The sequence below is a fragment of the Bosea sp. F3-2 genome (assembly GCF_008253865.1).
Taxonomy (GTDB): Bacteria; Pseudomonadota; Alphaproteobacteria; order Rhizobiales; family Beijerinckiaceae; genus Allobosea.
The window spans coordinates 1973596-2431532 of the sequence record NZ_CP042331.1; the positions used below are offsets into that span (position 1 = coordinate 1973596).

The window sequence follows — 457937 nt, forward strand, 5'->3', positions numbered from 1 at the left end:
GACATTGCGCAGCGGTGCATTGGGGCGGTTGGCGCGGTAATTCGTGAAGGAGAGCTGGATCGTCCAGATCAGCGGGAACAGATTGATCGCCAGCAGCAGGATCATCGTCGGCGCGATGAAAAGCCAGGCGATGGCCTTGTCCGAAAGGCCCCGGACCCGATGGGCGATCGGGGGATAGGCTGCGCGCATCGCTGTCGCGCTCCTGATGCCGGTGATGTCGCTCGCATTCATGACTCAGCACCGTTCAAAGGCAAAGTCGGGGACTGGCTGCGCCCCCTATAGGAAAGGCGCAGCCTTTGGCTCAGCTCAGAGGGCGTCCCAGCGTCAGAACTTGCCGTCTTCCTTGAAGACCTTGGTCCAGTCCTGGATCAGCAGGTCGAGCGCCTGTTTGGCGGTGCCCTTGTCCGCAACGACATAGTCGTGGATGCGCGCCTGCTCCGCCTGCATCAGCTGCGCGTAGGAAGGCTCGGCCCAGAAATCGACGACCTGGCCCATGGCGACGAGGAAGTCGGCCGCGAAGGGCGCGGATTTGGCGAAACCTGGATCATTCAGCACGCCCTTGTGGCAGGTATAGCCGCCGAGCTCCCACCACTTCTTCTGCACGTCGAGCGAGGCGAACCATTTGACGTAGGACAGCGCCTCGGCCTGGTTCGGCGAATAGGCGACGACCGAGAGGCCCTGCCCGCCGAGCTGCGAGCCCTTCTCCTTCTCAGGCGGATTGACGAAGAAGCCGATCCTGTCGCCGCCGACATTGGGATCCTTGTACAGGCCGGGAAAGAAGGCGAACCAGTTCATCTGCAGGGCCGCCTGTCCGGATTTGAAAGCGTCCAGACCCTCCTGCATATAGGCGTTGGAATAGCCCGGCGGTGTGCAGCACTTGTACAGAGACTTGTAGAACTCCAAGCCCTTCACGGCGTCATCGGAGTTGACGAAACCAGCCATGGCGTAGGGCTTCTTCGGGTCCTCATATTTGAAGCCGAAAGGATAGAGCGCGTTGGCGACGCCCATCGTGATGCCTTCCGAGCCACGCTCGGTGAAGATCGCCGCGCCATAGACCTTCTTGCCGTCGATGTCGCGGCCCTGGAAGAACTCGGCGATCTGCTTCAGCTCGGTCTGCGACTTCGGCGCGGCGAGCTCGCGGTTGTACTTGGCCTTGAATTCGGCCCGCAGCTCAGGTCTGGAGAACCAGTCCTTGCGGTAGGTCCAGCCGAGCGCATCCCCCATGGCCGGCAGCGCCCAGTAGTTCGGCGTATTCTTCGGCCATTCGGCATAGCCGGTGACGGTCGCCGGCATGAAGTCGTCGATCTTGATCCCTTCCTTGGCGAAGAAATCGTTCAGCTTCACGTAATGTTTGTTCTCGGCGGAGCCGCCGATCCACTGCGAGTCACCGATGATCAGGTCGCAGAGCTTGCCCTTGGAATTGAGCTCGTTGAGCATCCGGTCGGCGAAGTTGGGCCAGGGCACGAACTCGAACTTCATGCCGATGTTGGTCTTCGCGGTGAAATCCTTGGAGAGTTCGACCAGCGCATTGGCTGGGTCCCAGGCCGCCCAGCAGAGGGTGAGCGTCTTGCCCTGGGCCTGAGCGGTCGTCGCACCGAGCGCGGCGCTCCCGACCATCGTCGCGGCAAGCAGGCATGTCCTGATCGTTTTCATGGCTATCCCTCCCTTGGCATGCCGTCACCAGCCGTCATTGGGGTGACGGGTGAACCTGCGTGACCGCGAAGGGCACAGCCAGAAGAAGGGGCACGGCCGACGCGGGACGTTTCCTCACGCCGCCCCGGAACTAACCGTCCAAGTTCAGCGATTTGTTTAGTGAACAGTCAATCGCTAAACATGTCAAGTGACGAAGACGGCCGATAACATACCGCAATGCGGCGTTTTGTGCCGCGATGCACAAGTTTAGTGAATTCCTGAGTATCGTCGGGTTGGGGCAGCGTGGCCCATCATGTGCTTCGTGAAGCGGAAGCAGGCTTGCCCGACAGGTCCACGAAGCGGTCGATCGAGCGCCAGACGGCACTTAACACGCTGTCGGTCGGGCTGGCAGGTGAGCCGGATCGGTCCTCGCCACCATATTCGAGACAGAAGCCGCGCATCTGGGTGATCAGCCGCGTGCGCTGCATGAGCATCTGGTCCCGCACGCGATGCAAAGACTGGACGTCGATCTGCTCGATTGCCTTGGCCTGGACGAACCGCATGGACGGGCGTGTCACCGCCTCCGCGATCGCTTCGGCATCCAACGTGTCCGACTTGTTCGACTTCAGATATGGCTTCACGAACTGCGCTGGCATGATGCGCACGCGATGGCCGAGACCTTGGAGCTTGCGCGCGAGCCACTGCGTGCCTGGCAGGCTTCCATGCCGACGAGGGCTGGCGCCGCCCGATCGAAGATGGGTACGATCTCATCGCCCAGTTCCCAACATTTCTGCAATCGGCAATAGGAAGCATCTGCGAGCGATCGGATTTGTTGATCTGCGCCGAGAGCGCGGCCTGCACGTGTCGCATCTCGACGCCCGTCAGGGGAAAACCCGCACTCGCCAGAACGCCGGAGAGCCACTGCGACAGCGGTCCGACCTCCCCCGCTTGTAGGGACCTCCGATCGCATGAAGCAGCACGGCACTCGCACTATTTGTTGCAGAGCGGCTTATATTTGTATCAGTGTATCCACTATGACAGAACGTGCCCAAATTGCACGATCGTAGGAGCCCGTCCATGAGCCTGGCATCGACCTCGTCGGCGGCAACGGCGCAGGATGAGGCCTATCGCGCGATCCTGCAGGACATCCGCAGCGCGCGTTACCAGCCCGGCGACCGGTTGATCCCAGAGAAGATCGCGCGCGAGCTCGCCATGAGCCGCATGCCGGTGCGAGAAGCCTTTCAGCGCCTCGCCAACGAAGGGCTCGTCCTGATCCGGCCCAATCGCGGCTGCGTCGTTTCCGGCCTGACCATCGCGGAGATCTACGAGCTCTTCGAGATCCGTTCGGTGCTGGAGGGTCTCGCAGTCCGCCTCGCCATGCCGCGCTTCGATGGCGCCGCGCTGGCCGAGCTCGACGATCACGTCGTCCGCATGCACCGCGCCGGTGCAGCCGGCGGCGCCGACTGGCTCAGCAAGCACCAGGAATTCCATGCCTATATTTGCGGCCTGAGTGGACGCCCCAAGCTGATCGCCCAGATCGCGGCGCTGCATATCGCGGTCGAACCCTATATGCGCGTCTGGCTCCACCATGTCGCCCACCCCGCCCAGGCTACGGAGCGCCAAGACGAGGTCGTTGAGGCGATCAAGACCGGCGACGCCGAGCATGCCGAGGCGGTGATGCGCGACCACATACTGCGTACCGCGCCGCGTCTCGCCGCGTTCCTGCGGAGCCGCAACCAGGCGGCCGGGGTTCCGTCGGGCCTGCCGGCCAGTACTCATATCTGAGCCGAACCACGCAGCGGCTCGCCAGAAGGCCGCGCTCCCGAGGAAGCCCCAGGGTCAGCCAAAAGAACGAGGGGATTAACGATGGATCGACGCCAGTTCCTGAAAGCCTCGGCCGCGGCCGCCTTCCTGCCGGCAGCGCCGCATCTCGCCGTGGCGCAGGATGTCAAGACGCTGCGCTTCGTGCCCTATTCCGACGTCGCGATCATCGATCCGATCTGGACCAACGGCTATTCGACCCGCACCCATGCGCTGCTCGTCTGGGATACGCTCTACGGCCTCGACGACCAGTTCCAGCCGCAGCCGCAAATGGTCGAGGGCCATGTTGTCGAGGATGACGGCAAGCGCTGGACGCTGACGCTGCGGCCCGGCCTCGTCTTCCACGATGGCAGCAAGGTGCTGGCGCGCGACGCCGTCGCCTCGATCAAGCGCTGGGGCGCCCGCGACACCTTCGGGCAGGCGCTGATGGCGGCGACCGACGAGCTTTCGGCGCTGGACGACCGCACCGTCGTCTTCCGGCTGAAGCAGCCCTTCCCACATCTGCCAGCGGCACTCGCCCGCCCGAGCGCGCTCGTCGCCGCGATCATGCCGGAGCGTCTCGCCCAGACCGATCCGTTCAAGCAAATCCCCGAAGCGATTGGCAGCGGCCCCTATCGCTATCTCACTGCGGAGCGCATCGCCGGCGCCCGCCATGTCTATGCAAAGCACGACGGATACGTTCCGCGTCCGAGCGGCACCCCGAGCTTCACCGCCGGCCCGCGCATGCCCTATCTCGACCGCATCGAGTTCACTGTCATGCCCGATGCCGCGACAGCGGTCGCGGCACTGCAGTCGGGCGCGGTCGACTGGGTCGAGCAGCCGATCATCGACCTGCTGCCGCTGCTGCGCAACGATCCGAACATCACGGTCGAGGTCAAGGACCGGACCGGCATGGCCGGGCAGGTTCGGCTCAATCATCTGCAGCCACCCTTCAATAATCCAGCGATCCGCCGAGTAATTCTCGGTGCGATCGATCAGGAAGAATGCATGAACGCGGTCTGCGGCGGTGATCCGCAGGTCGAACGTGGCAGCATCGGCTTCTTCCCGAACAACTCGCCGATGGCTTCGGACGTCGCCGCGCCCGCTCTCAAGGGACCGAAGGACTTCGGCAAGCTCAAGCGGGAACTCGCGGCCGCAGGCTACAAGGGTGAGCGAGCCGTGTTCCTCGCGGCGCAGGACGTGCCGCGCATCGCGCTGGTCTGCGATGTCGCGGCCGACGCGCTGCGCCGGATTGGCGTTAATGTCGACTTCGTCGCCGCCGACTGGGGCACCGTCCTCCAGCGCATCAGCAACCGGAACCCGGTCGAGCAGGGCGGCTGGAGCTGCTACGTCACCTATTGGTCGGGGCTTGATCTCGGCTCGCCAGCGACGAGTTCGCCGCTGCGCGGAAACGGTGCCAAGGGCAGCCCGGGCTGGCCGGACAGTCCGCAGATCGAGGCGCTACGCGCCCGCTGGCTCGCTGCCGGCGACCCGGACATACAGAAGGGGATCGCCCGCGAGATCGAACTCCAGGCGATGCAGGACGTGCCTTATGTCCCGGCAGGCCAGTATCTGCAGCCGGTCGCTTATCGCAAGAACCTGACGGGCATGCTGAACGGCGTTCCGGTTTTCACCAATCTGCGCAAAGGCTGACCGTCCTTCGCTCCCTCTCCGAAAACCCGGCGGTGTGGCCGGCCCTGTTTCCACGAAGGCTTCTTCCATGCGCGATCTAGAGCTTCCCGGTCGGTCCCTCGCCATAAGCTGCAACGCGATGGCGGCGACCTCGCATCCCGCCTCGACGCTCGCCGCACTCGACATCATGAAGGCCGGCGGCAATGCGATCGACGCCGCCATCGCCGCCTGTGCCGTGCAATGCGTGGTCGAGGCCGGCTCAACTGGCATCGGCGGCGACTGCTTCGTGCTCTATTCGCGCGGCGGGTCGACCGACGTCATCGCCTATAACGGCTCGGGCCGCACGCCCGCAGCCGCCACGCTCGATTGGTACGAGAAGGCAGGCATCACCGCGCTGGAGCGGCATTCACCGCATGTCGTCACCGTCTCGGGCGCAATCGACGCCTGGACGCGGCTCAACAAGGACCATGGCCGTCTGCCGCTCGCGGAGGTCCTCGCGCCGGCTATCGGCTATGCCCGCGACGGCTACGCGCTGACGCCGCGCGTCGCCTACGATCTTGCCGCCCAGCGCGACCTGCTGATCAAGGATGCCAACGCCGCCGCGACCTTCCTGGTCGACGGGCAGGCCCCGGCCGCCGGCACCGTGCAGCGCCAGCCGGCTCTGGCCGCGACCCTCGAGGCGATCGGCCGCGAGGGGCGCGATGCCTTCTATCGCGGCGAGATCGCCAGGGAGATGGTCGACTACCTCCAGGCCGCCGGCGGCCTGCACACAGTTGACGACTTCGCCGCAGCCGAAGGCGAATACGTCACCCCGATCAGCGCCACCTTCCGTGGCCGCACCGTCTACGAGTGCCCGCCGAACGGACAGGGTGTCATCGCGCTCTTGATCATGAAGATCCTTGAGCGCTTCAAGCCCAAGGGCGGCCCGCTCGCGGTCGAGAACCTCCACATCGAGCTGGAGGCGACCCGCCTCGCCTATGCCGCGCGCGACCGCCTCCTCGCCGACCCCGCCAAGGCCGAGGTGCCGGTGGAGCATCTGCTCTCGAATGAGCTCGCCGACGAGCTCGCCGGCATGATCGACCCCGAGCGCGCGCTCGATCCGCTGCCGGTCATCCCCGGCGGCGCCGAGCACAAGGACACGGTTTACATCAGCGTCGTCGACAAGGACCGCAACGCCGTCTCCTTCATCAACTCGATCTTCTCGCCCTATGGCAGCGGGCTGATGACCAAAAAGTCCGGCGTGCTCTTCCATAATCGCGGCCAGAGCTTCGTGCTGAAGCAGGGGCATCCCAACGCCATCGCCCCGCAAAAGCGGCCGATGCACACCATCATCCCCGGCATGCTCGCCGAGGGTGGCCGCGTCGTCATGCCCTTCGGCGTGATGGGCGGGCACTATCAGGCGATGGGCCACGCCCATTTCCTGGCCAAACTGTTCGACCATGGCCTCGATCTGCAGGAAGCGATCGACCTGCCGCGCCTCTTCCCGCTGCCGGGCACGAACACGGTCGAGACCGAAAGCCGACTGCGCGATAGCGTCGGCGTGGCGCTCGCGGCGCGCGGCTTCGACGTGCAGCCGCCGAAATCGCCGATGGGCGGCGCCCAGGCGATCTGGATCGACTGGGAAAAGGGCACGCTGACTGGCGGCTCCGATCCCCGCAAAGATGGCTGCGCATTGGGAATCTGACCCTGAATACGTAAACGGCGTCATGGTGATCGTTCGGATCGCTTCGGCGGCCGGGCGCCCCTGGGACACACGGCGGCTGGGCGGTGAACGTCAAGCGCGTCGAGCGGATCTGGCGGCGAGAAGGGCTCAAAGTGCCTCAGAGGCAGCCGAAAGGGGCATCTTTGGCCGAACGACGGATCAGGCGTGCGGCTGCGACCAGAGCATTCCAACCATGTCTGGCTGTACGACTTTGTCGAGAAGCCCCGAATCCGATCATAGCGCGCTGTGGGATTGCGGCTTCGCAGTGAACGACGCTGCCTAGTAAAAGGCCCTGCCCGCCTCAAGGATCCGCTCTTCGATCCATGAGATCTGAGCAATGACTCCTTGACGCTCTCGCAATCCGCGCGCCATTTTAGCCGAAGGAAAATGGCTGCTGGAGATGGCACGCGCATCGAAATTCCTTGCTCAAAAAGCTTAGGGTTTTCCGGACGTTAGCGGGAATTTGGCAGAGATTCCCTCCGTCTCCGCCACTAAAATCTTATTAAGCCACTGATTCTATTAAGATTTTTGGCAGTTCGAAACTGACCAACCCAACGATCACCCCAATGGGAGGACAGGGTTGGTATCCACCTCGTGTGCCTCGAGGGGTTTACCGCTGTGTTCATCGCGGCGGTGACGCGGCTCCGATTCGCGCCACAAGCAGACCTTTGCGCGCGTCCTGGAACCGGACATCGGCGATCGTCCGAGCCAAGCTTGCGGCTGAGGATCGAGTGAGCAGTGCGCTGTCGCTATCCGCCGCGCACTCCGTCTGGTTGGATTCAGATGCCGGTCTGCGACGGAGTCTCCAGAGATTTTCAGTCGAAGCTTCGCATCTCGCCATTGTGTGACCTGCATCACTGTGCGGAGCCATGAATGGACGCACATTCCCGATCGCCGGGGGGCCGAAGCTTAGAGCACCCGTTCGGGAGGAGTCATCATGCCTGCACACAGCCTCACGACGCTGACGGCCGGAAAGACGAGCATCGATACCTCGGCGATCGAAGCGCTTGCCGCGCAATTGAGCGGCAGCATCCTCGACACGAGTGACGCAGGCTACGATGACGCGCGTGCCATCTGGAATGGGATGATCGATCGCAGGCCTGGGCTGATCATACGCTGTATGGCCGCGAGCGACGTCGTCAGCGCGGTTCGTTTCGCGCGTGACCATGGCTTGCTCGTCTCGGTACGGGGCGGTGGCCATGGCATTGCCGGCAATGCCGTCTGCGATGGCGGCTTGATGATTGATCTTTCGCAGATGAGATCAGTCCGCGTCGATGCCGCGGCGCAGCATGCCTGGGTCGAACCCGGGGCAACGCTTGCCGATGTCGACAGGGAGACGCAGGCGGCTGGGCTGATCGTGCCGACGGGCATCAATTCGACCACAGGCATCGCCGGGCTGACTCTGGGAGGGGGCTTTGGGTGGATCACGCGGAAGTTTGGCCTGACCCTGGACAGCCTGGTGTCGGTCGAGATCGTGACCGCCGATGGCGAACTCCGGCGGGCCAGCGCGTCGGAGGATCCTGACCTGTTCTGGGCTCTGCGCGGCGGCGGCGGCAATTTCGGCGTCGTCACGGCATTCGAGTTCCGGCTTCACAGGTTCGGCCCCGAAGTCCTGTCCGGCCTCGTCGTCCATCCCCTCGACGAGGCCGAGTTGGTCCTGAAGAACTATCGCGCGGCGCTCGAAGCCGCCCCCGACGAGCTGACCTGCTGGGCTGTGATGCGGAAGGCACCGCCTCTGCCGTTTCTGCCGGCGCGGTGGCATGGTGAGGAAGTGCTGATCCTCGCGATGTGCTACTGCGGCGACATCGCCGACGGCGAAAGGGCCACTGCCAGACTGCGCTCGATCGGAAAGCCGATTGCCGATGTGGTGGGACCTGCTCCCTTCACCGCATGGCAACAGGCTTTCGATCCGCTGCTCACACAGGGTGCCCGCAACTACTGGAAGAGTCACGACTTCACCGATCTCTCGGATGCGGCCATCGAAATCCTGATCCGTGCAGCGCGCCACCTGCCGAGCCCGGAATGCGAGATCTTCATAGCGCATGTCGGCGGTGCCGCAGGCCGCGTCGCCGCCGCCTCCACGGCATTTCCTCAGCGTAGCTCCCATTTCGTGATGAACGTTCATGCACGCTGGCGCGAACAGAGCATGGACCAGGCCTGTGTTGGCTGGGCGCGGGAACTCTTCGAAACCACAAGACCGCTTTCTGCCGGGACGGCCTATATCAATTTCATGCCGGCCGACGAGATGGATCGCGTCCAGGAGGCTTATGGAGCCAGCTATCATCGCCTCGCCATGCTGAAGCAGCGCTACGATCCGTCGAACCTGTTCCGCATGAATCAGAATGTGACGCCGATGACGAATACAAGGGCTGCCTGAGCCTAGTCGCGCCAGTAAATGGCCGAATTGGAATGGCTTCCGGTGTCGCAGGGCGGCGGTGAAACGCGCCCCTGCGACACCGGCCAATCATTGAGTTCCGAGACGCCCCGGCCGACATTAATTATTGGCGGGCGTCGCCTTTCCACCCAAGTTTACGGTTGGCCGCAAGCCATAGCGAGCACGGCAGTTACCTGCCGTGCCTGAGGCCGCAGGTTCGTCTGCTGGATCGGCCTCGATGGCTTGCTGCAGCGTCTCCACCGCGCCAGGCCAAGCGGACAACATGAGAATTGGCTGATCAAGATCTGTCGAAATGGCTTACGTCCTTCTTGTGGCCGGCTGACTCAAAAAGGCCGTCGCGCCGCCACGTTTCATTCAAACCCCGTTCAGCCGGGAAGGCCGAGCTTCTGGTGAAGTGATCCTTTTGCTGGAGGCTTCCATGTCGCTCTGGCGCATTGTCTGCGGCCTGTTCCTCGCAGCCGCACTGCTGAGCGGCCTACCCGCGCATGCACAGCCCTCCGAAAAGCGGATCGCGCTCGTCATCGGCAACAGCGCCTATCCGGACGGTGCCCTGCAGACGCCGGCGAACGATGCCGGCCTGATCGCGCAAACGCTGCAAGCCGCCGGCTTCGATGTCGTCGGAGCACGCGATCTCGATACCGCGACCTTGCGGTCAGCCTTGCGCGAGTTCCTCGACAAGGCGTCGGCATCGGGCCCCGACACGGTCGCCGTCGTCTACTATGCCGGGCACGGACTTCAGTTCGAAGGCGAGAACTACCTCGTCCCGGTCGATGCCCGCATCGCGCGCGACGCCGATGTACCCCTCGCCGCCATCCGTCTGACCGATCTCGTCAAGCCGCTGGCGACCTTGCCGCTGAAGGCGCGGATCGTCGTGCTCGACGCCGCGCGCGCCAACCCCTTCGCTCGGTCGGGTCAGCCGCTCGCCGGCGGCCTGGCGCTGATGCAGCCCGACCCCGGCTCGCTAATCGCCTTCAACGCCGCGCCCGGCACCGTGGCGCCCGAGGGCAAGGACTACAGCGCCTACGCCACCGCCCTGTCGGAGATGATCAAGGAGGGAGGCCTGCCGCTCGACGATCTGTTCGAGCGCGTGCGGCTGCGGACCAGCGAGTTGACCGGCGGCGCCGAAATTCCCTGGCATGTCTCGAAGGTCCAGGCGCCCTTCCTGTTCTTCGAGCGCACGGATGCCGCTTCGCCGGCGCAGACCCGCTTCCTCGACCTCCGCGACAAGCCGGTCCGCGATTTCGACGCGCGCGATGCCTATCTCGCAGCCCTGACCCGCGACACCATGCGCGGCTACGAGGATTTCCTGGCCGCCTATCCCGGTGACCCGCTGGCGAAGCGCGTACGCGCCATCCTGGCCGCGCGGCGCGAAGCCATCGTCTGGCGCGAAAGCGCCGTCGCCGATACCCCGGAAGCCTACTGGTCCTATCTGCGGCGCTATCCGCGTGGCCCCCACGCCGGCGATGCGCACCGCCGGCTGGCGCATTTCGCCGTCGCCTTCGAGCCTCCCGCCGCCTTTTCCGCCCTCTCTTATGACGTGCCGCCGCCGCCGCCCGAGGAGGTCGTCTATGTCGAGCGCCCCGTCATCTATTTCGCCGATCCGGTCTATGAGCTGCCGCCACCGCCGCCGGTGCCTGTCCTGTTCCTGCCGCCCCGGCCGGTCTACTATGTCGATCTGGCGCCGCCGCCTCCGCCCATCGCCGCCTTCGTGCTGCCGATCCCGATCTATCACCCGGTCCCCGCCTGGGTGGAGCGCCCGGCCTATGTCGTCCCGCCGCCGGTCAACGTCATCAACGTCAACATCCACAACACGGTGGCGGTGAATCCGGCGTCTCAGACGGTGGTGGTGACGAACCCACAGGGTCGGCAGGAGCCGCCGCTGCCGCCGGCCCTGATGGGAGGAGCTCAGGGGCCGGCCGCTCCAGCGCCCCAGCCGGGTGTTGTGGCGGGGGCGCAGCAACTCATCCAGGCCCATCCGGCCGCCTCCGCCGCGATCGCGGCTACGGCAGCAGCGCTTCCTGCCGCCGTCGCATTGCGGGCCCGGCAGCAGCAGCTTCAGCCTCAGCGTGCACCGTCACCGACCACACCAGCGCTTCGGCCCAACGTGCCTCCCGGAGCACCTGCCATCATCGGTCAACCGCGTCCCGGACAGCCGCCACAGCCCAACCAGCCCATGACAGGTCATCTGCCTGCGGTTGCCGCTCCAACCGGCGCGAAGCCTTTGCCGGCGCCTGGCGCCCTGCCAGCCGGGCCCGGCAGCGCCGCTCCCGTACAGCGTCTGGCCACGCCGCCGGGGGCTCCTCAGCCAAACCGCCCGCTCGCACCGTCGGTCGCGGCGGGCTCGCGAGCTGCGCCTTCCCCGCCTCCGGCCTTGGCCACGCCTGCGCCCGGCCCCCACTCACCGGCCGGTCGCCGGGCGGCGATGCCTCAGCCTGTACAGGCTCCGCAGGCGCCTTCGGTGGACAATGCGCGGCGAGCGGCGGCGCAGCAGGCGGAACGGCAGCGCGCCCAGCAAGCCGCCGCGCTTCAAGCGCAACAGCAGCACGCCGCACAAGCGGCGCAGCAGCGTGCGGCCGTCCAGGCCCAAGCGGCTGCGCAGCAACGGGCGGCCCAGCAGGCGCAGCAGCGCGCAATGCAAGTTCAGCAACAGGCTCAGCAGAGAGCAGCCGCGCAAGCACAGCTCCAGCAACAGCGCGCGGCTCAGGCCGCCCAACAACGCGCCGCGACGCAAGCTCAGCAGCGTGCCATGCAGGCTCAACAGCGCGCTCAGACCATGGCCCATCCACGCGCGCCGCAGCCGATGCGCGGCCCGCAGCCACAGGGCAAGCCACATTGCGATCCCAGTCGCTCGCTCTGTCGCTGAGCTGTAAATCGGCGTGGGGCCTCGACGCCGATCAGCATCTCAAGTTCATGAAATTGTTCGTTGAAACAGGACCAATTCGCCTGCCGATTGACACCCGTTCTCCGTCGCCGCGATTGGCGATGTGGGCCGCGATGCCCGCCCACATGAAGGTGGGCCTGAGTGAACGACGCTCGCCGAGGCCCCGTTTGAATCGCCCGCAAGACATGGCCGAGCGGGAATCGGCCCGGCCATGGCAGCGAGTACAAGTTTGAGCATTCAGCAGTCTCAGTCGGAGTTGCAGGCTCGCCTTGCGGAGGTCACGGCATGTTACGCAGTGCGCAGTTTTTGAATCGACCGACGCGCTGGCTGTCGAACCCTGTTTCGCACGATGGCTCGCTACCCCTCCGGAGAGTCTGGCGGTGCGCCTGTCACTTCTTGAAATAGGCTATCACCCCAAGCAACAACAGCAAATAAGGCCAATACTTCATCGGAACGAAGAAGAAGTCATGCTTTTCTTTAAGCACGAGCTCTTTGCCTGTTTCCTTGTCGATTACGGTACGTGGCTTGTTGGAGCGCTCCAGCGCAAGGTTCGTTACGAACAGGAACCCCGCCCCCAGCCAAATACCGATCATGTCTCTGGCCGGGATGTAGCTTGATGGGAGAGGATCGCCAAGAAGGGCCCAGGCAAGGCCTTGAGAAACGAGCAGCCCGACAACAGCCAGGACAAGCACCAAAACACCGGATCCACGCCAAATTACCATTTTGTCCTCAATAGCTTTGACAGATTTTTGCACTTGGTGACTGGTGGCCAAATCAAGCCCATGTCAACCCCGCGGCCTTTTTTTGCGGCGACAAAGATGTCCTGTCAAAACCCAGGGTCAAGCAACCAGAAGGCATGCTGCCAGAGATGGCCGGGCGCTCACGAAAAATGCCGGTCTCGACATGTTTCTGTGTAGAGCCAATCGGCTGCTTCGATTTGAGACAATCAAGCTTCAGGGGAATTAAGTTCACTGCCCCTTCTCGTAGGCGGCATATTGCTCCGCCGACATGCCCGGCAGTTTCTGCACGAAGGCGACGACGGCCCGTAGCTCGTCGTCGTTATGGGACTCCGCGAAAGACGGCATGCCCGTCATCCGCACACCGTTCTTGACGATCCAGAAGATCTCGGCGGCGCTCCAGCGCTGGATCGTGTCCGGCAGGAACGGCGGCTCCGGATTGAGGCCCTTGCCGATATCGGTCGGGTCTTTCCCCGGGCCGCCGTGGCAATAAACGCAGGCCTCGTTGTAAAGACGAAAACCCCGGGCAATGTCCGTCGACGGCGCCGGCGCCGGCACCTTGGCCGCCTGGCGAGCTACCGATTGGCGCATGGTGGTCTGCAGGAGGAAGAACACCGGAGCGCTGTGCGGCTCGCGGGCAGCGATATTGACGACGCCGCTGAAGGCAATGGCGAGGCCGGCGACGGCCAGGACGATGAAGGCTGTGATGAAACCGGCGATGAATCGCATGGCGTCCTCCCGCGCGGGATGCGGCCCGGCCGTCGCTTCGTCGCCGGGCAACCATTATGCTGCGGCCGGTCGATGCTACCTGAATGATAGAGAGCGAATAGCGCCTAGCGGCCGCAGGCCCGATCCCCAATCTTCCGCATGACCTTACGCGATGATAGCATGAAACGGTCGGGGCCACGGCGGGGCCTGTAGATGGCTGGCGATCAAAGTAGCCACGCGCCCATGGAAGGCGGCGGATTCTACAATCGCAATTCCGCGCCGCAGGCCGCGGGCATAGCGCTGCTCGCCGATATCTGGCTGAAAGCTTGCAACGCCGTCCCTCTGGGCAACGAACCCGTCAGGATTGTCGATCTGGCGTCCTCGCAGGGCCGAAATTCGATGGCGCCAATGCGGATCGCAATCGACGTCGTCAGGCGAAGAGCCGGCCTCGATCGGACGATCGAGATTGTTCACGTCGATTTGCCTTCAAATGATTTCAGCTCCCTCTTCAACGCAGTGATCGACGATCAAGGCAGCTATCTGCACGACTTGTCGGGGGTGTTCCCACTCGCGATCGGCCGCAGCTATTTCGAGCCCCTTCTGCCGCCGGGCAGCGTTCACCTGGCATGGAACACCTGGTCAATGCAGTGGATGTCGCGCAGCCCGATGGACGCGCCCGACCATGTGCTGGCGGGAATGAGCAGGTCCGAAGAGTTGCTTTCCGCCCTCGCCGCGCAGCAGCGGGACGACTGGATACGCTTCCTCGCTTTGCGCTCAACCGAACTCCGAGCGGGCGGCCGCCTGCTCACTGCCTTCACGGCTCGAACAGACGCCGAAACCGGCTGGGAGTGGTTGCTTGGAGAGCTCTGGCAGGCGATCCGCGATCTCGCCGACCAAGGCGTGCTCAGTCGCGCCGAGACGGAGCGGATGACGATCCCCATCGGACTGCGGCGGCTCGAAGACCTCGCAATGCCGTTTGGGAAGCAAGGCGAATACAGCAACCTGAGAATCGAACATCTCGAACTCAAGCAGGCGGGCGATCCGCATTGGGCCGAATTTCAACGGACAAGCGATCATCTGGACTTTGCGCGACGCCACGCCGAAACCACGCGAGCCTGGGCCGGTCCAACCCTGGCGCTTGGACTCGACGCTCACAGAAGCAGGAAGGATGCGCTTGATGCCATCTTCTCGCGGCATGCGGAACGGCTGGCGCGCGATCCGAGGCCGCATCAACCGTATATGGCGGTCGGAGTATTCGCTAAATCGGAATAGCTGCGGCTTTTCATAAGAGAGGGATTTAGCTCTCAGCATCAAACCGCAAAGCGTTTCCGTGCTGAGAGCATCTGCCTCTAGGGCGCGGTCACCGTGATGCGGCCCTTCATGTTGGGGTGGAAGCGACAATAGTACTCGATCGCTTCCGCCTTCTGCAGCACCAGGCTCGCCGACTTCTTCGGCTGGATCATCACCTCCATGCCGCCCTTCGCCGTCGCGGTGTGGGCGAGAATGTCGGTGTTGATCCACTCGATCCTGTCCCCGACTTTCGCGCTGACCTCGGCTGGCGCGAAGACCAGCCGGTCGATCGTGACCTGGATGGTCTCCGCTTGGGTCGGGAGACTGCCCATCGCCAGCATCGCGGCGATGGCGACCGGCAGGCAGCGTCTCAAGGGCATTATACCACCCTCACCTGAGACTCGCCGCGACATGCTCGGCGTGCTGCTCATGGCCCTGGAAGATCTTCAGGCCGGTTTCGAGCAGGCCCTTCAGCTCGGCATTGCTCGCCGAAGGGATCAGCAGGTCCTGGAGCGCTCCGTTCACCTGCCGATGATAGGCAACCTCGTTCTCGACATAGGCCTTGTCGAAGGCCGCACCGCGGAGTTTGGCGAGCGCCGTCCGCTTGCCTTCGGCGGCCTGGGCCAGGCTCCGGCTGGTGTCATTGTCCTCCGGCTTGACCTTCAGCTTCTTGACAAGGTCGAGCGCCTGCTTGTTGACCGCCTCGTGGTCGCGGACCATGTCCTTGGCGAAGGACACCACCGCCTTGTTCTTCGATGTCGCGATGGCTTGCTTCGCGGCCCCGACGTCGATCACGCCGGCGGTGTAGGCGATATGGGCGATTTGCGGATCGGTGGGCTTGTCGGCTGCTCGCGTCAAAGATGTGGCTCCGAGCAGGCACAGTACCGTTGCCATGGTGATCTGCCGAATAGACATGATTCCTCCTTCGCCTGACGGCAGGATTGCCTCGGGCTCCGTCATTCAATTGACGACTATTGGATGATGTCGGGCTCAGAAGGTTCCCGAGAAGATCATTTCGGAAGGCCGAGCCTTTTCATCACGGCGGCGGTCAGACGTTCGCAGCGCCGGCCGGCAAAGGGGAAAGCGTCGAGCAGCACGGGGCCGATCTGCTCGTCCAGCTCCCGGCGCAGCAGCAGGCGAGCCCGATGCAGCCGGGTCTTGACGGTTTCAGGCCTGATGCCGAGCAGCTCCGCCGTCTCCTCGATGCTCAGGCCTTCGATCACCCGGGCCATGAAGACCGAGCGATAGACGCCCGGAAGATTGTCGGTCGCCCGCTCAACGAATTGCAGGATCTGTCGTTGCGCCATGGTCCGCTCTGGGTCGTCGCAAGCCGTGTTGCCGGGAAATGGGATGATCTGCGCCGCCTCGCCCGGATCGCTGGCTCGTGTCAGCGCCGCTGTCTGCCGGTTTCTGCGCAGGCGCCCGAGCGCCTCGTTGATGACGATGCGCGACAACCAAGTGGCCAGGCTGGACTCGCCGCGAAAGCTTTCGAGATGGGTGAAGGCCCTGACATAGGATTCCTGCACCACATCCTCAGCTTCGGCGTCGTTGCGGATCACACCTCGGGCAATCCGGTAGAGCCGCTGGTTATGCGCCCGCATGATCATGCGAAACGCGTCCGGATCCCGCGCCAGGGCCCGGCGCACGAGCTCCATATCATCGGAGAAAGGGACGGCGTCGAGAACGCCGGTTCGAGCTTGCGACATGAGCGACCCTCCTTCTTCACCATGAGATGGAGCGCGGCGGGAAAGGTTCCCAGACATTGTATTGCGCGTCGAGGGAGGACAGTTGACCCATTGCTCAGAAGCAGACATCTCGGGCCCGCAGCCTGGGGGTCTGCTGTGTCCGCCTCGAACGTTCGCTGCGCCCGCTTGTGAAGGCCCGGCCAGGTCGGTCACGCGCGATGCGACGTCCTGAACCGGTCCCGCACGGGCAGCAGCCCCATCACGGCCAGCACGGCGAAGCCCGCGCCGGAGAGGAAGGTTCCCTGCAGTCCGACCGCGTCCCAGAGCGCTCCGGCAATCACGCTTGCCGCGAGAAGCGCCACGCCCGTCACGAGATTGAATACGCCGAAGGCGGTGCCGCGCAGCTCCGCGGGGGCCGCTTCCGCGATCAGCGTCGAGAGCAGGCCCTGGGTGAAGCCCATATGGAGCCCCCAGAGCGCCACGCCGAGAGCGAGGCCCGTAAGGCCGGATGCAAAGGCCAGCACGAGATCAGCAAGAACCAGCAGCGCCAGGCCGAAGATCAAGATCGTCACCCGGTCCGTCCGGTCGGAGAGGATTCCGATCGGATAGGCCGACAGCGAATAGACGAGGCTCATGATGACCAGCACGACCGGCGTGAGCGCCAGCGGCAGGCCGATCGACTGGGCGCGCAGGATCAGAAAAGCCTCGCTGAACCGGGCGAGCGTGAATACCGTCGCGACCAGCACCACCCACCAGTAGCCCGCACCGAGGCGGCCGAGCTCGTCGCGCCGCAGCGGCAGGCGGACACGGCGCAAATCCCGGGGCCGTTCCGGCTCCTTCACTGCGATCAGGATCAAGCCGACGGACAGGAAGGCCGGGATGACGGCGATCCAGAACACCGTCTGGAAGTTGTTCATCGTCAGCCACATCAGACCGATCGCCAACAGCGGGCCGATGAACGCCCCGATCGTATCGAGCGATTGGCGCAGGCCGAAGCTCGCCCCGCGCAGCTCGGGTGGCGCAATGTCAGCGACGAGGGCGTCGCGAGGCGCGCCGCGTATGCCCTTGCCAATGCGGTCGATGAAGCGGGCAGCAACGAGCCAGTCGAGCGACGCGGCCAACGGAAAGATCGGCTTCGTGAACGCTGCAAGGCCGTAGCCGAGGGCCGCGAGGAATTTGCGCTTTCCGAGCCAGTCGCTGAGCGCGCCGGAAAACACCTTGGTGATCGCAGCGGTCGCCTCGGCAACGCCTTCAATGAGGCCCACGGCCAGCGTCGAGGTTCCGAGCACCGCAACCATGTAGACCGGCAGAAGGGCGTGGATCATCTCGGAGGAGATGTCCATCAGCATCGAGACAAAGCCGAGCGCCCAGATTCCGAGGGGAATGCCCTGCCGGGTTGCTGATGACGTCGTTGCTTCCACGGTGATCGGCTGCTTGGCTTGATCACTCATCTCAGTGGTTCTTCGCGATAGCGGTCATCGTGCCCTGGGCGAAATTGTCATCTGCGAGGATCATTCCCGCCGCCTCCTTCGTCACCTCGGTGCCCTTGATGCCCATGGCGACGATCTGCTGACTCCCCTCATAGCCGATGGGCTCCGGCCGGCAGGCGCACGGCTTCGGAAATTTGCGAGAATTGCTTCGCCAGCGGATTCGCCTTGCGCCAGACCATGCCGATGGTGCGCGATGGTTGCGGGTTCTTGAAACGGGTCACGGACACCGACGCCGAGCGCGTCTCGACCGCCACGGCCATTTCCGGGATCAGCGTGACGCCCAGACCCGCATCGACCATCTGGACCAGCGTCGACAGGGAACTTGCATCCAGCAAATCACGCGGCTGCAAGGAGCGCGGGTTCTTGTTGCAGAACGAGAGTGCCTGCTCGCGGAAGCAATGCCCCTCCTCCAGGAGCAGCAACCTCATTTCACGAAGAGCTTCGCGATTGGGGGCGGGCTTTCCTTCATCCTCGCGCGATCGGACAAGGACGAAGCTTTCCGAGAAGAGGGCGACTTCGGTCAAAGAAGGTTCCGACACCGGCAAGGCAACGATCGCGATGTCGAGCCGGCCCTCGTTGAGTTCCTGAACGAGCTTTGGCGTCAACGTCTCGCGCACATGAAGGTCGAGGCCATCGTACAGGCGGGTCAGGTCGTTGATGAGGCTCGGCAGCAGATAGGGTGCTACCGTCGGGATCACGCCGATGCGCAGCCTCGCGACCAGCCCGCTTCGAGAGGTGCGCGCGTAGTCTTCCATTTCGTCGAGCGAACGCAGAATATTCTTGGCCCGCAGAGCAATCTCCTCGCCGAAGCGCGTCAATCGAACCTGGCGCCTGTCTCGCTCGAAGAGCTCGGCGCCGAGCTCTTCCTCGAGGGCCTTGATCTGCATCGACAAAGCTGGCTGCGAGATGGCGCAATCCTCCGCCGCGCGTCCGAAATGGCCGTTCCGGGCCAGCGCCTCGAAATAGCGCAGCTGTTTGAGCGTCAGGTTTGTCATAATTTGAACTTATCGTCGCAATCAGAAAATCGGAATTAAAATAATGAAACCTCTTTGGTAAGAGGCATTGGGCGAAGACGAGGAGCCGCCGATGGCACGACCCCATCGCATGACGAAGGCCCGTGGCGCCCCGCTTCTGGGTGCATCGACGAATCGGGGCCGTCAGCTCAAGCGGAACGACCTTGTTTCCGGCCGTGCGGCCCTGACTGCCCTGCCGAGCAACGGGCGATCCGCTCGTCGAGAGAACCGTGAAATCAACCTCATCAAGATCGGAGAGAAACATGAACGCGAAGACTGAGGAGAGCACGGGCAAATGCCCCGTCGCCCATGGCGGCGGCGCCAGGCAGAATCGCGACTGGTGGCCCAGCCAGCTGCCCGTCGACCTGCTGAACCAGCATTCGTCGAAATCTGATCCGCTGGGCCAGGCGTTCGACTATCGCGAGGCGTTCAAGAAGCTCGACTACGCGGCGCTGAAGAACGACCTGCGCAAGCTGATGACCGACTCGCAGGATTGGTGGCCGGCCGATTTCGGCCATTACGGCCCGCAGTTCATCCGCATGTCCTGGCACGCCGCCGGCACCTATCGCCTCGCCGACGGCCGCGGCGGCGGCGGGCGCGGCCAGCAGCGCTTCGCACCGCTCAACAGCTGGCCGGACAATGTCAATATCGACAAGTCGCGGCGCCTGCTGTGGCCGATCAAGCAGAAATACGGGCAGCAGATCTCCTGGGCCGACCTGCTCATCCTCACCGGCAACGTTGCGCTGGAGACCATGGGCTTCCGAACCTTCGGCTTCGCCGCAGGCCGCGAGGACAGCTGGGAGCCGGATCGTGACGTCAACTGGGGCACCGAGACTGCCTGGCTGACCCATCGGCCGCTCGACAAGTTCGACGCGCCGCTCAGCGCCACCGAGATGGGTCTGATCTACGTCAATCCGGAGGGCCCGGGCGCCAATGGCGATCCGATCTCAGCCGCCCATTTCATCCGCGAGACCTTCGCCCGCATGGCGATGAACGACGAGGAGACCGTCGCGCTCATCGCCGGCGGTCACACCTTCGGCAAAACCCACGGTGCTGCGGCCGAGTCCTACAAGGGACCGGACCCGGAGGCCGCGGAGCTTGAAGCACAGGGACTGGGCTGGACGAGCAGCTACGGCACCGGCCACGGCGCGGATGCCATCGGCAGCGGCCTCGAGGTCACCTGGACGCAGACGCCGGCGCAGTGGAGCAACCACTTCTTCGAAAACCTGTTCAAGTACGAATGGGTGCAGACCCGCAGCCCGGCCGGCGCCATCCAGTGGGAGGCCAAGGACGCCGAGGATGTCATCCCCGACGCACATGATCCGTCGAAGAAGCGCAAGCCGACCATGCTGACGACCGATCTGTCGCTCCGCCTCGACCCGGTCTACGAGAAGATTTCGCGCCGCTTCCTCGAGGATCCGCAGGCCTTCGCCGAGGCCTTCGCCCGCGCCTGGTTCAAGCTGACCCATCGCGATCTCGGCCCGCGCTCGCGCTATCTCGGCCCGGAAGTGCCGAAGGAAGAGCTGATCTGGCAGGACGTCGTCCCGGCCGTCGATCATCCGCTGATCGACGCGGCAGACGCCGCTGCGCTCAAGGCCAAGATTTTGGCCTCGGGCCTGACCGTGTCCGAGCTGGTAGGCGCTGCCTGGGCCGCGGCCTCCACCTTCCGCGGTGGGGACAAGCGCGGCGGCGCCAATGGCGCACGCATCCGCCTCAGCCCCCAGAAGGATTGGGCGGCCAACCAGCCCGAGCAGCTCGCCAAGGTGCTCAAGGCGCTGGAGCGGATCCAGGCCGAGTTCAACCTCGACGCGGCTGGCGGCAAGAAGGTCTCGCTGGCCGACCTCATCGTGCTGGCCGGCAATGCCGGCGTCGAGCAGGCGGCGAAGGCGGGCGGTCACGATGTGACGGTGCCGTTCGCACCTGGCCGCACGGACGCCACGCAGAGGCAGACCGATGTCGACTCCTTCAAGTGGCTGGAGCCCGTCGTGGACGGCTTCCGCAACTATCAGAAGCCCGGGACGGCGGTTCCCGCAGAGGTCGCCCTGATCGACAAGGCGCAGCTGCTGACCCTGACCGCGCCCGAGCTGACCGTGCTGATCGGCGGCCTACGCGCGATCAATATCAATGTCGACGGCTCCACCCACGGCATCCTGACCGACCGGCCCGGCACGCTGACCAACGACTTCTTCGTCAACCTGCTGGACATGGGGACGCAGTGGAAGGCGGTCTCCGAGGCCAAGGATGTGTTCGAGGGCAGCGACCGCAAGAGCGGCGAGCTCAAATGGACCGGGACCCGCGTTGATCTCGTGTTCGGTTCGAACTCGATCTTGCGCGCTTTGGCCGAGGTTTACGCCAGCTCGGACGCGCAGGAGAAGTTCGTGAAGGATTTCGTCGCAGCCTGGACCAAGGTGACCAACCTCGATCGCTTCGACCTGATCTGATTCAGGCGGAAAAGCCTTCGGCGGCCGCCGGCGAGCGGCCGCCGAATGTTCATTCCCGACGGGACCCGCCCCGCTAAATGGGGCCCCATGTCGATGTTTCCGGGCCTCGGCTCCCGCCCAGACAGGCTATCCGATCTCAGAATTTGCAGTTTTGCGCCGGTCAATTCTAGCGATATAGTGACCTTACCCAGATGGAATGAGGTCTCTCATGAACGACCTTTCTTTCCCGACCAGCAGCCACATTGATTTCAGGCAACTTGCGCGCGGCCTTGGAACGGTTGTAAATTACGCAAGCGGAGACGTGATCTTTCGAGAGAACGATCATCCAAATTGTGCCTATATTGTTTTGACAGGAAAAGTTGAAGTCAGTATTCGCGGAAAGGTTATAGAGCAGGTTATTGAGGGTAAGACATTCGGAATTATATCACTCATCGACCGGAAGCCGCGCTCTGCGACTGCAAAAGCGGTTGAGAACTCCGAAGTTGTCCTACTGGACTCGAGGCAGTTTCGTTTCATGATCGAAACCACGCCAAACTTTGTCTGGTATGTGCTCGGCGAAGTTGTTGATCGGCTACGAGCAACGAACTCCGCGCTCTAGAGCACGCCCCGATCTGACTGCAACGCGTTCTCTCACTTAAGTTTAGAAACGGATTCGCCGATCAGGTTGTTTCAACCTGATCGGATCCGGCTCTAGGCTCAGGACCTATTAAATTGGTTTGATCTGTGATTCACGGTGTCTGGGAGGATGCCGTGATGGGTGATTTGTTTTTGCTGAGCGAGCGCCAGATGGCGAGGATATCGCCGCATTTTCCGCTCTCGCATGGCGTGCCGCGGGTCGACGATCGTCGCGTGGTGAGCGGCATCGTCTACGTCATCCGCAACGGCCTGCAGTGGAAGGACGCGCCCAAGGACTATGGCCCGCACAAGACGCTCTATAACCGCTTCATCCGCTGGAGCCGGCTCGGCGTCTTCGACCGCATCTTCGCCGGTCTTGCCGGCGAAGGGCCGAAGCCGGAGCGGATCATGATCGACGCGACGCATCTGAAGGCGCACCGCACGGCGGCGAGCCTGCTCAAAAAGGGGCTCTTCCCCGTCGTATCGGGCGCACCAAGGGCGGGCTGAACTCCAAGCTCCACACCGTCTGCGACGATACCGGCCGCCCGATCATCATGCTGCTCTCGGAAGGCCAGATGAGCGACCACAAGGGCGCAAGCCTCGTGCTCGTGGCCCTGCCGCCAGCCAAAACCCTCATCGCCGATCGCGGCTACGACAGCGCCGCGTTCCGCCAGGCGCTGGTCGCCAAAGGCATCGAACCCTGCATTCCATCGAGCAGAAGCCGGAAAACCCCTTATCCCTACGACAAGACGCTCTATCGCCAGCGCCACAAGGTCGAGAACCTCTTCGCCAAGCTCAAAGACTGGCGGCGCATCGCCACACGCTACGACCGATGCGCCCACACCTTCTTCTCGGCAATCTGTATCGCCGCTACCGTCATCTTCTGGCTCTGATCAACGAGTCCTGAGCCTAGACTGCAGCCATGGAGCAGTATGTCTTCGCTTCGTCGCCGGCATTCTGCCCAAGCTGAGGGCGGGCGGATGTTCTCGCAGCGAGGACGCCCCCGCTTCCAGTCTGTTCAAGTAAAGAATTTGGCCGGCGCTCACGCGTCCCGCCAGCACCATCTTCTCTGCGAATGCTGCTAGAGCATGCTGATTTTACGCGGAACCGCGCCGTCATTCCGGGCTTGACCCGGAATCCATCGTAGAGCGCAGCGCCCTTCGATGGATTCCGGATCGGCGCTGCTATCGCGGCTTGTCCGGAATGACGGCGTGTTTCCACGAAAAGGAAGCAGGCTCTAACTGCTTCTCCAGCGCCCCGGCTCCCGCTGCCTTGCGGCCGCATCAAGAGCGCGGGTGAGCACTAAAGGATCGGTCTCCGTGGCGCCCGCACCGAGCGACCTTTGTACCATGACGCTGTCGGACCACCGGCCATAGCGGTAAGCGACGCCCGGCAACAGGCCCACGCGGGCGAAGCCGAAACGCTCGTGCAGCGCTAGCGAAGCGGCGTTCTCCGCATCGATATAGCCAATCATCTGGCGAAAGCCTGCCGCCGCGCATGCGTCGATCAACGCCTGTATCAGCATCCGGCCAATGCCGCGGCCGAGATGCTCGTGATGGACGTAGATCGAGTGCTTCACCGTGAAGCGGTAGGCCGGCCGCTTGCGGAAGAGCACGACATAGGCGTAGCCGACGACCTTGCCGCCACTGGTCGCCACCAGGTGCGGCAGCTTGCGGTTGCGCAGGTTCTTGCGCCGGTCGCGCAGATCGTCCGGCTGCGGCGTCCCGGTGTCCTCGACACCCGCCTCGATGCCGCGGCGGATATGCCGGCGATAGATCGCCAGCATGGGCTCGACATCGTCGTCACGAGAGGGGCGGATGACAATCGACGCTTCGTTCTCCATGAGTTGTCGACGTCTTCAGCCCTGCGCCTGCTCGCTGGCGACATAGGTGTAGAGCCGCACCTGCCCGGCGGGATCGATCTCGCGATAGAGGCCCTGGATTTCGACGTCGAAGCCCGGGAAAGCGTTGAAGCTCGCCTCGAACATCTTGAGATAGTCGATCATCGGCTTGGCCCGCTCGGTCAGCCGCTCGCCCGGAACGATGGTGGCGATGCCGGGCGGGTAGACGACGAAGGGCGTCACCGCGATGCGGCCATCGATGGCGTCGATCGGCAGATAGTCGACATCGTTGCGCACGAGGCAGCGAGCCGCGTCATGCGGCGACATCGCCATCTCCGGCAGGTGCTCGGGCGAGAACTGCCGGTTCTGCAGCGCACTGACATCGTGCTCGCGGAAGAAGCGGTGCATCTCACCGCACAGATCACGCAGCCGCACGCCGCCATAGCGGCCCGGCCGGCGCCGGTAGAACTCCGGAATCGCCTCTTCCAGCAGGGCGTTGTCGTCATGCAGCTTCTTGAAAGCGACGAGGCCGCTGATCAGCGTGCCGGCCTTGCTGGCCTCGACGCCCGGCGTCAGCAGGAAGAGCAGCGAATTGAGATCGTTCTTCTCGGCGACGATCCGGTTCTCGCGCAGGAACTGCGCAACGATCGGAGCGGGGATGCCGTGCTCGGCATAGGCGCCGGTCTCGCGGTCGAAGCCGGGCGTCAGCAGGGTCAGCTTGTTGGGGTCGGTCATGGCGAAGCCCCGCTGCATCTGCGTGAAGCCGTGCCAGCTCGCATGGGGCGCCAGCTGCCAATAAGCCGGGTTGCTCGCAAGCTGATCTGTCGCAACCATCTCCCAGGCGACGTCGTGCACTGCACCCTCGCGCGAGGCGTCGGCGATGCTGACCCGGTCCGGCACGAAAGGCTCGAAGAACCAGCGCCGCTCGGGCCGGATCTCCTTCTCCTCGAACTCGCGCCGCACGGCCCGGATCTTCTTGCGCAGCTCGATGCCGAGCCGGATCGTGTCGTCCCAGAGCACCTCGCCCGAACGCCCCTTCATCATCTGCGCGCCGACGTCGAGCGAGGCGAACAGCGGATAGAACGGCGAGGTCGAGGCGTATTGCATGAAGCTCTCGTTGAAGCGCCGGTGCTCGACGCGCCGCTTCTGGCCCTTGATGTGCCTGTCCTTGATGTGGATCTGCGAGGCCTGGCTGAAGCTCGCGAGCTGCTTATGGGTCGATTGCGTCGCGATGATGCCGGGCGAATCCGGCCCCAGCCCCGAAAGCCCCATGGCGAAGCGGCCCGCATAGAGCGGATGGAACTTCATGAAGCCGGCCCAGGCTTCGTCGAACAGGATGTATTCGCAGAGATGCCCGATGCGATCGAGGATCATCTGCGCGCTGTGGATCGTTCCGTCATAGGTGCACTGCTCGACCACGGCGACGCGGAACGGGCGCGGCTTCTTCCAGGCGTCCGGGTCCTTGACCAGAGGGTTGGTGCGGATGCGCTCACGCAGCGCCTCCTCGTCGAAGCTCTCCCAGCGCATCGGGCCGATCAGGCCCCAGGCATTGCGCACTGTGGGGATATAGACCGGGATGCCGCCGGCGATCAGCAGTGCGCCGTGATGCGCGGCCTTGTGGTTGTTGCGGTCGAACAAGACGAGGTCGCCGTCCGAGACCAGCGCGGCGAGCGCGATCTTATTGGAGGTCGAGGTGCCGTTCAGGACGAAATAGGTCTTCTCCGCTCCGAAGATCTGCGCCGCTTCCTTCTGCGCCTTCAGGGCCGGGCCCTCATGGGTCAGCAGGTCGCCGAGGTCGAGCACGGAATTGTCGAGGTCGTCACGGAAGACGGCTTCGCCGAGATGCTCCATGAAGACGCGGCCGATCGGACTGCGGCTGTAGAAGACGCCGCCATTATGTCCCGGGCAGGTCCAGAGATGGTTGCCTTCCTCGGCATAGTCGACGAGCGCGCCGAAGAACGGCGTCTTCAGGGTCTCGGCATATTGCTTCAGACGGCTGATCAGGCTCTTGGCGATGAAGGGCGGGGTCTCTTCCGAGAGGAAGATGTAGCCGTCGATGAAGTCGAGCACCTCGACCGGCACGTCCTCGAAGCGCTTGCGGCGGATCAGCAGGATAATCGGGAAATCGAGGCCGCGACGGCGCATCAGGTTGATCAGCGCAGCGGTCTTGCCCTCGAGGCCCTTCTTGCCCCAGTCGACCACCATGCAGCCGATGGCCGCATCGGTCTGGACCGCGATCTCGGCATCCTCGAGCTTGCGGGCCTTGACGACCTCGAAGCCCGAGCGCTCGATCTCCTCGATGATCTGGTTGAAACGGATCCCTTCGAGGTCCTCGGCGTCGAAGTTCGGCGTCGCGAACAGGAAGGTGAAGCGCCTGAAATAATCCATGCCGTCTCCGCTGGCGTGAACTCGCAACAGTGAGTGAATCTTGCGACAATCCGGCGACTAACGATCTAGCCACATCTGCTGCCGGAATCACATCCCGGCCGTGGGCAAACGCTCAGCAGACAACCGAAGTTCGGTCTTCAGGGAACGAACCTTCCGCGGCGACCATAGCAGATGACTTGCTGTCTCCGCAGGGTGCCGAACCGGTTTGACGACGCCGCATTTCCGCCCTAATCCTCGCCGCGACGGTTCCCTCACGGGATCAAAAGGGAACGCGGTGCGGACGGATTTCCGCCCCATGCCGCGGCTGCCCCCGCAACTGTAAGCGGCGAGCCTTTCGCCAGACGCCACTGGGGCCTCGGACCTGGGAAGGCGGCGTGAAGGCACCGACCCGCGAGCCAGGAGACCTGCCGTCAGCCGTGGTCACACGCGAACACGTTCGGACGGGGTGCGCCGATCGCTGATTTGACTGTTTGCCGCCATCCGAGCGGCCGATGGGAGATCGCGTTCGCGGTGACGTGCCACTGACGTCAACACCCGAGGTCTCCATCGTGAACGTCTTCTCCCCAGCCGCCGGACGCGGCTGCCTGCTGCTTTGCGCCTCTCTCCTCGCCCTCGCCTGCTCTGCCCCTGCCCTGGCGCAAAGTGAGACCGGCCCGCTCTCCCTCGACGAGATCGTGGTCAGCGCCACCGGCACGCCGACCCCGGCACGCGAGATCGCGAGCTCCGTCACCGTCATCACCGCGAAGGATATCGAGCAGCAGCAGCGCCGCACCCTGCCGCAGGCGCTCGCCACCGTGCCGGGCATGAACATCGTGCAGACCGGTGGACCGGGCGGCCAGACCTCGGTCTTCATCCGCGGCACCAACTCCAACCACGTCAAGGTGCTGATCGACGGCATCGAGGCCAACGACCCCTCGACGCCGAACCGCTCCTTCGACTTCGGCTCGATGCTGACCGACGATATCGAGCGCATCGAGGTGCTGCGCGGCCCGCAGAGCGGCCTCTACGGCGCCAACGCGCTGGGCGGCGTGATCTCGATCACGACGAAGCGCGGTGAGGGACCGCCGAAGGCGACGGCGCGCGTCGAGGCCGGCTCCCACGGCACCTTCAACCAGTCGGCGGGCTTCAGCGGTGGCGACGACCGCTTCAGCTACGCCTTCAACGTCGCGCATTTCCGCACGGACACAACCGATGTGACGCCGCCGAACCTCGTGCCGCCGGGTCGACGCATCAACCCCAATGCCTTCGACAGCTACAACTATTCCGGCCGCGTCAGCGTCGCGCTCAGCGACACGCTGACGCTCAACTGGGTCGGCCGCTATCAGGAAGGGCAATTGCGCTATACCGGCGACACCGGCTTCCCAAGCCGGCCAGCACCCTATCGCTCGCTGCAGAACTATGCTCAGGCCTTCACCCGCAGCGAAGTCGTCTGGGATCCGTTCGGAGGACGCTTCGTCAACAGCTTCGGCGTCTCCTACACCAACCAGGACCGGGCAACGCGCACGGCCAAGGGCACGACCGGCATTCTCGGCCTGCCCAACGAAAACCTGGGCGAGCGCACCAAGATCGACTGGCGCGGCAATCTCGAGATCGCCAAGGGCCACAACCTGCTGATGGGCCTGCAATATGAGCGCGAACGGCTGGACACGACGGGCCTCGTCGCCTCCAACGGCAACAAGGCCGCCTATCTCGAATATCAGGGCAATATCCAGGATCGCTATTTCCTGGCCGCCAACATTCGCCATGACAACGACGACAGCTATGGCGGTCACACCACCTACCGCATCGCCCCCGCCGTCATCATTCCGGGAATGGAAACCAAGCTGAAGGCGAGCTACGGCACCGGCTTCAAGGCGCCGACGCTGAGCGAGCTCTTCATCGACTACCGCCCGGGCTTCAACTTCTACGGCAATCCGAACCTGAAGCCGGAGGAAAGCCGCGGCTGGGATGTCGGCTTCGAGCAGCCCCTATTCGACCGCAAGCTGCAGTTCGGTGCGACTTGGTTCCAGAACGACATCGACAACCTGATCGTTCAGAACACCGCGGGCACCTCCTATGCCAATATCGGCAAGGCCGAGACCAAGGGCGTCGAGGCCTTCGCTGCGTTGGAGATCTCGCCGCAATTCCGCATCCGCGCCGACTACACCTTCACCCTCGCCAAGGACGAGATCGACCGGCAGGAGCTGCTGCGCCGGCCGCGCCACAAGGCGAGCGCGACCGCGACATGGACGCCGACCGACAAGCTCACCCTCTCGGCGACGCTGCTCTATGTCGGCTCCTGGGTGGACGGCAATCGCGACTTCTCCGTCACCCGGATGAACGCGAAAGCCGCGACGCTGGTCAATCTCGCGGCCGAATACAAGGCGACCGACAAGGTCACCGTGTTCGGGCGGATCGACAACCTCTTCGACAAGCGCTGGGAGAACCCGGTCGGCTTCCTCGTCCCGGGCTTGGGCGCCTTCGGCGGCATCAAGGTGACGATCGGCGGGTGAGCGCTACCGCGCCAAGCGCGCCCTTGCCATGGCGGCCTTCACCGCCATGGCGATCGCGCTGCGGCGGCGAAGCCGGCGCGGGCTGCGAGCGCGAAGCACTCTGGCTCGGCTCAGTGCTTCTCGATCTCCGCCAGATAGGTCCGCACGGCCCGTTCAGGCCCGTGCCAAGAGGCGCTGCCCTTGCCCTGCAGCTCCGGCGCATCCTTCCAGCCTGGCTCGATGCCCGTCATATCCGGCAGCAAATGGGCGATGCCCTTGTGGCAGTCGATGCAGGTCTTCTCGCCAGTGGTCAGGAAGCGGCCGTGGATCTCGGCCGCGCGGCGCGTCTGCTTGGTGAAGTCCATCGCGACCGAGGAATGGCAGTTGCGGCATTCGAGCGAGTCGTTGGCCTTCAGCCGGGACCATTCATGCTTGGCGAGCTCGAGCCGGTGGTTGAGGAATTTCTCGCGCGTCGAGATCGTACCGAAGATCTTGCCCCAGACCTCCTTGGAGGCCTGCATCTTGCGGGCGATCTTGTCGGTCCAGTTGTGCGGAACATGGCAGTCCGGGCAGGTCGCGCGCACGCCCGAGCGGTTGGAGAAATGCACCGTCGACTGCAGCTCCTGATAGACGTTGTCGCGCATCTCGTGACAGGACGTGCAGAACTTCTCGGTGTTGGTGATTTCCAGCGCGGTGTTGAAACCGCCCCAGAAGATCACGCCGCAGACGAAGCCGCCCAGCGTCAGGAAGCCGAGCGGCAGATAGGCGCTCGGCCGGCTGATGATGCGCCAGAAGCGCACGACGACGCTCCAGCACCAGAGAACGAAGGATTTGAGCCTGGCCATGATGCGTTTCGCCTAAGGCTTCCGGCCGACGTCTTTGGCGTCCTGGAACCGGTTCTGGACGAGCGGCGCGACATCGGTCTGCTGGACATGGCAGGCGGTGCAGAAATAGCGCCGCGGCGTCACATCCGAGAGCACCTGCCCGTCGCGGTCCTGGAAATGGGTGACGCTGATCATCGGCGCGCCCGAGCCCTCGGTGAACTCGCGCTTGTGGCAGTCCATGCAGCGGTTGGTATTGAGGGTGAGCTGGTAGCCGTCGATGGAATGCGGGATCACCGGCGGTTGCTCCGGATAGTTGCGCATCCGCTTGACGTCGTCGACGATCGGCCGGCCGAGCGCCGGCACCCGGTCGAGCGCCATCGGGTCGGCCGTGCCGGTCAGGCGCGGCACGATCTTCACCGGCGCCCCCTCCTGCGAGAGGGCGGCACCGAAGGCGAGGACGAGGCCCGCCGCCATGGCGGCCCCGAGGAAGGTTCGCGAGCGCATCAGCCCGAGACCGGAACGATCTTGACCGCGCATTTCTTGAAATCCGTCTGCTTGGAGATGGGATCGGTGGCGTCTAGCGTCGTCTTGTTGATCAGCTGGCTGGCGTCGAACCAGGGCACGAAGACCACGCCGGGCGGCATGCGGTTGCGCCCGCGCGTCTCGACGCGGGTGCGCATCTCGCCGCGGCGCGAGATCAGCCTGATCTCCGCGCCCTGATTGAGGCCGCGCTTGCGGGCATCCTCCGGATGCATGAAGCAGCGCGCGCCCGGAAAGGCCTTGTAGAGCTCCGGCACGCGCATGGTCATCGAGCCGGAGTGCCAGTGTTCCAGCACGCGGCCGGTGACCAGCCAGAGATCGTATTCGGCATCAGGCGATTCCGCCGGCGGCTCGTAGGGCACCGCGATAATGCGGGCCTTGCCGTCCTTGTTGCCGTAGAACTCGACGCCCTTGCCGGGCTTGACGTAAGGGTCGAGCCCTTCGCGGTAGCGCCAGAGCGTCTCCTTGCCGTCGACCACCGGCCAGCGCAGCCCGCGGACCCGATGATAGAGATCGTAGGGTCCGAGATCATGGCCATGGCCGCGTCCGAAGGAAGCGTATTCCTCGAACAGGCCCTTATGGACGTAGAAGCCGAAGTGCTTCGCTTCCTGATTGTCGTATTCGGGATCGATCTCGCTCGCGGGGAAGCGATCGACCTGGCCGTTGCGGTAGAGGACGTCGAAGAGAGTCTTGCCCTTGTAGTTCGGATTGGCGTCGAGGATCTCGGCCGGCCAGACCTCGTCGGTGGTGAAGCGCTTCGAGAACTCCATGAGCTGCCAGAGATCGGAGCGTGCCTCGCCCGGCGCCTGCACGAGCTGGTGCCAGACATGGGTGCGCCGCTCGGCATTGCCGTAGGCGCCCTCTTTCTCGACCCACATCGCGGCGGGCAGGATCAGGTCGGCGGCCAGCGCCGTCACCGTGGGGTAGGCGTCGGAGACGACGATGAAGTTCTCGGGGTTGCGATAGCCCGGATAGGTCTCGTTGCTGGAGTTCGGCGCGGCCTGGAGGTTGTTGTTGACCTGGATCCAGTAGAAATTCAGCTTGCCGTCCTTGAGCATCCGGTCCTGTTCGACGGCGTGGTAGCCGGGCTTCTCCGGAATGATCCCGTTCGGGACGCGCCAGATCTCCTCGGCATGCTTGCGGTGCTCGGGATTGACCACCGTCATGTCGGCCGGCAGGCGATGGGCGAAGGTGCCAACCTCGCGCGCCGTGCCGCAGGCCGAGGGCTGGCCGGTGAGCGAGAACGGGCTGTTTCCGGGCTCGGAAATCTTCCCGGTCAGCAGATGCAGGTTGTAAACGAGCTGGTTCGCCCAGACGCCGCGCACATGCTGGTTGAAGCCCATGGTCCAGAACGAGACGACCTTGCGCTTGGGGTCGGCATAGAGCTCGGCGAGCTGCTCCAGGAAGCCAGGCTCGACGCCGGTCAGGGCCGAGACCTTGTCCAGTGTATAGTCCTTCACGAAGGCGGCATAGGCCTCGAAATCGCTCGGCGTCGTCGCAGCGGGGTCAGCCGCCTTCTTCGCCTTGACCTCGCGTGGATCGTCGGGGCGCAGACCATAGCCGATGTCGGTCGCGCCCTTCACGAAGGTGGTGTGCTTGTCGACGAAATCCTTGTTCACCCGTCCGGTCGAGATGATGTGGTTGGCGATGTAGTTCAGGATCGCCAGATCCGTGCCCGGCTTGAACACGATCGGGATGTCGGCAAGGTCCGAACTGCGGTGGGTGAAGGTCGAGAGCACCGCGACCTTGACGTGCGGCTGGCCGATCCGGCGGTCCGTCACCCGCGTCCACAGGATCGGGTGCATCTCCGCCATGTTCGAGCCCCAGAGCACGAAGGCGTCGGCATGCTCGAAATCGTCATAGCAGCCCATCGGCTCGTCCATGCCGAAGGTGCGCATGAAGGCATAGGCCGCGGACGCCATGCAGTGGCGGGCGTTCGGATCGAGGTTGTTGGAGCGGAAGCCGGCCCGCATCAGCTTGGTCGCGGCATAGCCCTCGAAGATCGTCCACTGGCCGGAGCCGAACATGCCGAGCGCGGTCGGCCCCTTGGCCTTGAGCGTCGCCTTGGCCTTCGCGGCCATGGTGTCGAAAGCCTCCTCCCAGGAGACCGGCGTGAACTCGCCGTCCTTGGCATAGACGCCGTTCTTCTTGCGCAGCAGCGGCTGGGTCAGCCGGTCGCTGCCGTACATGATCTTGGAGAGGAAATAGCCCTTGATGCAGTTGAGGCCGCGATTGACGTCGGCCTTCATGTCGCCATGCGTGGCGATGACGCGCCCTTCCTTGACGCCGACCATCACGCCGCAGCCGGTGCCGCAGAAGCGGCACGGCGCCTTCGACCATTTGATCTGCAAGCTATCGACGCCGCCCGTGACCGGCTGCGCCTCAGCCGGCACGCTCATATTGGCGGCGAGCGCAGCGACGCCGGCCGCCTGCGCCTTCAGCATCTCGCGACGGGACAAGGTCATGGGTCTACTCCAGGGTCGTCGAGTTTTTCGAGGTCTTCGATCTGCTCGAACACCATGTTGGCCGAAAGCACGCCGTCCAGCAGGCTGATGGCGGCCAGCCGGTCGCCGATCACGCCCGTGCTCGCACCTTCCAGCACGATCACGATCTTGCCGTTCTCAACGCGGTGAATCTCGGTCTCTGGCAGCTCGCGAATGCTGGCGAGCACCGCATCGACGTGTGCCGGCAAAGCCGAGACGACGGCGCTCGAAATGTGATGGAAGCGCGGGCGCGAGGGCTCAGCCATGGGTAGCCTCCGGCGGACGCGCACTCGCGCTGATGGCCCCGGCCGGACAGGCCGCGATGCAGGCGCCACAGCCGCTGCAGCGATCGGCAGCCAGCTCCGGCATGGCCGGCCCGCCGAGGCGCGGACGAAAGCGGATCGCGCTCTCCGGACAGGCATCGCCGCAGCTCTGGCAAACGATGCCGCGCCCGGCGAAGCATTCCGGCCCGATCACAGCCACATGCTCGAAGGCGGAAATGGCGCGGTCGAAGACCGGCTCAGGGCAGGCCTCGGCACAGGCGCCGCAGAAGCTGCATTCGCCTCCCCTGAAGTCGAGGGCGGCCCGGCCGGACTCGTCGAGCGCGATGATGTGCTGCGGGCAGGCAGGCACGCAGGCACCGCAACCGGTACAGGCCGCAGCGATCGACGCGGCACGGGACCACGGTGGGCGAACCCTGTCGGGCAATGAAAGGCGCCGGCCGGTCAGGAAGTTGCGGCGCCCGCGATCAATGGCGGTGCGTTCCATGGTCCAGCCTCAATGCGGCGGTCCGGGCGGACCGACAACGAGTTGGAACATCCAAACCAGGAAGCCGTAACCGCCGACGACGCCGACAGCAACGATCGGCCAGATCAAGACAGCCAGTGTCAGGAAAGCCAACAATTCGGCTCGTTTCGTCGGCATTTCCGGAGCGGTCTTCTGGCCGCCTGCCCCTGCGGTCTCGGTCGTCATCTCTCGTCCCTTCGCGTGCGGGCGTTCACAAATCGCGCCGCCACCAGATTTGAGATCGACGAAAGAGAAGCTGAAATGATCGTCGTTGTCTACCGCCCTCGCACTCGGAAAACACGTCCGCCTCAAGGCCTTGATCTAGCGCAAAGATGTCTTCGCGACGGTCGCAATCCCGGCTACTTGGCGCTGCTCTTGCTTAGAGCGTCCTGTGTTTTGACGGCCCCCCGTCATTCCGGGGCGGACCGGAGGTCCGAGCCCGGAACCCATGACCACGAGGATCGGGGCTGGGGCGATGCGGCAACCGCAGCGAACCTTCGGCGGTGTCGTGGTCATGGGTTCCGGGCTCAGCCCTGCGGGCTGCCCCGGAATGACGGTGAGGTTCCCCAGCTCACAGCGCCAGCTGTTAACACGGTCTAGCAGGCAATACATCTCCAGCCCGACGCAAGTCGGGCTGGAGCACTCGCCTCCCTGCAGGGCTTCAGGCGCCGGCGCCGTCAGTGCCGATGTGGCGGATCGCGATCCGATCGAACTGGGGCTCCGTCTCGCCCTCCTGATGGATCTCGATCTCGCCGTTGCGCACGCTGAAGCGGATGACCGTCGCGCCTGCGCCGCGCCAGTCGCTGGTCTCGCCATCATCCTCATAGAGCTCGCCGGAAGCGCCCTCGACGATGCCACAGACGAGGAGTTCGCGCTGATCGTCGATGCCTTCGGCGTTGCCGAGCGGGATCAGCGCACCGGCCCGGACGAAGACCGGCAGGCGACCAAGCGGGGCCGCGACGGTCACGACCGTACCCCCGGCGAAGTGCTTGCCCTCATGCCAGTCGTACCAGCCACCCTTATGCTCGGGCAGATAGACGCTGCGCTCACGGGCGCCCTCCTCCAGCACCGGCGCGACCAGCACGTCCGGCCCGAGCATGAAGGCGTCGTCGATCTTCACCGCCTGCGGATCCTTCGGGAAATCCCAGAGCAGCGGGCGCACCGCCGGGGTGCCGTCGCGGCTGGCGCGCCACATCAGCGTGTAGAGATAGGGCATCAGCCGGTAACGCAGCGAGATCGCCTGGCGCACCTGCGGCACCATCTCCGGATACATCCAGGGCAGGTTGACGATGCCGTCATCGTTCCAGGAGTTCATCACCATGCGCGGCCACAGGCTGCAGAACTCGTTGAAGCGCACGAAGAGCTCCGGGCCCGGCGTCGGGCCGTGGAAGCCGCCGACGTCGTGACCGATGCTGAACATGCCCGACAGGCTCATATTGAGACCTTGCGTCAGGTTGTAGCGCAGCGTCTTCCAGGCGGTCTCGTTATCGCCTGACCAGGTCTGGGCGTAGCGCGAGATACCCGCGCAGCCGCCGCGCGTGATCGCATATTGCCGCTTGCCGGGCTGACGATCGGCCTGCGCCTCATAAGAGAGCTTGGTCATCAGGAGCGGCTGGGCGGGGCGCGCCAGTGCCTGCCGGAACGGATGGCCGTCGCCGTCACAGACGGCATCCTCGTCCCAGATCTCGTATTCGTTGTTGTCGTTCCAGACGGTGGTGAAGCCGTAGTCGAGCAGCGCGGTCTCGATGCCCTCGCGCCACCAGGCCCGGCCCTTGGGGTTGGTGTAGTCGAGATGGAAGCCGAGCCCATCCCAGAACTGCGCGACGGCCGGCGCACCGGTCTTGCCGTCCTTGACCAGGAAGCTGTCGTCGAGCGCCTCGCGCAGGCGCGGATGGTCGTCGAGAAGGCAGGGCTTGAGATTGGCGACCGTGTAGATGCCGGCATCGTTCAGCCGCTGCATCGTCGCCTTCGGATCCGGGAACTTGTCGCGGTTCCAGTTGAAGGCGTAGCGGCGATGGCCGATCTGCGTATAGCCCGATCCGAAATGGAAGCTGTCGCAGGGAATGCGATGCGTCTCCAGCTTGCCGATGAAATCACTGATGCGGGCGTCGGCATCGGGCGCGTCGGCGATCGCCATCGAGGTCACGCCGAAGCCGAAGGACCAGAGCGGCGCGAAGGCCTGCCCGCCGGTCAGCCAGGAGAAGCGCTTCACCACGTCCGGCACGGTCGGTCCGGCGATGACATAGTAGTCGAGATCGCCGTCATCGCCTTTCCAGGAACGGAACAGGCCGTGGTAATTGTCGAGCGTGCAGCCGAAATCGACGCTGCCGGTAGCTAGGTTGTCGTAATAGAGGCCATGCGCCCCTGCCGGCCCGTCGACGATGAAGAAGGGCAGCATCTTGTAGAGCGGGTCCGAAAGCTCGGCATCGAAGCCGCAAGGATCGACCGCATCGATGGCGAAGCGGCGGCCGGTCCGGTCGAGCGGGCCTGCCTTGTCGCCGAGGCCGTAATGGCGCTCCGCATAGTCGCGGGCCATGAAATGCGCGAGCGCGCCGGTGCGCGGCGAGACCAGATAGGCCTGGGTGGTGCGATCCTGCAGAAACGGCTTGTCCTCGCCGTCGCGGCGCCAGGCGATGCTGAACGGTTCCAGCGTGATCTCGGCCGTGAGGCCGCCAGCGGACAGCACGACCATGCCACTGCGCTCGCTGACGCTCGCCTTCGGGCAGGCAAAGCCAGCGAGGCTGTCACGCGGACGTCCCTCATAGGGCGGCTCCAGCCCGCCAGGCGCGATCGACCAGCCGCGGTCGAGCCGGTAACCGTCCTGCGGCTTCAGCGTCACCCGGCCGATATCGCCTTCGAGAATGCGCACGATGATGGTGTTGCCGAGCCCGACTTCGAACAGGGCGGCCTCGCCATCGCGGCCGAGATAGCGGCCTTGCGTCAGGGCTTTCATGGAATCTCTCTCAGCAATCTTAAGGTCGGATCGCCCGGCCGGCTTCGTCGAACAGGTGCAGGCTCTGCTGCGGGAAGGCGAGCGAGACCTCGTGGCCGCGCTCATGCTCGCTCTGGCCGTCGAGCCGGAGCGTAATCTGTGGCAGGCTGACGCTCGTCCCGTAGAGATAGCTCTCGCCGCCCAGCCGCTCGACGAGATCGACGGATAGCGGCAGCCCCTGCCCTTCCGGGGCCAGCGCCAGATGCTCGGGCCGGATGCCGAGCGTGACCTTGGCTCCAGCGGCGAGGCTGCCGGTGGCGCAGGCGACCTCATGACCGCCCTCGCCGAGCGCGACCTTGCCGTCGGCGGTCACGCGACCAGGCAGCAGGTTCATGCGCGGCGAGCCGATAAAGCCGGCGACGAAGAGGTTGTCGGGGCGATTGTAGAGTTCGAGCGGCGTGCCGACCTGCTCGATCCGGCCGCTCCGCAGCACGACGATGCGGTCGGCCAGCGTCATCGCCTCGACCTGATCGTGCGTGACGTAGATCATCGTGCCGCCGATCTCGGCGTGGAGCGCAGCGAGCTCCTTGCGGGTGGCGACGCGCAACTCGGCGTCGAGGTTCGAGAGCGGCTCGTCGAAGAGAAAGATCTTCGGATCGCGCACGATGGCGCGGCCGATGGCGACGCGCTGACGCTGGCCGCCGGAGAGCGCCTTGGGCTTGCGCTCAAGATAATCCGTGAGGCGCAGCATCTCAGCCGCGCGCTTCACGCGCTTCTCGATCTCGTCGCGCTTGAAGCCCATGTTCTCCAGCGCGAAGGCCATGTTCGCGTAGACGCTCATATGCGGATAGAGCGCATAGGACTGGAACACCATCGCAAGCCCACGTTCGGAGGCTGGCAGACCGGTGACGTCGGCGCCGTCGATCGCGATCGTGCCGTCGGTGATCTCCTCCAGCCCCGCGATCGAGCGCAGCAGGGTCGACTTGCCGCAGCCGGAGGGGCCGACGAAGACGACGAACTCGCCATCCGCGACATGCAGGTCGATGCCATGCAGCACCTTCGTCGCGCCATAGGCCTTGCTGACAGTGGAGAGCTTCAGTTCGGCCATGCGGAACTCACTTCCCTCATTTCATGCCCGTGTTGGCGATGCCTGTGGTGATGAAGCGCTGCAGGAAGACGAAGACGAGCGCGACCGGCAGCAGCGTCACCACGGTCATCGCGAGCAGATAGTGCCACTGCGTCTGCAACTCGCCCTGGAAGGCGTTGAGGCCGATCTGCAGCGTGTAGGACTCGGTCTTGGTCAGCACCGCCAGCGGCCAGAGGAACTCGTTCCAGCGCCACATGATCGAGAAGATCGCGAGCACGGCGAGAGCCGGCATGGCGAGCGGCATGACGATGCGCCAGTAGATCTGCCACTCCGACGCCTTGTCCATGCGCGCGGCCTCGATCAGGTCGCGCGGCAAGGTCAGCATGTACTGGCGCAGCAGGAAGACGCCGGTGGGCGTGGCCGCGCCGGGCAGGATCACCGCCCAGAGCGAATTCACGAGGCCGAGCTTGGTGATGACGAGATAGACCGGCACCAGGATGATCGTGATCGGGATCATCAGCGTGCCGATCACCATCAGCATCACCGCGGTCTTGCCGCGGAACTCGTAGATCGAGAGCGCATAGGCCGCCATCGAGTTGATCATCAGCGTGATGATCGTCGCCACCAGCGTGACGAAGACCGAATTCCAGAGGAAGCGCGTGAAGGCAAAGCGCTCCAGCGGCTCGCTATAGTTCTCGGTCGCGAGCTTGAACTCCCGCACCGGCTTGCGCTTGTCGATCGGCACGCGGATCGTCTCGCCCGGATTGGCCGGATCGACCATCTGCGCCTGGATGCCGATACGGCGGACCTGCGCCAGCACGCGCTTGGAGCCGTCGGGCACCTCGACCTCGAAGAGCGGCAGCGGCTGGGACTGGCCCGGCAACACCACTTCCTTCTGCGACATCGGCAGCAGCGAGGGCGGGAATTCGAGCAGGCCGGCCTGCGTCTTGAAGGAGGACAGGCCGAGCCAGAGCACCGGCCCGAACATCAGCAAGACGCCGAACAGCAGATAGGCGTAAGCCGCGATGTCGGTCCAATGCCAGCGGCCGGGCTTGCGGCGGGCGGTCATCATGGCGACGGCCCTGTTGGTGTGAACAGCCTGGCTCATGCAGCCCCCTTGCGGCGGCTCGCCGCGAGCTGGGCCAGCGTCAGCGCGAAGAGCACGACGCCGAGCACCACGGAGGCCGCCGCCGCCAGGCCGAAATTCTGCACCTGATTGGCGAAGGCCGTCTCGTAGATGTAGTGCACCACCAGCAGCGTCGCCGTGCCGGGGCCGCCCCCCGTGAGCACGAAGACCTCGTCGAAGGTCTGCACGCCCTTGATCAGCGCCAGCACGATCACGACGATCATGTTCGGCCAGAGCAGGGGCAGGGTGATGCGCCAGAACATGCGCCAGCGCGGCGTCGCGTCCATCTCGGCCGCTTCATAGAGATCGGCCGGGATCGCCTGCAGGCCTGCGAGCAGGATCAACGTGTAGAAGCCCATATGGGCCCAGACCGAGACGAAGACGACCCAGAACATCGCCCAGCTCGGATCGACCAGGAAGAGGATGCGCTCGCCGCCGAGCGAGGTGATTGCCGCGTTGAGCAGGCCATCGCGCTGGAGGATCCATTTCCAGGTCAGCGCCACCACCACCGGCGAGAGCAGCACCGGGAAGAAATAGACGGCGCGGAAGAAGCCGCGCGCCCGGATCTTCATGTTCAGGACGATCGCCGTCAGCAGCGAGAACAGCACCATCGCCGTGACCTGGAAAGCGGTGAAGCGGGCGGTGTTGTAGACGCCGCGCCAGAAATGGTCCTCGCGGCAGGAGGCGGGATCGAGGAAGGAGCCGCAATCGAAGAGATAGGCGTATTGCTGCGCCCCGACGAAGGGGCGCTCGGTCGGGAAGAGCCCTGCCCCGCCCGTCACCGAGAAGATGAAGTTGATGACGAGCGGCAGGAAGACGAAGAGCGAGAAGAAGGCGAGGTTGGGCAGGATGAAGACATAGGCCATCCGCCGCTCGCCAATCAGGCGCTGGAGCGCCCGCATCGGCCAGTCGACAAAGCGCATCAGGAGCGCGAGCGGCGCGGCGAGAGCGCCAGCGGCGCCCGCGCCTTCGCGGCGCGGGTTCATGTCGGCGGAGGCCATCCGTCTTACTTCTTGCGCTCGGCGATCTGCTGGGCGATGTCGGCTTCGATCCGCTTGAAGGCGTCGTCGAGCGTGCCCTCACCCGAGATCGCCTGGCCGAGGCGGCTGATCGTCGCGTTGAAGATGACGCGGTTGTTGACGTAGCCCTGCAGCTTGAAGGCGACCGGGGAGAGCTGCGCGACCTGATCCGAAAAGACCTTGAGCGCCGCCTTGGCCTGCGGCTTGGCATCCTTGTAGTCGAGGCCCTTGGCGGCGATGCCGAGATGGCCCGGCACGAAGAGCGAGCGGGCATAGAACTCGCTCAGCACCGGCTCGCTCGCCAGATAATCCATCACCTTGGCGACGGCTTCCGGGCTCTTGGTCGTCTTGATCGCGACGAGGCCGGCGCCGCCCGGCATGCCGGAGCAGCCGCCCGCCCCGCAGGGCGAGGGAGCCGCGACCCAGTCGAAGGCATCGCCGACCGTCTTGTCGAACTGGGCGATCTGCCAGGAGCCGGAGTGGTACATCACCACCTGGGCGTTCTTGAACTCGTCATTGGCGCCGCGATAGGCGGTGCCGGAGACCGAGCCCCAGAGCTCCTTCTTCATCACGCCGTTATTGTGCCAGTCATAGACCAGCTTGGCGGCGCGCTTGAAACCCTCATCGACCACCGCGGGCTCGCCCTTGTCGTCGAAGACCTTGGCACCCTCGGAGACGGCGACCGAGAAGAAGCGATGGCCCGAGCGGTCCATGGCGAGCGGGAACGGCGCCTGCACCTTGTCGGCCACGGCCTTGGCCGCCTTGCCCCAATCCTCCCAGGTCGCCTTGGCGCCCGGCATGGCAACGCCGGCCTGCTCGAACAGCGTCTTGTTGACGAAGGGGCCGGTGACGGTGAGCTGCGTCATGAAGCCGGTGATCGCACTGGTGTCGCCCTCAGGGCGCATCCAGGGCAGGAACGGCCCGAAATTCTTCTCCCAGTAGGAGGCATCCTTCAGATAGGGGCGCATGTCGAGCGCATAGCGGGCGATGCCGCCGAGATCGACGACGCGGGCGATGTCGGGACCCTGCCCCGAGGCGAGCTGGACCGGCAGGTTCTCGGTGATCGCCTTGTAGGGCACCTGATCGAGGACGACCTTGATGTCCTTGTTCTGCGCCTCGAAACGCTTCAGCAGATCGGAAACGACCTCGCCCTCATTGCCGTCGGAGTACCAGGCAATGCGTACCGTGGTCTGGGCGAAGGCCCCGCTACCGGCGACGAGGCCAACCGTCAGCGCGAGCGCGGAAATCCAATGCTTCCTCTGCATCTGCGTTCCATCCCTGAATGACGACGCCTCAACGAGCGTCTTGACAACTAGTAAGGCAAACGTTTGCCTTGCTTGTCAACGGGCGAAACGCGCGCCATTGCTGAGTTAGCCGGCTTATACCCAACTGCCGGCGCCTGCACCGCGCAAAGGGACCGGGGAGGATCATGACGGCGAAGGCCGCAAGACCGCAGCAGAGCCTGGCGTCGCTCGCAACCGTCGCACGCGAGACCGGCGTCTCGGTCGCGACCGTTTCACGGATCGTCAACGGCAAGGCCGGCCGGGCCTCAGCCGATACGATCGCGCGGGTCGAGGAAGCCATCGTCCGGCTGGGCTATCGTCCGAACCCGGTCGGGCGGGCGCTCAAGCGCCGGGCCAGCCGCGTCGTCGCAATGCTCGCGCCCAATCTCGACAATCCCGCCATGGCCGCGATCGCGGTCTCGACGGAAGCGGCGCTGCGCGACGCCGGCTTCGTCATGATCCTCTGCGACACGCATGACCGGGCCGATCTGCAGGACGACTATCTGCGTGCGATGCGCGATCAGTTCGTCGCCGGCTACGTCATGGTCAGTGCGGTGCGCAGCCCCGGCCTCGCCGATGCGCTGAAGCGCGGCGATCCGATGGTCTTCGTGGCGCGGCGCAATCCGCTCGGCGGCGGCGCCTATGTCGGCATCGACAACCGCGCCGCCGGCGCTGATGCCGCCGATTACCTGCTTGCACGCGGCGTTCGGAGTCCGGCCGTGCTGATGGCTGCGCAGAACGCCTCCAGCACCGCGGAGCGGGCCGCCGGCTTCATCGACAGGCTTGTCGCGCGCGGCCTTCCCGCGGACGATATCCGGCGCGCGAGCGCGCCCGGCCTGTCGCATATCGAGATCGGCTACGCCGCGGCGCAGAAGCTGGTGAAGGATGGCGGCTGGCCGGATGGAGTTCTCTGCGTCAGCGACATGATCGCCTATGGCGCCTATCGGCTGGCTGCCGAAGGCAATGTCGCCATCCCCGACCGCTGCGCGCTGATCGGCATCGACGGCAATGCGATCAATCGCTGGATCGCGCCCTGGCTGACCTCGATCCGCATCCCCTACGAGCATTTCGGCCAGTATGTCGTCGCGCAGCTGCGGTCTCTGTGGGGCGGGGCGGCGACGCAGGAGGTCAATGTGCCCCATGACCCGCCACGGATGATCGAGCGGCTCAGCGCCTGATTCCATCTCGCCTGCCTGTCGCAGGAATGGCCGAACATCGCGCGAGCCTGCGGCGAGCCGCCGTTCCAAATCACGATTGCGTCATGTCACGCGCCGTGTCCGGTGCGGCCCTCCCCGACGTTCGTTTCCTTCGGTCACGTACAATCCCCGCACCCCCCGCTTCGACGCCACCGGAACGCTCAGCCGAACCTCCTAACTATCTGTAATATTGTGAAATATTGGATCACCCGCTCCGTTTTGGAACGGAGCCGGCCGTTCCTGGAAGCTGGGAGGGCTTGCAGCCCTCCGGTCAGCTCTCCCCGGCGGCCAAGACGTACGCCTAAAGTCTAATATCGCGGCACTTTGCCCAATGAAGGGGCAGCTTGACGCCCTCAGGGCAGAGTTTCACTATTCTAAACAGGAACAAGACGCTCTTGTTTGCCTGGGAGGTTGAGATGCTGCATGAGCTCTCGCGTCGCCAGTTCCTGAAAGCCGCAGGCGCGGGCCTGGGCGGTTCTGCCGTCGCCGCGCTGGGGTTCGGGGGTGCCGAGGAGGCACTTGCCCAGGCCGTGCGGCCCTTCAGGCTGGCGCGCACCACGGAAACGCGAAATACCTGTCCGTACTGTTCCGTCGCCTGCGGCGTGATCATGTACAGCCTGGGTGACAAGTCCAAGAACGCGCACCCGGCCATCATCCATATCGAGGGCGATCCCGACCACCCGACCAATCGCGGCACGCTATGCCCGAAGGGGTCCGCCCTCCTCGACTTCGTCCATTCCGAGACGCGCACCAAGGTTCCGCAGTACCGCGGGCCGGGCCAGCGCGAATTCCGGCAGATCAGCTGGGGCGAGGCGCTCGACCGCATCGCGCGGCTGATGAAGGACGACCGCGACAAGAACTTCGTCGCCACCAACCAGGACGGCGTGACGGTCAACCGCTGGCTGACCACCGGTTTCCTGGCCGCTTCGGCGACCACCAACGAAACAGCCTTCCTGACCTACAAGGTGGTCAGAAGCACCGGGATCTTGGCGTTCGACAACCAGGCGCGTGTTTGACACGGACCGACGGTGGCCAGTCTGGCCCCAACATTCGGTCGCGGTGCGATGACCAACTCCTGGACGGACATCAAGAACACCGACCTCATCATCGTCATGGGCGGCAACGCCGCCGAGGCGCACCCTTGCGGCTTCAAATGGGTCACGGAGGCGAAGGCCCAACGTGGCGCCAAGCTGATCGTCGTCGATCCGCGCTTCACGCGCACGGCCTCGGTCGCCGATTTCTATGCGCCGATCCGGCAAGGCACGGACATCGCCTTCCTGCTCGGAGTGATCCGATATTGCATCGAAAACGACAAGATCCAGCACGACTACGTGCGCGCCTTCACCAACGCGCCCTACATCGTGAAGGACGGCTTCAGCTATCAGGACGGCCTTTTCTCCGGCTATGACGAGGCCAAGCGTGACTACGACCGCTCCACCTGGGAGTACGAGCTCGGGCCGGACGGCTATGTCCAGGTCGACGAGACGCTGCAGAATCCGCGCTGCGTCTACCAGCTCCTGAAGCAGCACGTCGCGGCCTATACGCCGGAGATGGTCGAGCGCATCTGCGGCACGCCGAAGGACAAGTATCTGGCGATCTGCAAGATGATCTCGGAATGCTCGGCGCGCGACAGGACGATGACGTCGATGTACGCGCTCGGCTGGACGCAGCACTCGAAGGGCTCGCAGAACATCCGCACCATGGCGATGGTGCAGCTCCTGCTCGGCAATATCGGCGTGCGCGGCGGCGGCATGAACGCACTTCGCGGCCACTCCAACATCCAGGGTCTGACCGATATCGGCCTGATGTCGGACCTGATCCCGGGTTATCTGGCGATACCGAAGGACAGGGAGCCCGATTTCGCGACCTATATGTCGACGCGCGGCTTCAAGCCGCTGCGTCCGAACCAGATGAGCTACTGGCAGAACTACAGGAAGTTCATGGTGAGCTTCCTGAAGTCGATGTGGGGCCCGGCCGCGACGGCCGAGAACGACTTCGCCTATCAGTGGCTGCCGAAGCTCGACCTGCCCGGCTACGACATGCTGCGCACCTTCGACCTGATGTATCAGGGCAAGGTCAACGGCTATTTCTGCCAGGGCTTCAATCCGCTCCTGTCCGCGCCCAACCGGGGCAAGGTCACGGCGTCTCTGTCGAAGCTGAAGTTCCTGGTGGTGATGGACCCGCTGCAGACGGAGACAGCGCGCTTCTGGAAGGACGAAGGCGTCCATAACGACGTCAAGCCGGAGTCGATCCAGACCGAGGTCTTCGAGCTGCCGACGAGCTGCTTCGCCGAGGACGAGGGCTCGCTGGTCAATTCCGGCCGCTGGCTGCAATGGCACTGGCCGGGCGCCGAACCTCCGGGCGAGGCGAAGGCCGACACCTGGATCATGGCGCAGCTCCACATGCGGCTGCGCGAGCTCTACCGGAAGGAGGGCGGGGCCTTCCCGGACCCGATCCTCAATCTCCACTGGCCCTATCGCGACCCGCAGGACCCGCAGCCGGACGAGATGGCCAAGGAGATGAACGGCTATGTCGTCTCGACCGTCACCGACCCGGTCGATCCGAGCAAGGTGTTGCTGGAGAAGGGCAAGCAGGTCGACACCTTCGGCCAGTTGCGCGACGACGGCTCGACCGCCTGCGGCTGCTGGATCTACGCGGGCAGCTGGACCGAGCGGGGCAACATGATGGCCCGGCGCGACACCAGCGATCCGGGCAATACCGGCGCCTATTCGAACTGGGCCTTCTCCTGGCCAGCCAACCGGCGCATCCTCTACAACCGCGCCTCGGCCGATCTCGACGGCAAGGCCTGGGATCCCAAGCGCAAGCTGATCGAGTGGAACGGCACGGCCTGGACCGGCTACGACGTGCCGGACATCGCGCTTAACGCCAAGCCGCAGGATGTCGGCCCGTTCATCATGAACCCCGAGGGAACGGCCCGCCTGTTCTCGCGCGGCTTGATGAAGGACGGCCCCTTCCCGGCCCATTACGAGCCGTTCGAAAGCCCCGTCGCCAACGTGATGGCGCCGAAGATCCGCGGCAACCCGGCCGCGCGCATCTTCAAGGACGATCTCGCCGCGCTCGGGACCTCGGACAAGTTCCCCTATGCGGCGACTTCCTACCGCCTGACCGAGCACTTCCACTTCTGGACGAAGCATGTCTGGGTCAATGCGGTGCTGCAGCCGGAGTTCTTCGTCGAGATCAGCGAGCAGCTGGCCGCGGAGAAGAACATCCAGAAGGGTGGCTGGGTGAAGGTCTCGTCGGCCCGTGGCTCGGTCTATGCCAAGGCCGTGGTGACCAAGCGGATCAAGCCGCTGATCTGCGACGGCAAGACCGTGCATGTCGTCGGCATCCCGCTCCACTGGGGCTTCACCGGTGCGGCCAGGAAGGGCTTCGGCCCCAACAGCCTCACCCCGTTCGTCGGCGACGCCAACATCGAGACGCCCGAATTCAAGGCGTTTCTGGTGAATGTCGAGCCGTCCAACGGACCGGCCGTGAGCTAGGGAGGGTCCGATGGCTGGATTGCAGAGTCAGGACTTCGCCCGCATCTCGGCGACCACCTTCCGGCCGCCGGATGTCCGCCACGATTTCGAGGTGGCGAAGCTCATCGACGTCACCAAGTGCATCGGCTGCAAGGCGTGCCAGGCGGCCTGCCTCGAGTGGAACAATCTGCGCGAGGAGATCGGCATCAACCGGGGCGTCTACGACAACCCGCATGACCTGACGCCGAACACCTGGACGCTGATGCGGTTCACCGAATGGGAGAACCCGGAGAGCGGCAACCTCGAATGGCTGATCCGCAAGGACGGCTGCATGCACTGCGCCGACCCCGGCTGTCTCAAGGCCTGCCCCGCCCCCGGCGCGATCGTGCAGTACAACAACGGCATCGTCGACTTCGTCTCGGAGAACTGCATCGGCTGCGGCTATTGCGTGAAGGGTTGCCCCTTCAACATCCCGCGCATCAGCCAGGCCGACCACAAGGCCTACAAATGCACGCTCTGCTCGGACCGGGTCTCGGTCGGCCAGGCGCCGGCCTGCGCCAAGGCCTGTCCCACCGGCGCGATCGTGTTCGGCACCAAGCAGGCGATGCTCGACCACGCGCAGACGCGGCTGACGGACCTCAGGTCCCGGGGCTTCAAGAATGCCGGCATCTACGATCCGCCCGGCGTCGGCGGCACCCATGTGATGTATGTGCTGCACCATGCCGACCAGCCGCAGCTCTATGCCAACCTGCCGGCGAACCCGCGGATCAGCCAGGTGGTCGAACTCTGGAAGGGACTGACCAAATATGCCGGGATGGCGGTGGTCGGCTTCGCCGCCGCCTTCGCCTTCGTCCATGCGACGGTGGCGCGACGCAACGATGTCAGCCGCGCAGAGGATCGCGAGGCCGAGCATCTGATCGACGAGGAGGCTGCCCGTGGCCGTCAGGCGTGAAGAGGAGCGCACGACCGTCGACCGCTACCCCGGCCGCGTGCGCGTCAATCACTGGATCACCGCGATCTCGCTGATCCTGCTCGCGCTCAGCGGCGCCGCGCTGTTCCATCCGGCACTGTTCTTCCTGTCGAGCCTGTTCGGCGGCGGCTCGGCGACGCGGATGCTGCATCCCTGGATCGGCGTCGTGCTGCTCGCCAGCTTCGTGATCCTCTTCCTCCAGATGGTCCGCTACAATTTCTGGTCGAAGGCCGACACGAAGTGGATGGGCCATATCCGCGAGGTCATGTCGGGCCGCGAGGAGAACGTCCCGGAAGTCGGCAAGTACAATGGCGGCCAGAAGATCGTCTTCTGGCTGATGACGCTGCTGATTCTCGTCCTGTTCGGGACGGGCCTCATGATCTGGTACGAGTATTTCGGCGCGAGATTCACCATCGAGCAGCAGCGCGTCGGCCATATCCTGCATGCGCTGGCGGCGGTCGCGATGCTGCTCGTCGTCATCGTCCATATCTATGCCGGCTTCTATGTGCGCGGTACGATCAACGCGATGACCGAAGGCAAGGTGACAGGTGGCTGGGCCTTCCGTCACCACCGGCTCTGGCTGCGCCAGGAGGCGCGCGAGGGCGTGATCGACGAGCGCCAGGCGCCGCCGCGCGGCCATAATGCCGGCCCGGCCGAATAAATCCGATTGGCGGCCTGGCGCTTCGTCTCCCGTGACCCGTGCGGTTCGAGAGGACAGTGAATGAGTGACGATCCGAGCTTCGCCGCCCTCGAAGATGTCGGCATCGCCGAGCGCGACAAGCCGCCCTTTGTCAGATTGCCGAAGCCGGAAAACCTGTTCGGCCTGCGCGCCATGCGCTTCGCCGCGCTCGCTCCGGGGCACCAGCTCGAAGCCTATCTCCTCTTCCTCTCCGCCCTGTCGAAGGTGCAGGACAGGCTGACGCGCGAGCTGCCGGCCTCTGCCCTGCCAACCTTGGCGGAGATGCGCCAGCGCGCCGGCCATGCCATGCCGATCCTGCCGCGCGAGGAACTGGCCGACGATCCCGCCGCGTCGGAGGCCTTCTCGCGGCTCGTGACGCTGCTCACCGATATCGCAATGCCCGACCTCGCCCGCGCCGCGCTTGAGCGCGCCGGCAAAGCTGACGACGAAGGCCGGCGGGCAATGTTCGCAGCCGTTCTGGCCGATGCCGTTCCGGTCGAGGCGGTGGCCGAGCACATCTTCGCCGCCGCCGCCCTGCAGATCGTCGCCGCCCAACACGCCGCGCAGCTCGCCCCTGTTCTGCCGCAGCCGGTTGCCGACGGCGTCTGTCCCTGCTGCGGCGGGCCGCCCGTCAGCAGCGCAGTCGTGGGCGACGCCAATATCGAGGGCGTGCGCTATGTCCAATGCTCGCTCTGCGCGACGCAATGGAACCATGTCCGCGTGAAATGCGTCTCCTGCGGCTCGACCAAGGGCATCGCCTATCAGGCGATCGAGGGTATCGCCGACACGATCAAGGCCGAGACCTGCGACGAGTGCCGGACCTATGTGAAGATCCTGAACCAGCGCAAGGACATGGAGCTGGAACCGGTGGCGGATGATGTCGCGAGCCTGGGCCTCGATCTGCTGGTGACCAAGGCCGGCTGGCGGCGCGCCGGAGTGAACCCATTTCTGCTCGGCTATTGATGTTTGTCGTATCGCGCGGAACCACGCCGTCATCCCGGACAAGCCGCCCCTGGCGGCGCCGATCCGGGATCCATGCCAGAGCGGTTCCGATCGAGGTTCAGGCATGGATCCCGGGTCGACCTGCGGTCGCCCGGGATGACTGGAGCGGGTTCATCGAAACCGCCCATTCGTGGTGCAAAAGCGCGATAATCAAGCGTCTCCCGGAGGGAGCCTGATGAACAAGCCCGAACGCTTCCGTCCGCCATCGGTCGATACCGTGCTGCGCAGCGCTGGCGGCGAGCTCGCCATCGCCCGCCATGGAAGGGCCGCCACGACCGACGCGATCCGGCAGGTCCTGGAGCAGCTGCGTGCCAGCGGCGAGCCTTCCGCGGCGTCAGCCGAGCAGGTCAGCCGCATGGCTCTGGATTGGCTGGAGGACCGCGGGCGGCTCTCGCAGCGACCGGTCATCAACCTGACCGGTACGGTGCTGCACACCAATCTCGGCCGCGCCCTGCTGGCCGAGGAGGCGATCGAGGCCGTCGTCACCGCGATGCGTGCCCCGACCAATCTCGAATACGAGATCGAGGCCGGGCAGCGCGGCGAGCGCGACGCCCATGTGCGCGATCTGATCCGCGAATTGACCGGCGCCGAGGATACCATCCTCGTCAACAACAACGCCTCGGCGGTTCTGCTCGTGCTCAACACCTTCGCCAGAGATCGCGAGGCGATCGTCTCGCGCGGCGAGTTGATCGAGATCGGCGGCGCCTTCCGCATGCCGGACATCATGGCACGCGCCGGCGCCATCTTGCGCGAGGTCGGCACGACCAACCGCACGCATCTCAAGGATTATGCCGAAGCCGTCGGCCCGGCGACCGGGCTCATGATGAAGGTCCACACCTCGAACTATGTGGTGCAGGGCTTCACGGCAGAGGTCGAGTCGACCGAACTGGCGAAGCTTGCGCGGGAACATGGACTGCCCTTCGTCGACGATCTCGGTTCCGGCACGCTGATCGACCTCTCGCGCTGGGGGCTGCGCAAGGAGAAGACGGTTCAGGACGCGTTGAAGGGCGGCGCCGATCTCGTCACCTTCTCCGGCGACAAGCTGCTCGGCGGACCGCAGGCCGGCATCGTCGCCGGGCGCAAGGACCTGATCGCCAGGCTGGCGAAGAATCCGCTGAAACGGGCGCTGCGCCTCGACAAGCTCCGGCTCGCGGCGCTGGAAGCGACGCTCAGGCTCTATCGCGACCCCGACAGCCTGGCACGGCGCCTGCCGACACTCAGGCTGTTCACGCGGACGGCGGCGGAATTGCGGGCCGTGGCCGAACGCCTGCAGCCCAAGGTCGCGGACCGGCTTGGATCGGACTGGACAGTCGAGGCCATCGATTGCGCCAGCCAGATCGGCTCCGGCGCGCTGCCGCTGGAGACACTGCCGAGCACCGGGATCGCGATCCGCCCGACCGGCAAGGCAGCCGGTTCTGCCGTCGAGAGGCTGGCGGCGGCGTTTCGGGCCGTGCCGGTGCCGATCATCGGCCGGATCGCGCAGGGCGCGCTGATCTTCGACCTGCGCTGCCTTGAGGACGAGGCGCTTTTCGCCGCGCAGCTTGCTGCATTGAAAGCGGAGCCGAGCGATGGGCTGGCTTGAACGCCTGTTTCGCAAGGAGCCCGGCGGGGGCGAACAGCCGCGCCGCGACGAGCTGGCGACGGCCATGTCCGAAGCGGCCGCCGCGGTCGAGCGCGGCGACCATGCGGCCGCGCTCGCGATCTGGGGGCCACTCGCCCATGCCGGCATCGGCCGCGCCCAGAACAATATCGGCGCCTGCTTCGCCGAAGGTCTTGGCGTCGAGCGTGACACGGCACTCGCCCTGCGTTGGCTGAGGCTGGCCGCCGAGAGCGGCGACCCGGTCGGACAGCGCAATCTCGCGACCCTGCATTTCAAGGGCGATGGCGTCGAGCAGAGCGACGCTGAAGCACTGCGGCTCTACCGCCTCGCCGCCGAGCAGGGCGACGCGCCAGCGCAAGACATGCTGTCCTGGATGCTGCTGGAAGGCGGACGCACTACCGATCGCGCCGAGGCGCTGCGCTGGGCGCAGGCCGCGGCCGAGGCCGGCGTCGGCACCAGCATGACCCGGCTCGGCATGATGCATCACGATGCGCTCGGCGTGGAACGCGACGCGGCGCTGGCTGCGCAATGGTGGCAGCGTGGCATGGCGGCGGGCGACCCGGATTCGGAGGCGATGCTCGGCGCCGCGACCCTGCTCGGCCAGGGCGTGCCGCAGGATGCCGGCCGGGCGCTCGCGCTTTTGCTCGCAGCCGAGAGCAAGGGCAGCCTGCTCGCCGCGCCCTTCATCAAGGCCGCGCGCGCTGCCGCCTCCCCAGCGGAGGCGGGGCCATGATCATCGGCACGGCCGGCCATATCGACCATGGTAAGACCTCGCTGGTCAGGCGGCTGACCGGTGTCGATACCGACCGGTTGAAGGAGGAGAAGGCGCGCGGCATCAGCATCGCTCTCGGCTTCGCCTATTGGCCTCTGGCCGATGGCAGGGTCATCGGCCTCATCGATGTGCCCGGCCATGAGAAGTTCGTCCATACGATGCTGGCCGGCGCCTCGGGCATCGATTTGCTGCTGCTCGTCGTCGCCGCCGATGACGGGGTGATGCCGCAGACGCGCGAGCATCTCGCCATCGCCCGTCTGCTTGGCATCGGGCAGGCCGTCGTCGCGCTGACGAAGTCGGATCTGGTCGATGCCGACAGGCTCGCCACCGTCGACATCGAGATCGCGAACCTGCTGGCGGAGACGCCTTTCGCCGAGGCGCCGATCCTGCCCGTCTCGACCGTGGCGGGTGACGGCATCGCCGCGCTATCGACATTACTCGCCGAGAAAGCACGCGAAACCCCGGCGCGGCATGGCGACGGCGCTTTCCGGCTCGCGGTCGACCGCTGCTTTACCCTGCAGGGCGCGGGCACTGTCGTCACCGGTACGGTGCTGTCCGGCAGCGTCGCGGTCGGCGACAGCGTGATCGTTTCGCCGGCCGGGATTGCGGCACGCGTGCGCTCGATCCACGCCCAGAACCGCCCCGCCGAACGTGGCCAAGCCGGAGATCGCTGCGCGCTCAACCTCGCCGGGCCGGACATCTCGAAGGAGGCGATCCGGCATGGCGACATGGTCGTGACACCGTCGCTCCATGCGCCGACGCTGCGGATCGATGCGGAGGTCACAGTGTTGCCCTCCGAGGCGAGGCCGTTGACCATGTGGCAGCCGGTGCGGCTGCACCATGCGGCGGCGGAGGTCGGAGCGCGCATCGTGCTGCTGGGCAAGGAGATCGCCTCTGGCGGCACGGCTCCGGTCCAACTCGTTCTCGATGATCCTCTGGCGGCCGCAGCGCTCGACCGCTTCGTCCTGCGCGACACCAGCGCCTCGCGCACAATCGGCGGCGGGCGCTTCCTCGATCTGCGGGCACCGGAGCGCCGGCGCCGCAGCCCCGAGCGGCTGGCGCAGCTCGCCGCGCTCGGGCTTTCCGATCCCGCGGAAGCGCTGCGTGGGCTCCTGTCTCTGCCGCCGCATCATGCCGATCTCGACGGCTTCGTCCGCGATCGCGCGCTGGGAGCCGAGGCCACCGACGAACTGGCGGCCAGGCTCGGTCTTGTCCGGATCGGCTCGCTCGCGATGCTGCCGGAAAACTGGCAAGAACTCTCGCAGGCGACTGTCGAGCGCCTCGACGCCTGGCATGCCGAACATCCGGATCTGCCCGGCATGGGGCTGGAGCGTTTGCGCCTCGCGATCGCGCCGCGCCTGCCCGCGCCGCTCTTCCGCGCGGTGCTGGCGCGCCTCGCCGATGACGGCTTGCTCGTCATGGCCGGTTCGTGGGTCAGGCGGCCGGGGCACGAGGTCCGGCTAACGGCCGAGGACGAGGCGCTCTGGATGCGGATCGCACCGCTGATCGACGCGCAGGAGCGGTTCCGCCCGCCCCGCGTGCGGGATATCGGCCAGATGCTCGGGCGCCGCGAAGAGGAGATCCGCCGGCTGTTCCGGCTCGCCGGCCGGCGCGGCGATGTTCATGAGGTCGCGCTCGATCATTTCTTCCTGCGGGCGACGCTGGCCGAGATGGTCGGCATCGCAACGGAGCTCGCGAGCGCCCATCCGACCGGCTTCAACGCCGCACAGTTCCGCGACCGGCTCGACAACGGCCGAAAGGTCGCTATCCAGATTCTCGAATTCTTCGATCGCCATGGCGTCACGATCCGCCGCGGCGATCTCAGGCGCATCAACCGGCAAAGGCTCGATCTCTTCGGTCCACTGCCCACAGAGCACGCGCCAATCGGATTACAATCCGATTGGATCACGCGTTCTCTATCAATTGCTTAGAGACGGATTCACCGATCAGGTTGATGCAACCTGATCGGATCCGGCTCTAGGCCCGATGGAGGAGAAGCGTCCCCGGTGGGGCGTCCGGACTTCAAATCCGGGAGGGGCCGTCAGACGGTCTCTGGTGGGTTCGACTCCCATTCTCTTCCGCCAATTCACTGAGGCGGCATGATCGACAGCGAAGCCCCTGCCCTCGATCCGATCGTGCATGTCGCGCGCGCCGCCGACGCGGCACGCCCGGCCGAGGATACACCGCGTGTCGACGTCTAGGGGCCTCGGAACCGATTTCGACCGCTGGCTCGGAAAGCTCTTCCGCAAGGGCCCGTTCACTGTGCTGATCGTGCTCGTGAAGATCACCGAGCCGAAGGTCGAGCCGCTGCGCTCCACCTTCGTCCATGTCGTCGGCAGCGAGATCGACTGGGGCGATATCGTCCTGATGCTGCGCGGCGCTGGCGTAAGCTGGGACGGAGCGGCCTTCTTCCCGACGCGCGACGAGGCTGGCGGGCTGGTGCCCGATGAACTGGCTCGCCAGCGGCTGCGCGAGCTGGAAGGCGCCCTGCGGGAGGACCGGCTGGTCCTGAACAAGGGCGCCTTCTTCGACGTCTGGGGGCGGAATCTGGAGGTCAGGGAGGCGTGAGGGAGACGCAACGACCCAAAAGCGCGCCGTCATTCCGGGCTTGACCCGGAATCCATCGTAAAGCGCCGGAGCCCTGTGATGGATTCCGGATCGGCGCCGCTTCGCGGCTTGTCCGGAATGACGGTGTGTTTCCGTCGGAGCCTTAAACCACAACCACCCGCCCCGGCCCGTCCTCGACCGCGCCGATGATCCGCGCCGACGGATAACCCGCCCCCTTGATCCGCGTGAGGATGTCCTGCGCCCGTTCCGCCTTGCAGGAGACCAGAAGCCCGCCTGAGGTCTGTGGATCCGTGAGCAGGTGGCGGCGCCAGTCCGGCAACCCGTCCGGCAATTCGGCCCCTTCGCCATAGCTCGCCCAGTTGCGGTGCGATGCGCCGGTCACCCTGCCCTCCTGCGCCAGCCGCTCGGCCTGCGAGAGGAAAGGCAGCTCGGCGAGATTCAGCCGCAGCGTCGCGCCGGAGCCGCGCGCCATTTCCAGGCCATGGCCGAGGATGCCGAAACCGGTGATATCGGTGATGGCGTGGACATCATCATCCTTCGCCAATTCGGCGCCGATACGGTTGAGCAGCGTCACCGAGGCGATCATCTCGTCATAGGCCGCCGGTGAGAGCTGCTCCTTCTTGAAGGCCGCCGAATAGATGCCGACGCCCAGTGCCTTGGTCAGGATGAGCGCATCGCCGGGCCTAGCCCCGTTGTTGCGGCGCAGGTTCCGCGGGTTCAGCAGCCCGATCACCGCGAGGCCGTAGATCGGCTCGGGCGCGTCGATGGAGTGCCCGCCAGCGACGGGGATGCCGGCCTCGGCGCAGATCGAGGCGCCGCCCTTCAGGATCTCGCGCGTCGTCTCGATCGGCAGCTTGTCGAGCGGCATGCCGAGGATCGCCAGCGCCATGATCGGCTTCCCGCCCATGGCGTAGACGTCAGAGATCGCATTGGTCGCGGCGATGCGGCCGAAATCGCGCGGGTCGTCGACCATCGGCATGAAGAAATCCGTGGTGGCGACAACGCAGGTGTTCTCATCGACCTGCCAGACGGCGGCATCGTCGCCGGTCTCGGTGCCGACGAGGAGCTGCTTGTAGGGCCCGGCCGCCGGATGCTCGGCCAGAAGCTGCTGGAGCACCGAGGGCGCCAGCTTGCAACCGCAGCCGCCGCCATGCGCGAGGCTGGTCAGCCGGGGAGCGGCGGGCTTGGCCGACGCTTCGCGCTCGATCGTGTCACTCATCATCGGTCTCCGGACAGTGCGGCCGGGAGCCTACGAGGCCCCGGCCGGAGCGGCAGCTTCAGGCGGTGATCTCGGCCGCCTTGATCGTGTACTTGAACGTGTCCGGGTCAAGGCAATCGAGCAGCCCCCCGGCGATTTCCGCCTGCGGATACATCAGGAAGCCGATTTTGTGCTTCGAGCCGGGCAGCGCGAGGTCATGCGCCATGTTGTAGCCGAGCCAGTTGCCTTCCCAGGCGCCGAACAAGGCCTCGCGCGCCGCGGCCACCTTCGGATTGTCGATGGCATTGTTGCCGGGCGGCTCCTCGAGCACGACCTTGCGGACATCGGCCGGATCGGTCGCGACCCAGCCATGGCCCTCGAGCCAGATTTCGGCGCGGCAGTGCTGGGCCTTGGTGATCACCTCGGATCCCGCCCCCAGGCTCTTGTAGCCGAACTGGGAGGGCGCGACGCGAATACCGTAGAAATCGCGAGCGGGGATGCCGACCGAGCGCACGAGCGCGACATAGAGCGCATTGAGATCAGCGCATTTGCCGCCGAGATTGCCGCTGCGCAGCATCGAGGCGACGTCGCCGGTGCCGCAGCCGCGCGTCTTCGCGTCACGGAAGGTGTTTTCGACGACCCATTGGTAGATCGCGCGCGCCTTGTCGATATCGCTCGCCTTGCCCGCAGCGGCCTTCTCGGCGGTTTCCCTGACGATGCCGTCCGTCGGCATCAGCTCGGTCGCCTCCAGATAGAGCTTGCGCTCGGCTGCGCTGAGAGCCGGCGCCGGCCCCGCCGCGAAATCCTCGGCGCGGTCGCGCAGCGAAAAGCGGCTGCGGACCTCGACGGCTGGCGCCGCCTCGCCCTCCTTGAAGACGAGATGCAGCATCTGCGCGCCATATTTCGGATCGCTGACGATCTCGGCCGACGCCGCATTGGTCTGCCAGTCGTTGCGAGCCGGCTTGATCCATTCGGCCTCGGCGACGGAAGGCAACGGGATCCAGGCCTGCGCCTTGCCCTGCCCTGCGAGATCGAGCCGCGTCACCACCTCGAAATCACGCCATTTGCCAGGCTTGGGGGCGAAGATGGGTGCCTGCGTGAAGCCCTCGCGCGGCAACAGAAGCGCCGCGCTCGCGGCGGCACCGGTCCTGAGCATGTCGCGTCTGCTGATCATGGTGTTCTCCTTCCCCTGTTGTCGTTGGCTTTCGCGGCGTCTGGCTTGGCGTTTGGCTCGGCATCGACCACGGCTTCGAGCACCGCCAGCACCGGCGGGCTGGTCCAGTCGAGCGGTTCGGCGCTGAGCGATACGGGGCGCAGGTCGCGATCGAGCACGAAGCTCATCGGCAGCCCCTCCACCCGCCAGCGCTTCATCGCCGCGCGGTCACGGTCGAGCAGGATCGGGAAACGCACCGGGCCCGACATTGACGGCAAGGATGGTCGCGCCGGTGCCGAGCCGCTCCGCCAGCGCATCGAGCGAGGCCATCTCCTCGACGCAGGGCGCGCACCATGTCGCAAAGAAATGGACGATGACGGGTCGGCCGCGCAGATCAGCGAGATCGCTCGCCGGGCCGTCCAGACGGTCGAGCGCGAGCGGCGGCGCTGCCGCGGCGGACCAGGGCAACAGATTTCCCGCCATCGCCCTCGACACAACGAGACAGGGCATCAGCCCCGCAAGCGCCAGGAGGAAGCGCCTTCGCTGTCGATCCGGTCGATGAGCGCCCCGGCACGCGGGAGCTGCGACGGCAAGCACGCGCCATCCTTTCCCGCGCGGTCCGAAGCGTCAATAGAAGCTTTTGGTGGTCCGTGGAGCGCTTGCGCGCCTTGTTCTTCTCGGGCGCACGCGGCGGCGGCGCTGAAACGAACGGTTAGCCGCATTCGCACCGTTCCCTTGCACTTGGCCGGAAGCAGGATCATCCTGTGCCGTGATGAAGCTGCTGCTTGTCATCGGAATCGCCGTGAGCTGTGGCCTGGCGATCTGGCTGGCGCTGGAGGGAAACGCCGTGATGGCGCTCCCGCTGGTCATCGTCGTGGCTGCGCTGGTCCGGACCCTCGTGCGCATCGTCAACGGCAAGCATTTCAGACCCGCAGAAACGCCGATTGCCCAGGATTCCGAGGATTGAGGCGGCAGAGGTCTGAGCGCCTCCCGGCCCGCGGCCCATTTCCCGCAAGCTGAATGGCTACCGTAGAGAAGTGAGTAACCAAGCGTCATGCTTGGCGCTGATCAGCGCAGTTTTCGGTGCTACTTTCGATCTGGCCGACATAACAATCTCCTTCAGTGGAGGAACCATGGCTGAGAGGGTGAAGGAGCTGCTGGCGCGCGACGTCGAGACCCTGCGCGCGGATGTGCTCAAGGCTGGCGTTCTCAATGCGAAGGCCTTGCAGGAAAGCGCCGAGAACCACGTGGCGCACCTCAACGAGGTTCTGCGTGAATCCCAGGCGCTGCAGGACGCGTCGTTCCTGGTGGTGAGCCGGGTCATCGCCTTCGCCCGGTTGCTCTACGGCCAGGCGGCGATCGCCGAATCGGAGCAGGCGCGGCGCGAAGCGCTGGCAGCGGTCAGTCGCCTCGCGACCGTGATCGACCACGCCGAGTGGCGGGAAGAGAGCCAAATCCCCGCCTGAGCCCGGTATCATTCCCATCATTTGCCCTGCCGCAGGGCCAGATTTCTCCACGCTCGAACGTGGACTGTAGAAAGCCGGCTGAAGTCACTGGACAGGTCTGACGCCAGCCTCTATATCGCCCCCACCAACACGGACGGCGCGTCGCGCCCCCGAGGCGCCCAGGTAGCTCAGTTGGTAGAGCATGCGACTGAAAATCGCAGTGTCGGTGGTTCGATTCCGCCCCTGGGCACCATTCATTTTCCCTGTCGTTGAAATCACTTAGCTTTTCGGTCGGCTAGCCGTGCGCGACGCGAGTTTGCTACCCGGCCGAATGGGGAGCGGCGCCTGCGAGGCTCAGAACAGGAAGTGCCAGGCGCCGTAGCCGATCAGCCCGATCCATGCGGTCATCGTGAGTGTGATGGCAGCGAGATACAGCGAACCAATCAGACGATCCATATCGACCTCGCCAGCCAGGGACCCGGCCGACCGTCAAGCCAACGGACCACCCCATGGGGCTGGTGTGGCATGAGACTGGGTCAGGCCGGCCATTGCCTAGCGTTAGAGCGCAGCGCCTTCCTCATTCGATTGGATGATTGCGTCGGAACGCCGCGCTCCAGCCTCTTGGCTTGGCCGGCCTCAGCGCCCGTACGGTGTGTTGGAGAGGGAGCGAGGCCGCCTCCCAACGGCGCGCTCCCTCTCCGCAGGCACCGGCGCCAACCTCGCCTTCGAGTGCCATGTCTGGCTGGCCCATTCCAAAGACGAGTGACCATGCTCTTAAGGGGAACGAGTCCGCGCGGCGGTTACAGCCGGATTAAACCGGCGTCACGCGCTGAAGCTAACGCGCAACCACCATCGGCACCACGACGGCGGCAAAGATGACAGCAACGATGGCTGTCCTCATCCAAACGGCGAGGAAACGACTGCTGAACAGCACCTGGGCCTCCCTGCATGTCTCGTTCGTTGGTCGAACACGAACACAGGCCCGAGGCCGCGGCAACCGGCGTTTCAATGTCGAATCGTTACCCCGGCATGGTTGGAAACGGCCTGCTCGAAGACGATCGAGGCGGCAGCAATCACGGCGGAATCTGTGGGCATCGCCCGCGGGTGGACGGAGCCTTTGAACCGTGCACCGGCGCCGTTAGCCCAGGCGCCTGTCGCGCATATCCTCGATCCGCTCGATGATGCTCTGATGTTCCGCGAGCAGTTCCTGAAGCGGGCCGATAGGCCTGAAGGCCGCCAGATCCTGCTGCTCCTCGCCCTCGGTGCGCCATGCCTCGATTGCGGCATCGGCCGCGGCCAGCGCCTCCTCGGAGAGGCCGTGGCCGGGTGCCATCCCAGACTCTTCCGCCAAGCGCATGGCGATCTGCCGGCGAAGCCGCTGCTCGCAGGCGATGACCGCGTCGAGCTCGTCGGTATAGGCCATGGTAGCGCCGTTCAGTGCACTGTCGCGAGGTCGTCCTCGTCGGGGTCGATCAGCTTCGCCAGACCGAGTTGCTCGACGCCATCGGTGAATTCCGCGAAGGCCTCGGCATCCGTGGCAAAGCTGTCCTGCCAGACGGTCGAGCCGCCTTCCTCATCGATGAGTTCGAGCGTCCAGCCCTCGGTACCGTCGACCCGATAGATCTCGACCTGGACGGTCACGCCGTCGTCGGTAAAGCGCCGTGACAATGGCGAGCGGATGATGTCGGGAAAATCGGTCATTTCGGCAACCTAGCAAATCCACGTTCGGCTTGCAGCATGTGATCGAGCCGCCGACCGGCGCATCGCCTATTCCCCCCGCGCCCAGTTCTCGCCCTAAAAGGGCCATCCAGCATCTCATGCTGATGGACATGAGAATCGTCGCCGCATCAGCCATCACTCTGGTTCTCAGCGCCTGCGCGAGCACACCGGACCCCATTGTCGAAGATCGGTCGCGCTGCGATGCCTATGGCTTCCAACGCGGCACCGATGCCTACGCGAACTGCGTCATGACTGCCGATCGCGATCGGCAACGGCGCTATGAGCGCCACGCAGACCGTCAAGGCTACAGCGCACCGCAGGCGTACGGATCAGCCGAGGAGTGAGGCATCCGACGACGCAGGCCGCATTTCAGTCCTCGCGCTCGCGCTGAGGCGGCGCCTCTTCAGCCTCCTCGATCGGCTCACCGGGAATCACGTAGCTGCCCTTCAGCCAGCGGCCGAGGTCGATGTCGGCGCAGCGCGCCGAGCAAAATGGTTTGAAGCGCGCCATCGCGGGCTTGCCGCAGATCGGACAGGGCCTCGCGGCCGGCGCCGGCTTATCAGTTTCAGCCATATTTGAGCGTGATGCCTCCATCGACGACCAGTTCGATTCCGGTGACATAGCGCGCCTCGTCACTCGCGAGAAAGAGCGCGGCATTCGCCACGTCCCAGGCTTCCCCCATATGCCCCATCGGCACCTGCGCGGCGCGTGCCGCCCACATCGCTTCGATGTCGCCCTTGCCATAGGCCTGAGCCAGGCCGGCCGACTGCTCGACCATCGGCGTCTTCATCAACCCGGGCAGGATCGCGTTCACACGGATCTTCTGCGCCGCGTATTGGACCGCCGTCGTCCGGGTCAGCTGGTTCAGCGCCGCCTTGGTCGCCGAATAGCTTGCATAGGGTACGCCAGTATGGCGGATCGAGGCGATCGACGAGATGTTGATGATCGAGCCGCCCTCGCCCGTCTCCTCGAACTGGCGCTGCATCACCGGGATGACGTGCTTCATCGCCAGGAAGGCACCGGTGAGATTAACGCGGAAGACGCGCTCCCAGACCTCCTCCGGGAGATCGACGACGCTACCGACTTCGGCGATGCCGACATTGTTGTCGAGGATGTCGATGCGGCCATAGCGGCCAAGCGCATGGGCGACGAGATCCGCGATCTGCTCGGCCCTGGTAACGTCGGTCTGGATCGCGAAGGCCTCGCCGCCCTCGTTGCGGATGATCCCGGCGGTTTCCTCGGCCGCGTCGCGATTGATGTCGGCGCAGACGACGCGTGCTCCCTCGCGGGCGAAAATCGTCGCCGTCGCCTTGCCATTGCCCCAGCCAGGTCCGATCGAACCTGCTCCGGCCACGATCGCGACCTTGCCGCTCAGACGCCCCACCATCTCTGCCGTCCTCCCTCGTGCGCCTTGTCCCAGCGGCGCAATTGCCATGCGAGGATCAGACGTCGTGTACGGACAGGCAACCCCGTCAGGCGGCGTTCATCCAGCCGAAGCGGATTGGGAAGCCTTCACCGCCGAGCAAATTGACCGTCTCGTAGAGCGGCAGGCCGACGACGCCGGAATAGGAACCCACCAGCTTGATGACGAAGGAGCCGGCGATGCCCTGGACGGCATAGCCGCCCGCCTTGCCACGCCATTCGCCCGAGGCGAGATAATGCTCGATGTCCTCGGTCGAGAGCCGCTTGAAGCGCAGCCGCGTCTCGACGATTCGATCCCGAATCGCTCCCGAGGGTGTCACCAGCGCGACGCCGGTATAGACGCGATGCGCACGCCCCGAGAGCAGGCGCAGGCAAGCTGCCGCCTCGTCGACGATCTCGGCCTTGGGCAGGATGCGCCTGCCGACCGCGACCACCGTATCGGCCGCAATGATGTAGCAGCCTTCCAGATCCGCCCGCGCCTTCGCGCCCTCGCGCGCGGCCTCCGCCTTCTCGCGCGCCAGGCGGCGGGCGAGATCACGCGGGCGCTCGCCCTTGCGCGGCGCTTCGTCGAGATCGGCCGGCAATAGCGCATCGGGCTTCAGCCCGGCCTGTTCGAGCAATGCAAGGCGGCGTGGGGAAGCCGAGGCCAGCACCAGCATCGGGCGCCAGCCGGGATGTTTGGGGGAAGAGAAAAAACTCAAAAGACAGCCCGACGCTTTTCCGTCGCCGGAGACGTCCGGCGCGTGACCAGCCTTAATGTATTTCGACGCAGCGATAAATCCGCAACCGTGGCGCGTGCCATCTGCATCAACCGTCGTTGGAGGCGCTTGAACCGTCGTTGGAGGCACTTGTTCGGCGCGCTCTGCATAAAAGCAGGGCGGGACAACTGGTATACTACCGATTGCCAAGCGCGGCTTGCGACGGCAGACTTGATTCCCCTCGGCGTCATGCCGCATCGTTTCGGGAGTTTGTTCATGCCGAGCACGCGCAGGTCATCGCGCTCCGCCACCGCAGCGGGGGCGAGTGCACAGGTGCTTGCCGCGCGCGTGCTGACCATGCAGGCGGAAGCCGGCGTCACCATCGCGATGCGGATGCCGATCCTGATGAAAGGCGCCTTCGGAGACAGCCACGGCCAGCGCGAGGCGACCAAGGCCGTGCTGGAGAAGGTCTCGGCCGTGGTCGAAAGCAGCGTGGCCGCGACGCAGGCGACCACGGCGCTCTGGTGGGGGCTGGCGCTCCACCTGCCTGGCCAGTTCGACCTGGCAGCTGCGGCCGTCCGGGTCGCCGATAGTACGCTTGAGCCCTTTGCGCGGCGCACTCGCGCCAACGCCGCCCGCCTCAGCGGCGTCCGGCGCTAAAAGCCGGCGCCGCCTGGCTTTATACCTCGGTTGGATTTTGCGGAGCGTCGCCGGCCACTGCGGCGGCCGGTGACGAGAGGCTGTGCTCGCGCTCCAGCTTGCGGTAACGCGCCACGCTCACCGGAATAAGCGCGAGATAGGCTACGACAACGAGGGTCAGCACCTCGAAGGTGTAGGCGAAGAACAGCCCTGCCACGATCACGACAGCGACGAAGATCGGCAGCACCTGGGTCCGCGGGACACGGGTGCCGAGCGTCTTGCCGGCATAGCAGGGGATGCGCGAGATCGTCAGGAAGGCGATGAACAGGATGTAGATGCCGACGACGAGCGCGCCATATTCCTGCACCGGCACGCCGATGATGTGCAGATAGACCGGCAGCATGGCGGTGATCGCGCCCGCGGGCGCGGGCATGCCGACGAAGAAGTCTTTCTGCCACTCGGGCCGGTCAGGATCGTCGATCATTACGTTGAAGCGCGCGAGGCGCAGCGCCATGGCGCAGGCCAGCGTCAGCACGATGATCCAACCGAAGGATTTGAGGTCGTGCAGGACGAAGATCCACAGCACATAGCCCGTGGCGACGCCGAAATTGACGAAATCCGAGAGCGAATCGAGCTCGGCGCCGAAGCGCGACGTGCCCTTGAGCAGGCGCGCCAGACGGCCGTCGACGCCGTCGAGCCCAGCGGCGATCAGAATGCAGATCGTCGCCGTCTCGAGCTTGCCCTCGACGACGAGACGCATCGCCGTCAGGCCGAGGCAGAGCGCCAGCAGCGTGATGACGTTCGGCGCCAGCAGCCGGAAGGGAATCGGCTTGAAGCGCGCGCGCCTGGATTCGGCGCGCTCGGGCTCGAAAGGAGGAAACAGGTCGCTCATGCCTGCCGAAATACGCGGTTTCTCAAATCCGCGCTATAGCATCGGACCGAAAAGTGGAATCCACTTTTCGGAAAAATCCGATGCGATAACAAAAGCATAGATCACCGTTACCGCGTCCTGTCGGACGCGCGGCGATCTAGCAGCGGAGGCCGAGGCGGGGCATATCGTCCCCACCCTGCCCTCAGATGTCGCGGAAGCTGCGTGCGACCGGCTCGTTGCCGCTCATGTCGGCCAGCACAGTCTCGCCGGCGATCGCGGTCTGCCCGGCACCGACCAGCGGCACGACATGCGTCGGCAGATAGACGTCGACGCGCGAGCCGAAGCGAATCAGGCCGAAGCGCTCGCCCGTTGCCAGCGTGTCGCCCTGCTTGACGAAAGGCACGATGCGGCGCGCGACCAGGCCCGCGATCTGCACGACGCCGACGATGCCGGAGCTCGTCTCGATCGCCAGCGCGTTGCGCTCGTTGTCGTCGCTCGCCTTGTCGAGCTCGGCATTGAGGAAGAGACCCGGCGTATAGGCGATCTTGGCGATGCGGCCCGGTACCGGCGCACGATTCACATGGCAGTCGAAGACATTCATGAAGATCGAGATGCGCGTCATCGGCTCGGCCGGCAGCTCAAGCTCCGGCGGCGGCAGGGCCGAGGCGATCTGGCTGATGCGGCCATCGGCCGGCGAGATCACCAGCCCTTCCCGCTGCGGCGTGACGCGGACGGGATCGCGGAAGAAGTAGCAGATCCAGACCGTGATGATCGCGCCGATCCAGCCGAAGGGCGACCAGAGATTGGCGAGGATGATGGTCGCGACCAGCCCGATGGCGATGAAGACATAGCCCTCCTTGTGGATGGGCACGATCACCTTGCGGACGGAATCGACGAGAGACATGGATGGAGTTCCGTTGATCTATCTGGCGCGGCAGCTGCGCATGTGGCGGCGACCTGCGGCAGAGTTGCGACCGCAAGCTTTGGCTGCGTGATTTACGGGGTTCGGCGCGCGGGGGAAAGGGGTGTGCGGCAGCTTGTCCTCTAGAGACCGGGACAGTGCTTCATGAGATCCTCGAGTGCGCGGCCGCTCATCGCTAGGTCGAGGCTGCTGGAGATGGCGCTTCCGTTCGCTGCGGGAGCGGAAATGACCAGCCGCGTGTAGGCAAGGACGAGCTTCAGCACAGGTGCCGGCGCCTCCAGCAAAATGGCATGATCGTCACCGATAACCCCGTCCATGTCGGTCGGCGCCCGATCGTCGGGCCGCAGCGCGAGGGTGGCTGTCCGGCGGGGGTGAGCCAAACAACCGATCATCGTTCAGCGGGATCAGGGCCGCCGACAGCAACGCTCCCAGGCACAGGCCCAGCCTGGGCCGATGCCGACCTCATCGCGGCTGAGCTCCCGGCGGCTTGCTGAACGGCGTCAACGCGGCCCGCCATTCCGGGGGGACCGGCTGCTCGAGCTCGGCCGGAAAGGCCGGCAGCAGCGTGAAGGCAAGCGGCCGGCCGGGCTTGTCGTCCTGAATCACCAGCGTATCCGACCTGAGCAGCCGGGCCGAAACCCGCGGAACGACGCCGCCGGCGGCCACCACCACACCGGCTACGCTCAGTACAAAGCAGGAATCGAACGGGTGCCAGGCCCTCTCCTGCGGTAGGCCTGACGCGTCCCGCTCCCCCGATTGCACGAGTTGCCCACCCTGCCACCGGACCGTCAAAGCCTCATCGAGCCGCAGGGGCGCATGGGGAGGCGTCAGGGCAGCGGGCAGCGGCCATGCCAGCCCTCTCGGCATAGCGCAATCCGTCAGGAGGCCGGGGCGGCTCGGTTGCAGGACCCAGAGCGACCAGCCCTGCGTCGGCTTGGCGCCAAGCGAGCCGACAGCGAGGCAGGCCACAAGCCAGCCCACCAGAAGCGTCTCCAAGAGGCGCAGGCGCTTCCACATCTCGTCCACCGCATCAGCTGGAGTCGTTACGTCATGCCTATGACCTGCCTGGGCCGAGCTCAAGGTGGGATCGGTGTCGCCATGCATCCAAGGCAGGTGCGGGCGCGGCCCGTCACCGGCGCGACCCTGCCGATCATTGGCGGGCACTGAACCTCCAGAGCGGCGGCGTCTCGCCCTAGATGAGCCTCGGCATCTGGACGAAGCGCACCGCCGCCTTCCAGGTCAGGAAGCCGAAGGTAAACAGCACGAACGTCTCGGCGATCGCGAAGGGCGGCTCCGACTGTGTCGGGGCCAACGCCCGCAGGGCCGGAATCTTGCCGAACATCTGCGCCACCAGGACGAAGACCAGCAAGTAGAACGACAGCATCGCAGTGATCGCGTAAGTGCGACGCCAGCCTCCCTCCAGCCTCCGGCCATACAGCGCGAAGGCCGCGATCACGACCAGCACGATGTGGATCGCCCCGATGATGTGGGACGGCAGGACGCCGGTGAACGGGAAGCCGAAGCCGGTCGCGCTGGTGGCAAAGGCGGTCGACAGAAACACCCCGGTCCAACCCGGCCGCGTATGTCCGTGGAGCAACCCCGCCGCAACCGGAAACCCGGCCACGATCGCGATCAGGCTGAGCCAGGTATGAAAACCTACGAATGTCGTCGGATCGAACATGGCAGCCGCTCCCCCAGTGCCTTTGCCCTGCGGCCGGAGCATGCAGGAAACACGCCGAAGTTGCGAGCGGTTTTAAAATGACTGCGCGCGTCATTCTCGGGCGAAGCGAAGCGCAGACCCGAGAATCTCGTGACACGAAGCAGCGTCATCCGGACAAGCCGCGAAGCGGCGCCGATCCGGAGCCCATCGGAAGACGCAACACTCTACGATGGATTCCGGGTCTCCCTCCGGTCGCCCGGAATGACGAAAACCGGGGGAGAGATGCTCGGGTCGGGGCCCGAGCATGACGGCGCGATCTTACGAGGACAGGCTGACCCGAACGCTCTCGCCTTCCGCCTCGGTCGCCCGCTGGAGCGTGGCCTTGGCCTCGTCGACCTCGCGCTGGCGGTTCCACATCGCGGCGTAGACCCCGTCCGCTGCGAGCAGGTCGCGATGATGGCCGCGTTCGACGATGACGCCCTTGTCGAGCACGATGATCTCGTCGGCGTTGACAACGGTGGAAAGCCGATGCGCGATGACCAGCGTGGTGCGGCCCTCGCTCACCCGGTCGAGCGCGTCCTGGATCTCCTTCTCGGTGAAGGAATCGAGCGCCGAGGTCGCCTCGTCGAGGACCAGAATCGGCGGCCCCTTCAGGATGGTCCGGGCGATGGCGACGCGCTGCTTCTCGCCGCCGGAGAGCTTCAGGCCGCGCTCGCCGACCGAGGTGGCATAGCCTTCCGGCAGGGTGCGGATGAAGCGGTCGATCTGGGCGAGCCGCGCGGCTTCCTCGACCTCCGGCAGCGTTGCTTCTGGGCGGCCATAGAGGATGTTGTATTCGATGGTGTCGTTGAACAGCACGGTGTCCTGCGGGACCATGCCGATAGCGGCGCGCAAGGATACCTGTTGGATATCCGCGATGGGCTGGCCGTCGATGAGGATGCGGCCGCCCTGGGGCTCGTAGAAGCGGAAGAGCAGACGCGAGATCGTCGACTTGCCGGCACCGGAGGGGCCGACGATGGCGACGGTGCGGCCGGGGGAGACCTTGAAGGAGACGCCGCGCAGGATCGGCCGCTCGGGCACATAGGCAAACTGCACGTTCTCGAAGGAGACCTCCCCGGCCGGGACCTGCAGCGGCTTCGCACCGGGCTTGTCCTGGATCTCCGGATCGCGGCCAATCAGCGAGAACATCTGGGCGATGTCGAGCGTCGCCTGCTTGATCTCGCGATAGACCGTGCCCATGAAGTTCAGTGGCAGATAAAGCTGGATCAGCATGGAGTTGATCAGGATGAGATCGCCGACCGTGTTGGTGCCGGCCTGGAAGCCGCGCACCGCCATCACCATCGACAGCGTCAGCCCCACCGCGAAGATCGCAGCCTGCCCGAAGTTCAGCCAGGCGAGCGAGGTGTAGGACTTGATCGAGTTGCGCTCATAGCGCGCCATCGACTGGTCGTAGCGGGCGGTCTCGCGCGCCTCGGCACCGAAATACTTCACCGTCTCGTAGTTGAGCAGCGAGTCGATCGCCTTCGCATTGGCGTCGGTATCCGACTCGTTCATCGCCGAACGGATGGCGATGCGCCACTCCGTCGCCTTGATGGTGTAGGTCATGTAGGCCGTGACCATCGCCACCAGCACGACGACGTAGCGCCAGTCGAACAAATAGAGCAGCACGGCGATGATCAGCGCGACCTCGATGATCACCGGCACGAGCTGGTTGAGGCCGAGGCGGACCATCTCCTCGATGCCATTGCGGCCGCGCTCCAGCACGCGAGTGAGACCACCGGTCTTGCGTTCGAGATGGAAGCGCAGCGAGAGGTGGTGCAGGTGGCCGAAGGTCTGCAGGGCGAGCGTGCGCACCGCATGCATGAAGACCGGCGCGAAGATGGCATCCCGCAGTTGCACGAAGGCGGCCGAGCCGACGCGGGCGAGGCCATAGAGCACGGTCAGCGCCAGCGGGGCGCCGACCAGCCAGGGCAGCCAGCTCTCAAGGTTCGAATAAGTGCCGGCGAGCGCGTCGGTCACCCATTTGAAGGTGAAGGGCACGCCCATCAGCACGAGCCGCCCGGCCACCATCAACGCGAAGGCCGCCACGACTCGCCTGCGCAGATCGGCGCGCTCGCTTGGCCAGAGATAGGGCCAGAGCGCGCGGAAGGTGGCGAAGAAGCCGGAACCCGGCTGGATGGCGGCGGAGCGGGAGAAGCTCGACGCCGAAGGCGGCGCTGACGGCGCGGACATTTTCAAACGATTCCAGTTGGCGTGCCCGTATAGACGCAATCGCGCACCGATGCATGCGGGATCGCACCGAAAGCTGCGCCGGTCTCGCCCGAAAGCTGCCTTGCTCTCGCCGAAAGCCCGGTGTCTGATCCGGTCAGAGCAAGGACGCTCAGGATCGGGGACAGAAACAACCATGAGAGATCAGTATCTTGTCGCCATGGGGCTCGGTGCCGCCGCCGCTCTCGCGCTGACGGCGCTGCCCTCCGCCGCGCAGTCCGGCAAGCCGCATGCGCAGATCACCATCACCAACCAGCGCAGCGTTCCGCTGAACAGTTTCGAGATCGCGACCGCCGGGGAACAGTCCCGCCTCGTCGCCAAGCTCGCTAAGCCGCTGGCGCCCGGCAAGAGCGTCGCGCTCAAGCTCAACAAGCCGCAGGGCTGCAATTATTTCGTGCTGGCCAAGTTCGGCGACGACAGCGAGAGCGATTCCGACAGCATGGATCTGTGCCGGGATCGCGTGATCCGACTGACGGAGTGAGGTCCCAGGGACGTCATTCTCGGGCGGAGCGAAGCGCAGACCCGAGAATCTCAGGATAGCAAGGCCCAAAAGCCTTCCTGCAAGAGATGCTCGGGTCAAGCCCGAGCATGACGCGTGAGCTCACGCCGTCGCGCCGGCCTTCACCAGCTTGTAGGTGATCGAGTCGACCAGCGCCTGGAACGAGGCGTCGATGATGTTGGCGCTGACGCCGACCGTGGTCCAGCGCTCGCCCGTCTCGTCGCCCGATTCGATCAGCACGCGTGTCACGGCATCAGTGCCGCCCTGGAAGACGCGTACCTTGTAGTCGACCAGGCGCAGGCCCTCGATCAGCGACTGGTAGCGGCCGAGATCCTTGCGCAGCGCGATGTCGAGTGCGTTGACCGGGCCGGCATCGCCTTCGGCGGCCGAGATCAGCAGGTCATCGCCGACCTTCACCTTCACGATCGCCTCGGAGAAGGTGACGAGCTCACCCAGCGCGTTGTAGCGGCGCTCGACATTCACGGCGAAGCGCTCGACCGCGAAATAGTCCGGCACCTCGCCGAGGATGCGCTTCACCAGCAGGAAGAAGGAGGCGTCGGCGCCTTCGAAGGCGTAGCCCTGCGCTTCCTTGTCCTTGACCTCCTGCAGCACGCGGTTGAGCCGCGGGTCATCGCGGCCGAGCGTGACGCCGATGCGCTCCAGTTCGGCCACGAGGTTCGACTTGCCGCCTTGGTCGGAGATCAGGACCTTGCGGGTATTGCCGGTCGCCTCAGGCGCGACGTGCTCGTAGGTACGCGGATCCTTCAGCACGGCCGAGGCGTGAATACCCGCCTTGGTCGCGAAGGCCGAGGCGCCGACGAAGGGCGCATGCCGGTTCGGCGCCCGGTTCAGCATCTCGTCAAGGGCGCGCGAGACATGGGTCAACTCGGCGAGCTGGTCCTCGCTGATCCCCAGCACGAACCGCTCGCGATAGCGCTCCTTGAGCTTGAGCGCGCCGATCAGCGTGACGAGATTGGCGTTGCCGCAGCGCTCGCCCAGCCCGTTCAGCGTGCCCTGGATCTGGCGCGCGCCGGCTTCGACCGCCGCGAGCGAGTTGGCGACGGCGCAGCCGCAATCGTCATGGGCGTGGATGCCGAGATGGTCGCCCGGAACGACCTTGGCGACCTCGCGAACGATCGCGCCGATCTCGTCGGGCAGCGTGCCGCCATTGGTGTCGCAGAGGACGACCCAGCGGGCGCCCGCCTCATAGGCGGTGCGGGCGCAGGCGAGCGCATAGTCCGGATTGGCCTTGTATCCGTCGAAAAAATGCTCGCAGTCGAGCATCACCTCGCGGCCGGCGGCCTTCGCCGCCTCGACGCTCTCGCGGATGCCCGCAAGGTTATCCTCCAGCGAAATCTCGAGCGCGACATGGACATGGTAGTCCCAAGCTTTGGCGACGAAGACGATGGCATCGGCCTTCGCCTCCAGCAGCGCGGCAATGCCGGGGTCGTTCGCAGCCGAGCGACCTGCCCGCTTGGTCATGCCGAAGGCCGCGAACTTCGCCTGCTTCGTCGGCTTCTCCTCGAAGAACGCCGTGTCGAGCGGGTTGGCGCCGGGATAGCCGCCCTCGACATAATCGACGCCAAGCCGGTCAAGCAGGGCGGCGACGGCGCGCTTGTCGTCGAGCGAGAAGTCGACGCCGGTGGTCTGGGCCCCGTCGCGCAACGTCGTGTCGAAGAGATAGACGCGGGCCGCGCTCATCGCTCCCGCCTCAGCTTGAAGCGGACGACACGCGGCACGACCATCGCCAGCATGACCAGCTTGATGGCGAAGGAGAGCGAGCCGGCGGGGCGGATCTTCGGGCTCATCGCTTCACCTCCCAGCTGGTCGTCGGCTCGCCGGTGGCCGGATCCTTGCCATCCTTGAGCGCGATGCCCATGGCCGCGAGCTCGTCACGGATGCGATCGGACTCGGCGAAGTTTTTCGCCCTGCGGGCATCGAGGCGGGCGGCGATCAAACTCTCGACCTCCGGAGCGATAACAGCAGGAGCGGCAACCTCCGGCAACGTGATGCCGAGCAGGTCAAGGCCGGCCAGCAGCGCCGGCAAGTCGCCGGACCTGCGCAGGGCGTGGAACTCGGCCAGCGCGCGGGCGGTGTTGAGATCGTCCGCGAGCGCATCGAGCAACTCGGCGGAAGGTTCGGACACCTTCGCGCCTTGCGCCGCCTCCGCCCAGTCCTGCAGCGTCTTCTCCGCCTCCTCCAGCGCCTTCACCGTCCAGTCGATCGGCTGGCGGTAATGCGTCTTCAGCATCGCGAGCCGCAGCACCTCGCCCGGCCATTTGCGGCCGCCAAAGGTCTCCGTCGCCAGGAGCTCATGGATCGTGACGAAGTTGCCGAGCGATTTCGACATCTTCTCGCCCTCGACCTGCAGGAAGCCGTTGTGCATCCAGATGTTGGCCATGGTCGGCGCGCCCTCCCCGCCGCCGAAAGCGCAGCAGGACTGGGCGATCTCGTTCTCGTGGTGCGGGAAGACGAGATCGATGCCGCCGCCATGGATGTCGAAGACGTTCTTGGCCGGATCGTCGCAGGCAAGGCCGCCGCCGAAGGGCGAGAGCAGCTTCGCCATCGACATGGCCGAGCATTCGATGTGCCAGCCGGGGCGGCCGGGCGTGGCGATTCCAGCCGGCGACAGCCAGCCGGGATCGATGCCTTCGCGGCTCGGCTTCCACAGCACGAAATCCATCGGATCGCGCTTGAAGGGCGCGACATCGACGCGGGCGCCGGCCAGCATCTCGTCAAGCGAGCGGCGGGCGAGCGTGCCGTATTTCGGCGCCTTGGCGAGATGGGCGACGGCCGGGACATGGAAGAGCACATGCTCCTCGGCGACATAGGCAACGCCGCGCGCAATCAGGCGCTCGATGATCGCCTTCATCTCCTCGATGTGCTCGGTCGCACGCGGCTCCGTCGTCGGCCGCAAGCAGGCAAGCGCATCGACGTCGTGGTGGAACTGCGCGGTCGTGGTCTCAGTGACCTTGGCGATCGCCTCGTTCAGCGACAGGCCGGGGAAGTCGCGCGCCGCGCGGGCGTTGATCTTGTCGTCGACGTCCGTGAGGTTGCGGGCATAGGTGACATGCTCAGTGCCATAGATGTGGCGCAGCAGCCGGTAGAGCACGTCGAAGACGATGACCGGGCGGGCATTGCCGATATGGGCGTAGTCGTAAACCGTCGGGCCGCAGACATACATGCGCACGTTCGACGGATCGATCGGCGCGAAGTCCTGCTTCGTCCGCGACAGCGTGTTGTAGAGCCTCAGGGTCGGCGACATCGGGGCTAAATCCTGGAACGAACGAAACGGCGGAATACGAAAAACGACCTGGCCGCTGGCCGGGGCGCTTTTGTCGGTTCGTTTTCAGGACGAGGACGTGAGCAGCCGGCCAGCGAATGCTAGCGGCAAATAATGCAAATCCGGCTGTTGATGGCGGCTCGCGTCATGGCGGAAAGTGATTGCCTGTCCACAGGGCTTGCGTCAAGAGGGCGCCCTGTTTGTTGCATCGCAACAATTCGGCCGCAATTCACTCAAATTTAACCGGCCGGAACCATCCTCCCGATTCACGGGTTGCTCGCCCGCCTTCATCAGGAATCAGATTTCATGCGCCGCGCCGTGGCTTTCGTCGGACTGCTCGGGATCGCCGCCGCCGGCATTTCGCTGTCGATCATGCCGACCAGTCGTTCGGTCGCAGCCGCGAACGAACCCCGCACCTTCCTGATCCCGGCCAGCGACGGCTATGGCGTCGCCGACTGCATTTCCTCGAAGGCCGAATGCGGCAAGATCGTCGCCAATGCCTGGTGCGAGTCGCAGGGCTTCGGCAAGGCCGTCGCCTTCGGCGTCGCCAATCGCGAGGATTTCACCGGCACGGTCGCCCGGCCGAGCCCGGCCCAGCTGGCCGAGCAGCCGCTCAGCATCACCTGCAGCGATTGAAAGCTCCGGATCCTGAGCCCTCATCCTGAGGAGCCGCCTCCGCCGTCATCGAGAGCGCGGCGAAGCAATCCAGGGGGACCGGGCTGAACGTCTCACCCAGTCCCCCTGGATTGCTTCGTCGCTTCGCTCCTCGCAATGACGGCTTCTGCGATCAGGGCACTACCGAATCCACTCGGAACATTTCGGCGGCTCGCCAGATGTCCCCCAAGGCATGATCGGCACGGTCGAGGTCGAGTTCTGCGGCGAGCCGTCGATCAGCTTGTCAGTATAGACCAGATAGACCAGCACGTTGCGCTTGGCGTCGCAGCCGCGCACGATCTGCATCTTCTTCCAGACCAGCGAGCGGCGTTCGCGGAAGACGACATCGCCCTGCTCCGCCTTCTCCTTGAACTTGATCGGGCCAATCTGCCGGCAGGCGAGCGAAACCTCGGAAACCTCCTCGGCCACGCCGAACATGCCGGAGACGCCGCCCTTCTCGGGCACGGTGTAGTGGCAGGCGACGCCTTCCACGATCGGATCGTCGACGCCGTAAACGGCAAGCTTGTCGTTGGGGGTCAGCATCTTCCAGACGGTCGACTTGCGGAAGATCAGATCCTCTTGTGCCGTAGCCGGCGACAACAGAACTCCTGACAGGGTGACGGCCAGCGCAGCCAGAACCCAACGGCGAAGCAGCATTCTCATTCTCCCGGCGCATTTCAGCTCGGCGCCCGGCACGATATGGGAAGCGGGAAACCGTTGCACCAGAGTTTTTGCAGTGCACCAGCGATTGCGCGAGCGAGGATCGGATGGCCCTGCCGGAACTGGAGAGCGCGAGACTGCTGCTGCGGCCGCGACAGCTCGCCGATCTCGACGCCGTCGTGCGGATGAATGCCGATCCGCAGGTGATGCGCCATATCGCGGCGGTCGATGATCCGGCGATGAGACGGGATGCCGTCGCTGCACGCAGCTTCAGCCATATCGGGCGCGGGCTCGGCTATTGGTCGGTCTTCGCCAAGGCCGAGCCGGCAGAGTTCACCGGCTATGTCGGCCTGATCCCTGACGGCGGCGCCCTCGACGACATCCAGCTGAGCTATCGTTTCGAAGTGCAGCGCTGGGGCAAGGGTTATGCTCGCGAGGCGTGCACCCGCCTGTTGGGCCACGCCTTCAGCACGCTCGGCTTCCCGCAGATCGGCGTCACGACCCACCCGCTCAACCTCGCCTCGCTGCGACTGGCGGAGCGGCTCGGCTTCGAGGCCGCGCCGACCGACCCGGACATTCTGATCGGCGAGCCGCAGGTGCCGGCGGCACGCCTTCTGCTTACCCGCAGCGCCTGGCTCAGTCTCACGCAGCCAGAGGCTTGAAGACGAGATAGGCCGCAGCGAGCGCGCCGATGACGCCGAGCGCGAAGAGAACGAGCTTCAGCCGCGTCATCGCGCTGGCGAAGGTGACATTGCCGCCATCGACCTGCGGATAACGATCGAGCAGGCGCGCCACGGCGAAATTCTCGGCGACATCGCAGAGCCCGCCCAGAAACCAGCCGCCGCCACAGAGCGCCGCCACCCACCAGGGCTGGCCGCGCATGGCGAGGCCGGCGATCAGCAGAGCGCCGACGATCGCATAGGTGAAGGCGCAGGCGATGTCGGCCGGCAGCACGCGGTTGCGATAGCGTGCCCGCGTCTGCTCGCCATAGAGCGAGAACAGCTTCTCGACATCGGCGACGTTGTAGCCGTCCCAGTCGCTCTCCAGCATGCGCGGCACGCCCTGCCGGCTCGACCAGAAGCCGACCGCCCAGAACAGCACCACCACCAGCACGGGCCCCCAGACGAAGAAGGCGAGCGGGACGATGGTCGAATAGAACGGCACGGTCTCGGTCATGGCGGCTCGTTTCTCACGGCAGGCATCGGCGCTTCGGGGTCAGGTTATCCGGCGCGCGGGCCGCCGCCAAGCACGGCAACCCCGCCTTCGATGCTCAAAGCAGCTCTTCCGGCGGCAGCAAATCGAGGCGGCGCAGTTCGACGCGCGTCTGCTGCGAATCGTAGAGCAGGAAATACTCGTCGAGCTGCGGGGGCGCGATATCGGTCCCCGCCAGCATCGCATGGGCCTGGCCGCGATGGTGGATCTGGTGCTGGAAGAGATGCGCCAGCAGATCGTCGATCCGCTCCTCGATCGCGCCGTGTTCGCCGCGATCCGTGGTGACGGTCGCATTGAGTGCGTTGTCCGACAGCCCGTCGCAGACGGCGATGAGGCGGCGATCGGCCGCGCTCTGTGCCTGGAACAACGCCGGCGCTTCGAAGGGCCGGAAGCGCTCGAACACCTGCCGCCCGAGCCCACCGCGCTCGAGCGCGTCGATGTAGTAGAGATCGACCATCAGGTTGTGATTCAGCGTCTCGTGCAGCGAGGGGAAGAAGCTCGTGCGCGTCGCCTTGAAGGCAGCATCGTCGAGCTTCATGCAGGCCGAAAGCAGCCGCCAGTTCGCCCAGGCGTTGTTATGCGCCATCTTGCGGAAATGGGCGCTCAGCGGCCCGCGGCGGCTCGCGCTCTCAGACATCGCACGACTCAGACATGAGGCAGGATCTCCTGTTCGATCGCGCCGAAGATGGAGTGCCCGGCGGCGTCCTTCATCTCGATGCGGACCGTGTCGCCGAAACGCAGGAAAGGCGTCTTCGGTTCGCCCTGGAGGATCGTCTCGACCATGCGCTGCTCGGCGATGCAGGCATAGCCGAGGCCGCCCTCCGCCGCCGGCCGGCCGGGGCCACCGCCAGTATCGCGATTCGAGACCGTGCCGGAGCCGATGATCGTCCCGGCCGAGAGCCGGCGCGTGGCGGCGGCATGGGCAACGAGCGCGCCGAAATCAAAGGTCATGTCGGCGCCGGCATCGGGCCTGCCGAAGAGGCTGCCATTGACTTGCGCCAGCAACGGCAGATGGAGCTTTCCATCCCGCCAGGCTGAGCCGAGTTCATCGGGCGTGACAGCAACCGGCGAGAAGGCGGAGGATGGCTTTGACTGAACGAATCCAAAGCCTTTCGCCAATTCGCTCGGAATCCGATTCCGCAAGCTCACGTCGTTTGCGAGCATGACGAGGCGAATCCGGGCGAGTGCTTCCTCCCGGCTTGCTCCCATCGGCACGTCGTCGGTGACGACCGCGATCTCGGCCTCGAAATCGATGCCGTCCTCCTCGCTTCGGGCATGAATCGGCCGGCGCGGGCCGAGCGGCGCATCGCTGCCGCCCTGATACATCAGCGGATCGGTCCAGAAGCTTTCCGGCATGGTGGCGCCCCGCGCCTTCCGGACGAGATCGACATGGTTCACATAGGCCGAGCCGTCGAGCCACTGATAGGCGCGCGGCAGCGGCGCGGCACAGTCATGCTCATGGAAACGGAAGGACGGCACGGAGCCGTGCTCCAAGCCCTCGGCGAGGTCGGCGAGGCGCGGCGCGAGCCGCTCCCAGTCGTCCAGCGCCGCCTGGAGCGTTGCGACAACGGGGAAGGCATCGGTCGCTCGGGTCAGATCCCGCGAGACGATGACAAGGCGGCCATCACGGCCATGCGCGAGCGAGGCGAGCTTCATCTCTTTTCATTCCTTCCCGGACGCGCCAATAAGGACGCAACGAGCCTTCGGGAGGAGACCATATGGAACGTCGCAGCTTTTTGAAAACGGGGGCACTCGCCGCCGCCGCGACGACCGTCGCGATGCCTGCGATCGCGCAGTCGCAGCCCGAGGTGAAATGGCGCCTGACCTCCAGCTTTCCGAAGTCACTCGACACCATCTTCGGCACGGCGCAACAGTTCTCGAAATACGTATCCGAGGCGACGGACGGCAAGTTCGACATCCAGGTCTTCGCCCCGGGCGAGATCGTCCCCGGCCTGCAGGCGCTCGACGCGGTCTCCTCCGGCACGGTCGAGTGCGCGCACTCGCCGACCTATTTCTACATCGGCAAGGACCCGACGCTGGGCTTGGGCACCGGCATTCCCTTCGGCCTCAACGCCCGCCAGCAGCATAGCTGGTGGTATTTCGGCGGCGGCGAGCAGATCGTGAACGGCGTGCTCGACCGCTTCAACGCCTATTCCATCCCGTGCGGCAACTCCGGCTGCCAGATGGGCGGCTTCTTCCGCAACGAGCTGAAGAGCGTCGAGGACCTCAAGGGCCTGAAATTCCGCATCGGCGGCATGGGCGGCGCCGTGCTCGCCAAGCTCGGCGTGGTGCCGACGCAGATCGCGCCGGGCGACGTCTATCCGGCGCTGGAGCGCGGCACCATCGACGCAGCCGAATTCGTCGGCCCCTATGACGACGAGAAGCTCGGCTTCATCCGCGTCGCGAAATACTACTACTACCCCGGCTGGTGGGAGGGCGGCGCCATGCTGCACCTGATCATCGGCAAGGATGCCTGGAACAAGCTGCCGAAGCACTACCAGGCCATCGTCCAGAACGCCTGCGAGGCGGCCAATAACTGGATGCTGGCGAAATACGACTTCGTGAACCCCGGCGGCCTGCGCCGGCTGGTGGCGCAGGGTGCGCAGCTGCGCGGCTTTCCGCTGCCGGTGATGGAAGCGGCGCTCAAGGCGGCCGAGGAGTATTATGCCGAGACCGGCGCCAAGAGCCCGGATTTCAAGAAGGGCTACGATTCGATGGTCGCCTTCCGCGGCGAGAACCTGCTCTGGTGGCAGGTCGCGGAACTGTCCTACGATTCGTTCATGAACCGGCTGAAGGCGCGCTGAGGCGCGCCCTTTCATCGCCATGTCAACGAAACCGACGAACGAACCCGAAACCAAGGCCCTCCATCTGGAGCGCTTCCTGCCCTATCGCCTCAACGTCGTCGGCACGCTGGGCGGCCGCGCGCTCGGGCGCATCTATGGCGAGCATTTCGGCATCGGCATCCCGGAATGGCGGGTGGTGGCGCAGCTCGGCGAATTCGGCAAGCTGACATCGCGCGACATCGGCGAGCTCGCCCAGATGCACAAGACCAAGGTCTCGCGTGCCGTCAGCGAGTTGGAGAAGCGCGGCCTCGTCTCGCGTTCCGAGAACCGGCAGGACCGGCGCGAATCCTTCGTGACGCTGACCGCTGCGGGCAAGCGCATCTACGACCAGATCGTGCCGCTGGCGCTCGGCTTCGAAGCGCGCTGGGTCGAAGACATCGCCCCCGACGAGCTCAAAGTGTTCGAGCGCGTGCTGTCGATCCTGACCGAGCGCGGCCGCCACCTCGCCGGCGGCTATCGCGACGAGGACGGAACCTAGTCTCCAGCCCACCACTTTTGCCGTCATCCCGGACAAGCCGCGAAGCGGCGCCGATCCGGGATCCATGCCGGAGCGCTGCCGGCTGAGGCTCAGGCATGGATCCCGGGTCTCCCTCCGGTCGCCCGGGATGACACGCCAAGAGCGGGAGCTTTGGTAAAAACTCCTAGAAATACCGCGCCAGGTTGCGCCTGATCCGCGGCAGCGGGTCCTCGCCCTTCGGCGGGTAGGCGAAGGGTTGTCCCGTGATGGTCTCGAAGGCGCGAACATAAACCGCCGAGGCCTGGTCGATCAGCTCCTGCGGGATCGGCGGCAGCGCTTCCTTGTAGGGGTCGCAGCGGGCGACCACCCAGTTGCGCACGAAATCCTTGTCGAAGGATTCGGGCTTCTCGCCGGCGGCGAAGCGGGCCGGATAGCTCTCGGCGAACCAGTAGCGGCTCGAATCCGGCGTGTGGATCTCGTCAGCCAGGAAGATGCGCCCCTCGGCATCGGTGCCGAATTCGTATTTGGTGTCGGCGAGGATGAGGCCGTGCTCGCGAGCGAGCTTCTGGCCGCGCGCGAAGAGCGCGAGCGCGTAAGCCGAGACGGTGTCCCACTGCTTCTGCGTCAGCAAACCGCCCTCGACGATCTGGCGTTCGGAGAGCGGTTCGTCATGGCCGCCGTCGAAGGCCTTGCTCGTCGGCGTGATGATCGCCTGCGGCAGCTCCTGATTGTCGCGCAAGCCGTCCGGCAGGGTGATGCCGTACATCTCGCGCTGGCCCTGCTTGTAGAGCGTCAGGATCGAGGTGCCGGTCGTGCCGGCCAGATAGCCGCGCACGACGATCTCGACCGGCAGGATCGCGAGGCGCTCGCCAACCACCACGTTGGGATCGGGATATTCGACGACATGGTTGGGGCAGATGTCGGCGGTCTGCTCGAACCAGTAGCGCGCCGTCTGGGTCAGCACCTGGCCCTTCAGGGGGATCGATGCGATGGCGCGGTCGAAGGCGGAGAGCCGGTCGGTCGAGATCAGGATGCGCTTGCCGTCGGGCAGGTCGTAGTTCTCGCGGACCTTGCCGCGATAGTAGTTCGGCAGCTCCGGGATGACGGCTTCGTGAAGAGGCAGATAATCGGACATGGCGGAGCTTGCCTCTTTGACGGAGCGCGAGGGCAGGCGCCGGAGCGCCGTTCAGGCTGCTCTTCTAGAGCATTGCGCGAAAAAGTGGGTACCGGTTTTTCGCTTAAGGCAATGCTCTAAACTTTTAGAATCGATCACGGTCTTCGCATTTTGACGGTTCCGTCAAAACGCGGCGTGATCTAGGCTCAGGACCTATTAAATTGGTTTGATCTGTGATTCACGGTGTCTGGGAGGATGCCGTGATGGGTGATTTGTTTTTGCTGAGCGAGCGCCAGATGGCGAGGATATCGCCGCATTTTCCGCTCTCGCATGGCGTGCCGCGGGTCGACGATCGTCGCGTGGTGAGCGGCATCGTCTACGTCATCCGCAACGGCCTGCAGTGGAAGGACGCGCCCAAGAACTATGGCCCGCACAAGACGCTCTATAACCGCTTCATCCGCTGGAGCCGGCTCGGCGTCTTCGACCGCATCTTCGCCGGTCTTGCCGGCGAAGGGCCGAAGCCGGAGCGGATCATGATCGACGCGACGCATCTGAAGGCGCACCGCACGGCGGCGAGCCTGCTCAAAAAGGGGCTCTTCCCCGTCGTATCGGGCGCACCAAGGGCGGGCTGAACTCCAAGCTCCACACCGTCTGCGACGATACCGGCCGCCCGATCATCATGCTGCTCTCGGAAGGCCAGATGAGCGACCACAAGGGCGCAAGCCTCGTGCTCGTGGCCCTGCCGCCAGCCAAAACCCTCATCGCCGATCGCGGCTACGACAGCGCCGCGTTCCGCCAGGCGCTGGTCGCCAAAGGCATCGAACCCTGCATTCCATCGAGCAGAAGCCGGAAAACCCCTTATCCCTACGACAAGACGCTCTATCGCCAGCGCCACAAGGTCGAGAACCTCTTCGCCAAGCTCAAAGACTGGCGGCGCATCGCCACACGCTACGACCGATGCGCCCACACCTTCTTCTCGGCAATCTGTATCGCCGCTACCGTCATCTTCTGGCTCTGATCAACGAGTCCTGAGCCTAGCGAAAGCGTAGGTTTTCCACCACCGCGACGGCGCGCGCTTCCGCGGATTGCTGCAACGGCCCGAATATGGCATGCGAAGCCTTGAGCGGGAGCGAGGTCCGCGGCGCCCCGGCGCAGGCCGCTCCATAGTTCCGTCGTGTTTGGCGGGTGTTGTTGGACGGAGCCGGCAAACCGGCTTTCGACAATGGATGGCGTGACCCGACCTGCGATGATCCTGCGACTTTCCAGACGTTTCGGCATGGCGCTGCTGGCGCTGGCGGCCCTCAGCGGGCCTGCCGCAGCGCAATCGCCCTCCTGCGATGCCTGGCGCTCGGAGCTCGAAGGCCTGCAGGGCCGCAGCGGCGGTGATCCCCGCGCGGCGCAGGCGGCCCAGCGCGTCGGTGCACAGCTTTCGCAGCTCACCGAGCAATATCGCGCCATGGGCTGCGAACGTGCCTTCGGCATTTTCGATTCGGGCCCGCCGCAATGCGGCGCGATCCGCGCCCAGCTCGGCCAGTTGCAATCGCAATACGCGGCGCTGCAGCGGCAGGCCCAGGGCGGCGGCGTCGAGCAGCGGCGCGCCCAGCTCGCCGCCGCGATCAACAACAATTGCCGGGCACAGCCGCGCGGTTTCTTCGAGACGATCTTCGGGCTCGAGCCGCGCCGCGGCGAGGTTGATTCGACCCTGCCGGAGCTTGACCCCGAGCAGCCGACGGAACCGGCGAAGCCGCGACTCGGCGGCCCGCAGACCGTCTGCGTGAGAACCTGCGACGGCTTCTTCTTCCCGCTGAGCAACAACACCGGTAATCCCGACGAGATGTGCCAGGCGCTCTGCCCGGGCACCGAAACGCTCGCTTACGGCATGAGTGCTGGCGGCGACGTCCAGAACGCGGCTTCCCGCTCGACCGGGCAGCCCTATTCCTCCCTGCCGAATGCGCTGAAGTACACGCGCAGCTTCGATGCAGCCTGCACCTGCCGTGGCCAGGGCGAGAGCTGGTCGGCAGCGCTCAAGAACGCCGAGTACCTGCTCGACAAGCGCAAAGGCGACGTCATCCTCACCGAGCAGCGCGCTGCCGAACTCTCGCGCCCGAAAATCGATCCGAAGGCCGAGGCCAAGCGGCGGGGCACCGCGCAGCAGCCAGCTCCGGCAACGCCGGGCGGTGCGCCCGAGACCGCGGACGAGAAGCCGATGCCGTCCGAGAATTCGCCGACTTCGGGCACCGAGTCGGCCGGCGTCGGCCCAGACATCGTCGGCGAACAGGTGCTCGACAAGAAGGACGGCCTGAAGAGCGAGTCGCGTAGCGTCACTGGCGAACGTCGCACCGTTCGGATCGTCGCCCCCAACCTCGCGCCCAATCTGAGTCCGCAGCTCGTGCGGCCCTGACCCGACAAAGTTCCATGCACTTGACGCAAGGATGCCGGCACGAAGCCAGCGCGCCGGCCGCTGGACGCATGGCTAAAACCAGCGCATAAGGGGCCACCAAGCCGCCCTCGGGAGGCCGCCAGACCGCCTCCACGGCCTTTTGGGGTCGCGCGCTCGCTTCTGACGCTCCCCAGCTCCAGAAGGCCGCCATGTCCGATACGACCATCACGCCGCATCCCCACCCGATCGAGCTCGACGACGCCAAGAGACGCCTTAAGGCGATCTTCATCGGCTCCGTTGGCAATCTCGTCGAGTGGTACGATTTCTACGCCTACACCGCCTTCGCGCTCTATTTCGCTCCGCATTTCTTTCCATCGCATGATCCCGTCGTGCAGCAGCTCAACGCAGCGACGCTGTTCGCCGCGGGCTTCATCGTGCGGCCGGTCGGCGGCTGGCTGTTCGGGCATTTGGCGGACCGCTACGGGCGGCGGCTATCGCTGATGGTGTCGGTTCTGATGATGTGCTTCGGCTCGCTCCTCATCGCATTCACGCCGACCTACGCGACGATCGGCTTCGCCGCCCCGGCCCTGCTGGCGCTGGCGCGCATCATCGAGGGACTGAGCCTCGGCGGAGAGTATGGCGCGAGCGCGACCTATCTCACGGAGATCGCCGATCCCGAGCATCGCGGCTTCTATTCGAGCTTCCAGTATGTGACGCTGATCGGCGGCCAGCTCACCGCGATCCTGGTGCTCCTGCTGCTCCAGAACGTTTTCCTGACGCATGAGCAGCTCGTCGCCTGGGGCTGGCGCATCCCCTTCGTCATCGGCGCGCTGCTCGCCGTAACCGCGATGTTCATGCGGCGGCATATGCAGGAGACCGAAGCCTTCGAGGCAGCCAAGAGCACGATGAAGCGCGAGAGCTCGTTGAAGGGCCTGCTGCGCTATCCGCGCGAGGTCGCGATCGTGGTCGGCCTCACCGCCGGCGGCACAGCCGCCTTCTACACCTTCACCACCTACATGCAGACCTTCGTGAAGCAGACGGTCGGCCTGTCCGACATCGTGACGACCTATGTCATCGCCGGCTCGCTGATCTTCGCGGCGGCGCTACAGCCGATCTACGGGCTGATCTCCGACAAGATCGGCCGCAAGCCGATGCTGATGTTCTTCGGCCTTGCCGGCTCGCTGCTGACCGTGCCGATCCTGACGACGCTTTCCGGCACGAAATCGCCCTGGATCGCCTTCCTGCTGATCTGCGGCGCCTGGATCTTCACCGCCGGCTACACCTCGATCAATGCAGTCGTGAAGGCGGAGCTCTTCCCGACCGCGATCCGCGCCACCGGCGTCGCCGTGCCCTATGCCGTCACGGTCTCGATCTTCGGCGGCACGGCGCCGGCCATCGCGCTGTTCTTCAAGCAGCAGGGCCATGAGCAGTGGTTCTACTACTACCTCGCCGGCATCATCTTCCTGTCGTTCCTGGTCTATTCGACCATGCGCGACACCAAGCATGAATCCGCGATGCACCGGCACGAGTAAGGCCTTGTCATTCCGGGGCAGGCCTGACGGTCTGCCCCGGAATGACAACCTTCAGGCGCTCTCGCCTGCCAGCCGCTTCAGCGCCTTCTCGCGCCCGATCAGTGGCAGCAGTGCCGCCAGTTCCGGGCCATGATCCAGACCGGTCAGCGCCTGCCGCAGCGGCATGAACAGCGCCTTGCCCTTGGCGCCGGTCGCGGCCGCGACGGCCTGCGTCCAGCTTTTCCAGGTCGTGGCGTCGAAAGGCTCCTGCGGCAGCAGGCCGGCGGCCGTAGCCGCAAAGGACTGATCCGCAATCACGGGCGTGGCCGGCCCCTGAACGACCTGCCACCACAAGGTCGCCTCATCCAGCTTCGCAAGATTGCCGCGCACCGCCAGCCAGAAGGGCTCGCCGCCGCCGAGGTCCAGCGCCGTGAGCCGGTCCGCGACAGCCGCAAACGGGAAATGGTGGAGCGTGCGGGCGCTCAGCGCTGCCAGCTCATGCTCGTCGAACTTGGCCGGCGCCCGCGAGACATGGGCGAGCTCGACCAGGCCGGCGAGTTCATCGAGGCTGCTAACCGGACGCACCGCATCGGAGGTGCCGACCATCGTCGCCAGCGCCGCGACCGCCAGCGCCTCAACGCCGCTCTCGCGCAAGCCGCGCAGGGAAAGATGGCCAAGGCGCTTGGACAGCCCCTCGCCGCTCGCCGTGGTCAGCAGATTATGGTGGCCGAAGGCGGGCAGACTTGCCCCCAGCGCCTCGAAGATCTGCGCCTGCACCGCCGTATTGGTGACGTGGTCCTCGCCGCGGATGACATGGGTCACCCCGGTCTCGATATCGTCGACCACCGACGGCAGGGTGTAGAGATAGCTGCCATCCTCGCGCACCAGCACCGGGTCCGAGAGCGAGGCGCAATCGACATGGGATGCTCCGCGCACGAGATCGTCCCAGGTGACTTCGCGCGGCTCCAGCAGGAAGCGCCAATGCGGCTTGCGCCCTTCCGCCTCGAAGGCCGCCTTCTGCTCCGCGGTGAGCTTCAACGCAGCGCGGTCATAGATCGGCGGCAGACCGCGGGCGAGCTGGCGCTTGCGGCGCCGGTCCAGCTCATCCGCCGTCTCGTAACAGGCATAGAGGCGCCCCGCCCGGCGCAGGCGCTCGGCCGCAGCATCATAGATCGCGAGCCGCTCCGACTGCTTGATGACGAGGTCGGGCACGATGCCGAGCCAGCCGAGATCCTCGGCGATAGCCTCGGCATATTCCAGCTTCGAACGGGCGATGTCGGTATCGTCGTAGCGCAGCAGGAAGCGGCCGCCATGCCGGCGGGCGAAGAGCCAGTTGAACAGCGCCGGCCGGGCGTTGCCGATGTGGAGATAGCCGGTGGGCGACGGCGCGAAGCGAACCAGGGGCGATGTCATGACGCGGCTTATGGCGCGTTTGCAGGCAAGCGACAATCGCGTCGTTGCGGGGGCTTCCGCACCGTTAACCCGACATTAGGGTTACCAAGGCATGAATTGTCTCCGAGCAGGGCGAAACGGGTGGAGCCGGACAGCTGCTCGGGGAGATCAGGATGCGTTTCCGTTCCATCGGGCCCGCGCTCGCGGCCACAGCCCTCGCGACAGGTCTTCTCGCCGTCCCCGCTTTCGCGGCGGATTACCCTGTCCTGCGCGGCGCCCAGATCGAGGATGTCCCACCTGCACCCGATCTCGGCATGAACTGGTCGGGCTTCTACTTCGGCGGCTTCGGCGGGCTGAGCGAGACTCGCTTCCGCACGGACAAAGGCGTCCTCGACATCGCCAACGGAAATTTCAATGGCACAGTCGTGCTCAGCGAGATCACGCCCGGCCAGCTGGTGTTGGCGTCGGCGCGGAACGATCGCGGACCGACTTACGGCGTCTTCGCAGGCTATAACTATGCGTTTGGCGATGTCATCCTCGGTTTTGAGGCCGAGTACTCGCGAGTCGATCAGGAAACGGCGGCGTCCACGCTCGAAGGCCGTCGCTTGCCTTCGGGCGACGTCTATATCGCATCTGTCCAGAACGCCCGGCTGAACGATTATTTCAACGCTCGCCTCCGGTTCGGCTACGCCTACGGGCGATTGATGCCGTACTTCACGGTCGGCGCTGCAGCCGGACGCTTCGACACCAACATCGCCGTCGCTTCCGACTGGCGCACACCGGCTTCCAACTACACGGCGAGCTATTTTGGCTGGCCTCGTTCGATCGGCGGCCCGAAAAAGGATGTCTGGGGCTATGGCTGGTCTATCGGCGGCGGCCTCGAAGCCGCCCTCACTGAAAACCTGATCGTGCGCGGCGAGTACCTGTTCACCAGCTTCAATGACGTTGAAGGCGTGACCGTCAACGTCAACACCGCCCGCGTCGCAGCCGCCATCAAATTCTGACGAGCTCACCGACTGCAACAAAAAAGGCCGGGGCAATGCCCGGCCTTTCTTTTTTACACGACGCGGCGCGTCTTCACTCGGCCGCCTCGACCTCCGGCCTGGTCCGCCCTGCCCGCTCGCGCTTGACGAGTTCGGCCACGAGGAAGGCCAGCTCCAGTGCCTGCTCGGCATTGAGGCGGGGATCACAGACCGTGTGGTAACGATCGTTGAGATCGGCATCCGTCATGCCGCGCGCGCCGCCGGTGCATTCGGTAACGTTCTTGCCGGTCATCTCCAGATGCAGGCCGCCGGCATGGGTGCCCTCTGCCTGATGGACAGCGAAGAAGTTCTTCACCTCGGACATGATCAGATCGAAGGGCCGGGTCTTGTAGCCGCTCGCGGCCTTGACCGTGTTGCCATGCATCGGATCGCAGGACCAGACGACGTTGCGCCCTTCCCGCTTCGTCGCCCGCACCAGCGCCGGCAGGTTGTCGAAGACCTTGTCGGCGCCGAAACGGGCGATCAGCGTCAGCCGGCCCGGCTGGTTCTGCGGATCGAGCACCTCGATCAGCTTGAGCAGGCCGTCGACCGTGGTCGAGGGGCCGCATTTCAGGCCGATCGGGTTCTTGATGCCGCGGAAGAACTCGACATGGGCGTGGTCGAGCTGGCGCGTGCGGTCGCCGATCCAGACCATGTGGCCGGAGGTGTCGTACCACTCGCCCGTCGTCGAATCCGTGCGCGTCATCGCCTGCTCGTAGCCGAGCAGAAGCGCCTCGTGGCTGGTGTAGAAGTCGGTCGTGCGCATCTCCGGATGGGTCTCCGGATCGATGCCGATGGCGCGCATGAACTCCAGCGCCTCGGTGATGCGCTCGGCGACCTCCTGATAGCGGTGCGACTGCGGTGAGTCCTTGACGAAGCCGAGCATCCAGCGATGCGCGTTGTCGAGATTGGCATAGCCGCCCGTCGCGAAGGCGCGGATCAGGTTCAGCGTCGCGGCCGACTGTCTGTAGGCCTCGAGCTGGCGGCGCGGATCAGGGATACGCGCCTCGGCCGTGAAGGCGATGTCGTTGACGATGTCGCCCTTGTAGCTCGGCAGCTCGGCATCGCCGATCTTCTCGTTCGGCGCCGAGCGCGGCTTGGCGAACTGGCCGGCAATGCGGCCGATCTTCACCACCGGCGAGCCACCGGCGAAGGTCAGCACCACCGCCATCTGCAGGAACAGACGGAAGAAGTCGCGGATATTGTCGGCCGAATGCTCGGCGAAGCTCTCGGCGCAGTCGCCTCCCTGGAGCAGGAAGGCTTCACCAGCGGCGACCTTGCTCAACGCCCGTTTGAGCTTGCGCGCCTCGCCTGCAAAAACGAGCGGCGGAAAGCCGGCGAGCTGCTGCTCGACCGCCTTCAAGGCTGCCTGGTCCGGATAATCCGGAATCTGCTGGGCGGGCTTTGCCCTCCAGCTCTCTGGCGTCCACCGCTCGGACATGGGACTACGTGCTCCTGATCTTCGAGATCGCGCGTCGTTAACCTCTTGGTAGCGCGAAGGGGCGGCTATACACCCAAGGCACGAGAATAGCCACCAGTCGGCGACATCGTCCTGCCTGCGGGTTGCGGCATTCCAAAACGAGAGCCGAAAGGCTGATTCATCTCCGCGGACGTTGCCCTTTTGCTGAGGCGGCTGCATGGTCACTTCGCAAACCGCTTCAACTCCGGCGGAGCCGGCGGGCCTCGCCGCTAAACGGCGCGAGGCGTGCGCATCGTCACGAGTTCCTCGGCAGCGCTCGGATGCAGCGCGACAGTGCGGTCGAAATCCGCCTTGGTCGCGCCCATCGTCACGGCGATGGCAACGGCCTGGATCATCTCGCCGGCATCATGCCCGAGGATATGGACGCCGAGCACCTTGTCGGTCTTCGCATCGACGACGAGCTTCATATAGATGCGCTCATGCCGCCCGGAGATGGTCGCCTTCATCGGGCGGAAGCCGGATTCGAAGATCCTGACCTCATGCCCGGCGGCAATCGCCTGGTTCTCCGACAGGCCGACCGTACCGATCTCGGGGGTGGTGAAGACCGCAGAGGCGACCGTGGCGTGATCCACCGTCCATGCCCGATTGCCGAAGGTGCTGTCGGCGAAGGCATGTCCCTCCCGGATCGCGACCGGAGTCAGGTTGACGCGGTTGGTGACATCGCCGACCGCATGGATCGACGGAACGCTGCTGGTCGAGGCTGCATCAACGGCGATCTCGCAAAGCGGGCCAAGTTCCACTCCCGCCCGCTCCAGCCCCAGACCTTTCGTGTTCGGCCGCCGGCCGGTCGCCACGAGAATGACATCGGCATCGATCGGCGCTCCGTGGACGCAATGGGCACGGCGGGCGCCATCAGCCAGTTCCTCGATGCGCTCGATGGTGCAGCCGAGCCGCATGGCGATGCCCGCCTCCATCAGCGCATCGCGCAGGCGATTGCGGATGTCCTCGTCGAAGCCGCGCAGGATGTTGTCGCCGCGATGGAGCAGCGTGACCGCGACACCGAGCCGGGCAAACAGGCTGGCGAATTCCAGCGCGATGTAGCCGCCGCCGACCACGAGCAGCCGCTTCGGCAAGGTCGGAAGATGGAAGACCTCGTTGGAGGAGATCCCCAGCTCGCCGCCTGGGATCGGCGGATCGAATGTGGGCCAACCGCCCGTCGCGACGAGGATATGCCGGGCGGTGACGGTCTGGCCGCTCTTGACCAGCCGAACGCTGTGCGGTCCCTCGATGACGGCGCGCTCTTCGCGGATCTCGACCTTCGCCCCTTCCAGGCCCTTGCGATAAAGGCCGGAAAGGCGCGTGACCTCGTTCGCCACCGCATCGCGCAGCGTTGGCCAGTCGAAGGAGGGCTTGGTGCCGAGCGTCCAGCCGAAGCCGGCCGCGTCCTCGAAATCCTCGGCGAAGCGGCTGGCATAGACGAAGAGCTTCTTCGGCACGCAGCCGCGGATGACGCAGGTGCCGCCGATCCGGTCTTCCTCCGCGATCATCACGCGGGCGCCGTGGCCGGCCGCGATGCGGGCCGCGCGCGTGCCGCCGGAACCGGCGCCGATGACGAAGAGATCGACGTCGAACTCAGCCATGATCTTCTCCTTGGCGCCCCAGTCCGAACCAGAGGATTCCGGCTCCCAGGACAGCGATCCACCAACCCTGCCAGGCTCCGTGCCCGACGACGGAAATCGTGAAGGCCGACGCGAACATGGCGAGGCGAGGCGCCATCTCCCGCGCCGGCAGCCGGCGCAGTCGCACGAGGAGGAGAAGGCCCGCCAGGAGGAGGATGCCCGCTCCGATCATGCCGGTCTCGGCCCATGCCTGCAGCGGCATGTCGTGAGGATGTCCCACCCCCAGAAGCGTCTTGTGCTCCGGCGCCACCTCGGCCGCTACGGGATGCTGGTCCATGCTGGCCGAGGTCCCGAAGCCGGCGCCGATGATCGGCCGCGCCTGCACCACCTCGCCGAAGCTCTGCCAAATGTCGATGCGAGCCTGCCCGGTCGTCACGGCGAAACGATCCAGGATCACCGAGGGCAGCCAGTTGTGAGCCGCGAGGCCGAGCACCGGTGCCATCGTCATGGTGAGGACGAGAGCGAGGCCGGCAGCCGTCAGCGTCAGGCGCGGCCAACAGGCCGACAACGCCCAGCACAGGACGCAGACCGCGACGCCCAGCCGGGCCGAGGCACTCTCCGAACGCAGCGCCAATGCGGCCACGGTCAATCCGAGGATGACCGCCAATATACGGTCCGAGCGGCGTGCAGCCGGCGCATTCCAGAGACCATGGATCGCCGGAACGGCCAATATCAGCGCCGTGATCGCGGGGCGGTTGAAGACGAAGCTCACCAGCTTGCCAATGCTGAGCGCGGCTCGCTGCGAGAGACCAGAGGCGAGTTCGACGATCGACAGCAGGCAGGCCAGGATCAGCGCGAGCGCGAGCGCGCGTAGCCACATCGGCCGCGGCCTGAACCGGCCCGAGGCGGCAATCGCGAGCGCGAAGGCCACCGGCAACACAAGCTCCGCCCAGGCCCGCAAGGAAGCTCCCGGTTTGTGGCTCCACGCAATCGATAGCAGCGCCCAGGCGAGGAAGGCGGCCAGGGCCAGACCCAGCGGTGTCGCGAGCAGGCTCCGCAGGCGCGCGACGACATCCCCCGCCCTGCCCGCGGCGACGGCTGCGGCAATGAAGGGAATGACGGCCACACCGAGCATGAGCGGGGCGGAGCGGTTGGCGAGCCACATCGCCAGCGGCATCAGTATCAAGAGTGCCGCGCCGATCGCCGTCAGGCGTGATGGCAGCCTGCCGGGGCTGGCCGCGGATTCGTGGCGATCGGCGAAACGCGTCTGACTCATCGCACTGCGCTTACGCGATCACGCGAAACGCCGCCAGCGACTTATCCGCAAGCCGTTCGCAGTCGTAGAACGAAAGGCACAATGACTGCCGCAAACTTGGGAGAGAGCGAAAATTATTGACAGGTCATTATTCAATCAGGCGCAATTGACGCCCTGCGTGGCAAGGTGTCACAGCCGATGCTGCCAAAAAAACCACGGCAGGGGCCGTAATCGGAGGAAATCCATGCTGACATCTATCCTGAAGCGCACGGCCCTGACAGCGGTGGCTCTCGCCGCTCTGTCGACGGCTGCCTTCGCCCAGCTCAACGAACTCAAGATCATGGCTCCCGCAGCGCCCGGCGGCGGATGGGACGGCACCGCGCGCTCGATGCAACAGGCGCTGACCGCTTCCGGGCTCGTCAAGAGCGTGCAGGTCAATAACGTCACCGGCGCCGGCGGCACGATCGGCCTCGCCCAGCTCATCGGCGCGAAGGGCGACGGCCACCAGCTGATGGTCAACGGCTTCGTGATGGTCGGTGCGATCCTGCTCAACAAGTCGCCGGTCAACCTGACGCAGATTACGCCGATCGCGCGCCTGACCGCCGAAGCCGAGGTCATCGTCGTCCCGACGGAATCCCCGCTCAAGACCGCCAAGGACCTGGCCGAGCGCCTGAAGGCCGACCCGGCCAAGGTGACCTGGGCCGGCGGCTCGGCCGGCGGCACCGACCACATCCTCGCCGCGCTGTTCGCGCAAGCCGTCGGCGCCGACGCCAAGAAGATCAACTACATCCCGTTCTCGGGCGGCGGCGAGGCACTGGCTGCGATGCTCGGCGGGCGCGTCACCGCCGGCGTCTCCGGCTATGGCGAGTTCGAAGGCCAGATCAAGGCAGGCAAACTGCGCGTGCTGGCTGTCTCGTCAGGCAAGCGCCTCGCGAACGCGCCGGACGCACTGACGCTGAAGGAGCAGGGCATCGATCTCGAACTGCTGAACTGGCGCTCGGTCGTCGCGCCTCCCGGCCTCTCGGCCGAGCAGACCAAGGCCTTGACCGAGACTGTCGAGAAGATGGTCAAGACCAAGGAATGGCAGGAGATCCTGAAGGCCCGCGGCTGGGATGACGCTTTCCTGGCCGGCACTGCCTTCGACACCTTCCTGAAGGGTGAGATCGAACGCGTCTCGAAGGTGATGACCGAAGTCGGCCTGGTGAAGTAAACTGGGCAGAGCCGCCAGAAACGCAGGGGCCGGGAAACCGGCCCCTTTTCTCACCGCCAGAAGCGCCGTGAAGGCGCCGGCCTCCACCACGGGAACGCCATGACGAACGAGACTCGGACGCAAGGTGCCAACAAGCCGGCCCTGATCGTGGGCGTGCTGCTGCTGATCGTCGCTGCCCTCGTCGGCCACGACGCCTCCACGCAGACCATTACCTCCACCTATGGCATCGGGCCGACGGCCATGCCCTATGTCGTGACGGTCGGGCTCGTCATCCTCGGCCTGGCGCATTTCGTCGTCGCCTTCCGCGAGGGACTGCCCGAGCCGGAGGTGGCCGACAACAAGGCCCTTTTGTGGATCGCCGGCGGTCTCGTCTTCCTGATCGCGTGCATCGGGCTCGGCGGCGGCTTCATCATCGCGATCTCGGTCGTCTTCGCCTGCACCGCGCGCGGCATGGGCCGGCAGGCCCTCTTGGTCGACGCAGCAATCGGCTTCGTCCTCGGCCTGGTCATTTTTCTCGTCTTCGCGAAGCTCCTGACGCTGATCTTGCCGTCGGGACCGCTCGAGCAACTCTTCCTCTGAGCCGGGGCTGAACGATGGATACTTTGCTCTCGCTGCTCAACGGCTTCGGCGTTGCCCTCGAGCCCTCCAAGCTGCTCTTCTGCCTGATCGGCGTCTTCCTCGGCACCGCTGTCGGCGTGCTGCCCGGCATCGGCCCGGCGCTGACCGTCGCGCTGCTGCTGCCCGTCACCTTCAAGCTCGACCCGGCCGGCTCGCTGATCATGTTCGCCGGCATCTATTACGGCGGCATGTATGGCGGCTCGACCACCGCGATCCTGCTCAATGCACCCGGCGAAAGCGCCTCTCTCGCCACTGCGCTCGAAGGCTCGAAGATGGCCAAGGCCGGCCGCGGCGGCCCCGCGCTCGCGACTTCGGCGATCGGCTCCTTCGTCGCCGGTCTGATCGCGACGATTGGGCTTGCGTTCCTGGCGCCCTGGCTCGTCGAGATCGCCGTGAAGTTCGGTCCCTGGGACTATTTCGCCCTGATGATCGTCGCCTTCGTCACGGTGTCGGCGACCTTCGGCGACTCGCCGCTGCGCGGCCTCACCAGCCTGTTCCTCGGCATCACGCTGGGGCTCGTCGGCATCGACAAGCTGACCGGCCAGGCCCGCCTGACCTTCGGCGTGCCGGAGCTGCTCAACGGCGTCGAGGTAACGACGCTGGCCGTTGGCCTCTTCGCCGTGGGCGAAGCCTTCTACGTCGCCTCCAAGCGCTTCCACGCCCCGGAGGAGATCATCCCGATCAGGGGCTCGCTGTGGATGACCAAGCAGGACTGGAAGCGCTCCTGGGCGCCGTGGCTGCGTGGCACCGCCTTCGGCTTCCCGATCGGCGCTCTTCCGGCTGGCGGCGCCGAAGTCCCGACCTTCCTGAGTTACTCGACCGAGAAGAGGCTCTGCAAATACCCGGAAGAGTTCGGCAAGGGCGCAATCGAGGGTGTCGCCGGGCCGGAAGCGGCCAACAACGCCTCCGCCGCGGGCACGCTGGTGCCGCTGCTCACGCTCGGCCTGCCGACCTCGGCGACGGCGGCGATCATGCTCGCCGGCTTCCAGCAATACGGTCTCAACCCGGGCCCGCTGCTCTTCGCCGAGCGGCCGGATCTCGTCTGGGGCCTGATCGCCTCGCTCTTCATCGCCAACGTCATGCTGGTGATCCTGAACCTGCCGCTGATCGGGCTCTGGGTCCGGCTGCTCGCGATCCCGCAACCCTGGCTCTATGCCGGCATCCTCGTCTTCGCGACGATGGGCACGCTCGCGGTCAACGGCTCGCCGGTCGAATTGACTATGCTCTTTCTCTTCGGCTTCGTCGGCTACCTGATGCGCCGTTACGACTATCCGGTCGCGCCGATGGTCGTCGGTCTCATCCTTGGGCCGATGGCAGAGCAGCAGTTACGCCGCGCGCTCCAGATCAGCCTCGGTGATCCGATGATCCTGCTGGAGAATCCGATCTCGGCGACGCTGCTCGGCATTGCCTTCCTCGCTTTGGTCGCGCCCTTCCTGATGCATGGGCTGAACCGCTTCAAGGCCTCGGAGGACTGACCAGCCCAAGTTGCAGCAGGCTCTCGCCGGTCGCGACGAGAGCCTCTGCCGCCGGCCTAGGCTGCCAGCCCAGCATGGCTATCGCCTTGGCGCTGGTCGCATTCTTGACGCGGCCGAGCTCCGGCGTCGCCGCCTGACGCGCCGTCGCGCTGAAGCGCGCGGCGAAACGCACCAGCCAATCCGGCAGCACGCGGGTCGAGACGCCTGCCGCCTGCTGGCCGAGCCCGTCCTTCAGCGCCTGGGCGATGGCCTGCATCGTCATGAAGTCGCCGGCGGTGGCGAGGAAGCGCTCCCCGGCAGCGGCCGGGTCGGTCATGGCGCGCAGATGCAGGTCGGCGACGTCGCGCACGTCGACAACGCCGAACATCAGGCGTGGAACCGCCCAGAGCCTGCCTTCCAGCATGGTCTTCACCAGCAGGATCGAGGCGGAAAGATCCGGCCCGAGCAGCGGGCCGAAGATGCCGACCGGATTGACCACGGCGAGTTCGAGTCCCTGCCCTTCCCCGTCGACGAAATCCCACGCGGCAAGCTCGGCCAGCGTCTTCGACTTCGGATAGGCGGCGAGGCCCGGCGCGGCCGGATTGGTCCAGTCGCGCTCGTCATAGGGGCGCTTCAGCACGCGGCCATAGCCGATGGCCGCGAAGGAAGAGGTCAGCACGACGCGCTTCACCTCCGCGCGGTGAGCGGCGCGGAGAACGCGCAGCGTACCTTCGCGCGCCGGACGGATCAGCTCGTCCTCGTCCTTGGGGGCAGCGGACGCCAGCGGCGATGCGACGTGCAGCGCATGGGCGCAACCGGACATCGCCGCATCCCATCCGTCATCCTGCAACAGATCGGCGGTAGCGATCTGCAGGCGCTCGCCCGCATCGATCCCCGCCTCTTTCAGGGCTTCCCTCAAACGGCTTTCCCGCGCCGGCGAGCGCAGCGTGGCACGAACATCGAAGCCCGCAGCGAGAAGCTTCAGGATGCAATGTCCCGCGACAAAGCCGGAGCCTCCGGTCACCAGAACGAGGTCGCGGGTCATGATCCGGGCTCCGAAAGCTGCTAGATCGCCGCGCGTCCTATCGGGCGCGATAACGGCGATCCATCTACTTGTTATCGCATCGGATTGTTCCGAAAAGCGGATTCCACTTTTCGGTCCGATGCTATTGCGAGACCACGCAGATAGGCCGGGCTTCGGGCAAACGCCAGCGGGTCAGCAACCCGCTGATGGAGGACATCGGCGGCACCAGCCAGGTCAACTGACGCTCCAAATAAAAACGCCTCCCCTTCCTGCGAAGAGGAGGCGTTGGTGGCTGGGCGCTACCTGGTGATCGGCAGCGTCAGAGCGTATGGCCGCGCTTGCGCATTTCCTGCGAGAAACGATCGAAGAGGTAGTTGCTGGTCTGCACGCTCCAGGGCTGAAGCAGCGGGAAGATTTCTTCCATCGCCTTGCCGCGCAGGCTGGTATAGCGCTGCCCGACTTCGGACTTGAAGAAGCCGGCAACAGCCTTCAGGTCAGCTTCGGTCATCTTGCTGGCGAACACGGCGGCAGCGGTCTTGATCATCTCCTCAGAGCGCTTGTCGGCCTCGGCCTTCAGCTCGCCGAGCACGGCGTCCGTGTCTTTCGCCATTTCCGGCCGGGTCGCCACGAAGCCCTTCGCGCTCTCTTCGAATTCGCGATAGATGTTGGTGATATTCTGCGTGACGCCGGTCAGGTCCATGACCTCGCGCGCCGCCTGGAGATGGCTCGGCGTCAGTGTCGGTGCCTGGGCGAAGGCCGGAGCGGCACCGAGCAGTGCGAGGCCGAGGGCCAGGCTGGCGAGAATATGGCGGATCATGCGGTCAAAACCCCTTCATCGTTGACGAGCCGGCCGATGAGCCCGGCAGCGTCGCCGGCCCTGCCGAGCCGACTGTTGTTCGCGCGTTCCTTAGCGTGGATCGCGCGGGAATGGAATTATTCGATCTTGCCGAGCAGCTTGAGCCCGTCCGCACCGGCGAGGATCGCTCCGGCCGCGAGACCGATGAACAGGCCATGCTCCACGACCCCCGGCACCATGTTCAGAGCCTGAGCCAATAATTCCGGCCGCTCTATGGCGCCGAGATGGGCGTCGAGGATGAAATGCCCGCCATCGGTGACCAGCGTCGTGCCGTCCGGCCGCTGACGCAGCGAGAGCTTGCCGGCGGAGCCGGAAGCGGCGACGGCCTGAGCGACCGCACGGCGCGTCGCCTCCAGCCCGAAGGGCACCACCTCGATCGGCAGCGGGAAGCGGCCGAGCTTCTGCACCAGCTTGCCATCATCGGCGATGACGATCATGCGCGCGGAAGCGGCGGCGACAATCTTCTCGCGCAGCAGTGCCGCACCGCCGCCCTTGATCAGACGCAGCTGCGGATCGACCTCGTCGGCGCCATCGACCGTCAGGTCGAGTTCGGGCGTCTCGTCGAGCGTCGACATCGGAATGCCCAAGGAGACGGCCTGCGCCTGCGTCGCCTCGGAGGTGGCAACACAGATCACCTCGAAGCCGGATGCGACCTTCGTACCGAGCAGATCGACGAAGTGCTTCGCGGTGGAACCCGTTCCGAGTCCAAGCCGCATGCCCGGCCGCACGAGTTCGAGTGCGCGGGCGGCCGCCTGCTTTTTCAGATCATCGGCGTTCATATCGCTTGCCCGGATGGAGTTTGACGGAAACCGGCCGCTACCTACGAAAGACAGCGCCGCTCTCCTGCCGCGCCACGCGCTCCATGTCCAGCGCGCGCAGGTCGCCAGGCATCATTTGGTTTGTGGCGTGCACACCGTCTTGTCGTCGAAGACGTAGCAGATGCTCATCTCCCCGGTGCGGATATTGACGCGGAAGATGCCGCCTTCGCGCTCATGCCGCGAGGGCATCAGCCCGTAGTCGCTCGGCGCCTGGGGACCCGCCCCCTCGCCCGCCGGGAAGCACACCGTGACGCCGACGCCGCCCTCCTTGAGCTGGAACTGACAGGCCCCGACCTCTCCCGTCGCCTTGTCGATGCGGTAGACGCGATTGAGATCCGTCTGCGGCGCCGGCGCGAACTCGAATGGCCCGGCGAGGGCCGGGAGCGCACACGCCAACGAAAGGCCGGCTGCCAATCCCAGGCGCGTCACGCCGGGCCGGATTGCGATAAACTTCGACATGACATCTTTCCCTGCCGCGGGGCGACGAATCGAGCGAACGATACCATCATGCGCGGCGAATTTGGGGAGGCGGTGACGGCTGCCCTTCCAAGCGAAGCACTTGCCAGCCGGCGCGCGAAGCCGTTTAAGCCGGTCGTCTGTCGTACTGCCCGGAAAGCCACGCCATGAGCCTGCCCCCGATCGTCGTCTTCGATCTCGACGGAACGCTCGCCGAGACCGCACCGGACATCATGCGGGTTCTGAACGTCATCCTGGTACGCGAAGGCCTGCCCGCCTTGCCGTTGAACCGGGCACGCGAGCTCGTCGGAGCGGGCGCGCGAGCCCTGATCGAACGCGGCTTCAAGGTGTCGGGCCGGCCGCTCGATACTGAAACCCTGGAGCGGCTCTTCGAGGATTTCCTCGTCATCTACGCCGATGACGCCGCCTCCCACAGCCATCTTTTCGACGGCGTGCTGGGCGCGCTCGATACACTGGCCGACGAGGGCTACGCGCTCGCCGTCTGCACCAACAAGCCGATCCTGCACACGCGCCTGATCCTCGACCATTTCGACATCGCCAAACGCTTCGCCGCCGTGGCGGGACGCGACAGCTTCCCCTGGTTCAAGCCCGATCCGCGCCATCTCACGATGACCATCGAGGCAGCGAAGGCCGACGCTTCGCGCGCCGTGATGATCGGCGATTCCCGCACGGACATCGCGACGGCGCGCGCGGCGAGCATCCCGTCCATCTGCGTGCCCTTCGGCTATACCGACGTGCCGATCGAGACGCTGGAGCCGGATTTCGTCATCCAGCATTTCGACGAGCTGCCGGATGCTGTGGATCGTGCGCTCAATCTGGTGCCGGCACGTCCTTGACGGCGTGAAGCGCGCCGACTAGGAGAGGGCCGGTCCGGGCGGCTAGCTCAGCGGTAGAGCACTCCCTTCACACGGGAGGGGTCACAGGTTCGATCCCTGTGCCGCCCACCATTTTCCCCGACATCGTCAGCGCAGGACCCGCGCCGCGCCATCCGGAAGCGGCTGGCCTCCCTTGGCGATCGTGACCAGTTCTTCCCCGAACCGGGCCGCGATCGGCAGGCGGAAATGCAGGGGGTCCCAGTAGTTGTCATCCCGCGCCGTGATCGGCGAGGCATGCGCGTAATCGACCATCGTTGCGCCGTGACGCCGCGCCAGAGCGGCGATCCCCGCCTTGCATGCGGCATAGCGCAGCCATCCCGCCGAGCCCTCGCGGGGATACCCCATCAGATGCGCTGGCGGCAGGACGAGCATCACCTGCGTTTCCTTCGGGAAGGCCGTAATCGCATCCTCCAGCCAGGCCAGCGCGGGAAAGCGCCAGGCTGTGCTTTCGGCGATCGGCACCGGCATCGGCGGCAAGGGCGTCAAATCCAAAGGCTGGCCACCATTGCTCAGGTAGATGTGGCTGCGCGCGCGAGCGAGATCGTAGCTCGCCTCCGGCGGCGTGAAGACCTCGTAGCCGTCGCCGCGGATGCGCTCCCGCGACCAGCCAAGACGATAAGCCATCAGCCGGCCGGCGATCTCGAGGTTGGTCAGGTTGAGCAGCTTCGGCCAGTCGGTCCAGCGAACCTCTCGCGAGAGCCAATCCGGTATCGGGCGCGGCGTCAGGCGCTTCGCCGCATCGGTGGCATCGGGCTCGCACCAGGTGACATCGAGGCCCCAGATGATTCGCTTGGGAGCGCGGACATGATCCCGGAACAACCCCGCCATCTGCAGCTGCTCCCAGGGCGTCGCCGCATTCATCGCGAGGTTGACGAAGCGTGCGTCGAGTCCCTGCGAGAGCGTCTGCGGATCGAGAAGCCGCATCGTCGAGGTGCCGAGCACCGCCGCATCAAAGCGGCCGGAGCGCACGAGCTGCGGGTACATGAAGCGTTGGTTGATATCCATGATCGGTCGCGCCGGCTGACCGGCTCCGACCCGCATGCCGAAGGGATCGAGCGCGGCGACGAAGGCGAGCAGCAGCCCGGCGCAGCCCGCCGCTGCCACCAGGAACCACCGCGACCAGACGATCCAGGCCTTCTCCATGATGGCCCTGTACTCCAATGTCATGACTCTGACCGGTGAGCCGGCCCGGCGCCCTCTTCGCACAGGCGACGCCTCCGTCACAACGCGGAAGGCGCCGCAGCTGGCAGCCGACGCGCGAACATGCGAGAGAGACCGCATGATCTCAGGCGTTTTCCGCCGTCTGGCCAGCCCCGCGCAGCGACTTATCGCCGCCCTGCTTGCGCTCTGCCTGCTGCCCGGCCCCGGGCATGCTGCTGAAGAGCCGTTGCCGCCTTCATCGGGCATCCAGGATGCGCTGTGCCGCCTGATCGACGACGCCGCGCGGGAACACGCGGTGCCGCCAGCCTTCCTGACCCGGCTGATCTTCCAGGAATCGAGCTTCCGCCCGCATGTCACGAGCTCGGCCGGCGCACAGGGCGTGGCCCAATTCATGCCCGGCACGGCGCGCGAGCGCGGCCTCCTCGATCCGTTCGATCCGGAGCAGGCCGTGCCCAAGGCTGCGCATTTCCTGGCCGAGCAGCGCGGGCGCTTTGGCAATTGGGGGCTTGCGGCGGCAGCCTATAATGGCGGCCCGAACCGCCTTGCCGGCTGGCTCGCTGCCCGCACCGCCGGGCAGACCCGTTTCCTGCCGATGGAGACCGAGAACTACGTCCTGCTGATTACCGGGGCCTCGGTCGAGGACTGGGCCGAGGATGCCCGCAACAGCGGCAATGGCGACGGGCGCTCGCCGCCGGCTCGGCCGGCGACAAGCGATCCGCAAGCGGCCTGCGCGCCGACGCTGGTCGCGATCCGGCAATCGCGTCCCGCCCTCCCCGTCATTGCGGAAGCGCCCTTCGCGCCCTGGGGCGTCCAGCTCGCCGGCAATTTCTCCAAAGCCCGCGCGCTCGCCAGCTTCCAACGGGCCAGTGCCCGGCACAGCACGATCATCGGCGAGCTTCAGCCGATGATCATCGGCACGCGGCTGCGCAGCCGCGGTACGCGCGCATTCTACCGGGTCCGGCTGCCCGCCGCGACGCGCGCCGAGGCGAGCGCGCTGTGCCGACGCATCCAGGTCGACCGTGGGGCATGCGTTGTCCTGAGGAGCTGACCCATTGCCGCCATGTTGCATGTGCGCAACGCAGAATAGCAAAGCTCGGAAGCTCTCAGTGATGTGAAGAAAGCCTGATTGCAGCAGGCCCGGGAAGCTGACAGGACGTTGAGGAGACGTTGACTTTTCCGTGTCAACTTCGTGTCCACACGCCGCCCCGACCGTCCGAGGTTCTCGATGATCCGCTCCATCCGTCTGGCCATGCTCGCTGGCCTAGGCCTGCTTGCCCTCGGCTCCGCTGCCCGGGCCGAAATCGACCCGCTGACCCGCCAGCCGCTGGTGCAGTATGTCGACCCGGCGAAGGCACAGGCCACCGCCATTCCGCGCGAGGTCGTCGACTATCCGACGAGGTATCAGCCGGGCACGATCGTGATCAATTCGGCCGAGCGCCGCCTCTATTTCGTGATGCCCAACGGCAAGGCGGTGCGCTATGGCGTTGGCGTCGGCCGCCCGGGCTTCGATTGGGCCGGCAGCCAGAGCATCACCCGCAAGGCCGAGTGGCCGAGCTGGACCCCGCCGTCGCAGATGCTGAAGCGCCGTCCCGACCTGCCGCGCTTCATGCCCGGCGGCCCGGACAACCCGCTCGGCGCCCGCGCCATGTATCTCGGTTCGACGCTCTACCGCATCCACGGCTCGAACGAGCCGGAGACGATCGGCCAGGCCGTCTCCTCGGGCTGCATCCGCATGCTGAACGAGGACGTCATCGATCTCTACGAGCGCACCAGGGTCGGTACCCGCGTCGTCGTCGCGCGCTGAGCGGCTCACGCTTCACGACCGAGACAAGCCGGCGGAAACGCCGGCTTTTTTGTTGGCTGGAGCATTTCCGCGTTTCTCCGAATCGCAAAAATGCTCGAAGCCGTTGTTAAGTCAGGCGGCTGACATCTGGCGAACATCTGATTGTCGACGTGCTCTCTCGGGGGATGCAATCGAATTCCTCTGCTTCAACCATTTTCGTCAGACACGCTCGAGTCATCGGCGAAATTCGTCGTTAGGCAGCCAAAATCCGCGAACACGGCCACGCGTTTTCAACGAGGATGCTCACACGCGCCGGGTCTTCAGGCCGGGCGAAATCGCTCAGTGGCATCGGAAAACTGTCATGGCTCCGAAGGATTCGACCAAGCACGCCGCTCCCGCCCGAGCGCTGAAAGCCCGGCGTCGCTAAGCCGTGGCGAACACCATCCAAAGCCAGGGGACCGCTGCCGAGGCAGCCAACCGAAAAATCGGTCTGATCCTGCTTGTCGTCACGGCATGCGGCTGGGGCCTGAACTGGTCAGTCCTGAAATTCGTTCTGCTCGACTGGCCACCGTTGTTTGCTCGCGGCATGGCTGGCCTCCTCGGTGCGGCCGGCCTGGCCATTGTGGCATTGCTCCGCGGCGAACGGCTTGCTGTGCCGCGCGAATTCTGCCTCCCGCTCGTCATGGCCGCCGCAATCAACGTGTTCGCCTGGATGGGCTTTACCGCCCTGTCGCTGAATTGGCTCAAGGTGTCCGAGGGAGCGCTTATCGCCTATTCGATGCCGATATGGGCGATGCTGATCGCCTGGCCTTTGCACGGCGAACGCCCGGATCGCCGTAGCCTGCTCGCATTGGCGCTCGGCGTTGCCGGCATCTCGATCTTGATGGGCGGACCCAACTTTGCCGTCCAGAAACTGCCGGGCGTTTTCTTTGGCCTCGCCGCCGCCATTCTCTTCGCCGTCGGCACCGTCATGGCCCGCAAGCCCATCGCGATGCCTTTCACGGCGCTGACGGCATGGCAGGTGGCTCTCGGTTGCCTGCCAATGGTCGCGTTGAGCCTGATTCTGGAACAGCCACATCTCCTCGCATTGTCCGGCCAGGGCCTGGTTGGTCTGGCCTATATGGCGGCAGCCCCGATGGCGCTGTGCTATCTGACCTGGTTTGGAGCCCTGAAACGCCTGCCGACGGCAGCCGCGGCAACGGGCATGCTGATCGTCCCGATCGTCGGAACGCTATCGGCCGTACCGTTGCTTGGAGATGCCCTGGGGCCGCGGGAAATCCTGGCCATCAGCGTCGCGCTCAGCGGTGTCGGACTGGCGCTCCGCAGGACCCATGGCTGACATTTGTGGACGCAAGCGTTCCACTCATCAGGGCTGCGCCGGAGGCCTTGGATCGTATAGCTCCATTAAAGCCTGCCTCACCTTCAACTGTAGAAGATGTGTCGGCCGATCACGTCCATTTTCTTCAGCTTCTTCGCCCATGTCGGCTGAACATAGTCGGCGTGGTAATGCGTCGCGGCACCGACTTCAGCGAGGTAGATCTTGCCCTCGTAGACCTCGCGCGCGATGCGCATCGCCGCTTTCCAGGCCTCGGGCTCGGTGATGCGCAATGCCTTGCCTTCACAGGCGAAGGTGAATTGGCAGGCGAGTTTGCGGTGGCGGTTCTGGAAGACCACGCCGCAGACCGTGCCAGGATAGACCCCACTCTTGACCCGGTTGAGCACGACCTGGGCAACGGCAGCCCGTCCCTCCTCCACTTCGGAACGCGCCTCGAAATAGACGGCCTGGGCCAGGCAGCGCTCTTCGCGCTCCAGATGCTCGGGCTCGATCAGCCCCACATAAACCTGCCGCGGCTCAGGCTCTTTCCCGGGCAGGACCAGAATCCCGGTCGGCGTGACCCAGGCGATCGTCGTGCTTTCGCTCGTCGGCGTCACCGGGCTTTGCCCTGCACTCGCGGCAGAGCGCGGGGTCGTTCCATCACCTTTCCCGAGGGCCTCGCCCGAACGTGGCACGGCATCAGGCGGAACCAGCTCGCTCTTTTCGCTGTCGCGCGATGGGCGCGCGAGACCACTGCGGGGTTCGCTCTGCGCGATCGCGGGGGCCAGCCCGATCAGCGGACTGTCATCGGTATCAAGACGGCTTGAGGGAAGCGCCTTCGGATTGAGGCCCAATGCACGGTCATCGACGCCGAGCGGGATGCGCGACAGGGCGGGCGACGTCGTCGGCAGGGTCTTGGTAGGCAGCACGACGAGAGCCGCGAGCGCGAGCAGCGCCGGCGGGACGATGCGCTTCATGGAGTATGCTCCGGAGATATAGGGTCGAGCCGAGCGTGCGCAGCGCCGATCGATCGGCGGCGGGACCAGCGGCTCGCTTGACTGGGACTTGCTGGAAAACCGGGAGGAAGACGAGCTAGCGTTCCGCCCTTGCGGGGATCAGGCGGGACTGGATTGCGACGCTAGTCGATGGCTTTTGTCGTCGGCCAATTCTCAGGTCAGGCGCAAGACTGCGGTGGTTCGCAGGCCATTTGCCACGGCAGGGGAATGCCAGGGAGATGCTCTGCCGCATCAGCAGCTTTTGGCATCATCGCGACGTCAGAAGCGATGATCGTGCACCGAGCGGCACAGAGAGAAAACCTCCGGAAAGAAACTTCTACCTGCACGAGCGACCGACCCGCCTATACCTGAACATAATCCTATTCATTGCACAGAAATCTGCGCCGATGTTACTTTCCTTCAATGGCCCCTTAACTCCATATTAACGACGCCACGCATCGATCTACGCGCCCAATGGAGAGAGACTTCGGCAGCTTTGTGACCTGATCTATCCGGCAACGAAATGAGCAGCCGCGTGCGCTGCGAATGCCCGGCGTGCTCGGGCGCCCTTGCATGCAGCCGGAGTGCGGATGAGTCCAGGTTTCGACCTGTTTGGTACATTCGGCAAGTAGCGTTCTGGGTCCGCTCTCGGCCGCTCAAAGCAACCGTTTGCCTCTGAGTAAGTCGGGGTGCGCGTAGGTTTACGTTGAAACGAGACCGGAGGGTCGATGCCCCATTTCTACGTTGTAACCGACTGCGAATTCGATGGGCCGATACCGGGCGCGAATTCGATGCTGTCGTTCGGCTCAGTGGCGGTATCAAACACTGGCAGGATCCTCGGCGAATTCGAGGCTGTTCTGGAGCCTCTCGACGGCGCTGAACGAGATGCGGGGACCATGGCCTTCTGGCAGACGCAGCCTGAGGCATGGACGGCCGCGACGAGCAACCCGGAACCAGCAGGGGCAGGCGTCAAGCGGTTTGTTAATTGGGTCAAATCGCTGGGTGGCGAGCCTATTTTCGCGGCCCATCCGGTCGTCCTCGACGGGCTGTGGATCGACTTCTATCTGAGACGATTTACCGGGCGGCCACTATTTGAAGGCCCATGGGTTCCAGACCGCCTTTTTCAGCATCCGCCTCTCTGCATTATGTCGATGGTCGCAGGCAGCACGGGGCGAGGACAGTGGCAATGTGATGTCGAGCACTATCCGCTCGAATGGCTTGGCTCCATTGAACACACGCACCGCGCGATTGACGACGCTCGGGGCTATGCAAATCTTCTGAAACTCGTCGCCCTCAGCCGGCAAGCCAACCGCGATCCTTAGGAGCCAAGCGCAAGCTCCGCCTTCCATCCCATTCCGAGGTTCAATCGAGATAACCTGCGAGCGGGTGGCGGAGTCGGGGAAGGAGGCGACTTGGGTGCCGACCGACTCCAGCCGCAAGCTCGAACTGCTGTTTCGGCTCTATGGACCGGAGAAGCCGCTCTTCGACAAGAGCTGGAAACTGCCGGACGTGGAACGCGCCGCCAAACCCTAGCGCCGCTCGCGGGAGAGCCCCTTCTCCGCCAACGCAGCCTCATAGGCCTTCATCTTCTCGTCGGCCTGCTCGCCGAGTTCGCGCAGGTAATCCCAGGCGTAGATGCCGGTCTCGTGCAAGTCGTCGAAGCCGAGCCTGACGGCGTAGTTGCCGACCGGCTCGACCCGCAGGATCTCGACCGCGGCCTTGCCGGCAACGATCGTCTTCTGGCTGGGATGGTGGCCCTGGACCTCGGCCGAGGGGCTTTCGACGCGCAGAAGCTCGGCCGGCAACGCAAAGCTCGCCCCGTCGTCGAAAGCGACATGCAGGGTGCGACGATCCTTCGACAGGCGGATTTCAGTCGGCCAGGATGACATGATCGTGTACGTCCCTTACAGGCTGCGGCAGTGATGCGCTTGACCTTGGCCGCAGCAGTGCCAATGTCTTGCTATAGCAATGTGAAAACCAGTCCGCACCCTGGGCGGAGCGGGCTGGGCGTTCGGAGTTGAGGCAGACGTGCTGCTCGACGACATGAAGCCGCTGACGCGGTCGCCGCTGGTCGATCCGTTCGGCCGGAAAATATCCTATCTGCGTATCTCGGTGACGGATCGCTGCGATTTCCGTTGCGTCTATTGCATGGCCGAGAACATGCAGTTCCTCCCCCGGAAAGAGCTGCTGACGCTGGAAGAGCTCGACCGCATCGCCACCGCCTTCGTCAGCCGCGGCACACGCAAGCTGCGACTCACCGGCGGCGAGCCGCTGGTGCGCCGCGACATCATGAGCCTGTTCCGCTCGCTCTCGCGCCATCTCGCCTCCGGCGCGCTGGACGAGCTGACGCTGACGACCAATGGCTCGCTGCTCTCGCGCTATGCCGACGAGCTCGCCGGTTATGGCGTCCGCCGCGTCAACGTCTCGGTCGACACGCTCGACGCCGACAAGTTCCGCGAGATCACCCGCCGGGGCGACCTCAAGGTCGTGCTCGCCGGCATCGAGGCGGCGCGCAAGGCCGGCCTGCGCGTCAAGATCAACGCGGTGGCGCTGAAGGGCGTCAACGACGACGAGATCGAAGAGCTGATGCTCTGGTCGCACGGCCTCGGCATGGACCTCACCCTGATCGAGGTCATGCCGATGGGCGAGATCGAGGTCGGCCGCATCGACCAGTACCTGCCGCTCTCGGTGGTGCGCGGGCGGCTGATGGAGAAGTATTCGCTGGTCGACGATCCCTACCGCACGGGCGGGCCGGCGCGCTATGTCCGCGTCAAGGAGACCGGCGGGCTCGTCGGCTTCATCACGCCGCTCACCCATAATTTCTGCGAGAGCTGCAACCGCGTGCGACTGACCTGCACCGGCACGCTCTATATGTGCCTCGGCCAGGAGGACGCCGCCGACCTGCGCGCCGCCGTCCGCTCCTCCAGTGACGACGCCCTGCTCTACCACGCCATGGACGAGGCGATCGCCCGCAAGCCGAAAGGCCACGACTTCATCATCGACCGGCGCCATGCGCGCCCGGCCGTCGGCCGGCATATGAGCGTCACCGGCGGCTGATCGATCCGGATGGCTGCCGCACTCGCTTGACCGGCCAGGCGAATACCGGCACCGTCGGGCGACGGGTGGAGTTGCGGCGGGTCATGTTCAAGGCGATCGCAGGCCGCGTGAAAGCGGCGGCAAGCGCAATCGATGACGCCGTGCGGCAGACCCATGCGGCGCGGCTGGCCATCATGGCGGTACGTTTGCGGCGCCCCCTGCCCCTTCTCGCCATCCTGATCGGGGCCACCCTGCTCTTCTGCCTCTATCTGGCCTGGTCATCCGGCCGCGGCGTCTTCCTGGTGCTTTCGCCTGCATCGCCGACCGGCATCGGGGCCGGAATCGCGGGCGTCCTGGCGGGCCTCGCCGTGCTAGAACTCTGCGCGGCCTTCGCGATCGCGATGATGACCGGGGCGCTGCAACTCGCCTACGATACCGGCCGCCACCGCGTTCGTGCTTTGCTTCTGATCGCCTGTGCCATGGTGCTGGCCGGGCTTGGCTGGCGGCTTTCGGCGCTCGATCCCACAGCTTTGTCCCTCCCCGCCATCCTGCCCATGCTGGCGGGCGCCGGGCTCGTCGCGCTGACGATCTGGTTCGAGCGCGCCTATCTGCGCCCGGCCTATCCGGGCTTCCGCGATTTCTGGGTCGATGTCGTGGATGCCCGCCTGTTCCTGATGCGAGCCGCCCATGGCGAATGACAACGGCAACATGGCCTCGCTGCGCGGCACCACCCCGGCGATGACGGCGCATCATCTCGCGGAGTCGGTCAGGGCCGGCCACAACGGCGCAAGCGATGCGGTGGAGAACCTGCCGCCGGCCGATGCGACGATGCTGTCGCAGACCGAGCAGACGCTGATCGCCAAGGCGCGCGAGCACTACACCACGCTGCGACAGGAGGCGGCAGCCCGGCTCAACGCCATCCAGGCCGAGATCGTGAGCCGGCGCGAGCTGTTCACGCAGCAACGCTTCGAGGGGCGCGTGCGCAGCGTCGAGGCGACGATGCGGGCCATGCTCAACAAGCACGGCAGCGAGCTGGAGCAGCGCATCTACGATGCCCTCAGGGCCAAGCGCGAATACGCCTTCTTCAACTACGAGAACAAGCGCCGCGCCGATCCCAAGCTCGACAAGTGGCAGTTCATACTGTTCTTCCTCGTCGTGCCGCTGGTGATAGAGAGCCTGCTCAACGGCAACTTCTTTGCAGAAGCGAGCGATTTCGGCCTGGTCGGCGGCGCGGCCACCGCCGTCATCATCTCGGCGCTCAACATCGCGCTCGGCTTTTTCATGGGGGTCGGACCGGCCCGCTACTGCCAGCATGTGAAGAGCTCACACCTGTTCTGGGCGCTGCCAGCCTATGCCGGAATGATCGCGCTCATCGTGCTGTTCAACCTCGCGGTCGGCCATTACCGCGAGATGCTGATCGCCAATCCGGATGCACGCTCCTTCCAGGTCATGCCGCGCATGATGGAAAACCCCTTCGCGATCTACGACATCAAATCGGTCGCGCTGGTCATCATCGGCTGCCTCGTCGCCTTCGTCGCAGCGACGAAGGGCTTTACCGCCTTCGGCACCTATCCGGGCCATGCCACCGCCTACAAGCGCTGGCGCCAGCGCTGGAGCGCGGTCGAGGAGGAGCGGCGGCGACTCGACGGCGAGCTGCTGCCGGAGCTGGAGGCGATCCGCACCCAGATCGACGGTTTCCGCGCCGATTGCCGCGACGAGCTGGGCAAGCTGCAGGGCACGAAGGCGGCCGCCGAAAAAGCGCGCGACCTCTATCTCTCCCGCCTTGGGCAGCTGCGCGCGGCCAAGGACGCAGCGATGATGCAGTATCGCGAGGCCAATCTGCGCATCCGAACCGATCTGCCGCCAGCCTATTTCGCGCAATCGCTCAACCTCGCCGAGATCGACCAGCCGGGAGAGCTGCCGGAATATGTCGCGGCGCGCCGGCAGATCGAGGATTTCGAGCAGCTGCTCACCAGCATGCCCGCGCTAATCGAAGCCAAGCTCAAGGACCGATTGATGCTGCTGCGCGGCGTCGACCTCGCCGGCGAGATCGAGCAGGTGAAGCTGCGCGCGGCGCAGGCCGGGCGCGAAGCCTTCGAGCAGGACGAAGCGGCCCAGAAACAGGCGGCGGAGGATTTCGCCGCAATGCCACGGTAGGTTCGCTTGCGATGAATCGCACCGTCATTCCGGGCGAGCGCACAGCGCTTGGGCCCGGAATTCATGAACACCGTCGCTGGTTCAGAAGCGCATGGACAACGCGGGAACTCCCTCTCCGGCAAGCGATCCCTGCAAAATTGGATCGGCGACGGTGTTCATGGGTTCCGGGCTCGGCCCTAAGGGCCGCCCCGGAATGATGACGGTCGTGGTTCCGTGCCCGTGCAACGCAGGCTAGGTTCACTGTCATGAAGACTGAGAACCTGGCCATCGTCGCCTCCCTGCTCGCGGGCGTCGCGCTCGTCGGCTTCTTCGCGGCCCCTTCCCTGCTGCGCGGCCCGCCGCGCGACCAGGAGACGCTCTGCCCTAAGACGGGCCCGGTCGGGCACACGCTCATCCTCGTCGACAAGACCGATCCCTGGAGCGAGGTGCAGGCTGCGCGACTGAAGAAGCTGGTCAAGCAGATCGGCGACGAATTGCCAGCCGAGCGGATGCTGTCGATCTATGTGTTCAACGACGTATTCGAGCCCGGCTTCCCGGCGCTGATCTCGCTGTGCAACCCCGGCAAGACGGCGAGCGAGCTGATCGGCAATCCGCGCCGCGAATATGTAAAATGGGTCGAGAAATTCGGCCGCCCGCTCGACGAGGCGCTGACCGTGCTGACCCAGCCGGCGAAGGGCAACCAGTCACCGATCGTCGAGGCCATCGGCGATGTCGTCTCGCGCCGCGAGAACCGCGTGCCGAACGGCGACCGCTCGCTCGTCCTCGTCTCGGACATGCTGCAGAACTCAGGCCAATTCACCGTCTTCGGCAACGGCGCCGGCGCGCGCGATCCGGAGCGGCTGAGACGCCTGCTCGACAAGGTCTGGCAGGATTCGGGCGCAAAGACGTGGACTCTCAGCATCCATCAGGTCCAGGGCGTCTACGACCCGAACCGGTTGGAGCAAGCCGCTTCGCTCTGGAAGCAGGCCTTCCAGAAGCTCAACATCTCGGTGACCTGGGACAGGCTGTAGCCTGAACCCGTCTGCTCTACTTCGACCTGCGCGTCGCGGACGTTAGAGCACTTCCGCGTTTCCTCGAATCGCGAAAGTGCTCTAGGTCTTTGTTTTATCGCGTTTTCTTCACGCGAACCGGTGTCCACTTCGCTCGAAAATGCTCTAGAGCCTGTAGGCCATCCGGACACCGCCCCAGTGGCGCCCCCGCACCCGCAACGGCGCGTTGATCTCGCTCAGCGCCTCGCTGCGCCCGTTCCCGAAGTCATGCTGGCAGAGCTGGACCAGGAACGGACGCACCGAACAGCTCGCGCTGATGCCGGAGCGGCTGTCGAGGATGCGCCGGTTGCAGGAATGGACGGCGTTCCAGATCGGATCATGGTTGCGCTGCGGCTGCGACGTTCCGGCATGATGCACCGGCACGTAGCCATTGCGATCGCTCGGCACGGCGAAAACCAGGCGCGGATCGCTGGCGAGCGTCCTTTCGAGCAAAGGCGGCAGGACGGCTTCCAGAGCCGGCAGGCTTGGGCTCAGATACTGGAGCGGTTCGCTCTCGGGAACTGGCGTGTAGTCCGCTTCGAACAGCTCCTCCTCCGCGACAAGCCCTTTCTCTATGGCGATTTCCATCGCCGCGGCGACCTCGCGAGCAAAGTCCTGGGCGCGCTCGATGAGCGGCCGATAGGAACGTTCGATGTCCTCGATCATCTGCGCCAGGGCGCCACTGCCGGCGACCGCATCCGCATCGAAGGCGAGGTGCAATCCATGCTCACTTTGCCCTGCCATCCGGCAGGGAAGCGGCGGCAGACCGTCGATGGTGAGTGTCCCTACGCCGCCGAACTGCACAGACTGCGTGTCGGCGAGAAGCGCACCGCCGCGGCCAACATCGACGATGCGGCTCGACAGATCGATGCCGCCGAGTTTCAGCTGGGCGCGGCGCGCGGTCGGAAAGCGATCGAAGCGCCGCCGGTCGGCGAAGGCGGAGTGCCGCAGGACCGGCTTGAAGCGCCGGAGCATGCGACCGACCAGTCGGCTGCCCTTCTCCGAAGCCCGGCGCGCCCGTTCGCTCTCGGCGACCGTGGCATGCGCGATCCGGTCGATCTCATCGGCGCGGCGTGCGACGTTTTCCACGAAAAGCGCCGCCTCGCGGGCATTGCGCGACAGCTCCGCCGTCGAAGCGGCCTGCTCCTGCGAAGCCTCGCTGATCATGCTCATGAGCGGGTTGACGTCCCGCACGATCTGCAAGGCCTCGTTGACGATGCCGGTCGAGCTCTGGGCTGCGTGGGTGAGCCGGTCGACCCGGCTGCGGATATGCTCCACGGCCTCGCTCACCTCGATGGAGAGCGACTTGACCTCATGGGCAACCACACCGAAGCCGCGGCCAGCCTCGCCCGCACGGGCCGCCTCGATTGCCGCGTTGAGCGCCAGCAGATTGGTCTGCCGGGCGATCTCCGCAATGGAATCGACGATGCCGTGGATCTCGCCGGTCGCCGCGGCCAGCCCATCGAGCATCAAGGTGGCCTGACCGGCGCGCTCGACTGCGGTGTCGAGCCGATTGCGGACGCTCGCCATCGCGCTGTCGACCTGCTCGGCCGATTGGGAAACCTGTTGCGTCGCCGCCGCCAGGACCGAGGCGTTCTCGCTCGCAGCACCGACAGCCATGCGCATGCTGCCAGCGCTCTCCAGAATGGTGCGCGAACCGCTTTCGGAATCAGCCGATAGCTTCTCGACCTCGCCTAGCTCCTTGATGAGCCGATCCATCGCGAACAGGATATCGCGTTCGATGTCGTCCACTGCATCGCGGACGGAAAGGTCGCTGGGAGCGATCTGTGGGGCTGGGGCCTCTGCCGCCTCGACTGTCGTCGGCTCCGATGAAGCTTCGCCATTCGCTGGAGTTCGAGCGCTCAGCCAGCGTCGTATCCTGCCCTGCATCCCCAGCCCAGTCTCACCTAAGGTCAGCCTTGCATCCGGTTATGGGTGGCGACCGTTAACAAAAGCTTCCTCGGCGCCTGCACAGCGCCTGTGCTTCAGAAGCATTGGACCGCCTATCGACGGGTCTGTATGGCTTGGCCTTCCGCGTCGTACAGGCCCGAGCCATGGCTTCAAATTCGCCAGCGCGATCGGCGAGATCCTCGCCGACCTGGACCGTCGGCCAATCGCCTTTCGATCTGACGCCGTTCTCGCTTTCCCATTTCGCAGCCTAAACATCCCAGCAGGGTCGTTTCCCTTGGCCAGTGCAGCCGAAAACCGCCGCGGCATCGTCTTCATGCTCGCGGCCATATCGCTCTTCGTCGTCAACGACACGCTGATGAAGCTGGCGCGCGAAACCTATCCCGCCGGGCAGGCGATCGCACTCAGAGCAGCCTTCGCGATCATCGTCGGTTTCGTGCTCGTTTTCGCCGCGCGCGAAAGCGACCGGCTCGCGATGGCCTTCCGGCCGCGCGTGCTGCTGCGCGGGACGCTGGAGGCCTTCAGCGCGCTGACCTTCGGCTGGTCGCTCGGCCTGCTGCCGCTCGCCAACATCACCGCGATCAACATGGCCTCCCCGCTGCTGATCGTCGCGCTGGCGGTCGTGCTGGGGATTGAGCGGGTCGGCTGGCGACGGACGCTGGCGCTGACCATCGGCTTCACCGGCGTGCTCTTCGTGGTGAAGCCGGGCGCCACCTCCTTCAATTCTGCAGCGCTCGTCGCCCTGTTCAGCACCTTTCTCGTCGCCTGCCGGGATCTCGCGACCCGTACGATCGGCGATGATGTGCCCTCCACCGTGGTGTCGCTGACCACGACGGTCCTCGTCGGCATTGTCGCACTCGGCTATGGGCTGACCGAACAATGGCTGCCGGTCTGGCGGCTCGAGACCGTCTATGTCGCCCTGGCTGCCGTGCTGGTCACGGTCGGCACCTTCTTCATCATCAGCGCTTTCCGTCGCACCGATGTCGGCGTGATCTCGCAGTACCGCTACGCCGTCATCGTCTTCGCGGCGCTGCTTGGCTATCTCGTCTGGGGCGATGTGCCCGATCTCTTCGCCTTCCTCGGCATCGGGCTGATCGTCGGCAGCGGGCTCTACACCATGCACCGGCAGCGTGTACGGCCGGATTCCCGGCTGAGGCTGGACCGCCGCTCCGATCCTTCGAAAGAGGCCGCCTGATGGTCGACGGGCCATGAGGGCCCGTCTCAGGATTTCGGCGACAGTGCCGCTTTACGGTTCCAGACGGGCGATCAGGCTGGAGGTATCCCAGCGATTGCCGCCCATCTTCTGCACCTCGGCATAGAACTGGTCGACGAGCGCGGTGACCGGCAACTGCGCGCCATTGCGGCGGGCCTCGTCGAGGACGATGCCGAGATCCTTGCGCATCCAGTCGACGGCAAAGCCGAAGTCGAACTTGTTCTGGTTCATCGTCTTGCCGCGGTTCTCCATCTGCCAGGAGCCGGCAGCCCCCTTGGAGATCACCTCCAGCATGGTCTCGACATCGAGCCCGGCGCGCTTGGCGAAGTGCACGCCTTCGGACAAGCCCTGGACCAGGCCGGCGATGCAGATCTGGTTGACCATCTTGGTGAGCTGACCGGAGCCGGCCGGGCCCATCAGACGGCACATGCGGGCGAAGCTCGCGATCACCGGCTCGACGCGGGCGTAGGTCTCGGGCTCGCCGCCGCACATCACGGTCAGCACGCCGTTCTCGGCGCCTGCCTGACCGCCCGAGACGGGAGCGTCGATGAAACCGAATCCGCCCTGCTTCGACGCCTCGTAGAGCTCGCGCGCGACATTCGCCGAGGCCGTGGTGTGGTCGACGAAGATCGCGCCCTTCTCCATGCCCGCAAAGGCGCCGTTTTCGCCGATCGTCACCGAGCGCAGATCGTCGTCATTGCCGACGCAGGCGAAGACGATCTCCTGGCCCTTCGCGGCATCGGCCGGGGTCGGCGCGGAGAGGCCGCCATGCTGAGCGACCCATCCTTGAGCCCTCGTCGGGTTGCGGTTGTAGACGGTGACCTCATGGCCCTTGGCCTTGAGATGGCCCGCCATGGGATATCCCATCACGCCGAGACCGATGAACGCGACTTTGGCCATGAGCAGCTCCCGCTCTTCCTGAAGACTGACACGCTTTAGCGCGCCGTTGCCCGGCCGGGAAGGCGGTTGCGTGCCAGCCGCCCATGCGGCTTTTTCCGTTGCGGCCGAGAGGCCGGCGGCTTAGCTCGGGTCCATGACCATATCGAACGACGACGAACTGCAGGCGCTCAGCGAGATCGGCCGAATCGTGGCACGCGCGCTTGCCGCCATGGGCAAGGCGCTCGAGCCCGGCATGACGACGGTCGAGCTCGATACGATCGGGCGCGATTTCCTCGAACGGCACGGCGCACGCCCGGCCCCGGAACTCGCCTATGATTTCCCGGGCGCGACCTGCATCAGCGTCAATGAGGAGATCGCCCACGGCATCCCGGGCGAGCGGCGCATCCTGGCGGGCGATCTCGTCAATATCGACGTCTCGGCGGAGAAGGACGGCTTCTTCGCCGATACCGGCGCCTCCTTCGCCGTGCCGCCAGTCAAGCCCAGGCTCGAGCGCCTCTGCCGCGACGGCCGGCGTGCGCTCTGGGCCGGCATCGGTCAGGTCGGCGCGGGCAAGCCTCTCGCCGGCATCGGCCAGGCTGTAGGGCGCTTCGCCGACAAGCACGGCTATACGCTGGTGCGTAACCTGGCGAGCCACGGCGTTGGCCGCTTACTCCACGAGGAGCCGACGGAGATCGCGACCTGGCCCGACCGGCGCGAGCGCCGGACCATGACGAACGGACTCGTCTTCACCGTCGAGCCGTTCCTGTCGCTAGGCGCGGACTGGGCGGAACAAGGGGACGGCGATCGCTGGACGCTCTACAGCGAGCCTTGCGCGCCCACCGTCCAATACGAGCATACCGTCGTCGCGACCCCGCGCGGCGCCGTCGTCCTCACCCTACCGGGCTGAGGTCGGCTCAGCGCAGCGCCATATGGCGGCTGAGCCTGATCTCGAGCCTGTCCCAGACGCGCCGGATGATCTCGACGAACACGAGATAGATCAGCGCTGCATAGAGATAGATCGACAGGTCGAAGGAGCGAGCGAAGGCCAGCCGCGTCGCCCCCATCAGATCGAACAGCGTGACCAGCGAGGCGATGGCGCTCGCTTTGATCATCACGATCAGCTCGTTGCCGAGCGGGCGCAGCGCCAGGATCATCGCCTGCGGCATCACGACGAGGCGCAGCGTCGCCCAGCGATGCAGGCCGAGCGAGAGCGCCCCCTCGAACTGCCCGCGCGGGATCGACTGGATGGCGCCGCGCAGGATCTCGGCCTGATAGGCGGCCGTGTTGATCGTGAAGGTGAGGAGCGCGCAGTAGAACGGATCGCGGAAGAACCACCACAGCCCGATGTCCTGCCAGAACACGCGAAACTGGCCGAGGCCGTAATAGACGAGGAAGAGCTGGCAGAGCAGCGGCGTGCCGCGGAAGAAGGTGGTGTAGCCACTGACAAGCCGCGCCGCCCAGCGCGGCCCGTAAAGCCTGGCGACGGCGAGCCCGAACGCCATCGCGAAGCCGAGCAGCACCGAGAAGATGACCAGCTCGACCGTGATCCAGAGGCCCGACGCCATCCGGCAGCCATAGTTCTGCAGGACTTCGCTGCCGAGGAACCAGCCGGGATACTCGCACCAGTTCATCGCGTCGCGCCTCCGAAGGCGGCGAAGCCGCGATTGGCGCGTCGTTCCAACCCGTCGATCGTCCGGGCTGAGACCAGCGAGAAGAACAGGTAGATCAGCATCGCCGCGCCGAAGAACAGGAACGGTTCCTTGGTCACGACATTGGCGCGGGTCGTGATGAACATGATGTCCGGCAGGGTGATGACCGAGACCAGCGAGGTCTCCTTGAGCAGCACCATCCAGTTGTTGCCGAGGCCGGGCAGCGCCACGCGGATGAGCTGCGGCAGGACGACGAGGCGGAAGGCCTGCGCCTTGCTCAAGCCCAGCGCGGCGGCGGCCTCGCGCTGGCCCTTCTGGATCGAGTTCAGCGCGCCGACCCAGACCTCGCTGGAGAAGGCGGAGAGGACGACCCCGAGCGCGACCATGCCGGCGACGAAGGGCGGCATGCTGAAGGAGCCCGGCAGGCCGAATTTCTGCCAGAGCTGCTGGAGCACGATCTGGATGCCGAAATAGATGATGTAGAGCGTGAGCAGCTCGGGCACGCCACGAAAGATCGTGGTGTAGAGCGTGGAGAGGCCGCGCAGCAGCGCATTGTCCGAGCGCTTGCCGAGCGCGACGAGCAGCCCCAGCGCAAGCCCGAAAGGCAGCGTCGCCAGCGCGATCGAAATGGTGACGGCGGCGCCCTGCAGCAGGGCCCAGCCCCAGCCTTCGGGGCCGAAGCCGAGCAGCGCGAATTTATCGAGCATGGGGATGCCGAAACAGGAGAAGCTTATGCCCGCCGGCCCGACCGGGCCGGCGGAAACGGTTCAGGACAGCCGGCTCAATCGTACTTGAACCACTTGTCCTCAAGCTTCTTGTGCGAGCCGTCGGCCATGGTCTCGGCGATGGCCTTGCTGATCATCTCTTTCAGCTCGGTGTCCGACTTGCGCACGGCGCCGCCGACGCCGGGGCCGTGGATGGCGTCGTCGCGCTTCACCTCGGCGATCTTGCGGCAGCAATCCTTGCCCTTGCCGCGGAGGAAATCCGAAAGCGCGAGCGCGTCGGCGACGATATAGTCAAGACGGCCGTTGAGCAGGTCGAGATTCGCTTCCTCCTGAGTCGGATAGAGGCGGATGTCGGAATCCTTGTAGAACTTCTCGAGATAGTTGGCGTGGATGGTCGAGCCCTGCGTGCCGACCGACTTGCCCTTGAGCGCCGCCGGGGAGATGTCGTCGGACTTGGTGCTCTTCGGCCCGATCGCCCAGATCGGCGTCTTACTGTAGACCGAGGTGAAATCGACCCGCTTCTTGCGCTCGTCGGTCGCGTTCATGCCGGCGAAGATGACGTCGTATTTGTTGGCGAGCAGCGCCGGAATGATGCCGTCCCAATCCTGCACCACCCAGGTGCATTTCACCTTCATCTTCTCGCAGAGCAGGTTGCCGTAATCGATCTCGAAGCCTTCGAGCTCCTTCTTGGCGTTCAGGTTGTTGTAGGGCGGATAGGCGCCTTCCGTGCCGATCCGAATCTCCTTCCACTCCTTGGCCTGGGCGAGAGCGCCTGTCGCACCAGCCAGCGTCAGCGCCGCAGCGGCGACGAAACGAACGAAACCCTTCATGAGACCTCCCGCAGTTTCGGGGCCGCCGAGTTTACCTTGTCCCGGTCCGACCCCGCTGCGACAGATTGGGCGCAGTTTCGCCTCACCCGCAAGAGGGAGCCCCGCAGCTTTTGACGCCCTGCACCGCCCAAAGGGCCGGCAACCCGGTCAATACTGCCAAAGGAGAAGACAGGCCGGCGCAGGAACGCCGCGCAGGCCCCGCTAGCGGCGCGCGTCGATGACCGCGACGATCCAGATCGCGAGGCCGCCCAGCGCCAGCGCCGCGCCGACCCAGCCGGTTGAGGTCCATCCGTAGCCGGCGGCGATCGCCATGCCGCCGAGCCAGGGGCCGAGCGCATTGGCCGTGTTGAAGGCGCTGTGATTCAGCGCAGCGGCGAGCGTCTGCGCGTCTTCGGCAACGTCCATCAGGCGCGTCTGCAGCATGGCGCCAAGGCCGCCGCCGCTGCCGATCATGAAGACGACCAGCGAGACCGCCCAGATGTTGCCGGCAGCGAAGGGGAAGGCCGCGAGCCAGAAGGCGCTCCACAGCAGAAGGCCCGCAGTGGCCGGAACCAGCGCCCGATCGGCGGCCCAGCCGGCGAAGAGCGTGCCGAATGTCAGCCCAAGGCCGAAGACGGCGAGCACGATCGGTACCAGCGCCGGCGAAGCACCGGTCACTGCCATCAGGGTCGAGGCCAAATAGGCGTAGACCGCAAAGAGCCCGCCGAAGCCGATCGCGCCGGTGGCGAGCGTCAGCCAGACCTGTCGGCGCTTCAGCGCGCCGAGTTCGCGCAGCGGGCTCGCGCCCGGTTGGACCTTGTCGCGTGGCGCGTAGAGCGCAATCAGCAGGACCGTCAGCAGGGCCAGGCCCGCGACGATGGCGAAGCCCGACCGCCATCCCAAGACCTGCCCCATCCAACTCGCGGCCGGAACGCCGAGGATCGTCGCGATCGTCAAGCCGAGCATGACCCGCGCGACCGATTGCGCGCGCCGATTCGGCGGCGAGAGTGAGGCCGCGACCAATGCCGCCACCCCGAAATAGGCGCCATGCGGCAGGCCACTGAGGAAGCGGAAGGCCAGCATCCAGTGATAATTCGGCGCCAGCGCGCTCAGGCCGTTGCCGATGGCGAAGACGGTCATCAGCCCGATCAGCAGCGTGCGGCGCGGAACCCGCGCCGCCAGCACGGCGATCAGCGGCGCACCGACCACGACACCGAGCGCATAGATGCTGATGACATGCCCCGCCGTGGGCTCATCAATGCCGAGGCCTGCCGAAAAATAGGGCAACAGACTCATCGCAGCGAATTCGGTCGTGCCGATCGCGAATCCGCCCATGGCGAGCGCGAACAGCACCAGCCCGACCGGCGTCGAGCGAAGGGCGGACGTGCCTGCGTTCAGGCTGCGGTCGTGCGCGGCGAAGCTCATGGATGGCTTTCGATGGGATGGCGACGCTATGCTGCGCCGCAACATGAAATAGCCATTCCACGAACGCCACAACAGCGGAATAAACGACGGCAGCGCATGCGCAGCGAGCATGTCGACCTGCCCGATGCACATCGGTCGGATAGAGTTATAAGGCGGGCTCAGACACAGGTGAGAGCAACGTGATTCCCTGGACAGTTCTCGACAGCACGCCCCTGCCCGACGGCAGCGGAGAGCTGCGCCTGAAGCAGCGGGGCAGCGAATTCTCGATCATGCTCGGCAGCAACGAGCTGATGAACAGCCGTCTCAGCGGCTCGGAAGAGGCGTTGGCGAAGCTGGTCTGCGAGCGGTTGGGCCAGCGTCCCCGGATCAGAATGCTGATCGGCGGGCTTGGGATGGGCTTCACGCTGCGGGCCGCCCTCACCCATCTGCCGCCCGACGCAGAGGTCGAGGTGGCCGAACTGATACCGGCCGTCGTCGGCTGGGCGCGCGGGCCGATGGCCGCGGTCTTCGCCGGCTGCCTGGACGATCCGCGCGTGCAGTTGACCGTCGCCGACGTGGCCGGCGTCATCGCCAAAGCCAAGGGCCGCTATGACGCCATCCTGCTCGATGTCGACAACGGGCCGGAAGGGCTGACCGTCGCCGGGAACGACCGCCTGTACGGCGCCGAGGGTCTGCATGTCGCCAAGGAGGCGCTGCGGCCGGGCGGCATTCTCGCAGTCTGGTCGTCAGGGCCGGATCACGGCTTCACCCGACGGCTGCGCAACGCCGACTTCGCCACCGAGGAGGTCACGGCGCGCGCCCGCCGGACGGGCGGCGGGGCGCGGCATGTGATCTGGCTGGCGGCGCGGCGCTAAGGCATTGCCAAGAGGCGACCGGGGTGCCGGCCGCCACCTCAGTTGAGCCGGCAGAGCCCGTCGCAGGCCGCGGCCGAAACGGTCTGGATGAACTCGCCAACCGCCTTCTTCGCATCCGGCTTCAGAACCGGCTGAGCCGCCTGCAGGGCCGCGATCATCGCCTGTCGATCCGCAGGCGCGACGCCTGCGGCGATATCGGCCGCGTTCTGGGCAAGGCTGCGCGCGATCAGAAGCTGATTCTCCGGCTTCAGCGCCGGATTGCGCAGCGCCAGAGACGCTCCGGTCACGATCTGCTGCAGGCCGAGACGCATCTGCCGGATCCCCTGAAAACGGGCCTCGGTTTTCTCGTCGGCCTGCAGATGTGCACCGAAATTGTTGATCGCCTGGAGGGATGCGGCGACTGCCTTCAGCAGGAAGACATGGGTCCGCGTCAGCTCGTCCTGGTACTCGACGACGTTCTTGGCCGTGTCCGGCGGCTTTCGATCGGGCGAGAACAGGGTGTAGACCTGCAGGATCCGAGACTGCTTCTGGACGATGTTGAGCAACGCCGGGATATCAGCGCCCGTATAGGGCTTCTTCCCGAGGATGGCCGGCTCGTCCCAGACATCCGCCAGCACCTTGCCTTCGACGGGATCAGCCAGGCGCGGCAGGTTCGGCCTGTTCTCCGAAGCCTTGATCATCGTCTCGACCGAAGCGAAGGCGGCGTCCATATAGGCCGATCCATTCTGCGGCACCTCGGCACGCGCAGCGAACCCCAACAGGCAGAGCCCGCCCAAAGCGGCGAGCCGTGCGATCGAACCGAACCTCGTCATGGTCTTCCTTTTCCTGCGGCGCGGGCCTCCGCCAGAAGGCAGAGCTCGGTGAAGAGGACCTGCGCCGCGCATTGCGCCGTGTTGCTGGTCGCATCGTATTGCGGCGCGACCTCGACGACATCAGCCGCCACGATGTCGCGCCCCTTGAGCGCGCGCAAAATCGCCAGCGCCTCGCGCGGCGTCAAGCCGCCGACTTCAGGCGTGCCGGTTCCGGGCGCGAAACCGGGGTCGAGCGAATCGACATCGAAGGAGACATAGGTCGGCCCTTCGCCGATCACGGCCAGCGCCTTGGCGATCACCGCCTCCAGGCCGAGATCGTCGACCTCGTTGGCGTGAATCACGGTCATGCCGGACTCGTAGGAGAACTCCCAGAGATATTCGGCGCCGCCGCGGATGCCGATCTGGATGACGCGCTCGGGATCGAGCACGCCGTCCAGCACGGCCTGGCGGAACGGCCCGCCGTGATGGAACTTCGAGCCCTCATAGGGGCCGGAGGTGTCGCAATGAGCGTCGATATGCACCATGCCGACCGGGCGCTTGGCGCCGACGGCCTTGAGGATCGAATAGGTGATGGAGTGATCGCCGCCGACCGCGAGCGGCGAGACGCCAGCCTCTACGATCGTCCGGAAGGTTGCCTCGATGTCCTCGTGGCAGCTTTCAAGCGAGTAACGCGAGCGGAACGGCACGTCGCCGATATCGGCGGCCTTGATCAGGGTGAAGGGCGCGGTGCCGAGCGCGTGGTCCATGGGACCCATCCGCTCGACAGCACGGACGGCGCGCGGCCCGAGACGGGCGCCCGCCCGGTTGGTCACGCCCAGATCCATCGGCACGCCGATGATCGCGACATCGAGCCCTCCGAGATCCGGCTTGGCCAAGGCATCCGGACGATAGGGCGCGCCGACGAAGGTGGCGACGTCCGCGAAGGGCCATTTGCGCCTGTCACCGGTGAACTGCCCGGCAGCGACCTTGGCGAAGCGCGGATCGTGAATGTCGCCACCGCTGGCGCCGGCATAGCGCTGCCGCAACCGGTTGAGCTTGTCCTGATCCATGCCTGTCTCCTTGCGGACGTTCCTCAGCCCGGAATGCGCTCGAGCATCAGCACCGGGTGGCCCTGATATTCGACCTGTCCGAAGCCCTTGTAGCCGAGCTTTTGCGCCACGCGTAGGGAGGCGTGGTTCTCGGGCGCGATGATGCAGACGCTGCGCCTTGCGCCATGGGTTTCCGCAAACCAGCGGTGAGCGGCAGCCGCCGCCTCGCTCGCATAACCCTTGCCGTGCGCCGCCGCGGCCAGAATCCAGCCGGCCTCCGGAGCGTTGTCGAAATCCGGGGACAGCCCCCTGCAACCGTCGAACAGGCCGATCTCGCCGACAAAGGCGCCGCTGTGCTTCTCGACCACCACGAACATGCCGTATCCGCGCAGAGCCCAATGGCCCGCGATGCGGGTCAACCGATGCCAGGCCTCCTCCCGGCTGAGCGTCCGGCCGCCGAGATGGCGAACGACATCCGGGTTGCTGCGCATGGCGTGGATCGCATCGAGATCGTCGATCTCGGGACGGCGCAGACGCAGGTTTTCAGTCTCGATCATGGCCGCTTTAAGCACCGCCGCAGGAGCCAGCCAAGACATGCCTCGGAACTAGCCGAAAGTCGCAAGAATCGTCGATGAAATCCCTCGCGCTTCGAAAATCCATTCGCTACAAGGCGTTTTCGAACGTCGAGCGACAGAACCGGTTTCGAAACGCTCGCATCCGCCAATGTCCGAGGAGAATCGCTAGATGAAGCGTCGTCAGTTTATCCAGACCGCGGCGGCTGGCGCCGCGGCCACCGCCGTAGCCATGCCGGCAGTCGCGCAGTCCAATCCCGAGGTGAAGTGGCGTCTGGCCTCGAGCTTCCCGAAGTCGCTCGACACGATCTATGCCGGCGCCGAGATCATGGCCAAGATGGTCTCCGAGCTGACCGACGGCAAGTTCCAGATCCAGGTCTTCGCCGCGGGTGAAATCGTCCCGGCCCTGCAGGCCCTCGACGCCGTCAGCAACAACACCGTCGAGATGTGCCACACCGTCTCGTACTACTATGTCGGCAAGGACCCGACCTTCGCGATCCCCGCCTCGGTGCCGTTCGGCCTCAACGCCCGCATGCAGAACGCCTGGCTGTTCCAGCACGGCGGCAACGAGCTCTTCAACGAATTCTACAAGAAGTTCAATGCCTACGGCCTCCCCTGCGGCAACACCGGCGCGCAGATGGGCGGCTGGTTCCGCAAGGAGATCAAGTCGACCGCCGATCTCCAGGGCCTCAAGATGCGCATCGGCGGCATCGCCGGTTCGGTGCTGCAGAAGCTCGGCGTCGTGCCGCAGCAGCTCGGCGGCGGCGACATCTACCCGGCGCTCGAGAAGGGCACCATCGACGGCGCGGAGTGGGTCGGCCCCTATGACGACGAGAAGCTCGGCTTCGCCAAGGTCGCGCCCTATTACTACTATCCGGGCTTCTGGGAAGGCGGACCGACCGTCCACGCCTTCGTGAACCTGGAGAAGTGGAATTCGCTGCCGAAGGCCTATCAGGCCGCACTGACCGCCGCCTGCACCTATGCCAACACGCAGATGGCAGGACGCTACGACGTCGTGAACCCGCCGGCGCTGAAGCGCCTGGTGGCGGCCGGCACGCAGCTGCGCCCCTTCCCGCAGGACGTGCTGGAAGCGAGCCTCAAGGCCTCGAACGAGCTCTACGGCGAAATTTCAGCGAAGAACCCGGACTTCAAGAAGGCGATCGAAACCATGGCTGCCTTCCGTTCCGACCAGTATCTCTGGTGGCAGGTGGCGGAGCTCAGCTTCGACGTCTTCCAGGTCCGCACGCGCGCACGCTAGATCGCCGTGCGTCCTACCGGACGCGAAGTGGCGATCTAGCCCTTTGTTTGAGCATCGGATTTCTCCGAAAAGTGGATTCCACTTTTCGGTCCGATGCCCTCACCAGCGAATGCCAGACATGGTTGTTTCAAGGCCCGGCATCATGCCGGGCCTTTTTCTTGACTGGCCGGCTGCCGCCGCGAGCGATCCATCGCCGATTTTCGGTCCGGCACGGCAATTCATGACGAAATTGCATGGTTACCATGCAAATACATCTTGCACCGATCACCAGACCTGCTTTGCTGGCTCGCGTCAGCAACGACCGGAAAACCGGCGTGCATGCCTGGGAGGGCGAACTTTCATGAAGCGTCGTCTATTTTTGAAGACCGCAGCAATTGGGGCGGCTGCGGGAGCGATCGCGAGTCCGGCCATTGCGCAACCGACGCCGGAGATCAAATGGCGGATCACCTCATCCTTCCCGAAATCGCTCGATACGATCTACGGCGCTGCCGAAGTGCTGGCCAAGGCCGTTTCGGAAGCGACTGACGGCAATTTCCAAATTCAGGTTTTCGCGGCTGGCGAAATCGTGCCAGCGCTGCAGGCGGCGGATGCGGTCACGAACGGCACCGTCGAGATGTGCCACACCGCCTCCTACTATTACGTCGGCAAGGATCCGACCTTCGCCTTCGGCACCGCCGTACCGTTCGGGCTCAACGCCCGCCAGCAGAATGCCTGGTTCTACCATGGCGGCGGCATGGACCTGCTGAATGAGTTCTACAAGAAAGCCAATATTTATGCACTGCCCGGCGGTAATACCGGCTGCCAGATGGGCGGCTGGTTCCGCAAGGAGATCAAGACCGCCGCCGACCTGCAGGGCGTGAAGATGCGCATTGGTGGCTTCGCCGGGCAGGTGATGAGCAAGCTCGGCGTCGTACCGCAGCAGATCGGCGGCGGCGACATCTATCCGGCGCTGGAGAAGGGCACGATCGATGCGGCCGAGTGGGTCGGCCCCGCCGATGACGAGAAGCTCGGCTTCAACAAGGTCGCCCCGTATTACTACTATCCCGGCTGGTGGGAGGGAGGCGCCGCGCTCCACTTCTTCATCAACACGGCGAAGTGGAACGAGCTGCCGAAGGTCTACAGGTCACTGCTCACGACGGCGGCCGCGCAGGCGAATATCGACATGCAGGCGAAGTATGACGCCCGCAATCCGGCCGCTCTCAAGCGCCTTGTCGCCGCCGGGGCGCAACTGCGCCCTTTTTCGCAGGAGATCCTCGAAGCCTGCCTGAAGGCGTCGAAGGAAGTCTATGCCGAAACCAGCGCCAAGAATCCGGACTTCAAGAAAATCTACGATTCGATGGCCGCCTTCCGCGGCGACGAATATCTCTGGTTCCAGATCGCAGAATATACCTACGACAACTTCCTGATCCGCTCGCGCGTTTCGAATCTGCTCTGATCCAACGGAGCTTCCGGTGCGAGCGATACTCACCCCGGCGCAAGCCGGGGTTTTTCATGACGTTGCGCCACTCCCTCGGCAACGCGCCCCATGCTATCAAGAGTGAGACGCCACAACCGCGCCTTGCTTCAGGGTTAGCAGGCATCACCACTCGGAAATCGCCATGCCCCGCACCGCCCTTGCCCTGCTCCTGACCTGCCTTGCGACGGCAACCGCAGCGCAGTCGATCGGCGAATCCTTGCCGGGGCGTGCCGCTCCTCGCGAATCCTTCAGCAAACCAGCTCCCGCCTCAGGCAAGGGTACCCGCCCCTGCCCCGAATACGGCGCCGGCTTCGTCAGGCTCGAAGGCTCCTCCCTCTGTGTCCGGGCCGGCGGCTCGGTTCGCGCCGAATTCGGGAAGAGCTCGCGCAACGGCTATGGCAGCCGCGCCGACGGGATGGTCTATCTCGAAAGCCGCGGCCAAACTGCCGTCGGCCCCGTCCGTTCGGTCCTTAGCGTTCGCGGCGCGGTCGATCGCGGCCTGGATTCCGGCCCGTTCCGCTACTGAGCTAGACCTGCGGCTTCAGCAGCCGCGCGACCTCCGCTTGTAGCACCGGAACCAGCTCTCCCTCGAACCAGGGATTGCGCTTGAGCCAGGCATTGTTGCGCCAGGACGGGTGCGGCAGCGGCAATACGCGCGGATGAACCGGCCGCGCCAGGATTTCGCGCCAGTTCGCGACCGTCGCAGAAAGATTGGCGGCCTCCTTGGCGCCGAGATGCCAGCCCTGGGCATAGCGCCCGATCGCAAGCACAAGCTCGATCCGTGGCAGCGCCGCGAAGACGCGCCCACGCCAGGTCGGCGCGCATTCCCGCCGCGGCGGCTTGTCCCCGCCCTTCGCGTCGAGCCCCGGGAAGCAATGGCCCATCGGCACGATGGCGACCTTCGCCGCGTCGTAGAAGACCGCCTCCTCGATGCCGAGCCAGCTCCGCAGCCGCACGCCGGAAGGATCGCTGAACGGGCGACCGCTGGCATGGACGCGCGTCCCCGGTGCCTGGCCGGCGATGCAGAGCCGCGCCGTCGCGGAGGCCTGGATCACCGGTCGCGGCTGGTGCGGCAGCGGCGGCGGATAGAGCGGCGCATCCCGGCAGATCCGGCAGCTGCGCAGTTCCGCCAGCACCTCGTCGAGCGTTTCGGCCTCGCTCATCGCCTCGCCAACCTGGAACGCCCGGGAGCCTGCGAGATCAGCCCGTCGCAGACCCAATCGGACTGCTTCTTTGCATAGTCGTGCGGGTCACCCTTCTCGATCCGGGCGAGGCCGTTGATGCGGCCGCTCGGACGGTTGCGGATGACATAGAGATCGCCGCTGACCTCGATGGTGAAACAATAGGTCCGGCGCGTCTCATGAGGGCCATAATAGTAGCAGACGGCATCCGCCGTCGTGGTCCAGCAGGCATCCTTGTTCGGCACGCTGCGGTTGTGGCCGCTCGCCCGGCCATCGGCATGATGATACTCGCTGAACGGCAGGCTGCTGCCGGTATAGACCCCGGAGACGGTGTTGCCTTCGAAGAGGCGCCGGATCTGCTCGCCATTCAGCCGCTCGGCCGCGCTGGCGCCGGTCGTGGCAAGAAGCCCGAGGCCGAGAGCCGCGATGCCTGCCCACGGTCGCATCAGCGCTGCGCCAGCTTCCGGCTCATCGGCGGCATCGGCGCGCGCGAGATCAGCCCGTCGCAATACCAGGGGGTGCCGTTGTCGGTGTGGTTGCGCGGATTGCCGAGCTCGACCTTGGCCAGCGCATTGACCATGCCATTGCCGACATTGCGCAGCACATAAAGATCGCCGCTCATCTCGACGGTGAAGCAATGCACCGTGCGGTCGCTCGGCGGGCCGTAATAGTAGCAGATGCGGTCCGGCTTGGTGATCCAGCAGGCATCGGTGTTGGGCTGCCAGCCATTGTGCCCGAGCGCCCGTCCGTCCGGGTCGTGATACTCGGTGAAGAAGCCGCCACTGGTGTAGCGTCCGGACACTGTGTTGCCGCGGAAGGCGCGCTCGATCGCCTCCCCGCTCAGGCGCTCGACCGCCTGCGCGGCAACCGGGAGCAGCAGGGCAAGCAGGAACAGGAAAAACCGACGCATCACGCCTTCCAGCTCGGGCGCGTCGACAGCTCACCGTGCCAGCGGCGGATATGAACGAAGTCCTCTGGCAGCGGAATGCGCGAGGGCTTCATGAAGTCGATGGCGATGCCGGCGGTGATGTCAGCCACGGTCATCGTTTCACCGCAGATGAAGGCGCTGGCGGCCAGCTGCAGTTCCAGCAGCCAGAGATGGTCGTCGATCTGGTCGCGATTGGCTTCCGCCCATTCAGGGACCTGCGCCTCGAGCTCCGCCATCGATGGATGGCTGTGGCGGAAGACGGCGGCGACGCTGGCGAACAGACCGAGCTCGACGCGCCGGTTCCACATCTCGATCGTGGCCTGCTCCTTCGCATCCCGGCCGAACAGTGCCGGCTGCGGGTGCAAGGCCTCGATATAGCGGCAGATCGCGATGGTCTCGGCGAGCGCCGTGCCGTCGTCCAGTTCGAGCACCGGCAAACGCTGCGCTGGGTTGATCCTGGTGAAGGCCTCGCTCCGATGTTCCTTCTTGGCGATATCGACCGGCACCAGCTCCGGCAGCGGCACGCCCTTCTCCGCGAAGAAGATGCGGACCCGTCGCGGATTCGGCGCCCGGCCACCGTCATAGAGCTTCATCAGATGTTCTCCGTCTCCGGCGCACCGGATCACGGCCCGCGCCGGAAGGTCAACCACATGCTGCCGCTTCGTGACGCCAACATGGCGAGCGATGCCGCATCCGGCCGGGATGGTGCGGGTTCAGCGCGGATGGGAGCGGCGCCAGGCCTCAGGCCGCTCGAACTGCAGCGCCCAGAGTCCGCGCCCAGCGGCCCGCGCCTCCTCCTCCTCGGCCTGGTAGGCGCCGTAGGACACCGCATGGCCGTCGCGGACCATGCGGGCGTTGATCTCCGCCTCGCCGATCCGGCACCGGGCCAGCCCGCGGCCGTAGCGATCGATCTTTCCGATCTCACAGGTCGCCATCCCGCCTGCCAGCATGGCCTGCAGCGCGCGCCGCGCCTCGCGCCCGCAGGCAACCTGCCGGCCGGCTCGATCCGTACAGTTCTGGCGATATTCGGGAGCGTCGACGCCTTCCAGCCGCAACTCCTCGCCGAGGAGCCGCAGCGAATCGCCATCGATCGCCTGCGCCGGCCCAACGAGCGTCCGGGCGGGGCCGAGACGGTATTGCAGGATCGCGCCGGCGAGCGCGAGAAAGCCCAGCAGCCCGAGCGCCACGACGAAATCCGTGACGCGGCCGACGCGGCGCCAGCCGAAAGGTCCGTAGCGGGAGCGGCTAAATCCGAAGGGAGCCATCAGGAAGAGCTTAACGATTTGGTGTCCATGATGGCGAGCCGTCCGCGCATGCCGCGCGGCGGGACGAGGATACACGCTCCCAATCATGGCGGAAGTGACGGCCGAACAGGTGCAGCGCGGGCGCGGGCCCGATCCTTCCGTCGTAGCGCGCCGCAAGCACGTTTCGCGGGAGGTGAAATCCGTGCGCGAGCGCCTGACCTCCTCGACCGGGCTCGAACGCGCCTTCGATTCCGAATTGCTGCGCGTCTTCGCGCAATACCGCCTGACGGGCTCCGCCGGTACGCTGGTGCTGGTCATCGGCATCGCCGCAGCCGCCTGCCTCTGGCTGCCGACCTCCTATGTCGCGCTCTGGAGCGGCGCGGTGCTCGCCAGCACGCTCGTCATCGTCGCCCTATCGCGCCGCTATCTGCGCAAGCCCGCCGATACGGTCCGGCTCAAGCGCTGGCGTCGGCTTTTCACCCTGGCGGAAGGCATTCACGGCGTCTCCTGGGCGCTGCTCCTCATGCTGTTCGCGCCTGTCGAGGCTCCCGGTGCGAAGGTCTTCGTCACCACCGCGCTGCTCATCGTCAGCGCGCTCACGGTCATGCTCTCCGCCACGATCCCGATGGCGGTCTATGCCGGTTTGACGCCGATCATCGCCGGCATCATGGCGTTCTTCTGGGAACGCCGGGACATGGACAGCGTGACGATGGCGCTGATGGCAGCCTCGGCGCAGCTCTTCTTCATCTTCCTGGCCAACCGGCTCTATGCCAGCTCGGTCGACTCGATCGGCTTCCGGGCGGAGAAGGACGCGCTGATCGCCGAGCTCGAAACCGCCAATGCGAATTCCGACGAGGCCCGGCGCAAGGCGGAGGAGGCCAACCTCGCCAAGTCGCGCTTCCTCGCCACGATGAGCCACGAGCTGCGCACGCCGCTCAATGCCATCCTCGGCTTCTCCGAGGTGATGAAAAACGAAATCTTCGGCGAGCATGCCAATTCCGCCTACAAGGAATACTCGGCCGATATTCACGGCTCAGGCCAGCATCTGCTCAATCTGATCAACGAGATTCTCGACCTGTCGCGGATCGAAGCCGGCAAATACGAGCTCAACGAAGAAGCGCTGTCGCTGATCGGCGTCGTCGAGGACTGCCAGCACATGCTGGCGCTGCGCGCCAAGGCCAAGGGCCAAAGCATCCGCACGCTCGCCGAGCCGCAATTGCCGCGGATCTGGGCCGATGAGCGCGCCATCCGGCAGGTCGTCCTCAACGTGCTGTCGAACGCAATCAAATTCACGCCGCAGGGCGGCGAGATCACGATCAAGGTCGGCTGGACGGCGACGGGCGGCCAATATGTCTCGATCGCCGATACCGGCCCGGGTATCCCCGAGAACGAGATCCCGATCGTGATGCAGAGCTTCGGGCGCGGCTCGCTCGCCATCAAGACCGCCGAGCAGGGTTCGGGGCTGGGCCTGCCGATCGTCAAGGGACTGATCGACCTCCACGGCGGCAGCTTCAACCTGAAATCGAAGCCGCGCGCCGGGACTGAAGTGACGATCACCCTGCCAGCCGAGCGCGTGATGGATACGCTCGCCGCCCTGCCCGAACCGAAGTCGCGGGCAGCGTGAATCGCATCGATCGCAACGGCGGCGCCTGAATCCTGCCTCATCGATCGGGAACATCTGCAACCGCCTCGTTCGAGGCGCCTTCACTCCTTTCTCGGACCCTCGCATCATGAACCGGAAAACGCGCGTCGCCGTGCTCTATGGCGGAAAGTCGGGCGAACACGAGGTCTCGCTGAAGTCGGCAGCCTCCGTCCTGCGCTATCTCGACCGGGATCGGTTCGAGCCCGTGCCGATCAGCATCGACAAGCAGGGCCGCTGGCAATGCCACGACCTGCGGCGCATCGAGGCGACGAACGGCGACAGCCTGCCGATCCCGGCGGATTCGCCGATGATCCGGTTCGAAGCGCAAGGCGCACAAACAGCCATCCTGCCCGCGGACAACACTGCGCCCGCCATTGCGCCGGTCGATGTGGTGTTTCCGGTGATCCACGGCCCGCTCTGCGAGGACGGTGCGGTGCAGGGTCTCCTAGAGCTGGCGGGCGCGGCTTATGTCGGTTCGGGCGTGCTGGCTTCCGCGGTCGGCATGCACAAGGATATCGCCAAGCGCCTTGCTGCGCTCGCCGGGCTGCCGGTCGCGCCCTATCTCGCCCTGTCACGACGCGACTATCGGCGCGATCCGGAAGGATCGATCGAAGCCGCACGCGAGGCGCTGACGCTCCCCGTCTTCGTCAAGCCCTGCAACATGGGCTCCAGCGTCGGCGTGCATAAGGTCAAGCGCTGGGAGGATCTCGACGCCGCGCTCACCGACGCCTTCCTGTACGACATCAAGGTGCTGATCGAGCAAGGCATCGATGCCCGCGAGATCGAGGTTGCGGTCCTCGATGGCGATCCGCCGGTGGCGAGCGTCGCGAGCGAGCTTAATGCCGGCCCGCAGCACGAGTTCTACTCCTACGAAGCCAAGTACATCGACCAGGACGGCGCGACCGTCGATCTGCCGGCCAAACTCGATGCGGGGCAGATGGCGCGTGTGCGGCAGCTCGCGATCGACGCCTTCGTCGCGCTGGAATGCAGCGGGCTGGCGCGGGTCGACTTCTTCCTCGACCGCCAAAGCGGCGCCTTCTACTTCAACGAGATCAACACGCTGCCGGGCTTCACCGCGATCAGCATGTATCCGAAGATGATGAAGGCGTCGGGCCTGCCCTACCCGGCGCTGCTCACCCGCCTGATCGAGCTGGCGCAGGAGCGCCACGCCGAGCGGGCGGGGCTGAAGACCGACTACGCGGGGTAGCTCCACTCACCACCGTCATTCTCGGGCGAAGCGGAGCTTCGACCCGAGAATCTCAGGACCAGACAACACTGGTTTCCGAGATGCTCGGGTCAAGCCCGAGCATGACGGTCAGCTTCAATCCTTCCGCGCGACCTGCGCCTGCTCGAAGGTCGCCATGCCGGAATGGACCGCCGCCGCGGCCTTGACGAGGCCGGCGGCGAGCGCCGCGCCTGTTCCCTCCCCCAGCCGCATGTCGAGCGCGAGCAGCGGCACCTTGCCGAGACGGGCGAGCACATCGGCATGGGCGCCCTCGGCCGAGAGATGGCCGGCAATGCAGTGGTCGATCGCGGAGGGCTCGATCGCATGCAGGATCGCGGCAGCTGCCGTGACGACATAGCCGTCGAGGATCACCGGAATCCGCTGCGAGCGCGCGGCGATGATCGCGCCGCAGATCGCCGCAACCTCACGCCCGCCGAGCCGGCGCAACACTTCGAGCGGGTCCTTGAGATGGGCGCGATGCAGGGCAAGCCCCGCCTCCACCGCTGCGACCTTGCGCTTGAGGCCGGCTTCATCGACGCCGGTGCCACGCCCGCACCAATGCGCGGCGTCGCCGCCATAGAGCGCGGCGTAGATCGCCGCCGCCGAGGTGGTATTGCCGATGCCCATCTCGCCGAGGCAGAGCAGGTCAGTCCCGCCGACGAGCGCTTCCATCCCGAAGGCCATGGTGGCGACGCAGGCGCGCTCGTCGAGCGCATCGGTCTGGGTGAAATCGCCCGTCGGCAGGTCGAGGGCGAGGTCGAAGACCTTGAAGCCGAGATCGTAGGCCGCGCAGATCTGGTTGATCGCAGCGCCGCCGGCGGCGAAGTTCTCCAGCATCTGGCGCGTCACCGCCTGTGGATAGGCCGAGACGCCCTGCGCCACCACGCCATGGTTGCCGGCGAAGACGCAGACAAGCGGCCGGTTGACCGCGGGTGGGGCCTTGCCCTGCCAGGCCGCGAGCCATTCGGCGATCTCCTCCATGCGGCCGAGGCTGCCGGCCGGCTTGGTGAGGTTGGCATCGCGGGCGCGCACCGCATTTGCCGCCGCCATATCGGGGCCGGGCATCGCGGCGATGAGTTCGCGGATATCGTCGAAGGGCAATCCGGAGGCGGCCATGGCTGTTCCGTCAGGCAAAGGGGCTTGCGCCGACGCGCGCAGGCGTGGCGGCGAGGTCTGCGCTGCTGCTATAGGGTCAGGCTCGGGAAGACAATCGAGCAGAGCAGCGCGGCAGGCATGGCTGAGGCCGAGACGACGACGGAGATGACCCCGCCGGACTGGCCCGGCTGGACGATCGCGACAGCGATCTGCCTGCGCTTCTGGTCGCGCCTGCCCGTCCCGCCATTGCCGGGCGAGGCCGACGGCCACGCCATCCCCGATTTCCGGAGCGTGCCGCGCGCCCTGCCCTTCGCCGCGCTCGTGATTGCTGCACCGGCCGCACTCATCGCGCTGGGCGCGGGTCTGGCCGGCCTCGGTGGTTTCGTCGTCGCTGCGCTCGCGCTCGCGGCGCAGGCGTTGACCACCGGCGCCTTCCACGAGGACGGGCTTGCCGACACCGCCGACGGGCTGTTCGGCGGACATACGCCGGAACGTCGGCTCGAAATCATGAAGGACAGCCGCATCGGCTCCTATGGCGCGCTGGCACTCGGCCTCTCGCTGCTGCTGCGGGCGAGCCTGATCGCGATGATTCTCGATCGCTCCGGCGCCTGGGCGGCAGCGGCGGCGCTGCTGGTCGCAGCGCCCTGGTCCCGCGCCGAGGCGCTGTTCCTGCTGGCGACGCAACCGGCGGCGCGCAGCAGCGGCGCGGCTGCATCGGTCGGTCAGCCGACGATCGTCACGGCGCGGATCGCACTCGCCTTGAGCCTCTTTCTCGCGACCGGAATCGCGCTGGCGGCGCAACTCCCGATCGCCGGTCTGCTGCTCGGCTTCGCGCTGGCGCATGGCGCGGCAGCGGTGCTGTCGCGGCTGGCACAGCGGCTGATCGGCGGGCAGACCGGCGACATCCTCGGCGCAGCGCAACAGCTCGCCGAGATCGCGATCTATCTCGGCCTTGCCCTGGCGCTGGGATGGGCCGGGCGATGACCGGCATCTCGACGCCCTGCATCAAGGTCTGCGTCATCGACCCAGTGAGCAGGCTCTGCGAGGGTTGCGGGCGGACACTTGCCGAGATCGCGCAATGGGGGAGGCTCAGCGAGCCCGAGCGGCACGCGATCATGGCCGAGCTGCCGAAGCGGCTGCGGGGAACGGAACGAGACGCTGCGCAAGCCGTCATTGCGAGCGCAGCGAAGCAATCCAGGGGGACTGAGTGAGACGTTCTGCCAAGTCCCCCTGGATTGCTTCGTCGCTTCGCTCCTCGCAATGACGGACGGCTCTGTCGGGCGAGCCTATTCTGCCGCCTTCGCCACCGCGATCAGCGCCTCGCCGGTCAGCCGATAGAAAACCTTCTTCGTCTGGGCGACGGCACCCAGTCCTTCATAGAAGCGCAGCAGCGGCGCGTCTTCCGCGTCGGCGGTCCAGTCGACACGGCGGTGGCCGCGCTCGATGGCGAGCTCGGCCAGCGCCTTCATCAGCGCTCGCCCCAGGCCCGCGCCGCGCGCAGCATCGGCGACGTAGATTTCCTTGAGGAAGAAGCCGGATTTCAGCCCCGGCCCCGGATAGAGATTGCAGGCGGACGCGAAGCCCAGCACCGCCTCCCCTTTCACTGCGACAAGGATGTCTACACCTGCCGGCAAAGCCGCGAGGCCTGCCCGGATCTCCTCGACCGGCGGACATGGCACCGCATAGTGGCCCTGCATCTCGACCATCAGCGCAGCCAGCGCAGAATGATCGGCGGGCTGGAGCAGCCGGATTGCGGTTTTGCTCATGGTGCGACCCGATCGCTCAGTGCAGCAGCGACCAGATGAAGCGGCCGGCGACGAAGAGCAGGAACAGGCCGAAGGCGACTTCGAGGCGGCGCTTCGAGAGCCGGTGCGCCAAGCTTGCCCCGATCGGCGCCGTCCAGATCGAGGTCGGGATGAACAGGATCATGCCGATCAGCGAGACATAGCCGAGCGAGAGCGGCGGCAGGATGTCCATCTTCGGCCAGCCGGCATAGATGAAGCCGAGCGCTCCGGGGATCGAGATCAGCACGCCGAGCCCCGAGGAGGTCGCGACCGCCTGGTGGATCGGGCGGCCATAGAAGGTCATGAACAGGCTGGAGAGCTGGCCACCGCCGATGCCCATCAGCGCCGAGAGTACGCCGATGATGCCGCCATAGGCGACCATCAGCGGCTTGCCCGGCATGTCCTCGCCGAATTTCCAGCGGTCGGCCGCGAAAAGCAGGCGGATGGCCGAGATCGTCGCCACGACGACGAAGACGAGCTTGAACAGGTCGGCGGGGGCATAGCGGGCGATCCAGCTGCCGACGATGACGCCGATCACGACCGGAACCGCCCAGATCTTGAGGATCGAGAGATCGACGAGCCCCCTGGCGCGATGCGCGTTGAAGGAGCGGATCGAGGTCGGGATGATGACGGCAAGCGACGTGCCGACGGCCAGAGGCATCCGCACCTCATCGACCACGCCGATGACACGGAAGACCTCGTAGAGCACCGGCACGATGACGGCGCCGCCGCCGACGCCGAAGACGCCGGCCAGGAGGCCCGTGGCCGCTCCCGCGAGCACGAGGGAAACGGCCAGAAAGGCGAGATCGCCGAGAGGAATGCCAGCAAGCATGGAGGTTCGATCCGGTGAAGCAGCCCGATCTCTCGGTCATTTGCGCCACCGGGACAAGATGCCGCCCCGCATGACCGCTGCGAGAAATCATGGCGCCGGGCCGATCGCCACCTTGACGCCGTGCGCCGCGCGCAGGATCGTCCCCATGCACGCAGGGGTCGACCGGACCGGGTGATCCTGCTGAGCTTGCCGCCTTTCGAGAAGGAGAACCGAACGACCGAGACTTCGACCTTTCTGCAAATTTAAATCGTTTCAACCAGCAAAAATGCCAAGGAGGACACGATGTCAGAGGGCCACCATTCGACGCAGGAAGACCCACAACCATCGCCTGAGCGGCTCTCGCGCCGCAGGCTGATCCAGGCCGCCGGCGCCAGCGCCATCGCCGCCGCTGCTACGCCGGCCTTCGCGCAAGCTCCGGCCACCCGCCCCAGCCCGCCCACAACCATCACCACGCCGCCACGCGACTTCAGCCGCCAGGGCGCGCCGACGACCTATTTCTGGGATCCGGACGTCATCGCAGTCGATCCCGTCTTCAACAACCTCGCCCAGCCGAATGCCGCGATCCAGCGGCTCTGGACCGGCGGGCTCTGGGTTGAAGGGCCGGCGTGGAACGCGCAGGGGCGCTATCTCATCTGGAGCGACATCCCGCGCAACCGGCAGATGCGCTGGATCGAGGATGACGGCCATGTCAGCGTGTTCCGCATGCCGTCCGGCTACAGCAACGGCAACAGCTTCGACTTCCAGGGCCGCCAGCTCTCCTGCGAGCATCTGAACCGCCGTGTCGTCCGCTACGAGCTCGACGGCTCGGCAACGGTGCTGGCGGATTCCTTCGAAGGCAAGAAGCTCAACTCACCCAACGACATCGTCGCCCATCCGGACGGCAGCTACTGGTTCACCGACCCGCCCTATGGCGGACAGCTCTATGAGGGCGCGCCCGATGCGCCCGGCGGACCGAGCAACGCCAATGGCAAGATCAATCCGCGCCTCGGCCAGCCGCCCGGCATCGGCCTCGCCAAGCGCGAGCTGCCGACCAATGTCTACCGGCTCGACCCGAACGGGCGGCTCGACCTCGTCATCCGCGAGGAGCAGGTGCCCGACCCGAACGGGCTGTGCTTCTCGCCGGACTTCAAGAAGCTCTACGTCGCCTCGACCGGCAAGGGGCCGGGCGACACCGGCCCCGGCGGCAAGGGCGACATCCATGTCTTCGATGTCGGCGCCGACAACAAGCTTTCCAACCAGAAGCTGTTCTCGGACTGCATGATCGACGGCATCAACTGCGGGCCAGACGGGCTGCGCTGCGACGTCGAAGGCAATCTCTGGTCCTCGAGCAATGCCGGCCGGAATGTCGGCTATAACGGCGTCACCGTGTTCAACCCGACTGGCAAGGTGATCGGCCGCATCCGGCTGCCGGAGGTCTGCGGCAATATCTGCTTCGGTGGACCGAAGCGGAACCGCCTGTTCATGGCGGCGAGCCAGTCGATCTACGCGCTCTACCTCGCCACGCAGGGCGCCGGACCGAGCTGACGCTCGGGCCTAACCCGACACCGTCATTCCGGGACAAAGCCCGGAATGACGGATGCATTGTCAGACGCGATCACACATCCAGCAGCGGCGCGAAGCCGCCATAGACGACGCGCTTGCCATCGAAGGGCATCTTGAGCGCACCCATGCGCGGGTCCGCCATCATCTTGCCCCAGGCCGCGGCGCGCGCTTCCTTCGACGGCCATTCGACCCAGCTGAAGACCACCGTCTCGCCGGCTTCCGCCTTCACCGCGCCCTTGAAATCGGTGACCTTGCCATCCGGCACATCGTCGCCCCAGGCATCGACCACGCGGCGGGCGCCGAACTCCTTGAACAGCGCCGCGTGCTCGGCGGCGAAGCTGCGATAATCGGCCTTGCGATCATTGGGCACGGCGATCAGGACGCCATCGAGGTACCCCATCGCACCGCCCTCGCCTTCATCGATGAGCGAGGCGAAGCCGCCATAGATCATGCGCTTGCCATCGAAGGGCATCTCCTGGCCCATCATCTCCTTCATGCGCGGATCGCTCATGATCTTCTCATTGGCGGCGTCACGCGTCGCCCGGTCGGGATATTCGAACCAGGAAAAGACCACGACCTCGTCAGGCGTCGCTTTCACCGCGCCCTTGAAGTCCGTCACCTTGCCGTCCGGGACATCGTCGCCCCAGGCCTCGACGTGACGCCTGACGCCGAACTCCTTGAACAGCGGCGCCGCATCGGCGGCATGCTTGCGATAACTGTCTTTGTTCGCGGCCGGAACCGCGACGACGAAACCATCGACATAAGCCATTGCGTTCTCCTCACTTGCGGCCACCCCTGCGGCCGCCTCTCAAAATGTTGATATCAACTGTATTCCTCGCATGGGAATGCGAGGAACGCGCGCTCAGCCGCAGCAGGAAGCGGTTGCCAGCAGGGGCTGGAAGTTCGCCGCGCCCTTCGGCTCGTCCTCGTAGCGGTCGTGATGGCGCATCCAGTCCATGATCCCATCCTCGTTGCGGCCCTTCGGCATCAGGTCGAGGAAGTTGTAGGCGCCGATCAGCAGGTCGCCGCCGCGGGCGTAGGTCGAGTAGGTGTGGAAGATCTCGCCGGCCGCGTTGCGATAGAAGACGCTGAAGCCCGGCATCTCGCCGCCCTCGCCGTCATGCATCTCGTAATTGTACTCATAGCGGCCAGCGGCCTTCTCCGCCGGGCTCGGCGAGACGTGGAAGTCGTGATTGAAGTCGCTGCCGGCCGAGGACACCCAGGGGAACTCCCAGCCCATCCGACGCCGGAACGGCTGGAACTCGGCATAGGGCGCCCGCGAGACGGCGACCAGGCTGACGTCGTGATGCTTCAGATGCTGGTTCGCGCCGTCGAAATGATCGGCGAGGAAGGAGCAGCCCGGGCAGCCTTCCTTGGCGCCAGGCCCGAACATGAAGTGATAGACGAGGAGCTGGCTCTTGCCGGCGAACAGATCAGCCAGGGACAGCCGCCCATTCGGGCCGGCGAAGACATAGTCCTTGTCGATCCTGACCCAGGGCAGCGCGCGCCGCTCTGCCGAGAGCGCATCGCGCTGTCGGGTGAACTCCTTTTCATGGGCGAGATGGGCCTTGCGGGCCGCAAGCCATTCTTCACGGGATACGATCCTGTGTTCCATCCTCTCCGCTCCTGTGTTTCCGCCGGCCCGTGCCGGCGGCGTTTTCCTGCGCTGCCGGACGGGGCAGCGTCTTGCTTCGCCTTCAGGCGAAGTAAGCCTCGAGCTTCTCCATGGTTCCGGTCCAGCCATGGGTATGGCCGCGAACGGCCGCATCGTCGAACAGCTTCTCGTGCAGCAGGGTCAGGATCGTGCCCTCCCCATCCGGCTTCAATGTGACGGTGACGCGTGAAACACGCTCCGGCGTCGTCACCCAGGACCAGCTGAAGACGAGGCGCTCGTTCTCGACGACATCGAGGTAACGCCCGGACACCTCGTGGCGCTCGCCAGTGTTCTCGATCATCACGACGCGGTAGGCGCCGTCGACACGCGGGTCGATTTCGGCCTCCTGCGCCACGACGTTCTCCGGCCCGAACCAGCGCACGAGCAGCTCCGGATCGGTCCAGGCCCTGTAGACCTCCGCCGGCGACGCGTTGAGGCGGCGCTTCATGGTGAGGCTCGGTGTCACCTGTTGATGCATGCGCCTGCTTCCTCCTTTAGATCGCTTCCGCGCTTCTGCGAACCGCGAAACGATCTAACTCCTTGTTTGATCGCATTTTCTTCACGCGAACCGGCATCCACTTCGCTCGAAAATGCTCTAGATCGCCGCGCGTCCTTTCGGACGCGAAGTGGTGATCTATCCCATTGTTTGAGCATCGGATTTGCCCGAAAAGTGGTTTCCACTTTTCGGGCCGATGCTCTAGCCCTCGCCCCTGCGCCGCGCTTCGAGCAGCGCCTCCAGCGCATCGAGCCTCTGGGTCCAGAAGCGCTGATAATGCGCCAGCCAACCCATCGCTTCCTCCATCGGCTCGGCGTTGAGACGACAGGACACGGTGCGTCCCGTCTTCGTCCGCGTGACCAGCCCAGCGTCCGACAGGACGTCGAGATGCTTCATGATCGCCGGCAGCGAGACCGGAAACGGCTTCGCCAACTCGCTGACGGAAAGCCCGTCCTCCTGCTCCAGCCGCGCCAGCATGGCCCTCCGCGTCGGATCCGCCAATGCGGAGAACGTCCTGTCGAGCTGCGCTTCTTGAAACTTAACCATTAAGTTAAGTTTAGGAGCAAGCCACGCACTCGGTCAAGCCCTGTTCATTCGAAGGCGACGGGAGAAGATGTAGGGAAAGGCGAAGTTTGCCGCAGTTGCACTTAGCGACCGCAAAACGAGCATAATGGTCGCGTTTGGGTGTCATTCTCGTTTGCTCAGCTCAATCCTAAGCTAGGCGCAGGCTGAGACTTGAATATGGTCCAAAGCGCGAAGCCAGCAGTCTCCTAGAACGTCTGGGTACGCGAGCGCTGTTCATCCTCAAATCATATGTGGGATACTGCGCGGTGCGAGGAGCGCCAGGCGTGGATTTTATGACAACGCCGGTTCAGAAGCCCAGCGAGCCTCCAGAGGAGTGACGCGTTGTCGGCGCCCCCTATGGCTTACAGAAGCACGCATGCTCCATTTCGAGCTTTTCCGGAGGAGGCGGTGAGACTGGTCAAGCCCGACCTCGCCTTCCCTCGGTTTAAGTGGGCAAATGTTGGCGTCTGGCCTAACGACCTCTTAGATTTGCCTGTCCGCAGCGATAATCGACCCATTGTTCATAAGAAAACGTGGGTCAACTGCGCGCTTAACGGCATTCATAAGCTGGAGTTTTTGCCCGTCCGCGTAATTGTTCAACAAATGCCGCTTGAAGCGCCCTACGCCATGCTCTGCACTAAAAGTGCCACCATGCTTCAACGCGAGATCAAATAATGCTGGCGAAAGTTCATTCTCGATCTTTGCTGAAAAGCTCAACCGGTCCAACCCTTTTGGCACCAGCACATTGAAATGGATGTTTCCATCTCCGACATGCCCATACATCGATAGTTCGAGAGCCTGGTCATACCTGCGGACTAATTCGATGGCCTCGCGACGAAAGTTATCTGCAGATGATAGCGGCGTTGCAATGTCGTGTTTGACGGATCCGCCGGCAGATTTCTCATTCTCGGGAAGGTGTTCTCTCCTGCGCCACATCTCGTCGCGTTGGCGCCCGCCGTTGGCAACGAGTGCATCGTCGACCCACCCTTCCTCGATAAACCGCTCCAAAACGCCAGTGAGCACATCTTCGAGTGGGATTTTGCTGCTAGAGGAGGATAGTTCCAAGAGGACAGCCCCACCGGCGCCCCCCGAAAGCGCTCCGACGCTTGATGCGGGCGCTAACGCCAGCGATCGGTTCGATATGAACTCGAAAGAACTGATAAGATCAGCGCTTTCTCGGCGCGCAATCGCAATCATCTCGCTTAGCGGAGCATCCGGAGCCAGCTTGACCCAAGCGGTCGCGTAAGTTTGAACAGCGGGATACAATCGAAGGACCGCACCGGTAATTATGCCCAAAGAACCCTCGCTGCCGATGAACAGCTGCTTTATATCATAGCCGGTATTGTTCTTCCGCAAAGCCAGCATATCATTGAAAATCGTACCATCGGGAAGAACTACCTCCAGACCAAGGGTCAATTCTCGCGCCATACCATAGCGCAGGACAGAAATTCCGCCGGCATTAGTTGCTAGGTTTCCGCCAATGGTACACGAACCTTGCGATCCCAGCGATAAGCCAAACGCAAGCCCCTCGCGCGCTGCAGCGTCATGTACAGCCTGAAGTGTTATTCCGGCATCCACCGAGATGGTCGAGCCAATGCGATCCAGAGACCTGACAGCAGTCATCCGTTCAAGGCTAACGATGGCTTGAGTCGCAGAATCATCAGGTGTGGCGCCTCCACAGTAGCCTGTGTTGCCGCCCTGAGGCACCAGTTCAACGCCAAGCTGGTGGGCAATCTTGGTGATCGTAGCCACCTCCTCAGTTGTTTTTGGTCGCAAAACTGCTCGCGACCGCCCGGTCATCAGGGCACGCTGATCGGTTTCATACCGCGCTCGAAGAGATGGGTCGGTGAGAATAGCTGACGGCTCCAACGACGTACGAAGCGCATTGATGAAGGGGTCGATGGACATGCTGTGTCTCACGGGTGTCCGAGTTTTTGACGAGGATCGATCGAATGCGTGCCTGCGCTTAAGACAAGCCCCTACGCCGCAACCTTGGCGAGGCTCGGCGCGACGGCGAAGGAAGCCGCCGTCTTGGCCTTGACCTCGTCGAGGGTGACGCCGGGCGCAAGCTCGATCAGGGTCAGGCCACCGCCATTCGCCTTGTCGCAGGACATGACGCACAGATCGGTGATGATCAGGTCGACGACGCCGGCGCCGGTCAGCGGCAGCGAGCAGCGCTCCAGCACCTTGGATTCGCCAGCCTTGTTGGCGTGATCCATCACGACGATGACCTTCTTGACGCCGGCGACGAGATCCATCGCGCCGCCCATGCCCTTCACCATCTTGCCCGGGATGGTCCAGTTGGCGATGTCGCCATTCGCGGCCACTTCCATGGCGCCGAGGATGGTCAGGTCGATATGGCCGCCGCGGATCATCGCGAAGCTATCAGCCGAGGAGAAGAAGCTGGAGCTCGGCAGTGCCGTGATCGTCTGCTTGCCGGCATTGATCAGGTCGGGATCGGCCTCGCCCTCATAGGGAAAGGGGCCGATGCCGAGCAGGCCGTTTTCCGACTGCAGCGTCACGTCGACGCCGTCTGGAATGTAGTTTGCCACCAGCGTCGGAATGCCGATGCCGAGATTGACGTAGAAGCCGTCCTGCAGCTCCTTGGCCGCGCGGGCGGCGACCTCTTCGCGGGTCCAGGCCATCAGGCTGCCTCCCTCTTGCGCTCGGTCAGCTTCTCGATGCGCTTCTCGTTGATCGTGCTCTTGATGATGCGGTCGACATAGATGCCGGGGGTGTGGATCGCCTCGGGATCGAGCGATCCGACCGGCACGATCTCCTCGACCTCGGCCACTGTCACCTTGCCGGCGGTCGCCATGTTGGGGTTGAAGTTCCGCGCCGTGCGCCGGTAGACGAGGTTGCCGGCGGTGTCGGCCTTCCAGGCCTTGACGATGGCGAGGTCGGCGCGCAGCCAGGTCTCGCGGACATAAAGCCCGCCCTCGAACTCCTCGACCGGCTTGCCCTCGGCGACGACAGTGCCGACGCCGGTCCTGGTGTAGAAGGCCGGGATGCCGGCGCCGCCAGCGCGGATGCGCTCGGCCAGCGTGCCCTGCGGGTTGAGCTCGAGCTCCAATTCGCCGGCCAGGTACTGCTGCTCGAACAGCTTGTTCTCGCCGACATAGGAGGCGATCATCTTCTTGATCTGCCGGGTCTGCAGCAGCATCCACAGGCCGAAGCCGTCGGCGCCGGCATTGTTCGAGATCACCGTCAGGTTCTTCACGCCGGAATCGCGGATCTGCGGAATCAGGCTCTCCGGATTGCCGGACAGGCCAAAGCCGCCGGACATGATCGTCATCCCGTCGAAAAGCAGCCCCTCCAGCGCAGCCGCAGGGCTGTCGTAGTTCTTACCCACGTCGCTTCCCCTACCGGCCAATCTGGAGGATGTCCCTCGCCTCTTCAGAAGACGCTAGACGGGCTCCTAGAGACTCAACGATCTGCCGCGCCTTACGAACCAGCTGAGCATTGCTCTCAGCCAATACCCCCTTCGAAATGTAGATGTTGTCCTCGAGGCCTACTCGAACGTGGCCTCCGTGGAGAAGCGAGAGCGCAACGAAGGGAAAGGACATACGGCCGATTCCGAACGCCGCCCAAATTGACTCCGTCGGGAGCATCCGAACCATCGTCGCGAGAGCGTCCGGCGTCGCCGGAGCTCCGTATTTCACCCCCATAACCAATTGAACCAGCGGCTTTCTGTCCAAGGTGCCGTCAGCAATCAGGTCGTTCGCCAGCTGAATGTCGCCGGTATCGAACAATTCGAGTTCGGGCAGCACGCCGAACTTGCGAATCTCCGCTGCCATCGCCCTCACCGTGGGGGGAGTATTCATGACGATCGATCCGAAAGAGAACATCGTATTGAGATCGAGCGTGCAGATCTCCGGACGGATCGCCCCAACATGCTCCACGCGTTTTTCCGGCGTGGTCAGGGTCGTGCCCGGGCCCGCGACGCGGATGTCTTCGCTCGAAGGGGTGAACCGGCTTCCAGGGCCGGTCGTCAGATTAATGATCAGCCGGGGTGAAGCTTCGCGAATACGATTAACGACGTCCTGGTACAGCCCGATATCCATCGATGGCGCCCCGGTCTCGGGATTCCGAACATGAATATGGACTACTGCAGCCCCCGCCTCCCCCGCTTCAATACAAGCGTCTGCGATCTGCTGTGGAGTGATCGGGAGCCCTGGATGCTGGTCAGGCCGGGTGAGATTTCCTGTAACAGCACAGGTTAGGATTGTTGCGTTCTTTCCAAGACCAATCACGGTCGCCTCCAACTGGTAGCTGTAGCTCTTCGCGGTGAGAATCGCGGGCTAACGCGCGAAAAGATGCCCGTATCGCTGAATGAAACCGCGGATCGCCTCGGCGATGCCATCGACGTGCTCGTCCTCAATCAGTACCGACAACGACATCATCCCGCGCTGAGCGATCCAGAATCCCGACTGCACCATATGGAGCCAAAGCAATTCACGAAGATCCGACGAGGACCTCTTGGCCTGCCAAGCGTCAGAAATCGGGCCGTCAACGAAATGGATATTCATGATCGAGCCGAGACCGCTCGCGGTCATTCTGACGCGATGCTCAGCGGCGAGACCGTTGATGCGCTTTCTCAGTCGATCTCCGCGCTGATTGAGCTCCGCGCAAGCCCTGTCGTCGAACAGCTCGCTCAGCACTGCGACGCCACAGCTCATGGTAATGGAGTTATTGTTGAACGTTCCGGCATGCGACAGGCCGCCTTTCCGCCGCGGATCGAACTGCTCCATGATCGCCTTTGCACCGCCGAAGGCGCCGAACGATACGCCACCAGCAAGGTATTTGCCGACCGTTGTCAGATCGGGATCGATGCCGTGGACCGACTGAAGGCCACCGGGAGCGAGGCGCGAAGTTTGAACCTCGTCAAAGATTAGCAGCGCCCCGTCGCGGCGCGTCACGTCCCGCACAGCTTGCAAGAATTGGGGTGTCGCGGGGACGCAACCCGCGCTTCCCATCATCGGTTCAATCAACGCACCCGCAACCTGCCCGGGATGTTCGGCGAAGTAGCGTTCGAGGGTGCCGACGTCGTTATAGGGTAGGATCTCGGTATCGTAAGGCGCGTTGCTGCTCAGCTTGTCGCCGGCAGGATAACGCAACACACTGCCGTGATAGGCGCCCTCAAAAACAACCAGCTTCGTTCTACCGGTGAATCCGACCGCGGCCGTGATGGCCATCATGTTGGCTTCGGTGCCGGAGTTTGTGAAGCGTACCAACTCGATCGATTTGAAGCGCTGGACTATCAAGCGGGCAAGCTCCGCCTCGTCGGTATTGTGCCCGCCAAGACTGAGACCGCGCTCGACGCCTCGTGCAATCGCCTTTCGAAGGACGGGATGCGAATGCCCGAACAGGCCGGCGGTATACTCTCCAAGGAAATCGACGTAGCGGTGTCCGTCTATATCCCACAAATAGGCGTTCTCGCCTTTGGCAATCGTCAATGGAAAAGGAGGAGTGTAGATCACGGTCCGGGTGTTGCCGCCCGGGAGTACCGTGGCGGCCATTTGGTTATGGTCGCGGCTCTTAGGGTTCGCTTCGGCGAAGGCTCTGCGGGCAGCCGACAGGGCCGCTTCCAAAGAATTGTCCCTGTAATTGCTGCTCGTTTCGGAGGCGCGGGATTTTGCGGAGTCGGACATGGCTGCACCTTGCGTGTCGAATGTTGGTTGATTGCTGAGAGTAGGAGGGCGCCAGCGGCATCTTGGCCCTAAAGGGCGCTCCCCGCGCGTCACGCCCGATGGACCGCGATATCGAGCCAACCGAGGTCGTTTACCGTGAGCACATCGCGCTCGCCGACCAATACGGTGGTAGTTTCGGCTTCGATCAGAGCCGGTCCGGTGACGCTCGAACCAGGTTGCAGCGTCTCGAAGGCATAGACCGGAACCTCCACCTCTTCGTCGAGATAGATTTTGCGTCGTGCTTTGGGGATTGGGGTGCCGGAACCTGCGATCGGCTGGCTTGCCTCAGAGATCCGCTGGACGTCTCCGACGGCGGAGACGCGTGCATTCACGAATACGACTTCCTGTCCCGGGGATGAATAGGTGTAGAGCTCTTCATGCTTGCGATGGAAGCGCTCCTCGATTTGCGTCACAAGATCCGGGGACTGGAAATCGATCCCCTCTAGATCCACGTCGATCTCGAAGATCTGCTCGCCATAACGCATCTCGGAAGAGCGCTCGATCCTGACCGTCCCGTCGAACCAGCCCTGCATCCTGGCGCGCGCCGCTGTCTCCATCTCACCAAAGACGGCCTGAATGGCCGGAGCGTCCAGTGCACCAGATCCGATGCTGGTTCTGCCAATCTCGTATCGAAGATCACTAGCCAGCATGCCCCAGGCAGAAAGGACCGAAGCCGCAATCGGGACGATCACCCGCGGTATTTCGAGCTCTCTCGCAACTTCAACCGCATGGAGGCCGGCCGCGCCTCCAAAACTAACCATAGCGAAGCGCCTCGGGTCGACACCTCGGCGCAGCGTCATCAGCCTGATGCCGTCCGCCATCCCGAGGTTGACCATACGATATATTCCGGCCGCGGCCTGCTGGAGCGAGATGCCGAGAGCTTCAGCGATCTCGTTCACCGCTGCATCCGCGGCCGCGCTGTCCAGCTTGCGCCGTCCCCCCATGAAAGTGTCGGCGCCAAGATAGCCAAGCACCACGTTGGCGTCCGTCACCGTCGCCGATACACCGCCATTGCCGTAGCAAGCGGGGCCGGGCTGTGACCCCGCACTCGCTGGGCCGACGCTCAGAGTTCCCCCGGCATCGACTGCCGCAATTGATCCGCCGCCTGCGGCGATGCTGGCAATGTCTAGGCTACGGAGGGCGATGCGCTCGCCTGCCAGACCAGCATCTGCCGTCAACATCGCCCGACCATCCGCGATGAGTGAGATATCCGTGCTCGTCCCCCCCATATCGAAAGGAATGAGATCCGGGAGCCCGAGCAATTCGGCACTTCGGCGACATCCCGCGATACCACCCGCTGGGCCGGACAACACGGTGCCCGCAGCTAGACGCGACGCTTCCTCGATCGGAGCCATCCCGCCATGCGAGAGAATGATGAAGAGGCTTCCAGCAAAGCCGCCTTCCGCAAGCCGCTGCCCGAGATTGCCAAGATAGTGCTTTACGGCCGGTCCAACGTAACTGTTCACGACAGTAGTCGAGACCCGTTCAAACTCCTTGATCTGTGGCCACACGTCGCTGGAACGCGAGACGTAAATCTCGGGCAATGCCTGACGGATCCGGTCGACCGTAGCTATCTCGTGAGCCGGATTGCGATAGGCGTGCAGATAGCAGACGGCGACGGAGGTGGCGCCGCTCGCACGGATCGCCTCTATCGCCTTGTCCAGCGAATCGCCGTCGAGCGGAATTCGCACGATTCCGTCTGGCCCAATCCTCTCGTTGACGCCAAAGCGCATCTCACGGGGCACGAGGGGCGCAGGCGGCGGACTGCGAAGGTCATATCGGTTCCCCTTCAGCCCCTCGCGCATCTCCAGCACGTCGCGATGCCCGTCGGTCGTGAGCAGCGCGACCTTAGCGCCTTTGCGTTCAAGCAGTGCATTGGTGGCAACGGTCGTGCCGTGAACGAGACGGGTCGTGCTGGCGAGCAACGCAGAACGGTCGAGCCCAACCTTGCGTGCGAGATCCTCCAGGCCGTTCATAACCCCGACAGACTGATCTGCGGGCGTGGAAGGCGACTTTGCAAAATGAGCTTGCTGATCCGGACCGACCACCACGAGATCCGTGAAGGTACCGCCAACGTCAATTCCGATCGTGTACATCGTCAAAGCCCCTTCCGGCCTTCCGAAATCAAATGCTGGAGCTGGTCGCGCGCAATCGCTGCAGGGTTGCGCTTCTCGGGCGCTCCCCAGCCTCCGCCACCTGCAGAACGGATCTCCAGCACGTCGCCTGGCGAGAGCTTGATCCCGACCTCCTTGGTCTTCAGCGGACGGGGAGCCTTGCCGGGCGAAATCAAACGATAGCTATGCGGCTGGCCATCCTCTCCACCGAGAAGGCCGCACGAGCCGTGTCGAATGCCGTCGCCCGCCGTGTTGGCCATTGCCGTCTTGGCGATCTCGAGTTCAAGATCGAGGGAGACGCCGAGGCCGCCCCGATGCTGGCCGCGGCCTCCCGAGTCCGTGCGATATTCGTGATGCCGGAAATGCAGCGGGAAACGCACTTCCGCGACCTCGATCGATCCGAACTTGATTCCGCCGGCGCTGTGCCATTCGCCGATCGATGACCAGCCGTCACCGTCCGGGGAGGCGCCGCCACCAGGTCGCGCCTGGAACAGGTGCCAGATGAACTCACGGCCGCTGCGGGGGTCCTCGCCTTGGATTGCCACCCTGAAGCGACGGCTCCAGCCCGCCATGGCCCGATCCGGGCAGCAGGCCGAAAGCGCCTTCATGATCGCCTCGACGATCTCGTTGGAGGGGTGGCTTGTGCACATCGTCACGGGCCGTCCGGGATCAGCCCAAACGATCGTCCCCTGTTTCGCAATTAGTTTCAGAGGCCGCAGTGCACCGTCGTTCTTTGGTGTCTGCGGATCGATCAGATAAGCGAAGGCCATCGCTGCTGCGGCCTGGGTATTGGCATGCGACGAGTTCACAAAGCTATTGGCCTGCGGATCGGACTCAGTGAGATCAACCTCGATCTCGCTGCCCCGCTTCGTCACCTTGGCGGCGATGCGAATATTCTCTCTTCCCCGGCCGTCGTCGTCGAGGAAAGCTTCGCCATGATAGACACCGTCCTTCCACGTCGAAACGACTGCACGGGCTTGTTGCTCAGCGGCGTCGAGGATGCTCTCCATAGCTGCGCGGACCATTTCCAGGCCAAACTCGCCGAAGAGCTTCTCGAGGCGACGTTGTCCAAGGTGCGCAGCTCCGACCATCGCAGCGAGGTCGCCACGGAAGTCAGGCCCGTTCCGAACGTTAAGAGCCAACATGTCCAGCAGGTCGTCGCGCAGCTTGCCTGCTTCGTAGAGACGCAGTGGCGGCACACGGAGTCCTTCCTGCCAAATCTCCGTAGCCTCTGGATTGTAGCCGCCGTGCGTCGCACCGCCGATGTCGCTTTGATGTGCACGAACGATCGTCCAGAGCACCCGCTCGCCATCGGCGAACACCGGGACGAAGGCCGTCAGATCGGGTAGGTGACTGCCGCCGCAGTATGGGTCGTTTAGGAGGAAAACGTCCCCTGGCGCGACATCCGAGAACCGCGCCTCGACAGCGCGCGTCGCCCACGGCAGTGCCCCGACATGAACCGGAATATGATCGGCCTGTGCGATCAGGCGGGAGCGCGTGTCGCAGATGCCGATCGAAAAATCGCGGCTGGAATTCAGAATCTGCGAATAGGAAGTCCGCAGCATTGCCTCGCCCATCTCGGCGACGATCGAGGAAAAGCGGTGTTGAACGACTGAACGCGTGATTGGATCGACCTTGGTCGACATCGGGACACCTTCCGATTGGCAGCAAGCCTCCGCGCCGCGCCCTGAAGCGCCGCGGGGTTATGCGCAGGGAGAAAATGAATTTCGGGATCTAGATGCTACATCGTCGGCGTTGCCGCTCTTGATGCCGTCTGTGCGTTGCGATCTGCCCCGCCCGACTGATTAGGGGGGCAGCCACAATAAAAACGGTTGGAATTGTCGTCGGCATGGCGCTCGCTCCTCACCGACCCAAATAGGCCTCTCGGACCCGCGGATCCTGCCTCAGTTGCTCGGCGCTGCCTTCCAGGACAACGTGCCCGGTTTCCAGCACGTAACCCCGGTCGGCTACGGCGAGCGCCAGGACCGTATTCTGCTCGACTACCAGGATAGTCAGGCCGGCGGCGGCGATGATCCTGATCCGCTCGTAAACCTCCTCTGCCAGCCTTGGGGCTAAGCCGAGAGACGGTTCATCAAGCAGGAGGAGGCGCGGGCGCGCCATGATGGCTCGACCAATCGCCAGCATCTGTTGTTCGCCACCAGACAGGGACCAACCAAGTTGACGCCGCCGCTCCTTGAGACGAGGGAAAAGGTCAAAGACGCGATCGAGATCGCTCGACGGCGATTGCCCCCATCTGCGCCAAGGTGTCGTCCCGAGCACGAGGTTTTCCTCGACAGTCAGGCCAGGGAAGATCCTTCGGCCCTCTGGCGCATGGGCAATGCCCATCATCACGCGCTTGTTGCTCGAACGGCCGGCGAGATCCTCGCCGTCGAATTTTAACGTTCCGGATTTTGGGCTATTCAGGCCAGATATGGCCCGAAGGAGAGTGGTTTTGCCGGCGCCATTTGCGCCGATGAGCGCTACCGTTTCGGAAGCCCCGATACGGATCGAGACCTCGTTGAGCGCGATACTGCCGCCGTACGCGACAACTAGCTTATCAGTCGCGAGCATTGGCGTAGCCTTCCCCCAGGTACGCGGAAAGAACGGCCGGATTCGACTGAATTTCCGCCGGGCTGCCTTCGGCAATCTTGCTGCCGAAGTTGAGCACGAGGATGCGTTGAGCCAACCTCATGACCATGCCCATGTTGTGCTCAATGAGGACAACGGCCAGTTCATGCCGCTCCCGCAGCGCTGTTAGACGTTGCATAAGCAGTTCGACCTCACCGGAATTCAGCCCCGCCGCCGGCTCGTCCAGGAGTAGAACCTTCGGTTGGCAAGCCAGCGCTCGGCACAGTTCAACCATTCGGCGCTGACCGTAAGAAAGGGCTCCAATCGGCCTGTCAGAGACGTTGCTAAGTCCCATTGAAGCAAGGATTGCGAGCGAGTCCTCTCGCAGCTGGCGATCACCGCGCTTGCCCCGTATCGCCGCACCGGTCATGACGTTTTCGATGACCGAAAGACGCGTAAACAGGCGTCCATGCTGGAACGTCCGACCGAGACCGGACCGGACCCGATCATGTGTGTACGCTTGGGTGATGTCATTTCCAGAGAGGAAGACTTTACCCGCAGAGGGTGGGGTCAGGCCCGTTAGCACGTTGAGGAACGTCGATTTCCCGGCGCCGTTTGGCCCAATCACCGCTACGAATTCGCCAGAGCCGACGGTGAAGTCGACATCTGTAAGGGCCATTAGACCGCCATATCGTTTGGAGATGTTGGAGGCTGCAAGCAGGGTCATGGCGTTGCGCCTCCTTGTTCGCGCCGACCTCGCAGACGGGCGACGAGACCGACAAGTCCAGTCGGAAGGAAAATCAGGATGGCCAGCAACATCAGACCGAAGAACGCGAGATACGCATTCCCCAGGAAGCGAAGCCATTCCGGCAAAAACGTCAGCAGAGCCGCGCCGATGATTGCGCCCGCGACGGTCCCCTCTCCACCAACAATGAGCATTGCCAAGTAGACGATTGAGTGGGCGTAGCTGAAATCCTCGGGCGCGACGAAGCGAACGTGCGTGGCGAAAAGCGATCCTGCGAGAGCTGCCAAAGCGGCAGAAATACAGAGCGCAGTGATTTTGATGCGGGTAACGTCGATGCCAGTCATGCGCGCGGCGATCTCGTCGTCGCGGACCGCCATCATTGCCCGGCCAAGAGCCGACTTTTGTAGCAGCACTGCGCCGGCGGCGCATACCGCCAGGAACATGACGCCGAGCCATAGGAAGCGTTGCTCGCTGTTGAAGGCGAAGCTACCGAGGTGGAGATCGGAAATGTTGGAAATGCCGTTAGTGCCACCGGTCAATTGGACCCAGTTCGTGAGCACGATGGTGAAGCTGACATTTAGGCCTAGCGTCGCGAGTGCGAGGTAGTGCCCACGCAAGCGAAGCAGCGGAAAGCCGATGAGAGCTGCAAAACCAATCGTGACTACAATGGCCACAGGTATGGCGAGCCAACCCGACCATCCAAGGGAAGTAGTCAGGATAGCGAGAGTATAAGCACCCATCCCAACAAAGGCCGCATGTCCAAGTGAGATGAGCCCCGTTAGCCCGAATGCCACATTAAATCCGATCACCGCGATCGCGGAGATCACCGAGATATTCAGCAAGCGAAGTCGATAATCCGTCAGGACAAAAGACAACAGCCCGCCGAGAAGAAGGATCGCCAATGGGAGAAAGAGGCTATCGTAGCGGCGCACGAGACTAACCCCTATCCTGGATGCGCTCGCCGAAAACGCCTTGCGGGCGCACGAGCAAGAACAGGATCATCACGACGAAGGCGATGAGATCCTTGTAGGCGGACGAGATGTACGACGCTCCCAGGAGCTCCGTGAGTCCGACGAAGAGGCCGCCAGCGATTGCGCCCGGAAGGCTCCCGAAACCGCCGATGATCGTTGCGGCAAACGCTTTCAGAGCAATCGGGTCGCCCATATTCACATCGGCGAACCACATCGGGCCGAGAAGGAGACCCGCAATGCCAGCGAGAACCGCCGCGAGGACCCAGGACAACACCAACAATACGTTGACGTTCAGGCCCATCAGGAGAGCGGCTTCGGTGTCTTGGGCCACGGCTCGCATGCCAATGCCCAAGGCGGTCTTGTAGAAGAGCAGCCAGATTAATCCCACGAGCACGCCGGTAACGACGACGACCATGGCAGCGTGAGCCGTGATCGCGGCGCCTGCGATATCGAATGTGATCCCATCCAAGGGCGAGGCAAGGCGGAACGGCCAGGAGCCGAAGCCGAGTAGCGCCGCATTTTGCATGACGATGCTGACGGCCACAGTCCCGATGATGACTGTAGCGACGGGACTATTTCGCAGCGGCATATACACAGCGGCGAAAAAGAGAGCCCCGAAGCCTGCCATAGCGATGAGCGCCGCCGCGTAGCCAACTGGCAGGGAGAGCCCAAGGTTCGACAACATCGCCACGCCGGCAAATGTCCCGAACATGACAAACTGGCCCGCGGCAAAATTTACCACGCCCGTTGCCGAGTAGACGATAACGAACCCGATCGCCGCGAGCGCATAAACGCTGCCCAGCGCAAGTCCATTCACTAGTAGTTGGATGAAATCGGCCATTGTCCGCTCGTTTGTGCGATCCTGGGGATCGAGAGGTCCGCAGACTCGCCCGGCGATCACGCCGGGCGCCGCAGATGTTGCACAGCGCGTCGCCGTCGAAGTCTCAACTGTCTCAGTTGATCTTGATGGTTTTGACGAGTTCGAGTTCTTTGGTACCCGGCTTCGCTTTGACGACGGCCAGATCGAACACCCCGTTGCCCTTCTCGTCGAAGCTGTAGACGTGGCCGATACCCTGCCAGTTGCGAAGCGCAGCTAGCCAGTCGCGCAGCGCCTTTGGCTCAAGACCAACCTTGCGCATTCCCTCGGCCATGATCAGAGCGCCGTCGTAGTAAGCGAGACCATAGGGGTCGGGATCGATTCCGAACGTCTTCTTGTACCGATCGATGAAATCTTTCATGCGATCGCCTGCGCTGACATCCATATGCGCATCGACGACGCCCCAGACATTCTCTAGATCGCTTGCCGAAATCAGCTGCATCACCGCCGGAACAAGAGCCGATGACGACGTTACCAGCGGCAGCTTCAAACCGAGCATCTTTGCTTGGCGGAGAAAAAGCGCGCCGTCCTGCGGATAGTTAAAGAGGAGGATCACATCCGCGCCCTTGCCGCGAAGGCTGATGATCTGGGCCGAGAAATCCTTGTCCGTCTGACCGTAGGCTTCCATGCCGACAATAGGCGTACCAAGTGCTTCGAATTGCTTCGCGGCAACCTGCGCACCGCCTTGACCGAAGTCATTCTGGATGAAGATGATGCCGGGCTTCTTCGCCTTGAGGAGTTGTGCCGCTTCTACCATGCCGCGGGCTGAGACGAGATCGGCTGGGCGAACGCGGAACATCCATTCGTTGCCAGCCTCAGCAATCACGTCAGCTCCGCCAGCATACATAACCGGGGCCGCGACTTTCTTGACCTCTGGCGACACAGCCAAGTTTTGCGTCGAGTAGCTGGAAAGGAAGTAGAACGGCGACTTCACCTCCTGCGCCAGCTTCATGAATGCATTTACGGCAGTGCCATTCGAAGCCTGCGTGTCTTCAAAGACAATTTTGATCTTCCGCCCATTGATACCGCCAGCTGCATTGATGTCCTTCTCAGCCATCTGCAGAGCATTGTGATATTGCTTTCCCGTCAGGGAGAGCGGGCCGGTGATCGGCACAGTCGCGCCGATTGTAATGTCGCCCTGCTGCGCCATCGCACCGAAACCGCCCAGAGGCAGAACGGTGGCTGCGAGCATTCCCTTCAGCATTTGCCGCTTGGTTGTCATGAGCTGTTCCCCTTTTCGTCGAACGAACGCGCCTCAAAGACGCCTAACGATCCGCTTGACTCGTTCCGATTTTCGGAATAACATCCCGTAAATCGAGATAACTTAGACACCTCCTCGTTGGGTTGTCAATATTCGGTTAAGGGGAAGAGTGATGGCTTACGACAAGGATCAGGATGGACCGCTGGAGCGTTACTTGCGGCTGTTGGAGCTCATTGCAGCCTTCCCGGATCGCTTGGCTCTCGCGGACGTCGCCACTTTGTCCGATCTCCCCAAAACAACGGCGCACAGGCTGTTGAAGGGCCTCGTCAAAGCCGACCTCGCAATTGGCGGACAGGGCGGCCGGGCCTATTCAATCGGTCCACGACTATCCCGCATTCTGCACGCGACGGCGGATACAGGATGGCTTGAAACGATCGCACGTCCGATCCTTAGCAATTTGGCAGAAGTGTCTGGCGAAGCTTGCTATTTGACCAAACTGGTCGACAGCCGCGTATTCGTAGCGGCATCAGAAGCCCCAGAGGTTCGGTGGCGCAGCTACGTGCAGCCCGGCCACGAGATGCCCCCCCATGCAGCGGCCAGCGCGAAGGCAATCATTGCCTATCAGCCGGAAGACTTGGTTGCGCGCGCCCTGTCAGCCGACCTTCCCAAGCTCACCGCCAATACGTGCAACGATCCAGAGTGGATTCACGAGGAGTATGCCCGGGTGCGTGAGCGCGGACACGCGACGTGCATCGGCGAGGTCGATGAGGGGTTGGCGGCTATCGCCGCGCCAGTTCTGCAGCGCGACGGCCTCGTGCTCTACGCCGTCGGCATGTCCGGCCCCCTGCAGAGACTGATGGGAAACAACCTGGAGCAGAATATTTCTGCGCTCTCCGAATGTGCGGCATTGCTGGCGCGGAAGCTTTCATTCGGCGCCAAATTGGCCTCAGCATAGCCTACGTTCTTCCGAAGCGTGCGCCGAAGCCAACCAGAGTAGGTTTCAGGTTTGCCGCCTGTTGCTCGAAGCATCGTTATGATTGTGAGCTCACCCGCGATGTTCAATGTTGCCCCTGTGAGAGGCGGTTCCAGACGCCATTCTGCCAGGCCAGCGCGCAGGTCCGCTTCCACCTGATCCGCAGGCTCTAGGAGAACACCGCGATCATCATCCCCACCAAACTCGCGTTCGCCGATTAGCCCTAGATCCTCGCCGACGCCAAGGTGACGACCGCGATATTGATCGGCTCACGCATCACTGCGACATCATCGAGCCCGGCAACCGGAGCTGGCGCTTCGCCGGTATTGTATGAGGCGACGATGGACATGATACCTAGGCACTTTTTCCAGGAAGGCTCTAGTTGCGCGCTCGCGCTCCTGCTCAAGCGAACCGGAAATTTGGGAAGCCATGGCTGGACTCGTCATTGCAGGCCTCCAAATAGGCAGGCACGCCACCCGCGTAGATCATGAACACCCTGGGCTTGCCAGGTACATTCGATCCGTTCCACCACGATCTGGCCTTTGCGTAGAGCGTGCGCTCCGCAAGCTCGGCCAACGTCTTTACCCACGCATCTTCAGCTTCGAACGTCGGTTCGACACGCTCGCTTTTTCGTTCGTCGGCGCAGCGGATTAAGGATGCGATAAAATTGACGTTCTGTTCGATTGAACTGATGGCATTACTTCTGCCGATCGGACTGCCTGGCCCGGAAACGAGGAACAAATTTGGAAAGCCGGCAACGCCCAGCCCAAGATAAGAACGCGGGCCTTTCTGCCAATGCGTGGCAAGATCGTCCTCGATCTCGCCTTGGATCTTCATTCCGGAAATTGTGCCGGTGATGGCATCAAAGCCGGTCGCCAATACGAGCGCGTCGAGTTCGATCAAGCGCTCACCTAGAAAAAGGCCGTTCGACGCCGCACCGGTAATCGGCTGCTCCTTCAAATACACAAGCTCTACATTCGGCTGGTTGAATGCCTCGTAATAGCCCTGCTCCATACACACGCGCTTGGTACCAATTGGAAACTCGGTAGGCATTAGCTTTCGCGCAGTCTCTGGATCACGAACACGCTGCTTGATTTTTCCTCGCACGAACTCGGCCATCGTATCGTTGGCGGTCTGACTTGTGAGAAGGTCATTGAACGCCAGCATGATCGGGAAGCCGCCAGCCGCCCACCGTGCCTCATATTCAGTTTCTCGAGTTTCTGCATCGACGGAGAGCGCCGAGTAGTTATTGAAATCGCCAAGGAGCCCCCCGGGCATCTGCTTTGCTAGCCGTCTCCGCTCGGCGTAATCGGCCTTCCACTCCTGCTGAACTTGCTCGGTGAGCGGCATATTTCTCGCAGGGAGGACGTAGTTCGCCGTCCGCTGGAAGACCGTCAGTCGGCCTACCTCCCTGGCGAGCTCAGTTATTACCTGCACCCCCGTCGATCCGGTGCCGATTACGCCAACACGTTTTCCCGCCAGTGGTTCGAGTTTCCGCGGCCACTGCGCCGTATGGAGTAGATCCCCCTCGAATTTTTCGAGCCCGGGAATGTCCGGTAGGTTGGGATTTGTCAGCGACCCCGTAGCGAAGACCACGAAACGAGCCGAGTACTCCTCCCCGGAATCGGCAATGAGGGTCCATCGCTTATCGTGCTTTGACCAACGCGCGGACCGAACCATTACCCCGAACTCGATGTGCTCGCGAAGCTCAAAGCGATCGACGACATGCTCGGCGTAGCGCAGGATTTCCGCTTGGCCGGCGTAGCGCTCCGACCAACACCACTCCTGCTGCAGGTTTTCGGAAAATGAGTAGGAGTATTGAAGACTCTCGGTGTCGCAACGCGCGCCTGGATATCGATTGCGGTGCCAGACGCCACCAACGCCGTTGGTGGCCTCCAGCACGACGGCCGGTCGGCCGTTCTGCTTCATGAGATGAAGGGCATACAGTCCCGCGAACCCCGCTCCGACAATGATGACATCGACCGATTTCATCGGATCGCCTTCCTTATTGAGTGATACTCACTTCTTGGCGATTGTCGGGGAGCGACTGATGCGCCCCCTCGAGTGCAGCCTTAGGCTGCGTCGCGGCGCGCTAGGCCCGTCAGGCGCGCCTCAGATCGCGATAGTCGGCGCCGCGGTGGAACCAGTACGTGTAATCTTCGACATCACGCGCAACGACAGCGTCGTGGCTTGGTTGCCAGACAAGCGCTACGGGAGTTTGTTCGTTCAGCCGCTTTACAATTTCGAGAACTTTGCGGTTGTAGGCGGCTGGATCCACCTCAAATCGCGCCTCCTCGGCCAACTTGACGATCGTCGCATCATCCCAAGCTGAAGAATTCCATCGACCGTTGCCCATAAAGAACGTGCGGATCACGTACTCCGCATTGGGGAACCACGAGGTGGCAAACTCAAAATACATGTCGAGTTTGCGCTCGAGGATCATGGTGACGTACTGCGCTTCAGGCAGCTTCTGCACGGTGACCTCTACGCCGACCTTTGCGAGGCTCTCCTTGATTAGCGCGGCCATCGGCTCATTCAGTGGTGCTGCGCTCGCTGCGAACGAGAAGGTGGTCTTGAAGCCATTTGCGACACCAGCCTCGGCCAGAAGAGCCTTGGCCCGGTCCAAATCGGTGCGATTTGGCATGGCCTGTAGCAGGCGAGCCTCCGTTGGCTCAGTCCAGTTGGCCCCAAAAAGGCGTTCGCCCCGCTCGAAAAGCGCGACCTTGAACATCGCCTCATAAGGGAGCGCAGCAGCGATCGCCCGGCGAATCCGGACGTCGTTGAAGGGCGCCTTCTGCGTATTGAAACCAATCGCCTGAAAGGCGTTGCTGAGCGGAATGGGCAGGACACGAGCTCGCCCGCGCTGCTCAATGCCGATGATATCGCTGGTGGCCGCATCTAGGGTAAGATCGGCGTCTCCGCGCTCGACCAAGCTGGCGCGAGCCGAAACATCCGGCACCGTCTGCGCGATGATCCGTTGGAAGTGAGGCAGCGTTCCATCCTTGCCATTCTTCCATTTGTCGTTGCGCCGCAGCACAATTTGCTGCCCTGGCCGATTGCTTTCAACCGTATAAGCACCGCCCGCGGCAGTGTTGTCCTTTAGCCAGTTGATCGCCCAGGGATCGTCCGAGGTCGCGTGACGCTTGGCTAGTTTGCTGTTGAACATTGGCACGGTCGGCACGCTCACGACGGCCAGTGCCAGCCGGTCGGGTCTATCGACCGTAACCTGAACCTGGCGGTCGCCGACGATCGAGATTTGCTCCTCTTTAACGATCGAGCCGTTCGCCAACTGTGGCTTTGAGAGGCTATTAGCGGTTACTCCCCGATCCAAGGACCACTTCACGTCCTCGGCTTCGACAGGCGTGCCATCGTGCCATGTCGCGCCCTGACGAATGTGGAACGTGTAGGTGAGGCCGTCTGAAGAGCGGTCGATGCGCTCGGCCAGTTCTCCGCGGATGTTATCAAAGTCGAAAGTGTATCCACGGGCGTCCTTTTTACGCTCGAAACTCGCGAGGCGATCATAGATATTGACAGAAAGCGGCGAGCTCTCGCGAGTAGAACCCTGAAGTGTTGGGTCTAGCGAGCTAAAATGCGACCCCAGAACATGGCGCAGTGTCTCCGAACGGGATTGCGCCACGGCGGCAGTACCCGCCCCTGTCACGACCACACTGCTCGCAGTTAAGCCAGCCAAACTTTTCAGTACATCGCGACGATCGATCGTCATCTGCATTCCCCTGTTGCGTTAATCGAGGCTATAGTCGTCCTTCGGTCTCTTGCCGACGGTTCGGCTTGGCCCGCCTCTTGGCCAGTTCGTCTGCAACACGTTGCTATTCGCCAGATTCCAGAGCGGACTATTACGATCACTTTGGCCGCGTTATTCACGGCTCCCAGATTTGAACGCTCTCTCTGGCGCTTCTCTCGGCACAGACAAAAAAGGGCATCCAGGTCGCCGCGCGCCCTAAGGCCGCGCGGCGAGTTAACTCATTGTTCTTGCAACGATTTGCTTGTGAGCCTGATCGAACCTTCGGTCCTAATGAGCCGTCCTGGCTTCCGTAGAGACGATGGACTTGAGGTCGTCCGAAATTTCGACGCCGTAGACTCGGTCAGCCGTATCCTTGGAGACCAGCCCGTCGCGGACGTCCCGCAGCACCAACTCGGGATCGCGCTTATGGGGATGCCCCCAACCGCCACCAGCCGATGCTTCTATAACCAGACGAAATGGCTTCACCTGTTGAACGCCGTAGGGCGGCGAAGCAAATTCAACGCCCGTGTCGAGCTCGAAGGTTCGGATGGATCCCTTCGCCCCCCACAGGCCGCCATTCGTGCCGGCTCCGGTAGGCTTGCGGGCTCCCTCCGCGCGCAGAAGGTGTTCGCCGCCTACGAGCACGTCAGCCTCATAGTCGACGCCAGTGCCGCCACGATACTGACCCGCCCCGCCGGAATCCGAGCGCATCTGGTAACGATGAACCCGCAGCGGGTACGATTGCTCGTATGTCTCGACGTTCGGGATGAACATGCCGCCGAGCGTCATCTGATGGCTGCTCGTCGGAAAGCCATCGCGTCCCTTGACTGCTCCGCCGCCCGAGCTCCCGTGCCAGTGATAAAGAACGAACACCCCTCCGGCAGGCTTGGTCCCAGCGGAAATGCCGTAGACCGACTTGCCCCAGCCGGCGCATGCCCGGTCGGGATCGGCCTGGGCCAGAGCGCCCCAGCAGGCATTCATGATGTCGATGGCGGGGAACACCGTGTTCATGGTCATCGGCGCCGGAGGAAGCGCGTTGACGATCGTGCCCTCGGGCGCGACGATCTTGACGCAGCGATAGACGCCTTCGTTGCGCGGAATGCTCGGCTCGAGGAAGGACGACAGCGCGCAGTATACCGACGAGTGGGTGTTGGCGATTCCGCTGTTCTTGAACCCCTTGATCTGGGGAGAGGTGCCGGTGAAGTCGAAGGTGATCTGGTCGCCGGCAATAGTGACCTTCACGCGCGTTTCGATGTCGACGTCATCGAAACAGTCGGTATCGCTGATGTCGAAGGCTTCCCAGGTTCCGTCCGGAAGATCGGCGATGGCCTGCCTCATCCTCCGCTCGCCGTAATCCAGCAGCGCGGCGAGGTAGCTGTTGCCCCTGTCGATGCCATGCTGGGCGATGACCTCGGCCATTCGGGTCGCGCCAATCCGGGTCGATCCCAGCATCGCGCCCAAATCGCCCTCCATGAGGTCGGGGCAGCGCGAATTCAGGAGCAGCAGGCGCCAAAGATCGTCCCTGAGGCGGCCCTTCTCGACGATCTTGAGGACAGGCAGGCGAATGCCCTCATGGAAGATTTCCGTCGCCGCGGCGTTGTAAGTGCCGGCAGCCCCGCCGCCGATGTCCGACTGATGGGCGCGGTTACTGCAGAAGCCGACGAGCTCTCCGCCGACGAAGACTGGCCGGATAATCGTCCAGTCCGGCAGGTGATTGCCGCCGGCGACATAGGGATCGCTGAGGATGAAGACGTCCTCTTCCTCAATACGCCCTTCGAAATCCCGGAGCACGGCACGGACCGCGAAACCGCCGCTGCCGGAATGGATCGGCAGGCCGTCTGCCTGGGCGACAGTCTCGCCTTTCGCGTTGCTCATGAAGCACGAGAAGTCGTGGCTCTGGCTGAAGATCGGGCTGCGCGCCGTGCGCGTCATGATCGTACCCATCTGCAAGGTGATGTGGTCGAGCTGACGCTGCAAGATCGCGAGCAGAACGGGATCCTGGTAGGTTGTACTTGCCGTATTCATGTCATTTTCCATCCATACTGCGCCGCACTGGCTGGTTGTTCGTGGACGCCGATGGTTGATCGGTGAGAAGGCGGGTTCAGCCGGTCACGCGGCACTCATCACCAGCGCGGGCCCAGTGGAGTGCGGCGCGCTCGCGGCATGCGCGATTTCGACGTGGTAGTTGCCCGCGTCCGTGATCCTCAGCTTGTCGCCGGGCCCGACGAAGATGGTCGTCGTCGCCTCCTCGATGACTGCAGGCCCGGTAAGGTGCTGGCGCGGCGTCAGGATCGTGCCGTCGTAGACCGGCGTTTCGACGAAGCCCTTCTCCCGGTCGATCCAGACGCTGCGGTGCGAGTGCGGGACCGGCTCGGACACGGCGGGTGGGACCTTCGCAATCTCCAGCGCATCGAGCTTCCCGATCGCGGCAAGGCGAAGGTTGACGATCTCGATGGCGCCATTGTCCTGAACGTACCCGAACAGCCTCTGATAGACCTGTTCGAAGGCAGCCCGAACGGATGCCGGCTCGGTCGAAGCGCATTCGACCGGAATGGTCCATTGCTGGCCGAAGTAGCGCAGATCGTAGCCTCGCTGGACAACCGCCTTGTCGCCGGTGAAGCCTTCGCGCGTCAGAACATCCACCGCCGATTCCTGCAGCTGCCCGAACGCATGCTCCAGCAATTCAGGGCTTGAGGTGGCCTCGTCGTCGAGCCCGTGCAGCCAGCTGCGGACGTAATCGTGACGCAGGTCGGAGTTGCACATCCCGAACGCACAGAACACACCCGCCAGCCGCGGCACGTACAGGCTCGGGCTTCCCAACAGCCGAGCCGTCGAGGGGCCGTGGAGGGGGCCGGCACCGCCGGCCGCCACGAGCGTGAACGCCCGCGGATTGTAGCCCTTTTCGAGCGAGGCCTGCTCGACCGCATGCAGGATGTTTTGCTCCACGAGCTGGATGATCCCGGCGGCGGCATCCTCGATGCCGAGCCCGAGCGGCCCCGCGACATGCTGCTGAATCGCCTGCCGCGCCTTCTCGAGATCGAGGGTGATGGCACCGCCGGCGTAGGGGCCCGGCTTGAGCCGACCGAGCACGAGCTGGGCGTCGGTCACCGTCGGGCGCTCTCCGCCGCGCCCGTAGCTGGCAGGGCCGGGCATCGAACCGGCTCCCTCCGGGCCGGCATTCAGCAGGCCGGCGCCGTCAACGGAGGCGATCGTGCCTCCGCCGGCACCCACGGTGTGGATGTCGACCGCAGGGATGTTGAGATGATATCCGTCGACGACGATCTGATCGGTCATGCTGACGGCACCGCGCTGCATTAGGGTGACGTCGCAACTGGTCCCACCGACCTCGATCGAGATCAGTTGTTCGGAGCCGGTATCCTGGCCGAAGAACTTCAGCGAGCCGACGCCGGCAGCAGGGCCGGAGAGAACAAGGCTCGCCGGAGAGTGCCCGATCTCGTCGATCGAGATGGCCCCACCGTTCGACTGGATCATCAGAAGCTTGCGCGGCAGTCCGAGCGCCTTGAGACGCTCGGCGAGGCTCTCGAGATATGGCACGACGCGCGGCGCGACATAGGCATTCACCACCGTCGTCGAGGTGCGCTCATACTCGCCGATGATGGGTGCGATCTCCGACGAGATCGTCACCCAGACATTCGGGAGCAGTCTTTGCAGCTCCTCGCGAGCGGCGATCTCATGCGCCGGATTCGCGTAGGAATGCAGGAAGCAAATGGCGACGGCCGCCGCGCCTTCCTCGGCGAAGACCTTTGCCGCGGCGGCAACCGAGGCCAGGTCGAGCGGCTGCCGGACGGTCCCGTCATGTTCCATCCGCTCGGCGATCGGGAGACGCAGGTAGCGCGGCACGAGGACTTCGGGGAAGGGCTTGCGATGGTCCCAGACATTCTCGCGAATGGACCGCCGGATCTCCAGCGAGTCCCGGAAGCCTTCAGTCGTTAACAAGCCGACCTTGGCGCCCTTCTTTTCGAGCAGCGTATTGGTCGCAACCGTCGAACCGTGCACGAACAGCTCGGTTTTCGACAGGAATTCCGGAACGGCCAGCCCAATACTGCGGGCAGCGAGTTCCACGGCGGCAAGAACGCCGTCGGTGGGGTTGGATGGCACTGACGGCGATTTGTATGCTTGGACGGTCCCCCGACCATCGACGAGCACCAGATCCGTGAAGGTGCCTCCGACGTCCACTCCAATTCGAAAAGGCGCTACTAGCATCGGGTTTCCCATGATTGGTTTTCTTTTGCGGTGGGCAGTTTGAATCAGGCGGCCGCACTTGCGGGCCCGGAGACTTCCTTCGCGACGATCTCGACGAGCGTATCGGCGAGGAGGCCGATCTCCGCCGCGGTCATCGGCGTCGAGAAAGCCCCCGAGCAGTTCGGGGTGAGCAGGATGCCTTCCGCCAGCATCCCTAGGTGGATCTGGCGAAGGCGGGCGGCGTTTTCCTTGCTCGGGTAGGCGGTCCGGTAGCCGGTCACTTCCTCGGGGCCGAGATGGAGGCGGAACAGCGAGCCGATGCCGCTGATCGTGGCTTCGACGCCCTTAGCGGCAAACCCCGCGCGAACTGAGGCGCGGAAGCTGTCGCCGAAGCCGTTCAGCCGCTCCACGGCAGGCCTCGAATAATGTTCCAGCGAAGCAAGGCCCGCGGCCATGCTGAGCGGGTTGCCGCTGAACGTGCCACCCATGGAGACCTGCGGCTTGCCGCTGGCGTGGTTGAACACCGACATTCGCTCCGCCGAGCCGGAGACGGCGCCGATGGGCAGCCCCCCGCCGATAATCTTTGCAGTCGTAACGAGGTCAGGTTCGAGCCCGAAGAGAGGCGAAGCCCCCTCGTACGAGAGCCGGAAGGAGATGACCTCGTCGGCGATGAGAATGATCCCGTAGCGCCGGCACGCCTCCTGAACGACGGCTGCCACCTCTTTCGACATCGGAACGGTACCGGCGCGCGATGCGTGAGGATCGAGAATCACGGCGGCAAGAGTGGGGCCTTCCCGCCGCAGGATGTCGGCGCAACGCTGGGCATCGTCGTAAGGAAGAACGACCGTTTCCTGCAACACGGAGTCCGGCGTCCCGACATTGTAGCGCACGGATGCTGGGTCGCCGTTTTCATTGTCCCAGTTCGCCGGGGTCGGGTCGAGGCTGACTTCGATCCAGTCGTAGGCCCCGTGATAGCAGCCCTCGAACTTCGCGATCTTTTCGCGGCCGGAAAGCGCGCGAGCACCCTTCACGGCGGCGAGGACCGCCTCGGTCCCCGAGTTGCAGAATCTCGTCTGTTCCAGACGCGGGTTCCGAGCTGCCAATACCTCGGCCAGGCGAATCTCGCTTTCCGTTGGCATGCCGAACGCCGTTCCCTTCGACATTGCGTCGCGGACGGCATCGAGCACCGGAGGAAAGGCGTGGCCGTGGATCAGCGAAAAGAAGTTGTTCGCGCAATCGAGAATGCGGCGGCCGTCAATGTCGACGACCCAGCACCCCTCGCCTTTTGCGGCATAGGGCGGGTGGGGCTTGAACCACGATGCAGCACGCATCGAGCCGCCCGGGACGACTTTAGCCTCCCGGCGATAGGCCGCCTCCGAGAGCGACACCGTACCCGCCGCTTCCGTGTTGCTGTTGTGTCCTTTGCCTGGGGCAGTCATCGCCGTCTCCGAAAATGCAGATGGCGACACTGAACGATATGATCCCATACAATGTCAACAGGATCATTTGATCCAGAGCATCGTTTATGGCATCAGGATCGACGATCCTGGAATTTTTGCACCTGGCTGGAACCGGCCCACACTTGCGACAGGCCGCGCCCGGTCCAGGAAGGAACGAATCCCGGAATCCCGTCTGCCTGATGGCCTCTGGACCGCAGCAGCAAGCAAACAGAAGGTGTGCCAATGACAGCGACCAATGTGTGGAATCATCTGCGATGCCTGTAACGGACGCCCTCACCCGCCACCTCAAAGCACGGCACAAATTCTCCGTCGTCGACCGGCTTGAGTGCCTTGGATCACCTGCTTCAGACCGCAGCTTTGACGTTTTCAATCCTTCCACGGGAGAGCTCCTGGCCCGACTTCCCGATATGGGTAGAGAAGCAACCAAAGCCGCGATCGATAAAGCCCATGCGGCGCAGTCAGAATGGGCTGCATTGACGGCGCGCGACCGAAGCGATGCACTCTGGCGCTGGCATCAGCTGATTGTACAACACACCGATGACCTTTCCGCCATTCTGACAGCAGAAATGGGAAAGCCACTCGCGGAAGCGCGATCGGAAATTTCGCATGCCGCGGCCTACTTGCAGTGGTATGCCGAGGAGGCCAATCGCATTTATGGGGAAACCATTTCGGCGCCGTCTACTGACCGTCGCATGCTGGTGATCAAGCAACCGATCGGAGTAGTCGGCACCATCACACCTTGGAATTTTCCCGCATCAATGGTCGCCCGCAAGATATCGCCGGCGTTGGCCGCAGGTTGTACAATTGTGCTAAAGCCGGCTGAGCAGACCCCTCTCGTAGCGGGGGCAATGTTCTTGTTAGCCGAGGAAGCTGGTTTTCCCCGTGGCGTTGTAAATCTGATCTACGCGGCGGAAGGCAACGACGTCGGCCTTGAACTCTGCACGAACCCGAAGGTCCGCAAGATCAGCTTCACTGGATCCACTGAGGTTGGGCGCCTGCTCATGAGACAATGCGCCGAGCAGATCAAGAAATTGGGTCTGGAGCTGGGAGGCAACGCTCCGTTCATCGTCTTTGACGACGCGGATGTCGACGCAGCCGTCGATGGTGCGATTCAAGCCAAATTTCGAAATGCCGGCCAGACCTGTGTTTCCGCCAACCGCATTTATGTGCAGACAAAGGTGCATGAAGAGTTCGTGGAGAAATTTGTCACCCGCGTCCGGAAACTCGCGGTTGGTGACGGCTTCAGCTCGCATGCAGCCATTGGTCCGCTCATCGATAGCAACGCGATGAAAAAGGTCGAGGCGCATATCGCCGACGCTCTGGCAAAGGGCGGTGTCGTCCAATGCGGCGGCCAAAGACTAAAGAATGGAGCAACGTTTTTCGAGCCAACCGTCCTGACCAACACATCTTCCAATATGCGCATTGCGCACGAAGAAATCTTTGGCCCTGTTGCGCCCATCATATGCTTCGAAGATGCCGACCAAGTCATTCGCGAAGCAAATGACACCATTTACGGTCTAGCTGCCTATTTCTATGCCTCCAACTTAAAGCGCGTTTGGCGTGTGTCTGAAGCGCTTGAATACGGCATGGTTGGCATCAATACCGGCCGAATGTCATCGGAAGCCGCGCCATTCGGTGGCATCAAGCAATCTGGCATTGGCCGCGAAGGCTCCCGACATGGGTTGGATGACTACTTGGAGATGAAGTATATTTGTATGGGAGGAATTTGAACCTTATTGAGCCAACGCGTTTCATGCAACGCCGATGGATCAACTTTCGATCTGGCGTTTCCACGACCGTATCCTCCCCTGGAAAGCCATTCTCGCGCATGCAGCCGATGACAGGGGTTCATCCGGGCAACCCCGGCGGCCGGGCGGCGCGCGCGAGCCCGGACACCTGACGACGGATACGCCCAAGGGGCCTGTCCTTCAGGCTTCCGGTGCCCCGGTGCGCCGCGCCAGCAGCGCGAGCAGCAAGTGCCGGTCAGAAATGCTCGCTCGCGAGGCTTCATGCTGCCTTCCCGCCAGGTATCCGACAGCTAGGAGCAAGAAGAGCACGATCGCGGACGAGAGGTCGATGCTCGAACCGGCTGGAGCAATCGCCGGAATCGGTCGAGGAGCTCCGCCAATCACGAGCACCGATGCGATCACGATGACTGCGGCCGCGAGAACCAGGATGTTCAGCCAGGAGACCCAAGATGCCGAAACCGAGGCATCGGGGAGACCGGGTGAGGTCTCCGGACGTAGGCGACGATCAGGGGGCACAGCAGCCGCGCTGACAGGTTGTGCGGCTATTCGGTTCCGGTCAGAGATTCTCTCCCCCGCTGATCGAGGTGCTGCGTCGTCGGGGGCGATTTCCTCGGCGAAGCGCTTGAAGAAGGCATCGGACATCTTGCGCGCAGTCGCGTCTATGAGGCGGCCGCCCAACTGGGACAGCTTTCCACCGATCTGAGCCGATACGGAATAACGCAAGATCGTCGCATCACCATCGGCCACCAGGCCGACCTCCGCCGACCCTTTCGCAAAGCCCGCGACGCCTCCTTGCCCTTCGCCCGTGATACGGTAGCCGTTCGGCGGATCGAGGTCGGACAATGTCACCGCACCCTGGAATCTTGCCGAAACGGGGCCGACCTTTATGACAGCGACCGCCGTCATCTCCGTGTCAGAGTGTTTATCGAGTTCCTGGCAGCCGGGAATGCATTTCCGCAGGATTTCAGGATCGTTCAACGCGGCCCAAACCACGTCGCGCGGGGCTTCGATACGTTGTTCACCGGACATATCCATGGCGTTTCTCCCAGTGCTCTAGTTGGCCTGCCCGATGCCGCCGAGGCAGACGTATTTGATTTCGAGATAGTCCTCGATGCCGTATTTCGAGCCTTCGCGACCGAGCCCTGATGACTTGACGCCGCCGAAGGGGGCGACCTCGGTCGAGACCAGCCCTTCATTGGCGCCGACGATGCCGGCCTCCAGCGCATCAGCCACACGCATCACGCGGCCGATGTCGCGGCTGTAGAAGTAGGCGGCCAGGCCGAACTCGCTGTCGTTCGCCATGGCGATCGCCTCAGCTTCGGTTTCAAAGCGGATCAGCGGTGCGAGCGGCCCGAACGTCTCTTCATGGAAGGCCAGTGCGGACGGCGGGACGTCGACGAGCACGGTCGGCTCGAAGAAGTTGCCGCCAAGATCGTGCCGCTTCCCGCCGACCACCACTCGCGCACCTTTGGCCAGCGCGTCGCGGACGTGTTCGTCGACCTTGTCGACGGCGGCGGCATTAATGAGCGGCCCCTGCGTCACACCCTCGTTCATGCCGTCGCCAACCTTGAGCTGACCAACGGCCTGCGCGAGCTTCTCCGCAAAGCGATCATAAACCCCGGCCTGCACCAGGAAGCGGTTTGCGCAAACGCAGGTCTGACCGGTGTTGCGATATTTCGAGGCCATCGCACCTTTTACCGCCTCGTCAAGATCGGCGTCGTCGAAGACGATGAAGGGGGCGTTGCCACCCAGCTCCATGCTCGTCTTCTTCACCGTCGGTGCGCATTGCGACAACAGGATCGAGCCCACCCGAGTGGAGCCGGTAAAGGAGAGCTTACGGATCAACGGATTCGCGCACAGCTCCTTGCCACATTCGGAGGACGGGCCCGTCACGATGTTGCAGACTCCGGGAGGAAGGCCGGCTCGTTCGGCGAGAACGCCGAGCGCCAGCGCCGAGAACGGAGTCTCGCTCGCCGGGCGAATAACGCCCGTGCAGCCGGCAGCCCAGCCAGGCCCCGCCTTGCGCGTAATCATCGCCGCCGGAAAGTTCCAGGGCGTGATCGCCGCGAAGACGCCGATCGGCTCCTTCTGGACGATTATTCGGCGCCCCGCGACCGGAGCAGGGATCGTATCACCATAAACCCGCTTGGCCTCTTCGCCGAACCACTCGATGAACGAAGCCGCGTAGACGATTTCGCCTTTCGCCTCTGCGAACGGCTTTCCCTGCTCAGCCGTCATGATGCGAGCCAGATCATCCTGGTTTTCCAGCATGAGCTCGAACAGTCGACGAAGGATCGCGGCCCGTTCCTTGCCGGTCTTGGCTTTCCACGCTGGCTGCGCCTCATGTGCGGCCGCAACCGCTTTTGCGACCTCTTCCCGCCGCAGCGACGGGACATGACCAATGACCGTTCCTGTCGCTGGATTCATCACCGCGATCACGTCGCGTCCAACAGTGCCGATCCACTCGCCACCGACAAGGTTTGCTTCGAGGAACAGGCCGGGATCATCGAGGGATTCCCGTAGCCCTTTGCTAGGCGCAGCCTTCATTTGCACGTCCTCCTGTCGCACCGGGCTGGGCCTGGGTTCTCACCTCGAAGCGCCGAGTGCCTTGACATCTCCTAACACAGTCTAATAATGCAAGTCACTAGGAGGAAACGATGGCTGAGCCACAAAACGCAGCCCTGAAGGCGGGGTCCGATCGGCCCGCCCGCGGGCGCCGGCAGGATTATGTGTTGTCGCGGCTTATTCCGACGCGCTGGATGGACAACGACGTCTACGGCCATGTGAACAACGTCGTTTACTACTCATTCTTCGATACGGCGGTGAACGCGGAGCTGATCGAGCGCGCGCTGCTCGATCCCGCTTCAAGCGACGTGATTGGCCTCGTCGCCGAGACCGGCTGCCGCTACCACGCATCGCTCTCCTTCCCCGACAAGGTCACCGCGATGCTGCGTGTCGCCCATCTCGGCCGCTCCAGCGTCCACTACGAGATCGGCCTGTTCGGGAGCAGCGAGGATCTCGCCGCGGCCGAAGGGCACTTCGTCCACGTCTATGTCGACAGCCAGACCCGGCGACCCACCGCACTGCCTGAGGCACTGCGCAACTTCCTCGAAACTCTGCGGACCGAACGCACATGACGATCATCGACGGCATCGACCTGTCGCGTGAAGGAGCGATCGCAACCGTCACGCTGAACCACCCGGCGCGGAAGAACGCTGTCACCTTCGCGATGTGGCAGGCGCTCGCTGATATTTTTGCAGAGTTCGGACGAGACCAGACCTTGCGAGGCGTCATCCTCACGGGGGCGGGCTCGACCTTCTCGGCTGGCGCGGATATTGGCGACTTCGAGCAGACCCGAGCTTCGACCGAGCAGGGAATTGCCTACGAGGTCGCGGTCGACGCCGCCTGCGATGCGATAGCTGCCCTGGGCAGGCCGGTCGTCGCAGCCATTCAGGGGCATTGCTACGGCGGCGCCTGCAATCTCGCCATGGCCTGCGATTTTCGCATCATCTCCGCCGACGCCCGGATGGCCATCCCTGCTGCCAAGCTTTCCATCGTCTATGGCGTGAAGGGCACGGCTCGACTGCTCGGACTGGTCGGTCTCGCGGAAGCGAAGCGCATCTTCTTCTCGGCGCAACCCTTCAATGCTGCCCACGCCCTGCGGGTCGGCTTCGCGCAAGGGATCGCCGAAGACCCGCTCGCAGGCGCAAAGGCGCTTCTGGAGGATTTCTCGGATTTGGCCCCGCTCTCGATCGCCGGAGCCAAGGCCATTCTGAACGGTCTCGCCATGACGGATCAGCCGTTCGACGCCCAGGGCGCAGATGCACATATCCTGCGCGCCCTGAACAGTGCCGACTATGCGGAAGGTCGCGCCGCTTTCGCACAAAAGCGCCCACCGCGGTTTCAAGGGGTCTGACGTGAAACCCGCCGCATTCGACTATGTCAGGGCCGAAAGCGTCGCGCATGCCGCCGAAGTGCTTGCCGGCGCAGGCGGTGACGGCAAGGTGATCGCCGGCGGGCAAAGCCTGATGCCGATGGTGAACTTTCGCCTCGTGAAGCCGTCGGTGCTGGTGGACATCAACGCGATCGCGGGCCTCGACCGGGTGGAGCTGGACGGCTCGCGCCTTCGCATCGGGGCTCTGGTGCGGCATTTCACGACCGCGCGCGACTCCGTCATCGCGCGACATGCTCCCATCGTGACCGAGGCGATGAAGCATGTCGCGCATCTCACCGTGCGCAATCGCGGCACGTTCTGCGGCAGCGTCTGCCATGCGGATCCGGCCGCCGAAATGCCGATGATGACCGTGCTGCTGGACGGGCAGATCCATGCTGTCTCGGCTCGGGGACCGCGGATCGTACCGATCAGCGAGTTCTTCGCTGGCTCGCTCGTCACGTCACTGGAGCCCGACGAGGTCGTCACCGCCATCGATCTCGCGACAACGCCGCGGGACACGGGATACGGCTTCCACGAATTCGCCAGGCGTCATGGCGACTATGCGCTGGCGGCTGTAGCAGTCCTGATGAGGCTTGAGGACGGCAAGGCGCGCGATATCCGCATCGCGGTGATGGGCGTTGGCGAGATGCCGAGCCGCGTTCCAACCGCAGAAGAGGTCATCGAAGGCAACGAGCTCTCCGAACCGATGATCATGCGGGCCGTCGAGAGCTTGCGCGCTGCCATATCACCGAACAGCGATCTGAACGCTTCGGCCGACTACCGGCGTCATCTTGCGGGAGCGCTCGCCGGTCGCGCGATCCGCGATGCTTGGTCGCGCGCCAGGGAGGCCGTGCTGCCATGACGATCGTCAAGCGCGAGATTTCCATCACCGTCAACGGGCTGCTGCATGCTGTGTCGGTCGAGGCTCGCATGCTGCTCAGCGACATGCTTCGCCACGAGCTCGGCCTGACGGGAACCCATGTCGGCTGCGAGCATGGCGTCTGCGGCGCCTGTACGATCCTCCTGAACGGGCGCAGCGCTCGCTCTTGCCTGACGCTCGCCGTCCAGGCCGACGGAGCTGAGATCGAAACGGTCGAGGGACAAGGAACGGCCGAAGCTCTTGGCCGCGTCCAGCAGGCCTTCCGCGATCACCACGGCCTGCAGTGCGGCTTCTGCACGCCCGGCTTCGTCATGACGATCACCGACATCCTGAGGAACCACGAGCTGTCGGGTGACGACGAGATTCGCGAGGCTCTGTCGGGAAACATCTGCCGCTGCACCGGCTACGAGCACATCGTCGACGCAGTGCGCGCGTTGATCCGTGAAAAGGATACCAGGCCATGAAGCTTCACTTCCTTTCGGGCGGGCGACTGCGCATGCGCCGTTCGATCTACCAGCCGGACGCCGCCAAGGACGAAACGATCGAGCTGCCGGTTTCCTGCGCGTTGATCCGTCATCAGCAAGGCAACGTGCTTTTCGACACGGGGTGCAATCCGCAAGCCGCGACGGACCCTGAAGGGCGTTGGGGCGGCCTGGCCAGGATCATGACGCCGATCTTTGACGCCAATGACACGGTCGTACCGCAACTTGCCCAGCTCGGTCTCCGGCCAGACGACATCGACATGGTCGTTTGCTCCCATCTCCACCCGGACCACTGCGGCTGCAACGAGGCCTTCCGCCACGCGAAGATCATGTGCCATGCCGCCGAGCTCGAAACGGCCACGGCCGAGGGAGCTGACAAGCAAGGCTATCTCCCGAAGGAGTGGGATCAGCCAAACGGCTTCACCACCTTTGACCAGCAGCATGACCTTTTCGGCGATGGCCGCATTGTCCTCGTTCCGCTTCCCGGCCACACCCCGGGAACGACGGGGGCTCTTGTGCAGCTCGACCGAGACGGCCGCTTCCTGCTCGCCGCCGATGCGGCTCCGATGCGTGCTTCGCTCGACGGCATATTGGCGAAGAATAACTGGAATCAGGAGCTGGCAGCGGCCTCTGCTGCTGAAATCAGAAGCCTCGAAGCGGAAGGCGCCACCGTGATCTTCGGTCACGACGACGCGCAATGGACAGCGCTGCGCAAAGGCCGGGACTTCTACGAATGAGCCAGGTCGATGCCTCGGTCGAGCTCAGGCCCAAGCTCGTCGGCGCGCGCATCAAGCGGACCGAGGACCCGCGCCTGCTGTCCGGCAACGGGCGCTATGTCGATGACATAACGCCAAAGGGCTTACTGCACGTCGCCCTGCGCCGCAGCGACCAGCCGCATGCCACGATCCGGTCGATCGATCTTGGCGACGTGTTCGACGTCCCGGGCGTCGTCGCCGTCTTCGATGCCACCGATCTGGAAGCCGACTTGCTGCCGGCGATCCCGACCTCGAAGATGAAGAACTACTATGCGACCCCGATCTGGCCGCTCGCCCGCGGCAAGGTCCGCTATGTCGGGGAGCCCGTCATCGCGGTCGTGGCCGACAGCCGCTACGCGGCGGAGGACGCCCTCGAACGCATCGTCATCGAATACGAGCCACTGCCGTTTGCGATCCGGCAGGTTGACGCCGTCGCGCCGGATGCGCCGCTCCTTCACGAAGAAGCTGGGACGAACGTCATCATCTCCCGCGAGTTTGAGCGAGGCGAGGTCGACGAGGTCTTTGCCCAGGCGCCCGTCACGGTTCGCGCGCGCTTCCGGATGACGCGGAAGACGGCGATGGCGATGGAAACGCGCTCCTATCTCGCGGAATGGGATCGCCGCAAACAGGCCCTGACCCTCCATTCCTCAACCAATATCCCGGGCATCATCCGCGACGTCCTGTCAGGGTGCCTCGACTTGCCGGGCAACCGCATGCGCGTTGTCGCTCCCGATGTCGGCGGCAGCTTCGGCGGCAAGGGATCGCTCTATCACGAAGAGCTCCTGGTCTGCGTGCTCGCACGCAAGCTCGACCGGCCAGTCAAATACGTCAGCGATCGACTCGAGGACCTGACGGCAACGAGCCAGGCTTTCGACGAATTGATGGATGCCGAACTCGCCGTTGACGAAGAAGGCCATCTGCTGGGTCTGCGCGCCGACGTCATCGGCGATATCGGCGCCTATTCGATCTATCCGTGGACCGGTGCGCTTGAACCGGTCCAGGTCGTCAGCTTCCTGCCGGGCCCATATCGCATGGCGGCCTATCGCGGCCGGATACGCGGAGTCCTGACCCCAAAACCGCCGACCGGCCCCTATCGCGGCGTCGGCCGTCCAGCCTCGACCTTCGCCATGGAGCGCCTGGTCGATATGGCTGCGCGCAAGCTCGGGCTCGATCCGGCCGAGATGCGACGACGCAATCTCGTCAACGCCGAAGAATTCCCCTACCGCACCGGCTCCGGAATCATCTGGGATCGCTCGGCCTTTCAGGAATGCCTGCAAGCTGCCTGCGATTACGCCGACTACCCCGCCTTGGTCCGTGAGCGGGATGAGGCTCGCCGCCAGGGACGATGGGTCGGCCTCGGTTTCGCCAGTTACGCCGAATTGACCGGCATCGGTTCACGCATCGCAGTGGCTCCCGGCATGCCGATCAATACCGGCGTCGAGACCGCCAAGATCACCATCGACGCAACCGGGGCGATCACCGCGGATTTCGGCATCTCCTCGCACGGCCAAGGCCTCGAAACGACGCTGGCGCAGGTCATTGCCGACGAGCTTGGCTGTCGCATGGAGGATGTGGAGGTTCGCCACGGCGATTCCGCGCTCGTTCCGATGGGTACCGGAACCTATGCCAGCCGTTCCGCCGTCCTCGCCGGCGGCGCCGCGACGAAATCCTCGCATGTCGTCAAGGCGAAGGTGTTCAAGGCTGCGGCGCACCTGATGGACGTCCCAGTCGAGGACCTCGAGGCATCTCAGGGCATTGTGAGGTCGCGCTCATCCAACCGTTCGCTCACCTTCAAGGAGATCGCCCACGCGGTGTACGCCCAGATGGGGCGCATCCCGCATGATCAGCGCGAGGACCTCGTCGCAACGGAGAGCTACGACCCGTATTTCGGGACCGCGTGCTCGTCGACGCATCTCGCGATGGTCGAGATCGACCCGGAGACATTCGGCGTCACGGTGAAGCGCTTCGTCGTCGCCGAGGATTGCGGCCGGATCATCAACCCGATGATCGTCGACGGTCAGGTCCACGGTGCCGTCGCCCAGGGCATTGGCGCCGCGCTGCTCGAAGAGGTCGTGCATGACGACGACGGCCAGTGCGTCACTGCCAGCCTGGCCGACTATCTCGTCCCGGTTGCGTCAGTCATTCCGCCGATCGGCATCGTCCATGTCGAAGCTGAATTGCCCAATACGATCGGTGGCTTCCGGGGCATGGGCGAAGGCGGGACCATCGGAGCTCCGGCTGCCATCGCCAACGCCGTATCCGACGCCCTCTCACCATTAGGCATCGAAATCGACACGCTGCCCGTCACGCCCGATCGGATCTTCCGGTTGGTCGAGGCGGCGCAGGCCAGGAACTCCAACCAAGGGACCACGACATGAACCTCTCTCTCGCAGGCAAGACCGCGCTCGTCACCGGCGCCGGCCGAGATGTCGGCAAGGCAATTGCCCTGGAACTCGCCGCACAGGGCGCTGCTGTCGCCATCAACTACCAGTCGAGCGCGGATGCCGCCGAGAAGGTCGCCGCGGAGATCGTCGCAGCCGGTGGCAGGGCGATCGCGTGCGGTGCGGACATTGCCGACTTCGCCGACACCAGGGCCATGGTTGATCGCGTCGTGTCGGAGCTCGGCGGTATCGAGATCGTTGTGAACAATGCGGGCCTCGCCCAGCGCGCCCGCTTCCTGGAGACCACGCCCGAGCAGTGGAAGCGCCATATCGATGTCGGCCTGCTCGGCACCGTGAACACCTCGCAGGCAGCCTTGCCGCACATGGTCCAGGCCGGTAAGGGCGGCCGCATCATCTCGCTTGGCGGAGATTCTTCCCGTGTCGGCGAGGCCAACCTGTCGATGGCAGCCGCCTCGCGAGCCGGCACGATCGCGTTGATCAAGTCCCTCGCGCGCGAGTTCGGCCGCTACGACATCACCTGCAACGCGGTGACGTTGGGCATGATCCAATCCGCACATTCGGATCCGGCATGGCTGGCCGAGAACCTGCCCAAGATGGTCAAGAATTATCCACTGAAGCGGATCGGCCAGCCTGCGGATGTCGCGCCGATGGTGGCCTTCCTTGCCTCCGCCGACGCCGCCTGGATCACCGGTCAGACCATCAGCATCAACGGCGGCTTCGCGATGCTCTGACGCATAGCCGCGTCGAAAGATAAGTCCTGGGGAGGACACCCATGATCATCACCGATCTCATCGCTCCGATCGGCGAGTTGCTCGGCCGGCAGGCGTCGAAGCGCCCGCAGGCCCTGGCATTCCGCGACAAGGACCGTGCCGTGAGCTACGGCGAGCTGGCGGACCGCACAGCTAGCATCGCCAGCCATCTCCAGGCCAACGGCGTCGGCCCCGGCGATCGCGTCGCGATCCATCTTCCAAATTCGGTCGATTGGGTCGAAGCCTGTCTCGGCATCGTCCGCGCGGGTGCCGTCGCGGTTCCGATCAGCTTCGACGCCACGGTCGACGAGATCGCCTATCGCATCGACGATGCGCAATGCGTTGCCGTCTTCGCCCGCGAGCAAAAGCGCGACGTCCTGCGCCAAGCTTCCGGCAGCGTTGCGGTCATGGCCTTCGAGAACGGAAAGGGTGCGGCCGTCGTGGAGGACGGAGCCGGCCCGGCACCGCTCGATCCGCTCGATATCGAGCGTCCGGCCTTCATCGTATACACGTCCGGCACGACCGGGCGGGCGAAGGGTGTCGTGCTCTCGCTGCAGAGCATGTTGTGGGTCACGGCCGCCTGCTGGGCCCCGGTCGCCGGTTTGAGCGCCGACGATTACGTATTGAACTCGCTACCGCTTTATCACAGCTACGCGTTGAATCTCGCCGTGGTGAGCATCGTCGCCACGGGCGCCAGCGAATACCTGATGGAGAGCTTCTCCGCCTCCCGGCTCGCAGAGGTGCTAGCCCAGGAGCCCATCACGCTGCTACCGGGCGTCCCGACCGTCTTTCACTATATGCTGGAGCGCGCAAAGGAGGAAGGGCGCCGGACCCTGTCGAACGTGCGCATCTGTCTCTCGGCCGGCGCGGTGCTTCCCGGCCCACTCAATCAGGAGTTCGAGAACTGGTTCGGCGTCAAGCTGCTCGATGGCTACGGCATCACCGAGACGTCGACGATGGTCACGATCAACGCTCCAAGCGGCGGCCGCTTCATGGGCTCCTGCGGCCTGCCCCTTTCCGGATTGGCCACTCGCATCGTCGATCTCGACGACCGTGATGTCGCGCCTGGAGGCGAAGGCGAACTGATCGTGCGCGGCCCGAACGTCATGCTCGGCTACCACAACAATCCCGAGGCGACGGCTGCGGCCCTGCGCGACGGCTGGTACCGTACGGGCGATCTCGCACGAGCGGACCGCTTCGGCTTCCTCTCGATCACCGGAAGGCTGAAGGAGATCATCATCCGCGGTGGGCAGAACATTGCGCCCGTCGAGGTGGAGGAGGCAATTTTCGCCCATGAGAGCGTCCTCGACTGCGCGGTTGTCGGCATTCCACATGAGTTTCTGGGCGAGGTTCCAGTTGCCTTTGTGATCGCGCGTCAAGGCACGACCCTCGAGGAAACGCTGATCATCGAACATTGCCGCTCGCGCCTGTCGTCCTACAAGGTGCCGCATTCCGTGCATGTTGTTCCGGAAATCCCGCGCACCGGATCCGGCAAGGTCCAGCGCTTCAAGCTTCGGCAAATCCTCGAACGCTAGACCCCGTGCCGTCTCTCAAAGCGCCGCACCACGACCGCATGATCATAAGCCGTTCCAAAAAGAAGGCCTCGTTCAGCGAGGCCTTCTTCATTCGTTCCGTGACGATCTTCCCGACCCAGATGGCCGGGACTCTACTGGACGAGCGGGCAGCCACCTGCACTCAGCGGCCGGAACACCTCGTCTCCAGGGATTGTCGCGATAACCTTGGACTGATCCCAGGGCCCTTTCGATTCGGCATGGGATTTGACCTGCATCAGATACATGTCATGGACCATCCGGCCGTCGACCCGGAGACGGCCCCCCTTCGCGAAGGCGTCGTTGACAGGTTCCTTCCGCATCGCTGCCATCGTTCCCGTAGCTTCATCGCTTCCGGTCGCTTCGATTGCCCTCAGATAGTGTCGAACAGCCGAATAAGCCCCGACTTGAATCATGCTAGGCATCTTACCCATGCGGGCAATGTACGCTTTGGCGAAGGCTTGGCTCTCGGCATCACGATCGGCGAACCAACCATCGGGATAGACGAGCCCGTGGGCCGCACCCAGTCCCAATGCCTGGATGTCGGTCGGAAACATCAACAGGCTCGCCATCGTCTGCCCGCTTTGCGGCAGGCCGAACTCCTGCGCCTGCTTGATAGCCGTCGCGGTATCGGCCCCCGCATTGGCAAGCGCGACCACATTGGCCCGCGACGACTGCGCCTGCAGCAGGTAGGAAGAGAAGTCCGGAGTGTTGAGTGGGTGGCGCACAGCCCCCGAGACCTTGCCGCCATTCGCCTTCAGGACGGCAGAGAGATCTGCTTCGAGCGCATGTCCGAACGCGTAGTCGACGGTTAGGAAATACCAGCTCGTTCCGAGCCGCTTGACGCCAGAAACCCCCATGACCTGCGAGAGCGCGTAAGTGTCGTAGGTCCACTGAGCCGTCGTCGGAGAACAGGCCGTCCCGGTCAGTTGCGCCGTGCCCCCTCCCGAAACGAGAAGGGCGCGGTTCTTGCGGCGGGTGATGTCCTGCACGGCGAGCGCCGCGGCGGAGTTCGGAACATCGACGATCGCGTCGACCTGCTCGACGTCGATCCATTTGTTGGCGATCGCCGCCGCGATGTCCGGCTTGTTCTGATGGTCGGCCGAGATCAGTTCGATCGGCCTGCCGGCGACCCGGCCGCCGACCTCGTCGATCGCCATCCGCACGGCCTCTACGGATCCCTTGCCCGTCGATTCGGCATAGGGGCCGGACATGTCGTTCAATACGCCGATCTTCACCTTCCCGTCGGAAATCTCCGCCTGCGCCATCACCGGCACCAGCAATGACCCGCACAGGATTATGGTTCTCAAACCCATCATGATCGTCCCTCCCCGCTCGTTCTTTCCTTAGAATCCGACGTTGTTTCCGCCTTTGGTCTGCAGCATCGACCGCGCTTCCTCCGGGGAGGCGATCTCTAGGCTGAGTTCGTCCAGAATCCGTCTGATCTTGTTGACCTGCTCGGCGCTCGAGGTCGCGAGCTTGCCCTTGCCCGCATAGAGGCTGTCCTCCAGACCCACCCGGACATTGCCGCCGAGGATCGCGCTGAGCGTGACGAATGGCAGCTGGTGACGGCCGGCCGCGAGGACCGACAGGTAGTAGTCGGCCCCGAACAGGCGATCGGCGGTGGCCTTCATGTGCATGAGATTCTCGGGATCGGCCCCGACGCCGCCGAGAATGCCGAAAATGCACTGGATGAAGAACGGCGGCTTGACGACGCCCTTCTCGGCGAAATGGCTGAGCGTATAGAGATGGCTGACGTCGTAGCATTCGAACTCGAAACGCGTGCCCAGGTCTCCGAGCTCGGTCATGCCCCGCTCGATCTGCCTGAACGTGTTCGAAAGGATGAAGTCCGTCGTCGACTCCAGATAGGGACGTTCCCAGTCGAACTTGAACTCCTTGATCTTCGCCGCAGCGCCCGAGATGTTGAAGTTCATCGAGCCCATGTTCATGGAAGCGACTTCCGGCTGCGCCCACTTCGCTGCCGCGAGACGCTCGTCGAGCGTCATTCCCAGACCGCCGCCCGTGCTGATGTTGAGGATCGCCGCTGTCTGCTGCTTTATCCGCGGCAGGAATTGCTTGAAGATATCCGGCGACGGCGAAGGCTTGCCTGTTTCGGGATCACGCGCATGGAGATGGATCATCGCCGCTCCGGCCTCGGCCGCAGCGACCGCGTCCCTCGTGATCTCCTCGTGAGTGACCGGAAGATAGGGGGACATGGTCGGCGTGTGGATGGATCCCGTTACCGCACACGTGATGATGATCTTGCTTGCTTTTTGCATAGCCCCTCCCTGGTTCTCGGATCGCCGTGGCGCGGCGGCAGCTCCGCCCGAGCCGCTGAGCTCTCTTAGGCTCTTGTAACTTGCATTAATAGACTTACAGTAGATGATGTCAATGCACGCTGCACCAGCATCCGTTGGCTGGAGCAGAAACCTTGCGAGCCGGTGTCCGGCTCAAGCTCGGGATAGGCAATGGACCGTGTTAGGATTATGCGTGACGGCACCAACGTCCACGAAAGAACTGGTGAACTGATCCATGCCGGGTTTTGCTGCCGGATTCGCGAAGAGCGTCAGCGACGGGAACGAAAGCGCATCTTCCCTTGCCAGTACACTTGAACGGAACTGCTCCGTGGGCCGCGCCATTGCGATCCTCTCGGATGCATGGGCGTTCCTCGTCATTCGCGAATGCCTGTTCGGCGCGCGACGGTTCGACGAATTCCAGACGCGGCTGAAAGTGCCGCGCCAGACCTTGACCGAGCGGCTCAAGCGGCTGACGGATCAGGGCATCCTCAAACGCCTCGCCTATCTCGATCGCCCTCCGCGCTATGAGTATCGCCTGACCCATATGGGGATCGATCTTTATCCCAGCATGATCGCGATGCTGCGCTTCGGCGACAAGTGGATCGATGGCGTGCCCAAAATGCCTGTGCGGCTGATCCACAAAACGTGTGGCTGCCACAGCGAGCCAATCGTGGCCTGCTCAGCCTGCGGCAACGAGCTGAAAGCCCGCGAGGTCAGCTATCGTGACGGTCCAGGTGCTGGTAGAAGTGCGCCCGTCGAATTCAGGCGGTCCCGCCGTTCCTCCGACAGCGAGCACTACAATCGCGGCCGCCCTTCCTCAGTCTCCCGTACGCTGCAGATCATTGGCGATCGCTGGACGTTCAAGGTCTCCCGGGAAGCGTTTCTTGGCGCGCGCCGCTTTGACGAGTTCCAGGATCGGCTGAACATCGCGCCGAACATCCTGACTGATCGGCTCAACCGGCTGGTGGAGAAGGGCATCTTTGATCGGCGCCTCTATCAGCGCCTCCCCGACCGATTTGAGTATCGGCTCACAGAGATGGGGCTAGATCTCTATGGGCCATTCGTGGCCATCCTGGCCTGGGGTGATCGCTGGCTCTCAAACCACGCACCGCCGATGATCCTCACCCACAAAACCTGCGGGCAAGACTTCACACCCCAGGTCGTCTGCGACAAATGCCGGCAACCCATCCATGCTTGGGAAATGGCCTACGAGCGCAACTACGACATGACCGAGGACGGTGAAGTCCGGATCAGGGAATACGATCCCTGATCCGGGCGTCCGGTCACTTCTTGACGAGTGGGCAGGTGCTCTCGGATAGAGGACGGAAAGCCTCGTCCCGGGGGATGGTCTTGACCAGCTTGTAATAATCCCAGGGCGCTTTCGATTCCTTGGGCGACTTCACTTGGTAGACATACATGTCGTGGACGAAGCGACCGTCCTCCCGGATGAGGCCGTCCTTGGCGAAGAAATCGTTGACGGGCGTCGACTTCATCTTGGCCATGACGGCCTTCGTATTGTCCGTCCCTGCGGCTTCGATGGCCTTCAGATAGTGCATGGTCGACGAGTAGTCCCCCGCATCGCCCATATGCGGCATCCGTCCCATCTTGTCATAGAACCGCTTCGACCAGGCCCGTGTCGCCTCGTCACGATCCCAATAGAAGGCGTCGGTGAGGATCATGCCCTGGGCCGTCTCAAGCCCCAGGGCATGGGTATCGGGCAGCCAGACAAGTAGGCCAGCGATCGTCTGGCCACCATCCGAGATGCCGTAGTCCTTGGCGGATTTCACCGCGTTCACGAAAACGGTCCCGGACCCGGCGATGGCGACGACCTTAGCCTTGGAAGCCTGTGCCTGCAGCAGGAATGAGGAGTGGTCCATCGTATCGATCGGATAGCGCACCGATCCGACGATATTGCCTTTGGCAGCCTTCACCGCCGCCGAGGTATCGGCTTCCAGCGCATGGCCGAAAGCGTAGTCGGCCGTCAGGAAGAACCAGCTCGTGCCGCCCTTCTCGATCAATGTCTGGCCCGTCCCTTTGGCGAGCGCGTATGTGTCGTAGGCATAATGGATGCTGTTGGGCGTGCAGGCATCCATCGTCAGGCGGGACGTGCCTGAGCCGTTCACGATCGCGATCTTGTCCTTCTCCTTGGCGATGGACACTACGGACAAGGCGATCGACGAGTTGATCAGGTTGGCGATCATGTCGACTTTCTGGACGTCGAACCACTCCCGCGCCTTGGCGACCGCGACCTCGTTGCGGTTCTGGTGGTCGGCCACAACGACTTCGACCGGCTTGCCGAGCACCTTGCCGCCGAAATCCTCGACAGCCATGCGGACTGCGGCCACGGAGCCGGGACCGGCCTGATCGGAGAACTGGCCGGACATATCCGTCAGAACAGCGATGCGGACGACATCGTCGGAGATTCCGGCGGATTGCGACCATGCGGCCGAGGCCGCCAACCCCGAAACCGCAGCCGTCAATGCCAGCGCGGCCAAGTGCTTTTTCATCATGCTTCTACCCTCCCTCGAAGTTTCCCGCCGGCGACGCGTGGTCGCGTCCGGCAACGCCCGTTCGGGCCATTTCAGTCTGCCGGGTTCGCTGATCCCGATTGACTTTCATAACTAGACTAACTATTCCGGTATCAGTCAAGACGGATCGAAACGGGCCGTCGCAGATGCGAGCGAGACAACGCCCGCCGCTTAGGGAGAGGGTCAGATGCCTGCTGTCGCGAGCTTGATGACGCATGCTGAAATGGGCGGAGCAGCACGCAGCGCCGTTGCTCGTGACGCGCGTCGTCTCAGCGCTGCAAGTGCAGATGCGCCGGTCCTTCAGGCGCGCGGCGTCACCAAGTCGTTCGGTGGCTTCGTCGCCGTCCAGGACCTCAATCTGGAAGTCGATCGTGGCGGCGTGCACGCCCTGATCGGCCCCAACGGCGCTGGCAAGACAACGGTCTTCAATCTGTTGACGCGCTTCATCCAGCCGACCGCTGGCCAGATCATCCTGATGGGTGAGGACATCACCAGCCTCGCACCGGAATTCGTGGCGCGTCGTGGCCTGGTTCGTTCCTTCCAGATCTCGGCGACTTTCGAGAAGCTGACGGTCTCGCAGAACATCCGGATCGCGCTGCAGCGGCCGCATGTGGACGCCTGGCGCTTTCTCGGGAACGGCGCCGCGCGCGGCAAGACCGATGCCCGCATCGCCGAGCTGCTGACGAGCTTCGACCTGACGCGCTACGCGAACTGGCGTGCCGGCGATCTGCCCTATGGCCGCAAGCGCGCGCTCGAACTGGCCGCGACCATGGCGACCGATCCGCAGGTCATGCTGCTCGATGAGCCGACGCAAGGCCTCGGCTTCGAGGATGTCGAGCGGGTTGCCGATCTCATCAAGGCGATTGGGACGAGCCGGACCGTATTGATGGTCGAGCACAATATGAGCCTGGTCTCCCGCATCGCCGACCGCATTACCGTCCTGCGCTCCGGCGCGATCATCGCCGATGGGGACTACGCCACCGTCTCGCGCGATCCCCAGGTCATCGAGGCCTATCTCGGCTCCGGCCGGCGCAGGGCGAGGCACTGATATGACGATTCAATCACTGCCGCCGGCCTCGACCGCCACCGCTGCCCTCAGCGTTCGCGATCTCCACGCCTGGTACGGCCATTCGCACATCCTTCACGGCATCTCATTCGACATCGCACCTGGCGAAGTCGTCGCACTGCTCGGTCGCAACGGCAGCGGCCGCACGACGACATTGCGCGCGATCATGAACCTCGTCGGCCGTCGGGAAGGCTCGATTCAGGTCGCCGGGCGGGAAACCGCAAAGCTGCAGCCGCATCATATATCGCGCCTCGGCATCGGCTACTGCCCGGAGGAGCGCGGCATCTTCGCGAGTCTGAGTTGCGAGGAGAACTTGTTGCTGCCGCCGCGGATCCGCGAGGATGCGATGCAGGACGATGAGATCTATGCCCTGTTCCCCAACCTTCTTCGCCGACGCGATGCGCCCGGGACGAAACTCTCCGGCGGCGAACAGCAAATGCTCGCAATGGCCCGCATCCTGAGGACCGGCGCGCGCACCCTTCTGCTTGACGAGATATCCGAGGGCCTGGCGCCGGTTATCGTCGATGCGCTCTTCGACCTGATCCTGAAATTGCGTGAGCTTGGTTTCACCATTCTGCTCGTCGAGCAGAACCTCCACTTCACTGCGCCACTGGCCGACCGCTTCATCGTAATCGAACGCGGCAAGGTCGCGCTCGAAGTCCAAGCCAGGGATCTCGAGGCCAGCACGGCGGCGATCGACCGTCTGCTCGGCGTCTGAGGGAGAACGACATGATCATTCTCGGCCTGCCGCTCCAGGTTCTGCTCGGGCAACTCACCATCGGGCTTATCAACGGCAGCTTCTACGCGCTGCTCAGCCTTGGCCTGGCGATCATCTTCGGCCTGCTCAATGTCATCAACTTCGCGCATGGCGCCTTCTTCATGCTTGGCGCCCTCGCGGCCTGGCTCGCCCTGACCGTCGGCGGCGTGAACTACTGGTGGGCGCTCGTTCTGGCCCCCCTCGTCACGGGTTTGTTCGGGATCATCGTCGAACGCCTGCTTCTGCGCCGCCTGCAGGGTCTGGATCACCTCTACAGCCTGCTTTTCACATTTGGTCTGGCGCTAGCGATAGAAGGCACCGTTCGGGACATCTACGGGACCTCGGGCCTCGCCTATCCTGTACCGGCTGCTCTGCGCGGACCGGTCGACCTCGGTTTCATGCGGCTGCCGGCCTACCGCATCTGGGTCGTCGCCGTGGCGCTCGTGGTTTGCTTCGGCACATGGGCGCTCATCGAGAAGACGCGCATCGGGTCCTATCTGCGCGCGGGCACGGAAAATGCCCGGCTGGTGCAGGCGCTCGGCATCAACGTGCCACTGCTCGTCACGCTGACCTACGGCTTTGGCGTGGCACTGGCGGGGCTCGCCGGCGTGCTGGCAGCGCCGATCTATCAGGTTCAGCCGCAGATGGGCTCCAGCATGCTGATCATCATCTTCGCCGTCGTCGTCATCGGCGGCCTCGGCTCGACGATGGGCACGATCCTGACGGGGCTCGCGCTCGGCGTGATCGAAGGGTTCGCCAAGGTGTTCTATCCGCAGGCCTCTTCCACCGTCGTCTTCATGATCATGGTCGTCGTCCTGCTCCTGCGACCGGCCGGCCTGTTCGGGAAGGAAGCCTGACGATGAACCGCCTCGCTCCGCTCGCGCTGCTGGCGCTCGCCGCCATCCTTCCGCTCGCCGGCGTCTATCCGCTGTTCCTGACGAAGTGCCTGACCTTCGCGCTCTTCGCCATGGCCTTCAATCTGTTCACCGGTTATGTCGGCTTGCTCTCCATCGGTCACGCGTCCTTCTTTGGGATGGGAGCTTACATCGCCGGCTATGCGGCAAAGGCCTGGGGTATGCCGACCCCTGTCGCCCTTCTGGCCGGCATCGCCGTCGCGACGGCTCTGGGTGCCGCCTTCGGTGCAATCGCGATCCGACGTCGCGGCATCTATTTCGCGATGATCACCCTGGCCCTCGCGCAGATGGTGTACTTTTTCTGCAGCCAGGCGCCATTCACGGGCGCCGAGGATGGGCTCCAGAACATCCCGCGGGGTACGGCTTTCGGCCTGCCGCTCGGCAATGACCTCGTCTTCTACTATTTCGTACTGGTTCTGAACGTCCTGGCCTACCTCTTCATCCAAGCGGTCATCGCCAAGCCATTCGGGGAGACCCTTCAGGCCATCCGCGACAACGAACCACGCGCCATTTCGCTCGGCTACGACGTTCGCTCGTACAAGCTCGTCGCCTTCACGATTTCCGCAGCCATCGCCGGACTGGCCGGAAGCCTGAAAGCCTTCGCTCTCGGCGTGGCGACACTTCCCGACGTCCACTGGACGCAATCGGGAAACGTAATCCTGATGTGCCTGCTCGGCGGCATGGGAACCGCGCTGGGGCCGATCGTTGGTGCGGTCGTCATCGTCCTGCTGGAGAACCAACTCGCGAGCTTGGGTGTGATCCGTCTCGGCGTCCTCAGCATCGACTTTTCGACCAAGGCACCGATCGTGATCGGCATTGTCTTCATGCTCTGCGTCTTGCTCTTCCGCCGGGGCATCGTCGGCGAACTGATCGCGGTCCTGGGCAAGCGCGGTATGGCAGCCGAGACGGCGCCAAAGCACACATCCTGACCCGGCAGCATTCGCGGACATTGACATGAACGACTTCATCTTCAACACGACGAAGACCATCGTCTCGCAGTTGGGCGCTGCAGCACGGATCGCGGAGATCGTCATTCCGGTTCTTGGGCCGCGCATCGTGCTCGTAACGGACGCCGGTTTGCGACGCGCAGGCCTGATCGAACCAGCTCTTGCATCGCTCAGAAGCGCGGGCGCCTCGGTCGAGATTTTCGACGAGGTCGTGGCCGACCCGCCCGAGGCCAATGTCCTCGCACTGGTTGGTCTCATCCGTGAGCACGAGACCACGGGAGTGCTCGCCATCGGCGGCGGGTCTCCCATGGACGTGGCCAAGGTGGCTGCGTTGATCGCGGGCGGCGGCGAACAGCTCTCCGAGGTCTACGGCGTCAACAAGGCACGCGGCCCCCGCCTCCCGCTGGCCCTGGTCCCGACAACCGCTGGCACCGGTTCCGAGGTCACGCCGGTTGCGATCATCACCACCGGCGAGGCGATGAAGGCCGGTGTCGTCTCGCCGCTGCTGCTGCCAGACATCGCCGTGCTGGATGCCGAACTCACCATCGGCCTGCCGGCCGCGGTGACCGCAGCGACCGGCATCGACGCCATGGTGCACGCCATCGAGTCCTATGCCTCGGCCTCCCCGAACAACAACCCGATCTCGCAAGGCCTTGCGCGCCAGGCCCTGCGATTGCTGGGCGCCAACATCCGCGAGGCGACTTTCAACGGCGCCAATCGCGATGCCCGCGCCGCGATGCTGCTCGGCTCGCTCTTCGCCGGGCAGGCCTTCGGCAACTCGCCGGTGGCAGCGGTACACGCGCTGGCCTATCCGATCGGTGGGCATTTCCATGTGCCGCACGGATTGTCGAACGCGCTGGTGCTTGCGCCCGTTCTGCGATTCAATCTTCCGAAAGCCCGGCATATCTACGCAGAGATCGCCGCTGACGCATTCCCGGAACTCACCGCTATCGCCTTTGACGCGCGTGGTGAGGCCTTCGTAGACAAGCTGGTCGAGCTCAACCGTGACTTGAAAGTGCCCGAGGGCCTGCATTCCGTTCAAATCCCGCGCGACGCGCTGCCGATGATGGCTCGCGATGCGATGAAACAGACACGCCTCCTGGTGAATAATCCCCGCGAACTGTCCTATGAAGACGTATTGGGGATTTATGAGGAGGCATTTTGACCGAGGCGAGGTTTGTTGATTGAAGGCCCGTGGCGCGCCTTCTCAACCGCCAAGATTTTGCGGTCAAACGGATAGTATGGTGCAACGGGAGAGGTGGGATCGGGACAGCCAAGTCATTTACAAGCGCCCCGAGCGCGCGAGGTTGAAGTGGCTCCGATCCGCAGACTCCCATACGAACCCGCGGAGTGATGATTCGCCTGCTGCCAGCGGAGCGGCTTCGATCAGCTTGAGGATGTGCGGCTCAGACCGAGCGCGGGACACGAGACCTACCTTCATACCGAAGATGTAGGTCAGGCGCGGGCGTTACATTCTACTCTGCGCTGAACCGAGCGAGCTAGAGCATCGGCCCGAAAAGTGGCACGCGGTTTTCGGGAAAAGCCGATGCAAGATCAAAGAGCTAGAGCATCGGACTGAATACGATATTCAGTCCGCTGCTCTAGCGGCCTACTCCTGCGGCGTAACTCGACGTGGCGGAAGCGATAAACCGTTCGATGATGACTTCGGCTTCCCAACCAGGTTGAACAAGGTCTGTTGTTCCGGCGCCGCGGATTATTGAAAAATAGAGCCGTGCCTCAGCATCGGGATCGATGTTGGCCGGCACCAAACCGGCGTCGATCGCTTCGCGAAATTTGCCGGAAAACCATCCCAATACCGTGAGGTTATGGTTGCGGATATCCACGGCCAAATCTTCATTCGTTACGCCCGCCGCGATAACGGCGAACAGAGCTTTGCCATCGGTTGGTGCGCGAGTCCATCGTTGGACCGCCGCCCTGAGGCGACGGAAGATTGCTTCGAGAGGATCATCCGACGGATTGTCGCTCTCGCTAAGACTTCTCGAGGTTCGCGCCAGGATCTCGACAACCACCCTGCGCATCAGTGATTCTCGGTTGCCAAAATAGTGGGCCGCGAGACCACGGCTGAACCCTGCTGCTTCCCCCAGATCGGCAAGCCTCAGCTGATCGTATCCCCGGTCGGCCACCATCTCGATGGCGGCTTGGATCAGCTTCTGCTCCGATTCCTGATGGCGTTCGGCCTGCGTCCGACGCGCTTTCTGCATCGCTGCTCCTGCCCCGTTCTCGCTACCTTCTGCTTGCGTCCCGATACACACGCCGGGCAAAAAATGACAGGGGGATTGGTCCGCACGACGTCCAACGGCAGGTCGTCATGCGGTCAAGCAGCGCGCAGGAGCGCTCCCAGATCGCCCGCCGGGCCCTCGCCTGCTTCCATCGTCTGCTGCCAGAGGCGCTCTGCGACTTCCGCACCGAGAAGCGCGACGGCCTTGGCACGCAGCCCCCGATCCAGGATCTCTGGCCCGACCGATGCGTCCAGGTCGTGCCCGAATCGAAGTACCAGACCGTCGCTCGACGTGATCTCGCCTTCGGCTTGCATCTCGGTCAGAGAGCTGTCCCCGACAACGGTCACGCGTGCAGCAAGCGCCGACAACTGCCGGTCCGTCGCCATCGTCTCGGAATAGCTGTCCTCGCGGGCTGTCGAAATGCCGGAAACGGCCATTGCGGCCAGCCAAGCATAGCTGAATTTGATTTCCAGCCCGGTCCGCGGCGCTTTCAAATCGCAGACGGTCAGCCACCGCGGGCTCGTGCGCAACCGGATGGCCTCGACCTGACAGGCCTTCGGACGTGCAGGCATGGCCAGAAGCGCCTCGATCATCGCATGGGTACCATGGCAACATGCGTGCAGCTTGAATTTCACGGCTTCGAACAAGAAGTCGGCCCGCAGCCCTGCCTGCGGGTTTGGGCGGTCAGAATGGGTAGGAAGGAACCCGTTGGTTCCCTCGATGCCGTCGAGGGCCGAGGACAGGCCGGCGCGCGCCCAGAGTGCGCATTCCACGCCGTTCGAGGCGGCCAGCCCGGCATTCAGCGGCTTGCCCATGCTGCCAAACTGGTTCTTGATTCCCGAGGCGCGGGTGGCGACGAGGCCTATGGCCTCGCGCATCCTGTCTCCTGGAAGACCGAGGAGCCTCCCGGCCGCGACTGTTGCTCCGAAGGCGCCGGCGGTGGCAGTCTGGTGAAACCCTCGATCGTAATGCACCGGGCCAAGCGCCAACCCGACCCGGATCGCGGCTTCGGCTCCGAGCAGGAAGGCCGCGACAAGCTGATCCACGGACGCGTCGACCAGCTCCGCTACGGCAAGGCATGCTGGATAGATCCCCACCGACAGATGGCCGATATGGGCGAAATGCGTGTCATCGTAGTCGAGCGCATGCGAGGTGGCGCCGTTGACGAGCGCCGCCATACGCGGCGAGGTCTTGCCACCGCCGATCAGGCTGGCGACAGGGGCCGCCGCCTCTTCGACGGCAGAGCCGCGCAACAGCCGCGCCACCGGCTCGCTTGTCGCGGCGAGCCCGCAGGTCATCCAGTCGAACAGCGAACGGCGCGCCATGCGCAACGCAGCATCGGGTAACGCGGCGGTCTCATGGCAGGCCAAAGCGACAAGGTGATCGGTCAGACTCTGGCCGGAATGAATCGGGATCATCGTTCTTCCACCTGTTCCACGATCATGCGGGCCCGTATGCGCACGGGTTCATCCACCATTGCACCATCGACAGACGTGACACCGCTGCCGGTCGCAAGGACGCGATGGGCCCAGTCGATCTCATCCCTGGACGGCGCGAAGGCGCGTTTGACCTCGGCAATCTGCGAGGGGTGGATGCAGAGCTTGCCTGTCATCCCCAAATTTCGGGCATGCAGCGCATCTTCGTAAGCCGCCGTCGGGTCGCCCATCCGGACGGTCACCCCGTCGAGCGGCGCGACAATCCCGGCAAGCCGCGAGGCCAGCACCAGCTCTTGCCTTGCGGGCAGCAGAATGTCGCGTAGATGCGCGCAGCCCAGATCCGCACAATAGTCGACGGAACCGAAAGCCAACCGCGCCACGTCCACCGTCGCTGCAATAGCGCGGGCATTGGCAAGGCCACGGGCGCTCTCGATCAGAGCAATCAGGGGGCGGCCAAGCCTGCAGGCTACGATCGCGCAAGTCGCGGGATCCTCGGCCTTCGGCAGGATCGCAGCAGAGACGTCCAACCCGGCGACGGCCGTCACGTCGGCCTCATGCCAGTGGGTGCCGTGGGCGTTCAGGCGCACAATCACCGGCAGGTCGGTGAAGCCGGTGGCCAGCGCGTGCCGTGCCGTCTCTTTCGCACGGGCAGCCACGGCGTCCTCGAGGTCGAGGATGATGGCATCCGTGCCGGAAGCCGCGGCCTTGGCAAACCGGTCGGGCCGATCGGCGGGAACGAAAAGAGGCGCGCGAATTGCCGGCAGGTTCACCATTCCGTCCGTGCCTCCATCGCGATCGGGCCACCCGTACGCGCCGTCCAGAGCCGCAGAGCTTGTCCTTCTTCGGCCGCGTTCAGGCTGAAATCTGCATCGTCGAACAGCGCAGACAAGCTACGGAAGCTGAAATGCGACGGGCGCGCGCCCCGGATCGCCTCGGCGAATTGCACAAGCAGCATGGCCTGAAGCGGTCCATGCACGACGAGACCCGGATAGCGTTCGACATCCCGGACATACGGGACGTCGTAGTGGATGCGGTGGCTGTTGAAGGTCAGCGCCGAATAGCGGAACAGAAGCGCGCTCGAGAGGGCAACAGCACGTTGGTGCGCGCCCGCCGGCGCTGCAGGCGGCCGTACGGCGACCGGCCTCGGCGGTTCGTCGGCGCGATAGACGATATCCTGGCGCTCGCTCAGCACGGGCTTGCCGTCCCCGGTCACTTCGTGTTCGACCGTGACGAAACAGAGCACGCCACTGCGCCCTGATTTGGCAACCACGTCGCGGACGACCGAGCGGCGTGCCATGGTTTCACCGATACGCAATTCGCCCCGAAACTCTAGCGCGCCGCCCGCCCACATGCGGCGCGGCAGAGGTACCGGCGGCAGGAACCCGCCACGCGCCGAATGGCCATCCTCTCCCAGGCGTGACGTTGGGACAGCGCCCGACGCCAGACATAGGTGCAGCATCAGGGGAGCGATGGCACCTGGTGCGGTATCGCCCTCGCGGTCGAGCGTGGCGTTGAAGCGCTGCACCAGACTGCGGGTCACCAACTCGGTCGCAGTTTCCTCGCGCCCGATCCACTGGCGCAAATGGTCGATGTCGAGGTCCATCACGCTTCTTCTCCGGGAAGGGCCGGCACAGGCCGGTACTCGCGCTCGACGCCCATCACGATCGGTGCTGGCGCGGGAAAGGCGACGGGGCCGTTCCGGGTGGCGACGGTGATGCGGCGCAAATGTGGGTGGGTGGAGAGCGCCGCCATGTCGTTCACCGAGGCGAAGGCAATGTCAGCCTCGATCAGGCGCTCCTGCGCAGCCTTGGCGTCGAGCCCGGCGAAGGCGTCCGCCACCAATGCGTCCGTCGCGGCGCGATTGCGCACACGCACGACATTGCTGGCGAAACGCGCATCCGTGACCAGCTCCGGCCGGTGTAGGAAAGCAGCGCAGAACTTTGCCCATTCGCGTTCGCTCTGGATCGAAATCAGGACGTCTTTACCATCTCGTGTCTTGAACACGCCGTAAGGCGCAATCGAGGGATGGGCGAGGCCGATCCGTGTCGGCGCCTTGCCGCCCTCCTGGTGCAGGAGGGGCACGGTGAGCCATTCTGCCATGACGTCGAACATCGAGACGCGGATGTCGGCGCCTTCTCCAGTGATGCCACGTCCGATCAGCGCTTCGAGGATAGCGGCATGCGCTGTGGCGCCGGTTGCGATGTCGACGATCGAGATGCCGACCCGCGCGGGCTCGTCGGGCCCGCCCGTGATCGAGGACAGGCCCGATTCGGCCTGGATCAGGAGGTCGTAGGCCTTGCGCTCGGCATAAGGGCCGGTCTCGCCATAGCCGCTGATCGAGCATGAGATCAGGCGCGGATGGCTCTTGCGCAGCGCTTCTGGCGCGAAGCCCAACCGACCCAGCGCGCCCGGCTTGAGGTTCTGGACGAGCACGTCGGCCTCGTCGATCAGCGCACGCAGCCTAGCCTTGCCGTCCGGCGCGGCGAGATCGACGACGAGCGATTCCTTGCCGCGGTTCAGCCAGACGAAGTAGCTCGACTGCCCCTTGGCGACATCGTCGTAGCCGCGGGCGAAATCGCCCTCCGCTCGCTCGATCTTGATCACGCGGCCGCCGGCATCCGCGAGGCGCGAGGTACAGAACGGAGCCGCCACCGCCTGCTCAATGGCGATGACGGTCAGCCCCTCCAGGGGGCGCCGGGCAGAGGCCATCAGAAGGACCTCGGCAGGCCGAGGACGTGCTCGGCGACATAGGACAGGATCAGGTTCGTCGAGATCGGCGCCACTTGGTAGAGGCGGGTCTCGCGGAACTTGCGCTCGACATCGTATTCGCAGGCAAAGCCGAAGCCGCCATGGAACTGTAGGCAGGCATTGGCCGCCTCCCAACTCGCCTTGGCGGCGAGGTACTTCGCCATGTTGGCCTGGGTGCCGCAGGGCTCGTGCGCATCGTACCGGCGGCAAGCCTCGAAGCGCATCAGGTTCGCGGCTTCGACCTCGATGAAGCTTTCGGCGATGGGGAACTGCACGCCCTGGTTCTGGCCGATCGGCCGGCCGAAGACGACGCGCTCCTTCGTGTAGTTCGTGACCTTGTCGATGAACCAGTAGCCGTCGCCGATGCATTCGGCCGCGATCAGCGTGCGCTCGGCGTTGAGCCCGGTGAGGATATACTTGAAGCCCTGCCCTTCCTCGCCGATCAGGTTCTCGGCCGGGATCTCGAGATTGTCGAAGAACAGCTCGTTGGTCTCATGGTTGACCATGTTGAGGATCGGCCGGACGGTCATCCCTTTCGCCTGCGCCTCGTGCAGGTCGACGATGAAGATCGAGAGCCCTTCCGACTTCTTCTTCACCTGGTCGAGCGGGGTGGTCCGCGCCAGCAGGATCATCAGGTCCGAGTGCTGGATGCGGCTGATCCAGACCTTCTGGCCGTTGATGACCCAGCGATCGCCCTTCTTGACTGCTGTCGTCTTGATCCGGGTGGTGTCGGTTCCGGTCGTCGGCTCGGTCACGCCCATCGATTGCAGGCGGAGTTCGCCGGTTGCGATCTTGGGCAGGTAGCGCTTGCGCTGCTCCTCCGAGCCGTGCCGGATCAGCGTGCCCATATTGTACATCTGGCCATGGCAGGCGCCGGAATTGCCGCCGGCCCGGTTGATCTCCTCCATGATGACGGAAGCTTCGGTGAGGCCGAGCTCCGATCCGCCATATTGCTCCGGGATCAAAGCCGCCATCCAGCCGGCCTTGGTCAGCGCGGCGACGAATTCTTCAGGATAGCCGCGCGCCTCGTCCACCTTGCGGTGATACTCCGGCGGAAACTCCGCGCAGAGCGCCCTTACGGCGGCTCGGATGTCCTCATGGGCATTTTCGTTCATGGCAGCGGCTCCTCCTGGCAGGCGACCGTCGAGGGATCACGACTGCCCTTTCCTCCTCTGGCCAGCTTTTGTCACGCGCATAGCGCACATGCAAGATACTTGCTATTTTGACAGCAAGTTATTTCAGAGATATGCCTGCCTGCAAGAGGATTTGGCGCCCACCGTTCGAGGCGACATGCCCCGCTTGGGAGGAAAGAATGGCGAAGCCAACCAATGATGTTGACGTCCTGATTGTGGGGGCAGGGTTTGCAGGGATCTACCAGCTCTATCGGGCACTGAAGGCTGGCTACTCGGCTCGGGTCCTGGAGCGGGGTGGCGATGCAGGCGGGACCTGGTATTGGAACCGCTACCCGGGCGCTCGCTGCGATGTTCCCAGCCTCGCCTATTCTGTGTCCTATCTTCCCGATCTGGACCAAGAATGGACTTGGCCGGAGGCTTTCGCGCATCAATCCGACATCTTGAAATACCAGCAGCATATCGTCGACCGGCTGCAGCTGCGTCCTCACATGACCTTCGACACCGAGGTAACGGAGACCTTCTGGGACGGTGCTCGCTGGCAGGTGCGCAGCGAGACCGGTGAAGCGTGGTCCGGCCGCTTCCTCGTGATGGCGACGGGCACGCTGGTGGTCCCCAGGACGCCGAACGTGCCGGGGCTGGAGTCCTTCAAGGGCCGCTGGTTCCATACCGGGCGCTGGCCGCACGAGCCCGTCGATTTCACCGGGCGGCGGGTGGCAGTCGTCGGCACCGGGTCGACCGGCATCCAGGTCATCCCCGTTGTCGCCGAAGAGGCTGCGCACCTGACCGTGTTTCAGCGCACACCGAAATTCACGGTCCCGCTCGGCAACCGCAACCTGAGCGAAGCCGAAATCGCAGACGCCAAGGCGGCCTATCCCGGCTTCCGGGCCGCTAACCGGAAGGCCGACTACGGCTATCACTTCGACCGCCCGACCTACGATCTTTCGAAGCTGCCCCCGGAAGAACAGGAGCGGCTGATGCAGGAGGCCTGGGATCGCGGGCGCTTCAACGGTTTCCTCACCAGCTATGCGCCCAATCTCGGGATCGTCAACAAGGCGGTGAACGACGTGCTGGCCGATTTCGTACGGCGCAAGATCGCCGCGGTCGTCAAGAATCCCGAACTGGCCGAGACTCTCACCCCGCGCGGCTATCCGATCGGGGTGAACCGGTTGTGCCGGGACACGAATTATTATGAGACGTTCAACCGCGCCAACGTGTCGCTGGTCGACAATCTGAAGGATCCGATCGTCGCCATCACGTCCAGGGGGATCGATACCGAGAAGGCGAGCTACGAGTTCGACGACATCATTTTCGCCACCGGTTATGACGCGATGACCGGGCCGCTGACCTCGATCGACATCCGCGGATCGGATGGCCGCAGCGTCAGGGAAGCGTGGCTCGCTGGCGCCAGAACCTATCTTGGAGTGGCGACAGCGGGCTTTCCCAACATGTTCATCATCACCGGGCCGGGCGGCCCTTCGGTCCTGTCTAACGCCATCGTCACGATCGAGCAGAACGTCGACTTCATCACGACGGTGATGGAGCATATGAGCAAGACCGGCGCCACGACGGTCAGCGCGGATCCCGGTGCCGAAGAGGCCTGGATGCAGCATGTCCAAGACGTGTCGTTGCAGTCACTCTACCGCGAAGCGCACAAGGCGAATGCCTGGTACACCGGAGCCAACGTGCCGGGGAAGAAGGTGCAGTTCCTGCCCTTCGCAGGCGGCGTAGGCAAGTACGAGGTTATCACCGACGAGGTCGCTGCCGAGAATTACCGCGGCTTCGTGTTCGCCTGATCCAACACCACCGCGCCACCACGCCGCCGGCAATGAGCCTTCTGCTCCCCCAGGATAATCGCTTGGAAGCGAGGTCGAGCGTGTCGCTCTCCGCCGGAGGAAGTCGCTCATCGATCCGGGAGGAGACCAAAATGCCATTGAACGAACACGTCGCGATCATGCTCGATTCGCCGCGGGCAAAATTCGCGCGCCCCCTGCACGAGTTGACCATCGCCGAGGCGCGAGGGGAGGCAGAGAAGCTCGCATCGCTACAAGGCGAACCGGCGGAGATCGCGTTTGTCAGCAACCGCTATATCGATCGCCCGGGCGGCGCGATCCGCGTGCGGCTCTACAAGCACCGGGACGAGGCCACCGCGGAGCCCGTGCTGATCTACTTCCACGGCGGTGGCTTCATGATCGGCTCATTGGATTCCTTCGATCGAGTCTGCCGGCGCATCGCCGCCACGAGCGGCTGTGCCGTCTTATCGGTGGATTATCGGCTGAGCCCCGAGCATCCCTATCCTGCGGCGACCGACGATGCCTGGACAGTGACGCAATGGCTGGCCCGCGAAGGCGGGAGATGGGGGCTCGATCCTGGCCGGCTCGCGGTTGCAGGCGACAGTGCAGGCGCCACGCTCGCGGCATCCGTCACGCAGGCGGCACGCAAGGCTGGCTCGCCGGCGATCCGGCACCAGGCGCTGATTTATCCGGCGCTGGACCTGACGACGCGGGTGTATCCTTCGAAGATCGACAATGCCGAAGGCTATCGATTGACCATGGCTGCAGTCGAATGGTTCTATGGCCACTATCTGCCCGATCGCGAACGCGCCTCGGAAATTGCCGCCTCGCCGCTTTTGACGGATGACTTCGCGAACCTCCCTCCCGCCACGGTCCTGACGGCCGAGTTCGACCCGCTGCGCGACGAGGGGGACGCTTATGCCGCAGCGCTCGCCGCTGCCGGTGTGCCGGTCGAACACATCCGCATGGAAGGAATGATCCACGGCTTCCTGGGCTTCTTCGCTCAGGTCCCTCAATGCGTCGAAGTGCTCGACCGGATGGCACTCTCGATCAAGGCGGCGCTCACCGCCTGAGGCGGTGCGTCAGCGCATCAACAATCCGCCGTTCACGTCAATCGTGGCACCAGTGACGAAGCCGGCATCGATAGAAGCGAGGTACGCCGCCGCCGCGGCGACCTCGTGCGGTTCGCCCACCCGGCCGAGCGGCAGGCTCGCAACATTCGGCTGCTCGCCATCGACCAAGTCGGTGAGCATCGGAGTGGCCACAGGCCCCGGTGCGCTGGCATTGACCGTCATTCCCAACCCGATTCCCGACGCCGCCCCGGTGACCAGGATCCTCCTTCCATCCAACCTGAGTTCCAACTCACTCACCCCATGTGTCCAGCGCCCCGAGCACCGTGTCCGATGTCGAAAAGGAGCGCTGTGGCCCTGCAAAAAAGCCGGCACGGCCCGCCAGACACACGGCGCCAGCCGGAGGGGCTACCCGGCGATGGGCTGGTCCCCGATCTTGTCGTAGGTCGCGCCGTTGAATCGGATCAGCTGCATCTTCTTGATGGCGACGTAGTCGTCCGGGGCGGTTTTCACCTCGACCCCCGGATAGAGCATGGGCAGGCGCATCGAAAGATTGGTCACCTGCTTCATGATGTTTTGGCGGCTCAAATCGTCGCCTGCCTGCCGCAACACTTTCTCGACCAGCATGCCCATCGAATAGCCCATGGCATTGACGTAGTCGCTCTTGTCCGCGTCGGGATAATACTTTTGCAGAAACGCTAGATAGTCCTGCATTTCAGGCTCGGTGCTTTCCTTTGCGTGAGACACATCGCGCACATAGGCGGCACTGATGAGGCCTTTCGCGTTCTCGAACCCGGCGGCGCTCAGGACCGCGCCGGTCGAGTTCGATACATGCACGAGGTATTTTTGAGCGCTCCAGCCGATCTCCGCCCCCTTCTTGATGGCTTGGGCCGCGAACTTCGGAGAAGCGACGATGATGAAGACGTTGGCGCCGGAGCCCTTCAGATTGACGATCTGGCTGTCGATGGTCGGGTCGGTCACTTCATAGGTTTGCCGCGCGACGATGGCCGCCGTGGGCTTCTCACCCAGTCCATCTTCAATGCCCCTCAGATAGTCGCGCCCAAAATCGTCATTCTGCATGAGGATCGCGATCTTGGCATTGGGCATCTGTTCCAGGATATGACGCGCATAGATGCGGCCTTCGGTCTCGAACGATGGCTGCCAGCCGATCGTCCAAGGGAAGTCCTTGTAATTGCTGAAGCGGCTGGCGCCGGACGAGAGGAACAGCTGAGGCACCTTCCTGGCGTTCATGTACTTTTGGATGGCGGCGTTCTGCGGAGTGCCCAGCGTGCCGGCGAGGAACAGAACCTGTTCCTGCTCAACCAGCTTCCGCGCCTGTTCAACCGTCTTCGATGGGTTGTAGCCGTCGTCCAATGAAATGAACTGAATCTTTCTGCCGCCGATGCCGCCTTCGGCATTCACCTTGTCGAAGTAGGCGCCGAGCGAGCGGCCCATCGTGCCGTAAGCCGACGCCGGGCCGGAATAGGGACCGATATGTCCGACCTTGATCGTGGTGGTGGTGACGCCTGGCGAAGAATCCTTCGCAATTGCCAATTTGCCTGTGACGAGGGGCATCGTCGCAGCCAGGCTCGCCATCATCTCTCTTCTGGATATCGTCATCGAATTTTCCTCCCGTGGTTTTGTCGGCCGCCTCCGAGGTTCCTCGAAGGCGAGGCTTATTGAAGATGTTTCAGTGCCGCCCGCTCACTGGCGCGCGGCTAGCCTTCCGGATCGCCCCGGCAATGCCCTCGGGCATGAGATAGACCAGAAGGATCATGACAACGCCGTAGACTGCCCAGGGCGCGGATTTCGAAATGCTGTCCGCCAAGGTCGGGACATAGACGATGAAGAGAGCGCCGATGACTGCTCCATTCAGCGTGCTGATGCCTCCCACGACGGCTCCTACGAGAAGGGATACGGACAGGAACAGGTCATAGGCGTCAGGGGATACGAACTGGACCGCAGTCGCGGCAAGCCCGCCTGCGACAGCCGCAAAGGCGGCGGAAATGCCGAACGCCATGAATTTGTGATGCCGGCTGTCGATGCCGATCGCCTCGGCCGCGAGCGCGTTGTCGCGGATGGAACGCAACGCCCTGCCCGTGCCGCTCTCGAGCAATGAGTGAGCGATCCAGTAGATGATTCCCACCAGAACCAGGGCATAGAGGTAGAGCCACTGGTCATCGGAAAGTGGAAGGCCGAGAGGTGCCGAGGGCTTCGTCAGAAAGATTCCCTGTACGCCGCCCGTCCATTCCTCCACGCCGTGAAACTTCAGCAGTTGCGGGGTTGCGACGGCGAGCGCGAAGGTCGCAAGGCCGAGATAAATACCGCTCAGCCGTAGCGCGGGGCGGCCAAACGCATAGCCCGCGGCAAAGCCGACGATGCCTCCGACTGGAATCGCAATCCAATAGGGCATCTCGAAATGCCCCATCAGGATGGCGGTGGCGTAGGCGCCAAGGGCGAAGAATGCGCCATGACCCAGCGAGATCTGCCCGCTGAACCCGGTCAGGATGTTGAGGCCAATCAGGGCGATCGCATAGGCCAGCACCATCGTGGCCTGAAACAGCCGGAAATCCGACAGCACCGCCGTGAGGGCGAGCGCGAGCGCAATCACGATGGCACGAACCCAGATGGCGCGCCCGTCTCGTCGAGGCAGCCCGCGGAACGTCCCGCTTGCAGGAGCGTCCGTATCCACGAGCTGTGATTGTTTATCCATCTGCATCTCAGACACGCTTCACCACCACGCGGCCAAACAAGCCCGATGGCTTGATCGTCAGGGTTGCAACGATGAGAACGAGAGCTACAGCCAGGCGGAGCTCGGTTCCGACGACATAGTTTCCGACAAGCGTTTCGATCAGACCGACGAGGAAACCGCCTGCAACCGCGCCGCCGGGGCTGTCGATGCCGCCAATCAGGGCGCCGGCAACCGAATAGAGGAGAACACCGATCATCATGTTCGGGTCGAGGAACACGACGGGGGCGATCATCATCCCCGCGACGGCGCCGATCGCTCCTGCCAACCCCCAGCCCAGAAGCAGCATCTTGCCGACATTGATCCCGACCAGCTCCGCCGATGGGCGGTTCTCCGCCGCGGCCCGCATGGCAAGGCCAAGCGGCGTCCAACGAAAGAAGGCATAGAGGATCGCAAGCAGAAGCAGTGAGACGAAGATGGCGCCGACTTCGTGGGCCGAAAACAGAGAGGTTTCGTACCAGGCGCCTGGCGGAAAAGGACTCGGGAATTTCTTCACCGTGTCCCCGAAGATCCATCCGGCAAGACTGTGAAAGATCATCAGCAGGCCGATGAAGACGACGAGCGTTGTCAAATCCGGTGCGTCGCGCAACGGCCGGATCACGAAGAACTCGATGGCTCCCGCGATAAGGAAGGAGACCGCGACGGTCAGGGCAAACGCGCCCCAGTAGGGGATGCCAGCTTGCATGAAGCCCCACGCCACGAACGTCGAGAACATCGCCATCTCGCCCTGCGCGAAGTTCACATGGTGCGTGGACCGGTAGATCATGACCAATGACAGGGCGACGCTCGCATAGATCGCACCGGCCGACAGACCGACGACGCATTGATGCAGAAAGGTTTCCATTCTGTGCCTCAGCCTATTGCCCGAGATACGCTTTCTTGACGGCCGGATTGCTCCTCATCTCCGTCGAACTGCCGTGCATGACGATTTCGCCGGTTTCGAGCAGATAGGCGTGATGTGCAAAGCTTAGTGCCAGCGCGGCATTCTGTTCGACGATCAGAATACTGACGCCGCTTTCGGCGTTGATGCGGCGCATGATGTCGAAAATGTCCCTCACGACCAGCGGCGCCAGCCCGAAAGACGGTTCGTCCAGCAGCAGGATCCGCGGTTCGCTCATCAAGGCTCGCGCGATCGCGAGCATCTGCTGCTCGCCCCCTGAAAGCGTGCCGGCCTGCTGATTCCGCCTTTCCTCCAACCGGGGGAAGTAGCCGAACATCTTTTTCATCAGGATGGGCACGGTCACCGGCCGGGCTGCGGCATGCGCGCCAAGCCGAAGGTTCTCCTCGGTGGTCAGGCCCAGAAAGGTGCCGCGGCCATCGGGGACATGAGCCACCCCGCGCCGGGCGATCTGATGCGTGCTCAACCCTTCTATCGACTTGCCACCCAGCCTGACCTGGCCGTCGGTCCGAACGCCCATCCGGCACAGAGCGCGGAGCGTCGTCGTCTTGCCCGCGCCATTGGCCCCGAGCAAGGCCACAACCTGCCCTTCCGCTACGCTGAGGTTCAGACCACGGATCACGGGTGACATGCCGTAGCTGACATCGAGATTGGTGACTTCGAGGAATGGCATCATGGTCGGCTCACCCCTCCCCCAGATAGGCCCGAACGACCTCGGGATTGTCTCGGACTTCCCGGGGCGTCCCTTCGGCGATCTTGCGGCCGAAATTCAGCACGGCGATATGGTCGCAAAGGCCCATCACCATGCCCATGTGATGCTCGACCAACAGGATCGTGACATCGAAGTCCCTGCGGATCCGGCGGATCAGCGCCGAGAGTTCATCCACCTCTTCGTGGTTGAGGCCGCAGGCCGGCTCGTCCAGAAGCAGAAGCTTCGGACGTGAGGCCAGGGCACGTGCGAGTTCGACCCGCTTCTGTGTGCCGAACGGCAGATCGGCGACAGGCCTCTCCGAGACGGCATCCAGTTCCAGCAGTTCGATCAGCCGCGCGGCCGCTCGTTGAGCTCCCTCCTCGGCCCTGAACGCGTTGGGAAGCCGTAGCGCGTTCGCCAGGATTCCGGCATCGAACCGGCAATGCGCGCCAACCAGGATGTTTTCGCGGACGGTCATCGTCCGGAACATCGCCAGATTCTGGAACGTGCGCCCGATACCGGCGCTGGCGCGCCTGTTCGCCGGCACGCCAGACAGCGAGCGCCCCGAATACCGGATGTCACCGCTGCTATAGCGATAGAGACCCGACAGGCAGTTGAAAAATGTCGTCTTGCCCGCCCCGTTAGGGCCGATCAGGCCGAAAACGCTGTCGCGCGCAACCGAGAGCGACACCCCGTCCAACGCGAGGATGCCACCGAAGCGAACAACAACCGATTCGACGGATAGCAAAGGGTCGGCGTCAGCGACCATGCCGCAATGCCCCACACGGCAACCGCGGCTGCTCCGAGGGCCGCCGCGGGCGCACCACGCAGCGATCGGTCCGCCCTCTTCGCGAGAGGGGATAGGTTCTGGCGATCACGGAAGCTCCCTGTTCAGTCCGCAGCTTTCTCTGAGCCGCGTTATTGACCGAGACGATCTCAGGAATTATATTTGCTGTCAAGATAGCAAGTATCTTGAGAGGACCTTGGGTGGCAGGAACCGCTTCGAACTCTCCATCGTCACATATCGCGGGCACCTGAAACAGAATTCGGATGTCCGCAATGTCCCCACCTGGTGACACGAACGAACGGCAATGCCGACCTAAGATCCCCTCGCCTGCCCTCCCCTGCCTTCATCCACATCATTCAAAAACCCGGACGTACCGGGGGATCGCACCGCCACAGCCGTGCAAAGGAAACGACCATGAAAATCCGAGCTGCAGTTTTGGAAGAGATCGGCCGCCCCGGGCCCTATAGCGAAACCAAACCCCTGAATATCTGCGATCTCGATCTCGCCGAGCCCCAGTCAGGAGAGGTTTTGGTTCGCGTCGCGGCTGCCGGGCTGTGCCACTCGGACCTGTCCGTCATCAACGGCGACCGACCGCGCCCCGTTCCCATGGTGCTGGGCCATGAAGGCGCCGGCATCGTCGAGAAGGTCGGAGAAGGCGTCGCCGACCTGCGACCTGGCGATCATGTGATCTTTGTGTTCGTCCCTTCCTGCGGCCATTGCGCCCCGTGCAAGAGCGGACGGCCTGCACTGTGCGAACCGGGCGCGGCTTCCAACGGTATTGGCGAGCTAATTGGAGGGGGCGTCCGGTTGTCGCGCAACGGCGAACCCATCTCGCATCAGGTCGGAATCTCGAGCTTCGCCACTCATTGCGTGGTCTCGCGCTTCAGCCTCGTGAAGATCGACAGGGAGGTTCCGCTGCCCATAGCCGCGATGATGGGCTGCGCCGTGCTGACCGGTGCCGGCGCGGCCTTCAATACGGACGCTGTGCCACCTGGCGGTACTGCCGCGGTCGTAGGCCTGGGCGGAGTTGGCCTCTCGGCCGTTCTCGGTGCGGTTGCGGCAGGGGCGGAGACGATCGTCGCGGTCGATACGCTGGACAGCAAGTTGGACGCGGCCCGCGAGCTTGGCGCCACCCACTGCTTCAACGCCCGCGACCCGGATGTCGTCGCCAAGGTCCGCGATGCGACTTCGGGGGGCGTCGACGCGGCATTGGAATTCGCCGGCGCTCCAAAGGCATTGGAGGCCGCCTTCGATATGACGCGCCGCGGCGGTACCACCGTCTCGGCAAGCCTGCCGCACCCCAATTCCGTCCTCAGCATCTCGCCCTTGAAGCTGGTGGCGGAGGAGCGGACGCTGAAGGGCAGCTACCTGGGCTCGGGAGTGCCGACTCGCGATATTCCGCGGTTCCTGGGCCTCTTTCAGCGCGGCAAGATGCCGATCGACCGGCTCATGACCCACACCCTCACCCTGGACCAGATCAACGAGGGCTTCGATCGCCTCCATCGCGGCGAGGCGATCCGCCAGATCGTCCTGTTCGACACGTGAACGACCACAAGCAACGGGTGTGGATGTGAAACATTATCAACTTTTCATCGACGGCCAGTGGTGCGATCCGGCGAGCAACGAGTGGTTCGATACGATGAACCCCTATAGCGGCGAGGTCTGGGCGCATATTCCGCGAGGGAATGCGCAGGACATCGATCGAGCGGTCATGGCGGCCGGCCGCGCTCTGCGCGAAGGCCCCTGGGCGAAAATGACTCCCAGCCAGCGTGGCAAGCTGATGCGCCGGCTAGGCGATTTGGTGGCCGAGAACGCCGACCGGCTTGCCGAAATCGAGGTTCGCGACAACGGCAAGCTGCTGGCCGAAATGGGCGGGCAACTGCGGTATCATTCAGAATGGTGGTATTATTTCGGGGGATTGGCCGACAAGATCGAAGGCGCCGTCGTGCCGATCGACAAGCCCGAAATGATGGCCTGGACAACGCAGCAGCCGGTCGGCGTGGTCGCCGCGCTGACGGCATGGAATTCGCCGCTGCTTTTCGTCGCATGGAAATGCGCCCCTGCGATCGCGGCAGGCTGCACTGTGATTATAAAGCCTTCGGAATTCACCTCGGCCTCGACCCTGGAGTTCGTGGAACTGACCCGGGAAGCGGGCTTCCCCGATGGAGTGTTCAACGTCGTCACCGGCTTTGGGACCGAGACCGGCGCGCAGCTCGTCAGCCATCCCGGCGTTTCGAAGGTCACCTTCACCGGATCGGACGCCGCCGGGGCTGCGGTCTATCAGGCAGCGGCAAAGACGATGAAGCGCGTCTCGCTGGAACTGGGCGGCAAATCACCGAATATCGTTTTCGAGGACGCGAACCTTGAGGCGGCCCTTGCCGGTGTCGTCTCCGGCATTTTTGCAGCTACGGGACAGACCTGTATCGCGGGCTCGCGCCTTCTGGTGCAGAATTCGATCCGAGAAGAGTTCGTTGCTCGCCTCATCGAAATGGCGCGAACTGCGAAGATCGGCGATCCTATGCTCCCCGATGTCAACATCGGACCTATTACGACGCCGCCGCAATTCGAGAAGGTTTTGAACTACATCAGCATTGCGAAGGCCGAGGGAGCACGTTGCGTTCTGGGCGGTCGACGCGCCGCAGGCGAGGGCCTAGCCGAAGGGCTTTTCGTTGAACCGACAATTTTTGTCGATGTCAAGAACGACATGCGCATCGCGCAGGAAGAGGTTTTCGGACCAATTCTGTCAGTAATCGGCTTTGATACCGAAGAAGAAGCGATCGGGATCGGAAACAATGTTGTCTACGGTCTTGCAGCGGGAGTCTGGACTCGCGACGTCGCGCGCGCGCTACGTATGACCCGGGCGCTGGAGGTCGGAACCGTTTGGGTGAATACCTACCGGGCCGTGAGCTACATGATGCCTTTCGGCGGCATCAAACGCTCCGGTCTGGGCCGCGAAAGCGGTCAAGCGGCGATGCAAGATTTCCTCGAGCATAAGAGCGTCTGGATTTCCACCTCCGATGCAATTCCTGGCAACCCCTTCGTCCTGCGCTGAACCCGCATATCACCGCAAGGTCTGGTTGTTCGACACGTAACGGCCGGGCCATGATCGAGCGGCTGCCATCCACACAGCCATCGAGGCCGCAATAATCTGCGGTCTCGATCTTCGACCCGGCCGGCATGCCCATCGACCACCGCAACGCGCGGCTCGGCGAGCCGATGACGTCTTGCCTCCCTGCCACGCGACGACGCCGGCCTCGCCGAGCGTCGCGACGGTCGCGATCTGCCGCTCTACGTCCAGCCGTTGTGCCACGGCATCGGGGTCTCGCTGCTGCCAGCGCGGCGCTTCGGCGAGGACCAGCGCCTCGTGCTCGTTGACGATCAGGATATCGAGCTGTTCGAGCAACGCCGGAGCGGGTGCTCCGGCCGGCGCCAGGTTGAGGATCACACGTCCGCCAGCCCGTTTCATGGTCTCCGCGGCTTCCAGGCAGGCCTCTTCCGGGATCTCGCGCTGCAGCAGCAGGATATCGTCCGGGCCGAGCCGCACCCGATGAAGCGCGTCTGTCCCGGACGAAGGCATTGGCGCCGGCCGCGACGATGATCTGGTTGGCGCCCTCCCGTTCCGTGGCGATGAAGGCGGCCCCCGTCGGCCGGTCGAGACGCGCAATAATGGTCCAGATTCGCCGGCGCGCGGCAGGCATGCGACCGGCGTGACCAGATCGATGTTGATCGAGCCGAAGACGACGATCATGCAGGCTTCCTAATTCTCCAGGACCCAGTGATCCTGACCGGCCTCGCGATAGCGGCGTTGTGGCGGCACGTAATCGGCGGGCCGCCACGGGCTCCTGATCTCGTCCGCCGACGGCTGGCGTGCGCGGCGGCGCGCCGGGTCGGCGATCGGAACCGCTGCCATCAGCCTCCTGGTGTAGTCGTGCTGCGGATTCTCGAAGACGGCGCGGCGCGAGCCGATCTCGACGATCTCGCCGAGATACATCACGGCGACGCGATGGCTGGTGCGCTCGACCGCGGCCATGTCGTGCGAGATGAAGAGATAGCCGAGGCCGTGCTCCTCCTGCATCGAGCATGAGGTTGATGATCTGCGCCTTGACGGAGACGTCCAGGGCCGAGACGGCCTCGTCGGCGATGATCAGTTTGGGCCCGAGCGTCAGCGTGCGGGCGATGCAGACGCGCTGACGCTGCCCGCCCGAGAACTCGTGGCGGAAACGATCGGCCATGGATGCCGAAAGCCCGACCCGCTCCAGCATGTGAGATCGCCTGCAATGTTTAACATTGGACGCCGATCTGGAGTGCGCCCCTTGAGGCGGACAGCGAGACGGCGAGCAATTGACCGGAGAGCCGGGCTTTCGAAGGATGAAAGCCCATGGTTCGACATCGTTCCCACAGCGTCGAGTTCAAGCGCCAGGTGGCACAGGATTACCTGGCCCGCGAGACGCTCCATAACCTCGCCCGTCGGCATGACATGTCGCGCAACCTGATCCGCATCTGGATCCAAAAGTTCGAGGGCGGCGCTTTCGACGACGAGGCGGCAGCCGCCGATACGATCGTAGCCTACGAGGCGCGCATCGCCGCCTTGGAGCGACTCGTCGGCAGGCAGGCGCTTGAGATCGAGTTCCTAAAGGGGGCTCTGAAGCACGGACCTCGGCCCAGAAGCGCGACTACGTCCGTCGTCACCGGCCCCGCGGCATCTCCGTCGCAGAAGGATGCCGGCTGATGGGGATCGCGCGCTCGACCTACTACGATAAGCCGGCCGTCAGCGTCGACGACACCGCGCTCGTCGAGACGATGGTCACGATCTCCGAGAGCTTCGAAGCCTATGGCTATCGCCGGATGCAGGCGGCGCTGCGTCACCGCGGTTTCGTCGTGAACCACAAGAAGATCCGACGCCTAATGCGGGATCATGATCTGCAACCACGCCGGCGCAGGCGCTTCGTCGCCACGACCAATGGCGATCATGACCTGCCGATCTTCCCGAACCTGGCGAAGGGCATGATCCCGGACGGGCCGAACCAGCTCTGGGTGGCCGACATCACCTGTGTCGCGGTCACCACATCCCTCTGCGAACGCAAGCCGAAAGACGTCATCCGATCGCAGTCGGCCGCCACGTCTCCACCGGATTGCGCCAGTCGATACCGGACAACAGATAGCCCATCTGCGCGGGCGTAATCGCAACGACGCCATCGGCCGGCGACGGCCACAGAAATCGGCCCTTCTCCAGCCGGCGCACATAGAGGCTCGCCGCCTGACCGTCGTGCCAGATCACCTTCAAAAGATCGCCGCGACGCCCTCGGAAACAGAAGACGTGACCGTTCAGCGGATCGCGCTTCAAGACCTCCTTGGGCCACCAGCGCCAGCGAGGCGAACCCCTTGCGCATATCGGTGTGGCCGGTCGCCAGCCAAACCTTCACGCCAACCGGAACCGGGATCATCGGGCTCTCAGCGCAGCGAGGACTTCGCGCAGTGCATGACCATCGACCCCGCCCTCAAGCCGCACCCGATCGCCGGACGCCAACTCGATCTCCACGCAACTCCGGCGACGCGCAGCCCGCTTCCGAGACGGAGCCGGGTTCGGAGAAACCGCAGCCTCGTCCTTCAGCGGCTCGACAACGACCGGCAGCAGAGCCGGCTCCTCGGGCTTGACCCGCTCGCATAACTGCTTGCGCCAATGGAAAAGCTGGCTCACGTGCAGGCAGGCCGATCGCGCGATATCCGATGCCGAGGCTCCCGGCTCCAGCGACAATCCGACCAGCCGCTCCTTCTCGGCTCGGGGCCAGCGCCGCCGACGGCCCACCGAGGTGATCACCTCAACCCGCGACATCGTCATATGAGTACTCCTAGGATTACTCCTAGGAGTTCACGTCAACCGACAACCGCCGCAAGGCGGTCCCCGCCGGACGGATACTTTCCATGTGCCGCACGGATTGCCGAACGCGCTCGTCCTGGCTCCGGTACTGCGTTTTAATCTGCCGAAGGCTGCCGGCGTCTATGCGGAGATCGCACCCGATGCATTTCCCGAACTCTCGTCAATTGAGAGTTTTAAGCGCGGTGAAGCGTTTGTCGAAGCGCTGGTGAAACTCGGTCAGGAATTGAAAGTCCCGCAAAGCTTGCGGGAACTCCAAATCCCTCGCACAGCTCTGCCGCTGCTGGCGGAAGATGCCATGAAGCAGACCCGGCTTCTAACAAACAACCCACGGGAAATCACGCAAGAGGACGCACTCGCGATTTACGAGGAAGCGTCCTGACACTTCCGAGCGCTGCACGAACGAAAGCAAACCAATTCAAAGCCAGGGCAAAGTGCGAGAAGCAGCATCGTCACAAGCAGTAGGTCGGCACCAACTTTACTTCTTCTTGCACGATCCAGGCGTATGTCCCAGGCACGGCGAGACGCGCATGAGTCACCTTATTGTTTGAAAGCCCGACGAACCTAGACGTGGGACGCCTGTCGCGCCGAAGCCAATTGTCTCCCCAAGTTTTGAGCAGGACCATTGGGTTATAAATGTCCCGCCCTTTTGGAGTTAAGCGGTAGGCTCCGTTTTCATCAGCTCGCTTTTCGAGGAAGCCGTGCACCACGAGATTGTCCAGTCGCGAGGACAATACGTTAGTCGCGATGTTGAGGTTGCGCTGAAACTCGTCAAACCGCTTGTTGCCGTGGAAGAACTCCTGAAAGATCATAAACGTCCATCGGTCGCCGACCAAAGCCAGGGTTCGTTCCATTGAGCATGGCCGCTTACCCCGCGATTGGCCGTCCCGGTCCGTGCGATAGCTGCGCGGAATTTCCTCCCGCGGGCGCCAATAGTCCACATCGACCTCGAACCGCACCGCGCGCGGATTCAGATCTGATCCATCATGATCCCACACGAACTGGGGTGAAAACCACGTTCTGGTCGGCACGTGGAACAGCGCAAGAGGCGGGACGCCTTCCCACAACCATTTATCGCCGTACCACATCAGACCTAGTAGGACGGGAAAAAGGTCCCGGCCGCTTTCAGTCAAAATATATCGCTTCCACGATCCCGGGCCTTCAGAGAGGAGCCGAGTGTCCAGCAACCCGCCCTCAACCAAGCTGTTCAGAGACTTGGTGAGAGTGGCCCTGGGAATCTGAAGCCGAACCGCAAACTCGTTGAACCGCTCCGCCCCGAAGAAAGCTTCCCTCAGAATGAGGAAGCGCCAGGGATCGGTTAGTATCTGTAGTGTGTCAGAGATTTCTGAGTCGCGCTCGCGCCCTGCAGGAGCAAATTTGTCCGGGCGCGAGGCGTTTGACCCCTGTGTCTCGGCAGACGGACCAGGCTGGCCGGCTTCGGCATTTGCCGTCAAGACAACTCGGGAAGCGATTCCGATGCGATCCAACATGCCCGCCTGTTCGATTTCAAGGGCACGTACTAACACGGGACTCAGGCCATCTCTACCCCGCGCAATTCAAGCTCGAACTCGCGCATTTTGAATTTTTGAGCCTTGCCGCTGGCCGTCGTGGGGAATTCCTCAACGATCCTGATTAGCCTCGGGATCTTGTAGGTTGCAATTTTCCCTTTACACAAGTCGAAAATGTCTTGCGGCAGCAGAATGGACCCCTCCTGCAACCTAACCCAGGCACATACTTCTTCGCCGTATTTATCATCAGGCATTCCAAATACGTATGCGTCCAGGACGTCCGGAATCGTGATAAGGTACTCCTCAACCTCTCTAGGATATATGTTCTCGCCGCCCCGAATTATTACATCCTTGAGGCGGCCGACGATTTCAACGTAACCGCTAGGTTGCATGACTGCCAGGTCGCCAGAGTGCATCCAACCGTCAGAATCAATTGCTTGCCCTGTCAGTTCAGGAGCCTGCCAATAGCCTTTCATTACGCTGTAGCCACGCACACAAAGTTCGCCCGGAAGGCCGAAAGCGACCACATTGCCGGTGTCGGGATCTATGATTTTCGCTTCGAGGTGCGGCTGAATAACACCGACTGTTGAAACTCTTACATCAGTCGAGTCTGTAGCGCGGGTCTGAAACGAAATTGGAGATGTCTCGGTCATTCCATATACAACCGTGATCTCCTTCATGTTCATCGTTTCGATAATTTCAGTCATCGTTGCGTGAGGACAGGGAGCCGCCCCGATAGCGCCCGTTCGTAACGAATTGAGGTCGATGTCCTTAAGCTCTGGATGGCTCAGCATGGAAATGAACATCATAGGAACTGCGTAGAGCGAAGTGCACTTCCGAGCCTCCACAGCCGCCAGCGTTTCCCTCGGCTCGAAAGATTCGCCCGGGAGGACGATCTCCGTGCCATGCGCCACCGCGGCCAGCGCCCCTAAGACGATGCCGAAGCAATGGAAGAACGGGACAGGCAAGCAAATACTATCATTTTCGGACAAGCGCTGGCGCAGGCCCACAAAATAGCCGTTGTTAAGAATGCCATGGTGCGTGAGCAGCGCGCCTTTCGGCCTGCCAGTTGTTCCTGACGTGTACTGAAGATGGCACGGCGCGCCAGAATAAACTGCTGAAGCCCGCTGATCGAGATGAGCATCGTCGATAGCTCGGCCAGGCTCCAGAAATTTTTCCCATTTCCGTGTATCACCGGTGCTATTGACGCCGTCAAACAGAACTACGTGTTCAAGCGCCGGCAGATTTCCCCGGATCTCTTCGATTGCCTGTACGAACGAAAAGCCGCGGAAAGCTGGAGCCGCGATGAGTAGTTTCACGCCTGCGTCATCCAGCACATATCGGACCTCTTCGGCACGAAACGCAGGATTCACTGTGACGACAATCGCGCCGATACGGACAATGCCGTGATGGGCAGCCAGCCACTCCCATCGATTTGCGCTCCAGATAGCAACGCGATCGCCCTGCTGGATGCCCAACGCAATGAGGGACTTTGCAACCCGATCAGCAAGTTGGTCGAGTTCGGCGTAGGTAAGCTCGCAGCCTTGGAAAAGGCTACAGATGGCGGGCTTATGGGGGAAGCGCGAAGCTGCCTGGCGAAGTGCAGTCCCGATGCTCAACTGCAGCAACGGGACGTGATTCTCCCCAATGACGTGAGAAGGAACCGACATTATATCCTCCCAAGGATATATTTTAGTTTTATGTTTTATTACTCAGCGGCGATCGCTGTTGGCGCGTAGCGCGCAATCGCCTCGTCCATCGCTTGTCCGTCAGGATCCGCGACCGCGGCCTTGTAAGCGGCGTTTACGGCCTCCGTGGCGGCGTATTTGCCCATGATCGCGGGCATAACGATCGCTTCGAAAAGCAAGTCGAAATTCCGGACTCCCCTGCGGTATGTACCGCTATAGCCTTTGACGAGCCCGGATGTCGCCGCAACAGCAACGCCGAAATCGTAATCGATCTTAGCTGCGGCCCCCATGGCCTCGAACCAGCGCCCCGTCAGCTTGGCTTCTTCCGCGAACCGCCAAGATTTGCGTCGCAGCACTCTAAGTCTGGCGAGTGTCCTCATGGTGAGAAACCCGAAAACCGTGTCGCTCCTGACATACAGGCCGACATTCAGGCTGTGTTCGATACCCCGCTTTCTCGACCATTTTAGGACCCGCTCGCCGAGTTTGACCGGAAGGATCGCGCAGGCTTCCTCGAGGCCGGGCTTCAAATACTCCGTAATTCGGAGCAACTCGCCATCTCGAACGCGCGTTTCCGACCGTACAGTCGCAAATCGCTCCGCGCGTGTTTTCAAGTCGGCGACCCGCATCACGTCTTCGTAGGTCATACGCAGCGCGAGATTGCGAGCCCCCTCGATTGTCAGTTTCCAGCCTCGGCTCGCACCGTCGTGAGCGCGATCGAAGGCCAGCAGCTCGCGGGCGCGATCGAGGAATGCGCTTCCAAACGCAGCATCTTGATAGTCGACGACTCGCGCGTGGCCATGCCCGACGACAAACCGCGTTTCGACCGGAAATTCTTCACTTGACCAGGCTGGCGTTTGCTGGCTAGGGCGCTGTGGCGCGCCCTTCCCGGCGGCAACCGTCTCTCCCTGAGCGGCACGAAAACCCAGCGCGTAGCCTCGCTTGCTGGCAGCAACGCCTTTACCGCCCGCGACGATGGCTGCCTCGAATTGCGCCGGATCGATAGGCAAAGCACCGGAGCCCGCTAGGGCGCCGAGTAGGACCGCGTTGATAACCGTCCCGGCTTCTTCCGCCGCGCGCTCCATGTCGAATACGATAGCCCGACGCGAAAGGTCGTGTACGACCTTCAGGGCACGGTCGGATTCGAACCGCCCGTCTTCCATAGCGATCTTTTCGGAGGTCGCGTAAACGCGGTGGCTCGACGCGATCAGGGTCGTCCGATCGGCCGTGATATAACCACTCTGAACTCCGCGCGCAGCTTCGATCAGCTCGGACGCCAACATGACGTCCACATCGCCCGGCACGGGCGTCAAAGCGAACACCACGCGCCTATTGCCGAGTTCCGAGATCGGAACCTCACAATACTCGATGTAATAGGTCGTGGCACCCGTACGTTGGGCAACGCCCGGAATCGACGTTGCTTGGCAAAGATAGCCCGAGTTGCGGATTGCAGTCGAAATCCAGTCCGCCAGGACGCCGCCACCTTCGCCGCCAAGGGCAGCGATCAAGATTGCTCTGTTACGGGGAATTTCACCAATCACGCGACCGCCCTCTCACGCCCGAGGAACAGACCGATCACGCGACGGCGGACACGGTCCATGAACCGGTCGAGCGCCGTCGGATTCTGAACGATGTCAGCCCTGTAGAATGACGGGCACAGAACCGCAGCATGGGCGACCTCACCGCAATTGCCACAGCCCACGCAGCCATTGGTAACATGCGCCACCGGTGCGGTCCGTAACGGATCAGAGGATTGTTTGACGGTGAGCGTGGGACACCCCGACAACCGGATGCAGGAGTGGTCGCCTGTACAGGTCGCCTCGTCGACCCCGTAGCGCGTGCGAACCACCCGTTCGCCTTGCTTCAGCTTTTCCGCCTGCTTGGGCTTCTCACGTCGTTGACGTGCCAACATGCACTCGCCTTCGGCGATGATCACCCGCAGACCCTTTCCGCGGGACTGGATCGCCTCCTTCAGGACGTTGACCATGGCCCCGATCCGGTAGCTGCCGACCGTCTTGACCCATTTCACGCCGACACCCTTGAGCGCGTTCTCGATGGCCATGCCGCTCATCTGATCGCGGGAGTTGGTTCCCGTGGACGGAATGTGTTGGTGGCCTGTAGCCGAGGCGTAACCGTTCTTCAGAATGACGAGAACGCCCTCGTCGTGGTTGAAGACATGGTTGGCAATGCCCGTCGTAAGCCCCTGGTGCCAGAACCCACCATCACCCATGATACTGACGACCGGATTCTTGAGCATCGAGGACAGACCACTCGACGACGCGAGGCCCAGCCCATAGCCGAGGATTGTGTTGCCAACCTTGAACGGCTCCAGCGTTGCGAAGCTGTGGCAGCCAATGTCTGCGCTCACATGAACGGGCCCCACCTGCTCCTGCACCAGCTTGATCGCGCTGAACACCGGACGTTCGGGACAGCCTGTACAGAATCCCGGAGGGCGATTCGGCAGCGGCCCGCCGAGGATCTCCAGAGCCTGCTGACGACTCTTCTCGATCTGTTGAACCTTTTTGGTCGCCTCCTGCCCATAGATCATCGAGCTCCGGCCACGGCTCAAGAACTTTGCAAGGCCGTCCATAAGAACGGCGCCCACATACTCACCCGCCTCCGGAAGCATGTTCTTGCCGTTGACGCGGGTCTTCACTTCCGCATCCGAGAGCAGCGCCTTAATCTGCTGCTCGATAAAGTTCGGCTGGCCCTCTTCGATGACCAGAACCGACTTCCGCTCTTTGCTGAAGTTCACGACCTCGTCTGGCACCAGCGGGTAGACGCAGTTGAGCACAAGCATCGGAATGCGCGAGTTACCCGAAGAATCGGCCAGCCCGAGCGCCCGCAATGCGGCGACCACATGGTTGTACATGCCGCCCTGGAGGATGAGGCCGATATCCGAGATGTCGCCCTCGACGAACTCGTTGATCTTGTTTTCTGTTAAGTATTTCAACGCGGCCGGCCAGCGCACGTCGATCTTATGACGTTCCTGGACATAGGTCGCGGGCGGAAGGCTAATGCGATCCTTATTGAAGATCGGAGTTTCGATGAGATCCTTCTTCGACCACTTGGGACGAACGTTATCGCGGGCGAGGAACCGGCCGGTCATATGGCACGCTCGAATGCGCAATTCCATCATGACAGGGGTGTTGCTTGCCTCCGACAATTCGAAAGCGCGCTCGACCTGGTCCACGATGCACCCCAACTCGGGTCGCGGATCGAACAGCCAGAATTGCGACTTCATCGCGAAAGCGTGCGAGCGCTCCTGAATGATGCTTGAGCCCTCGCCATAATCCTCGCCGACCACGATCAAGGCGCCGCCGACTACGCCTGCAGAGCAAAGGTTGGACAAGGCGTCGGAGGCGACGTTCGTACCCACCACCGACTTGAACGTGACGGCGCCTCGGATCGGATAGTTGACCGACGCGCTGAGCATAGCCGCAGCCCCCGCTTCATTAGCGCAGGTGTCGAGGTGTACGCCCAGTTCCTCCAGAAGATCGCTTGCATCCCCAAGGACATCGACGAGGGCCGACACTGGGGCGCCCTGGTATCCGCCTACATACGAAACGCCTGACTGGAGAAGTGCCTTTGTGACAGCGAGAATACCCTCGCCCTCGAAGTATTCGCCGCTACCGAGACGAAGCTGCTTTACTTCTTCCTGATATGAACGCTCAGGCATTACGGCGCCTCCGAAACCGATGAACTCGCGAGTTCATCCAACATTCTTAGGATTTTTGCTTTCAGCCGATCAGTACTTACGATCGCGCGCTGATGAATCACCTTTCCAATCTCACTGGACCCGGCCAGAACGGCGGCAGAAAAGGTGACGGTACGTTCTTGGACAGCAACGACCTCGACATCGATCGTGATCCCCATCCCGATCACAGCCGCCCCCGAATGAGTAAGTTCGACTTTTACGCCGACGCTGTCCTGATCCGAGCCGAGACTCTCCTTGAGCAGATCCCGGCAACTCATTTCGACGTCGAAGAGCATGTTCGGGGTGCCGTAGACCGCCAGTTCCGGCCCCATGAATGTGACCACGCGCGCCGCATCGACGACGACGCGACGCCGAGAGCGCGCACCGGGCTCGATCATAATTTTCTCCGAAGGCGTTTTTCCCTACGCCTAGCTTGCTTATGTCAGTTCACGATTGCAAGCGAAATTATCGCACAGATTACGATTCCCTAGCCCGCTACATCAACCAAATGCCGCGGTGGTCGGCAAAACTCTGACAAGAGATATCACATTTTCTGATTGCTTTCAATCACTTATCTGACATTTTGCGCGGGCTTACGCCTTGTGCAGCTATAACCTGCGCCATCGGCAGGCGCTCAAAACTGCCGCAATCGGCGCCAATTTCAGAATATTCAACGGCCGTTGGGAAATTGTACTTGCGTTCGTGAACTACCTGTGGAAGTTCCTAATAGCCCGAAAATTTCGGCTCAACGCCGCCCGAATTTGAGCGGTCCAAAGTTCTGCATTCCATTTCGTAAGGAGCGATAAGATGGAGCTGCGCGACTTCCCCCCGGCAGAGAGTTCCCCAGAGGCAAAGGCATTTGGCGGATGGCTCGACAACCGACCGCAACTCGGCAAGGCATTCGACCAGGATGTCGCCACGCATTCGGCTTGGTGGCAGCAGGGTCTGGATCTTCTGTCCAAACTCCCCGCGAAGCCCAAGCGCAGCCAGACTGAACAGAAGCTGGCTGAGGCGATCCTGGACGCCTCACGGAAGAAGCGCACGGACTTCCTCGCGGCGCACGGCATTGCAGTCTATGATCGCCTCACCGCAAGCCGGAGCCGGCATGCGCGTGTCGAGGAGCTTGCCTATTCCGCCGCAGCCCTCGTTCCCGGCCTCGTCCCCACCAAGGTCCTGGTAGAGGCCGAAGCCCAGCTTCTCCATAAGGACAAGGACGGGCACGAGTACGATCAAGGGCTCCTGTTCAATCGCTTCCTTGGCGAGCGGGAAACGGGCCTCCACCTCTGTCACGCGATGCTTCGCCCGCGTGCCGAAGCCACCGAGCTCCTCGAACGCCTCACGCGCGAAGGTAAGATCGACCTAGGCACCGCTATGATCGAGCGTCGCGGGACGGCGTCGATCGCCTATATGAAGAACCCACGCTATCTCAACGCGGAAGATTGCACGACGGTCGACAATGTCGAGACCGCCGTTGATCTAGCTCTTCTGGATCCCGCCACCGACATCTGCGTGCTGCGCGGCGCACCCATCACCGGCGGGAAGTACGACGGCCAGAACGTGTTCTGCACCGGCATCAATCTGACGCAGTTGTACCAGGGCAAGATTTCCTACCTTTGGTACCTCGTCCGGGATCTGGGGTTCATCAACAAGATGTTCCGCGGCCTCGCCAGCGACGTCAGCCCTGACGAGATTTTTGGCGACACGCTCGAAAAGCCCTGGGTTGCGGTAATCGAGAGATACGCGATCGGCGGCGGCTGCCAGTACCTGCTGTCCTCGGACTACATCCTCGCGGGCGACGACGCCTACATGACGCTGCCGGCCCGGAAGGAAGGCATCATTCCCGGCATCGCCAACCTTCGCCTCTCGCGATTTGTCGGCGACCGTACGGCCCGCCAAGCAGTGATGTACGACAAGCGGCTGGACTGCGACAGCCCCGAGGGCCGCTTGGTCTGCGACGAAGTCGTGCCCGCCAAGGAGATCGAGGGAGCCCTCGCCAACGTGATCGAGCGGCTGACCACGTCAGGCGTCGTCAGCACGTCCAGCAACCGTCGGGCTTTCCGCATCGCCCACGAACCGCTCGATCTGTTTAGGTCCTACATGGCTGTTTATGCTCGTGAGCAAGCATATTGTCATTTCTCACCCGCGCTTATCGCCAATCTCGAACGTTTCTGGAATGCGGACAAACGCGCCGCATAGGCAACGCTTAGCTTAACGCGAATAACAGTTATCAAAAACTGCAGCGTTTTCTCAGGGAGGAATACAATGTTGAAGTTTTCTGCGTGCGCGATGCTCGCAAGCGCTCTCGCTTGCGGGTATCCCTTGGAGGCGTCGGCGAAGGATATTAAGGTTGGATCGGTCGTGTCTGCGACCGGACCCGCGTCACTGCTGGGCGACCCTCAGAAGCGAACGCTTGAAATGCTCGTGGACGAGGTCAACTCGAAAGGCGGAGTAAACGGGAACAAGCTCTCGCTTGTCATTTACGATGATGGCGGCGACGCCAATGCGGCTCGCACATTTGCGACCCGCTTGGCAGAGCAGGACAATGTCGCAGTCGTTATCGGCGGATCGACGACGGGGACATCCATGGCAATGGCTCCGGTTTTCGAAGATGCTGAAATCCCGTTTATGTCTTTCGCCGGCGCGATCCAGCTGATCCAGCCCGTAAAGAAGTGGGTCTTCAAGACGCCGCACACGGATCTTATGGCTTGCGAGAAAATTTTCGCCGACATCAGAGCCCGCAACTTAACTAAGGTTGCATTGTTGTCCGGAACCGATGGTTTCGGAAAATCAATGCGTGATCAGTGCGTCGCTGCCGCTCCGAAGCAAGGTATTACGATCGTCCATGAGGAAACCTTTGGCCCGCGCGATGCCGATATGACCCCCCAGATCACCAACATCAAAAACAAAGCAGGAGTTGAAGCTGTAATTGTACCTGGTATCGGGCAAGGACCGGCCATTGCGGTTCGGAACTACAAGCAGCTGGCTGTAACCTACCCGCTCTATGTAAGCCACGGTGTGGCGTCGAAGGAATTCGTCTCCCTGGCGGGCGAGGGAGCGGAAGGCGCTCGCCTGCCGGCTGCGGCGCTGCTACTTGGCAGCAAGCTCGCGGACAACGATCGCCAACGGCCCGTGGTTCTCGATTACACTACTCTCTTCGAGAAGAAGGCGGGACAGCCGGTCTCAGGCTTTGGCGGCTTCGCATATGACGGGTTCTACATCATCGTTAATGCGCTGAAGCGCGCTCCGAGCTTGAAGGCCGCAGATATTCGCGACGAGATCGAGAAGACAAAAGATTTTGTCGGAGTTGGTGGTGTCTACAACCTTTCTCCCAAAGACCACATGGGCCTCGATTTGACCGGTTTCCGCATGGTTGAAATCCGCAAGGGCGATTGGGCCGCTGTTCCCTGAACTAATCAGGGTTCGCAGCAGAATCGAAGATATACCTCCAATTTAAAGTTGATGGTCATGTCTGAATTTTTGCAGTTTGCGTCATCCGGGCTCACGATCGGCGCAATCTACGCGTCGGTCGCCCTTGGGTTCACACTGATTTACAACGCGTCACACGTAGTAAATCTCGCTCAGGGCGAGTTCGTGATGCTAGGCGGGATGTCCACGGTATTTTTGGCGGCAGCGGGAATCCCGCTGCCGCTAGCCATGGTGCTAGCCATTTGCATATCGGTCATCGCCGGACTTGCGTTGTATTGCTTTGCGATCCTGCCAGCGCGGGGTGCGGATCCGGTTGCCCTTATCATCATTACCATTGGCGCTTCGCTATTTCTGCGCGGGGTCGCGCAGATTGTGTTCGACAAGCGCTTCCACACATTGCCGCATTGGTTCGGTGAGACACCGTTCAATATTGGCGGAGCGACCGTTCTCCCCCAAAGTGTCGTGGTTGTGGCGGGTATGCTCATAATTCTCGCTGCGTTGTGGGCGTTCATGCGCTTTACGCTATACGGGCGGGCGATACTGGCTGCTTCCAATAACGCTGCGGCCGCGACTTTAGTCGGCATCAATGTTCCAATGATTGTAGCGGTCACCTTCGTGATTTCAGCGCTTCTTGGGGCGATCGTTGGAGTTCTCGTAACTCCAATAACCCTCACAAGTTATGATTCCGGGACAATTCTTGCCCTCAAGGGTTTCGCTGCTGTGATGCTCGGAGGTATCGGGAATCCGCCGGGTGCGATCCTGGGTGGATTAATCCTAGGCCTCGCAGAATCGTTTGGGGCAGGATTCATTTCCTCTCAATACAAGGATGCAATCGCCTTCATTGTTCTGCTGGGCGTGCTCCTTTTAAGGCCCCAGGGGATTCTGGGCCGTGCGGCACTAGAACGGGTTTAGTCCACATGCTCCGCACCATCAATAATCACCATTTTCCGATCGTTCTCGTATCCATCCTAATCTTGGCACTTCCGCTGCTGACGGGGTCAAATTACCATCTACGCGTTGCAAGCGTAATGTTCATCTACGCGCTGGCTGCGACTGGCCTCAATCTGCTGCTTGGACTGGCAGGACAAGTTAGCCTTGGCCACGCGGGCTTTATGGGGATCGGCGCCTACGCAGTAGCTGTTGGGCCGGCGCACTTTGGCCTACCGCCGTTGCTGTCGGCGGTGATGGGCACAGCCGTTGCGAGTGCTCTCGCCTACGTACTCGGAAAGCCAGTCTTGCGGTTGCGAGGTTACTACCTAGCTGTCGGAACGCTTGGCTGCGGCCTACTCATCTATATGGTTCTGAACAATGAGGCGGGCTGGACGGGCGGCCCCGATGGAACGTCTGTGCCTCGCCTTAAGATTATGGGCGAGACGGTGAGAAGCGTATCGACCTGGTATTACATTTGTGGCGGTGCGTTGCTTATCGGGCTTTGGCTAGCAATCAATCTCCGGGAGAGCCCTACTGGTCGAGCTTTGCGAGCAATCCGGGACAGTGAGGTTGCGGCTCGCGTGGTAGGCGTGGACGTAGCGCGCCAGAAGCTTTTTGTTTTTGTCGTTTCTGCCGCATACGCGAGCCTGGCAGGGTCATTGCTCGCGTTCGTGAATGGCCACATTACACCTGAAGCGACTTCTGGATTCCTTCGCTCGATCGAGCTCGTAACAATGGTGGTGCTCGGCGGCACTGCTTCGGTACTCGGGCCTCTTGCCGGCGCTGCTATTCTGATCGTGCTGCCGCAGGTTCTCACCGTGTTTCATGAGTACGAGCATCTCATTCTCGGCCTTATCATGATGCTCTGCATGATTTTGATGAGAAAGGGCCTCGTTCCGTCGTTCACATCTTGGTTTAAGGAGCGCTCCGCATGAACCCGTTGCTCCAAACTGAGGATGTAACGATAGCGTTCGGTGGCATTAAAGCCGTCACGGATGTCTCCTTGTCGGTCTTCAAAGGAGAAATTCTGTCAATGATCGGTCCCAATGGAGCCGGTAAGACAAGTTTCTTCAACCTCATCTCGGGGATTTATAAGCCAAGCCGCGGTCGGATCCTGTTTAAGGGGGACGACGTCTCAGGAATGTCACCAGATCAGCTCTGCCGCCAGGGGTTATGCCGAACCTTTCAGAATCTCCAGGTCTTCTTTGGCATGACGGCACTCGAAAACGTCATGGTCGGACGCCACCGGCATGAGCGGACCAGTCCATTTTTGCATCTGCTGCGCACATCCAACGTACGGCGCGAGAACCTCGCGAGCGCCGAAATTGCTCGTCGTCATCTCGACTTTGTGGGACTTGAGACATCAGAGGCGCGACAAGCTGGGACGCTCCCGTACGGCGCGCTCAAGCGCTTGGAGATCGCCAGAGCTCTCGCCGCTGAGCCGGAACTGTTGCTGCTGGACGAGCCTGCCGCGGGCTGCAATGGCAACGAGACGGCGGAGATCGCTGCGACCATTCGGAAAATAGCCGACCGAGGCATAACGGTCGTCCTCGTTGAGCACGACATGAAGCTGGTAATGCGCATCTCGGACAGGGTTCTGGTTCTTGAACAAGGGCAAACGCTGTGCGTAGGGACCCCCGCAACTGTTAGGGCGGATCCGAGAGTTCAAGCTGCATACCTTGGGCAGCACGGTGCCAAGGAGGCAAGCTATGCTTGACGTTGATAGCCTAACCTGCGCCTACGGCCGCGTCGAAGTGTTGCACAACGTGTCGCTCCATGTCAGCGCTGGTGAAATCGTCACACTCTTGGGAGCGAATGGCGCCGGGAAGACAACTCTTCTGCGCGCGATTTCGGGACTTTGTCCGCCTCGGAAAGGCCAAATCAAGCTTAAGGGCCAACGCCTGGACAACATTTCAGCGCATCGCCGCGTCGCTCTCGGCGTCGCGCAAGCGCCCGAAGGGAGACAGATTTTTACGAACCTATCGGTCGAAGATAACATCCGTTTGGGGAGATGGCGGACGAGATCGAAATCCAGCTCGATCGACGAAGTTTACGAGATATTCCCGGTTCTCGCTGAGCGCAAAAATCAGATCGCCGGAGGATTGTCCGGCGGGCAGCAGCAAATGCTGGCGATTGGGAGAGCGCTGGTCAGCAAACCCAGCATCCTGCTTTTGGACGAGCCCAGCATGGGCTTATCTCCCCTACTGATCGACCAGATTTTCTCAACGATTTTGACACTAAAGAGCAAGGGCATCACTGTTTTGCTCGTCGAGCAGAACGTTGCCGGCGCTCTTGCGATTTCGGACCGAGGATATGTGCTTGAGGCTGGGAGCATCAGCGTAAGCGGTCCGGCCGATCAACTGCTTCATGACCCGAAAGTTATCAGTTCCTACCTCGGGATGTAGGACGCAGCTTGCGCAATGTCAGCTTCTCGCGGCCTCCTGCGGAGGTTGCGAGATTGGTCGTGCCTGTCGATATCCGCGCAGGAACTGCAACTCCTCCTGAGTTACGGTTTTTGGCCCATCAAGCTCAGCATGGCTTGGCCATTAAAGTTGGGTCGCAGCTCGAAATCTCAGAAATCCGACCAAGCTGCAGGACCCGCGGCTCCTTAAGGGTAGGTCGCGCCACAGTTATTTAAAGGATCCTGGCTCACTCGCATGGCCTCACTCGCATGGCGCTGCAATAGAAGAGTCGAGCTCCGGCAGGATGGCGAAGAGGTCGCCGACGAGGCCGTAATCGGCGATTTGGAAGATCGGGGCTTCCTCGTCCTTGTTGATGGCGACGATGACCTTTGAGTCCTTCATGCCGGCGAGATGCTGGATCGCGCCCGAAATGCCGACCGCGATATAGAGTTCCGGAGCGACCACCTTGCCGGTCTGGCCGACCTGCCAGTCGTTCGGCGCGTAGCCGGCATCGACGGCGGCGCGCGAGGCACCCATGGCGGCGCCGAGCTTGTCGGCCACCGGCTCGATCACCTTGCCGAAATTCTCGGCCGAGCCGAGCGCGCGACCGCCCGAGATGATGATCTTGGCCGAGGCGAGCTCCGGACGGTCGGACTTGGCGACCTCCTCGCCCTTGAAGGACGAGTTGCCGGGGTTCTCGGCGGCCGAGACCGCCTCGACCGCAGCCGAGCCACCCTCGCCAGCCGCCGCGAAGGATGCGGTGCGGATGGTCAGCAGCTTCTTGGCGTCGGTCGACTGCACGGTCTGGATCGCGTTGCCGGCATAGACCGGGCGCTCGAAGGTGTCGGCCGAGACGATCTTGCTGACGTCCGAGACCTGCATCACGTCGAGCAGGGCGGCGACGCGCGGCAGCACGTTCTTGCCGGTGGTGGTCGAGGGCGCGACGATGGCGTCATAGCCTTCCGCGAGCTTGGCGATCAACGCGGCCAGCGGCTCGGCCAGGGCATGGCCGTAAGCCGCGTCATCGGCCAGCAGCACCTTCTCGACGCCGGCGAGCTTGGCGGCGGCATCGGCCGCGGCCTTGGCGCCCTGGCCGGCAACGAGGATGTGGACGGGCGTGCCCAGCTCCTTGGCCGCGGTCAGAGCCTTGGCGGTGGCGTCCTTGACGGAGGCGTTGTCGTGTTCGGCGATCAGCAGCGTGGTCATCAGATCACCCCGGCGGTCTTGAGCTTGGAGACGAGTTCGGCGGCGTTGGCCACCTTGACGCCGGCGGAGCGGCCGGCCGGCTCCACCGTCTTGAGCACCTTGAGGCGCGGCGCGACGTCGACGCCCAGCGTCTCGGCCGAGGTCTCGTCGAGCGGCTTCTTCTTCGCCTTCATGATGTTGGGCAGCGAGGCGTAGCGCGGCTCGTTGAGGCGCAGATCCGTGGTGACGATCGCGGGGAGCTTGAGCGACACCGTCTGCAGGCCGCCATCGACCTCGCGGGTGACGTCGACGCTGTCCGCGCCAAGCTCGACCTTCGAGGCAAACGTGCCCTGGCCCCAGCCGAGCAGGGCGGCCAGCATCTGGCCGGTCTGGTTGCAATCGTCGTCGATCGCCTGCTTGCCGAGGATGACGAGGCCGGGAGCCTCCTGCTCGACCACCTTCTTCAGGAGCTTGGCGACGGCGAGCGGCTCGACGATGCCGTCGACCTTCACGAGGATGCCGCGGTCGGCGCCCATGGCGAGGCCCGTGCGGATCGTCTCGGCGGCCTGCGCCGGGCCGATCGAGACCACGATCACCTCGGTCGCCTTGCCGGCTTCCTTGAGGCGCAGCGCCTCTTCCACCGCGATCTCGTCGAACGGATTCATCGACATCTTAACATTGGCGAGTTCGACGCCCGAGCCGTCCGCCTTCACGCGAATTTTCACGTTGTAATCAACCACCCGCTTGACGGGCACGAGTAGTTTCATCACCGAAGCTCCGGATTAGATAGAAGATATTAGGGCACCGCGGACCAAGAGAATAATAGGATCAAATTTAACACTAAGATTTTCGCTTTGAAATTTTCCCATTGAATAAATACTCTCCGGACCCAACCAAATATTGTTCATTCTCCTGAATTCGGCGCTGTGCCGGCTCACCGATATTACTGATCGTAAGAGAGGCCAGCAGGTGGGCGATCGCCATCGCTCCAAGGGTGGATTCCGGGAACGCTTGCCCGGATGTTTGGGCTACGAAATGAAGACGACCCGCAAATTCGCCGACTGGCGCCGCAAAGCTGTCTGTGATCGCGATTACGCGAGCACCTAACTGCGCTGCCCGCTCGGTCAAACCGTGAACCAACCGATTGAATGGCGCGAATGTCACGGCCACGAATGCGTCTCCTGGAAGAATATCTTCGAGAACACTCTCTGGAGCGCCACCCGGACCGTCCAAAAGGATTACATTCGGGCGCGCCTTTCGTAACGTATACGCGAGCGTGTAGGCCGGCGAGAATGCCGTCCGACGACCGAACACGAACACTTTTTGCGCTTCAGAAAGGATAGAAACTGCCTCAGCAAGCTTTTCGGACGACAGATGGTTTTGTGCTTGCTTTACGACATCCAGTTCAGCTGCGAAGAACGAACTGATAAACTCGTCGATTCCGCTGCTCTTTTTTTCAATCAGAGCCTGCGCGCTTTGTTGGTTTCGCTTCAAAGATCCCTTATCGCGATCCTCGCGAGCCTTCATCTTCAAGATGAATTTTTCGCGCAATTCGCTGTAGCCAGGCAGACCAAGGCGTTGAGCTAGTCGGACTAAGCTAACCGGCGGCACACCTGCTCGCCGAGCGATTTCGCGCATCGAGTGAAAAGCAACCTCATCAGGATTGTTGATCAGGTAATGCGCTGCGTCGATGGCTTGCCCCGACAGCTCTGAGCACAGAGCTTTGATGTCTTCGATCAGATCATCCGGCGGCACCTGTTTACTCCTGCGATTGGCCAGGATCTCGCGAATGCCGTCTTGAAGACGACGCTCATTCTCACCGAGATCGATGTGACCATCGCTAGGAAGCGCGGGAAAGTCGAGAGGCCGGGTCGACTGCTCCACGGCCGCCTCTTCACCCACCCGTCGCTTTGGTGCGTTTTCGTCGGTCATTCTATCGTGACGCTGGAGTTGGCCGCCAAATCGGTAGGCTTCAGCGCGTTCTTCAGTTCTCCGAGCCCGGTCGCTCGCACCGTCACCTCGTCGCCGGCCGCCAGGAACACCGGCGGTGTCCTCGCGAAGCCGACACCGGCCGGCGTACCGGTCAGGAGGACGTCCCCGGGATGAAGGGTCATGCCGAATGAGAGCTCGGCGATCAGGCGCTTCACCGGGAAAGCCATCTGTGCGAGGACGGCGTCCTGCATGACCGCGCCGTTCAGCAGGCACTGCAGCCTTATCGCTCCGAGATCGGCAATCTCGTCGCGGGTCACGACGAACGGACCGAGCGGCATGGTGCGATCGATGCTTTTTCCCTTGAACCACTGCCCGCCATGACGCCGCTGAAGATCGCGTTGGGAAACGTCGTTGGCGAGGCAGTAGCCGAAAATGTGGTCGGCGGCCTCCTGCTCCGGGATGCTACGCCCGCGCTTCCCGATGATGACGGCGACCTCGGCCTCATAGTCCCATTTGGACGAGATCCGGCTATCGAACGCAATGTCGTCGCGGGGGCCGATGACGGTATCGGGAGCCTTGGTGAAGAAGGTCGGGGCCTTCGGCAATTCCTTGGCGTCCTGGCCTTCGCGCTTTCCTTGGCCCTCCTGGAAATGGTCGTGGTAGTTCCAGCCCGTGCAGAGAACGTCTCGCCTGAATCGGCCGATCGGAGCGAGAATCTCCAGCGACGCCAGGGGAAGCCGCTGGGCATCCGCTGCCTGGGAGAGAGCCTTGGCCTCTAGGAGAGCAGCCTCGCCTCCCTCGATGATCGGCACCAGGTCATCGAAAACCTCGGGCAGGAGAACGGCGAACTCGGCGTCGATCACGCCGACTCTCGGACGCCCCTCGTGCTTCGTACGAATGAATTTCACTGCCTGCACTCCGGTTTAAACATGTGATGCTGTCGTGATTGCTGATTCCGAGCTGGCCTACTGACGCAGGATCTTGCCCGGATTCATGATATTCGCGGGATCGAAGGCACTCTTGATCGCGCGCATCATTTCGAGATCGAGAGCGCTTTTGAAATGTTCGAGCTCGGCGGCATGCATCATGCCGATTCCGTGCTCCGCGCTGATGCTGCCCCCGAGATCGACACTCACTTCGTGAACGATGAAGTTGGCGAGGGCGGAAGCCTTTTCGCGCTCGTCCTGATCCGCATAGCGTTCGCGATCCAGGACGACGACGACGTGGATATTGCCGTCTCCGATGTGGCCGACATGAAAGACGTCGGCCTGTTCAATTTCGCGGGCGATCCTCCGCTCGACGGTTTCGAGAAACACTGGAAGCTTCGAAATCGGGACCGACGTATCGTTGGCGATCGAGTAGCCCTTGCGGACATTCGCTTCGGACGCACTGTGCCGAAGCTCCCAGATCTTGTTCGATTTTGCGCCGTCAGCGGCGATCACCGCATCGGTGACTAGGCCGGTTTCGAGCGCCTCCCCGAGAATAGTCTCAAACAGCGCTTCGGGCTGGAAATCCACGCTGCTATCCGCAAGCTCGATCAGAACGAACCACGGCGTGGCCAACTCCATCGGCGACTGGCTGACATGGGTATTGGCCAGGATATTCTCGATTTGGCCGCGCGACATGATCTCAAAGGCTTCGACCCGACGGCCCGTCCGTTCCATGAAGAGTTGCAACAAATCGACCGCTGAATTGACGTCCGCGACCGCTACCATCGCGCTCGCGGACTTGTCGGGAAGCGGATAAAGTTTGAGGGAGGCGGCGGTGATGATCCCAAGCGTGCCCTCGGCACCGATGAACAGCTGCTTGAGGTCGTACCCGGAATTGTCCTTGCGAAGCGACTTCAGGCCGTTCCAGATGCGGCCGTCCGGTAGGACGACTTCGAGCCCGAGCACGAGGTCACGCATATTGCCGTAGCGAAGAACGCCGGTTCCTCCTGCATTCGTCGCAACCAGCCCGCCAACCTGGCAACTGCCGGCACTGCCAAGCAACAGCGGGAAGAGTCTCCCCGCGTTCTGGGCTTCCTGCCGCATCGTTTCGAGCACGCAGCCTCCTTCGACGATGAACGAATTGTTGGACACGTCGATTTCGCGAATCCGGTTCATCCGCGACAGGTTGAGCAGCAATGCCGGCCGCTCTTTCGTGGGGACGGCACCGCCTGCGAAGCCAGTGTTCCCGCCCTGCGGAACGACCGCCACGCCGCGGCGCAGGCATTCCTTGACGAGATCGGACACCTGCGTCGCGCTCGTCGGCAATGCGACCGCTAAAGCTTCACCGCTGTATCGGCGACGCCAATCGGTCAGGTAGCCTTCCATAACGGCCGCTTCGTGCAGGACGCCGCGATCATCGACGATGGCGCGCACCGCTTCGATCAGTTCGTGGCGCAAGCGCTTGGATTCGACAGGTGCCATCGCACTCCTCATATCGCGATTTGACGCCTTGGAACCATTTGATCCATACTTGTGTCAAGTAAATCATTTGGTTCTCCATATCCGATGCAAATAGGACGCACGCCAACGGGATACCTGGACACATCACGAGGAGCGGGACGCCTGCGGCCGCGAAGAGGCGTCACGCCGAGAAACGGCAAGCGTTCAGACGCTCATGCGCCCGCGCACGGCGCGGCGGCCGAGCCGCCCTCGGCGATCCGCGCGACTGCGCCCCTGGCGAACAGGAGCCTGATCCAAGCGACGACCCCAGACCACTCTTGAGTTGGATATGGCGATCACACCTCAAACAAAGACAAAAGCCCACTGCAGCAGAGCCCAGATCTCTCTGCTGACGGGGATTAATGTCGACCAGAACGACGCGGTGCCATTGTACCGGCGAATATACAACGAGCTGAAGCGCTTGATATTCGAAGGAAAGCTCTCTCCAGGCGTCATGCTTTCGTCACCACGAGTGCTTGCCAACCAACTGGAGTGCTCGCGGCACACTGTCGCCACGGCATACGACTATCTCGTCTACGAAGGGGTTCTTCGGAGCGAGCACGGCGTGGGAACCTTTGTCGCGGAGAGCGCGGCGGAAGTCGCCGCCCTCAGCCTGCCCGACCCGGCCCGTGAGACTGCGACTTTCTCCATGCCGCCTCTCAGCAGATTCGGGCAGCGATTGAATGAGGAGAACTCGCAGGACGAGACCGATCCACTGAAGATATTCGGCGCATCGGATAGCACGCTTTTCCCCTTTGAATTGTGGAGCCGAATCCACTCTCGAGTGTGGGGCAGAGGAAGAAGACGGCCTGATACGTCATTGCTGATCCAGGGGCACCCCGACCTGCGGCATGCTATCTGCAGGCTGGTGCATCGCACGCGCGGCATACAGGCGTCGCCAGAGCAGGTGCTGATCACCTGCGGGACGACCCAGTCCCTGGACCTGCTACTGCGAGTGCTTCTCGACCCCGGCGACAAACTGATGGTCGAAAATCCAGGCCGGCCGAAAGCCGCGCGGCTCGCAAGAGCCCAAGGCATCCAGCTGATCCCCGTCGACGTGGATGCCGCGGGGCTGAATGTCGCGAACGGCATCGAGATCGCCAGCGACGCCCGCGCCGTGCTGGTGACGGCAAGCCACCATTATCCGACCGGAGCGACGCTGTCCCTCGAGCGGAGATTGGAACTCCTGTCGTGGGCAAGCCGCACGGGCGGCTGGATATTCGAGGACGACTACGACGGGGAGCTTATCGCTGCCGCGCGGCCGATCCTGCCGCTTTTCAGCCTCAGCGAAAATAACAGAATCGTCTACATGGGTACTTTCTCGAAATCGGTGGGCTCTCATTTGAGGGTCGCGTACATTATCGCTCATCCTAAAGTTATATCAGCGCTGGGATCAGCACGGTATTACATTGATTATTTTCCAGCCTTGCTGCCTCAGCCGGTTCTCGCAGCGTTCATCGAGGAAGGGCATCTGGAGGCACACATCCAGCGCATGAGAAAGATCTACAGCGAACGCCAAGATCTGGCGCGCAAGGAAATCACGCGCCAGGCGCATGACGCCTTCGAGCTCAGCCTGGGGGCGCCCAGCCTCTTCCTCCCAGCCTGGCTCTCAGCCACCGAACCGTTAAACGACAAGGACGTCGCGCGTTTCGCGCGCTCGGCCGACATTCCTGCCTTCGACATTTCGAGCATGTATCTGACGCCTCGCCCAAGGCAGGGGATCGTTCTGGGCACGGGGAGAATGAGTTCCGCAGCGATTCCGCAGAGAATCGGGCGCTTTGTCGGAATTCTGAACAGCTCGCGCGCCGTGCACCAGGAAATCTGATACCCGCGTCGCGGGCTGGCGCCCCGAACCTGCTGCGCAGTGCCGCCGCGCTCCTGCAGTATCGGAGCGCGATCCGGACAGGAGCGAACTGGCTTGCTCGGGAGATGCGAACTGGCCTTTTGAGGGTCCCGGCCAGCGCATAGTTCTTTGCTCTCGCAGCGATGAAGCAATGGTCGCGACCCTGAATGGGAGCGCTCGCTGATCGAGGGGGAGCATGCAGGCAATCGACCGCCAGGAGGGTCGCGCGATTAGAGGCGCGGACCTGTCCATCACGAATTTGTATAAGCGCTATGGCACCGTCGACGCCGTTCGCGGCATCGATTGCGCGATCAATCCGGGCGAGTTCATGTCCCTGCTCGGGCCTTCCGGCTCCGGGAAGACCACGCTCCTCATGATGCTGGCCGGTTTCGAGACTGTGACCTCGGGCGCCATCACGATGGCCGGCCACGACCTCACCAATGTTCCGCCCAATAAGCGCGGGATCGGGATGGTCTTCCAGCGTTACGCTTTGTTCCCCCACCTGACAGTCGCGCAGAACATTGCTTTTCCGCTCAGGATGCGTGGCCTCGGCAAGGACGAGACCCGAGACAGGGTGGCCCGGACGCTGGGGATGGTCCGCCTCGAAGGCTATGGCGACCGCCTGCCCCAGCAACTGTCGGGCGGCCAGCAGCAGCGCGTGGCCGTCGCGCGCGCCATCGTGTTCGAGCCGCCGGTTCTTCTGATGGATGAGCCGCTCGGCGCCCTCGACAAGAAGTTGCGCGAAGATCTGCAGATCGAAATCAAGCGGCTGCACCGGGACCTCGGCCTGACGATCGTCTATGTGACGCACGATCAGGAAGAAGCCCTGACGCTCTCCGACAGAATCGCCGTGATGAATCAGGGAAGGATCGTGCAAATCGGCGAACCACGGGGGCTTTACGCCTCGCCTCGCAGTAGTTTCGTCGCAAACTTTCTCGGAAAGACGAACTTCATACGCGGCACGATCTCTGCCGTCTCCGACGACCATCTCGCCATCAACACCCAATCGATCGAACTTCTGGTCCCTCGCGAGCGGTATATGGGCACGGGACGGGCCGAGATCGGTCAGCCGGTCGAAATCTCGGTCCGCCCCGAGAGCATCGAGTTCGTTCAGGACGACCCCGGCGCGTTGCGCGGCATCGTCGAGGGCGTCGTCTTTGTCGGGGCCTACACCACGTACACGGTTCGGTTTCCCGACGGCTCGGTCGTCGACGTTCAATCGACGGGCCGCGACTTTCTGGCCGAAGGCGAAGCCGTCTGGCTGCGTCTTCCGAGCCCGCTAGTCACGATTTTTTCGGAGCGGGCCGAATGAGCTCGTCGGCAGTATCCAAGGAAGCCTCGAGCGGAGGCGCGCTGCCGAACGCCCTGGCCCTCACACTTCTGCTTCCGCTCGTCCTGCTTCTCGCCGGCGCCTTCATCACGCCGATCCTGGTCCTGCTGGCCGAGAGCTTCTTCGCTCCGCAGTTTACGCTCGAACATTACGTTAAGGGGCTCACCCAGCCGCTCTACCTCGGTGTTCTGATGCGGACGATCCGCACGGCCTGCGTCGTAACTGCGATGTGCTTCATTCTCGGCTATCCGGTCGCGCTGGTGATGTCCCGCCAGAAAGGGCGACGGGTCATCTATCTGGCGGCCTGTGTCCTGATCCCGCTTTGGACGAGCGTCCTCGTGCGTTCCTATGCCTGGATCGTTCTGCTCCAGCGCAAAGGCATCGTGAACAATGCCCTGACCGAGCTGGGCTTCATCGGCGAACCGCTGAAGCTGCTCTACACCGACGCGGCCGTGATGCTGGCGATGACGCATGTGCTCCTGCCCTACATGATCCTGCCGATCTATTCGGCGCTGATCGCGATCTCTCCCGACCTCGATAAGGCAGCCCGGAATCTGGGCGCCGGCCCCGTATCGAGCTTCTTCCGGGTCGTATTCCCGAACAGCTTGCCGGGCGTCTACGCCGGAACGATCATCGTCTTCATTCTGGCGCTCGGCTTCTACGTAACCCCTGCTCTGGTCGGCGGCCCCCAGAGCATGACGATCGCCACCCTGATCGCCCAGCAGACGACCGAACTTCTGAACTGGCCTTTCGCAGGCGCCCTGGCTGGCATCCTTCTGGCCGCCACACTCGGACTGGTCTCGGTCTTCGGCCGCTTCCTCCGCATCGGGAAAGGCGCCTGATCGATGCAGTCACTCAAATCGGTCAATTGGGGGCGCCTTTCCCTCAACGCCTACGCCGCGGCGGTGCTCGTCTTCCTGATGATCCCGTCATTGCTGATCATCCCGATATCGCTCGGAAGCGAACCGTTCATCCAGTTCCCTCCCCGCTCGCTGTCGCTGCGTTGGTACTTGGAGCTGATCTCGGACCCGGCCTGGGTCGAGTCCTTCATCTTCAGCCTCAAGATCGCGGTTGCGACAACGGTCACGGCGACGATTGTCGGCACGCTCGCTGCCTTGGCCTTAGTGAGGGGGCGCCTGAAATTCGCATCGGCTCTGCAGGTGCTGACGCTGGCACCTCTCGTAGTGCCGCACATCGTCATAGCCGTTGCGCTTTACCTGGTGTTCGCCCCAATCGGGCTAACGGGCAGCTTCCTCGGGTTCCTGATAGCCCATTCGATGCTGTCGGTTCCGTATGTCGTGATCACCGTCACCTCTGCCCTGCAGAAGCTGGATCCCAGCCTCGAATTTGCCGCGCTCAGCTGCGGCGCCTCTCGGCCCAAGGCGTTCTTCCTGGTGGTCCTCCCCAATATCGCTCCCGGTGTGGCAGCTGGCGCCATCTTCGCATTCCTTGCCTCCTTCGACGAAGCGACCGTCTCGTTCTTCATTTCGGGAATTGAAGGAAAAACCATTACCCGAAAGCTTTTTGAAGACATCGACTACAATTTGACTCCCGTAATCGCATCCGTTTCATCGGTAATATTGATGATATCGGTCCTTCTGATGCTTTTTGTCGAAAGAATGCGTGGAAGCAAATCTCAGGATTGACCCCGTCTGTATTCAGAATCCCAACCCATGAAAAGGATCGCGACAAATGTTGATCATGTATCGTTGTGGAATGCTGCGTCGGTCCGCACTGGTCGCGACCGCGATGATCGGAAGCATGCTGCTGGGCGCGCTGCCTACGAAGGCCGAAGAACGGGTGGTAGTGGCAACCGCCGGCGGCTCTTTCGAACGCGCATTGCGAACCGCCTGGTTCGACCCCTTCACCAAAGCCACCGGCATTAAGGTGATCAGCGTGGTTGCCACAGATGCGGAACAGAGAACCAGAGCTTCCGCCATGGTCCGCGCGGGCCGGGTCGAATGGGACGTTTTCAACAACCACGAGATTCTGGCGGCTTCCAGCGGAAACCGCGCCGTCACCGAGGATCTGACGGAGTTCTGCAAGCCCTACGCCGACGGCTCGAAAGTGGAAGCGGGCACCTGCAGCGCCGCCGGTCTCCGCATCTCGCGGAATGCGACGACAATGGTCTTCAACAAGGAAGCCTTCCCTGGCGCGAAGCCCTCCTCCTGGGCGGATTTCTGGAATGTTGAGAAATTTCCCGGCCGCCGCGCTCTCCCGAGCTTCGGCGACCCATGGCGGGTGTTGGCCGCAGCGCTCCTGGCCGATGGCGTGAGCCCGGCGAACCTGTTCCCACTGGACATAGATCGCGCCTTCAAGAAGCTGGATACGATCAAAAAGCACATCGATCTCTGGTGGCGCACCGGCGACCAGAGCCAACAGGGGTTTAGGAACCGCGACTATGTGCTGGGAATGCTGTTCGCCGTCCGCGCGAATACGCTCCGCGATGAAGGCCAGCCGATCGAAGTCTCCTTCAATCAGGCCTTCATGATCGGGGACAGCCTGCAGGTCATCAAGGGATCCCCCAACCGTGAGGCAGCACTCAAGCTCCTGAAATTCTATATGGACAATCCCGACGTCCAGGCTCGCTACTCGGAAATCACCGGCGTGGTTCCGCCGAGCAACGCCGCCCTCGCCTTGCTGCCCCCTGAAATCAAGGCGAAATTGCCTGCCGCCAGCGCGAACACCGTCCTCGTCGCTCCGGACGCCGACTGGCTAAACGCCAACCAGGCCATGCTCGTCGAACGCTGGAACGCCTGGGTCCAGTGAAGCGAGCATAGTGAGGCGACATCAAAAAGCCGGGGGCCGCCAGCGGCCCCCGGTTTGTTAAAAGCAGTCCGGCTCTCCCCGCGGCATATCAGGCATCCACTGCGCCTTTCGGGAAGCCTGGGCGCCAGCGCCTATTCGTGCCGGGGTTCTTATTGTCCGCCATGCGGCGCGGGGACAGCCGCGCCAATTCGCGTCATGGTCGGCCGGGCCGAGGCTGCCCGCCCAACAGGCCTCGAAGTCGCGGCCGGACTGGCCTGCAACTCGGCCGCAACCCAACGCTACAACTGAACAAGAGAAAAGCACTGTCGGAGCGTCGTTCGGCGCTCTGGATCAATTCTTACGGAGCGGGAGTGCCTATGAGTGACGAACGGGTTTCGGCCGAGCATTTTCGCAGCGCGCGCTGGTTCGCCGCGAACGACCTGCGCGGCTCCGGGCACCGTGGGCGCGCCGGACAGATGGGCTACTCCCCCAAGGAGTATCGCGGCAAGCCCGTCATCGGGATCCTGAACACCTGGAGCGACATCAGCCCGTGCCACCAGCATTTCAAGACGAGAGTGGACGACGTCAAACGCGGCGTGCTCCAGGCCGGCGGCTTCCCCATCGAGTTGCCGGCGATCTCGTTGTCCGAGCCCTTCCAGAAGCCGTCCACGATGATGTATCGCAACCTTCTGGCGCTCGAGACCGAGGAACTCCTGCGTTCCTACCCGGTCGACGGGGTCGTGTTGATGGGCGGCTGCGACAAGACCGTGCCCGCGCTCGTCATGGGCGCGATCTCGATGGATCTGCCGACCATTTTCGTGTGCGCGGGCCCTATGATCCGGGGGCACTATCGCGGCAAGACGATGGGCTCCGGTTCCGACAGCTGGAAATACTGGGCGGACCGTCGCGCCGGGCTGATTTCCGAGGATGAGTGGGAGACGATCCAGCAGAGCATCAACCGCTCGCCCGGCACCTGCATGACCATGGGCACCGCTTCCACCATGTCGGCACTCACCGAGACCCTCGGCCTGACCCTGCCGGGCTTCTCCTCGGTGCCGGCCGTCGATTCGCAGCATATAAGGCTCTGCTCGGAGAGCGGCCGCACCATTGTCGAGGCGACCTGGCTGGACAGGAAGCCGTCTAAAATCCTCTCGCGCGAGAGCTATCTCGACGCGGTGACCGCTTTGATGGCCTTGGGCGGCTCCACCAACGCTGTTATTCACCTGATAGCCATGGCTAGCAGAGGCGGCATCGATCTTTCGCTCGATGATTTCAACGACATCGCCGAGAAGACGCCCGTCATCGCGAACATCCAGCCGATCGGCACCTATCTGATGGATGATTTCTACTCTTCGGGTGGGATCCTGGCCGCGCTGAACCGCATTTCCGGAATGCTCCACCCCGATCGCCCGACGATCAACGGCAAGACCCTGAGGGAGAACTTCGCAGGGGCCGACGTCTTTGACAATGACGTCGTCAAGACGCTCGAGGATCCTGTCGGAGATCGCGGCGGACTAGTGGTTCTGCGCGGAAACCTAGCTCCCGAAGGCGCAGTAATAAAGCCTCATGCGGCCGAGGCCCATCTGCGCGAACACGTCGGTCCGGCCCTGGTGTTCGACAGCTACGACGAGATGAACGAAGCCGTGAACCGGGACGATCTCGAGGTCTCGCCGGACACGATCCTGGTCTTGCGAAATGTCGGGCCGGTGGGCGGACCCGGGATGCCGGAATGGGGGATGCTGCCGGTGCCGAAACGCCTGCTCGCCGCAGGCGTGCGCGACATGGTTCGAATCTCCGACGCCCGGATGAGCGGCACGTCCTACGGAGCCTGCGTTCTTCACGTCTCGCCGGAATCCTATGTAGGCGGGCCCCTCGCCATCGTCCAAAACGGCGATCGGATCAAACTCAGCGTCGCGAGCCGGGAGCTGAGCCTTCTCGTCAGCGACGAAGAAATCGCTGCAAGGCGAGCGAAGTGGACCGCGCCGCGCCCGCGCTTCGAGCGCGGCTACGGGGCAATCTACAGCAGTCAGGTGACGCAGGCTCATCAGGGCTGCGACTTCACCTTCCTCGAGAGAGGCCCCGCCACGCCGGAGCCGGAAATCCATTAGCGGCGGCACGAACCGCCAGGAGAACGATCACAATGTCTGACGCGCCAACATTCTTGATCTATGTCGAGAATGCGAAAAACGCCGAGCCCGTTCACCGCATCGACGTCGCCGCGCTCCGCGAATCCGTCAGCGCAGTCTCTCCCTCGATTGAAGTGAGCGAGGGAGAGACCGATTCGCCGGATCTCCCCTCGCTAGAAAAAGCGACGTTCTTTATCGGCGGCCAGATCAACAAGGAGAGATTGAAACTTCACGCCAAACGACTGGCGATCGTGCACTCGCTCAATGCCGGCGTCGAGAAGCTGATGCCTCTGGACTGGCTCCCCGCTTCCGCCACTCTGACAAACAGCCGGGGCATCCACGGCGTTCGGGCCGGCGAATTCGCGATGATGGCGCTGTTGATGCTGAACAATCGCGCGCCCCACTATGCAAGCCTGCAGCGCAATCGCTCGTGGAAGCGCACCTTCTGCGATCCGATACGCGGGAAGGTCGCCATGATCTTCGGTGTCGGCTCGCTCGGCGGCGCTGCGGCGGCGGCCGCCAAGGCTCTCGGATTGCAGGTGTGGGGCGTTCGCCGAGACGGCGCACCTCACCCAGCGGTGGATCGGATGTTCACGCCAGCTGATTTTCGTGAGGCACTCGGAGAAGTGGACTATCTGCTCCTGTCTTGTCCGCTCACGCCAGAAACCCGCCGTGTCATCGGAGCAGAGGAGTTGCGTCAACTGCGCCCAGGCGCGGGGCTGATCAATATTGCCCGGGGCGACGTCATCGATGAGGAGGCGCTGGCTGCGTGCCTGCGCGAGGGGCATTTGTCGGGAGCAGTCCTCGACGTCTTTCAGCAGGAACCCCTGCTTGACGGCTCCAAGCTTTGGGACGTGCCGAATCTGGCGATCTTCCCGCATGTCTCGTCGGACAGCTCCGTCGGTTATGCGGCCGCGAGCGCAGCCATCTTCACGGATAATGTGGAGAGATGGGTCCGCGGGAAGCCACTTCGGAACGTCGTGGAGCCATCGCGCGGCTATTGAAGCGCCACCGCGCTTCTGGCTGACGGCCAGCGGCACAAAATCTGCACTGCGCATGGGTAGCTCGGGCGCGCGGAGCCCGAGCCGAACAGAAGGCGCGCCGCACCCCGGCGACGCAAGCTCGACAGGAGCAAATTTCGCGACGCCGCAACCCTAGAACCATTTGATCCCACGTATTGCAATCGCAATCATTTGATCCTACCATCGCGCTACAGATGCCAGCCATGGTGGGTAATGAAGGTTTCGTATCACGCGAGTTTCCCAGGTTTTGAGCCCGCAATTCATTGCAGGGTCGACGGCGCCTCGTTCCACACTGCAAAGATTTCTTCCGATCTGGCCGACTTGAGCCATGGAAGCGATGCGCTCCTGATTTTGGCGACGGACTACACCGCGGAATTCGCGGAGATCATTCGCCGGCCCGGGAGCCGCCTGAAGCTCGTTCAGTTTTTGTCCGCCGGCTTCGAGAGCGCTCAGCTCTATGGCGTTCCGGCGGGCGCCAGCGTGTGCAATGCCAGCGACGTCTGGGCCCCGGTTGTCGCTGAGCATGCGGCTGCGCTCACGCTGGCGCTCGTCAGGCGGATCCCGGATCTGGAGCGGCGCAGGCAAACGCGCTCATGGGACCGTGCCGCATTCAACGCCAGCCTGACCTCTCTCGACGGGGCGAACGTGGCAATCCTCGGCTATGGTATGATCGGACAAGAGATCGCCAAGCGCCTCAAACCGTTCGGCCCCCGACTGATAGGGATTTCGCGGTCAGCAAAGCCAGCCGCGCTTCTCGACGAAGCCATCTCTCTTGACGACCTCAATGATCTCCTGCCGCACATCGACGTGCTGATCAGTGTCCTGCCCGCCTCAGCCTCGACACGACATTTCGTCGACGCACCCTTTCTCGAACGGATGAAGCCAAGTGCCTATTTCGTGAATGTCGGGCGCGGGGCAACGGTCGACGAAACCGCGCTCGTCGACGCGCTGCGCGACCACCGCCTTGGGGGGGCGGCGCTCGACGTGTTCGAGCAGGAACCCCTGCCGGAGACGAGCCCGCTTTGGGCGTTCGAGAACGCGATCCTGTCCCCACATGCGGCAGGCTACGGCAGCCCCGGAATCATAACCCGCGCCCACGCTCTCTGTGAGGACAATCTCACCGCTCTGCGCGACGGGCAGGTACTGCGCAGCCAAGTGGATCTGAGCGGCGCCTGAGAGCACCGCTTCTTCGCAACCTTGAATCATGAGGAAACCCAATATGTCGATGAAGGCAATTTAACTTTTCTTGATGTTAGCGCTGCCGTAAATTGATCAACAGATCGGCTTGTCCCACTCCCAAGCAGTACTTCGAATTCGAACGTATTGTTTTCGGAAGACACTTTATTCTCCCCGAGTAGAGCCGAGAAAATACCTTGAGCAGCGCAAAACAACATCGGCGAGGTCAAACATGAATTTCGAGGCTTCCAATACTGCTGACGAAGCATCCTTCGCCGAAGGTGGCGACCGAGTGAGCCCCGAAACGACACGGCCGGTCATTTACGGCACGAACGCTGTCGTTTCGAGCGGGCACTGGCTGACCTCGCATGCAGCGGCGCAGATGCTGCTCAAGGGCGGCAACGCATTCGATGCTGTCGCCGCTGCGGTTTTTGCAGCCGCGGTCGTGGAGCCCACGGCCTCCTTCTCGCTCGGCGCGGAATGCGTCTTCATTCTCAGGGAAGCTTCGGGGCAGGTTCGGAGCCTGTGCGGACAAGGCCCCGCGGGACTTGCGGCGACGCCACAGTATTTCGCCGAGAAAGGGCTTCAGTCGATCGCCACCGGCCCTGGCGAGAGCGCGCCAGCCACCTTCACGACGCCCGGCGTCGTAGCCGCTACGCTCCGCTTGCTCGGCGACTACGGCCAGTTGCCGCTCCAGACGATCCTCGCTCCGGCGATCACCTATGCGCGCGACGGCTTCGTCTGTTACGAATATATGCACTCCCGGCTGAGCGAAGCCGGAATGAAGCAGCTCCAGCTGTTCAATACGGCCGGCGCAGAGCTCTTTTACCCGCAGGGGCGAGCTGCGTCCCCCGGCAGCCTGATCGTCCAGAGCGCTCTCGCGAGTGTTCTGCAGCAACTTTCCGACGCCTCGGACTTGCCCGACCGGCAGGCTGGCCTCAATGCGGCGCGCGAGCTGTTCTATGCCGGGCCGCTGGCCAGGAAGATCGCCTCAGCCTCGCAGGCGCTCGGCGGCATCCTGACGATCGACGATCTCGAAGCCTATTCCGAAGAATTCGAACATCCGGCCGAGGTGACTTACCGGGGCCACAAAATCCAGAGCCAAGGTTTCTGGTCTCAGGCTCCGATCGTCCTACAGACGCTGAATATCCTCGAGCATTTCGATCTCAAGAAATTGGGTTTCAACACGCCTCAATACATTCATGTCGTCACCGAGGCGCTGAAGTTGGCGTTCGCCGACCGCGAATTTTATTATGCCGACCCCAAGTTCTGCGACCTCCCGCAGAGCGATCTGCTGGACAAAGACTACGCCCGCCAGCGGGCGAGCCTCATCGATCTGTCCCGTGCCTGTCCGGAATTGCCTGTTGCCGGGCAACTTCACGGCGCGACTACCGGCGAGAAGCCACGGCCCGTCCTGATCGAATCCGTCGGCCCGGAATACGGAACGACACATATTTCTGTCGTCGACAGTCACGGCAACACGGTCGCAGCGACGCCGAGCGGCGGCGCATTCGGCAAGTCAGTGTTTCTCGACGAACTCGGTTTCACGCTCAGCACCCGTAGCGAGATGCTGAATCTGGATAGCGATCACCCCAACTGCGTCGCACCGGGAAAGCGTCCGCGAAGCACGTTGTGCGCCTATGCCGCTTCCGCGCCTTCGGGTGAGTTCTTCACGTTCGGTTGCCCGGGCGGGGACGCGCAGACGCAGGGCAACCTCCAGATCATCCTGAACACGATTATCTGGGGCATGGACCCGCAGCAAGCGGTGGAAGCGCCGCGATTTGCGACCAATTCGGTGCCCAATTCGTTCTATCCGCACAACTACTTCCCGGGACGTCTCTCTCTTGAAGACGGAATCTCGGAAGCGACTGCCAGTGCCCTGGAAAAGCTGGGCCACGAGGTCGTCCGCACCGCCACCTGCGGCATGGGTGCGATCGTGACGCGGCTGGAGCCCGGCTCCGGGGTCAGAGCCACCAGCTCCGACCCCAGGCGCTCCTGCCACGCTCTGGGCTGGTGAACCCGCCCGAAAGCAACTGAGCCACCAACTCGCCAATCAACACCAACAAGGGGACGTCATATGGCGATCAATCGTAGAGAGTATTTAAAGGGTACAGCCAGCGTCGCGGCGGGAGGTCTGCTCGGTGGCTCACTCGGGTCGATGCCGGCCCAGGCCCAGTCCCGCGCAGATACCTTGCGGCACGTCATGGGAGCGGTCTTCACATCCCTAGACCCGACCTTTGCAGGAGCGACCCGGGAGAGCTTCCCGTTGTCAATGAATGTCTACGACCGATTGGCCTCCTTTGGGAAAAAGGATGTGCCGGGCGGGTCCGTATTCGACATGGACACCATTCGCGGCGAGCTCGCAGAGAAGATTGATCGTTCGGCGGATGGCCTGACCTACACTTTCCACATTCGGCAGGGCGCCACATGGCATGACGGAACGCCGGTGGAGGCCGAGGACATCAAATGGTCCCTCGACCGCGCCGTCAGCGCAGCCAGCAACTCGAAGGCGCAAATGAACAACGGCTCGATGACGAGCCCGGATCAGTTCAAGGTCGTTGGCGAGCGGCAGGTCGAGATCAAGACCGAGCGGCCGGACCGGCTCACGCTGGCGACGTTCTGCGTTCCTTACATTCCGATGTTCAACAGCAAGCTCGCGAAGCAGCACGCGACGTCGGACGATCCATGGGCCATCAATTGGCTCAAGGAGAACACGGCCGGCGGCGGCGCGTACGTGGTCGAGAGCAATCGTCCCGGTCAGCAGGTTGTCCTGCGCCGAAATGAAAAGTGGAAGAATGGCCCCGACGGCGCCCTACCCTTCTTCCAGCGCGTCATCGTGCAGACGATCCCTGACATTTCGGCACGGGCGAGCCTTCTGGAACGCGGCGACGCCGATCTGACGCTCGATGCCGCCGCCAGCGACATCCCTGGGCTCGAGCAGCGCGGGCGCGTGCAGGTCGTCGCAGTGCCGCAATCCAATGCGTGGCAGTCGATCGCCTTGAACACGCTGGCGGCGCCGTTCGACGACGTGAAGCTGCGCCAGGCCGTGGCCGCAGCGCTTCCCTACGAGGACATGTTCAACGCCGCCCTTTTCGGCCGCGGCCAGCGACTCTTTGGAGCCGACTGGACCCAGCCGCCGCGGAACGTGATCCCGCAGCCCATGCCGTTCCGCCATAATCTCGACAAGGCCAAGAAGCTGCTAAGCGAGAGCGGCCACGCGAGCGGTCTCAAGACCAGCTTCTCCTTCCCCGCCAGCGCCTCCGCCACGGCCGAGCCGATGGCAGCCCTGATCAAGGAAAGCCTCGCCAAGATCGGCATCGAGGTCGCGGTGCAGAAGCTTCCCGATGCGCAGATGGCGACAGCGGTGTCGGAGCGCCGGCTGCCGATGTTCTTCGACTTTTTCACCGCGTGGTTGCCGACGTCCGAATATGTGACGCGAATCTTCCTGACCGCGACCACGCGCTGGAATCCGAGCGGCTGGAACGATGCGATCGCCACCAAACTCGGCGACGACGCGCGCTATGAGACCGACAAGGCCAAATACGATGCGATGATCGGCCAAGTCATCGAGCGCTACCTCGCCGCGACCCCGGTCGTCATGCTCTGGCATCCGAACCACGACGCCGTCGTCGCGAAGAATATCAAGGGCTACACTTACTGGTTCCATCGCGGGGCGGACTATCGGGATCTGAAGCGGGTTTGATCATGAGGGTCATCGTCAACATTGCAGCGAGGGTCGGAAATCGCCTCCTCGCTTCGTTGCCAGCTCTGTTTGGAGTGCTGGTGTTCACCTTCCTGCTCATGCGCGTTCTTCCCGGTGACCCAGCCGTGTTCTTCTCCTCCGACCCGAATGCCGGGCCGGCGGAGATCGAGCAGCTTCGCAAGGCGATGGGGCTCGATAAGCCACTGCCGGTCCAACTCACCTACTATTTGCGTGATGTCGCAACGGGCCATCTTGGCAAATCGATGTCGACTGGTCAGACGGTCGTGGCCGACCTAGTCGAGCGGCTGCCTGCGTCCTTGGAGCTGACCTTCATCGCGCTGGTGCTGGCCCTGTCGCTGGCGCTGCCGTTGGGGGTCGTCGCCGCTCTCAGGCCGGGCTCGGCGCTCGATCATGTTGTTCGGTTCGTCTCTTCGTTGGGTGTCTGCGCGCCCACCTTCGTGGCGGGGCTGCTGCTGATCTACGTCTTCTACGTGGTGCTCGGTTGGGCCCCTGATCCGACCGGCCGGATCGGTGCCTTCGATGCCCCACCGCCCGGCATCACGGGATTGCTGCTGATCGACTATCTGGTTGTCGGCGACTTCGCGAGCTGGCGGTCCGCGTTGGCGCAGCTCATCCTGCCCGCGACGACAATGGCGCTCTTCGTCCTGGCCCCCTTGGCGAGAATGACCCGCGCCTCGATGCTCGCCGCACTGGGCAGCGATTTCATCAGGACGGCGAGAGCGCTCGGCCTGTCGCGCTGGAAGGTGATCGTGAGCTATGGCCTGCGTAACGCGCTGCTTCCGGTGATCACCATCACAGGTGTCGTCTTCTCGACCATGCTGGGCGCCAACGTTCTCGTGGAGAAGGTCTTCGCCTGGCCCGGTGTCGGCTCCTACGCGCTCGATGCCCTTCTCTCGTCCGACTTCGCACCCGTCCAAGGTTTCGTTCTGTTGATGGCCACCATTTTTGTTATGGTGAACCTGCTGATCGACACCCTGTACGGCGTTGCAGATCCGAGGGTTTCGATCCGATGAGCTCCACCGTCAGACATGTGGGCTGGGTGCTACGCGGCAACCCGGTCACCGCCGTCGCCACATTCGGCTTCGCCTGCCTCGTCTTCCTCGCGCTGTTCGGGCCGTGGGTTCAGCCCTACGATCCGATCGCCTCGAATGTCACGAAGGCTTTGCTGCCGCCATCCGCGGAGCACTGGGCCGGAACAGACCAGCTCGGCCGGGACATCCTGAGCCGCCTGATCGCAGCCGTGCGGATCGACCTGGCGATCGCCGCCTCGGCTGTCGCGCTGTCATTCGCGGCCGGGGTCGTGATCGGCAGCATCGCCGGCTATGCCGGAGGACGCGTCGACCGTGTCATCGGCAGCGTCGTCGATGTGTTGATGGCCTTCCCGCTTTTCGTGATGGCGATGGCGATGGTGGCGGTGCTCGGCAACCGGATCGAGAACATCATCATCGCCACGGCCTTCATCAACCTGCCATTCTACATCCGGTTCGCGCGTGCCGAGGTCAATGTGCGACGCAACATCGGCTGGGTGGAAGCCGCGCGCGCCTGCGGCGACAGCCATCTCGACATCATCCTGTTCTCGCTCATCCCGAACATCCTGCCCGCCATGGCGGTCCAGATTTCCCTCAATCTCGGCTGGGCGATCCTGAACGCGGCGGGGCTCTCCTTCCTCGGCCTCGGCGTAACGGCGCCGACGGCAGAATGGGGAATCATGGTTGCCGAGGGTGCGCGCTTTATTCTCTCCGGCCAGTGGTGGCTGGTGGCTTTCCCTGGCGCAGCACTGATGCTGACGGTCCTCTGCTTCAATCTCCTGGGAGATGGTCTGCGGGACATCCTCGATCCTCGGATGCGCACATGAACAACGATCATCTTCTCAAAGTCAGCGATCTCCGAGTCGAGTTCTCAACGCGGAACGGAACCGTCGAGGCCGTCAAGAACGTCTCGCTCGCCCTGAAAGCCGGCGGCACGCTGGGCATCGTCGGAGAAAGCGGCTCGGGCAAATCTGTCACCGCCTATGCCATCACGCGGCTCCTCGATCGCGCGGGAAAAATCGCCTCCGGCCGGATCGAGTTCGACGGTCGCGACCTGCGTGCCCTGAGCGAGTTCGAGATGCAGCACCTTCGCGGATCTGCGATCTCGATGGTGTTCCAGAATGCCCGCGGCGCGCTGAATCCGATCAGGACAGTCGGCCAACAGCTCAACGACGCCCTCTCCGCCCATACCAGTCTGAGCAAGGAAGCCCGGCACCAGCGGGTGCTGTCCCTGCTCCGAGACGTAATGTTGACGGATGTCGAGCGCGTTCTCGCATCCTACCCTCATGAACTGTCCGGCGGCATGTGCCAGCGCGTAATGATCGCTCTGGGCATTGCGTGCGAACCCAAATTATTGATCGCGGACGAAGCGACAACGGGGCTGGACGTGACGACGCAGAAGGTCGTCATGGACCTGCTGGCGCAAATCGCGGCCAAACGCGGCATGGGGGTCATCCTGATCACCCACGATCTGGGACTGGCGGCGCAATATTGCGACTCCATCACGGTGATGCAGCGCGGCGAGGTCGTGGAAGCAGCAGCGGTAGAGGAAGTCTTCCTTTCCCCCAAGCACCCTTACACGCGTCGTCTCGTCGCCGCCTCGCCGACCGCGACATCGACGATCGACAGCCTCGTTATCGAGGATGACGGCACGCCGCCCGAGGCAGCGACCGTCCACGTGCTTCCCCGCAACTCGACCCCGCTCCTCCAGGTGACGAACCTGATCAAGGATTACCATGGGTTCAAGGCGGTCAACGACGTCTCCTTCGAGCTGAAGCAGGGCGAGAGCATCGGGCTCGTCGGAGAGTCAGGGTCCGGCAAGAGCACGATCTCGCGCCTTGTCACGCGCCTGATCGACCAGACGGACGGTCAGCTGCTGTTCAGGGGCGAGGACATCGGCAGGATTTCGTCTTCCAACTTCAATGCGCATCCGCTGCGCAAGGAAATCCAGATCGTCTTTCAGGATCCGCATGAAAGCCTGAATCCGCGTTACACCGCGTTCGACTGCATCGCGCATCCCCTTCTGAAGCTGGAAAAAGCCGTTGACCGGGCCCAGGCGAAACAGCGAGTGGAGCAGTGCGCCGATCGTGTCGGGCTTCCGCGAGAGCTGCTCTCCCGGTTTCCGCACCAGCTTTCCGGTGGGCAAAAGGCACGCGTCGGCATCGCCCGCGCCATCATCACCAGACCGAAACTTCTCGTGCTCGACGAGCCGACTGCCGCGCTGGACGTCTCGGTTCAGGCGATCGTGCTCAAATTGCTGGACCGGCTCCGCAAGGAAGAAGGCCTGGCCTTCCTGTTCGTCAGCCATGACCTCAATGTGGTCAGAATGCTCTGCGAGCGGATCGTCGTGCTGAAGAAGGGCGAGGTCGTTGAGCAGGCCGAGGCGAAGGCGCTCTTCAATGCTCCCCAATCGGGCTATACTCGCAGCCTGCTGGATGCGATCCCCTCATTTCGGAACGAGCTTTCGGCATCACCGGCTGGACCCGACCAGAAGGCGTCGCTCGCCTCGCTATAGGCGACGCTGCGGGGCGCAATCGCGGCTGATTGCCGTTACGTGACAGCTTTCCACAGGCGGCGCGGGCATCAATGCGCGCCGGCCTGTGGGCGCGGCAGCCTTCCGCCGGTTGCTGATTGCCAGTCGCTTCCTCTGGTCGCTGCTGTGCTGATGAGCGCTCAAGGCTCTAGCAATACGAGAGGCGAGCAACTCATAAGGAAACCCAATCAAACGAGACAGATAATTTAACTTTCATCATCTGTCAGGGCAAATTAGGTTCTCAATATCCTGTCGGGGCGCCCGCGCTCGATGACCATATGGGCCTCGGGCGGACGACTGAAAAAACGACCTCGGCATACTGAGTACGCGGAATACTTTGCTCCCAAGGAGGGCTCGATGGCTTCAGTAGCGGATGACGAATGGGTGGGGACCAAAGTCCTGTTCGAGAATGACCGGGTTCGCGTCTGGGATTTCCAGCTTCAGCCTGGCGAGTCGACCAGGATGCATACCCACAAGCGAGACTGGATGTATGTCTATGTCACCGAGGACAACCAGCTGCGCATCACCTATCCTGCCATGGGCGAAAAAGACTCCCATCAGCCTGAAGGGCACGTCTCTTTCCTGCAGATCGCCGATCTTCCGGTCGAGCGGCTGACCCATATGGCGACCAATATCGGCGACAAGCCGCATCGCCAGATCCTGATAGAGTTCAAGTAAATCCTCGTCGCGGCAACAACCGCGCGGCATGCGCGCGGTCGGGACTTTCCCGCGCATGGGCGCCGATCGCGAAGTTGCCAGCCCGACCTATCCGAGCCCGTAAGATGAACAGCTTTCCACTTTACGACGTTGTCATAATCGGCTCGGGCCTCGGCGCGTCCATCATGGCCAATAGGTTGGGAAGGTCAGGCGCATCCGTTCTCATCCTGGAGCGCGGCGAATGGCTTAGCTTCGGCGCGACACCGCACGAAATCTTCGTTCAGCAAAAATATCTGGCCAATGAAATGTGGGGAGAGAAGGGATCGACACCGTTCAGGCCCTACACATACTACAATGTCGGTGGAAATACGAAATTCTTTGGCGCCGTCATGGCGCGCTTCCGCGAGAAGGACTTCGAAGCGACGGAACAGTTCGGAGGACTTTCGCCGGAGTGGCCGTTCCGATACGAGGTAATCGAACCCTATTACACGGAAGCGGAACGAATCTTCCGTGTGATGGGACAGGAAGGCGAGGACCCTACCGAGCCGTGGCGCAGTTCGCCGTTCCCGCTCGCCAAAAACAAGGATGAACCCAGCATATTGGCTGCCCGCCAAAGGCTGGAGAAAACGGGGTTGTCAACCTTCACCACCCCGCTCTGCGTCGACATTAGGAAATGGAGTGAGGCATCACCGGACGGAACCTGGGAGAGCGTGCCGAACCGTGACCCGGCGAAGGCGGATGCGGAGAATTGCTTCCTGGCCGACGCTTTGCAGCTTCCCAACGTTACGCTGGTGACCGGAGCGACCGTTCGACGGCTGCTGCTTGACGAATCCGGCAAATCCATTCGCGCCGTCGAATTCCTCCACAACGGCACCGCCGAGACGGTGCAAGCCAAACAGTTCGTCCTTGCAGCCGGCGCGGTGAATTCGGCCGCGATTCTGCTTCGTTCCGCAGACGGAAAGGCTCCGCACGGGGTAGCTAACAAATCCGGCCAGGTCGGGCGCAATCTGATGGTGCATCACTGCACGGCGATCGTTGCAGTGGATCCGTTCACGCGCAACGACGCGATTTACCAGAAAACCATCTCATCCAACGACTACTATTTCGCCGATGTCGCTGCGCCACGAGGAGCCGGGCATCTTCAAGCTCTCGGTAAGATCACGCCCATCAAGATCCGGGCTTTCGCAAAATGGGCTCCAGAATTTGCGCTCCGCCTGCTCTCCTCGCGGTCGATCGACTGGTTCGCCGTGAGTGAAGACCTGCCGACCCCGGAAAGTGGCATTCTTGTCGACGGCATGTCGATCACCCTCGAATGGCGGCGACCGAACGAAACTCTACACAAGAGGTTCGTGTCGACGGTATCGCAACACCTTCGGGAAGCAGGCTACCCGATCATCCTCACCTCCGTGCGCGACACTCGCAATCCAACCCATCAATGCGGGACGGTGCGCATGGGCTGGGATCCGGCGTCGGCGCCTCTCGACGAATACTGCCAGAGCTTCGACCACCCAAACTTGTGGGTCGTGGACGGAAGCTTCCTGCCGAGCTCAACGGCGACGAATCCGGCCCTGACGATTGCGGCCCAGGCTTTGCGGTCGGCCGACCGTTTCCTTCAACTGGCAAAGTGACAGCAGAGCCAATCAACCTCGCGAAATCGGAGTTCTCCAGAAATGTCCTACGTCGTCATCGCGCTCACTAAAGTTCAGCCGGAATCTCGCGACGATTTCGTTGAAAAGCTGAAAAAGCACATTGAGCTGTCTCGCCTTGAGAAAGGCTGCCTCCAGTTCGATGTCAGCATCAGCAACGAGGACCAGAACGAATTCGTCTTCTTCGAGCAATATGTCGATGAAGCAGCATTTCTGGAACACAAGTCCCTCGAACGCGTGAAGAATCACATCGCCTCGGTGTCTCCGTTCGTCGAGGGCGGAGGCTGGGCAAAGAAACTCACGAAATTCTCAGTTTAGCCGCCCTGGCCTCAGTCCCCGCGATCTGGAAATGCGGCGGGCCAGACGTGAAGCGGTTCATCGGAGAGGCGCCTCCAACCGAGTACGGCCTTTCCGATACTTCTACTTCCCAACAAGCGTGATCGAGAATGACCGCATCAATTGCGACGAACCGGACAGCAAGCTTTATCGATCCGGAGCAGATTATCGAGGCTTACGATCGGATTAGCCGGGAGGTCGTTCGAACTCCTCTTCTCCGCAGCGACAGGCTCGACAAGCTTCTCAACGCGACTGTGTTCGTCAAAGCAGAAAACTTGCAGTCAACCGGCTCCTTCAAATTCCGGGGCGCACTCAACCGGGTTTCAACCCTGACGGAGGCCGAACGGGCCGGCGGTATCGTCGCCTGGTCATCGGGCAACCATGCGCTCGCGATCTCAGCGGTGGCCGCACGCAAAGGCATAGCCGCGACGATACTGATGCCCGCAGATGCTCCCCTGGCGAAAATCGAGGGGGCGCGCGGGTTTGGCGCTACCGTTCGGCTCTACGATCGGGCCACGGAGAACCGGGAAGCGCTCGGTCAGGCGATCGCGGACGCGACAGGCGCAGTAATTATCCCACCCTATGACGACCCGGCGATCATTGCGGGCCAGGGCACGGTTGCGATCGAGCTCATCGAGCAGGTCCATGAGGCCTGCCAGAAACTCGACTTGCTGGCTGTGAGTTGCAGCGGCGGCGGGCTGACCGCAGGGTGTGCGCTGGCCTTGCAGCGCTCGTCCCCGGCAACCCGCCTGTATTGCATCGAACCGGAAGGGTTTGACGATACAGCGCGCTCGCTTGCCGCTGGGTCGCGGGTGACCAACGCCCCAGGCCGGACCACCCTCTGCGATGCGCTGCAGGTCCCCACGCCCGGAGAACTCACCTTCCCTATCAACCGACAATACCTCAGCGGTGCTGTGACCGTCAGCGACGGCGAGGTCCGCAAAGCAATAAGGGTGTGCTACGATCTGCTGAAGCTCGTCGTCGAGCCGGGAGGTGTCGCGCCCCTGGCAGCGGCGCTCGCCGGCAAGCTGGATCTTGCCGGCAAAACCGTTGCTCTCGTCCTGTCCGGCGGGAATGTCGATGCGGAACGGTTTTCGGAGTGCATCGCACCAGCGTGATCGGGGAACTGCGAGGCCGTCGCGCCTCGCGGATTTCGTCGTTACGTTCGGGCCCTGTTCAGCGAGTGCGGCCACAGAAGCCAGTTATTCGACGTCGATTTCCGCATTTTCCCGACATGAGCGGTTGATCGCCTCGAGGGCCGCGATGCCGGCGATCACCTCTTCGATCGGAACAGGATATTCGGCATCCGCCGTTACATAGTCGGCGAAAGCGTGAAGCTCTGCCCGCTCGATGTCGACAGGTTCGAAATCGTAGACTTTGACGTCTTCATCGATCTTCAGCACGAGTTGCTCGTAGCCGCGCATCTCGCACCAGCCCTTGCTTCCGAAAAGCTGCAGCCGCCAATTCCGAGAGGTCGCGGTCATGGTGCTGAGATACCCGGTGCAGCCGGACGCGAACTCCAAGTTGGTATCAGTCGTATCGTCGATGTCGATCGTCAGAAATTGCCTTTTCGATCGAGCCCTGACATTGGCAATCGGGCCCGCGATCCCGATCATCGCGTCGAGCACATGGATGCCCATCAGCGTCATGCCGCCGGCAGGCGTCTCGGATTGGTTGGCGTGCCAAGCATCGGGTGAGAATTGGGTTCCGAAAGGCCCCGAGAAGTTCCCCTCGATATGCAGGAGCTGTCCCAGGCGGCCCTCCCGGAAGATCTGATGGAGCCGCCGATAGGTCGGCAGGAAGCGCCTATTGAACCCGACGGCCAGTTTTACGTTCGCAGCCCGTGTCGACGTGATCGCAGCAAGGGCGCTGGCGACATCGAGCGCCATCGGCTTCTCGACAAAGACATGAAGCCCGGCCGCGGCCGCCGCGCGGATCTGCTCCACATGCTCGCTATGGGGCGATGCGATCACGACGGCGCCTGCCTGGCCGGATGCGAGCATCTCCTCGTAATCGCCGAATAGCTGCAGCCCTTCCTCATCAGCGAATTCTGCATGTCGAGCCGGCGTCTTCGTGTACCCCGCCTGGAAGACTATTCGCTCGCTCGACGCACCTCGCCCGACCGAGCGCACGAGCGTTCGCCCCCACCGTCCGAGGCCGACAATTCCAGCGTTCAGCATCGTCATCTTTATCCCGTTCAAAACTGCCTTCTAATGAGCTCAGCGCGCCCCGCTCGCGAGCCATTCCGCAAGTCGCTCCCCGATCATCATGCAGGTCGCGTTGAGGTTCGAGCTCACGACAAAGGGCATGACCGAAGCGTCGGCTACGAACAGCCCGGCGACGCCGTTGACACGTAATCTGTCGTCGACCACGGAACCCATTCTCGCGGTTCCCGCCGTGTGGAAAATGCCCTTCGCCGTTTCCTTGATATAGGCTCCAAGCTCATCATCGCTGCGGATGGCCACTCCGGGCCGATACTCACCCAAGACGTGACTGCGGAGCGGCTCCGTGTCGAAAACCTCACGGATGGCGCGATGCCCCTTCATCAGCGTTGCCACGTCCCGTTCGTCGCCGAAGAGGTTGGGCTGAATCTTCAGTTGGTCGCGGCAATCCGACGATCGGAGCTCGACATGACCCGACGAATGAGGACGGTGGACGTTGATGATGGCCGTGACGGCCGGCTTGTCGAGAAAACGCGTGCCGCCGGCGTGCAGCTCATAGCCGCCGGGCGTGAACAGCACCGAGAAACGCGATCTGTCGTCGCCGCTGTCCAGCTTTTTGGCGAGGACGGCTTGCGTCATCGGACTGGAGGCCGGCCCTGTCCCGTAGACGAGCCATTCCAGCCCCGCCATCAACTTCTGGAACGGCCCCCTGATCATGTTGAAGGTTTTGATGTCGACCCATGCTACATGCCGCGTACCCGCATGATCCTGGAGGTTCTGCCCGACCCCGGGAGCGTCGATCAGCACATCGATCCCGTGCTGGCGCAGCATTTCCGCCGGGCCGATGCCTGATAGCATCAGGATCTGAGGGGTCCCGAAAACGCCGCTGCTCAGAACGATTCCTTTTCGCGCCAGGACTGACTCTGGCCGATTGTTCCGGATCACCTCGACACCGACTGCCTTGCGCCCTTCGAACAGGACGCGCTGCGCGAGCGAATTGAGCTGTATCCGCAGGTTCGGTCGCTTCGATGCAGGCCAGAGGAATGACCGTGCCGCGCTGAAGCGCTGCCCCCTTCGCTGTGAAACCTGCGCGAAGCCGACGCCTTCATAGCTGCCGCCATTCACGTCATCGAGGAAAGGCGCCCCGTGATTGACACAGGCCTTGACGAAAATATCCGACATCGGATGCCGGCTGCGGAGCGCACCAACCGGCTGAGGACCGGACGCACCGCGCGCCTGGCTTTCACCGACCTCATAGGTCTCCAATCGACGAAAATACGGCAGGACGCTGGCATAGTCCCAGCCCCGATTGCCCAAGGCCGCCCAAGCGTCGAAGTCCTCGGCGCTCCCGCGCAGAAAACACATGGCATTGATCGAGCTCGTGCCACCGAGGAGTTTCCCCTTGGGCATGTAGTCCTTCTGGCCGACCCGGGTCCAATCCGGCTCAGCCGTGACCCGCCAGTCGAATGAGGGATCGCCATACATGGTACTCTGCCCCAGCGCCGGCATCACGACCTTCAGAGACTTGTCCGAGCCGCCGGCTTCCAAAAGCAGGACGGTGCATGACGGATCCTCCGACAACCTGGCGGCGACGACGCTTCCGGACGACCCGGAGCCCACGACGATGTAGTCGTAACTCGATTGCATGCTCGACCTCGATGCCTCCCTGGATCGCGGCCGGGGGCGAGCACCGGCTAGACCGTTCGGATGAAATTGCCGCAGATACAGATCCTGTCGCGGCGCCGCGCGAAGCATTCGCAGCCGCCAGGCAAGGCATCCCGCCGACCCTGAAAGGGCCGACGGCCACCACGCGGCTACGGATGCCCTCGCTTGAGGCGAACAGGCCTGTCAGACACGGCGCAGGTCGCGGTAATCGGCGCCGCGATGGTAATAATAGGTGTACCCTTGAATGTTCTTGGCGATCACGGCGTCGTGGTTCGGATGCCAGAGCATCGCAATCGGCACAGCCTCTTGGAAACGCTTGATGATCTGTTTGACCTTCTGGTCGTAGACCGCTTGATCCCGCTCGTATCTGGCCTCTTCGGCAAGCCGAGCCACCACGGGGTCGCTCCACCCGCTCGGATTCCAGCGCGTCGTCGCGATCAGGAAGACGCGAGTGACATAGTCTGGGGTCGGCATCCACGAGGTGAAGAAGTCGAAGAACATGTGAAGGCGACGTTCCGAAACCATCGTGACCATCTGCGCGTCCGGCAGCTTCTGAACGGTCACTTCGATGCCGATCTTGCCAAGGCTCTCTTTAATCAACGCTCCCATCGGCTCAACCGTCGACGAGACCGCAGCCGGAAAGCTGAAATTGATCTTCAATCCCTTCGGATAACCGCTTTCAGCCAGGATGGCCCGGGCCCGTTCTAGATTGAACGCGTTAGGCATCGGCTGAGGAAAGGCGGCTTCCGGCGGTTCAGACCATTTCGCGCCGAACAGCGGCTTGCCGCGTTGGAACAGAGCAGCCTTGAACATGTCCTCGTAGGGAAGCGCCGCCGCGACGGCTTGTCGAAGTTTGGGATCGTCGAATGGTGCCGCCGTCATGTTGAACGCTATGGACTGCCAAGCGTTCGACTGTGGAACGGCGACTACTCGCACTGCCCCACGCTGCTCAAGGCCTGGGATGTCGCTCGCAGCCGCATCCAGGGTGAGGTCCGCGTCCCCCCTTTCAAGCAGGCTTGCCCGAGCCGAGACGTCAGGAATGGTCTGGATGATGACCCGCTGGAAGAACGGCAGCCTGCCACCCTCTCCATTCTTCCAGTTTTCGTTCCGTTTGATGGTCACCTGCTGCCCTGGGCGGTTGCTTTCGACAATGTAAGCACCGCCACCGGCGACATTCTCTTTCAGCCAGTTGATGCCCCAGGGATCATCGGAGGCCGCGTTGCGCTTGACCAACTTGCTGTTGAACATGGGCATATACGGCAGACAAAGTGTCGGCAACGTCAGCCGGTCTGACTTCTCCGTGCGAATTTCGATCTGTCGTTCTCCGACAACCTTGAACTGCTCGGGGTCAGTCATCGAACCAGCGGCCATCTGGGCCTTGGCATTCGAGATGGCCGTCACCGCGCGATCAAGCGACCATTTGATGTCGTCGATTTCGACGGGCGACCCATCGTGCCATGTTGTGCCCGGACGGATGTGGAGGACATATGACCTGCCGTCCGCCGATTTATCGATGCGTTCCGCGACTTCGCCGCGGACGTTATTGATATCGAACATGTAGCCGCCGGGCACCTCACGGCGGCCGAAACCGACAAGCCGATCGTATACGTTGACGGAAAACGGAAAGCTCTCACGCGTCGCTCCAGCAAACGACGGATCAAGCGATGAGAACACCGCTCCCATGACATGTCGCAGCGTGTCAGCGCGCGACTGGGCATTTGCCCCTTTCGGAGAAATAGCTGGCATGGCCGCCCCCGCAGCCAGAGCGGTAGAGAGTTTCAGATATTCCCGACGGTTGATTGGCATGTGGTTCCCCTATTGTAGTTTTGTAGCGCTTATTCATCGCGATTCACTTAGTTCAATTCCCCTCCCTTTGCTTTTTATTATTCGCAAGCGATATGATCAGAGATCTTTTCCCCGATCATGAGAGTACTGAGAAACGTATTTGCCCGAGGGATCGTCGGCATTATCGAAGCATCGGCGACGATTAGATTGCGGAAGCCAACGACGCCCCCATCCGGCCCCACGACAACGTCAGGATCAGAAGTGGAGCCCATGCGACAGGTACCGCATGGATGAAACATCCCCACTGTCGCCTCGCGTACAAAGTCTCTCAGCTCCCGCTTGGGCGCCGCAGCGTCGTACGCAGCGCTAACAAGCCGAATGAGCCAACGCTCCAAGGGTGGCGCGATATCCATGGCCTTCGATAGGCCATAGCTAAGCAGGTGGTTACGAAAGCCCGGCAGAGCCAAACGCGAAATAAGAGGCGATTTTCCGGGAACGAAGACCTTTGAGATCATCGGCGACACGGTATCGTGAGCCAAAAGCGCAGCCGCGAATCCGAAAGCGTCGGTCATGCGCTCGAGGTCGCGCTCGTCCGATAAGAGGCGGAACGATATCTTTGGCAGATCCTGATCGGCTGACTGATTCAGTCTAATCTCACCACGTGAGTAAGATTTATAGACCGACATTCCCAAGGCACCGATAGTTTCGCCAAGGGGATGCCATGATGTTTTACCTAGGATAAACATCAACATGTCGCTGGCTGGGCAGCCGTCTTTTTGCGACGAATAGCGCAGGACGCTATTTCCGTGAGGCCGGATTGCGTGGGGATGGCGCTTTCCCGTCTTAAGACGACAGGCGACCCGAAGCATGGGATGGTTGAGCAGGTTCGATCCGACGCCCGGCCGATCCGCGGCCACGTTAATTCCGCATTCTCGAAGGTGGGATGCTGGGCCTATGCCGGATCTTAGCAAGATCGCCGGCGATTGGATTGCTCCAGCCGAAAGCACGAACTGACGCGCCCTAATCGCGACCGAGCGCCCTTGGACGTCAATTAATACAGCCTGCGCCTGGCGGTCGGAAAGTAACAATTTCCGGACAAACGCTTGGGTGAGGATCGTCAGGTTTTGCCGCCGCCTTACACCCTCCTTCAGATACGCCTTAGGCGCAGTAATCCGAACCCCGCCATGGGTATTATACGGCATCGGATAGAGCCCGTCCTCTGACGAGCTGTTAACGTCTTCGCCCCGTGCGAAGCCGCCGCTGGCAAGTACCGATGCGAGTGCCTGCGCGAACGGCGGCCATTCCTTAGGAGAATGACGCCAGATCGGGATTGGTCCCTTGGTTCCATACGGCCCAATGTCGCGCTCAAGGTCATGTTCGAGCTTCTGGAAATAAGGACGAACGCCGTCCCATCCCCAGCCAGTCGCGCCTGCGTCTTGCCATTCTTCAAAATCAGCGGGCAGCCCACGTAGCGCGTGCATGCCCATCACCATCGAGCCGCCGCCAAGTACCCTCGCCTGAATGAATGGCTCCGCCGCGCCGGATTCCCGTTGCGCAGCAACGAGGCCGGGCCATGTGAACTGCGGATCGGTATACGAACGAGGAAACGTGTCTAGAACGCTTTCCGGCTCGCGCGCGCGGCTATGGTCAGCACCAGCCTCGATCAGTAGAACATGATGATTTGGACTTTCGGAAAGACGAGAAGCGACGACGCAGCCGGCGGTGCCGCCGCCAATAACGACAGTATCGAATACCTTGTCGACTATCGAAGATGGAATTGGCACTGCACCGTCCGCCACGATCCTCATAAACTAGCGTCGTTCCTCTGAGCGTCGGCCCTTAGGCATAGAGGGACGATCCATCCCACTCGCGGGCCAACCGTTGCTGCTCGCGCCACCCCGCGCCGCCATCGGCGAGATAGACGAGTTCGATCAACCCGACAGTCTCCGCACTATGGAAGAAGCCGGCGATCGTCCCGTTTGGCGCCAGAACGCGCTGAACTTCCCGAAAGCCGCGCCCAAGCAGCTGTGCTCGTCCAGTATCAAAATCCTCGACGCGGCATCCTATGTGATGAATTGAATTCGAAGGCGCAGGGAATCTCGTTAAAACCGACGGAAGGTCGTCATGCTGACAAAGCAACTCGATCTGCAGATCGCCATGCCAGGCCTGAGCAATGCTATAATCTACGGAATAATCTTTTCCCTCGAATTGAAATTGCTTGTATCCAATGTGCTCCCGGACGCTAAACGGTCCCACCCCGGCCGTGTTTACCCAATGCGCAATGGCTCGACGCAGGTCGGGAACCACATAAGCTATTTGCTGAACAGACGCAGGCAAGACTGGAAGCCCGCGCAGCTGGTGGTGACTGGCGGCGACAGCATCCAATGACATCGGTGTTACTCCAGCTGTGGCAGCCATGCCCAAACCATGGGCACAGCCGCCCGAATGCCACGAGCGATGCGCTCAACGGCTTCAGCAAGCAAAGCCTAGGCGAAATCGACCATTAGATAAAATTAATTCGCCTACTCTCTCACATTAGAAAACCTCATTATAAAGCCGTAGTCTTTCAGCAAATTTCGAGTGCTATCAGTCAGTTAAGCCGCACCTGCTTTCAGCGAGAGAGCCCGAACCAGTCCGCGCGAACGGGATTGGGTTGGCGGGAGATGAGATCTGCAGCGAGGCAAGCGGATCCACACGCAAGCGTCCAACCTAAGGCGCCATGGCCGACATTCAGGAAGAGGCCCTTCAAAGGCGCCCAATCTATTATCGGGCGACTATCCGGCGTGGCCGGCCGCAGTCCGGTCCATGGCTGAACATCACACTCCAGATCGAGATCAACGGTCTGCGAAGCTTGACTCATCAGAGCTTCAAGTCGGCGGCGCCGGACCTCCCTGTCCATCCCCACGAGATCGGCAATTCCCGCGACCCGCACTACAGGTCGCCCATCCCGAGTGAGGGGCGCAAATACGAGCTTTCGATCGGAATCGGTCACGGAATGCTGTAGGGCTGGCGCTCGTGGCTTAGCCCTCGCGGTAATCGAATACCCCTTCATTGGATAGATCGGGAGCGAGATACCCGCTCCTCGAACGAAAGCGGGCGCGTCAGCCCCGAGTGCAATGACCACCAGATCAGCACGCAGATCGCCTTGGCTGCCGGCAGCACCCAAAACTTGGCCCTGTGAAACGATCAGGCTTCGAGCATGGAAGCCCAGCTCAAATTTCACGTTGGCTCGCCGATCGAGGCGATCCTTAAGCTCCCGACAGAACTTCAGGCAATCGCCGACCTCCTCGCTAGGCGTATAGACACCACCGGCCATCTCGCCGAGCGGAACCCTCAGACTGGGCTCCAATGCCAGGCACTCGCTAGCGCTGAGAATGGTCTGAGCTGCACCTTCTGCAGCCTGTCGTTCGATCTGGCGCCGGGCAGCGGCGAAGCTATTCACCTTCCGATAGAACACCAATTTGCCAGTGACCCGCCGATCAAAGGACAGATCTTCGGCACGAGCGAGTTCCGAAAGCCGGGCTTTGCTCAAACCTGAGAGTGCAAGCTGCGCCTTGGTCGTCTCAGCCACCGCCGCATCGGTACAGTACGCCAGGAAGCGCATGGCCCACTCTAGGAACTGGGGGTCAGGCACCGGCTTGATGCGCACCGGCCCAGTCCGGCGTAGCAACAGGCCGCCGAGCTTGCGCAAGGTTTCGGGCGACGCGAACGGCGCAACAAAGGAATACGATAGCTGTGCGCCATTCGCGAAACTCGTCTCAGCGGCGCACTCATGCCGACGATCAACAATCGTTACTTCATGACCTCGCTCGGCCAATTCCCAAGCGGTGGTCAGTCCGATCACTCCCGCTCCGAGTACAACGATGTGCATCGACCATTTCCCCAACTATTGGGCGACGCCGCGTACCGAACGAGGCGGCCGTCAGCTTCGGGCTATCGGCGCGAGGGCTTGAGGCGACCGAGGGGGCGCATGATAGCCGAGCTGGGGCATTAAAAAATTTGATTTTTCTTTCTCTTGAAATGAGCTTCTATCATGAGACCGGGACACTAGGCGTTCTCATGGCCAACATCCGCTTCTTCAAGACCTTTGTCGCGATATCGCAGCACGGCACTTTCAGCGGTGCAGCTGAAAAAATCGGGCTGACCCAGTCGGCTGTCAGTCTGCAAATGAATGCCTTAGAGCAGGACCTACGGCATCCTCTTTTCGATCGCTCCTCGCGTGTCGCGAAGCTGAACAGCTTCGGTCAGTCGATACTCCCGCAGGTCGAGCGCCTGATAAAACTCTACGATGAGATTCGGGTCGCTTCGGCAGGCGCAGGCGACATTGCTGGTTCGATCAATGTCGGGTCGCTCATCTCTATGATGGGAGAAGTTTCGTCCGTTATCGCGAAACTCAAACTAACTCACCCACGGCTTAATGTTCATCTCGCTACAGATAAATCAAACGAGCTAAATCGACGTGCGGAAACTGGCGAGTTTGACCTCGTGATCTCCGTTCGATCCTCTGCTTACGCCAGAAGTCAATTAATGTGGACTCCCCTTTATTCAGAGCCAATGGTTCTCCTTGCTCACCGCAGTAGCCGCGGTCAATCAATGGAGGGCATTATAAAAGAAAAGCACTTCCTACGGTTTGATAAAACACAACAAACTGGAATACTTATAAATAGAGCCCTCCAAAAACTGGGAATAAAGACAAATGATTTCCTTGAAATCAACTCCCTAGAAGCGATCGTTGAACTAGTACGGCAAGGCGTTGGTGTTTCGATCCTACCCTTTGTGCGCAATGCCACCTGGACGTCCGACCCGTCGCTACATGTAGCCCCCCTTCCATCAGTGTCGATTAGTCGAACCATTGGAATACTCGAACGAAGGGAGAGTGAGCAGCAGCAGATAGTCAGCCTAATTCGGGACTACCTCATTAACGCCCCTCGAGACTGATGTAGACCCCATTTTGCTGATCGGTCATCGTTGGCGCGGCGTCATATTTCCACGACGCAGCGCGGATCAAATCCGGGGTTTTCGCGGTCACCGTGCACGTTCGGATACCCAGCCTGGTTGGCGAAGATCCGCGTCCTACCTACCCGATAATCGTGCGATCCATGGTCATGGCCATGGATCCAGAGTTCGGGCTGAAGCTCCTGGATCACATGGCCAAGATCGGAGACAAAAGCGGGAGTGAGCGAGCTTCCTTCGTGTCTCGCCTGAATTGATTTTGGGTGCGGTGCGTGGTGTGTGATCACCACCGTCGGTCCGGCAAATGGTGTCCCGAGCTCGTGCCGAATGAAGGCAAGATCAAGCCTGTGCTCCGCCGCAGCATGCCAGGGCATAAACCGACTATAGTGACCGTCTTCCTGAAGATAACGGATCAGCCGATGGTCGTTGAGTGTCTGGCCCGCATGAACCATGGAAGGCTTCGGCGTTCCGCGGATCCGGTAATCCGTCCACAAGATGCACCCAATAAAGCGCACGCCGCCGACAACGGCAGTCCGGCGAAAAAGCAGTTCGATGCCGGCGAGTTCGGCAGCCGCTCTACCCTCTGCCAGATTGGCCTTGAACTCTGACCGGTAGAACTCGTGATTCCCTGGCACGTAAATGATTTGCCGTCCCCGAAGCGCTCCAAGCTCCCCTCGTTGTTGGGCCATCCATTCAACTGCTGTGGAAATCGGTTGCCCGATGTCGCCGGCGAAAACCGCCGCATCGAAATCCGGCATTGGAGTGGGGAACGTGAACGGGCCAAATTCTAAATGCAGGTCGGAGATGACGAGCAATCGCATTCTTCCTCCACACGATCTCAATATTTGGAATCTTTCAGCTGCGACCGGCGGGTTCACTCCGCCGCACCGTGGCAATTCGCTCGAACAGCTCGGTGACTTCACTTGGCGCGAAGAAAGAGACGTGCCCCGCATGTGATCGCTGGAACTCGTCGATCGGCATAGCGATTGCGTCGATGGTGCTCGGACCGAGCACGTCGGCCTCCAAATCATCACCAACGAAGAGGACCTCTGAAGGCTGCAGACCCAACTCGCGGCATACGAATCGGTAGATTTGTTGCTGCGGCTTCATCAGCCCTGAACGAAACGACAACACGAGCACGTCTGGTGGCCCCGGAAGCTTTTCGAGCAAAGCGTTCTCGTACGGCTGGGCGAGATTGGAACAGATCGCGATCTTAAATCCGGCACGACGCAGGTCGGCCCACAGCAGGTCCATACCTTTTCGGAGGCGCGTCGACGCGCATTCCGCCGCGACGTCGGCCTCCAGCCTCGCTAGCAGCTTTTCACTAGCCGGTCGCGCCATCAGTTTCGCCAGCTCACGCAACCCCATTGGGCGCGTCATCGCCATCGTGCCAAGGGTTTCGGAAGGCTCGTGACGGAGCAGCGTTTGGTAAGGGCGCCTCTTGTCGGCGATCTCGACAACGGTCCCGAAGGCATCGAAGCACACCGCCTTGATGCTTCCCGAAAACACTCCCCAAGCCATTTCATCGCCCGGTTCGGCTGTATCGCTCAGCTCGAGCTGAGCCCGCTCGGATGCGCCATCGGCGACCACGGCCAGATGTCGCCGGACAGCCATCTGGTCTTCGAACGAGCCTGAGAGAACCGCGAGTGGCGCACGACCATTGAATGGATAGAATTGACGGGCCCGCATCAGCCACCGCCGTTCCTCGCGACTGCCTTTGAGCGCGAATAAAAAGCGCCGGAGATCGGCAAATACGCCTAGAACCGCCGAAAGGCGCATTAAGGTATCGGTTTCGAGCGCAAGCGGCTTTTGCTCTCGTGCAACCCTTCCCCATTTTTGCAATTGCGCAACCGTGCAGCCGAGGAGCTGAGATTGCTCTCGCTCAGACAGATCCCATCGCCGCGCAATATTCAGGAATGTACGGATGCCGGGCGCGCTCACGCGGGAGCGCTCCTCAAGGCTTCGTTCTTCGATCATTGCAATCCTCGATTAGGATGACCTGGTCGCAGAGAGGCAAAGAGGCGGAACGACGCACCGTGCTGTTGGGGGCCGACCGCACGCGTTCGTTGAAACCGGATCGATCGGCGCGATCGCGCCGCGACTATTGTGTAGGGGAAATCATCCCGCTGCCCTCGACCCGCAGCGGGGCATTTGTCATGCTTGCGGAACGACGGAACTCGACATCAACCGATGCCCATCTCGCATTGTCGCTCGCTGTGCTCAGCGGGGCGAGTTTGATGTCGGAGGTTCGCAGGAATCTAGGGTGAAAAGTGCGGCACGGATGAGCTCTCAGTCGAAAATACCCATACAAAAGGATGGATCACCGAACTCCGCCAAGCCGTTCGGCGACAGCTCTTATTATACAAGCTCCATAAAATTATTCCATAAAAATGATTGCGGCGCTGCCCTCCTGACTGGAGCGGGCTTCCTGCCTATGCCTGCAGACGCGCCGATCCGCGGGTTCGTTTGCCGGGCCGCGAGGCTTCTTTTGGGACACACGCAAGATTGGCTTTCAGAGACCGCAGATGTGTCCCGGAAGACGCTTTTTGATTTCGAAGCCGGCGATATTGAGCCAAAAGTCACCTTGAACATTCGTCTCCGCAGAGCCCTGGAGGGAGCCGGGGCCAGCTTTGTAAGTGGGGATTCCGTTGAGGGCGTCGTGGTTTTTACAAAGCCCCCGCAAACCGATCTCTAAGCGCTCCTTGGCTCCGGGCGTTAACCATAATGCACGGCATTTGATGATTTTATTTTACATTTTGTATAATATCTAACGAGCTCAAGACGAGAAACCCGCCTCCTCGATCCTGAGCGATAGCTGCTGCCTACTCGCTACCTGGCTTAATCCAACGCGAGGGTTTCAGATGATCCACAGCCTGCGGTCCCCTCTTCCTTCCGTCGCCCGTGCAGCATTGCGCTCGGCTCCAGTCAGCATTCCGGGTGGGCGACGCCCATCTTCGGCTCGCCGTTGGCCGGGAGGAGAACTTCCCAATGACCCAATGCTCCTCGATGAGGAGTTTGACGAGATCGGGTGCGAGGCGCCCATGCTTTTGCGGATTGTGAACCAGCCCTAGCACAAGTCCGAAGATGTGGGGTCAGTCGCTCGGCCGCTTCCGTGGAGACGCCAAGCCATCGACAACCGCTATAGCGGCGCCTCGCTCCTTGCTCGGAGCCGATGGCGATAGCCTCTGCCCGACAGTGAAGGATATTCCGGAAGCCGGCTTAGCCGTCGACGCGCAAAGACCGCCCTGGCGTTGTCGAACCTATAACACATCGGGCCGCGAAGCGTTGTTCAACCAAATTATCTCGAGCAGCGAGCCTGCAAAGAAAAAGGCGGTCGTTGGACTAAAACCGAACGCTTTCGGCCTCCAATCCGTTGACAAGAAATGATATTTCTGAAGCGGAACGGAGAGAATAACTTGTTTATATACGATCTATTAACGCTGTTTTCATGGGCTTAAATTCGTAATCGTCCTCAACGCCCAGTGAACGGGAAATTGAAGGACGAAACAATAAATTGCCGAAAAATACTGCGGCGAAATAAAATTTCTGACCTCGTGCATGCGCCCGCGCGTGCATTATACATGCGCGCGTGTCAGCCCGGCTGGATATCCGTCAAGGCCGACTCCGAATTTCCGACCCTTCCGAAATTCGCCGAGCGCATAACGGAAATTCGGCCGGATTCTTTCTGCTTGCTTGGAAAATTGGTCATCCATCAGACTCGTACATGCCGAACGAAATTACCGGTTCGGTTTGGAGTGAAGACGCATCCGTTTGACCAATATTAAGATCGTATTTGAGCTCGCGAGGACCGTGGCTGATGGCCACCCCTCCCCCAACAGCCATCGCGGATGCTTCGGAGCACGCCTCATCGGCGTGCTCGCTGTCGTCCCGCCTCGTCTCAGAGGAGAACTCTTGAGAAGCGTCTAATTGCAGCCCGGTAGAGGAGCCCGAGCATGGATAAACTCGCAGGCCTGATGGTCCGCCTGGTGCAGATGAACAGCGAATTGGGAGAACACGTATTCGACCGAGCGGTGAATGCCGCGTCGATCGAGATTGCTCGTGTTGCTCTCGAACACGCCGAAGCAATTGCCAGCCGACGCTCCTGGCGCCCGGAGATCATCCTGTTCCCGGTGGAGCGCGTCCACCATGGAGGAAGCGAGACGACGAACGACGACGATCAAAAATGAAAAGGGCATTCCGGGCTCAACCGGAATGCCCTCTTGTCCGAAGCCGCTTCCTCCTTGGCCTGAGAACCGTCGGAAGCGGCCATCCCTGAACCCGGCGTAAGCCGCACCCAGTCCTTCTCGTGTACACGTGCGCACGACGCGGCGCAAGCGTAATGCGAGTGTTCTGGGCAGGCGGCTGCGCGTCATAAAGACGAAGGCAGCATGTTAAACCAAGTTCTCCCCCGTTCACCTGCTCCAATTTGGCAGGGCCCAAAGGAATCCCGTGGATATCGCGCAGTCGATAGCCGAAGCCGAGGCGCTTGCCGTGTCGCAACAGTCGTCTTTGGCTACAAGATATTTTGCGAAAGCTATCTCGAGCGGCACATTCTCTATGGCGGCGAAGCCAATTCTAACGTCGTTGACATCCAGGAGCAGCTGCCGCCGGTACTGTATCCGACCCCGGATGGGAAACTGCGTCGACACCATTTCGACTTCCGGTTCACCCTCCTCTGCGGGACGCGGCTCGCGATTGCGGTGAAGCCGTCGGCCAGCGCCGAAAAACATCAGCTCCTTGAGGAACTCAAGTTAATCGCGCCACACATGCCGGCCGACTTGGCCGATGGCGTGTTGCTCATGACGGAGAAGGACGTTCCGAAGGACCTCGTCGCAAACGCAACGTTTCTGCATCACGCTAAGCGCGAGTCCAACCCCGAGCATGACGAGATCGTCCGCGCGATCGTGTCTGACGGCACCGTCATGACAATCGGATCTGTCGTCGCCAAAAGCGGCTTGGAAGGGGCTGCTTTCAGGACGATCGGACGGCTGATCGGTCGCCAAGAGATAAATGTGCTCGACGACGGGATATACGATTATCCCACTCGAATTCAGGCGGCGGCTCACGTGGAGGCGCTGGCAGCATGAGTGTTTTCTACATCTGCCTCAGCGCAACCGACCGCCTTTGGATCAAGGGGCAGGCGTATCGATTGATCGAGCGCCTTGAGGCGAGCCACCTCCTACTCAACGAGGACACTCGCACGGTTCACGCCTGGAACGATGACGATCTGGAACGGCTGCGGTTAGCTGGCGAGATCCGCATTGAGCGTCATCGCCTTCGCCCGACATCGCCACCGCCACAAGTGTCCCAAGTAGTGGCTACCCAGCTGATTGCTGAGCTGCCACAGCGAGACAGGGAGCGTATCAATCGCCGGGAAGTGTATTGCCGCCGCTTCCTCGAAATGGAGCGCGCCGGAGAGGCTAAGCGTTCTGACGCGGCCATGCATCGAGCGATTGCAATCATCCATGCCGAAATGAATGAAGCCGAATGGCTTGCCGCCGGCCGGTTAGCTAAAGCTCGTCATTCCGCTGGCCATATCGTCGCAGTCCGTCCTCCGCCAAGTGTCCGAACAATGCGGCGGGCATTGAAGATGCTTGAGCATTCGGGCTGTCCAGGAATGGCAACCGCAGCTCGCACGAACAGGAGAGCAAAATGAGCTCTCCGATCCTCTATTTCCGTTTCAACTCAAAGGACCGCCTGTGGATCGAGGGCAAGCCTTACCGACCCGTAGAGCGCGAGGAGGAGGGGCACCTCCTCCTCCGTGAGGATGACCTCGAAACTCAGCGCCTGTTCTCCAACGAAGAGTTGGATAAGCTGGTGTTGGCCGGTGAGGTCCGCATCGAGCGCAGCGCCTTTCGCCCCGAAGTCATGCGGGCACGGGCGAAAGCGGAGGCTCACCGCATCAACGATCTGCCTGAACGCGAACGGAGTGAGGTCGCCCGTCGCGAGATATACTGCACTCGTTTCCTGGAAATGGCGCGCGCCGGAGAAGCGACGCGTTCAGATAAATCAATGAGCCGTGCGATCGCGATTATTGAGGGCGAGATCAACGAAGCCCAATGGGCCGCAGCCGCCAAACTGGGCAAGGATGGTGACCTCATCCGCCCCCGGGTCGACAAAGAGATAAAGACCCATAAGCCGCCAAGCCCTAAAACCCTCCGCCGCTCGCTGAAGATATTCGAAGGAGCGGAAGGTCAAGCGCTAGCCTTGCGTAAGGCCTATCGGCGGTGTGGTGATCGGCTCACGAGTCGACATCCGCCAGAGGTATGTGATCTCGCAGATGACGTCGCTGCTAGCTTCAAAGAAGAAGCAGCCGAGGGCCGCGGTTCAGTGCGGACCCTGCACGCTCAACTTGGTGCAAAGCTGCTCGTTATCAACACGAAACGAAAGGCCGTAGGCTTACCTGAATACAAGACGCCCTCCTATCATTACCTTTTATCGCGGGTGAAGGAACTGCATGCTCTTGAAACGCTGGCCAGTCGATATGGTTTAGATGTAGCTGAGGCAAAAATGGCCGCCGTCGCCCGCGGCGCTATGGCCACTAGACCGCTAGAACGCGTCGAAATTGATGAGTGGAAGATCGATCTCTACACAGTCTTTGAACACCATGGACTGCTCGATGATCTTACCGCAGAGGAGATCGCTGAACTGAAGAAGCCGCGCTTTTGGCTATGCGCGGTCATCGATGCGGCAACTCGTGTCATCCTGGGCATGAAGATCGGCAAAAGGGTTGGTGTCCAACTCGCCTTGGATACCGTAGAAATGGCTGTCTCGCCGAAGGTAGCCTATTCTCGCATTGCGCCGTCTGTTTCTCGCTGGCTATTCTGCGGGCCGTTTGAGCAGATCGTTCATGACCAAGCCAAATGGTTCATGTCGCTCGCTTTTCGTACTCCGATACTCGATCTGGGATCCGAGGTCCTAGCCCCGCCGGCAGGCAAGCCTCGCATGCGACCGAAGATCGAGCGCTTTTTCCGGACAGCGAAGGAGGCGCTCGCGTTTTTCACCGGCCGGACGTTCGAGAACGTCATCGTAAAGGGCGACTATGATCCCGTAGGTCGGGCCAGCCTTACCGTTCCAGAACTATGCGAAGTCTTGGTGCGATGGACAGTGGACCAATATCACAACTCGTCGCATCGCGGGCTTAACAAGCAGACTCCTGCCAGAGCATGGGAAAGCCTTACGAAGAAATATGGCGTAATGCTGCCACCCCATTCGCACGATTTACGGGCAATATTTGGGGTAATAGTGAAGAATATCTCTATCAGTCCTTCGGGAGTTGAATTCTGCGGCTTGTTTTACAATTGCCTAGAGCTTCAAGAATTCTTTCAACGTCGCGGGAGCGCCGTCGTAGATATCAAGGTGAATCACCGCGACATCAACTGCATCTCAGTTGAACTTGGAGATAACTGTTGGCTAGCGGTGCCCTGCATGCGGCCGGGTATGGAGCATGTCCCTCTCGATGTTTGGCTCGCGACACGGCAGGCCCTTCGGCGCCAGCACGAAGACGAAGCCAAGCTTGATGACGCTATCGTCAAGGAGTCAATTCTCAAGATGATGGAGATCGCAAAGGCTGCTGAGCAGCGGACAGCATTGGTTACAACGCGTCCTACGACTGAACAGCTCACCCAGCTCCACAGAGACGCAAATTCATCTTTTGAATTCCTGCGCCCGGACACTGGCCCTACGCCTTTGAAGGGGAATTTGCTCGCAGCAGCGATCATCCCTGCTCGGAAAACCCTTCCCGCTCCCTCTTCGAGCACCAGGAAGCCGTCGCGAACGATCAAGTAATATTACAGGATATTTTGAAAATGACCGAGAATTCCAATTCTTCAATCAACGCTATCCTCGCCTCTATGTCGCTGAATGCCCAGGCAGTAGTGGGCAAGATGGAAGCTATTAGAAACAACTACATTGAGACCGATTGGGACGATGAGCTCAGACGGCGGTTCGACAAGCTGCTGCGGACCATCGTCATGCGTCGCTCGTCGGCCGACGAAGCCTGGAAAGAAAGGCGCGAATGTCGGGCCATCGTTTACACAGGCGAAGAAGGCATCGGGAAGACTGAATCCCTGGACCGGCTTTTCCGCACCCATCCCGCCACCGCCGGCTACAACGTGTTTGGGTCTGGCTGCACTTTGCTGTCAGTCTCGGTTCCCGCCTCTACCTCGCCGATAGCGCTGGGCCATACGATCCTGCAGAAAGCTGGTCGGCCGATTTACAAGCCCCTAGCGGAACACGCCGTTTGGGCTCAGGTTCACCACCAGCTGGAACTTGCTGGCGTCGCGATACTGCATCTCGACGAGATGCATAACCTGACCGATAGCGCGAACGTCAGCCAGATCGATCACATCAGAAAGCGCCTGAAGGCCTTGATGGTCTCGCCGACCTGGCCAGTCGCTTTGGTAATCTCAGGGTTGCCCAGCATCGTCCCGGCAATGCGGGCAGTCGGAGAGATCCGGAGACGCGGTCAATTTATCCAAATGCCATTGATGGAGATGCCGGCGGACGCCGATTTGGTGAGCGCGGCGCTCGACAGAACCTGTAAGCTGGCAGACCTGACTTGGTCAGACGATCGCAACTTGCTTGTTAGTCGCCTCGTCCATGCGGCCATCTATCGTTTTGGCGTCATGATCGAACTCATTCAAGAGGCGGTCGAGCTAGCACTGCTGGACGGAGTAGAGGAGCTTACGGTCGAGCACTTTGCCGCCGCGTATTCCGATAGAACAGGATGCGGGCGTCGCATGAACCCCTTCCTCGCTGCTGACTGGCTGCACTTGGATTGTTCGCTCGTGCTAATGGCCGAGCCCCCCTCGCAGATCTTGCCTGCAGACAGTTCGCTCGTTGGCCGCGCGCAGAGAGGCAGCAAGTAAAATGCGCCTCTATCCCACCCTCCCCCTCATTGAAGATGAGGGGCCCGTTAGCTTTCTCTCGCGTCTTGCTCTGCTCCACGGCTTCCAGAGTGCAAGAGTGTTTGCGAGCCAATTGGGCCTTCATTCACAGCGGCTAGCAGACGGCGATACCGCAGCCCTTGCTTCGCTTTCAGAATTGAGCGGCGCTTCGCTGATTGATCTCTCGCGCGCCGCAATCACCAAAGTTGGACGCGACTATCGAATTCGCGGCCAATCACTCGCCAAGAAGGATAGCCATAGAGCTCATCTCATCGTTTGTCCGCGATGCATTGCCGAGGACCTAGGCTCGCACCGGGACGGATGGCGAACGGGGATTCGGTTCCAGTGGCAATTGGAACCACTGCGATGCTGCCACACCCACGGTGTTTTACTCAAAAAGTTTGCATACAAGCCGAGGTGTCAGCTGTTCGACCATGCCAGCGCGCTTCAACCGGAGCTTGGCGAGGTTCTAGCCGCGGCTGACAGCGGCAGAACGAGACCGTCGTCACCTCTGGAAGAGTACTTAACGGCGCGCCTTGACGGAGCCTGCGCTTCGCCGTGGCTGGATTCCCTCCCCTGGTACGCCGCAGCTAAAGCTTCCGAAATGCTCGGGGTCCTGCTCATTGACGGCGGTAAAGCACTCACCAGCCATTACACAGCGGAACAGCTAATCGATGCGGGGAGCGCCGGATTCGAGGTGACGTCAAAAGGCCCTGCGGCGATCTACGACGCACTGGATGGTGTGAGAGCTTCCGTTGATGCTAGGGAAGCTACCAAGAATCCGCACTTCGGAATCTGGTTTGGATCGTTCTTTAAATGGATCAAGCTGCTTACCGATGATGGCGTTTACGATCCGCTTCGCGACATCATGCTCGACATCGCGAGGGCCAACATTGCTCTTGGCCCGGAAGACCTCTTTTTCGACCGGCAGGTTGTTGGAAAGCGGAAACTGCATTCGTTATCGTCTGCGCGGGCCTACACCGGGCTAGGTTCGGTTAGCCTTCGCCGCAAACTGGCCTCGGCGGGATTTATCCCTCCTGATCACAAGAAACACATCGAGAGCCGGCTCCTTATGCCGGCGACTCCCCAGCTCGAAGAGTTCTTGGCAAGAGCGCGACACTCGCTATCGCCGCCGGAAGCCGCAAGATATCTGAATGCCAAATCCGTTCAGATGAAGATTCTCGTGAAAGAGGGCCTGATCAGGCCGTTCCCCGGACAGGAAGGGGTGCGCAATCGCTCATACGATCGGCGCGACCTTGATGCCCTCTTGAGAGAGTTCGAAGAGGGCGCAGAGCTTGTCGAAGACCCGTCCTATCCCCTGCTTACCATCCCAGCCGCATCGCGGCTGTCAAATTGCAATGCAGGCGAAATCATTCAGGCGCTCCGTGACGGGCGGTTGCCCTGGAAAGGTAAGGCGGCAGGCAAGAAGGGGTACGAGGCACTGCTGGTGAATTATGACCAAACCCGCGAGATCCTGTTCCAAGCGTCCAAGGACGCACTAGTGATGCCCGCGGCATGTCAAGCTCTCAACTCCACGCGCCAGGTGATGGTCAATCTGATTCAGATCGGCGCGATTGACGCGACCCGGGTCACCCTACCCCGGCAGCGCACTCAGTATACGCTCGTGTCTCGCGCTTCGATCGACAAGTTCAAGCGTGACTTTGTTTCGTTGACGGAGCTCGCCAGCGAGCACCGGCAATGGCCTATCCACATCAAGAAGGTCTTGCGGGAGTTTGACATACCGCCGGTCTTTGAGAAATCCGCAATCGGCGCGACTTTTTACCGTCGAAAGGATGTGCCGGCCACGCTTCCCACTAGTATCTATTCTCATGTTTCATTAAAGGGGCGTTTGAACCGCCGAAGCGCTGCGACCCTACTGGATCGGTGAAACCTGAGCCTTTGCCTCGTTGGCTTTGGCCATCAGCGCCTCGAGCTTGGTGAACGTCTCGGGTGAGAACACGAGGTTCATCACCTGGCCGCTGGCCATCTCGAAACAGATCATCGTCTCGCCCTGCGGATCGGTCGTCAGAGCGATCCGCTTCACATCCGCAACGTCCAGATCGATTTCCGCCAGCTCCGTCGGCTCGGCCATCAATCTCGATCCTCAACAGGGCGCCAAAGCTCGTCGGGCTTGGCTCGTGGCCTCGATGAGCGCCGTGTCGAGGAAATATGCGAGCGTGCCAAAGCCGCGGGCGGCAGCTTCAATCTTCAGCGTTTCGATCCGCCCGACCAAGTCGTCGGCTCGACGGATCGGAATGCGTGGCACACCTGATCCGATCCTGACCACATCCGCCATGATGCTGGCCCTCCCTAGTCAGGGTATTCGCCCGCGAGCCGATCATACAAGTCGACTTCCGCGGCATCGGCCGCCAGAGCCGTCTCGAGTTCATCGGCCGGTGCGAGAACACCACCGAAATGAGCGTGGCACATTGGCCCGCGGGCCTACTCCAAGGCGATGGCGCTCCCTCCTGTGGCTGCGCAGGCATCCTGTAGGCTTGCGGGAACGGGGCCTTTAACCAGGTTGGCGCGGACGCGAATGCCCTGCTCCACCATGGCGGCGGCATCGAACTGGGCACCGTCCCCGTCCCCGAACAGCCAGATCTCCTTTTCACCGGCGACCTTGCTAAGATGGGTAACCGCGGTTTCGAAGGCAATCTTGTGGTTTGTGCCACCGCCGCTCTCGGTGAGGACAGGCGATGCGAGATAGTCGCTGACCGATCGCTTTGCGATCCACGTTTCCGCAAAGCTCGCCACTAGCGACCCGATGCGGTCGACCTGCGGGTCGTTGGCAAGCGCCGTAGCGACGGCGGAGGCGATGAGTGCGCGATGTCTATCCGTCGAACCGGACACGTCGGCCAGAACGGCGACGGACTTGCTCGGCAATGGCACGCCTATTTCCCTGGCAGCCGTTGACAGGGCGCGATGTAGGCTCGCCGCGCTCGCCGGACGCAGGCCACTGAAAATCAGCGCCGAGCGTTCATGCGCCAACGTCTCGACCGAGGCTTCCTCGGGAAAGTAGCTCGCAATCGCACTCATCTGAGCATCGAAGGCATCCGCGTATCGCAGGCACACCTCCTGGTGATCCTTCGCACTGTAAGTTTCGCCCATCTTCGGATCGACAATCGCGAGCCACCGGCGGGAGGTCCTGTCACGGAGCGCGATGTCTGGCATATTCGCGCGGTCTGTGCCCTTCTGGAAGTATTGATAGTAAAGATCGATCCAACGGTCGCCTATTGCAAAGGCGATGGCAGGCTTTGGGTCGCGGGTGTATTTCAGAGTCCAGCGGCCATCGTTGATCCGATCTAGTGTGTCGATCTGCTCGCACCCGTTGGCGAAAGTCATGCACACCGAGCACAAAATCCAAAGCTCGTAGATGCGCCATCGCTCTTTCCACAGCGCGAGCCCCATAGCTTCGAGGACCTCGGAACCGGTCGCGTCCATTTGGAGAGCCTGCCGAGCTAAGCTCTCAATTTCGCCGATCGCCAACTCGATGTGACGTCCCCGGCGCATATCGAGACGCGTAGGTGGACCACCATACTCGCGCGAAGCCTTTCCTTCGATCTGCCGCAAGGCGGTCGCAATTTGTCCGCCCATCGTCCGCAGCGGCTGCGTGACCGCATCGGCGGCTGGGTGGTCGGCCAGCTGTGCTTCTAAACGCTGTTGGGCCAAGGCCAAAGCATCGCGAACTTCGCGCATCACCCTGATGTCCGACGGGTGAACCTCACGCTCGCTTCTCTGCATCAGATTGGCTTGCATATGCCAGATGGGAGAACCGGTCTGATCCCCCAAGTCGCGCAACTGCCGGCCAATCCCCTGGTCACGCTTCACGAACGTTGGCCGCGCGTCTCTAGACAATGCAGCGACCTCGCGCTTGATGATCTCAAGCTGCTTATCGATGTCGGGGGTCGCCTGACGGACCCAACTGGCCGCGACGAGAAGAAGGCTTCGGATTTGCGGACCGAAGGCGATTTGGACGTCGTTGCCGTTCTGGTTCGCTACAATGAATTCGACATTGCCCTTGAGCGAGGCTTCGATCCTTGTGAGGAAACCGGCGATATCCGCCGCCATCAACACGAAAGCGCTCCTCTGCTGCACAATCCAGTTGAGTAGTTCGGATGCCGTGAAGCGATCGCTCAACTCGGAGCGGCTCGTGTCCATCGCCGACAGGAAGGTTGTCTGCTCACCGGGATCGAACAGATCGAAGACCGCGCCCGGCGATGCCGACAAAGATTGGCCGAGTTTCATGACAATCTGTGCCCCCGTTTAACTGACTTCCCGCGTCTTTGATCTGCCAGATGATGGCGGCTCACCGGCCGCCGTATAAAGCGTTCGCTACCACCGCCTCATCCCCCTCGACCAGGAACGCGATCACCACTCGACGCTCAAGTCCAATGAGGCGCAGGCTCGGTCGAATGTCATCTCGGCCCGCCGCGCGCACATCTGCCAATCCCTACCAGTTGGCCAAGCGCGTTGAACATAGCCCTGGGCGAGGCGCTATCGCGAATGTACTCGTGCAAAGTCGACGTTGGTGCTTCATACGAGGGGCGTCGCCCACCCGCATAGATTAGGCCCGCCTCCTTCTACGCCTTGACCGTCGGCCAGTCCGGTCTCCCACGGCCGACACGCAAGGCCTCCACCAGCCTTGTGTTACCGGGCAGCCGGCCTGAAAAGAGGCTGGGCTTGGGGTCCACCGCCGGCTTCTTGAAAGGTGCGACATGCTGGTAGTCGGGCGTCACCAGCCAGGTCCGTCCATCGCCTTCATCGGTGACGATCCGATAGAGGCCAGCAGGCGGGGCGGTGTCAATGTCGAGCAGTCGCTTATAGTGTCCGACGGACCATTTCTGGATACCGCCGCTGAGAGCTTCGGTGCGGAAGTGCGCCCACAGCGCAGCCGTCTCGACTGTCGGCCAATCGCCAGCGTCCGTGTAGGCCGTGATCTCGTCGGACTCGAGCCAAGCTCGCATTTCTGCCGGCGTGACGAAGACCGGCTTGGCATCCTCGATCGCCGCCATGGCCGCACGCCGAGACGGAAGGCCCGCGCGGATCAGCATCGACATCATGAATTGGGGGACGCCGGTTTCGACCGCCGCCGCAGCGCCGCCCGCCACCGTCTCCGGTGACCAGCCGAGGGACATGCGGCGGGTGCGGACCGCCTCCAGCGCCCAGACCAGGCGATAGGTGAAGGCCTCTTCGACGGCCCGCATGTTCTGCGGTCCGATCTTGGCCACATCCTCGCCGGACACCCAACTGCGCAGGATAGCCTTCCAATTCGCTGGCAGCGCATTCGCCTTATCAGGGATGAAAGGCCGGATGAACAGCAGACGCTCACCGAGACCGCCGAGCGCATCGACAAGTTCGTCGATGTCACCGCTCAGCGCTGCGGCGTCGGCGCGGTCGAGGAGTTCGGCCAACTCGTCGGCCATGGCGTCGATGGTGAGGCCGGCTTCAAGCCCCACGCCCATGGCGAAATGCCCGCGTCGCGCCTGCGCTGTGGTGGTCTTCCAGATGAGATCAGCGCGCGCCTCGAACACCTTCTTGTGCAAAGGCGCGACGTCTGCGTCCTCGCGGGCTATCTGGCGCGCCCAGAGCGATCCCTTGAGCGCATCGTCCAAGAGCTTCGGCAAGTCGGCGCGATCGGAATCGAGTGCTTCGATCAGCCCGAACACCGTCGCATCGAGGCGTTCGACGATTTGCGAAAGCGGCTCCTCGTCGATGGTCTCCTCTTCGTCATCGCCGCCGCCTTCGTCGTCATCGCCATCAGCGTCGTATTCCACACCAGCCGCCAGGCGCTCGGCGACCGCGGCCTCCTCCGCAGGCGATCTCCAGGCTTCACGGGCATTGGCGAGATATTCCCACGCATCATCGCGATCCAGGACACCTTCGCGCGACAGGCGCTCAAGGATCTCGGCGACGATCTGGATGAGGCCGCTTTTCAGCGTGCGGGCATTGGCGGAAGCGACCAGCTTCCCCCATTCTTTCTTCCGCCAATCGAGCTTATCGAACATGACATGGACGATGAGGCCCTCGACGTCCACGAAGGCGCGGCCGGCCCGGCCGGCGACGTTCGCGAACTCCTCGCCTTTGATTTTCTCGGCCGCCCGATACAGCGCGGGCACCAACAGGACGGCGGCGTTGAGGTTGAGGCCCTGCGACAGCGTCGGCGACGCGACGATGACCTTCAGGGCACCCTCGGACAGGAGGGCTTCCAGCTCACGCAGGAAAGGGCTTGGTAGCCGGCCGTGGTGGATCGCGACACCCGCCTTCAGGCAGGCGACGGCGGGATGGTTCTCGCCCAACCACTCCTTGCCGACCTCCAGAGCGCGGGCGATTGACGCCTCGTCCACCAGCAGCGAGTCCAGATAGCCACGCTTGCAGAGGTCCGCGACCTGCTTGCCGTAGCTCTCGACCCAGTTCGCTTGGGTGGAGAAGATCAAGGTCCGCTTACCCTGGCCTGCAAACTCCCACGCCGCGAACAAGGCTAGATGCGAATTCTTCCGTGGATAGGGCTTCTTCTCTTTCCCCAGCGCTGGCTTCTCGACGACGAATTTGTCGAGGAACGGACCATCGTCGTCGAGGTCGAGCCGGAGCAGCGCGTCCTTTCCGCGCCATGTAAGCGCGCCGAACCGCTGACGCGTGGGCCGCCAATCGGAGCGTACCGGCCCGCCCGGTTCGTCGGAGCGTATCCACGCGGTGAGATCATCCAGCTCGTCGCCGCTGGGCAGGATCGCAGACAGACAGACGATACGGCGCTCGCCCGCGTCCGCGCGACGAAGCAGACGCTGCACGAGGGTTTCATATCGGATCTCACGTTCGCTCGGGCCGATCATATGGCCTTCGTCGAGGACGATCAGACCGACATCGTCGATCAGCGACCGGTCGCTTCTCAGCGCGAAGTCGAGCTTCTCGGGCGTCGCGATGATGATTTCGCGGGAGCGCAGCGCGTCTTCATCGCCAGCCGAAAGGCCGCTGGCGCCGTAAAGGGAGGAGACGCTGAAGCCGAGCGGCGCGAATGTCTTTCTGAAGGATCGTTCGGTCTGCGCCGACAGGGCACGCAACGGCGTGACGATCAACACCCGGCGCGCCGATGATAGGGTCATCAGCGCGGCGATCTCGGCCACGCGGGTCTTGCCTGCACTGGTCGGCAAGGCGACGACCAGATCGTCGGTGACGTCCGTGGAGCGCCGGGCCGCTTCGCGCTGCGACGGCCACAGCTCCACCTCGGCCGTCTTGCGGGCGTAGAGCGACGAGAGGAACAGCCGGCGCAGGTCGGGGTATTTTTCCTCCGTCCCCTCCGGCGGCTCGGTCGGCAGGTTCTCGTGCAGCGAATGCTGCCAGAGGTCATCGATCAGGTGGCGGCACAGGTTTGATATCCACCACAGCGGAACATTCTCGGCGTTGTCCGCCAGACTGACCGCGGTGGCGAGCAATGCCCGCGCGGTCTCGATCGGCTCGGACTCGCCCGTCTCGAGCGCGAAGTCAAAATGCGCCAGAGCCCGGCAGATCGTCGTGTTGAGGATAGTCGACAGTGCCTCGTCGATGTCGGGATCTTCGCCCGTCAGCGCTTCGGCGATTTCCTCGTCGCCGTGCGCCTCGTCGTCGAGCCACCCGCGAACGAAACCCCGCAGCTGGCCGAAATCGCGCAGGATCAGCTGTCGGATCGCCGTTTCGCCCGGCGAGGCATTGAGGTCATCTGTCGTCTCGTTGAAGAGCGAATAGGCGACGGCCGAAAACCCAGCCAGATGGTAGGCCGCGGCAGCAATCGTGCGCCGGAAACCGCGATCCGGCGACTCCGGGTCGCCGTTGCGCACAAGAGCTTCGAAGGCGTTGGCGGCGCGCTCGAATGCCTTGCTGGTCAACTCCGACGCACCGGCCTGAGCGCGCAAGGCCATCGCGCCCCGAAGCAAGGCGAAGCCGTGTTCGGCAAGATCGGTTTCGATCGTCGCGCCAAGAGGCGGCGCATTCGCCGGCAACACGCCATCCTCGCGCATCAGCGACCAGGCGGCGCCGCGATAGAGCAAGCGCCCAAGGATGCCGTCAGCGGTCGCGGTCGCCAGGAACCCCGTCAACTCGTCAATCGTCTCCAAGGTCTTCCGCCTCCTGGTACATGGCCGCGATGAAGTCCTGGTGATCCTCTACGTGGATGTTCACGACGTAGTGGTCCCGGTTGGTCCCGGTGGCGTCGAGATCCTCCTTCAGCGATGCGTGAGGGCCGTTGCCCGACACGGTAAAGAGCATGTGGTCAATGCGATCGGCGCGAAGGGACTTCAGGCCCACCTCGTCACGGACGCCGCGGCCCAGCACATTGTCATCCGGGTCGTTGCTCTCCAGCAGGCGGTTGGCGATGAAAAGCAGGGAATCGGGTGTGCAGCGCCCGTTGTCGCGGTTGAGCACCTTTCGGGCGCTCGTAACGGTGGCTTTGCCGAGCACCTTGTTGCTTTTGGCTTCGCCTTTCAGGAGCCAGAGCTTCTCGCCGTCCCCCTCGTATCCGGCGCCGATGAAGTCGTCGCCGCGCATGGCCATGTTGCGGCCGTCCTTGTAGCGAAGGCGGCGTACAGGGACGCGCAGGCCGATCTCCTCCTCCACCAGTTCGGTCGCGAGAATCTCGCCGAGATCGCCGGAACGGCCCTTGGGTGTTTTGGGCATCGCCTCGCTGAGAATCTTGGCGGCGACCTTGTATCCGAGCCGATCCACATCCTCGGCGATGCGTTCGAGCCGGTCGTAGTGCGAGCGGATCGTCTCGGCGAGGTCATCGCGAATTTCGTCGCGGCCGCCATCCTTTTCGACGTAGGTCCAGTAGCGCTTGCGCTTGTCCTTTTTCCTGGTGGCGTCACACCACTTGTTGTACAGCCCCACGCTTTCGCCAGCCCCCTTAGTCTGCCGCCTTATTCGACGGTTCGACGATGTCTGTACATCGCTCGCCCCGCGCCTCACGGTTCGACGTCTTTTAGCAGGCGCTCATCGTAAGCCATGTGCGCATAGTCCGCGGCCACCGAGGAGCACTATGATCGGCATTCTTGTGGAGCCGCCGCGGCCGACCAAACTTCGGATGCCTTACGGGCGCCGGTTGGAAGCTCGTAGCCACGCAATGTCCACGCGCTGTCGTGAAGGACTGGATTGGCTCCCGGGTTTCTCCGGCCGAAGAGGTTCAAACGCCAGCTTTTGCCACCGGTCGAAATATCATAACGGCGCTTAGGCACGAGTTCCGCAAACCACCATTTCCAAGTCAAGGAATCGTGTATCGGCAGGTCGTTCTTTTCCGCATCCAACGCGACCTGTCGAAGGAGGTCGGCTTCGGCTGCAGCGTCGATCAGAAGACCGTGCTCTGCCGCTTGGTCAAGCATCCACTGTAACGCAATGCGCGACAGACCGCTTTCAGCCTCCTTGTACCCGCCGCCGACGTCAGCATGGGCGCCCGCGAACCAAATCTGCCGGACATCCTGGCCCTCGGGCGTTGCAACGAGGTTGGTGCGGAAGAATGCCCGCCTTTCGTCCAAAGCGACCGCATGGCGGAGAACGGCGATATCCGGGTTGTTGTGCGTATACGGCAGAGATGTAGGCGAACCGATCCATCCGACGGAACTGACTGTGTCCCAGACGCCCACAAAATGCGGTCGGCAGTCCGCAGTAGCGAGCTCAGCTCTAAAATCGGCGGCAAGCTGAAAATAGGCCGCACGGCGGTCCGTATTTTCGCCCTCTTTATCGATCGCCCAAAACATGTCCACCAGATAGGGAACCATCGGATCGTTGCCGGGCATCAGAAGTCCGTACATCTTAATTAGCGCGACGAGTGCGCGCGCTGTGTAGGCGCCACGGCTGAAGCCGAAGACGAACAGCCTATCTCCCGGACGAAAATGCGTCATGATGAAGACATAAGCGTCGACGATATCGCGCTTCAGCCCGTAACCGAAGATCAGCCCGGCGAGTTTGGCAATCTTTGCTCCGAGACCTGTGACAAATCCAGGAGGGGCTTTTGTACCGACACCAGGGTGATAATAGACGATCTGCCGATAACGATCCTTGCTCAGAATGCGGCACAATTTGGAGACGTTAGTTCGATCCTCGCTAAATTGATTTGAAGTCCCGTCGCAACACACGACGATATTTCGCCCTTCAAACTGCTCCGTCGTTTGATTTACTGGCGTTTTATTCATGACAAATCTAAGGATGTCTCATGAAAGAGCTCATTCTCTTTCAGGCTCTGGGTCGTGAAGAATGCGGTCTGACGGTCGAGTGCCTGCACCAGTGTTTGGCGGGGAACCTCGGTGCGGCGTTCTTCGTTCCCGTGCTTGTGAGCCATCGTCGACATCAAAGTTTGGAGACGATTGGGGCCATCCTCGTCGGATTTCTGATCGAATAGGTTCCAGAGCGACTTCGGAGTCGCATTCAAGCTGCCATGATGGCCGACTTTATATAGGTCGACTTTCTTGAGTTTTTCCCGAACGTCAGCCTGACTAAGCGCATAGGACCAGTTCTCGATCTGCGCATCGCCCGGGAAAAGAAGACTCTTCGATCCGCTGCGAAACAGCAGGATCAGGCTCGTATTGTTCAGCACATTGTCGAGGATGCGAACCAGCCGCAGCATCTGATCAGAGCGCAAGCGCCGCGCCTGGCTGACGAGCCAACGCGCGTCGATGGGAAACTGCGCGCCCACCTTCTCAACCGTGTAGCCGGGGAAGAGTGGCGCAACCTTGTTAACCTTGGTCGGTCCCAAGGAGGCGGCAGCACGGGCCATCAAATGCCAGAATTCGTGCTGGTCACGGCTGCGTTGCTTGGTGATCGTTTCCGCCTGCTCGATCGATGGCGGACCGAGGATGTCGATCTGGACGCCTGGCAATAGGTCTTCAAGAGCGGTCTTGTCACCAGCCTTCGCGTATTCCCGAGCGGCCGACATCGTCATCAAGTTTTCGACGGCCTCAAGATTGGCAAGATTATTCTCTCCCATAAAGGAGAGCTCCTGGCGCACCGACGGCTGGAGATAGCGGACGCGCTTGACCTCGCTTAAAATCGCGCCGGCCGCCTGTTGCATGGCCACGAGCGAGGAAGCGTGGTGCGCAGCGAGAGAGGAACCAGGCGGCAACGGGCCTTTGGCATCAACGGCTAGATCCGGATTCTCCGTCCACGGTTGCAAAACCAGTTCAGGCTTCAAGTCGGCAATCGTCTTGCCGGAGGACGGGCGCTGCTTCTTCGTCGTGAATCCGGAAATGTGATCCTTGTGGCGGTGGGTAGCGACCACTGCCAGCCTTTGGTCCCTTGTCCGCTCGGCAATGTTATTGGCAATCAAATCGAGCTGATTTTTCGGAACCCCATCAGGAAGTCCGGTTGAACCGAAGTCGATTAAAACATGCCGTTTCTCAGCCGGGTATTCGAACGACAACAGGAAGCAATCGCCGAAACCAACTTGGTAAGATGTAATGACTACGCGACCTGGTCTCATCCAGCCCTCTCGCTCACACCGCTGCGGGCCAAATGTAGGGCGGCAAAATAGCCCGCCCTGTCATTTTTCCTGTCAAGAAAACCCTGCCTCCAGAGATACGCTAGTCGATCGCCCTGGCGCCTTTTGTCGCCGCGATCCTTCAAGAGATGGTTGGCGATCTGATATTTGAGTTGGCCATATTCGTCGAAGACCAGCGTGCCGCCGCCTAGCAGCCGTAGCGATCGCCAGAATTCGATATCGTCAGGCACATCGACCTTGAAATCCTGGCGAAGCTCACCCGCCGTGACCGTCAGGACCTGTACATATTCGGCAATCGTCTCGCGCAAAACGAAACCATCCGGCGCGATGCGCACGCTTGGACGCACGGATTGCACCTCAATGTAACCGATGTCACCAATGTTCAGCGCTTTGCGGTTCTCCCAAACGAAGCGGAAAACCTCCTCGTTATCCCGCAGCATCGAATCGAAGTGGGTTCGGCTGTAGATCATTTCGTCGTCGCACCGCAGCCAGCTGCCATCTATATCGGCGCGAGCGCTGGGATCGATACCGAAGTCCCTGAAGTTCGAAAGCAATGCCTCTCGGTAGCCATAGCGGTCGTCGGGAACGACTTCCCGGTCGACAGTCAAAAGCGCGGAAAGATAGTCGGAAAAAGAAAGATCAACGGGTGGGCAGTAGTCGATGGCCCGGATGGCCATGGTCAGCAGATGGTCTGCCGCGCGCGCACCTTCTTCGATGACTAACGACCGGTCCTTCTTGCCGTCGACGATGGTGCCGATGCGTTTGAGGCGACTGACCCAGATATCGAGAAATGACCGCATCATCGCGGCGACAAGCAGTTCCCCGCGCTTGTGCACCTCCTGAAACTCTGGATCGTTCTTATAGTCTTTGCCCGGTGACAATCTGATCGAATGGCGAAGCGCGCAGCCGCGCACGCCACTCATTTCTTGCCCCATTTCGTCCGCTAAGCGGAAAAGGACCGAATTGGCCAGTTGGTCCTTCTCGAGCAGTGCCTGATCGATCAAGGCCGCGCCGGTTGCTCCGTCAAGTGCGGCGCCAACCACATCGGGCAGCGCGAAAACGGACAGTAGTGCGACGGCGTCAGCTAGACCTTCATGAAAGGCGCCCTGATCCGGTGACGAGGGTTCGAGATACCGCGAACGTAGGCCATCCAGGATGGCATGAGTGGTCTCGTGGGCTACTACATCGTGCGACAAGCAGGAGAAAACGGTGTGCGTTTGATCCTGCTTGTCGGGAAAACTCTCGAAATAGCCAAAATACAGCGAGCGATTGTCACGCGAGTAAAACGCGTTTGGCTCGGCAAACGCATGAGGCAAGATGTTGAGCTGGTGCCCCTCGCACCCCCATTGCACGCGGCGACCGAGGGCGAATTCGAAGCGTGCCAAAATACGCATGGCAATGGCGTACACATTCTGAGCATGAAATCGCGGATCAGAGAGGAGGGTCTCGTCCGGCGCATCCTGGAACGGGTCGCGATATTCCCCCTCCAAACCTGATGGCAGATCCGCCGGACAATATAGCGCGTTAGCTGTCACGTCATAGTCGACGACGGCCACCCTGTAGCCTCGTGGACCCGACAAGAGCTCCTCAGCTGGGACGTCGATCAACGCGGTAACGATCCGACCGCCACTCTTGACCGAAGGATCTTGGGCAATGATTGACAGCCTCCGCGTGCTGCGAAGGCTGTGGCGCGTCCCTTTCACATTGCGCATTCATTCCCCCCGATGCGCCGCAGAAACAGAATGGCGGCGCCCGCAGCAAAATGCAACTATATGGCGAGGTCTCTTGAGTACTTTTCAGGCCCGCTCCGACCGGTCATTACCCCTTGTGAGAGCAATTCTGGCGTGCATGAATGCGGCGAAACTGTAGCGTGTCGCGAAGCGGAGATTCGCCTACCGCTAGTATGCGCGGGCTTCCTTTTAATCAGAATTCCCTGAATGAGATTGATGCACCTGACGGCTTTACCGGAATTCCAAAAAGCTCCCCTCGCCAACCTGCTACTCGAAGAGAAGAGGCGTGAGCAGGAGGAAGCTGGCGCCATTGTCGAGGAGCCTGCCCTCTGTGAAGCGGTCGCGGGTCCAGCTCCCCCAGAAGAGCTGTAAGCCTACCGTCATGGTCGCTAAGCATACATCCAAAGCGCCCTATACTCTTCGAGACTTCTACCTCGATGACCTGCCTCGTACCCTGTTTCCACTTGCAACGAACCAGGTTCTGGTCGAGCGCGGCCTGGACCGGCTGGTCTCGTTCGGCGAAGCACTGGCGGCTGGCGGCGGCTCATTCCTCCCACAACGGCGTGTCTACGCGAATAAGGATGAGCTCCATCTTCGTCGCACCGTGAAGCTGGATCCTGTAGCAGAGATCTTTCTCTATCATCTGGCATTCAAGAACCGTGGGCGCTTTCGCAAACCATTTGTCGCAGGTCGAACGCATTTCGGCTACCGCTTTGAAGATGGTCATCCCATGGTTCCGTCTCGGATTTATGCTGAATTTAAAGCACGGGTTGCAGAGGCGCGCATATTTACAGAAGAATTTCTTTACTTTGACGTCAGCGCCTATTTTAATAACGTTTACCATCATGATCTTCACGCCTGGTTTTCAGCATTAGAACCTGAAGACCCAAATGACATCGTCGCCTTTGGTAAATTCCTTCGTGAAATCAATGCAGGTCGATCTCTCGATTGTTTACCTCAAGGACTATATCCGGCGAAGATGATCGGAAACGACTTTCTGCGCTTCATCGAGGCTTCGGCGAATATTCGAGCCCCTCAGATTCTGCGTTTTATGGACGACGTCTATCTATTTGGAAATGACCTCAATGCCCTAAAGGCGGATTTTGCTGAAATCCAAAGGTTGCTTGGCCTCAAGGGATTGTCGGTCAACGGCAAGAAGACCCTGACCGGCGGCATGCCGCTCACGGAAAAGGCCGAGGATTCGTTGGGCGATCTCAAGGACCGACTCCTCCGCCGGCGCCGCCATTTGATCGTGTCTCATTACGAACACGACGCAACGGACGAGGACGAACTTGAGCCCCCACTCGAACGAGAGGAGGTTGAGTTCATCGTGTCGGTTTTGGGCCGAGGCGAGCTTAGCGAAGACGACGCCGAGTTAATTATGATCGTGATGCGCGATCATGCTGATCGCTTGGCTCCGCATCTCAAGAAATTTGCGTTGGGCTTCCCGCACTTAGCGAAAAACTTCTTCGGTCTATGCGGCGCAATGCAGGATAAGGGTGCAGTTGCTCAAATCGTGGTGGACGCCTTGCGCAATGAGTCAGACGTCAGCGAATTCCAACTGTTTTGGTACGGCAAGATGTTAGACGACTACCTCATGAATACGCCTTTGGCCGCTGACGTCATTGTGTCTCTCGACCGTCATCCGAACGCCACAGATATCACCCGCGCCAAGCTTCTAGAGATCGCCGACCATCGTTATGGGCTTCCAGAGATGCGTGAGAAGTATCTGCGGGAGGGGCGTTCTGACTGGCTAGCTTGGGCCTCGGCGGTAGGTTCGCGCAAAATGGACAAGCAAGCACGAAACTACCTGCTTGATTATTTCAAGAATGGATCGAGCATGAATCGATTAATCGCTGAAATAATCCAAAGTGAATAACTGACGATAAAATACGCCCCGATATAATTCGATTACTATCGGATTAGTTTCTGGGAGAACCACCATTATGATCGTTTTCAAAACTAAATGATCACTGAATTAAACAGATGTGAATGGATTTATGCTGAATGAACATTCTTTCAATACTATTGTTTGCGATTATTTCGCCCCTACACTCGCGTGGGAATCCATTTAAAAGTGCGCAAGCACGAGGATCAATGTTCCCCCTTGAAACATTTATGTGGCAGTCCCTCTCCAAATGCGCGTTTTTAGCTCTAAGTTTAGTATCGCGAGCTTGAGATGCCAGACGAGGTTGCGGACGGGCGCGATGATCACATGGACGGCGCAGCATTTGCCCGCGCCCTTGCCACCTTACTAAACACATCCGGGATCGACAGCGTCGTGAACTGTTGCGTTCACGCCGGGCATGACGCGGATTGGGAGGGACCACGCACCGGACTACTGCACGTCCGGTTCAGCGAAGATATCCCGCGGATAGCGGATCTTGCGGAACTCCTCTGGGCGGAATGCATGTTCTACGCCCTACCGAGGCGGAAGCAGGAAAAATTCCGCCGTGACATCGCGGGCGGCGATATGAGTGCCGTCGCGCGGTGCCACAAAGCGGTTAGGGATCTTTTCATCGAGTTCAACGCCCGTCACCCGAGTCGCGCTAGCGAATTGGGCGAGGTTCTCGCCTATTGTCTCGTGCAGGAGCATCTTGGGGCTGCGCAGGTGGCAAGCAAGATGTCGCTGAAAACGGCCGCCAACATGCCGGTCCACGGACTGGACGGCATCCATGCGCTGTACGAGAACGGCTCGCTAACAGTTTATTTCCTGGAGTCGAAGCTTTCGGGAACCGGACGGCGGGGTGCTGCATCCTACGCATCGTCAGCCGCCGAGTTCCTCTCTGACCGCCGTCAATACCTTCGAGAGTACGAGATCGTTGCGGATCTGGGGAACCTCGACGCGCTCGAAGGCGAGGCTAGACAGCATGCACTCGACCACTTCGACGTGATCGGAAACCGGGCGCCACAACGCAGGGAGCGGTTCGTCGGCGTCATCTGCCACTCGGAGCCAAGTCACTTCGGCAAACGGCTGGCGATCCGCGACGACCTGCCCCCGGATATCCACGAGCGCGGCTTTGCCGAACGGTATTCCGCGGACCATGGCGCGCTGCGGATGTTCGCCCGCAAGCAGTTGCTGAAGCATGGCGCGGACCCTAGGAAGGCCGTCGTCTTTTTCGTGGCTGTGCCCGACGTAAGGACGCTGCGGAAGGCGTTCTACGCGGCAATGGGGGTCGCCGATCGGGACTTGCCGCTGGACGGCGACGACGCCGATATCGACGACGAAACGGACACGGTGAGCGAGGATCGGGAATGAACTTCGCACTGGACCTCTCGCTTCGTATGACAGGCCATAAGGCATTCTCCGAAATCCTCGGGCGGTTGGAGAGCTCCGGTGCCGTGCGGTCAATTGGAGCTGAACTTGAGCGATCGTCGAGCCCGCTTTCGGATGAGGAGCTACACAAGCTGCTCTACTGCGCCGGGGTCTTCGTGCAGACTGAGGACCTAGGTTTCCGACGTGTTGCCCAGTCTATAGCACTTAACGCGCTTATCGTGGCAGCCGACGACGAAGCGGCCTACGAGCGTAGCCGCCGGATTCTGACGGACTTGGGCAACTTTCCGGCGCTGGCCCGCGTCGCCCGACCCGGATCAGAGGTGGGAGCCTCTTTCCTCGATGCGCTCCGGCGAACGCTTTCTCGAGAGCTAAATAGCGTGCGTGTTGGGGACGAATGGCTGCCCTTAACAGACTTCCAGAAGGAAACCTGGGACGAGCTCCCGCAGGCCCGCGCAATTGCCGTCTCGGCTCCCACCTCAGCCGGAAAATCGTTCCTCGTCATCGAGCACCTTTGCCGGCAGATTGAGCGTTCGGAATCTTTCTGCGCGGTTTATGTGGCGCCAACGAGAGCGCTCCTGTCCGAGGTGAGTGCTAAGATTCAGAAGCGACTGGGCGAAGGTTCCGGGATCAGGGTCTCCACGGTGCCAACGCTCGACTCCTCTGCTCCAGCCCGACAGGTATTCGTGCTAACGCAGGAGCGCCTACAAGTTCTTCTGGCCGCATCCTCCGTCACATTCGACCTTATCGTCGTTGATGAGGCGCAGAATCTGTCAGCCGGGTCCCGTGGCATGATTCTTCAGGACAGCATCGAGCAGGCTGTTCGAAGGAGTGGATCCACGCGCCTCGTACTGCTGGCTCCCGGCGCGAAAGGTTTCGAGGCCGTCGGCGCCACGATTGGCGTCCCCGAACTCAGTGTTGCGCGCTCAGAGCTGCCCTCCGTCCTCCAGAACAGAATCCAGGTGAGAAAGGCAGAGGCCGCGAACGCACTAGTGCTGGACTTGCTGACGTCGGAGGGTCCCCGCCCGCTCGGCAATCTGAGAAGCGAGCGAGGTTTCGATGTGCCGGAAAGCCGCCTCGCAGCCACGGCGTTGGAGCTGGGCTCGGAAGGTGGCTCTCTCGTCTATGCCACGGGCCCAACCGACGCTGAAACGATTGCGCGGCAACTAGCCCATGGGCGGACGGACGAAAGCGACCCCGCGCTCGCCGAGATCGCCGACTTTGTCAAAGATCACATCCATGCCGATTACACCCTCGCCGGGATGATTAGGAAAGGCGTCGCGTTTCACTACGGCAAGATGCCGACGCTCCTGCGGGAGACCATCGAGGGCTCGTTTCGGGACGGCCACATCAAGTTTCTCGCCTGCACGACAACACTTTTTGAGGGAATCAACCTTCCCGCCCGAAACGTTTTCATCGATACGCCGACCAGAGGAACCGGAAAGCGCCTTGACCCGGCTGCTCTATGGAATTTCGCCGGACGCGCGGGACGCATGTCCCGTGACATTGTGGGCAATGTCTTCCTCGTGGACTACGACGAATGGCCGGAAAAGCCACTCGACGCGTTCGTGGGCTACGAGGTGCAGTCAGCCTTTCTTCGGACGGCATTAGACGTCCCCAATCGTTTGATCGCAGCGCTAGAGGGCGCGATGCCCAGCGAGTCGCCTAACGACGACGACGCACCGCGGGTCAGAGCCGCAGCCGGCCTGTTGATCGCCCAGGCAGCTGGGGGAGATGTCCGCGATTTCGTGAAGCGAACCCTTGGCAGCGTGGACGAGGGACTACGTGCCCGGCTGGCCGAGGCCAGCATCACCGCCAACAAGCACCTCGCCCTGCCGGCTAGCTTGCTCGCAACCAATTGGACCGTGGATCCGTTCGGATTGCGGCGGCTCTACGATCATATGTTAGAGAAGATCGCAGCGGATGACACACTCTCCTTGATGCCCGTCAGCCCCCTCGCGAAAGGTGCCTCCAAGTCCTACGGATCAATTTTTGCGAGAATTCATCGGGAGGTAAATCGGGGCAACGAAGGCTTTGCGGGTCTGGTTTCCGGTGTGGCGCTCAATTGGATGCGTGGTCTGCCGTATCCGGTCCTGCTAGCAAAAGCCGTCCGGCGACAGGAAAGGCGTGACGAGAAGAGGCGCGAGGCCAATAGAATCACTCGAGAGCAGAATCCACGCAGCAGGGTGAAGGATCCCGGAATAATCGTCGTCGACGACGTGATCAGAAGAGAGTTCGACCTCATCGAGGACCAAGTCCGTTTCCGATATGTGCAACTCGGCAAAGCCTACGTCGATATCCTCGCGATGGTCCTGCGAGAGAGCGGGCAGCCTGAAAAGGTCGGCGACATTTACGACTTCCCATTGGCGCTGGAACTCGGCATCGCGACGAAATCCGGCTGGTCGTTCATGGAACTTGGCCTGTCGCGGATTGCCGCCGCCGCACTCCAACCTGAGTTCCCAGACAGCAATCTCACGGCCGACGCGGCGCGGAAGTGGCTGGCGGGGATACCCGACATAGGCGCCCTTCGTCTCGGTCCGGTCATAGTGGAAGAGCTGCGGCGCCTGCGGCTCGTATCAGCCAACGGCAATCCAGACTAATCAGATATCCTGACTGCGGCTTTGACATTAACGAGCGGCGTTGGGAATTGGTTGCCAGGTGGAACCTGTGCCGCTTTGACGCCGCAGCGCGGAATGCTTGCCAGTCGCAACCGCACGCACGCTCTTGCCTGCATTAGCTGACTGAAAGCCGCGAAGCGTCGTCTCCAAAAGAGACGCTCTCGGCCCCTATTTTAGAAGCCAGCTTTAGAAGCTGCCCGTTCGCATAAGCCTGCCGACGCTCGGTTGATACGCGCCGCCGACTTGCCGGTTGCGGCCTAGTTGCGGAAACACTTTGCCTTAACTGCGGCACTTTCAACCTCAACACGACCACAGCCGCACTGAAATATTTCAATGGGTTATGACGCGAATTGAAGGTCAGTGCGGCAAACTTCGCCTTTCCCCACAGAAGATGTCGGGAAAACCGAAGTTTGCCGCAGTTGCGCTAAACGACCGCAACCCCGGCACAGAGGTGCAATCCGAGTTTGACCCAACTGTCCGATTAGAGAAGCGGACATTGGCAGAGCGCCGATAGCGGACATCCAACCCCAACCGGCTGGATGAGACGGCAAGGTCATCCTGATCTCGCTTCATGGCGAAACCGACGCGGCGTAGTCCCTGACATTCGGCGGAATGCGCGCGTGAAGTGCGCAGGGTCTGCATAGCCCGAGGCAAACGCGACTTCGATAACTTTCACGTCGGTCGCGCGTAGAAGCCTGACCGCCTTTTCAAACCGTGCCGCTTCGAGCAGTTCCGAATAGGTAAGGCCGGCGACCGAAAGTTTGCGCTGAAGGCTTCTAACGCTGGTCCCCGCCATTTCCGCGATTTCGGCGACGGTCGGAACCCCTTCGTCCAGGTAGGACGGCAACATCAACTTGAGTGAGTTGATGATGTCTCCCTCGGCCGGATCGGCATCCCCCGCGAAAAATTCAAGCGGCATCTCGCTGACAGAGCTGGACAGTCCCATGAACGAGAATGGCACTTCGATCCACGAAGCAAGTTGCCCAGAGAGAAACCGCGTGTTGGGCCAGCGGGACCGGGTTTCCATACTCGGAGAGTAATGAGCTTCAAAAGCTATCGTTGCGGGCTCCCATTCCGGCCCGGCGAACTGTCGCACGATATGAATGGGAAAAATATTCTGCAGCCACTGCGAATGCTCGAGATGCGCGATCCCTGAGGTGCCGATCAGCTTGCTGCAAATTTTGATGTGATCATCGGCCCGCTCGAGCCACATGTTGAGAACATTGTCCTCCAGCGTCGCCCACTTGCAGACGTGCTGCAGAGCAATGAACAGCGTCGGCGAGTATCCGATGATGGCCCTGAGTTTTGCGCTGAGGTGGCAAAACTGAAGTCGATTTGCTGCCTGAAATCCGAAGTCGACAATACCTTGCGATCTCTGCGCTCTGTCAGCAAAATCTACCGCGCGCAGCAGAGGCACGAAATCGTCGGCCTTCTCTTCCAACGAAGTTGGCAGCCGGAATTTTTCCAGAAGTGCCGCAGTAGGCGCGCCAATCTCATCACAGATGCTGGCGAATGGAATGAGAAACTGACAGCGCGTTATTGGAATCCTGCTCATAATGCTCGCCTCCCCCAAGGCTGCAGAATTGGACATCCGCTTGCATCAGCGTCAGGTCATAGTCGTTCCGTTGTCCTAAAGAAATTCCGCGTTGGTCCAATTTTGGCGGGCGATGGCCAGACGAGCCATCCGATCGATCATTAAATGGCGAGCTGAGTGAATGGAGACGCGAAAGTTTCGCCCTTTCGCGACAAGGCGATGAAGCTCGGGCAAATCCCCTCCCAACATGCTGTGCGAGAAGCCATCACAGCATCGTTGCAGTGTGGCGCATCGCTTCAAGATATTGCAAGCAAATTGGGGGTTAGCGCTCGCTCGCTTCAACGGCACCTTGCAGCGCATGGAACCAGCCATAGCGAAATCGTCACCGAAGTCCGGCTCGCCATCGCTTGCCGCCTGCTGACCGAAACCAACGAGAAGATTTCGCGAATTGCTCTTCTCCTTGGCTACACCGGCCCGCCCAGCTTCTCCCGCAGCTTCAGACGCCTGATGAAAATCCAGCCGGCAAATTACAGGCGACAGCAGCGCAAATGACCGCGCTTCAGCCAGCAAAGCGTGGGCCCTGAGCCAATCCCCTCGAATTCGCATTTGGCGCGAAATGGCAAGATTCGTCATAGCGGGGGCGCCAAATGACCGTGCGGAAATCGTCGTCGCCAATGAGCTCAATTCGGAGCCCATGGGCACAGGGTTTCGCGGGGAGTGACCGGGGCACGCGGCTGCAAAAGCTCACCCGGCGCGCCTCAGTCTGGCGCAAGGTGGAGATCCACAATGAAGATCACTCGGCGAACCGCAGCTTTCGGCGGCGTAGGAGCGCTCGCGAGCGCGACGATGGGGCACTCGGCGCTCGCCGAGCAAGGAGCCTTCCTCGGCATTGGCGAAGGTCTGGAGGATTTTTGGCTGGCGACCGACGCCTACATCTTCGGGTACCCGCTGGTCACCATGGAGATGACCCGGCGGATCATCACCAACGTTGCCGAGCCCGTGGGAACGCGGGGGCCGATGGGACAGATCATCAAGCTGCGCAGCTATCCCGACGCGTCCTTCAAGGACGTCACTGCGCCCAACGCGGACACGCTTTATACGACCTCATTCTTCGACGTCGGAAAGGAGCCTTGGGTCCTCAGCGTTCCGGATATGAAGGGACGATACTTCCTGCTGCCGATGCTCGACGGCTGGACGACGGTCTTCCAGGTGCCGGGCAAGCGTACAACTGGCACCGGAGCCCAGACCTATGCGATTACCGGCCCCGGCTGGAAAGGCACGCTGCCGGAGGGCGTGAAGGAATACAAGTCCTCGACAAACATCGTCTGGCTGCTCGGGCGCATCTATTGCACCGGCACGCCTGAGGACTACGCCGCAGTTCACAAGCTGCAAGACGAGTTCAAGCTTGTCCCGCTCAGCGCTTACGGCAAGCCTTACGTGCCGCCGCCTGGCAAGGTCGATCCGTCGATCGACATGAAGACCCCGGTGCGAGAGCAGGTCAATCGCATGGACGCGGTGTCCTATTTCAAGCTGCTCTGCGAGCTGATGAAGAGCAATCCGCCTTCAGCCGCCGATGCCCCCGAGCTGGCACGGTTTGCCCGTATCGGCATCGTCCCGGGCCAGGACTTCGACGAGAGTAAATTCAAGGTCGACCTGGCGAAGCGCGTCCCTGAAGTCGCGTTCGACAGGATTATGCTGCAGTTCAAGATCAACAGGGCTATCAAAGACGAGAACGGCTGGGCCTTCACGACAAAGACCGGCATCTACGGTACCGACTACCTGATGCGAGCGCTCATTACCGCCATCGGCCTCGGCGCCAATCGCCCCCAGGATGCGGTCTATCCGACTTCACAACGCGATGCTGCTCGCCGCAAATATAATGGGGCGAACAAGTACGTCATGCGTTTCCCCAAGGGTCATTTGCCGCCCGCGGAGGGCTTCTGGTCGCTGACCATGTATGACGACAAGTACTTCTTCGTGAACAATCCGCTCAATCGATATTCCATCAGCGCCCGCCAGGACCTGAAGACCAATCCGGACGGCTCCACCGATCTGTATATTCAGTATGACTCTCCCGGAAAGGACAAGGAATCGAACTGGCTTCCCGCGCCTTCCGGCGATTTTATCCTGATGCTTCGCATGTATTGGCCGAGTGAAACAGATCCGTCGATCCTCAACGGGACATGGACAATCCCCGCGGCTGAAAAACAGAGCTGAACGGGTATCCGCGAAATCCATCTCTGATAATTGTTGGCATAATTCTGCAAGGTGACGAAAATGATCAGGAAAGCAGTGGCTGCATCGCTCTTCGCAATCGTGCTTGCGGCCCCCGCCGTCGCACAGACCGCTCTGAGCACGTATGCAGACGACAAGGGTTACATCGATGTGCAGAAATTGACCTGCGCACAATTGGCAGGAACGTTTCAAGAAGACGCCGACATGCTGACGACTTGGTATAGCGGCTGGTACAACGGCCTTGCGCGAAAGCACATGCTCAACGTCAAGCGCGGGAAAGAAGCGGAGCATGAGGTCATTCAATACTGCAAGGCCAATCAGAACAAGCGCGTGATCGAAGCCATCGCCGTCGTGTTCAAGGATATGCGCGCTGAGCGCGGCATCGAGATGAAGCCCTAATTCGAAGGCGCTGCCCTTCCACTGACGATCCGGGCCGGATTTTCGGCCCGGCCTTTGGTCTGAACTCAAAAGGGGCGATCACAATGACATCACTTCGATTGGTTGGTTCGGTCGTTTTGGCGAGCGCCATTCTCTCCGGCTGTCAAACTTCGCAATCGAGGCGAGAACAACTCGCCGCAATCTGCGCAGACCCTGCCAACAGGCAACCCCAGACGGCCTATTTTTCAGAATGCCAGACTCTTTACCCGTCCTCGGCCCGAACCCTGCAGAAGGACTATCAACTCGGCGCACCCACGGGCAATTAAAGGCGACCGAATTGGCTCTCATCGTCAGGCTCTGCGGGCTTTCCATTCTTGTTGCGCTGGCCCTAGACGGCGTGAGGGCCGAGCCTGCGTTCTAAGCGAAAGAGAGGCGTTCGGATTCAAGAGACGCCGCCAAGGTTAGTGAGGCCTTCCCCTGCCCGGTACGGCAGACTTCACCTTTGCAGGACCGAACCCAAGAGGCCTCGTGTGCCAGTGGCACACCCTGCCTGATGCCTCGAAGCCAATGACGGGGAGCAGGATGATGCGATTTGCCCTATGGGCGGGTGCCCTGCTCGTCATCGGCGCCGTGGCGGCAGCCATTCACTACGGGGCGCCCCACGCAACCTTGCGGGTGACGACGGGCGCCTTCGGCACGGATGCCCAGCGCCTTATCGGCGCGCTCATCACCGAGGTGGCCCAGGATCATCCCCGTGTGAAGCTTCAGCCGGTTCAGGTCGACGATCTGGCTGCCAGTTCGCGAGCAATCGAAAGCGGCACTGCCGATCTCGCCATCATCCGCAGCGACGTCTCGCCGCCGACCAATGGCCAGACCATCGCGATCCTGCGCCGCGACGTCGTCGCCTTCGTGCTGCCGCCGAAATCGGCGATCGACAGCATCGGCATGCTCTCCGGCAAGACGATCGCAATTCCGCAGGGACGTCTGCAGGACGTCAACGCCGCGCTGCTCGACCTCATCCTGAGCTACTACGATGTCGCGCCCCGTGAGGTGAAGCGGGTCTTCCTGTCCCCCGACGAGATGGTGGCGGCGGTTCATCAACGGCATGTCGCCGCCATCCTTGCCGTCGGCCCGGTCGGGCCGGGAGAGGTGGTCGGCGCAGTGGCGGCCATGGCCAAGGGAACCGGGGGAACGCCGACGATCCTGGCTTTCTCCGATGCGGATGCCTTCAATCGGCGCTTTCCGGCCTTCGAGTCCTATGATGTGCCGGAAGGCGCCGTCAGGTCTCGCCCGGCAACGCCTGACGACACGGTGACCACGCTCGCCGTAACCTACCGGCTCGTCGCGCCCGACTTGATGCTCGATCTTGTCGCTGGAGCGATCGGCCGGACCCTGTTCACGTCGAAAACTAAGCTGGTCGCGCTCACCCCGCTGGCAAGCCAGATCGAAGCGCCCGACCCCGACGCGAAGAATCCGATCCTGCCGATCCATCCAGGCGTCGCCAACTATCTCAGCAATGGCGAACAGAGCTTTTTCGATGAGCTCCACAGCTACTTCTATCTCGCGGCGGCGGCTATCAGCATCCTGGGCTCGGTTGCCACGATCGTTTTGGGGCGTGCGAAGACGGGGCGGATGCGCCAGGAGCAGAAACGGATCGGGCAGTTGATCCAGATCGCCGATCAGGCGCAGAAAGCCGATACCGAGATGCTGGAAGCCCTGGACCGATCGCTCCATCAACTGGTCGGCGATGCCCTCGCCTCCGCTGGCGGCTCGGGTGCCGATTCCTCAATGACCCTGGCGATCAACCACGCCCGCTATTCAGTGACGGCCCGTCGGGCCCTGCTCAGTTCCCAGGGAGCGCAGGGCACAGCGCTGTCTCCCACGTCTGTGGCGTTGAAATAGCGATGCCCCCAGGTCGCCTTCAATATCTCGGACACGACGACTGACGGACGACTCGTATGTTCCGAGCGCCAACGTCGCCTTGCGAAAGCTGCCATGCTTGGACGGCGCCAAGAATAGCGAAGATGACGAACCTCGACCGTCAACGACCTCGGCCGGGATCGAACCGATGCCGATCACGAGGTCATGAACGCGTCTTCCCGCATCGCCGCAACGAGATAGTCGATGACGGTTCTCACGCGAAGCGGCAGGTTACGCCGGGACGGATAGGTCAGATTGATCGGCAGACGGGCCGGCGGGAAATCTGGCATCAGATTGACCAGCCGATCGGCCTTTATGTCGGGAATGGCAAGGATATGCGAGAGAACCGCGATGCCCGCGCCGGCAAGCAGGGGCCAAAGGCCATTGCGACCATGTAAAGGCTACCCACAGGTGCGCGTCATCGCAAATGGAGCAACTGCCTCTGAGGTCGTCCTCCATTCCGATCCCGAAGTCGATCAGCCCCTGGCGGCTTCGGCCGGCGGCCAGATTTGCGGAAGCACTTCGCCTTCACTGCGGTAATCTCCATCCAAACAGCCTGGGCATCAAGGAGTTGCGCGATCTCGGGATCATGTTTGCGGCAAACTTCGGCTGCCCCTACAAGATGCAGGGCACAGGCCTCATCGGCGGAACGTCGGCGCCCTCCGCGCATTTCGTGTTGGTGCTGCTCCATTTTCGCCGGCAGCGGACCGTCTCCGGGCCATGGACAGAACGGGTGTCACTTCAGAAACGGAAGGAAAACGCGATGGCGATTGCCAAGAACACGATCTGCCTCTGGTACGACAAGGAGGCCGAGGCTGCGGCGCGCTTCTATGCCGAGACCTTTCCTGACAGCTCGGTCGACGCGGTCTTTCGTGCGCCCACCGACTTTCCCTCCGGCAAGGCCGGCGATGTGCTGACGGTCACCTTCACGGTCCTCGGCATTCCCTGCCTCGGGCTCAATGGCGGCCCCGCCTTCAAGCACAGCGAAGCCTTCTCGTTCCAAGTCGCCACCGACGACCAGCGGGAGACCGACCACTACTGGAACGCCATCGTCGGCAATGGCGGCCAGGAGAGCGAATGCGGCTGGTGCAAGGACAAGTGGGGCATCTCCTGGCAGATCACGCCGCGCGTGCTGTCGGAGGCGCTGGCTGTCGGCGGCGAGGAAGCGAAGCGTGCCTTTACCGCGATGATGACCATGCGGAAGATCGACGTCGCGGCGATCGAGGCGGCACGGCGCGGCTGACGGCCCGGATTTGCCCGCCTGCGAGCAAGCTGGCGTGAGTGGAACGCCTGCTCCAGCGGCCGTCAGGCCGCTGCGGCGGCCTCGTAACGGGAAACATGCGCCACGGCGGCACGCAGATCGTCCAGCGTCGCATCCGCTCCGACGCAGCGCTCGGCAAGATGGCGGCGGAAGAGGCGCGCCCCGGGCCGGCCCGGGAACAGTCCGACGAGGTGGCGCGTGAAGGCATGCAGCCGCCCGCCCCGCTCCAGATGTGCGGCGATATGCGGCTCCAGCGCTTCCAGCATGGCGAAGGCATCCGGCACCGGCGCATCCGTGCCGAAGAGCAGCGGATCGACCTGCAGCAGGATCTCCGGGTTCTGATAGGCCTCGCGGCCGATCATCACGCCGTCGAGCTTCTCCAGATGCCGCAGCCATTCGGATGGCGCCTTGATGCCTCCATTGATGGCAATCGGCAGGTCGGGATTGGCCGCCTTCAGGCGATAGGCACGCTCATAGTCGAGCGGCGGGATCTCGCGGTTCTCCTTGGGCGAGAGCCCCTGCAACCAGGCCTTGCGGGCATGGACGATCAGCGCATCGACGCCCGCGGCACGCAGGGAAACGGTGAGCGCATCGAGCGCAGCTTCCGGATCCTGATCATCGACGCCGATACGGCACTTCACCGTGACGGGGATGGAAACCGCCGCCTTCATCGCCGCGACGCATTCGCCAACCAGCGCCGGCTCGCGCATCAGGCAGGCGCCGAAGGCTCCGCCCTGCACCCGGTCCGAGGGGCAGCCGCAGTTCAGGTTGATCTCGTCATAGCCGAAATCGGCGCCGATCTTAGCGGCCTCGGCCAAAAGCTTCGGATCATTGCCCCCGAGCTGAAGCGCGACCCGATGCTCCATCGCGTCGAAGCCGATCAGGCGTTGGCGGTCACCACGGATCACCGCCTGCGCGGTCACCATCTCGGTATAGAGCAGCGCATGGCGCGTCATCAGGCGATGGACCACCCGGCAAGCGGAATCGGTCCAGTCCATCATCGGCGCCACGGATAATCTAAATGATTGATATTGCTGCATTTTTCTAGTAGTTTCAGATCGTTAGGTCGCGTCGTGTGCACTCGATTTTGCCACGACACGCCCCATTTTCCGGTTTTTCGATGCGTCAGTGCACACGGAGCGCACACGAAATTGGCCACCTTCACTAAACTAAAATCCGGCTCTTGGAGAGCCCAGATCCGTCGCAAGGGGCAATACTCAACGAGACGTTTCTCCGCCACAAGGATGCGCGCATGCTTCTCATTCGTGACCGCAAGGACCCTCGTAACAAGGACGGCAACAATCAGCGCATCCCTCTGCTCGACGTATCGGGCTATGACGCGTGCAAGATCATCGAAGAGCAAGGGCGCTTCTCGAACGCGCGAGAAGGCCGCATCTTCCCCTATAACAGCCGCTCGGTTGGCACCGCGTTTCGCCGTCAGTGCGAAGACCTCAAGATCGAGGACCTGCATTTCCACGATCTTCGCCACGAAGGCACCAGCCGATTGTTCCAAGCAGGCTTCACGATCGAGCAGGTTGCCCTTGTGACCGGGCACAAGGATTGGAAGATGCTGCGGCGATATACGCACCTCAAGCCGGAGGCGCTCCACACGATCCGAGCAACCAAGGCAGCCTGGCACACATCAACGGTCCAACAGCCAAGCGCTCCCTCTGCCGATCCCGAGATCACCACCGCTTCGCTATTTAAGCGAGCTTGCCTTAGCACAACCGTTAATTAATCCGATGGCCAATTGTTTAAATAGCGTCAGCCATCCATAGTGCCCGTATGGCTCACGTTCACACCATCGAGTCGCGCCTTGGCCGCTTTGTGGAAACGCCGGTTGGCGGCGAGATCGTCCGCGCCTTCATGCCGCCCGCGCTGCCGCCGCAGCCGCCGATCGATATCCTCTCCCTCTTGCCGCACCTCAGCCTCGCGGAGCGGGCGCTCGGCCGGCTCGACGGCATAACCACGCTCCTGCCGCGGCAGGAGCTCTTCCTCTATATGTATGTGCGCAAGGAAGCGGTGCTCTCCTCTCAGATCGAGGGCACGCAGTCGACCCTGACCGACCTCCTCCGGTTCGAGACGGAAGCTCAGGCCGGTCAGCCAATCGACGACATCCGTGAGGTCTCGAACTACGTCGACGCGATGATGTTCGGCCTGGAGCGGCTGAAGGAGTTGCCGCTCTCGCTCCAGCTCATCCGCGAGATGCATGGCCGCCTCCTTCAGAGCGGCCGCGGCGGCACGAAGAGCCCAGGCGAGTTCCGGCGCTCGCAGAACTGGATCGGAGGCACCCGCCCCGGCAACGCGCTGTTCGTTCCGCCTCCCGTGATGGAGCTCGACACCTGCCTTGCCGCGTTCGAAGCCTTCATGCACGAGGACAAGTCGCGGCTGCCAGCGCTGATCAAGGCCGGGTTTCTGCACGTGCAGTTCGAGACAATTCACCCATTCCTCGACGGCAATGGCCGCATCGGCCGCCTGCTGGTGACGCTCTATCTGTGCGTCCATGGCGTGCTGCGAAGGCCACTGCTCTACCTCAGCCTCTATCTGAAGACACACCGGGCCGACTACTATCGCCTCCTGCAGGAGGTGCGCGAGCGTGGAGCCTGGGAGGCCTGGCTCGAGTTCTTCCTGAAGGGCATCGCGGATACGGCGAACCAGGCTTTTGACGCCGCGACGCGCATTGTCGACCTGTTCAGGGCAGATCGCGAGCGCATCACCGCGGAGAGCGACCGCGCCGGCTCGGCCTTGCGCATCCATGAGCTTCTGCAGCAGCATCCGTTCCTCACCGCAGGGCAACTCGTCACGCAGACGGGTCTCAGCATGCCGACCGTCAACGCCGCCCTCGCCGATCTCGAGCGGCTCGGCATCGTCAAAGAGGTGACCGGGCGCAAGCGCGGCCGCGTGTTCGGCTACCGCCGCTATCTTGCCATTCTGAGTGAAGGCACCGATCCGCTGCCTGTGGCCGCATGACTGGGCTCGGAGAGGGTAGAGTCCGCTTCGTGGATGGTAGCGGAGTTCGGGTTAATTGGAGAGCGTCCGCACATTGAGGGTCACAGACGTAAGGCCGATTCTGGCCCGTTGCTGACATTAGCAATGTCCGCTCTTCGGCAGTTCATCCTGCCGGAGGCGGCGGCCGTGATTGGCCCTTGGCAACTTCCGCCTGGAAGCGGTTCAAAAATTCGCGCTGTCCGCTTGTTTCTCGCTGCCGCGGCCGAGCGGTCCGGCGCGCTCGCGGCGCCGGGCACTCCATCGCTAAATCGTCCACAACGCGGCTGCTCGTGGCGAAAGAGAACCAGGCCCACTTCAGCACCGCCCCGCAACCCAAGCCCATCACCCTTCCGCCTGCCGCATCAGGCATAGGCGGTGGAACCGTCCGGGCGGCGCGGGACCTTGCGCTCCCAGTGGATGTAGTCCTCCCTGGCCAGGACATCCATGTCCATTTCGACGCCCCAGCCGGAGCGGTCGGGCCGCAATTCGAGATAGCCGTCCTTCGGTAGATAGGGGTCCTTGACGTACCAGGCTCCCTGCGAGCGATCGGGCTGGACATTGGCATCGCCCCTGCCGTCGCCGAAGGCGTAGTTGGGGCCATGCGGGAGCCGGTACTCGAGAATCCGGAAGTTGGGCTGCGCCGCCGAGAAATGCAGGTTCACCGCGGTGGCCAACGGTCCCATCGGGTTATGGGGGGCGATGGTCACGTAGTGCGCTTCGGCGATGGCCGCGATCTTGCGCATCTCCAGCAGCCCGCCTACGACACAGATATCGGGCTGGATGATGTCACAGCCCTTGACCGAGAGCAGCCGCAGGAACTCGAACCGGCTGTAAAGGGATTCACCCGTCGCGAGCGTGCAGCTCAGCCCGCGCTTCAGCTCGCCCCAGGCCTCGAAGTTCTCGGGCCGGAGCGGCTCCTCGAAGAAGAGCGGATCATAGGGAGCCAGCGCGTTGCCGAGCTGTATCGCCTGCCCGACCTCGAAGATCTTGGCGTGAGCGTCGAAGGCGATCTCGTAGTCCGAGCGCACCGTCTCGCGGAGCGTGCGGAAATACTCGGCGCTGGTGCGCACGACCTCGCCCCAGCGATTCGCATGCATGTCGATCCGATAGGGGCTGAGCTTGAACGCCGTCAGCCCCCATTCCTCGTTCAGGGCGTTGAGCTGGTCGCGCGCGATCGCCGGGTCCGGCGCAGTGTAGACGCCGGCATAGACGCGCACCCGGTCGCGAACATTGCCGCCGAGCAGCATATAGACGGGAACGCCGAGCGCCTTGGCCGAGATGTCCCAAAGGCAGTGGTCGATTGCCGAGATCGCCGCCAGCCCGAGCGCTCCAGGCGGGAAGCGGCTCTGCTGCAGCAGATAGAGGATCAGGTATTCGATCCGTCGCGGATCTTGCCCACGGATGAACTCGAACAGGTAGTCGAGCAGCGGCAGCAACGCCTTGTCCGGGCCGTGATTGTAGCACTCGCCCCAGCCGGTCAGTCCGTCATCGGTATCGATCGCGACGACCACGCGGGGGCGGTCCTTGTCGCGTGACATATAGGCCCGCAGGCGTTCGATCTTCATGGGCTCTAGTCCTTGAAATAGGCGCCGCGCTTCCAGCGCGTCTGAACGTAGACATGCTCGCGGAAAGTGCCCTCGGCATAGGAGCCGGAGCCCTCCGTCACAGGGATCGATACGTTCATCTCGCTCGGCCATCGCGCGACGAAATCCTCGTCGATCTCGACGCCAAGGCCGGGGCGGTCGGGCACGTCGAGATAGCCGTCGTGCGAGGCCGGGTGCGGGATGACCGTCTTGGCACGGCCGTCCCAATCATCCTCGATGCGCTCAAGGACGAGGCCGTTCGGGCAGCTCGCGAGCAGATGCAGCGCGGCATATTCCGCGACCGGCCCGAGCGAGCCGGAATGCGGCGCCAGCATGATGTGATGCGCCTCCGCCATCGCCGCGATCTTCTTCATCTGCGTGATGCCGCCGGCGCGTCCGGTGTCGGGCTGCACCACGTCGATCAGATCGCGCTCGATCAGCTCGCGTTCGCCGAAGATCGTCGCCATGCGCTCGCCAGCCGCCAGCGTCACCGCCGAGTGGTCGCGGATGCGGCGGTAGCCGTCGAGATTGTCGGGCGCAATCGGATCCTCGACCCACATCATCTTGAAGGGTTCGAGGGCGCGGCAGACCTGCGTCGCATCGGCCGGCGTCAGCCATGGCGGGCCGTGCAGGTCGATGGCGATGTCCATCTCCTCGCCGACCGCTTCGCGCAGCGCCGCGACCTTTCTGACGGGATCGGAAACGCCTCCGCATTTGATCGCGGTGACGCCGCGCTGCTTCAGCGACAGCGCGGTCTCCGGGGTGTTCGCGTGGCCATAGATGCGGATCTTGTCGCGCAGCTTGCCGCCGAGCAGATTCCAGACCGGTGTGTTCAGCGCCTTGCCCTTGATGTCCCAGAGCGCCATGTCGATGCCGGTCATCGCGCCGGCGCCGACCACGCCGGTCATGCCGTGGCCCATGATCGCGATCTGCATCTTCTGCCAGAGCCGCTCGATATGCGTCGGATCCTCACCAACCAGCAGCGATTTCAGGTCTTCGACCGCGGTTCTGATCACGCGCGGCCAGCCCGAGCATTCGCCTATGCCGGTGATGCCTTCATCTGTGACAACCTTGACGAACAGCCAGTTGCGGCTGCCGGTGAGGTTCTTCGAGAATTGCTGCGTGCCGAATGATCCGTCCGACGCCCAGTTCTTGAGGCTGGGCGCGCCCGCATGCATCAGGAAGGTCCTGATATCGACGATCTTCATGGCCATGCCCCGGGGTTCAACTAGCCGACATAACGATGCCGGCGGTGGATGCTGCGGGCCCTGGGATCAGGCCGCGGAATCGCCGAGAGCAGTGCCTGGGTATAGGGGTGCGTCGGCGCGTTGCAGACCTGCTCGGCCGCGCCGGTCTCGACCACCTTGCCGCGATACATCACCGCGACCCGGTCGCACATGTAGCGGATGACGCCGATATCGTGGCTGATGAAGACGTAGGACAGCCCGAGCTTGTCCTGCAGGTTCATCATCAGGTCGAGCATCTGCGAGCGCAGCGAAACGTCGAGCGCCGAGGTCGCCTCGTCGGCGACGATGATGCGCGGATTGAGCGCGATGGCGCGGGCGATGCCGATGCGCTGGCGCTGGCCGCCGGAGAAGGCATGCGGGTAGCGCTCCCGCCAGGACGGCTCCAGACCGACCTGGCGCAGCAGCTCGGCGACCCGGTCGTCGAGTTCCTTGCCCTGCGCGATCTTGTTGACGAGCAGGGGCTCGCCGACAATCTGGGCCACGGTCATGCGCGGGTTGAGCGAGCCGACCGGATCCTGGAAGATCATCCGGATCTCGCGCCGGCAGGCCTTCAGCGTCGCCTTGTCGGCCTTGAGCAGGTCCACGACCTCGCCATCGGCGCGGCGATAGTCGATCGTCCCGGCCTGCGGCTCGTAGACCCTGAGTAGACAGCGTCCCATTGTTGTCTTGCCTGAGCCGGATTCTCCGACGATGCCGAGCGTCTCGCCCGGCCTGACCTCCAGCGAGACATCGTCGACGGCCCTGAGCGGAGCTTTCAGCGAGCCGAAATACATCGCGAGGTTCTTGACCTGCAGGACCGGCGCGGCTTCCTCCGCGATCGGCGGCCGCTTCAGCCGGATTTCGGCCTTCTGCTCCAACTTCAGCACGGAGCCGATCAGCATGCGGGTGTAGTCGTCCTGCGGCGTGTGGAAGATGGCGTCGACCGGGCCGCTCTCCATGACCTTGCCGTGGTGCATCACCAGCACGTCATCGGCGATCTCGGCGACCACGCCCATGTCGTGGGTGATGAACATCACCGCCATGCCGTGCTGCTTCTGCAGCCGCCTGATCAGGTCGAGGATCTCGGCCTGCGTGGTGACGTCCAGCGCCGTCGTCGGCTCGTCGGCGATGAGCAGGGAGGGGTTACAGGCCAGCGCCATCGCGATCATCACGCGCTGGCGCATGCCGCCCGAGAATTCGAACGTGTAGCGATCCACCGCGGTTTCGGCATTGGGGATCTCGACCTGCTTGAGCAGCTCGACGCAGCGCGCGCGGGCCTCCTTCTTGCCCATGCCGAGATGCAGCCGCAGCACCTCCATGATCTGGTCGCCGACCGTGTGGACTGGCGAGAGCGACGACATCGGCTCCTGGAAGATCATCGCGATCTCGCGGCCGCGCACCGCGCGGATCTCCCGACCGCGCGGGTTCAGCTTCGCGAGGTCGACGGAGGTTCCGTCGGGCCGGTGCAGGACCATCGAGCCCGAGACGATACGCCCCGGCGCGTCGACGATCTGCAGGATCGAGCGCGCGGTCACGCTCTTGCCCGAGCCGCTCTCGCCGACGATGCAGAGCGTCTTGCCGCGCTGCAGCGTGAAGGACACGCCGTCGACGGCCCTGACGACGCCGCTGCGCACCGGGAAATGCGTCACGAGATTCTTCACGTCGAGGATTGTCGGCGCCTGGACTGCGGCGCGGACCTCCTGGCCGGTGGCAAGATCGATGACGCTCATTTGTTGTACGGATCAGCGGCGTCGCGCAATCCGTCTCCCAGGAAGTTGAGGGCGATCACGGCGACCACCACAGCGACGCCGGGCGCGAACAGCCAGGGCGCGGTCGCGATCGAGCGGATGTTCTGGGCCTCGCGCAGCAGCACGCCCCAGGAGATGGTCGGCGGCTGCAGGCCCAGGCCGAGGAAGCTGAGCGCGGTCTCGGCCAGGATCATCGCTGGGATCGCCAGCGAGATCGAGGCGATGATGTGGCTGGCGAAGCTCGGCAGCATGTGGCGGAAGATCACCCGTCCTTCCGAGGCACCGTCGAGCCGGGCCGCGGTGACGAATTCCTCGGTGCGCAGGCTCAGGAAGCGGCCGCGCACGACCCGGGCGAGCTGCGCCCAGCCCGTCAGGGAGAGGATCAGCGTGATCATGAAGTAGTTGAGCGTCGCCGGCCAATCCTGCGGCAGGGCCGCCGAGAGCGCGAGCCAGATCGGAATGCTGGGCAATGACAGCACGAACTCGATGACGCGCTGCACCGCGAAGTCGATCCGCCCACCGTAATAGCCGGAAATGCCGCCGAGCAGGATGCCGATGGTCAGGGAGAGCAGGACGCCGACCAGGCCGACCGACAGGGAGATCTGGGTACCCTGGATAATGCGGCTGAAGACGCAGCGGCCGAGCCGGTCGGTTCCGAGCAGAAAGATCGGCTGGGCCTTGTTCTCCGAGGCGATCAGGTGGGTCGTGGTGCTGAACAGGCCGAACAGCTTGTACTCGTAGCCCTCGCCGAAGAACCGGACGTAGTTCTTGCGGGTCTTGTCCTCGCTATAGATCGCCGAGAGCGTCTGCGGGTCGCGCTTGAACGCGGAGGGATGGATGAAGGGGCGGAAGGACCAGCTCCCATCCGCCGCCCTGTCGATGAAATGGATCACCTGCGGCGGGTGAAAGGCCGCCCGCGCATTCTGCAGCGACGGGTCGTTGACGGCGAAGAAGCCGGGCGCGATCGCGATGATGTAGAGGAACGCCGTGACGACCAGCCCGGCCATGGCGAGATGGTGCCGCCTGAAAGCCCACCAGACGAGCTGCCATTGCGAGGCGACGGCCAGCCGCTTGCTGTCGACGGATGAAAGGGCGGTGTCGGTCATGGCCTATTCCAGCCTAATGCGGGGGTCGACGAGGGCGAGCAGGATGTCGCTGATCAGCGAGCCGATGAGCGTGAGCGCGCAGATCAGCAGCACGAAGGCGCCGGCCAGATACATGTCCTGGCTCATCAGCGACTGGAGCAGGAGCGGCCCAGCCGTGGGCAAGCTCAGCACGATCGCGACGATGATCGAGCCGGAGACCAGGTTGGGCAGCAGCCAGGAAATCGTCGAGATGAACGGGTTGAGGGCGAGGCGGACCGGGTATTTCACCAGCAGGTGGAACTCCGAGAGGCCCTTCGCCCGTGCCGTCGTGACATAGGGCCTGTTCAGCTCGTCGAGCATGTTGGCGCGCATGACGCGGATCAGGCTGGCGGTGCCGGAGACGGCCAGGATGATGACCGGAATCCAGAGATGCTGCAGCAGGTCGATGACCTTGCCGATGCTCCAGGGCGCCGTCAGGTACTGCTCGGAGAAGAGCCCGCCGACCTCCTGCCCGAACTCAACGGCCGCGACGTACATCAGCACGAGCGCGAGCAGGAAGCTCGGGATGGCGAGGCCGAGGAAGCTGAAGAAGGTGACGATGTAGTCGCCGATCGAATATTTCTTGACGGCCGAGAACACGCCGATCGGCAGCGCGATGCCCCAGGTCGCGAGCAGGGTCGAGAAGGTCAGCACCAGGGTCAGCGCCATCCGCTCCCAGATCAGGTCGCTGACCGGCTGCTGCCACTCGAAGCTGAGGCCGAAATCGCCTCGCAGCACGATGCCGCTGATCCATTTGAAGTATTGGACGATCATCGGCTGGTCGAGCCCGAAGCGGACCCGCAGATCCGCCGCCGTGTTCTGGTCGACCACCTCGTTCGAGGCGGCGAGCGTCGCGATATAGGTCGTGACGAAGTCGCCCGGCGGGAGCTGGATCAGCACGAAGGCCAAGAAGCTGACGACGATCAGCGAGGGCACCATCCAGAGGAGGCGCTTGACGATGAAGCGGAGCATGGCACTGCCTGTCTCGGTTGGGGGAGCCCGGCCGCGCCCGCGGCGCCGCCGGGCTCCCGCCGATCACGTCGCGAAGAAGAACTGCTGCGGCAGGGCCGGGCCGGGATTGGGCCAGGACCAGGCGTTGGGATATTTCGGCGGCACGTTCTGCAGGTTGTTCTTGCAGATGCCGAAGGCGTTCACCGCCAGGCAGATGCCTATGGTCTCGAAGGCGTCGGCCGTCAGGTCGAAGACCTGCTTCATGATCTCGCCGCGCTTCTGCAGGTCGGCCGTGGCGCGCGCCTGGTCGTAAAGCTTCATGCGCTGCTTCTGGCTCTCCGGCGGCTCCTGCCCGTCCTTGCCGGACGAGACGTACCATTGCGCCCAGGGAATGGCGTAGCGCGAGCCCTGGGTGTGCTGGGCGAGGTAGTCGCGCGGATCGAGCATGGGATCGAGGCCGCCGGGCCCCGGCCAGACCGCGGCGTCGTGGTCGTTATTGTCGCCGCGCGTGTAGTACAGCGCGCGCTCGATCGTGTTGACCTTGATGTCGACGCCGATCTCGGCCCAGTGGCGCTTCACCAGCTCGAGCGCGTCGACCTCGTCCGGATACAGGGTCGGAATCACGTCGATGGCGAAGAAGACCTTCTGCCCGTCGGGCCTCAGCCTGATGCCGCCGGCGTCCTTCTTGGCATAGCCGAGCTTGTCGAGGATGGCGTTGGCCTGGCCCGGGTCGAAATCGGTGAACTGCTTCGACAGCCCCTCGTGATACCAGGGGTGGCCGGGGCGCGGCCCGGTCTGATGGGGCTCCGACTGGCCGAGATAGACCAGGTCGATGATCTCCTTGCGGTTCATGCCCAGCGAGAGCGCCTTGCGGAACTCCTTGTTCGCGAACATCTCCCGCATCTTCGCGTCCTTGTGGGTCATGTTCAGGTAGATCTGAACCTGTTGGGACGACGAGTTGACGAGCTCGATCAGGCGATAGCCGCCCTTCTGCATGTTCTGCGACAGGGTCGGCTTGTTCTGCAGCGTGTCGAGATGGCGCTCCTGGATGTCGAGGCGCCCGGAGATCGCGTCGAGCATCAGCGACTCGACGTCCTGCGAGATGCTGAAGGTGAGCCGGTCGATATAGGGTAGCTGATTGCCGACGCTGTCGACCTGCCAGAAATAGGGATTGCGCTCCATCACGACGCGCGTCGCGCCGCCCGTATAGGGCTCCTTGATGACCCAGGGGTCGAGCGTCGGCTTGTCGGCATTGCCCCAGCGCGACGGGATCTCGATATCGCCGCACTTGTTGCGGAACAGCGTGCCCCAGTCGGACAGGTTGGCGGCTTTGACGAGATCGGCCACGCCCGGGTTGTACTTCGGGTGGAACTGGCTGCAGTAGTGCTTGGCGAACAGCGTCGGGTGTTGTCCGAGCGGCGTCGCCATCTGCTCCAGGAACAGCGCATAGGGGCTGGCGAAGGTGAACTTCACCGTGGTCTCGTCGATCTTGGTCGCCGTGCCGGCCTGGCCGCTGATCACGATCGGCGAAGGCGGCGACTTGTAGAGTTCGGTGTTCTTGGCGCAGTCCTCGATCGAGAAGACGATGTCATCGGCCGTGAACGGCTTGCCGTCCGACCATTTCATGCCCTTGCGGAGATAGAAGGTGAACTCGGTCGAATTCGGGTTCACCTCCCATTTGTCGGCGACATTCGGCAGGACCTCGGTGAAGGCGAGGTTCCAGCGCACGAGGCCCTGGTTGCCGACCATGCGCAGGATGCCGTTATGGTCGGACGAGCCGCGCAGGCCGCGCCTGAGCGAGCCGCCATAGCGGCCCACCTTCTCCACGGCGATGACGAGCGGATTGGCCGAGACGCGCTCGGCCAGCGGCGGCAGCTTGCCTTCGGCCGCCAGTTTGGCAAGGGCCGGCGCTTCCTTGGCCGTCTGGGCGGAAGCCGCATGGGGTATGGCCGAAAGCGCGGCGGCGCCGGCAAGCCCCTTCAACATGTCACGACGGTCGAGGCCTCGGCGCTCACCTGGTCCGTGTTCGGTATCCCTGCTCATGGTTTCCTCCCGGTAGAGATGTTGCCCGGCCTCTTGGCCTTGTTTTCTTGGGTAGAATGGTTGCTGCAGCCGCGTTTCGGATCACCTCATGCCAGCCTGATCCGCATGATGGCCGAGATCGCTTCGCCAGGGCGCAGCACCCGCGCGCCAGTGCCCGCCTGTCCCGCCGCCGCAAGGTTGAAGGCGTCGGCGACATGGCTCACCGGCTCGAGGCACAGGTAGCCGCCGCCGGCAGGGACGTGGAATACGAGGTGGTCCAGCGGGGCGTCCGCCTCGATCACGACCCGTGTGCCGTCGCGCCGGTCGATCGACGCCGTTCCGCCCCAATCGGCGTGATAGGCTGTGACCTCCTCCTCGCCATGGCGTGAATCATGGACGCGAGCGCTACCCGTGAGCGTCCGAAGCTCCCGGCCGCAGCCGTCGGCATCCGCCTCCCACAAGGCATCGGCGGCAAAGCGGATGCGGTCGCCCTGCGACACCGCGAAATAGGGATGAAGCCCCAGGCCGATCGGCATCGGCGACGCTGCCCGGCTTTCGACTCCGATCTCATGGGTCACGCCGGTCGCATCGAGCGTAATGCGCTGAATGGCCTCGAATTCCCACGGCCATGCATCCGGAGTGTTCTCCGGGTCGTGCCGGTAGTGCATCTCGACCTGCGCCTCCGAGTGCCGGGTCATGGTCCAGGGCCGCATCTGGCAGAAACCATGCAGCGCATGGGGCGCGGCGGCCGGGTGCGACGCAAGCTCGACCCGGGTTTCGCCAAATCGGAATGCGGCTCCGCGGATGCGGTTGGAAAAGGGAACGAGCGGGTAAGTGCCAGCCTTCGGCCAGTTCAGCGGGTCGAAGCCGGTCTCGGGCATCGGCACCAGCACGTCGGTGCGGCCGCTCCCGGGCTCCTCCCGCCACAGCGACGCGAGCCGTCCGCCATCGAGCGGCCTCACGCTCGCGTGCATCCGTCCCGCCACCAGGGCGTGAACGTGAGGCGAGGCCTCGGCCGAACGGAGTGGTGACGTCGTCGCGTCCACCATTGCCACGTTTCGTCCCCACTGAGCCGGGAGAGCCCCGATCTTGAGGGAAAGGCTAGGAGTGGCTGGGCACGCTGTCAACGACCATTCTTACTATGTATGAAGAGGTGGGTTACTTCGCATTTGCAGCATATATATTTCTCACATCGTGATACTGGACCATTGCGGCCGATGGCGTGTCTGCGTAAGCTGTGGCCCTCTCCGCATCAGCCCGCCCCGACAGGCCGCCCCGTTTCATGCGTCACCGCCTCGCCAGCCTCGAACCGGATGCCGCGCCCGAAGACGAGGGACAGAAGGCCAACGCCGTCACCGAGGTTCGTGGCACCAGGCTCGTCGGCAAAGCGCTGAACCTGATCGATCTGATCGTGGCCTCGCCGGGCGAGCACAGGGCGCAGACCCTGGCCGACGAGCTGGGCGTCCCGCGCAGCACGGTCTATCGCATCATCAACACGTTGCAGCAGCGCGGGCTGGTGCGCGTCGAGGCAAGCGGGCAAGGCTATTTCCCGGGCTTCCGATTCCTCGAATACGCTCAGGCCGTCTGGCCGATCCCGGACCTGCCGATGCTCGCCATGACGGAGATCCGCTGGCTTAACGAGCTCAGCGGAGAGACCGTCTATTTCGCCGCCCCGGGCGGCATCAACATGATCATCATCCAGAAGATCGTGAGCCTTTACCCGATCAGCACGGGGGCTCCGCTGGGCAGCCTGCGACCGCTCTATTGCTCCGGAATGGGCAAGGCGCATCTCGCGGCACTGGCCCCGGCCGAACGCGAGGCGCTGATCGGCCGCATGAGCTTCGAGCGCGTCACGGACCGCACGATCACGGACCCGGCCCAGCTGCGCTCGCAGCTCGACCTCTTCCGGCTGCGGGGTTATGCGATCGACGACGAGGAATTCATGGAGGGGGTTCGCTGCGTCAGCGCCGCCGTACCCGGCGAGGGCGACGTCCCGCTCGGAGCCTTCACGGTCTCGGGCCCCTGTTATCGGATGACGCTGGAGCGGGTTCACCAGCTCGGGCCTGAGGTCGCCACCGCGGCCCGGCGGCTCGGCGAGTCCGTCAGGCGGCAAGGCGGCGTGCGTCCGCGCGCCCGGCCCGATGGCGGACAGGTGCCGCTCGCCGCCAACGGGCGTTCCTTCCTGGGAAAGTCGCCGAGCTGGGATGCGGAGACAGGTTCGCTGCTATGGCTGGATGCGCTGGCCCCCGCGATCATGCGTTCGGGCGCCGGCCAATCCGTTGCTGCACCCCAGTCGGAGGTGATGGCGCAGTTTACCGCGCCGGCGATGGCCCTGACCGCGATCGGCGAGGGACGCTGGCTCGTGGTGACGGAAAAAGGCGCCATGACCGTCGACCGGAATGCGCGTTTCTCCCCCTTGAGCCCGGCGCTCTCGCCGGGGCTGCTCGCCGGCATCGCCTCCGCCTGCCATGGGCAGGACGGGCAGATATGGCTCGGAGTCGGGGAAACCTCCGCCTCGCAGGTGCGCCCGGGGCTGTATCGGCTCGCTGGCGGAGAACCGGAGCTGGAGACGGAATTGCCCGTCGCTCCCACCGATATCCTGATCGATGCGGCCGGGCGCTACCTCTATGCCGCCCTCCGGGATGCCGGCGAAATCATCCGCTTCCCGATCGGCAAGGTGGGCAGGCTCGGGCGCCAGGAGGCGGTCGCGCGCGTCGACGCCATCCATGGACGCCCCATAGCCCTGGCACTGGAGGAGCCTGATCATCTATGGGTCGCCCTATGGGATGGCTGGAGCCTGGCGCGTCTGCAGCGCGACGGTTCCGACATGCGGCTTTTGTCCCTCCCCGTGCCGCGTCCGACCGGGCTGGCCTTTGGCGGAGAAGGTGCGGACCTGCTCTACGTCACGAGTGGCCGGATTGGACTGACGCCGCACCAGATTGCCGAAGCCCCGGCATCCGGGAGCGTCTTCACCCTCGACAGGCGGCTTCGGGCCGCCCTGCTGCGCTGAGCCGAAGAAGCATCGGACCCACTCATTCGCTCAAGGCAAAAGCCGGGAGAAGACGCATGGTACAGCAAGAGCCGACCGTCATTCGCAACCTCCTGATCACGGGCGGCGCCGGCAATATCGGGCGAAAACTGCGCCGGGAACTCGGCACGCGCTTCGCTCGCATCCGCATTCTCGACGCCGTCGCTCCGGCCGCTCTCGCCGCCAACGAGGAGGCCGTGCAGGCCGATATCTCCGACATCGCCGCCGTCGAGCGGGCCATGGCGGGCATGGATGCAGTGATCCACATGGCGGGCGTCGTGCGCGAAGCGCCGTTCGAGGCCATTTTGCAGACCAATGTCGTCGGCACCTGGAATGTCTATGAAGCAGCGCGACGCCAGGGCGTGGGTCGCGTCGTCTTCGGCTCGAGCAACCACGCCGTTGGCTTCTACCCCAGGCATCAGCGCATCGACGAGACGGTGCCGCCGCGGCCGGATGGCCGGTACGGGCTCAGCAAATGCTGGGGGGAGGCTGTGGGTGCACTCTATGCCGACAAATACGGCATCCGCAGCATGCATGTGCGGATCGGCAACGCCGCCGACATCCCCGGCAATGCCCGCACGCTCAGGATCTGGATCAGCGGGCGCGATCTTGCCCAGCTCTGCCTGATCGGGCTGGAGCATCCCGACATACACAACACCATCGTATACGGCGTCTCGGACAATGTTGGCGGCTGGTACGACAATGCCGTCGCTCGTGGGCTGGGCTACAGGCCCCAGGATCATGCCGAGGACTACACGGAGGAGGCCATGGCTGGGGAGGCCGAACTCACGCACGAGCCGCCCGCGCTCTATTTCCAGGGCGGCGGCTTCTGCGCCCTCGAATATGCCGGCGCGCCCGTTCCTCCGCCCGCGCCAAGTGCATGAATCGTCCGCTTGCCTTGCGACCAATCCAGCTCACCCCAATCCTGCCGAGGCCTCCGATGCGCATCATCGATGCCCGTATCACTCCGATCGCCTTCCGCGACCCGCCGCTTCTGAATGTCTCCGGCGTGCACGAGCCTTGGGCCCTGCGCAGCATCATCGAGGTCGAAACCGCCGACGGCCATGTCGGGCTCGGCGAGAGCTATGGCGATCTGGAGACCTTGGCCAATCTGGGCAAGGTGAAAGCCGGCCTGATCGGACTCGATCCATTCGATCTGAACGGGCTGACGCGCGTCGTCTATGCGGCAGTCGGCGGCAGTCCGGATCCCGGCCAGACCTTCGCGCCCGCCGGTGACAAGGCCCGCGCCTCGGCGCTCGCCGCCTTCGAGGTCGCTTTCCTCGATCTCCAGGGCCAGATCATGGGCCGCCCGCTTTGCGACGTCCTCGGCGGCAAGCTGCGCGACCGGGTGCCCTACAGCGCCTATCTCTTCTACAAATTCGCACGACACAAGGATGATCCCGGCTATCCCGCTGATGATTGGGGCGAGGCGCTCAGCCACGAGCAGATGGTCGAGCAAGCGCGCCGGATGGTGACGGAGTTCGGATTCGGTTCCATCAAGCTCAAGGCCGGCGTGTTCGAGCCGGATTTCGAGATCGAGACGCTCCGGCACTTGCGCAAGGCTTTCCCCCTCCATCCCTTGCGGATCGACCCAAATGGCGGCTGGTCGGTCGAGACGACGCGGCGTGTGATGCCGCAACTGGAGGGATTGCTCGAATATCTCGAGGATCCCGCCGGGACGCTCGCCGAGATGGGGCAGGTCGCGACATTCGCGCCCATGCCGCTTGCTACCAACATGGTCACGATAGCGTTCGGGCATATTCCTGAAACGATCCGCCTGAACGCCGTTCAGGTCGTCCTGTCCGACCATCATTACTGGGGCGGCCTGCGCGCCACCCAGCATCTCGCACATCTCGGCCGCGTCTTCGGCTTCGGCATCTCGATGCACTCGAACTCACATATGGGCATCAGCCTGGCGGCGATGACCCATGTCGGCGCCACGATCCCCAATCTCGCTTATGCCTGCGACACGCACTATCCTTGGCAGGTCGAGGAGGTTATCGAGGGCGGCAAGCTGAGTATTGAGAACGGTTCGCTTGCGCCGCCGGAAGGCCCGGGCCTTGGCGTGCGGCTGGACCGTGCTGCGCTGGCCCGCCTTCACCGGCAATATCTCGATTGCGGCATCCGGGTGCGCGACGACACCAGCGAAATGCGCAAGTACCGGCCGGACTTCAATCCCGCGCGCCCGCGATTCTGAAGCCCGCCCTACAAGAACCGGCCCTACAAGCGCATTTCCAGCGGCTCGCCGAAACGGGCCACTGGCGCGCCCGGCACGTCGACGCGGAACGACAACACCGTTCCTGCCCGCTTCGTGCCGGTGCGGTCCGTGGTCAATGAGGTGACGAAGAGCGTCTTCAGATCAGGCCCGCCGAAACAGGGCATGGTGGGGGCCGGCACGGGCAGCAGAACCTTGCGGTCGATGCTGCCATCCGGCGCGATCCGGTTGAGGCAGCCGGCGGAGACCCCGGCCGACCAGTAGTAGCCCTCCGCATCGCAGGCCGCTCCATCGGGCCGGCCATCCTCCTCTTCCAGCAGGCAAATGCGGCGCTGGCGGCTTAGCCCGCCGCTGGACAGGTCGTAGTCAAAGGCCTGAACGAATTTGCCGCGGCTGTCGGAGTGAAACAGCGTTCGCCCATCCGCCGACCAGGCCAGCCCGTTCGAGACGATGAGGCCATCGAGCATCCGGGTGCAGGTGCCGTCATGATCGACGCGATAGAGCGAGGCGACGGGCCGCTTGTCCGGCGTATCGTCCATGCTGCCGACCCAGAAGCGGCCATCGGGGCCGACCTTGCCGTCATTCAGGCGATTGCCGGGCCGATCCGCCTCGGGATGGGCCACGAGCTCGAACCGGGCGCTGGTGAAGTCGAAAAAGTGGATGCCGTGTCGCAAGGCCACGATCGCCCGGCCGTCGCGGCACAAGCCGAAACTCCCGATCGCGCTCGGCATATCCCAGCGCGCAAGCGCGCGCGTCGCGGGATCGAGCCGGAACAGGGCGGGAGCCAGGATGTCCACGAAGTACAGCGCTTGTTCGGCGGCATGCCAGAATGCGCCTTCACCAACCCCCAACGGCAGATCGATCAGTTGTTCGACGTCGGGCGAATCGATGCGCATGACTTCCTCCTTGTCGCCGCCATACCGGAAGTTCGGTGCTGACACCGCGCCAAGTTTGATATTTCAAGCCTCACGAAGGCCCCGCAACGCAAATACGCGCAGAGCCACATATTCGATGTCCGTTGTCCGGTAGGTTTCGAATGTCAACTTCTGGCGCTCGTCTCGTAGGGGTGCATGACGTTGATGACCTTCGTGACGGGCCGAAGTAGCCTGGAGCGTTCGGTCAGCCAAGCGACCTTGCGCACTCCTCCTGCAGCCAATGTGCGAGAGCACGAGCGCCCCTGGACAGCTCTCTCTCGCCGGTCCAGATGAGGCCGTAGTGACTTCCATCGTCGTCAAAGCCGACAGGTGCCAGCAAGCGTTGTCGATCCAGGTCGTCGGTCGCCAGGACGAGTGGGCTCAGCGCGACCCCCAGCCCGGCTGAAGCGGCCTCGACGATCAGGAAATGATGGTCGTAGAACCGGATCTCGGTGGGCGGATGGCATGAGGGATGGGCAGCGAGCCACTGCGACCAGGCGTCCGGCCTAGTTTTGGAGCCCAGCGCGATATAGTTGCCACCCTCGAACGCCGGAACGAAGTGGGGGCTCATCACGGGCCCTACCCTTTCCGCGAAGAGGCGCTGGACATGCCATGCTTCGGGCAACGCGAAGTCGAGCCGGCGTATGGCGAGATCGATCCGGTCGCGCCGGAACTCGACCGGCCCGCCGCCGACCGAGAGGTGCAGCGCGACATCGGGATGCGCGGCCTGGAAAGCTCCCAGCCTCGGGATGAGCCAGCGCATGGCGACGGAAGGCTCGCACGAGAGCACCAGGGCGTTCTGCCGGGACGTCGTGGCGCGCAGGCTCTCAACGGTCGCCGACAACTCGGTGAAGAACCTGCCGAGGGTGAGGTTGAGCATCTCGCCGGCGGGGGTCAGCCGCAGGCCGCGGCCGCTCTTCTCGAACAGTTTGAAGCCAAGGTCCTCCGACAGCCTGGTGATGCGCCGGCTGACGGCGCCATGGGTCAGCGCGAGGGTGCCTGCCGCCAGGCGCACCGAGCCAAGTCGAGCCGCCGTCTCGAACGCACGCAGGTCGTCCAGGGATGGTAGTTCCGACCGCTTCATTGGTGATCTGGTATCACCGGTATGGTGCAGAAACTATCGCTTTTCTTGTCGCGTGGACGGGGCATGATCGGGACATGCGAAGCAACGGGAAACCAACGGTCGGGGTTCTCGCCGACGATCTGACCAGTGCGGCGGACGGGGCTGGCCCCTTCGTCATGCGCGGCCACGGCGCTTGGGTCGGCCGGGGCCGATTGCCCCGGCAAGAGAGCGACGTCATCGCCGTGGACAGTGGCTCGCGGTCGGTTCCGGAGGCCGAGGTCGCGGAGCGGGTCGCGCGTCTCATCGCGCAACTCGCCTCACGTGACGTCCTCTACAAGACGGTCGACTCGACGCTTCGCGGACATGTGAGGATGGAGCTGGACGCGACGTTCCGGGCAAGCGGGCGCAAGAGGCTCGTCTTCGCCCCGGTCTTTCCCGCAGCCGGACGCACAACCGTCGGCGGGGTTCAACTTGTGGGCGGTATCCCAGTGTCGGAGACCGCGTATGGCCGCGATCCGGTGCATCCGGCACGCCATTCGGTGCTCGCCGACCTCCTCCCGCCCTCCATCGCGAACGTGGTGATGCTCGACGCCACGACGCAGGACGAGCTCGACGCGCAGGTTGCGGCCTTGCCCGATCCGGAAGCCACGCTGTGGGTGGGCTCCCCGGGGATGGCGGTGGCGCTGGCGCGGCGCCTGGCACCGACAGCGACTGGGGCTCCTGCTGCAGCGGCCGGTGGCGGGCCTGGCGACATTCTGATCGTCATCGGCAGCGCGAACCCGCGCAGTCACCGTCAGGCCGATCAGGTCGAGGGGGCGAGCGGGGTCACCCTGCTGCGCAGCCCGGGCCAGCGCGAGGACGATCCCGCGCCGCTTCTGCGGGGGATTGCAAGGGATGGGGCAGACAGGCTTCGTGCCCGAGCCTTCGCCGCGTTGATTGCCACTGGCGGGGACACCATGGAGGCGATCCTTGACCTCCTGGAGGTTCGGGAATTCGAGATCCTCCACGAACTCGAGCCAGGTTTTCCGCTTGGCCGTGCCTGGCTCGATGACGGGCGCGCGCTCCTTCTCGCCATGAAGGCCGGGGGTTTTGGCGACGAGGACACGCTGCGCCGTGCGGTCACGCGGCTGCGCCACGCGGCTCCTCGCTCCGAGGTCGTGCTGCCATGAACGAAACCCCTCCCCTCGCCATCACCATGGGCGATGCCTCCGGCATCGGCCCGGAGATCGTGGCGAAGGTGCTCGCCAACGGAGATGAGCGCGCCGTCGTCTTCGGCAGCCATGTCGTGATGTCCGACATCGTTTGCCGCCTTCGCCTGGACGTTGCGGTCCGGGCGGTGACTGTTCCCGAGGAGGCGAGGCTTCAGCCCCGCTGCATCGAGGTGATCGAGGTGACGCAGATCCGTGAACCGCCGCCCGTCGGGAGGATCAGCGCCATGTCCGGCCAGGCGTCGTTCGATGCCATCGTGGCCGCGATCAGGGCAGCCAGGGCCGGCACGGTCAGCGGCATCGTCACCGCGCCGATCAACAAGGAAGCCATGGCGAGCGCCGGGATCGGCTACCCCGGGCACACCGAAATCCTGGCGGATCATGGCGGGGCGCAGCGCGTCGCGATGATGCTCGCCAACGAGGAGATCTGCACGGTTCTTGTGACCATCCACACCTCGCTCCGCCAGGCCATCGAGCAGGCGGATTTCGACGCCCAGATGTCCGCGATCCGCCTCGCGCATGAGGGCGGGAAGGCGCTCGGGTTCGCCGCCCCGCGCGTTGCCGTTGCGGGCCTCAACCCCCATGCCGGCGAAGGCGGTCTGTTCGGGGATGAAGAGATCCGGATCATAGCTCCCGCCATCGCAGCCGCACGCGCCGAGGGCATCGACGCGAGCGGCCCCTGGCCGGGCGATACCGTGTTCATGCAGGCCCGCAAGGGGCGCTTCGACATCATCGTGGCCCAATATCACGATCAGGGCCTGATCCCCGTGAAATATCTCGGTCTAGAGAAGGGCGTGAACATCACGCTTGGGCTGCCGTTCGTCCGCACCAGTCCGGATCATGGCACAGCGTTCGACATAGCAGGCCAGGGTATCGCCGATCCCGCCAGCCTGGAGACCGCGCTCGCATACGCCCGGCGGCTCGTTTCCGCGCAAACCAGGTCGAACAGAACCGAAAAGGTGTCCTGATGGGACTTCGCTTCATCTTCATGCTCACGCGCAACGACCGCACCGTCGAAGACGCATCGGAGCAGCTTCAAACCGCCCTGCATCTCGGGGTCCGGCATATCGGCTTCAAGGATATCGGCCTGCCGCTCGACCAATTGAAGGCGCTCAACAGAGCCATCAGGGAGGGCGGCGCAACATCCTATCTCGAGGTCGTCTCGCTCGACCGCGATAGCGAAATCGAATCGGCAAGGGCTGCGGTCGAGATCGGCATCGATGTCCTGCTCGGCGGGACGAGGGTCGATGACGTGCTCCCGATCATCGCCGGCACGACAATCCAGTACTGTCCGTTCCCGGGGCGGATCTCCGGCCATCCGAGCGTTCTGGAAGGCAGCATTGACGAGGTCGTCGCCAGCGCGCGGACGCTGGCGGCCCGCGACGGCGTGCATGGCCTCGATCTGCTGGCCTATCGCTCGAGGGAGAACGTGCCAGCCCTGATTCAGGCGGTGTGCGCCGCGGTATCCAAGCCCGTCTATGTCGCCGGGTCCATCGACACGCCGGAACGGATCGCCGCCCTGAAGCAGGCCGGAGCCGCCGGCTTCACGATCGGCACGGCCGCGCTCGACGGGAAATACCCGGCCGATGGCAAGGACGTGCCCCACCAGCTCGCCACGATCATTCGCGACGTCGCGACGCTCAACAGGCACATTTCGCCGTTCCACAAGGAGAACCTGACGTTTGCGTTCGGCCGGTTTTCCGACACCTGGCCGCCCCATATTGCCGCGCGCGTCAACAACATGCAGATCAAGCTCGCCAGGTTCGAAGGCGAAGCGGCCTGGCATTTCCAGAAGCACGAGGACGAGGTCTTCTTCGTGCACAAGGGCCGGCTGCTGATGAGGTTCCGTGACCGCGACGAGCTCATCGAGGAGGGCGAGTTCATCGTCGTACCGCATGGCGTCGAACGTTGCCCCGCCGCCCCGGAGGGCGCTTGCGAGGTGGTGCTGCTCGAGCTGGGTACGACAGCAGGCGCCGGCATCGTGGAGGACGGTCTGACCAACGCCGGGTTCTTCCACACCTGACCGCCGTGCTGGCATGCGCCAAGGGCCGGCCCCAACGATGGTGACTCCTGTCGCTGAACGGGAATGTCCTCTCGCTTGGCAACAGCGGAAATTGGCTCACTCGGAATGAGAGTCGGCTTTGGGTCGAGGCTGTCGTCTAATCGCAGCTCGAAGATCAAGCCTTTTTTGCGGACTGGGATGTCGCTTGCCGGGAGCACGGTCGTCTTCGCGGTCGACATGAAGTCGCCGCATGATGGGGCTTCGCGCGAACCTTCCAATGTGTGGAGCGCAGGCGGCGAGCATGGCTCGACACTGCAACAGCCTCGGCGGAATGGTTCGGCCTACGTCCCGGCCGGGACGTCTCAGAGCGCCTTCAGGATTGGCGCAAACGAGCCTGGACGCGTCAGGCGGCGGTTCGGTTGAATGGCTCGCCGGACTTCAACATGGCGTGCATGATCACGGCCAGCTTGCGCGCGACTGCGACGGCCGCGCGCTTGAAGCCCAGCTTTTCACGCAGCTTCAAGCCCCAGCTACGTAGGGCGCTATCAGCCTGCGCCCGCGTCAGGATGACGGTTGCGGCCTCGTAGAGCAGGCCTCGGATATGGGCATCGCCGCGCCTCGAGATGTGGCCGTCATAATCGACCTCTCCGGATTGGTAGCGCCGGGTCGTCAGGCCAAGCCATGCTCCCACGGAGCGGGATTTGGAGAAGTTGGCCGGATCTTCGATGGCGGTGGCGAAGGAGGTTGCCGTGACCGCGCCCACCCCGGGGATCGACATGAGAAGCTGACAGGCCTGGCTTTGTCGTGCGGCGCTCAGGAGCTGGCGCCCGAGCTCGGCTGCCCGCAGGCGTAGGCCGCGCCACGCTTCCAGAATCGGGAGGATGACGCGCGCAAGCTCCTCCTTGCCGGCGAGCAGCCGCCGAACATGCTCCTCGAACTTGCCGCCCTTGCTTGATGGGACCAGCAGCCCGAATGTCTTCATCAGACCACGGATCTGGTTTGAGAGCTCGGTGCTGATCCGGACCAGCTTGGTGCGCGCTGCGACCAAGGTCCGCATCAGCATGCTGTCATAGCCCTTCACCCGGACCTCGCGAAAGAAGCCGACCTCGGCCAGATGCGCCAGGCCGTCGGCATCGTTCGCATCTGTTTTGTTTGGAGCCATGTCGAGCGCCGCCTTGGCATGCCGCGCGTCGATGCAGATCGCCGGAAGGCCTTCTGCCGTCAGCGCATGGTAAAACCACACCGACAACGGACCGGTCTCGAATACGACCCGCTCAACTTCGGGCGCCCGCTGACGGATCACCTCAGCGAGAAGTCTCGGATCCGACGGGCACTTGCCGCGCCAAATCCGCTTGCCTGCCCGCCGCACGGATACTGCCGTCTCTTTCAACGATACGTCGAGACCGATATACTCGCCCATGGTTGTTCTCCATTCGATGCTTGGGCCCGGCCGCAAGTCGAGAGCCCGTTCGTTCATCTTATCGGGGAACAACCACCCATTCGAACGGCCAGTAGAGGCCCGGAGGCGCCGCGCTCCCGCGATTACCCCATGTGTGAAAACCCTCCAGATCGGCTAGAATCCTGACATCGCAGTCGGGAGGTGGATTTGAGCGGCTTCATCGAGGGTTGCGACCGCCGGCAGCCGACGCTGCTCCCCGATTGCCTGGACGACTACGTGGCCGAGGAAAACCCGGTGCGGGTGGTCGACGTCTTCGTCGATGACCTGGACCTGGGCGCTCTGGGCTTTGATGGCGTGACGCCGGCAGCGACGGGACGCCCCGCCTACCACCCGGCGACGCTGCTCAAGCTCTACGTCTACGGCTACCTGAACAGGGTGCAGTCCAGCCGCCGGCTGGAGCGCGAGGCTGGGCGCAATGTCGAGTTGATGTGGCTGACGGGGAGGCTTGCGCCCGACCACAAGACGATCGCCGACTTCCGGAAGGACAATGGCTCGGCGATCCAGGCCGCCTGTGCGCAGTTCGTGGTGCTGTGTCGTCAGATCGGCCTGTTCGGGAGCGCCCTGGTCGCGATCGACGGCAGCAAGTTCAAGGCGGTGAACAGCCGCGACAAGAACTTCACGACCCACAAGCTCCAGAAGCGTCTGGAGCAAGTCGCCGAGCACATCGCCGGCTACCTGCGCGACCTCGACACGGCCGACCGCCAGGAAGGCGAGGCCGCCACTGCGCGTTCGGAACGGCTGAAGGAGAAGGTCGAACGGTTGCGCGAGCAGATGAAGATGCTTCAGGCGATGGCGGGACGGGTCGAAGCCGCGCCGGACGGCCAGGTCTCGCTGACCGATCCGGACGCTCGCTCGATGGCCACCAGCGGGCGCGGCAGCGGGATCGTCGGCTACAATCTCCAGTCTGCGGTGGAGGCCGAGCATCACCTGATCGTTGCCCACGACGTGGTGATGACCGGCAGCGACCGCGAACAGCTCGCGGCCATGGCCGCCAAGGCCAAGGCCGCCATGGGCGTGGCAAAGCTCGATGCGCCGGCCGACCGCGGCTACTTCTCCGGTGAGGAGATCCGTTCCTGCGACGCCCTGGGCGTGACGCCGTATCTGCCCAAGCCGCTGATCTCGGGCGCCAAGACCGACGGCCGGTTCGGCAAGCAGGACTTCGTCTACCTGCCCGGGCAGGACGTCTATCGCTGCCCCTCCGGCGCGCTGCTGCCGCGCCATATGACCACGGTCGAGCGAGGCATGGTGCTTCACCGCTACTGGGATCGTGCCAGTTGCCAGGCCTGCGCCCTCAAGGATCGGTGCACCCCCAGCATCGAGCGGCGCGTGACCCGCTGGGAGCATGAGGCGCTCATCGACGCCCTTCAGCGGCGGATGGACCTGACGCCCGGCACCATGCGCCTGCGAAGACGGCTCGTCGAGCATCCCTTCGGCACGATCAAGGCCTGGATGGGATCGACGCACTTCCTGACAAAGCGCCTGCCCAACGTCAGAACCGAGATCGGCCTCCACGTCCTGGCCTATAACCCCAAGCGCGTCATTGCCATCATCGGCGCCAAGCCGCTGATGGAAGCGATCCGAGCCTGAAGCTGGATCTCTTCGCAGGATCATCGCGCCGGTTCATAAACGGCAGGCACTGCGTTTCCACACATGGGGTAATCGCGGGAGCGCGGCGCCTCCGGGCCTCTACTGGCCGTTCGAATGGGTGGTTGTTCCCCGATAAGATGAACGAACGGGCTCTCGACTTGCGGCCGGGCCCAAGCATCGAATGGAGAACAACCATGGGCGAGTATATCGGTCTCGACGTATCGTTGAAAGAGACGGCAGTATCCGTGCGGCGGGCAGGCAAGCGGATTTGGCGCGGCAAGTGCCCGTCGGATCCGAGACTTCTCGCTGAGGTGATCCGTCAGCGGGCGCCCGAAGTTGAGCGGGTCGTATTCGAGACCGGTCCGTTGTCGGTGTGGTTTTACCATGCGCTGACGGCAGAAGGCCTTCCGGCGATCTGCATCGACGCGCGGCATGCCAAGGCGGCGCTCGACATGGCTCCAAACAAAACAGATGCGAACGATGCCGACGGCCTGGCGCATCTGGCCGAGGTCGGCTTCTTTCGCGAGGTCCGGGTGAAGGGCTATGACAGCATGCTGATGCGGACCTTGGTCGCAGCGCGCACCAAGCTGGTCCGGATCAGCACCGAGCTCTCAAACCAGATCCGTGGTCTGATGAAGACATTCGGGCTGCTGGTCCCATCAAGCAAGGGCGGCAAGTTCGAGGAGCATGTTCGGCGGCTGCTCGCCGGCAAGGAGGAGCTTGCGCGCGTCATCCTCCCGATTCTGGAAGCGTGGCGCGGCCTACGCCTGCGGGCAGCCGAGCTCGGGCGCCAGCTCCTGAGCGCCGCACGACAAAGCCAGGCCTGTCAGCTTCTCATGTCGATCCCCGGGGTGGGCGCGGTCACGGCAACCTCCTTCGCCACCGCCATCGAAGATCCGGCCAACTTCTCCAAATCCCGCTCCGTGGGAGCATGGCTTGGCCTGACGACCCGGCGCTACCAATCCGGAGAGGTCGATTATGACGGCCACATCTCGAGGCGCGGCGATGCCCATATCCGAGGCCTGCTCTACGAGGCCGCAACCGTCATCCTGACGCGGGCGCAGGCTGATAGCGCCCTACGTAGCTGGGGCTTGAAGCTGCGTGAAAAGCTGGGCTTCAAGCGCGCGGCCGTCGCAGTCGCGCGCAAGCTGGCCGTGATCATGCACGCCATGTTGAAGTCCGGCGAGCCATTCAACCGAACCGCCGCCTGACGCGTCCAGGCTCGTTTGCGCCAATCCTGAAGGCGCTCTGAGACGTCCCGGCCGGGACGTAGGCCGAACCATTCCGCCGAGGCTGTTGCAGTGTCGAGCCATGCTCGCCGCCTGCGCTCCACACATTGGAAGGTTCGCCCCGCGAAGCCCCATCATGCGGCGACTTCATGTCGACCGCGAAGACGACCGTGCTCCCGGCAAGCGACATCCCAGTCCGCAAAAAAGGCTTGATCTTCGAGCTGCGATTAGACGACAGCCTCGGTCGTTTCCGGTTTTTACCTAGCCGGGCGGATTAGGTCCGCTTTTGGACGTTGCGATCCCGCGTGGCCTCCGGAACGAGGGGGCGCTGTGAGCGCCCAGCGGTTCGCCAGCGGGGAGCCGCGCTCACGACAGCTTTCTTGCGTGCAGCTCATCTCGCAAGGCGTCCAACGCCACCGAATGATGCTCGGGCCGCCAAACCAGGTGGGTATTGACCTGCGCAATGGTCCGTGGCAGCGGCAGCGCCTGGACTTGGCTTTCCGCATGCACCGCCTGCAGCACCGAGCGCGGCATGATGGCGATGCCTGAGCCGGCCGCCACGCAAGCCACGATTGCGTGGTCGGAGGTCAGTTCCAGCACGCGCTCGGGCATCACCTTCGACACGTGGTGAGCGGCATCGTCTTCGTGCTGAAGAGCGGATTGTGCTAACGCGACGCGCCTGCGGCCTACGGTCCGCACTGACCCTAAAGGCTCGCGCGCGCGGCAGCGAGCACGCGCTCGATCCAAAGCACCACATCAAAATCCATGACCTCATCCGGTCTGGTTCGCAGGACCTGCCGGCGCTCTTCTCGCGGAAGTCGAACGGAGCCCTACCCCTCGCCAACGATACGTCGTTCGGCGTCGCCTATGCTCCGTTGAGCCCGCTTGAGTGCTTGGTACTCGCCGCCGAAAACCACCCCACAAACAGCCGCAGCATAGCCACGAGCGGCCATCGGCCCACGCTCACTCTCGCCGCTCGGTTGAGCGCACATCAACTACACATGCATGTATACTTGGGATCAGGGACACCCCCTTTACATTGGCGCCGGAGCGATTTTAACTGAAATCCGAAAACACAAGAAGCCGTCCAATCAAGGCGGCACGACCTATGTCCTCAATTGGGATATGAGGTTCAGATAGAATGTTTTCTGTCCCATTACGACAAGCAGCATTCCCGAGTAGGTTGCTGCCATGACGCTGCCGTTCAGAGCAAACCTCAATAGCGCAGACTCTGCATGACCTACGAGTGCCCCAACGGCGATCGCGGCAATCGTCGCGACAATCGCCGAACTGACAGGTGGCCAAATTGCCTCAAGCAAATCGGTCAGCGTGATGCCTGTGCCTTTGATGCACCACAGCATATGCGGAAGAAGCCACAACGACAGTGCGATCGAGAAGGCCGCAGCCACGCCGTTCGGCCCGTAAGGCAGCCCGGCGAGATAGGAGACAACACAAATTGGCGCGAGAACCAGCGCAATATTCAAGCTTCGTTGTTGCAGGCCACTCGACATCAGAAACCACGCGAGCGGATTAACCAATCCGAAGAACAGGACAGTTGGAGTCAACAGGCGAAAGATCGTCGCTGCGGCCTCCCAGCGGGGTCCCATAACGACGCGAATGATGTCATCCGCGAATGCAGCGGAAAACAACGTGATCGGAGCTGTCAAGGCAACGACGAGAGAGTAACCTTTGAGGAAGTAGTTTTTATATTGAGCAGAATCATTCTGAAGACGCGACAAGGCAGAGAACGCCACGCCTCCAATTGCGTCGTTCAGTTGCGTCGTTGGGATATTGATAAGCTGATATGCCCGCGAATACAATCCGAGTGCATCGGCTCCCCAGAATCGGCCGAGCAAAACCTTGTCGAGATTGTAGGCGACATAAACGACGAGCCTATTCAAACTCGTCGTTCCGCCGAATTTCAGCATCGCCATCACCCCGGCATTACGACGCGGCCAACCCGGTTTCCAACCGACGACCAGCCACATCACCACAGTATTGAAAATTGTCACTCCAACGGAAGGAACGACAATCGACCAGTAGCCCCAGCCGGTGGCAGCCATCGTGATTGCAGCAGCTGTATTCACGATGACGCTGAAAACGTCGATCGCAGCCAGCGTGACGTAACGCAAGTCCCGATGCAGCATGGCCGCATATTGTGCACCAGCGGCGCCGAACAGGAAGCCGACGGATATCGCCGCCGTGACCCCGAAAAGACGAGGTTCTTGATAAAAGCGAATGAGGATTGGCGCAGTCAGCAGGCAAAGCAGGGTGAGGATTGCGCCTATGAGCATGTTGACCCAGAACAGGGTGGATTTTTGCTCCTCGGTGATGGTTGCTTGTTGGATGGCAGCCGCCGAAAGGCCTCCGTCCCGAAACAGATCGTAAATCCCGGTTACGACCGTGACCATCGCGACGAGGCCGAACTCCGACGGCGAGAGCAACCGCGCCATCACCACGATGTAAAGCAGCCGCAGCGCAAACGTTATGCCCTGTCCGACAAGTTTGGCGAGGCCGCCTCGAATTGTGCGCTGCTTCAGAGCTTCCATATTCTTCCGTTCCCGGTGGATCGGGCGGTGATGTCAAGCCGCGAAGGTCTTTGGCCGCAGAATTGCTTGCAAACTCTACGTCGTGTTAATAACGATTACCATGGAATTTTCCCGGCCAATCGGGATACGGGCGGGGTTCACTGCACCTCCGAATAAGCTTGATCGAGCGGACGACGCGTCAACGGAAGGAGCTCAACATGAAGATGGGAGCCGGTGACTGGGTCGAGGTGCGAAGCAAGGACGAGATCCTTGCAACGCTCGATAAAGGCGGGCGCCTCGAAGGGCTGCCGTTCATGCCGCAGATGTTCGACTATTGCGGTCAAAAATTCCAGATCTATAAGCGCGCGCACAAAACCTGCGATACGGTCAGCGGAGATTATGTTGGCCGCCGGCTGCCTGACAGCGTCCACTTGAACCATCGGTGCGACGGTGCGGCGTACGGGGGGTGCCAGGCAGGATGCCTGATCTTCTGGAAGCAGGCTTGGCTCAAGCCCGTCGAAAAAGACGAATTCGGGGAAACGTCCGACACCAAGCATCTCGCAGCGGGCTGCACCGAAGAGGATGTGTTGAAAGCGACCCGCGCATCCGGATCGCAGCCGAAGCAAAATATAAGATACTCCTGTCAGGCCACCGAACTTCTTCAGTATACGCAGCCGCTCAAATGGTGGGATGCGCGGCAGTACGTCGAGGACTACACGTCCGGAAATAATTCATTGCCAAGAATGCTGCGCGGGTTTTTGTACTTCGCATTCATTTACATCACCATGGCCAAGAGGCGAAGGCTGGGCCGTCCTGGGCGATGGCTCTACGATCGGAGTCAATCACTGTGGGGCGGCGTTCCGTTTCCCAGGCGGGCAGGAGACCTTACGCGTGGCGCGATCGGACCAGTATCCGAGCTTAATCTCCAAGCCGGGGACTGGGTTCGGGTCCGATCCTTTGAGGACATCAGGAAAACGATAGACGTGTTCAACCAGAATCGAGGCATGAGTTTTGATGCTGAGCTTGTTCCGTATTGTGGCAAGGTTTTACAGGTAAAAACTCGCGTTGAGACTTTCATCGACGAGAAGACCGGCTTTATGAGGCGACTCAAAACGCCTGCCGTCATCCTGGAAAATTCATACTGCCGCTCCAGATACAGCGAGAACAGGTTATTTTGCCCAAGAAGTATTTATACGTGGTGGCGTGAAATCTGGCTAGAGAAACTGGACACTATCAACAACGGAAGTGAATTAAATAAATAATCTACATCAAAGAAATCCATGATGACAGAGCTTGCGAGATACAGATCATGCGCTCAAATCTGGCATTCCTCCTGGTTGTCATCGCGACGTCCGTTTGCAATGTCGAGAAGTATCTAGCTGACATTATAGCGCGCGTTCAATCGCTCGATTATCCAAACCTCACGTCATTCTGGGCAATGCTAGCACCAGCGTCACTCCAGAAATTATTGCGCAACATGCGAATAGCCCCGTCCCGATTCTGACTTATCGAAACCCGAACACTCCCGACATCTGGTAATCTCCGCCCTGACCGGCGGGGCAGGCAGGGGCACTGCAAGCAAGGCGAGGACGAGAGCCAGTCGAAGCCGGTCTGCGGATCGAAGGGCCGCCGCTGCTTGCGCCAGAGATCGGCCGTGCCAGGCTCGTCGCGCCCGTTGGGCTCGCTTCAACCACGCGGTCGCAATCGAATCCGCTTCTCCGATGAGGATCATGGGGCGATCTCCTTTGCGAGAGTGGGAGCTGACCTGCCTAAACTGCTCACGGATACGGTCCGAAACGCTCTACCGCGTCATCGCGATCTTGTTGGTCGCCATCGCGGGCGTGCTGCTATTGGGCCACGATGCCTCTAGCCATACGGCGATCCTGGCGGGAATGGCGCGGCTCATCGCGGGAATTGCGGCCGGCTTCCTTATCGGTGTCGTGGCCTCGCTTCATGGGGGCGGCGGGCGGCGAGTTGCTGATCCCGACCCTGATCCTCCTGTTCGGCGCGGATATCAAACCCGCTGGCAGCCTCTCGCTCGCGGTGAGCCTGCCGACGATGATCGTCGGCTTCGCCCGCTACAGCCGCGATCAGAGCGTTTCCGTGATCGGCCGAAACAGGGTGCTTCTGCTGACGATGGCGGCTGGCTCAGTGGTCGGCAGTAGGCCGGACACACGGACGCACCTGAACCTGAGCGCCAATCGCCTCGACAAAAACCTCTTGCATCCGAAGGGGCGTCCACACACGGACGTTCCGCAAAAGGTGCAAGGAGCAGCCGTCGCATCAGGAGCGGAAGTTGGCGCCACTGCCAAAAAGCAGACAATCACGGGATCAGAAACGTCGGGTGGCAACCCGTTGCAGGCCTTCGGAGGAACAGGGGCGCAAGCGTGCAACCTTGCATGCCACGATCGCCCGCGCCCCCGCGCGAGGCCCTTGTGAAAGGGACGGCGGCGGAAGGCATCGAGGCGGCGCTGCTGGTTGGGTTGGGCTCCAGCGACGATGTCGAAAGCGGCTGCCTGGGGGTCGGGTCGGTCGTCGAGTTCAGCCGCTCGGCCCCGGAGATCAACGCTCTCAACGACGCTGCCGGCGAGTCCGTCGTCGCGGCCTTCGCTGCTAGAGTTCGCGATGGGATCGAGGCCGGCGAACTTGACGCGGGCCTCGACCCCGCCGCCGTCGGCCGGATGCTGCTGGTCTTGCGTTCGGGCCTCAAGGTGGCGGCGCGTGGCGGCGCAAGCGATGCTGAACTCCGCGACGCCGCCCGTCTGGCGCTACGCGGCCTGATCACAATAAGTCCTACCCGCTAGTGCGGCACTCCATCGGGGCGGTAGCGGCGTTGAGCCGACCCAGGACGGCTTCGCGCCATGTGTGGACGGCTCTCCGTTGGCAAGGGCTTTCGAGCGTTCTGCAGGGCTGGTCGGTGCGGCCATGTGTTCGACCTCACATGATGATTCTCCGGTCAACGGTTTTTTCCGATCATGAACCGAGGTGAGCTCTCTCGCGGCAGGACCTGCCTGCAAACCTCACATCCGGCGGGATGGCGATCCCGACCACTGTCCCGCATACGGGACAGGAGAGCTCCAAAGGAACGGCACCACTCTGTGAAGACGGCGCCAGGCGCCACGCCGAACAACGGCGACGTTCCCTCGGATCACCGGGCCGCAATGCCGTAGCAGTGCAGCCCGATCTCGGAGATGGTCTACGCCGAGGGCTTCATGATCGCGCCCTCGGGCACGATACCGTCAATGACAAACCTCCACAGGGCGATCAGGAGTTTGCGCGCGAGGGCGACCACCATCACTTTGCGGACACGCCGGCCGGTTGAGCCGACGCGATCGCGGAACCAGGCCACTTGCGCTGTACCAGGCTGATAGCGCTGCCAGAGCCAGGCGAGCTCGACCATCACGGTTCTGAGCCGTCGATTGCCAGCTTTTCCGATCCCTTGCTCGCGCTCGATCCCGCCGCTGCTGTACGGAGTCGCAGCAAGACCGGCGTATGAGCCAAGCGCCTTCCCGTTGGCAAAGCGGCGCACAAAGGCCTCGCGGACCAGCACGGTCGCGCTTTGCACACCGATGCCGCGCAGGCTGCAAAGTTGCTGGATCATCTTGCCGCCTTCGTCTGGCGCAACGGCCTCGGCAACGGCATCGCGGTCGCGCTCCAACTCCGCCATTTGCGCGATCACAAGTTCCAACCTGGTGAGCAATCGTTCGATTTTGGCCAGCGCGTTTGGCGGGAGCGGCTTGCCAAGCCCGGTCCGCAGCTCAGCCAGCCGGCGGCGGCGATTTTGGAGAAGGGGATTGTAGTCGCCGGCTCCGAGCGTCGCCAGAACAGCACCGATCCGGTTGACAAGGCCAACACGCTCGGAGACCAGCTCGGTCCGTTCCCGGACGCAGCGCCGGGCATCCTCGTCGACTTCATCAGGGATCGGCACCATCGAACAGACGCGGGGTTCGCCGCGGAGCCATGCGAGCAGCGTGCGCAGGAGCAATTCGGCATCGATGCCGTCGGACTTCGCGCGGCGCATACGCCGATCCACGGGCACGCTCGAAGGCTGGATGACATGGACCTCTACGCCCATCGCGATGAGCCATCTTGCCAGCCAGAACCCGGACCACCCGGCTTCATAGGTCGCAATGACCCGGTCGACCGAGTGGCCGGCAGCAGCCGCACGAGCGCGGTAGCCGTCGATCGCGGATTGAAGGGCGAGCTTGTCCGGATCGATGGTGCGCTTCGCCCGCGTCTGCGGAAGACCGGGGATCTGCGCCGCCAGAACCCAACTCTTGCTACTCAGCTCGATCGCGAGCACGAGCGTTCCATCGTAATGAACAGGGCCGAGAGTGTTGGATGACTGCGACATGGCCGGGGATCCCTCTCTTTTGGATGACGCAGCGTATCCGCCTGCGCCGCAATCATGGGATCTGTTGGTGCGGCGCGCATGGCCGCTGGCCATAATGCCTTCCGCGAGGACGGGTCCCGACCAAAACCGCGCGCTTGAAGGCGCTGTGGCGCGTGTGGGTTTTCCCGTTCTTCGGTTCGACCGGCTGGCTGCGTTACGTTCGTTTCGCCCTTCCCAAGCTCGTCGGTGCGGTTCGCCTGATCTCTATGCGGCCCGCGAGACCGGCTCGCGATAGGCCTCACCGGTGGTCATGATCGCCCAGACCATCCGGGCCGTTTTGTTGGCCAAGGCGACGGTCGCGATCTTTGTCGTTCGCCGGGCCAACAGTTGGACCAGCCATGGCCGCCGCGTTCCGTTCCGCTGCGCGAGCGCACGACAGCCAGAGCCCCGACAACCAGCAACTGGCGCAGGTAACGGTCGCCCTGTTTGGTGATGCCGCCCAGGCGCTCCTTCCCGCCGCTTGAGTTCTGCCGAGGCACGAGGCCGATCCATGCCGCCAAGTTTCGGCCTGACCGAAACGCTTTGGGATCCGGTATGGTGGCTACGAGAGCGCTCGCCAGGAGAGGACCGACGCCCGGCACACCCATCAGCCTGCGGCCGATCTCGGTCGCGCGGGCGTTCGTTCTGATCCGGCGATCCGTTTCCAAGATCTGATCGTTGATCAGCGCGAGTTGAGCAGCCAGCATTCCAAGACACATCTGCGCCTCGGCGGGCACACGCTCGTCTTTGTCGGCGATGAGCCTGATGAGAGCCCCCAGACCTTCCCTCCCGATCGGCGCCGCCAGCCCAAACTCCGCCATGTGGCCTCGGATCGCGTTCGACAGCTGGACGCGCTGGCGCATGAGCATGAGCCGAACACGATGCAGCACCAGGATGCCCTGCTGATCGACGCTCTTCACCTCGACGAAGCGCATGGTCGGGCGGGTCACGGCTTCGCAGATCGCTTCCGCATCGGCCGCATCATTCTTCTGCCGCTTGACATACGGCTTCACATAGCTCGGCGGCATCAGCCGGACCTGGTGGCCGAGCTTGATCAGCTCGCGCGCCCAATGATGCGCCGTGGCACACGCCTCGATCCCGATCAGGCAAGCCGGCAGCTTGGCGAAGAACGGAAGGAGTTGCGCTCGCCGAACCTGCCGCCGGACCACGACTGTGCCGCTCCGGTCGACACCGTGAACCTGAAAGACCGACTTCGCGATGTCCAACCCGATCGTGATTGCCTGATCCATGCTCTCCTCCATCTCTGCGAGAGCTTATGCTCCCGCGGGGCTGGAGAGCCGTCCACAGCATCACAATCAGACATTGGCCTCGCACCCGAAAACCGGCGTTCAGGCCCGCTGAACTCGCCTGGGCCCCCTGGCCTTTTTCTAGCACCGCCTCGTTCAGGCAGCGGGTTTGGGGCGGTCAAACCTCGACAAGATAGATCTGTTTGAATTAAGGAACAAACCTCTCCTCCGCGTCGATCTGAGCGCCGCACTTTCTGATGCCTTGTCACCAGAATTACGGCGCGAGCAAGTATGCAGGAGAAAATTTGCAATCCATTTCCCGAGACGGAGAAAAATTCTCCACTTGATCGTTCTTTTAAAAGAACACTTCATTGACGGTTATGGCTGTCGAGGCGCATTGTTTTTAGCAATCGATGGCCGCCGTTGGGCGGGCAGCTGGGCAATCGCGGAACATCATGATGATCAGTCGTCGCACACTCATCCTGTCCGGGGCCGTGGCCTTCGCTCTGTCCGGCGAGAGCATCGCCTTCGCCGCTGAACCGAATGGCGAGCCGATCTATCTCGGCGTGAGCGGTCCGTTGACGGGCCCGAACGCCCAGTACGGCGCACAATGGAAGCAGGGCTTCGACCTCGCGCTCGACCAGATCAACGGCGCCGGCGGCATCAAGGGCCGGCCGCTGCACTACATCTTCGAGGATACGCAGAGCGACCCGAAGCAGACGGTGGCCGTCGCTCAGAAATTCGTCGCGGACAAGCGCATCGTCGCCGAACTCGGGGATTTCGCCAGCCCCGCCTCGATGGCCGCCTCGCCGATCTACCAGCGCGCCGGGCTCGTCCAGTTCGGCTTCACGAACTCGCATCCGGACTTCACCAAGCCGGGCGACTTCATCTGGAGCAATTCGGTCAGTCAGGCCGACGAGCAGCCGCTCAACGCCGCTTATGTGGTCAAGCGCCTCGGCTTCAAGCGCATCGCCGTGCTCCATCTCAATACCGACTGGGGCCGCACCAGCAAGGACCACTTCGTTGCCGCGGCCAAGCAGCTCGGCGCCGAAGTCGTGGCGGCGGAAGGTTACCTGCCCGAGGAAAAGGACTTCCGCTCGACGCTGGTGCGGATCCGCGACGCCAATCCGGACGGCCTCTTCCTCGTCTCCTACTACGCCGATGCCGCGCTGATCGTGCGCGCGGCGCGGCAGACCGGGCTGACGGTGCCGGCCGCGGCTTCGAGCTCGATCTACTCGCCTAAGTTCGTCGAGCTCGGCGGCGATGCCTCGGAAGGCGTTTTCACCGCCGCGCGCTTCTTCCCCGAGGATCCGCGGCCGGAGGCCCAGACCTTTGTGACCGCGTTCAAGGCGAAATACGGCAAGGAGCCGGACGCCTTCAACGCCTATGCCTATGACACGGTGATCCTGTTCGGACAGGTGCTGCGCGAGGCCCCGGACCTGGAGCGCCGGACGATCCGCGACACGCTCGCCAAGGTGAAGGACGTGTCGAGCGTGATCTACGGCAAGGCGAGCTTCGACCCGAAGACCCGCCGCGTGCTGGGCGCGCGCAACGCCGATCTCGTCGTGAAGAACGGCCGCTTCACGCTCTGGGACGGCCAGAAGGTCACCAACTGAACTGCCTGTCGGCTCGGCCGGCACGGGCATTCGCCGTTTCGGCCTGGATGCCGGCCCTCAATCCGCCGCGGCCTATGCTGCAGCGGCCATAGATTGACGCAGACATGACCTCCTGGTTCGACCACGCCATCAACGGGCTGATCATCGGCAATATCTACGCGCTTCTGGCCGTGGGTCTCGCCCTGATCTTCGGCGTCAGCCGTTTGATCAACTTCGCCCATGGCTCGGTTTATGTGGTCGGCGCCTATGTCGGCTGGGTCGCCGTCTCGGTTCTGCACACGCCATTTCCGGTCACGCTCATCCTCGTCGTCGCCTTCACCGCCGGGCTTGGCATCCTGATCGAGCGCTTCGGCATCCGGCCGCTCGCCGATGCGCCCCGTATCGCGCCGCTGCTGGCGACGATCGGGTTGAGCTTTGTGCTCGACCAGAGCGTGCAGATCCTGTTCAGCCCCGATCCGCGCTCCGTGCCGATGCAGTTGCCGAACTGGCGCATCGCGATCGGCGGCGGGTCGGTCGGCGTGCTCGACCTCCTGATCGGCGGCATCGGCATCACGGCGGCGGCGGCGCTCTTCGCCTTCCTGAAGCTGACGAAATGGGGCTGGGCGGTGCGTGCCACCGCACTCGACCGTGACGCGGCACGGGCCATGGGCGTCGATGTCGACAACGTCAACCGCATCGTCTTCGCCATCGCCTCGGCGCTCGGCGGCGTCGGCGGCGTGCTGGTCGGCATGTACTACAACGTCATCACGCCCACGATGGGCTTCGAGGCGACGCTGAAGGGCATTGTCGCAGAGGTGGTCGGCGGCGTCGGCAATGTGCCGGGTGCCATCGTCGGCTCACTGCTGCTCGGCGTCATCGAGAGCTATGGCGTCGCGTTGCTGGGCACGAGCTATCGCAACCTCTTCGCCTTCATCCTGCTGATCGTCATCCTAGTGCTGCGGCCGAACGGGCTCTTCGCCAGCCGCCGCCAGCTTCCGCCCGAGCCGATGACCGGCACCTTCGTCGCGCCGAGCCGGCCGGTGCGGCTGCCGGTGCCGCTGCTTGCGGCCGCAACCGCCTTCTTCATCGCCCTGCCGGTCCGGATCGACAGCGGCTACCTGATCCAGACCCTGACCAATGCATGGCTCTACGCCCTGCTGGGCCTGAGCATCACGCTCGTCGCCGGCACCAGCGGCCAGGTCTCGCTGGGACACGCGGCGCTGTTGGCGATCGGCGGCTACACCTCGGCGCTGCTCGCCTCCAATCTCGGCTGGCCAGTCTGGCTGACGCTGCTGCTCGGCGGCTTCGCGGCGGCGGGGCTCGGCACGCTGCTGGTGTCGCCGGCCTTCCGGCTGCGCGGCCACTACGTCTCGATCGCGACGCTCGGCATCGGCGAGATCGTGGCACTGGTCATCCTGAACTGGGAGAGCGTGACGCGCGGGCCGATCGGCGTCGCCGGCATCCCGCCGCTCTCGCTCTTCGGCTACGAGCTCTACGACACCAATGCGATCTACTGGTTCGCCTTCGCGCTGATGGCGGCGCTTGCCCTACTGCAGGTCCGGCTGCTCGGCTCGCATCTCGGCCGCACGCTGCGGGCGGTGCGCGACGACGACGTGGCGGCGCGCTCCTTCGGCATCGGGCTCAATCGCTACAAGGGGCTGGCCTTCGCCTTCGGCGGCTTCTTCGCCGGGATCAGCGGCGCCTTCACCGCGCATATGTATTCCTTCATCAACCACGAGACCTTCAACACGCAGATCTCGGTGCTGGCGCTAACCATCGCCATCCTCGGCGGCATGGGCAATGTCGGCGGCGCGATCCTCGGCGCGCTGGCCCTGATCGGCCTGCCCGAGGTGTTCCGCGTCGCGGCGGAGTATCGCATCCTGCTCTACGGCATCGCGCTTCTGCTGCTCGTCCGCTTCCGGCCGCAAGGTCTGCTCGGAACTGTCTGAGGAGGCGCCGGTGACCGCTCCCTTCCCGCTTCCGACCAGCCCGGAGACCCGCCCCTTGCTCGAGGCGCGCGGGCTGGTGCGCCGCTTCGGCGGGCTGACCGCCGTCGCCGGCATCGATCTCTCGATCGCGGCGGGCGAACTCGTCAGCGTCATCGGCCCCAATGGCGCCGGCAAGACCACAGCCTTCAACCTGATCAGCGGCCTCGATCGCCCTGACGAAGGCACGATCCGCTTCGATGGGAGGGACATCACCGGCCGGCCGCCCGAGGCCGTCGCGGCGGCCGGGCTTGCGCGCACCTTCCAGCACGGGCGCGTCTTCGCCAATCTGAGCGTCGCCGACAATGTGCTCGTCGGGGCGCATCGCCGGCTGAAGGCGGTCAAGCCCGCTTGGCCGGTGATCGGCCCGCTGGCGGAGCTGGCGCTGGCGCTGATCCGCCCGCCGTCCGTCAAGGCGGAGGAAGCGGCGTTGCGCGCCGAGGTGCGCGAAATCCTGGCGATCTTCGGGGAGCGATTGCTGCCGCGCATCGACCAGCCGGCCTACAGCCTGTCCTATGCCAACCGGCGCCGTGTCGAGATCGCGCGGGCGCTCGCCGCGCGGCCGAAGCTCCTGCTGCTCGACGAGCCGACCGCCGGCATGAACCAGACCGAGACCGCCGAGATGCTGGAGATCATCGCCGATCTCAAGGCGCGCGGGCAGACCATCCTCCTGATCGAGCACAAGCTCGACATGGTGATGAAGCTGTCCGATCGTGTCGTCGTGCTCGATGACGGCAGGACCATCGCCGAAGGCGCGCCACTCGCCGTGCGCAACGACCCGAAGGTGATCGAGGCCTATCTCGGCCATGGCGCCATCGGAACAGCGTCGTCCGCGGCCGACGACAGGGCGGGGCCCTCGCAGCCGCTCCCGCTTTCGGCATGAGGGGTTTGCGATGACCGAGACGATCCCGATCCTCGCCCTGAAGGACGTCGATACCTTCTACGGCCCGGTGCAGGCCCATTTCGGCCTGTCGCTGCATGTCGGGCATGGCGAGATCGTCTGCCTGCTCGGCGGCAATGCCAGCGGCAAGTCGACGACGATGAAGATCATCCTCGGGCTGGTGAAGCCTGCAACTGGCGACGTGCTGGTCGACGGCATCTCGACGCTGAAGCTGAAGACGCCGCAGATCGTGCGTCTCGGCGTCGGCACCGTGCCGGAAGCGCGCCGCCTCTTCGGCGCGATGAGCGTGCACGAGAACCTGCTGATGGGCGCTTTCGTACGTGACGACAAGGCCGGCATCGCGGCCGATCTGGAGCGCGTGCTGACGCTGTTCCCACGCGTCGCACAGCGCCTGAACCAGCAGGCCGGCACACTCTCTGGCGGCGAGCAGCAGATGGTGGCGATGGCCCGCGCGCTGATGGGTCGGCCGCGCATCGTCATCATGGACGAACCAACGATGGGGCTTTCCCCGCTCTGGGTCGACCGCGTGCTCGAACTGATCCGCGACATCAACGGCCAGGGCGTCGCAATCTTCATGGTCGAGCAGAATGCGAGCCTCGCCCTGCAGATCGCCCATCGCGGCTACGTCCTGCAGACCGGCCGCATCGTGCTCGAGGGCAAGGCCGCCGACCTCCTGGTCGACAGCCGGATCAGGGACGCCTATCTCGGCGGTGCGGAGGCGGCATGAGCGCGAAACGCCTGGGTTTCTTCACCCGCCTTCTCGACGATGCGCCTGCCGGCGAGCGCTACCGGCTCGCAGCCGAGCAGATCCTGCACGCCGAGAAGCACGGTTTCGACAGCGCCTGGGTGGCGCAGCATCATTTCCATCGTGACGAGGGCGGACTGCCCTCTCCCCTGCCCTTCCTGGCCTATGTCGCGGCCCGGACCAGCCGGATCAGGCTCGGCACCGGCATCATCATCCTGCCAATGGAAGACCCGGTCCGCACGGCCGAGGACACGGTCGTCGTCGATCTGCTATCGGGCGGGCGGTTGGAGGTCGGGCTCGGCACCGGCGCGACGCCCGAGACCTTCCTCGCCTTCGGGCTCGACAAGGAAGAACGCACCGAGATCTTCGCGCAGAAACTCGAACGCCTCCTCGCGGCCTGGCGCGGCACGGCGCTCGGCCATGACCGGAACCGGCTCTTTCCCGAGGCTGGCACGCTGGCCGACAGGGTCTGGCACGCGACCTTCTCCGCCGCAGGCGCCGAACGGATCGGCAAGGCCGGCGCCGGGCTCATGCTCTCCCGGACGCAGCCGCGCAGCCCCGACAATCCGCAGGCGACGCTGCCCGAGATTCAGCACCCGATCATCGATGCCTATCTGGCGAACCTGCCGAAGGGCATTGCGCCGCGGATCATGGCTTCGCGCTCGCTCTTCGTCGCCGAGAGCCGGCAGGAGGCGCTGAAACAGGCCGAGCGCGGCCTCAATCGGGTGCTCGACCGCTTCATCGCCAGCGGCCACCAGATCGCGGACCGCAGCCTGCTGGGGTTGATCAGGACACTGGATACCCATGTCGGCGCCCCCGAGGATGTGATCGCCTCGCTCGCCGCCGATACGGTGCTGCCCCGCGTCACCGATATTGTCTTCCAGGTCCATTCCGTCGACCCGCCGCATCCGCTGATCCTGCGTTCGATCGAGCTGACGGCGCAGGCGGTCGCGCCGGCGCTCGGCTGGCGCCCACACGACCTGCTTGCCCGAGACAGCGAGCCGCAGCGCGAGCCCGTGGCGCCGCTGACGCACCCCGCCCATGTATGAGGAGCCTTCGATGAGTACCCAGCAATCGACCGATGTTCTCGATCGCCTAGCCGGCATCGCGGCCGGCTCGTCTCTCGACGCGCTGCGGCACGAGCGACCCGAGACCCGCCGCAACGTGCAAGCGAGCTACGAGGCGCTGTTCGACGCCAAGGACGAGACGGGTGTTTCGCCGGCCGAACGTTTCGCCGTCGCGAGCTTCGTCGCGCTGCTCCACGGCGACGGGACGAGCGCGCAGCATTATCTGCAGCATCTCGAACAGGCTGAAGGAGACCGGCTCTCCACACTGGTGCGCGAGCAGGCCAAGCGCGCGGCAGCGCGGGGGCCTTACGGCACCTACCCGCCTGGTCCTCTCTCCCGGGAGGACACCGACGGACCGGTTCTCGCCATCGGGATTGCCGATCGCGCCAAGCTCGGCGAGCGTCTGACTACGGCTCTTGAGCACGCGCACCGGCTGGTCTTCCATCCGCGCGACGCCAAGGCCCCGGACTTCGCCGCCTTGCAGGCTGCCGGCTGGAGCACGGCTGCCATCGTGACGCTCTCGCAGATCGTCGCCTTCCTCTCCTTCCAGATCCGCGCCGCGCATGGCCTGCGCGTCCTCGGCGCCTGAGCCCATATCCGACGGAGACATCGATGAGCAACGCAACGCTCGAACGCCCGGAGACTGCGGCGCCGAACGCCTTCACCCAGGCCGAACTCGGTTGGAACGCCTGGCTCGATCCCGTCCCGGAGTCAGCGCTGACCGAGCGCCAGAAGGAGGGGCTGGTCGACATCGTCCGCGCCAAGAGCGCCTATTTCAGGCTGCTGGCGCATGACCCGGACATCCTGCGGTTCCGGACGCTGGCCGACAAGGACATCTTCTACAACACCCGCGCGGGCCTGCCGCGCGCCGAGCGGGAACTCGCGGCAGCCGCGGTGTCACGCAGCAATGGCTGCATCTACTGCGCCTCGGTGCATGCGCGCTTCGCGAGCACCTATTCGAAGCGCAGCGACGATGTTCAGCGCCTGCTCGACGAAGGGGTCAATGTGGACCTCGATCCGCTCTGGAATGCGGTGGTCGAAGCTTCTGTGGCGCTGACGGCGACCCCGGTCGCGTTCGGCCCCGAGCATGTGCGCCAGCTGCGCGCCGTCGGCCTCGATGACCTCGCGATCGCCGATCTGATCCATTCGGCCGCCTTCTTCAACTGGGCCAATCGTCTGATGCTCTCGCTCGGTGAACCGGAAGCCTGAACCGCTGTGTCGAGAGCCCGGGCGATCTCCGCCTCAGCGGCGCTCATCGTGATTTTGCAGGGGCGCGGGCGCCGCACCCCAAACACTCGAAGCCACGACACCAACCTGCCGCCCCGTCGTGAGGTCGCGCGGAAGCGGAGCCTGACATGATCGATCGTAGAACCCTGCTTGCGCTCGCGGCTGGCTCCGTGGCCGGGATCGGCCCAGGCTACGCCCAGAGCACCGCTCTGCGCATCGGCTACGTACCGGTCATCGGAGCGAGCGCCCTGTTCGTCCTCGCCGGCGACGGATCAGCAAGGGATGCCGGTCTCGACCTCAAGCTCAACAAGTTCGACTCCGGCCCGAACGCCATCCAGGCCTTTGCCTCCGGCACGATCGATATTCTGGTCGTTGGCGTCGCTCCAGTCGCCGTCGCCCGTTCCCGCGGCCTGGATACTTCGGTCATCGCGGCCGCGGCGGTCGGCGGAACGGCCTTCGTGGCCGGCCCAACTCTCGCCAAGGCCTTCGCGGAGAACGCCAATGATCCTGCCCGTGCCTTCGCAGCGTTTCGCGCCACGACCGGTCGCAAAGCCAAGCTCGGCACGCTTCCGCCGGGCGGCGTGCCGACGGTTGCCCTCCACCACTGGCTCTGGAAGATCGGTAAGGTCGCCCGCTCCGATGTCGAGATCAGCAACATGGGCATCGAGGTGGTTCAACAGGCCATGCTGACCGGCGCCATCGACGGCGGCACGCTACTCGAACCCTCGGCCACTCTGGTGCCCGAACGCGATCCGCGCATCAAGCGCATCGTCAACTCGCCGGACATGTTCCCGAACATTCCCGGCGTCGTCGTTGCAGCCTCCGGTGCCCTCGTCAAAAGCCGCCCGGAGGTGGCGGAACGCTTTGTCGGGCTTTTCCATCGGGCGACCGTGCGGATTCGCAAGGAGCCGGCCAAGGTCGCCCCGCTCGTGCTGGCAGTACTCGGCGGCGACCTGGTCGCCGAAGCGACGATCACGCGGGCACTCGCCTCGCCAGCCGTGAGCTTCGTCAACGACCCTGCCCAGATCCGCAAGGCGACAGAGGAACTGCTAGCTTACCAGATGGAACTTGGCGATTTTCCTCAGGCGCCGGCCTTGGACGGCCTATTCAATCAGGCCCTGTACGAACGCGGCGTACAGACGTTAGTGACGCGCTGAATACCACCGTTGCTGGAGTGGGAGCGGTACACCGGTCTCGCACAGGTAGAGCGACACGGCCGCTCCGGTCACGCGACCCTAGTTATTATAGCTCGCACGGCGCTCCGGCGATGATGCCGATGTCGCGGCTGCGGGGCGCGAGCCAATTGGCCAGAAGGATCGCATCGAGGCCGTCCTGGCCCGGACGGCAAAACCATCTTCCAGCGTGACGAACTCCCCGACGCCATCGAGCCGCGCGATGAGGTCATTCCAGAATTCGCGCCGATCGGGGCGCCTGCAACGCGATGGGCGCCAGCATCCAATCCAAGACCGAGCAACAGGGGAGGTATCTGCGTCATCGTCACATTCCGATTTGCTGTGTGTTCAGGCCGCCGAAGCCAGATAAGTCGCGAGCCGGGAGGACCCCCTTGCCTCTTGCTCGGCCTTGATCGCTGCGACCCGCTCCTGCACGGCGAAGAGTCCGTGCGAGCAGCTGGGCTGGTCCTATTGGCAATCGCGGCCTTTCTGCAGGGCTTGCTGGGGCATGGCGCCGCCACCGATCCATGGACAACGGCGGCTCTGGGCCTTCACGTCCTGGCGGCCGGCCTGTGGCTGGGAGCGTTGCCATCGCTCCTGGCGGCCTGCCTGCTTCGACCGGCGCAGGCGCCCGCGCTCGCCCGGCGTTTTACGCCGCTCGGCCTGGCCTGTGTCGCCGTGCTCGCCGTGACGTCCATCCTTCAGGCGCAGATGTTCATCGGCACATTGCCGGGGCTGCTCGGCACCGACTATGGCAAGTTTGCTCTTGCGAAGCTCGCCCTGTTCGGCGGGCTCTTGCTGCTTGCCGCGGCGAACCGCTTCCGTTTCGTGCCCTCTGCCGAAACCAGCGGTTCGACGCGTGCCCTTGCCCTATCGATCACTGCGGAAACCGGCCTGGGACTGGCGACGGTGGCGGTAGCAGCCGCGTTGGCCAGCGAGCCGCCCGCGATCCATGAACAGCCGATCTGGCCTTTCGCCTTGGGGCCGATTCCGGCGTTTTGGGACGACGCCTATCTGCGCGATGGGCTTTCCCGCCTGCTGGCTCCTGTCGCTATCGCTCTCGCCCTCTTCGCCTTAGCCACTTTGGTTCAGAAGTTGCGCTGGCCGGCTCTTCTCGCCGGAGCCATCACGTTGGCTTTCATTTCAAGTTCCGCTCTGGCGCCCCTATGTCGTCGCTGCGGTTCCGACGAGCTTCCAGTTGTCCCCGACCGGCTATGGCGCGCACTCGATCGCGGCAGGGCGCGAGCTGTTCCAGCAGGACTGCGCCAGTTGCCATGGCCAGGACGCCCGCGGCCGAGGACCTATTGCCGTCGCACAACCCGTCTGGCCGCCCGATCTCTCCGCACCGCTGATCGCCGGGCGACCCGGCGGGGAATTGTTCTGGTCGATCCGCCACGGCATCGGCCCGATGCCGCCGGCGGCGCAACTTGACGACGCAGCGATCTGGTCGCTGATCGATTTCATCCGGTTGCGAGCCGGCGCCCGCATCTTCTCGCCTTCCGAGATGCGCTGGTCCGGAACCCCGCGAATGCCGGGCTTCGTCGCCCGTTGCGCTGACGGCACCATCATCGCACCGGGAAACGGCAAGCTGTTGCAGCCCTGGATCGGGCGCGATGAACATGGCGCAAATGCGCAGGCTCAGGCCGATGGCGCCGATGCACGATGCCCGGTCGAGGATCCTCAACCCTTGGCGGCGGCTCTAGCGGAACTGACCGGCAGTCCTTCCCCGCCCGCTCAGGTTCTAGTTGATGCCAATGGCTGGCTGCGGCGCGCCTTCAGAACCGAAGGCGATGCTTCGCCGGCTGTCGTCGCCTCCGAGCTGACACTCATTCGCGAGCACCCTCTGGGCGGCTCCGCGCTGCATCACTGATGCCCATCAAGGTTAGGAAGACCTGAACGACCGGAGGCGCTCGGATCAGGCCGAAACCTTGGCGCGGCCCCGTTTCGGCGCTGCCGCCGGCGCAGGCACAGCCTTGCGCCGCTGCTGCCCCAGACCCATCTTCTTCGCCAGGTTCGAGCGTGCCTCGGCGTAGGCTGGCGCGACCATCGGATAGTCGTTGGGCAGGCCCCACCGCGCGCGGTACTCTTCCGGAGACATATCGTAAGCGGTACGAAGATGGCGCTTCAGCGACTTGAATTTCTTGCCGTCTTCCAAGCAGATGATGAATTCAGGCGTGATTGACTTCTTGATAGACACTACCGGCACCAGCTTTTCCTCTACGGTAGGTGCCGGCTCTTTACCGAGGCCAGTCAGTGCAGCGTGCGTGCTAGCAATTAAAGCCGGCAGTTCAGACGTTGGCACGCTGTTGTGTGACACGAATGCTGAGACGATGCCAGCGACAAGGTCGACAATCATTTCGTTATTTTCGGACAATTTTTAGTCTCCTGATTCGCTAGTATCGATTCGCCGCTTCATCAACGAGTTCAATCAGTAAATCAAGATTTATCTATGGAAGCAGACGCGGAGCGCCTGCAACTTTTCCTAGAAGCGCAAGAAAAGCAATTTGATAACGCCCCTCCCAAAAAGGCAAAACGGGGACGGGTGGAAAGCCGACGTCACTCGCGCTCGCCGTTTACTTCAAGGCGCTACGCACGATCTCCTCGAAGGCCAGCTTCGCCGAGCCGGATTTCTCGATGTCCATTCGACTGGCCTCCGCGTAGTCGAGCGCGAGTGTCAGCGGCACGGTGTATTGCGCACGTCCGGTCAGGGCCTCGCCGGCTTCGAGCATTGCGGTGGCGAAAGTCGCCGGCATCGGGACGGGCTTCACCGCGTTGTCGAGAGGCGCTTCGCAAAGCTTCGGTGGCGAGGTCACGAGATACTGCCGGCACGTGAATGGCCGCTCGGCATAGATGCTGCACGCATCGTCGGCGAGGAATGGACAGGTGAGCTTGAGCGCCATTTAGCGTCGCGCGATGATGCGCGCCTCGTCGCGCGTCATGGCCGGATCGCGCTGCATGTAGGCCTCATAAAGCCCTGCCTCACGCAGCCGCGTGACGTTGGCGGTAAACGCCGCTCGCACTCTTGCCCCGCTTGGTTCGGGCAGCCGTTCGACGAGGCGCGCCAGCGCATAGGCTTCTGGCGGCGTCACCGGCACCGGCTGGGCCCGGCAGCAGGCCGAGCAGCCCTTGGCGCAGGATACGCGCTCCCCTCCCGCCTCGACGTGAGCGATCGTCGCGTCGATCACGCGGTCGTCCGCCTCACGCAATGCGGGGAGCAGCTCATCGAGCCGCGCCGTCCGGTCCGGAAGGCGCACGTCGATATGCACAGGTCGATCATGGACGCGAAGTGCAAGCGTCACACGCGCAGTGCCTTCGGGATGTCCGCCCATTTTGCCACTCCGGATCGCTGCGAAGTGAGTATGGCATGGATCCAGTTTCGGCCGGCACCGTCGTTTGTGGCGCTCGCCTTGTGCAATCGCCCCGCAGCCGACCAATTGCCCTTGGGGTGGAGGATGTCATGGCAGATGTCGTGCGACTTGGCTCAGGCGTTCCGCGCCCGCCGCTTGGTCCGGGGCGATTGTTAGTGGCCGGTTGGCCTCGACGCTATCGCGGGCGGCGTAGCCGGTTCGGGTTGCGCCGCCGCCTGCGCGGTCATGGTAGGGATGAAGACCTCCGGCGCGGGAGGTTTATAGCCGAGTGAGCCATGAGGGCGCAGCGTGTTGAAGTGACGCCGCCAGCTTTCGATGACGATCCTGGCTTCGGCGAGGGTATAGAAGATCTCGCCGTCGAGAAGTTCGTCGCGGAGTCTGGCGTTGAATGACCCGATGAAGCCATTTTCCCGGGGGCTGCCGGGCGCAATGTAGGCGGTCTTCGCGCCAACCGCGCCGATCCAGCCCTGCACGGCCTTCGCGACGACCTCCGGCCCGTTATCTGAGCGAATATGCTCTGGCACACCGCGCAGGATGAACAGGTCCGAGAGCACGTCGATGACAGCGATGGCCTTGAGGCGCCGGTTTGCACGGATTGCCAGGCACTCGTGGGTGAACGCGTCGATGACGTTCAGCATGCGGTATTTTCTCCCGTCATGGGTGCGGTCCTCGACGCAGTCGCAGGACCAGACAGGGTTGCGGCGCTCGGCGCGCAGGCGGATGCAGGATCCGTCCGCGCGACCAGATGTCTCCGGATAAATCGGCCAAACCCCAATACACACGGGGAAAAATGGATTTCTCCTAGATCCTCCCATGTTGTCTCGAAGATTAACAGAGCAGCGAATCGTTTTGTGACCGACAGTATAACTGTAAGAAATTCAGTCATTTCGCGTTCTTTTTTAACGGAGGCTTGACCTCTGCCACGATGCCAAGGTCTCCGGTAAGTGCGCCCCCAGCGTCAATGGTTTGAAAAATCTTCCGATATCCTTGAGCCATGACTGCCGCGAGCGCCACAAGCGTTCTAAGAAACGAGCCAGCGGCCAAAGTCAGATCACCGCCTTTTCCAAGAACGGCCTGCCTTCTACAATGCGCTCGTATCCGACCTCGGTCAGATCGAGCGTCCGGTAGGAACCATAAGTGATGAGCTCGGAAACTCCGCGCCCCGCGGCCGGTCCCTGCTGAAGGCCATGACCGGAGAAGCCATTGGCAAAGATGAAGTTCGTCACCTGCGGATGGCGGCCGACGACGAGATTGTGGTCGAGCGCGTTGAAGTCGTAGTGGCCAGCCCATTGATTGACGACGCGGATCGCTTCGAAGGCGGGTGAGCGCGCAGCCAGCGCCGGCCAGATGATCTCCTCGAACTCTTCATAGCGCGGCTCGAAATCATCCCAATCGACCGCGGGGTCTTCCACGGGCGCGGCGCCCGACAGGAAGAAGCGCCCTTCGGGCCGGCAGAACACGCCGCTGGGATCGATCATCAGGGGCAGATGGCCCCTGTTGACCTTAGCCGAGCCCTCCGGCGTCTTGGCGCAGTCGAAGACGAAGAGCGTCCGCTTGCGTGGCTCGACCGGGATGTCGAGGCCGGCCATCCGGGCCGTCAAGGCCGCGCGCGGTCCCGATGCGTTGACGATCGTGCCGGCGCCGATGCTGCGGCCCGATTTGAGGGTGACGCCCGTGACCTTGTCGCCGGTGCGTTCGATGCCGACGACCTCGTCGATAAGGTAGTCGGCGCCGAGCGAACGCGCCTTGGCGCGGAAGCCGTTCATGAGGCCGGTATTGTTGAACCAGCCCTCGCCCGAGCGGCCATAGGAGGCGAGCAGGATGTCATCGGTGACAAGATGCGGGAAGGCGTCCGCCAGCTCGTCGCGTTTCCAGAGCACCACGTCGGCGCCGCAGGAAACTTGCGTCTCGTGGTTCTCCCTCAGCGTCGCGACCTGCTCCGCGGTATTGGCGAGGAAGAGATAGCCGCCTTCATGGAAGCCGAGATCAGGTTTGTCGTCGCCGACCTGCATCGTCTCGCCGAATGCGCGGATGAACTGCGTGCCGAACTTGCCGATCTTGACGTTGATCGGGTTTGAGAACTGGTTCCGGATCGAGGAGGAGGAGAGCGAGGTCGCCGCAGTCGTGAAGCTCGGATCGCGCTCGATGATCAGGACCGAACCATTGAAATCGGCATTCGCTGTCAGGAAATAGGCGACGGCCGAGCCGATCACAGCCCCGCCGACGATGACGACGTCGTAATTGTCTTTCATCAGGGCCATGCTCTCACTTGGCCTCGTCGTCGGGATGGCCGAGATCGACGAACCAGCCGCCGAGCGCCTGGGTGGCCGGCGCCTTCGGGTCGAGCGGCGGCTTGGCCGCCTCGACCGCGGCGCGATAAGGCTCCGTCGAATCCTGGGGGTGGAAGCCGAGATGGCCGGCGAGCCGGTTGTCGACCGGCTTCACCTTGTTGTCGGACATGCCGAAGGAAACGGTGAAGCCGACGCGAGGCGCCGTCAGGCTGGCGCTGACCAGCCGCACGCAGTCCTCAAAGGACAGCCACGACCAGAGCATTCGGCGGTCGGCCGGCTCCGGGAAGGAGGAGAAGATGCGCAGGGCCACGCTCTCGATGCCGAATTTGTCCCAGTAGAAGCGGCCGAGATCCTCGACGAAACATTTCGACACGCCGTAGAGGCTGTCCGGCCGGTGCGGCGCTTCGGCATCGATATGGGCTTCGAGCGGGTAATAGCCGATGGCATGAACCGAGGAGGCATAGACCACGCGGCGCACGCCCTGCTTCCGCGCGGCCTCGTAAATGTTGTAGCTACCGCGGATGTTGGAGGCGAGGATCGTCTCCCAGGGCGCCTCGAGCGGCGCCCCGCCGAAATGCACGATCGCGTCGACGCCCTCCGCCGCCGCGATGACCGCGGGCAGGTCGTCGAGCTCGAAGGTCGCCGCCTCCTCGTGGGCCTTAGGGTCAGCAATGGCGACGCGGTCAGCGAGCCGAACTTTACCTGCCAGCGGCGCCAGGCCGCTGCGCAGCCGGCTGCCGAGGCGCCCGGCCGCGCCGGTGATCAGGATCCTGTCGTAATGTGCGCTCATGCGTCTTCCCTCACCTTCAATTTCGAGACCGCCTCGCCGATCCGCGCCACGGCGTCGCTGAGAACCGCGTCGGAGGTGGCGGTCGAGATGCGAAAGAAGGGCGAGAGGCCGTAGGCCGCGCCCGGCACGGCCGCGACCTTGCCCTCGTCCAGCAGATAGCGCGCCACGGCCGTATCGTCCGCGAGCGCCTCGCCGGCCGGCGTTTGCGCGCCGATGAGCGCTGCGCAGCCGATATAGGCGTAGAAGGCTCCCTCCGGCGGGTCGAGCGTCAGCGCGTTGATGCCCTTGATGCCGGCCACCACGAGATCGCGCCGCCGTTCGAACGCCTGCCGGAAGCGGGCGGCCTCCTCCTGGGGGCCGTTCAGCGCCGCAACCGCCGCGGCCTGGGCGATTGAGCAGACCGAGGTACAGGACTGGCTTTGCACCGTCGCCATCGCCTTGATCAGCGGCGCCGGACCGGCGGCATAGCCGACGCGCCAGCCGGTCATCGCATAGGCCTTGGAGACGCCGTTGACGATCAGGCTGCGATCACGCAGCTCCGGGCAGGCCTGGCCGAAGGAGACGAAGCTGCGACCGTCGAAGATGATGTGCTCGTAGATCTCATCGGAGAGCACCAGCACCTGCGGATATTTCGCGAGCACCGCACCGAGTGCCTTGAGATCGGCCTCCGCATAAACCGCGCCTGAGGGATTGCCCGGCATGTTGAGGAACAGCCATTTGGTGCGCGGCGTAATTGCGCTTTCCAACAGCTCCGGTGTCAGCCGGAAACCGCTCTCGACGCCGCATTCCACCGAAACCGGCGTGCCGCCGAGCAGCTTCACCATCTCCGGATAGGACACGAAATAGGGAGCCGGCACGATCACCTCGTCGCCTGCTTCCAGCGTCGCCATCAGCGCGTTGAAGATAATCTGCTTGGCGCCGTTGGCGACGGCGATCTCATCGGGGCCGTAGCTGAGGCCATTCTCACGCTCGAACTTGCCGGCGATTGCCTTGCGCAGCGCGAGCGTGCCATTGGCGGCGGTATAGAGCGTGTCGCCGGAGCGAGCCGCCGCGAAGGCTGCGTCGATAATATGATCAGGCGTCGGGAAATCGGGTTCACCGAGGCCAAGATCGATCACGTCGATGCCCTTGGCGGCGAGCGCCTTGGCGGCCTGCGAAGCCGCCATCGAGGCCGAGGGGCGGACGACCGACAGACGAGATGAGACGTAGTTCATCGGCTTTTCTCCGTGACGTAGCCCTTGACCTGATCTGCTTCACGAGCCTCCGCCTTGCGCTTGCCCGGATCGCCGAAGCCACCGCCACCTGGAAGCTCGAGCTTGAGCCGGCGGCCAGCCGGCACATGCTGCCAACCCTTGGCGCGCATGCGGGTGCCGTCGTCGAGCGTCACCGAGCCCGGCGCGCCGCCCTCACCGCCATTGCGGCCGCGGGCCGGGTGGCTGATGCGGTCGAACATGGCCGAGAAGTCGAACTCGTGGCCGTCCTCGGCCGCGATCTCGATGGATTGGCCGAGGCCGCCGCGGAACTCGCCGTCGCCGCCGGAGCCGGGCCTCAGCTCCTTGCGCCAGATCACGATCGGCCCGGTCTGCTCGGTCGCCTCGATCGGCATCGTATGGACGCCGGAGGGGAAGGCCGTCGCGGCGAGGCCGTCGATGCCTGGGCGTGCGCCCATGCCGCCGGAGTTGAACATCAGCACCTCCGCCCGCCGCCCTGCCCCGCCGACGACCGGCCGCACCGAGATATGGATGTTCCACAGCGAGGCCGCCCCTTCCGCCAGGATGCGTCCGGGCAGCGCCTGCGACAGCGCGCCGAGCACCAGATCCGGCACCATATGGCCGAGCACATGACGCAGGCTGACCGGGGCCGGCCGTTCAGCATTGAGGATGTTGGCCGGCGAGGACACGGTGAAGAAGGCCAGCGAAGCCGAGTTGTTGGGAATGTCCGGGGCCACCACGCATTTCAGCGCATAGGAGGCATAGGCCTTGGTGTAGATGATCGGGACGTTGATGCCCCAGCGGCTCACCGGTGCGCAGCCCGTGAAATCGACCGCGACATGGTCGTCGGCGATCGTGATCCTGGCGGCGAGCGGAATCGGCTCGTCATAGCCGTCGGTCTGCATAGCGTTGGACCAGCTTCCCTTCGGGAGCGCGGCGATCCGTTCGAGCATCGCGGCCCGCGTGCGCGAGAAGATGAAATCACCGAGGGGGGCGAGAGAGGTCAGTCCAATCTCGCGCATCATCGCGACGAGCCGGCGATGGCCGACGTCGTTGCAGGCGGCGAGCGAATAGAAGTCGCCGACGACCTGGTTCGGCTCGCGCACGTTCTGGCGCAGGATGCGGACGAGATCCCTGTTCACCTGCCCGCGCTCGGCGAACTTCATGATCGGGATCTGGATGCCTTCCTCATAGACCGACTTGCCGTCGGCCCCGAAGCCGCGCCCGCCGACATCGACGACATGTGCGGTGCAGGCGAAGAAGGCGACCAGCTCGCCGTTGAGGAAGGAAGGCGAGACCATGGTGATGTCATGGAGGTGGCCCGTCCCCTTCCAGGGATCGTTGGTGACGTAGGTGTCACCCTCGAACATCTCCTCGCGCGGGATCTCGGCGATGAAATGCAGCACGGCCTCGGCCATGGTGTTGACATGGCCGGGCGTGCCGGTGACTGCCTGGGCGAGCATCTGACCCTGCGGGTCGAAAACGCCGGCCGAAAGGTCGCCCGCCTCCCGCACCGAGGTCGAGAAGGCGGTGCGCAGCAGCGTCATCGCCTGTTCCTCGACCACGGAGATCAGGCGGTTCCACATCACCTGCATGCGGATGTCGTCGATCTCGCTCATGCTGAAGCTCCGGTCTTGGAAGGATCCTTGCGGACCAGGAGGATGGTGCCGTCGCCCTGCAGCACAGCATCGAAGGGCGAGGTCACGACGGTCGAGGTCTCGCGCTCGACGATGATCGCCGGACCGACGACCTTGGCGCCCGGCTTCAGCGTCTGACGTTCGACGATCCCGGTCGGAAGGAAGGCGCCCTTCGTCGGGTCGAAGACCTTGCGCGCCGTTGCCGGCGCATGTACCGCGCCGTCGCGGATCAGCTCCTGACGAGCCGGCGCAGGCCGCTCGTCCTGGACCTTCACCGACCAGGTGACGATCTCGATCTCCAGCCCGTCGAGGCCGTCGATCGCGCGGCCGAAGAAGCGCGCATAGTTCTCGCGGAAGGACTCCCGGATCGCTTCGGCATCAGCCGCGGCGAACGGGCGATCCGGCAGCGAGACCGGGATCTCCCAGCCCTGTCCCGCATAGCGCATGAAGGCGGTGATCTCGCACAGCAGCTTGCCGTCCGTGCCGCTGCGCACGAAGGCCTCGGCCGTGGCCTTGAGCCCGGACAGGAGTCCGTTGACCTCGGTGGCGTCGAAGGCCGAGAGCCGGACCAGCCGCGAGGCCACCGCCTCATAGCCGAACGGGGCCTTGAGGAAGCCGATCGCCGAGCCGACGCCCGCCCCTTCCGGCACGAGGCAGAGATCCACGCCGAGCTTCTCGCACAGCCGCGCCGCATGCAGCGGCGCCGCTCCGCCGAAGGCGATCATGATGTTGTCGGAGATGTTCTTGCCGTTCTCGACCGCATGGACGCGGGCCGCATTGGCCATGTTCTCGTCGACGACCTCGCCGATGCCGAAGGCGGCCGCTTGCGGCGTTAGCCTGAGGCGCTCGCCGACATCGGCCGCGATCGCGGCTTCAGCCTTCTCGACCGAGAGCTTGATTGCCCCACCGGCGAAATTGTCGGGGTCGAGCTTGGCGAGGACGAGATCGGCATCGGTGATCGCCGGGCGCTTGCCGCCGCGCTGGTAGCAGGCCGGGCCGGGCTCGGAGGCCGCGCTTTCGGGGCCGGTCTGGATGCGGCCCATCGCGTCGACCCAGGCGATCGAACCGCCGCCGGCACCGATCTCGATCATCTCGATCACCGGGATCGAGATCGGCATGCCCGAACCCTTGCAGAAGCGATAGGTGCGGGCGACTTCGAAGCTGCGCGCCGTGCGCGGCTGGAAATCCTCGATCAGGCAGATCTTCGCTGTGGTGCCGCCCATGTCGTAGGAGACGACGTGGTCGAGGTCGAAACGGCGCGCAATGTCGGCGGCGAAGATCGCCCCGCCGGCCGGGCCCGATTCCACAAGACGGACCGGGAATTCGGCCGCGGTCTCGACCGAGACCAACCCGCCGCCGGAATGGATCATGAAGACGGGGCAATCGGCGCCCATTTCCCTGAGCCGCACCTGCAGCCGGTCGAGATAATCCGCCATCTGCGGCCGGACATAGGCATTGGCGCAGACCGTGTTGAAACGCTCGAACTCGCGCATTTGCGGCGAGACCTCGGACGAGATCGAAATCGGCGCCTTGACCTTGCGCGCGATGATCTCGCGGGCGCGCCGCTCAGGCGCCGGATTGGCGTAGGCGTGGATGAAGCCGATCGCGACCGCGCCGAAGCCTTCGGCCGCGATGCGATCGGCGATTGCTTCCAGCGCCGCCTCGTCGAGCGGTTGCAGTTCCTGCCCCCGCGCATTGATGCGTCCCTTGACGGTGAAGCGGTCCTCGCGCGGCACCAGCGGCGTCGGCAGGCGAATGCCGAGATCGTATTGCTCGAAGCGGTTCTCGGTCCGCATCTCGATCACGTCGCGGAAGCCTTCGGTGGTGACGAAGGCGGTGCGCGCGCCGCGTCGCTCGATCAGCGCGTTGGTGGCGAGCGTCGTGCCATGGACCACGATGTCGAGCGCCGACGGCGCGACGCCGGCCTCCTTCGTGACGATCGCGATGCCGTCCAGGATCGCCTGCTCGGGCTTGGCGTAGTTGGTAAGGACCTTGGTCGAGTGGATCATTCCCCGGACATCGAGCACGATATCGGTGAAGGTCCCGCCGATATCGGCGCCCAGCCGGATCTGCGACAGCGCGGTCATACGTTCTCCTTTCGCGCCTGCTTGGCGAGCGCGGCCTGCCGCATCTGGCTCAGCGTCTGGCGCGGGGTCAGGGCTTCCGGGGAAATGTCGAGGTCGAGCACGGCGCCGGTCTTGGAAGCCAGCGCCCGCGCGAAGGCAGCCGGGAAATCCTCGGTCTTCGCCACGCGCTCGGCGTGATAGCCATAGGCGCGCGCGAGCAGAATGAAGTCCGGATTCTCCAATTTGGTTCCGGAGACCCGGGCTGGATAGTTGCGTTCCTGGTGCGCGCGGATCGTACCGTAGATGCCATTGTTGAGGAGCAGCACGATCGGCTGGACGCCGGCCTGCATGGCCGTGCCGAGTTCCTGGCAGTTCATCTGAAAATCGCCGTCACCCGCAAAACAGACGACCGTCCGTTCGGGATGGGCGACCTTCGCGGCAATGGCCGCCGGCAGACCGTAGCCCATTGCGCCCGACTGGGGCGCGAGCAGCCGCGCCTGCTTGCCATAGCGGAAGAACTTGTTCGGCCAGACGGTGAAGTTGCCGGCTCCGTTGGTGAGGATCGCATCCTCGGGCAGGTTCTCGCGCAGCCAGGCAGTGACGACGCCCATGTCGACCGGCGACGGTTGCGCCGGGCAGTCGAAGCTGGCCTCGTAGTCGGCCCGCGCTCTGGTCCGCCACGCCGCCCAATCGCCCTTCACCGGCGCGAGCGCGGCTGCAAATGCATTCGGTCCCGCCTGGATACCCAGGGTCGGCATATAGACCTTTCCGATCTCCCGGTCGGAGCCATGGATATGGATCAGAGTCTGTGCCGGGACCGGCACGTCGAGCAGCGTGTAGCCGTCGGTGGTCATCTCGCCGAAGCGGACATTGACGGCGAGGATCACGTCAGCCTCGCGCATCAGCCGGCGGACATGCGCCGGCATGCCGACACCCGCCTCGCCCACAAAGACCGGCGAATGGTTGTCGAACTGGTCCTGATAGCGGAAGGCTGCGACGACCGGGATGTCCGAGCCTTCGGCGAAGGCTTGCAGAGCGCCCTGCCCTGCTTCCGTCCAGTTGCAGCCGCCGATCATCAGCAGCGGGCGTTTCGCGGAGGAAAGCAATCCCCTCGCCTGCTCCAACGCATCGGCGCCCGGCGCAGGCTCCGCGACCCGTGCGGGCTGCCTCAGCGGCGACGACTCGCTGAGTGAGGTCAGCATGTCCTCCGGCAGGGCGATCACGACCGGGCCGGGCCGGCCGGTGGTCGCCGTCGTCCAAGCGCGCGCCAGGATTTCCGGGATGCGGTCGACATCGTCGATCTCGACCGCCCATTTCGCCATCGTGCCGAAGACGGCGCGATAATCGAGCTCCTGGAAGGCCTCACGGCCCTTCATGTCGGTCCCCACCTGGCCGACGAAGAGCAGCATCGGCGCGGAATCCTGCATCGCCGTATGCACGCCGATCGAGGCGTTCGTCGCGCCCGGGCCGCGGGTTACGAAGCAGATGCCGGGCGCGCCGGTCAGCTTGCCATAGGCCGCAGCCATGAACGCCGCCCCCCCCTCATTGCGGCACAGCACGAAATCGAGTTTGCCTGCCGTGTCGTGGAGCGCATCGAGCACCGCGAGATAGCTCTCGCCCGGCACCCCGAAACTCTTCCTTGCTCCGAGAGCAACGAGACTCTCAACCAGTAACTGACCGCCGTTACGCATCTGCTCCATTCCTTGCGATGTCGTGGTGCCGACCTGTTGGGCCGCCGTCATTGGCCGACCCGCCCGAGTTCGGCGTCGAGTTCCGGCAGGACGGTGAAGAGGTCACCGACGAGGCCGTAATCGGCGATCTGGAAGATCGGCGCTTCTTCGTCCTTGTTGATGGCGACGATGACCTTCGAATCCTTCATGCCGGCGAGATGCTGGATCGCGCCGGAGATGCCGACGGCGATGTAGAGCTCCGGCGCCACGACCTTGCCGGTCTGGCCGACCTGCCAGTCGTTCGGGGCGTAGCCGGCATCGACCGCGGCGCGCGAGGCGCCCATCGCGGCGCCGAGCTTGTCCGCCACCGGCTCGATCACCTTGCCGAAGTTCTCGGCCGAGCCCAGCGCACGGCCACCCGAGATGATGATCTTGGCGGAGGCGAGCTCCGGACGATCGGACTTGGCGACCTCCTCGCCCTTGAAGGACGAGTTGCCGGGGTTCGCCGCCGCCGCGACCGTCTCGATCGGGGCCGCAGCCGCCCCGTCGCCGGTCGCGGCGAAGGAGGCGCCGCGCACGGTGAGCACCTTCTTGGCGTCGGCGGACTGCACCGTCTGGATGGCGTTGCCGGCATAGATCGGCCGCTCGAAGGTGTCGGCGGACACGACCTTCGTCACCTCCGAGACCTGCATCACGTCGAGCAGGGCAGCGACCCGCGGCATCACGTTCTTGCCGGTGGTGGTGCCGGGCGCGACCAGCGCATCATAGGGGCCGGCGAGCGAGACGATCAGCGCCGCCAGCGGCTCGGCCAGGCGATGCTCATACGCCGCATCCTCGGCGAGCAGCACCTTCTCGATGCCGTCGAGCTTCGCCGCCGCCTCGGCGACGGCCTTGGCATTGTGGCCGGCGACCAGCACGTGCACGGGCGCCCCGAGCGCCTTGGCGGCGGTCAGCGCCTTGCGGGTGGCCTCGTTGAGGCTGGTGTTGTCGTGCTTGGCGATCAGCAGCGTGGTCATCAGATCACCCCGGCGGTCTTGAGCTTGGAGACGAGTTCGGCGGCGTTGGCCACCTTGATGCCGGCGGAGCGGCCGGCCGGCTCCGCCGTCTTCAGCACCTTGAGGCGCGGGGCGACATCGACGCCGAGCGCTTCGGCCGTGGTCTCGTCGAGCGGCTTCTTCTTCGCCTTCATGATGTTGGGCAGCGAGGCGTAGCGCGGCTCGTTCAGGCGCAGATCGGTGGTGACGATCGCCGGGAGTTTCAGGCCAACGGTCTGCAGGCCGCCATCGACCTCGCGCGTCACGTCGACGCTGTCGGCGCCGAGCTCGACCTTCGACGCAAACGTGCCCTGCGCCCAGCCGAGCAGGGCGGCGAGCATCTGCCCGGTCTGGTTGCAGTCGTCGTCGATTGCCTGCTTGCCGAGGATGACGAGGCCGGGGTTCTCCTGCTCGACGACCTTCTTCAAGAGCTTGGCCACCGCGAGCGGCTCGACCACGCCGTCGACCTTGACGAGGATGCCGCGATCGGCGCCCATGGCGAGGCCGGTGCGGATCGTCTCGGCCGCCTGCGCCGGGCCGATCGAGACTACGATCACTTCGCTCGCCTTGCCCGCTTCCTTGAGGCGCAGCGCCTCTTCCACCGCGATCTCGTCGAACGGGTTCATCGACATCTTGACGTTGGCCAGCTCGACGCCGGACCCGTCCGCCTTGACGCGGATCTTCACGTTGTAATCAACCACCCGCTTCACGGGCACCAGGAGCTTCATCGTCAGATCACCAGTTGAAATGACAAGGTCAGGATCAGCAAAAGCCGATCCCAAGGTTCAAATTTGAATTCAGTGCACGCCGAGATAGGCGTTGCGCACGTCGGCATTGTCGAGCAGGGCCGCGCTGGCACCGGACATCTGGATGCGGCCGGTCACCATCACGTAGGCGCGATGCGACAGGCGTAACGCGAGATTGGCGTTCTGCTCGACGAGAAAGATCGTCTTTCCCATGGCCGCGATCTCGGCAAGCACCTCGAAGATCCGTTTCACCACCAGCGGGGCAAGGCCGAGCGAAGGCTCATCGAACAGGATGAGCTCGGGCCGCGCCATCATCGCCCGGGCCACCGCAAGCATCTGCTGCTCGCCGCCCGACATGGTTCCCGCGACCTGGTTGCGGCGCTCCTTGAGCCGCGGGAAGAGATCGAACATGGCGTCGCGATCCTCCTCGTAGCGCTCCATCCCGATGGCGGTAGTCCCCATCATCAGATTCTCCTCGACGCTCATCTCCTGATAGATCTGCCGGCCTTCGGGGACGAGCGCGATTCCTCGTCCCGCCACCTTGTTGGTGGGTAGGCGCGAGATGTCTTCTCCGCGGTGCAGAATGCGTCCGGCCGAGATCCGGGGCGCTCCGAAGATCGCCGAGAGCAAGGTCGTCTTCCCGGCCCCATTCGCGCCGATCAGGCTGACGATCTCGCCCTTGTCGACCCGCAGATCGACACCGCGCAGCGCCTGCACCGGCCCGTAATGAGCGTCGACGCCCTGCAGTTCCAGCAGCGCCTGGCCTTGCCCGCCGGCAGCATTCATGGCGCGACCTCCTTCTCCTCGACGCCGAGATAGGCCGCGATCACCGCCGGGTCGGCCGCGACCCGCTGCGGCGTGCCGTCGGCAATGACGACGCCATGATCGAGAACCACGACATGGCTCGATATGCTCATGACCAGATGCATGTCGTGCTCGATGACCATCACGGTCAGGTCATGCTCCTCGCGCAGGCGCTGGATCACCTTCGAGAGCTCGACCGTCTCGGCCGAGTTCAGGCCGGCTGCCGGCTCGTCCAGGCAAATCAGCGTGGGAGAGGTGCACATCGCCCGCGCGATCTCGAGGCGACGCTGGCGGCCATAGGGCAATTCGCCCGCCAGCCGATTGGCGTCATCGGCGAGATTCATCTGCCCGAGCCAGTAATAGGCGCGGTCCACGGCTTCCGCTTCGGCGCGCCGAAAGGCCGGCGTCTTCAGGACGCCGCTCAGCAGATTGCCGTTGGTGCGCAGATGCTGGGCGATCAGGAGATTCTCGACGACCGACATCTCCTTGAACAGGCGGATGTTCTGAAAGGTGCGGGCGATGCCGGCCCGCGTGACCAGATGCGAGCCGCCGACCACGGGCGTCGCCAGCAGCGCGCCGATATCGCGGCTTTGGCCGTCGGCATTGAGGAGGATCCGCCCCTCGCTGGCGCGGTAGAAGCCGGTGATGCAGTTGAACAGCGTGGTCTTGCCGGCGCCGTTGGGACCGATCAGCGCGGTGATCGAGCCGCGCTCGACGGCGAAATTGACATTCTGGTTGGCCACGAGACCGCCGAAGCGCATCGTGACGTTCTCGACGCTGAGGACGGGAGCGGTCATGGGGCGGCTCCCGCGGGTTCGAGCGTTGCGATGCTCTGCGGCTGACGCGCGGCGGATGGGAAGAAGGCGGGACGCGTGATGCGAACGAGGCCGCGCGGCCGCCAGATCATCATCACCACCATCAGAATGCCGAAGACCAGAATGCGGTATTCGGCGAAGTCGCGCAGAACTTCCGGCAGAATGGTCAGGACGATCGCGGCGGCGATGACACCGCGCGTCGAGCCGAGGCCGCCGAGCACGACGATCGCCAGGATCAGGGCCGACTCGAAGAAAGTGAACGAGGTCGGGTTCACGAAGCCCTGATGCACGGCGAAGAACACGCCGGCGATGCCGCCCGTCGAAGCGCCGAGCATGAAAGCCGAGAGCTTCGTCGTGACCGCGTTCACACCGAGCGAGCGGCAGGCGATCTCGTCCTCGCGCAGCGCCTCCCAGAGCCGCCCGATCGGCATCGCCCGCAGCCGCGCGACAATGTAGACGACCGCGCAGACGACCAGGAACAGGGTGAGATAGATGAACCAGAATTTGTAGTCAGCGCTGTAGCGAAGGCCGAAGAATTCGTGGAACGGCGTGCCGCCCTGCCGGGCCGCGCGCGTGAATTCGAGGCCAAATATGGTCGGCGAAGGAACCGGAGCCCCGTTCGGCCCACCGGTAAACTCCAGCCAATTGGTGAGCACGAGACGGATGATCTCGCCGAAGCCGAGCGTCACGATCGCCAGATAGTCGCCATGCATCCGCAGGACGGGAAAGGCCAGCACCATGCCGCAAAAACCGGCCAGCAGCGGGGCGAGCGCGAGCGCTCCCCAGAACCCCAGCCCGAGATATTGCGAGCCCAGCGCCAGCAGATAGGCGCCGACCGCATAGAAGGCGACGAAGCCGAGATCGAGCAGCCCGGCGAGCCCGACGACGATATTGAGACCCAACCCAAGCAGAACATAGATCAGCGCCAGGATGGCGATGCCGAGCCAGTACTTGTCCGCGAAGAACGGAAAGGCCAACCCCGCCGCGAAGACCAGGGCAAGAGCAAGCAGCGGCGATTTTTCCCGGCCCGAGGCGACCGTCACCCCGCCCCCCGTCGTTCGCGACAGAAGCTTGGCGAGACGCTGTCCCGGCCTGCTTGCCAGCGCGAGCGTGACGAGCACGCGCCCGAGCGCGACGATCGCGGCGATGACCAGCGGGCGCACGAGATGGCTGGAGAAGGTGAAGCCTTCGAGAACCAGGCCGGAGATCGGCCCGAAGACGATCAGGGCGATGACGAAGGTGTAAGCCGCTTCCTTGAGCAGCGCGAGCGGCATGGACGCGCGGGATGATGTGTCCATCGCTCACACCTTCTGAATTTCGGGGCGGCCGAGCAGGCCGTAGGGGCGGAACAGCAGCAGCGCGATCAGAAGGCCGAAAGCGAAGACATCCTTGTAGTCGGTGCTGACATAGCCGGCGAAGAGCGCTTCGGTCAGGCCCAGCAGCAAGCCGCCGAGGATCGCCCCCGGCAGCGAGCCGATGCCGCCGAGCACCGCGGCCGTGAAGGCCTTGATGCCCATGACGAAGCCGATGAAGAAATTGAAGGAGCCGTAGTTCAAGGTGACGAGCACGCCGCCGACGGCGGCGGTGGCCGCGCCGATGACGAACACGGTGGAGATGATGCGGTCAGTGTTGACGCCCAGCACCGCCGACATATGCCGGTTCTGCTGCGTGGCCCGGCAATGCCGGCCGATCTTCGTGTGGCCGATCAGATAGGTCAGGATCGCCATGGCCACGAAGGACGCAACCAGGATGATGAGCTGCATATAGGTGATCTGGGCGAAGTCCTGCGCGGTCCCGACCCGGATCGTCCCTTCGATGAGCACGGGGACGCCCTGGTCGCGCGCGCCCTGGGAGATCTGGACATAGCTCTGCAGGATCAGCGAGATGCCGATCGCCGAGATCAGGGGAGCAAGCTTCGTCGAGCCGCGCAGCGGCCGATAGGCGACCTGCTCGATCGACCAGCCATAGATGCCGGTGATGAAGCAGGTGATGACGAGAACCGAGATGACCGCGAACGGAACCGAGTCGATCCCGAAATAATGCAGCACGGCCAAGGTGATCGCCGCGATATAGGCCGACACCATGTAGACGTCGCCATGGGCGAAGTTGATCATCCTGATGACGCCGTAGACCATAGTGTAGCCGACGGCGATCAGGCCGTAGATCGAACCCAGCGTAATGCCGTTGACGAGCTGCTGGGCGAGAATGTGGAAGCTCATGCCATACCCCGCCTGTTGAGTGACGATCGGAAAGCGAGCCGGCCGGGTTTGGATCGCTTTTCGATCAGGTGGAACCGTCATTGCGAGCGCAGCGAAGCAATCCAGGGGGACGTAGAGTTCTGCCGCTCCTGGATTGCTTCGTCGCTTCGCTCCTCGCAATGACGGCCTCTGCGATCCAGCCTGATCGAAAATCGCTCTAGAAGAGCCCGGCCGGCCCGGGGAGCATCACTTCGCGGGAATGGCGTTGCCGTTGTCGTCGAAGGTGTAGAACACCCATTTGAAGCCCTTGACGTCGCCCTTGGCGTCCCAGCCGAGCTGACCGACCGCGGTCTTGACCGAGGCCTTGCGCAGCCAGGCGATCTGCGCCTTGACGTCGCCGCCATTCGTGCCCTTGAGAGCGTCGACGACGGCCTGCGCGGAGGCGTAGCCGTAGAGGGTGTAGTTGTCGGGCGCGATGCCGGCCTTCTTCAGCGCGGCCTGCGCCTCGGCGGCGTCGGGATCCTTGCGCGGGTCGGCCGCCGAGGAATAATAGGCGTCCTTGAGGAACTTGGCGCCGCCGGCGGCGGCAACGAGTTCCTTCTGCGCGATGCCGTCGCCGCTGATGAACTTGGCCGTCAGCCCCTGTTCGCGGATCTGGCGGATCAGGGGGCCGGCCTCGGGGATCAGGCCGCCGAAATAGATCGCCGTCGCGCCCGAGCTCTTGATCTTCGTCACCAGCGCGTTGAAGTCGCGCTCGCCGCGCGTCAGCCCTTCATAGAGCACCGGCGCCACGCCGCGCTCCGCGAGCGTCCGCTTCAGCGCATCGACCAAACCCTGCCCGTAAGTATCCTTGTCGTGGATCAGGGCGATCTTATCCGCTTTCAGCGTGTCGAGAATATAGGCGCCGGCCACGACAGCCTGCTGATCGTCGCGTCCGCAGGTCCTGAAGATGTTCTCCAGCTTGCGATCGGTGACGATCGGATTCGTCGAAGCCGGCGTCACCATGAGAATGCCGGCGTCGGAATAGATCTCGGAGGCCGGGATCGTGCTCGACGAACAGAAATGACCCACCACCGCATTGACCTTGTCCTGGTCGACGAAGCGGTTGGCGACGGCGACGGCCTGCTTGGGCTCGCAGGCATCATCGCCCTTCACCAGCTCGATCTTCTTGCCGCCGACGCCGCCCGACGCATTCACATCCTTGATGAAGGCCGAGGCGCCGGACCAGATCTGCTCGCCGAAGGTGGCATTGGCGCCGGTCATCGGCCCGGCCACGCCGATCTTGATCGTATCGGCGGCATAAGACGCCGAAGCCGTCAGCAGCATCGCCGCAAGACTGGTCGCCAGCGAGAATTTCGTGATCGTCTTCATCGGCTTGTTCCCCGGAATATGATGTTGGCCAGACCGACGGCGCGCATTGCCCTGCCCCGGCGCGAGCAGCGGCACCCCACAGTCCCACCAAAGGCGCTCGACGCCCGTCAGCCTTAGCAGTTGTATGATAAGTGATATATTAATATGGTGTCAAGCGACGGCCGCTGGCGGTCGGGCGGGACGAGAGAGACCTCGGCTTTCCCGGCAGGTGATATGCCGGCACCGGGTCGAGATGCAGGGAGGAAGCGCGATGGTCGGCAGTCAGGATGGGCAGGCTCTCCGCCTCCCCTCGTTGGAGGCTCTCGTCTCTCCGCGCCTGGCGCCAGGCTCGGAACTGCTGGCCGCCGGCCGCGCCATGGCGCGGCACTGGTCGGTCGGCCGCAACGCTTTCCTGGATGAGATGCAGGTGTCGTGCGAGGCCGAGTACAAGCGTCGCATGATGGCCGATCCCCGGATCGCGCAGCATGCGCATATCGGTTTCCGGAGCGTCGAGCGGACTCTCGACGCCATCCGCGAAGTCCACGAAACCACCACGAAACAGGGGGTCATCGTCGATCGCTTCGGCATCACACTCGACTGGTCGATGGGCTATCCGGAGGCGGAGCGCGCGCGGCGGTCACGCGGAACCGGCATCGTCCTGTCGGGGCCTGAGGATTTCGCGCGCATCACCGGAGCCGTCCCGGCCGCAGCTCATTTCGGCGATTTCATGCTGGGGCTGCCGGGCGCGGTCGAGAATACGAGAAGCGCCCTAGCGGCGGGCGCGACGACGATCGGCAATCTCGGCCAGTACTTCACCTTCCGGTTGCCGAACTGGGATGATGACGTCGCCACGACCGAGGCTACGGTGACGGCGCTTGGGCTGATCGCGGCCCAGCCGGTTGAAATGCTCGTCCACTCCAATCTCGACGATGGCTTTGCCGGGTTGCTTGCCGATATGAGTTCCGCACTCGGAATGGTGCTGATCGAAAAATACCTCGTCGAGGAGTTGATCGGCGCCCGCCTGGCGCACTGCTACGGCCATCACTTCACGGCGCCGTTGATGCGCCTGGCCTTCCACCATGCGCTCACGCAGCTCACCACCACGCCGGGCAGCATGATCTTCGGCAATACGGTCAGCTACAAATCCACGCCTGCCGGCAACTTCGCCAGCCTCGCCAGTTATCTGCAGGCCGATATCTGGGCGCTGCAACGGCGGCCGAGCGGCCACGCCATCAACCCTATCCCGGTGACAGAGAACCAGCGCATTCCGGATATCGAAGAGATCGTCGATGCCCAGATTTTTGCCCACCGTCTCGCCGAGCATGCCGGCACGAGCCGGGCCCTGATCGACCTTGCCGCGGTCGATGGGATGGCGGCCAGGCTGATCGACGGCGCGCGCATTTTCGCAGCTCGGATTCTGACGGGGTTCGCGGAGGCCGGGATCGACATCCGCGACCCGGCCCAGTTCATGCTCGCCTTGCGGCGCACCGGGCCGCGGCGGCTTGAGGTCCTGTATGGCGCCGGCTCACCCGATCGTGGCCAATGGAGCGGGCGGCGGCCGTTCGTCCTCGCCGAATGGGTCGAGGAACTCGAGCACGCCGCGGAGGATTGGCTTGCCGGTGTCGCGCCGCCCCTGCGGGCGCGGCTGGCTGCTGAAGCTCCGAAAGTCTGCATCGCCAGCAGCGACGTGCATGAGCACGGCAAGAACCTGATCGAGCAGATCCTGCTGCGTCTCGGCGCCGAGGTCGTCGATGCAGGCACCTCGACCGATCCCGACGATCTCGTCGCCACGGCCCTTGCCGCGGATTGCCGCTTGCTGGCGGTCAGCACCTATAACGGCATCGCGCTGCGCTATGCCGAAGAGGTCAAGGCCGCGCTCGCCAAGGCCGATCGGGCGATCCCGCTCTGTCTCGGCGGCCGGCTCAATCAGGTTCCGGACAGCTCCAATACCGGGTTGCCGGTCGATGTTGCCCCCGAGCTGGCGGCTCTCGGCGTCATTCCCTGCTCCACGCCGGAAAGGTTGATCGACGTCCTTGCGCAGCTTGTTGAAACGCCTTCGTAAGGTATCAAACCTTCGCGGGTGCATGACCATCCATCGGCATCTGCCGGTTCTGCGGCGTGAGGCGCCACGCGCCCCTTATCCGCCTCGGACTCGCGCCAAGGCGCCCGCCAGAGCGCCCTCCAGCGCAGCCGTTCCGCCGCTCCCCTGGAAGTCCCGGAAGATCTGCTCGTTCAGCCCGCCCTTTGTCGAGAATTCGGAGCGCAGTTCCGCAAAGGCAGCGTTCGGAGAGACCGCCGTCGCATAAGCGAGGCCAGTGAATAGTTGCCGCAAATAGGCATGGGCTTGGAGGGACGGAACGCCACTTTCGGTGAGCCAGCGCTCTGCGCTCTCCAGAATGCCGAAATAGGTGCCCATCAAGGCGCTGCCTGTCGTCAGCAGCTCGTATTCCCGCCGGTCCGTGACGGCAACGGCGGTCCCGAGAGCGGAGAAAATCGCGGAGATGGTCTCCTCGGGCGGGTAGAATGCCGTGGCACCCAGCCTGTGCGCCACGAAGGGAAGCGGCAGCGCCTGAGTAATCTTCACCGGCACGCCAATCCATCCGGCAATCGTCTCCGGCGAAACGACCGGGATGAAGCTGACGACATGTTGCCCGGATCGAAAATGGATATCTCGGATCACCGCCTCTGCGATCTGCGGCCTGACCGCCAGAAACACAATCTGTGATCGATCGACCACGTCCTGATTGTCCTTGCCGACGGAGACGAGGGCATGTTGCTCGGAGAGTCTCGCCGCCGTCTCGGCATTGCGGGGCGAAACGATCACCTCCTCGATATCGAGGCTTGATTTTGCCAGGCCGGCGATGACGGCAGACGAGATCGTCCCCGTTCCGACAAATCCGAGCTTCACGTTTCAACCTTTCAGCGAGCAAGGTGACCGCCGGCCTGCAGCGAGCATCTCCCGATGCCGCAGCCTGTCGCGCCCGACAGGAGCATGTTCGATCTGCGATAGACGGAAAGCGGCCTATGGAGCTTCCTCGAGAAGCTTTCTATAGCGGGCGAGACTTTCCTCGAGATGCTGCGTCATCGCTGCCCTCGCGGCTTTGACGTCTCCTTGCGTGATCGCGGCAAGGATCCCGGCGTGCTCCTTATTGACCTTCTTGAGGTAGGCTGGCCCACCGAAGAAGCCACGTCGCTTGAGGACGAGATCGAAGCTGATCTCGCTCATTACAGCCTCAAGGAAACTAGGAAAGTGCGGATTGCGCGTCGCTCTGGCGATGGCGAGGTGGAACTCGAAATCGGCTTTCGCCTCTGCCTCTGCGTCCTGCGTGTCGAGACGGTCCATGAGGTCGTAGGCGCGCGCAATCTCGGCCAGCGCCTCTGGTGTCCGGCGGGACGCCGCCAACGCCACCGCCTGCAGTTCGACCCCGAGCCGCAACTCAAGGATCTGCATGGCGGAACGAACGTCATCGATCTTGCTGATCTCGAAGCTGAGCGGTCGCGTCTCGCGCTCGGAAACGAAGACGCCAGCGCCCTGCCGGGCTGTCACCCGCCCACCCACCTTCAGCGACGCAAAGGCCTCGCGAATAACAGTACGGCTCACCCCGAACTCCTCGCAGAGCTGAGCACTCGACGGCAGCTTGTCGCCAGGCGGGTAGATGCCGGCGTCGATCCGTTCCGAGAGTTGCGAAGCAACGATCTCGGCGAGGTTTCCCCGTTGGGTGATGATGCTCAAGACAGTCCGCCTCCCGCGGAATCGATGAGCCGAAGCACTTCAGATGTCATCTATCATACGGCTTGCGCCAAGACGATCTTGTGGTGGCGCACGAGCTCCTTCAGCACCTGCAGCGGGTGGCGCGGCACCTCGCCTGCCATCAGCTTGACCTGCGAACGACAGGAATATCCGGTCGCCATCGGCACCTGCCCCTGCGGCAGCGTGTCGAGCTTCTCCTGCCAGCTCAGCCGATAGATCGCCTCGGACAGGGGGCGGTTCTTCGCCTCATGGCCGAAGGTGCCCGCCATGCCGCAGCAGCCCGTCTGAGCGACCGAAAGGGCAAGACCGAGCTGGTGAAAGACCGCCCCCCACCCGTCGATGGCTGCCGCCGCATTCGTCCGCTCGGTGCAGTGCGGCAGCAGATAGTAATGCCGGTCCGAAGCCAACTTCAGATCGCCGAAGAGGTCCGATTGGCCCGCGAGCCATTCCTGCGGCAGCAGCACCTTGGGCGCCTTGTCCGGCCCGAGTGCCGCCGCATATTCCTGCCGGTAACAGAGCGTCATCGACGGATCGAGACCGACGAGCGGCACGCCGCTGCGAGACAAGGCCGCGAGAGCCTGCGCCGTCCGCGCGGCGTTCCGCTCGAACGCGCCGAGATAGCCATGGACATGCAGTGCCTTGCCGTTCGGTCGCAGCGGCGCGACGAACGGCCGAAGGCCCAGATCCAGCAGCAGATCGACGACGTCGAGAACAAGCTGCGGCTCGAAATGGCTGGTGAAGACATCCTGGACGAGGATTACGCTCCTGGCCTTGTTCTGATCCGACAGGGCTTCCAGCCGCTCTGGCCGCGCGGTCTCGACGCCCCGCTGGCGGAGCTCCCGCATCAGCGACAGCTTTGGCAGGACCGGCAATCCAGTCAGGCCGAAACGGGCGGTCAGCGCGCGCCCGACAGTGCTGGCCGCCACCAGATTGTAGACCCTACCGAACCGCGCCAGCACGGGGAGCACGTGCTCGATCGAGGCGACCAGCGGATCCTTCAGCGGCCTCAGATAACGGCCGTAATAGAGTTCGAGGAATTTCGAGCGGAACGCCGGGACATTGACCTTGATGGGACACTGCCCGGCGCAAGCCTTGCAGGCGAGGCAGGTGTCCATCGCCTCGCGGACCTGATGAGAGAAGTCATCGTCGCGCGTCCCGCGCAAGCTGTTGAGCAGCCGCGACGGGAGGCTGCGCCAAGCTGAGGTCCGACGGAGACGCTCCGCTTCGGTCCGAGGATCGATCCCCTGCTCGGCCAGGCGACGCAGCCATTCCCGGATCAACGACGCCCTGCCCTTCGGCGAGAAGCGCCGATCGCCCGTGCCCTTGAAGGAGGGGCACATCGCGGAATCGGCATCGAAGTCGAAGCAGGCGCCGTTGCCGTTGCAAGAGGCGGCATTGTCGAAGCCGTTGCGCGTCTCGCGCCTTATCTGCCGGTCGAAGGAGCCGCGGAACGGGATGGCGTCGAGCCGGGCGAGCTCTCCGGTCGCTGGTGCCGCGATCTTGCCGGGATTGAACTGGTTGCTGGGATCGAACGCCGCCTTCAAGCGCTGCAGGGTCGGGTAAAGCGGCCCGAACATCTCCGGCACATATTCCGAGCGCAGACCCTTGCCGTGCTCGCCCCACAGCACTCCGTCATATTTGCGCGTCAAGGCGAAGACGGCATCGCTGATCCGGCGGATCAGCGGCTCCTGCGCCGGATCCGAGAGGTCGAGCGCCGGGCGGACATGGAGCACGCCGGCATCGACATGGCCGAACATGCCGTAATCGAGCCCCTCGGCGTCGAGCAGGGCGCGGAACTCGGCGATGTAGTCGGCGAGATGCTCCGGCGGAACGGCCGTATCCTCGACGAAGGGCAGCGGGCGGCGCGCGCCGCCGACATTGCCGAGGAGACCGACGGCACGCTTGCGCATGGCCCAGATCGCGTCGATCGCGTCCCGTTCCAGCGCGATCCTATGCCCTCTGCGGCCCTTGCCGGGGCGGGCGGCCAGCGCCGCCTCGATCCGGGCGAGGCTGTCCTGCAGCGCGACCAGGTCCTCGCCCAGCACTTCGACGATATTGATCCCCTGCGCCGGGCCGGCCGGATCGTCCGGAAAGAAGGCAGAGACGCGGGGCCAGACCATATCTCCGCGCGCGAGCCCGAGCACTTTCCCATCGATGGTCTCGACCGAGGCGACGCCGAGCTCCGTCAGCAGGCGCGCATCCTGCAAGGCGGCGGCGAAATCGTCATAACGGATGTTGATCAAGGCCGCGTGGCGCGGAATCGGCAGCAGGTTCAGCTCCGCCTCGCCAATCAGCGCCAGCGTCCCTTCCGCTCCGCACAGGATGGCGTTCAGGTTGAGCCCGCCATCCGCGCCGCGCAGATGCGCGAGATCATAACCGGTGAGGAAGCGGTTGAGCTTCGGAAAGCGCTGCGCGATCAGATCCCGGTTTTCGTGCTCGATCGCATCGGCCAGGCGATAAATTTCACCGATGCGGTCGTCCCGCTGCTGAACCTCCCGCAATTCTTCGGGGTCAAGCGGGCGTGACAACCATTCGGTTCCGCCCATCAGCACGGCCTGCAGCGCCACCACGTGGTTGCTGGTCTTGCCATACAGACAGGACCCCTGACCGCAGGCATCGGTATTGATCATCCCGCCGATGGTGGCCCGGTTCGAGGTCGAGAGCTCCGGCGCGAAGAACAGCCCATGCGGCGCCAGCGCCCGGTTCAGCTGATCTTTCACCACACCGGCCTCGACCATGGCGCGGCGCCGCACAGGGTCGATCGACAGGATGCGGTTCATGTAGCGCGACATGTCGACGACGATGCCGTCGGTCAGCGACTGACCGTTAGTGCCGGTCCCACCTCCGCGCGCTGTCAGTTTGATCGCGGAAAAGGCGGGCTGCGCGGCAAGCCTGGCGATCAGGACGAGATCGGCCCGGCCCCGCGGAAACAAGATAGCCCGCGGCGCGAGCTGGTAGATCGAATTGTCCGTCGCGAATACGGTCGTGCTGGCGGGATCGTGGCTCCAGTCTCCCTCGAACCCGGCCGCCTGCAATGCGGACAGAAACGCGCTGCGTTGATCATCTTCTCTGGTCAACGACGGCAGCGCAGGTATCATCGCTACGGTTCCACGGCAGGGATTGCGTGACGCAATCAACTTGGCATATAAGTGATATCATACTTACTGCCATCCCCTTTGCAAGCCGAGGCGCAGGACAAAGCGATGCAAAACCAGACCGTCGTTATCGTTGGAGGCGCGTCGGGCCTCGGCCTCGTCACTGCCAAGCTCATGATCCGCGACGGTGTGGCCAAGATCGGTCTCATCGACCTCAATGAAGAGAGGCTGGCGCTCGCCGCCGCCGAACTGACCAGCCTAGGCGCGGAGGTCGCAACTGCAAGCGCAGACATCAGCCGGAAAGACAGCGCTCATGCCGGTTTTGAGCTTATTGCCGGCAAGCTCGGCCGCGTCCACGCCCTCGTCAACAGCGCCGCGATCTATCCGCGCCGGCCGATCCTCGATATCAGCGACGCTGAATGGGATCTCGAAAACGCCGTCAACATCAAGGGCACCTATCACATGATGGTGGCTGCGGTGCTGCATATGCGCCGCTTCGTCGAGCTGCCGCATGTGACGGGGCGCATCGTCAACGTCACCTCGGTCGATGCCTTCAAGGCTCATCCGCAAAACGCCCATTACGCCGCCACCAAGGCGGCCGTGGTCAGCCTGACCAAGTCCTTCGCCCAGGAATGCGCCAAGGACCAGATTCTGGTGAATTCCGTCGCGCCGGCCGGCTTCGCCACCGACCGTGCCAAGGAACTCGGCTTCCTGCCCGAGCTCGCCAAGGCGAGCGCGCTGGGCCGTGCCGCCGAGCCGGCCGAGATGGCCGAGTGGATTGTCATGATGGCGAGCCGCCGCAACAGCTATGCCACCGGCGAGAACGTCGTCGTCAGCGGGGGCTACATCTATGTCTGAGTCTGAGGCCGGCCGGGGAACGACCGCCCTGGTCACGGGCGCAACGAGCGGCATCGGTCGCGCCACCGTCCTCAAGCTGAGGGAGATGGGCCTGGAGGTCCTCGCCCTGGGCCGCAACGCGGCCGCGCTGGCTGAGCTCAAGGCAGAATGCGGCGCGACGCCGATCGAGGCCGATGTCCGCGACATGGCGGCCGTCACGGCGCAACTCGGCGATCGCCCGGTCGACATCCTGATCAACAATGCCGGCATCCTGTCGACCCGCGCCCGCTTCGACGAGATCGACCCGGTCGAGATCGACGCGATGATCGACATCAATCTCAAAGCGCCGATGCATCTGACCCGCGTCGTGCTGCCCGGCATGGTCACACGCAAGCATGGGCATCTCATCTACTTGGGATCGAGCGGCGGGCGGGCGCCCTACCCTTCCATGGGTGCCTATGGACCATCCAAGGCTGGCCTGAGCCTGTTTTGCGACAATCTGCGTTGCGACCTGCTCGGCACCGGCATCCGTGTCAGCGAGATCGTCCCCGGCCGGGTCCAGACCGACCTCTACCGAACCGCTTTGGGCGCCGAGGCGGCAAAGGCGACGCTCTATGACGGCTATCGCGCGATCCTGCCCGAGAACATTGCCAGCCTGATTGCGACCGTGATCTCGCTGCCGGATTTCGTCGACGTCTCCCGCCTCGAAGTCTTCCCGACCGACCAGGCGACGGGAGGCGGGTCGATCGTAAAGTTCGCCTGAGCCCCCTAGACGCTGCCAGGGACCACCGACAAGAGTTGCGCGTCGCATGACGACAATCACTTCCAGCGGCTCAATATGACGGCAACTGCAGACCGGCTGAGCTCTCAGCTCTTGAACGAGCACCCGCTGCGTGCGGAGCTGCACGACGAGTTGCACGCGAGGCCTTCGCTCTATTTCGAAGGAGATAGCGATGTGTGGCATGTCGCGATACTGGGCAGTCAGGGGCCTCCCGCGGTACCGGAAGCCTTCTCCGATTTATCCGATGTATCGAGCACCCAGGATGGACGGCACGGTATCGGCACCATCCCCGGTGGCCGTCTGAAATGGGAACTTCACACCGAGTTTTTGACTCTGACCTTTGTCGCACCGGCGGCGTCGGATTCACTGTCGCAGCAAGAATTCAAGCGTCTCTCTGGCCTCGCTCCCCTAACGCATTCGGCCCGGTTTTGCGCGCCCGAGCCGTCGCCCTCACTTCTTGGCGCGGGCGACGATCTGCGTCGGGTTGACGAAGCGCAACGCGATGATCAGCCAGATTAGCGTCGTGATCATGTAGATCACCGCCATGGCGTCGATCGACTGCACCGCGCGCACGCCGGCGGCGAAGACCGCATAGTAGAGCGCGACGACAAGCGTCTGGCTGGTCGGGCCGGCCGTCAGGAAGGTCAGCTCGAACATGGCGAGCGTCCTGACAAGCACCAGCAGCAGCGCCGCGAGGATGCCGGGCATCAAGAGCGGCAGCAGCACATGCACGAAGAGCTTGAAGGTGTTGGCGCCGAAGACACGCGCCGCCGACTCGATCTTGGTGTCGATCTGCTCGATGAAGGGGATCATCACCAGGATGACGAAAGGCACTGTCGGCACCAGGTTCGCCAGCACCACGCCCGACATCTGGCCGGCGAAGCCGGTCTGGTAGAGCACGGTTGCGAGCGGGATGCCGAAGGTGATCGGCGGCACCAAGAGCGGCAGCAGGAAGAGCAGCATCACCAGCTTCTTGCCCGGAAAATCCCGCCGCGCCAGCGCATAGGCCGCGGGCACGCCGATCAGGCCGGACAGCGCAACCACCAGGAAGACGATCTGGAAGGTCACGAGCAGCACGTCGTGGAGCTGGAACTCCGCCCAGGCGGCCGAATACCAGCGCGTGGTCCAGCCGGCCGGCAGCCAGGTGCCGAGCCAGCGCGTGGCGAAGGAGGACGTCACCACCGTCGCGATCATCGCGAAGAGGTTGACGATGAAGAAGCCGATCAGCGTCCAGTTGGCGGCCGCCCAGAGCTTCGTCGAGAGACGGGTATCCTTGACCATCGGAAAGAGCTCCTAGTGGGTCTCGGCATGGCCGCGACGCCGGCAATTCGTTCGCTCCGCAAGGAGCAGTGTGCAGCCGATACCTATGGTATCGGCAAATGCTGCGACGCGGCGGGCGGGCGAATTCCCGGCGCCGAAGGTGGGCTTTGGAGGGCCGCCTGCGGCGTCGACCCTGCTCGCCGATACCAATGGGTATCGGCTGCGCGTCTCTCCTGGCATTCGTCTCCTCCAAAGCCCATCGTGGCCATGCCGAGACCCACTAGGAGCTCTTAGCCCTTTCCGCCGCCGGCAGGGCCGCGATAGAGCAGGCCGCGCGCAGCCAGCACCACCACGACGATGGCGAGCTGCACCAGCCCCATGATCATCGCGACGGCAGACGCCATCGAGTAATCGTATTCCTCGAAGGCCGCCTGATAGGCCGCGATCGAGATGACGCGGGTCGGCCCCGCGGGCGCGCCGAGCAGTACCGCCGAGGGGAAGACCGAGAAGGCCTGCACGAAGCTCAAGCAGAAGGTGATGGCGAGGCCCGGCAGCAGCAGCGGCAGGAGAATGTGCTTGAAGCGCTCCCAGGGGCCGGCGCCCAGCGTCGCGCCCGCCTGTTCCAGCGCCGGGTCGATGCCGGAGAGATAGGACAGCGTCAGCAGGAAGGTGAAGGGGAAGCCGGTGATGACCAGCGACAGCATCACGCCCCAGTAGTTGTGAAGCAGCTTCACCGGCGTCGAGATGAGGCCGAGCGTCATCAGCGTGCGGTTGAACCAGCCTTGCGGGCCGAGATAGTTCAGCAACCCCTGTGCGACGAGCACGGTGCCGAGCGTGATCGGGATGACCAGGATGGTCGTCAGCAGGCGCTGGTTCTGCATCAGCCGGACGCGGAAGGCGATCGGGATCGCCAGCAGGAGCGTCGCGACCGTCACCGGCAGGGCGAGCCAAAGCGTCGTCGCGATCGTGCCGTAGAGGAACGGATCGGAGAAGAAGCGCTGGTAGTTGGCGAAGACGCCGCCGGCCTTCGGCTCGAAGGAGAGCACGAGCCCGTAGAGGAACGGGTAGATGAACAGCGCCAGCAGGAACAGGATCGCCGGCACGACGAGCAGGGTCAGCCCGTCGAAGCCGCGCGCGGCCAGCCTCTGCTTCAGCGGAATGGAGTTGGTCGCCGTGGTCACGCCGCGCCTCCGTAGACGAGGACGCGGTCCGCGTCGGCGGCCAGCGTCACCGCCTCGCCCGGCGACAGCTTGTCATGCGCCAGGAAGGACAGGTCCGTGCCATCGGCCATACGGGCGAAGCCGACGAACTCGCGGCCGCGGAACTCGGTCGAGACGACCTGGGCCTTGAGGCCGGGCTGGCCGGCTGCCACGGGATGCAGGTCCTCCGGGCGGATAGCCAGAGTGCCGTCAGCACCGGCCGAGACCGCCGCGCGGGCACGACCCGAAAGCTGCGCATCGCCGACGGCAATCGTCGCCCTGCCCTCGCCGGCCGAAGCGACCTTGCCCTTCACCTTGTTGCGGAAGCCCATGAACTCGGCGACGTCGAGATGGTCGGGCCGCAGGAAGAGGTCTTCCGGCGTGCCGACCTGGCGAACCTGCCCATCACGCAGCACGACGATGCGGTCGGCAAGCGAGAGTGCCTCTTCCTGGTCGTGGGTGACGTAGATCGTGGTGGCGCCGAGCGTGTTGTGGATGCGGCGGATCTCGGCGCGCATCTCGAGACGCAGCTTGGCATCGAGATTGGAGAGCGGCTCGTCCATCAGCACGAGCGGCGGCTCGACGACGATAGCGCGGGCGATGGCGACGCGCTGCTGCTGGCCGCCCGAAAGCTGGCCGGGCAGCTTCTCGGTCTGGCCCTGGAGCCGCACCAGCGCCGCAGCCTCGGCCACGCGCTTGTCGATCTCGGCCTTGGACACGCCACGCATCTTGAGGCCGAAGCCGATGTTCTTGTTCACCGTCATATGCGGGAACAGGGCGTAGTTCTGGAAGACCATGCCGAAGCCGCGCTCTTCCGGCCGCAAAGGGTCGATGCGCTTGTCGTCGAGCCAGATGCCGCCGCCGGTCGCGGGCAGCAGACCGGCGATCAGGTTCAGCGTCGTCGATTTGCCGCAGCCCGAGGGCCCGAGCAAAGCAATGAACTCGCCCTTGCCGATCGTCAGCGAGACGTCCTTGAGCGCGTTGTGGGTGCCGAAATCACGGCTCAGGCGATCGAGCCGAAGCTCGCGAAACGAAGCTGCGTTGATGGTCATGGCTTCCGGAATCTTAAATGACGGTGTCGAAGGATGCCGGGCGGCGGGTTTCGAACTGCTGCCGAAGCCCGCCGCCGCAGTCAGTCTTACTTCTTCTTGGCGCCGCCGACCTGCTCGTCCCAGATGCGGAAGGCCACCACCATCTTGTCAGGGTTGAGTGGCGTTTCCATCGGGTTGTCGGCGATCAGCTTCTCGTATTCCGGACGACCGAACTCCGCGATGGCCTTTTGGCTGGAGGCGGGCGCCATCGAGAGCGGCACGTCCTTCACCGCCGGACCCGGATAGAAATAGCCTTCGTCATAGGTGAAGGCCTGCTGTGCGGGCGTCAGCATGTGGCGGATCAGATCGAGCAGTACGGCGAGCTTCTCGTCGGAAACGCCCTTCGGGATCATCATGTACTGGGCGTCGGTGACCCAGTGGAAGCCCTTGAGCGACTGGATCTTGGCCTCCTTCGGCACGATGCCCAGCACGCGCGGATTGATGTCCCAGCCCGTCGTGCTGACGATCATGTCGCGCGAGCCGTCGCCAAGCTCCTTCATCGTCGCGCCGGTGCCGCCCGGATAGTACTCGATATTCTCCCCGAGCTCCTTCAGATAGGCCCAGGTCTTGTCCCAGCCCTTCTCCGGGTCCTTCGGGTCCTTGTCGCCAAGGATGTAGGGCAGCCCCATGATCCAGGTGCGGCCGGGACCGGAATTGGCCGGGCGGGCATAGAGGAAGCGGTTCTTGTTCTGCTTGGTCCAGTCGAGCAGCTCCTGGGCCGTGGTCGGCGGAGTCTTGACCCGGTCGGGCATGTATTCGAGCAGCGGCCCGGAGGGGTAGTAGACCATCGCCATGGCCTGGCCCTGCCCGAGATTATGCATGGCCAGCGCCGGCTTGAGGTAGATGTCCTCCGGCTTCGGCAACTCAGCCGCTAGGCGCGGCAGCAGATCGACCCAGAGCTTCTGGTCGATGCCTGCCGACAACACGTCGAGCCCGCCGATGACGAAATCGATGTCGGAACGGCCGGCGTTCTGCTGAGCCTTCAGCTTGGCCGGCAACTCGGGCGCCGGGGCCTTGGTGAAGACCATCCGCGAGACGGCCTTGGGGTTTGCCTTGGCGTAATTCTCGAGCGGCGCCTGAACCAGCGCCAGCGCGCCGCCGACGTCGATGATGCTGATTGTGAGCGGCGATGCCGGCAGCTTGAGCTGCTGCGCGAAGACGCCCGGCGCATGCGCCGCAACGCTCAGACCTGCGACGCCGCCAATGAAATGACGCCGATTGATGCTGTCCTGACCCATGGTTTTCCCTCCAGACGCGTTTTCGCGCTATTTTGATCTTGTCCCGGGCCGCCGCCTTCCGAGACCGGCTCCTCAATCTGGTCCTGCTACGACATTGACGCAGGGCCGGATTAGTCGGTATCCTAGTATACTAGTCGACCAGAGCTTGGCAATGGGCACCCCCGCGGCAAGACAGAGCACAGACCAGATCTACCGCGCCCTGCGGGTGGAGATCGTGAGCGCCGCGCTGCGCCCGGGCGAAGCCATGTCCGAGGCGCGGATGGCGCTGCGCTTCGGCGTCAGCCGCACGCCGGTGCGCGAGGCCTTCAAGCGGCTGGTCGAGGAAGGCTTCCTGTCGGTCGTGCCGCAGGTCGGCACCTTCGTCGCGCCGATCGACATCGCCGCCGTGCATGACAGCCAGTTCGTGCGCGAGACCTTGGAATGCCGTACGGTCGTGCTGGCCGCGAGGCATATCGACGATGCCGGCAGGGCTACGTTGGAACGGCATATCCGCCAACAAGAACGCGATCTCGCGACCGGCGACCAGGCCGCCTTCTTCCGCCATGATGATGCCTTCCACGCCGAGATTTCGCGGCTTGCCGGCCATCCGTCGGTGTGGAGCCTGATCGAGGGCGTCAAGGCGCAGCTCGACCGGGTGCGCTGCCTGTCGCTCGAAAGCGCAAGCTGGCCCGACATGATCATGCGGGAGCATCGCGGCATCGCGGAGAGCATCAGCAACGGCAACGAGGCGCAGGCCGAGAAGGCGATGCGCGCCCATCTGCGCACCGTCTTCGCCGCGATCGAGAACATCGCACGCCACCATGTCGACGCCTTTGTCGGCTCGGCCCCACCCATCCGGCTCGACTGACGGGCCGGACGATCAGAACAATACCGCGAAGGAACGCGAAGATGGAACAATGCTGGCGCTGGTTCGGGCCGGACGATGTGGTGACGCTGGCGCAGGCCAAGCAGGCCGGGGCGACCGGCATCGTGAATTCGCTGCACCAGATCCCCTATGGCGTGGTCTGGAGCGTCGAGGAGATCGAGAAACGCCAGGCGATCATCCGTTCCGACAAGAGCTTCGGCCTGGAATGGAAGGTGGTCGAAAGCCTGCCGATCCATGAGAGCGTCAAGATCGGCGAAGGCGACCTCGAAACCGTCTTCGAGAACTACCGCCAGTCGATGCGCAACCTCGCCGCCTGCGGGCTCGAGGTGATCTGCTACAACTTCATGCCGGTGCTGGACTGGACCCGCACCGAACTCGCCCACAAGCTGCCCGGCGGCGGCACGGCGCTGCGCTTCAACCTGCATGAATATGTCGCGCTCGATCACTTCATGCTCAAGCGCAAGGGCGCCGACGAGGGCCACTCCGCCGAGGTGATGGACAAGGCCAAGGCCTGGTTCGACCACTCGACGCAGGCCGATCGCGACCGGCTGCTCGCCAGCGTGATGGCCGGCCTGCCCGGCGCCTATGACCGCTACGACCTGCCCGGCCTCGCCCGCATCCTCGAGCGCTATAGCGGCATGACGCATGACAAGCTGCGGGCCAATCTCAAGCGCTTCCTCGAAGCGATCATCCCGACGGCCGAGGAAGTCGGCATCCGGATGTGCATCCATCCGGACGACCCGCCGCGCCCGCTCTTCGGCCTGCCCCGCATCTGCTCGGACGAGGAGGACATCGCCTTCATCCTCGACTCGATCGACTCCCCGTCGAACGGTCTGACGCTGTGCTCGGGCTCGCTCGGCGCCAATCCGAAGAACGACGTTCCGGGGATCGCACGCCGCTTCGCCGACAAGATCTGGTTCGCGCATCTGCGCAACGTCGCCAAGGACCCGGACGGCTCCTTCATGGAAGCCGACCATCTCGGCGGCGACACCGACATGGTCGCGCTGGTCGATGTGCTGATGGCCGAGGAGCAGCGCCGCCGCGCCGCCGGCCTCCCGCACTGGCGCATCCCGATGCGGCCCGACCACGGCCATGAGCTGCTGGACGATGTCGGCAAGGGCAGCTTCCCGGGCTACCCGGCAGTCGGGCGCCTGCGCGGTCTCGCGGAACTGCGCGGCGTGATGACGACGCTGTCGCAGGTGAAGGGCTACGTCGCCTGAGGCGTGAAAGGCGGGCCGAAGCCCCGCCTTGGCAAGAGCTCAAGACAGCTCCGAGCCGTCATTCTCGGGCGGCGCCTAGCGTCGACCCGAGAATCTCGATCGGGAGATGCTCGGGTCAAGCCCGAGCATGACGCGGTGTTCTCGCCTCAGTGATCGTGCGAATGGCCCTTGTGGCCATGCGCCGTGCCATGGCCGTGACCATGGTCATGATGTTCATGGCCGTGATGATCGTGATCATGGCCGCAACCGCAGCTCTCGCCGTGAGCATGATGGTGGTGGTCGTGCCCATGCGGCTCATGGCCATGTGCATGCTTATGGCCGTCATCGTGACGATGATGCTCATGGCCGTGATGTGCATGGCCATGATCGTGTTCGTGATCGTGATGGTGGTGATCGTGCCCGCAGCCGCAGTCATCGCCGTGGGCGTGGTGATGAATCTCCTGTTCCGGCTGGAACGGGCGCTCGACTTCCGCCATCGAACAGCCCTGCCCGCGCACCAGCTCGGTCAGTGCCGGATGGTTGGGAACATAGAGCGCGTCGGCCGTCATCTCCGCCGGAACGTGATGGCCGCCGAGATGCCAGGCGAGGCGCGCCAGCCGCAGCGGGTTCTCGGCACGGACTTCCAGCAGGCTTTCCGGAGCGGCCTTGACCTGCACGAGGCGGCCATCTTCCAGCTTCAGCGCATCGCCGTCGTTCAGCGTCGCAGGCTTGTCGAGATCGATCGCGAATTCGAGCCCGCCGGCAGCCTTCACGGCGACGCCGCTGCGGTTGCGGTCCTGATATCCAAGGCTGAGCGTATCGACGACGCGCTCAGCGCGGACGGCGGCCTTGCGAAGGACGGAAGTGGCGCGAAGCATATGCGGCGATCCCATGGCTGGGGCTGGAGCGCGAGGCTCAAAGCCCGGACCGGAGCTTAGTAGCACAAACCAGGGGGCGCGCTAGATCGCCGCGCGTCCTATCGGACGCGGCGTGGCGATCTATCTGTTTGTCTTAGCATCGGATTTGCCCGAAAAGTGGATTCCACTTTTCGGTCCGATGCTCTACCAGGCTCTCGGGATCGTGGCACCTCAGCGCGGCAGCGCCTTGACCTCGCTGTCGAACTTCTTGAGCAGGCGCGAACGCTCGGCCGGGGAGCCCCAGCGCGGCGTGTCGTAGTCGATCAGCTTCATCTCGGCGAATTTCGGCGCATCCGGCGAGAGCAGCGCGTTCTTGTTCGACGGGATCGAGTTGATCTTCAGCTTCGCATTGATGTTCTGCGCATCGGGCGAGAGCGTGAAATCGACGAACTTGCGCGCGGCCTCGGGGTTCTTGCCGCCCTTGATGATCGAGACCGAGCCAGTCTCGTAGCCGGTGCCCTCGCAGGGGGCGACGGTCTCGATCGGCGCGCCCTGCAGCTTCTGCGTCAACATGTCATGGATGAAGGCGATGCCGACAGCCGTCTCGCCGAGCGCGGCCGCCTTCACCGGCGCGATGCCGGACTTGGTGTACTGGCTGATGTTCTTGTGCAGGTCCTTGAGGAACTCGAAGCCCTTCTCCTCGCCGAGGCGCTGCACCGTCGTCGCCAGGAAGACATAGGCCGTGCCGGACGAGCTCGGATCGGCGATCTGGACCTCGTCGCGCAGCTTCGGATCGAGCAGATCGGCCCAGCATTTCGGAGCGGCGATGCCCTTCTTCTTCAGGACCTCGGTGTTGTAGCCGATGCCGAGCGCGCCGAGATAGATTCCGTTGGTGCGGAACGTGGCCTGCTCGGCATGGCGTTGCGCCCAGTCATGCAGCTCCGGCAGCTTCGGCGACTTGTACTCGTCCAGAAGCCCTTCGTCGGCTGCCTGCAGATGCGGCTCGCCCGGCCCACCCCACCAGACGTCGCCACGCGGATTGCTCGCCTCGGCCTTGACCTGAGCATAGACCTCGCCGGTGCTCTTGCGGACCATCGAGACCTTGATCCCGGTCGCCTTCTCGAACATCGCCGCCCCTTCGCGGCACTGCTCCTCGAGGATCGAGCAATAGACCGTGACCTGCCCCTGGGCGAAGGCCGGCTGGGTAGCGGCCGAAAGCACAAGGCCAGCAATCAGCGCGCCGGCCGGCGCGAAACGCGAAGCGAACACCATTTTCCTCCCATCAGATTCGTTTGCCGACGAAGAAATCGGCCGACTGATGGGGTGTCAAGCAAAAGCCCGCCCTGCCGAACGCGACTGCGCCGACTAGGCTCAGGACTCGTTGATCAGAGCCAGAAGATGACGGTAGCGGCGATACAGATTGCCGAGAAGAAGGTGTGGGCGCATCGGTCGTAGCGTGTGGCGATGCGCCGCCAGTCTTTGAGCTTGGCGAAGAGGTTCTCGACCTTGTGGCGCTGGCGATAGAGCGTCTTGTCGTAGGGATAAGGGGTTTTCCGGCTTCTGCTCGATGGAATGCAGGGTTCGATGCCTTTGGCGACCAGCGCCTGGCGGAACGCGGCGCTGTCGTAGCCGCGATCGGCGATGAGGGTTTTGGCTGGCGGCAGGGCCACGAGCACGAGGCTTGCGCCCTTGTGGTCGCTCATCTGGCCTTCCGAGAGCAGCATGATGATCGGGCGGCCGGTATCGTCGCAGACGGTGTGGAGCTTGGAGTTCAGCCCGCCCTTGGTGCGCCCGATACGACGGGGAAGAGCCCCTTTTTGAGCAGGCTCGCCGCCGTGCGGTGCGCCTTCAGATGCGTCGCGTCGATCATGATCCGCTCCGGCTTCGGCCCTTCGCCGGCAAGACCGGCGAAGATGCGGTCGAAGACGCCGAGCCGGCTCCAGCGGATGAAGCGGTTATAGAGCGTCTTGTGCGGGCCATAGTCCTTGGGCGCGTCCTTCCACTGCAGGCCGTTGCGGATGACGTAGACGATGCCGCTCACCACGCGACGATCGTCGACCCGCGGCACGCCATGCGAGAGCGGAAAATGCGGCGATATCCTCGCCATCTGGCGCTCGCTCAGCAAAAACAAATCACCCATCACGGCATCCTCCCAGACACCGTGAATCACAGATCAAACCAATTTAATAGGTCCTGAGCCTAGGCTTGCCGCTCGGGATTGGCCGGAGGAAGCGCTTCTGCTTCCTCCGCCACAACGTCGACCGGCACTGCCCGCTTCTTCTTGGCCGCCGGTTTCTTGCGCCGCTTCGGCCTGGCCTTCGGCAGCTGCGTATCCTGCAGGATCTCGAGCTGGACCTGCTGGATCTCGGCGAGGCGCTGCCATTGCCGCGTGATCAGATGGTCCATCTTCTCGTGCAGGTGCCGGATTTCGAGCTCGGCCTTCAGATTGACCTGATAGTCGTTGAGCGAGCGCAGCCGGTCCTTCGATTCCTGCCGCTTCTGACTCATCATGATGATCGGTGCCTGCACCGCCGCGAGGCAGGACAGGACGAGATTGAGCAGGATGAAGGGATAGGGGTCGAAGGCTTTGCCCTCCCCGATCGCGGCATTGATCGCCATCCAGACGACGAGCACCACACCGAAGCTGATCAGGAAGGCCCAGGAACCGCCAAAGCTCGCGAGATTGTCAGAGAAGCGTTCACCCAGCGTGCGATGCTCCTCGAAATCATCCTCGACGTTCTCGGCGATGGTCTCCTGCCGGGCGATGCTCTCGGCCACCTCCCGATCGAGGTCGGAATATTCGCCGTGCTCCTCGCGCAGGATCTCCTCGACATAACGCGTCCGGTAGCGCGACAGCTCCTTCAGGCTGATCAGCGCGTGGTCGGGCAGGTCCGGGAAGTCGGCGCGGATGTGATCGGCCAGCGCCGGGCGCAGCGTACCGATCTCGACTAGGTTTTTGCGCGCCATCTCCTGACCGCTGATGGCGCAGATGCCGCGCTTCTTGCCGAGCGGGCCGGGCAGCGAACCCGGCTCGATCACGGGAACCGGCGGCACGGCTGGAATCTCGCTCTCCAGATTTGTCATGCGTGCGTCATGCCTCTTCCCCGTCGCGGCCCTTGACGCCGCGTCCGGTCATGTCCTGCGAGCGCCTTGCCGCCTGGGAACGCCCGAAGGAGCGAACTCCTCCGAGCTCGTCTTATCCGGTGCCAGACTCAGGCCTTCACCTTCTCGTCGTCTTCGGCATCTTCCGCCGAATCGTCGTTCTCGTCATCCTCGTCGTCATCATCGTCCTCGGCAGCCTCTTCGTCCTCCTCGTCCTCGGTATCAAGATCGAGATATTCGTAACCGAAGACGATCTCGCCGGTTTCAGGATCAAAGGCGCTGACCGAGGAATCCTCGAAGGCCTCGATCAGCATCTCGGCGTCATCGGGCCCGTCGACGTCGAAGCGACGCACCGCCTCCTCGCCGTCGGCCTTGAGAACGAGTTCGATCGACCAGCCCCGCCCGGTGGTGTCGTAGATGCATTTCAGACCCTGGATCGCCAGCATGATGCCTCTCCTGAGATTGATCCGATGCGCAGCTGCGCACCGGTCAGATGCCCGAGCTGCGTGACGGACACGCGACGCCCGTAGCGTCAGCAGGAGAGTGGCCGCGGGCACAGAAGTGCCCGCCGGCAATCGGACTATCGCGATGCCTGGGCCAAGAAGCGCTCGACCTCGTCGCGCCGGGGCGCGCCACTACGGCCCCCGAAGCGGGTGCATTTGATGGCCGCCGCGGCGGAAGCAAAGCGGATCGCGGCCGCCTCTCCCTGCCCCTCCGCAAGCGCCAGAGCGAAAGCGCCGTGCCAGACGTCGCCCGCACCGAGCGTGTCCACCGTCTCGACCGCGAAGGCGGGGCTGTGGCGGACTTCACCCTGCTCGACGTAGAGCACGCCTTCCTTGCCGAGCGTCACCGCCAGCCAAGTGGGGACGCCGGCGGCGATTTTGGCAAGCCCAGCCCGCGGCTCCTCCTCTCCTGATACTTCGCGCAGCGCCTGCTGACTGAAGGCGACGTGGCTCGCCGTTCCGACGAGATCCGGATGAGGCGGCCGGCGATCGCCGTCGAGGACACCGGGAACGCCGGCGGCGCGGGCGAGCTTCAGTGCCGCCAATGCCCCCTCGCCCCAGCGCGTATCGGCAAGCACGGCGTCGACGCCTTCCGGCAAGCGCGGAGGCAACCAGCCCACATCCTCCGGCATCGCCGGATCGGAATGGGAGATCACCATGCGCTCGCCCTGGGCATCGACGAGGATGGCCGAGACAGGCGAGGTCAGGCCGGCGACGCGCCGGGCGAAACTGGCATCGACGCCCTCGGCCTTCAGATCCGCGACGATCTGGTCGCCGGTCAGGTCGTCGGCGAGGCGCGTCGCCAGCCAGCAGGCGCCGCCGAGCCGCGCAATCGCGACGGAGGCGTTGCCGGCGCAGCCGCCGCCGACCACGGCGAGCCCGCGCGAGCGGTATTTCTCGCCGCGCGTCGGCATGGTCTCCACGCTGTAGACATAGTCGAGCGTGGCGATGCCGAGGCAGAAGACGCCGGCCAAGATCTCACCAGGTCCCGGTGTTCGGCATGCTGGCCCAGGGCTCGGCCGCAGGCTTCGGATCGCCCTTCTGGAGCAGCTCGATCGAGATATTGTCGGGCGAGCGGATGAAGGCCATGTTGCCGTCGCGCGGCGGACGATTGATGGTGATGCCGGCCTTCATCAGCTTCTCGCAGGTCGCGTAGATATCGTCGACTTCATAGGCGAGATGGCCGAAATTGCGCCCGCCGGTATAGGTTTCCGGGTTCCAGTTGTAGGTCAGCTCGAGCGTCGGCCGGCCGCGGGAGGCGCCGGCCTTGGCCGCGGCCAGATCGTCCGATGCGGCGAGGAAGACCAGGGTGAAACGGCCCTTCTCATTCTCGATGCGGCGGGTTTCGACCAGTCCGAACTTGTTGACGTAGAAATCAAGCGCCTGATCGAGATCGGTCACGCGGACCATGGTGTGGAGATATCGCATCGTTCATCCTCGTTGAGCGGGAACAGGGTTGATCCTTTCCTTAATTCGGGCAAGAGCTGCCGCGTTCCAAGGTACGCCAAGCAGGACGAGCCATGACGACAACGCAAGACGGCCTGGTGACGGTGCCGCCTGAGCGCGCCACGCCCGCCCAGATCGCGCAGATCAAGCAGCGCGCCGCGATCCTCTCGGTGATGGCGACCATCCTGCTCACGGCAGCAAAAATCGTCGGCGCCATCATTTCCGGTTCGCTCGCCCTGCTGACCGACGCGCTTCAGGGGCTCGTCGATGTCGGCTCGACGCTGTTCACCTGGTTCGCTGTGCGCGCCTCCGACAAGCCCGCCGACGAGGAACACCATTACGGGCATGGCAAGGTCGAGGCACTGGCGGCGCTGGTCGAGACCGCGATCCTGTTCGGGCTCGCCGGCGCGATCCTGTGGGAAGCCGGCAACCGGCTCTGGCATGGCATCGCCGCGCATGTCGAGGTGACGCCGCTCGTGATCGGCGTGATGCTGCTCTCGATGACGGTCGACGCCATCCGCTGGCGCTCGCTCACCAAGGTCGCCAGGGAGACCGGTAGCGAGGCGCTCGCCGGAGAGGCGACGCATTTCTCGGCTGACTTCATCGGCTCGGCGCTCGTGCTCGCCGGCCTCATCGGCGTCTGGTACGGTTTCGAGCGGGCCGACACGGCCGCCGCCTTCGCCATCGCGGCCTATACGGCCTTCTCGGCCTATCGGCTGGCTCGCCGTGTCCTCGACACGCTGATGGATACCGCCCCCGAAGGCGTCACCGAAAAGCTGCGCGAGGCCGCGCGGCGCGTGCCGGGCGTGGTCGGGATCAACTGGCTCAGGGTCCGGCCCGCCGGCGGACGCGTTCATGGCGAAATCGGCATCAGCGTCTCGCGGACGCTGCCGCTCGAGCGCGTCACCGCGATCAAGGCCGAACTTGGCGGGGCCCTGCTGAAAGCCGAGCCGGATTCCGAGATCACGATCACCGCCGATCCGGTCCAGGTCGATGACGAGACGGTGCTCGAGCGCGTGCTCCTGATCGCGCTCAAGCTGAAGATCCCGGTGCACCACGTCACCGTCCACAGCATCGGCGAGAAGCTCTCGGTCAGCCTCGACATGGAGGTCGACGCCAATCTGCCGCTCGGGGAGGCCCACGAGATCGCGACCCGGCTCGAACACGCGATCCGGGCCGAGTTCGGCGGCGAGACCGAGGTCGAGACCCATATCGAGCCGATGGAGACCGGCCAGCCCCACGGCCACAATGCCGCCTGGGAAATGGTCGAGGATATCGGCAAGGCGCTCGCCGGCGAGGCTGCAAAGCTCTCAGGGCCGATCCACGACATCCACAGCGTGCGCGTGCGCCAGACCGCGAAGGGGCTGGTGGTGAACTATCACTGCCGGGTCAATCCAAGCCTGAACGTGGCAGCTGTGCATGACGCCGTGGACGCGATCGAGCGGGCGGTGCGGATCGCGCGTCCCCAGGTCTGCCGGCTGGTCAGCCACGCCGAGCCGGCGATCTCGTCGGCACCCTGACATCTCTCGGGGCGTCATTCCGGGCAAGCCGCGAAGCGGCGCCGACCCGGAATGCCGGGGTGTTTCCATCGTAAGGCGAAACGCCCTACATACGAACCCTGACCTTCGCCATCAGGGTTTCCATGCGCAACGACGATGCTCCGCTGATCCGTCTCGAGGATTACCGCCCCTCCGACTGGCTGATCGACACGGTCGATCTCGACATCAGCCTGCAGCCGCAGAAGACGCGCGTGCGCGCCCTGCTTGCTCTCCGACCCAACCCGCAAGGACAGCCCGGCGCGCCGCTCAAGCTCGACGGCGACGAGCTGACGCTGAAATCGCTCGCCCTCGACGGCAAGCCGCTCGACGCGTCCGCCTATACGGCGACGCCGCAGGCGCTGACGATCCCGAGCCCGCCACCGCATGATTTCACGCTGACGATCGAGACCGAGGTCGATCCTTCCGCCAACACCAAGCTGATGGGGCTCTATCGCTCGTCGAAGGTCTATTGCACCCAATGCGAGGCGGATGGCTTCCGCCGCATCACCTATTTCCTCGATCGGCCTGACGTGATGAGCGTCTACACGGTCAGGCTGGAGGCGGCGAAGGCTGAGGCGCCGGTGCTGCTTTCCAACGGCAACCTCATCGCCACCGGCGAGGTGCCGGGCACCGACCGGCATTTCGCGATGTGGCACGACCCGCATCCGAAGCCGGCCTATCTCTTCGCGCTGGTCGGCGGCGCCCTCGACCATGTCCGGCAGGACTATGTCACGGCCGACGGCCACAAGGTCGAGCTCGCCGTCTATGTCGAGCCGGGCAAGGCGGAGCGCGCCGGCTGGGCGCTGGATTCGCTGGTACGCTGCATGCGCTGGGACGAGAAGGTCTTCGGCCGCAACTACGATCTCGACGTGTTCAATGTCGTCGCCGTCTCGGATTTCAACATGGGGGCGATGGAGAACAAGGGCCTCAACATCTTCAACGACAAATACGTCCTGGCCGATCCGCAGACCGCGACCGATGGCGACTATGCCTCGATCGAGGCGATCATCGCGCATGAGTACTTTCACAACTGGACCGGCAACCGCATCACCTGCCGCGACTGGTTCCAGCTCTGCCTGAAGGAAGGCCTCACCGTCTTCCGCGACCAGGAATTCTCCTCCGACGAGCGCTCGCGCCCGGTGAAGCGCATCGCGGATGTCCGCACCCTGCGCTCGACCCAATTCTCGGAGGATGCCGGCCCCCTCGCCCATCCGGTCAGGCCGCGCGCCTACAAGGAAATCAACAACTTCTACACGCCGACCGTCTACGAGAAGGGTGCCGAGGTCATCCGCATGCTCAAGACGCTGATCGGCGACGAGGCCTTCCGGCGCGGCATGGACCTCTATTTCGAGCGCTGCGACGGCACGGCAGCGACGATCGAGGAGTTCCTCGCCTGCTTCGCCGAAAGCTCGCGCAAGGACCTCTCGCATTTCGCTGGATGGTATGAGCAGGCCGGCACTCCGACCATCGTCGCCTCGGGCCGCTATGACGCGGCCGCCCGGCGCTATACGCTCGATCTCGCCCAGAGCACACCGCCGACGCCCGGCCAGAACGACAAGCGACCGGTCGTCCTGCCGATCAAGCTCGGCCTCGTCGGAGCCCGGGGCGATCTGCCGCTGCAGACGCAATCGAATGCCTATGCCGGCGACGGCCTCGTCATCCTCGACAGCGCTTCGCTCTCCGTCACCTTCGACGGCGTCGCCGAGCCACCGATCCCGTCATTGCTGCGCGGCTTCTCCGCGCCTGCGCGGCTGGAGCTCGACCTCTCGGATGCTGATCTTGTGCGGCTGTTCTCGGCAGACAGCGATTCCTTCAACCGCTGGCAGGCCCTGCAGACCATCGCCATCCGCGCCCTCGTCGTCGCCGGCAAGCCTGGCGCGGATCGCAGCGCGTTGAGCGCGACGGCGGGCGAGCTCGGCCAGGCGCTCGACAGCTTCCTCAAGACCGAGGCGCTTGCGGATCCAGCCTTTGCCGCACAGGTGCTGCGCCTGCCCGCTCCGGCCGACATCGCGCGCGAGATCGGCCGCGACGTCGATCCGGACGCGATCTTCAAAGCCCATCGCAGCCTGTCGGCGGCGATCGGAACGGCGCTTCTCCCGCGACTGCCTGGCTTGCGAGAGGCGTTGGCGACAAAAGGCCCTTACAAGGCGGATGCCGCCTCCGCCGGGCACCGCGCGCTTCGCAACGAGCTGCTCGGGCTCGCCGCACTCGCCACCCCGGCCGAGGGCGCCGGTCTCTGCGAGGAACAATTCGCGACCGCCGACAACCTGACCGACCGGCTCGCGGCGCTGGCAGCGATGACGCTGATCCCCGGGGAACAGCGCGAAGCGCTGATCACCCGCTTTGCGGCAGCCTATGCGGACGAGCCGCTCGTCCTCGACAAATGGCTGATGGCGCAGGCGCTGATCGCCGAGCCGGACACGCTGGAACGGGTCAAGCGGCTGATGCAGCACCCCGCCTTCTCGCTCGGCAATCCGAACCGAGTGCGGGCGCTGATCGGCGGCTTCGCGGCCAATCTCACCCAGTTCAACCGCGTCGACGGCGAGGGCTATGATTTCGTCTGCGACATCGTCATCGCGCTGGACAAGACGAACCCGCAGGTCGCCTCGCGCCTCCTCGGCTCGTTCAAGAGCTGGCGCATGCTGGAGCCCGGCCGCAAGCGGCTGGCGCAGGAGGCGCTGAGCACCGTCGCGCGGATGCCGAACCTGTCGCGGGATGTCGCCGACATCGCGGAACGGGCACTCGCCTGAAAGGCCGATCACGGACCTCAGCCCTCATCCTGAGGAGCCGCGAAGCGGCGTCTCGAAGGATGTTCCAGAGAGCGCTGGAGCATCCTTCGAGACGCGCCTGCGGCGCACCTCAGGATGAGGGCTCGCAGGCCAGACCGAAGAGGTTAACGACGCCCTGTCCAATTCGTTAACGTTTCATTACCCGCACAGGATTCATTAGATAAGCAACACAACCTAAAGGAGAATTCTCAGCTCCTGACTCAACTCAGGGCTAGACAAAACCGGTCTCTCGGATTCAACTGACAGTGATTCGCGGGGATGCGGCACGTCTCCCGATCTTACTGACGGTAAAGTTTTCCGAAGGGGGACGGGCATGTCGCGTGCCAACGCGGATTGCGCATCCGTGCGCGCCGATACGATTCTGGGTGTAGCGAGATCGCTGACCCATCCATTGTATCAGCGCTTCGAGGGTTTCGAGCCCGCACTCCGGACTGCCATCCCCGTCCTCGTCGGGTTCTTCCTCGTCATCCTCGGCGCCGGCGCGATCCTGCAGACCTCCGCCATGCGCGACGACGCGCTCGTCAACGCTGCAGGCGATATGGATTTGGTCTCTGCGCTGGTCGCCCGCGAGCTGGACAATGCGGCGCTCGCCGGCAAGGAGCCGGCAGCGGTGCTCGCGGGCCTCACGGCCCGCCACCTCGCCGCCCATGGCCGCATCGTCCATGTCAGCGGCGCCGATGGCCGCGTCATCGCCAGCGAGCCGGTGATCGGCCAGACGCAGCGCACCCTCACCGACTTCCTCGGCCAGACCCAGCCGCTCACCGTCTTCGGGGACCGCGCCGGCGTGATGCGCATCACCCTGCCCAACGGCGCCGACGTCTTCGCAAGCGTGCGCAACCTCGCCGCCCCGCTCGGCCAGGTCGCGGTGCTGCAACCGGTCTCGCGCGCCCTCTCGATCTGGCAGATCCGCCGCTCCGGCCTCGCCGTCCTGTTCGGTGCGGCGGGTCTCGTCCTCGGCGTCATCACGCTGGCCTTCATGCTGCAGTCGAAGCGCGCCCGCGCCGCCGACGAGGATTGCGACTGCGTGCGCGAACGCATCGACACCGCCCTCAACCGCGGCCATTGCGGTCTCTGGGACTGGGATCTCGCCCGCGGCCGCATCTACTGGTCGGATTCGATGTATGCCCTGCTCGGCTACGACCGCGCAGGCGAATACATGTCCTTCGGCGAGGTCAGCAGCTTCATCCATCATGAAGACGTCGATCTCTATGCCATCGCCGATGCGGTGAGCCGCGGCGAGGCCAGCCATCTCGATCAGGAATTTCGGGTCCGCGCGGTTTCGGGCGAGTGGCTCTGGCTCAAGGCCCGCGCCGAGCTCGTCATCGACCGCCGCACCCGCTCGCGCCACCTCGTCGGCATCGTCGTCGACATCTCCGAGCAGCGCCGCATGGCCGAGCGCACCGCCACCGCCGATGCCCGCCTGCGCGACGCGGTCGAGGCGATCTCGGAAGCTTTCGTGCTCTGGGACGCCGACAACCGGCTGATCCTCTGCAACGCCAAGTACCAGCAGCTCCACCAGCTCCCGGCCGACGCGCTGCAATCCGGCATGAGCTATGACGAGATCATGGCCCGTTCCGCCCAGCCGCAGATCGATCAGGAGCCGATGCGCGTCCAGCGTGGCGCCGCCGGCGCCACCTCCTACGAGGCGCGCCTCTCCGACGGCCGCTGGCTGCAGATCAACGGCCGGCGCACCAAGGATGGCGGCTCGGTCTCGGTCGGCACCGACATCACCAAGCTCAAGCAGCAGGAAGAGCGGCTGACCCAGTCCGAGCACCAGCTCCTGACCCATGTCACCGATCTCAAGGCCTCGCGCCAGAAGCTCGAAGCCCAGGCCCAGCAGCTCGCCGATCTTGCCGAGCGCTATCTCGAACAGAAGGCGGCCGCCGAAAGCGCCAACCGCGCCAAGTCCGAATTCCTCGCCAATATGAGCCATGAGCTGCGCACGCCGCTCAACGCCATCATCGGCTTCTCCGAGATCATGGAGAACGGCATGTTCGGCCCACTCGGCGAGAAGTACACCGACTACGTCCGCGACATCCGCTCCAGCGGCGGCTACCTGCTCGGCATCATCGACGACATCCTCGACATGTCGCGCCTCGAATCCGGCAAGATGCGACTGGAGAAGTCCGAGATCGCCATCGGCCCGGTGCTGGATCAGGCCCTGCTCAAGGTGCAGCCGGAGATCGAGCGCAAGCAGCTGATCCTCAACCTCGAAGGCCCGCTCGACACCCATCTCGAGGCCGATCCGCGCGCGCTCTACCAGATCCTCGGCAACCTGCTCGACAACGCCGCCAAGTTCACGCCGGAAGGCGGGCGGATCGCAGTGCGCACCCGCCATGTGCCCGGTGCGCTCAACATCTTCATCGAGGATACCGGCATCGGCATCCCGAAAGAGAAGATCGATCGCGTCGGCCGGCCCTTCGAGCAGGTCGAGGGCGATCTGGTGCGCAGCTACAAGGGCTCTGGCCTCGGCCTCGCCATCGCCCGCTCGCTCGCCGAGCTGCATGGCGGCTCGCTGAGGCTGCGCTCGGCGATGGGCGCCGGGACCATCGTCATGGTCCACCTGCCGCTCGATGGCGGCGCCAACCGCGTCACCGCGCAGGCGGCGTAACCTTCGCTATTCGCCACCGCTTCTCCGTCATTGTAAGTCACCGTAGGCCGCGAACCCGAGAGCTATGGCCCGAAGCTGTTCCAGAACGCTCGGAAGCGCGGGGCCCGCTCTCCTGCAAGGAGAGAGGGGCAGGAGTGAGGCGTAGGTCCTTGGGCCAACGAGGCACGCCCTCTCCGCAGCAACGGTGAGGTCGCGGCGAAAGCGTCCAACAGCCTACCCCTCCCCCCTGCCCTCTCCCCGTCGAAGTCGGCGTGTTCATGGTTTCCGGGCTCTTCCCTCCGCGAAGCCCCGGAATGGCGCCTCAATTCCCCGCCCGTGCCTGCCCCAGCACGCGCGTGAAGATCGCCGGAACGCCGGAGCGAACCTCGCCGAGCTCGGCCTTCAACACCTTGGCGTCGGGCCTTCCGACAGCCGTCGCGATACGCCGCAGCCCGTGCAGCGGCGAAGACGGAAGCCGCGCCGCTGACGATCAGGCCGGGATGATCGCTGGCACCGGCCCGCAGCAGAAAGCCGGCGAAGAGATGGAGATCGGTGAGGTCGCCGATTACCGCGTGCAGATAAAGATTCGATCGAGCCCTTGTCGGGCGAGTGCGTGGTTCTCGGTCAAGCGGTGCCGCTCACCGTCCTCCGGCGAGAATCTGATCTCGTCGACCTGAAAGCCAACGGCCGCCAGCTTGTCGGGAAAGTCGCGACCGTAGAGCCTGACATGGTCCCAGCCGCAAATTCTCTCGACATCCGCTGGAGGCATGTCGGCCGGCGGCTCCCAGGTTTCGGACCTGGACGGGTCGAGAGGGACCGAGAAGAACGCCGTGCCGCCTGGCTTCAGGACACGAAAGCACTCCCGCATTCCTTGGACGTCATCAGGCACATGCTCGAGGATATGGTGACAGATGACATGATCGAAATACCCGTCCTCAAACCGAATATTGGTGATGTCGACGACTGTATTGGCAACCTTGCTGGCCTTAATATCGCCAGCCACATAGCCAGGATTGCGCCTCCATAACCGGAAGAACGGGCGCTCGGCCGAGAAGTGCAACAGGTTTTTGCTGCTCATGTCGATATTGTTGCTGTGAAGGTAATACCCCATAATGCGGTCGCGCTCTTTGGATGAGCAGTTGGGGCAACGTGCCTCCGGGCGCGGACCAACATCAAGGAAACGACCCTCGTAGCCGCAGATAGTGCATAAGCGCGCAGGACGAGCCTGCAAGAATTGCCTCGGCTTGCGAACCGCCGCGCGCAAATACTCCTGCATGAAGACGCCAATATTCATCCTAAAAATTCCGAGCTCGTGGGATGACCGACCGGGCACGCGTCATCGAGCAGGACTCGCTTGTGCTAGGCGAAGCCGCGGTTTTGCCGATGCGTTCGGGCTGATCTGAAAAGAGGATAGCTGAGGATAGCCACCCGTCTCGGCTACGGCTCTCCCCTCGCTTCAATTCTTACCTTAATCCAAATCAGTCTGAAAAAGAGGGAGTCGGATATTGAAATCCGCTCCCCTCAAGTCTGGTCTCTTTTGGAGGTTGAGAACCGAGCTCGGCTTCAACCGAGTACGATACTAACGCCTTGCTCAGTTATTTCTGTGAAAAATCTCACAACTACGCAGATTCTTTCACTGCCCACCAATGAAGCCCAGGGCCTTTCTGATTTCGGAGCGCAAATACGCTTCGTCCGTGATCGCGATGAGCCCCCGGGAGCTATCGATGACCCCCATCTTTGCCAATTGGCTCATCTGCTTCGTGACCGTCTCGCGTTGCGATGCGATCCTGCGTGCCAATTCGGCATGCGTCGGCATCGGGGAAATGCACAGCCGCCCCCGCCCGTCCCGGACACTGTGACGGATCAGCTCCGCGTAGAGCCGCGTCTTCATCGGCAGCAATCTATTCTCGATGTAGAGCTGCTTCATCGTCCGCAAGCGGCGGCACAGTGTCTTCGCCACGAATTCGGCGAAATCCGGCAGATTCCGCAACGCTTCGAGGAATTGCCCCTGATTCAAAACAAGGACTAGGGTATCCTCGATGGCTTGGAAATAAGTTGCTGGTTCGTCGCTGCCGAATGCTGACAGATCCCCGACGAAATCCCCTGCCCCCAGTTCCAGGATTGGCACGTCGTGCCCTTGAGGACCCAGAAAGAAGGCGACCACCTTCCCCGCTTCGATCAGATAGATATTACCTGTCCTATCCTCTGGCTGCTTGATTAAGGCGCCCTTGGCGAACTGCCGCCTGGGGAAGCGGCCGCTCGGGAGTGGACCCGGCAGCGGAATCGACATCGCCATTTGACTTGTCGACAACATGGCCGTTACCTGGGATGCCGCAGCGAATATGGTTGAAGCCACGGGTGCATCGCGGGCGACTGTGCTGCGTCGCATCTCTTTTCGCGCATCATCAAGTGAGATTGCCTCCGCTTCCTGAGATATTCAGACGCCAACGACGCAGGTGCAGCGTCGACCGGCAAATTCCCTAGCCAGCGCATTCAACCAACTCGTGAAGTGGCTCTCCAACTGGGTTCCGGAGCGGAGTTTGCCCCGCCGCCTTCGACTCCACGCTCAGTTATCCGACCAACTGAGCGCCCGCGCACGGGCCAAATTGGGGGGCATTGGCGCGCTCAGCCGGTGGCATCGATCCCAGGCAACTCCAACTCCGCAAGTCGGGCGCGCGAGGCTCGTTCCTCGAAGCGAAAAATATATTCGTCCAGATTGAATCGACGTTTCAAACCAATGCCGTCGTCATCCTGGATGAATTCGATCCCGTTTGTAACAAACAGCGATAGAATCCTGTTTCTTATTTCTGGTCGAACACGGCCTTCGGTTTCAAAATCGCTAATTGTCCTCTGAGCGACTCGAGCTTTGCGGCTGAGCTGTTTGATGGTCCAGCCCATCATCGTGCGCGCAACGCGACATTGTTCGCTGTTCATCTTCAAACCCTCAACGAGACGGTTTGTACTTTCAGATGAGATTCGGGGGGCGGCTCGTCGGCGCTCTGAGTGGCCTGGCCGCAAAGCAAATGGGTCCTCGGCCAAGGCCGAGGACCCGTCTTGGATCAGAAGTCGCGCTGGATGCGCAGACGGCCGGCGAACGAGTCATCCGACTTGATGCCGACACCAGCGACGCGAACGCCGAGGTCGTTCAGGCTCTGAACGCGCGACTTGTACTCGACGCGGGAGTAGACGACCTCGACACCGAGGTCCAGGCCCGACACCGGCGACCAGATCAGGTTGCCAGCGACGATGAGCTCCTTCGGATTGAGCGAGCGGACAACCGCGTTGTCGCCGTAGAAGGCAGCGCGGGCGCTGTGAGCCAAGTTCAGCTCGCTATACGAACCATAGAGCTCCGAACGCAAGATTGGCATCCAGAAGTGGCGCAGGCCGGCCACGAGCGAGAAGCCCGTCGAGTTCTTGACCTGGCCGGTCAGCGGGTCGAAGCCGATGTCAGCCGCAGAGATCTGCGGGAGGCGGCCGATGCCCGCCGTGCCGCCGTAGCCGATGTAGCCGAGCGCGCCGTCCGCATAAGCGGCCTGCAGCCACAGATCGTCGCCGGCGGCAAGCATCGGCAGGTTGACCTTCACGCCGCCCTGGATGGCCCAGCCGTAATCGTCACCGCCACGAGTACCGGCAACGACAGACGGATCCTGACCGGGCTGCGTATAGGTCAGCGCAGTCACGCGGTTCTGACGGAAGGCACCCGACAGCTGAGCGCTACCCCAACCCTGATCGACGCGGAGCGAAGCGACGATATCCGGGAAGTCCTGACCACCGATCGGAACCGTGCGGCCGAAGTCCAGCGTGGTGAGGGTGGCAGTGCCGTCAGCATTGGTACGGACGCGAGCGTTGGCGATCGACGTGGTCGTGACCGCGAAGCTGTCACGCGCGCCGGTACCGGTCGTACGATCTTCCAACGAAATCGTCGCCGAGTAGCCCGAACCGAAGGTGGCGGTGTAGGCCAACAGGTTCAGACGGCTATCCGAGGTTCGCAGCGCCGAAAAGCCAAGATCATTCGCATAAAAGTCGAAGAACGACTGAGCGCGACCGGCAGTGATCGGACCAAACTGGACGAAGGCCAGGTCGAGGTTCGATGCCGTCGAGGTCTGCGACGTACGAGCCGCGCCCGGGACGATGAAGCCCTGGTTCCCGCCGATCGCGCCATTGTACATATTCGAGCTGTTCGTGAGCTCGTAGCGGAAGAACGTGCGCAGGGTGCCATAGGCGGTCTGCGTGCGAACGTCGACGTTCAGACGGCCGCGAGCGCGAGTGCCGTAGCTGTCGTACGCGTTACCGTAACTGTCACCAACCGTGAACTCGGCGCGAACACGACCGGAAAGGCGCAGGCAGGAGTCTGTGCCCGGGATGTAGAAGAAGCCAGCGCCGTAGGCCGTGCAAATACGCACATACTCGACCGGCGCGCTCTTGCGCGACGGAAGGTCGGCAGCGCCGGCACCGGTGACGACGGCGAAGGCGGCCGTAGCCATACCCAACGCTGAAACGAAGCTCTTCATCAATACCTCCAATTGAATTGATCTTTTTCTGGTTGAGTCTTTTGATCCAACCCGGTCGTATTGATATTGTTTTTTGAGGCTCTCGACGGTGGAGTTATTCACATGATCTGATCGATCTTTGCCATGTTGTAATATTGATACATGTGATAATCTTCACAAAAAGGGATAGTGAATAATTTCACCTGACACGGTGAGCAGCATCGCGTCGAAAATACGCTGAACAAAGCTAAGATCGAACGATTGGCGAACATGGTCATGCCGCCCGGGTCTTTGGTCGGAGATTGAGCGGTTTTCGGCGCGGCTCGCTCAGGCGCGCTCGGCGATGGGCGCCGGGACCATCGTCATGGTCCACCTGCCACTCGACGGCCGCGCCAATCGCGTCACCGCGCATGCGGCCTGAGAGGCGAGCGCCGCTCACCTCGCCGTCATGCTCGGGCTTGACCCGAGCATCTCCTGCAAGAAAAGGCTGCTTGCGCCCCTCTGGTCCGAGATTCTCGGGTCAAGCCCGAGAATGACGCCTAGTTTCCTTTCCGCGCCTCTCCCAGCACGCGGGTGAAGATCGCCCGCACGCCGGAACGGACCTCGTCAAGCTCGGCCTTCAGCACCTTGGCGTCGGGCCGTCCCACAGCCGTCGCGATCCGCCGCAGCACGCGAGGCGGCACGGCCTTGGGATCGAAGGCCTCCTCGACCGTGAAGCGCTGCCAGAGCTGGACGTCGCCGATCAGGCGATGCGCCTCCAGAAGCGCCGAAGCATCCCCGTCCGAAAGCAACCCGGCAGCCCGAGCCGCAGTGAAGACCGAGGCCGTGTCATTGACGATCAGCCCAGGATGGTCGCTGGCATAGGCCAGCAGCAGGAACTGGGCGAGGAAGTCGAGGTCGGTCAGGCCGCCAGCGGCCAGCTTGAGGTCCCAGGCATCCTTCTCGCCCTTCTCCTTGGCGATCAGCGCCCGCATCTCGGCGACGGCCGCCGCGACCTTGGCGGGCTCGCGCTTGCGGGAGAGGATCGCGCGAATCGAGGCTTCTGCCCGCTTCGCCAGCCCGGCGTCACCTGCGACGACACGGGCGCGGGTCAGCGCCATCTCCTCCCAAATCTCCGCCTCGCCCGCGTGATAGGCCTCGAAGCCTGCGAATTGCGTGGCCGCCGGGCTCTTGTTGCCGGTCGGGCGCAGGCGCATGTCGACCTGATAGAGTGTGCCGCGCCGTGTCGGCACCGTCAGCGCTGCGACGAGCCGCTGGGTGAAGCGGATATGCCAGGTGACAGGGTCGAGGCTCTTGGCGCCGTCACTCGGCCCGGCATCCTCGGGCCGGTCATAGAGCAGGATGAGATCGAGGTCGGATGACGGCGTCAATTCGCCCGCACCGAGGCGCCCGAGCCCGAGGACGACGGTCTCAGCCCCGTCGATCACCCCATGATCGGCGGTGAAGGAGGAGCGGGTGTCGGCGAAGGCAACGCGCAGGCAGGCTTCGGCCACGGCGCAATAGGCCTGCCCTGCCCCCTCCGCCGCGTAGACGCCCGAAAGCAGGCGCGCGCCGACCAGAAAATTCTCCTGCCGGGCAGCGTCGCGCAGCCGGTCGAGCCCGTCCTCGACGCTGGGTGGCGGCGAGCCGACATGAGCCCGGATGCGGCGCTCCAGCGTGTCGACATCGAGCACGGCCTGCCCGAAGGCCGGGTCGATGACGCCGTCGAGCACATGCGGGTGCAGGGCTGCGACCTTGGCCAGGCGCGGCGCGCTGCCAAGGATCTCGGCGAAGAGCGTCAGCAGGGAATCATGCGAGCGCAGCAACGTCAGCAATTCGACCGCTGCCGGCATCCTGACGAAGGCGTTGTCGAGATGGGCGAGCGCGCCGTCGGGATCGGCGGTGCGACCGAGCGCGACGAGCAGCGCCGGGGTCAGCTCCGTCAGCACCTCGCGGGCACGGGCGCTAGTGACGGCAGCGCGGCGGCCGAAATGCCAGCCGCGCACTGTCTCCGCTGTGGCCATGCCATCGCGAAAGCCGAGCTTGCCGAGCGTCTCGACCGTCTCGGGGTCTGGCTCGGAGCCGGTGAAGCTGAGAGTCCCGGCTTCGGAAGCGAGGCTCGGCCCCTCCTCGAACAGCAGGGCATAGTGCCCCTCGACACGCCTGGCATGGGCAGTCAGCGCCTTGCCGAAGGCTGCTGTCGAAGGATAGCCGCAGAAGCGGGCGAAGGCTTCGAGATCGCCGGCCGGCTTGGGCAGCGTCTGCGTCTGCTCGTCGTCGCGCATCTGCAAGCGGTGCTCGATCGTGCGCAGCCAGCGATAGGATTCGGAAAGCTCGTCGCGCGCCTGCGGCGTGATCCAGCCTTCGTTGGTCAGCTCCTTCAGCATGTCGAGCGTGCGTGGCCCCCGCAGCGCCGGGCGGCGGCCGCCGAAGACGAGCTGCTGCGTCTGCACGAAGAACTCGATCTCGCGGATGCCGCCGCGCCCGAGCTTCACATTGTGGCCGGCCACGGCGATGGTCTCGTGGCCCTTCACCGTCTGGATCTGGCGCTTCATCGCGTGAATATCGGCGATAGTCGCGAAGTCGAAATACTTGCGCCAGATGAAGGGGGCGAGGTCCTTGATGAAGCGCAGGCCAAGCTCGGTATCGCCTGCGATCGGGCGCGCCTTGATCATGGCGGCCCGTTCCCAGTTCTGGCCGACCGTCTCGTAGTAGGAATAGGCTGATGGCAGCGCGATCGCGACATGGGTCGAAGCCGGGTCGGGTCGCAGCCGCAGATCGACGCGGAAGACATAGCCGTCCGGCGTGCGCTCCTGGATGATGCGGGCGATCTGCTGGGTGGTCTTGACGAAGAAGCTCGACGGTTCGCCGACGCCAGCAGCCTCCGCCGCCTCGGGATCGAAGAAGACGACGATGTCGATGTCAGAGGAATAGTTCAGTTCCCCGGCGCCGTGCTTGCCGAGCGCCAGCACGACGAGGCCGGAGCCCGGACCGGGATTGGTCGGGTCGGCCAGATTGATCCGCCCGAGATCCGCGGCCTGGCGCAGCACATGGTTGGTCGCGAGGCGCACGGCCAAGTCGGCAGTCGCAGTCAGCGCCGCCGTCACGGTCTCGACATCCCAGACGCCGCCGATATCGGCGAGCGCGATCAGCAGCGCCATGGCGCGGCGGAAGCGGCGCAGTTCGCGCATCAGGTCCGAGGTGTCGCAGCCTGCCTCGGCGAAAGCTTCGATCCCGGCGAGCAGCGCATCCCGGCGCGCCTCGGGCGACTGCGTCAGGCAGGCGAGCAAGGCCTCAGGATCGAAGCGCATGACCTGGGAAAGGAACGGAGAATGCGCCAGCACGCCGGCGATCAACGCCGCGCTGCGCGGATACTCGGCCAGATGCGTCTTCAGCGCCTCGGCCGCCGCCTCGTCATGCAGCCGCTCGATCAGCTCGCGCGCCAGCAGCGCCTCGGCCTTGGCGCGTGCCGGCAGGACCGGCGCCGCATCCAGCCTGTCACAGAGCCGCTCAGCCATTTCACCCTCTCCTTCAGAGGGACGGCACGCCAGCAGGGTTTGAGACGGCTGTCGAGCTTTCAGGCCCGGAAACACCTTGCGTTTCCACAGGCTTGGGCTCGGCCGCCGGCAGCGCGATGACGACACGCAGGCCGGGGGCGTTGTCTTCCAGACGCAGCTGGCCGCCATGCAACCGGACCACGCCGGACGCCAGCGACAGCCCAAGGCCGAATCCCGGTTTGCTGCGGCTGGTATCGAGCCTCACGAAACGGTCGAGCACGCGCCCGCGGTCGGCCTCGGGGATGCCCGGTCCGTGGTCGGCAACGGAAAGCTCGATCTCCGACCCGTTGCGCGTCGCGGCCACCGCCACGGTGCCGTCGCCGCCCTGCTCCGGGCCACCATATTTCAGCGCGTTGTCGATCAGATTGGCGAGCGCCTGGCCGATCAGCTCGCGATTGCCGAAAATCTGCAGGCCGGGCTCGACCACGCATTCCAATGCAAGCCCGGCCTCCTCGGCCAGCGGCTCATAGAGCTCGGCCATGCCGGAGACGATCTCCGAGAGATCGAGCTCGGCCATGTTCTCGCTGATCCGGCCCGCTTCCAGGCGCGCGATCATCAACAAGGCGTTGAAGACGCGGATCAGGTTGTCCGCCTCCTCAATGGCACCGTCGAGCGCACCCCGCAGCTCATCCGGCGACTGGGCGCTGCGGAGCGCCTCCTCGGCCCGGTTGCGCAGGCGAGTCAGCGGTGTCTTGAGGTCATGGGCGATGTTGTCGGTGACCTGCTGCATGCCCGCCATCAGCTCGCCGATGCGGTCGAGCATGGCGTTGAGATTGAGCGCGAGACGATCAAGCTCGTCGCCGGTGCCAGTGATGGCGAGGCGCCCCTTCAGATCACCTTCCATGATGCCGTGCGCCGTCTCGCTCATGTCGTCGATGCGCTTCAGCACGCGGCGGGCCACGAACCAGCTCGCGAAGCAGCCGAGGATGAAGACCAGCGCCGCCGACCAACCGGCCGCGCGGCGGATCACGGCGCCAAGCCGGTCCCGCTCCTCAAGATCGCGGCCGACGAGAAGGCGGAACCCGGCCGGCAGCATGAAGACACGCACGAGCGCATGGCTCGGCGTGTCGACGGTCTCGCTGGAGCGGGCATATTCGATCTCGCTCTCGCCGGTGCGATCCAGCGTCCCGGGCGGGAGCGCCTCGACATTGCCGGCGATGCGCTCGCCCACTGGAGTCGTGACGAGGTAGAGCGAGGCGCCCGGCGCCCGCGAGCGGCGCTCGATGATGTTGACCAGCCGCCGGATGCCGCCCTGGCGCTGCTGCTCGGCCAGGCCCTGGATCTCCGCGTCGATGGTCGAGCGGATCTGGTCGGTCAGCAGGCGCTGCGCGTTCCAGGCGACATAGCCCAGCACGAAGGCGGCGAAGAGCGCGAAGATGACGAGATAGGCCGCCGTCAGCTTGAAGGCCGTCGTACGGAACAGGGTCGGTAGGAGTTTCTGGCGCTTGCGCGGCCTGGAGCCATTCCGCACCTCCTCGAGATGCGGAACGGCTCCAAGCTCTTGTCTTGCCGCATTTTCTTCACGCGAACCGGTCGCCACTTCGCTCGAAAATGCTTTGGCGTCAGCGGGCGTTGTCACGGACCATGTATCCCGCGCCGCGGATGGTATGGATCATCGGCTGCTCGAAACCCTTGTCGACCTTGGCGCGCAGGCGGCTGACATGCACGTCGATGACATTGGTCTGGGGGTCGAAGTGATAGTCCCAGACGTTCTCGAGCAGCATGGTGCGGGTCACCACCTGCCCAGCATGCTTCATCAGATATTCGAGCAGGCGGAACTCGCGCGGCTGCAGGACAATCTCCTGCCCCTCGCGGGTGACGCGATGGGCGAGCCGATCAAGCACCAGTTCACCGACGCGATAGGTCGTCGGCTCGGAGGCGGGAGCGCCGCGCCGACGTGCCAGCACCTCGACACGCGCCAGCAGTTCGGAAAAGGCATAGGGCTTGGGCAGATAATCGTCGCCGCCGGCACGCAGGCCCTTCACCCGGTCATCGACCTGGGCCAGCGCCGACAGGATGAGCGCCGGCGTCTCGTCCTTCTGCTCGCGCAAGGAGCGGATCAGGGAGAGACCGTCGAGGCGCGGCAGCATGCGATCGACGACCAGCACGTCATAGCCGCCGCCTTCGGCCATGGCGTAGCCCTGCAGGCCGTCCGCAGCATGGTCGGCAACGTGGCCGACCTCGCGGAACGCCTTGGTCAGATAGGCCGCAGCCTCGGCATCATCTTCGACGATCAGGAGTCGCATGGGCGAACCCTAGCTCAGAGCAAATGCCGATCCAAACGGACCGGCCTTTGCTCTGTCCTTTTGCTTATCGCATTTTCTTCACGCGAACCGGTGTCCACTTCGCTCGAAAATGCTTCGAAACAAAAAAACGGCAGGCCGGAGGATACGCATCCGGCCTGCCGCCGCGACGGCAAGGTCCCTCGGCTGGGGCGACAGAAAACCGAAGGGACCTGCCTGCTTCGTTTACGCCGCCGGCTGGCGGCCAACCTCGAAGGTCACGTCCCGGGACTTGCCTTCGCGGAACAGGGTGATCGTGGCCTTGGTGCCAGGGGCGAAGGTCGCGATCTTGCGGGACAGGTCACGGGCGTCCTTGATCGCCTCGCCATTGACCGCGGTGATGGTGTCGCCGCGACGGATGCCGGCCTTGGCGGCGGGGCCATTGCCCTGCGCCTCGGCGACGAGCGCGCCCTTGGCTTCCTTCAGGCCGATGGCATCAGCCATCTCGTTGGTGACCGGCTGGATCTGCACGCCAATGAAGCCGCGTGCCACCGTGCCGTCCTTCTTCAGCGAGTCCACCACCTGCTTGACGGTGGAGGCCGGGATCGCGAAGGCGATGCCGACATTGCCGCCGGAAGGCGAGTAGATCGCGGTGTTCACACCGACGACTTCGCCATTCTGGTTGAAGGTCGGGCCACCCGAGTTGCCGCGGTTGATCGGCGCGTCGATCTGGATGAAGTCGTCATAGGGACCCGAGCCGATGTCACGACCCTGGGCCGAGACGATGCCGGCCGTGACCGTGCCGCCGAGGCCGAAGGGATTGCCGATCGCCAGCACCCAGTCGCCGATGCGGGCCTTGCCTTCGGCGAGCTTCACATAGGCGTAGTCACCGGCGTCCTTGACCTTCAACAGGGCGAGGTCGGTGCGCGGATCGGTGCCGACGACCTTGGCGTCCAGCGTCTTGCCGGAGTCGGTGACGAGCTGGACCTCCACGGCGTTCTCGACGACGTGGTTGTTGGTCACGACATAGCCATCCTGGCTGACGAAGAAGCCCGAGCCCTGGGCCATGCCCTGGCGCGGCTGCGGCTTGTTCGGACGGTCGTTCTCGCCGGGCCCGCGGAAGAAGCGGCGCAGCTCCGGCGGCAGGTCGTCGAGGCTCTGCTCGCCATTCTCGGCAGCGCCCTGCGTCTTGACGCGGACGGAGACGACCGCCGGCTTCACCTTATCGACGAGGTCGGCGAAGGAGGGCAGCGCGTTCTGCGTGCCGGAGAGCTGGATCGGCTGGGCGATGGCATTGTGATTCTGCATCAGGGCGCTGTCGGCAATGCCGGCCGCGAGGCCGATGCCGAGGACAGCGGTGCCGGCGAGAAGGGCGCCGCGCTTCAGGATGGACTTACGGGTCTCGTTCTGTGTCGTCATGGTTTGAACCTCGTGGGCGTCAGGATTTTCCCCTGCTCGTGACGAGGACCATGGAGCCGGCCGCCTTACGCGGCTTTGGCCTGAGGATGACGGTTTCGTAAGATTCGATGGGAAGGCCGCCCGCCCCGTCTTGACGAACAGCGGCCCGGCGATGCCCCCTACGTCAGGGTTGGGGGAAGATGCCGATGCGTATCATCTGGGGAATTTCGTTCGTCGCGGCCTGCCTGAGCGGGCCAGCCTTCGCGCAGCAGGGCTCGGCCTATAGTGCCGGGCTGCGGGTAGCGCAGGCACGGGGATATGAAAACGCCGACTGCTACGCTCGCGTCTTCGCGAAACATGCCGTCGTCGTCGAGAAGCCGAACGGCCGGCGCGGCTGGTATGCCGCCTCGACCCCCGCCTACAATGCCGAGCAGCGCTCCCGCTGCGGCATCGATCGGTTGCAGGATCTGGCGGTGCGGCAAATGGCACGAGGAAGTGGCAGAGCCAGCGGGACCGGGCATTCTCCAGCCATCGCCCAGCGCATTGGCCTCGCCCTGGCCGCCCGCCACGGCTATTCGGGCAGCAATGCGGCCTGCTTTGCCCGAACCTATGCCACTTATGCCTCGCCGCAACCGTCGCAGAACGGGCGAATCATGTATGGCGTCTCCGGGGCGAGCGAGCATGTTTTCGCGCAGGAGCTGACGCGCTCCTGCAGGCTCACTTACTAGCGCTGTCCTCGGGCGCTACCAAGGCCGCAAGCTTGGCCTCTTCCTCGGCCGAGAGCCGCACGGGTTCCACAGCCGGGACCAGGCGACGACGGGCCAGGCGCCAGACAAAGAAGAAGGCAAAGAGCAGGATCGCGAAGGGCGCCGCCCAGAGCAAAGCCGTGCGCGTATTGAACGGCGGTCGCAGCAGCACGAAATCGCCATAACGGGCGACGACGAAATCGACCACCGCCTTGTCGCTGTCGCCGGCGACGAGCCTTTCCCGTACGAGCAGGCGCAGATCGCGCGCCAGCGGCGCATCCGAATCGTCGATCGACTGGTTCTGGCAAACGAGGCAGCGCAAGCCACCGGAAATGGCGCGTGCCCGCTGCTCCAGCGCAGGGTTCGGCAGCACTTCGTCCGGCTGCACCGCCGAAGCTCCGACGGCCGTCAGAACAGCAAAACCGATGGCGAGGACGATCCGGCGCATCGGCCTACTCCGCCGGCTGGGGCGCGGCTACGGCCGGCGCAGCACGCTTCGGCGCGGCCAGCCGGAAGCGCCGGTCCGTAAGCGAGAGGCCGCCCCCGAGCGCCATGATGATCGAGCCGATCCAGATCAGCAGGATCAGCGGCTTGTCGTAGAGCCGCACGGCGACGCCGCCATCCTGCGCCTCACCAAGACTGACATAGGCCTGGCTTAGCCCATCGGTACGGATTCCGGCTTCAGTCGTCGGCATGCTCCGAGCGGTATAGATGCGCTTCGATGCCTCGAGCGGTGCCAGCTCCCTATCACCCGAGAAGAGCTGGAAACGGGCGACCTCGGCACGGAAATTCGGGCCGGTCCGGGGGGTGACGCCCTCCAGCACGATCGTATAGCGCCCGCTTGTCAGACGCTCGCCCGGCTTGAGGACCGTGATCGCCTCGCTGCTCCAGGCCGCAGCGGCGATGCCGATGATGCTGACGCCGATGCCCGCATGCGCCAGCGCCGTGCCCCAGGCCGAGCGCGGCAGGCCCTTGGCGCGCGACAGCATCGCCTTCCAGCCGCTGGCGCGCGCCACGATGCGCTCACCGAGATCGACCGCCGCGCCCAGGATCAGGAAGACGCCGAGCCCGACTCCGAGCGGCGCCAGAACCGGCCCGCCACGGGTGAACGCGATCACGGCGAGTGCTGTCAGCACCGCCACCCCGAAGGCGGCAGCATTGCGCTGCGCGGCGCCGAGCAGGTCACCGCGCTTCCAGGCAAGCGACTGGCCGATCGGCAGGATCAGCAGCAGCGGCACCATCACCGGGATGAAGGTCGCGTTGTAGAAGGGCGCGCCGACCGAAATCTTGTCGCCGGTCAGCATCTCCAGCACCAGCGGATAGAGCGTGCCGACGAAGACGGTGGCGCAGGCCGTGGCGAGGAAGATGTTGTTGACGACCAGCGCTCCCTCCCGGGAGATCGGCGCGAACAGCCCGCCCTGTCGCAGCAAAGGCGCGCGCCAGGCGAAGAGCGCAAGCGAGCCGCCGACGAAGAAGACCAGAATGAAGAGGATGAACAGACCGCGCGCCGGATCGCTGGCGAAGGAATGCACCGAGGTCAGCACGCCGGATCGAACGATGAAGGTGCCGAGCAGCGAGAGCGAGAAGGTCAGGATCGCCAGCAGGATCGTCCAGACCTTGAGCGCGTCGCGCTTCTCCATCACCACGGTCGAGTGGATCAGGGCCGTGCCGGCGAGCCAGGGCATGAAGGAGGCGTTCTCGACCGGGTCCCAGAACCACCAGCCGCCCCAGCCCAGTTCGTAATAGGCCCAGTAGGAGCCCATCGCGATGCCCAGCGTCAGGAAGGTCCAGGCCAGCAGCGTCCAGGGCCTGACGGCGCGCGCCCACATCGCATCGATGCGCCCGTCGATCAGGGCGGCAACGGCGAAGGCGTAGGTGATCGAGAAGCCGACATAGCCGATGTAAAGCAACGGCGGATGGATCGCGAGGCCGAGGTCCTGCAGGATCGGGTTGAGATCCTGCCCTTCCGCCGGGGCCTGCACCAGGCGCTGGAACGGGTTCGAGGTCAGCAGCAGAAAGGCGAGGAAGGCCACGGCCACCAGCCCCTGCACAGCCAGCGTCCCGGCCCGCAGCCGCGGCGGCAGCGAGTTGCGCGACAGCGCGACCAGCGCCCCGAACAGGGTCAGGATCAGCACCCAGAGCAGCATCGAGCCCTCGTGGTTGCCCCAGACCGAGGTGAATTTGTAGATCAGCGGCTGCGTCGAATGGGAATTCGCAACGACGTTCGCCACCGAGAAATCCGAGCGGACATAGGACGCGACCAATGCCGCGAACGAGAACGCGACCAGCGCGAAGCTGATCAGCGCCGCGCTGCTGCCGACCGACGCCAGCGCCCTGTCATGACGCACGACGCCCCAGAACGGCACCAGCGTCTGGATGATGGAGACGCCGAGCGCGAGCGCCAGCGCATAATGACCGATTTCGACGATCATGCCCGGCTCACGGCTTGGCCGCTGGCGATGCGGGCGCTCCAGCGCCGCCGGGCTGCCAATGCCCTTGCTTCTTCAGCGTGTCGGCGACTTCGCGCGGCATATAGGTCTCGTCATGCTTGGCCAGCACCGAATCCGCCTTGAAGCGCCCTGCCCCTTCGAAGACGCCCTCGGTCACCACGCCCTGGCCTTCGCGGAACAGGTCCGGCAGCAGCCCGCGATAGGCGACCGTCATCGCGGTCTTGCCGTCGGTGACCGCGAAGGTGACGCGCCGGTCCGCTCCGCGTTGGACGGAACCCGCTTCGACGAGGCCTCCGAGGCGCATGCGCGTGCCGGGAGATACGCCCTTCTCGACGATCTCGGTCGGACCGTAGAAGAAGACGATCGTGTCGCGCATCGCGAACAGTACGAGGCCCGCCGCGAAGAACAGCACGGCGCCAGCCGCCGCGATCAGCGCGAGGCGGCGCTGCTTCCGGGTCAGGCGGCGCTTGGCCGGCATGGGACGGGTAGGCTGGGCGACACTCACGGCTTGGCTTCCTTCAACGCCAATTCATCGGCCAGGGCATCGATGGCCGCAAGCGCGGCCCGGTCCTGTGACAGCCGCTCGCGCGCCGTCTTCACCGCTTGCACGGCGGCATCCCGATCGCCGAGGACAGCGCGGGCACGGATCAGGCGGCTCCATTCGGGCAGCGTTCCGCCGCCGTCGGCCAGCCGCGCGGCCAAGCCGTCCACCATGCCCTTGATCGCCTGCTGACGTTCGGCCTCCGGCAAGGCCGCGACCGCCTTGCGCCCGGCATCCGCCTGCATCTGCTCGATGCGGGCGCGCACGGCGCCGGCCCATTCCGCCTGTGGCGGCGCATCCGCGAGGAGCTGTTGCAGAGCGGACAATGCGCCCTCCCCATCACCATCCTGCTCCTTGCCGAGAGCAAGGTAGTAACGTGCTCGCGCATTCCTCGGGTCGAGCTTAACCGCTTCCGCCAACGCTTCCCGCGCGGCGGCCGTCACGATGCCACCCGCTTCGAGAATGCGGGCTTCGCCGAGCCCGGCGAGCAGATCGGTATCGGGCTTGCCATAGCGAACCGTCGCCGCGAAAGCTTTGACCGCCTCGTCGTAACGTCCCTGCCTCAGATAGATCGGCGCGATCAGCGACCAGCCCTTGGCATCGGTCGGATTGGCCGCGAGATGGGCCTCCATGCGTGCCAGGACAACGGCGAAATCCTGCTGTGGCCCGGCCTTCTCGAGCCGCGCGGCCAGCGGCTGGTCGGAGAAGCCGGGCGAGCCGTAGAGCCCGTAGACCAACAAGGCGAGGAGCGGCACGACCGACAGCATCAGGGCGGAGCTGGCACGGCGGCGACGCAAGGAGGGCTCGGTCTCGCCCGAAGGGCTCGCCTCGTCGTTAGCGGCCCGCAGCAGGCGGCGCGCCGCCTCGGCACGTGCCGCTTCCGCTTCCGACTCGGCGATCAGCTTGCGGCCGAGATCGCGGTCGATCTCCTTGAGCTGCGCGCGATACAGGCTTTTGGCGTCTGCGATATCGGCAAAATCCTGAATCTGGCCGTGACTGAGCGGCCGGAGCAAGGCGAAGATCGCCGCTCCCGTCATCGCCGCAAAGATCGTCCAGATCACCATGGGGCGTTCTTAGCGAATCGGCCGGTCGAGTTCATGGCGACAAAGGGTCACGCGGGCTTGGATTTGATCTAGAGCATTTTCGAGCGAAGTGGACACCGGTTCGCGTGAAGAAAATGCGTTAAAACAAAGGCCTAGAGCATTTTCGCGATTCGAAGAAACGCGGAACTACTCTAGATCGAAGGCAGGACGAGCCGCGCGCGCAACCCGCCCAACGGCGAACGCTGCAGCGTCAGCTCGCCGCGATAGAGCTTGGCGAGATCGACGACAATCGACAATCCGAGGCCGGAACCCGGCGTCGCCTCGTCAAGCCGGTGGCCGCGCTTCAGCACTTCCGCCATGGCACCGTCCGGGAGGCCCGGACCATCGTCGTCGATCAGCAATGCCATCTTCTCATCATCGGCCTCGCCGCCCTCCAGCGAGACCTCGACCCGGGACGCCGCCCATTTGAAGGCGTTGTCGAGCAGATTGCCGAGCATTTCCTCGAGATCCTGCTTCTCGCCGCGGAAGCGCAGCGTCTTCGGAACGGTGTGCGAGCCGGCGATCTCCCTGTCCTGGGAGATCTTCATGAAGGTCCGCAGAAGCGCTTCAACCGACGGAACCACCTCGGTGATGCCGCCGAGCGCGCCGGACAGCGCAGCGGCTCGCGCCCGGTCGAGATAATATTGCACCTGATCCCGCATGATCGCGGCCTGGGTTCGGACGGTCTGCGGGAGTTGCCCTTCGCCCGAGCCTGCCTCGTTCATCATGACGCTGAGCGGCGTCTTGAGGGCATGGGCGAGGTTGCCGACCTGCGTGCGGGCGCGGTCCAGAATCTCGTGATTGGCATCGATCAGCTGGTTGAGCTCGCTGGCGAGCGGCGTCAGATCGGGCGGATACTGGCCCGGGATGCGCGGGCTCTCGCCCGTTCGCACCGAGCCGACCGCGGCCCGCAGCCGAACCAGCGGGCGCAGACCGAACCGGACCTGGACAAGCGTCGAGGCGACGAGCGCGAGACCGAGCAGCAGGAAGGTCATCGCCAGCGCGAAGCGGAAATCCTGGATATCGCCTTCGATCTCGTCGGCCGGCGCGGCGACGGCGACGGTGAAACGACCGTCCTCTCCGACATCGATCTCGCGCTCGAGAATGCGCAGCAGGCGATCGTCCGGGCCGGAGACATAGCTCTCGCGCAGGCCGCGGCTGTTGGGCGTGATCGACTGGTCGAGGAGCTTCGGCAACTGGCCGCCAACCAGCGAGCGCGAGGCGCGCACATTGGGCCGCTCGCCATCGAGGCGGGTGATCTGCCAATACCAGCCGGTCAGCGGCAGATCGAAGCGCGGCTCGCCGAGATCGCCAATCGTCTGGCGTTCCGTTTCCGGCGGCGCGGCGAGATCGGCGACGAGCTGCTTGATATAGACCGAGAGCCGCTCGTCAAAGCCACGCTCGGCCGAGCGACGGTAGAAGGTGGTGAGGCCGACACCGGCCAGGACCAGGATCAGGACGCAGCAAAACGCCGCCGAGAGGAAGAGCCGCGCTCCCAGCGAATAGCGATGGGATTTGAGGACCATCTCCCGCGATCAGACCTTTTCCGGAGCAGCGGCGATATAGCCGAGGCCCCGGACGGTCTCGATGATCTCGACGCCGAGCTTCTTGCGCAGGCGGCCGACAAAAACCTCGATCGTGTTCGAATCACGGTCGAAATCCTGATCGTAGAGGTGTTCTACCAGCTCCGTGCGAGAGACGACCCGCCCCTGGTGGTGCATCAGGTAGGAGAGCAGCCGATACTCGTGCGAGGTCAACTTCACCGGGTTGCCGTCGACCACCACGCGGCTCGCGCGCGTATCGAGCCGAACCGGCCCACAGACGAGTTCCGAGGTTGCATGGCCGGCCGCGCGGCGCAGCAAAGCGCGGACACGCGCCAGCAGCTCTTCGACATGGAACGGCTTGACGACATAGTCGTCCGCACCAGCGTCGAAGCCCCCGACCTTGTCGCTCCAGCGATCGCGCGCCGTCAGGATCAGCACCGGCATGGTCTTGCCAGCCCGGCGCCAGCCCTGCAGCACGGCGACGCCATCGACCTTCGGCAAGCCGAGGTCGAGGATGATGGCGTCATAGGGCTCGGTCTCGCCGAGATAGAGCCCCTCCTCGCCGTCGAAAGCCTTGTCGACGGCGTAGCCGGCATTCTCCAGCGCGGTCACGATCTGGCGGTTGAGGTCCTTGTCGTCCTCGACGACGAGCAGTCTCACGGTTGGTTTGCTCCAGTTTGTGCAGATGCCAGCAAGCGGTCAGCGGATGGTGGCGATCTTGCCGGATTGTCCTTCCAGCGTCACGCGTGCGACGCGCCCATCGCGCTTCAGCGTCGTGACGACATAGACGAAATCCTCGCCCTGCCGACAGAGCCTGATGCGGACCACCTCGCCCGGCGCCGCATGGCGGGCATGGCGCGAGGCTTCGGCCGGCTGCATGACCCGGCCTTCGGCAACGGCGTCACGCGTCTCGTCCGAGGAAAGGCAAGACATCGGCGTCGCATCGTCGACGCGGATGATCGGCATCGGCGACGAGGTCAAGAGCGCGAAAGCAAGGATCGGTTCGACCAGCATCATCGACATGGGCTAATCCCATCCGCGTGAATGGGCCATGAATGCATCACCCCGACCACAACCTAGAATAGATCATGCCACGGCGATCCGTCCACGCCCTTCACGTCCTCGCCCCACGGTTGTGCTGAGTTGGGCCAGAGACAATGAGAGTTCCTTCTGCTGCGAACCGAAATACGCAAGCTCCTGCGCAGCCGGATAAAACCCTTCGGGCGCGTTCACGATTTCGGCATGAATCGGCAGCTCGCCGTCGAGGACGCGGATTTCGTAGCGTTCGCTTTCCTCGCCGACCGGCACCTCGGCCAGATCCCACGAATCACCGTCGCTACGGGTGCGCCGCACCCAACTCAGACGGATGCCGGCTTCGGAACGCCGCGCCTTTGCCCGGACTGGAGAAAGCGGCAGCAGCGCGTCGCTTCTCACCTCGGTCGTCACCTCCGTCATCGTCGGGTCGCCGACATCGTGGCGCGCCGGGCCGATGCGGTAGCGCCGTTGCTTGCCGATATCGGACAAATCGGTCGCCAGCGTCACCGCCGCTCCATCGAGAACGACGACGCGAGCCCCGGCCGGCAGATGGCGCGAAGCAGCCGCTTCCGATCCACCGATACCGCGGACGAAATTCGAGAGGCGGAAGCGCTGCGGACCGATGAGATCGACCTGCGCCACCGTGACGATCTCGACCTCGCCGTCCTCGCCAATTAAGGCCAATGCGTTGGCGCCTGCGAGCGCTGCACCCGGCGACACTGACGACAGGACGCCGCCGCGCAACCGAACCTCGAGCACGGCACGCCGATCGGTTCGCCAGAGCGGCCCTGGCGGGAGCTCGGTCAGTGTTTCGCCGATGATCGAGGGAGCCTCGACGAAGCCACTGAGATCGAACAAGCCGGCCTCGTCGGCGCTCCAGATCGCCAGCGCCCCCGGCCAGGGCGATGCGAAGGCCCCGAGCGAAAGCAATGCCGGCGGCTGTACCGCAACAATCGGCAAGGCGAGCGGAACGACGAGGGGCCGGCCCGGCAAGGCCGGTGGCGTCCGCGGCGGACGAGCTCCACCCTTCGCGCCGGCGCTGGCGTAGATCGCCGGCTCGACCGCACGCGCGCTGATTTGCGGGGTCGGGCCATCGGCGATGCGCATGATCCGGAACAGACGGCGCCCCGCATCGACCGGCACGGAGACGACATCCCCCGGCTCCAGATCGAGGCAGCGCGGCGACAGCTCGCATTCCAACGTCTCGCGCGCCGCCCAAGCCTCCTGCAGGCGCTGGTCGGCCAGTCGCTGGGCCTCGGCAGAGCGGGTCACGATCGCCGTCTCGACCGCGACCTCGCGGCGGGCCGCCCCGGCCAGGCGGCGCGAGCGCGCTCCGGCATTGCGGTAGTCATTCTCGCTATCGCTGAAGCCGAGGCGCAGTTCGAGCGGCAGCTCCGTTTCCTGACTGCGGCGCAGAGTGAAGAGCTCGCCCTCACGATCCGCAACGAAGTCGTCGGGGCCGAGCAGCCGCGAGACCTTGCCGCCTCTCCCTTCGAAGCGCAGGCGCCCCGCGCTCATCACCGCATCGAAGCCGAAGGTCTGGGCCAGCGGCTCGAGCGCCTGGCGGGCGGAAAGCGGGCGGTCGAGCACATAACCGTCCACGAAGCCGTCCACGGCCATGCCGTCTGCACCTGGCAGGCCAAAATCGCCGAGCAGCCTGGCGATGAGGCGATCGACCGGCGTCCCTTCGAGGCGACCGTTCAGCCAGTGCCCCGTCTCGAAATTGGCGCCGTCGGCCCAGATGCCGCCGAGGTCGGGGAAAGCCGGGAATGGTCGCGCATCCCAGTTCCAGACGACGATGTGCGCCGGATCGACCATGCGGACGCCAGTGCCCGGATGGATCGGATTGTGCGCGGGATCGAAGCCGAGGCGGGCTGGATCGAAACCGGAGATGATCGCTTCCAGCCCGCGCGCCTGCACCAGATCGTCGCGTGCACCGCTGGAGGAAGGTGGGAAGCCGCCTTCGGCCGAGCGCGTATCGGGAAAGACATGGGGCGCATTGGCGCCCTTGTCGACGGCCGGGATGCCGATCTCGGTCAGCCAGATCGGCTTCGCGCCCGGCACGAAAGACGTGGCGAAGGTCTCGACGCCGCCCGAGCGCCGGATGTGCGAGTTGCTCCACCAGCCACGCAGATCCTTGGGCCGAAACAGCCAAGGCTTCCCATAGGGGCCATCCGTGATCGGCAGCCTCGCCTGCGCGGCGCGGCCATCTTCACTGGCATAGTACCAGTCATAGGCCTCGCCGGCAGTCAGCCGATCGCGGAGATAGGCGAGATCGGCGGGCCCGCGCGCTATGGCAGCATCGGCGTGTTCGCCGGAATCACGCCAATCCGACAGCGGCGGATAGTAATCGATGCCAATAGCGCCAATCGCCGGCGAGGCCCAAAGCGGATCGAGCGGAAAGTCGATGTCCTGACCGCCGTCACGGACATCGGCACCGTACTCGGTCCAGTCAGCGGCATAGGTCAGGGTCGCGGCCGGCAGGATGGTTTTGACGTCCTGAGCGATCCCGACGAGGTGGCCGGCCATCGGATAGCCCGACGCACCGCGCAGATGCGTCAGTCCAACCAGTTCCGAGCCGATCACAAAACCTTCCACGCCACCCGCGGCCTGCGCCAGCATCGCGCAATGCATGATCTGACGGCGGTAGGACCACTCGTCGGGCTTGGCGCAGTCGATCGCGTTGCCCGCGAGCGACATATCGGCCGGACCGACCGTGCCGACAAAGGAAGCGATCTGCGCCGCTGCAACGTCTGCGCCGTCTGCGCTGCCGGGGCGGCCGGATGCAGGCTCGCACGTGATCCGTCCGCGCCAGGGATAGCGCGGCTGGCTGGCCCCACGCGACCGGGGATCCGGCCTGGCGTTGTCAGCAGGGATATCCATCATCAGGAAGGGATAGAGGACGACTTCGAGCCGGTAGTCGAAACGCAGGCGCCGGATCAACGCGATCACACTCTCATCCGAGGGTGTGCCGCCGAAGGCCGGGCGGCCGTCGATCTGACTGACGATGCGGGCCGAAGCGCGCGTCAGCCCGGCGGCCGACCAGTCGGCGCCGACCGTCGGCTTGTGCGGAATCTCGACGCGCGGCGCGATGCTGCAGGAACCGGCGCGGAGGTCGTCGCCGAACCAGGACACCACGAGCGAAACGGAGCGCAGGTTCGGGCAGAGCGCGAGGAGATGGCCGAGCGCCGTATCGACGTCCGAGCCACCATAGAGCTGGTGGCGCGTCAGGCTCTCGCTGGCGCCCGGCTCGGGCTCGTGGCTGACGGGCCGCGTGTCGTAGACGAATTCGCCGGCACCCGGGATCAGCGAGACGGCGCGGATCATGCCGCCCAGCCCCTCGACCGCACGCACGATCTCGAAATCGAACTGGGGCACGCGATTGCCGTAGTCCGCGAGCGGGAAGCGCTCGAACACGACATAGGCGAGGCCGCGATAGGCCGGCGCTTCGCCCGCCTCCTTCGCGGCGATGAGCGGATCGGGTTCCTGGGTTTCGTGCCCATGATGCACGCGCATCGCGACGGTGCTGACGTCGAGCTCGCGCCCGTCAACCCAGATGCGCCTGATGAAGGCGATCGGCCCCTCACAAAGGCCGATCGCGAGATTGGCGTGGTAGCTATAGGTCGTCTCGTAAGTCTTCTTCGAGCGCCCCCCCTTGCCACCGCTCTTGCTGCGCTTGACCGAGACGGTGACCTCCTCCTCGAAGCGCGTCGCCCAGATGAGCTGGCCGCCGAGGCGCGCGCGACCATAGACGCGCGGGATCGGCGCGCCCTCGGTCGCAGCGAGACCATTCACCTCCTTCAGGCGCGGCCCTTCGACGACCTTGTTGCCACCGGCGCCGCCGAGCCAGGCCTGATCGATCGTCGCACCGGCCAAGCCGCCGAGCGCCTGGCCGATGGCGCCGCCGACCGGCCCGCCCAGCGCGGTGCCGAGTGCCGCACCCGCGACCTGGAGAAGAAGCGTCGCCATCAGTCGGTCACTCCGGGGAAGGAAAAGGCATGGCTGAGATGGCGCCGCCACCAGGGCGTGAAGGCGACCTCGGCGATGGCTGCCCCGTCATGGGCGTGGATGATGCGATCCGGCTCGCTCAGGATGGCGCAGTGCTTGGCCGGCAGATGCTCGCGCCAGCGGAAGAGCAGTACGTCGCCCGGTCGTTCGGCTCCGATCGCAACCGGCACGAGATGGCGCAGCGCCGCCCCCGCCAGCGTCTCCTGCTGTAGGCTTTCGGCCCAGGAGGGTGAGTAGGGCGGTGGCGCCTCCGGCTCATCGCCAAGCAGATCGCGCCAGATACCCCTGACGAGGCCGAGGCAATCGCAGCCGACGCCGCGCAGCGAGGCTTGATGATGATAGGGCGTACCGAGCCACAGACGCGCCGTCTCGACGATCTCGTCGCGCCTCATCGGAACAGGCTCCCGCCATCGAGCGCGCCATCGCCGGGGCGGACGCCGCCGATGATGAAATCCGTCGTCGGCATGTGTGGGAAGCCGCGGAAATTGACGCCGTTGCCGAATTTCGTCCGACAGGTGGCGAAGCTCTTGTCGCAGCCCGGCGTGACGCTGAAAGCGTCGCCGGCGCGGATCGCAGCGGCCGGTGCCTGCCAGAGCTGGAAGACCGCGCGATCGCCTTCGATGCCGTGCCGCTTCACCTCGGTGGCGAAGCCGGCATTGGCTCCGCCGGTGAAGCCAAGCCGCCCGCCGGTGAAATGGCCATCGGGGTAGGAAGCGAGTCCCTCGGCAGTCAGGGTCAGGCGGCCATCGCTCGCACTGACTTCAGCAGCAACCGGCGCCAGCGCGACGCCGCAGCGCGCGTCGCCCAGATCAGCCGAGCAGGAGCGCAGATAGAGGCGTCCTCGCTCCTCGTCGAAGGCCTTGGCGACGCTGCGGAGCTCGGCCGTGAAGCCGTGCTCGCCGCGCCGGACCTCGCCGACAAAGCCCTCATCGAGCAGCAGCCTTTGCTCGGGCTCAGCCCAGTTGACCAGCCAGATGCGGACGGGCACATCGTCATAGAGCCCACGTGCGAGATCGGCCTCGTTCAGGCCCGATGCCGCGAAAGCACCGGCGACATCGCCGCCACCAATCGCGAAACCGAGCTCGGCCGTCGTCTCCGCGGCCTCCAGCCCGGTCGCCGCCGCATAGATCAGGCCATCGAAGGCAAGCGCCCGGTCATGATCGGTGAAGCCGAGCACCAGCCCGTCGCGGCGCGTCAAGCTCCAGCAGCGGCACAAGGTGGTCGCTCCGCCCTCGACATGGGCGGCGAGAGCGGCGGGGATATCGCGCATGGTGGGACCTCAAGGCAGGATCTCGACGACGGGGATGCGCGGGATCTCACCGGCCTCGAAAGCCGAGAGATCGACGTCGATCGCATCGATGTCGAAGCGCACGGGCACGTCGAAGGCGAAGCCGGCGGTCACGGTCGCGCCTGGCGGCGGGATCGCGCCCGGCGCGAAGGTGACACGCCCGGTCGCGGTGTCGCAGGCGAAGTTCGCCATCGGCTGCTCGACGCCATCGAGCGCGATCCGGACGGTGCCCTCGCAGGGCTTGGCGATCGTCCGGTTGTAGGCGGATGCGCCCGCACCGTAGGTTTTGCAGAGCTGGAAGACCGCCGTGGCGCCGTCTCCGACCCCGATGACCTGATCCGTCGCGGCTGGCTCCCGCGAGGGCGGGGAACTCTTCCAGTCGAGCTGGTCGCGCCAGCGGAAACCATAAAGCCTGCCGCGGCGCTCCTCGAAGAAGCTGATGACGGCCGCCAAGGCATCGAAGCTGCGCACGCCGAGCCCGGCGTCATAGCGGCGCCGGGAATGAGCCCAGCGGCTGTTGCGAACCTCGCGGCCCGAGGCGAGCGTGACGATCTGGGTCTGACGTTCCGGCCCGCCGCGCGCGCCACGCGCCACGTCCGTCGGAAAACGGATCTCGTGAAAATCGGTCATGATGCTCTCCGCTCAGAGCGCGCGGCTGCCGCGCGCGACAGCGCGGGCGATCGCGGCCGAAATCTGCGCTTCCGAGCGGCGGAAGCTCTCGGCATCGGGCGTCGAGACCTGCACGACAACACTGAGCGGCCGCGCCGAGCCACTGCCTGCCGCCCGCACGCCCAGCCGTCCGTCGGGGCCGCGCGACAGCGGCATGATCGCCTCGGCGCCGCGCTCGCCCATCAGGCCGAGCCCGCGCCCCGTCGGGAAATAGGATGGGGAGGCAACGATGCCGCCCTCCGCGAAGGGCGCGACCGAAACGCTCCCACCGGACGAGGCCAAGCCCCCGCTGAATAAGCCTGTAAGACTTTTCATACCGGCGCCGATTAAATTGGAAAGGCCGGTCTGGAGCGGCTTGAGAGCCGTCTTGAGCAGGCTGTCCGTCATCGAACGGCCAACGCTGCGCAGAACATCCTCGAAGCGCTTGCCCTCGACGACGCCGCGGGAGAATGCATTTACGATCGATTTACCAAAGCTTTCCGAAGACCTGTTCAGAGATTGAGTCAGCGTATCCATTGTCCGCAGATCGGACAGACGGTCGGAATCGACGCCATCGTCGCTGGCCATGATCATCCTCTTCAGAAATTGATTCAGGATTTGCCGTCAGCTGTCTGGATAGGCGGCCATCAGCGCAGAGAGGACTGCGCGGTCCGTGACGCCGGCTTCGGCACTGCGATGCGCCTTCAGTGCGGCTGCGATCTCGCGCGGCGTCGCCGCCCAGAACTGCCCGGGCGGCCAGGCCAGCCGCCCGAGCCCGAAAGCCATGACGTCGTTCCAGGGAAAGGCCGCCGGCGGTTTCACGCCCCCGGCGGCTGCGGAGGGCGGCCAGTATCGCCCTCGCCGAAGGTGGCTTCGAGCAGCGCGATCGCGGCCTTGATCGCTCCGCTCAAGCCTCCGTCGAAGGACAGGCCCGCCACGTCCTCATCCCGGATCGCGCTGCCCGCGCCCCGCAAGCCGGCCGCAAGGATCCGGATGATGTCGCGGGCCGAGAGCCGGCCATCGATGAAGCGCTCGCCGAGAGCCGGCAGGCTGTCGACGGCGAATGCGTGCTCGAGCTCGGCGAGCGCGCCCAGCGTCAGCCGCATCGGCAGGGCATCGCCCGCAACCATGAGCGTGGTCTCGCCACGATGACGATTGGCCATCGTCCCCTCCTCAGAGTGCCGCGAAAGCGAGCAAGCCAGCGGATTCCAGCGAAAGGTCGAAGGTGACCTCTCCGGCGTGATCGCCGCGGTATTCGAGGCTCGTCAGCTGGAAGGGACCGGCGATCGTCCCGAAATCCGGCACGACGACCTGCCAATCCCGGATGACGCCGTCGAAAAAGCTCTGCCGCACGAGAGCATCCGAAGTCTCATCCTTGAAGATGCCGGAGCCGCTGATGCTGGCGCGGCGCACACCCGCCCCGGCCAGCAATTCGCGCCAGCGTCCGGCCGATTCCGAGTGGGTCACATCGACGGTCTCGGCGTTGAACGCGATCTGCCGCGCCCTCAACCCCGCCACGGTGACGAAAGCGCCGGTGCCATCCGCCGCCTTGAGCAGCAGATCCTTGCCTTTCTGTGCCGCCATGCGGCTTCTCCTTCCACGATTGGGGTGTTGCCGATGTCAGGGTGTTTCGGTGACCGCACGGAAGCGGATCGTCAGTTGGCCGAGTCCGGTGCGCGGCTCGCGAGCGAGCCGGCTCGACAGCCAGCGCAGATTGACGAGGGCGTGCCCTTCCAAAGTGAGTTCGGCATCGTCGAGCGCGCCGACGATCAGCCTTGCCGCCTCCAAAGCCTGCCGCGAGGAGGCGCTCTGTGCCGCCCAGACGACGAGCACGAATTCCTGCTCGCAGCCACGGTCACTCCCGGTGGACCAGTCGCGGGCCTCGACATCGCCATGGACGACATAGAGACCGCGCGCCGCGCGCGGCGCCGCGTCATGGATGCGTCCGGGACCGATCAGCGCCGTCAGCGCAGGATCGGCCGTCAGACGAGCCTGAATCGCCGCGCGCAGAGCCAGGATCGCGTCGCTCATGGCTTCACCTCTTCCACCAGGCAGATGAGGCGCCGACGCGAACCGTCGGGATCGGCAACCGCTCGGATGTCGAAAATGCGATTTCCGTCACGTAGCCGCTTGCCGGCATCGAGATCGCCACGCCAGCGCAGCGTCACGCGGTGGGTCGCAACCTGCTCCGGGCGCCCCTGTCGCCACTGCTCGGTGCCCGTGAGCCATTCGATCTGCGCCCAGAAGGCAGCGACCGGTTCGAAGACTTGGGTCGCCCCTCCGAGTTCGTCCGGCGTGGCGACGGGTGCCTCCAGCGTGAGTCGACGCCTCAGCCGGCCAATCGGAGCTCCAACAGCACTCGCCATGACTCAGAGCCTTCCACGGCGGAACGGGGCCACCAGCGCGGCGACCGCGCTCGGCAAAGCCCGCGCATCGCGGCTGGCGACGTCGCCCCGCTCCTCGAACCAGCGGGCGGCCAATATCAGCACGGCCTGGCGCAGCGGAGCGGGAACGGCGGCGGCCGTCGCCCCGTATCCGGCAACGATGTCGATCTCGATCGCGCCGTGATTGCGGCCGATCTCCGGAAGCTCCCCGGTCACGCGGACCAGCGGAGGGTCGGCGCTCCTGTCCAGCGTGAGCGCCGCCGCGGCGACCGGTTGCGGCGCCCCGAGCACATCGTAGACCCGCGCCGCCTCGATCCGGGCGATCGGTGACAGCGGCAGCCTGATCTCGCCATTGCCGGGCCAGCGATCAAGAACGATGCGCCAGGGCTGCTCGATCAGGCAGCGGCCCGCCGCCGCCTCGATCATCAGCCGCGCGGCTGTGATCAAGGTGGCGAGCAGATCGTCCTCGTCGTTCAGGTCCAGGCGCAGGAATTGCCGGGCCTCGGTGAGCGTGACCGGTTCCGCCGTCGGCGGGGCCAAAGCGAGCGGCGTCATGTTCATCCCCTTCGAAGGATCGTCTGGACGGTTCAATTGCAGAGCGCGGCGCGCTATCAGCACTCCGTTGGAAGGAGCACCAGATGCGCATCGCGAATGGGATCATCGCCACCGCACTCGGCGGCATGGTGTGCGGGCTCGGCGCCTTGCCCGCGAAAGCCGTGGTCGGCGGGCGCGAAGGCGGGCCGGCCGCCGACTCGACTTTGATGGTGCTCAATGCTCGCGGCGGCGTGTGCAGCGGCATCGTGCTCTCGGCGCGCGCCATCCTGACCGCGGCCCATTGCGCCGCCGGCGGAACGGAGCTGCGTATCCATTGGCGCGAGGCTGGCGAGCCCGTGCTGATCGCACCTGCGACAGTCAGCTTGCATCCCGAGTTCGATGCCGGTGCGATCCGCAGCCGGCGACGCTCGATCGACCTCGCTCTGATCCGGCTCGCAGATCCCCTGCCGGCGCGCTTCGCTCCCGCGGAGCTGATCGACGGACCGCTGCCGCCAGCGGGAAGCTCCGTCACGCTCGCCGGTTATGGCGTCGCCCGCGAGGGCGAAGCCCGCAGCACGGGCACATACCGATCCGCCACGCTGGCTGCCATCGAGCCCTATGGCCCGAGCCGCATCCTGCTCTGGGCGGCCGACCCGGCTGGTGCCGGCAAGCAGCCCGGCGCCAGCGCCTGCCAGGGTGATTCCGGCGGACCGGTCTTCGCCGATGGCGGCATCAGCGCCGTGACCAGCTGGTCGACCGGTCCGAAAGGCCGCAGTTGCGGGCTCCTCACCCAGGGCATTCTGGTCGCGCCACAGCGACACTGGATCGACACGACGCTGTCCCAATGGGGTGAAACGGCACGATGGTCGAAGGGCCGGTGAAAACGCTGGACTGCGCCGCGCCACCTCCTAGATTGATCAGCCGTCCACTGGTTCACGTCATGATCCTGCGCTCGCTTACCGCTCTCGCGTTTTCCCTTCTCGCCGCTGCAACGGCGCAGCCCGCCCTGGCCGTCGTCGGAGGCACCGACTCGCGCGATAGCCATGGTGCCCGCGCCTGGACCGTGCGGGTCGAGACCAGCCGCGGCGAGCTCTGCTCGGGCGCCGTGATCGCGCCGGAGATCGTGCTGACCGCCGCGCACTGCCTGATGGGGGGCGGCTCGATCAGCGTCGTCAGCCTCGATCCCCGTTTTCGCGCGCGGCGGCAGATGGTCGTCGCGGTCCTGCCGCATCCGAGCTTCGTGCCCGGCACCACGCCACGCACGCAGCCCGGCACCGACCTCGCCCTGCTGCGACTGGCGCAGCCGCTGCCGCAGGATATCGAGCCGCTCACACTGGGCAGCGGCCTCTGGCAGGGCGAAACCGTCACGATGGCGGGCTTCGGCCTCTCGGCCGAGGACAACAAGCGCACCGCCCGTCGCCTGCGCGAAACGCAACTGCTCAACGCCGGCAACTATACGACCCAGAACACCGTCAAGGTCGCGGTCGATGTCGAGGCGCGTGGAGAAACGCCAGGCGCCGGCGCCTGCCGCGGTGATTCCGGCGGCCCGGTGCTGCGCGGTTCGCCACGCTCGCGCGACCTCGTCGGGATCGTGAGCTGGTCGAGCGGGCCGCTCAATACGCGCGCCCGGCGCATCTGCGGCGGCTTCACCGCCATTACGCCGATCGGCGATTACCGCAGCTGGATCTCCGAGGGCAGCGCACGGCTACTTTCATTCGGCAGCGAGGCGCCACCGGACGAAGCGGCTCAGCCGCGCGCTGCCTTCAGCTGGTGGTTTTCGCGCTGAGGGACTTCAGACCGCGAATTTCAACCCCTTGATCGCCGCGAAGTCCTGGACACCGCCACCGACGCGCTTGGTCGTGTAGAACAGCACATAGGGTTTGGCCGAGTACGGATCGCGCAGAATGCGCACGCCCGCCCGGTCGACAACGAGATAGCCGCGCCGGAAATCGCCGAAGGCGATCGAGACCGCATTGTTGGCGATGTTCGGCATGTCCTCGACCTCGACGAGCGGGAAGCCGAGCAGGGTCGCCGGCGCACCGGCCGAGGCCGGGGGCTGCCAGAGATAGTTGCCGGTGCTGTCCTTGAACTTGCGGATCGCGCCCTGGGTCTTGCGATTCATCACGAAGGAGGCGTTCTGGCGATAGCCGGCCTTCAGCGCATAGACGAGATCGACCAGTACGTCGGACTGGTTGGCGGCCGGGAAGGCGCCGGCGACGCCGGTGTTGAGCACGCCGATATTGCCCCAGCTCCAGCTCGCATCGGCCGCAGTCGGATAGGCGAGGAAGCCCTTGGGCTTGTCGATGCCGTCGCCATTGACGAAGGCCGCGCCCTCCTGCTCGGCGAAGGCGCTTTCGACCTCCTCGGCGATCCACTGGTCGATGTTGACGATGGCATCGTCGAGCAGCGTCTGCGTCGCCGCCGGCATGGCGTAGAGCTCCATCGCCGGGAAGGAGAGCTCGGCCAGCGTCGGCGAGCCGGTCTGCGGCCGCGCCGCCACCTCGGCTACCCAGCCGGAGGCCGGGCCGGTCGTCGAGAAGGCCTTCTTGTAGGTGCCCGACGAGATCGTCCGCACCGTCGCCAGGGAGCGGATGGGCGAGACATTCGCCAGGCGGCGCAGGATCTCGCCCTCGACGGTCGAAGGTGCGAGGTAGCCGCCATCCGGGCCGGAACCGGCGGAAAGCGCCTTGGCCTCCAACCGCTTCAGCCCGCCGGCCTCACCGGTGCGGACATAAGCCGCGAAGGCGGCCTTGTGCTCGGCTACCAGCGGATCACGGGCCGGACCGTCCTGGCCGAGCGCCGGACGTGCGCGCTCCAGCGTCAGCCTGTCGATACGGCGCATGGTGTCGTCGAGCGCGGCATCCATGCGGGCGAGCTTCTCCTCGGTCAGCGGATCGGCACTATTGCGCGCTTCGATCCCGGCGAGGCGTTCGTCATTGGCGGCGCGATAGCTCTCCAGCGTGTAGCGCAGATCCTCGAAGGCGAGCGCGAGATCGGCGCCGGCCGCCTTGGTCTCAGGAGCGGTGTCGAGATGGGTCATGGGTTCTCCTCGGGGTAAAGGTCAAAGGAAAGCGAGGTGGCGGAAGGCCGTCTTGACGGCGCTGATCCGGGCCTGCGGCAGCATCGGGAAGGTGACGATCGAGACCTCCCAGAGATCGACGCGCTCGAGCCGGCGCAGGCCCGAGCGTGGCTCGTTGCGGGCGCGCTCGGGGCGGAAGCCGATCGACAGGCCGTCGATCGCGCCCTCTCGCATCAGGGCGTGGATTTCGCGGGCGCGGGCGACAGCGAGCGAAAGCCTGCCGCGCACGAAAAGGCCGCGGCTGTCCTCGCTCAGGCTGAGCCAACGGCCGAGCGGCTCGGCCGGGTCATGCTGCCAGAGCAGCTTGACGCCGGAAGGGCCGCGGCGTGCGAGGCTGTCACGGAACGCGCCGGGCTCGACCACGTCCTTGCCGAGATCGGGAATGCGGAAGAGGCTGGCATAGCCCTCGAAGACCCCGTCCGGCATGACGCGCGCCGGCTGCAGCGGCAGCAGCTTGGATTCGAGCGGAAGGCGATACGGGCCGTTCATCGGCCACCCTCCCCGCCTTTGCCACCCTTTCCCCCCCGCGGGTGCCCGCCCTCCAGCTTCGCCAGATTGTGAACGAAGCGGCTGAAGGTCTCCGCCGTCACGCCCACGGGCCGCGCCTTGGCCGGCTGTGCTTGCCCGACACCCTGCCGGGTCGACGGAGGTTTCGTGTCGCTGCGGCCCTTCATGACTGATCCCCCTCGTGGCGTGCGTTGAAGCGGTTGAGTTCGCGGACGAAATCGTCGAAGCGGCGGTTCGCCGCGGTCAGCTCGCGCAGGACGAGCCAGGCGAGGCAGGAGGCGCTCGCGGCCCAGAGCAGCAGGCCGAGATGGCCGACATCGGCCCGGCCGATGAAGGCCGTGACGATCTGGTCGAGCATGGTCACGATTGCTCCTCTCCGGAGGCACGCCGGCCGCAGCCAACCGCCTCGCGTTTCTCGTCGTCATCGAGGAAATTTGCCGCGCCGAGGCGCCGCCAGAGCGATTCCCGCTCGTCGGCGAGTGCCTCGACGGCATCGAGATCAGGTTCGAGCGAAAGCTCATCGCCGAAGGCGGGGCCGAGCCATTGCACCAGCGACTGCGCCGTGCGCCTGACCAGCGGAATCACCGTCTGGCGCCAGAGCGCGCGGTTGGCCTCGGCAAAATTGGCGTAGGTGTTGTCGCCGGCCAAGCCGAGCATCAGCGGCGGCACGCCGAAGGCGAGCGCGATCTCGCGCGCCGCTACGCCCTTCGCCGCGACGAAATCGAGCTCCGCCGGGGTCAGCGAGAGCGGCTTCCAGTCGAGCCCGCCTTCGAGCAGCAGCGGGCGGCCGGCATTGCGCGCTCCTTGAAAGGAATCCTCCAGCTCCTGCTTCAACCGGTCGAACTGCGCCTCGGTCAGCGTCGCGCCCTCCGGCCCGTCATAGACCAATGCGCCGGAAGGCCTGGCGGCGTTGTCGAGCAGGGCCTTGTGCCAGTTGCTGGCGGCGTTGTGGATGTCGAGCGCCGCCGCCGCAGGCTCGACCGGCGAGAGGCCGTAATGGTCATCGACCGGGTGGAACAGGGTGAGATGCAGGATTGGCGGGACTTCGCCCTCGTCCTGCCGGAAGCGCATCGTGTCGCCACCGACGGTGTAGTCATAGGCCTCCGGCCAGCCGTCGCGGCCCGGCACGACCCGCATGCGGTCTGGCCTGAGCGCATAGAGTTCGCGTGGCTCGCGGCCGGTGCTCACCGCCTCGACATAGGCGTTTCCGGCGACGAGCAGGTGGCCGAACAGCATCTCGCGAAAGGCGATGCCGCCCTGACGCGGATTGGGTCGCTCGACCAGCGCCAGGGCCGGATGCTCCGGCATTTCCCGCGACCCGACCTTGGCGACGAGCGGTGTCTGCGCCGCGGCCTCCGCGATCAGCCGGACGCAACGGTGCACCACCGGGTTGCGCTCGTAGCCCTCGCGCGACAGGGCGACATAGTCGCGTGGCGTCCAGACCGCACGCCCCGCCTCGTGCAAGGCGATGAGCGGCCCGACGCGCGAGCGCTTCTGATCCGGCGCGGCACGGCCGCGCAGGCTACGAAGGAAATCGAACATGGAAGTCTCGCCTTTTTTGACAGCTACGGGCGGGGGCGGCGTATGCGCGTGAACCCCTCCCCCTTGTGGGGAGGGGCAGGGGTGGGGGTCGAAAAGCAGGGCTCATCGCTGGAAGGTGTCCGTTCGGCGGCTGCCGGCTCGTCTTGTCCGGTGAACGCTCACCAAGCGGCGCCACCCCCATCCCCAACCCTTCCCCACAAGGGGGGGGAAGGGAGCTCGCGCTGCGGTTCCCGCGCTCCACCCGGCGCGAAGTGCTCGGGTCATCAAGCCCGAGAATGACGCTTCACATCCCCCTCACCCGCGGCCGGCCCTTCGGCGCGAGCATCAGATGGGTCAGCGCCCAGACGAGGGCGTCGAGCCGGTCGGGCGAGCGACCGCCTTCGAGGCCGCGCGGCCCGAAGGCGCACATCTCGTCCTCCAGCTCCGGAAAAGTGCCGGCATGGCGCACGCGCCCCTGCGCATAGAGCGCCGCGACCGGCTCGGCGCGCAGGTACTTGCCGCGCGTCGCCCGAACGGAGACCACCGGAACACCGGCATCGACCTCGCGGATGATGCTCTCGACCATCTCGCCGCCCTGATTGACCTCGACGACCAGCGCATCCGCCTCATGGCGGCGATAGAGCGCCACGGCCTTCTCGGCCCACTCGTGAGGCCTCGCGCCGGCGAGTGTCGCATCCTCCAGCACATGGCCGATGCCGTCGCTATCGGCGCCGGCCACAACCAGCCCGCAGCGATCGGCGCGCTGCGAAGACGAGGCCGGCGGATCAACCGCGACGGCGATCCGGGCGAGCGGCGGGTGTCGCCGCTCGCGAGCCACCTCGATCATCGCGCGTGTCCAGAGCGCGTCCGGGCTTTCCTCGACGATCTCGCCGTCGAGTTCCTGCCGGCCAAGCCGCGTCCCGCCATAGGTTTCGGTGACGGTGCGGACGAATTCCGCGGCGAGATGGAAGCGATTGTCCCGTGTCTTTGCCCGGCTCACCACGACATGCGGCTCGACCAGCAGGCGCTTGACCAGCGGCACAGGGCGCGGCGTCGTCGTAATGACCTGACGGGGATGGTCGCCAAGGCGAAGGCCGAATTGCAGCATGTCCCAGCACTCCTGAAGGTTCGGCCATTTCGCCAATTCGTCGGACCAGGCGGCGCCGAATTGCGGGCCGCGCAGCCCCTCGGGGTCCTCGGCAGAGAAGACCTGCGCGATCGCGCCGTTCGGCCATTGCAGGCGGCGCAGCGAAGGCTGCCAGGTCGGCCGCTCCCAGCGCGTATGGATCGCCAACAGACCGGAGACGCCTTCGATCATCACGTCGCGGACCTGCCCCTGCGTCTCGCCGACAAGGGCGATGCGTTCGGTCCGCATGTCGGCAAAGGGCGGATGGCCAAGCGCCATGCCCTTCACCCATTCAGCGCCGGTACGGGTCTTGCCGGCACCGCGCCCGCCCAAGACCAGCCAGATGGATTTCGGGGGTTGGAGCGGCTTCTGATCGCCTCGCGACCAAAGCCCCCATGCTTCCTGTACAACCTCGACCAGTTCAGGTTCGAGATCAGGCAATATCTCCGGGATCACCTTCGCCCAGCTCGCGGCGGGCAAGAGCTTCAAGACGTCGAGCAAGCTCCTGACGGAGCTGTGCGACATGTCGCAGGCCGTCAGCGGCAGAGAGTTCATCCGTCGGCTTGTCCCTCTTCACAACCTGCGGCTCCTCGATCGCAACCAGCTCGCGCACAGTACGAGCCAGCGTTGCCAGCGCCTTGGCGTCGGCCTCGCTCGCCGCCGCGCCTTTCGGCAAATCGGCGAGATGCTCCTCATGCGTATCGAGCTGGCGCTTGGCGGCGCGCCAGAGCTGGCCCACCACCGCCTTGCGGGAGATCGGCGGTCGTTTTGTCTTCTGCGGCGGCAACGCCGGCGTTTCGCTATCGTCTTCGGCCATGCGTCTCTTCCCGGATGGCAGGCACGAAAAAGCCGCCGGCTAGAGAGCGCGGCGGCTTCGTTCGGGCGGATTTCGTGAGCGTTCCTGATCTCTACACGATCAGCGTCACGATGTCAAGACAATATTCCTACAACCTGAAGACGTAGGCCGCGAGAATAACTCAGGCCTGCTCCTTCTCGATCCATTTGTAGGTCGCGGCCGGGACGTAGTTCTCCATGCGGTCGAGCAGCGTCGCCGGCTCGGTATCGGTCATCGCCATGGCCCGATGGCTCTGCTTCAGGAAACCGGCCTCGACCGTCTGGTCGAGGAAGGTCGCCAGCGGATTGTAGAAACCGGCGACATTGAGCAGGCCCAGCGGCTTGGCATGGATGCCGAGCTGTCCCCAGGTCCAGATCTCGAACAGCTCCTCGAAGGTGCCGATGCCGCCGGGCATGGCGATGAAGCCTTCCGACAGCTCCGCCATGCGCGCCTTGCGCGTGTGCATGGTGTCGACGACCTCGAGCCGGGTCAGCCCGACATGGCCGACCTCCTTGTCGCGCAGCGCCTTGGGAATGACGCCATGGACCTGGCCGCCGGCTTCCAGCGCTGCATTGGCGACAATGCCCATCAGCCCGACGGCGCCGCCGCCATAGACCAGGGTCAGGCCGCGCCGGGCGATCTCGGCGCCCATGGCACGGGCTCCTGCCGCATAGACGGGCTCATTGCCCGGGTTGGAACCGCAGAAGACACAAACCGATCTCATGAACCGAGAGCCTGCAAGATACGGGCCCAGGAACGCTGGCCCTTGTGGAAGGAGGACAGGTCGTATTTCTCGTTGGGCGAATGGACCCGGTCGTCATCGAGGCCGAAGCCAACGAAGAGCGTGTCGATGCCAAGCGTCCGCTTGAAATCACCACCTACGGGAATCGAGCCACCACTGCCGATCGAAACGACGCGCCCACCCCATTCGTCGGCGAGCGCCTTGCGCGCCTTCTGAAGCACCGGCGAATCCGTCGGCACCGCCAGCGCCGGCGAGCCGGAATGGCTGATGAACTCGGCCGAGACGTCCTCCGGCAGCCGATCGCGGACGAACTGACGGAAGGCTTCGGCGATCTTCGCCGGATCCTGATCGCCGACGAGGCGGAAGGAAACCTTGGCCGAGGCCTTGCCGGGGATCACGGTCTTGCTGCCCTCCCCCGTGTAGCCGCCCCAGATGCCGTTGACGTCACAGGTCGGGCGCGACTGGATCTGCTCGATCAACATGCGCCCCTTCTCGCCGATGGAATGCTTCAGGCCGACCTGCCCTAGGAACTCCTTCTCCGCCAGGTTGAGATCGGCCCATTCGGCCTTCTGGGCGTTGGTCGGCTGGTGAACGCCTTCGTAGAAGCCGGGAACGGTGATGCGGCCGTTCTCATCGTGCAGTTCGCCGAGGATCTTCGTCAGCACATGGATCGGATTGCAGGCCGCACCGCCGAACAGGCCGGAATGCAGATCGCGATCGGCCGCCGTCAGCGTCACCTCCTGATAGACCATGCCGCGCAGGGTCGAGGTGATCAGCGGGGTTTCGCGATCCCACATGCCGGTATCGCAGACGAGCGCGTAGTCGGCCTTCAGCTCGGCGGCATTGGCCTTGATATAGCCCGGCAAGTTGACCGAGCCGGATTCCTCCTCGCCCTCGACGAGGATCGTCAGGCCGATCGGCAGGTCGCCGGTTTCGGCCAGCGTCGCGCGCACGGCCTCGATAAAGGTCATCACCTGCCCCTTGTCGTCGCAGGCTCCGCGGGCGGAGATCACCTTGCGGCCGGGCTCCAGCTCACGCACGACCGGCTTGAAGGGATCAGTGTCCCAAAGATTCAGCGGGTCGACCGGCTGAACGTCGTAATGCCCGTAGAACAGCGCATGCGGCGCGCCCGGCTTCGGCCGATGCGCCAGCACGACGGGATGGCCGCCGGTCTCGCGCAGCTCGGCCTTGAAACCGAGGGATTCCAGATCGGCCCTCAGCCATTCGGCAGCGGCGCGCGTCTGCGCATTGAACGCCGGATCGGTGCCGATCGAAGGGATTTCGAGCCAGGAAGACAGGCGTTCGAGGGAATGGTCGAGCCCGGCGTCGAGACGAGCGAGAATAGCGGGAAGCTTGATCATGGCAGCCATCGGAAGCGATTCAGGTGACGCCATCATGGCAAGAGCCCACACGGGCGTCAGCCCACAATCATGCATTGCCGCCCGGCCTGATCGCAACTCCAATTGATAACGCTTCGCAACTGCATTGACAGCATCCGGAACGGCAGGTACTCCTTATTGCGAACAAGTTGCAGCAAGGCCCCATCATGTCGCAAAGCGCCCCGGAATCCTCGTCGATCTGGCTTCGATCGCGGGGCGAACCTTCCCTGACGGACGTCTTCCGCACCATCGCCGTCACGCCGACATCCTCATCCTGGCGCAAGTTCCTGGCCTTCTTCGGTCCGGGCTATCTCGTCGCCGTCGGCTACATGGACCCCGGCAACTGGGCGACCTCGCTCGCGGGCGGCGCCCAGTACGGCTACACGCTGCTCGTCGTCGCGCTCGTCTCGAACCTGATGGCGATCATCCTGCAGTCGCTCTGCGCGCGGCTCGCCATCGCTACCGGCCGCGACCTCGCCCAAGCCTGCCGCGACGCCTACCCCCCCTATATGGCCTGGCCGCTCTGGCTGCTGGCCGAGCTCGCGATCTGCGCGACCGACCTCGCCGAGGTGATCGGCACCGCGATCGGCCTCAACCTGCTCTTCGGCGTTCCGCTCGAGATCGGCGTGCTGATCACCGCTTTCGACGTCTTCATCATCCTGTGGCTGCAGACGCGCGGCTTCCGCTGGATCGAGGCCTTCATCATCACGCTGCTCGGCGTCATCGCGCTGTGCTTCGGCATCCAGATCGCACTGGCCGACCCGAACTGGGGCGAGGTCATCCGCGGTTTCGCGCCGACGACCGAGATCGTCACCAACCCCAACATGCTCTATATCGCGCTCGGCATCATCGGCGCGACGGTCATGCCGCATAATCTCTACCTGCATTCCGGCATCGTGCAGACCCGCGCCTATGGCCACACGTTGCCGGAGAAGCGCGAAGCGCTGAAATTCGCGACGATCGACTCAACCGTCGCGCTCTGTTTTGCGCTGCTGATCAACGCCTCGATCCTGATCCTCGCCGCTGCGACCTTCCACAAAGCCGGCCACACCGACGTCGCCGAACTCGGCAAGGCACAGGAACTTCTGCAACCACTGCTCGGCGCCTCGATCGCGCCCATGCTCTTCGCCATCGCCCTGCTCTGCTGCGGCCTCAACTCGACCGTGACCGCAACCATGGCCGGGCAGATCGTGATGGAGGGCTTCCTGCGCATCCGCCTGCCGGCCTGGATGCGGCGGCTGGTGACGCGCCTCGTCGCGATCGTGCCGGCGATCGCCGTGACGCTGATCTATGGCGAGGGACAGACGGCGAAGCTGCTCATCCTGAGCCAGGTCATCCTCAGCCTGCAGTTGCCCTTCGCGGTGGTGCCGCTGGTGATGTTCACGGCGTCGAAGACCAAGATGGGTGCTCTGGTGGCGCCGCGCTGGCTCAGCCTGACAGCAGGCATCATCGCAGCGATCATCATCGTGCTGAACGTCAAGATGCTGTTCGACCTCGCAACGGGGGCGTGAACAGCCGCCGTCATGCTCGGGCTCGACCCGAGCATCTCTCGCCGCATGAGGCTCCGGTGCCCTTTCCGGGCTGAGATTCTCGGGTCTGCGCTTCGCTCCGCCCGAGAATGACGCCCGGAGGCCGCGCTCAGCGTTTCCCGCCCGACATCGAGCCCAAAATGCCGCGCAGAATGGCCGTCCCGACCTGCCGGCCGATCGAGGTCGCGGCCGAGCGTGCGGCCGAGGTGATGATCTTCTCGGCCATGCTCTGCGGCAGCGGGCCGCCGCGCGAACCCGGCCCCGTCTTCGGGCGCTGCTGCGGAGCGCCGCCGCCGAGCCAGCCGCCGATCGTGTCGAGGATGCCGCCGCCCCCGCTCGTCGACGCCTCGACCGGCGAGCCGTCCGGATTGAGGTTCTTGCGCTTCATCAGCTCTTCATAAGCCGACTCGCGGTCGACCATGGCGTCGTACTTGCCCTTCTCGGGCGAGGCATTGATCGCCTGCTGGCGCTGCTGCGGCGTGCAGGGACCGACCTGCGCCATCGGCGGGGCGATCAGCGCGCGCTCGACCATTTCCGGCGAGCCCTTGCCCTCCAGCATCGAGACCAGCGCCTCGCCGACGGCGAGCTGGCTGATCGCCTCCTCCGTCTTGATCTTCGGGTTTTGCCGAAAAGTCTCGGCGGCGGCACGCACCGCCTTCTGGTCGCGTGGGGTGAAGGCACGCAGCGCATGCTGGACGCGGTTGCCGAGCTGGGCGAGGACCGTATCCGGGATATCGAGCGGGTTCTGGGTAACGAAATAGACGCCGACGCCCTTCGAGCGGATCAGGCGGACGACCTGTTCAACCGCCGTCAGCAATGCCTTGGGCGCGCCGTTGAACAGCAGATGCGCCTCGTCGAAGAAGAAGACGAGCTTGGGCTTGTCGAGATCGCCGACCTCCGGCAGCTGCTCGAACAGCTCCGAGAGCAGCCAGAGCAGGAAAGTCGCGTAGAGCCGCGGATTGTTCATCAGCTTGTCGGCGGCGAGGATGTTGACGATGCCGCGGCCGTCGCGATCCGTCTTCATCAGATCGTTGATGTCGAGGGCCGGCTCGCCGAAGAACAGATCGCCCCTCTGGTTCTCCAGCACGAGCAGCGCGCGCTGGATCGTCCCGACCGTCGCGGAACTGACATTGCCGTATTTGGTGGTCAGCTCCTGCGCATTCTCGGCGAGGAAGGTCAGGATGGACCGCAGATCCTTGAGATCGAGCAGCAGCAGCTTCTGCTCGTCGGCGATGCGGAAGGCGATATTGAGCACGCCTTCCTGGGTGTCGTTGAGATCGAGCAGGCGGGCCAGCAGCAGCGGCCCCATCTCGGAGATCGTGGCGCGGACCGGATGGCCCTGCTCGCCGAACACGTCCCAGAAGACGGTGGTGAACTGGTCCGGCTCGTATGTCAGCCCGAGCTCCTTGGCCCGATTGACGAAGGCGGGCTTCGAATCGCCCGGCGCGACGATGCCGGAGAGATCGCCCTTGATGTCGGCGGCGAAGACCGGAACGCCGTTGCGGGCAAAGCCCTCGGCCATGACCTGGAGCGTCACCGTCTTGCCGGTGCCGGTCGCGCCTGTCACGAGGCCGTGGCGATTGGCGAGCTTGAGCAACAGGTTCTCCGGCTTGCCGCTCTTGCCGATCAGAATCGCGCCGTCATCCGCCATCACATCCGCCTATGAGGTTTCCCAGAACGTCAGTGGAGGGTGTAACCAAACGACGCAGAAGGCGGAAGCCCAAGCCCGTTGGAATCAGATCGTAAATATGTAAACTATTTTTCGAGGGCTTCGCGGCGAAGCCGTTTGGCGAGGGGTTTGGGACCATGGAAGAATTGCTCACGCGGGTGGCTGCGGCGGCCGGCATCAACGAGGAACTCGCCCGCAAGGCGGTCGGCATCATTCTCGCCTTCCTGCAGAAGGAAGGCCCGGCGACCGAGATCGGCCAGCTGATGGCGGCACTGCCGGGCGCGCAGGCACTCGCGGATGCCGAAGGCGGCGCCAAAGGCGGCATGCTCGGCGCGATCGGCGGGCTGATGGGCGGTGGCGGCGGCGTGATGGCGCTCGGCGGCCAGCTGATGGGTGCCGGCCTCTCGATGGGCCAGATCCAGAGTGTCTCGAAGGAAATGTTCGCAGTCGGCCGCGAGAAGGCCGGCGAGGACGCGATGGGCGCGATCGTGGGCGCCATTCCGGGTCTCGGCCAGTTCGTCTGATTTCGTCGGAATCTTCTGCGCCGTCGCGGCGCCGTCTTTGGGCGGCGTAGCGGCGGCGTTTTGTATCCTTCTTCGCATTCTTGCACCTGCCCTGCGACGAAGTAGGGATGGCGGTGCGCGCGCGCCCATGGCAATCAGCACTCCACGGCTGCACACTATGCGGAAGAGGAGCATCGGCGCGCATGAACTCGGCTGCCCCATCCGACCTTCCCTATCTCGACGCCTTTCCGGCGCCGTCGCATGACGCCTGGCGCGCGGCAGTCGACAAGGTTCTGAAGGGCGCGGATTTCGAGAAGCGGCTGGTCGGCCGCAGCGCCGACGGTATCCGCATCGAGCCGCTCTACCCCGCCGCCTCCCCTGCCGCGCGGGCCTTGCGCGCCGAAGCCGAGCGCTGGCACGTCGCGGCCCGGCTCGACCATCCCGGGCCGAAGGAAGCCCAGGCGCTTGCGCTGGCCGATCTGGAAGGCGGTGCCGACACGCTGACCATCAGCTCTGCGGGCGCGCAAGCAGCGAGAGGCTACGGTCTCGTCGCCGACGACGTCTCCGCTCTCGATACCGCCCTCGACGGTGTCATGCTCGATCTTATCCGGCTGCGGCTCGACCCTGCTCCCCAGGGCCGCATCAACGCCTTGCTGCTAGCGGCGCTGATCGAGAAGCGCGGCCATGCGCCGGCCGAGCTTTCCGTGGAGTTCGGCCTCGATCCGATCGGCGTCTTCGCCGGGCTTGGCTCGCTCGCCGTCTCCTGGCCCGAGGTTGGCCGCAGACTTGCCGAAACCATCCGCGCCATCAAGGATCGCGGCTTCTCCGGCCCGTTCATCACCGTCGACAGCCGGCCCTATCACGAGGCCGGCGCCAGCGAGGCGCAGGAGCTCGGCGCGGCGCTCGCCACCGCGGTCGCCTATCTGCGCGCGCTCGAAGCGCAAGGGCTGACGCTGGCCGAGGCGCGCGACACCCTCGCCTTCACGCTGGTCGCGGATACCGACGAATTCCTGACGGTCGCGAAGTTCCGGGCAGCAAGACTGCTCTGGAACCGCATCCAGCAGGCCTGCGGGCTCGCACCGAAGCCAGCTCGGATTCATGCGGAGACGGCCTGGCGCTCGCTGACCCGGCGCGATCCTCATGTCAATCTGCTGCGCGGCACGGTCGCCGCTTTCTCTGCGGGAGTCGGCGGGGCGGATTCGCTGACCGTCCAACCCTTCACCGCCGCGCTTGGCCTGCCGGATGCTTTCGCGCGTCGTGTCGCCCGCAATACCCAGCTCATCCTGCTCGAAGAGAGCAATCTCTGGCGCGTCGCCGATCCGGCGGCCGGTGCCGGCGGTTTCGAGGCGCTGACGCAGGCGCTCTGCGAACAGGGCTGGCTGGCCTTCCAGGAGATCGAGCGACAGAGCGAAGGCGATCTGCGCGGCATCGTCGCCGGCCTTGCCAACGGCTCCGTCCAGAAGACGCTGGCAGGGCAGAGGGCCGCGCGTATGAAGGTGGTGGCGACTCGCCGGGAGCCGATTACCGGCACCAGCGAGTTCCCCCATATCCGCGAGGATGCGGTGGCCGTGCTGAAGGTCGCGCCGGTCGCCCGCGGAGAACGGCGTCCGCCCGGCAGCCTCGCCGAACGGAACCAGGGCGAAATCATCCGTTCCTTCGTCGGCGGCGCCGGCCGAGCCGACGCCCAGATCGCGCCCGGCGCGGCTTTGCGCGCGGACACGCTGCCCTCGCTCAGGCTGGCGGAGCCGTTCGAAGCCCTGCGCGACAAGGCCGACGCCCTGCCGCAACGGCCCGTTGTCTTCCTGGCGACGCTCGGCTCCATCGCCGACTTCACCGCTCGCGCGGGCTTTGCCCGCAATCTGTTCGAGGCCGGCGGCCTTGCCGCTCCGAGCGGCGACGGCTTCGCCACGGATGGCGCCACTGATCTCGACGCGCTGGTCGGCGCCTTCCGCGATTCGGACGCGAAACTTGCCTGCCTCTGCGGCTCGGATATCGCCTATGCCGAGGAAGGTGCCGCCGCGGCCGAGGCGCTCGCCGCAGCCGGAGCGACGGTCTGGCTCGCCGGCCGCCCCGCCGAGAGCGAGGCTTTGAACAAGGCCGGCATATCCTCGTTCATCTTCATGGGTTGCGACGTGGTCGAGACGCTCGAACGCGCGCAGGCCATCGCGAGCGCCTGACCGGAGACATGAGTTTGACTGCTATCGCCCTCACCATCGCCGGCTCGGATTCGAGCGGCGGCGCCGGCATCCAGGCCGACCTCAAGACCTTCGCCGCGCACCAAGTCTATGGCGCCAGCGTCATCGTCGCGCTGACGGCGCAAAACACGAAGGGCGTCAGCGCCATCCATGCCGTGCCACGCGACTTCGTTGCCAAACAGATGGACGCGGTGTTCGAGGATCTCGACGTCAATGCAGTCAAGATCGGCATGCTGGCGACGGCCGAACTGATCGAGACGGTCGCGGCTGGCCTGAAGCGGCATGGCGCGAAAAACGTCGTGCTGGACCCGGTAATGATCGCGGCTTCCGGCGCGCGCCTGCTGGAAGCATCGGCGGTGGAGGCGATCCGCAAGCATCTTTTCCCGCTCGCAACGCTGATCACGCCGAACCTGCCCGAGGCTGCCGCCCTGCTCGGCTCCAGCATGGCGGAAACCGAGCAGGCGGTCGACGAGCAGGCCGAGAAGCTCGCGGCCTTCGGCGCGGCCAATGTCCTGGTCAAGGGCGGCCATGGCAGCGGCGATGTCAGCAGCGACCTGCTCCTGCTCGCCGGCGGCGCGCGCCAGCGCTTCAATGCGCCGCGCCTTGCAACCCGCAATACGCACGGCACCGGCTGCACCCTGTCCTCCGCCATCGCGGCGAACCTCGCCAAGGGCCTGCCCCTGCCGGAGGCCGTCGGCCACGCCAAGAGCTACATTTCCGCCGCCATTGCAGCCGCCGACGAGGTTGCAGTTGGCCACGGCCACGGGCCGGTGCATCATTTCCATCACTGGTGGGACTAGGGTCTGTACTCATGATGGGCGCTGTTCTGACGCAGGGCATTTTGATCGGCGGGCAGGAGCGTGGGCGCAGCAAGCCGTCCGGCTTGCAAGGCCGCGCGACGCACCAGCCGCTCAAAAGGCCCGCGCCCCGAAGGGGTCGGGCGAAAACGGGCGATAGCGACGTCGGTCCCTTGCCCGATGCCTGGGGCATCGGGCGGCGGGCTCCTCCTCGCTCTCGGCCGTTTTGGCCCGATCAGAACAACGCCCATCATGAGTGCAGACCCTGGCCCGACGGGAGCAAGCCATGACCGCGATCCCGGATTTCACGAAGCTCGCCTTCGCCGACACCCGGACGGCGGCGCCGGCCGAGCTATCGGCGGCTGAGCCCTGGCTGACGCCGGAGGATATCCCGGTCAAGCCGCTCTACACGGCGGATGATCGCGCCGGCCTGCCCTTCGTCGAGACGCTGCCGGGTATCGCGCCCTATCTGCGTGGCCCCTACCCGACCATGTATGTCAACCAGCCCTGGACGATCCGGCAATATGCCGGCTTCTCCACGGCTGAGGATTCCAACGCCTTCTACCGGCGCAACCTCGCCGCCGGGCAGAAGGGGCTCTCGGTCGCCTTCGATCTCGCCACCCATCGCGGCTACGACTCGGACCATCCCCGCGTCGCCGGCGATGTCGGCATGGCGGGCGTGGCGATCGACTCGATCTACGACATGCGCACGCTGTTCTCCGGCATCCCGCTCGACCAGATGAGCGTCTCGATGACGATGAACGGCGCGGTGCTGCCGGTTCTGGCGCTCTATATCGTTGCGGCGGAAGAACAGGGTGTGCCGCAGGCCAAGCTCTCGGGGACCATCCAGAACGACATCCTCAAGGAGTTCATGGTCCGCAACACCTATATCTATCCGCCCTCGCCCTCGATGCGGATCATCGGCGACATCTTCGCCTTCACCTCGGCCAACATGCCGAAGTTCAACTCGATCTCGATCTCCGGCTACCACATGCAGGAGGCGGGCGCGACGCAGGACCTGGAGCTCGGCTATACGCTGGCCGACGGTGTCGAATATATCCGCGCCGGCCAGCGGGCGGGGCTGAGCGTGGATGTCTTCGCGCCGCGCCTGTCCTTCTTCTGGGCGATCGGCATGAACTTCTTCATGGAAGTCGCCAAGATGCGCGCCGCCCGGCTGATCTGGGCGAAGCTCGTCAAGGATTTCGGCGCGACCAACGAGAAATCCCTGCCCTTGCGCACCCATTGCCAGACCTCGGGCTGGTCGCTGACGGCGCAGGACGTGTTCAACAATGTGCCGCGCACGATGATCGAGGCGATGGCGGCGACGCAAGGCCACACCCAGTCGCTGCATACCAACGCGCTCGACGAGGCGCTGGCGCTGCCGACCGACTTCTCCGCCCGCATCGCCCGCAACACCCAGATCCTGCTCCAGCAGGAAAGCGGCACGACCCGGATCATCGATCCCTGGGGTGGTTCCTATTACGTCGAGCGGCTGACGGCAGAGCTTGCCGAAAAGGCCTGGGGCCATATCCAGGAGGTCGAGAAGCTCGGCGGCATGGCCAAGGCGATCGAGGCCGGCATCCCGAAGCTTCGGATCGAGGAGGCCGCCGCCAAGACGCAGGCGCGCATCGATGGCGGCCAGCAGGCGATCATCGGCGTCAACTGCTTCAAACCGGAGAACGAGGCTTCGATCGACGTGCTCAAGGTCAACAACGCGTCGGTGCGCGCCCAGCAACTCGACAAGCTGAAGCGCCTCAAGGCCGAGCGCAACGAAACCGAGGTGCAGGCGGCGCTGACCGCGCTCACCAACGGCGCCGCCGGCAACGGCAACCTGCTCGATCTCGCGGTCAAGGCTGCCCGCGCCAAGGCGACGGTCGGCGAGATATCGCTGGCGATGGAGAAGGTCTTCGGGCGCCACAGGGCCGAGATCAAGGCGATCTCAGGCGTCTACAAGCGGGAGGTCGGCGACATGAACCCAGCCGTCACGCGCGTCCAGCTGATGTGCCAGGCTTTCGAGGAGGCGGATGGCCGCCGCCCGCGCATCCTCGTCGCCAAGATGGGCCAGGACGGGCACGACCGCGGCCAGAAGGTGATCGCCTCGGCCTTTGCCGATCTCGGCTTCGACGTCGATATCGGCCCGCTCTTCGCGACGCCCGACGAGGCGGCGCGGCAGGCGGTGGAGAACGACGTCCACATCGTCGGCGTCTCCTCGCTGGCGGCGGGACATCTGACGCTAGTGCCAGAGTTAAAGGCGGCGCTCGCCAAGGCCGGTCGCCCCGATATCATGATCGTGGTCGGCGGCGTCATCCCGCCGCAGGATTTCGACGCGTTGATCGAGGCCGGCGCCTCGGCGATCTTCCCGCCCGGCACCGTCATCGCCGACGCCGCCGAGAAGCTGCTGGAAGAGCTCAACCAGCGCCTTGGCTACGCCCAGCACACGGTCGCTGCGGAATAACGAAAAAGGCGGGCGCTGCCCTCAGGCCGCGCCCGCCCCATGGTCACAGCCGGCGTGGCGACACTTACCGCCAACCGTAACCATAGCCATAGCGCGGCGGAGGCGGCCGCATGGCGTAGCCGTCAGAGTAGCGATGCCAGCGGCGCTGACCCCAGAAGCCATGGACGGCCGGCGGCGCCGGGCGCCAGCCATAGCCGTAGGCCGGGCGCTCATAATCGGCGCGCTCGTAGCGGTCGCCGAAAGCCTGCGCGTTTCCTGTTCCGGCGAAGGTGGAAGCGGCGAGCACGATGCCGCCCAGTGCGAGGGCCGCCAAACCGATGCGGGCGCGATTGCGGAACATGGTCCCTGTCCTGTCTCGCGGCGGGGAGAATTCCCCGGCCGTGAGAGGGACATTCGCAAAACCTGGCTGAACGGGCTTTGAGGGCGCCGTTCAGGCGCCGTTTAACTGCCGGAGAGCTGCTCGCGTTTCAGCAGCAGCGAAGCGGCGATCACGACGATAGCCACGGCCCCGATCATGATCGTGCAGGCGGCGTTGATCTCGGGCGAGACCCCGAGCTTGACCGCGGAATAGAGCCGCATCGGCAGCGTGGTCGCGCCGGGGCCCGTCGTAAAGCTCGCGATGACGAGATCGTCGAGCGACAGCGTGAAGGCGAGCATCCAGGCCGCCGCCACCGCCGGCCAGATCAGCGGCAAGGTCACGGTCCAGAAGGTGACGAAGGGCGTGGCGCCGAGATCCTGCGCCGCTTCCTCCAGCGAGCGGTCGAAGCCGGCGAGCCGTGATTGAACGACGATGCAGGCGAAGCCGAGGCTGAAGGTCGCGTGGGCGATCGTCACGGTCCAGAAGCCCCGCTCGACATCGGCCGACACGAAGAGCAACAGCAGCGACAGGCCCGTCACCACCTCGGGCATGACGAGCGGGGCCAGCACCATGCCGGAGAACAGTGTGCGCCCGCGGAAGCGGCCGTGGCGGGCGAGCGCCAGCGCGGCAAGCGTGCCGAGGATCATCGCCAGCGTCGCCGAGACAAAGCCGAGCCGGATCGAGAGCCAGGCTGCATCGAGCAGCGGCTCGTTCGCCAGCAGTGCGCCGTACCAATGCGTCGAGAAGCCGCCCCAGACCGTCACCAGCCGTGAGGCGTTAAAGGAATAGGCGACGAGCGTCAGGATCGGCAAATAGAGGAAGGCGAAGCCGACGATCAGCGCCAGGATCAATCCGGGGCCGAGCCTGCTCACGTCGCCATCTCCCGCCGCAGGCGCGCTCGCTGGAACAGGACGAGCGGCAGCACCAGCACGACGAGCAGCACCACCGCCACGGCCGAGGCCAGGGGCCAGTCACGGTTCGAGAAGAACTCGCTCCAGAGCACCTTGCCTATCATCACCGTGTCGGGGCCGCCGAGCAGGTCCGGAATGACGAATTCGCCCACCGCCGGAATGAAGACCAGCGCGGAGCCTGCGAGGACGCCGGGTAGCGAAAGCGGCAGCGTCACCGTGAAGAAGGCCGTGAGCGGCGTGGCGCCGAGATCGGCCGCAGCCTCCAACAGGCCGCGATCGAGCTTTTCCAGCGTCGCGAAGAGCGGCAGCACCATGAAGGGCAGGTAGGAATAGACCATGCCGAGGAGCACGGCTGTCTCGGTGTTAAGCAGACGCAGCGGCTCGGCCTCGAAGCCGAAGAAGGCGAGCGCAGCGTCGAGCAGCCCCTCCGGCCGCAGGATGCCGATCCAGGCGTAGACGCGGATCAGGAACGAGGTCCAGAACGGCAGGATGACGAAGACCAGCAGGATGCCGCGCCAGCGCGCCGGCACTGATGCCATGGCATAGGCGAGCGGATAGCCGATGGCGAGGGCGAAGACGGTGGTCAGCGCCGCGATGCGCAGGGAGTAGAGATAGCTCTGCCAGTAGAGCGGGTCGTCGCCGAGCAGCTTGAAGTTCTCGACATCGAGCTGCGACAGGAACTCGCCGAGCTGGGCGAGCCCCTCCCAGTGCGGCGCATAAGGCGGCAGAGCCGTCGCCGCCTGCGAGAAGGCCATGCGCAGGACGATGGCGAAGGGCGCGAGGAAGAACAGCGCGAGCCACAGATAGGGCACGGCCACGACCAGCCGGCCGAGCCGCTGCAGCGAAGCGACCGCGCTCACGGCGTCACTCCGCCGTCATTCCGGGGCATTGCGAAGCAATGAGCCCGGAACCCATGAACACGACGCCACAGCAAAAATCCGTGCCCTTCACACCCTTTCCGGAGAGGACCGCGGATATGGGTTCCAGGCTCGCCGCTACGCGTCGCCCCGGAATGACGCGAGCGGTTCCCCGCCCCCCTCATGGCGGCAGCACCACGCCGGCCTCGACGTCCCAGGAGAGCCAGACCTTGTCCTCCCAGGCGAAGGGCCGCGCCAGCCGGCGCGTGCGGTTGGCGAGCGCGACCTTGACGAGCTGGCCGCCCTCCCCCTGATCGCCCTCTCCTCCGAGCATCACCTGGATCATGGTGAAGTCGCCGAGATAGCCGATGTCCCAGATCTCGCCCGCGACCTTGTTGACCGCCTGCGGCGGCTCGTCATGGGCGATCTCGATCTTTTCGGGCCTGATGCCGACGAGCAGCGGCTCGCCCGGCTTGAGCGCCGGCGCCTCCTCGTCGAGCTCGACGGTTCCGACGAGCGGCACCTCCGCCCGCACCAGCTCGCCGTCAACGGCGACGATCATGCCCTCGAAGATGTTGATGTCGCCGACGAATTCCGCGACGTGCCGGTTGGCCGGCGCCTCGTAGATCACGTCCGGTGGGCCGATTTGGACGAGCTTGCCGTGATCCATCACCGCCATGCGGTCGGCCATGGTCATCGCCTCGTCCTGGTCGTGGGTCACGACCATGAAGGTGAGGCCGAGCTCGCTCTGCAGGTCCATCAGCTCGAACTGGGTCTGCTCGCGCAGCTTCTTGTCGAGCGCCGCCATCGGCTCGTCGAGCAGGAGCAGCTTTGGCCGTTTAGCGAGCGAGCGCGCCAGCGCGACGCGCTGGCGCTGGCCGCCGGAGAGCTGATGTGGCCTGCGGCCGCCGAAGCCCGACAGCTTGACCAGCGCAAGCATCTCCTCGACGCGCCGGTCAATTTCGGCGCGCGGCAGTCCTTCGCGCTTCAGCCCATAGGCGATGTTGCTCGCTACCGTCAGGTGCGGGAACAGGGCGTAGGACTGGAACATCATATTGACCGGCCGCAGATGCGGCGGAATGCCGGTGATGTCCTGCCCGTCGAGCACGATCGTGCCCGCATCCGGCGTCTCGAAGCCGGCGAGCATGCGCATCAGCGTGGTCTTGCCGCAGCCGGACGGTCCGAGCAGCGCGAAGAACTCGCGCGGGTAGAGCGCAAGCGTGAGATCGCCTACCGCGGTGATGTCGCCGAAGCGCTTGGTCACGCCCCGGAACTCCACCAGTGGCTTCGCCGCAGGGTCGTTCCAGGGCTGGAAAGCCCGGCGCACGCTGCCGGGCGAGGTCTTCTTCATGGGGCTCGCGACCTGTCCGAAGCCGGTCACTTGCCGGTCTTCACACGGGTCCAGAGCCGGTTCACCAGCCGCTGCGCCTTCTGGTCGTAGGGCGTGATCGTATAGAGCCGCCCCATCACCGTGTCCGACGGATAGATGCCGGGATTGTCACGCACCGCGGCCGAGAGCATCGGCTTGGAGGCGAGGTTGCCATTGGCATACTGGATGAAGTCCGAGTTCTTCGCCGCCATCTCCGGCTTGTTGACGAAGTCGATGAACTTCAGCGCCGCGTCGACATTGCCGGCATCCTTCGGGATCACGAAGGAATCGAACCACATCAGCGCGCCTTCCTTCGGGATCGAATAGGCGATCTGGACGCCGTTCTTGGCCTCCTCGGCGCGCTTTTTCGCCTGAAGGATGTCGCCGGAATAGCCGACGGCCAGGCAGATATCGCCGTTCGCCAGCGCGTTGATGTACTCCGAGGAGTGGAACTTCTGGATGTGCGGGCGGATCTTGCGCAGGAGCTCGCCGGCCTTGTTGAGATCGGCCTCGTTTTTCGAATCCGGATCGAGCCCGAGATAGCGCAGCGCCGCCGGGAACATCTCCTCGACCGCATCGAGCACGTGCACGCCGCAGTTGGAGAACTTCTTGAGCTGTTCGGGCTCGAAGACGATCTTCCAGCTGTCGATCACAGCGTCGGGGCCGAGTCGCTCCTTGATCTTGGCGGTGTTGTAACCGATCCCCGTGGTGCCCCACATGTAGTTCACGGCGTATTTGTTGCCGGGATCATATTTGGACAGCCGGGTCTGGATCTCCGGCCAGAGGTTCTTGAGGTTCGGCGCCTTGTCCTTGTCGACCGGTTGGTAGAGGCCGAGCGGGATATGGCGTGGCAGGAAGGAGGCGGTGACGACGATCAGGTCGTAACCGGTCTTGCCGGCCAGAAGCTTGGTCTCCACCGTCTCCATCTGGTCGAAGGTGTCGTAGACGACGGTGATGCCGGTTTCCTTCTTGAAGGCGTCGAGCACCTCCGGGTCGACATAATCAGACCAGTTGAAGATGCGCAGCTGCTTGTCCTGCGCGGCCGCCGGCGCGGCGAGAAGTCCCAGTCCGACCGCACAGGCCGCAATGGCCTCGGCCAGTCGCTTCACAGTCCCACCCAATCTGCCCCTCCATCAAGCTCAGGCGCGCGCACGCTACCAGCTTTCCCCCCCGCATCAACCGGCATCAGGCGCGACCGGATGCCCGCGCACAGCCAAGGGTTGCTGGAAGCCCCTGCTGCTTGTCCGCGCCGGCTGACGCAAGCGTGATCGGCGGTGTTCTTGCCGGTTCGCACGGTCCTGCACATACCGTGCCGGATGCGCCGTTTCCTGCTGTTCTTCGCGCTCGCCTTCCTGTTGCCGCTTGCAAGCCATGCGGGCTGGTGGATCTGGCAGACGCATGCGCCGGACTGGCGCCGTGCCGACTGGACGAGCGCACAGCTCCTGCCGGCCGCCGCGGTCGAGCCCGAAGCGACGGTGCATCTGTTCGCCGCGCGGGTCGGGCGCTGGCGCGGCATCTTCGCGCATCATTCCTGGATCGTGGTGAAGGAGCGCGGCGCCAGCGCCTATACGCGCTTCGACGTGGTCGGCTGGGGCACGCCGCTCAGGGTCAACCACCGCGAGGCGGACGGACGCTGGTTCGGCAACATGCCGGAACTGGTGACCGAGATCAGGGGCGAGGCTGCCGAGCGGCTGATCCCGCGCATTCGCGCAGCTGTGGCGAGCTACGCCTATTCCACCCCCGGCAGCTACCTCGCCTGGCCGGGACCGAATTCGAACAGCTTCGTCCAGCACATCCTGTCGGAGGCGCCGGAACTCAGGCAGGCGCTGCCGCCGACCGCCATCGGCAAGGATTGGCGCGCCGACGGGCTCTTCGCCGGCCTCACCGCCAGCCGCACCGGCATCCAGGCCTCGGTCTACGGGCTCGCCGGCATCACGGTGGGCTGGGTCGAGGGCGTCGAGGTAAACATCCTCGGCCTCGTCGCCGGGCTCGACCTGCGCAGCCCGGCGCTGAAACTGCCGGGCTGGGGGCGGATCGGGGTCTGAGTCGCCCGCAGACCTTGAAGAACGCCGGCATAATCGTTACATGTAACACTCCGTGGAGTGACCGACATGCCCACTTCGACTGCCAGACGCGTTCAGAAGCGCCGCGACGCCCTGCGAGCGGCCGGGCTACGGCCGGTGCAGATCTGGGTTCCCGACACGCGACGGGCCGGCTTCATTGAAGAGTGCCGCCGTCAGGCACGCCTCGTCGCTGTCAGCGACAGCGCCGATCGAGAGCTGGACACATTCCTCGACGCTGCTCTGGAAGATCTGGACCGCGCTCCTGAATGAAGCGCGGCGATCTCGTCACGGTCGCGATCGCCGGAGACTTCGGCAAGCCCCGCCCTGCCCTGATCATTCAGGCTGATCCGTTCGAGCTGACGGCGACGGTCACCGTGCTGCTGATCTCCAGCAATCTCGTCGACGCGCCATTGATCAGGCTGACGGTCAAGCCCGACGCTGCGAACGGGCTGCGCCTTGCGTCCCAGATCATGATCGACAAGGCGATGACTGTGCGTCGGGACCGGATCGGCCAGGTTTTTGGCCGGCTCGATCCCGAAACGATGATCGCGGTGAACCGCTCGCTGGCGCTGTTCCTCGGCCTCGGCTGACACCGGCGCCGCGACGGCGGCCTCACACCGCCTCAAAGGCCTGCGCCAGATCCGAGATCAGATCCTCGATGTTCTCGATGCCGACCGAGATGCGGATCAGCGCATCTGTCAGGCCGATCTCCTCGCGCAGCTCCCTGGCGACGCCGGAATGGGTCATCGCGGCCGGGTGCGAGACCAGCGTCTCGGTACCGCCGAGGCTGACGGCGAGCTTCATGATCTGGAGATTGTCAAGCAGCGCGAAGGCTTCCCTCTCGCCACCCTTGACGTCGAAGGCGAAAGTCGAGCCGGCGGCGCTGCACTGCTGGTCGAAGACCGCCTTGCGCGGATCGCTATCCTTGAGGCTGCCGAGATAATGCACCTTCGCCACCTTCGGGTGGTTTTCGAGGTATTCCGCCACCAGCTTCGCGTTCTCGTTGGCGCGGCTCATGCGGATGTCGAGCGTCTCCAGTGAGCGCATCAGCATCCAGCAGGAGTTCGGGTCTGCTTGCGTGCCGAGCGAACCGCGCCAGGCCTTCACCTGCCGCACCAGCGCCTCGGAACCGCTGATCGAGCCGCCGACGAGGTCGGAATGGCCGCCGACATATTTGGTCAGCGACAGCAGGGTGAGGTCGGCGCCGAGCTTGAGCGGCTTCTGGTATTTCGGGCCGAGCAGCGTGTTGTCGACAACGACGGGCGGGCGATGCCCCTGCGACTTCTCCAGCTCGTCGGCGATCGCCTTGCAGGCAGCGAGATCGACGAGGCCATTGGTCGGGTTGGCCGGCGTCTCGACCAGGATCATGGCGACGCGGCCCTTGGCGGCCGCCGCCTTGGCGACCTCCCGCATCTGCGCGACGTCGAGCCCGTCGGTGAAGCCGAAGGGCGTGATGCCGAAGGCGCCCATCTGGTTCTTGAGCAGGGTCTCGGTGCCGCCATAGAGCGGGCGGGAGTGGAGGATCGTGTCGCCCGGCCTCAGGAAGGCGAAGCAGGTCGTGGCGATCGCCGCCATTCCGGAGGCAAAGACGGCGCATTTCTCAGCTTCGTCCCAGATCGCCAGGCGATCCTCAAGGATCTCCATGTTGGGATGATTGAAGCGTGAATAGACCAGCCCAGGCTTTTCGCCGGGCTTCGGCTGGCGCCGCCCCGAGGTGAAGTCGAAGAAGTCCTTGCCCTGCTGGGCGTTCTCGAAAACGAAGGTCGAGGTCAGGAAGACCGGTGGCTTGAGCGAGCCTTCCGACATGGCCGGCGAATAGCCGAAGCCCATCATCAGCGTCTCCGGATGGAGCCGGCGATTGGCGATCCGGTCCTTGTGATAGCTGTCCTCGCTCATGGGCTGTCTCCCTGTTTCCGGCGGCGCCGCTGAATCCCTGCCGTTCAGAATAATCTCATGGCAGCGCCATTGCTTGGTCGATGAAGCTCAACATAAACTCGCAATTGCAGCTTCCTGCTCAAAAACCTGTACAACGGAGCATATCATGCTCGATACGATCGATCGTCGGATTCTCTCGGTGCTCCGCGAGGATGGGCGGATCACCAATCAGGATCTTTCACAGCGTGTCGGCCTGTCGCCGACACCTTGCCTGCGCCGCCTCAAGAGGCTCGAAGAAACCGGCGTCATCCAGGGCTACACGGCAGTCGTCGATCCCAAGGCCTATGGCCTGCCCTTCAGCGTCTTTGTCTCCGTGCGTCTCACCCAGCAGAACCAGGAGCAGATCGCCGAGTTCGAGAAGGCCGTGGAAAGCTGGAGCGAGGTCGCCGAATGCTACCTCATGACCGGCTCGCAGGACTATCTGCTACGCGTCGTCACCGACGGCATCGAAGGCTATGAGCGCTTTCTCAAACAGAAGGCGACGCGGCTGAAATGCATCCAATCGGTCGAATCCAACTTCGCGCTGGCGACGATCAAGAAGCGTTCCGGCCTGCCGCCGATCTAGGGTCTGACCTCGTCAGACGCCGCGATCCATGGCGCGCCGAACGACCTGGGTGACCTCGCTGTTCGACAGGAACAGATCGTGGCGCAGCATGCTCCAGCCGCGGCCTGAAGTATCCGCGACACGCACGCCCAGCGCATCGAGGCGCGAGCGGTCGGCCGCGCCGGCGCGCGCGACGCCGCCGGCGATGCGCGCCGAGACCGCCAGGGCCCGGTCACCCGGATCGATGATCACGGTCATGCGCTGCGCCAGCGGGCCGAGCTTCTTCACCGTCTGCTCGAAGGCGTCGATGTCGACATCGGGCGAGGCCAGCACGACGGAGCCAATCCGGGCATAGACGTCCTGGGAATCGCGCAATTCGCGCAGCCCCTCAAGGGTGAGGAAGGTTCCCATCGAGTGTGCGACGATGTGGATGCGCCCGATAGTGGGATTGCCGACAAGCGCCTGCAGGGTCTGGGCGAATCCGTCGCGTGACCAGAGCGCGCTCTCGCGATCATAGGCATAGTCGAAGAGCTTGCCGCCGGACGGCCAGGTGAACAGCGCGGTGCGCCCCTGAAACTCGAGCGAATGCGAGAGCTGGCCGGCGCTGCGAGCCGCCGATTCGAAGGTCTCGTTGAAGCCGTGGACATAGAGCAGCACGTCACGGCCATTGGCAGCGTCAGAGAAGGCGCGCGGGGCGTCATTGGTGACCTCGCGACCGACGCCGAGCACGGCCCAGTCGCCGCTGACGGCAGAGGAGACACGCCCCGAGATGCCCCTTCCCGGCGGCGACAGGCGCACCTCGGCGAAGGTGAGCGGCCCGCGATCGGTGCCGAAATAGGGCGCGGCATTGCCGACCGACCTGCGCGTCGTCATCACCAGCAACCGCGGATCCTTGCCGAGCGCCGAGGCATCCGCGCGCTCCGGCTCGGCGAAAGGCGAAACGCTCGCTTCGCTCTGGGCGCAGGCGGCGAGCCCGAGCGGCAGCAACGCTGCCAGCGCGAGCGAACGGCATGAAAAGTCGCGCCTCGTGACAGGCATGGTGGCAGGCATCCAAGATCGATCGTGAGAGGCCAAATGGCCAACCGGCCCTTAAGGGCAGGCTAACGCGGCCAGAATGGGGCAGCCCTGCGGCCTAGAGGCTGTTATGACCCCTGGAAGTGATTTGACGCCGGCGATTTTGCGCGAATGCCAGGAGTTCGAGGACGCAAACCTTTCGGTTTGCTACGAAGAACGACACAGCAGTCGCGCAAAAGCGCCGCGCCCTGCGGGTGAGGTGAAAACCGCAGAGCTGCAGCGTCGCACCGCTTGCCGATACGGGCGTATCGGCCGCGCGATGCTCCTCCCATCTCTGCGGTTTTGACCTCATCAAATCACTCCCAGGGGTCATAACAGCCTCTAGCTGCGCGGATCGCCGGCCGTTGCAGCGATGTGACATCATCGACCGCCGGACAGGATCGTCACCGGCGCGGTCACGACCAGTCCGACGGTCGACCCCACGGTGCCGACGACGCCGCCGGCGATGTCGCCGAGCCGGTCGCCGAATTGCGGCCCGGCGAAACCGATGCCTCGATCCTGCCGTAGCCTTTCGCCGATAAGCTGCACGACCTTGGGCGATGAGGCGAACTTGTCGTGGCTCAGGCTGTCGCCAGACGCGACCGCCGAGATGTCGATGATCCGCACGTCGAGCTTCTGCAGTTCGGCAATGATCTCGGTATCCTTCGCGGAGACGGCACCGAGCCTGGTCTTGTCGCCCGCGAAGCGGCGCGAGAAGTCGAGCGCCTTGTCGTCGGACGAGACGAAAACGGTGATCGGCCGCCGGATCTGGGCCATCTGCGTCTTGAAGACATCGAGATCGACATCAGGCGCGGCGAGCATGACGTCGCGCAGCTTGCCGCCAAAAGTCCCATCGCCGCGGATCGCGGCCTGGCGCAGCGTCTCCAGCGTCAGCAGTGTGCCCATGGAGTGCGCGAGGATATCCATGCGCGAGGAGCCGAGATCGCGCGCAATGCCACGCAGATTGGCCTCGAGGAAATCGCGCGAATAGTAGGCGCTCTCGCGGTCATAGGGATAGGCGAGGAGTTCGCCGCGCGAGGGCCAGGAAAACAGCACCGGCACGCCCTTGAAGCCGGAATCATAGACGATCTGGGCGAAGCGATAGACCGCATCAGCGAAGTTCGTGTTGTAGCCGTGGACGAAGACGAGCACGTCGCGCTGATTGGCCGGACGGCGCTGGAGCTCCTTGCGTACGTCCGAGATCACGGGCGCGAGGTCGAGCCGCTGGACATAGGTCGCAGTGAAATGCTTCGCCGGATCGCCCGGCCCCGAGCTCGGCAGCTCGAGATTGCCGGGCTTGTGGCTGCGAGGCACGGTGATGTCGAGCCGGGCAAAGGAGAGCTTGGTCGCACGCTCGCCACTGAAATAGACCGGCTGCGCCGAGGGCTCGCGCGTCGTCGCGACATAGATCTCGACGGTGCCGGCAATATCGGCGGACGGTGCCTGTGTGAGTTCCAGCGTGCGCGGCGTGGCGCAGGCTGTGAGGGCCAACGGCAGCAACAACGCCAACACGACGGCACGAAACCGCATCACCACTCCAGTCATCGCCAAGTCGTCTCATCCAAAGCCAAAATCTTCAAGGTGCATGCATGACACAGTGATGAAGCAAGTGATGTGCGGGATACCTTGTCGGCCTCGTCAGCGGCTTGCTAACTGACGGCATGGCCAACCGTATCTCTCCTGCCGACTCGCTCGGCGACGCGCTCCTCGCTGGCGAACGTGCTGCGCTCGCCCGCGCGATCACGCTGGCGGAATCGCGCCGCGCCGACCATCGCGAACAGGCCCGGGCGCTGATCCAGAGGCTGCTGCCCCATACCGGCCGCGCCATCCGCGTCGGCATCACCGGCGTGCCGGGCGTCGGCAAATCGACGACGATCGACGCACTCGGCAGCTACCTCACGGCTAAGGGCCACAAGGTCGCCGTGCTCGCGGTCGATCCCTCCTCGACCCGTACCGGCGGCTCGATCCTCGGCGACAAGACACGGATGGCGCGCCTCTCCGTCGACCCGAACGCCTATATCCGCCCCTCGCCGTCTTCCGGCACGCTCGGCGGCGTCGCGGCCAAGACGCGCGAAACGATGCTGCTCTGCGAGGCCGCTGGTTTCGACGTCATCCTGGTCGAAACGGTGGGTGTCGGGCAGTCGGAAACGGCCGTCGCCGATCTCACTGATTTCTTCCTCGTGCTGATGCTGCCCAATGCCGGCGACGAGTTGCAGGGCATCAAGAAGGGCATCATCGAGCTCGCCGACATGATCGCGGTCAACAAGGCCGACGGCGCCGGTGCGACAGCGGCCCGTGCGGCGGCGGCACAGTACAGGGCCGCGCTCCATATCCTCGCGCCTACGTCGACGCTCTGGAGTACGCCCGTGGTGACGATCTCGGGGCTGACCGGCGAAGGGCTCGACGCGCTCTGGGCAAAGATCGAGGATTACCGCGCCCGCTTCGAGGCCAAGGGCCTGATCGCCGAGAAGCGCCGGCGCCAGGACGTCAAGTGGATGTGGGCGCTGGTGCAGGATCGGCTGCAGGCCAAGCTCAGGCACGACCCCACGCTGAAGGCTCGCACGCCGGAGCTGGAAGCCGCCGTCTCATCTGGCAAGCTCGCCCCGACGCTCGCCGCCGAGGAGATCGCGCGAGCGCTCGGGCTCTAGCTGGATTTTCATGGAAACGGTCCCGTCATTCCGGACAAGCCGCGACAGCGGCGCCGATCCGGAATCCATCATAGGGCACAGCGCTCGACGATGGATTCCGGGGCAAGCCCGGAATGACGGCGCGTTTCCGGGAAAAGTCAGCGGGCTCTAGCCGGCGCAGGCCGTATCTCACGTGTTCGCCGCGGCGACGGTTCCAAATCGGGACAGCGGGACTGGCACGGCGCTTGATCGCGGCGGGACCGAAGAGGAGGTTCCATGGTGCTTTCGCGGCGCGGTTTCCTGATAGCTGGCCTGATCGGCCCGGCGGGGTTTCACCTGCCGGCCAATGCGCAATCGGCGTCGCCGCCTCGCGGCCCACTCGGTCATCTCGGTCTGGACGCCAGCCTGTTCGGGCTGCGGCCAGGCGCGTCGGAGGACCAGTCGCAGCGGTTCCAGGCGGCGCTGAGCGAAGCCGCGAAGCGCAACGCACCGCTCTTGGTGCCACCTGGGCGCTATCGTCTCGGCTCCGTCCAGCTGCCGGACGGCACGAGTATCGTTGGTGTGCCGGGTGAGACCCGCCTCGTGACCGCGAGCGGCGGCCCGCTGCTTGTCGCCAATAACATCGCCCGCGCAAATCTGACCGGCCTTGCCTTCGACGGGCTCGACATCCCCTCGCCCCAGCGCGGCGGCCTAGTGACTGGCAACAATATCGGCGCGATCACCATTTCTGATTGCGACTTCGCCAAGGCCGGCTCGGTCGGGCTGGTGCTCAACCGCTGCGGCGGACGCATCACCATGAGCCGCTTCCGCGGCATGTGCGATTCGGCCCTGTTCTCGCTCGACTCAGGCGGCCTCGTCATCGAACAGAACGATGTCGAGGAATGCGGCAACAACGGCATCCAGATCTGGCGGAGCCAGCCCGGCGACGACCGCTCGATCGTGCGCGGCAATCGCGTCAGCCGCATTCGCGCCGACGCCGGCGGCGACGGGCCGAACGGCAACGGCATCAGTCTCTACCGGGCCGGCGGCGTGATCATCGAGGGCAATCAGCTGCGCGACTGCGCCATGACCTTCATCCGCAACAATTCCGGCTCCGGCGTGCAGATCCTCGGCAACCAGGGCCGCCGCTGCGGCGAAGCGGCGCTCTACGCCGAATTCGCCTTCGAGGGCACGATCATGGCGAATAATCTGGTCGAGGACTGCGCGCAGGGCGCCAACATCACCAATCTCGACCATGGCGGGCGCATCGCGGTCTTCGCCAACAACATCATCCGCAATGCCCGACGCGCCATCGCGCCGAATGGCAAGCAACCGGTCGGCGGCATCGGTGTCCATGTCGAGGCCGAAGCGGCGGTCACCGGCAACGTCATCGAGAATGCGAGCGAGATCGGCATCTCGCTCGGCTGGTCCTGGGGGATGCGCAATCTCGTGGCGACCGGCAATGTCGTGCGCAAGACCGGCATCGGCATCGCGGTCTCGCTGGTGCCGAAGGAGCGCAACGCCCTGATCGCCAACAACCTCATCGACGCGGCGCGCGACGGCGCCATCGTCGGCACGGAATACGGCAAGCCGGTCACCGGCGATCTGGCCAAGGCGCCTGACGCGAAGGCGTCAGGCATCAGGATCGAGAACAACGCGGTGCATTGACCTGCTTCAGGCAGCCGGGGCGCGGATCCGCCCGACCTCGATGCCGTTCCAGTTCTTCAGCACGGTCTCGCGCAACGGCGCGAAGGCGGTCTGCGTCGCCTCGTCCATCGGCAGGAAGCGGGCGATCAACGCACCGAGCGCGACTTCCGCGGCGCGGCCAGCGCCGTCATCGCATTTCAGCGCGATGCCGTAGCCGAGCTCCGGCAACGCGGCGCAGTAGACGCCCTCAGCCCCGGTCTTGGTGAAAGCGCGCGCGCCCAGCAGTTCCATCAGCCGCGTGTCGTAACGATCGGTGCCGGCCACCATGAAGGGGTGGGCTGCAGCGGCGGCGAGGATGCGTGCGGCGGCCTTGGCTCGCTCGGGGCCGAAGCTGCGGCCAGTGCCGAAACGCGCGAAGCCGTGCGCCAGCGCCTTGAGCGGCACGGCGTAGGAGGGAATCGAGCAGCCGTCTATGCCCATGCGGTCGCTGGAATGCTCGGCGCCGGTCACCTCTTCAAGGGCGCCGCGCACCGCCCGCTGGACGGCATGACCCTGCTTCACATAGCCGGCAGGATCCTCGTCCAGGCTGCAGGAGAGGCAGACGAAGCCGGCATGCTTGCCGGAGCAGTTGTTGTTGAGCGCGCTCGGCTCGGCGCCTGATTTCGCCAGGGCACGCGCCGCGGCCTCGCCCATCGGCCAATGCGCGCCGCATTCCAGGCAACCGGCGTCGCGGCCCGCCTTCTTCAGCATCGCGAGCGAGGTCTCGGCATGCAGCGGTTCGCCGGAATGGGACGATACGGCCAGCGCGATCTCTGCCTCCGTCAGGCCGTAACGGTCGGCCGCACCGCTTTCCAGCAGAGGCAGGGCCTGGATCGCTTTCACCGCCGAACGTGGGAAAACCGGCCGCTCGATGTCTCCCGCCGCGAAGACGACGCCGCCATCGGCATCGATGACGATCGCAGACCCCCGATGACGCGACTCGACGACGTTGCCGCGCGTGACTTCGGCGAGGACGGGGTTTTCCATGGCGACCTCCAGATTCCGCTTGCTGCGGATTGCCGCTTTTGGCGCCGGCCGCGTCCCCTGTCAAAAGCGCTGGCGGAAACCGCAAACGGCTGCCACCGTAGGCCCATCAGCCGTGCCTTCTCCGAGCAGGATACCGATGTCGCCGGACTACGAGACCGAATACAACAACCGCGCCCGCGTGCCGGAACACCCCGGCATCATCGCCGGCTGGCAGACGGACGCCGCCGCTTATCGCGCAACCGCACTGTGCGAGCTCGGCGTCTCCTATGGCGAAGGCGAGCGGCAGCTCTACGACCTGTTCAAGCCGGAAACGATCCTCGGCAATGCGCTCGTCATGTTCATCCACGGCGGCTACTGGCAGGCGCTCGACCGCAGCTTCTTCTCACACATGGCCCGCGGGCTGAACCAGCTCGGGCTGCCCGTCGCCGTCGTCGGCTACGATCTCTGCCCGCAAGTCCATCTCGGCCATATCGTCTGGGAGTTGCAGCAGGCTGCGGCGGCACTCTGGCGGCGCTTCAACCTGCCGGTCATCGCGACCGGCCACTCCGCCGGCGGGCACCTCAGCGCCTGCACGCTGGCCACCGACTGGAAGAATGTCGCTGCCGACTTGCCCGAGCACCTCGTGCCGGCGGCCTATGGCATCTCCGGCCTCTACAATCTGAAGCCACTGACCGAGACGAGCATCAACACGGCGCTCGGCCTCAGCATGGAAGCGGCAGAGCTCGAAAGCCCGCTGTTCTGGTCGGCGCCATCGCGGCTGACGATGGACGCCGTGGTCGGGGGAGAGGAGAGCGCCGAATACCACAAGCAGAGCCGCCGGCTCGTCGATGTCTGGGGGCTGGAAGGCGTGACGACGCGCTATGAGGAGATCCCCGGCGCCAACCATTTCACGGTCATCACCGGGCTGACGGACCCGGACAATGCGATGACCCGGCGCATCGCGACGCTCGCGGGCGCTTGATCTCACCGCATCGAGGATCGCCTCTGTTTCGGCATCGGCTTCGTCCGAAAACCGCATTTCACTTTTCGGGCCGATGCCTTATCCAGACCGCATCAGAGTTTCGGAGCGCGCAATGCAGACCTTCTTCGTCGAGATCAAATGCAAACTCGGCAAGACCTATGAGGTCGCCAGCGAGCTGGCCGATCGCGAGATCGCTTCCGAGATCTACTCGACCGCCGGCAACTACGACATCCTCGCCAAGTTCCACGTCAGCGCGGATGTCGATATCGGCCATTTCGTCGCGCAGAAGGTGCAGTCGATCCCCGAGATCGCCGACACGCACACCATCATCACCTTCAAGGCGTTCTAAGTCGCTTCTCCGGTCGCCTCCGTCGCAAGCGGAAACCGTCATTGCGAGGAGCGAAGCGACGAAGCAATCCAGGGGGACTGGGCTGAAGCGTTCTACCCAGTCCCCCTGGATTGCTTCGCTGCGCTCGCAATGACGAAACCCGGTCGCCGCGCCAGAAGGCAATCGTCGCATCGAGGCGGCGGGTACCGCTGAGATTTTGACTCAACACGCTTGTTCTTCGCTTTCAGGAACCGATTCTCGAATTGCGCCAACGGGTTGTCGTCTCTGGCTCACAAGGCGGTTCACCTCGTTTACAGATTGATTCAATCGGCCGCAGCCCAATCTTCACGCGCGCTGCGGTGGCCGAAGCATCAGGGCCATTGGGTGAACAATCTGCCCGGGTCGCGGCATGAGCGCTTCTCCTCCCCCTTTGTGGGGAGGAGAGAGAGGTGGGGGTCGAGCGACCGGGTGAGCGCTCATTCGCCGGCCGCTCACCAAGCGGCGCCACCCCCATCCCCCTCCCTTCCCCACAAGGGGGAAGGGAGGCGCTTGGCGCCGTCGACATCGGGAGACTTCACCCGATTGCCCTGGCGGCAGCAGCCTTCCGACTTGACGCCGCATAGCCTTTCGCGCGACCAGCATTCTTCGGACTGCAGGGACCACGGCGCCATGAAAAGCACGCTTTCCTCCGATCTGCGCTCGGGCGCGCTCGTCTATCACCGCCAGCCCCGGCCCGGTAAGCTGGAGATCCAGGCGACCAAGCCGCTCGGCAACCAGCGCGACCTGGCGCTGGCCTACTCGCCCGGCGTCGCCGCCGCCTGCGAGGCCATCGTCGACGACCCGTCGGAAGCCGCCGAGCTCACCTCCCGCCAGAACCTCGTCGCCGTCATCACCAACGGCACGGCCGTGCTCGGCCTCGGCGATATCGGCCCGCTGGCCTCCAAGCCGGTGATGGAAGGCAAGGCGGTCCTCTTCAAGAAGTTCGCCGGCATCGACTGCTTCGACATCGAGGTCGAGCAGAAGAACATCGAGAAATTCGTCGAGGTCGTCGCGGCGCTGGAGCCGACCTTCGGCGGCATCAACCTCGAGGATATCAAGGGGCCGGAGTGCTTCGAGATCGAGGAGCAGCTCAAGGCCCGGATGAAGATCCCGGTCTTCCACGACGACCAGCACGGCACGGCGATCATCGTCGGCGCGGCCGTCCTCAACGGGCTTGACCTCGCCGCCAAGAAGATCGCCGACGTCAAGATCGTCGTCTCGGGCGCGGGCGCCGCGGCGCTGGCCTGCCTCAACCTGCTCGTCGAGCTCGGCGCGCAGCGCAAGAACATCTGGGTCACCGACCTCGACGGCGTGGTCTACAAGGGCCGCAACACGCTGATGGACCGCTGGAAGGAGGTCTACGCCCAGGAAACCGACGCCCGGACCCTTGCCGAAGTGATCGGCGGCGCCGACGTCTTCCTCGGCCTTTCAGCCGCCGGCGTGCTCAAGCCAGAGATGGCCAAGCAGATGGCGCCGAAGCCGCTGATCCTGGCGCTCGCCAACCCCAACCCGGAAATCACGCCGGAGGACGCGCTCGCCGTGCGCCCGGACGCGATGATCTGCACCGGCCGCTCGGATTATCCGAACCAGGTCAACAACGTCCTCTGCTTCCCCTACATCTTCCGCGGCGCGCTCGACGTGCAGGCGACGACGATCAACGAGGCGATGAAGCTCGCCGCGGTGCGCGCCATCGCCGCGCTCGCCCGCGAGGCAACCTCCGACATCGCGGCGCGCGCCTATGGCGGCGAAGCCTCGACCTTCGGCGCGACCTCGCTGATTCCCAATCCCTTCGACCCGCGCCTGATCATGCGCATCGCACCGGCCGTGGCGGAGGCGGCCATGGCGACCGGTGTCGCCCGCAAGCCGCTGGTCGATATCGAGGCCTATCGCGAGCAGCTCTCGCGCTTCGTCTTCCGCTCCGGTTTCCTGATGAAGCCCCTGTTCCAGCAGGCCAAGGCCGATCCCAAGCGCGTCATCTACGCCGAGGGCGAGGATGAGCGCGTCTTGCGCGCCGCCCAGGTCGCGCTGGAGGAAGGCCTCGCCGTGCCGATCCTGATCGGCCGCCCGAGCGTGATCGAAACCCGCATCCAGCGCTTCGGCCTGTCGCTGAAGCCCGGCGTCGATTTCCAGGTGGTCAACCCCGAGGACGACCCGCGCTACCGCGACTACGTCCAGACCTATCTCGATATCGCCGGCCGGCGCGGCATCACGCCCGAGGCGGCGCGCGCGCTGGTGCGCACCAACAACACGGTGATCGCTGCGCTCGCCGTGGCGCGCGGCGACGCGGATGCGATGATCTCCGGCCTTGAGGGCCGTTTCATGTCGCGCCTGCGGCACATCAAGGACATCATCGGACTGGCGCCGGGCGTCTGCGACATCGCGGCGATGACGCTGATCATCACCAACAAGGGTGCCTTCTTCCTCTCCGACACCCATGTGAAGCACGATCCGAGCGCCGAGGAGATCGCGGACATGACCGTGCTCGCCGCAAACCATGTCCAGCGCTTCGGCATCGAGCCCAAGATCGCCCTGCTCTCGCATTCGGACTTCGGCGCGGCCGATACGCCCTCCTCGCTCAAGATGCGCAAGGCGCTGAAGCTGATCCGCGAGCGCGCGCCGCATCTGGAGTGCGACGGCGAGATGGAGGCGGATACGGCGCTGATGCCGATGATCCGCGAGCGCGTCCTGCCCTCCTCGACGCTGAAGGACATGGCGAACGTCCTGATCTTCCCGAATCTCGACGCCGCCAACATCTCCTACCAGTTCGCGAAAGTGATGGCGGATGCGCTGCCCGTCGGGCCGATCCTGATCGGCACCGCCAAGCCCGCGCATATCCTCACCGGCTCGGTGACGGCCCGCGGCGTGGTCAACATGACCGCGGTCGCAGTGGTCGAGGCGCAGGAGAGCGCGGCGGCAGCAGCCAGCCGCTGAGCCTGTAACCAGCTCCTGACAGGCCAGGCAGGAAAACCGCGGCTCCGCCGCCGTTTTCCTGCTTGGCAGACTCACTCAGGCAGGTTCTACTTCCTCTGTCGGGCATCGCTCGCAACGACGCCTGAGCAAGGGAGGTTGCCATGCTCGACGTCACGCGCCGCACCGCACCTCTGGCATTCGCCGCCATCCTGGCGGCGACCCGTGCTGATGCGGTCCAGGGCCGGATCGTCTTCCACCGGGGCAATGACGGCGATCCGGAAACGCTCGATCCGCACAAGACCTCGACAGTCGCCGAAGCCCATCTGCTGCGAGACCTGCGCGAAGGCCTCGTCATTCACAACACGAAGGGAGAGGTCGTCCCCGGCGTCGCCGAAAGCTGGACCATGAGCCCGAACGGCAAGCTCTGGCGCTTCACCCTGCGCGCCAATGCGAAATGGTCCAATGGCGACCCGGTTCGTGCCGCCGACTTCGTCTATTCCTTCCGGCGTATCATCAATCCGGAAACCGGCGCCAGATACGCCAATCTGCTCTATCCGATCCGCAATGCCGAGCCGATCCACAAAGCGACGGCCGGCTCGACCCTCGACGATCTCGGCGTCGTGGCTTCCGGCGATCGGACGCTGGAGATCACGCTCGAACGGCCGACGCCCTATCTGCTCGAACTGCTCACGCACCAGAGCGCCCTGCCCGTCCATCCCGCCAGCACGGCCAAGGCGGCGCAGGAGCCGAGGCGTCCGGAAAACTGGATCACCAACGGCGCCTATCTGCTGAAGGAGTTCGCACCGAACTCGCATATCCGCCTCGATCGGAACCCGCATTTCCACGACGCCGCCAATGTGAAGATCGACACGGTGGTCTTCTATCCAGCCCCCGATCTCGTGGCGGCGGCCCGGCGCTTCCAGGCCGGCGAGCTGCACCTCACGACCGACATCCCGGCCGACCAGTTCAAGCAGCTGCGCCAGAAGCTCGGCGATCAGGTCCGGATCGGCCCCTATCTCGCGACCTATTTCCTGATCCTCAACAGCGCCAAACCGCCTTTCGACGATGCACGCGTGCGCCGCGCGCTCTCGCTGCAAATTGACCGCGAGTTCATCGCCGACCGGATCTGGGGCGGGACAATGCTGCCGGCCTACGGCGTGGTGCCTCCCCATATCGGCAACTATGGCGAGCGAGCCGAGCTCGATTTCCGATACAATTCGGTGCTCGAGCGGGAGGAGGAGGCCAAGCGCCTGCTCGCCTCGGCCGGCTTCGGCAATCGCATTCCGCTTCGGATCGAATTCCGCTTCAACACCACCGACAACAACCGCCACACCGCCGAGGCGATCGCCGAACAATGGCACGCCATCGGGGTGGAGACCCGCTTCGTCGAGACCGACTTCCGCACGCACTTCGCCTATCTGCGCGAAGGCGGGGATTTCGACGTGGCGCGCTATGGCTGGATCGGCGACTACTCCGATCCGCAGAACTTCCTGTTCCTCTTCCAGAGCGACAACGCCGGCTTCAACATCGGCAAGTACAGCAACCCGCAATTCGACGCGCTGATGAAGCTCGCTGCCGATGAACTCGACATAGCCAAGCGCGCCGTCATCCTGCGCGAGGCCGACAGCATCGTCATCACCGAAGAGCCCTGGATTCCAGTGCTGCACTATTCGACGAAGAATCTCGTCTCGCCGAAGCTCACCGGCTTCGAATCGAACCTGCGCGGCGCCATCCCGACACGTTTCCTGAGCCTGCAGGCGTGACTGTGCGATTTCCGGTGAAAGGCACCGTCATCCCGGACAAGCCGCGAAGCGGCGCCGATCCGGGATCCATCGAAGAGCTCCGGCGCACTATGATGGATCCCGGGTCAAGCCCGGGATGACGTGTCCGGTTTCCACGACCAAATAGTTGGCGCACGGTTTCGCCTTGCAAGCAACGCCGGGCGGCTGCCCGACCTTGATGCTCGCAAGCGCTGCAAAGCTTCGCTAGGAAGGGCGCGTCCCTTTCCCACCCAGCGGGTCCGCAGCGATGAGCCGTATCGTCTATGTCAATGGCGCCTATCTTCCCGAGGAAGAGGCGAAGATTTCCGTTTTCGATCGCGGCTTCATCTTCGGCGACGGCATTTACGAAGTCTCGGCGGTGATCGGCGGCAAGCTCGTCGATTGCGAGGCGCATCTCGCCCGCCTCGAACGCTCCTGCGGCGAGATCCGGCTTAGCCTCTCCTGGTCGAAGGCCGAGCTCGTCGCGATCCATGAGGAGCTGATCAAGCGCAACAACCTCGACGAAGGCGGCATCTACCTGCAAGTCTCGCGCGGCGCCGCCGATCGCGATTTCCCGTTCCCGAAGGACGTCGCGCCCACCCTGGTGATGTTCACCCAGGCCCGCAACTTCGTGAATGCGCCTGCGGCGAAGACCGGCATCAAGGTCATCTCGACACCGGACCTGCGCTGGGCCCGCCGCGATATCAAGAGCGTGAACCTCCTCGCCCCCGTGCTCGCCAAGCAGTTCGCGCTGGAAAGCGGCGCGCAGGAGGCCTGGCTGGTCGAGGACGGCGTGGTGACGGAGGGCGCCTCCTCCACCGCCTGGATCGTCAAGGGCAAGACGCTGATCTCGCGCCCACTCTCGAACAAGGTGCTGCCCGGCATCACCCGCAAGGCCGTCCTCGCCTATCTGGCGGAGACGGGTTTCTCCTTCGAGGAGCGCGAATTCACGCTGGAAGAGGCGCTCGACGCCGAGGAGGCCTTCATCACCTCTGCGACCAGCCTCGTCATGCCGGTGACCTCGATCGATGGCCACACCATCCACAACGGCGCGCCCGGCCCGACCGCATTGCGCCTGCGCGAGATCTATATCGCCTATGCCCGCAAGGGCGGCGTTCTGGGCTGATCTGCCTTCATGCCGCGTCATGCTTGCCCTTGTGGCGAGCATCCGCGTCTTGAACACCGCATTTGCGGAAGGAAGACGTGGATGGTCGGGACAAGCCCGACCATGACGGATGGCGCTACGCGCCGCCCGAGAATGACGGCGTGCCAGCCAGCTCCCCCATCACATAGGTCGCGGCGACATTGCGGTCGTCGCCGAGCGTGACGAGCACGAACAGCTCCTCCGCCAGATCGCGCACTGTCTCCATGCGATGCGCCATTGCCCGCGTCGCCCCGGTATCGAGCACGACGACATCCGCCTCCCGGCCGGGCTCGAAGCTCCCGATGAGGTGATTGAGGCCGAGCGCTAAGGCATTGCCGCGCGTGATCGCGTGCAGCGCCGCGAAGGCCGAAAGCGACTGCCCCTGCAACTGCAGCACCTTGTAGGCTTCGGCCATGGTCCGCAGCATCGAGTAGGAGGTGCCGCCGCCGATATCGGTCGCGACAGCGACCTTCACGCCGCGCTGCCGGGCGTGGGCCCAGTCGAACAGGCCGGAGCCGAGGAACAGGTTCGAGGTCGGGCAGAACACGGCGACCGCGCCGGTCTCGGCGAAGGCCTGCCACTCATTGTGGGTCATGTGGATGCAGTGGCCCATCAGGCTCTTGGGCCCAAGCAGCCCATAGCCCCGGTAGATGTCGGCATAGTCAGCCGCCTGCGGATAGAGCTCGCGGGCCAAGGCGATCTCGGCCCGGTTCTCGTCGATATGGGTCTGGACGTGGCAGTCGGGATGCTCGGCCGCCAGCCGCCCGGCCGCCACCATCTGCTCGGGCGTCGAGGTGATCGCGAAACGCGGCGTGACGGCATAGAGCTGGCGGCCCTTGCCGTGCCAGCGCGCGATCAGTGCCTTCGAATCGCGGTAGCCGCTCTCCGCCGTGTCGGTCAGGGCCTCCGGCGCATTGCGGTCCATCATCACCTTGCCGGCGATCATGCGGGTGTTGCGGCGCTCCGATTCCGTGAAGAAGGCCTCGGCCGATTGCGGGTGGACAGAGCAATAGACCGCGGCCGTGGTGGTGCCGTTGGCCAGCAGCTCGTCAAGGAAAAAGCGCGAAAGCTTCTCGGCATGGCCCTGCTGCGCGAGCTTTTGCTCCTCGACGAAGGTGTATTTGTTCAGCCACTCCATCAGCTGCGCGCCATAGGAGGCGATGACCTGGGTCTGCGGCATGTGGATATGGGCGTCGATGAAGCCCGGCATGATCAGATGCGGACGGTGGTCGACGATCTCGGCATCGGCCGGCAGCGTCCGCAGCAGCTCCTTCGCCTCGCCCGCCGCCTGGACCAGCCCATTCTCGACAACCAGCAGACCGTCCGCGACATAGCGATGCGCGACCTCACCTGCGGTCTCAGGATCATCGACGAACCAGAGCAGGCGGCCGCGTAGGGCACGCAGGGCAGTGGATGCAGTCACAGCGGGCAGCTCCGGCACAATTCCACATCACATCTGCACCAAATCGAAGCTTCCGGCCAAGCGCGGATCATGCCTAATCTGGAGGCATGAAGTCATACATTGCCCGGCCGTGGTCATCCCGGACGCAGCGAAGCGGAGATTTGGGATCCATGCCTGAACCTCTTTCGGCTTCGCTCCGGCATGGATCCCGGGTCTCCCTGCGGTCGCCCGGGATGACCCGCGCGCAGTTGAGTTGCGATGGAGACTCGCCGCATGCGTGAGACGTTGCGCTTCCTGCTCGGCGACAGGCTGGTCGAACTCGACCGCTGCGACCCGACCCTGACCGTGCTCGACTGGCTGCGCCTCGACCAGCGCATGACCGGCACGAAGGAGGGCTGCGCCGAGGGCGATTGCGGCGCCTGCACCGTCGTGGTCGGTCGGCTCGACCGTGGCAGCCTGCGCTACGAGGCGATCAACGCCTGCATCCGCTTCCTGCCAACGCTGGACGGCTGCCAGCTCCTCACCGTCGAGCATCTGAAGGGCGCGGATGGCGGCCTCCACCCGGTCCAGCAGGCGATGGTGGAATGCCATGGCTCGCAATGCGGCTTCTGCACGCCGGGCTTCGTGATGTCGCTCTTTGCGCTCAGGCTCAACGAGGCCGAGCCCGATGTCCGACGTATCGAGGATGCGCTGGCCGGAAATCTCTGTCGCTGCACCGGCTACGAGCCGATCATCGCCGCCGGCCGCCGCATGGACGAGATCGCGCCGCGCGAGGCGGATCGCTTCTTCCAGAAGCGCGAGGCCGTGGCGAACAGACTCACCGCGCTGAACGATACCGAGACGCTGGCCCTGCAAGGCGAAAGCGGTCGCTTCTACGCACCCGCGACGATCGAGGCATTGGCCGAACTCGTCGCCGCGCATCCGCAGGCGACGCTGGTGGCGGGCGCGACCGATGTCGGCCTCTGGGTCACCAAGGCGATGAAGCGGCTCGATCCGGTGATCTATCTCGGGCGGGTCGAGGCGCTGCACGCCATCACCGACGAGGGCGATCATCTGCGCTTCGGCGCAATGGCGAGCCTTATCGATGTCCGCGAAGCGCTGGCCGCCCTTTCACGGCAGCTCGACGAGCTGATGCGCCGCTTTGGCGGCGAGCAGGTGCGCAATGCCGGCACGATCGGCGGCAACATCGCCAATGGCTCGCCGATCGGCGACCTGCCGCCGGGCCTGATCGCGCTCGATGCGACCCTGGTGCTGGCACGACGCACCGAAAGCGGAATTAGGCGCCGCGCCATCCCGATCGAAAGCTTCTTCCTCGACTATCGCAAGCAGGACCGGCGCCACGGCGAATTCGTCGAGGCCGCGCTGGTGCCGAAGCTCGCGCGCGGCGTGCTCTTCCACGCCTCCAAAGTCTCCAAGCGTTTCGACGAAGATATTTCCGCCGTCTGCGGCTCCTTCCTGCTGCGGCTCAGCTCCGATGGCCTGATCTACGAGGCTCGCCTCGCCTATGGCGGCATGGCCGGCATCCCGAAGCGCGCGGCGGCAGCCGAAGCTGCTCTGGTCGGCCGTCTTTGGAACGAGGAGACCGTCACCGCCGCAATCGCCGCGCTGCCGCTGGACTTCACGCCGCTCGACGATATGCGCGCCTCGGCGCATTATCGGCTGACAATCGCCGGCAACCTGCTGCGGCGTTTCCTGATCGAGACGACGCAGCCCGACGCGAAAACGCGGGTCGCCGGCCTGCTGGCGGAGGCCGCTCATGGCTGACGCACGTCGCAAGCTCGATATCGGACTGGAGAGCGGCCCCGTCGGCAGCGCCCGCATTCATGACTCCGCGCCCAAGCATGTCGCGGGCGAAGCGCTCTATATCGACGACATCGCCGAACCGGCCGGGCTGCTGCACGCTTATCTCGGCACAAGCGCGATCGCCCATGGCCGGCTGCGCTCGCTCGATCTCGGAGCGGTCAGGTCTGCGCCAGGCGTCGTCACCGTGCTGACGGCGGCGGATATCCCCGGCGCCAACGACATCTCCTCGACGCATCTGCATGACGAGCCCGTCTTCGCGACCGAGCGCATCCTGTTCCACGGCCAGCCGCTCTTCGCCGTGGTGGCTGAAACCCGCGAGCAGGCGCGGCACGCCGCGACGCTGGCGAAGGCGGATTATGCCGAGGAAGCCCCGCTGATCGACATCGCCGCCGCGCGCGAAGCCGGAGGCAAGCTCGTCACCGCGCCGCTCAAGTTGGAGCGCGGTGACGTCGCGGCGGCCATGGCCGCGAGCTCGCGCCAGCTGAAGGGCTCGATGGCGATCGGCGGGCAGGAGCATTTCTATCTCGAAGGACAGGTCGCGCTGGCGATCCCCGGCGAGGACGAGGATATGGCGGTGCTGGTCTCGACCCAGCATCCGAGCGAGGTCCAGCACATGGTCGCGGCCGTGCTCGGCGTCGGCTCGCACGCTGTCACGGTCGAGGTCCGGCGCATGGGCGGCGGCTTCGGCGGCAAGGAGACGCAGGCCAATCTCTTCGCCTGCGTCGCAGCGCTCTGCGCCCGCAAGCTGAAGCGGCCGGTCAAGCTCCGGCCCGACCGCGACGACGACATGGCGATCACCGGCAAGCGCCACGATTTCGTCTGCGACTACGAGATCGGCTTCGATGACGAAGGCCGCATCCATGCGGTCGACGCCGTCTATGCGGCGCGCTGCGGCTGGAACGCCGACCTCTCCGGTCCGGTGACCGACCGCGCCCTCTTCCACATGGACAATTGCTATTTCTACCCGGCGGTGCGCGCCCGCTCCGAGCCCCTCTTCACCCATACCTGCTCGAACACCGCCTTCCGCGGCTTCGGCGGGCCGCAGGGTATGGTCGGCGCCGAACGCTTCATCGAGGAGGTTGCCTACGCCACCGGGCTCGACCCGCTGGAGGTGCGCAGGCGCAACCTCTACGGCGCAGCCGATCGCAACGTCACGCCCTATCACCAGACGGTCGAGGACAATATCGCGGCCGAGGTCATCGCCGAGCTGGAACAGTGCTGCGACTATCAGGCGCGCAAGGCGGCAATCCGCGAGGCCAATGCCGGGAACCCCATCGTCAAGCGCGGGATCGCGCTGACGCCGGTGAAGTTCGGCATCTCCTTCACCGCGACCTGGTTCAACCAGGCCGGGGCGCTGGTGCATGTCTATACCGACGGCACGGTCGCGCTGAACCATGGCGGCACCGAGATGGGGCAAGGACTCTACGTCAAGGTGGCGCAGGTGGTGGCGCAGGCCTTCGGCATCGAGCTCGACCAGATCAAGATCACCGCGACGACCACCGGCAAGGTGCCGAACACCTCGGCCACCGCCGCCTCTTCCGGCTCCGATCTCAACGGCATGGCGGCGCTCGACGCCTGCGAGACGATCAAGAAGCGGCTCACTGCCTTCGCCGCGAAGCACTGGCAGGAACGGCCCGAGGACGTCGCCTTCCTGCCCGGGCTCGTGAAGGTCGGCGCCCGCGAGATCACCTTCAAGGAACTGGTCGCCGCCGCCTATATGGCGCGCACCCAGCTTTCGGCGACGGGCTTCTACGCGACGCCAAAAATCCATTGGGACCGCAAGGCCGGGCGCGGCCACCCGTTCTATTATTTCGCCTATGGCGCGGCAGCGGCCGAGGTCGCGATCGACACGCTGACCGGCGAATACAAGGTCGAGCGCGTCGATATCCTCCACGACTGCGGGCAGTCGCTGAACCCGGCGATCGACAAGGGCCAGATCGAGGGTGGCTTCGTACAGGGCGTGGGCTGGCTGACGACGGAAGAGCTGGTCTGGGACAAGAAGGGGCGGCTGTGGACCCACGCACCCTCGACCTACAAGATCCCTGTCGCCTCCGACCGGCCGCGCATATTCAACGTCCATCTCCTGGAGAATGCGCCGAACCGCGAGCCGACGATCCACCGCTCCAAGGCCGTCGGCGAGCCGCCGCTGATGCTGGCGATTTCGGTCCTGCACGCGCTGTCGGATGCCGTGGCGAGCGTCGGCGATTACCGGATCTGCCCGCGCCTCGATGCCCCGGCGACGCCGGAGCGTGTGCTGGATGCGGTGGAGCGCGTCAGAGCGGAGGCGGCGCGATGAGAGGTGTCAAAGCCCCTGTCCAATGCACGTCATGCTCGGGCTCGACCCGAGCATCTCCTGCAGAAGATTCTCGGGTCTCCGCTTCGCTCCGCCCGAGAATGACGACGGGGTGAGCAGCGCATGACCCTCGCCTCCTTCCTCGCCACTCATCATCACGAAGGCATCGTTCTGGTCCGGATCGAGGTGGCGGAAGGCTCGACGCCGCGTGAAGCCGGCGCCTGCATGGCGGTGAGCTCCGCTGCCATCGCCGGGACCATCGGCGGCGGACAGCTCGAATTCCACTGCATCGACCTCGCCCGGCACATGTTGAGCGAGGGCGCCGAGGACCAGCTGCTCGACATCCCGCTCGGCCCGCAGATGGGGCAGTGCTGCGGCGGGCGGGTGCGCGTTTCGCTGCGCCATGCCGGCGCGACCGAGATCGCCCTGCTCACTGCCCGCGAAAAGGCTGAAGCGGCGGCCCGGCCCCCGGTCCTGATCTTCGGAGCCGGCCATACCGGCCGGGCCCTGGCGAAGGCGCTGGCGCCCCTGCCCTTCTCGGTTTCGCTGATCGATGACCGTGACGACGTCATGAGCGGGTTGCCACCGGCCGTCACCTGCATCCGCATGGCCGATCCCGTCGATGCGATCGCGAGCGCCCCGGCAAAGGCCACCTTTGTCGTGCTCTCGCACAGCCACGCGCTCGACTATCGGCTGACCGAGGCCGCGTTGGCGCGCGGCGATACGGCCTATGTCGGCATGATCGGCTCGGCCACCAAGCGCGCCCGCTTCGAATCCAGCTTCCTACGTGCCGGTGGCCGCCGCGAGGCGCTGGCGCGGCTGACCTGCCCGATCGGCGGTTCGGATGTGGACGACAAGCGCCCGGAGGTGATCGCGGCCTTGACGGCGGCCGAGCTGGTGCGTTGCTTGCTTGGCCGCCGGACCCCGGCGAAAGGGAGACGCTCGAGACATGAATCAGCCGCGTGAGCAGGAAGTGCCGCCGCGGCTGGCGCTCGCCCATGTCTCCAAAAGCTTCCCGGGCGTAAAGGCCAATGACGATATCAGTCTAAGCGTCAAACCCGGCGAGGTTCATGCCCTGCTCGGCGAGAACGGCGCCGGCAAGTCGACGCTGGTCAAGATCATCTACGGCGTGCAGCAGGCCGACGAGGGCACCATTCACTGGAATGGCGAGGTGGTCGCGGTCCCCTCGCCCAAGGCTGCGCGCAAGCTCGGCATCGGCATGGTGTTTCAGCACTTCTCGCTGTTCGACGCGATGACGGTGATCGAGAACATCGCTCTCGGCCTTGACGAAGCAGTTGATCGCGAAGAGCTGAAGCGGCGCGTCGCCGCGATCCTGCAATCCTACTCGCTGCCGCTTGATCCGGAGCGGGAGGTGCACACGCTCTCCGTCGGCGAGCGCCAGCGCATCGAGATCGTGCGCTGCCTGCTGCAGAAGCCGAAGCTCCTGATCATGGACGAGCCGACCTCGGTGCTGACGCCACAGGAGGTCGAACGCCTGTTCGAGACGCTGCGCCAGATCGCACTGGGCGGCTGCTCGATCCTCTACATCTCGCACAAGCTGCATGAGATCAAGGCGCTCTGCGACAGCGCCACCATCCTGCGCGGCGGGCGGGTCGTGGCGATCTGCGATCCAAAGACCGAGACGACCAAGCGCATGGCCGAGCTGATGATCGGCGCGGAACTGCGCAAGATCGAGCATGGCAAGGCGGCCGGCGGCGGCGCTGTCCGGCTGGCCGCCAAGGGACTGTCCCTGCCCGGCGAGCCGCCTTTCGGCACCGATCTGGAGAACGTCACGTTCGAGGCGCGGGCCGGCGAGATCCTCGGCATCGCCGGCGTCGCCGGCAACGGCCAGGCGGAATTGCTGACCGCGCTCTCGGGCGAGCAACTGGCTGCCAATGCCGAGGCGATCAGGCTCGACGGCAAGGCCATCGGCCTGGAGGGCGCCGGCGCCCGCCGGGCGCTCGGCCTCGCCTGCGTCCCCGAGGAGCGCAACGGCCATGCCGCCGTGCCGGATTTCTCGCTCGCCGACAACGGCATCCTGACCGCGCGCCATCGGCTGCCGCTGGCGCCGCACGGCTTCATCAGCCGCAGCAACGTGAAGCGCTTCGCCGACAGCGTCATCCGCCTCTTCGACGTCAGAACCACCGGCAATGCCGCGCTCGCCCGCTCGCTCTCGGGCGGAAACCTGCAGAAGTTCATCATGGGCCGCGAGATCGGCCAGCAACCAGCCGTGCTCGTCGTCTCGCAGCCGACCTGGGGAGTCGATGCCGGCGCCGCGGCCGCGATCCGGCAGGAACTCGTCGACCTCGCCGCCAAAGGCTCGGCCGTGGTGGTGATCTCGCAGGATCTCGACGAGCTGCTCGAGCTCGCCGACCGGCTCTGCGTCATCAATGAAGGCCAGCTCTCGGCACCGCGTCCGGTCGCGAGCCTGGGCATCGACGAGATCGGCCTGATGATGGGCGGCGTCCATGGCGCGGAGGCAGCCCATGCTTGATGCTCCCATTGAGCAGGCGCTGGAAACCCCTCCCCCCTGTGGGGAGGGGAAGGGGTGGGGGGCGAAAAGTCGGGCCGCGCGGCCGGGACTATTCACCGTTCCGCCGATACCGGCAACGCCTCACCAAGCGGCACCACCCCCATCCCCATACCCTTCCCCACAAGGGGGAAGGGAGGAGCTACAGGGAGAAAGGGAGGAGCCCTTCTCCCCGATCGTCCGCGGAGCGGCGCATGCTTGAATGGCGCCGCCGCCGCGAGCCGAGCGCGCTGATGCTGGGCTTGAGCCCGCTGATCGCGATCGGGCTCACCATGCTCACCGGCATGATCGTCTTCAGCGCCATGGGCTATGACGGCTTCCATGCGGTCGGGAGCATCTTCCTGACGCCGTTCCTGGAGCCGCAGCGCTGGGCCGACATCGGCGTCAAGGGCGCGCCGCTCATCATGATCGCGCTGGGCCTCGCCATCGGCTTCCGGGCCAATGTCTGGAACATCGGCGCCGAGGGGCAATACATCATGGGCGCCATCGCCGGCACCGGCGTCGCGCTCGCGACCTATGACATGACCGGCTGGTGGATCCTGCCCGCCATGATGCTGGCCGGCATCCTCGGCGGCATGGCCTGGGCCGCAATCCCCGCCTTCCTGCGCGTCAAATTGCAGGTCAGCGAAATCCTGACCAGCCTGATGCTGACCTATGTCGCGGTCCAGCTCCTGTATTTCCTCGTGCGCGGCCCCTGGAAGGACCCGGACGGCTTCAACTTTCCGCAGACGCGGATGTTCACCGCCGACCAGGCGCTGCCGACGGTGCTGGAAGGCTCACTTGTTCATCTCGGAATTCCGGTCGCGCTCGTCCTTGCCGTCATCGCCTGGCTCCTGATGGAGAAGACCACGGCGGGCTACGCGATCAAGGTCGTCGGCCTCGCGCCCGCCGCCGCCCGCCATGGCGGCTTCAGTGCCGCGCGCACGACCTGGGCAACGCTGCTGATCAGCGGCGCGCTCGCCGGCCTCGCCGGACTGTTCGAGGCGGCCGGCCCCTTCGGGCAGCTCACGCCGCAATTCCCGGTCGGCTATGGCTTCACCGCGATCATCGTCGCCTTCCTCGGGCGGCTCAATCCGCTCGGCATCGTCTTCGGCGGCATCGTGCTGGCCGTAACCTATGTCGGCGGCGAGATCGCGCAGTCGACGGTCAGGCTGCCGCAGGCCGCAACCGGCATGTTCCAGGCCATGCTGCTGTTCATGCTGCTCGCGACCGATGTGCTGGTCCGCTGGCGCATCGTCTGGAGGCGGAGGGTGGCGTGATGACGACGCGAGCAGTCCGTCGATCTCAAAAGTACGACGCCTCCGCTTCCCTCCCCCCGCTTGCGGTGGGGAGGGTACGGGTGGGGGGCAGTGCCGCTTGGCGAGCCGATACGGGACCGAGCTCCGGCTTTACGCCCCCCCACCCCAGCCCTCCCCACCGCAAGCGGGGGGAGGGAGGAGCGCGTGCACCTGCTCCCCCAGCACAAGGAGGAAGCGTCGCTCCATGACCTCGGTCGTGCCCGTCTCCATCCTGATGACGCTCATCGCGGCTTCGACGCCGCTGCTGCTCGCGGCGTTGGGCGAGCTCGTCGCCGAGAAGGCCGGCGTGCTCAATCTCGGCGTCGAGGGTATGATGCTGTGCGGCGCGGTCGCGGGCTTTGCCGTCGCCTTCTCGACCGGCAGCACCGGCTTCGGCCTCGTCGCGGCAATGTTCGCCGGCATCGCCGCCGCGATGATCTTCGCTGTGCTCGCACTCTCGCTGATGGCCAATCAGGTCGCGACCGGTCTCGCCCTGACCATCTTCGGCATCGGCGCCTCCTCGTTGATCGGCGCGGGCTTCGTCGGACGCACCGTGACGCGCCTTCAGCCGGTGTTCCCGGCCGCCCTCTCGGAGCATCCGGTGTTGCGGGTGATTTTCGGCCACGACATCCTGGTCTATCTCTCGCTGGTGCTCGTCGCGGGCGTCAGCTACTTCCTGCGCCGCACGCGACCCGGCCTGATCCTGCGCGCGGTCGGCGAGAATGACGCTTCCGCCCATGCCATCGGCTATCCAGTCATCGCCATTCGCTACGCGGCGATCGCCTTCGGCGGGGCGTTGGCGGGGCTCGGCGGTGCCTATTTCTCGCTGGCGCTGACACCGATGTGGGCGGACCGGCTGACGGCTGGACGCGGCTGGATTGCGCTCGCACTCGTCGTGTTCTCCGCCTGGAAGCCGGGGCGCCTGCTGCTCGGCGCCTATCTCTTCGGCGCGGTGATGACGCTGGAGCTGCAGGCCAAGGCCGCCGGCGTCACCTGGCTCGCGCCAGAGGTGCTGGCGATGGCCCCCTATCTTGCGACAATTGCGGTTCTGACCATGATGTCGCTAGGACGAAAGACCGGCCGGCTCGACGCGCCTGCCTGCCTCGGCAAACCCTTCTCGGCGTCCTGACGCCGCCACTGACAACGGGGAGTTTATAGGACATGACCAGCATCATCACCCGCCGCAGGCTGACCTTCGGCGCAGCCGCCGCCTCCACCCTGCCGATCCTCGGCCGCAGCGCCTCGGCGCAGTCGCCGCTCGGCGTCGGCTTCATCTATGTCGGCCCGATCGGCGACCATGGCTACACCTGGACGCATGACCAGGGCCGGCTCGCGCTCGAAAAGGAATACGGCTCGAAGATCAAGACCAGCTTCATCGAGAACGTCGCCGAAGGTCCGGATGCGGCCCGCGCGCTGCGC

404 protein-coding genes, 3 tRNA genes, 10 pseudogenes and 1 riboswitch (2 of these 418 only partly in view) are annotated in these 457937 nt (G+C 64.0%); of the genes and pseudogenes, 180 read left to right on the forward strand and 237 right to left on the reverse strand.

The annotated features are described in order from the left end of the window. The 3 genes and pseudogenes from FQV39_RS09170 to FQV39_RS34360 form a co-directional block, all read right to left on the reverse strand. A protein-coding gene (locus tag FQV39_RS09170; RefSeq protein ID WP_149133748.1) for a carbohydrate ABC transporter permease crosses the window boundary here: on the reverse strand, nucleotides 1-189 show its 5' end (the start). It extends 732 nt beyond the left edge of the window; only the first 189 of its 921 coding nucleotides appear in the window; its start codon is at nucleotides 187-189; its stop codon lies off the left edge, out of view. Nucleotides 190-324: 135 nt separating this feature from the next. Then, nucleotides 325-1617, reverse strand: coding sequence for an ABC transporter substrate-binding protein (locus tag FQV39_RS09175; protein ID WP_248313383.1), 1293 nt, complete (start codon nucleotides 1615-1617; stop codon nucleotides 325-327). Between the two features lie 428 nt (nucleotides 1618-2045). Beyond that, nucleotides 2046-2404 (reverse strand): annotated as a pseudogene (locus tag FQV39_RS34360) (IS110 family transposase); the annotation flags it as partial. Between the two features lie 305 nt (nucleotides 2405-2709). Between FQV39_RS34360 and FQV39_RS09185 the strand changes: the two are divergent. From FQV39_RS09185 to FQV39_RS09210, 6 genes and pseudogenes are all read left to right on the forward strand, one after another. Further along, nucleotides 2710-3417 carry a GntR family transcriptional regulator gene (locus FQV39_RS09185; protein ID WP_149130010.1) on the forward strand — a complete coding sequence of 236 codons (708 nt, stop codon included), beginning with the start codon at nucleotides 2710-2712 and terminating at the stop codon, nucleotides 3415-3417. Nucleotides 3418-3498: 81 nt separating this feature from the next. Beyond that, on the forward strand, nucleotides 3499-5085 hold the full coding sequence (locus tag FQV39_RS09190; protein WP_149130011.1) for an ABC transporter substrate-binding protein: 1587 nt from the start codon (nucleotides 3499-3501) through the stop codon (nucleotides 5083-5085). A 67-nt stretch (nucleotides 5086-5152) separates the two neighbouring features. Further along, the gene (gene ggt, locus FQV39_RS09195; RefSeq protein WP_149130012.1) at nucleotides 5153-6748 is read left to right on the forward strand and encodes a gamma-glutamyltransferase; all 1596 of its coding nucleotides are present in this window, start codon (nucleotides 5153-5155) and stop codon (nucleotides 6746-6748) included. A 74-nt stretch (nucleotides 6749-6822) separates the two neighbouring features. After that, nucleotides 6823-6985 (forward strand): annotated as a pseudogene (locus tag FQV39_RS09200) (IS3 family transposase); the annotation flags it as partial. A gap of 718 nt (nucleotides 6986-7703) precedes the next feature. Then, nucleotides 7704-9143 (forward strand): FAD-binding oxidoreductase, encoded by a 1440-nt coding sequence (locus tag FQV39_RS09205; protein WP_149130013.1) that lies wholly within the window; start codon nucleotides 7704-7706, stop codon nucleotides 9141-9143. A 436-nt stretch (nucleotides 9144-9579) separates the two neighbouring features. Then, entirely contained in the window at nucleotides 9580-12024 is a 2445-nt protein-coding gene (locus FQV39_RS09210; RefSeq protein ID WP_149130014.1) for a caspase family protein, read from the forward strand. 407 nt (nucleotides 12025-12431) lie between these two features. Here the strand turns inward: FQV39_RS09210 and FQV39_RS09215 are convergent, their stop codons facing one another. Both FQV39_RS09215 and FQV39_RS09220 read right to left on the reverse strand, forming a co-directional pair. After that, nucleotides 12432-12815, reverse strand: a complete 384-nt coding sequence (locus FQV39_RS09215; RefSeq protein WP_149130015.1) for a hypothetical protein — start codon at nucleotides 12813-12815, stop codon at nucleotides 12432-12434. A 195-nt stretch (nucleotides 12816-13010) separates the two neighbouring features. Further along, entirely contained in the window at nucleotides 13011-13508 is a 498-nt protein-coding gene (locus FQV39_RS09220; RefSeq protein ID WP_149130016.1) for a c-type cytochrome, read from the reverse strand. A 192-nt stretch (nucleotides 13509-13700) separates the two neighbouring features. Between FQV39_RS09220 and FQV39_RS09225 the strand changes: the two genes are divergently transcribed. Then, nucleotides 13701-14759, forward strand: a complete 1059-nt coding sequence (locus tag FQV39_RS09225; RefSeq protein WP_149130017.1) for a class I SAM-dependent methyltransferase — start codon at nucleotides 13701-13703, stop codon at nucleotides 14757-14759. A 77-nt stretch (nucleotides 14760-14836) separates the two neighbouring features. Here FQV39_RS09225 and FQV39_RS09230 read toward each other — a convergent pair whose 3' ends face one another. From FQV39_RS09230 to FQV39_RS09250, 5 genes are all read right to left on the reverse strand, one after another. Then, on the reverse strand, nucleotides 14837-15157 hold the full coding sequence (locus tag FQV39_RS09230; protein WP_149130018.1) for a cupredoxin domain-containing protein: 321 nt from the start codon (nucleotides 15155-15157) through the stop codon (nucleotides 14837-14839). 10 nt (nucleotides 15158-15167) lie between these two features. Further along, nucleotides 15168-15692 (reverse strand): DUF4142 domain-containing protein, encoded by a 525-nt coding sequence (locus FQV39_RS09235; RefSeq protein WP_149130019.1) that lies wholly within the window; start codon nucleotides 15690-15692, stop codon nucleotides 15168-15170. Nucleotides 15693-15787: 95 nt separating this feature from the next. Further along, nucleotides 15788-16483, reverse strand: a complete 696-nt coding sequence (locus FQV39_RS09240) for an RNA polymerase sigma factor (protein WP_248313384.1) — start codon at nucleotides 16481-16483, stop codon at nucleotides 15788-15790. Between the two features lie 188 nt (nucleotides 16484-16671). After that, nucleotides 16672-17913, reverse strand: coding sequence for an MFS transporter (locus FQV39_RS09245; protein WP_149130020.1), 1242 nt, complete (start codon nucleotides 17911-17913; stop codon nucleotides 16672-16674). Between the two features lie 128 nt (nucleotides 17914-18041). Beyond that, nucleotides 18042-18947: a hydrogen peroxide-inducible genes activator gene (locus FQV39_RS09250; RefSeq protein ID WP_149130021.1), complete on the reverse strand. Its 906-nt coding sequence runs from the start codon at nucleotides 18945-18947 to the stop codon at nucleotides 18042-18044. Between the two features lie 109 nt (nucleotides 18948-19056). Between FQV39_RS09250 and FQV39_RS09255 the strand changes: the two genes are divergently transcribed. The 4 genes from FQV39_RS09255 (at nucleotide 19057) to FQV39_RS09270 (ending at nucleotide 22914) form a co-directional block, all read left to right on the forward strand. Beyond that, the gene (locus FQV39_RS09255) at nucleotides 19057-19245 is read left to right on the forward strand and encodes a hypothetical protein (RefSeq protein WP_149130022.1); all 189 of its coding nucleotides are present in this window, start codon (nucleotides 19057-19059) and stop codon (nucleotides 19243-19245) included. Further along, nucleotides 19229-21406 (forward strand): catalase/peroxidase HPI, encoded by a 2178-nt coding sequence (gene katG, locus FQV39_RS09260; RefSeq protein WP_149130023.1) that lies wholly within the window; start codon nucleotides 19229-19231, stop codon nucleotides 21404-21406. The genes FQV39_RS09255 and katG overlap by 17 nt, the downstream gene beginning before the upstream one ends. 208 nt (nucleotides 21407-21614) lie before the next feature. Then, nucleotides 21615-22004: a cyclic nucleotide-binding domain-containing protein gene (locus FQV39_RS09265; protein ID WP_187640224.1), complete on the forward strand. Its 390-nt coding sequence runs from the start codon at nucleotides 21615-21617 to the stop codon at nucleotides 22002-22004. Between the two features lie 155 nt (nucleotides 22005-22159). Continuing rightward, nucleotides 22160-22914 (forward strand): IS5 family transposase gene (locus FQV39_RS09270; protein ID WP_149129006.1). Its coding sequence is split into 2 segments (ribosomal slippage): nucleotides 22160-22493 and nucleotides 22493-22914, totalling 756 coding nucleotides; the frame shifts between segments, so codons are not numbered across the junction. Nucleotides 22915-23258: 344 nt separating this feature from the next. Here the strand turns inward: FQV39_RS09270 and FQV39_RS09275 are convergent. Both FQV39_RS09275 and FQV39_RS09280 read right to left on the reverse strand, forming a co-directional pair. Beyond that, complete coding sequence (locus tag FQV39_RS09275; RefSeq protein WP_149130025.1) at nucleotides 23259-23864, reverse strand: GNAT family N-acetyltransferase; 606 nt, start codon at nucleotides 23862-23864, stop codon at nucleotides 23259-23261. Between the two features lie 15 nt (nucleotides 23865-23879). Continuing rightward, nucleotides 23880-26249, reverse strand: coding sequence for an Orn/Lys/Arg family decarboxylase (locus FQV39_RS09280; protein ID WP_149130026.1), 2370 nt, complete (start codon nucleotides 26247-26249; stop codon nucleotides 23880-23882). A gap of 227 nt (nucleotides 26250-26476) precedes the next feature. Next, a riboswitch (cobalamin riboswitch) is annotated at nucleotides 26477-26675 on the forward strand. A 122-nt stretch (nucleotides 26676-26797) separates the two neighbouring features. Between FQV39_RS09280 and FQV39_RS09285 the strand changes: the two genes are divergently transcribed. Beyond that, the gene (locus FQV39_RS09285; RefSeq protein WP_248313302.1) at nucleotides 26798-28741 is read left to right on the forward strand and encodes a TonB-dependent receptor plug domain-containing protein; all 1944 of its coding nucleotides are present in this window, start codon (nucleotides 26798-26800) and stop codon (nucleotides 28739-28741) included. Nucleotides 28742-28851: 110 nt separating this feature from the next. Here FQV39_RS09285 and FQV39_RS09290 read toward each other — a convergent pair whose 3' ends face one another. The 11 genes from FQV39_RS09290 to FQV39_RS09340 form a co-directional block, all read right to left on the reverse strand. After that, nucleotides 28852-29565 carry a cytochrome c3 family protein gene (locus tag FQV39_RS09290; protein ID WP_149130028.1) on the reverse strand — a complete coding sequence of 238 codons (714 nt, stop codon included), beginning with the start codon at nucleotides 29563-29565 and terminating at the stop codon, nucleotides 28852-28854. Between the two features lie 12 nt (nucleotides 29566-29577). Beyond that, nucleotides 29578-30081 carry a nitrate reductase cytochrome c-type subunit gene (locus FQV39_RS09295; RefSeq protein ID WP_149130029.1) on the reverse strand — a complete coding sequence of 168 codons (504 nt, stop codon included), beginning with the start codon at nucleotides 30079-30081 and terminating at the stop codon, nucleotides 29578-29580. Then, entirely contained in the window at nucleotides 30048-32549 is a 2502-nt protein-coding gene (gene napA / locus FQV39_RS09300; protein ID WP_149130030.1) for a periplasmic nitrate reductase subunit alpha, read from the reverse strand. The genes FQV39_RS09295 and napA overlap by 34 nt, the downstream gene beginning before the upstream one ends. After that, nucleotides 32546-32833 carry a chaperone NapD gene (locus FQV39_RS09305; RefSeq protein WP_149130031.1) on the reverse strand — a complete coding sequence of 96 codons (288 nt, stop codon included), beginning with the start codon at nucleotides 32831-32833 and terminating at the stop codon, nucleotides 32546-32548. The genes napA and FQV39_RS09305 overlap by 4 nt, the downstream gene beginning before the upstream one ends. Beyond that, nucleotides 32826-33335, reverse strand: coding sequence for a ferredoxin-type protein NapF (gene napF / locus FQV39_RS09310; RefSeq protein ID WP_149130032.1), 510 nt, complete (start codon nucleotides 33333-33335; stop codon nucleotides 32826-32828). Before napF ends, FQV39_RS09305 begins: the two co-directional genes overlap by 8 nt. 9 nt (nucleotides 33336-33344) lie before the next feature. Beyond that, nucleotides 33345-33491, reverse strand: a complete 147-nt coding sequence (gene napE, locus FQV39_RS09315; protein ID WP_149133750.1) for a periplasmic nitrate reductase, NapE protein — start codon at nucleotides 33489-33491, stop codon at nucleotides 33345-33347. Nucleotides 33492-34014: 523 nt separating this feature from the next. Next, on the reverse strand, nucleotides 34015-36306 hold the full coding sequence (locus FQV39_RS09320; RefSeq protein ID WP_149130033.1) for a glycoside hydrolase family 31 protein: 2292 nt from the start codon (nucleotides 36304-36306) through the stop codon (nucleotides 34015-34017). Between the two features lie 19 nt (nucleotides 36307-36325). Continuing rightward, nucleotides 36326-37393, reverse strand: coding sequence for an ABC transporter ATP-binding protein (locus FQV39_RS09325; RefSeq protein WP_149130034.1), 1068 nt, complete (start codon nucleotides 37391-37393; stop codon nucleotides 36326-36328). Nucleotides 37394-37409: 16 nt separating this feature from the next. After that, complete coding sequence (locus tag FQV39_RS09330) at nucleotides 37410-38480, reverse strand: carbohydrate ABC transporter permease (RefSeq protein WP_472840631.1); 1071 nt, start codon at nucleotides 38478-38480, stop codon at nucleotides 37410-37412. After that, complete coding sequence (locus FQV39_RS09335; RefSeq protein ID WP_187640226.1) at nucleotides 38477-39499, reverse strand: carbohydrate ABC transporter permease; 1023 nt, start codon at nucleotides 39497-39499, stop codon at nucleotides 38477-38479. The genes FQV39_RS09330 and FQV39_RS09335 overlap by 4 nt, the downstream gene beginning before the upstream one ends. A gap of 5 nt (nucleotides 39500-39504) precedes the next feature. Next, on the reverse strand, nucleotides 39505-40782 hold the full coding sequence (locus FQV39_RS09340) for an ABC transporter substrate-binding protein (protein WP_149130035.1): 1278 nt from the start codon (nucleotides 40780-40782) through the stop codon (nucleotides 39505-39507). Between the two features lie 164 nt (nucleotides 40783-40946). Between FQV39_RS09340 and FQV39_RS09345 the strand changes: the two genes are divergently transcribed. The 10 genes from FQV39_RS09345 to FQV39_RS09390 all read left to right on the forward strand — a co-directional run bounded on the left by FQV39_RS09345 (nucleotide 40947) and on the right by FQV39_RS09390 (nucleotide 53066). Next, a complete protein-coding gene (locus FQV39_RS09345) occupies nucleotides 40947-41978 on the forward strand; it encodes a LacI family DNA-binding transcriptional regulator (RefSeq protein WP_149130036.1) in 1032 nt (343 codons plus the stop codon). A 434-nt stretch (nucleotides 41979-42412) separates the two neighbouring features. Next, nucleotides 42413-45496, forward strand: a complete 3084-nt coding sequence (fdnG, locus tag FQV39_RS09350) for a formate dehydrogenase-N subunit alpha (RefSeq protein WP_149130037.1) — start codon at nucleotides 42413-42415, stop codon at nucleotides 45494-45496. A gap of 10 nt (nucleotides 45497-45506) precedes the next feature. Further along, nucleotides 45507-46427 carry a formate dehydrogenase subunit beta gene (gene fdxH, locus FQV39_RS09355; RefSeq protein WP_149130038.1) on the forward strand — a complete coding sequence of 307 codons (921 nt, stop codon included), beginning with the start codon at nucleotides 45507-45509 and terminating at the stop codon, nucleotides 46425-46427. Continuing rightward, a complete protein-coding gene (locus FQV39_RS09360; protein WP_248313303.1) occupies nucleotides 46411-47106 on the forward strand; it encodes a formate dehydrogenase subunit gamma in 696 nt (231 codons plus the stop codon). Before fdxH ends, FQV39_RS09360 begins: the two co-directional genes overlap by 17 nt. 60 nt (nucleotides 47107-47166) lie before the next feature. Then, nucleotides 47167-48087, forward strand: a complete 921-nt coding sequence (gene fdhE / locus FQV39_RS09365) for a formate dehydrogenase accessory protein FdhE (protein WP_149130040.1) — start codon at nucleotides 47167-47169, stop codon at nucleotides 48085-48087. Nucleotides 48088-48301: 214 nt separating this feature from the next. Further along, nucleotides 48302-49708, forward strand: a complete 1407-nt coding sequence (gene selA / locus FQV39_RS09370; protein WP_149130041.1) for an L-seryl-tRNA(Sec) selenium transferase — start codon at nucleotides 48302-48304, stop codon at nucleotides 49706-49708. After that, the gene (locus tag FQV39_RS09375; RefSeq protein ID WP_149130042.1) at nucleotides 49695-50459 is read left to right on the forward strand and encodes a tetratricopeptide repeat protein; all 765 of its coding nucleotides are present in this window, start codon (nucleotides 49695-49697) and stop codon (nucleotides 50457-50459) included. Before selA ends, FQV39_RS09375 begins: the two co-directional genes overlap by 14 nt. Continuing rightward, entirely contained in the window at nucleotides 50456-52429 is a 1974-nt protein-coding gene (gene selB / locus FQV39_RS09380; protein WP_149130043.1) for a selenocysteine-specific translation elongation factor, read from the forward strand. The genes FQV39_RS09375 and selB overlap by 4 nt, the downstream gene beginning before the upstream one ends. Before the next feature lie 57 nt (nucleotides 52430-52486). Continuing rightward, nucleotides 52487-52582: transfer RNA gene (locus tag FQV39_RS09385), tRNA-Sec, on the forward strand. 103 nt (nucleotides 52583-52685) lie between these two features. Beyond that, on the forward strand, nucleotides 52686-53066 hold the full coding sequence (locus FQV39_RS09390; RefSeq protein ID WP_149130044.1) for a hypothetical protein: 381 nt from the start codon (nucleotides 52686-52688) through the stop codon (nucleotides 53064-53066). 142 nt (nucleotides 53067-53208) lie between these two features. Here the strand turns inward: FQV39_RS09390 and selD are convergent, their stop codons facing one another. Genes selD through FQV39_RS09410 form a run of 4 tightly spaced genes read right to left on the reverse strand, consistent with a single transcriptional unit; the run spans nucleotide 53209 to nucleotide 55885 of the window. Next, nucleotides 53209-54288 carry a selenide, water dikinase SelD gene (gene selD, locus FQV39_RS09395; protein WP_248313304.1) on the reverse strand — a complete coding sequence of 360 codons (1080 nt, stop codon included), beginning with the start codon at nucleotides 54286-54288 and terminating at the stop codon, nucleotides 53209-53211. A gap of 55 nt (nucleotides 54289-54343) precedes the next feature. Continuing rightward, nucleotides 54344-55438, reverse strand: coding sequence for a transglutaminase-like domain-containing protein (locus FQV39_RS09400; RefSeq protein ID WP_149130046.1), 1095 nt, complete (start codon nucleotides 55436-55438; stop codon nucleotides 54344-54346). After that, nucleotides 55435-55686, reverse strand: a complete 252-nt coding sequence (locus FQV39_RS09405; RefSeq protein WP_187640353.1) for a peroxiredoxin family protein — start codon at nucleotides 55684-55686, stop codon at nucleotides 55435-55437. The genes FQV39_RS09400 and FQV39_RS09405 overlap by 4 nt, the downstream gene beginning before the upstream one ends. Next, nucleotides 55646-55885 (reverse strand): TlpA family protein disulfide reductase, encoded by a 240-nt coding sequence (locus tag FQV39_RS09410; RefSeq protein ID WP_210251189.1) that lies wholly within the window; start codon nucleotides 55883-55885, stop codon nucleotides 55646-55648. The genes FQV39_RS09405 and FQV39_RS09410 overlap by 41 nt, the downstream gene beginning before the upstream one ends. 304 nt (nucleotides 55886-56189) lie before the next feature. On the opposite strand from FQV39_RS09410, the gene FQV39_RS09415 reads away from it, so the two are divergent. From FQV39_RS09415 to FQV39_RS09425, 3 genes are all read left to right on the forward strand, one after another. Beyond that, nucleotides 56190-56384, forward strand: coding sequence for a hypothetical protein (locus tag FQV39_RS09415; protein ID WP_149130049.1), 195 nt, complete (start codon nucleotides 56190-56192; stop codon nucleotides 56382-56384). 91 nt (nucleotides 56385-56475) lie between these two features. Beyond that, nucleotides 56476-56883 carry a hypothetical protein gene (locus tag FQV39_RS09420; protein ID WP_149130050.1) on the forward strand — a complete coding sequence of 136 codons (408 nt, stop codon included), beginning with the start codon at nucleotides 56476-56478 and terminating at the stop codon, nucleotides 56881-56883. A 156-nt stretch (nucleotides 56884-57039) separates the two neighbouring features. Continuing rightward, nucleotides 57040-57115, forward strand: a tRNA-Phe gene (locus tag FQV39_RS09425). A gap of 885 nt (nucleotides 57116-58000) precedes the next feature. Here the strand turns inward: FQV39_RS09425 and FQV39_RS09430 are convergent. Both FQV39_RS09430 and FQV39_RS09435 read right to left on the reverse strand, forming a co-directional pair. Then, nucleotides 58001-58285: a hypothetical protein gene (locus FQV39_RS09430; protein WP_149130051.1), complete on the reverse strand. Its 285-nt coding sequence runs from the start codon at nucleotides 58283-58285 to the stop codon at nucleotides 58001-58003. Between the two features lie 11 nt (nucleotides 58286-58296). Next, nucleotides 58297-58563, reverse strand: coding sequence for a hypothetical protein (locus FQV39_RS09435; protein WP_149130052.1), 267 nt, complete (start codon nucleotides 58561-58563; stop codon nucleotides 58297-58299). Nucleotides 58564-58679: 116 nt separating this feature from the next. On the opposite strand from FQV39_RS09435, the gene FQV39_RS09440 reads away from it, so the two are divergent. Continuing rightward, nucleotides 58680-58925: a hypothetical protein gene (locus FQV39_RS09440; protein WP_149130053.1), complete on the forward strand. Its 246-nt coding sequence runs from the start codon at nucleotides 58680-58682 to the stop codon at nucleotides 58923-58925. Nucleotides 58926-58950: 25 nt separating this feature from the next. Here the strand turns inward: FQV39_RS09440 and yacG are convergent, their stop codons facing one another. The 3 genes from yacG to FQV39_RS09455 form a co-directional block, all read right to left on the reverse strand. Beyond that, the gene (gene yacG / locus FQV39_RS09445) at nucleotides 58951-59154 is read right to left on the reverse strand and encodes a DNA gyrase inhibitor YacG (RefSeq protein WP_149130054.1); all 204 of its coding nucleotides are present in this window, start codon (nucleotides 59152-59154) and stop codon (nucleotides 58951-58953) included. Then, on the reverse strand, nucleotides 59147-59965 hold the full coding sequence (locus FQV39_RS09450) for an SDR family NAD(P)-dependent oxidoreductase (RefSeq protein ID WP_149133753.1): 819 nt from the start codon (nucleotides 59963-59965) through the stop codon (nucleotides 59147-59149). The genes yacG and FQV39_RS09450 overlap by 8 nt, the downstream gene beginning before the upstream one ends. Before the next feature lie 88 nt (nucleotides 59966-60053). Further along, the gene (locus tag FQV39_RS09455) at nucleotides 60054-60662 is read right to left on the reverse strand and encodes a Maf-like protein (RefSeq protein WP_149130055.1); all 609 of its coding nucleotides are present in this window, start codon (nucleotides 60660-60662) and stop codon (nucleotides 60054-60056) included. Between the two features lie 315 nt (nucleotides 60663-60977). Here FQV39_RS09455 and FQV39_RS09460 point away from each other — a divergent pair, with 315 nt between their 5' ends. Continuing rightward, nucleotides 60978-61361 carry a hypothetical protein gene (locus FQV39_RS09460; RefSeq protein ID WP_149130056.1) on the forward strand — a complete coding sequence of 128 codons (384 nt, stop codon included), beginning with the start codon at nucleotides 60978-60980 and terminating at the stop codon, nucleotides 61359-61361. A gap of 19 nt (nucleotides 61362-61380) precedes the next feature. On the opposite strand, the gene FQV39_RS09465 is transcribed toward FQV39_RS09460, so the two are convergent. The 6 genes from FQV39_RS09465 to FQV39_RS09490 all read right to left on the reverse strand — a co-directional run bounded on the left by FQV39_RS09465 (nucleotide 61381) and on the right by FQV39_RS09490 (nucleotide 67025). Further along, nucleotides 61381-62232 carry a CDP-alcohol phosphatidyltransferase family protein gene (locus tag FQV39_RS09465; protein WP_149130057.1) on the reverse strand — a complete coding sequence of 284 codons (852 nt, stop codon included), beginning with the start codon at nucleotides 62230-62232 and terminating at the stop codon, nucleotides 61381-61383. Between the two features lie 181 nt (nucleotides 62233-62413). After that, on the reverse strand, nucleotides 62414-63115 hold the full coding sequence (locus tag FQV39_RS09470) for a phosphatidylserine decarboxylase (protein WP_149130058.1): 702 nt from the start codon (nucleotides 63113-63115) through the stop codon (nucleotides 62414-62416). Nucleotides 63116-63255: 140 nt separating this feature from the next. Further along, complete coding sequence (locus tag FQV39_RS09475) at nucleotides 63256-63450, reverse strand: hypothetical protein (RefSeq protein ID WP_149130059.1); 195 nt, start codon at nucleotides 63448-63450, stop codon at nucleotides 63256-63258. Between the two features lie 145 nt (nucleotides 63451-63595). Continuing rightward, entirely contained in the window at nucleotides 63596-64114 is a 519-nt protein-coding gene (locus FQV39_RS09480; protein ID WP_149130060.1) for a hypothetical protein, read from the reverse strand. Between the two features lie 211 nt (nucleotides 64115-64325). After that, a complete protein-coding gene (locus FQV39_RS09485) occupies nucleotides 64326-64814 on the reverse strand; it encodes a hypothetical protein (RefSeq protein ID WP_149130061.1) in 489 nt (162 codons plus the stop codon). Between the two features lie 297 nt (nucleotides 64815-65111). Next, complete coding sequence (locus FQV39_RS09490; protein WP_149130062.1) at nucleotides 65112-67025, reverse strand: ABCB family ABC transporter ATP-binding protein/permease; 1914 nt, start codon at nucleotides 67023-67025, stop codon at nucleotides 65112-65114. A 172-nt stretch (nucleotides 67026-67197) separates the two neighbouring features. Between FQV39_RS09490 and FQV39_RS09495 the strand changes: the two genes are divergently transcribed. After that, nucleotides 67198-67542 (forward strand): hypothetical protein, encoded by a 345-nt coding sequence (locus FQV39_RS09495; RefSeq protein ID WP_149130063.1) that lies wholly within the window; start codon nucleotides 67198-67200, stop codon nucleotides 67540-67542. A gap of 120 nt (nucleotides 67543-67662) precedes the next feature. Here FQV39_RS09495 and cimA read toward each other — a convergent pair whose 3' ends face one another. Both cimA and cysS read right to left on the reverse strand, forming a co-directional pair. After that, complete coding sequence (cimA, locus tag FQV39_RS09500) at nucleotides 67663-69261, reverse strand: citramalate synthase (protein ID WP_149130064.1); 1599 nt, start codon at nucleotides 69259-69261, stop codon at nucleotides 67663-67665. Nucleotides 69262-69364: 103 nt separating this feature from the next. Further along, on the reverse strand, nucleotides 69365-70825 hold the full coding sequence (gene cysS, locus FQV39_RS09505; protein WP_149130065.1) for a cysteine--tRNA ligase: 1461 nt from the start codon (nucleotides 70823-70825) through the stop codon (nucleotides 69365-69367). Between the two features lie 324 nt (nucleotides 70826-71149). Between cysS and FQV39_RS09510 the strand changes: the two genes are divergently transcribed. Beyond that, entirely contained in the window at nucleotides 71150-71479 is a 330-nt protein-coding gene (locus tag FQV39_RS09510; RefSeq protein WP_149130066.1) for a hypothetical protein, read from the forward strand. A gap of 159 nt (nucleotides 71480-71638) precedes the next feature. Here FQV39_RS09510 and FQV39_RS09515 read toward each other — a convergent pair whose 3' ends face one another. Next, a complete protein-coding gene (locus FQV39_RS09515) occupies nucleotides 71639-72154 on the reverse strand; it encodes a CreA family protein (RefSeq protein WP_149130067.1) in 516 nt (171 codons plus the stop codon). Between the two features lie 110 nt (nucleotides 72155-72264). Here FQV39_RS09515 and FQV39_RS09520 point away from each other — a divergent pair, with 110 nt between their 5' ends. Further along, a complete protein-coding gene (locus tag FQV39_RS09520; protein ID WP_149130068.1) occupies nucleotides 72265-72819 on the forward strand; it encodes a GNAT family N-acetyltransferase in 555 nt (184 codons plus the stop codon). Here FQV39_RS09520 and FQV39_RS09525 read toward each other — a convergent pair. From FQV39_RS09525 to FQV39_RS09535, 3 genes are all read right to left on the reverse strand, one after another. Beyond that, entirely contained in the window at nucleotides 72800-73333 is a 534-nt protein-coding gene (locus tag FQV39_RS09525) for a hypothetical protein (protein WP_149130069.1), read from the reverse strand. The two genes, FQV39_RS09520 and FQV39_RS09525, sit on opposite strands and share 20 nt — an antisense overlap. Nucleotides 73334-73427: 94 nt before the next feature. Next, nucleotides 73428-74006 (reverse strand): DinB family protein, encoded by a 579-nt coding sequence (locus FQV39_RS09530; RefSeq protein WP_149130070.1) that lies wholly within the window; start codon nucleotides 74004-74006, stop codon nucleotides 73428-73430. 8 nt (nucleotides 74007-74014) lie between these two features. Then, entirely contained in the window at nucleotides 74015-75025 is a 1011-nt protein-coding gene (locus FQV39_RS09535) for a fumarylacetoacetate hydrolase family protein (RefSeq protein WP_149130071.1), read from the reverse strand. Nucleotides 75026-75087: 62 nt separating this feature from the next. On the opposite strand from FQV39_RS09535, the gene FQV39_RS09540 reads away from it, so the two are divergent. Together FQV39_RS09540 and FQV39_RS09545 are read left to right on the forward strand one after the other, a co-directional pair. Beyond that, on the forward strand, nucleotides 75088-76173 hold the full coding sequence (locus tag FQV39_RS09540; protein WP_149130072.1) for a TRAP transporter substrate-binding protein: 1086 nt from the start codon (nucleotides 75088-75090) through the stop codon (nucleotides 76171-76173). A 19-nt stretch (nucleotides 76174-76192) separates the two neighbouring features. Beyond that, the gene (locus FQV39_RS09545) at nucleotides 76193-76690 is read left to right on the forward strand and encodes a MarR family winged helix-turn-helix transcriptional regulator (protein WP_149130073.1); all 498 of its coding nucleotides are present in this window, start codon (nucleotides 76193-76195) and stop codon (nucleotides 76688-76690) included. Nucleotides 76691-76853: 163 nt separating this feature from the next. Here FQV39_RS09545 and FQV39_RS09550 read toward each other — a convergent pair whose 3' ends face one another. Continuing rightward, nucleotides 76854-77804, reverse strand: a complete 951-nt coding sequence (locus tag FQV39_RS09550; RefSeq protein WP_149130074.1) for a phosphoribosylaminoimidazolesuccinocarboxamide synthase — start codon at nucleotides 77802-77804, stop codon at nucleotides 76854-76856. A gap of 242 nt (nucleotides 77805-78046) precedes the next feature. On the opposite strand from FQV39_RS09550, the gene FQV39_RS09555 reads away from it, so the two are divergent. The 3 genes from FQV39_RS09555 (at nucleotide 78047) to FQV39_RS09565 (ending at nucleotide 81695) form a co-directional block, all read left to right on the forward strand. Continuing rightward, nucleotides 78047-78801, forward strand: a protein-coding gene (locus FQV39_RS09555; protein ID WP_149129826.1) for an IS5 family transposase whose coding sequence is annotated in 2 segments (ribosomal slippage) — nucleotides 78047-78380 and nucleotides 78380-78801 — 756 coding nt in all. Because the reading frame shifts where the segments join, the coding sequence is not laid out codon by codon here. Nucleotides 78802-79014: 213 nt separating this feature from the next. Continuing rightward, a complete protein-coding gene (locus FQV39_RS09560) occupies nucleotides 79015-80184 on the forward strand; it encodes a DUF2865 domain-containing protein (RefSeq protein ID WP_187640227.1) in 1170 nt (389 codons plus the stop codon). 188 nt (nucleotides 80185-80372) lie between these two features. Continuing rightward, nucleotides 80373-81695 (forward strand): MFS transporter, encoded by a 1323-nt coding sequence (locus FQV39_RS09565; protein WP_149130076.1) that lies wholly within the window; start codon nucleotides 80373-80375, stop codon nucleotides 81693-81695. A 51-nt stretch (nucleotides 81696-81746) separates the two neighbouring features. Here the strand turns inward: FQV39_RS09565 and gltX are convergent, their stop codons facing one another. Next, on the reverse strand, nucleotides 81747-83087 hold the full coding sequence (gene gltX, locus FQV39_RS09570) for a glutamate--tRNA ligase (RefSeq protein ID WP_149130077.1): 1341 nt from the start codon (nucleotides 83085-83087) through the stop codon (nucleotides 81747-81749). A 152-nt stretch (nucleotides 83088-83239) separates the two neighbouring features. Here gltX and FQV39_RS09575 point away from each other — a divergent pair, with 152 nt between their 5' ends. Then, a complete protein-coding gene (locus FQV39_RS09575; RefSeq protein WP_149130078.1) occupies nucleotides 83240-84070 on the forward strand; it encodes an outer membrane protein in 831 nt (276 codons plus the stop codon). A 73-nt stretch (nucleotides 84071-84143) separates the two neighbouring features. On the opposite strand, the gene FQV39_RS09580 is transcribed toward FQV39_RS09575, so the two are convergent. The 3 genes from FQV39_RS09580 to FQV39_RS09590 all read right to left on the reverse strand — a co-directional run bounded on the left by FQV39_RS09580 (nucleotide 84144) and on the right by FQV39_RS09590 (nucleotide 88403). After that, nucleotides 84144-85529, reverse strand: coding sequence for a class II 3-deoxy-7-phosphoheptulonate synthase (locus FQV39_RS09580; RefSeq protein ID WP_149130079.1), 1386 nt, complete (start codon nucleotides 85527-85529; stop codon nucleotides 84144-84146). Between the two features lie 248 nt (nucleotides 85530-85777). After that, the gene (gene gor / locus FQV39_RS09585) at nucleotides 85778-87148 is read right to left on the reverse strand and encodes a glutathione-disulfide reductase (RefSeq protein ID WP_149130080.1); all 1371 of its coding nucleotides are present in this window, start codon (nucleotides 87146-87148) and stop codon (nucleotides 85778-85780) included. Further along, the gene (locus FQV39_RS09590; RefSeq protein WP_149130081.1) at nucleotides 87141-88403 is read right to left on the reverse strand and encodes an O-antigen ligase family protein; all 1263 of its coding nucleotides are present in this window, start codon (nucleotides 88401-88403) and stop codon (nucleotides 87141-87143) included. Before FQV39_RS09590 ends, gor begins: the two co-directional genes overlap by 8 nt. Before the next feature lie 223 nt (nucleotides 88404-88626). On the opposite strand from FQV39_RS09590, the gene FQV39_RS09595 reads away from it, so the two are divergent. The 3 genes from FQV39_RS09595 to FQV39_RS09605 all read left to right on the forward strand — a co-directional run bounded on the left by FQV39_RS09595 (nucleotide 88627) and on the right by FQV39_RS09605 (nucleotide 91685). After that, nucleotides 88627-89592 (forward strand): Bug family tripartite tricarboxylate transporter substrate binding protein, encoded by a 966-nt coding sequence (locus tag FQV39_RS09595; protein ID WP_149130082.1) that lies wholly within the window; start codon nucleotides 88627-88629, stop codon nucleotides 89590-89592. A 99-nt stretch (nucleotides 89593-89691) separates the two neighbouring features. Continuing rightward, entirely contained in the window at nucleotides 89692-90171 is a 480-nt protein-coding gene (locus FQV39_RS09600) for a tripartite tricarboxylate transporter TctB family protein (RefSeq protein WP_149130083.1), read from the forward strand. Nucleotides 90172-90185: 14 nt separating this feature from the next. Continuing rightward, nucleotides 90186-91685: a tripartite tricarboxylate transporter permease gene (locus FQV39_RS09605; RefSeq protein ID WP_149130084.1), complete on the forward strand. Its 1500-nt coding sequence runs from the start codon at nucleotides 90186-90188 to the stop codon at nucleotides 91683-91685. Here the strand turns inward: FQV39_RS09605 and FQV39_RS09610 are convergent. The 4 genes from FQV39_RS09610 to FQV39_RS09625 all read right to left on the reverse strand — a co-directional run bounded on the left by FQV39_RS09610 (nucleotide 91666) and on the right by FQV39_RS09625 (nucleotide 94821). Further along, a complete protein-coding gene (locus tag FQV39_RS09610; protein ID WP_149130085.1) occupies nucleotides 91666-92709 on the reverse strand; it encodes an SDR family oxidoreductase in 1044 nt (347 codons plus the stop codon). The two genes, FQV39_RS09605 and FQV39_RS09610, sit on opposite strands and share 20 nt — an antisense overlap. A 298-nt stretch (nucleotides 92710-93007) precedes the next feature. After that, entirely contained in the window at nucleotides 93008-93505 is a 498-nt protein-coding gene (locus tag FQV39_RS09615) for a DUF2059 domain-containing protein (RefSeq protein WP_149130086.1), read from the reverse strand. A 116-nt stretch (nucleotides 93506-93621) separates the two neighbouring features. After that, nucleotides 93622-94323: a ribose-5-phosphate isomerase RpiA gene (rpiA, locus tag FQV39_RS09620; RefSeq protein ID WP_149130087.1), complete on the reverse strand. Its 702-nt coding sequence runs from the start codon at nucleotides 94321-94323 to the stop codon at nucleotides 93622-93624. A 111-nt stretch (nucleotides 94324-94434) separates the two neighbouring features. Beyond that, the gene (locus tag FQV39_RS09625; RefSeq protein WP_149130088.1) at nucleotides 94435-94821 is read right to left on the reverse strand and encodes a hypothetical protein; all 387 of its coding nucleotides are present in this window, start codon (nucleotides 94819-94821) and stop codon (nucleotides 94435-94437) included. Between the two features lie 164 nt (nucleotides 94822-94985). Between FQV39_RS09625 and FQV39_RS09630 the strand changes: the two genes are divergently transcribed. Together FQV39_RS09630 and FQV39_RS09635 are read left to right on the forward strand one after the other, a co-directional pair. Further along, nucleotides 94986-95675, forward strand: coding sequence for an HAD family hydrolase (locus FQV39_RS09630; RefSeq protein WP_149130089.1), 690 nt, complete (start codon nucleotides 94986-94988; stop codon nucleotides 95673-95675). Between the two features lie 36 nt (nucleotides 95676-95711). Beyond that, nucleotides 95712-95786: transfer RNA gene (locus FQV39_RS09635), tRNA-Val, on the forward strand. Nucleotides 95787-95801: 15 nt separating this feature from the next. On the opposite strand, the gene FQV39_RS09640 is transcribed toward FQV39_RS09635, so the two are convergent. Next, nucleotides 95802-96881: a hypothetical protein gene (locus FQV39_RS09640; RefSeq protein WP_149130090.1), complete on the reverse strand. Its 1080-nt coding sequence runs from the start codon at nucleotides 96879-96881 to the stop codon at nucleotides 95802-95804. A gap of 112 nt (nucleotides 96882-96993) precedes the next feature. Between FQV39_RS09640 and FQV39_RS09645 the strand changes: the two genes are divergently transcribed. From FQV39_RS09645 to FQV39_RS09655, 3 genes are all read left to right on the forward strand, one after another. Then, complete coding sequence (locus FQV39_RS09645) at nucleotides 96994-97923, forward strand: lytic transglycosylase domain-containing protein (protein ID WP_149130091.1); 930 nt, start codon at nucleotides 96994-96996, stop codon at nucleotides 97921-97923. Nucleotides 97924-98100: 177 nt separating this feature from the next. Beyond that, nucleotides 98101-98679, forward strand: a complete 579-nt coding sequence (locus FQV39_RS09650; RefSeq protein ID WP_149130092.1) for a L,D-transpeptidase — start codon at nucleotides 98101-98103, stop codon at nucleotides 98677-98679. 409 nt (nucleotides 98680-99088) lie between these two features. After that, a complete protein-coding gene (locus FQV39_RS09655; protein ID WP_248313305.1) occupies nucleotides 99089-99997 on the forward strand; it encodes a DMT family transporter in 909 nt (302 codons plus the stop codon). An 83-nt stretch (nucleotides 99998-100080) separates the two neighbouring features. On the opposite strand, the gene FQV39_RS34365 is transcribed toward FQV39_RS09655, so the two are convergent. Further along, nucleotides 100081-100950 carry a cell wall hydrolase gene (locus tag FQV39_RS34365; protein ID WP_149130093.1) on the reverse strand — a complete coding sequence of 290 codons (870 nt, stop codon included), beginning with the start codon at nucleotides 100948-100950 and terminating at the stop codon, nucleotides 100081-100083. 746 nt (nucleotides 100951-101696) lie between these two features. On the opposite strand from FQV39_RS34365, the gene FQV39_RS09665 reads away from it, so the two are divergent. Beyond that, complete coding sequence (locus FQV39_RS09665; protein WP_149130094.1) at nucleotides 101697-102290, forward strand: DNA polymerase III subunit epsilon; 594 nt, start codon at nucleotides 101697-101699, stop codon at nucleotides 102288-102290. Between the two features lie 207 nt (nucleotides 102291-102497). Here the strand turns inward: FQV39_RS09665 and FQV39_RS09670 are convergent, their stop codons facing one another. After that, on the reverse strand, nucleotides 102498-102857 hold the full coding sequence (locus FQV39_RS09670; protein ID WP_472840632.1) for a gamma-butyrobetaine hydroxylase family protein: 360 nt from the start codon (nucleotides 102855-102857) through the stop codon (nucleotides 102498-102500). Nucleotides 102858-103011: 154 nt separating this feature from the next. Between FQV39_RS09670 and moaA the strand changes: the two genes are divergently transcribed. The 4 genes from moaA (at nucleotide 103012) to FQV39_RS09690 (ending at nucleotide 107171) form a co-directional block, all read left to right on the forward strand. Further along, complete coding sequence (gene moaA, locus FQV39_RS09675; RefSeq protein ID WP_149133755.1) at nucleotides 103012-104025, forward strand: GTP 3',8-cyclase MoaA; 1014 nt, start codon at nucleotides 103012-103014, stop codon at nucleotides 104023-104025. A gap of 26 nt (nucleotides 104026-104051) precedes the next feature. Beyond that, nucleotides 104052-104702, forward strand: a complete 651-nt coding sequence (locus tag FQV39_RS09680) for a hypothetical protein (protein ID WP_149130096.1) — start codon at nucleotides 104052-104054, stop codon at nucleotides 104700-104702. Further along, nucleotides 104692-106161: a hypothetical protein gene (locus FQV39_RS09685; RefSeq protein WP_149130097.1), complete on the forward strand. Its 1470-nt coding sequence runs from the start codon at nucleotides 104692-104694 to the stop codon at nucleotides 106159-106161. The genes FQV39_RS09680 and FQV39_RS09685 overlap by 11 nt, the downstream gene beginning before the upstream one ends. 245 nt (nucleotides 106162-106406) lie before the next feature. Beyond that, nucleotides 106407-107171 carry a hypothetical protein gene (locus FQV39_RS09690; protein WP_149130098.1) on the forward strand — a complete coding sequence of 255 codons (765 nt, stop codon included), beginning with the start codon at nucleotides 106407-106409 and terminating at the stop codon, nucleotides 107169-107171. Nucleotides 107172-107315: 144 nt separating this feature from the next. Here the strand turns inward: FQV39_RS09690 and FQV39_RS09695 are convergent, their stop codons facing one another. Next, entirely contained in the window at nucleotides 107316-108941 is a 1626-nt protein-coding gene (locus FQV39_RS09695) for a methyl-accepting chemotaxis protein (RefSeq protein ID WP_248313306.1), read from the reverse strand. Between the two features lie 433 nt (nucleotides 108942-109374). Here FQV39_RS09695 and FQV39_RS33105 point away from each other — a divergent pair, with 433 nt between their 5' ends. Beyond that, a complete protein-coding gene (locus FQV39_RS33105) occupies nucleotides 109375-110292 on the forward strand; it encodes a DMT family transporter (protein ID WP_187640228.1) in 918 nt (305 codons plus the stop codon). Between the two features lie 51 nt (nucleotides 110293-110343). Here FQV39_RS33105 and FQV39_RS09705 read toward each other — a convergent pair whose 3' ends face one another. Then, nucleotides 110344-111210, reverse strand: a complete 867-nt coding sequence (locus FQV39_RS09705; RefSeq protein ID WP_149130101.1) for an NAD(P)-dependent oxidoreductase — start codon at nucleotides 111208-111210, stop codon at nucleotides 110344-110346. A gap of 133 nt (nucleotides 111211-111343) precedes the next feature. On the opposite strand from FQV39_RS09705, the gene map reads away from it, so the two are divergent. Further along, the gene (map, locus tag FQV39_RS09710; RefSeq protein ID WP_149130102.1) at nucleotides 111344-112096 is read left to right on the forward strand and encodes a type I methionyl aminopeptidase; all 753 of its coding nucleotides are present in this window, start codon (nucleotides 111344-111346) and stop codon (nucleotides 112094-112096) included. A gap of 7 nt (nucleotides 112097-112103) precedes the next feature. On the opposite strand, the gene FQV39_RS09715 is transcribed toward map, so the two are convergent. From FQV39_RS09715 to FQV39_RS09730, 4 genes are all read right to left on the reverse strand, one after another. Next, nucleotides 112104-112820 (reverse strand): ABC transporter permease, encoded by a 717-nt coding sequence (locus tag FQV39_RS09715; RefSeq protein WP_149130103.1) that lies wholly within the window; start codon nucleotides 112818-112820, stop codon nucleotides 112104-112106. Then, nucleotides 112817-113545 (reverse strand): ABC transporter permease, encoded by a 729-nt coding sequence (locus tag FQV39_RS09720; RefSeq protein ID WP_149130104.1) that lies wholly within the window; start codon nucleotides 113543-113545, stop codon nucleotides 112817-112819. The genes FQV39_RS09715 and FQV39_RS09720 overlap by 4 nt, the downstream gene beginning before the upstream one ends. A 74-nt stretch (nucleotides 113546-113619) precedes the next feature. Beyond that, on the reverse strand, nucleotides 113620-114393 hold the full coding sequence (locus FQV39_RS09725; RefSeq protein WP_149130105.1) for a transporter substrate-binding domain-containing protein: 774 nt from the start codon (nucleotides 114391-114393) through the stop codon (nucleotides 113620-113622). 201 nt (nucleotides 114394-114594) lie between these two features. Further along, nucleotides 114595-115797: an MFS transporter gene (locus FQV39_RS09730; protein ID WP_210251190.1), complete on the reverse strand. Its 1203-nt coding sequence runs from the start codon at nucleotides 115795-115797 to the stop codon at nucleotides 114595-114597. A 179-nt stretch (nucleotides 115798-115976) separates the two neighbouring features. On the opposite strand from FQV39_RS09730, the gene FQV39_RS09735 reads away from it, so the two are divergent. Then, entirely contained in the window at nucleotides 115977-116651 is a 675-nt protein-coding gene (locus FQV39_RS09735) for a spermidine synthase (protein ID WP_149130107.1), read from the forward strand. 38 nt (nucleotides 116652-116689) lie between these two features. Here FQV39_RS09735 and FQV39_RS09740 read toward each other — a convergent pair whose 3' ends face one another. From FQV39_RS09740 to FQV39_RS09750, 3 genes are read right to left on the reverse strand one after another with little or no spacing between them, the layout of a single operon-like run. Then, nucleotides 116690-117463 carry a hypothetical protein gene (locus tag FQV39_RS09740; RefSeq protein WP_149130108.1) on the reverse strand — a complete coding sequence of 258 codons (774 nt, stop codon included), beginning with the start codon at nucleotides 117461-117463 and terminating at the stop codon, nucleotides 116690-116692. Further along, the gene (speB, locus tag FQV39_RS09745; RefSeq protein ID WP_149130109.1) at nucleotides 117460-118512 is read right to left on the reverse strand and encodes an agmatinase; all 1053 of its coding nucleotides are present in this window, start codon (nucleotides 118510-118512) and stop codon (nucleotides 117460-117462) included. The genes FQV39_RS09740 and speB overlap by 4 nt, the downstream gene beginning before the upstream one ends. A 23-nt stretch (nucleotides 118513-118535) precedes the next feature. Beyond that, on the reverse strand, nucleotides 118536-119048 hold the full coding sequence (locus FQV39_RS09750; RefSeq protein ID WP_149130110.1) for a GNAT family N-acetyltransferase: 513 nt from the start codon (nucleotides 119046-119048) through the stop codon (nucleotides 118536-118538). Between the two features lie 187 nt (nucleotides 119049-119235). Between FQV39_RS09750 and FQV39_RS09755 the strand changes: the two genes are divergently transcribed. The 3 genes from FQV39_RS09755 to FQV39_RS09765 all read left to right on the forward strand — a co-directional run bounded on the left by FQV39_RS09755 (nucleotide 119236) and on the right by FQV39_RS09765 (nucleotide 122303). After that, nucleotides 119236-120321, forward strand: coding sequence for a TRAP transporter substrate-binding protein (locus FQV39_RS09755; RefSeq protein WP_149130111.1), 1086 nt, complete (start codon nucleotides 119236-119238; stop codon nucleotides 120319-120321). 340 nt (nucleotides 120322-120661) lie between these two features. Beyond that, nucleotides 120662-121756: a TRAP transporter substrate-binding protein gene (locus FQV39_RS09760; RefSeq protein WP_149133756.1), complete on the forward strand. Its 1095-nt coding sequence runs from the start codon at nucleotides 120662-120664 to the stop codon at nucleotides 121754-121756. Nucleotides 121757-121919: 163 nt separating this feature from the next. Further along, complete coding sequence (locus FQV39_RS09765) at nucleotides 121920-122303, forward strand: porin family protein (RefSeq protein ID WP_149130112.1); 384 nt, start codon at nucleotides 121920-121922, stop codon at nucleotides 122301-122303. A 1-nt stretch (nucleotide 122304) separates the two neighbouring features. Here the strand turns inward: FQV39_RS09765 and FQV39_RS09770 are convergent, their stop codons facing one another. From FQV39_RS09770 to FQV39_RS09790, 5 genes are all read right to left on the reverse strand, one after another. Beyond that, nucleotides 122305-122940 (reverse strand): uracil-DNA glycosylase family protein, encoded by a 636-nt coding sequence (locus FQV39_RS09770; protein WP_149130113.1) that lies wholly within the window; start codon nucleotides 122938-122940, stop codon nucleotides 122305-122307. Further along, nucleotides 122937-123404, reverse strand: coding sequence for a hypothetical protein (locus tag FQV39_RS09775; protein WP_149130114.1), 468 nt, complete (start codon nucleotides 123402-123404; stop codon nucleotides 122937-122939). Before FQV39_RS09775 ends, FQV39_RS09770 begins: the two co-directional genes overlap by 4 nt. Beyond that, entirely contained in the window at nucleotides 123404-123868 is a 465-nt protein-coding gene (locus tag FQV39_RS09780; RefSeq protein WP_149130115.1) for a hypothetical protein, read from the reverse strand. The genes FQV39_RS09775 and FQV39_RS09780 overlap by 1 nt, the downstream gene beginning before the upstream one ends. Next, entirely contained in the window at nucleotides 123868-124479 is a 612-nt protein-coding gene (locus FQV39_RS09785) for a glutathione S-transferase family protein (protein WP_149130116.1), read from the reverse strand. Before FQV39_RS09785 ends, FQV39_RS09780 begins: the two co-directional genes overlap by 1 nt. A gap of 120 nt (nucleotides 124480-124599) precedes the next feature. Continuing rightward, on the reverse strand, nucleotides 124600-125151 hold the full coding sequence (locus FQV39_RS09790) for a thermonuclease family protein (protein ID WP_187640229.1): 552 nt from the start codon (nucleotides 125149-125151) through the stop codon (nucleotides 124600-124602). An 85-nt stretch (nucleotides 125152-125236) separates the two neighbouring features. Between FQV39_RS09790 and FQV39_RS09795 the strand changes: the two genes are divergently transcribed. Both FQV39_RS09795 and FQV39_RS09800 read left to right on the forward strand, forming a co-directional pair. Beyond that, nucleotides 125237-126754, forward strand: coding sequence for a sensor histidine kinase (locus FQV39_RS09795; protein ID WP_149130118.1), 1518 nt, complete (start codon nucleotides 125237-125239; stop codon nucleotides 126752-126754). Between the two features lie 106 nt (nucleotides 126755-126860). Further along, entirely contained in the window at nucleotides 126861-127979 is a 1119-nt protein-coding gene (locus tag FQV39_RS09800; RefSeq protein WP_149130119.1) for a D-alanine--D-alanine ligase family protein, read from the forward strand. 114 nt (nucleotides 127980-128093) lie between these two features. Here the strand turns inward: FQV39_RS09800 and cobT are convergent, their stop codons facing one another. Beyond that, nucleotides 128094-129113, reverse strand: coding sequence for a nicotinate-nucleotide--dimethylbenzimidazole phosphoribosyltransferase (gene cobT, locus FQV39_RS09805; RefSeq protein WP_149130120.1), 1020 nt, complete (start codon nucleotides 129111-129113; stop codon nucleotides 128094-128096). Nucleotides 129114-129230: 117 nt separating this feature from the next. On the opposite strand from cobT, the gene FQV39_RS09810 reads away from it, so the two are divergent. Next, nucleotides 129231-130076 (forward strand): adenosylcobinamide-GDP ribazoletransferase, encoded by an 846-nt coding sequence (locus tag FQV39_RS09810; protein ID WP_149130121.1) that lies wholly within the window; start codon nucleotides 129231-129233, stop codon nucleotides 130074-130076. Next, complete coding sequence (locus FQV39_RS09815; RefSeq protein WP_149130122.1) at nucleotides 130073-130303, forward strand: DUF1289 domain-containing protein; 231 nt, start codon at nucleotides 130073-130075, stop codon at nucleotides 130301-130303. Before FQV39_RS09810 ends, FQV39_RS09815 begins: the two co-directional genes overlap by 4 nt. 75 nt (nucleotides 130304-130378) lie before the next feature. On the opposite strand, the gene FQV39_RS09820 is transcribed toward FQV39_RS09815, so the two are convergent. Beyond that, complete coding sequence (locus tag FQV39_RS09820) at nucleotides 130379-130858, reverse strand: GNAT family N-acetyltransferase (protein WP_149130123.1); 480 nt, start codon at nucleotides 130856-130858, stop codon at nucleotides 130379-130381. A gap of 16 nt (nucleotides 130859-130874) precedes the next feature. After that, entirely contained in the window at nucleotides 130875-131708 is an 834-nt protein-coding gene (locus tag FQV39_RS09825; protein ID WP_149130124.1) for a sulfite exporter TauE/SafE family protein, read from the reverse strand. A gap of 282 nt (nucleotides 131709-131990) precedes the next feature. Between FQV39_RS09825 and FQV39_RS09830 the strand changes: the two genes are divergently transcribed. Next, a complete protein-coding gene (locus tag FQV39_RS09830) occupies nucleotides 131991-133232 on the forward strand; it encodes an SMP-30/gluconolactonase/LRE family protein (protein WP_149130125.1) in 1242 nt (413 codons plus the stop codon). Nucleotides 133233-133302: 70 nt separating this feature from the next. On the opposite strand, the gene FQV39_RS09835 is transcribed toward FQV39_RS09830, so the two are convergent. The 16 genes from FQV39_RS09835 to FQV39_RS09910 all read right to left on the reverse strand — a co-directional run bounded on the left by FQV39_RS09835 (nucleotide 133303) and on the right by FQV39_RS09910 (nucleotide 150151). Then, nucleotides 133303-134019: a DUF1428 domain-containing protein gene (locus tag FQV39_RS09835; protein WP_149130126.1), complete on the reverse strand. Its 717-nt coding sequence runs from the start codon at nucleotides 134017-134019 to the stop codon at nucleotides 133303-133305. A 93-nt stretch (nucleotides 134020-134112) separates the two neighbouring features. Beyond that, nucleotides 134113-134865 carry a DUF899 domain-containing protein gene (locus FQV39_RS09840; RefSeq protein WP_149130127.1) on the reverse strand — a complete coding sequence of 251 codons (753 nt, stop codon included), beginning with the start codon at nucleotides 134863-134865 and terminating at the stop codon, nucleotides 134113-134115. 82 nt (nucleotides 134866-134947) lie between these two features. After that, the gene (locus FQV39_RS09845; protein ID WP_149130128.1) at nucleotides 134948-135382 is read right to left on the reverse strand and encodes an SRPBCC family protein; all 435 of its coding nucleotides are present in this window, start codon (nucleotides 135380-135382) and stop codon (nucleotides 134948-134950) included. Nucleotides 135383-135601: 219 nt separating this feature from the next. After that, nucleotides 135602-135946 carry an ArsR/SmtB family transcription factor gene (locus tag FQV39_RS09850; protein ID WP_149130129.1) on the reverse strand — a complete coding sequence of 115 codons (345 nt, stop codon included), beginning with the start codon at nucleotides 135944-135946 and terminating at the stop codon, nucleotides 135602-135604. Between the two features lie 501 nt (nucleotides 135947-136447). Then, nucleotides 136448-137872, reverse strand: a complete 1425-nt coding sequence (locus FQV39_RS09855) for an FAD-binding oxidoreductase (RefSeq protein ID WP_149130130.1) — start codon at nucleotides 137870-137872, stop codon at nucleotides 136448-136450. A 71-nt stretch (nucleotides 137873-137943) separates the two neighbouring features. After that, nucleotides 137944-138609: a 3-oxoacid CoA-transferase subunit B gene (locus FQV39_RS09860; protein ID WP_149130131.1), complete on the reverse strand. Its 666-nt coding sequence runs from the start codon at nucleotides 138607-138609 to the stop codon at nucleotides 137944-137946. Continuing rightward, nucleotides 138609-139316 (reverse strand): CoA transferase subunit A, encoded by a 708-nt coding sequence (locus FQV39_RS09865; protein WP_149130132.1) that lies wholly within the window; start codon nucleotides 139314-139316, stop codon nucleotides 138609-138611. The genes FQV39_RS09860 and FQV39_RS09865 overlap by 1 nt, the downstream gene beginning before the upstream one ends. Nucleotides 139317-139326: 10 nt before the next feature. Beyond that, on the reverse strand, nucleotides 139327-140217 hold the full coding sequence (locus FQV39_RS09870; protein WP_349238585.1) for a beta-keto acid cleavage family enzyme: 891 nt from the start codon (nucleotides 140215-140217) through the stop codon (nucleotides 139327-139329). A gap of 48 nt (nucleotides 140218-140265) precedes the next feature. Further along, nucleotides 140266-141615, reverse strand: coding sequence for an aspartate aminotransferase family protein (locus FQV39_RS09875; protein WP_149130133.1), 1350 nt, complete (start codon nucleotides 141613-141615; stop codon nucleotides 140266-140268). Between the two features lie 89 nt (nucleotides 141616-141704). Further along, nucleotides 141705-143750, reverse strand: coding sequence for a hydantoinase/oxoprolinase family protein (locus FQV39_RS09880; RefSeq protein WP_149133758.1), 2046 nt, complete (start codon nucleotides 143748-143750; stop codon nucleotides 141705-141707). Between the two features lie 2 nt (nucleotides 143751-143752). Continuing rightward, nucleotides 143753-145414: a hydantoinase B/oxoprolinase family protein gene (locus tag FQV39_RS09885; protein ID WP_149130134.1), complete on the reverse strand. Its 1662-nt coding sequence runs from the start codon at nucleotides 145412-145414 to the stop codon at nucleotides 143753-143755. A 217-nt stretch (nucleotides 145415-145631) separates the two neighbouring features. Next, a complete protein-coding gene (locus tag FQV39_RS09890) occupies nucleotides 145632-146339 on the reverse strand; it encodes an ABC transporter ATP-binding protein (protein ID WP_149130135.1) in 708 nt (235 codons plus the stop codon). Beyond that, a complete protein-coding gene (locus tag FQV39_RS09895) occupies nucleotides 146326-147063 on the reverse strand; it encodes an ABC transporter ATP-binding protein (protein WP_149130136.1) in 738 nt (245 codons plus the stop codon). The genes FQV39_RS09890 and FQV39_RS09895 overlap by 14 nt, the downstream gene beginning before the upstream one ends. Continuing rightward, nucleotides 147060-148013, reverse strand: coding sequence for a branched-chain amino acid ABC transporter permease (locus FQV39_RS09900; protein WP_187640231.1), 954 nt, complete (start codon nucleotides 148011-148013; stop codon nucleotides 147060-147062). The genes FQV39_RS09895 and FQV39_RS09900 overlap by 4 nt, the downstream gene beginning before the upstream one ends. 4 nt (nucleotides 148014-148017) lie before the next feature. Continuing rightward, nucleotides 148018-148893 carry a branched-chain amino acid ABC transporter permease gene (locus FQV39_RS09905; RefSeq protein WP_149130138.1) on the reverse strand — a complete coding sequence of 292 codons (876 nt, stop codon included), beginning with the start codon at nucleotides 148891-148893 and terminating at the stop codon, nucleotides 148018-148020. Nucleotides 148894-149005: 112 nt separating this feature from the next. Further along, complete coding sequence (locus FQV39_RS09910; protein ID WP_149130139.1) at nucleotides 149006-150151, reverse strand: ABC transporter substrate-binding protein; 1146 nt, start codon at nucleotides 150149-150151, stop codon at nucleotides 149006-149008. Nucleotides 150152-150302: 151 nt separating this feature from the next. On the opposite strand from FQV39_RS09910, the gene FQV39_RS09915 reads away from it, so the two are divergent. Next, on the forward strand, nucleotides 150303-151085 hold the full coding sequence (locus FQV39_RS09915; RefSeq protein WP_149130140.1) for an IclR family transcriptional regulator: 783 nt from the start codon (nucleotides 150303-150305) through the stop codon (nucleotides 151083-151085). A 241-nt stretch (nucleotides 151086-151326) separates the two neighbouring features. Here the strand turns inward: FQV39_RS09915 and FQV39_RS34130 are convergent, their stop codons facing one another. From FQV39_RS34130 to FQV39_RS09940, 6 genes are all read right to left on the reverse strand, one after another. After that, nucleotides 151327-151452 carry a hypothetical protein gene (locus FQV39_RS34130; RefSeq protein WP_282570289.1) on the reverse strand — a complete coding sequence of 42 codons (126 nt, stop codon included), beginning with the start codon at nucleotides 151450-151452 and terminating at the stop codon, nucleotides 151327-151329. A gap of 53 nt (nucleotides 151453-151505) precedes the next feature. Beyond that, complete coding sequence (locus tag FQV39_RS09920; RefSeq protein WP_149130141.1) at nucleotides 151506-153095, reverse strand: flavin-containing monooxygenase; 1590 nt, start codon at nucleotides 153093-153095, stop codon at nucleotides 151506-151508. A gap of 109 nt (nucleotides 153096-153204) precedes the next feature. Next, on the reverse strand, nucleotides 153205-154827 hold the full coding sequence (locus FQV39_RS09925) for an ABC transporter substrate-binding protein (protein WP_210251192.1): 1623 nt from the start codon (nucleotides 154825-154827) through the stop codon (nucleotides 153205-153207). 306 nt (nucleotides 154828-155133) lie between these two features. Further along, nucleotides 155134-156882 carry a hydantoinase B/oxoprolinase family protein gene (locus FQV39_RS09930; RefSeq protein ID WP_248313308.1) on the reverse strand — a complete coding sequence of 583 codons (1749 nt, stop codon included), beginning with the start codon at nucleotides 156880-156882 and terminating at the stop codon, nucleotides 155134-155136. Nucleotides 156883-156954: 72 nt separating this feature from the next. Continuing rightward, on the reverse strand, nucleotides 156955-159081 hold the full coding sequence (locus FQV39_RS09935; protein ID WP_349238586.1) for a hydantoinase/oxoprolinase family protein: 2127 nt from the start codon (nucleotides 159079-159081) through the stop codon (nucleotides 156955-156957). A gap of 32 nt (nucleotides 159082-159113) precedes the next feature. Beyond that, nucleotides 159114-160487 carry an aspartate aminotransferase family protein gene (locus FQV39_RS09940; RefSeq protein WP_149130144.1) on the reverse strand — a complete coding sequence of 458 codons (1374 nt, stop codon included), beginning with the start codon at nucleotides 160485-160487 and terminating at the stop codon, nucleotides 159114-159116. A 275-nt stretch (nucleotides 160488-160762) separates the two neighbouring features. Between FQV39_RS09940 and FQV39_RS09945 the strand changes: the two genes are divergently transcribed. After that, nucleotides 160763-162238, forward strand: coding sequence for an NAD-dependent succinate-semialdehyde dehydrogenase (locus FQV39_RS09945; protein ID WP_149130145.1), 1476 nt, complete (start codon nucleotides 160763-160765; stop codon nucleotides 162236-162238). Between the two features lie 198 nt (nucleotides 162239-162436). Here FQV39_RS09945 and FQV39_RS09950 read toward each other — a convergent pair whose 3' ends face one another. Together FQV39_RS09950 and FQV39_RS09955 are read right to left on the reverse strand one after the other, a co-directional pair. Then, a complete protein-coding gene (locus FQV39_RS09950; RefSeq protein ID WP_149130146.1) occupies nucleotides 162437-163291 on the reverse strand; it encodes an SRPBCC family protein in 855 nt (284 codons plus the stop codon). A gap of 18 nt (nucleotides 163292-163309) precedes the next feature. Beyond that, the gene (locus tag FQV39_RS09955; protein WP_149130147.1) at nucleotides 163310-164803 is read right to left on the reverse strand and encodes an NAD-dependent succinate-semialdehyde dehydrogenase; all 1494 of its coding nucleotides are present in this window, start codon (nucleotides 164801-164803) and stop codon (nucleotides 163310-163312) included. Nucleotides 164804-164913: 110 nt separating this feature from the next. Between FQV39_RS09955 and FQV39_RS09960 the strand changes: the two genes are divergently transcribed. Genes FQV39_RS09960 through FQV39_RS09995 form a run of 8 tightly spaced genes read left to right on the forward strand, consistent with a single transcriptional unit; the run spans nucleotide 164914 to nucleotide 172993 of the window. Beyond that, nucleotides 164914-165393, forward strand: a complete 480-nt coding sequence (locus FQV39_RS09960) for an acyl-CoA thioesterase (RefSeq protein WP_149130148.1) — start codon at nucleotides 164914-164916, stop codon at nucleotides 165391-165393. After that, a complete protein-coding gene (locus tag FQV39_RS09965) occupies nucleotides 165390-166172 on the forward strand; it encodes an enoyl-CoA hydratase/isomerase family protein (RefSeq protein WP_149130149.1) in 783 nt (260 codons plus the stop codon). The genes FQV39_RS09960 and FQV39_RS09965 overlap by 4 nt, the downstream gene beginning before the upstream one ends. Nucleotide 166173: 1 nt before the next feature. Continuing rightward, the gene (locus FQV39_RS09970; RefSeq protein WP_149130150.1) at nucleotides 166174-167052 is read left to right on the forward strand and encodes an FAD binding domain-containing protein; all 879 of its coding nucleotides are present in this window, start codon (nucleotides 166174-166176) and stop codon (nucleotides 167050-167052) included. Continuing rightward, a complete protein-coding gene (locus tag FQV39_RS09975) occupies nucleotides 167049-167534 on the forward strand; it encodes a (2Fe-2S)-binding protein (RefSeq protein ID WP_149130151.1) in 486 nt (161 codons plus the stop codon). Before FQV39_RS09970 ends, FQV39_RS09975 begins: the two co-directional genes overlap by 4 nt. Next, entirely contained in the window at nucleotides 167531-168289 is a 759-nt protein-coding gene (locus FQV39_RS09980) for an N-acyl homoserine lactonase family protein (RefSeq protein ID WP_149130152.1), read from the forward strand. The genes FQV39_RS09975 and FQV39_RS09980 overlap by 4 nt, the downstream gene beginning before the upstream one ends. Beyond that, nucleotides 168286-170685 carry a xanthine dehydrogenase family protein molybdopterin-binding subunit gene (locus FQV39_RS09985; protein WP_149130153.1) on the forward strand — a complete coding sequence of 800 codons (2400 nt, stop codon included), beginning with the start codon at nucleotides 168286-168288 and terminating at the stop codon, nucleotides 170683-170685. The genes FQV39_RS09980 and FQV39_RS09985 overlap by 4 nt, the downstream gene beginning before the upstream one ends. Then, entirely contained in the window at nucleotides 170682-171440 is a 759-nt protein-coding gene (locus tag FQV39_RS09990) for an SDR family NAD(P)-dependent oxidoreductase (RefSeq protein WP_149130154.1), read from the forward strand. The genes FQV39_RS09985 and FQV39_RS09990 overlap by 4 nt, the downstream gene beginning before the upstream one ends. Nucleotides 171441-171481: 41 nt before the next feature. After that, entirely contained in the window at nucleotides 171482-172993 is a 1512-nt protein-coding gene (locus tag FQV39_RS09995; protein WP_149130155.1) for a class I adenylate-forming enzyme family protein, read from the forward strand. 131 nt (nucleotides 172994-173124) lie between these two features. Here the strand turns inward: FQV39_RS09995 and FQV39_RS10000 are convergent, their stop codons facing one another. After that, complete coding sequence (locus tag FQV39_RS10000) at nucleotides 173125-174276, reverse strand: ABC transporter substrate-binding protein (protein WP_248313309.1); 1152 nt, start codon at nucleotides 174274-174276, stop codon at nucleotides 173125-173127. A gap of 78 nt (nucleotides 174277-174354) precedes the next feature. Beyond that, nucleotides 174355-175287: a 3,5-dioxohexanoate:acetyl-CoA acetone transferase gene (gene kce / locus FQV39_RS10005; RefSeq protein ID WP_149130157.1), complete on the reverse strand. Its 933-nt coding sequence runs from the start codon at nucleotides 175285-175287 to the stop codon at nucleotides 174355-174357. Between the two features lie 253 nt (nucleotides 175288-175540). Here kce and FQV39_RS10010 point away from each other — a divergent pair, with 253 nt between their 5' ends. Next, nucleotides 175541-176575 carry a winged helix-turn-helix transcriptional regulator gene (locus tag FQV39_RS10010; RefSeq protein ID WP_149130158.1) on the forward strand — a complete coding sequence of 345 codons (1035 nt, stop codon included), beginning with the start codon at nucleotides 175541-175543 and terminating at the stop codon, nucleotides 176573-176575. 13 nt (nucleotides 176576-176588) lie between these two features. Here FQV39_RS10010 and FQV39_RS10015 read toward each other — a convergent pair whose 3' ends face one another. Then, on the reverse strand, nucleotides 176589-177812 hold the full coding sequence (locus FQV39_RS10015) for an ABC transporter substrate-binding protein (RefSeq protein ID WP_149133760.1): 1224 nt from the start codon (nucleotides 177810-177812) through the stop codon (nucleotides 176589-176591). A gap of 244 nt (nucleotides 177813-178056) precedes the next feature. On the opposite strand from FQV39_RS10015, the gene FQV39_RS10020 reads away from it, so the two are divergent. The 5 genes from FQV39_RS10020 to FQV39_RS10040 are packed head-to-tail and all read left to right on the forward strand — an operon-like array spanning nucleotide 178057 to nucleotide 182682. Further along, the gene (locus tag FQV39_RS10020; RefSeq protein WP_149133761.1) at nucleotides 178057-178881 is read left to right on the forward strand and encodes an ABC transporter ATP-binding protein; all 825 of its coding nucleotides are present in this window, start codon (nucleotides 178057-178059) and stop codon (nucleotides 178879-178881) included. Nucleotide 178882: 1 nt separating this feature from the next. Then, on the forward strand, nucleotides 178883-179617 hold the full coding sequence (locus FQV39_RS10025; RefSeq protein WP_149130159.1) for an ABC transporter ATP-binding protein: 735 nt from the start codon (nucleotides 178883-178885) through the stop codon (nucleotides 179615-179617). Between the two features lie 11 nt (nucleotides 179618-179628). Further along, on the forward strand, nucleotides 179629-180513 hold the full coding sequence (locus FQV39_RS10030) for a branched-chain amino acid ABC transporter permease (protein ID WP_149130160.1): 885 nt from the start codon (nucleotides 179629-179631) through the stop codon (nucleotides 180511-180513). 2 nt (nucleotides 180514-180515) lie between these two features. Beyond that, nucleotides 180516-181499 carry a branched-chain amino acid ABC transporter permease gene (locus FQV39_RS10035; RefSeq protein ID WP_149130161.1) on the forward strand — a complete coding sequence of 328 codons (984 nt, stop codon included), beginning with the start codon at nucleotides 180516-180518 and terminating at the stop codon, nucleotides 181497-181499. Nucleotides 181500-181524: 25 nt separating this feature from the next. After that, nucleotides 181525-182682: an iron-containing alcohol dehydrogenase gene (locus tag FQV39_RS10040; protein WP_149130162.1), complete on the forward strand. Its 1158-nt coding sequence runs from the start codon at nucleotides 181525-181527 to the stop codon at nucleotides 182680-182682. 436 nt (nucleotides 182683-183118) lie between these two features. On the opposite strand, the gene FQV39_RS10045 is transcribed toward FQV39_RS10040, so the two are convergent. From FQV39_RS10045 to FQV39_RS10070, 6 genes are all read right to left on the reverse strand, one after another. Then, the gene (locus FQV39_RS10045; RefSeq protein WP_149130163.1) at nucleotides 183119-183739 is read right to left on the reverse strand and encodes a TetR/AcrR family transcriptional regulator; all 621 of its coding nucleotides are present in this window, start codon (nucleotides 183737-183739) and stop codon (nucleotides 183119-183121) included. Between the two features lie 113 nt (nucleotides 183740-183852). After that, a complete protein-coding gene (locus FQV39_RS10050) occupies nucleotides 183853-185175 on the reverse strand; it encodes an MmgE/PrpD family protein (RefSeq protein ID WP_149130164.1) in 1323 nt (440 codons plus the stop codon). After that, on the reverse strand, nucleotides 185172-185966 hold the full coding sequence (locus tag FQV39_RS10055) for an HpcH/HpaI aldolase/citrate lyase family protein (protein WP_149130165.1): 795 nt from the start codon (nucleotides 185964-185966) through the stop codon (nucleotides 185172-185174). Before FQV39_RS10055 ends, FQV39_RS10050 begins: the two co-directional genes overlap by 4 nt. Further along, nucleotides 185960-186796 carry an HTD2 family dehydratase gene (locus tag FQV39_RS10060; RefSeq protein ID WP_149130166.1) on the reverse strand — a complete coding sequence of 279 codons (837 nt, stop codon included), beginning with the start codon at nucleotides 186794-186796 and terminating at the stop codon, nucleotides 185960-185962. The genes FQV39_RS10055 and FQV39_RS10060 overlap by 7 nt, the downstream gene beginning before the upstream one ends. After that, on the reverse strand, nucleotides 186796-187902 hold the full coding sequence (locus FQV39_RS10065) for a CaiB/BaiF CoA transferase family protein (RefSeq protein WP_149130167.1): 1107 nt from the start codon (nucleotides 187900-187902) through the stop codon (nucleotides 186796-186798). The genes FQV39_RS10060 and FQV39_RS10065 overlap by 1 nt, the downstream gene beginning before the upstream one ends. Further along, entirely contained in the window at nucleotides 187902-189056 is a 1155-nt protein-coding gene (locus FQV39_RS10070) for an acyl-CoA dehydrogenase family protein (protein WP_149130168.1), read from the reverse strand. The genes FQV39_RS10065 and FQV39_RS10070 overlap by 1 nt, the downstream gene beginning before the upstream one ends. A gap of 197 nt (nucleotides 189057-189253) precedes the next feature. Here FQV39_RS10070 and FQV39_RS10075 point away from each other — a divergent pair, with 197 nt between their 5' ends. Together FQV39_RS10075 and FQV39_RS10080 are read left to right on the forward strand one after the other, a co-directional pair. After that, complete coding sequence (locus FQV39_RS10075; RefSeq protein WP_149130169.1) at nucleotides 189254-190867, forward strand: flavin-containing monooxygenase; 1614 nt, start codon at nucleotides 189254-189256, stop codon at nucleotides 190865-190867. Between the two features lie 80 nt (nucleotides 190868-190947). Then, nucleotides 190948-191937 carry an alpha/beta hydrolase gene (locus FQV39_RS10080; protein ID WP_187640232.1) on the forward strand — a complete coding sequence of 330 codons (990 nt, stop codon included), beginning with the start codon at nucleotides 190948-190950 and terminating at the stop codon, nucleotides 191935-191937. A gap of 9 nt (nucleotides 191938-191946) precedes the next feature. On the opposite strand, the gene FQV39_RS10085 is transcribed toward FQV39_RS10080, so the two are convergent. The 6 genes from FQV39_RS10085 to FQV39_RS10110 form a co-directional block, all read right to left on the reverse strand. After that, nucleotides 191947-192234: an SDR family oxidoreductase gene (locus FQV39_RS10085; RefSeq protein WP_210251193.1), complete on the reverse strand. Its 288-nt coding sequence runs from the start codon at nucleotides 192232-192234 to the stop codon at nucleotides 191947-191949. Between the two features lie 108 nt (nucleotides 192235-192342). Continuing rightward, nucleotides 192343-193554, reverse strand: a complete 1212-nt coding sequence (locus FQV39_RS10090) for an ABC transporter substrate-binding protein (protein ID WP_248313311.1) — start codon at nucleotides 193552-193554, stop codon at nucleotides 192343-192345. A gap of 70 nt (nucleotides 193555-193624) precedes the next feature. Further along, nucleotides 193625-194653 (reverse strand): branched-chain amino acid ABC transporter permease, encoded by a 1029-nt coding sequence (locus FQV39_RS10095; RefSeq protein ID WP_248313386.1) that lies wholly within the window; start codon nucleotides 194651-194653, stop codon nucleotides 193625-193627. A 1-nt stretch (nucleotide 194654) separates the two neighbouring features. Continuing rightward, entirely contained in the window at nucleotides 194655-195527 is an 873-nt protein-coding gene (locus FQV39_RS10100) for a branched-chain amino acid ABC transporter permease (protein ID WP_149130171.1), read from the reverse strand. A 13-nt stretch (nucleotides 195528-195540) separates the two neighbouring features. Continuing rightward, nucleotides 195541-196257, reverse strand: a complete 717-nt coding sequence (locus FQV39_RS10105) for an ABC transporter ATP-binding protein (RefSeq protein WP_149130172.1) — start codon at nucleotides 196255-196257, stop codon at nucleotides 195541-195543. A gap of 7 nt (nucleotides 196258-196264) precedes the next feature. Further along, nucleotides 196265-197056, reverse strand: a complete 792-nt coding sequence (locus tag FQV39_RS10110; protein ID WP_472840633.1) for an ABC transporter ATP-binding protein — start codon at nucleotides 197054-197056, stop codon at nucleotides 196265-196267. Between the two features lie 417 nt (nucleotides 197057-197473). On the opposite strand from FQV39_RS10110, the gene FQV39_RS10115 reads away from it, so the two are divergent. Together FQV39_RS10115 and FQV39_RS10120 are read left to right on the forward strand one after the other, a co-directional pair. Next, nucleotides 197474-198604: a zinc-dependent alcohol dehydrogenase family protein gene (locus tag FQV39_RS10115; protein ID WP_149133765.1), complete on the forward strand. Its 1131-nt coding sequence runs from the start codon at nucleotides 197474-197476 to the stop codon at nucleotides 198602-198604. Nucleotides 198605-198629: 25 nt separating this feature from the next. Beyond that, complete coding sequence (locus tag FQV39_RS10120) at nucleotides 198630-200111, forward strand: aldehyde dehydrogenase (RefSeq protein ID WP_149130174.1); 1482 nt, start codon at nucleotides 198630-198632, stop codon at nucleotides 200109-200111. Nucleotides 200112-200120: 9 nt separating this feature from the next. On the opposite strand, the gene FQV39_RS10125 is transcribed toward FQV39_RS10120, so the two are convergent. Both FQV39_RS10125 and FQV39_RS10130 read right to left on the reverse strand, forming a co-directional pair. After that, entirely contained in the window at nucleotides 200121-200807 is a 687-nt protein-coding gene (locus FQV39_RS10125; protein WP_149130175.1) for a PfkB family carbohydrate kinase, read from the reverse strand. A gap of 9 nt (nucleotides 200808-200816) precedes the next feature. Next, nucleotides 200817-201333, reverse strand: a pseudogene (locus FQV39_RS10130) (ATP-binding cassette domain-containing protein); the annotation flags it as partial. Between the two features lie 104 nt (nucleotides 201334-201437). Between FQV39_RS10130 and FQV39_RS10135 the strand changes: the two are divergent. Continuing rightward, entirely contained in the window at nucleotides 201438-201788 is a 351-nt protein-coding gene (locus FQV39_RS10135) for a transposase (RefSeq protein WP_149130176.1), read from the forward strand. Further along, nucleotides 201788-202240: an IS3 family transposase gene (locus FQV39_RS10140; RefSeq protein WP_149130177.1), complete on the forward strand. Its 453-nt coding sequence runs from the start codon at nucleotides 201788-201790 to the stop codon at nucleotides 202238-202240. Before FQV39_RS10135 ends, FQV39_RS10140 begins: the two co-directional genes overlap by 1 nt. Here the strand turns inward: FQV39_RS10140 and tnpB are convergent. Both tnpB and tnpA read right to left on the reverse strand, forming a co-directional pair. After that, nucleotides 202155-202403, reverse strand: a complete 249-nt coding sequence (gene tnpB / locus FQV39_RS10145) for an IS66 family insertion sequence element accessory protein TnpB (RefSeq protein WP_349238587.1) — start codon at nucleotides 202401-202403, stop codon at nucleotides 202155-202157. The genes FQV39_RS10140 and tnpB overlap by 86 nt on opposite strands. 96 nt (nucleotides 202404-202499) lie before the next feature. Beyond that, nucleotides 202500-202898 (reverse strand): IS66-like element accessory protein TnpA, encoded by a 399-nt coding sequence (gene tnpA, locus FQV39_RS10150; RefSeq protein WP_149130178.1) that lies wholly within the window; start codon nucleotides 202896-202898, stop codon nucleotides 202500-202502. 85 nt (nucleotides 202899-202983) lie between these two features. On the opposite strand from tnpA, the gene FQV39_RS10155 reads away from it, so the two are divergent. Continuing rightward, complete coding sequence (locus FQV39_RS10155) at nucleotides 202984-203316, forward strand: dehydroquinate synthase/iron-containing alcohol dehydrogenase family protein (protein ID WP_149130179.1); 333 nt, start codon at nucleotides 202984-202986, stop codon at nucleotides 203314-203316. Nucleotides 203317-203386: 70 nt separating this feature from the next. On the opposite strand, the gene FQV39_RS10160 is transcribed toward FQV39_RS10155, so the two are convergent. From FQV39_RS10160 to FQV39_RS10180, 5 genes are read right to left on the reverse strand one after another with little or no spacing between them, the layout of a single operon-like run. Next, complete coding sequence (locus FQV39_RS10160) at nucleotides 203387-204424, reverse strand: winged helix-turn-helix transcriptional regulator (RefSeq protein WP_149130180.1); 1038 nt, start codon at nucleotides 204422-204424, stop codon at nucleotides 203387-203389. Nucleotides 204425-204465: 41 nt separating this feature from the next. After that, a complete protein-coding gene (locus FQV39_RS10165) occupies nucleotides 204466-206112 on the reverse strand; it encodes an AMP-binding protein (RefSeq protein ID WP_149130181.1) in 1647 nt (548 codons plus the stop codon). Between the two features lie 38 nt (nucleotides 206113-206150). Then, nucleotides 206151-207635: an indolepyruvate oxidoreductase subunit beta family protein gene (locus tag FQV39_RS10170; RefSeq protein WP_187640233.1), complete on the reverse strand. Its 1485-nt coding sequence runs from the start codon at nucleotides 207633-207635 to the stop codon at nucleotides 206151-206153. Between the two features lie 29 nt (nucleotides 207636-207664). Then, entirely contained in the window at nucleotides 207665-209806 is a 2142-nt protein-coding gene (locus FQV39_RS10175) for a thiamine pyrophosphate-dependent enzyme (RefSeq protein ID WP_149130183.1), read from the reverse strand. Then, nucleotides 209806-210222 (reverse strand): thioesterase family protein, encoded by a 417-nt coding sequence (locus FQV39_RS10180; protein WP_149130184.1) that lies wholly within the window; start codon nucleotides 210220-210222, stop codon nucleotides 209806-209808. Before FQV39_RS10180 ends, FQV39_RS10175 begins: the two co-directional genes overlap by 1 nt. 409 nt (nucleotides 210223-210631) lie before the next feature. Here FQV39_RS10180 and FQV39_RS10185 point away from each other — a divergent pair, with 409 nt between their 5' ends. From FQV39_RS10185 to FQV39_RS10210, 6 genes are all read left to right on the forward strand, one after another. Further along, complete coding sequence (locus tag FQV39_RS10185) at nucleotides 210632-212020, forward strand: enoyl-CoA hydratase/isomerase family protein (RefSeq protein WP_149130185.1); 1389 nt, start codon at nucleotides 210632-210634, stop codon at nucleotides 212018-212020. Between the two features lie 66 nt (nucleotides 212021-212086). After that, nucleotides 212087-213232, forward strand: a complete 1146-nt coding sequence (locus FQV39_RS10190) for an ABC transporter substrate-binding protein (RefSeq protein WP_149130186.1) — start codon at nucleotides 212087-212089, stop codon at nucleotides 213230-213232. A gap of 57 nt (nucleotides 213233-213289) precedes the next feature. After that, on the forward strand, nucleotides 213290-214162 hold the full coding sequence (locus tag FQV39_RS10195; protein ID WP_149130187.1) for a branched-chain amino acid ABC transporter permease: 873 nt from the start codon (nucleotides 213290-213292) through the stop codon (nucleotides 214160-214162). A 5-nt stretch (nucleotides 214163-214167) separates the two neighbouring features. Then, nucleotides 214168-215115, forward strand: coding sequence for a branched-chain amino acid ABC transporter permease (locus FQV39_RS10200; protein WP_149130188.1), 948 nt, complete (start codon nucleotides 214168-214170; stop codon nucleotides 215113-215115). Next, entirely contained in the window at nucleotides 215112-215897 is a 786-nt protein-coding gene (locus FQV39_RS10205; protein ID WP_149130189.1) for an ABC transporter ATP-binding protein, read from the forward strand. Before FQV39_RS10200 ends, FQV39_RS10205 begins: the two co-directional genes overlap by 4 nt. Beyond that, nucleotides 215890-216585: an ABC transporter ATP-binding protein gene (locus tag FQV39_RS10210; protein WP_149130190.1), complete on the forward strand. Its 696-nt coding sequence runs from the start codon at nucleotides 215890-215892 to the stop codon at nucleotides 216583-216585. Before FQV39_RS10205 ends, FQV39_RS10210 begins: the two co-directional genes overlap by 8 nt. A 258-nt stretch (nucleotides 216586-216843) precedes the next feature. On the opposite strand, the gene FQV39_RS10215 is transcribed toward FQV39_RS10210, so the two are convergent. The 5 genes from FQV39_RS10215 to FQV39_RS10235 form a co-directional block, all read right to left on the reverse strand. After that, nucleotides 216844-217788 (reverse strand): electron transfer flavoprotein subunit alpha/FixB family protein, encoded by a 945-nt coding sequence (locus FQV39_RS10215; RefSeq protein WP_149130191.1) that lies wholly within the window; start codon nucleotides 217786-217788, stop codon nucleotides 216844-216846. Next, nucleotides 217788-218534 carry an electron transfer flavoprotein subunit beta/FixA family protein gene (locus FQV39_RS10220; RefSeq protein WP_149130192.1) on the reverse strand — a complete coding sequence of 249 codons (747 nt, stop codon included), beginning with the start codon at nucleotides 218532-218534 and terminating at the stop codon, nucleotides 217788-217790. The genes FQV39_RS10215 and FQV39_RS10220 overlap by 1 nt, the downstream gene beginning before the upstream one ends. A gap of 73 nt (nucleotides 218535-218607) precedes the next feature. Next, nucleotides 218608-219699 carry a MurR/RpiR family transcriptional regulator gene (locus FQV39_RS10225; RefSeq protein ID WP_248313312.1) on the reverse strand — a complete coding sequence of 364 codons (1092 nt, stop codon included), beginning with the start codon at nucleotides 219697-219699 and terminating at the stop codon, nucleotides 218608-218610. Then, nucleotides 219696-220607: a fumarylacetoacetate hydrolase family protein gene (locus FQV39_RS10230; RefSeq protein WP_149130193.1), complete on the reverse strand. Its 912-nt coding sequence runs from the start codon at nucleotides 220605-220607 to the stop codon at nucleotides 219696-219698. The genes FQV39_RS10225 and FQV39_RS10230 overlap by 4 nt, the downstream gene beginning before the upstream one ends. Nucleotides 220608-220664: 57 nt before the next feature. Beyond that, on the reverse strand, nucleotides 220665-222110 hold the full coding sequence (locus FQV39_RS10235; RefSeq protein ID WP_210251195.1) for an FAD-binding oxidoreductase: 1446 nt from the start codon (nucleotides 222108-222110) through the stop codon (nucleotides 220665-220667). Between the two features lie 307 nt (nucleotides 222111-222417). Here FQV39_RS10235 and pdxR point away from each other — a divergent pair, with 307 nt between their 5' ends. The 17 genes from pdxR (at nucleotide 222418) to FQV39_RS10320 (ending at nucleotide 243415) form a co-directional block, all read left to right on the forward strand. Further along, the gene (gene pdxR, locus FQV39_RS10240) at nucleotides 222418-223953 is read left to right on the forward strand and encodes a MocR-like pyridoxine biosynthesis transcription factor PdxR (protein WP_149130194.1); all 1536 of its coding nucleotides are present in this window, start codon (nucleotides 222418-222420) and stop codon (nucleotides 223951-223953) included. A gap of 214 nt (nucleotides 223954-224167) precedes the next feature. Further along, a complete protein-coding gene (locus FQV39_RS10245; protein WP_149130195.1) occupies nucleotides 224168-225283 on the forward strand; it encodes an ABC transporter ATP-binding protein in 1116 nt (371 codons plus the stop codon). After that, nucleotides 225280-226143, forward strand: coding sequence for an ABC transporter permease (locus tag FQV39_RS10250; RefSeq protein WP_149130196.1), 864 nt, complete (start codon nucleotides 225280-225282; stop codon nucleotides 226141-226143). Before FQV39_RS10245 ends, FQV39_RS10250 begins: the two co-directional genes overlap by 4 nt. A gap of 3 nt (nucleotides 226144-226146) precedes the next feature. Next, nucleotides 226147-226947 carry an ABC transporter permease gene (locus FQV39_RS10255; RefSeq protein ID WP_149130197.1) on the forward strand — a complete coding sequence of 267 codons (801 nt, stop codon included), beginning with the start codon at nucleotides 226147-226149 and terminating at the stop codon, nucleotides 226945-226947. 46 nt (nucleotides 226948-226993) lie between these two features. Continuing rightward, nucleotides 226994-228070, forward strand: coding sequence for an ABC transporter substrate-binding protein (locus FQV39_RS10260; protein ID WP_248313313.1), 1077 nt, complete (start codon nucleotides 226994-226996; stop codon nucleotides 228068-228070). Between the two features lie 356 nt (nucleotides 228071-228426). Further along, nucleotides 228427-230157 carry an L-arabinonate dehydratase gene (gene araD / locus FQV39_RS10265; RefSeq protein WP_149133769.1) on the forward strand — a complete coding sequence of 577 codons (1731 nt, stop codon included), beginning with the start codon at nucleotides 228427-228429 and terminating at the stop codon, nucleotides 230155-230157. 32 nt (nucleotides 230158-230189) lie between these two features. Beyond that, nucleotides 230190-231179, forward strand: coding sequence for a D-2-hydroxyacid dehydrogenase (locus FQV39_RS10270; RefSeq protein WP_149130198.1), 990 nt, complete (start codon nucleotides 230190-230192; stop codon nucleotides 231177-231179). 231 nt (nucleotides 231180-231410) lie between these two features. Next, on the forward strand, nucleotides 231411-232373 hold the full coding sequence (locus FQV39_RS10275; RefSeq protein WP_149130199.1) for a D-2-hydroxyacid dehydrogenase: 963 nt from the start codon (nucleotides 231411-231413) through the stop codon (nucleotides 232371-232373). Between the two features lie 232 nt (nucleotides 232374-232605). Then, nucleotides 232606-234390: a gamma-glutamyltransferase family protein gene (locus tag FQV39_RS10280; RefSeq protein WP_149130200.1), complete on the forward strand. Its 1785-nt coding sequence runs from the start codon at nucleotides 232606-232608 to the stop codon at nucleotides 234388-234390. 255 nt (nucleotides 234391-234645) lie between these two features. After that, complete coding sequence (locus FQV39_RS10285) at nucleotides 234646-236076, forward strand: ABC transporter substrate-binding protein (RefSeq protein ID WP_248313388.1); 1431 nt, start codon at nucleotides 234646-234648, stop codon at nucleotides 236074-236076. 2 nt (nucleotides 236077-236078) lie between these two features. Further along, nucleotides 236079-237110 carry an ABC transporter permease gene (locus FQV39_RS10290; RefSeq protein ID WP_149130202.1) on the forward strand — a complete coding sequence of 344 codons (1032 nt, stop codon included), beginning with the start codon at nucleotides 236079-236081 and terminating at the stop codon, nucleotides 237108-237110. After that, entirely contained in the window at nucleotides 237107-237952 is an 846-nt protein-coding gene (locus FQV39_RS10295) for an ABC transporter permease (RefSeq protein ID WP_149130203.1), read from the forward strand. Before FQV39_RS10290 ends, FQV39_RS10295 begins: the two co-directional genes overlap by 4 nt. After that, nucleotides 237949-239640 (forward strand): dipeptide ABC transporter ATP-binding protein, encoded by a 1692-nt coding sequence (locus FQV39_RS10300; RefSeq protein ID WP_149133770.1) that lies wholly within the window; start codon nucleotides 237949-237951, stop codon nucleotides 239638-239640. Before FQV39_RS10295 ends, FQV39_RS10300 begins: the two co-directional genes overlap by 4 nt. Before the next feature lie 375 nt (nucleotides 239641-240015). Next, nucleotides 240016-240336 (forward strand): cupin domain-containing protein, encoded by a 321-nt coding sequence (locus FQV39_RS10305; RefSeq protein ID WP_149130204.1) that lies wholly within the window; start codon nucleotides 240016-240018, stop codon nucleotides 240334-240336. Nucleotides 240337-240440: 104 nt separating this feature from the next. Beyond that, nucleotides 240441-241943 carry a GMC family oxidoreductase N-terminal domain-containing protein gene (locus FQV39_RS10310; protein WP_149130205.1) on the forward strand — a complete coding sequence of 501 codons (1503 nt, stop codon included), beginning with the start codon at nucleotides 240441-240443 and terminating at the stop codon, nucleotides 241941-241943. 42 nt (nucleotides 241944-241985) lie between these two features. Next, nucleotides 241986-242279, forward strand: coding sequence for a putative quinol monooxygenase (locus FQV39_RS10315; protein WP_149130206.1), 294 nt, complete (start codon nucleotides 241986-241988; stop codon nucleotides 242277-242279). Nucleotides 242280-242407: 128 nt separating this feature from the next. Further along, entirely contained in the window at nucleotides 242408-243415 is a 1008-nt protein-coding gene (locus FQV39_RS10320; RefSeq protein WP_149130207.1) for a threonine ammonia-lyase, read from the forward strand. An 84-nt stretch (nucleotides 243416-243499) separates the two neighbouring features. Here the strand turns inward: FQV39_RS10320 and FQV39_RS10325 are convergent, their stop codons facing one another. From FQV39_RS10325 to FQV39_RS10350, 6 genes are all read right to left on the reverse strand, one after another. Further along, entirely contained in the window at nucleotides 243500-244483 is a 984-nt protein-coding gene (locus FQV39_RS10325; RefSeq protein WP_149130208.1) for a Gfo/Idh/MocA family protein, read from the reverse strand. 33 nt (nucleotides 244484-244516) lie between these two features. After that, nucleotides 244517-246106 carry a GMC family oxidoreductase gene (locus tag FQV39_RS10330; RefSeq protein ID WP_187640234.1) on the reverse strand — a complete coding sequence of 530 codons (1590 nt, stop codon included), beginning with the start codon at nucleotides 246104-246106 and terminating at the stop codon, nucleotides 244517-244519. A gap of 201 nt (nucleotides 246107-246307) precedes the next feature. Beyond that, nucleotides 246308-247930, reverse strand: a complete 1623-nt coding sequence (locus tag FQV39_RS10335) for an ABC transporter substrate-binding protein (RefSeq protein ID WP_149130210.1) — start codon at nucleotides 247928-247930, stop codon at nucleotides 246308-246310. Between the two features lie 77 nt (nucleotides 247931-248007). Beyond that, nucleotides 248008-249717: a GMC family oxidoreductase gene (locus FQV39_RS10340; protein ID WP_149130211.1), complete on the reverse strand. Its 1710-nt coding sequence runs from the start codon at nucleotides 249715-249717 to the stop codon at nucleotides 248008-248010. 31 nt (nucleotides 249718-249748) lie between these two features. Further along, on the reverse strand, nucleotides 249749-250300 hold the full coding sequence (locus tag FQV39_RS10345) for a VOC family protein (RefSeq protein ID WP_187640235.1): 552 nt from the start codon (nucleotides 250298-250300) through the stop codon (nucleotides 249749-249751). A gap of 220 nt (nucleotides 250301-250520) precedes the next feature. After that, nucleotides 250521-251780: a D-amino acid dehydrogenase gene (locus FQV39_RS10350; protein WP_149130213.1), complete on the reverse strand. Its 1260-nt coding sequence runs from the start codon at nucleotides 251778-251780 to the stop codon at nucleotides 250521-250523. Nucleotides 251781-251968: 188 nt separating this feature from the next. Here FQV39_RS10350 and FQV39_RS10355 point away from each other — a divergent pair, with 188 nt between their 5' ends. Next, nucleotides 251969-252847 carry a LysR family transcriptional regulator gene (locus FQV39_RS10355; protein ID WP_187640237.1) on the forward strand — a complete coding sequence of 293 codons (879 nt, stop codon included), beginning with the start codon at nucleotides 251969-251971 and terminating at the stop codon, nucleotides 252845-252847. A gap of 41 nt (nucleotides 252848-252888) precedes the next feature. Here FQV39_RS10355 and FQV39_RS10360 read toward each other — a convergent pair whose 3' ends face one another. Together FQV39_RS10360 and FQV39_RS10365 are read right to left on the reverse strand one after the other, a co-directional pair. Continuing rightward, nucleotides 252889-253683, reverse strand: coding sequence for a metallophosphoesterase (locus FQV39_RS10360; protein WP_187640238.1), 795 nt, complete (start codon nucleotides 253681-253683; stop codon nucleotides 252889-252891). 34 nt (nucleotides 253684-253717) lie between these two features. Further along, nucleotides 253718-254839: an HAD family hydrolase gene (locus FQV39_RS10365; protein ID WP_149130216.1), complete on the reverse strand. Its 1122-nt coding sequence runs from the start codon at nucleotides 254837-254839 to the stop codon at nucleotides 253718-253720. Nucleotides 254840-256815: 1976 nt separating this feature from the next. On the opposite strand from FQV39_RS10365, the gene FQV39_RS10370 reads away from it, so the two are divergent. The 6 genes from FQV39_RS10370 (at nucleotide 256816) to FQV39_RS10395 (ending at nucleotide 263638) form a co-directional block, all read left to right on the forward strand. Further along, the gene (locus FQV39_RS10370; RefSeq protein ID WP_149130217.1) at nucleotides 256816-257049 is read left to right on the forward strand and encodes a hypothetical protein; all 234 of its coding nucleotides are present in this window, start codon (nucleotides 256816-256818) and stop codon (nucleotides 257047-257049) included. A 201-nt stretch (nucleotides 257050-257250) separates the two neighbouring features. Beyond that, nucleotides 257251-257949 (forward strand): PDDEXK family nuclease, encoded by a 699-nt coding sequence (locus FQV39_RS10375; RefSeq protein WP_149130218.1) that lies wholly within the window; start codon nucleotides 257251-257253, stop codon nucleotides 257947-257949. Further along, the gene (locus FQV39_RS10380; protein WP_149130219.1) at nucleotides 257946-258518 is read left to right on the forward strand and encodes a hypothetical protein; all 573 of its coding nucleotides are present in this window, start codon (nucleotides 257946-257948) and stop codon (nucleotides 258516-258518) included. The genes FQV39_RS10375 and FQV39_RS10380 overlap by 4 nt, the downstream gene beginning before the upstream one ends. After that, entirely contained in the window at nucleotides 258515-260650 is a 2136-nt protein-coding gene (locus FQV39_RS10385) for a DDE-type integrase/transposase/recombinase (protein ID WP_149130220.1), read from the forward strand. The genes FQV39_RS10380 and FQV39_RS10385 overlap by 4 nt, the downstream gene beginning before the upstream one ends. Before the next feature lie 20 nt (nucleotides 260651-260670). Continuing rightward, complete coding sequence (locus tag FQV39_RS10390) at nucleotides 260671-261732, forward strand: ATP-binding protein (protein WP_149130221.1); 1062 nt, start codon at nucleotides 260671-260673, stop codon at nucleotides 261730-261732. 1 nt (nucleotide 261733) lies between these two features. Then, entirely contained in the window at nucleotides 261734-263638 is a 1905-nt protein-coding gene (locus FQV39_RS10395; protein WP_149130222.1) for a TniQ family protein, read from the forward strand. Here the strand turns inward: FQV39_RS10395 and FQV39_RS10400 are convergent. The 8 genes from FQV39_RS10400 to FQV39_RS10435 all read right to left on the reverse strand — a co-directional run bounded on the left by FQV39_RS10400 (nucleotide 263624) and on the right by FQV39_RS10435 (nucleotide 274758). Next, nucleotides 263624-263842, reverse strand: coding sequence for a hypothetical protein (locus FQV39_RS10400; RefSeq protein ID WP_149130223.1), 219 nt, complete (start codon nucleotides 263840-263842; stop codon nucleotides 263624-263626). The genes FQV39_RS10395 and FQV39_RS10400 overlap by 15 nt on opposite strands. Before the next feature lie 12 nt (nucleotides 263843-263854). Next, nucleotides 263855-264046: a hypothetical protein gene (locus FQV39_RS10405; RefSeq protein ID WP_149130224.1), complete on the reverse strand. Its 192-nt coding sequence runs from the start codon at nucleotides 264044-264046 to the stop codon at nucleotides 263855-263857. Between the two features lie 146 nt (nucleotides 264047-264192). Next, nucleotides 264193-265995, reverse strand: coding sequence for a hypothetical protein (locus FQV39_RS10410; RefSeq protein WP_149130225.1), 1803 nt, complete (start codon nucleotides 265993-265995; stop codon nucleotides 264193-264195). A 335-nt stretch (nucleotides 265996-266330) separates the two neighbouring features. Continuing rightward, nucleotides 266331-269834, reverse strand: coding sequence for a DEAD/DEAH box helicase (locus tag FQV39_RS10415; RefSeq protein WP_149130226.1), 3504 nt, complete (start codon nucleotides 269832-269834; stop codon nucleotides 266331-266333). Then, nucleotides 269821-270603, reverse strand: a complete 783-nt coding sequence (locus FQV39_RS10420) for a HamA C-terminal domain-containing protein (protein ID WP_149130227.1) — start codon at nucleotides 270601-270603, stop codon at nucleotides 269821-269823. Before FQV39_RS10420 ends, FQV39_RS10415 begins: the two co-directional genes overlap by 14 nt. Before the next feature lie 146 nt (nucleotides 270604-270749). Beyond that, nucleotides 270750-271901, reverse strand: coding sequence for a T6SS phospholipase effector Tle1-like catalytic domain-containing protein (locus FQV39_RS10425; RefSeq protein ID WP_149130228.1), 1152 nt, complete (start codon nucleotides 271899-271901; stop codon nucleotides 270750-270752). After that, complete coding sequence (locus tag FQV39_RS10430) at nucleotides 271898-273124, reverse strand: ComEC/Rec2 family competence protein (RefSeq protein WP_248313314.1); 1227 nt, start codon at nucleotides 273122-273124, stop codon at nucleotides 271898-271900. Before FQV39_RS10430 ends, FQV39_RS10425 begins: the two co-directional genes overlap by 4 nt. A gap of 56 nt (nucleotides 273125-273180) precedes the next feature. Continuing rightward, nucleotides 273181-274758, reverse strand: a complete 1578-nt coding sequence (locus FQV39_RS10435) for a gluzincin family metallopeptidase (protein ID WP_248313315.1) — start codon at nucleotides 274756-274758, stop codon at nucleotides 273181-273183. Between the two features lie 556 nt (nucleotides 274759-275314). On the opposite strand from FQV39_RS10435, the gene drt5 reads away from it, so the two are divergent. From drt5 to FQV39_RS10450, 3 genes are all read left to right on the forward strand, one after another. Continuing rightward, complete coding sequence (gene drt5, locus FQV39_RS10440) at nucleotides 275315-276811, forward strand: antiviral reverse transcriptase Drt5 (protein WP_149130231.1); 1497 nt, start codon at nucleotides 275315-275317, stop codon at nucleotides 276809-276811. Between the two features lie 300 nt (nucleotides 276812-277111). Then, the gene (locus tag FQV39_RS10445; RefSeq protein WP_149130232.1) at nucleotides 277112-278191 is read left to right on the forward strand and encodes a HamA C-terminal domain-containing protein; all 1080 of its coding nucleotides are present in this window, start codon (nucleotides 277112-277114) and stop codon (nucleotides 278189-278191) included. Then, nucleotides 278188-280806 carry a DEAD/DEAH box helicase gene (locus tag FQV39_RS10450; RefSeq protein WP_149130233.1) on the forward strand — a complete coding sequence of 873 codons (2619 nt, stop codon included), beginning with the start codon at nucleotides 278188-278190 and terminating at the stop codon, nucleotides 280804-280806. Before FQV39_RS10445 ends, FQV39_RS10450 begins: the two co-directional genes overlap by 4 nt. A 571-nt stretch (nucleotides 280807-281377) precedes the next feature. Here the strand turns inward: FQV39_RS10450 and FQV39_RS10455 are convergent. Beyond that, nucleotides 281378-282379 carry a helix-turn-helix transcriptional regulator gene (locus FQV39_RS10455; protein ID WP_149130234.1) on the reverse strand — a complete coding sequence of 334 codons (1002 nt, stop codon included), beginning with the start codon at nucleotides 282377-282379 and terminating at the stop codon, nucleotides 281378-281380. A gap of 75 nt (nucleotides 282380-282454) precedes the next feature. After that, entirely contained in the window at nucleotides 282455-282991 is a 537-nt protein-coding gene (locus FQV39_RS34370) for a hypothetical protein (protein ID WP_472840634.1), read from the reverse strand. Nucleotides 282992-283144: 153 nt separating this feature from the next. Here FQV39_RS34370 and FQV39_RS10465 point away from each other — a divergent pair, with 153 nt between their 5' ends. The 3 genes from FQV39_RS10465 to FQV39_RS10475 all read left to right on the forward strand — a co-directional run bounded on the left by FQV39_RS10465 (nucleotide 283145) and on the right by FQV39_RS10475 (nucleotide 286873). Further along, nucleotides 283145-284575: a DUF1254 domain-containing protein gene (locus tag FQV39_RS10465; RefSeq protein WP_149130235.1), complete on the forward strand. Its 1431-nt coding sequence runs from the start codon at nucleotides 283145-283147 to the stop codon at nucleotides 284573-284575. A 60-nt stretch (nucleotides 284576-284635) separates the two neighbouring features. After that, a complete protein-coding gene (locus FQV39_RS10470; protein ID WP_149130236.1) occupies nucleotides 284636-284992 on the forward strand; it encodes an HdeA/HdeB family chaperone in 357 nt (118 codons plus the stop codon). A gap of 561 nt (nucleotides 284993-285553) precedes the next feature. Continuing rightward, the gene (locus FQV39_RS10475) at nucleotides 285554-286873 is read left to right on the forward strand and encodes a TAXI family TRAP transporter solute-binding subunit (RefSeq protein ID WP_248313316.1); all 1320 of its coding nucleotides are present in this window, start codon (nucleotides 285554-285556) and stop codon (nucleotides 286871-286873) included. On the opposite strand, the gene FQV39_RS10480 is transcribed toward FQV39_RS10475, so the two are convergent. Both FQV39_RS10480 and FQV39_RS10485 read right to left on the reverse strand, forming a co-directional pair. After that, nucleotides 286790-287050: a helix-turn-helix domain-containing protein gene (locus FQV39_RS10480; protein ID WP_248313317.1), complete on the reverse strand. Its 261-nt coding sequence runs from the start codon at nucleotides 287048-287050 to the stop codon at nucleotides 286790-286792. The genes FQV39_RS10475 and FQV39_RS10480 overlap by 84 nt on opposite strands. Continuing rightward, nucleotides 287047-287259, reverse strand: a pseudogene (locus FQV39_RS10485) (LysR substrate-binding domain-containing protein); the annotation flags it as partial. The pseudogene FQV39_RS10485 and the gene FQV39_RS10480, both read right to left, overlap by 4 nt. Nucleotides 287260-287660: 401 nt before the next feature. Between FQV39_RS10485 and FQV39_RS10490 the strand changes: the two are divergent. Next, nucleotides 287661-288134 carry a VOC family protein gene (locus FQV39_RS10490; RefSeq protein WP_210251225.1) on the forward strand — a complete coding sequence of 158 codons (474 nt, stop codon included), beginning with the start codon at nucleotides 287661-287663 and terminating at the stop codon, nucleotides 288132-288134. A gap of 62 nt (nucleotides 288135-288196) precedes the next feature. On the opposite strand, the gene dusA is transcribed toward FQV39_RS10490, so the two are convergent. Beyond that, nucleotides 288197-289192, reverse strand: coding sequence for a tRNA dihydrouridine(20/20a) synthase DusA (gene dusA / locus FQV39_RS10495; RefSeq protein ID WP_149130240.1), 996 nt, complete (start codon nucleotides 289190-289192; stop codon nucleotides 288197-288199). 212 nt (nucleotides 289193-289404) lie between these two features. Here dusA and FQV39_RS10500 point away from each other — a divergent pair, with 212 nt between their 5' ends. Together FQV39_RS10500 and FQV39_RS10505 are read left to right on the forward strand one after the other, a co-directional pair. Further along, on the forward strand, nucleotides 289405-289890 hold the full coding sequence (locus FQV39_RS10500; RefSeq protein ID WP_248313318.1) for a tyrosine-type recombinase/integrase: 486 nt from the start codon (nucleotides 289405-289407) through the stop codon (nucleotides 289888-289890). Nucleotides 289891-289937: 47 nt separating this feature from the next. Beyond that, complete coding sequence (locus FQV39_RS10505; RefSeq protein WP_149130241.1) at nucleotides 289938-291122, forward strand: Fic family protein; 1185 nt, start codon at nucleotides 289938-289940, stop codon at nucleotides 291120-291122. Between the two features lie 380 nt (nucleotides 291123-291502). Here the strand turns inward: FQV39_RS10505 and FQV39_RS10510 are convergent, their stop codons facing one another. The 7 genes from FQV39_RS10510 to FQV39_RS10540 form a co-directional block, all read right to left on the reverse strand. Next, complete coding sequence (locus FQV39_RS10510) at nucleotides 291503-292705, reverse strand: mandelate racemase/muconate lactonizing enzyme family protein (RefSeq protein WP_149130242.1); 1203 nt, start codon at nucleotides 292703-292705, stop codon at nucleotides 291503-291505. 5 nt (nucleotides 292706-292710) lie between these two features. Beyond that, complete coding sequence (locus tag FQV39_RS10515; protein ID WP_149130243.1) at nucleotides 292711-293931, reverse strand: mandelate racemase/muconate lactonizing enzyme family protein; 1221 nt, start codon at nucleotides 293929-293931, stop codon at nucleotides 292711-292713. A gap of 20 nt (nucleotides 293932-293951) precedes the next feature. Further along, the gene (locus FQV39_RS10520; RefSeq protein ID WP_149130244.1) at nucleotides 293952-295679 is read right to left on the reverse strand and encodes an ABC transporter ATP-binding protein; all 1728 of its coding nucleotides are present in this window, start codon (nucleotides 295677-295679) and stop codon (nucleotides 293952-293954) included. After that, a complete protein-coding gene (locus FQV39_RS10525) occupies nucleotides 295676-296803 on the reverse strand; it encodes an ABC transporter permease (protein WP_149130245.1) in 1128 nt (375 codons plus the stop codon). Before FQV39_RS10525 ends, FQV39_RS10520 begins: the two co-directional genes overlap by 4 nt. Nucleotides 296804-296806: 3 nt before the next feature. Further along, complete coding sequence (locus tag FQV39_RS10530; protein WP_149130246.1) at nucleotides 296807-297793, reverse strand: ABC transporter permease; 987 nt, start codon at nucleotides 297791-297793, stop codon at nucleotides 296807-296809. Nucleotides 297794-297856: 63 nt separating this feature from the next. Further along, nucleotides 297857-299758, reverse strand: a complete 1902-nt coding sequence (locus FQV39_RS10535; protein WP_472840641.1) for an ABC transporter substrate-binding protein — start codon at nucleotides 299756-299758, stop codon at nucleotides 297857-297859. A gap of 143 nt (nucleotides 299759-299901) precedes the next feature. After that, nucleotides 299902-300843 carry an aldose epimerase family protein gene (locus FQV39_RS10540; protein ID WP_149130248.1) on the reverse strand — a complete coding sequence of 314 codons (942 nt, stop codon included), beginning with the start codon at nucleotides 300841-300843 and terminating at the stop codon, nucleotides 299902-299904. A 233-nt stretch (nucleotides 300844-301076) separates the two neighbouring features. Between FQV39_RS10540 and FQV39_RS10545 the strand changes: the two genes are divergently transcribed. From FQV39_RS10545 to FQV39_RS10555, 3 genes are all read left to right on the forward strand, one after another. Next, nucleotides 301077-302804: an IclR family transcriptional regulator domain-containing protein gene (locus FQV39_RS10545; RefSeq protein WP_149130249.1), complete on the forward strand. Its 1728-nt coding sequence runs from the start codon at nucleotides 301077-301079 to the stop codon at nucleotides 302802-302804. 80 nt (nucleotides 302805-302884) lie between these two features. Next, the gene (locus tag FQV39_RS10550; protein ID WP_149133772.1) at nucleotides 302885-303706 is read left to right on the forward strand and encodes an NAD-dependent epimerase/dehydratase family protein; all 822 of its coding nucleotides are present in this window, start codon (nucleotides 302885-302887) and stop codon (nucleotides 303704-303706) included. Nucleotides 303707-303762: 56 nt separating this feature from the next. Then, the gene (locus FQV39_RS10555; RefSeq protein ID WP_149130250.1) at nucleotides 303763-305019 is read left to right on the forward strand and encodes a glucarate dehydratase family protein; all 1257 of its coding nucleotides are present in this window, start codon (nucleotides 303763-303765) and stop codon (nucleotides 305017-305019) included. A 23-nt stretch (nucleotides 305020-305042) separates the two neighbouring features. On the opposite strand, the gene FQV39_RS10560 is transcribed toward FQV39_RS10555, so the two are convergent. Together FQV39_RS10560 and FQV39_RS10565 are read right to left on the reverse strand one after the other, a co-directional pair. After that, on the reverse strand, nucleotides 305043-305933 hold the full coding sequence (locus FQV39_RS10560) for an SMP-30/gluconolactonase/LRE family protein (protein ID WP_149130251.1): 891 nt from the start codon (nucleotides 305931-305933) through the stop codon (nucleotides 305043-305045). A gap of 223 nt (nucleotides 305934-306156) precedes the next feature. Then, complete coding sequence (locus FQV39_RS10565) at nucleotides 306157-307035, reverse strand: LysR family transcriptional regulator (protein WP_149130252.1); 879 nt, start codon at nucleotides 307033-307035, stop codon at nucleotides 306157-306159. Between the two features lie 2 nt (nucleotides 307036-307037). Between FQV39_RS10565 and FQV39_RS10570 the strand changes: the two genes are divergently transcribed. The 3 genes from FQV39_RS10570 to FQV39_RS34215 are packed head-to-tail and all read left to right on the forward strand — an operon-like array spanning nucleotide 307038 to nucleotide 310245. Further along, on the forward strand, nucleotides 307038-308183 hold the full coding sequence (locus FQV39_RS10570; protein ID WP_248313389.1) for a four-carbon acid sugar kinase family protein: 1146 nt from the start codon (nucleotides 307038-307040) through the stop codon (nucleotides 308181-308183). Continuing rightward, a complete protein-coding gene (gene pdxA / locus FQV39_RS10575) occupies nucleotides 308180-309190 on the forward strand; it encodes a 4-hydroxythreonine-4-phosphate dehydrogenase PdxA (protein ID WP_149130253.1) in 1011 nt (336 codons plus the stop codon). The genes FQV39_RS10570 and pdxA overlap by 4 nt, the downstream gene beginning before the upstream one ends. Further along, entirely contained in the window at nucleotides 309190-310245 is a 1056-nt protein-coding gene (locus FQV39_RS34215) for a cupin domain-containing protein (protein WP_149130254.1), read from the forward strand. Before pdxA ends, FQV39_RS34215 begins: the two co-directional genes overlap by 1 nt. A gap of 382 nt (nucleotides 310246-310627) precedes the next feature. Here FQV39_RS34215 and FQV39_RS10585 read toward each other — a convergent pair whose 3' ends face one another. Beyond that, nucleotides 310628-311644, reverse strand: a complete 1017-nt coding sequence (locus FQV39_RS10585) for an IS110 family RNA-guided transposase (protein ID WP_149128711.1) — start codon at nucleotides 311642-311644, stop codon at nucleotides 310628-310630. 186 nt (nucleotides 311645-311830) lie between these two features. Here FQV39_RS10585 and FQV39_RS10590 point away from each other — a divergent pair, with 186 nt between their 5' ends. After that, a complete protein-coding gene (locus tag FQV39_RS10590; protein WP_210251196.1) occupies nucleotides 311831-313270 on the forward strand; it encodes an IS1182 family transposase in 1440 nt (479 codons plus the stop codon). Nucleotides 313271-313464: 194 nt separating this feature from the next. After that, on the forward strand, nucleotides 313465-314481 hold the full coding sequence (locus tag FQV39_RS10595) for an IS110 family RNA-guided transposase (protein WP_149128711.1): 1017 nt from the start codon (nucleotides 313465-313467) through the stop codon (nucleotides 314479-314481). Nucleotides 314482-314865: 384 nt separating this feature from the next. Here the strand turns inward: FQV39_RS10595 and FQV39_RS10600 are convergent, their stop codons facing one another. Further along, a complete protein-coding gene (locus FQV39_RS10600; protein WP_282570308.1) occupies nucleotides 314866-315198 on the reverse strand; it encodes a LysR substrate-binding domain-containing protein in 333 nt (110 codons plus the stop codon). Here FQV39_RS10600 and FQV39_RS10605 point away from each other — a divergent pair. Next, nucleotides 315162-315563 (forward strand): methionine adenosyltransferase, encoded by a 402-nt coding sequence (locus FQV39_RS10605; RefSeq protein ID WP_248313320.1) that lies wholly within the window; start codon nucleotides 315162-315164, stop codon nucleotides 315561-315563. The two genes, FQV39_RS10600 and FQV39_RS10605, sit on opposite strands and share 37 nt — an antisense overlap. Before the next feature lie 42 nt (nucleotides 315564-315605). Here FQV39_RS10605 and FQV39_RS10610 read toward each other — a convergent pair whose 3' ends face one another. Then, nucleotides 315606-317048, reverse strand: coding sequence for a lipopolysaccharide biosynthesis protein (locus tag FQV39_RS10610; RefSeq protein WP_149130256.1), 1443 nt, complete (start codon nucleotides 317046-317048; stop codon nucleotides 315606-315608). A gap of 197 nt (nucleotides 317049-317245) precedes the next feature. Here FQV39_RS10610 and FQV39_RS10615 point away from each other — a divergent pair, with 197 nt between their 5' ends. The 3 genes and pseudogenes from FQV39_RS10615 (at nucleotide 317246) to FQV39_RS10625 (ending at nucleotide 319831) form a co-directional block, all read left to right on the forward strand. Continuing rightward, the gene (locus FQV39_RS10615) at nucleotides 317246-318289 is read left to right on the forward strand and encodes a hypothetical protein (RefSeq protein WP_149130257.1); all 1044 of its coding nucleotides are present in this window, start codon (nucleotides 317246-317248) and stop codon (nucleotides 318287-318289) included. A gap of 516 nt (nucleotides 318290-318805) precedes the next feature. After that, nucleotides 318806-319190: pseudogene (locus tag FQV39_RS33110) on the forward strand (TSUP family transporter); the annotation flags it as partial. Between the two features lie 272 nt (nucleotides 319191-319462). Beyond that, nucleotides 319463-319831, forward strand: coding sequence for a TetR family transcriptional regulator C-terminal domain-containing protein (locus tag FQV39_RS10625; RefSeq protein ID WP_149130258.1), 369 nt, complete (start codon nucleotides 319463-319465; stop codon nucleotides 319829-319831). Between the two features lie 392 nt (nucleotides 319832-320223). Here the strand turns inward: FQV39_RS10625 and FQV39_RS10630 are convergent, their stop codons facing one another. Both FQV39_RS10630 and FQV39_RS10635 read right to left on the reverse strand, forming a co-directional pair. Beyond that, nucleotides 320224-321381, reverse strand: a complete 1158-nt coding sequence (locus tag FQV39_RS10630; RefSeq protein ID WP_149130259.1) for an IS110 family RNA-guided transposase — start codon at nucleotides 321379-321381, stop codon at nucleotides 320224-320226. A gap of 243 nt (nucleotides 321382-321624) precedes the next feature. Beyond that, nucleotides 321625-322649, reverse strand: a pseudogene (locus FQV39_RS10635) (IS110 family RNA-guided transposase). A 452-nt stretch (nucleotides 322650-323101) separates the two neighbouring features. Between FQV39_RS10635 and FQV39_RS10640 the strand changes: the two are divergent. The 11 genes and pseudogenes from FQV39_RS10640 (at nucleotide 323102) to FQV39_RS33690 (ending at nucleotide 333208) form a co-directional block, all read left to right on the forward strand. Then, entirely contained in the window at nucleotides 323102-324262 is a 1161-nt protein-coding gene (locus FQV39_RS10640) for an ABC transporter substrate-binding protein (RefSeq protein WP_248313321.1), read from the forward strand. 104 nt (nucleotides 324263-324366) lie between these two features. Beyond that, complete coding sequence (locus tag FQV39_RS10645) at nucleotides 324367-326190, forward strand: ABC transporter permease (RefSeq protein WP_149130262.1); 1824 nt, start codon at nucleotides 324367-324369, stop codon at nucleotides 326188-326190. A gap of 10 nt (nucleotides 326191-326200) precedes the next feature. Then, nucleotides 326201-327109 (forward strand): ABC transporter ATP-binding protein, encoded by a 909-nt coding sequence (locus FQV39_RS10650; RefSeq protein WP_248313322.1) that lies wholly within the window; start codon nucleotides 326201-326203, stop codon nucleotides 327107-327109. 10 nt (nucleotides 327110-327119) lie between these two features. After that, nucleotides 327120-327854, forward strand: a complete 735-nt coding sequence (locus FQV39_RS10655) for an ABC transporter ATP-binding protein (protein WP_149130263.1) — start codon at nucleotides 327120-327122, stop codon at nucleotides 327852-327854. Next, nucleotides 327851-328921 (forward strand): putative FMN-dependent luciferase-like monooxygenase, encoded by a 1071-nt coding sequence (locus tag FQV39_RS10660; protein WP_149130264.1) that lies wholly within the window; start codon nucleotides 327851-327853, stop codon nucleotides 328919-328921. The genes FQV39_RS10655 and FQV39_RS10660 overlap by 4 nt, the downstream gene beginning before the upstream one ends. Before the next feature lie 10 nt (nucleotides 328922-328931). Further along, nucleotides 328932-329528, forward strand: coding sequence for a CMD domain protein (locus FQV39_RS10665; RefSeq protein ID WP_149130265.1), 597 nt, complete (start codon nucleotides 328932-328934; stop codon nucleotides 329526-329528). Nucleotides 329529-329551: 23 nt separating this feature from the next. Beyond that, the gene (locus tag FQV39_RS10670; RefSeq protein ID WP_149130266.1) at nucleotides 329552-330148 is read left to right on the forward strand and encodes an alkylhydroperoxidase domain protein; all 597 of its coding nucleotides are present in this window, start codon (nucleotides 329552-329554) and stop codon (nucleotides 330146-330148) included. 146 nt (nucleotides 330149-330294) lie between these two features. Beyond that, complete coding sequence (locus FQV39_RS10675) at nucleotides 330295-331323, forward strand: ABC transporter substrate-binding protein (protein ID WP_149130267.1); 1029 nt, start codon at nucleotides 330295-330297, stop codon at nucleotides 331321-331323. Nucleotides 331324-331785: 462 nt separating this feature from the next. After that, a pseudogene (locus FQV39_RS34375) lies at nucleotides 331786-332256 on the forward strand (CopD family protein); the annotation flags it as partial. 280 nt (nucleotides 332257-332536) lie between these two features. Further along, nucleotides 332537-332746, forward strand: a pseudogene (locus tag FQV39_RS34380) (c-type cytochrome); the annotation flags it as partial. 120 nt (nucleotides 332747-332866) lie between these two features. After that, nucleotides 332867-333208, forward strand: a complete 342-nt coding sequence (locus FQV39_RS33690) for a hypothetical protein (RefSeq protein WP_187640354.1) — start codon at nucleotides 332867-332869, stop codon at nucleotides 333206-333208. A gap of 45 nt (nucleotides 333209-333253) precedes the next feature. Here the strand turns inward: FQV39_RS33690 and FQV39_RS10690 are convergent, their stop codons facing one another. The 17 genes and pseudogenes from FQV39_RS10690 to FQV39_RS10770 all read right to left on the reverse strand — a co-directional run bounded on the left by FQV39_RS10690 (nucleotide 333254) and on the right by FQV39_RS10770 (nucleotide 351339). Further along, nucleotides 333254-333694: a Ros/MucR family transcriptional regulator gene (locus tag FQV39_RS10690; protein WP_149133777.1), complete on the reverse strand. Its 441-nt coding sequence runs from the start codon at nucleotides 333692-333694 to the stop codon at nucleotides 333254-333256. Nucleotides 333695-333911: 217 nt separating this feature from the next. After that, nucleotides 333912-334238, reverse strand: coding sequence for a YkgJ family cysteine cluster protein (locus FQV39_RS10695; protein ID WP_149130269.1), 327 nt, complete (start codon nucleotides 334236-334238; stop codon nucleotides 333912-333914). Continuing rightward, the gene (locus FQV39_RS10700; RefSeq protein ID WP_149130270.1) at nucleotides 334239-334667 is read right to left on the reverse strand and encodes a hypothetical protein; all 429 of its coding nucleotides are present in this window, start codon (nucleotides 334665-334667) and stop codon (nucleotides 334239-334241) included. A gap of 191 nt (nucleotides 334668-334858) precedes the next feature. Then, nucleotides 334859-335440, reverse strand: a pseudogene (locus FQV39_RS10705) (integrase core domain-containing protein); the annotation flags it as partial. Nucleotides 335441-335752: 312 nt separating this feature from the next. Beyond that, nucleotides 335753-336967, reverse strand: a complete 1215-nt coding sequence (locus tag FQV39_RS10710) for an NAD(P)/FAD-dependent oxidoreductase (protein ID WP_187640240.1) — start codon at nucleotides 336965-336967, stop codon at nucleotides 335753-335755. A 4-nt stretch (nucleotides 336968-336971) separates the two neighbouring features. Further along, entirely contained in the window at nucleotides 336972-337787 is an 816-nt protein-coding gene (locus tag FQV39_RS10715) for an NAD-dependent epimerase/dehydratase family protein (protein WP_149130271.1), read from the reverse strand. Further along, complete coding sequence (locus FQV39_RS10720; RefSeq protein WP_149130272.1) at nucleotides 337784-339001, reverse strand: pyridoxal phosphate-dependent aminotransferase; 1218 nt, start codon at nucleotides 338999-339001, stop codon at nucleotides 337784-337786. The genes FQV39_RS10715 and FQV39_RS10720 overlap by 4 nt, the downstream gene beginning before the upstream one ends. Beyond that, entirely contained in the window at nucleotides 338998-340617 is a 1620-nt protein-coding gene (locus FQV39_RS10725; RefSeq protein ID WP_149130273.1) for a hydantoinase B/oxoprolinase family protein, read from the reverse strand. Before FQV39_RS10725 ends, FQV39_RS10720 begins: the two co-directional genes overlap by 4 nt. Continuing rightward, on the reverse strand, nucleotides 340614-342722 hold the full coding sequence (locus tag FQV39_RS10730; RefSeq protein ID WP_149130274.1) for a hydantoinase/oxoprolinase family protein: 2109 nt from the start codon (nucleotides 342720-342722) through the stop codon (nucleotides 340614-340616). Before FQV39_RS10730 ends, FQV39_RS10725 begins: the two co-directional genes overlap by 4 nt. Then, a complete protein-coding gene (locus tag FQV39_RS10735; protein WP_248313323.1) occupies nucleotides 342719-344443 on the reverse strand; it encodes a thiamine pyrophosphate-binding protein in 1725 nt (574 codons plus the stop codon). The genes FQV39_RS10730 and FQV39_RS10735 overlap by 4 nt, the downstream gene beginning before the upstream one ends. Continuing rightward, the gene (locus FQV39_RS10740; RefSeq protein ID WP_149130275.1) at nucleotides 344440-345387 is read right to left on the reverse strand and encodes an electron transfer flavoprotein subunit alpha/FixB family protein; all 948 of its coding nucleotides are present in this window, start codon (nucleotides 345385-345387) and stop codon (nucleotides 344440-344442) included. Before FQV39_RS10740 ends, FQV39_RS10735 begins: the two co-directional genes overlap by 4 nt. Further along, entirely contained in the window at nucleotides 345387-346133 is a 747-nt protein-coding gene (locus FQV39_RS10745) for an electron transfer flavoprotein subunit beta/FixA family protein (protein ID WP_149130276.1), read from the reverse strand. The genes FQV39_RS10740 and FQV39_RS10745 overlap by 1 nt, the downstream gene beginning before the upstream one ends. A 69-nt stretch (nucleotides 346134-346202) precedes the next feature. Beyond that, complete coding sequence (locus FQV39_RS10750) at nucleotides 346203-346937, reverse strand: ABC transporter ATP-binding protein (protein ID WP_149130277.1); 735 nt, start codon at nucleotides 346935-346937, stop codon at nucleotides 346203-346205. Beyond that, complete coding sequence (locus FQV39_RS10755; protein ID WP_149130278.1) at nucleotides 346934-347752, reverse strand: ABC transporter ATP-binding protein; 819 nt, start codon at nucleotides 347750-347752, stop codon at nucleotides 346934-346936. The genes FQV39_RS10750 and FQV39_RS10755 overlap by 4 nt, the downstream gene beginning before the upstream one ends. Then, the gene (gene livM, locus FQV39_RS10760; protein WP_149130279.1) at nucleotides 347749-349068 is read right to left on the reverse strand and encodes a high-affinity branched-chain amino acid ABC transporter permease LivM; all 1320 of its coding nucleotides are present in this window, start codon (nucleotides 349066-349068) and stop codon (nucleotides 347749-347751) included. Before livM ends, FQV39_RS10755 begins: the two co-directional genes overlap by 4 nt. Before the next feature lie 3 nt (nucleotides 349069-349071). Next, complete coding sequence (locus FQV39_RS10765; RefSeq protein WP_149130280.1) at nucleotides 349072-349989, reverse strand: ABC transporter permease subunit; 918 nt, start codon at nucleotides 349987-349989, stop codon at nucleotides 349072-349074. A 225-nt stretch (nucleotides 349990-350214) separates the two neighbouring features. After that, nucleotides 350215-351339, reverse strand: a complete 1125-nt coding sequence (locus FQV39_RS10770) for an ABC transporter substrate-binding protein (RefSeq protein ID WP_149130281.1) — start codon at nucleotides 351337-351339, stop codon at nucleotides 350215-350217. 250 nt (nucleotides 351340-351589) lie between these two features. Here FQV39_RS10770 and FQV39_RS10775 point away from each other — a divergent pair, with 250 nt between their 5' ends. Continuing rightward, the gene (locus FQV39_RS10775) at nucleotides 351590-353380 is read left to right on the forward strand and encodes a cobalamin-dependent protein (protein ID WP_149130282.1); all 1791 of its coding nucleotides are present in this window, start codon (nucleotides 351590-351592) and stop codon (nucleotides 353378-353380) included. 75 nt (nucleotides 353381-353455) lie between these two features. On the opposite strand, the gene FQV39_RS10780 is transcribed toward FQV39_RS10775, so the two are convergent. From FQV39_RS10780 to ydiJ, 3 genes are all read right to left on the reverse strand, one after another. Further along, on the reverse strand, nucleotides 353456-354226 hold the full coding sequence (locus FQV39_RS10780) for a pyrroline-5-carboxylate reductase (protein WP_149130283.1): 771 nt from the start codon (nucleotides 354224-354226) through the stop codon (nucleotides 353456-353458). Nucleotides 354227-354340: 114 nt separating this feature from the next. Further along, on the reverse strand, nucleotides 354341-355051 hold the full coding sequence (locus tag FQV39_RS10785) for a FadR/GntR family transcriptional regulator (RefSeq protein WP_149130284.1): 711 nt from the start codon (nucleotides 355049-355051) through the stop codon (nucleotides 354341-354343). Between the two features lie 53 nt (nucleotides 355052-355104). Beyond that, a complete protein-coding gene (ydiJ, locus tag FQV39_RS10790; RefSeq protein WP_149130285.1) occupies nucleotides 355105-358167 on the reverse strand; it encodes a D-2-hydroxyglutarate dehydrogenase YdiJ in 3063 nt (1020 codons plus the stop codon). A gap of 105 nt (nucleotides 358168-358272) precedes the next feature. On the opposite strand from ydiJ, the gene FQV39_RS10795 reads away from it, so the two are divergent. The 3 genes from FQV39_RS10795 (at nucleotide 358273) to FQV39_RS10805 (ending at nucleotide 360301) form a co-directional block, all read left to right on the forward strand. After that, nucleotides 358273-359022, forward strand: a complete 750-nt coding sequence (locus tag FQV39_RS10795; RefSeq protein ID WP_149130286.1) for an SDR family NAD(P)-dependent oxidoreductase — start codon at nucleotides 358273-358275, stop codon at nucleotides 359020-359022. Then, nucleotides 359015-359764, forward strand: a complete 750-nt coding sequence (locus tag FQV39_RS10800; RefSeq protein WP_149130287.1) for an SDR family oxidoreductase — start codon at nucleotides 359015-359017, stop codon at nucleotides 359762-359764. The genes FQV39_RS10795 and FQV39_RS10800 overlap by 8 nt, the downstream gene beginning before the upstream one ends. 75 nt (nucleotides 359765-359839) lie before the next feature. Continuing rightward, nucleotides 359840-360301 carry a DUF3422 family protein gene (locus FQV39_RS10805; RefSeq protein ID WP_149130288.1) on the forward strand — a complete coding sequence of 154 codons (462 nt, stop codon included), beginning with the start codon at nucleotides 359840-359842 and terminating at the stop codon, nucleotides 360299-360301. Here the strand turns inward: FQV39_RS10805 and FQV39_RS10810 are convergent. The 4 genes from FQV39_RS10810 to FQV39_RS10825 all read right to left on the reverse strand — a co-directional run bounded on the left by FQV39_RS10810 (nucleotide 360233) and on the right by FQV39_RS10825 (nucleotide 364570). Continuing rightward, a complete protein-coding gene (locus FQV39_RS10810) occupies nucleotides 360233-361063 on the reverse strand; it encodes an ABC transporter permease (protein ID WP_149130289.1) in 831 nt (276 codons plus the stop codon). The genes FQV39_RS10805 and FQV39_RS10810 overlap by 69 nt on opposite strands. Nucleotides 361064-361332: 269 nt before the next feature. Beyond that, nucleotides 361333-362223, reverse strand: a complete 891-nt coding sequence (locus FQV39_RS10815; protein ID WP_149130290.1) for an ABC transporter permease — start codon at nucleotides 362221-362223, stop codon at nucleotides 361333-361335. Beyond that, nucleotides 362220-363287 carry an ABC transporter ATP-binding protein gene (locus FQV39_RS10820; RefSeq protein ID WP_187640318.1) on the reverse strand — a complete coding sequence of 356 codons (1068 nt, stop codon included), beginning with the start codon at nucleotides 363285-363287 and terminating at the stop codon, nucleotides 362220-362222. The genes FQV39_RS10815 and FQV39_RS10820 overlap by 4 nt, the downstream gene beginning before the upstream one ends. Before the next feature lie 92 nt (nucleotides 363288-363379). Beyond that, complete coding sequence (locus tag FQV39_RS10825; RefSeq protein WP_149130292.1) at nucleotides 363380-364570, reverse strand: extracellular solute-binding protein; 1191 nt, start codon at nucleotides 364568-364570, stop codon at nucleotides 363380-363382. 151 nt (nucleotides 364571-364721) lie between these two features. Between FQV39_RS10825 and FQV39_RS10830 the strand changes: the two genes are divergently transcribed. Both FQV39_RS10830 and uxuA read left to right on the forward strand, forming a co-directional pair. Beyond that, the gene (locus FQV39_RS10830) at nucleotides 364722-365417 is read left to right on the forward strand and encodes a GntR family transcriptional regulator (protein ID WP_149130293.1); all 696 of its coding nucleotides are present in this window, start codon (nucleotides 364722-364724) and stop codon (nucleotides 365415-365417) included. Between the two features lie 41 nt (nucleotides 365418-365458). After that, on the forward strand, nucleotides 365459-366655 hold the full coding sequence (gene uxuA / locus FQV39_RS10835; RefSeq protein WP_149130294.1) for a mannonate dehydratase: 1197 nt from the start codon (nucleotides 365459-365461) through the stop codon (nucleotides 366653-366655). A gap of 146 nt (nucleotides 366656-366801) precedes the next feature. Here the strand turns inward: uxuA and FQV39_RS10840 are convergent, their stop codons facing one another. The 7 genes from FQV39_RS10840 to FQV39_RS10870 all read right to left on the reverse strand — a co-directional run bounded on the left by FQV39_RS10840 (nucleotide 366802) and on the right by FQV39_RS10870 (nucleotide 372524). Continuing rightward, nucleotides 366802-367527, reverse strand: coding sequence for an urease accessory protein UreE (locus tag FQV39_RS10840; RefSeq protein WP_349238588.1), 726 nt, complete (start codon nucleotides 367525-367527; stop codon nucleotides 366802-366804). Nucleotides 367528-367722: 195 nt separating this feature from the next. Beyond that, nucleotides 367723-368763: an ABC transporter substrate-binding protein gene (locus FQV39_RS10845; protein WP_149130296.1), complete on the reverse strand. Its 1041-nt coding sequence runs from the start codon at nucleotides 368761-368763 to the stop codon at nucleotides 367723-367725. 113 nt (nucleotides 368764-368876) lie between these two features. Beyond that, nucleotides 368877-369631, reverse strand: a protein-coding gene (locus tag FQV39_RS10850) for an IS5 family transposase (RefSeq protein ID WP_149129006.1) whose coding sequence is annotated in 2 segments (ribosomal slippage) — nucleotides 368877-369298 and nucleotides 369298-369631 — 756 coding nt in all. Because the reading frame shifts where the segments join, the coding sequence is not laid out codon by codon here. A 59-nt stretch (nucleotides 369632-369690) separates the two neighbouring features. Continuing rightward, nucleotides 369691-370575: a DUF1003 domain-containing protein gene (locus tag FQV39_RS10855; RefSeq protein WP_149130297.1), complete on the reverse strand. Its 885-nt coding sequence runs from the start codon at nucleotides 370573-370575 to the stop codon at nucleotides 369691-369693. 128 nt (nucleotides 370576-370703) lie between these two features. Beyond that, on the reverse strand, nucleotides 370704-371039 hold the full coding sequence (locus FQV39_RS33125; protein WP_187640241.1) for a hypothetical protein: 336 nt from the start codon (nucleotides 371037-371039) through the stop codon (nucleotides 370704-370706). A gap of 134 nt (nucleotides 371040-371173) precedes the next feature. After that, on the reverse strand, nucleotides 371174-372070 hold the full coding sequence (locus tag FQV39_RS10865; RefSeq protein WP_187640242.1) for a PfkB family carbohydrate kinase: 897 nt from the start codon (nucleotides 372068-372070) through the stop codon (nucleotides 371174-371176). 4 nt (nucleotides 372071-372074) lie between these two features. Continuing rightward, nucleotides 372075-372524, reverse strand: coding sequence for a VOC family protein (locus FQV39_RS10870; RefSeq protein ID WP_149130299.1), 450 nt, complete (start codon nucleotides 372522-372524; stop codon nucleotides 372075-372077). Nucleotides 372525-372616: 92 nt separating this feature from the next. Here FQV39_RS10870 and FQV39_RS10875 point away from each other — a divergent pair, with 92 nt between their 5' ends. The 3 genes from FQV39_RS10875 to FQV39_RS10885 all read left to right on the forward strand — a co-directional run bounded on the left by FQV39_RS10875 (nucleotide 372617) and on the right by FQV39_RS10885 (nucleotide 379480). Then, nucleotides 372617-374062 (forward strand): cation diffusion facilitator family transporter, encoded by a 1446-nt coding sequence (locus FQV39_RS10875; RefSeq protein ID WP_149130300.1) that lies wholly within the window; start codon nucleotides 372617-372619, stop codon nucleotides 374060-374062. A gap of 122 nt (nucleotides 374063-374184) precedes the next feature. After that, complete coding sequence (gene pepN, locus FQV39_RS10880) at nucleotides 374185-376830, forward strand: aminopeptidase N (protein WP_149130301.1); 2646 nt, start codon at nucleotides 374185-374187, stop codon at nucleotides 376828-376830. A gap of 352 nt (nucleotides 376831-377182) precedes the next feature. After that, a complete protein-coding gene (locus FQV39_RS10885; protein WP_149130302.1) occupies nucleotides 377183-379480 on the forward strand; it encodes a PAS domain-containing sensor histidine kinase in 2298 nt (765 codons plus the stop codon). A 544-nt stretch (nucleotides 379481-380024) separates the two neighbouring features. On the opposite strand, the gene FQV39_RS10890 is transcribed toward FQV39_RS10885, so the two are convergent. The 8 genes and pseudogenes from FQV39_RS10890 to FQV39_RS10925 all read right to left on the reverse strand — a co-directional run. After that, on the reverse strand, nucleotides 380025-380753 hold the full coding sequence (locus FQV39_RS10890; RefSeq protein ID WP_149130303.1) for a class I SAM-dependent methyltransferase: 729 nt from the start codon (nucleotides 380751-380753) through the stop codon (nucleotides 380025-380027). Between the two features lie 339 nt (nucleotides 380754-381092). Continuing rightward, on the reverse strand, nucleotides 381093-381755 hold the full coding sequence (locus FQV39_RS10895) for a Crp/Fnr family transcriptional regulator (protein WP_187640243.1): 663 nt from the start codon (nucleotides 381753-381755) through the stop codon (nucleotides 381093-381095). Nucleotides 381756-382084: 329 nt separating this feature from the next. Beyond that, a complete protein-coding gene (locus tag FQV39_RS10900; protein WP_149130305.1) occupies nucleotides 382085-382393 on the reverse strand; it encodes a helix-turn-helix domain-containing protein in 309 nt (102 codons plus the stop codon). A 125-nt stretch (nucleotides 382394-382518) separates the two neighbouring features. After that, nucleotides 382519-383970 (reverse strand): porin, encoded by a 1452-nt coding sequence (locus tag FQV39_RS10905; protein WP_149130306.1) that lies wholly within the window; start codon nucleotides 383968-383970, stop codon nucleotides 382519-382521. A 518-nt stretch (nucleotides 383971-384488) separates the two neighbouring features. Then, nucleotides 384489-387446 (reverse strand): bifunctional [glutamine synthetase] adenylyltransferase/[glutamine synthetase]-adenylyl-L-tyrosine phosphorylase, encoded by a 2958-nt coding sequence (locus FQV39_RS10910; RefSeq protein ID WP_149130307.1) that lies wholly within the window; start codon nucleotides 387444-387446, stop codon nucleotides 384489-384491. 13 nt (nucleotides 387447-387459) lie between these two features. Continuing rightward, entirely contained in the window at nucleotides 387460-388956 is a 1497-nt protein-coding gene (locus FQV39_RS10915) for a HAMP domain-containing sensor histidine kinase (protein WP_149133780.1), read from the reverse strand. A gap of 91 nt (nucleotides 388957-389047) precedes the next feature. After that, nucleotides 389048-389731, reverse strand: coding sequence for a response regulator transcription factor (locus FQV39_RS10920; protein WP_149130308.1), 684 nt, complete (start codon nucleotides 389729-389731; stop codon nucleotides 389048-389050). 228 nt (nucleotides 389732-389959) lie between these two features. Continuing rightward, nucleotides 389960-391126: pseudogene (locus FQV39_RS10925) on the reverse strand (trypsin-like peptidase domain-containing protein); the annotation flags it as partial. A 185-nt stretch (nucleotides 391127-391311) separates the two neighbouring features. Between FQV39_RS10925 and FQV39_RS10930 the strand changes: the two are divergent. Continuing rightward, on the forward strand, nucleotides 391312-391833 hold the full coding sequence (locus FQV39_RS10930) for a hypothetical protein (RefSeq protein WP_149130309.1): 522 nt from the start codon (nucleotides 391312-391314) through the stop codon (nucleotides 391831-391833). Here the strand turns inward: FQV39_RS10930 and FQV39_RS10935 are convergent. The 18 genes from FQV39_RS10935 to FQV39_RS11020 form a co-directional block, all read right to left on the reverse strand. Then, nucleotides 391823-392299: a cytochrome c-type biogenesis protein gene (locus tag FQV39_RS10935; protein ID WP_149130310.1), complete on the reverse strand. Its 477-nt coding sequence runs from the start codon at nucleotides 392297-392299 to the stop codon at nucleotides 391823-391825. The two genes, FQV39_RS10930 and FQV39_RS10935, sit on opposite strands and share 11 nt — an antisense overlap. A 4-nt stretch (nucleotides 392300-392303) precedes the next feature. Next, nucleotides 392304-394283 carry a heme lyase CcmF/NrfE family subunit gene (locus tag FQV39_RS10940; protein ID WP_149130311.1) on the reverse strand — a complete coding sequence of 660 codons (1980 nt, stop codon included), beginning with the start codon at nucleotides 394281-394283 and terminating at the stop codon, nucleotides 392304-392306. 7 nt (nucleotides 394284-394290) lie between these two features. Next, on the reverse strand, nucleotides 394291-394761 hold the full coding sequence (gene ccmE, locus FQV39_RS10945) for a cytochrome c maturation protein CcmE (RefSeq protein WP_149133782.1): 471 nt from the start codon (nucleotides 394759-394761) through the stop codon (nucleotides 394291-394293). Between the two features lie 41 nt (nucleotides 394762-394802). Continuing rightward, nucleotides 394803-395906 (reverse strand): c-type cytochrome biogenesis protein CcmI, encoded by a 1104-nt coding sequence (ccmI, locus tag FQV39_RS10950; protein WP_149130312.1) that lies wholly within the window; start codon nucleotides 395904-395906, stop codon nucleotides 394803-394805. A gap of 170 nt (nucleotides 395907-396076) precedes the next feature. After that, nucleotides 396077-397450 (reverse strand): sensor histidine kinase, encoded by a 1374-nt coding sequence (locus FQV39_RS10955; RefSeq protein ID WP_149130313.1) that lies wholly within the window; start codon nucleotides 397448-397450, stop codon nucleotides 396077-396079. 9 nt (nucleotides 397451-397459) lie between these two features. Next, nucleotides 397460-398128: a response regulator transcription factor gene (locus FQV39_RS10960; protein ID WP_149130314.1), complete on the reverse strand. Its 669-nt coding sequence runs from the start codon at nucleotides 398126-398128 to the stop codon at nucleotides 397460-397462. Between the two features lie 39 nt (nucleotides 398129-398167). Continuing rightward, complete coding sequence (locus tag FQV39_RS10965) at nucleotides 398168-398491, reverse strand: PepSY domain-containing protein (protein WP_149130315.1); 324 nt, start codon at nucleotides 398489-398491, stop codon at nucleotides 398168-398170. 63 nt (nucleotides 398492-398554) lie between these two features. Then, nucleotides 398555-402472, reverse strand: a complete 3918-nt coding sequence (locus FQV39_RS10970; protein WP_149130316.1) for a baseplate multidomain protein megatron — start codon at nucleotides 402470-402472, stop codon at nucleotides 398555-398557. Beyond that, a complete protein-coding gene (locus FQV39_RS10975) occupies nucleotides 402472-402903 on the reverse strand; it encodes a C40 family peptidase (protein ID WP_149130317.1) in 432 nt (143 codons plus the stop codon). Before FQV39_RS10975 ends, FQV39_RS10970 begins: the two co-directional genes overlap by 1 nt. Continuing rightward, nucleotides 402900-403781 (reverse strand): DUF2163 domain-containing protein, encoded by an 882-nt coding sequence (locus FQV39_RS10980; protein WP_149130318.1) that lies wholly within the window; start codon nucleotides 403779-403781, stop codon nucleotides 402900-402902. The genes FQV39_RS10975 and FQV39_RS10980 overlap by 4 nt, the downstream gene beginning before the upstream one ends. Nucleotides 403782-403790: 9 nt before the next feature. Continuing rightward, nucleotides 403791-404432 carry a DUF2460 domain-containing protein gene (locus FQV39_RS10985; RefSeq protein WP_149130319.1) on the reverse strand — a complete coding sequence of 214 codons (642 nt, stop codon included), beginning with the start codon at nucleotides 404430-404432 and terminating at the stop codon, nucleotides 403791-403793. A gap of 9 nt (nucleotides 404433-404441) precedes the next feature. Then, entirely contained in the window at nucleotides 404442-405035 is a 594-nt protein-coding gene (locus tag FQV39_RS10990) for a phage tail tape measure protein (protein WP_149130320.1), read from the reverse strand. 36 nt (nucleotides 405036-405071) lie between these two features. Then, nucleotides 405072-405269 carry a phage tail assembly chaperone gene (locus FQV39_RS10995; RefSeq protein ID WP_149130321.1) on the reverse strand — a complete coding sequence of 66 codons (198 nt, stop codon included), beginning with the start codon at nucleotides 405267-405269 and terminating at the stop codon, nucleotides 405072-405074. Continuing rightward, nucleotides 405266-405610, reverse strand: coding sequence for a gene transfer agent family protein (locus FQV39_RS11000; RefSeq protein WP_149130322.1), 345 nt, complete (start codon nucleotides 405608-405610; stop codon nucleotides 405266-405268). The genes FQV39_RS10995 and FQV39_RS11000 overlap by 4 nt, the downstream gene beginning before the upstream one ends. 10 nt (nucleotides 405611-405620) lie before the next feature. Beyond that, on the reverse strand, nucleotides 405621-406031 hold the full coding sequence (locus FQV39_RS11005; protein ID WP_149130323.1) for a phage major tail protein, TP901-1 family: 411 nt from the start codon (nucleotides 406029-406031) through the stop codon (nucleotides 405621-405623). A gap of 36 nt (nucleotides 406032-406067) precedes the next feature. Next, a complete protein-coding gene (locus tag FQV39_RS11010) occupies nucleotides 406068-406478 on the reverse strand; it encodes a DUF3168 domain-containing protein (RefSeq protein WP_149130324.1) in 411 nt (136 codons plus the stop codon). Further along, nucleotides 406475-406813, reverse strand: coding sequence for a phage head closure protein (locus tag FQV39_RS11015; RefSeq protein WP_149130325.1), 339 nt, complete (start codon nucleotides 406811-406813; stop codon nucleotides 406475-406477). Before FQV39_RS11015 ends, FQV39_RS11010 begins: the two co-directional genes overlap by 4 nt. Before the next feature lie 3 nt (nucleotides 406814-406816). Further along, nucleotides 406817-407386 carry a head-tail connector protein gene (locus tag FQV39_RS11020; protein WP_187640245.1) on the reverse strand — a complete coding sequence of 190 codons (570 nt, stop codon included), beginning with the start codon at nucleotides 407384-407386 and terminating at the stop codon, nucleotides 406817-406819. A gap of 83 nt (nucleotides 407387-407469) precedes the next feature. On the opposite strand from FQV39_RS11020, the gene FQV39_RS11025 reads away from it, so the two are divergent. Beyond that, complete coding sequence (locus FQV39_RS11025; RefSeq protein WP_248313324.1) at nucleotides 407470-408246, forward strand: S1 family peptidase; 777 nt, start codon at nucleotides 407470-407472, stop codon at nucleotides 408244-408246. Nucleotides 408247-408305: 59 nt separating this feature from the next. Then, nucleotides 408306-409151 (forward strand): S1 family peptidase, encoded by an 846-nt coding sequence (locus tag FQV39_RS11030; protein ID WP_149130327.1) that lies wholly within the window; start codon nucleotides 408306-408308, stop codon nucleotides 409149-409151. A gap of 6 nt (nucleotides 409152-409157) precedes the next feature. On the opposite strand, the gene FQV39_RS11035 is transcribed toward FQV39_RS11030, so the two are convergent. The 8 genes from FQV39_RS11035 to FQV39_RS11070 form a co-directional block, all read right to left on the reverse strand. After that, nucleotides 409158-410405, reverse strand: coding sequence for a phage major capsid protein (locus FQV39_RS11035; RefSeq protein WP_149130328.1), 1248 nt, complete (start codon nucleotides 410403-410405; stop codon nucleotides 409158-409160). Between the two features lie 21 nt (nucleotides 410406-410426). Further along, the gene (locus tag FQV39_RS11040) at nucleotides 410427-410933 is read right to left on the reverse strand and encodes an HK97 family phage prohead protease (protein ID WP_149130329.1); all 507 of its coding nucleotides are present in this window, start codon (nucleotides 410931-410933) and stop codon (nucleotides 410427-410429) included. 181 nt (nucleotides 410934-411114) lie between these two features. Next, on the reverse strand, nucleotides 411115-411309 hold the full coding sequence (locus FQV39_RS11045) for a hypothetical protein (protein WP_149133784.1): 195 nt from the start codon (nucleotides 411307-411309) through the stop codon (nucleotides 411115-411117). 2 nt (nucleotides 411310-411311) lie between these two features. Continuing rightward, complete coding sequence (locus FQV39_RS11050; RefSeq protein ID WP_149130330.1) at nucleotides 411312-412493, reverse strand: phage portal protein; 1182 nt, start codon at nucleotides 412491-412493, stop codon at nucleotides 411312-411314. A gap of 283 nt (nucleotides 412494-412776) precedes the next feature. After that, nucleotides 412777-414078 (reverse strand): DNA-packaging protein, encoded by a 1302-nt coding sequence (locus FQV39_RS11055; protein WP_472840642.1) that lies wholly within the window; start codon nucleotides 414076-414078, stop codon nucleotides 412777-412779. Beyond that, entirely contained in the window at nucleotides 414032-414415 is a 384-nt protein-coding gene (locus tag FQV39_RS11060) for a hypothetical protein (RefSeq protein ID WP_149130332.1), read from the reverse strand. Before FQV39_RS11060 ends, FQV39_RS11055 begins: the two co-directional genes overlap by 47 nt. A 160-nt stretch (nucleotides 414416-414575) precedes the next feature. Beyond that, the gene (locus tag FQV39_RS11065) at nucleotides 414576-415157 is read right to left on the reverse strand and encodes an LOG family protein (RefSeq protein ID WP_149130333.1); all 582 of its coding nucleotides are present in this window, start codon (nucleotides 415155-415157) and stop codon (nucleotides 414576-414578) included. Further along, nucleotides 415154-416536: a M20/M25/M40 family metallo-hydrolase gene (locus FQV39_RS11070; protein ID WP_149130334.1), complete on the reverse strand. Its 1383-nt coding sequence runs from the start codon at nucleotides 416534-416536 to the stop codon at nucleotides 415154-415156. The genes FQV39_RS11065 and FQV39_RS11070 overlap by 4 nt, the downstream gene beginning before the upstream one ends. 185 nt (nucleotides 416537-416721) lie before the next feature. Between FQV39_RS11070 and FQV39_RS11075 the strand changes: the two genes are divergently transcribed. Continuing rightward, the gene (locus FQV39_RS11075; RefSeq protein WP_149130335.1) at nucleotides 416722-418065 is read left to right on the forward strand and encodes an Nramp family divalent metal transporter; all 1344 of its coding nucleotides are present in this window, start codon (nucleotides 416722-416724) and stop codon (nucleotides 418063-418065) included. 127 nt (nucleotides 418066-418192) lie between these two features. Here the strand turns inward: FQV39_RS11075 and FQV39_RS11080 are convergent, their stop codons facing one another. Beyond that, complete coding sequence (locus tag FQV39_RS11080) at nucleotides 418193-419734, reverse strand: helicase HerA-like domain-containing protein (protein WP_149130336.1); 1542 nt, start codon at nucleotides 419732-419734, stop codon at nucleotides 418193-418195. Between the two features lie 155 nt (nucleotides 419735-419889). Here FQV39_RS11080 and FQV39_RS11085 point away from each other — a divergent pair, with 155 nt between their 5' ends. The 4 genes from FQV39_RS11085 to scpA all read left to right on the forward strand — a co-directional run bounded on the left by FQV39_RS11085 (nucleotide 419890) and on the right by scpA (nucleotide 425702). Next, nucleotides 419890-420276: a DUF2267 domain-containing protein gene (locus tag FQV39_RS11085; protein ID WP_149130337.1), complete on the forward strand. Its 387-nt coding sequence runs from the start codon at nucleotides 419890-419892 to the stop codon at nucleotides 420274-420276. A 182-nt stretch (nucleotides 420277-420458) separates the two neighbouring features. After that, complete coding sequence (locus tag FQV39_RS11090) at nucleotides 420459-422432, forward strand: methylmalonyl-CoA mutase subunit beta (RefSeq protein WP_149130338.1); 1974 nt, start codon at nucleotides 420459-420461, stop codon at nucleotides 422430-422432. Between the two features lie 14 nt (nucleotides 422433-422446). After that, nucleotides 422447-423250, forward strand: a complete 804-nt coding sequence (gene thiD / locus FQV39_RS11095; RefSeq protein ID WP_187640319.1) for a bifunctional hydroxymethylpyrimidine kinase/phosphomethylpyrimidine kinase — start codon at nucleotides 422447-422449, stop codon at nucleotides 423248-423250. A gap of 283 nt (nucleotides 423251-423533) precedes the next feature. Then, nucleotides 423534-425702, forward strand: coding sequence for a methylmalonyl-CoA mutase (gene scpA, locus FQV39_RS11100; protein ID WP_149130340.1), 2169 nt, complete (start codon nucleotides 423534-423536; stop codon nucleotides 425700-425702). A 64-nt stretch (nucleotides 425703-425766) separates the two neighbouring features. Here scpA and FQV39_RS11105 read toward each other — a convergent pair whose 3' ends face one another. From FQV39_RS11105 to FQV39_RS11125, 5 genes are all read right to left on the reverse strand, one after another. After that, the gene (locus FQV39_RS11105) at nucleotides 425767-426042 is read right to left on the reverse strand and encodes a hypothetical protein (protein WP_149130341.1); all 276 of its coding nucleotides are present in this window, start codon (nucleotides 426040-426042) and stop codon (nucleotides 425767-425769) included. Between the two features lie 101 nt (nucleotides 426043-426143). Next, the gene (locus FQV39_RS11110) at nucleotides 426144-426932 is read right to left on the reverse strand and encodes an ABC transporter permease (RefSeq protein WP_149130342.1); all 789 of its coding nucleotides are present in this window, start codon (nucleotides 426930-426932) and stop codon (nucleotides 426144-426146) included. Beyond that, on the reverse strand, nucleotides 426929-427831 hold the full coding sequence (locus FQV39_RS11115; protein WP_248313326.1) for an ABC transporter permease: 903 nt from the start codon (nucleotides 427829-427831) through the stop codon (nucleotides 426929-426931). Before FQV39_RS11115 ends, FQV39_RS11110 begins: the two co-directional genes overlap by 4 nt. Before the next feature lie 178 nt (nucleotides 427832-428009). After that, complete coding sequence (locus FQV39_RS11120; RefSeq protein WP_149133786.1) at nucleotides 428010-429179, reverse strand: ABC transporter ATP-binding protein; 1170 nt, start codon at nucleotides 429177-429179, stop codon at nucleotides 428010-428012. Nucleotides 429180-429205: 26 nt separating this feature from the next. After that, nucleotides 429206-430318 (reverse strand): polyamine ABC transporter substrate-binding protein, encoded by a 1113-nt coding sequence (locus FQV39_RS11125; RefSeq protein WP_282570316.1) that lies wholly within the window; start codon nucleotides 430316-430318, stop codon nucleotides 429206-429208. 159 nt (nucleotides 430319-430477) lie between these two features. Here FQV39_RS11125 and FQV39_RS11130 point away from each other — a divergent pair, with 159 nt between their 5' ends. From FQV39_RS11130 to FQV39_RS11140, 3 genes are all read left to right on the forward strand, one after another. Continuing rightward, entirely contained in the window at nucleotides 430478-431242 is a 765-nt protein-coding gene (locus FQV39_RS11130; protein WP_349238589.1) for a DUF3750 domain-containing protein, read from the forward strand. Between the two features lie 66 nt (nucleotides 431243-431308). After that, nucleotides 431309-431530 (forward strand): antitoxin MazE family protein, encoded by a 222-nt coding sequence (locus FQV39_RS11135; RefSeq protein WP_149130343.1) that lies wholly within the window; start codon nucleotides 431309-431311, stop codon nucleotides 431528-431530. Beyond that, entirely contained in the window at nucleotides 431527-431850 is a 324-nt protein-coding gene (locus tag FQV39_RS11140; RefSeq protein WP_149130344.1) for a type II toxin-antitoxin system PemK/MazF family toxin, read from the forward strand. The genes FQV39_RS11135 and FQV39_RS11140 overlap by 4 nt, the downstream gene beginning before the upstream one ends. Before the next feature lie 22 nt (nucleotides 431851-431872). On the opposite strand, the gene FQV39_RS11145 is transcribed toward FQV39_RS11140, so the two are convergent. Next, nucleotides 431873-433156: a cystathionine gamma-synthase family protein gene (locus tag FQV39_RS11145; protein ID WP_149130345.1), complete on the reverse strand. Its 1284-nt coding sequence runs from the start codon at nucleotides 433154-433156 to the stop codon at nucleotides 431873-431875. Nucleotides 433157-433301: 145 nt separating this feature from the next. Between FQV39_RS11145 and FQV39_RS11150 the strand changes: the two genes are divergently transcribed. Beyond that, nucleotides 433302-433760 (forward strand): Lrp/AsnC family transcriptional regulator, encoded by a 459-nt coding sequence (locus tag FQV39_RS11150; protein ID WP_149130346.1) that lies wholly within the window; start codon nucleotides 433302-433304, stop codon nucleotides 433758-433760. A gap of 12 nt (nucleotides 433761-433772) precedes the next feature. On the opposite strand, the gene FQV39_RS11155 is transcribed toward FQV39_RS11150, so the two are convergent. Both FQV39_RS11155 and FQV39_RS11160 read right to left on the reverse strand, forming a co-directional pair. After that, the gene (locus tag FQV39_RS11155; protein ID WP_187640246.1) at nucleotides 433773-434777 is read right to left on the reverse strand and encodes an alpha/beta hydrolase; all 1005 of its coding nucleotides are present in this window, start codon (nucleotides 434775-434777) and stop codon (nucleotides 433773-433775) included. A 396-nt stretch (nucleotides 434778-435173) separates the two neighbouring features. Continuing rightward, nucleotides 435174-436322, reverse strand: a complete 1149-nt coding sequence (locus FQV39_RS11160) for an alpha/beta hydrolase (RefSeq protein WP_187640247.1) — start codon at nucleotides 436320-436322, stop codon at nucleotides 435174-435176. Nucleotides 436323-436453: 131 nt separating this feature from the next. On the opposite strand from FQV39_RS11160, the gene meaB reads away from it, so the two are divergent. Together meaB and FQV39_RS11170 are read left to right on the forward strand one after the other, a co-directional pair. Then, nucleotides 436454-437440: a methylmalonyl Co-A mutase-associated GTPase MeaB gene (meaB, locus tag FQV39_RS11165; RefSeq protein ID WP_149130349.1), complete on the forward strand. Its 987-nt coding sequence runs from the start codon at nucleotides 436454-436456 to the stop codon at nucleotides 437438-437440. A 255-nt stretch (nucleotides 437441-437695) separates the two neighbouring features. Beyond that, complete coding sequence (locus tag FQV39_RS11170) at nucleotides 437696-439066, forward strand: TIGR03808 family TAT-translocated repetitive protein (RefSeq protein WP_149130350.1); 1371 nt, start codon at nucleotides 437696-437698, stop codon at nucleotides 439064-439066. Between the two features lie 6 nt (nucleotides 439067-439072). Here the strand turns inward: FQV39_RS11170 and FQV39_RS11175 are convergent, their stop codons facing one another. Continuing rightward, nucleotides 439073-440071 (reverse strand): asparaginase, encoded by a 999-nt coding sequence (locus FQV39_RS11175; RefSeq protein ID WP_149130351.1) that lies wholly within the window; start codon nucleotides 440069-440071, stop codon nucleotides 439073-439075. Between the two features lie 136 nt (nucleotides 440072-440207). On the opposite strand from FQV39_RS11175, the gene FQV39_RS11180 reads away from it, so the two are divergent. The 5 genes from FQV39_RS11180 to FQV39_RS11200 all read left to right on the forward strand — a co-directional run bounded on the left by FQV39_RS11180 (nucleotide 440208) and on the right by FQV39_RS11200 (nucleotide 447195). Next, entirely contained in the window at nucleotides 440208-441032 is an 825-nt protein-coding gene (locus tag FQV39_RS11180; protein WP_149130352.1) for an alpha/beta hydrolase, read from the forward strand. A 112-nt stretch (nucleotides 441033-441144) separates the two neighbouring features. Then, a complete protein-coding gene (locus tag FQV39_RS11185) occupies nucleotides 441145-441381 on the forward strand; it encodes an Lrp/AsnC ligand binding domain-containing protein (RefSeq protein ID WP_149130353.1) in 237 nt (78 codons plus the stop codon). Between the two features lie 648 nt (nucleotides 441382-442029). Beyond that, entirely contained in the window at nucleotides 442030-444330 is a 2301-nt protein-coding gene (locus FQV39_RS11190) for an NADP-dependent malic enzyme (RefSeq protein ID WP_149130354.1), read from the forward strand. A 140-nt stretch (nucleotides 444331-444470) separates the two neighbouring features. Continuing rightward, nucleotides 444471-446072, forward strand: coding sequence for a peptide ABC transporter substrate-binding protein (locus FQV39_RS11195; protein ID WP_149130355.1), 1602 nt, complete (start codon nucleotides 444471-444473; stop codon nucleotides 446070-446072). 265 nt (nucleotides 446073-446337) lie between these two features. After that, nucleotides 446338-447195: a D-amino-acid transaminase gene (locus FQV39_RS11200; protein ID WP_149130356.1), complete on the forward strand. Its 858-nt coding sequence runs from the start codon at nucleotides 446338-446340 to the stop codon at nucleotides 447193-447195. A gap of 115 nt (nucleotides 447196-447310) precedes the next feature. Here FQV39_RS11200 and guaD read toward each other — a convergent pair whose 3' ends face one another. After that, nucleotides 447311-448636: a guanine deaminase gene (gene guaD, locus FQV39_RS11205; RefSeq protein WP_149130357.1), complete on the reverse strand. Its 1326-nt coding sequence runs from the start codon at nucleotides 448634-448636 to the stop codon at nucleotides 447311-447313. A gap of 252 nt (nucleotides 448637-448888) precedes the next feature. On the opposite strand from guaD, the gene xdhA reads away from it, so the two are divergent. From xdhA to FQV39_RS11240, 7 genes are all read left to right on the forward strand, one after another. Further along, on the forward strand, nucleotides 448889-450379 hold the full coding sequence (gene xdhA / locus FQV39_RS11210) for a xanthine dehydrogenase small subunit (protein ID WP_149130358.1): 1491 nt from the start codon (nucleotides 448889-448891) through the stop codon (nucleotides 450377-450379). Beyond that, a complete protein-coding gene (gene xdhB / locus FQV39_RS11215; RefSeq protein WP_149130359.1) occupies nucleotides 450372-452714 on the forward strand; it encodes a xanthine dehydrogenase molybdopterin binding subunit in 2343 nt (780 codons plus the stop codon). The genes xdhA and xdhB overlap by 8 nt, the downstream gene beginning before the upstream one ends. Nucleotides 452715-452834: 120 nt before the next feature. Beyond that, a complete protein-coding gene (xdhC, locus tag FQV39_RS11220) occupies nucleotides 452835-453677 on the forward strand; it encodes a xanthine dehydrogenase accessory protein XdhC (protein ID WP_149130360.1) in 843 nt (280 codons plus the stop codon). After that, nucleotides 453661-455205, forward strand: a complete 1545-nt coding sequence (locus FQV39_RS11225; RefSeq protein ID WP_149130361.1) for an ABC transporter ATP-binding protein — start codon at nucleotides 453661-453663, stop codon at nucleotides 455203-455205. The genes xdhC and FQV39_RS11225 overlap by 17 nt, the downstream gene beginning before the upstream one ends. Nucleotides 455206-455435: 230 nt before the next feature. Next, nucleotides 455436-456500 carry an ABC transporter permease gene (locus tag FQV39_RS11230; protein ID WP_149130362.1) on the forward strand — a complete coding sequence of 355 codons (1065 nt, stop codon included), beginning with the start codon at nucleotides 455436-455438 and terminating at the stop codon, nucleotides 456498-456500. A gap of 223 nt (nucleotides 456501-456723) precedes the next feature. After that, nucleotides 456724-457647, forward strand: coding sequence for an ABC transporter permease (locus FQV39_RS11235; RefSeq protein ID WP_149130363.1), 924 nt, complete (start codon nucleotides 456724-456726; stop codon nucleotides 457645-457647). 32 nt (nucleotides 457648-457679) lie between these two features. Next, nucleotides 457680-457937, forward strand: the 5' end (the start) of a protein-coding gene (locus FQV39_RS11240; RefSeq protein ID WP_149130364.1) for a BMP family ABC transporter substrate-binding protein. The gene runs 822 nt beyond the window's last position; the window shows 258 of its 1080 coding nt (coding positions 1-258); the start codon lies at nucleotides 457680-457682; its stop codon lies beyond the right edge, outside the window.

Bases quoted from the DNA above. Each gene is read 5' to 3' on its own strand.
- FQV39_RS09175 (WP_248313383.1), bottom strand. From the start codon at position 1,617: ATGGTCGGGAGCGCCGCGCTCGGTGCGACGACCGCTCAGGCCCAGGGC.
- FQV39_RS09185 (WP_149130010.1), top strand. From the start codon at position 2,710: ATGAGCCTGGCATCGACCTCGTCGGCGGCAACGGCGCAGGATGAGGCC.
- FQV39_RS09190 (WP_149130011.1), top strand. From the start codon at position 3,499: ATGGATCGACGCCAGTTCCTGAAAGCCTCGGCCGCGGCCGCCTTCCTG.
- ggt (WP_149130012.1), top strand. From the start codon at position 5,153: ATGCGCGATCTAGAGCTTCCCGGTCGGTCCCTCGCCATAAGCTGCAAC.
- FQV39_RS09205 (WP_149130013.1), top strand. From the start codon at position 7,704: ATGCCTGCACACAGCCTCACGACGCTGACGGCCGGAAAGACGAGCATC.
- FQV39_RS09210 (WP_149130014.1), top strand. From the start codon at position 9,580: ATGTCGCTCTGGCGCATTGTCTGCGGCCTGTTCCTCGCAGCCGCACTG.
- FQV39_RS09220 (WP_149130016.1), bottom strand. From the start codon at position 13,508: ATGCGATTCATCGCCGGTTTCATCACAGCCTTCATCGTCCTGGCCGTC.
- FQV39_RS09225 (WP_149130017.1), top strand. From the start codon at position 13,701: ATGGCTGGCGATCAAAGTAGCCACGCGCCCATGGAAGGCGGCGGATTC.
- FQV39_RS09230 (WP_149130018.1), bottom strand. From the start codon at position 15,157: ATGCCCTTGAGACGCTGCCTGCCGGTCGCCATCGCCGCGATGCTGGCG.
- FQV39_RS09235 (WP_149130019.1), bottom strand. From the start codon at position 15,692: ATGTCTATTCGGCAGATCACCATGGCAACGGTACTGTGCCTGCTCGGA.
- FQV39_RS09240 (WP_248313384.1), bottom strand. From the start codon at position 16,483: ATGTCGCAAGCTCGAACCGGCGTTCTCGACGCCGTCCCTTTCTCCGAT.
- FQV39_RS09245 (WP_149130020.1), bottom strand. From the start codon at position 17,913: ATGAGTGATCAAGCCAAGCAGCCGATCACCGTGGAAGCAACGACGTCA.
- FQV39_RS09250 (WP_149130021.1), bottom strand. From the start codon at position 18,947: ATGACAAACCTGACGCTCAAACAGCTGCGCTATTTCGAGGCGCTGGCC.
- FQV39_RS09255 (WP_149130022.1), top strand. From the start codon at position 19,057: ATGACGAAGGCCCGTGGCGCCCCGCTTCTGGGTGCATCGACGAATCGG.
- katG (WP_149130023.1), top strand. From the start codon at position 19,229: ATGAACGCGAAGACTGAGGAGAGCACGGGCAAATGCCCCGTCGCCCAT.
- FQV39_RS09265 (WP_187640224.1), top strand. From the start codon at position 21,615: ATGAACGACCTTTCTTTCCCGACCAGCAGCCACATTGATTTCAGGCAA.
- FQV39_RS09275 (WP_149130025.1), bottom strand. From the start codon at position 23,864: ATGGAGAACGAAGCGTCGATTGTCATCCGCCCCTCTCGTGACGACGAT.
- FQV39_RS09280 (WP_149130026.1), bottom strand. From the start codon at position 26,249: ATGGATTATTTCAGGCGCTTCACCTTCCTGTTCGCGACGCCGAACTTC.
- FQV39_RS09290 (WP_149130028.1), bottom strand. From the start codon at position 29,565: ATGGCCAGGCTCAAATCCTTCGTTCTCTGGTGCTGGAGCGTCGTCGTG.
- FQV39_RS09295 (WP_149130029.1), bottom strand. From the start codon at position 30,081: ATGCGCGGTCAAGATCGTTCCGGTCTCGGGCTGATGCGCTCGCGAACC.
- napA (WP_149130030.1), bottom strand. From the start codon at position 32,549: ATGACCTTGTCCCGTCGCGAGATGCTGAAGGCGCAGGCGGCCGGCGTC.
- FQV39_RS09305 (WP_149130031.1), bottom strand. From the start codon at position 32,833: ATGGCTGAGCCCTCGCGCCCGCGCTTCCATCACATTTCGAGCGCCGTC.
- napF (WP_149130032.1), bottom strand. From the start codon at position 33,335: ATGGAACGCACCGCCATTGATCGCGGGCGCCGCAACTTCCTGACCGGC.
- napE (WP_149133750.1), bottom strand. From the start codon at position 33,491: ATGCCGACGAAACGAGCCGAATTGTTGGCTTTCCTGACACTGGCTGTC.
- FQV39_RS09320 (WP_149130033.1), bottom strand. From the start codon at position 36,306: ATGAAAGCCCTGACGCAAGGCCGCTATCTCGGCCGCGATGGCGAGGCC.
- FQV39_RS09325 (WP_149130034.1), bottom strand. From the start codon at position 37,393: ATGGCCGAACTGAAGCTCTCCACTGTCAGCAAGGCCTATGGCGCGACG.
- FQV39_RS09330 (WP_472840631.1), bottom strand. From the start codon at position 38,480: ATGAGCCAGGCTGTTCACACCAACAGGGCCGTCGCCATGATGACCGCC.
- FQV39_RS09335 (WP_187640226.1), bottom strand. From the start codon at position 39,499: ATGGCCTCCGCCGACATGAACCCGCGCCGCGAAGGCGCGGGCGCCGCT.
- FQV39_RS09340 (WP_149130035.1), bottom strand. From the start codon at position 40,782: ATGCAGAGGAAGCATTGGATTTCCGCGCTCGCGCTGACGGTTGGCCTC.
- FQV39_RS09345 (WP_149130036.1), top strand. From the start codon at position 40,947: ATGACGGCGAAGGCCGCAAGACCGCAGCAGAGCCTGGCGTCGCTCGCA.
- fdxH (WP_149130038.1), top strand. From the start codon at position 45,507: ATGGCTGGATTGCAGAGTCAGGACTTCGCCCGCATCTCGGCGACCACC.
- fdhE (WP_149130040.1), top strand. From the start codon at position 47,167: ATGAGTGACGATCCGAGCTTCGCCGCCCTCGAAGATGTCGGCATCGCC.
- selA (WP_149130041.1), top strand. From the start codon at position 48,302: ATGAACAAGCCCGAACGCTTCCGTCCGCCATCGGTCGATACCGTGCTG.
- FQV39_RS09375 (WP_149130042.1), top strand. From the start codon at position 49,695: ATGGGCTGGCTTGAACGCCTGTTTCGCAAGGAGCCCGGCGGGGGCGAA.
- selB (WP_149130043.1), top strand. From the start codon at position 50,456: ATGATCATCGGCACGGCCGGCCATATCGACCATGGTAAGACCTCGCTG.
- selD (WP_248313304.1), bottom strand. From the start codon at position 54,288: ATGATGAGTGACACGATCGAGCGCGAAGCGTCGGCCAAGCCCGCCGCT.
- FQV39_RS09400 (WP_149130046.1), bottom strand. From the start codon at position 55,438: ATGATCAGCAGACGCGACATGCTCAGGACCGGTGCCGCCGCGAGCGCG.
- FQV39_RS09405 (WP_187640353.1), bottom strand. From the start codon at position 55,686: ATGTCGGGCCCGGTGCGTTTCCCGATCCTGCTCGACCGTGACCGCGCG.
- FQV39_RS09415 (WP_149130049.1), top strand. From the start codon at position 56,190: ATGAAGCTGCTGCTTGTCATCGGAATCGCCGTGAGCTGTGGCCTGGCG.
- FQV39_RS09430 (WP_149130051.1), bottom strand. From the start codon at position 58,285: ATGGCCTATACCGACGAGCTCGACGCGGTCATCGCCTGCGAGCAGCGG.
- FQV39_RS09435 (WP_149130052.1), bottom strand. From the start codon at position 58,563: ATGACCGATTTTCCCGACATCATCCGCTCGCCATTGTCACGGCGCTTT.
- FQV39_RS09440 (WP_149130053.1), top strand. From the start codon at position 58,680: ATGCTGATGGACATGAGAATCGTCGCCGCATCAGCCATCACTCTGGTT.
- yacG (WP_149130054.1), bottom strand. From the start codon at position 59,154: ATGGCTGAAACTGATAAGCCGGCGCCGGCCGCGAGGCCCTGTCCGATC.
- FQV39_RS09455 (WP_149130055.1), bottom strand. From the start codon at position 60,662: ATGCTGGTGCTGGCCTCGGCTTCCCCACGCCGCCTTGCATTGCTCGAA.
- FQV39_RS09460 (WP_149130056.1), top strand. From the start codon at position 60,978: ATGCCGAGCACGCGCAGGTCATCGCGCTCCGCCACCGCAGCGGGGGCG.
- FQV39_RS09465 (WP_149130057.1), bottom strand. From the start codon at position 62,232: ATGAGCGACCTGTTTCCTCCTTTCGAGCCCGAGCGCGCCGAATCCAGG.
- FQV39_RS09470 (WP_149130058.1), bottom strand. From the start codon at position 63,115: ATGTCTCTCGTCGATTCCGTCCGCAAGGTGATCGTGCCCATCCACAAG.
- FQV39_RS09475 (WP_149130059.1), bottom strand. From the start codon at position 63,450: ATGGACGGGGTTATCGGTGACGATCATGCCATTTTGCTGGAGGCGCCG.
- FQV39_RS09485 (WP_149130061.1), bottom strand. From the start codon at position 64,814: ATGTTCGATCCGACGACATTCGTAGGTTTTCATACCTGGCTCAGCCTG.
- FQV39_RS09490 (WP_149130062.1), bottom strand. From the start codon at position 67,025: ATGTCCGCGCCGTCAGCGCCGCCTTCGGCGTCGAGCTTCTCCCGCTCC.
- FQV39_RS09495 (WP_149130063.1), top strand. From the start codon at position 67,198: ATGAGAGATCAGTATCTTGTCGCCATGGGGCTCGGTGCCGCCGCCGCT.
- cimA (WP_149130064.1), bottom strand. From the start codon at position 69,261: ATGAGCGCGGCCCGCGTCTATCTCTTCGACACGACGTTGCGCGACGGG.
- cysS (WP_149130065.1), bottom strand. From the start codon at position 70,825: ATGTCGCCGACCCTGAGGCTCTACAACACGCTGTCGCGGACGAAGCAG.
- FQV39_RS09510 (WP_149130066.1), top strand. From the start codon at position 71,150: ATGCGCCGCGCCGTGGCTTTCGTCGGACTGCTCGGGATCGCCGCCGCC.
- FQV39_RS09515 (WP_149130067.1), bottom strand. From the start codon at position 72,154: ATGCTGCTTCGCCGTTGGGTTCTGGCTGCGCTGGCCGTCACCCTGTCA.
- FQV39_RS09520 (WP_149130068.1), top strand. From the start codon at position 72,265: ATGGCCCTGCCGGAACTGGAGAGCGCGAGACTGCTGCTGCGGCCGCGA.
- FQV39_RS09525 (WP_149130069.1), bottom strand. From the start codon at position 73,333: ATGACCGAGACCGTGCCGTTCTATTCGACCATCGTCCCGCTCGCCTTC.
- FQV39_RS09530 (WP_149130070.1), bottom strand. From the start codon at position 74,006: ATGTCTGAGAGCGCGAGCCGCCGCGGGCCGCTGAGCGCCCATTTCCGC.
- FQV39_RS09535 (WP_149130071.1), bottom strand. From the start codon at position 75,025: ATGAAGCTCGCCTCGCTCGCGCATGGCCGTGATGGCCGCCTTGTCATC.
- FQV39_RS09540 (WP_149130072.1), top strand. From the start codon at position 75,088: ATGGAACGTCGCAGCTTTTTGAAAACGGGGGCACTCGCCGCCGCCGCG.
- FQV39_RS09545 (WP_149130073.1), top strand. From the start codon at position 76,193: ATGTCAACGAAACCGACGAACGAACCCGAAACCAAGGCCCTCCATCTG.
- FQV39_RS09550 (WP_149130074.1), bottom strand. From the start codon at position 77,804: ATGTCCGATTATCTGCCTCTTCACGAAGCCGTCATCCCGGAGCTGCCG.
- FQV39_RS09565 (WP_149130076.1), top strand. From the start codon at position 80,373: ATGTCCGATACGACCATCACGCCGCATCCCCACCCGATCGAGCTCGAC.
- gltX (WP_149130077.1), bottom strand. From the start codon at position 83,087: ATGACATCGCCCCTGGTTCGCTTCGCGCCGTCGCCCACCGGCTATCTC.
- FQV39_RS09575 (WP_149130078.1), top strand. From the start codon at position 83,240: ATGCGTTTCCGTTCCATCGGGCCCGCGCTCGCGGCCACAGCCCTCGCG.
- FQV39_RS09580 (WP_149130079.1), bottom strand. From the start codon at position 85,529: ATGTCCGAGCGGTGGACGCCAGAGAGCTGGAGGGCAAAGCCCGCCCAG.
- gor (WP_149130080.1), bottom strand. From the start codon at position 87,148: ATGGCTGAGTTCGACGTCGATCTCTTCGTCATCGGCGCCGGTTCCGGC.
- FQV39_RS09590 (WP_149130081.1), bottom strand. From the start codon at position 88,403: ATGAGTCAGACGCGTTTCGCCGATCGCCACGAATCCGCGGCCAGCCCC.
- FQV39_RS09595 (WP_149130082.1), top strand. From the start codon at position 88,627: ATGCTGACATCTATCCTGAAGCGCACGGCCCTGACAGCGGTGGCTCTC.
- FQV39_RS09600 (WP_149130083.1), top strand. From the start codon at position 89,692: ATGACGAACGAGACTCGGACGCAAGGTGCCAACAAGCCGGCCCTGATC.
- FQV39_RS09605 (WP_149130084.1), top strand. From the start codon at position 90,186: ATGGATACTTTGCTCTCGCTGCTCAACGGCTTCGGCGTTGCCCTCGAG.
- FQV39_RS09610 (WP_149130085.1), bottom strand. From the start codon at position 92,709: ATGACCCGCGACCTCGTTCTGGTGACCGGAGGCTCCGGCTTTGTCGCG.
- FQV39_RS09615 (WP_149130086.1), bottom strand. From the start codon at position 93,505: ATGATCCGCCATATTCTCGCCAGCCTGGCCCTCGGCCTCGCACTGCTC.
- rpiA (WP_149130087.1), bottom strand. From the start codon at position 94,323: ATGAACGCCGATGATCTGAAAAAGCAGGCGGCCGCCCGCGCACTCGAA.
- FQV39_RS09625 (WP_149130088.1), bottom strand. From the start codon at position 94,821: ATGTCGAAGTTTATCGCAATCCGGCCCGGCGTGACGCGCCTGGGATTG.
- FQV39_RS09630 (WP_149130089.1), top strand. From the start codon at position 94,986: ATGAGCCTGCCCCCGATCGTCGTCTTCGATCTCGACGGAACGCTCGCC.
- FQV39_RS09640 (WP_149130090.1), bottom strand. From the start codon at position 96,881: ATGACATTGGAGTACAGGGCCATCATGGAGAAGGCCTGGATCGTCTGG.
- FQV39_RS09645 (WP_149130091.1), top strand. From the start codon at position 96,994: ATGATCTCAGGCGTTTTCCGCCGTCTGGCCAGCCCCGCGCAGCGACTT.
- FQV39_RS09650 (WP_149130092.1), top strand. From the start codon at position 98,101: ATGATCCGCTCCATCCGTCTGGCCATGCTCGCTGGCCTAGGCCTGCTT.
- FQV39_RS34365 (WP_149130093.1), bottom strand. From the start codon at position 100,950: ATGAAGCGCATCGTCCCGCCGGCGCTGCTCGCGCTCGCGGCTCTCGTC.
- FQV39_RS09665 (WP_149130094.1), top strand. From the start codon at position 101,697: ATGCCCCATTTCTACGTTGTAACCGACTGCGAATTCGATGGGCCGATA.
- FQV39_RS09670 (WP_472840632.1), bottom strand. From the start codon at position 102,857: ATGTCATCCTGGCCGACTGAAATCCGCCTGTCGAAGGATCGTCGCACC.
- moaA (WP_149133755.1), top strand. From the start codon at position 103,012: ATGAAGCCGCTGACGCGGTCGCCGCTGGTCGATCCGTTCGGCCGGAAA.
- FQV39_RS09685 (WP_149130097.1), top strand. From the start codon at position 104,692: ATGGCGAATGACAACGGCAACATGGCCTCGCTGCGCGGCACCACCCCG.
- FQV39_RS09690 (WP_149130098.1), top strand. From the start codon at position 106,407: ATGAAGACTGAGAACCTGGCCATCGTCGCCTCCCTGCTCGCGGGCGTC.
- FQV39_RS09705 (WP_149130101.1), bottom strand. From the start codon at position 111,210: ATGGCCAAAGTCGCGTTCATCGGTCTCGGCGTGATGGGATATCCCATG.
- map (WP_149130102.1), top strand. From the start codon at position 111,344: ATGACCATATCGAACGACGACGAACTGCAGGCGCTCAGCGAGATCGGC.
- FQV39_RS09715 (WP_149130103.1), bottom strand. From the start codon at position 112,820: ATGAACTGGTGCGAGTATCCCGGCTGGTTCCTCGGCAGCGAAGTCCTG.
- FQV39_RS09720 (WP_149130104.1), bottom strand. From the start codon at position 113,545: ATGCTCGATAAATTCGCGCTGCTCGGCTTCGGCCCCGAAGGCTGGGGC.
- FQV39_RS09725 (WP_149130105.1), bottom strand. From the start codon at position 114,393: ATGAAGGGTTTCGTTCGTTTCGTCGCCGCTGCGGCGCTGACGCTGGCT.
- FQV39_RS09730 (WP_210251190.1), bottom strand. From the start codon at position 115,797: ATGAGCTTCGCCGCGCACGACCGCAGCCTGAACGCAGGCACGTCCGCC.
- FQV39_RS09740 (WP_149130108.1), bottom strand. From the start codon at position 117,463: ATGACGAGGTTCGGTTCGATCGCACGGCTCGCCGCTTTGGGCGGGCTC.
- speB (WP_149130109.1), bottom strand. From the start codon at position 118,512: ATGGATCAGGACAAGCTCAACCGGTTGCGGCAGCGCTATGCCGGCGCC.
- FQV39_RS09750 (WP_149130110.1), bottom strand. From the start codon at position 119,048: ATGATCGAGACTGAAAACCTGCGTCTGCGCCGTCCCGAGATCGACGAT.
- FQV39_RS09755 (WP_149130111.1), top strand. From the start codon at position 119,236: ATGAAGCGTCGTCAGTTTATCCAGACCGCGGCGGCTGGCGCCGCGGCC.
- FQV39_RS09760 (WP_149133756.1), top strand. From the start codon at position 120,662: ATGAAGCGTCGTCTATTTTTGAAGACCGCAGCAATTGGGGCGGCTGCG.
- FQV39_RS09765 (WP_149130112.1), top strand. From the start codon at position 121,920: ATGCCCCGCACCGCCCTTGCCCTGCTCCTGACCTGCCTTGCGACGGCA.
- FQV39_RS09770 (WP_149130113.1), bottom strand. From the start codon at position 122,940: ATGAGCGAGGCCGAAACGCTCGACGAGGTGCTGGCGGAACTGCGCAGC.
- FQV39_RS09775 (WP_149130114.1), bottom strand. From the start codon at position 123,404: ATGCGACCGTGGGCAGGCATCGCGGCTCTCGGCCTCGGGCTTCTTGCC.
- FQV39_RS09780 (WP_149130115.1), bottom strand. From the start codon at position 123,868: ATGCGTCGGTTTTTCCTGTTCCTGCTTGCCCTGCTGCTCCCGGTTGCC.
- FQV39_RS09785 (WP_149130116.1), bottom strand. From the start codon at position 124,479: ATGAAGCTCTATGACGGTGGCCGGGCGCCGAATCCGCGACGGGTCCGC.
- FQV39_RS09790 (WP_187640229.1), bottom strand. From the start codon at position 125,151: ATGGCTCCCTTCGGATTTAGCCGCTCCCGCTACGGACCTTTCGGCTGG.
- FQV39_RS09795 (WP_149130118.1), top strand. From the start codon at position 125,237: ATGGCGGAAGTGACGGCCGAACAGGTGCAGCGCGGGCGCGGGCCCGAT.
- FQV39_RS09800 (WP_149130119.1), top strand. From the start codon at position 126,861: ATGAACCGGAAAACGCGCGTCGCCGTGCTCTATGGCGGAAAGTCGGGC.
- cobT (WP_149130120.1), bottom strand. From the start codon at position 129,113: ATGGCCGCCTCCGGATTGCCCTTCGACGATATCCGCGAACTCATCGCC.
- FQV39_RS09810 (WP_149130121.1), top strand. From the start codon at position 129,231: ATGGCTGAGGCCGAGACGACGACGGAGATGACCCCGCCGGACTGGCCC.
- FQV39_RS09815 (WP_149130122.1), top strand. From the start codon at position 130,073: ATGACCGGCATCTCGACGCCCTGCATCAAGGTCTGCGTCATCGACCCA.
- FQV39_RS09820 (WP_149130123.1), bottom strand. From the start codon at position 130,858: ATGAGCAAAACCGCAATCCGGCTGCTCCAGCCCGCCGATCATTCTGCG.
- FQV39_RS09825 (WP_149130124.1), bottom strand. From the start codon at position 131,708: ATGCTTGCTGGCATTCCTCTCGGCGATCTCGCCTTTCTGGCCGTTTCC.
- FQV39_RS09830 (WP_149130125.1), top strand. From the start codon at position 131,991: ATGTCAGAGGGCCACCATTCGACGCAGGAAGACCCACAACCATCGCCT.
- FQV39_RS09835 (WP_149130126.1), bottom strand. From the start codon at position 134,019: ATGGCTTATGTCGATGGTTTCGTCGTCGCGGTTCCGGCCGCGAACAAA.
- FQV39_RS09840 (WP_149130127.1), bottom strand. From the start codon at position 134,865: ATGGAACACAGGATCGTATCCCGTGAAGAATGGCTTGCGGCCCGCAAG.
- FQV39_RS09845 (WP_149130128.1), bottom strand. From the start codon at position 135,382: ATGCATCAACAGGTGACACCGAGCCTCACCATGAAGCGCCGCCTCAAC.
- FQV39_RS09850 (WP_149130129.1), bottom strand. From the start codon at position 135,946: ATGGTTAAGTTTCAAGAAGCGCAGCTCGACAGGACGTTCTCCGCATTG.
- FQV39_RS09855 (WP_149130130.1), bottom strand. From the start codon at position 137,872: ATGTCCATCGACCCCTTCATCAATGCGCTTCGTACGTCGTTGGAGCCG.
- FQV39_RS09860 (WP_149130131.1), bottom strand. From the start codon at position 138,609: ATGGCCTGGACCCGCGAAGAGGTCGCCGCCCGCGCGGCCAAGGAGCTG.
- FQV39_RS09875 (WP_149130133.1), bottom strand. From the start codon at position 141,615: ATGTCCGACTCCGCAAAATCCCGCGCCTCCGAAACGAGCAGCAATTAC.
- FQV39_RS09880 (WP_149133758.1), bottom strand. From the start codon at position 143,750: ATGTACACGATCGGAATTGACGTTGGCGGTACCTTCACGGATCTCGTG.
- FQV39_RS09885 (WP_149130134.1), bottom strand. From the start codon at position 145,414: ATGTCGACCAAGGTCGATCCAATCACGCGTTCAGTCGTTCAACACCGC.
- FQV39_RS09890 (WP_149130135.1), bottom strand. From the start codon at position 146,339: ATGCTCGCGACTGATAAGCTAGTTGTCGCGTACGGCGGCAGTATCGCG.
- FQV39_RS09895 (WP_149130136.1), bottom strand. From the start codon at position 147,063: ATGACCCTGCTTGCAGCCTCCAACATCTCCAAACGATATGGCGGTCTA.
- FQV39_RS09905 (WP_149130138.1), bottom strand. From the start codon at position 148,893: ATGGCCGATTTCATCCAACTACTAGTGAATGGACTTGCGCTGGGCAGC.
- FQV39_RS09910 (WP_149130139.1), bottom strand. From the start codon at position 150,151: ATGACAACCAAGCGGCAAATGCTGAAGGGAATGCTCGCAGCCACCGTT.
- FQV39_RS09915 (WP_149130140.1), top strand. From the start codon at position 150,303: ATGGCTTACGACAAGGATCAGGATGGACCGCTGGAGCGTTACTTGCGG.
- FQV39_RS34130 (WP_282570289.1), bottom strand. From the start codon at position 151,452: ATGTCCATCGTCGCCTCATACAATACCGGCGAAGCGCCAGCTCCGGTT.
- FQV39_RS09920 (WP_149130141.1), bottom strand. From the start codon at position 153,095: ATGAAATCGGTCGATGTCATCATTGTCGGAGCGGGGTTCGCGGGACTG.
- FQV39_RS09925 (WP_210251192.1), bottom strand. From the start codon at position 154,827: ATGACGATCGATCGTCGCGATGTACTGAAAAGTTTGGCTGGCTTAACT.
- FQV39_RS09930 (WP_248313308.1), bottom strand. From the start codon at position 156,882: ATGGAAAATGACATGAATACGGCAAGTACAACCTACCAGGATCCCGTT.
- FQV39_RS09935 (WP_349238586.1), bottom strand. From the start codon at position 159,081: ATGGGAAACCCGATGCTAGTAGCGCCTTTTCGAATTGGAGTGGACGTC.
- FQV39_RS09940 (WP_149130144.1), bottom strand. From the start codon at position 160,487: ATGACTGCCCCAGGCAAAGGACACAACAGCAACACGGAAGCGGCGGGT.
- FQV39_RS09945 (WP_149130145.1), top strand. From the start codon at position 160,763: ATGCCTGTAACGGACGCCCTCACCCGCCACCTCAAAGCACGGCACAAA.
- FQV39_RS09950 (WP_149130146.1), bottom strand. From the start codon at position 163,291: ATGGATATGTCCGGTGAACAACGTATCGAAGCCCCGCGCGACGTGGTT.
- FQV39_RS09955 (WP_149130147.1), bottom strand. From the start codon at position 164,803: ATGAAGGCTGCGCCTAGCAAAGGGCTACGGGAATCCCTCGATGATCCC.
- FQV39_RS09960 (WP_149130148.1), top strand. From the start codon at position 164,914: ATGGCTGAGCCACAAAACGCAGCCCTGAAGGCGGGGTCCGATCGGCCC.
- FQV39_RS09965 (WP_149130149.1), top strand. From the start codon at position 165,390: ATGACGATCATCGACGGCATCGACCTGTCGCGTGAAGGAGCGATCGCA.
- FQV39_RS09975 (WP_149130151.1), top strand. From the start codon at position 167,049: ATGACGATCGTCAAGCGCGAGATTTCCATCACCGTCAACGGGCTGCTG.
- FQV39_RS09980 (WP_149130152.1), top strand. From the start codon at position 167,531: ATGAAGCTTCACTTCCTTTCGGGCGGGCGACTGCGCATGCGCCGTTCG.
- FQV39_RS09985 (WP_149130153.1), top strand. From the start codon at position 168,286: ATGAGCCAGGTCGATGCCTCGGTCGAGCTCAGGCCCAAGCTCGTCGGC.
- FQV39_RS09990 (WP_149130154.1), top strand. From the start codon at position 170,682: ATGAACCTCTCTCTCGCAGGCAAGACCGCGCTCGTCACCGGCGCCGGC.
- FQV39_RS09995 (WP_149130155.1), top strand. From the start codon at position 171,482: ATGATCATCACCGATCTCATCGCTCCGATCGGCGAGTTGCTCGGCCGG.
- FQV39_RS10000 (WP_248313309.1), bottom strand. From the start codon at position 174,276: ATGGCGCAGGCGGAGATTTCCGACGGGAAGGTGAAGATCGGCGTATTG.
- kce (WP_149130157.1), bottom strand. From the start codon at position 175,287: ATGCAAAAAGCAAGCAAGATCATCATCACGTGTGCGGTAACGGGATCC.
- FQV39_RS10010 (WP_149130158.1), top strand. From the start codon at position 175,541: ATGCCGGGTTTTGCTGCCGGATTCGCGAAGAGCGTCAGCGACGGGAAC.
- FQV39_RS10015 (WP_149133760.1), bottom strand. From the start codon at position 177,812: ATGAAAAAGCACTTGGCCGCGCTGGCATTGACGGCTGCGGTTTCGGGG.
- FQV39_RS10020 (WP_149133761.1), top strand. From the start codon at position 178,057: ATGGGCGGAGCAGCACGCAGCGCCGTTGCTCGTGACGCGCGTCGTCTC.
- FQV39_RS10025 (WP_149130159.1), top strand. From the start codon at position 178,883: ATGACGATTCAATCACTGCCGCCGGCCTCGACCGCCACCGCTGCCCTC.
- FQV39_RS10030 (WP_149130160.1), top strand. From the start codon at position 179,629: ATGATCATTCTCGGCCTGCCGCTCCAGGTTCTGCTCGGGCAACTCACC.
- FQV39_RS10035 (WP_149130161.1), top strand. From the start codon at position 180,516: ATGAACCGCCTCGCTCCGCTCGCGCTGCTGGCGCTCGCCGCCATCCTT.
- FQV39_RS10040 (WP_149130162.1), top strand. From the start codon at position 181,525: ATGAACGACTTCATCTTCAACACGACGAAGACCATCGTCTCGCAGTTG.
- FQV39_RS10045 (WP_149130163.1), bottom strand. From the start codon at position 183,739: ATGCAGAAAGCGCGTCGGACGCAGGCCGAACGCCATCAGGAATCGGAG.
- FQV39_RS10050 (WP_149130164.1), bottom strand. From the start codon at position 185,175: ATGATCCCGATTCATTCCGGCCAGAGTCTGACCGATCACCTTGTCGCT.
- FQV39_RS10055 (WP_149130165.1), bottom strand. From the start codon at position 185,966: ATGGTGAACCTGCCGGCAATTCGCGCGCCTCTTTTCGTTCCCGCCGAT.
- FQV39_RS10060 (WP_149130166.1), bottom strand. From the start codon at position 186,796: ATGGACCTCGACATCGACCATTTGCGCCAGTGGATCGGGCGCGAGGAA.
- FQV39_RS10065 (WP_149130167.1), bottom strand. From the start codon at position 187,902: ATGGCCTCTGCCCGGCGCCCCCTGGAGGGGCTGACCGTCATCGCCATT.
- FQV39_RS10070 (WP_149130168.1), bottom strand. From the start codon at position 189,056: ATGAACGAAAATGCCCATGAGGACATCCGAGCCGCCGTAAGGGCGCTC.
- FQV39_RS10075 (WP_149130169.1), top strand. From the start codon at position 189,254: ATGGCGAAGCCAACCAATGATGTTGACGTCCTGATTGTGGGGGCAGGG.
- FQV39_RS10090 (WP_248313311.1), bottom strand. From the start codon at position 193,554: ATGACGATATCCAGAAGAGAGATGATGGCGAGCCTGGCTGCGACGATG.
- FQV39_RS10095 (WP_248313386.1), bottom strand. From the start codon at position 194,653: ATGCAGATGGATAAACAATCACAGCTCGTGGATACGGACGCTCCTGCA.
- FQV39_RS10100 (WP_149130171.1), bottom strand. From the start codon at position 195,527: ATGGAAACCTTTCTGCATCAATGCGTCGTCGGTCTGTCGGCCGGTGCG.
- FQV39_RS10105 (WP_149130172.1), bottom strand. From the start codon at position 196,257: ATGATGCCATTCCTCGAAGTCACCAATCTCGATGTCAGCTACGGCATG.
- FQV39_RS10115 (WP_149133765.1), top strand. From the start codon at position 197,474: ATGAAAATCCGAGCTGCAGTTTTGGAAGAGATCGGCCGCCCCGGGCCC.
- FQV39_RS10125 (WP_149130175.1), bottom strand. From the start codon at position 200,807: ATGATCGTCGTCTTCGGCTCGATCAACATCGATCTGGTCACGCCGGTC.
- FQV39_RS10135 (WP_149130176.1), top strand. From the start codon at position 201,438: ATGGTTCGACATCGTTCCCACAGCGTCGAGTTCAAGCGCCAGGTGGCA.
- FQV39_RS10140 (WP_149130177.1), top strand. From the start codon at position 201,788: ATGGGGATCGCGCGCTCGACCTACTACGATAAGCCGGCCGTCAGCGTC.
- tnpA (WP_149130178.1), bottom strand. From the start codon at position 202,898: ATGACGATGTCGCGGGTTGAGGTGATCACCTCGGTGGGCCGTCGGCGG.
- FQV39_RS10160 (WP_149130180.1), bottom strand. From the start codon at position 204,424: ATGTTGGATCGCATCGGAATCGCTTCCCGAGTTGTCTTGACGGCAAAT.
- FQV39_RS10165 (WP_149130181.1), bottom strand. From the start codon at position 206,112: ATGTCGGTTCCTTCTCACGTCATTGGGGAGAATCACGTCCCGTTGCTG.
- FQV39_RS10175 (WP_149130183.1), bottom strand. From the start codon at position 209,806: ATGCCTGAGCGTTCATATCAGGAAGAAGTAAAGCAGCTTCGTCTCGGT.
- FQV39_RS10180 (WP_149130184.1), bottom strand. From the start codon at position 210,222: ATGATCGAGCCCGGTGCGCGCTCTCGGCGTCGCGTCGTCGTCGATGCG.
- FQV39_RS10185 (WP_149130185.1), top strand. From the start codon at position 210,632: ATGGAGCTGCGCGACTTCCCCCCGGCAGAGAGTTCCCCAGAGGCAAAG.
- FQV39_RS10190 (WP_149130186.1), top strand. From the start codon at position 212,087: ATGTTGAAGTTTTCTGCGTGCGCGATGCTCGCAAGCGCTCTCGCTTGC.
- FQV39_RS10195 (WP_149130187.1), top strand. From the start codon at position 213,290: ATGTCTGAATTTTTGCAGTTTGCGTCATCCGGGCTCACGATCGGCGCA.
- FQV39_RS10200 (WP_149130188.1), top strand. From the start codon at position 214,168: ATGCTCCGCACCATCAATAATCACCATTTTCCGATCGTTCTCGTATCC.
- FQV39_RS10205 (WP_149130189.1), top strand. From the start codon at position 215,112: ATGAACCCGTTGCTCCAAACTGAGGATGTAACGATAGCGTTCGGTGGC.
- FQV39_RS10210 (WP_149130190.1), top strand. From the start codon at position 215,890: ATGCTTGACGTTGATAGCCTAACCTGCGCCTACGGCCGCGTCGAAGTG.
- FQV39_RS10215 (WP_149130191.1), bottom strand. From the start codon at position 217,788: ATGACCACGCTGCTGATCGCCGAACACGACAACGCCTCCGTCAAGGAC.
- FQV39_RS10220 (WP_149130192.1), bottom strand. From the start codon at position 218,534: ATGAAACTACTCGTGCCCGTCAAGCGGGTGGTTGATTACAACGTGAAA.
- FQV39_RS10225 (WP_248313312.1), bottom strand. From the start codon at position 219,699: ATGACCGACGAAAACGCACCAAAGCGACGGGTGGGTGAAGAGGCGGCC.
- FQV39_RS10235 (WP_210251195.1), bottom strand. From the start codon at position 222,110: ATGGCACCTGTCGAATCCAAGCGCTTGCGCCACGAACTGATCGAAGCG.
- pdxR (WP_149130194.1), top strand. From the start codon at position 222,418: ATGGCGATCACACCTCAAACAAAGACAAAAGCCCACTGCAGCAGAGCC.
- FQV39_RS10245 (WP_149130195.1), top strand. From the start codon at position 224,168: ATGCAGGCAATCGACCGCCAGGAGGGTCGCGCGATTAGAGGCGCGGAC.
- FQV39_RS10250 (WP_149130196.1), top strand. From the start codon at position 225,280: ATGAGCTCGTCGGCAGTATCCAAGGAAGCCTCGAGCGGAGGCGCGCTG.
- FQV39_RS10255 (WP_149130197.1), top strand. From the start codon at position 226,147: ATGCAGTCACTCAAATCGGTCAATTGGGGGCGCCTTTCCCTCAACGCC.
- FQV39_RS10260 (WP_248313313.1), top strand. From the start codon at position 226,994: ATGTTGATCATGTATCGTTGTGGAATGCTGCGTCGGTCCGCACTGGTC.
- araD (WP_149133769.1), top strand. From the start codon at position 228,427: ATGAGTGACGAACGGGTTTCGGCCGAGCATTTTCGCAGCGCGCGCTGG.
- FQV39_RS10270 (WP_149130198.1), top strand. From the start codon at position 230,190: ATGTCTGACGCGCCAACATTCTTGATCTATGTCGAGAATGCGAAAAAC.
- FQV39_RS10275 (WP_149130199.1), top strand. From the start codon at position 231,411: ATGAAGGTTTCGTATCACGCGAGTTTCCCAGGTTTTGAGCCCGCAATT.
- FQV39_RS10280 (WP_149130200.1), top strand. From the start codon at position 232,606: ATGAATTTCGAGGCTTCCAATACTGCTGACGAAGCATCCTTCGCCGAA.
- FQV39_RS10285 (WP_248313388.1), top strand. From the start codon at position 234,646: ATGAATGTCTACGACCGATTGGCCTCCTTTGGGAAAAAGGATGTGCCG.
- FQV39_RS10290 (WP_149130202.1), top strand. From the start codon at position 236,079: ATGAGGGTCATCGTCAACATTGCAGCGAGGGTCGGAAATCGCCTCCTC.
- FQV39_RS10295 (WP_149130203.1), top strand. From the start codon at position 237,107: ATGAGCTCCACCGTCAGACATGTGGGCTGGGTGCTACGCGGCAACCCG.
- FQV39_RS10300 (WP_149133770.1), top strand. From the start codon at position 237,949: ATGAACAACGATCATCTTCTCAAAGTCAGCGATCTCCGAGTCGAGTTC.
- FQV39_RS10305 (WP_149130204.1), top strand. From the start codon at position 240,016: ATGGCTTCAGTAGCGGATGACGAATGGGTGGGGACCAAAGTCCTGTTC.
- FQV39_RS10310 (WP_149130205.1), top strand. From the start codon at position 240,441: ATGAACAGCTTTCCACTTTACGACGTTGTCATAATCGGCTCGGGCCTC.
- FQV39_RS10315 (WP_149130206.1), top strand. From the start codon at position 241,986: ATGTCCTACGTCGTCATCGCGCTCACTAAAGTTCAGCCGGAATCTCGC.
- FQV39_RS10320 (WP_149130207.1), top strand. From the start codon at position 242,408: ATGACCGCATCAATTGCGACGAACCGGACAGCAAGCTTTATCGATCCG.
- FQV39_RS10325 (WP_149130208.1), bottom strand. From the start codon at position 244,483: ATGACGATGCTGAACGCTGGAATTGTCGGCCTCGGACGGTGGGGGCGA.
- FQV39_RS10330 (WP_187640234.1), bottom strand. From the start codon at position 246,106: ATGCAATCGAGTTACGACTACATCGTCGTGGGCTCCGGGTCGTCCGGA.
- FQV39_RS10335 (WP_149130210.1), bottom strand. From the start codon at position 247,930: ATGCCAATCAACCGTCGGGAATATCTGAAACTCTCTACCGCTCTGGCT.
- FQV39_RS10340 (WP_149130211.1), bottom strand. From the start codon at position 249,717: ATGAGGATCGTGGCGGACGGTGCAGTGCCAATTCCATCTTCGATAGTC.
- FQV39_RS10345 (WP_187640235.1), bottom strand. From the start codon at position 250,300: ATGTCATTGGATGCTGTCGCCGCCAGTCACCACCAGCTGCGCGGGCTT.
- FQV39_RS10350 (WP_149130213.1), bottom strand. From the start codon at position 251,780: ATGCACATCGTTGTACTCGGAGCGGGAGTGATCGGACTGACCACCGCT.
- FQV39_RS10355 (WP_187640237.1), top strand. From the start codon at position 251,969: ATGGCCAACATCCGCTTCTTCAAGACCTTTGTCGCGATATCGCAGCAC.
- FQV39_RS10360 (WP_187640238.1), bottom strand. From the start codon at position 253,683: ATGCGATTGCTCGTCATCTCCGACCTGCATTTAGAATTTGGCCCGTTC.
- FQV39_RS10365 (WP_149130216.1), bottom strand. From the start codon at position 254,839: ATGATCGAAGAACGAAGCCTTGAGGAGCGCTCCCGCGTGAGCGCGCCC.
- FQV39_RS10370 (WP_149130217.1), top strand. From the start codon at position 256,816: ATGGATAAACTCGCAGGCCTGATGGTCCGCCTGGTGCAGATGAACAGC.
- FQV39_RS10375 (WP_149130218.1), top strand. From the start codon at position 257,251: ATGTTAAACCAAGTTCTCCCCCGTTCACCTGCTCCAATTTGGCAGGGC.
- FQV39_RS10380 (WP_149130219.1), top strand. From the start codon at position 257,946: ATGAGTGTTTTCTACATCTGCCTCAGCGCAACCGACCGCCTTTGGATC.
- FQV39_RS10385 (WP_149130220.1), top strand. From the start codon at position 258,515: ATGAGCTCTCCGATCCTCTATTTCCGTTTCAACTCAAAGGACCGCCTG.
- FQV39_RS10390 (WP_149130221.1), top strand. From the start codon at position 260,671: ATGACCGAGAATTCCAATTCTTCAATCAACGCTATCCTCGCCTCTATG.
- FQV39_RS10395 (WP_149130222.1), top strand. From the start codon at position 261,734: ATGCGCCTCTATCCCACCCTCCCCCTCATTGAAGATGAGGGGCCCGTT.
- FQV39_RS10400 (WP_149130223.1), bottom strand. From the start codon at position 263,842: ATGGCCGAGCCGACGGAGCTGGCGGAAATCGATCTGGACGTTGCGGAT.
- FQV39_RS10405 (WP_149130224.1), bottom strand. From the start codon at position 264,046: ATGGCGGATGTGGTCAGGATCGGATCAGGTGTGCCACGCATTCCGATC.
- FQV39_RS10410 (WP_149130225.1), bottom strand. From the start codon at position 265,995: ATGAAACTCGGCCAATCTTTGTCGGCATCGCCGGGCGCGGTCTTCGAT.
- FQV39_RS10425 (WP_149130228.1), bottom strand. From the start codon at position 271,901: ATGAATAAAACGCCAGTAAATCAAACGACGGAGCAGTTTGAAGGGCGA.
- drt5 (WP_149130231.1), top strand. From the start codon at position 275,315: ATGGTCGCTAAGCATACATCCAAAGCGCCCTATACTCTTCGAGACTTC.
- FQV39_RS10445 (WP_149130232.1), top strand. From the start codon at position 277,112: ATGCCAGACGAGGTTGCGGACGGGCGCGATGATCACATGGACGGCGCA.
- FQV39_RS10450 (WP_149130233.1), top strand. From the start codon at position 278,188: ATGAACTTCGCACTGGACCTCTCGCTTCGTATGACAGGCCATAAGGCA.
- FQV39_RS10455 (WP_149130234.1), bottom strand. From the start codon at position 282,379: ATGAGCAGGATTCCAATAACGCGCTGTCAGTTTCTCATTCCATTCGCC.
- FQV39_RS34370 (WP_472840634.1), bottom strand. From the start codon at position 282,991: ATGACGAATCTTGCCATTTCGCGCCAAATGCGAATTCGAGGGGATTGG.
- FQV39_RS10465 (WP_149130235.1), top strand. From the start codon at position 283,145: ATGAAGATCACTCGGCGAACCGCAGCTTTCGGCGGCGTAGGAGCGCTC.
- FQV39_RS10470 (WP_149130236.1), top strand. From the start codon at position 284,636: ATGATCAGGAAAGCAGTGGCTGCATCGCTCTTCGCAATCGTGCTTGCG.
- FQV39_RS10475 (WP_248313316.1), top strand. From the start codon at position 285,554: ATGATGCGATTTGCCCTATGGGCGGGTGCCCTGCTCGTCATCGGCGCC.
- dusA (WP_149130240.1), bottom strand. From the start codon at position 289,192: ATGCAGCAATATCAATCATTTAGATTATCCGTGGCGCCGATGATGGAC.
- FQV39_RS10500 (WP_248313318.1), top strand. From the start codon at position 289,405: ATGCTTCTCATTCGTGACCGCAAGGACCCTCGTAACAAGGACGGCAAC.
- FQV39_RS10505 (WP_149130241.1), top strand. From the start codon at position 289,938: ATGGCTCACGTTCACACCATCGAGTCGCGCCTTGGCCGCTTTGTGGAA.
- FQV39_RS10510 (WP_149130242.1), bottom strand. From the start codon at position 292,705: ATGAAGATCGAACGCCTGCGGGCCTATATGTCACGCGACAAGGACCGC.
- FQV39_RS10515 (WP_149130243.1), bottom strand. From the start codon at position 293,931: ATGAAGATCGTCGATATCAGGACCTTCCTGATGCATGCGGGCGCGCCC.
- FQV39_RS10520 (WP_149130244.1), bottom strand. From the start codon at position 295,679: ATGAGCGTCATCGATCTTGCCACCGGCCAGGAGGTCCGCGCCGCAGTC.
- FQV39_RS10525 (WP_149130245.1), bottom strand. From the start codon at position 296,803: ATGACCGACACCGCCCTTTCATCCGTCGACAGCAAGCGGCTGGCCGTC.
- FQV39_RS10530 (WP_149130246.1), bottom strand. From the start codon at position 297,793: ATGCTCCGCTTCATCGTCAAGCGCCTCCTCTGGATGGTGCCCTCGCTG.
- FQV39_RS10535 (WP_472840641.1), bottom strand. From the start codon at position 299,758: ATGTTGAAGGGGCTTGCCGGCGCCGCCGCGCTTTCGGCCATACCCCAT.
- FQV39_RS10540 (WP_149130248.1), bottom strand. From the start codon at position 300,843: ATGGTGGACGCGACGACGTCACCACTCCGTTCGGCCGAGGCCTCGCCT.
- FQV39_RS10545 (WP_149130249.1), top strand. From the start codon at position 301,077: ATGCGTCACCGCCTCGCCAGCCTCGAACCGGATGCCGCGCCCGAAGAC.
- FQV39_RS10555 (WP_149130250.1), top strand. From the start codon at position 303,763: ATGCGCATCATCGATGCCCGTATCACTCCGATCGCCTTCCGCGACCCG.
- FQV39_RS10560 (WP_149130251.1), bottom strand. From the start codon at position 305,933: ATGCGCATCGATTCGCCCGACGTCGAACAACTGATCGATCTGCCGTTG.
- FQV39_RS10565 (WP_149130252.1), bottom strand. From the start codon at position 307,035: ATGAAGCGGTCGGAACTACCATCCCTGGACGACCTGCGTGCGTTCGAG.
- pdxA (WP_149130253.1), top strand. From the start codon at position 308,180: ATGAACGAAACCCCTCCCCTCGCCATCACCATGGGCGATGCCTCCGGC.
- FQV39_RS34215 (WP_149130254.1), top strand. From the start codon at position 309,190: ATGGGACTTCGCTTCATCTTCATGCTCACGCGCAACGACCGCACCGTC.
- FQV39_RS10585 (WP_149128711.1), bottom strand. From the start codon at position 311,644: ATGGGCGAGTATATCGGTCTCGACGTATCGTTGAAAGAGACGGCAGTA.
- FQV39_RS10595 (WP_149128711.1), top strand. From the start codon at position 313,465: ATGGGCGAGTATATCGGTCTCGACGTATCGTTGAAAGAGACGGCAGTA.
- FQV39_RS10610 (WP_149130256.1), bottom strand. From the start codon at position 317,048: ATGGAAGCTCTGAAGCAGCGCACAATTCGAGGCGGCCTCGCCAAACTT.
- FQV39_RS10615 (WP_149130257.1), top strand. From the start codon at position 317,246: ATGAAGATGGGAGCCGGTGACTGGGTCGAGGTGCGAAGCAAGGACGAG.
- FQV39_RS10630 (WP_149130259.1), bottom strand. From the start codon at position 321,381: ATGTCGCAGTCATCCAACACTCTCGGCCCTGTTCATTACGATGGAACG.
- FQV39_RS10640 (WP_248313321.1), top strand. From the start codon at position 323,102: ATGATGATCAGTCGTCGCACACTCATCCTGTCCGGGGCCGTGGCCTTC.
- FQV39_RS10645 (WP_149130262.1), top strand. From the start codon at position 324,367: ATGACCTCCTGGTTCGACCACGCCATCAACGGGCTGATCATCGGCAAT.
- FQV39_RS10655 (WP_149130263.1), top strand. From the start codon at position 327,120: ATGACCGAGACGATCCCGATCCTCGCCCTGAAGGACGTCGATACCTTC.
- FQV39_RS10660 (WP_149130264.1), top strand. From the start codon at position 327,851: ATGAGCGCGAAACGCCTGGGTTTCTTCACCCGCCTTCTCGACGATGCG.
- FQV39_RS10665 (WP_149130265.1), top strand. From the start codon at position 328,932: ATGAGTACCCAGCAATCGACCGATGTTCTCGATCGCCTAGCCGGCATC.
- FQV39_RS10670 (WP_149130266.1), top strand. From the start codon at position 329,552: ATGAGCAACGCAACGCTCGAACGCCCGGAGACTGCGGCGCCGAACGCC.
- FQV39_RS10675 (WP_149130267.1), top strand. From the start codon at position 330,295: ATGATCGATCGTAGAACCCTGCTTGCGCTCGCGGCTGGCTCCGTGGCC.
- FQV39_RS33690 (WP_187640354.1), top strand. From the start codon at position 332,867: ATGCCGGGCTTCGTCGCCCGTTGCGCTGACGGCACCATCATCGCACCG.
- FQV39_RS10690 (WP_149133777.1), bottom strand. From the start codon at position 333,694: ATGATTGTCGACCTTGTCGCTGGCATCGTCTCAGCATTCGTGTCACAC.
- FQV39_RS10695 (WP_149130269.1), bottom strand. From the start codon at position 334,238: ATGGCGCTCAAGCTCACCTGTCCATTCCTCGCCGACGATGCGTGCAGC.
- FQV39_RS10700 (WP_149130270.1), bottom strand. From the start codon at position 334,667: ATGGGCGGACATCCCGAAGGCACTGCGCGTGTGACGCTTGCACTTCGC.
- FQV39_RS10710 (WP_187640240.1), bottom strand. From the start codon at position 336,967: ATGGCCCTGATGAAAGACAATTACGACGTCGTCATCGTCGGCGGGGCT.
- FQV39_RS10715 (WP_149130271.1), bottom strand. From the start codon at position 337,787: ATGAGCGCACATTACGACAGGATCCTGATCACCGGCGCGGCCGGGCGC.
- FQV39_RS10720 (WP_149130272.1), bottom strand. From the start codon at position 339,001: ATGAACTACGTCTCATCTCGTCTGTCGGTCGTCCGCCCCTCGGCCTCG.
- FQV39_RS10725 (WP_149130273.1), bottom strand. From the start codon at position 340,617: ATGAGCGAGATCGACGACATCCGCATGCAGGTGATGTGGAACCGCCTG.
- FQV39_RS10730 (WP_149130274.1), bottom strand. From the start codon at position 342,722: ATGACCGCGCTGTCGCAGATCCGGCTGGGCGCCGATATCGGCGGGACC.
- FQV39_RS10735 (WP_248313323.1), bottom strand. From the start codon at position 344,443: ATGACGGCGGCCCAACAGGTCGGCACCACGACATCGCAAGGAATGGAG.
- FQV39_RS10740 (WP_149130275.1), bottom strand. From the start codon at position 345,387: ATGACCACGCTGCTGATCGCCAAGCACGACAACACCAGCCTCAACGAG.
- FQV39_RS10745 (WP_149130276.1), bottom strand. From the start codon at position 346,133: ATGAAGCTCCTGGTGCCCGTGAAGCGGGTGGTTGATTACAACGTGAAG.
- FQV39_RS10750 (WP_149130277.1), bottom strand. From the start codon at position 346,937: ATGAATGCTGCCGGCGGGCAAGGCCAGGCGCTGCTGGAACTGCAGGGC.
- FQV39_RS10755 (WP_149130278.1), bottom strand. From the start codon at position 347,752: ATGACCGCTCCCGTCCTCAGCGTCGAGAACGTCACGATGCGCTTCGGC.
- livM (WP_149130279.1), bottom strand. From the start codon at position 349,068: ATGGACACATCATCCCGCGCGTCCATGCCGCTCGCGCTGCTCAAGGAA.
- FQV39_RS10765 (WP_149130280.1), bottom strand. From the start codon at position 349,989: ATGAGCTTCCACATTCTCGCCCAGCAGCTCGTCAACGGCATTACGCTG.
- FQV39_RS10770 (WP_149130281.1), bottom strand. From the start codon at position 351,339: ATGAAGACGATCACGAAATTCTCGCTGGCGACCAGTCTTGCGGCGATG.
- FQV39_RS10775 (WP_149130282.1), top strand. From the start codon at position 351,590: ATGGTCGGCAGTCAGGATGGGCAGGCTCTCCGCCTCCCCTCGTTGGAG.
- ydiJ (WP_149130285.1), bottom strand. From the start codon at position 358,167: ATGATACCTGCGCTGCCGTCGTTGACCAGAGAAGATGATCAACGCAGC.
- FQV39_RS10795 (WP_149130286.1), top strand. From the start codon at position 358,273: ATGCAAAACCAGACCGTCGTTATCGTTGGAGGCGCGTCGGGCCTCGGC.
- FQV39_RS10800 (WP_149130287.1), top strand. From the start codon at position 359,015: ATGTCTGAGTCTGAGGCCGGCCGGGGAACGACCGCCCTGGTCACGGGC.
- FQV39_RS10805 (WP_149130288.1), top strand. From the start codon at position 359,840: ATGACGGCAACTGCAGACCGGCTGAGCTCTCAGCTCTTGAACGAGCAC.
- FQV39_RS10810 (WP_149130289.1), bottom strand. From the start codon at position 361,063: ATGGTCAAGGATACCCGTCTCTCGACGAAGCTCTGGGCGGCCGCCAAC.
- FQV39_RS10825 (WP_149130292.1), bottom strand. From the start codon at position 364,570: ATGGGTCAGGACAGCATCAATCGGCGTCATTTCATTGGCGGCGTCGCA.
- FQV39_RS10830 (WP_149130293.1), top strand. From the start codon at position 364,722: ATGGGCACCCCCGCGGCAAGACAGAGCACAGACCAGATCTACCGCGCC.
- uxuA (WP_149130294.1), top strand. From the start codon at position 365,459: ATGGAACAATGCTGGCGCTGGTTCGGGCCGGACGATGTGGTGACGCTG.
- FQV39_RS10840 (WP_349238588.1), bottom strand. From the start codon at position 367,527: ATGGGATCGCCGCATATGCTTCGCGCCACTTCCGTCCTTCGCAAGGCC.
- FQV39_RS10845 (WP_149130296.1), bottom strand. From the start codon at position 368,763: ATGGTGTTCGCTTCGCGTTTCGCGCCGGCCGGCGCGCTGATTGCTGGC.
- FQV39_RS10855 (WP_149130297.1), bottom strand. From the start codon at position 370,575: ATGACAAATCTGGAGAGCGAGATTCCAGCCGTGCCGCCGGTTCCCGTG.
- FQV39_RS33125 (WP_187640241.1), bottom strand. From the start codon at position 371,039: ATGCTGGCGATCCAGGGTCTGAAATGCATCTACGACACCACCGGGCGG.
- FQV39_RS10870 (WP_149130299.1), bottom strand. From the start codon at position 372,524: ATGCGATATCTCCACACCATGGTCCGCGTGACCGATCTCGATCAGGCG.
- FQV39_RS10875 (WP_149130300.1), top strand. From the start codon at position 372,617: ATGACGACAACGCAAGACGGCCTGGTGACGGTGCCGCCTGAGCGCGCC.
- pepN (WP_149130301.1), top strand. From the start codon at position 374,185: ATGCGCAACGACGATGCTCCGCTGATCCGTCTCGAGGATTACCGCCCC.
- FQV39_RS10885 (WP_149130302.1), top strand. From the start codon at position 377,183: ATGTCGCGTGCCAACGCGGATTGCGCATCCGTGCGCGCCGATACGATT.
- FQV39_RS10890 (WP_149130303.1), bottom strand. From the start codon at position 380,753: ATGAATATTGGCGTCTTCATGCAGGAGTATTTGCGCGCGGCGGTTCGC.
- FQV39_RS10895 (WP_187640243.1), bottom strand. From the start codon at position 381,755: ATGGCGATGTCGATTCCGCTGCCGGGTCCACTCCCGAGCGGCCGCTTC.
- FQV39_RS10900 (WP_149130305.1), bottom strand. From the start codon at position 382,393: ATGAACAGCGAACAATGTCGCGTTGCGCGCACGATGATGGGCTGGACC.
- FQV39_RS10905 (WP_149130306.1), bottom strand. From the start codon at position 383,970: ATGAAGAGCTTCGTTTCAGCGTTGGGTATGGCTACGGCCGCCTTCGCC.
- FQV39_RS10910 (WP_149130307.1), bottom strand. From the start codon at position 387,446: ATGGCTGAGCGGCTCTGTGACAGGCTGGATGCGGCGCCGGTCCTGCCG.
- FQV39_RS10920 (WP_149130308.1), bottom strand. From the start codon at position 389,731: ATGCGACTCCTGATCGTCGAAGATGATGCCGAGGCTGCGGCCTATCTG.
- FQV39_RS10930 (WP_149130309.1), top strand. From the start codon at position 391,312: ATGCGTATCATCTGGGGAATTTCGTTCGTCGCGGCCTGCCTGAGCGGG.
- FQV39_RS10935 (WP_149130310.1), bottom strand. From the start codon at position 392,299: ATGCGCCGGATCGTCCTCGCCATCGGTTTTGCTGTTCTGACGGCCGTC.
- FQV39_RS10940 (WP_149130311.1), bottom strand. From the start codon at position 394,283: ATGATCGTCGAAATCGGTCATTATGCGCTGGCGCTCGCGCTCGGCGTC.
- ccmI (WP_149130312.1), bottom strand. From the start codon at position 395,906: ATGGTGATCTGGACGATCTTTGCGGCGATGACGGGAGCGGCGATCTTC.
- FQV39_RS10955 (WP_149130313.1), bottom strand. From the start codon at position 397,450: ATGGTCCTCAAATCCCATCGCTATTCGCTGGGAGCGCGGCTCTTCCTC.
- FQV39_RS10965 (WP_149130315.1), bottom strand. From the start codon at position 398,491: ATGTCGATGATGCTGGTCGAACCGATCCTTGCTTTCGCGCTCTTGACC.
- FQV39_RS10970 (WP_149130316.1), bottom strand. From the start codon at position 402,472: ATGGCGACGCTTCTTCTCCAGGTCGCGGGTGCGGCACTCGGCACCGCG.
- FQV39_RS10975 (WP_149130317.1), bottom strand. From the start codon at position 402,903: ATGAGGCGCGACGAGATCGTCGAGACGGCGCGTCTGTGGCTCGGTACG.
- FQV39_RS10980 (WP_149130318.1), bottom strand. From the start codon at position 403,781: ATGCGCGATATCCCCGCCGCTCTCGCCGCCCATGTCGAGGGCGGAGCG.
- FQV39_RS10990 (WP_149130320.1), bottom strand. From the start codon at position 405,035: ATGGCCAGCGACGATGGCGTCGATTCCGACCGTCTGTCCGATCTGCGG.
- FQV39_RS11000 (WP_149130322.1), bottom strand. From the start codon at position 405,610: ATGGCCAATCGTCATCGTGGCGAGACCACGCTCATGGTTGCGGGCGAT.
- FQV39_RS11005 (WP_149130323.1), bottom strand. From the start codon at position 406,031: ATGGCGGCACAGAAAGGCAAGGATCTGCTGCTCAAGGCGGCGGATGGC.
- FQV39_RS11010 (WP_149130324.1), bottom strand. From the start codon at position 406,478: ATGAGCGACGCGATCCTGGCTCTGCGCGCGGCGATTCAGGCTCGTCTG.
- FQV39_RS11015 (WP_149130325.1), bottom strand. From the start codon at position 406,813: ATGGCGAGTGCTGTTGGAGCTCCGATTGGCCGGCTGAGGCGTCGACTC.
- FQV39_RS11020 (WP_187640245.1), bottom strand. From the start codon at position 407,386: ATGACGCCGCTCGCTTTGGCCCCGCCGACGGCGGAACCGGTCACGCTC.
- FQV39_RS11025 (WP_248313324.1), top strand. From the start codon at position 407,470: ATGCGCATCGCGAATGGGATCATCGCCACCGCACTCGGCGGCATGGTG.
- FQV39_RS11030 (WP_149130327.1), top strand. From the start codon at position 408,306: ATGATCCTGCGCTCGCTTACCGCTCTCGCGTTTTCCCTTCTCGCCGCT.
- FQV39_RS11035 (WP_149130328.1), bottom strand. From the start codon at position 410,405: ATGACCCATCTCGACACCGCTCCTGAGACCAAGGCGGCCGGCGCCGAT.
- FQV39_RS11040 (WP_149130329.1), bottom strand. From the start codon at position 410,933: ATGAACGGCCCGTATCGCCTTCCGCTCGAATCCAAGCTGCTGCCGCTG.
- FQV39_RS11045 (WP_149133784.1), bottom strand. From the start codon at position 411,309: ATGCTCGACCAGATCGTCACGGCCTTCATCGGCCGGGCCGATGTCGGC.
- FQV39_RS11050 (WP_149130330.1), bottom strand. From the start codon at position 412,493: ATGTTCGATTTCCTTCGTAGCCTGCGCGGCCGTGCCGCGCCGGATCAG.
- FQV39_RS11060 (WP_149130332.1), bottom strand. From the start codon at position 414,415: ATGGCCGAAGACGATAGCGAAACGCCGGCGTTGCCGCCGCAGAAGACA.
- FQV39_RS11065 (WP_149130333.1), bottom strand. From the start codon at position 415,157: ATGAGATCGGTTTGTGTCTTCTGCGGTTCCAACCCGGGCAATGAGCCC.
- FQV39_RS11070 (WP_149130334.1), bottom strand. From the start codon at position 416,536: ATGATCAAGCTTCCCGCTATTCTCGCTCGTCTCGACGCCGGGCTCGAC.
- FQV39_RS11075 (WP_149130335.1), top strand. From the start codon at position 416,722: ATGTCGCAAAGCGCCCCGGAATCCTCGTCGATCTGGCTTCGATCGCGG.
- FQV39_RS11080 (WP_149130336.1), bottom strand. From the start codon at position 419,734: ATGGCGGATGACGGCGCGATTCTGATCGGCAAGAGCGGCAAGCCGGAG.
- FQV39_RS11085 (WP_149130337.1), top strand. From the start codon at position 419,890: ATGGAAGAATTGCTCACGCGGGTGGCTGCGGCGGCCGGCATCAACGAG.
- FQV39_RS11090 (WP_149130338.1), top strand. From the start codon at position 420,459: ATGAACTCGGCTGCCCCATCCGACCTTCCCTATCTCGACGCCTTTCCG.
- scpA (WP_149130340.1), top strand. From the start codon at position 423,534: ATGACCGCGATCCCGGATTTCACGAAGCTCGCCTTCGCCGACACCCGG.
- FQV39_RS11105 (WP_149130341.1), bottom strand. From the start codon at position 426,042: ATGTTCCGCAATCGCGCCCGCATCGGTTTGGCGGCCCTCGCACTGGGC.
- FQV39_RS11120 (WP_149133786.1), bottom strand. From the start codon at position 429,179: ATGAAGAAGACCTCGCCCGGCAGCGTGCGCCGGGCTTTCCAGCCCTGG.
- FQV39_RS11135 (WP_149130343.1), top strand. From the start codon at position 431,309: ATGCCCACTTCGACTGCCAGACGCGTTCAGAAGCGCCGCGACGCCCTG.
- FQV39_RS11140 (WP_149130344.1), top strand. From the start codon at position 431,527: ATGAAGCGCGGCGATCTCGTCACGGTCGCGATCGCCGGAGACTTCGGC.
- FQV39_RS11145 (WP_149130345.1), bottom strand. From the start codon at position 433,156: ATGAGCGAGGACAGCTATCACAAGGACCGGATCGCCAATCGCCGGCTC.
- FQV39_RS11150 (WP_149130346.1), top strand. From the start codon at position 433,302: ATGCTCGATACGATCGATCGTCGGATTCTCTCGGTGCTCCGCGAGGAT.
- FQV39_RS11155 (WP_187640246.1), bottom strand. From the start codon at position 434,777: ATGCCTGTCACGAGGCGCGACTTTTCATGCCGTTCGCTCGCGCTGGCA.
- FQV39_RS11160 (WP_187640247.1), bottom strand. From the start codon at position 436,322: ATGCGGTTTCGTGCCGTCGTGTTGGCGTTGTTGCTGCCGTTGGCCCTC.
- meaB (WP_149130349.1), top strand. From the start codon at position 436,454: ATGGCCAACCGTATCTCTCCTGCCGACTCGCTCGGCGACGCGCTCCTC.
- FQV39_RS11170 (WP_149130350.1), top strand. From the start codon at position 437,696: ATGGTGCTTTCGCGGCGCGGTTTCCTGATAGCTGGCCTGATCGGCCCG.
- FQV39_RS11175 (WP_149130351.1), bottom strand. From the start codon at position 440,071: ATGGAAAACCCCGTCCTCGCCGAAGTCACGCGCGGCAACGTCGTCGAG.
- FQV39_RS11180 (WP_149130352.1), top strand. From the start codon at position 440,208: ATGTCGCCGGACTACGAGACCGAATACAACAACCGCGCCCGCGTGCCG.
- FQV39_RS11185 (WP_149130353.1), top strand. From the start codon at position 441,145: ATGCAGACCTTCTTCGTCGAGATCAAATGCAAACTCGGCAAGACCTAT.
- FQV39_RS11190 (WP_149130354.1), top strand. From the start codon at position 442,030: ATGAAAAGCACGCTTTCCTCCGATCTGCGCTCGGGCGCGCTCGTCTAT.
- FQV39_RS11195 (WP_149130355.1), top strand. From the start codon at position 444,471: ATGCTCGACGTCACGCGCCGCACCGCACCTCTGGCATTCGCCGCCATC.
- FQV39_RS11200 (WP_149130356.1), top strand. From the start codon at position 446,338: ATGAGCCGTATCGTCTATGTCAATGGCGCCTATCTTCCCGAGGAAGAG.
- xdhA (WP_149130358.1), top strand. From the start codon at position 448,889: ATGCGTGAGACGTTGCGCTTCCTGCTCGGCGACAGGCTGGTCGAACTC.
- xdhB (WP_149130359.1), top strand. From the start codon at position 450,372: ATGGCTGACGCACGTCGCAAGCTCGATATCGGACTGGAGAGCGGCCCC.
- xdhC (WP_149130360.1), top strand. From the start codon at position 452,835: ATGACCCTCGCCTCCTTCCTCGCCACTCATCATCACGAAGGCATCGTT.
- FQV39_RS11225 (WP_149130361.1), top strand. From the start codon at position 453,661: ATGAATCAGCCGCGTGAGCAGGAAGTGCCGCCGCGGCTGGCGCTCGCC.
- FQV39_RS11230 (WP_149130362.1), top strand. From the start codon at position 455,436: ATGCTTGAATGGCGCCGCCGCCGCGAGCCGAGCGCGCTGATGCTGGGC.
- FQV39_RS11235 (WP_149130363.1), top strand. From the start codon at position 456,724: ATGACCTCGGTCGTGCCCGTCTCCATCCTGATGACGCTCATCGCGGCT.